Source organism: Enterobacter sp. WI-ESBL-E8 (assembly GCF_053364895.1).
The window spans coordinates 1140902-1602274 of record NZ_JBRWXJ010000001.1 but is presented as its reverse complement, the minus strand read 5'-3'; the positions used below and the strand labels follow the sequence as shown (position 1 = coordinate 1602274).

Below are 461373 nucleotides of genomic sequence, written 5' to 3'. Positions count from 1 at the left end.
CTGCGCGGTCTGGCGAACCTTGATCGGATAATTGTGATGGACAACGGACACATTATTGAGCAAGGTAGTCACACAGAACTGTTGGCGAAACAGGGTCGCTACTACCAGTTTAAACAGCGTCTGTAGACTATATTTGTAGCGTCCTCACTCGCGTACTGGAGTTCTGCTGTCATGCGCCTGGTCCAGCTTTCTCGTCATAACATCGCGTTCCCTTCTCCGGAGGGGGCGCTGCGTGAGCCCAATGGGCTGCTGGCACTTGGCGGTGACCTCAGTCCTGCGCGGCTATTGATGGCTTACCAGCGCGGTATCTTTCCCTGGTTTTCCCCCGGCGACCCGATTTTATGGTGGTCTCCCGATCCGCGTGCCGTGCTGTGGCCAGAGCAGTTTCATCTGAGCCGCAGCATGAAGCGTTTCCATACGAAATCACCCTACCGCGTCACCCTCAACCACGCCTTTGGTCAGGTGATTGAAGGCTGTGCCGAAGACCGCTATGAAGGGACATGGATAACCCGCGATATCATTACCGCTTACCATCAGCTCCATGAGCTTGGCTACGCCCACTCCATCGAAGTATGGGAAGGTGGCTCACTCGTCGGCGGGATGTACGGCGTGGCGCAAGGAACGCTGTTTTGTGGCGAGTCGATGTTCTCGCGCGCGGTTAACGCATCGAAAACCGCACTGCTGGTCTTCTGCCAGGCGTTTGCCCAACGCGGCGGACGCCTGATCGATTGCCAGGTGCTCAACGAGCACACGGCCTCCCTGGGGGCTGTTGAAATTCCGCGTCGTCAGTACATCGAGCATCTGGATGCCAGCCGTCAGGAGAAGCTGCCGCGCGACTTCTGGATACCGAGAACGCTCTTTATGCCCAATGCCTAAATGTTTTCCGCATATTTTTTTTGAGGGTGTTATAATTATGCCGCAGAGTAGCTTCTGCCTGTTGCCCCGCCGCCGTTTGGGACCCTCGCTTCAGATAACGTCCTGACGTTTATCCTGTTGTCTCCCCTTTACGAATGCGCTTCCTGTTCGGTTGTACCGTGACGCTTGGGCAATGCGCCGAAACTGTTTTGCTGCGTTTTAATCGCGCAATTCTTTACTTAATTGATGAATTTCGGCATTATCTTGCCGGTTCAAAACTTGGTAGTGATACCCCAGAGGATTAGATGGCCAAAGAAGACAATATTGAAATGCAGGGTACCGTACTTGATACGTTGCCTAATACCATGTTTCGCGTAGAGCTGGAAAACGGTCACGTGGTAACTGCGCACATCTCCGGTAAAATGCGCAAAAACTACATCCGCATTTTGACGGGCGACAAAGTGACTGTTGAACTGACCCCGTACGACCTGAGCAAAGGCCGCATTGTCTTCCGTAGTCGCTAATTGTTTTCGCCTGTAATGGCAGATGAATATTTAAAAGGTCGGGATAATCCCGGCCTTTTTTATTTGTGGCTTCAATGTGGCTGTGCGGGAAGATGTATTTTAGTGCGGTCCAATACCCTCACCCTGCACCTCTCTCCCACAGGGAGAGGGAGAAAAACAGGCACAAAAAAGCCGGGTTAAAAAACCCGGCTTTTTATTTAAGTTACGTTAGTGAGCCGCTTCCGGCTTGTGCTTCGCCGCACTCTGGAAATCGTACGTCAGCTCGTTCTTCGCCTGATCCAGCGCCACGGTCACCTGGCCGCCGTCCACCAGCGAGCCAAACAGCAGCTCGTTCGCCAGCGGTTTCTTCAGGTTGTCCTGAATGACGCGCGCCATCGGACGGGCACCCATCGCACGGTCGTAGCCTTTCTCAGCCAGCCAGTTGCGGGCTTCCTGGCTCACTTCCAGCGAGACGCCTTTCTGATCCAGCTGAACCTGCAGCTCGACGATGAACTTATCCACTACCTGATGGATCACGTCGGTAGACAGGTGATCGAACCAGATAATGTTGTCCAGACGGTTACGGAACTCTGGCGTAAAGATCTTCTTGATCTCTTCCATCGCATCGGTGCTGTTATCCTGGTGGATCAGGCCGATGGATTTACGCTCGGTTTCACGCACCCCGGCGTTGGTGGTCATCACCAGCACCACGTTGCGGAAGTCCGCCTTGCGCCCGTTGTTGTCGGTCAGCGTCCCGTTGTCCATCACCTGCAGCAGGATGTTGAACACGTCCGGGTGGGCTTTCTCGATTTCATCGAGCAGCAGTACCGCGTGCGGATGCTTGATCACCGCGTCGGTGAGCAGGCCGCCCTGGTCAAAGCCCACGTATCCCGGAGGCGCACCAATCAAACGGCTGACGGTGTGACGCTCCATATACTCGGACATATCAAAGCGCAGCAGCTCAATGCCCAGCGCTTTGGAGAGCTGAACCGTTACCTCAGTTTTCCCCACGCCGGTCGGGCCGGCGAACAGGAAGGAGCCGACAGGCTTGTGGTCATGCCCCAGTCCGGCACGGGCCATCTTGATCGCTTCGGTTAAGGCCTCAATGGCTTTATCCTGACCAAAGACCAGCATTTTCAGGCGGTTGCCGAGGGTGCGCAGCGTGTCACGGTCGCTCTGAGAAACGCTCTTCTCAGGGATGCGCGCGATGCGGGCCACTACAGACTCAATATCCGCCACGTTAACGGTTTTCTTACGCTTGCTGGCTGGCATCAGACGCGCACGCGCCCCGGCCTCATCAATCACGTCAATCGCCTTATCCGGCAGGTGACGGTCGTTGATGTATTTCACCGCCAGCTCCACCGCCGCACGGACCGCTTTCGCGGTATAACGCACGTCGTGGTGCGCTTCGTACTTCGGCTTCAGGCCGTTGATGATCTGCACCGTTTCCTCGACGGACGGTTCAGTCACGTCGATTTTCTGGAAGCGGCGCGCCAGCGCGCGGTCTTTCTCAAAGATGTTGCTGAACTCCTGGTAGGTGGTGGAGCCAATCACGCGGATCTTGCCGCTGGAGAGCAGCGGTTTAATCAGGTTCGCGGCATCCACCTGGCCACCGGAGGCCGCACCTGCGCCGATGATGGTGTGGATTTCATCGATAAACAGGATGCTGTTGGTGTCCTGCTCCAGCTGCTTTAACAGCGCCTTGAAGCGTTTTTCAAAATCACCGCGGTATTTGGTGCCCGCCAGCAGCGAGCCGATATCCAGCGAGTAGATGGTGCAATCGGCAATGACTTCCGGCACGTCGCCCTGCACAATGCGCCAGGCAAGCCCTTCGGCAATCGCGGTTTTACCCACGCCAGATTCCCCCACCAGCAGCGGGTTGTTCTTGCGGCGACGGCACAGCACCTGGATCGCGCGCTCCAGCTCTTTATCGCGACCAATCAGCGGATCGATACCGCCAACGCGAGCAAGCTGGTTAAGGTTGGTGGTGAAGTTTTCCATACGATCCTCCCCGCCTGCTTGCTCTTCATTGTTATTGACCTGATTGCTGGAATCCGATGCCTGGTTAGGCTCGTCTTTGCGCGTTCCGTGAGAAATAAAGTTAACCACGTCGAGTCGGCTGACTTCGTGTTTGCGCAGCAGGTAGGCAGCCTGTGACTCCTGCTCGCTAAAGATGGCGACTAATACATTTGCGCCAGTCACTTCGCTACGTCCGGAAGACTGGACATGGAAAACCGCGCGCTGCAGCACGCGCTGGAAGCTAAGCGTCGGCTGCGTGTCGCGCTCCTCTTCACTGGCTGGCAGCACCGGTGTGGTTTGTTCGATGAAGGCTTCGAGTTCCTGACGTAGCGCCACCAGATCCACGGAGCAGGCTTCCAGCGCTTCGCGGGCAGATGGGTTGCTAAGCAGTGCGAGCAGCAGGTGCTCGACGGTCATAAACTCATGTCGGTGCTCACGCGCTCTGGCGAAAGCCATGTTTAAACTGAGTTCCAGTTCTTGATTGAGCATAGGCACCTCCCCCAATTTTATGCCTTATCAGGCCTTTTCCAGCGTACACAGCAACGGATGCTCGTTCTCCCTCGCATAGTCGTTCACCATCGCCACTTTGGTTTCCGCCACTTCGGCTGTGAAGATGCCGCAGATAGCTTTGCCACGATAATGAACGGTAAGCATCAGTTGCGTTGCACGTTCTACATCATAAGAAAAGAACTTTTGTAGCACGTCAATAACAAATTCCATCGGCGTGTAATCATCGTTCATTAACATAACTTTATACATAGATGGCGGTTTTAGCGCGTCACGCACTTTGTCTTCCGCCAGCTGGTCAAAATCCAGCCAGTCGTTGGTCTTACCCATTTTGCATAACCACTTTGAATCTACCTCAGATGTTAGATAACAATCATCTATTACTGTCATCCGCGATGTCTGTCACAAACTGTTGCAATAGCGTTAACTGCTTCAAACTTTGGTTGATTATTGTCCCATCTCCAGCGCCAAACGCTTGACGACTTCTTTCGTTTCTCTAAATTGTACAAGCGTGAGATGGCGAGGTTTTGAACAGCCCCCACTCCACCACCGGTTCATTCCATCTTAACTTATAAGATTTACGAAGGATGTCGAAGCATGGAAATGGGTACTGTTAAGTGGTTCAACAACGCCAAAGGGTTTGGCTTCATCTGCCCCGAAGGCGGCGGCGAGGATATCTTCGCTCACTATTCCACCATTCAGATGGATGGTTACAGAACGCTCAAGGCCGGGCAGTCAGTCCGGTTCGATGTACACCAGGGACCAAAAGGCAATCATGCAAGCCTTATCGTGCCCATCGAAGCAGAGACGGTTGCATAGCTCTCTGTTTTATTGTGTACATCCCGCAGTCAAAATGCCAGCCCGATCGGCTGGCATTTTTATTTTCAGCCTATTCGCGAGCCAGTGCATCCACCGGATCCAGCCGCGCCGCATTGCGGGCGGGCAACCAGCCAAACAAAATGCCGGTAAAGGTTGAACACAAAAAAGCGGTAATAATGGCAACCGGCGAGAAACCGATCTCCCAGCCGGGTAAAAAGAGCTGGAGCGCAAACGCGATCATCATTGAGAGCGCAATTCCCATCGCGCCCCCCACCAGACATACCAGCACCGCCTCAATCAAAAACTGCTGCAGGACATCGCTGGCTCTGGCCCCGACCGCCATGCGGATGCCAATTTCCCGCGTGCGTTCGGTCACCGACACCAGCATGATATTCATCACCCCGATGCCGCCAACGACCAGCGAAATGACCGCCACCAGCGTGAGGAACAGCTGAAGAGTACGTGTGGTCTTTTCCGCCGTTTTCAAGAGGCCGTCCATATTCCAGGTGAAAAAATCTTTCTTCCCGTGGCGCAGGGTTAACAGCCGCTCAAGCTGCTGCTCGGCCAGTGCGCTGTCGTAGCCCTCCTTCACGCGCACGGTGATGGAGTTAAGCCAGGACTGCCCCATAATCCGCCCGGAGATGGTGGTATACGGCAGCCAGACGCGCAGGATCTTGCTGCTGCCAAACATCGACTGTTTCTCTTCCGCCACGCCAATAACCGTGGCAGGCATGTTGCCGACCAGGATTACTTCCCCCACCACATTCGCTTTATTGGGGAAGAGCTGCCTGCGCGAGTTCGCGTCCAGCACCACCACCTGCGCCCTGCCCGCCAGCTGTTCGGCGTTAAAGGTCGCCCCTTCGCTGAAGGTCATGCCGTAGACGTTGAAGTAGTCCCCGCTGACGCCGTTGGCGCTGGCGGCAACGTCAACGTTGCCCACGCGCAGCCGAAGGTTTTGCGAAACGGCAGGCGTAGCGGAGTTCACCCACGGCTGCTTCTGAATCGCCGCCAGGTCGTCATATTTCAGCGCCTGCTGATACTGCGGTTCGTCGTCGCCAAAGTCTTTGCCGGGATAGACGTCAATGGTATTGGTGCCGATGGCGCGGATATCTGCCAGTACTAACTGCTTGGCAGCGTCGCCCACCACCACAATCGACACCACCGAGGCGATACCGATAATGATGCCGAGCATCGTCAGCAGGGTACGCATTTTGTTGGCCGCCATTGCCAGCCAGGCCATGGTCAGCGCTTCACGAAAGCCGCTGGAGAACTGCCCCCAGCCGGTTGCGGGCGGTAGCGCCTCTTTCGGTGCGGCCGCCCGGGACTCGCGCGGCGGTGGGTTTCTCACCAGCTCGCCGTCGTGGATCTCAATAATGCGTTCCGCCTGCGCCGCGACCTGCGGGTCGTGGGTAACGATGATGACCGTGTGCCCCTGATCGCGCAGCTGATGCAGGATCGCCATCACCTCTTCACCGGAATGGCTGTCGAGCGCGCCGGTTGGCTCATCCGCGAGGATCACCTGCCCGCCGTTCATCAGGGCGCGGGCAATACTCACACGCTGCTGCTGTCCGCCGGAAAGCTGCGAGGGCTGGTACTCCACCCGCTCCGCCAGCCCCAGGCGCGTCAGCAGCATCTGCGCGCGCTCAAGCCGTTTTTTCCGCTCGACGCCGGCATACACCGCAGGCACTTCAACGTTCTGCGCCGCATTGAGGTGAGAAAGCAGATGGTAACGCTGGAAGATAAAGCCAAAGTGCTCGCGGCGCAGCTTTGCCAGCGCGTCGCCGTCCAGCGTGGAGACGTCCGTTCCGGCCACGCGATAGGTACCGCTGGTCGGTTTATCCAGGCACCCGAGAATGTTCATCAGCGTCGATTTACCGGAACCCGACGCCCCGACAATCGCCACCATCTCGCCCGCTTCCACGCGCAGGGAGATGCCTTTTAGCACTTCCACCGGGCCATCGCCGGAGGGATAGCTGCGACGGATGTCGTTCAGCTCAAGCAGCGCCGTCATTTAGCGGCTCCGGGCAGGCTTTCGCTGGTGACAACCTCCTCACCCTCTTCCAGCCCTTTCACTACCACCACATCGGTGTCGTTGCGCGCGCCAATCACCACTTCACGCTCGCGCGTTTCCCCGTTGCGCAGCACTTTCACTTTATAACGGCTCTCCCCGGCGGATTCACCCAGCGCAGAGAGTGGAATGGTCAGCACGTTCTTCACGCCGGTCAGCTGGATATGCACCTGGGCGGTCATATCCAGACGCAGCACACCCTGCGGGTTCGGCACTTCAAAACGGGCATAATAGAAGATGGCGTCGTTAACCTTTTCCGGCGTTGGCAGGATGTCTTTCAGCACGCCTTCGTAGCGCGTCTGCGGGTCGCCCAGCACCGTAAACCAGGCATTTTGCCCCGGCTTCAGATGGATAACGTCCGCTTCTGATACCTGGGCCTTGACCAGCATGGTGCTCATGTCCGCCAGCGTCAGGATGTTTGGTGCCTGCTGGGCGGCAATCACCGTCTGGCCCTGCAGCGTGGTGATCTGGGTGACTTCACCGGCCATCGGCGCGACGATTTTGGTGTAGTCGAGGTTGGTTTTGGCCGTATCCAGAGAGGCCTGATTGCGTTTGATTTGCGCGTCGATAGTGCCAATCTGCGCCTGTTTTACCGCCAGCTCAGTGGTGGCCGTATCCAAATCTTGTTTCGAAATGGCCTGGGTTTTCGCCAGCGCCTGCTGGCGGGTCAGCGTGACCTGCGCAAGATTACGCTCTGCCTGCGCCTGCGCACGCTGCGCGCGCAGCTCCATCAGCGTGGCTTCCACTTCCCTAATCTGGTTCTCAGCCTGTTCAGGATCGATAACCCCAAGCAGCTGGCCTTTTTTCACCTTGTCGCCAATCTCTACCGACAGCGTTTTCAGCTGGCCGCTCACCTGGGCGCCAACGTCAACCTTGCGCAGGGCATCAAGCTTGCCCGTCGCGAGCACGTTTTGCTGCAGTTCGCCCGGGCGAACAATTAATGTCTGATACTGTGGTAGAGGCGCATTAAGCACTTGCCATAGCCAGTACCCACCGGCTAAAACCACGACCGCCAGCAGCAGAATCAGCGTTCTGCGTTTTCCCTTGAGGTTCATAAATATTCCAAATAAATGTTCTGGCATTGATAATGTTGATTCTATCTAAACGACTCCTCAACGAAACCACTTCTTCCCGAAATCGTCACAATTTGTTTACGAGACGTTGAGAGTTCGCCTGCTGAAATGAAGATCTTCATCAAGAAGCAGGATCTATCATGTCTTCCATCGTCGATACACCTTTTTCAAACCTCCAGCAGCCTAAATCTGGCTGGCAGCTCTTCAAAAATCTGGCTTTCGGTACGCTCACACCAGGGCTGGCGTGGCAAAACCCCTCCTATCGACGTAAATTCATGTTACGTTCGCTGGCGACACCCCTTAGCACCGCTCGCCTGTTAACGAGTCTTGCAAAACAACCGCGCCTGATGCAGATGTTGCAGGTACAGCCAGGACTGCCGTGCCGGCTGCATCGCCCCTGGCTGACGGTGAATATGGATCGTCAGCATGCGCTGGAATCGCTCAACTGGCACTATCAGACCATGAGCCGCCAGCTTCCCGCGACGCTGCTCACGGGGTACCTTTCTAAGCAGGGCTTTACCCTGCTGACCTTAACCGGCAAAGATGAACAGCAATTTACCGTTCGTCTGTGTGCTGATGCCTTCCTGGATAAAGAAGGGGAAGCCACCCTCGCGTTTTGCGATAGCCAAAACACGGTGCTGGCGGAAATGACCTTTACGCTATGCCAGTTTGAAGGAAAAGCGACGCTGTTCATTGGCGGTTTGCAGGGTGCAAAAGCGCACGTTCCTCATGAGCTGATCCAGGGCGCAACGAAAGCCTGTCATGGCCTGTTCCCGAAACGCCTGCTGGTCGAAGCCGCCATGACGCTCGGCACCGCTTTCCCGGTAGAGCAGATTGTTGCCGTCAGTAACGCCACCCATATCTATCGCAGCTGGCGTTACCGCAAGAAAAAAGAGGGAAAACTGTTGGCCGATTACGACAGTTTCTGGATCTCCATCGGGGGAGAAAAACAGGATAACGGTAACTTTATGCTGCCGCTTGCCATGCCGCGTAAACCGATGGAAGAGATTGCCAGCAAAAAGCGGTCCGAATATCGCCGCCGCTACGAGCTGCTGGATAGCCTGATTCAGCAGGTGAATCAGGCAACTCAACGCTAATCCGCTTTCCCGCGTGCCAGCCACAGCACGCGGGAGAACATCTTGCGCAGCAGAGTTGGTACCGCCTCCACGCCCCGCCTCCCCGCTTCCGTCGCCACTTCAATGGCTAAATCCGGTTTCGAAGAACGATGAATGGCTTTGGCGATCACGCGCCGCATGTTCATCGGGACATCGACCGGCACCATCGCAATGCGGTGGAAAACGTCGTCGAACCCCTGACGATACATAAAGTGCTCCATGTCCATCGCGGGCAGCATGGTTAAATGGTCGCGCTCTTCTTCTCGCTCGTTATTCAGCAGGCCACGCACGGTCGAGGCATATTTTTTGCCCGCCTCATCGCCGTCAACCAGCACGTGCCACTCGATCCCCATCCGGCGGGCAAATTTTATCAGCGGCTTTAATCCCGACTGGGCGAATTCGATCACCTTAATGCCTTCCGCATCAAAATGATGGCCGCACTGGCGCGCCAGCTCGTTGATGACCCAGGTTTCGGTTTCTCCCTCCACCAGCAGCCAGCAGCGGGCAAAAAGGGACGACGCCCGGTTAAAGCGGATATGAAACGCAATGCGCCGCCCGTCTTCCGCGTTCAAACCACCCGGCCCCAGCCGGAAAGCGGAAACGCGGGAAGATTCACGCACCAGACGACAGACGTGCTCTACCGGCGTCAGCGATAATAATTCACCGGAATTGGTGGTGGTAATACGCTGGAGCGGCAGTAAATTCAGCAGATGCCATGCCACGGAGAGCATGATGGGATGCAGGCGCGTTTCGGGATCTTCCACCAGCAGAAGCGGTCGGGCGTCCCGGTCAAGTCGAACGGTGCCTTTGGCCTGCAGAAGCGTTGAAAACAGCCCCAGCAAAATCACCCGGTGCGTACGCCCGCCGGGCCTGTCGATCATCCGGTTAATGATGTCCAGATAGCGCCAGCTTCGCTGCTCATCATGAGAGCGTCGGCGCATCAGACGATGGCGTGACGCCGACGTCCCCTGCTCGGAAAAATAGTGTTCCAGGAGCTGTACCATCGCGGACAATCCCTGACGGATTTGGCCATCGGTCAGATTCTGCGGGCGCGACACCAGCTCTCGCGCCAGGAAATCCAGCTCGCGGGCCGTCACTTCCACTTCAGGCATATTCGGTACGGTACCGTTACGAATGCGCCGCATAAAACGCGCATCCCGCAGGCGTAATACCGGCGTCAGGCGGATCAGGTGGCGAGCCAGATCGTCGATATTGTCCAGCGGGATAGGGTTGGCTTTCTCATCGAGAAAATCACGCAGGGTCAGCACCCCTTCGTTCTCCGCCATCTCCCCTTCCAGCCGATAAAATATCCGATGGAGACCGTCATCGCACGGCACCCAGCAGGACGACAGCGGGCGGAAGCGACGCACGCGGTGACGGCCGGCCTCGGATTCCCGGAACGTCAGAATGATATGCAGATGCTTCTCGCGCCCCGTGACGTCGCCGGGCGGGAACCAGAAATCGTCGCGAACGAAATGATACAGGTCGTCTTCGGGCGAAAGCAGTAACGTCAGCGCATCCAGCAGGCTGGACTTACCCCACGCGTTCTCGCCGATCAGGACGTTGTTTTGCTCAAGCTGGAGCGACAGACGGTTAATACCGCGAAATCCGACAATTTCCACACGTTCGAGAAGCATAAATCCCCCGACAAATGACCACTTTTTCCTTCAAGTTATCAGCAGTATAGCGGGAGGATGTTGGTGACGACAGTACAACAGCCACCCATTGAAAAATGAGCTATGCTCTATTTACCGCCGGCTCGAACAAGGAATGACATCACATTGCCTGAAATCAAACCAATCTAATTTATTTAAGTGGCGAAGGGGTGTTGTTATTTTTTAAAATAGAGACTCTTTGAGTCGTCATCCCTTTTTGACGATATAACCCACACGCAGGAACGCGTGCGGAAAATTATTTTGAGGTGGTTATGTTTAGAAAATTAGCAGCAGAATGCTTTGGTACATTCTGGCTGGTATTTGGTGGCTGCGGTAGCGCCGTTCTGGCAGCAGCATTCCCGGAATTAGGCATTGGTTTTGTCGGCGTCGCGCTGGCATTTGGTTTAACCGTATTAACCATGGCCTTTGCCGTGGGGCATATTTCCGGCGGACATTTTAACCCGGCCGTAACGTTAGGTTTATGGGCGGGCGGTCGTTTCCCGGCAAAAGAGGTTATCGGTTATATCGTCGCCCAGGTGGTTGGCGGTATTATTGCCGCTGCCGTACTGTACGTGATTGCCAGCGGTAAAGCCGGTTTCGACGCGGCAGCGAGTGGTTTCGCCTCTAACGGCTTCGGCGAGCACTCTCCGGGCGGCTATTCCATGCTGTCTGCCATCGTGATTGAAATTGTGCTGACCGCAGGCTTCCTGCTGGTGATCCACGGCGCAACCGACAAACACGCGCCAGCCGGTTTTGCGCCGATTGCCATTGGTCTGGCACTGACGCTTATCCACCTGATTTCCATTCCGGTCACCAACACGTCCGTTAACCCGGCGCGCAGTACCGCAGTTGCCATCTTCCAGGGCGGCTGGGCGCTGGAGCAGCTGTGGCTGTTCTGGGTGATGCCAATCGTCGGCGGTATTCTGGGCGGCGTGCTGTACCGCACTCTGCTGGAAAAACGCGATTAATCTTTCCCTCCCTCTCCCTGTGGGAGAGGGCTGGGGTGAGGGCAACAGGCCGCACGCACAGGCCGGGTAAGCGTTAGCGCCACCCGGCTTTTTATTGCCGCTTTACTGAACAGCCTTTATTGGGTAGTGTCTCTGGCGCTCAACAGATACTCAAAAGGACCGGCTGTTCATGTTTTCAGGACTCCTCATTATTCTGCTGCCCCTGATTGTGGGCTATCTTATCCCGCTACGTCAGGAATCGGCATTACGGTTAATCAACCGTTTTCTCAGCTGGATTGTTTACGTCATTCTTTTCTTTATGGGGATAAGCCTGGCCTTCCTGGATAATCTGGCGACCAATCTGCTGGCGATCCTGCATTATTCTGTCGTCACCGTCGTGGTTATTTTGCTGTGTAATATTGCCGCACTCTTCTGGCTTGAGCGCACTATTCCGTGGAAAAATCACCATCATCAGGAAAAACTTCCTTCGCGAATTGCAATGGCGCTGGAATCATTAAAACTGTGCGGCGTCGTGCTGCTGGGTTTTCTTCTTGGACTGACCGGCTGGGCATTTTTACAGCACGCTACGGAGGCCAGCGAATATACCCTGATCTTCCTGCTGTTCCTGATTGGTATCCAGCTGCGAAATAATGGCATGACGCTGAAACAGATTGTCCTGAACCGTCGCGGAATGATGGTTGCCGTAATCGTTGTCGCCAGCTCCATGGTGGCAGGCGTCATTAATGCCTTTGTGCTCGACCTGCCCCTGAAAACCGGGCTGGCCATGGCGTCAGGTTTTGGCTGGTACTCCCTCTCCGGTATTCTGCTGACTGAATCTTTCGGCCCGGTGATTGGCAGCGCCGCCTTCTTTAACGATCTGGCGCGCGAGCTGATTGCCATCATGCTGATCCCGGGGCTGGTTCGCCGCAGCCGCTCCACCGCGCTGGGTCTGTGCGGCGCAACCTCGATGGACTTTACCCTGCCGGTATTACAGCGCTCAGGTGGCCTGGAGATGGTGCCCGCCGCTATCGTTCACGGCTTTATTTTAAGCCTGCTGGTTCCCGTTCTGATGGCCTTCTTCTCTGCCTGATACTTCTTTGGCGGTAGCGAACCTGCCGCCAAAATTGCGCTAAATCAATCTCCCTCTATTTTGTGGCAGAAAGCCCTTTTCACCGTTCCGGCACGAGCATAACCTTAAACATGTATATTAAATATAACTTTAACAGGTGTGATTATGTTTTGTGTGCAATGTGAACAAACTATCCGTACTCCAGCAGGCAATGGCTGCTCTTACGCACAGGGTATGTGCGGCAAAACCGCAGAGACTTCTGACCTGCAGGATCTGCTGATTGCGGCCCTGCAAGGCCTTTCCGCATGGGCATTCAAAGCCCGCGAATACGGCATCGTCGACCACTACGTTGACAGCTTCGCCCCGCGCGCATTTTTCTCCACGCTGACTAACGTCAACTTCGATTCCCCGCGCATCGTCGGGTATGCTCGTGAGGCTATCGCCCTGCGTGAAGCGCTGAAAGCACAGTGCCTGAAGGCGGATGCCGGCGCGCGCGTGGAAAATCCGATGTCAGAACTCCAGCTGGTGAGCGACGACCTGGGCGACCTGCAGCGTCAGGCGGCAGACTTCACCCCAAACAAAGACAAAGCGGCAATTGGCGAGAACATTCTCGGCCTGCGCCTGTTGTGCCTGTACGGCCTGAAAGGTGCCGCGGCCTATATGGAGCACGCGCACGTTCTGGGTCAGTACGACAATGAGATTTACGCGCAGTACCACAAAATCATGGCGTGGCTGGGGACCTGGCCTGCCGATATGAACGCGCTGCTGGAATGCTCAATGGAAATCGGCCAGATGAACTTCCGCGTGATGAGCATTCTGGATGCCGGTGAAACCAGCACCTACGGCCACCCAACGCCGACCCAGGTCAACGTCAAAGCGACCGAAGGTAAATGCATTCTGATCTCCGGTCATGACCTGAAAGATCTCTACAACCTGCTGAAGCAAACCGAAGGCACTGGCGTTAACGTCTATACCCACGGCGAAATGCTGCCGGCGCACGGTTACCCGGAGCTGCGTAAATTTAAGCATCTGATCGGTAACTACGGCAGCGGCTGGCAGAACCAGCAGGTCGAGTTTGCCCGCTTCCCTGGCCCTATCGTGATGACATCCAACTGCATCATCGACCCTACCGTCGGCGCGTACGATGACCGCATCTGGACCCGCAGCATCGTTGGCTGGCCGGGCGTGAGCCACCTCGAAGGTGACGATTTCGCTCCGGTAATTGCGCAGGCGCAGCAGATGGCAGGCTTCCCGTACAGCGAGATCCCGCACCTCATCACCGTGGGCTTCGGTCGTGAAACCCTGCTCGGCGCCGCAGATTCGCTGATTGACCTCGTCAGCCGTGAAAAGCTGCGCCACATCTTCCTGATCGGCGGCTGCGACGGCGCGCGCGGCGAGCGGAACTACTTCACCGATTTCGCCACTCGCGTGCCGGAAGACTGCCTGATCCTGACGCTTGCGTGCGGTAAATACCGCTTCAACAAGCTGGACTTCGGCAACATCGAAGGCCTGCCGCGCCTGGTGGATGCCGGTCAGTGTAACGATGCTTACTCGGCCATCATTCTTGCCGTTACCCTGGCGGAAAAACTGGGCTGCGGCGTAAACGATCTGCCGCTGTCGCTGGTGCTTTCATGGTTTGAGCAGAAAGCGATTGTCATCCTGCTGACCCTGCTCTCGCTGGGCGTGACCAACATCGTGACCGGCCCGACGGCGCCTGGCTTCCTGACGCCGGATCTGCTGGCCGTGCTGAATGAAAAATTCGGCCTGCGTTCCGTGACCAACGTTGAAGACGATATGAAGCAGCTGCTGAGCGCGTAAGGAGTAACTCATGACCATGCCAACCTCACAATGTCCGTGGCGGATGCAGGTTCACCACATCCATCAGGAAACGCCGGATGTGTGGACGCTGTCGCTGCTGTGCCACGACTATTACCCGTACCGCGCGGGTCAGTATGCGCTGGTCAGCGTCCGCAACGCGGCGGACACCCTGCGCGCCTACACGATCTCCTCAACGCCGGGCGTGAGCGAGTACATCACGCTCACCGTCCGCCGTATTGATGACGGCGCAGGCTCGCAGTGGCTGACCCGGGACGTGAAGCGCGGGGATTATATCTGGCTGTCCGACGCCCAGGGCGATTTCACCTGTGACGACAAAACCGAAGATAAATTCCTGCTGCTGGCGGCGGGCTGTGGCGTGACGCCGATTATGTCGATGCGCCGCTGGCTGGCTAAAAACCGGCCTCAGGCCGACGTGCAGGTGATATTCAGCGTTCGCTCTCCGGAGGACGTGATTTTTGCCGATGAATGGCGCAACTATCCGGTGACGCTGGTAGCAGAACACAACGCGACGCACGGTTTTGTCGCGGGGCGTCTGAGCCGCGAGCTGCTGCAAAGCGTGCCGGATATCGCGAACCGTACCGTGATGACCTGCGGCCCGGCGCCGTACATGGCTATCGTGGAAGAGGAAGTGAAAGCGCTCGGCGTGACCCGCTTCTTCAAAGAGCAGTTCTTCACGCCGGTAGCGGAAGCGGCAACCAGCGGGATTCAGTTTACCAGGCTGCAGCCTGCGCAAACCTTCTTTGGCCGCGTCGGGACCACGCTGCTGGACGCGCTGGAAAGTAACAAGGTGCCGGTGGTAGCAGCCTGCCGTGCAGGCGTGTGCGGTTGCTGTAAGACGAAAGTGGTCTCCGGTGACTACACCGTCACCAGCACCATGACGCTGACGGATGCGGAAATTGCCGAGGGTTATGTGCTGGCGTGCTCATGTCATCCGCAGGGGGACCTGGTCCTCGCATAAGCGATAAACGTTAAATGTTCGATCGTAGGCCCGGTAAGCGTCAGCGCCACCGGGCTTTTTGTCGGGTGGCACTACGTTTACCCGACCCACAACAACCCTATCGCCACGCAGGACCTTTCCCCACCGCGTACCGCCCTGCCCCTAAAAACGCCACGGCCAGCGAGCCGATAAAGAAGTACACCAGGCTTTCAATCGCCCACGCCCCCACGGCATCGAGCGCAAAGGTTTTGCCCGTGCCCACCATCAGCCATGCCACGATCATCGTAAAGGCCAGCACCAGCGCCGCCGGGCGCGTAAAGAGGCCGACAATAATCAGCACGGGTGCCACCACTTCGCCAATCAACACCCCGTAGGCGATAAACCCCGGCAAGCCTTTTTCCACCAGCATGCCGCTGATAAATCCCACGCCGCCGAATAGCTTGTGTAAACCGTGAAACAGCATCAGCCCGCCGACGGCAACTCGTAACAAGAGTTTGCCGAGATCGTCGCACGATAGCTTTTCATTAACAGCAGTTAACAATGATTTAACCATTTGAAATAATTCCTGTTTTTACCCAATGTTCAGCCAGATTATGCTGAAGAGTAGTCTTTGAAAACCACCTTTTAATGAGGGGGTAAAGCGGGCAAGACAGAGACTTTCTTCTAAGCTTGTAAGCGATATCACAAAAAGGAGATGGACACCCATGAAACAAACCGTGGCTGCATACATAGCGAAGACCCTCGAACAGGCAGGCGTAAAACGTATCTGGGGCGTAACCGGCGATTCCCTTAACGGACTGAGCGACAGCCTCAACAAGATGAAAACCATTGAATGGATGCCGACCCGTCATGAAGAGGTCGCCGCCTTTGCCGCCGGTGCCGAAGCGCAGCTCACGGGTGAACTGGCCGTTTGCGCCGGATCCTGCGGGCCGGGCAACCTGCATCTGATCAACGGTCTGTTCGACTGCCACCGCAATCACGTGCCGGTGCTGGCGATTGCCGCGCATATTCCCTCTTCCGAAATCGGCAGCGGCTATTTTCAGGAGACGCATCCGCAGGAGCTGTTCCGTGAATGCAGCCACTACTGCGAGCTGGTTTCATCCCCGGAGCAGATCCCGCAGGTGCTGGCAATCGCCATGCGCAAGGCGGTGCTGAACCGCGGCGTTTCCGTGGTCGTTATTCCGGGCGACGTGGCCCTCAAGGCCGCACCTGAAGGGGCCAGCACGCACTGGTACCACGCGCCGCAGCCGGTGGTTACGCCTGCCGAAGAAGAGCTGAAAAAGCTGGCTCAGCTGCTGCGCTACTCCAGCAATATCGCCCTGATGTGCGGCAGCGGCTGTGCAGGCGCGCACAAGGAACTGCTTGAATTTGCCGGCAAGCTGAAATCCCCGATTGTTCATGCCCTGCGCGGCAAAGAGCACGTCGAGTACGACAACCCCTATGACGTGGGCATGACCGGGCTTATCGGTTTCTCCAGCGGTTTTCACACCATGATGAACGCCGACACGCTGATCCTGCTCGGCACCCAGTTCCCGTATCGTCCGTTCTATCCGTCGGATGCCAAAATCATTCAGATTGATATCAACCCGGCCAGCATCGGGGCGCACAGTAAGGTCGATATGGCGCTGGTGGGCGACATCAAATCCACCCTTGCCGCCCTGCTGCCGCTGCTGGAGGAGAAAACGGACCGCACGTTCCTTGATAAGGCGTTGAACGACTATCGCGATGCCCGCAAGGGGCTGGACGATCTCGCCAAACCGAGCGACAAAGCCATTCACCCGCAGTACCTGGCCCAGCAGATCAGCCATTTTGCTGACGACGATGCCATCTTTACCTGCGACGTGGGCACGCCAACCGTCTGGGCGGCCCGCTATCTCAAGATGAACGGCAAACGCCGCCTGCTCGGCTCGTTCAACCACGGCTCGATGGCCAACGCCATGCCGCAGGCGCTGGGCGCAAAAGCGACGGAGCCAGAGCGTCAGGTGGTGGCAATGTGCGGCGACGGCGGGTTCAGCATGCTGATGGGGGATTTCCTGTCGGTGGTGCAGATGAAGCTGCCGCTGAAAATCGTGGTCTTCAACAACAGCGTGCTGGGCTTTGTGGCGATGGAGATGAAGGCCGGCGGCTATCTGACGGACGGCACAGAGTTGCACGACACCAACTTCGCGCGCATTGCAGAGGCCTGCGGCATCACCGGTATCCGCGTTGAAAAAGCGTCCGAGGTGGATGAAGCCCTGCAGCGCGCCTTTTCCATTGACGGTCCGGTGCTGGTGGATGTCGTCGTCGCCAAAGAGGAGCTGGCGATCCCGCCGCAGATCAAGCTGGAGCAGGCCAAAGGCTTTAGCCTCTATATGCTGCGCGCCATCATCAGCGGCCGCGGCGATGAAGTGATCGAACTGGCAAAAACTAACTGGCTCAGGTAAAACATCTGGCATCGCCTTTTTAAATATAAGGACATGCCATGATTGATTTACGCAGTGATACCGTTACCCGCCCGAGTCGCGCCATGCTTGAAGAGATGATGGCCGCCCCGGTCGGGGATGACGTCTACGGTGACGATCCGACGGTAAACGAACTGCAGCACTATGCCGCAGAGCTCAGCGGTAAAGAGGCCGCCCTGTTCCTGCCCACCGGCACGCAGGCCAACCTGGTCGCGCTGCTCAGCCACTGCGAGCGCGGTGAAGAGTACATTGTCGGCCAGGGTGCACATAACTACCTGTATGAAGCAGGCGGCGCGGCGGTACTCGGCAGCATTCAGCCGCAGCCGATTGACGCCGCGCCGGACGGCACTCTTCCACTCGATAAGGTCGCCGCGAAAATCAAAGCCGACGATATCCATTTCGCCCGCACCAGGCTGCTGAGCCTCGAAAACACCCATAACGGCAAAGTCCTGCCGCGCGAGTACCTGAAAGCGGCGTGGGAATTCACCCGCGAGCGCAAGCTCGGGCTGCACGTGGACGGCGCGCGCATCTTTAACGCCGTGGTGGCGTACGGCTGCGAGCTGAAAGAGATTACGCAATACTGTGACTCGTTCACCATCTGCCTGTCGAAAGGGCTGGGCACGCCCGTGGGTTCCCTGCTGGTCGGCAGTGCGGACTACATCAAGCGCGCCAACCGCTGGCGCAAGATGACCGGCGGCGGCATGCGCCAGGCCGGCATCCTGGCGGCGGCGGGTCTGTACGCCCTGAAGAATAACGTCACGCGTCTGCAAGACGATCACGACAACGCCGCGTGGATGGCGTCGCAGCTGCGCGAAATTGGCGCCGACGTGATGCGCCACGACACCAACATGCTGTTCGTTCGCGTGGGCGATGACCACGCCGCTGCGCTTGGCGAATATATGAAAGCGCGTGGCGTACTGATCAACGCGTCACCCGTTGTGCGTCTGGTGATGCATCTCGACGTGAGCCGCGAACAGCTGGCGGACGTGGTGAAACACTGGCAGGCCTTTTTACAGCGTTAAGGAGCATCACGTGCCGCAGCGTATTCTGGTGCTTGGCGCCAGCGGATATATCGGTCAGCATCTGACCACGGCGTTAAGCCAGCAGGGACATCAGGTGCTGGCAGCGGCACGCAACACCGAGCGCCTGCAAAAGCAAAACCTGTCCGGCGTGACCTGCCACAACGTCGACCTCAACTGGCCAGTCGCGCTGCCAGCGCTGCTGGACGGGGTCGATACGCTTTATTACCTGGTCCACAGCATGGGTGAAGGCGGCGATTTTATCGCCCACGAGCGTCAGGTGGCGATGAACGTCCGCGATGCTCTGCTGCAAGTGCCGGTTAAGCAGGTGATTTTCCTAAGCTCCCTGCAGGCTCCCGAAAACGAGCAGTCCGACCATCTGCGCGCGCGCCAGCTGACCGCCGAGACCCTGCGCGGCGCGAACATTCCCGTCACCGAACTGCGCGCTGGCATTATCGTCGGCGCCGGGTCCGCCGCCTTCGAAGTGATGCGCGATATGGTCTACAACCTGCCGGTGCTCACGCCGCCGCGCTGGGTCCGCTCGCGCACCACACCGATTGCGCTGGAGAATCTCCTGCATTATCTGGTGGCATTACTGGATCATCCGGCGGAGCAGCACCGCGTGCTGGAGGCCGCCGGCCCGGAAGTGCTGAGCTACCAGGAGCAGTTCGAACACTTTATGCGCGTCAGCGGACGCCGACGCTGGCTGATCCCCATCCCCTTCCCAACCCGCTGGATTTCGGTGTGGTTTTTGAACGTTATTACGTCGGTGCCACCAACCACAGCAAAAGCGCTGATCCAGGGACTGAAACACGATCTGCTGGCGGACGATCGCGAGCTGCGGGCGCTCATTCCCCAGGATTTGATCCGCTTTGACGATGCCGTGCGCAACACGCTTAAAGAAGAAGAGCAACTGGTGAACTCCAGCGACTGGGGTTACGACGCCCAGGCATTTGCCCGCTGGCGGCCGGAGTACGGCTATTACCCGAAACAGGCGGGCTGCACGGTGGAAACCACGGCCAGCCTGGCCGCGCTGTGGGAGGTGGTGAACCAGATCGGCGGCAAAGAGCGTTATTTCTTCGGCAACCTGCTCTGGCAAACCCGCGGGGCGTTGGATCTGCTAGTGGGCCACCGGCTGGCAAAAGGTCGCCCGGCTCGTCCGTATCTTGAGGTGGGCGATGCGGTCGACAGCTGGAAGGTCATCATCGTCGAACCGGAAAAACAGCTGGCGCTGCTGTTCGGCATGAAGGCTCCCGGGCTGGGCCGCCTTTGCTTTACCCTGAAAGACAAAGGCGATCGTCGTGAACTGGACGTCCGCGCATGGTGGCATCCGCACGGGATGCCCGGTCTGTTCTACTGGCTGTTCATGATCCCCGCGCACCTGTTTATCTTCCGCGGGATGGCAAAGCGGATTGCGCAACTTGCAGAACAAAAGACGGAAAAGATCTAAATAAAACTCTCTTTCTTTCACCTTTCCCATTGCATAGCGCCGTAATTCACGAAAGAATGCGCACGAAATTCTTTTCAACACAGTGGATTGATATGAAGGTACTGGTTACCGGGGCGACCAGCGGCTTAGGCCGAAATGCGGTCGAATTTCTGCGCAACAAGGGCATCAGCGTCAGAGCTACCGGTCGCAACGAAGCGATGGGGAAGCTGCTGCAAAAAATGGGCGCAGAGTTCGTCCATGCCGACCTGACGGAGCTGGTCTCCTCTCAGGCAAAAGTGATGCTCGCCGGTATCGATACGCTGTGGCACTGCTCCAGTTTCACCTCCCCGTGGGGTACCCAGGAAGCCTTTGATCTCGCCAACGTGCGGGCAACCCGCCGTCTGGGAGAATGGGCCGTCGCCTGGGGCGTGCGTAACTTTATTCATATCTCGTCCCCGTCGCTCTATTTCGACTATCACCACCATCGTGACGTGCAGGAAGATTTCCGTCCTGCCCGTTTTGCCTGTGAGTTTGCCCGCAGCAAGGCGGCCAGCGAAGAGGTGATTGACCTGCTGGCGCAGTCGAACCCGCATACCCGCTTTACGGTACTGCGTCCGCAGAGCCTGTTCGGGCCGCACGACAAAGTGTTTATTCCCCGTCTGGCGCAGATGATGCACCACTACGGCAGCGTGCTGCTGCCGCGCGGCGGCGATGCCCTGGTGGATATGACCTATTACGAAAATGCGGTCCACGCCATGTGGCTGGCAAGCCAGACGGACTGCGATAAGCTGATTTCCGGTCGCGCCTACAACATCACCAACGGCGAGCCCTGCACGCTGCGCAGCATTGTGCAGCGCCTGATCGACGAGCTGCAGATTAACTGCCGTATCCGTTCGGTGCCTTATCCGATGCTGGATATGATCGCCCGCAGCATGGAGCGTTTTGGCAGTAAAACGGCCAAAGAGCCTGCGCTGACCCACTATGGGGTATCAAAGCTTAATTTTGATTTCACGCTGGATATTTCGCGCGCGGAGAATGAGCTGGGGTATAAGCCGATTGTGACGCTGGATGAAGGGATTGTACGCACGGCAGCGTGGCTGCGGGATCATGGGAAGTTGCATCGGTAGTCAGTCTGGTGCGGCCTGATGCCCTCTCCCACGGGGAGAGGGAGAAAACACGAAAACGGCAACCCGAAGGTTGCCGTTTTGCTTTTACAGAGCCGTCCAGGCTTCAGACCATGCCAGACCTGCGCCTGGTTCATAGTATGCCGGGGCGTTGTTACACCAGCCGCTGTACGGGAACGGTTTGCACTGGAACAGTTTACCGTGGTTGTTCACGATATCGCCTGCCTTGTACTTGCTGTTCGCGCTCCATGCTGCGTAATCGCCGGAAGTGCCTTCGTCCTGAGACGGGGTGGCTGCTTTGGCTTTTACGTTCAGCAGGTAGGTGGTGCTGTTGCTCAGCTCGCCATCGCTGACGGTCAGGCTCACTTCGTACTGCTGCGCTGTCGCCGCTTCTGGCGCGGTAAAGGTCACAACCGCTTTGTCATCGCCGGTGACGGTCTGGCCGTCCTGGGAACGCCAGGTATAGGTCAGTTTGTTACCGTCTTCGTCGGTAGAACCTTCAGCGCTCAGAGAAACCTGCGCACCCGCTTCAACGGCACCGATTGGACCCGCAATCTGCGCCACTGGCGCATGGTTTACCGCTGCCGGGGTTTCGTCCGGCGTTGGTGCTGGCGTTTCATCTTCTGATGGCGTTGGTGTTGGCGTAACCGGCGTTTCGTCCGGCTTGGTCGCTGAACCGTCGTCATTCACGATGTTCACGTTAAAGAACTTCTGTACACACTTGGTGTAATCGCCGTCTTTAAACGCGCTGAATGGCGTCTGGTAGCCCACCAGCTGGCAAGAGTAGGTTTTGCCGTCAGGCGTATCCGCGCTCCATCCCCAGTCCTGTTCCCAGTAGATCTTCAGTGCGCCCGCGCCGCCTTCATCGAACTGCTTCATGTTCGCACAGCCAAGCACTTCGTCAGCCGGAACAGGTACTTTCAGGTAGTTAGCAAACTCTTTGTAGTACTTGATGCGGTTCTGAGACTGCGCAATTTCAGTCGGGCCACCGCACTCAACGCCGCCGTTGATGATCTGGGTGGTTACGCCGAAGCCAGGGACCAGGCCGTTGGCCTTGTCATGATCGTTCGGCTGCCAGGTGCCGTCGATAACCTGCAGCATGCTTGGTTTTGGCGGCTGTGGGTAGGCGAAGAAGAAGATCGCACTCGCCAGGTTCAGCCAGGTGTCTGCCACCAGCTCGGGTTTTTCCAGCAGAACTTTAACGTCGCCGTACATCGCTTCGGAGAACGGACCGTAGTTATAGTTGTAGGACAGCTGCTTCGCGCCGCGGCCGAAGTAGCTCAGGAAATCACCGTCTTTGTCTTTACCGCACGGCCAGGTCTGACCCTGCCAGACGTCGGTATTACATTCGCCGTTATAGCCGCCCTTCTGGCCTTCGCTCCAGCCCATTTCGCGCACGTAGACCAGCGCCTGACGCCATTCGGCTTCCGGGCGCCAGCTTTCGTGGCCGCCGGTTTCCTGCGCAAAGTGGGCAAACATGGTTGCCAGCTCTTTACGGCAGATGGCGTCGCTGTCGCGGCCGTCTTTGTAGGTGTCGCACAGCGCCGGGAATTTACCCACCGCTTTCAGGAAGTTGCTGTAGCTGTAGTCCTTCGCACGCAGCGGGAACAGGTATTCCCAGTCGCTCTCTTTCAGGATCCCCTCAACGCGTTTAACGTTAACCGGGTTAGAGGCGCGGCCTGGCTCAATCTGCTCAACTGAAGCGTTGTCCAGCGTGCGGATGGTATCCTTCACGGACTGCATCAGGGGGAAATCAGTCAGCTCTTTTTCCTTTTTCGCCAGATCGCTGGCTTTCATGGTGTAAGGCTCGCTGCTTTCTGCCTTCAACATGGTGGCCTGAGCCATAACAGGTGCAATGCACGCACCCGCAATCAACACGCTCAGTAATGTCCTTTTATTCATTTCGGTTATTCCTGTTAATTCGATGGTTTAAAATAAAATCCCAGCTTATTTATTAATCCATTAATAAATAAACTCCAGACAGCTGTTTTTCACTTTCTGAAGCATACTTAACGGTACGCTTCAAAAAAGAAAAAACTCACCAGTCATTTCTTTCGCGTGCAACAGATTTTAATTGCTGATACTTCGCCCAGACTTTATGGGCATAGACCATACGCTTTGGATAATTTTCTTTTTTAATTCCGGCGTTATAGGCGCCCACGGCTTCCCAGTTATATCCGTAGACGTTAATCATGCCTGACAGAATCGATGCGCCCACCATAATGGAGGTACAAGGTTCAGTCATCAGTCTACGTTCGCTGATACCGCGTCGTTCAAGCTCCGAAAAGTGCGAGCTGTTTATTTGCATTAATCCTACGTCATGCGTCCCGTCATGATTGGTCCCGACGGCGTAGGGATTCATTCCTGATTCCACATTCGCAATGGCATAAAGTAAATAAGGGTCAACATGATAATAATGCGCCGCTTTATCCCAGCAATTCGCCAATGCGCTTTGGCTTAATATTAATAACAGCAACAGTAATCGTTTCATTATTCACCTGCGGTGGTACGTTTTATTTCTCCTCAAACACGTCCTGTTAAATAGTTTGGTTACAGACCACACCCGAAGCGGGGTGTGGTCTGTGATTGTGGGCGGATATCACACCCACAATTTAAGGTTCAGAAGATTATTTGCAGTCAGCTGACGCGCCTTCTTTCACCCATACATCGCTGTTACCTGGTTTGTCGCCCTGAGTCCACCATTTCGCGCGGTACTCGAAGCCCTGGTAGGTCGTTTTGTCGCCGCCGTTGTAGACGGTGTCAGCACGCCAGTTCATTTTGACCTGACTGACCAGTTCCCATGCATCTGCACCAAAGCCTGGCTTGTTGCCCTGAGTCCAGTACTTCGCTTTCCAGACCAGGTTATCAGAGCTTACCGTATCGCCGTTGTTGTAGACTTTGCTGGATTCCCACGCAGCATATTTGCTGGCGTTGGCATCAACAGGGTTGTCGCAGCTGCCGGTTGCAGATGGGGTGGTGCCTTCATCTGATGGCGTAGTTCCTTCGTCAGATGGGGTAGTCCCTTCGTCAGCCGGAGTGGTGTCTTCATCAGGCACAACCGGGGCCGCTTTCGGCGTTACGGTCACTTCAACGTTAGACTGTACGCTGGCTTTACCGTCGCTCACCATAACGCTCAGGGTATAAGTTGAATCAGTGGCGACTTCTGGAGCAGTGATCTGTACGCTTGAGGTATTGATACCCGTGGCGTGCATATCGGATGGAATGCTCCAGGTATAGGTCAGTGCATCACCGTCTGGATCCGCAGCCTGTACGTTCAGGGTATAAGACTGGCCTGCTTCCAGGCTCACAGCCTGCATCTGGTTAACCACTGGTGCCTGGTTAGCCTTCGGCGCTTTGTTCAGAACCTGAACGTCAGCGGTGCTGCTCAGGCCTTTCGCATCGGTTACGGTCAGACGGAATGCCAGCGTCTGATTGCTGGTGACCGCGCCAACGGAGAAGGTCGCTTTCGCTTTGTTGCTGTTGGTCAGCGTGACGGATGGACCAGAGATCTGGGTCCATTTATAGGTGATTGCATCACCGTCCGGGTCAGTTGACGCAGAACCATCCAGGGTCACGGTTGCAGGGCCAGTGACGGACTGATCGGCCGCCACAGCAACGGGTGCATGGTTAGTCACAACCGGCTCTGGCGTTGAGCTGCCCAGCAGGCTTTCGTTCATCGCGTTCAGGATATCGCCGTTATCGGAATCGATAGACCAGGAGAACAGTCCCCCCAGGTTTTTCGCCAGCACGTACTTACCTTTCGCGGCCGTTGAACGGGCATCTTCATAAGAGATCAGGTCGCCGGTGGATTTGTTAAAGACGTACGGTGCTTCCGCATCCGCGTCATAACCGTATTCCCAGCCTGGCTTGCCTTTGTACTCGTTCACAATCTGACGGTAGTCAACCACGCCCGGTTCCCAGGTGCCTTTCACCGCGCCCGTTGCGGTACCGGTGAACGGGTTGTCGCCGGTATAGCCGTGTACACCAGTCCAGCCGCGGCCGTACATGCCTGCACCCACAACGATCTTGCCTGGCTGTACGCCCTGCTCCAGCAGCGCGTCAACGCCATTAGAGGTGGTGTAGTTAGTATCCGGACGCCATGCTGGGGCATGCAGTGCCGCCTGGTGACCCAGCTCGGTGTTGCTCCACGCGCCGTAGAAGTCGTAGCTCATCAGGAAGATATGGTCGAGGTACTGCTGGACGGTGTTGTAGTCCACGTCTTCAATCTTATCTTTACCGGAACCAATTGCCGTGGTCAGCTCATAGGTGCGACCGGTTTCCGCTGACAGTTCGTTCAGCATGGTGCGCAGATCGTGCATTACTGCGGTGTAGGTGGCTTTATCCTGTTGAGGGTTACCCAGCGTTTCGTTCACGCCGCCGCCGCCCGGGAATTCCCAGTCGATATCCACGCCGTCAAAGAATTTCCAGGTTTTCAGGAAGTCTTTAACCGACGCCACAAAGCGTGCGCGGATCGCGGTATCGTTCATTTTGTAGAACGGATCGGACATGGTCCAGCCGCCGATGGAAGGCAGGACTTTCAGGTCTGGATGCGCTTTTTTCAGCGCCATCAGCTGGCCGAAGTTACCTTTGTACGGGTCGTCCCAGTTAGACACGCCGGACTGCGGTTTCTGCAGCGCTGCCCACGGGTCGTGGATCGCCACGGTGAAGTCCTGGCGGCCAGCACACGCGCGCTGAAGTGCTGCGAAGCTGTTACCGTTTTCAACGGTTTTCAGACCGTCGTTAATGCCGTCACCGCCACAGATTGGGATGAAGCCGTACAGGATGTGGTTCAGGTTAGAGGCAGGGATTTTATCAACCGGGAAGTTACGGCCATATACGCCCCACTCAGGGAAGTAAGCGCCAACCACTTTATCGGTATGCTTTGCGAACGTTTTGTTATTTTCCTGCAGAGCGGTATTCAGCGGCAGCAGGTGGCTACCGTCGGTATCCGCAACGATAATCAGCTTGCTTGCGCTTTTGGAACATCCGCTGGCGTTACAGAGTTCAACCTGCTCCTGATAGCGGCCACCTTTTTTCACCTTGAAGGTCGCGGAACCGGATGCACCGGCAGCGCCAGACCATACGGTCTGACCGTCGAGCAGAACTTTACCGGTTGTCGGCGCATCACCGCTCCAGACGTTCCACTCAACTTTCACGTCCACACCATCGTTGTGCACTTTTACGAGCGTGCCGTAATCCTGCGCGGCCTGGTCTATTTCAACGAGGGCAAACTTATCATTACCACTGCTGATTGAAGGCGTACCTGGCGCTGCGGCGAACGCGGTGCCGGAGACAGCCGCAACAAAGAGTGCCAGATATTTAGGCTTCATAAATTTCATTATTAATTCCTGATAACATTATTTGTGAAAATTTAAATAACCATGTATTCCATATAACATGGGCGAGTCGTGAATAAGCTATTTCAACAAAACAGCGGACAATATTTATTTGTACAAAACATGTAGTACGCGAAAATACCCTCCCTATAAAAACATGAGCGATAATCCTTACAGCTTATGTTTATTAGAATACTGCGAGAATTTAAAAAGATCCTTTCATTCCCTTATCGAAAAAATTTCAGAAAAAACTTGACCGCGCAAATCAGAATGTGAATTGCAGAGTCTGAAGAATAAAAATAGCCAAACCAGCCAGTGACAACATGGGACCAAACGGAATAACGCTATTTTCTTTAAGAGCTTTATAAAAAAGAAAATACAATGCGATACCGCTTAATGCAGCCGCCAGCAATAATGAAGGCAATGCCTGCCAGCCGCACCACGCGCCGAGCGCGGCCAGCAGCTTAAAATCTCCGTAGCCCAACCCCTCGCGACCGGTGGTCAGGCGAAACGCCCAGTAGATCAGCCACAGCGACAGGTAACCCGCCGCCGCGCCGTACAGGGCATCCGACAACGGTAGGGATTGAAAAATCGCATGATTTAACAGCCCCGCCCACAGCAGAGGCTGCGTCAGACAATCCGGCAGCAGCAGGTGCTTCGCGTCTATCGTCGCCAGCGGCAGCAGCCCGCACCAGAGAACCCACAGCGAAATCAGCGCGGCCGCAGACGGGGCGAACGCCGCCGTCAGGGCAAAAAACAGGGCGCTGGAAAGCTCAAGCAACAGCAGGCGCAGCGGGATCGCGGTCTGGCAGCAACGGCAGCGTCCGCGCAGGCAGCACCAGCTCAGTACAGGAATGTTTTCCCACCAGGAGAGCGCGTGGAAACACGCGGGGCAGTGGGATGCCGGAAACAGCAGGTTTCCGGCGCCCTCCTCTTCGTTGATGAGCGGAGGAATGCGTTCGACCACCACGCCAAGAAAGCTGCCGATAATGCCGCCAAGCGCGCCGCTCAGGAGGCACAGGGCGGGCATCTGGCTGCCCTGAAGCAGCGTCAGCGGGCTCATGCCGCTTTCGTCCACGAGAGTTTAATCTGCGCCTTCACGTCGCTGAGGCGATCCACCGGGGTAAGATCCATTTTTTCCAAGCGCACCCCGGAGGTTAAGTTCACCTCTCTGAGCCAGTTCTTTAATTCATACACGTTTATCCGGTCGATATTAAACGACATAGATTGACCGTCCTGCTGAATATTGCTCAGCGCAACGTGGATCTCTTTGGCGCTCTCTTCCACCACGCTTCGTGGGTTACTGGTTTTTAATACTTTGGCCTGAAGGTGGTTTTTATTAATTTCCTCACGCATCCAGTTCAGGGTCTGCTTTTGTTTCTGCAGCGTGCTTTGCTCATTTTTAATAATATTATCTAGAGGCGCTATTACCCCGTACCAGATAATGGCGTAGCAGAGCGCCGCGCCGCACAGCTTAAACAGATTACGCTCGCGCGGGCTGTAGCGCAGATAGCGAGCTTTTAATTGGCCAATTTTCTCTTTCATTTATATTTCCCTGTGATGATAGCGGTATAAGGCGCTTCACTGGAGACCGGCTGCAGCGTAAAGTCGAAAATGTCGCTCGCCTTATTAACGAACGCCTGCAGCGCCGTGGGATCCATCGAACTGATGTTCAGCGTGAGTTGATTCTGCGCGTCGTCGTACCCGACTTCGCTCAGCTCGACAGAGGGGAGCGATTGCTTAACCTGATCCAGCGCGTCCAGCTGAAGAAAGAATCCTTTCTTCTCTTTCTTAATGTTCTGCCCGAAGTGGTATTTCAGGTTGGTGGTCTGGCGCAGCGTCGGGAAGTAGTGCTGGGCCAGCTCAACCATCTGCTGCTGGGCCAGATTTTCCTGGCTGCTCAGCATCCAGGCCATGCCGACGCGGGGGCCAATCAGCAGCCCCAGGCTCAGCAGTGCCGCGGCGGCAATGGCCGATTTCGCATGGCGGAAACCGGCGCGCTCGCCTTTGGCTGAAAATTCACCGTGCAGCAGATTGGCTTTGCAGCGCTTCCACTGCGGCTGGATCAGCACCAGCGGATGCTGCCAGGCCAGCTGCTCATCCACCTTCACGCCCGCTGGCGCATCGCCGTAGCAGACAATGTCACCTGTGCGCTGCTGGCTCAGCAGCAGCGGCAGCAGCGCGGCGTCGGTTTCACAGGCACCAAACGGCGAGTAGCGCATCCAGTAGCCGCTGTCGGTGGAAACCAGCGTGCTCCCGCCCTCGGCCACCGGCAGAAGGATCGCATCCGGCAGCACCTGCACTACCGTCAATCCGGCATCGGCGCAGCGGTCAAGCCAGTACTGCAGACGCGCAGACTCAATGGCCACCGCGTCAACGTCCCGCCCTTTCTTGTTGAGCACCGTCCAGTGAAGCGTGTCCACGTCGCCAATCAGCGTCTCCTCTGCCAGCCAGGAGAATTCGACGCTGCTTTTTTTAGGCAGTGTGAAGTGACGGAATATCGTTTCGCTGGCCGGGAGTAACAGACATACCCGTGCAGCGAGCGTGTGACCGGCGAGTTCCGCCAGTGACGCCAGTCCCTGGCGTTGTCCCACCTGGTCGCTACCGGACTCGCACCACATTATGTTCCCGTCCTCGTGCGTGTCGGGACGAATAAAAAGCACCTGTTTCATAGAGTTCGTCTTGTGTTATTCAACCATTCGGTAGCGACGTTGCCAGGTAATCACCTTCCCGGCTTCATTATCAACATGAAGCTGGCTGACGACGCGCAGCGTTAAATCGTCGGTATTGCCGGTACTGTTGACCCGGAAATAATGACTGTTCACCGCAAGCAACGCCTGAACCTGCTTGAGGGCGTCTTTGGTCTGCGGATAATTTGTCTCAAGCTCTTTCAGGAACGCCTCCATCGACTCCCAGCCCTCTTCGGGGCGGGAAGCAATCAGGCGGGCGGCCTCGTCCTCGCTCAGCGAACCGATAAACAGCGCAGCCAGCAGCGGCGCCTGTTCCCCGGTCAACGTATTCACATCCACCTTGCTGGCGCTGTCGGGCAATGCGCACAGCACTTTGCTGACCTTATCGTAGGCCGCCTGCGGAAACGCGGGCAGCAGCTTGATCTCGCCCGGGGTGCGCATCATCTGATTCGCGGGCTGCCGCGCAGGCTCCACGCCAGCCCAGGCATCCGTCTCCAGCCCCTCTTTTGCCGTGGTGGTATCGCCGTCGAGATAGTCCAGCAACTGCTGGTAAATCTCTTCGGCGTCCCCCGCAGAAATGCCGCTGTCGGTCAGAAGCTGCTCGACGATGCGCTCCTTCACCGGTTTTTCCGGCAGGGCGCCTGCGGTCTGTACCGCGGGTGTTTGATCCGCCGCCAGCAGGTTATTGACGTTAAAGCAGGTCTGGGCATCCTCCACCTGGCTCACCACGGTGTAGTTTTCACCGTCTGTTTCCACCGGCTCTGCCCATTCGCCCTTCGGCGACAGCCCTTTGCTCTCGCCGCTGGCATACGTCTGGAGCAGATCTTCTATCGTTTTTTGCTGGCTCTGAATGGACCAGCGCAGCTGCTGCTGGCTCACCTGATAGCGGGTTTTCTGCAGATTGCGGCAGAACTGCTGGCTGATTTTGGCCGCCAGGGCCGACATCATGACCAGCAAAATTAGCACCACCAGCAGCGCGACACCGCGCTGTTTCCGAACCGATTTTCCGCTCATTTGTTTTCTCCTGACGGGGCGGGTGTCGGCTGCGCTTGCGCAGGCGTCGCCGCATCGGTCGGCGCCTGCGTTTGTTCTGCGGGTGCCGCTGGAGCAATCGGCAGCTCCCCCGGTGTGGTAAACACCCAGCGCCAGGTATCGCCGTTCTCCATCGTCAGCAGCAGCTCCACGCCGTCGGGCAGGTGCGCCGTGTCGGTCCATTTGTCCAGCCAGCTCGCTTTCCAGAAACGCCACGACATCTCTTTAATATCGCTGAGAATGGGCACCTCTTCCGGCTCCGCATCCGCCGGGCCGTCGATGACCGGCCAGATATCCCGCCACAGCTTTTTATCTTTTAACCGCCAGCGCACGCGCTCCAGCTGAACCTGACCGCTCACGCCGTTCAGCGTGGTCAGCTCCAGGCCGTCTTTGCTCTGGACAAATACGTCAGGCTCGTTGCGCGGGGCGCGCGCCTGAAGCTGGAAGAAATCCCGCTCCAGCAGGTTATAGGCGCGCTGAAGCTGGTTTAAGCGAGTCGCCGCCACGTCGGTGGCGTTCGACGTACGCATCGCCCCGTCAAGGATTTGCCAGGCAAGCAGGCTGATGACCGCGAAGATGGTCAGCGCAATCATGATCTCCAGCAGCGTAAAGCCCTGCTGACGCCGAGCGTGCTTACTCATTTCGCCTCTCCGGGTTCCATCACCTGCAGGGTAATCACCGGCTTATCTTCCTCGCCCTCGGCGTATACCTGCACCTCATCGGCAAAGCGATTTTCCGCGGTTTTGACCCGCTGCTTGCGCCAGGTCCAGCGTCGTCCGCCCATTGTCTCCGTGCCCGTTTGCAGGGCATCGGGGAACGGCGCGTTATTCAGTTTTGCCTCCGCCAGCTGGTTTTCCGCTACCCAGCTCGCCTGCAGCGAATCGCCCAGGCCATGGGTGAAGCGCACGTTCAGCGAGACGGAGTTCATCAGCGCCAGCGCGGCGGTGGAGAAGATGACCAGTGCGACCATCACTTCCAGCAGGGTCATCCCCCGTTCTTTACGTTTAGTCATCATTCTCTACCGATACCGGTGATGCCCCCTGCGACACCACGCTAAAACGCTGCTTTTTGTCGACACTCTGCAGTGAAAGCGTGAAACGACTGATTTCGCCGTCCGGCAAAAAGACAATCTGCGGGGCGGTGTCAGTCGTGGCAGCAATGCGCTGAGGCGACAGCGAGACGTGCATCTCTTCCGGGAACTGGCCATGGGTGACAATGCGCCCGGCGGTCAATGGCTCCCAGTGACGCTCACCGTCTTTTTTGGCCCAGGTCACCAGCTGATATTCAGACGTGGTGACCACCAGCCCGACGATATTTCTGTCCATCACCGCACGGTCTGAACCATATTCAACGAGGGCTTTTAACTGCTGACCGAAAATATCCGCACCGCTGCGCGAGGGAATAGTCGACACCACCATCATGGCGCAGCTGGCAAATATCACCAGCGCCAGAATAATTTCCAGCAAAGTAAACCCACGTTGCTTATTCATTACTTCTCTTTTTTATCTAAAGACCAGTTGGTAATATCATCAGCCGTATTGGCTTCGGCATCCGGACCCGCAGAGAAAACATCTACCGCACCATGTTCACCCGGGCTGACCAGAATATAATCATTGCCCCACGGATCTTCCGGCAGGCGGCGAATATAGCCATCGTCACGGTAGTTTTTCGGGATCGGCGCGATTTCAGGTTTGGTGACCAGCGCCTGCAGCCCCTGCTCTGTCGTGGGATAACGATGGTTATCCAGCTTGTACATATCCAGCGAACCTTCCAGCGCCACGATATCGCTGGTGGCTTTCTGGGCATCAGCCTTTTCTTTATTTCCCATTAAATTGGGCACCACCATACTGGCGAGGACGCCAAGAATAACGATGACCACCATTAATTCGAGCAACGTAAACCCGGCCTGACGTTTCAGGCTATTTCTTTTTAAGGACATATTTAACCCACCATATTATTGAGCTGAAGAAGTGGTTGTAATATTGACAGCACGATAAATAAAACGACTGTCGCCATTGTCACCACCAATGCCGGTTCAAAGACCGACAGTGTTAACGTAATGCGATGCTGTAATGCCGATTCCTGGTTTTCCGCGGCGCGATCCATTAATGAACCTAATTCCCCGCTCTCTTCGCCGGAGGCAATCATGTAAAGCATGGTTGGCGGAAAGAGCTTCGCCTGGTCCAGCGCGTTATACAGGGACGCCCCCTGACGCACGGTATCTGCCGCCTGCTCAAGCACCTGCCGGGCATAGAGATTTTCGATCCCGTCCATCGCGATATACATCCCCTCCAGCAGCGGAACGCTGCTGGCCTGCAGGATGCTGAGCGTGCGGATATAGCGCGCGCTGTTGATGGCGCAGACCAGCTTTTTGATCGGCGAGCCGTTCACTAGCCAGCTGTTCCAGCGAAAACGGTTCGCCTTTTTCTTCACCCACGCCTTAAAGCCGACAGCCGCGCCGAACAGGCCTCCGGCAATATAGATCCCGTACGCCTGCAGGAAATCGCTCACCGCGATCAGGGTGCGGGTGGTGATCGGCAGCTGCTGCTTCATATGCACGAACTGCTCGATCACCTGCGGCACCACCGCCACCAGCAGGATGCTGATGACCGCCACGGCGACCACCGTCAGGGTAATCGGGTAGACCATCGCCTGGGTGAGCTTGCTTTTCATCTTCTGACGCTGCTCGTTGTACTCCGCCAGCTTCTCCAGCACGTCGCCGAGGTGGCCGGTTTTTTCCCCGGCCATCACCAGCGTGCAGTAGAGCTTGTCGAAGGTGCGCGGGAACTGGCTGAAGGCATCAAAAAGGGTATGGCCCTCCACCACTTTATCGCGGATTTCAACCACCATCGCCGCCAGCTTTTTGTCCTCCGTCTGCTTCGAAATCGCCTTCAGGGCGCTTTCCAGCGGCAGCGACGCGTTAACCAGCGTCGACAGCTGACGGGTAAACATCGACAGCGCCGGCACAGACAGCCTGGCCCCGGTTTTGGCTTTTGCGCTGGCCGCATTTTCATGGGTTTCGGTGATGGTGAGCGGCATCAGCTTCTGCTCGCGCAGCGTCTGGCGCACCTGCTTTGGCCCTTCCGCCTGCAGCGTGCCGCGCTGGGTTTTTCCGGCGGCATCGGTGGCGGTCCACGCGTAGAAAGCCATTATTCATCGCCTCCACGCTCGGCGGTCACGCGCATCACCTCTTCCAGCGAGGTGACGCCGCTGATGACTTTCATCAGGCCGTTTTCGCGCAGGCTGTAGGCCTGTTTGAAAAGCTCGGTCTCAATGGACATTTCATCTTTGTCTTCATGAATGGCCCGGCGCATGGTGCTGTCGACCACCAGAAACTCGTGAATGCCCGCGCGTCCCTGATACCCGCTCTGGCGACAATGCTCACAGCCCACGGCGCGATAAATCGCTTTCGGCGGGGTATCCATAAAGCTGAATAACGCCTTTTCATTGTCATCCAGCGAACTGGTGGTACGGCAGTGCGAACACAGCCGACGCACCAGACGCTGGGCAATGACGCCAAGTAACGACGATCCAATCAAAAATGACTCCAGGCCCATATCCCGCAGACGGGTAATGGCCCCCGCCGCACTGTTGGTGTGCAGCGTAGACATGACCAGGTGACCGGTGAGCGACGCCTGCACCGCAATTTGCGCGGTTTCGCCGTCACGAATTTCCCCGATCATCACCACGTCCGGATCCTGACGCAAAATCGCGCGCAGGCCGCGGGCAAAGGTCATGTCCACGCGCGGGTTGACCTGCGTCTGCCCCACCCCTTCCAGCTCGTATTCAATCGGATCTTCGACGGTCAGAATGTTGCGTTCATGCCCGTTGAGCGCCGACAGAATGGCGTACAGGGTGGTACTTTTACCGGAGCCTGTCGGCCCGGTGACCAGGATAATGCCGTGGGGGCGACCAATCAGCCCTTTCAGTTTTTCCAGCTCTTCATCGATGAGTCCGAGCTTGTTGATGTCCGGCTTCAGGTTGCTCTTATCGAGCAGACGCATGACCACGCGCTCGCCGTACTGTGACGGAATGGTCGACACACGCACGTCGATCGCCTTGCGGCCGATGCGCAGGGAGATACGGCCATCCTGCGGCAGGCGCTTTTCGGCGATGTCGAGCTTCGACATGACTTTAATACGCGATACCAGCAGCGGCGCGAGCTTGCGCGCAGGCTGCAGCACCGGGCGCAGCACGCCGTCAACGCGAAAACGGATGCTCAGCGTGCGCTCAAAGGTTTCGATATGGATATCCGATGCGCCGTCCTTCACCGCCTCGCCGAGAATGGCGTTGATCAGGCGGATCACCGGCGAGTTTTCGTCGTTATCGAGCAGATCTTCGTTGTCCGGGATCTCCTCGGTTAACGCCATCAGATCGATATCCGCATCCATGTCGTCCACCAGCTGCTGCGAGACGCCGCTGTTTTGCTGCCAGATTTTGGCCAGCATTTCATCGAACGCTTCGGCGCTCAGCGTCTCGGGCACAAAGGCGCGCCCCAGCACCCGGCGCATCTCCAGCAGGGCGAACGCGGGCACGTCTTCACGGATGTAGACCGCGTCGTTCCAGTACAGAATGCCGTTGTCTTTCGCGAAGCTGCTGGTGCAAAGCTGTTTCGTCAGTTCATCCACGCGTCACCTCCGCTTATTCTTTGAACGGGTTGCGGGACGCTGACGTCGCGGTTACGCCTGCAGGCGTCGCGTGACTCTGCTTCGGATACGCCGGCAGAACCGGGTTATCGCTGTTTTCGAGAATGCCGAGTTTTTGCTCTTCCATACGCTGCTGCTGACGCGCGCGGATCTGATCGTATTTCTCCTTCGTCGCCGCGCTGTAGTTGTCGTCATCACGCAGCACGGTGGTGTGGATAAACACCATCAGGTTACGTTTCGACGTGTCCTGCGAGGTGTAGCGGAACAGCTGACCCACCAGCGGCAGATCGCCCAGCAGCGGCACTTTCGAGACGTTCTGCTTATTGACGTTCTCCATCAGCCCGCCCAGCACGACCGTCTGGCCACTGTGGACCATCACTTCGTTATTGATGGTACGGGTGTTGAAGGTTGGGCCAAGGCTGGCGTCTTCGGTAGCGCTGGCGTCAACGCTGGACACTTCCTGCTCAATCTTCAGGTGGATCATGTCCCCGTCGTTGATCTGCGGAACAATCTTCAGCTTGGTACCGACGGTTTTACGCTCAACCGAGTTAAACACGTTGTCGCCGCTGGTGGTCTGGGAGCCGGACAGCACCGGCACATCCTGACCGACGTTGAACGACGCTTCTTTGTTATCCAGCGTGACTACGCTTGGCGTGGAAAGAATGTCGTTTTTGCCGGTTGTCGACAGCGCGGTCATCAGCGCACCAAAGTCGCCGTTAAAGAAGCCGGTCGCCAGGCCCGTAAAGGAAGCGCCTTTGATCGTGCCGTTTTTGATCTGGCTGATCGGCAGACCGGTCGAGCCAAACTGCACGCCGCCGTGCTTGCCGGTCCACTGCACGCCTAAATCCATGCCGTTACCGTCCTGCACTTCAGCAATGATGGCTTCCACCAGCACCTGCGGACGGCGAATATCCAGCTTGTCGATCACCTTCTCCAGCGAGTTCATGACGTTTGGCTGAGCGGTGATCACCAGCGAGTTGGTGGACTCGTCGGCGGTAATATTCAGGTCGGTTGCCGTTGGGGCTGTTTTGCTCTTCGGCGTCCCGGCTTTGTCTTTCAGCTGCTCGCCAATACCGGTCAGCACCGGCACCACTTTCGAGGCGTTGGCGTATTTCAGGTAGAAGACGCGGGTGTTGCCCTCGTTATTCTGCTCGCGATCGAGCTGGCCAATCAGCGAACGGGTACGCGCGCGCGCATCTTCGGTGCCGCTGATCACCAGGCTGTTGGTTTCGTCATCGGCCACCACTTTGGTCGCCAGCTGCGGCGCGTTCTGCCCTTTCTGCTCTTCGTTGTTGAGGTTGTTCAACATATCGGAAAGCTCTTTGGCGGACGCATAGCGCAGCGGCACAATTTCACGACGCTGCATGCCGGAACGATCCACGCGCTCAACCAGGTCCACCAGGCGGTTCACCACCGAGGCTTTACCGGTTAACAGCAGCACGTTGGAGGGTTCAAAGTGCACCACGTTGCCGATCCCCGAGGCATCGTTCAGCTGGCGCAGCAGCGGGGCCAGCTCGCGCACCGGCACGTTTTCCATGCGCACCACGCGGGTGATGATCTCATCCCCTTTGCCCGGGTTTTTGCTGTCGGCTACCGGAACACCGGCGGTACGCGCCACGCTTGAACGCACCACTTTGACCATGCCGTTATCCATCGGGATAACCGACAGACCATAGAGATCCAGCACGCTCAGGAAGAATTGATAATATTCATCTTCCGACAGCACGTTATAGGTTCTCACCGACACGGAGCCCTGAACGGACGGGTCGACGAGAATGGTTTTATTCAGATTGCGACTTACCGTATCAATAAATTCGCGGATATCGGTATTTTTAAAGCTGGCGCTAAAGTTGGCTGCAAGCAGCGAACTGGAATATAACGACAATGCGGTCAGCGCCACGCACGCCCACGGAAATTTCTTCATGATGTACACTTGTTAATTGTTTAAAACATTAACCCGAATATTTTCAAGGTGAGCGTTCCGCCTTACAACGACCTCCGCCTCTTTCATTTTCGACCAGTTGGCGATGATATTTTTCGCCTGCGCTTCTTTCGTCATATCGACGTCGTTGACTTTCACTACCACATCCCCTTTTTCCAGCCCTGTATCGCTGTAAAAAGGAGACGCATTCCGTGGATTAATATTAAAGCCTTCCAGCTGGCCCTTATCGATTAACGGTTTTAACACCAGATAATCATCGAGATGCAGACTGTCGGCGCCGGCATCTTTTTTCGATTTGGTGACCGGGCCGCTGTCTACGCCGCCCTTAAAATAAGCCGGTTTCTTGAGGACCAGCATCTGTTTTGCCCCCTCGTACTGCACAACCACATTATCTTTATTAATTTCATCTATATAAGCGCCATCGAAACCCACCAGCGACTCCCCTTCCCGGTAGCTCTGCTGCCCGGCTGGGGTCTTGATCACGGCAAACGATAGCCAGGATTCATCGCTACGAATAATGCCTTCGATTTCTACAGATAACGGCGCTTTTGCTGCAACAGGCGCGTCGCTTTGACGCACTGCCGCGTTGAAAAGGGTAAAGTTTTTTTCAGCGTCACGTTTTTTTAGCGCCGGCTTATCCGCATTCGCTAACTTATTCGTAACTTTCTTATAATCTTTATAAACGACATAACCCTGCTGGCTGCAAAATATCAGCATGACAAGCATAATGCAGAGTGTCATTACACGGGAAAGGAGTGCGTTCCTCATTATTTATCCGGCCTTTTAGCAAAGCAGTCATTCGCAGCGACGTGCTGCATCACTTAGTGAGCTAATAATAATCAGCCCTTTTAATATCGACTAACTGCTTCGCTATTAACTTTAATAAAGAAAATGATTGACCGGAAAAAAGAGGAATGTTAGAGCCCGACGGCAGGTTATTTTTACTCTGGTGTTAAATTGACCAGGACTGGTGCATCCCGTACTTTTCGCCCATTGCTATTAAAGAGAAGAGACGGTCAGTCGCTATGTATCAGAGTCATTTTAAATTCACTACCCCTCCGTTCAGAACAATCACCCGTAAATCGGGCGATTTTCTGGTGCCTTATCATCAGGATGTGTTCAATCTTCTGAAAGAAAAAAGCCAGCAGGCAGGGATCACCGGGCTCTTTTACCACGACAGTGAACTGCTGGGGCAGTTCAGCGATGCGCTGAAGAGCAGCAGCGCCGTCGTCTCAATTAACGCGTTTCCAAAGCTGAGCGCCAACAGCCTGCTGTATAAGCTCAACCCGTCGGCGAAAGAGAGCAAAAATAAGCTGCAGGCCGTGGATGCCGTGCTGCGCCAGTGGCGAGATACCCGTGCAACGCAAAAGGTGCTGGTCATCACGCACGCTGAGGCGATGAAGAACAACAGCTACGACGTGCTGGCCATGCTGCTGACGCGTGCCCAGGAGCTGGACGTGCGTTTGTCGGTCATCCTGATGGGCAGTGAAGATCGGGAGACGATGCTGACGGACTCCGCGCTGCAGGAATTTGTTCTGACCAGCCACACCCTGCGCAACCTGACCTGCCGCGAATTCCTGAGCTATGTTGACGCCCAGTGCCAGGAGCACGGCGCTGACGTCTCCCCGCTGACGCCCGCTCGCGTGAAAAAGATCCACGCCCTGACCAAAGGCAACATCAGCAAGCTGAACGAGCTGGCGCACCTTTCCATGCTGGCCGCGTGGACCGAACGCGCGCCAAACGTCGGACCGCGTCATTTGCGTCTGGCCACCGGTGAAGCGCTTCCGGCACCGAAACGCGGTAAAGCGCTGGCGTCCATCGGGCTGTTCGCCTCCGTGCTGTTCGCCGCCTGCGGCTGGATGATGACCTCTTCTATCACGGCAAAACTGCCGGTCGCGCTGCCGGTACCGGCCAGCTGGAAACAGCAGGCTAAAACGCCAGACGCGCCGGTATTGCCTGTCATCGAGCACGAAGTGGTAAACCAGCCTGATGCCATGCACCAGCTTTACGCCATGTGGGGGTATGACGCGTCAGCAGACGACGCGCTGTGCCAGAATGCGGCAAAAGTGAACCTGATGTGTAAGCAGGGAAATGCCACCCTGGATTCCCTGGCGAATGACGGCTATCCGTGGGTCAGCGAAATAAAAACGGGCGATCATGTTAACTACGCCGTGGTGGCGCGCGCGGGGAAAGATTCCCTCGACCTGCTGATGAACAACCGAACCTGGCAGGTGAGCCGCACCTGGTATAACCAGCACGCGACGGGCAATTACACAGTCCTGCATCGCCTGACGCCGGAAGGCAAAGACGAAATTACCGCCGCCAGCGGCAGCAAAGATCTCGAATGGCTGGATCGGCAGCTGAGCGTGGCGCTGGGCGAAAGCGAAACGCACGATAAAAACTGGACGGCGGAGCTGATGAAACGCACCCGCGAATTCCAGCAGAAAATGCACCTTCACGTCGACGGTATTCCGGGTGAAGACACCCTGATGCAGCTGATGCGCGAAACCCATACCACACCGAGCGTGTTGATCCAGACAACCCAGGCCAACCCGACTACGCAAGAGAAACACGCATAATGTCTACCATCTGCCTTGCTGCCCAGCGCAGCTATACCACCGGGGAGCCGGTCTGGTTCTCATGGCGTTTACCGTCATTCAGTAAAATCCTCAGCGTGACTGCGCTATGGTGTCTTGGGCTGTGTGCGCTGATCGCGGCCGGCCTTTATGCGCACGTTTACTGGAATTTGCGCCACCCGACGCCCGTGATAAAAAAGGTGAGCGCGGCGAAACCGGAAACCACGCTGTCTGATATGCATTACGTGTACGTGACGAAGCCGTTCCCGCATCCGCATCCAAAACCCCAGCCGCTAAAAATGCAGGAAAATTTGCCGCCGATGGACAGTATGCCCATTAATAGCGATGAAAATGACTGGCAGCAGGCCCCCGATGGTGCGTTACCGGATAGCCCGGCCACGCAAGACACCTCGCGCGATACCTTGCCGGGCACCGAGGCACACGAACAGGCGATGAAATCGGATGATGACGGTTCGTTAAAAGAGTTGTTTATGCAGGCGTTAAAACAGCAGCAGGATGATATGTCGAAGGGAAAAATGCCCGCGCCACCGGTTGATGAAACGCAGAAAGCGTCTCCTTCTGTCATAAAAGGAGACGCCGGAGGGGATTAATATTTTTCGGGTAAGGTCGTCAGGCTGAGAAGTCGCCCTTTTTCCACCACAATATATTGACCTTTTTTCAGGTCTGAGAGGATTTTAATAATGGTACTGCGCGCCAGGTTAGTGTATTCCTGAATGTAATCGTAGATATTAATATCACGCTGCTGCTGAACAATTAGCTCGTTAATTTCAATCAGAAATTCACGCACCACGGAATAAGCGCTGCGGGCAACTAAAACGTCATCACGTTTGCTGAGTAAACAGATATACCATGCCAGCACTTTGGTTAACTCAGGCCACAGCCCATGCCGGGTCATTAACCGCTGAAATTCATCTTTATGAATGGTACGCACCACGGTATTGCTGCGCACTACGCCATGCATGTGCGCCGAGTTGTAAAAAATAGCGGAGAGACCAAAGATACACTGTCCCTGCAGCGTAAATACGCACAGGTCATCAGAGGTACGGCGGAATTCAACTTCGCCGCTGACAATAATGTGAATATTATCAGAGTCAGTTGTGGATATTCTTTGCCATTTCTTTAACGTTTTTTCTTCGTATCCAGACGTTGCAGAAATAATGGCATCCATTTCATCCTGGGGACGTGTTTTTTTACCAAAAATGCTTAACATTGTTATACCTAATTAAGATGTTTAAATGAGAAAGTGACCGACAAACATTGATGTTGCCGTAAAGTTAATTTTGTATTCTTTTAAAATTAAAAAAACCAAACCAGCGCTGGTTTTTTTAATTGATTCATATCGTGAATCGATGAGTCCATCTTAATTGAGGGCGATTTTAAATCAATTAACTTAAAATGAATTGAGAATGTACTTAAGATTAATCTGAAGCGCATGAATAGCTAATCTTTCGTTTCGGGGCATTCCGAAGAATTACCCCTGCCCGTATTTCTCTAAAAGTGCTTCGGCAATTGCCATCGTTTCTACATCAGCAACGCCGTTCCACAGCTGCGGCCTGAAGTGCATCTGGAATGCCATAATGATGCGCTTCTGCTGGGCGGGCGTGCTGTTGTCGGGCACCTCGTAACCATACCGCGCGAGTAAATCCAGCAGCGCTGCGGTGTCCACCGGCTGCCAGGGCGGTCGCCCGTTAATATAGAACGCGACGCGTCCGGCATCGGGCCAGGCGCCAATCCCCTGCTGCGCCAGCTCGCGCCAGGGAAATAGCGGGCCGGGATCGTCTTTGCGCTGCGGCGCAATGTCCGCGTGGGCCACCACGTTCTCAGGTTTGATGCTGTAGCGGGCGATAATCTCTTTGGCGAGCGGCACCAGCGCCGCGATTTGCGCAGGTGCAAACGGCGTAAAGTGCTTCACCCCGGCCGTTTTCTGCCAGCCCCGGTTCTCCAGCTCAATACCCACCGACGTATCGTTAATCCGGTTGGTGCCGCGCCAGAAGCTGATCCCCGCATGCCAGGCAAGTTCGCTTTCAGGCACCAGCTGCCAGATGCGCGGCTTCCCGTCCGGTGCGGGAGGGTTGGCAGGGATCAAATAGTGAGAGCTGACGTTTTTATCCGTCAGGGTGGCCAGCGAGCTGTCAAAATCATCCGCGGTGTAGTGGATAACCAGCACCTTTATGCGCGGGTAAGCCGCCTGCGCCTGATGACGCGTGTCCAGCTCGTAGGCACCTTTATCGATAATCCCTTTTTCCGTGACGCACCCTGCCAGCAGCAGCGCCAGCAGGAGCGTGGCAAACGCATGCCTCATCGGAGGGTTTTCACCGCCGTACCGCTTACGCTCACCATCAGCATGCTGGCATCTTTCCCGACCGTTTCGTAGTCGATATCGATCCCCACAACCGCATCCGCGCCGAGGGCTTCCGCCTGCTCGCCGAGCTCTTTGAAGGCAATCTCGCGCGCTTTGCGCAGCTCTTTTTCGTACGCGCCAGAGCGGCCGCCAACGATATCGCGGATACCGGCAAAAAAGTCACGGAAGATATTCGCGCCGAGGATCGCTTCACCGGTGACCACGCCGCAATACTCGGTGATGGTCTGCCCTTCCAGGGTTGGCGTTGTTGAAAACTGCATGGTTTCTCTCCTTCTTTAGCGTTCAATGCCTTAGGCACAGCATTATCGGTTCGTTACGCTATGATTGAAAGGATAGTTAATAAATAAGGAAATCAACATGCGCTATTCTGCTTTAACACTTTTGGTGCCCTGCGCGCTGGTGCTCAGCGCCTGTACCACCACGGTCACGCCAGCCTTTAAGGATATCGGTACCCGCAGCGGCCCCTGCATCGAGGGCGGCCCGGACGCCGTGGCGCAGCAGTTCTATGATTATCGCATTCAGCACCGCAGCAACGATCTCACCGGCCTGCGCCCCTATCTGAGCGATGGGCTGGCAAAACTGCTTAACGACGCCACCCGCGATCCGCAGCACAACGCGCTGCTAAAATCCGACCCGTTCTCCAGCCGTACCACGCTACCAGACAGCGCGGAAGTGGCCAGCGCGTCAACCATCCCGAACACGGATGCCCGCAATATTCCGCTGCGCGTGAAGCTGACGCAGGGTACCCAAACCTGGCAGGATGAAGTGCTGATGATCCGCGAAGGTCAATGCTGGGCGGTGGACGACGTGCGCTACGTTGGCGGCAGCGTTCACGCCCCGGCAGGCACGCTTCGCCAGTCGATTGAGAATCGCTAAACCTGCCGATACCACGCGGTTACCCCCGTAAAATGTGCGGCATTTCTTGCGGAATGCCGACATTTATACTCGCCGACCTTTCCGTTCGCTATTTTGTGCTATGTTTAAGTAGAAACACGGGTTATATTTAACTTTTAACGCAGAAATATTGCATAACTATTCTGTCAACGGTACTATCTGCGGCCTCAATTGCTATAGATTGCCTGGATGAGTAAAGACTGCCCCGATGAGTATTAAACTAAACGGCATTAACTGCTTCTACGGCGCACACCAGGCGCTGTTTGACATCACGCTGAACTGCCCGGAAGGCGAAACGCTGGTTTTGCTTGGCCCAAGCGGTGCAGGCAAAAGCTCCCTTCTGCGCGTCCTTAATCTGCTTGAAATGCCCCGTTCAGGTACGCTGGCCATCGCCGGTAACCACTTTGATTTTGCGAAAACGCCGTCTGATAAAGCGATTCGCGAACTGCGTCAAAACGTCGGCATGGTCTTCCAGCAATACAATCTCTGGCCGCATCTGACCGTACTGCAAAACCTGATTGAAGCCCCGTGCCGCGTGCTGGGGTTAAGCAAGGATCAGGCAATTGCTCGTGCTGAAAAGCTGCTGGAGCGTCTGCGCCTGAAGCCCTACAGCGACCGCTATCCGCTGCACCTTTCCGGCGGTCAGCAGCAGCGCGTGGCGATTGCCCGCGCGCTGATGATGGAGCCCGCGGTACTGCTGTTTGATGAGCCGACGGCCGCGCTGGACCCGGAAATCACCGCCCAGATCGTCAGCATCATTCGCGAGCTTGCGGAAACCAATATTACGCAGGTTATCGTCACCCACGAGGTGGAAGTGGCGCGTAAAACCGCCAGCCGCGTGGTGTACATGGAAAACGGCTATATCGTTGAGCAAGGTGATGCGGGCTGCTTCGCGAACCCGCAAACCGATGCCTTCAAAAACTATTTATCTCATTGATTGTGTCAGGGGAAATATAATGAAAAAAGTATTACTTGCCGTGCTGCTTGCTGGCGTTACCCTTTCCGCTACCGCAGCCCAGACCATTCGTTTCGCCACGGAAGCGTCTTACCCTCCGTTTGAGTCTATTGATGCGAACAACAAAATTGTGGGCTTCGACGTGGACCTGGCTAACGCCCTGTGTAAAGAGATCGACGCGACCTGCACCTTCAGCAACCAGGCGTTCGACAGCCTCATCCCAAGCCTGAAGTTCCGCCGCATCGATGCCGTGATGGCCGGTATGGACATCACCCCTGAGCGTGAAAAGCAGGTGCTGTTTACCACCCCTTACTACGACAACTCCGCCCTGTTCATTGGTCAGAAAGGTAAATTCACCTCTGTCGATCAGCTGAAGGGCAAAAAAGTCGGCGTGCAGAACGGCACCACGCACCAGAAATTCATCATGGATAAGCATCCGGAAATCACCACCGTTCCGTATGACAGCTACCAGAACGCGAAGCTGGATCTGCAAAATGGCCGTATCGATGGCGTATTCGGTGATACCGCTGTCGTGACCGAGTGGCTGAAAGCGAACGACAAGCTGGCGCCAGTGGGCGACAAAGTGACCGATAAGGATTACTTCGGTACCGGTCTGGGGATTGCCGTTCGTCAGGGCAACACTGAGCTGCAGCAGAAATTCAACGCTGCGCTGGAAAAAGTGAAGAAAGACGGCACCTACGAAACCATCTACAAAAAATGGTTCCAGAAGTAATTCCTGATGAATGAAATTTTTCCTTTAGCAAGCGCCGCCGGGATGACCGTCGGCCTTGCCGTTTGCGCACTGATTATCGGCCTCGTGCTGGCGATGTTCTTTGCGGTGTGGGAATCAGCAAAATGGTTCCCCGTCGCCTGGGCAGGCTCCGCGCTGGTCACCGTGCTGCGTGGGCTACCGGAAATTCTGGTGGTCCTGTTTATCTATTTCGGCTCCTCGCAGCTACTGCTCACGCTGTCTGACGGCTTTACCCTCAATCTCGGTTTTGCACAGATCCCGGTGCAGATGCAGATTGAAAACTTCGACGTCAGTCCGTTCCTGTGCGGCGTGATTGCCCTCTCCCTGCTCTACTCCGCGTACGCGTCGCAAACCCTGCGCGGCGCGCTGAAGGCCGTGCCGCAGGGACAGTGGGAGTCGGGTCAGGCGTTAGGTTTGTCGAAATCAGCGATTTTCTTCCGTCTGGTGATGCCGCAGATGTGGCGTCATGCCCTGCCGGGGCTCGGTAACCAGTGGCTGGTGCTGCTGAAAGATACCGCGCTGGTGAGCCTGATAAGCGTTAACGATTTGATGCTGCAAACCAAAAGCATCGCCACCCGGACTCAGGAGCCCTTTACCTGGTACATCGTGGCGGCGGCTATCTACCTGGTGATCACGTTGCTCAGTCAGTACATCCTCAAGCGTATTGACCTGCGAGCGACGCGCTTTGAACGGAGACCAGGCTGATGCTTGAATATTTTCCCGAGCTGATGAAAGGGCTGCACACCAGCCTGACGCTGACCGTGGCGTCCATTATCGTGGCCCTGATCCTGGCGCTGATTTTCACCATCATCCTGACGCTGAAAACGCCGGTTCTGGTGTGGATTGTGCGCGCATATATCACCCTGTTTACCGGTACGCCGCTGCTGGTGCAGATCTTCCTGATTTACTACGGCCCGGGACAGTTCCCGTCGCTGCAGGCGTATCCGGTTATCTGGCATCTGCTCTCTGAGCCGTGGCTGTGTGCCCTGATTGCCCTTTCGCTGAACAGTGCGGCCTATACCACCCAACTGTTCTACGGGGCGATCCGCGCCATCCCTGAAGGGCAGTGGCAGTCCTGCGGGGCGCTGGGCATGAGCAAGAAAGACACGCTGGCGATCCTGCTGCCGTACGCCTTTAAGCGCGCCCTCTCCTCCTACTCCAACGAAGTGGTGCTGGTGTTCAAGAGTACGTCTCTGGCCTACACCATTACTCTGATGGAAGTGATGGGGCACGGACAGCTGCTGTATGGACGCACCTATGACGTGATGGTGTTCGGCGCGGCGGGCGTGGTCTACCTTGTGGTTAACGGTTTGTTGACGCTGATGATGCGCCTGATCGAGCGTAAAGCGCTGGCGTTTGAGCGCAGAAATTAACCAGGCAAATGCATAAATCTGTATAGCAAAGGCGGGTAACCTGATGGGTTATCCGCTTTTTTTTGCGGAAAATATAATATTTAATCATATTTATTGCATATAAATTCATTAACTGGCATTGTACATCCATGCCGCAGACACGGCGCATAATGACAAGATAGACAGACGGGAGCATTACAATGAAAAAGTTAGTTCTGGCCGCATTACTGGCAACGTTCGCCGCTGGCGCATCCGCTGCGGATAAAATCAATTTCGGCGTTTCCGCCACCTATCCGCCGTTTGAATCGCTGGATGCCAGCAACCAGATCGTCGGTTTCGATATCGATCTGGCGAAAGCGCTGTGCAAACAGATGCAGGCCGACTGCACCTTTACCAATCATGCCTTCGACAGCCTGATCCCGTCGCTCAAATTCAAAAAATACGATGCGGTGATCTCCGGGATGGACATCACGCCTGAGCGCAGCAAGCAGGTTGCGTTCACTGACCCGTACTACGCCAACTCGGCGGTGGTGATTGCGAAGAAAGGGGCGTACACCTCTTTTGACCAGCTGAAAGGCAAACGCATCGGGATGGAAAACGGCACCACGCACCAGAAATACCTGCAGGATAAGCATCCTGAAGTGAAGACCGTGGCCTATGACAGCTACCAGAACGCGATTATCGACCTCAAAAATGGCCGTATCGATGGCGTGTTCGGCGACACCGCCGTGGTGAACGAGTGGCTGAAGACCAACCCGCAGCTGGGCACCGCCACGGAAAAAGTGACCGATCCGCAGTACTTCGGCACGGGTCTGGGTATCGCGGTACGCCCGGATAACAAAGCTCTGCTGGAAAAGCTGAACGGCGCGCTGAAAGCGATTAAAGCCGACGGTACGTACCAGAAAATCAGCGAGCAGTGGTTCCCGCAGTAATGGTTTTTGCCGGGTGACGGCTGCGCCTTACCCGGCCTACGGGGGGAGTTGTAGGCCGGGTAAGCGCAGCGCCACCCGGCACTCCCTCACAACGGCACAAAGAACCTGAACCGCGCCCCGCTCACCGACTCCATCAGCCTGATCCCGCCCCCGTGCAGCTCCAGCATTCGCTTCACAATCAGCAGCCCTAACCCGCCGCGATTCTCCCGCGATGCCTGAGTCGTCAACGCCGACGGCCGCTGGAACAGATCGTCTCGCAGCGCGGCATCCACGCCCGTTCCGCTGTCCGCCACTTCGACCTGCAGCTGTTGATTCTCCTGCCAGACCGCCAGGCGAATTTCCCCGCCGGTCGGCGTATGGCGCATTGCGTTATCCAGCAGATTAGTCACCACGCGCTCGATCATTGATACATCGGCAAACACCTGCGGCAGCGGTCCCGGCACGTCAATATGCAGATTCACCTCGCGCGTGCGGGCGGTGAGCTCAAACTTCTGCGCCACGTCGGAAATCAGCTCTCCCATCGCGAAACGCTCGCGCTGCGGCTTAATACCGCCGTGCTCCAGGCGCGCCAGCTCAAACAGCTGCTGTGAAAGATGGCGTACCTTTTGCCCCTGCCGGAGCGCGGTAGCGAGATACTGCTGGTGCTCCTGCGGCGTCATGGTCGCGGATTTTAGCGACAGGGTTTCCAGATAGCCGAGCAGCGAGGTGAGCGGCGTGCGAAGATCGTGCGAAATGTTGGCGATAAACTCCCGGCGCTGGCGATCGCTGTCGGCCAGCTGGTCCCACTGTTGGGTGATTTTGCGTGCCAGCTCGATAAAGCTGTTGCGCAGGAGCGCCACTTCATCCTTTGCCGTCGCGTCCGGCGTCTCTACGGCCAGCTGCCTGATTGCGCTCATGCTGTCCCGATCCAGCCCAGCGACCTCAACCGTCAGCTCTTTTACCGGGCGCGTGACCCAGTACCAGACCAGCAGGCCCGCCAGCAGTCCAAACAGCGCGACCCACAGCAGCGACCACAGCACCGTGCTCCACAGCGCCTTATGCCAGGCCATGTCCGCCAGCGCGTTCGACTCCTCGCCCTGCAAAATAATATACAGATAGCCTTTTAGCTCGCCGTCCTGCCGCAGCGGCGTGGCGCTAAAGACTTTTTTATTCTGGCTGCGCGGGTCGTCGCCCAATACCGGAATAGCGGTACCGCTCAGGAAAGTCTGAACCGGCGCCAGGTCGATTTTTTGCCGCTGAATGTGGCCCGGCGGTGCGGCATCGGCCAGGATATCGCCGTCCGGGGAGACGACGTACAGCTCAACGCTCGGATTAAAGGTCATCAGCCGGTCAAACAGCGGCTTGAGTGACGTTCTGTCGACCCTGCCCTGCGCGTCCAGAATCGGTTCGCGCTGGACTATCTGCTGCGCCAGCCCGCCCGACAGCCGCTGCACCATCGCATTACCGTACTGCGTACTGGTGTAGAGCTGTACCGCGCAGGCGACGGTGGCGCAGAGCATCATCAACAGGATAAACAGCAGCGTCAGCCGCTGGCTGAGACTAAAGCGGCGCATCATGGTGCGGCTCCGCAAATTTGTAGCCCTTGCCCCAGACGGTGCGAATAATCTCCGGCTCGGCGGCGTCCTTCTCAATCTTAATGCGCAGGCGGTTGATGTGGGTGTTAACGGTGTGCTCATAGCCCTCGTGCTGATAGCCCCAGACCTGCTCCAGCAGCGCCAGGCGAGAAAATACCTCGCCCGGATGACGGGCAAAGAAGTAGAGCAACTCGAATTCACGCGGCGTGAGATCCACTACCTGGCCGTGAAGCAGCACGCTGCGCGCCAGCGGATCGATAGTCAGCCCGTGGGCCTGAATTTGACCGTCGGTTTGCGCCTGCCCCATCGCCTGCTGGCGGCGGAACAGCGCTTTGATACGCGCAATCAGCTCCTGCACCGAAAACGGTTTTGCCAGATAATCATCGGCGCCGGTTTCCAGCCCCGTAATGCGGTCGGTTTCGCTGCTGCGGGCGCTGATGATAATGACCGGCAGGTAGCGCGTCATCTGACGGATGCGGCGGCAAATCTCCAGACCGTCAACGTTGGGCAGCATCAGGTCGAGGATCACCGCATCCCACGGCTGTTTTTCAAGACGCTGCAGGGCGTTGCCCCCGTCGGGCTCGTGGGTGATGGCGTAGCCTTCATCTTCTAAATTGAGTCGCAGAAGCGCCGCGATATCGTGGTCGTCTTCCACCAGCAGGATCTGCTTCATGGGTAAGCCTTATTCATTTCTTATGACGTAAGCTTACCTGATTTCGCAGGGATGAAGAGTTCACATTTTGTTTAAGATTTTACGAGCAACGTCAACACTTCATAATGCGCGGTATGCGGGAACATATCGAAAAGCTGAACGCGTTCAATGCGGTAGCCCGGCAGGCTGGCGATATCCTTCGCCATGGTCTGCGCGTTACAGCTGGAATAGATGATGTACTCTGGCGCCATCTGACTCAGATAGTCGCACAGCGCCTTTCCGATGCCGCGGCGCGGCGGGTTGACCAGCACCAGCTCCGGCACGTTGCCCTGGCCGGTCGCAAACTGGGTGGAGTCCAGCGCCTGGAAACTCAGGTTCGTCAGACCCAGCTCGGCGGCGGACTGCCTGGCGCAGGCAATCGCTTCGGCGGAGATCTCAATCCCGGTGAGCTGCATTTCGGGCGTAGCGCAGTGCAGGCCAAAGCCGCCCACGCCGCAGAACAGGTCCCACATATGATCGATGCTCAGCCCGCGCACCCAGTCGCGGGCGGTAGCGTACAGGCTGCTTGCCACGGTCGGGTTAGTCTGGAAGAAGCTTTGCGGGCGGATCCACAGCGGCACGCCGTTGAAGTTTTCGGCCAGCGCGTGCTGTTCGGTGAAGAAGATCTCTTTCTCCCCTTCCATGATCGCCATATGCACCGGCTGAATGTTTGCGGTAATCACCTTCAGCTGAGGAAGCTGCTCCTGAAGCCACGGCAGCGCCGCGCGAAGCTGTTCCAGCTTGGTTTCGGAGCGCAGCACGAAGCGCAGCATCATGCCGCCGTCAATCTGGCTTTCGGTCAGGAGGAGATATTTCAGCTCGCCGCGCCTGCGGGCGACGCTGTATGGCGTTAACCCTGCACGCGCAATAAACGGTTTGAGCGCGGCAAAAACGGGCTCAAAGGAGGCGGGATACAGCGGGCAGTCGGTTAAATCTTCCGGCGTGCCGTCGCGGTGCAGCATCCCCAGCAGCGGTTTCTCCACGCTGCCGCTGACCACCATCTTGGCTTTATTACGAAAGCCCTGCTCCGGGCCGCACACGGGCGCACACCACTCGCCCACCGCGTGTTCTGCCAGCAGCTGTTGCAGGTCGGCCATTTTGGCGGTGAGTTGTTGAGAGACCGGCTGTTCTATCCACTGACAGGAGCGGCAGCGTCCGGCGTCATAGAGTGCGCACTGCATATGAAAACCTTAAGAATTACGAGGGCTGCGATTATACACATTATTGCAGGCGGAAGAACCGCCGACTGGAGGCGGGGATAAAAAGCAGGAACAGCACCAGCATATCCGGCAGTTTTTGCATAAACAGCGCGCGCAGGATCTCGCGTTTGGATTCACCGGCAATGCTGAACAGCTCGGGATAGCCATAGCCCAGCGAGGCGGCCCACAGATAGCTGGCGGCGGTCACCTGCGTAAGCAGATACACCCAGCGCGCCCAGTTGCGCCCTTTGACCAGCGAAAAGGCGCAGTAGATCTCGATAAACACCAGCACCAGGCTGCTCAAAAAGACCAGCGTCAGATTCCACGTCTGCACGCTGCGGTGAATGAATTCACCGATGCCGCGTACGCCCAGGGTGTTCAGAATCATCAGCACATCGAGGCAGCGGATCATAATAATGGCGAGCGCCGCCACCTGAACCAGCGCAGGGACGTTAGGACGCGCGTGCGTAATACGTGATTTTTTTAATAATCCCAATGTTTTACTTCCCTGAAAAACAGTGCCGCGTCATGCGCGGCACATCACTGGAAATTTTAAATCCTTCAGCCGCGTCTTGCACGCTGGATATCGCGCACGCGCTGCTTTTCCGCGCGCGCCATCAAATACCAGGCGAAAAATCCGACAATTCCGACCACGCCGAGGATGATAGAGGCCAGGGCGTTAATCTCCGGGTTCACCCCCATGCGCACGCTGGAGAAGACCAGCATCGGCAGCGTCGTCGCCCCCGGACCGGAGACAAAGCTGGCGATAACCAGATCGTCCAGCGACAGGGTAAACGCCAGCAGCCAGCCGGAGACCACCGCCGGCATAATCATCGGCAGGGTAATGATGAAAAAGACCTTCAGCGGCGTCGCGCCGAGATCCATCGCCGCCTCTTCAATGGAGCGATCGAGCTCGCGCAGGCGCGAGGAGATCACCACCGCGACATACGCGGTACAGAAGGTGACGTGCGCCAGCCAGATGGTGAGCATTCCGCGATCCGCCGGCCAGCCGATGGCGTGCGCCAGGGCCACGAACAGCAGCAGCAGCGCGAGACCGGTGATCACGTCCGGCATGACCAGCGGCGCGGTGATCATAAAGGCGAAGCCGTTCGAACCGCGAAAACGCCCGAAGCGCACCATCACCAGCGCGGCGATCGTGCCCAGCACGGACGCCATTGTGGCCGCCAGCGCCGCAATGGTCAGGCTCAGCCCCACCGCGCTCATCATTGCATCATCGTGGAACAGCTCGCTGTACCAGCGCGTCGACCAGCCCGCCCAGACCGTCACCAATTTGGAGCTGTTGAACGAGTAGATCACCAGCATCAGCATCGGCGCATACAGGAAGGTAAAGCCGATCACGAGGATCGCAATTCGCCACGGGGAGCGCACTACCGGTAAGTTGTTCATCCGTGATCTCCCATCTGTTTCTGCTGATGCTTGTGGAACCACATGATCGGCACGATCAGCAGCAGCAGCATGACAATCGCCACCGCCGACGCCACCGGCCAGTCGCGGTTATTGAAGAACTCCTGCCACAGCACGCGGCCAATCATGATGCTGTCCGGCCCGCCGAGCAGTTCCGGGATCACAAACTCCCCCACCGCCGGAATAAAGACCAGCATTGATCCGGCGATAATGCCGCCTTTGGTCAGCGGGACAATGACGCTGAAGAAAGTTTTTAACGGACGGGCCCCGAGATCGAGCGACGCTTCCACCAGCGAGTAATCAATACGCGTTAGCGCCGTGTAGATCGGCAGCACCATAAACGGCAGATAGGCGTACACAATGCCGATATAGACCGCGAGGTTGGTGTGCAGGATCGTCAGCGGCTGATCGATAACCCCAAGCCACATCAGCACGTTATTCAGCACGCCGTTGTTTTTCAGGATCCCCATCCAGGCGTAAACGCGGATCAGGAACGATGTCCACGACGGCAGGATCACCAGCAGCAGCAGGATGTTACGCGTAGACGGCTTGCTGTGCGCCACCGCCCACGCCAGCGGGTAGCCCATAACCAGGCAGCAGAGCGTCGAGATCGCCGCCACCTGCAGCGACTGCAGATACGCTTCGAAATAGAGCGGGTCGTCCGTCAGCTGCAGGAAGTTGCCAAGATTAAGCGTCAGCGTCAGCTGCCCGTCGGCCCAGTCCAGCAGGTTGGTATAAGGCGGGATCGCCCGCGCCATTTCCGCCAGGCTTATCTTGAAAACAATCAGGAACGGCAGCAGGAACAGCAGGATCAGCCACACGTACGGCATGGCGATCACCAGCTTGCGGCCGTGTTTCATCTGCATGCGCGTCAGCCAGCTGGCAACGCCGCCCGGTTTGCCTGCGCGGGCTGGAGGTTCAAATGTACTCATTGGCCGCTCCTTATACCGTCAGCACAACGCAACTGTCAGCATCCCAGCACAGGCGCACTTCGTCGCCCCATGTCGGCTGGCCTTTGCGATAGCGATGTTCGTTCTGCAGCTGCGCGCTGAGCATCTGCCCGCTTTTCAGGCGCACGTGGTAGATGGACAGATCGCCCAGATAGGCAATGTGGACCACTTCGCCCACGGCAAAGTTATAGCCATCGGCAGGCGGATCGTCACAGAGCATGATCTTCTCCGGACGCAGCGCCACGTAGACCGGTACGTTATCCACCACGGAGTTATCCGGATCGACCTTCAGCGGATGCTGCAGCCCAGGCGATTCGATAACCAGACCATCCTCCTGACGATCTTTCAGCAGCCCTTCAAAGACGTTAACCGAGCCGATGAACTCCGCGCTGTAGCGGGTGGTCGGGTGCTCATAAATCTCTTCCGGCTCGCCGATCTGCACGAACTTGCCGCGGTTCATGATCGCGATTCGTCCGGCCATGGTCATCGCTTCTTCCTGATCGTGGGTGACCATCACGCAGGTCACGCCCACTCGCTCGAGGATATCCACCACTTCGAGCTGCATACGGTCGCGCAGCTTTTTATCCAGGGCACCCATCGGTTCATCGAGCAGCAGCAGCTTCGGGCGTTTCGCCAGGCTTCTTGCCAGCGCCACGCGCTGCCGCTGGCCGCCAGAGAGCTGGTGCGGCTTACGCTTGGCGAACTCCTGCATGTGCACCAGGCTCAGCATTTCGGCCACGCGCGCGGTAATTTCGGCCTTCGGCAGCTTGTCCTGCTTCAGGCCAAAGGCGATGTTCTGCTCCACCGTCATGTGCGGAAAAAGCGCGTAGGACTGGAACATCATGTTAATGGGGCGCTGATACGGCGGCACGCTGGAGAGATCCACGCCATCGAGCATGATCTGCCCGGCCGTGGGCTGTTCAAAACCGGCCAGCATGCGCAGCAGGGTCGATTTACCGCAGCCTGATGCCCCAAGAAGGGCAAAAATTTCGCCTTTATAGATAGTCAGGCTGACGTCGTCAACGGCATGCTGGCCATCGAAAGATTTGGTGAGGTTACGAATTTCAAGAAGCGGGGTCAGCGCTTTACGGACTTTCGCCTGCGGGCGGGGGATCGCGTCATTCACGGGGTGTTCTCCGGCATAGATCAATACTGGTGCAAACGCACCGTCAGGGTGCGCATCGCCGGACGGCGCTAACGCCTGCCCGGCCTACGGGTTTTGTAGGCCCGGTAAGCGATAGCGCCACCGGGCAACAACACCAAACGCCGTTATTTACCGCTTTTCACCTTGGTCCACGCGCGGGTACGCACGCGGTCAATTTTTGGATCCTGAACTTTCAGGGTGAAGAGCTTGGCGAACACATCCGCTGGCGGATAGATAGCCGGGTTGTTGCGGATTTCTTCGCTCACCAGCGGCACGGAGGCCTTGTTACCGTTCGCGTAGTAAACGTGGTCGCTGATGTGGGCGATCACGTCAGGACGCATCAGGTAGTTGAGGAACTGGTAAGCTTCGTCTTTGTTTTTTGCGTCAGCCGGCATCGCGAAGACGTCAAAGAAGGCCAGTGCCCCCTCTTTCGGAATGAAGTAAGACACGTTCACGCCGTTTTTTGCCTCTTTCGCGCGGTTCGCCGCCTGCCACACGTCCCCTGCCCAGCCAATCGCGACGCAGATGTCGCCGTTTGCCAGGTCGTTAATGTACTGAGACGAGTGGAAGTAACGAATGTTTGGACGCAGCTTCAGCAGCAGATCGGTCGCCGGGCCGGTGTAGTCATCAGCCTTGCTGCTGTTCGGATCTTTGCCCAGGTAGTTCAGCACGGTGGCGAAAATCTCTTCCGGCGCATCGAGGAAAGAGACGCCGCAGCTTTTCAGCTTCGCAAGGTTTTCCGGCTTAAGCACCACGTCCCAGCTGTCCAGCTTGACGTCCGGACCCAGCGCCGCTTTCACTTTGTCGACGTTAAAGCCGATACCGGTGGTCGCCCACAGATAAGGCATGGCGTATTTGTTGTCCGGGTCGTGCTTGGCCACCAGCTTCAGAACTTCGGGATCGAGGTTTTTCCAGTTCGGTAACTTGCTCTTATCCAGAGGCTGGAAAACGCCTGCCGTCAGTTGACGCTCCAGGAAGCTTGCGGAAGGCACCACGAGGTCAAACCCGGTGCTGCCCGCCATCAGTTTTCCTTCCAGCACTTCGTTGGAGTCGAAAACGTCGTAGACCACTTTAATGCCGGTCTCTTTTTCAAAATTCGCGACCGTGTCCGGCGCAATATAGTCAGACCAGTTGTAAACGTGCAGCGTTTTTTGTTCCGCAGCGAGCGTGCCGGCAGAGACGGCCATCAGAGCACCCGCAACCAGACCCGATAACCATTTTTTATTCAAGGCGATCATATCGTTATTCCTTCTGAAAGCTCGTTAACAAACGAACTAAAACTGTGCAATCTGAAGTTATGCAATAATCATGCATAGTTTGTCGCTCTGCCCGAAATAAAAAGAAACCTCTTTACCCGGCAGCTTCCGCTCGCTTTTTTAAGCATCGCAAGAATAACTGTAGCCCGTGTCTCCGGCTATAGCCCGGACGAAAAAACGCCTTTTATCAATTTTTTATGCAGGTTATGTCTACGTGATAAGCCGAAACGGCCTTCAGGGAGGTGAAAAATTCTTTAAAGAAAGGTTAAAAGCAGCAGAAAAAATGGCCTTCTGCAGCCGCTATGGCAGCGACTGCGCAAAAGTCAGACAGGCTTAGTGAAGAAAATTGGGAGATGCATCATTATTCTCTGCATCATCTTCCGCGCTATACAGCAGATGATGCGCGTTGGCTTCCATCATGACCATCGAAATTTGCTCTTCGCTCAAGCGCATAAACCAGGCGAACTGCTTGAACGACAGCCCTGCCCCGGAGAATAAAGACTGGCAAACGACCAGTTTTGGCAGATTATCATCCTGTATGTCGAGAAATGCTTTCACCGTCAAAGAACTGGCGTTGATCGCTGACAGGTCGGAGGCCAGCGCCAGCAGCGCCGACGGCTTCACTTCGGCCAGCGCGGAGAAAAGGATCACGTCGTTAATGAGATCGATTTTGGCATCAAAAATACCGTCGAAATTTTGCATATGAGGCAAATGCAGCGCCTGGCAGGAATCACATTCAAAGAACGTAATACCGGCATCATCGAGCCATTGACGTAACGTATCCAGTGTTGGTACGACCTGTAAATCCATCGCTGTGCGGCCTCTCTAGTAAAAACTTTGCATAGGGTACTTAAAAAGTGCGCTGTAATCCATTTAACCACCCGTTTTAAGACAGTATCCCGGCGTGGCGTGGCGCTCGATCCATGCGATCATTTTACCTGCAATATCGACCCCGGTGGTTTTTTCCACGCCTTCCAGCCCCGGAGAAGCATTCACCTCCATGACCAGCGGCCCGCGCGCCGCCCGCAGAAGGTCTACGCCCGCCACGTCCAGCCCCAGCGTTTGCGCCGCTTTCACGGCAATCTCCCGTTCCCGGTCGCTGATATCGGCTACCCGCGCCACGCCGCCGCGGTGAAGGTTAGAGCGGAAGTCGCCCTCTTTTGCCTGGCGCTCAATGGCCGCCACCACTTCGTTACCGACCACGAAGCAGCGAATGTCGCATCCTTTCGCCTCTTCGATGTACTCCTGCACCAGAATGTGGGCGTTCAGCCCCCGGAAGGCATCAATCACGCTTTCCGCCGCCTGCCGCGTTTCCGCCAGCACCACGCCAATGCCCTGCGTGCCTTCTACCAGTTTGATCACTAACGGTGCCCCGCCCACCATGTCGATGAGATCGCTGGTGTCGTCTGGCGAATGGGCAATCCCCGTGACGGGGAGATCGATCCCCTGGCGGGCGAGCAGCTGCAGCGAACGCAGCTTGTCGCGGGCGCGGGAAATGGCGACGGATTCATTGAGCGGATAGCTGCCCAGCATTTCAAACTGGCGCAGCGCGGCGGTGCCGTAATAGGTTATCTGCGAGCCGATGCGGGGGATGACCGCATCAAAGAACGGCAGCTTGCGGCCTTTGTAGTGGATCGACGAGGCGGCCGGGTCGATGTTCATATAGCAGGACATCGGGTCGAGGATCTCAACCTGATGCCCGCGTTTCGCCGCCGCTTCTCGCAGGCGCTTACATGAATAGAGCGTTCCATCCCGGGACAATATGGCAATTTTCACCCTGCACCTCGCTAAAGACATGGAAAAAGCCTGCGTATCATATACGCAGGCAGGCGCAGGATAAATGGACTATCGCGTCGCCCAACCCTGTTTGTGCAGATAATCGAGAATAAACGGGCGATTTTCTTTAATGATGGTGCGGCGAATATGGTCGGTCCAGGTATCGCGACGGTTATTGCTGCCGCGCGTCATGTAGTAGTTCGCCAGCTCTTCGTCATAGTGATTCAGAACCTCCCGGTCAACCGGCTGGTAGTGGTTTTCATGCACCAGCATGGCGGCAGGAATGCGCGGCTTCAGATCCGGGTTATCCGCCGGCCAGCCGAGGCACAGGCCAAACAGCGGCAGCACATGTTTTGGCAGCTTCAGCAGCTCGGTGACGCTTTCAATGTTGTTACGCAGGCCGCCGATATAAACGCCGCCTAACCCCAGCGACTCCGCCGCCGTAAAGGCGTTTTGCGCCATCAGCGCGGTATCCACCACGCCCAGCAGCAGCTGTTCGGCCAGACCCAGTTCGGCCTCAGGACAAATCTGCAGGTGGCGGTTAAAGTCGGCGCAGAACACCCAGAACTCCGCGGCCTGGGCTACGTGCTTTTGACCGCCGGTCAGCGTGACCAGCTGCTCGCGCATGGCCGGGTCGGTAATGCGGATAATCGAGCTGCACTGCAGGAAGCTGGAGCTGGAGGTCGCCCTTGCGCTGTCAATAATCGCGGCGCGCTGCGCCTCGGTAATCGGCTCATCGGTGAAGTGGCGAATGGAACGGTGGGATGTGAGCAGGTCTATGGTTGGCGTCATCTTGTCTCTCTTTGTCGTGCTTAAACCGTATGGCAGCCAGTATAGGCAATGATTTGCGCGGTGTAATTGGCGAAACATAGCCTTACTGTATCAAAGCGACAGGCGAAACCTTCTTTAATGGCGACAGGTTATCGGGCACTATATGTCTTATTCGCCGTCAGGCTTGTTTTTTGAGGAGAGAGAAATGTTTGCAGTAATTTTTGGTCGTCCAGGGTGCCCTTACTGTGTGCGCGCGAAAGAGCTGGCTGAGAAACTGACTGAAGAGCGCGATGACTTCAACTTCCGCTACGTGGATATCCACGCGGAAGGCATCACCAAAGCGGATCTCGAAAAAACCGTCGGCAAGCCGGTTGAAACCGTACCGCAGATCTTCCTCGATCAGAAACACATCGGCGGTTGCACTGATTTTGAAGCTTACGCCAAAGAGCATCTGGGGCTGTTTGCCGCTCAATAATGCGAAGACGCCCTCACCCTGAGGGCGTTTTTATTTGGGGTGCCGTCGGTGTTGAATCAGGCTGCGCACAAATAAGTAACAGAGCGCGCCAAGGGCGCACCAGAACACGGCGCTCATCAACCACGCCAGCTCCTGCCAGAAACTCCGCGTTGATATATACAGCAAGCGCATCAGCAGCAGGCACAGCGGTGCGGCCAGCATGGCGCCCAGAAGCGGTTTCACCACCTCCCCTTTACGGGAGAGAAAACTGGCCGCGGCGCCCGGCAGCGTGAAAAAGAGCAACCCCAGCTCCGGATGGCCCGAAGCCCTGAATGCCCCTTTCACGTTAAAAGCGAGCGACATGCATACGACCGTGAACAGCAAAAAGCAGCTGATCACCCCCGCCCAGTTTCGTTTAATGTTCAAACTATCCTCCTGACTTATCTCTATCAAATACACATTCGTCGGGTAGACGCCCAGTCAGATAAAGCAATGCGGCAATCCTTGCCAAAGCACGCACAGGGTGATGCGATAATAGGTAGCTGTCAGTAGCTAATGCGATTAAACTACACGCCAGCTAATGTTTTAGGGAATAAAGCAGGAAACAGGGAGCGTTAACGCCTTTCCCTGACCCAGAAAACAGTAGCCCAAAAAGTCCTTTCATTCAACAACTTACTGGTAAACAAGAAGTTAGCCTCCGTGAATATAAACGTCGCAGACTTGTTAAATGGGAATTACATCCTGTTATTATTTGTGGTACTGGCGCTGGGTCTTTGCCTGGGTAAATTGCGCCTGGGTTCAGTTCAACTTGGTAATTCCATTGGCGTTTTAGTCGTCTCCTTATTATTAGGCCAGCAGCACTTCAGCATTAACACGGACGCGCTCAACTTAGGTTTTATGCTGTTTATTTTTTGCGTTGGCGTGGAAGCGGGACCTAACTTTTTTTCAATTTTCTTCCGCGACGGCAAAAATTATCTGATGCTGGCGCTGGTGATGGTCGGCAGCGCGCTGCTGATCGCCTTAGGGCTGGGCAAACTGTTTGGCTGGGATATCGGGTTAACGGCCGGTATGCTGGCAGGCTCCATGACCTCTACCCCCGTGCTCGTGGGTGCCGGTGATACCCTGCGCCATTCCGGCATGGCCGGCGCGCAGCTATCTACCGCCCTCGACCACCTGAGCCTGGGCTATGCCCTGACCTATCTGATTGGTCTGGTGAGCCTGATTGTCGGCGCGCGCTACCTGCCAAAACTGCAGCACCAGGATCTGCAGACCAGCGCCCAGCAAATCGCCCGCGAGCGCGGTCTGGATACCGATTCCAAACGTAAAGTCTATCTCCCGGTGATCCGCGCCTACCGCGTCGGACCGGAGCTGGTGGCATGGGCAGACGGCAAAAACCTGCGCGAGCTGGGGATTTACCGCCAGACGGGCTGCTACATCGAACGTATCCGCCGCAACGGCATCCTGGCGAATCCGGACGGCGACGCGGTGCTGCAGATGGGCGACGACATTGCGCTGGTCGGTTACCCGGACGCCCACGCCCGTCTCGACCCGAGCTTCCGTAACGGCAAAGAGGTGTTCGACCGCGACCTGCTCGACATGCGCATCGTCACCGAAGAGATCGTGGTGAAAAACCATAACGCCGTTGGCCGTCGCCTGGCGCAGCTGAAGCTGACCGACCACGGCTGCTTCCTCAACCGCGTGATCCGCAGCCAGATTGAAATGCCGATCGATGACAACGTCGTACTCAATAAAGGCGACGTGCTCCAGGTCAGCGGCGACGCCCGACGCGTGAAAACCGTTGCCGACCGCATCGGCTTTATCTCCATTCACAGCCAGGTTACCGACCTGCTGGCCTTCTGCGCCTTCTTTATTGTTGGCCTGATGATCGGGATGATCACCTTCCAGTTCAGCAACTTTAGCTTCGGCATCGGTAACGCCGCCGGGCTGCTGTTCGCCGGGATCATGCTGGGCTTCCTGCGAGCGAACCACCCAACCTTCGGCTACATTCCGCAGGGCGCGCTGAACATGGTGAAAGAGTTCGGTCTGATGGTCTTTATGGCGGGAGTTGGCTTAAGCGCCGGCAGCGGCATTGGCCACAGCCTCGGTGCCGTCGGCTGGCAAATGTTGGTTTCCGGACTTATCGTCAGCCTGGTGCCGGTCGTTATTTGCTTCCTGTTCGGCGCCTACGTGCTGCGCATGAACCGCGCCCTGCTCTTCGGGGCGATGATGGGGGCGCGAACCTGCGCGCCAGCCATGGAAATCATCAGCGACACCGCGCGCAGCAACATCCCAGCGCTGGGGTATGCGGGAACCTACGCCATCGCGAACGTACTGCTCACGCTGGCGGGTACGCTGATCATCATCATCTGGCCTGGGATCGGATAACTCCTAAGTTTGCGCGTGGTTGAAAAAATTTTCGTTACGCGCAGAACTTTTTTATCAGGGGGCAGTCATAACTAGTGCCACTGCTTTTCTTTGATGTCCCCAATTTGTGGAGCCCATCAACCCCGCCGTTTTGGTTCAAGGTTGATGGGTTTTTTGTTGCCTGAAATTCCCCTTCCTCTAATCTCACCTTCTCTCTTGCCACCAAAACATATATGATTAAACGCATATAAAAATTACACCCGCAGGAAACCCCATGCTTCACCCGCTCCAACTCTTCAAAACCCTCTCCGACGAAACGCGGCTCGCCATCGTCATGCTGCTCCGCGAAGCGGGCGAGCTGTGCGTCTGCGATCTCTGCTCCGCCACCGCCGAATCTCAGCCGAAAGTCTCCCGCCATATGGCCCTGCTGCGCGAGTCCGGGCTGGTTATCGACCGTCGTGAGGGGAAGTGGGTCTATTACCGTCTCTCTCCGAACATGCCTGCGTGGGCGGCAACCGTTATCGACAACAGCTGGAACTGCCTGCGGGAAGAGACCCGTATGAAGTTGAAAAACCGACTTCCGGACTCGTGCCAGGAAAAACACATTCACTAAAACAGATATAATGGAGTAGAAGATGTTTTTGGCAGGGGCTATTTTTCTGTTTACGCTGGTACTGGTCATCTGGCAGCCCAAAGGGCTCAGTATCGGCTGGAGCGCCAGCATCGGTGCCGCGCTGGCGCTGGCCAGCGGCGTGATTCACATTAACGATATACCTGTGGTGTGGAATATCGTCTGGAACGCCACGGCAACGTTCATTGCCGTCATCATCATCAGCCTGCTGCTGGATGAGTCCGGTTTTTTCGAGTGGGCAGCGCTGCACGTCGCCCGCTGGGGGAACGGTCGGGGGCGATTGCTGTTTACTTACATCGTGCTGCTGGGCGCAGCCGTGGCGGCGCTGTTTGCCAATGACGGCGCGGCGCTAATCCTGACCCCTATCGTTATCGCCATGCTGCTGGCGCTGGGGTTCAGCAAGCAGGCCACGCTAGCGTTTGTGATGGCGGCAGGCTTTATCGCCGATACCGCCAGCCTGCCGCTGATTGTGTCGAACCTGGTCAACATCGTATCGGCAGACTTCTTTAAGCTGGGGTTCAGCGAATACGCCTCGGTGATGATCCCGGTTGATGTCGCCGCGATTGCCGCAACGCTGGTGATGCTGCATCTGTTCTTTCGCAAGGAAATTCCCCCGGAATATGACCTGGCGAAACTCCGCGAGCCCGCGCGGGCCATTCATGACCTCCCGACGTTCAGAACGGGCTGGATCGTGCTGCTGCTTCTTCTCGTTGGCTTCTTCGTGCTTGAACCTCTCGGCATTCCGGTCAGCGCCATCGCAACAGCTGGCGCGCTGATTTTATTCGCTGTCGCAAAACGCGGACATGCGATTAACATCGGAAAAGTGCTGCGCGGCGCTCCGTGGCAGATCGTTATCTTCTCGCTGGGGATGTATCTGGTGGTGTACGGCCTGCGCAATGCCGGGCTGACGGAGTATCTCTCCGGCGTACTGGATAGCCTGGCCGGACACGGGCTGTGGGCCACCACGCTGGGTACCGGGTTCATCACCGCGTTCCTGTCATCCATAATGAACAATATGCCCACGGTGCTGATTGGCGCGCTCTCCATTGATGGCAGCACGGCTTCGGGATTGATAAAGGAAGCGATGATTTACGCCAACGTTATTGGCTGCGATCTGGGGCCTAAAATCACGCCCATCGGCAGCCTCGCCACCCTGCTCTGGCTCCACGTGCTGACGCAGAAAAACATGACGATTACCTGGGGCTACTATTTCCGGACGGGCATCATGATGACGCTGCCGGTCCTGTTTGCGACGCTCGCCGCGCTGGCGCTCCGTCTCTCCTTCACACTGTAATGAGCCACTGATATGAACCACATCACCATTTACCACAACCCGGCCTGCGGCACCTCGCGCAACACGCTGGAGATGATCCGCAACAGCGGCACGGAGCCAGAGATCGTTCTTTATCTGGAAACGCCGCCGTCACGCGATAAGCTGACCACACTGATTGCTGAGATGGGGATTTCAGTGCGGGATCTGCTGCGTAAAAACGTGGAGCCCTTTGAACAGCTCGGCCTGGCTGAAGATACGTTCACCGACGACCAGCTTATCGGTTTTATGCTTCAGCACCCGATCCTGATTAACCGTCCGATCGTGGTAACGCCGCTGGGCACGCGCCTGTGCCGTCCGTCTGAAGTCGTCCTCGACATCCTGCCGGACGCGCAAAAAGGGGCGTTTACGAAAGAGGATGGCGAAGCCGTGGTGGACGCCAGCGGGAAAAAAATCTCTCAAAAGTAAGCTATTGATAATGGCACAGTAAGGCTTGCCCGCGGCATATCCCGCCCACTGGCCGGGTTGCATCAGCCGAAACCCGGCACATACTGTTGAAGGTTAGGTCTGGTGAGGGGATGCAGGTATGGGACTTAAAAACAAAACCGCCGTCATCTTCGGCGGCAGCGGCGCTATTGGCAGCGCAGCGGCGCACGCGCTTGCGTGCGAGGGAGCGGATGTCTACCTCGCCGCGCGCAGCCACGCCAGGCTCGAGCCGGTCGCCGACAGCATTCGCGCCGACGGCGGGTCTGCCAGCACGTTTGTTTTCGATGTGCTCAATGCCTCCGCACAGCTCCCCGACCTTGCCCACATTGATATCGTCGTCAACGCCACGGGCTTTATGCACGATCAGGGCAAACGCCTGCAGGCGTTAACGCTCGACGAGTTCAGACAGGGTTTCGACCCTTTCCTGGCAGCATATTTCAACATTGCGAAAGCCGTATCGCCCCGCATGGGCGACGAGCATGCCGGGACCATAATTACCGTCGTCGCCCCCGCCGCAAACATGACGATGGCGGGCCACCTCGGGCATATCGTTGGCTGCGCGGGAACGGAAGCCTTGACCCGGGCGCTCGCGGCTGAGCTGGGGGCACAAAATATTCGCGTACTCTGCGTGCGTTCGCACGCAATAGCCGACGCGGTGCAGGCGGGTTCGTATGTGGGTGCCATTTTCACCGCCAAGGCGCAGGCGATGGGCATCACGGTCGAGCAGTTTCTTGGCAGTGCCGCGCAAAGCACCCTGAATCATCGCCTGCCGACGCTGGCGCAGGTGGCAGACACCATTGCGTTTCTGGCGTCAGATGCGGCAAGCGCCATGACGGGAACCACCGTCAATATGACCGCGGGTGCAACCTAGCCCTCGCCCGCAATCCTCCCCACCATCGCCCGGATCTCTTCGCGGGTTAAGGGCGCCCGGTCGGTGACGTAGTGCAGCGTCATCCCTTCGATAAACGCGTCCAGCGCACGGGTGGTGACCGGGTCGAACCACTGCTCCAGCGTGGTCTGGCTCATCTTCATCCAGTCCTGCATCACCGTTTTAAGCGCCGCGCTGCGGTGCATAAAGGCGTAAAGCTGATACATCAGCGCCATGTTGTGCGGCGTCGTCACCTGCGAGCTGTGGATCAGCGTGGTGATGGACTCACACGCCATTTCCGGCCCGTTAACGCCGGCAAAGAAATCCCGGTACTGCTGCGACATCTGCCGGGTAAACCACGTGAAGGCCTCCTCCAGCAGCGGTTCCATGCCGTCGAAATAGTAGGTCATCGATCCCAGCGGCACGCCCGCGCAGGTGGCGATTTTACGGTGCGTGACGGCGTGAATCCCGTGCTCGGCAATGGTATCGAGCGTTGCCTGCAGGATCTTCTCCCGGCGATGCGGATCGTTCGGTGGTCTGCTCATAAATTCCTCACGTGGTTTGTGTACAAATGTACACAAACTTGCTAGTGTTGTCGCTATTGTTGTACTTCTGGTGCTACCCCAATGACGCTGACCTCTCCCCGTAAAGCCCTGCAGCTACGCCTGTGGGCGCTGTTTATGTTCTTCTTTATTCCCGGCCTGCTGATGGCCTCCTGGGCCACGCGTACGCCCGCCATTCGCGATATTTTGTCCGTCTCTACCGCTGAGATGGGCATCGTGCTGTTCGGGCTGTCGATAGGCTCGATGAGCGGCATCCTCTGCTCCGCGTGGCTGGTGAAGCGCTTCGGTACGCGGGCGGTGATCCGCACCACCATGTGCTTCGCGGTGGTCGGGATGATCGTGCTGAGCGCCGCGCTGTGGTGTGCGTCGCCGGTTCTGTTTGCCCTGGGGCTGACGGTATTTGGCGGCAGCTTCGGCTCGGCGGAAGTTGCCATCAACGTTGAAGGGGCGGCGGTCGAGCGCGAGATGAACAAAACCGTGCTGCCAATGATGCACGGCTTTTATAGCCTCGGCACGCTGGCCGGTGCCGGCGTGGGCATGGCGCTGACGGCCTCTGGCGTGAGCGCCAACCTGCATATCCTGCTGGCGGCGCTGGTGTGCATCGTTCCGATTCTGACCGGCATCCGGGCCATCCCGGACGGTACCGGCAAAAACTCCGCTGACGAACAGCATTCGGTCGAAAAAGGGCTGCCCTTCTACCGCGATTTCCAGCTGATGCTGATCGGCGTGGTGGTGCTGGCGATGGCGTTCGCGGAAGGGTCCGCCAACGACTGGCTGCCGCTGCTGATGGTGGACGGTCACGGCTTTAGCCCGACCTCCGGCTCCCTGATTTACGCCGGGTTTACGCTGGGGATGACCGTCGGACGCTTCACCGGCGGCTGGTTTATCGACCGCTACAGCCGCGTTGCGGTAGTGCGCGCCAGCGCTCTGCTCGGCGGCTTGGGCATCGCGATGATCATCTTTGTGGATGTGGACTGGATTGCCGGCGTCTCGGTGATCCTCTGGGGGCTGGGCGCGTCGCTCGGCTTCCCGCTGACCATTTCGGCCGCCAGCGACACCGGCCCGGATGCCCCGACGCGCGTCAGCGTGGTGGCGACCACGGGCTATCTCGCCTTCCTGGTCGGACCGCCGCTGCTCGGCTTCCTCGGCGAGCATTACGGGCTGCGCAACGCCATGCTGGTGGTATTAGGGTTGGTCATCATTGCGGCGCTGGTGGCGCGCGCGGTGGCAAAGCCGGAAACGAATCAAACGACACTGGAGAAGGGATATGAGCGTTAAACTGATCGCCGTCGACATGGATGGCACTTTTCTGAGCGATGCCAAGACCTACAATCGCCCGCGCTTTCTGGCGCAGTACGCCCGCATGAAGGCGCAAGGCATTCGCTTCGTGGTTGCCAGCGGCAACCAGTACTACCAGCTCATCTCCTTTTTCCCGGAGATTGCGCATGAAATCGCGTTCGTCGCCGAAAACGGCGGCTGGGTCGTGAGCGAAGGTGAAGACGTCTTTAACGGTGAACTGTCGAAAGCCCATTTCGACACCGTCGCGAACGTGTTAAGCGACGTGCCGGGGATTGAGATCATCGCCTGCGGCAAAAGCAGCGCGTACACGCTGAAATGCTATGACGAGGGCTTTAAGGATATCGCGGCGAAGTACTACCACCGCCTCGAAATGGTCAGCGACTTCGACAATCTGAACGATATTTTCTTCAAGTTCGGACTCAACGTGTCTGACGATGAAATTCCGCGTATTCAGGCGCTTCTTCACGAAAAGCTCAGTGACATCATGGTGCCCGTCACGACCGGTCACGGCAGTATCGACCTTATCATCCCCGGCGTGCATAAAGCCAACGGCCTGCGGATCCTGCAACAGCGCTGGGGCATAGACGACAGCGAAGTGGTGGCCTTCGGTGACAGCGGCAACGACGTGGAGATGCTGCGCCAGTCCGGGTTCAGCTTTGCGATGGCGAATGCCAGACCGCATATTAAAGCGGTGGCGCGTTTTGAAGCGCCGCACAATAACGACGAAGGCGTTTTAAACGTGATTGAGAAGGTGTTGAACGGGGAGGCGCCGTTTAACTGACAATGTGCGGTCTGGTGCCCTCTCCCCTCACCCTGGCCCTCTCCCCAAAGGGGAGAGGGGATAAACAGATCAAGGCTGCAGGGCGTTTCCGACGCGCTTGTCTTTCAGGAACACCACCATCAGGCCAACCCACAGCGCGCCGTTGGCGAGGTTAAACAGGCTGAACAGACCGTTGCCGCCCATCGCGTAGGCATGCTTGCTCACCTCGATACCGACGGTAAAAATCAGCATCTGCAGCATCCCCATCGCCGCTGAGACCGTGCCTTTACTCATCTCGCTGGCAAACAGCGTCAGGCGCACCAGCCCGGCGTTCGCCACGCCGATCCCGAAGGCGTAAAGGCTAAGCCCCGCCGTCATCCACAGATAGGCGTGAGATGACGCGACGGTCGCCACCGCAGCCAGAATCAGCCCTGCCGCAATCGGCCAGCCGCCCATGATAATCAGAGAACGCACGGTGCGGCGTGACGTCAGACGCGCCAGCACCAGGTTACCGATAATCAGCGCGCCAAAAATCGGTACCTGCAGCAGGCCATACTCGTAGCTGCTGAGCTTTTCACCGCTGATGATAATGACCGGTGACTGGGCTATCCACGCCAGCAGCGGCAGGCTAACGAACCCTGTCGCCAGCGCTCCCGCCACAAAGCGGCCATTCTTCAGCACTTCTTTGTAATCCCGACCCAGCTCTTTCAGCGAGAGTTTCTCGCCGATGCGGGTGGCCGTTTCCGGCATCGCGCGGTGCAGGCCAAAGTAGGCGATAGCGGCGAGAACCGCGAAGAGCACGAACATCCCTTCCCAGGGCGCAACGTGCACCCACGCGGCGCCCACCAGCGGCCCCAGCAGCGGAGCGATCAGCGCCACGTTCGCCATCAGCGCGGTGATTTTGATACACACCGCCTCTTCAAACGACTCCTGAATGGCGGCATACCCCACGGCACCGATAAAGCACAGGCTCACCCCCTGCAGGAAACGCAGCAGGGTAAATTGTTCAATGTTTTGCGCCAGCAGCGTGGCGAGACAGGTCACAATAAACCACACCACGCCCGTCAGCATCACCGGACGACGACCAATGCGATCCGACAGCGGGCCTAACAGCCACTGCAAAAACATGCCGCCTGCCAGATAGGCGGTCATGGAGGTCGGTACCCACTCGATTCCCGCGTTGTACTGCGCCACAACGGTCAGCATACCGGGCTGGATCATATCGTTGCCGATATAGGTTGAGAATTCGTAGAGCACCAGACACAGAGGGAAAAGCAACGCCTGACGACCCAGACGTGAACCAGAAGAAGAACGGTTTAACATGCAATCTCTTTATAATGACAAAATCGCGACGAGTGTAATGAAATGCCGCAGCCCGAGATAGTGGATTATCGAGGATAAACAGAAATAAAGCACATATCGTCTTCGTTTAAGGTTTCCTTAAGTTGACAAATTTATGATACCCCGATTACTCGTCAACGACCCCAAATTATGGCACTCACCTCCAGCCGTTCAGAATTGTCTAACTTACAGACAAATAAGACAAAACGACTTTACCGCTTACCGTCCCGCTTTTATGGTTATCAGCTTTTCGTGCTGATAGCGCTTGCCGTGGTGTTTACGTGGCTATCGCGTGATGAAGCGCTCGACAGATGGATAACCGGCTTTTGGTACGACGCGGCGACGCAGAGCTTCCCGCTGCAGAAAGACCACCTGCTGGATCTGCTGAACCATCGCCTGGCGAAATACATCGCCATCGCCTTGGGTGCCGTGGCGCTGTTTTACGGTGCATACAAGCGCAACGCAAGGCTGGTCACCGCGGCGCTGCTGATGGGCGTTGGCGCGCTGGTGGTGGGCATATTGAAAAGCGTGAGCCATCACAGCTGCCCGTGGGATCTGGTGGAATATGGCGGGAAAGCTATGTCTTATCCCCTGTTCAGTTCCGTCCCTGCGGACAGCGGTCCGGGGCGCTGTTTCCCCGGCGGTCATGCCTCCAGCGGCTTTATGGTGATGGGGCTGTTTTTTGCCTTCTGGCGAGAGCGTCCGCGTCTTGCCTGGTGCTTCGTCGCGCTGGGCGTGGTGTTAGGTCTGGCGATGGGTTACGGCCAGGTCATGCGCGGGGCACATTTTTTCTCTCACAACCTGTGGGCTGGGTGGTGGGTCTGGTTTTCCCAGGTGGTGGTCTATGGCCTTATTTCCACCCGGTTTGCTAAAGAGTGATAACGCTATGTTAGAGAGTCTGAATTATCAGCTGTTTTATCTGATCAACGCCACGCCGGCCTCGCCCGAGTGGACAATCGACTTTGCCACCTTTCTGGCGAAAGATCTGATCAGCATCGTGCCTGTGCTGGCAGCCATCCTCTGGCTGTGGGGTCCCCGTAGCCAGGTGAAAGCGCAGCGCCAGCTGGTGATCAAAGTGGCGATGGCGCTCGGAGTTAGCGTACTGCTGAGCTACATTCTGGGCCACGCCTTCCCGCACGATCGTCCTTTTGTCGATCACGTCGGCTATACCTTCCTGCACCATGCGCCGGATGACTCTTTCCCGAGCGATCACGGTACGGTTATCTTTACCTTCGCGCTGGCCTTCCTGTTCTGGCATCGCCTGTGGTCGGGTGCGGTGCTGATGGTGGTCGCCGTGGCCATCGCCTGGTCTCGCGTTTACCTGGGCGTCCACTGGCCGCTGGATATGGTGGGCGGTTTCCTGGTGGGGCTGATTGGCTGCGTGAGCGCGGCGATTCTGTGGAGTCTCTTCGGTGAAGCGCTCTACCGCGGGCTCTCTACCCTCTATCGCGCCATTTTCGCTATCCCGATCCGCAAAGGCTGGATACGTGACTAACCCCGACCTGACAGGTTACACTTGAACCCCCGCCCTGCGGGGGTTCACTTTTTTATCCCGAGGAACTATGGAAACACGTCGCGATGACCGCATTGCTCAGCTGCTACAGGCGCTGAAGCGCAGCGATAAGCTGCATCTTAAGGAAGCCGCCAACCTCCTCGGCGTCTCAGAGATGACCATTCGTCGGGATCTGAACAGCGAAAGCGCGCCCGTCGTGCTGCTGGGCGGGTATATAGTGCTTGAACCACGCAGCGCCAGCCATTATCTGATCAGCGACCAGAAGACACGCCTGGTTGAAGAGAAGCGCAAAGCCGCACGGCTTGCGGCTTCGCTGGTACAGCCGCACCAGACGCTGTTTTTTGACTGCGGTACCACCACGCCGTGGATTATCGAAGCCATCGACAGCAGCATCCCCTTTACCGCCGTGTGCTACTCCCTGAACACCTTTCTGGCGCTTCAGGAGAAACCCGAGTGCCGGGTGATCCTCTGCGGCGGTGAGTTTCACGCCAGCAACGCGATCTTTAAGCCGCTTAACCTGCAGGACACGCTCAGCAATCTCTGCCCGGATATCGCGTTTTATTCCGCCGCGGGCGTGAACGTGCGTCAGGGCGCGACCTGCTTTAACCTGGAAGAGCTGCCGGTGAAGCACTGGGCGCTAAGCGCGGCGCAGTACCATGTGCTGGTGGTTGACCACAGCAAGTTTGGCAAAGTGCGTTCGGCGAGAATGGGTGAACTGGCGCAGTTTGACGCCATTGTGAGCGACTGCCGTCCGGACGATGAGTATGTGGCGTATGCAAAGGCGCAGCAGGTGAAGTTGATGTATTGAGAGGGGTGCGGCCTGATGCCCTCACCCCGGCCCTCTCCCACAGGGAGAGGGAGAAAACCCATAAGGTTTAGCTAAACCAGCTGCCAAACCACCCGTGGAATTTCATCATCACGAAGTCCCACATCCGGCTGAAGAAGCCGCCCTCTTCTACCGCTTCCATCACAATCAGCGGACGCTGTTCAATCGACTTACCGTTAAGCTGGAAATCAATCGTCCCGACCACCTGGCCTTTTTTCAGCGGCGCGGTGAGCTGCGGATCGGTCAGGGTGTAGCTGGCCTTCAGATTTTTCAGCTGGCCGCGCGGAATGGTCACCGAGCCCGCTTCACCCGCGCCCAGATTCACTTCGCTCTTGTCACCAAACCAGACGCGCTGGCTGACGAACGTGGCATCCGGTTTAATCGGCGTCACGGTTTCATAGAAGCGGAATCCCCAGGTCAGAAGTTTTTCTGATTCGTTAAAACGGATGCGGTCGGTTTTGGTCCCCAGCACCACCGAGATCAGGCGCATATCGCCCTGCGTCGCGGAGGCCACCAGGTTGTAACCCGCGCCGGCCGTGGTGCCGGTTTTCATCCCGTCCACGTTAACGTTGCTGCTCCACAGCAGGCGGTTGCGGTTCGGCTGGCGGATTTTATTGAAGGTAAACTCTTTCTCTTTGTGGATGGCGTATTCATCCGGCACGTCGTGAATAAGTGCTTTCCCCAGCAGCGCCATGTCGCGCGCGGTGCTGAACTGGCCCGGCGCATCCAGGCCGTGAACGGTTTTAAAGGTGGTGTTGGTCAGACCCAGCTTTTGCGCGTAGCCATTCATCAGGCCGATAAATGAATCCTGACTGCCCGCGACGTAATCCGCCAGCGCGATACAGGCGTCGTTGCCGGACTGGATAATCACCCCTTTATTCAAATCCGATACGGAAACCTGATCGCCCGGCTTCAGGAACATCACCGATGACCCGCGCAGCGCCGGGTTGCCGGTCGCCCAGGCGTCCTTCCCGATGGTGACCATATCATCAAGCTTGATCTTGCCCGCTTTTAAGGCCTGGCCTACCACATAGCTGGTCATGATTTTGGTCAGGCTTGCCGGGTCGAGTTTCTCATCCGCGTTGCCTTCCGCCAGCACTTTACCGCTGGAGTAGTCCATCAGGATCCAGGCGCGCGCATCCACAGGTGGCGCTTCTGGCGCAGCCTGCTCAGCTGCGTAGAGAGTTGGTGCAAACAGGAAAAGGAGCGCAGAGCCTGCCGCCAGGCTGCGCAGAGAAGTCATTTTTCGCGTCATAAATGCCACCCGAGTGTCCATTCAAAAAATTACGTCACATCACCGTGTCGCAAGAAGCGATGAGTAATAGCGCACTAAAACGGTTAAAGAAACCCAACCAGGGTAAAGTTATTAAAGTTTATGCAATAACATTCAGATACGCTTTGATTAAGGCGTTTTTTTTGTCTTCTGTTGCGTAATTGTTAGGTTTATCTCACCATGGCGAAAAGCTGACTCGGATTCACATCTCATCGGGAGTAAATATGATTACGCTGTGGGGCAGGAATAATTCGACCAACGTTAAGAAAGTGCTCTGGACGCTGGAAGAGCTGGATTTACCGTTCAATCAAATCATGGCAGGCATGTCGTTTGGCGTGAATAAAGAGGCCGACTATCTGGCCATGAACCCGAACGGCCTGGTGCCGCTGCTGCGCGATGATGAAACAGACGCCACGCTTTGGGAATCCAACACCATTGTCCGTTACCTGGCCGCCCAGTACGGACAAGGTCGTCTGTGGGTCGAAAACCCGGCCCGCCGCGCCCAGGGCGAAAAGTGGATGGACTGGGCAAACCAGACGCTTTCACCCACCCACCGCGTGATCCTGATGGGGCTTATCCGCACGCCGGAAGCCGAACGTGACTATCCCGCTATTCATGCCGCGCAGGATGCCTGCGAAAATCTGTTTGCGATGATGGATGACGAGCTGGCGAAGCACGCCTGGTTCTCCGGTGACGCGTTCGGCACAGGCGATATCGCCGTGGCGCCGTTCGTCTGGAACCTGACCAATATGGGCCTGAAGTGGACGCCGCGCCCTCATCTGGATCGCTGGCTCAAACAGCTGAGCGATCGCCCGGCGTACCGTAACGTCGTGATGATCCCGGTCACCTGATTACGTCCCGGACGGGCTGACTTTCAACAGCTGCCCGTCCGTCTCATCCGTCAGGACGTACAGATACCCATCCGGCCCCACCCGCACATCGCGAATACGTTGATCCCGGTCGCCCAGAATGCGCCCGTCTTCCGTCACCTTGTTACCCTCCACGCTCAGCACAATCACGTTCTTCTCCTTCAGCGCGCCGATAAACAGCTTGTTTTTCCACTGCGGGAAAACGTCGCTGTTGTAAAACGCCATGCCGCTCACGGCCGGTGAGACCTTCCAGACGAACAGCGGTTTTTCGGTTCCCTCAACGTGCTCGCCTTTGGCTTCCGGAATTTTCAGCCCGCTGTAGTTAATGCCGTGTGTCGCCAGCGGCCAGCCGTAGTTTTTCCCTTTCTCCGGAATATTAATCTCATCCCCGCCGCGCGGACCGTGCTCGTTCAGCCACAGCGTGTCGCTCCAGGGGTTCATCGCCATTCCCTGCGGGTTGCGAATGCCGTAGGACCAGATTTCAGGCCGCGCGCCGGAAGTATGCACAAAGGGGTTATCCGGCGGCACTTTGCCGTCTTCGGTGAGGCGCACCACTTTACCCTGTAATTTGTCCAGGTCCTGCGCCGTGGGCCGCTGGTTATTCTCGCCGAGTCCGATAAAGAGGTAGCCTTTGCCGTCAAACACCAGGCGCCCACCAAAATGGTTACCGGTAGAAAGTTTCGGCATCTGGCGGAACACCACCTGGAAGGCTTCAATGCGCGTAAAGTCGTCGCTTAACCGGCCATAGCCCACCGCCGTGCCGGCTTTGCCGTCATTCCCTGCTTCGGCGTAGCTGAGCCAGATGCGGCGCGATTGTTTAAAATCCGGCGCGAGGACCACGTCCAGCAATCCTCCCTGGCCGTTTGCCCAGACCTTCGGTACCCCGACAATCGGATCGGAAAGCCCTTTTCCGGCCTGCCAGCGCTTGAGCTGACCGCCCCTGAGGGTCACCAGCAGCCCTTGGTTGTCCGGCAGGAACGCCATGGACCAGGGGTGATCGAGTCTGTTTTGCAGCACCTCGACCCTGACCGCCTCAGGCGCAGCAAGCAGCGAAAAGGGAAATAACAACGCAGGCAGGAAAATCAGCGAGGATCGATGCATAACGCGCTCCTTTATCGGCATATGGCATAAAGGTTAGCCACTGCGTCCGGGGGCGTTATCACTTTTACAAAAGCTTAATCAGAAGGGGGAGTTGCCTCCCCCGGGATCAGTGTTGCTCAAGCTTCTCGTGCTCGTTCAGACACATGATGCATAGAGAGAGCGTGGTCAGGCAGTTTTCAAGCTTCTCCGCGTTAACAGCGATAAAATTCGGGCAGTCGTGGCGTCCGTTCATCAGGCATACCCCAGCAATGGAGAGCACCTCAGCGGCGCGGCGCAGCGCTATCAGCTCGCTTTCGCCGTATTTCGCTTTCAGGGTCGGTGCTTTTTCACGCATGAAATTGCAAAGTTCAAACAGATTATCACGCAGATGTTCGCTTTCGCTGACTGACATATACCCTTTTGCCTTCCTCAACTGCAGGTACGCGGCCAGGTCGATTCGGGCGTTGATCAGCTTGTTAAGCAGATCGCGTTTTAGTCTGTCAACGGTCATGCTCTTTCCTCCTCTGTCAGCCATTGTGCATAGTCAGGATAAGTACATTTTTTGTACAGTTTAATGCCTGGGATCAATTTTTATTAACTGATTAACATTATTTACAATGTTACAACGTCCGCCCGGCGCATCCGCCTTGCAAAGAGTGTATAAATCCCCCGCGATACGCTGTAAAATCCCGCCCTGATAACTCCATAATTGATGAATTTTTAACCTATGAGCAATGTTACGCACCAGCCGAAAATCGGCTTCGTCTCCCTGGGCTGCCCGAAAAACCTGGTGGATTCAGAACGCATCCTGACCGAACTGCGCACCGAGGGCTATGACGTGGTGCCAAGCTACGACAACGCCGATATGGTGATCGTTAACACCTGCGGGTTTATTGACAGCGCGGTTCAGGAGTCACTGGAAGCCATCGGTGAAGCCCTGACGGAAAACGGCAAAGTGATTGTCACCGGCTGCCTGGGCGCGAAAGTGGATCAGATCCGCGAAGTGCACCCGAAGGTGCTGGAGATCACCGGCCCACACAGCTACGAGCAGGTGCTGGAACATGTTCATCACTACGTGCCAAAACCAAAGCACAACCCGTTCCTGAGCCTCGTGCCGGAACAGGGGGTGAAGCTGACGCCGCGCCACTACGCTTACCTGAAAATCTCCGAAGGCTGCAACCATCGCTGCACCTTCTGCATCATCCCGTCCATGCGTGGCGATCTGGTGAGCCGTCCGATTGGCGAAGTGCTGGCGGAAGCGAAACGTCTGGCTGACGCGGGTGTGAAGGAGCTGCTGGTCATCTCCCAGGACACCTCAGCTTACGGCGTGGACGTCAAACACCGCTCCGGCTTCCACAACGGCGAGCCGGTAAAAACCAGCATGGTCGGCCTGTGCGAGCAGCTGTCTAAACTCGGTATCTGGACGCGTCTGCACTACGTCTATCCTTACCCGCACGTTGACGACGTGATCCCGCTGATGGCGGAAGGCAAAATTCTGCCGTATCTGGATATCCCGCTGCAGCACGCCAGCCCGCGTATCCTGAAGCTAATGAAACGTCCTGGCTCCGTTGACCGCCAGCTGGCGCGCATCAAGCAGTGGCGTGAAATCTGCCCTGACCTGACCCTGCGCTCCACCTTCATCGTCGGCTTCCCGGGTGAAACCGAAGAAGATTTCCAGATGCTGCTCGACTTCCTGAAAGAAGCGCGTCTGGACCGCGTAGGCTGCTTCAAGTACAGCCCGGTAGAGGGCGCAACCGCCAACGAGCTGGCGGATCAGGTGCCGGAAGAGGTGAAAGAAGAGCGCTGGAACCGCTTCATGCAGCTGCAGCAGCAGATCTCTGCTGAACGCCTGCAGGAGAAAGTGGGCCGCGAAATCATGGTGATCGTTGACGAAGTGGACGAAGAAGGCGCGATTGGCCGCAGCATGGCGGACGCCCCGGAAATCGACGGCGCGGTGTACCTGAACGGCGAAACCAGCGTTAAGCCGGGTGATATCATCCGCGTGAAGGTTGAAAACGCGGACGAGTATGACCTGTGGGGTAGCCGGGTTTAAACACCCAGCTTCCCTTTTGTAGGCCGGGTAAGGCGTAGCCGCCACCCGGCACATTCCACTGCCCTACCCCTTAATCCTCGGATCCAGCGCGTCACGCAGCCCGTCACCCAGCAGGTTAAACGCCAGCACGGTCAGGAAAATTGCCAGGCTCGGGAAGATCGCCACGTGCGGCGCAATCACCATATCTGCCCTCGCCTCGTTCAGCATCGCGCCCCACTCCGGCGTGGGAGGCTGTGCCCCCAACCCCAAAAACGACAGGCTGGCCGCCGAGATAATCGACACGCCGATACGCATGGTGAAATAGACCACGATGGACGACACCGTACCCGGCAGAATATGGCTGAACAGGATCGTGGCGTCGCTGGCGCCCATACTGCGGGCAGATTCGATAAAGGTCTGCTGCTTCAGCACCAGCGTATTGCCGCGCACCAGGCGCGCGAACGCCGGAATCGAAAAGACCGCCACCGCGATAATAACGTTCGCCATGCCGCTGCCCATTATCGCCACCACCGCAATCGCCAGCAGAATGCCGGGAAAAGCAAACAGCACGTCGCAGATGCGCATAATGATGCGGTCCCACCAGCCTTCGTAATACCCGGCAACCAGACCCAGCACGGTACCGATGGCCGCGCCGATCAGCACCGCGAAAACCCCGGCGGCAAGAGAGATCTGCGCCCCGACCAGCACGCGGCTGAAGATATCGCGCCCGAGGGAGTCCACGCCGAACCAGTGCAGCATTGAGGGTCCGTCGTTCAGACGGTCGTAGTCAAAATAGTTTTCCGCATCAAACGGCGCTACCCACGGCGCAACGATCGCCACCGCAATCAGCAGCAGTACAAACAGCCCCGCCGCCATCGCGACCGGCTGACGGCGAAAACGCCGCCAGAATTCAGACCGCGGCGTGCGGATATGTTCCGGTTTGAGCCCCGGCATAGCGTTTAAAACGGCCTGACGTCGCCAGTTCAACAATCGCATCTTACTTGTACCTGATGGCCGGGTTAATGGCGGCGTAGAGCACGTCCACCACTAAGTTGATAAGGATAAACTCCAGCGAGAAAAGCAGGACCTCCGCCTGAATGACCGGGTAGTCGCGCATCTCAACGGAATCGACCAGCAGGCGTCCCAGCCCCGGCCAGTTGAAGACCTTCTCCACGACGATGGAGCCGCCCAGCAGGAAACCAAACTGCAACCCCATCATCGTCACCACTGGGATCATCGCATTGCGAAACCCGTGCTTAAGAATGACCCACTTCTCGCTGACCCCTTTCGCCCGCGCGGTGCGGATATAATCCTCGCTCAGCACGTCAACGAATGAGGCGCGGGTGAAGCGGGCCATCACCGCCGACACGGCGGCCCCCAGCGTCATTGAGGGCAGAATGTAATGCTTCCAGGTATCGGCCCCGACGGTCGGCAGCCAGCCCAGCTCGACGGAGAAGATCTGCATCAGCAGCATCCCCAGCGCGAACGCCGGGAAGGAGATACCGGTCACCGCCAGCGCCATGCCGAGCTTGTCCGGCCAGCGGTTGCGCCAGACGGCCGCGACAATCCCGGCGCCAAGCCCAAACACCACCGCCCAGCTCATGCTGGCAATCGTCAACCAGAACGTCGGCATAAAGCGGCTGGCAATCTCTTCCGACACCGGACGCCGCGACACCATCGAGATACCAAAGTCGCCCTGCAGAACGTTGCAAATATAATGGAGGAACTGGATATACAGCGGCTGGTCGAGGCCAAGCTGTTTACGCACCAGGTCAATGACGGTAGCGTCCGCTTCAGGCCCCGCAACCAGACGCGCCGGATCGCCCGGCAGCATATGGACAAACAAAAACACCAGGACCGCCACAATCAGCAGCGTCGGGATAAGCCCCAGCAGGCGTTTACAAACATAGTTCAGCATGAGGTTTATTTTAAATCCGCATCGTCAAAGCTAAAACCGGTGTCCGGCATGATGTAGAACCCGGTCAACGCTTTGTTATGGGCTGATACCAGCTTCTCCACCACCAGCGGCACCCACGGTGACTCTTTCCAGATAATGTCCTGCGCGTCTTTGTAGAGGCGTGCCTTCTCTTCCGGTTTGGTGGTTTTCAGCGCATCGGCAAGGTCTTTGTCCACCTGCGGGTTACTGTAGAACGCGGTATTGAACAGGGTTGGCGGCCAGTTCTGCGAGGCAAACAGCGGCGACAGCGCCCAGTCGGCTTCGCCGGTCGAGGCCGACCAGCCGGTGTAGAACATCCGCACCCCGCTCTCTTTCTGCCCTTTGCCCTCCACTTCAGCCGCACGCTGTCCGGCATCCATCGCGGTGACCTGCGCCTTAATGCCGACCTGAGCCAGCTGCTGCTGGGTGAACTGCAGCACCTTCTGCGCGGTACTGTGGTTATGCGACGACCACAGCGTAGTGCTAAACCCGTTCGGGAAGCCCGCCTCTTTCAGCAGCTCGCGCGCTTTGGCCGGATCGTACGGCCACGGCTGATAGCTCTGGGCATACGCGATAGCAGGCGGCAGCACGCCGGTGGCCGGGGTGGCATAGCCGGCAAAGGCGACCTTCACCAGCGCCTGGCGGTTAATGGCGTAGTTGATGGCCTCGCGCACCTTCGGGTTATCAAACGGCTTTTGCGTAACGTTCATGCTGATGTAGCGCTGCATGATCGACGGGCTGGCGACCAGCTCCAGCTTGCTGTTTTTCTGCAAAATCGCGGCCTGCTCATACGGGATCGGGAAGGCGAACTGCGCCTCGCCGGTTTGCAGCATCGCCGCGCGGGTGTTGTTGTCCACCACCGGACGCCAGGTGATGGTGTCCAGCTTCGGCAGCCCCTGCTGCCAGTAGCCGCTGAACTTCTTCACCTTCACAAAGTCGGTCTGATTCCAGGTCACCAGTTCATACGGACCGGTCCCCACCGGGTGGAAACCGATCTCTTTACCGTATTTTTTCAGCGCGGCCGGGGAAATCATCGCCGTTGCCGGATGCGCCAGAATATTGATAAACGCCGAGAACGGCTCTTTCAGGGTGATTTTTACCGTCGCCGGGTCGACCACCTCGGTGCTGGCGATGTTTTTATACAGGTTATAGCGCTTGAGGCTATTTTCCGGATTGCTGGCGCGGTCGAGGTTAATCTTCACCGCCTCCGCGTTGAAATCGGTACCGTCCTGGAACTTCACGCCGGTTCTGAGCCTGATGGTATACGCCAGCCCGTCGTCGGAGACGGTGTATCCCTCCGCCAGCACATTTTTCAGCTTCATCTCTTTATCCAGGCCAAAAAGCCCCTGGTAGAACGATTTCGCTACCGCCTGCGACAGCGTGTCGTTGGCGTCATACGGATCGAGCGTGGTGAAATTAGAGCCGACGGCGACCACCACATCTTTGGCGGCGAACGCGGGGGCAGCGGCCAGGGCTGCCGTCACGCTCGCGGCTAACAACCATCTACGCGCTACAAATGTAACCATTGTGTTCTCCTGCCTGTTGTAAGTTATAACCGCGAAAAAGCGTTGTCCTGACGCGGAGGCGCCACGAAATGCCCCGGCCCGACCTCGCGCAGCGTGACGCGTTCAACGGCCTCGCCGCGTTTACGAATATTGCTCGGCATTTCATCCTGCAGCAGCACGCGCTGTCCGTGACGATGCGCCGGATCGGCGACCGGAACCGCCGCGATGAGCTTGCGGGTGTACGGATGCTGCGGGTTCTCAAAGACCGCGCGTCGCGGCCCGATCTCCACGATTTGCCCCATGAACATCACCGCCACGCGATGGCTGATGCGCTCGACCACCGCCATATCGTGCGAGATAAACAGAAAAGCGATGCCCATATCCCGCTGTAAATCGAGCAACAGGTTGATGATTTGCGCCCGGATAGAGACATCCAGCGCCGAAACGGATTCATCGGCAATCACCACTTTCGGGTTCAGCGCCAGCGCGCGGGCAATGCAGATTCGCTGCCGCTGTCCGCCGGAAAATTCGTGCGGATAACGCCAGGCGTGTTCCGGCTTCAGGCCAACGCGCTCCAGCAGCCAGGCCACGCGACGCTGCGCCGCCTCGCCGTCGAGCAGGTTATGCACCCGCAGCGGCTCCATGATCGAGTACCCCACCGTGTGGCGCGGGTCGAGGGAGGCATACGGATCCTGAAATATAAACTGAATATCCCGCCGCACCGCCTGCAGCCTGCTGTCCGGCAGGGTATCAATGCGCTCGCCGTTAAAGGTAATGCTGCCTTCCTGTGATTCCACCAGGCGGAGCAACGCGCGTCCGGTGGTGGACTTACCGCAGCCGGACTCCCCCACCAGCGCCAGAGTTTCGCCCGGCCATAAATCAAAACTGACGTTTTCCACCGCATGCACTTCGCGCTTCACGCGGTTCAACACGCCGCTGCGCAGCGGAAAACGGGTGACCAGATCGCGCACTTCCAGAATGGGCTTACCCGGCACCACCGTGTCCTGATCGCGCTCGTCCTCCTCCTGCCCCGCCGCATCGAGAGAAATCAGCGGGAAGCGGCGCGGCAAATCGCTGCCGTTCATCGCCCCAAGACGCGGAACCGCCGCCAGCAGCGCTTTGGTATAGGGATGGACGGGCGCGTGAAAAATCTGCTCAACCGGGCCGGTTTCCACCGCGTTGCCCTTGTGCATGACCAGCACGCGATCGGCGATATCGGCGACCACGCCCATATCGTGGGTGATGAATATCACCCCCATCTCCATCTCCTGCTGCAGCACTTTGATGAGCTGCAGGATTTGCGCCTGAATCGTCACGTCCAGCGCCGTCGTCGGTTCATCGGCGATCAGCACCGCCGGACGGCAGGAGAGCGCCATGGCTATCATCACCCGCTGACGCATGCCGCCGGAAAGCTGATGGGGATAGCGCCCAAGAATGGCCTGCGCCTCAGGAATGCGCACCAGCTCCAGCATCCGTCTGGCTTCACGAAGCGCCTCATCGCCGCTCAGCCCCTGATGCAGGCGGATGGACTCGGCAATTTGTTCCCCCACCGGGAAAACCGGATTGAGGGAGGTCATCGGCTCCTGGAAGATCATGGCAATATCCGCCCCGCGCACGCCCTGCATCTGCGAGCCGCTCAGCTCGTTTAGGTCAATGACCTGACGGTTGCGGCGGCGCAGGAGCATTTTCTCGCTGCTGATTTGCCCGCCCGTCTGCTCCAGCAGGCGCATCAGCGCCAGCGCGGTGACCGATTTACCGGAGCCGGACTCGCCAACAATCGCCAGCGTCTCGCCTCGCCTGAGCGAGAACGATAAATTCTGTACTGCGGGGATGAACTGCCGCTCTTCCTGAAACGCAATATTCAGCTGATGGACAGCCAGCACCTCGCGGTTGTCCAGCTCTTCACTGTGCGGCACGCGTTGCCCCCTTATTCACGATAGATCCCCGTGCTCGGCTCATCGCCGGCATATCCCCAGGCGCGATACATCCCTTCGCTGTTGAACGGCAGGGCCACATTACCCTCGCGATCCACCGCAATGAGCCCGCCGACGCCGCCCAGGGCAGGCAGTTTTTCCATCACCACCCGCTCGCTGGCCTCACTGAGGCTTAAACCGCCGTAATCCATCAGCGCGGTGATGTCGTAGGCCGCGAGGGTGCGAATAAACACTTCCCCGGTTCCGGTACACGACACCGCCGCCGTCGCGTTATTGGCATAGCACCCGGCCCCCGGCAGCGGGCTGTCGCCGACGCGCCCGGGCAGCTTGTTGGTCATGCCGCCCGTTGACGTCGCCGCCGCGAGGTTTCCGGCCTTATCGAGCGCCACCGCGCCGACCGTGCCCATTTTGGTGGTTTCATCGAGCGGTGCGGAATGATCCAGCTGCGTCATGCCCGCCGAACGGGCCTCCAGCAGCTGCTGGTAGCGCGCTTCCGTGGAAAAAAGATCGGGTGATACCGACGCCATCCCGTGTTCAAAGGCAAACGCCTCGGCCCCGGCGCCGGTCAGCAGCACGTGCGGGCTCTCTTCCATCACCAGACGGGCCGCCAGCACCGGATTACGCAGGCGACTGACGCCCGCCACGCCCCCCGCTTTCAGGGTGATACCGTCCATTACGCAGGCGTCCAGCTCGTGCGTTTCATCCCGGGTAAAGACCGACCCGATCCCCGCATTAAATAGCGGACACTCCTCCAGCAGACGCACCGCCTCGGTGACCACGTCCAGCGCGCTCTCGCCCGCTTCCAGCATTTTCTGGCCCGTTTCGACAATGGCGTACAGCGCGTCAATGTAGCGCTTTTCCTGTTCGGGACTGAGCTGTGCACGGGTGATTGCCCCGGCGCCGCCATGAATTGCGATTACCGCATTAACCATTCGCATCACCCGTTAGCCTGATTCGCGGCTTTTTCTATAAATATCATTATCGTCGATGAAACTTCAGATGATTTTTGAATATAGAAAGACGCAACTGTGATGTAAAGCGTACACCCTCCGGGTCATACTGTTAGTGGCACTTTTCTGCCATAATGGACGCTTTCGTTGTTACTGTGCAGGAGCCCACCATGGATTTTACCGCCGGACTGATGCCGCTTGAGACGGCACTCACGCAGATGCTTGACCGCCTTTCCCCGCTGCATGACGTAGAAACGTTACCCCTCGTGCGCTGTTTTGGGCGTATTGCCGCACGCGATATCGTCTCTCCGCTTAACGTACCGGGATTCGATAACTCAGCGATGGACGGTTATGCGGTGCGCCTGGCGGATCTCCAGACGGGCCAGGCGCTGCCCGTGGCGGGTAAGGCCTTTGCCGGCCAGCCGTTTAACGGTGAATGGCCTGCGGGCACCTGCGTGCGCATCATGACCGGCGCGCCGGTACCGGCAGGCTGCGACGCCGTGGTGATGCAGGAAGAGACCGAACAGACCGACGATGGCGTGCGTTTTACCGCGAACGTTAAAGCGGGCCAGAACATCCGTCGTACCGGCGAGGACATTACCCTCGGCGCGACGGTCTTTGCCGCCGGACAGAAGCTGACGGTGGGTGAACTGCCGGTGCTGGCGTCGCTCGGCATTGCCGAAATCGACGTTATCCGTAAGGTGCGCGTCGCCGTTTTCTCCACCGGCGACGAGCTGCAGCTTCCGGGCCAGCCGCTGCAGGACGGACAGATTTACGATACCAACCGTCTGGCGGTACACCTGATGCTGGAGCAGCTGGGCTGCGAGGTGATTAACCTCGGGATTATTCCTGACGATCCGGAAAAACTGCGCGCCGCGTTTATTGAAGCGGATCGGTCCGCCGACGTGGTCATTAGCTCGGGCGGCGTCTCGGTTGGCGAAGCGGATTACACCAAAACCATTCTTGAAGAGCTGGGCGAAATCGCCTTCTGGAAGCTGGCCATCAAGCCGGGCAAACCGTTCGCCTTTGGCAAGCTCACGCATAGCTGGTTCTGCGGCCTGCCGGGTAACCCGGTCTCTGCGGCACTCACCTTCTACCAGCTGGTGATACCGCTGCTGGCGAAGCTTTCCGGCAACCGCGCCAGCCCGCTGCCGGAACGCCAGCGCGTGCGTGCCGCCACCCGCCTGAAAAAATCCCCGGGCCGTCTCGATTTCCAGCGCGGCATTCTGGCGCGCAACGCGGACGGTGAGCCTGAAGTGAGCACCACCGGACACCAGGGCTCGCACATTTTCAGCTCCTTCAGCCAGGGCAACTGTTTTATCGTGCTGGAGCGCGAGCGCGGCAACGTGGAAGCGGGCGAATGGGTTGAAGTTGAAAGCTTTAACCACCTGTTCGGAGGCTGACATGACGGTGGAGCTGAGCGACCAGGAGATGATGCGCTACAACCGCCAGATTGTGCTGCGCGGGTTTGACTTCGAGGGTCAGGAAGCGCTCAAGGCGGCCAGCGTGCTGGTCGTCGGTCTGGGCGGTCTGGGCTGCGCCGCCGCGCAGTACCTTGCCGCGGCGGGCGTGGGCAGGATGACGCTGCTGGATTTTGATACCGTGTCGGTGTCAAACCTGCAGCGCCAGACGCTGCACAGCGACGCGACGCTTGGCCAGCCGAAGGTGGCATCGGCCCGCACGGCGCTGGCCCGCATCAACCCCAACGTTCAGTTTACCCTGATTGACGCGATGCTGGACGACGACGCGCTGTTCGCGCAGATTGCTCTGCACGATCTGGTGCTCGACTGCACCGATAACGTGGCTATCCGCAATCAGCTAAACGCGGGCTGTTTTGAGCATAAAACGCCGCTGGTTTCCGGGGCGGCGATCCGCATGGAGGGGCAAATCAGCGTCTTCACCTACGCGGAGGGTGAACCCTGCTACCGCTGCCTGAGCCGCCTGTTTGGCGAGAACGCGCTGACCTGCGTCGAGGCGGGCGTGATGGCGCCGTTAGTCGGCGTGATCGGGTCACTGCAGGCGATGGAAGCGATCAAAGTCCTGGCGCATTACGGTACGCCGGCGGCGGGTAAAATTGTGATGTACGACGCGATGACCTGCCAGTTCCGCGAGATGAAGCTGATGCGTAATACGGGATGTGAGGTTTGTAGCCAGTAAAAAAGTCGGGTGGCGGCTTCGCCTTACCCGACCTACAACGACTCGAACGTAGGCCGGGTAAGCGTTAGCGCCACCCGGCAACAGCGATGCGAACGTAGGCCGGGTAAGCGTCAGCGCCACCCGGCAACAGCGTCAAATAGACGTCCGTCCAAACGCCCCCTGCCAGTCCTGCTCAAACTTCACAATCGCCGCATCCACGGCGGGTGAAGTAATAAACTGCTGCGCCACGTCCAGCGGCAGCGTAATAGACTCGCAGCCTGCCAGCAGGCAGTCCAGCGCCTGACGCGGCGTTTTAAAGCTCGCGGCCAGCACTTTTGACTGCGGGGCATGCAGCGTCAGCAGCTGCTGCAGTTCAACCACGGTCTGGATCCCGTCCCCGCCCTGCGCGTCCACGCGGTTAACGTAAGGCGCGACATAGTCTGCTCCCGCCAGCGCGGACAACATTCCCTGCGCGGCGCCGTACACCGCCGTACCCAGCGTCGGGATCCCTTCCGCTTTCAGCATTTTGATCGCCGCCAGCCCTTCTGCGGTCACCGGCACTTTCACCACGAGGTCGTTAATGATGGCGCGCAGCTTACGCGCGTCTTCCACCATGCCTTCCGCGGTAGTCGCCATCACCTGAGCAAACAGTCGGCCTTTGCCGCCCAGCGCGTCGTGCAGGGCCGGCAGCAGCTCGTCGAGCGGCGTTTTACCGGCCGCAACGATGCTTGGGTTGGTGGTCACGCCCGCGAGCGGGAAGATACGCGCCAGCTTTTTGACTGCCGCAACGTCAGATGTGTCGAGATAAAGTTCCATGATGTCACCCTCAAAATTAGCCTGCACTTACCCTATCACGACAAAACCTGCTCAAGAGTTGACCTGCATCAAGATAACTTTCATTCGAAAGTAATTTAATCTTCATATGCAAGATGAGAGGCGAAAACATGATCTTCAATATTCAGCGTTACTCTACCCACGATGGCCCCGGTATTCGTACCGTGGTGTTCCTGAAAGGCTGCTCGCTGGGCTGTCGCTGGTGCCAGAACCCGGAAAGCCGCTCCCGCAGCCGGGACGTGCTGTTTGATGCCCGCCTGTGCCTGGACGGCTGCGACCTGTGCCAGCAGGCGGCGCCGGGCTGTATCGAACGTGCGCTGAACGGATTGCTCATCCATCGTGAGAAGCTTGACGACGAGACGCTCAACGCCCTCACCGACTGCTGCCCAACGCAGGCGCTCACCGTCTGCGGTGAAGAACAGCAGGTAGACGACATTATGGCAACCGTGCTGCGCGACAAGCCTTTCTACGAGCGCAGCGGCGGCGGCATCACCCTCTCCGGCGGCGAGCCGTTTATGAACCCCGATCTGGCACTTGCGCTGTTTAAAGCCAGCCACGAACAGGGTATCCACACCGCCGTCGAAACCTGCCTTCACGTGCCGTGGCACTATATCGAGCCCTCTTTACCGTACGTCGATCTGTTCCTCGCCGACCTGAAGCACGTTGATGGTGACGTCTTCAAGCAGTGGACGGACGGCTCGGCAAAGCGAATCCTGGATAACCTGAAACGCCTGGCCGCTGCCGGGAAAAAAATCACCATCCGCGTGCCGCTGATCCAGGGTTTTAACGCCGATGAAGCCTCTGTTACCGCCATTACCAATTTCGCTGCCGACGAACTCGGCGTCGACGATATTCATTTTCTGCCGTACCACACGCTGGGCATGAACAAATATACCCTGCTCGGCCAACCCTACTCTGCCCCTGACAAACCGCTGGATAACCCTGCCCTGCTGGACTTCGCGCAGCAGTACGCCTGCCAAAAAGGGTTAACCGCGACCTTACGAGGATAAACTTATGACGACCCTGAATCTCAACACCCTCAGCGAGCGCATTAAAGCGCATAAAACGGCCCTCGTACATATCGTCAAGCCGCCGGTCTGTACCGAGCGCGCGCAGCATTACACCGAAATGTATCAGCAGCACATGGACAAGCCGATCCCGGTGCGTCGCGCCCTGGCGCTGGCGCATCACCTGGCTGAACGCACCATCTGGATCAAGCACGACGAGCTCATCATAGGTAACCAGGCAAGCGAAGTGCGCGCCGCGCCGATCTTCCCGGAATACACCGTCTCCTGGATTGAGAAAGAGATCGACGACCTGGCGGACCGTCCAGGCGCGGGCTTTGCGGTGAGCGAAGAGAACAAGCGCATCCTGCATGCAATCTGCCCGTGGTGGCGCGGCCAGACGGTGCAGGATCGCTGCTACGGCATGTTCACCGACGAGCAGAAAGGCCTGCTGGAAACCGGCATTATCAAAGCCGAAGGCAACATGACCTCCGGCGATGCGCACCTGGCCGTTAACTTCCCGCTGGTGCTGGAGAAAGGTCTCGACGGCCTGCGCGCCAAGGTGGCCGAACGCCGCTCGCGCATCAACCTGACGGTGCTGGAAGACCTGCACGGCGACCAGTTCCTGAAAGCGATTGATATCGTGCTGGAGGCGGTGAGCCTGCACATCAAACGCTTTGCAGACCTGGCGCGTGAAATGGCGTCTACCGAAACCCGCGAAAGTCGCCGCAACGAACTGCTAGCCATGGCGGAAAACTGCGACGTGATTGCCCACGAGCCGCCAAAAACCTTCTGGCAGGCGTTACAGCTGTGCTACTTCATCCAGCTGATCCTGCAGATTGAGTCCAACGGCCACTCCGTGTCGTTTGCCCGTATGGACCAGTATCTCTATCCGTTCTATCGCCGCGACGTGGAGCTGAACCAGAGCCTCGACCGTGAACACGCCATCGAGCTGCTGCACAGCTGCTGGCTGAAGCTGCTGGAAGTGAACAAGATCCGCTCCGGCTCGCACTCTAAGGCCTCTGCCGGCAGCCCGCTGTACCAGAACGTGACCATTGGCGGCCAGAAGCTGGTCAACGGTGAGCCGATGGACGCGGTGAACCCGCTCTCCTACGCCATTCTGGAGTCCTGCGGCCGCCTGCGCTCCACCCAGCCAAACCTGAGCGTGCGCTACCACGCAGGCATGAGCAACGACTTCCTCGACGCCTGCGTGCAGGTGATCCGCTGCGGCTTCGGGATGCCGGCGTTCAACAACGATGAAATCGTGATCCCGGAATTCATCAAGCTCGGCGTCGAGAAAGACGATGCCTATGACTACGCCGCGATTGGCTGCATCGAAACCGCGGTCGGGGGTAAATGGGGCTACCGCTGCACCGGCATGAGCTTTATCAACTTTGCCCGCGTGATGCTGGCCGCGCTGGAAGGTGGGCGCGACGCCACCAGCGGCAAGGTGTTCCTGCCGCAGGAAAAAGCGCTCTCTGCCGGTAACTTCGATAACTTTGAGGAGGTGATGGCGGCGTGGGATACACAGATCCGCTACTACACCCGCAAATCCATCGAGATTGAGTACGTGGTGGACACCATGCTGGAAGAGAACGTCCACGATATTCTCTGCTCGGCGCTGGTGGACGACTGCATCGAGCGTGCGAAAAGCATCAAGCAGGGCGGCGCGAAGTATGACTGGGTCTCCGGCCTGCAGGTGGGCATCGCCAACCTCGGCAACAGCCTGGCGGCGGTGAAGAAGCTGGTGTTCGATCAGGGCGTAATCGGTCAGCAGCAGCTGGCGGCCGCGCTGGCGGATGACTTCGACGGCCTGACCCACGAGCAGCTGCGCCAGCGCCTGATTAACGGCGCGCCGAAGTACGGCAACGATGACGACAGCGTGGATATGCTGCTGACGCGCGCCTATCAGACCTACATTGAAGAGCTGAAGCAGTACCACAACCCGCGCTACGGCCGTGGCCCGATCGGTGGTAACTACTACGCAGGTACCTCTTCTATTTCCGCGAACGTGCCGTTTGGCGCGGCGACAATGGCCACCCCGGACGGACGCAAAGCGCACACCCCGCTGGCGGAAGGCGCAAGCCCGGCTTCCGGTACGGACCATCTCGGCCCGACGGCGGTCATCGGCTCGGTGGGCAAACTGCCTACGGAAGCAATTCTGGGCGGGGTGCTGTTAAACCAGAAGCTGAACCCGTCGACGCTGGAAAACGACAGCGACCGACAGAAGCTGATGGTGCTGCTGCGCACCTTCTTCGAGGTGCATAAGGGCTGGCATATTCAGTACAACATTGTTTCTCGCGAAACCCTGCTGGAAGCGAAAAAACACCCTGACCAGTATCGTGACCTGGTGGTGCGCGTGGCGGGCTACTCGGCGTTCTTCACCGCCCTGTCGCCGGATGCGCAGGACGATATTATCGCGCGTACTGAGCATACGCTGTAACGAAGTATCTCCTAAGGGGAAATGCGCACGCTGATGCCCTCACCCCGGCCCTCTCCCACAGGGAGAGGGAGAAAACACTAAAAACGGCAACCCAGGTTGCCGTTTTGCTTTTACTTTCGAATGAAATTAAATTTGTGCTCCCCGTCACCTTGTTATTAGAATGTTTCAAAACGCAGTGACCCAGGAGCGCAATGTATGACCGTAAAAGTTATCGTCACCGATATGGACGGAACTTTCCTTGATGATGCCAAGCAGTACGATCGAGACCGCTTTCAGGCACAGTTTGAGCAGCTTAAAGCCCGTAATATTGAATTCGTTGTCGCCAGCGGCAACCAGTATTACCAGCTCATATCCTTCTTCCCGGAGCTGAAAGAGCAGATCTCCTTCGTGGCGGAAAACGGCGCGCTGGTGTTCGATCGCGGCGAGCAAATTTTCCACGGCGAGCTGACCCGTCATGAATCGCAAATCGTCATTGGCGAACTGCTGAAAGACAAAGGGCTGAACTTTGTGGCCTGCGGACTGGAGAGCGCCTACGTCAGCGACAAAGCGCCGGACGCGTTCGTGGCGCTAATGTCAAAGCACTATCACCGCTTAAAGCGCATCAGCGATTATCACGACATCGACGACGTGCTGTTTAAGTTCTCCCTGAACCTGCCGGACAGCGATATCCCAAGCCTGGTAGATAAACTGCACGTGTCGCTCGACGGCATTATGAAGCCGGTCACCAGCGGCTTCGGTTTTGTCGATTTGATCATCCCGGGCCTGCACAAGGCCAACGGCATCAGCCGGCTGCTGAAGCGCTGGGACGTGTCCCCGCAGGCGTGCGTGGGTATCGGCGACAGCGGCAACGACGCGGAGATGCTGAAGCTGGTGAAATACTCCTTTGCGATGGGCAACGCGGCAGAAAGCATCAAAGAGATTGCCCGCTACGCCACCGACGACAACAACCATCAGGGTGCGCTGAACGTCATTCAGGCCGTTCTCGACGCCCATTCCCCTTTCGACGCGTAATGCTCTCCTCGCCGGAGCCTTGCTCCGGCTCTTCCCTTCTTTTTCTATCCTGTGGCGCACGTCAAGTTTTTAAACTTGCATTAACTTATTTTTAACTTAAAGTATCACTTGTAGACACTTTTACTTTCGAATGAAAGATGCGAGGCAGTTATGACCTTTACCAGTGAAACCTTGCCGACGGATCACAAAGCGGCAATCCGTCAGTTAAAACGCGAGTTGCGCGCGCAGATCGGCGACGTGCAGGCGGTGTTCAATAAGCTCAGCGATAAGATTGCCACCCGCGTGGCGGAAATTAACGCCCTCAAAAATAAAGGCGAACCCGTCTGGCCGGTGATTCCGTTTGCCGATGTGAAAAACGGCACAATTACCGATGCTCAGCGCGAGGCGGTAAAACGCCGCGGCTGCGCGGTGATTAAAGGTCACTTCCCGCGCGAGCAGGCCCTGGCGTGGGATCAGTCGATGCTCGACTACCTCGATCTCAACAAGTTTGACGAGGTGTATAAAGGTCCGGGCGATAACTTCTTCGGCACCTTAACGGCCTCTCGCCCGGAGATTTACCCGATCTACTGGTCGCAGGCGCAAATGCAGGCGCGCCAGAGCGAAGAGATGGCGCAGGTGCAGTCGTTCCTGAACCGCTTATGGACATTCGAGAGCAACGGCAAACAGTGGTTCGACCCGGACGTGAGCGTGATCTATCCGGATCGCATTCGCCGCCGTCCGCCGGGAACCACCTCGAAAGGGCTGGGTGCGCACACCGATTCCGGCGCGCTGGAGCGCTGGCTGCTGCCGGCCTATCAGCAGGTGTTCGCCCGCGTGTTTGACGGCAACGTCGATAAATACGACCCGTGGAACGCCGCGCACCGCACTGAAGTGGAAGAGTACACCGTGGATAACACCACCAAATGCTCGGTGTTCCGCACCTTCCAGGGCTGGACGGCGCTGTCGGATATGATCCCCGGACAGGGCTTGCTGCACGTCGTACCCATCCCGGAAGCGATGGCATACATTCTGCTGCGTCCGCTGCTGGACGACGTGCCGGAAGACGAGCTGTGCGGCGTCGCGCCGGGGCGCGTGCTGCCGGTTTCCGAGAAGTGGCACCCGCTGCTCATCGAAGCGTTAAGCAGCATTCCGGCGCTGGACGCGGGCGATTCGGTGTGGTGGCACTGCGATGTGATCCACTCCGTTGCACCGGTTGAAAACCAGCAGGGCTGGGGCAACGTGATGTACATTCCTGCCGCGCCGATGTGCGAGAAAAACCTCGCCTATGCGAAGAAGGTCAAGGAAGCGCTGGAAACCGGCGCGTCGCCGGGGGATTTCCCGCGCGAAGATTATGAAAAGAGCTGGCAGGACCGCTTTACCGTGGCCGACCTGAACATCCACGGCAAGCGCGCGCTGGGCATGGCCTAACTGTCATACAGCCCCTCCCTCTCAACGGCGGTGCGTCGTTTCCCCTGACGTATCCGCCGGACCGACTCCCGCACGGTCAGCGTGCCGTTAAGCAGCAACGTCCCCACCGGCGCGTCCGGGCGCATCAGCCGCTGCTGAAGCATATGCACCGCTTCCGTTCCCAGCTCATCGCGCGGGACATGCACTGCCGTTAGGGGCACATCCTGAATCGCCGCCAGATTAAACCCGTCAATGCTCATCACCGAGACGTCCTGCGGCACGCGCAGACCGTGGTTTTGTAGGGCGCTGATGGTGCCCGCCGCCATAAAGTCGCCGCCGACCAGAAAGGCGGTCGGCAAATCCTTGCCCTGCATTTCGCTGAGCCAGCCGCTGACCATATGTTCCGTTTCGCGCGCGCTGAAGCTCGGCACCACCAGCAGATCGCGTTTGTCGTTGAACGTCAGGTTGTGGGATTGCCACGCATCGCGGATCCCCGACAGGCGCTGCTCCATGGTGTAGCGCCGCAGGCAGAGCACCGTCATCACCTCGCGGTGCCCCATCTCGAACAGGTATTCCGCCGCCCGCTCGCCAATGGCGCGATGATCCGGCGCGACGGCCGGCAGGCGCATATGGCGGTCGCGGCAGTTGATCAGCATGCAGGGTTTACCAACATCCACCGCCAGATCGTGGATATGCGGATCGTCGATACCGAGCAGAATGGCGGCCTGCGTATCCGGCTCGTTCATGCGCGCCAGAAAAAGCTGCGCGTCGCTGTCGTTCTCTTCCAGCGCGCAGTAGCGTAACCGCACTTCGTGGGAAGCCAGCCCTTTCCCCACGCTCTGGATCACGCGGTAGTAAAAGATGTCGGACCGCTCGTCAAAGGCGCGCTGGGGGGCAAAAACCACCAGGCTATTGAGCAGCAACCGCCCCGCCGCCATACCTTCCATCACGCCCAGCTCCCGCGCGCACGCCAGCACCTTTGCGCGCGCTTTTTCGCTGGTGTTTGCTTTGCCCGCCAGCACCCGCGACACGGTGCTGATGGAGAGCTGCGTTCGGGCGGCAATTTCGGTGATTTTTAGCCTTTTGTCCATTTTGTGATCTGGCTCCATTTGCGAAATGAAAAAATTTTCATAGCGTATTCGTCAGGCAATAACTGGCATAAAAGCCATCATGCCAGAGGGTAGAGGCCAGTTATGAGAAATTTTGCACAAAATCCACTATTTCCCGCTCATTTTCTCCCTTAAGGTGAACTTGTCACACAACTTCCATACTAGTTGTATAGCAACTTAAGCATTCTAAACGGATAGAAATCAAAGACATAAAAATCTGTGTGACACCTGAACCTCCGTCCCTTAGCGTCCGTCTTGTGGAGAGTAAAATGAGTCAGGACATCAATAATACCGTTGCGACAAGCAAGACCCGTCGCGTCATCAAGAACCTGCGCTGGTACGTGCTGGTGCTGTTCTTACTTGGCGTCACCGTTAACTACATCACCCGAAACTCACTCGGGATCCTCGCCCCGGAACTGAAAGAGAGCCTCGGGATCACCACCGAGCAGTACTCCTGGATCGTCGGCGCGTTTCAGATCGCCTACACCATTTTCCAGCCCCTGTGCGGCTGGCTGATCGACGTGATTGGCCTGAAGATTGGCTTCATGGTCTGCGCCGGGGTGTGGGCGCTGATGTGTATTTTCCACGCGGGTGCCGGAAGCTGGCTGCACCTCGCTATTCTGCGCTTCTTTATGGGCGCATCTGAGGCCGCCGCTACCCCGGCGAATGCCAAAACCATCGGCGAATGGTTCCCGAAATCAGAACGTCCCGTTGCCGCCGGCTGGGCGGGCGTGGGCTTCTCCATCGGCGCGATGCTGGCTCCGCCTATCATCTACTTCGCTCACGCCTCGTTTGGCTGGCAGGGCGCGTTTATGTTCACCGGCGTGCTGGCGCTGCTGTGGGTGATCCTGTGGTGGGCGTTCTACCACAACCCGGAGCAGCACCCGAACCTGAGCAAGGACGAGCTGGCGTTTATCAAGCAGGATAACGAACCGCCTGCGGTCAAACTGCCTTTCCTGACCGCGCTGAAAACCGTCTCAAAAAACAAGCGTTTCTACGGTATCGCCATCCCGGCCTTTATGGCGGAGCCGGCCTGGGCGGTGCTGAGCTTCTGGGTGCCGCTGTACCTCGCCAAAGAGCACGGCATGGACCTGAAGCAAATCGCGATGTTTGCCTGGCTGCCGTTCCTCGCCGCCGATCTCGGCAGCGTGGCGAGCGGTTACCTCACGCGTCTCTATACCCGCCTGTTCGGCTGCTCCCGCGTGAACTCGGTCGTTGCCAGTTCCGTGACCGGTGCGTTCCTGATGATTTCTTTGGGCATCGTGGCCATTACCCGCGACCCGTATATCACCATCGTGCTGATCTCCATCGGCGGTTTCGGGCACCAGATCATCTCCTGCATGCTCAGCGCCCTGGTCGTGGAGTCGTTCGACAAAGGCCAGATGGCGACGGTCAACGGCATGCGCGGCTCGGCGGCGTGGATCGCCAGCTTCCTGTTCTCTCTGTTAATCGGCGTGACCGCCGACAAAATCGGCTTTAACCCGCTCTTTATTGCCATGGGCTTCTTTGACCTGATTGGCGCTGTCTTCCTGGTAGCATTTATTGCTGAACGTCGCGCCAAGCGCGCCTGATAGTGGATGTATTGCATATGAAAACCCTGAAAAACTGGACCGTAGATAAGCAGTCGGCAAACCATCTGGAACTGCTGGTCGATAACCAGCACCGCCTGTGCCTGTATGTGCTGGAAGAGAACCTGTTCCGTGTGCTGATCAAACGCAAAGGCGAGCTGGCGCTGGACCGCACCTGGAGCATCGCCCCGGAAAAAGACGTGCCGTGGGAAGGTCGCTGCCGTGACGACTTAAGCGGTTTCACCTGCCCGGCATGGACGCTGGCGCAGCAGGACGATACGTTAACCGTGGCAACCGAACGGCTGCGCGTGACCGTGCACCAGCCGCTGTGGCTGGAGTGGCACTACCGCAATGACGCGGGCGAGTGGCAGCCGCTGGTCAATGACCGTCCGACCAGTGCTTACCTGCTAAACGCCCACGGTGACGGCGTGGCGCACTACCTGAGCCGCCGCAAGGATGAGCGTTTTTACGGTCTGGGTGAGAAAGCGGGCGATCTGCAGCGCAACGGCAAACGCTATGAGATGCGCAACCTCGATGCAATGGGCTATAACGCTGCCAGCACCGACCCGCTGTACAAGCATATTCCGTTCACCCTCACCCGCCGCGACGACGTGAGCTACGGCCTGTTCTACGACAACCTGAGCAGCTGCTGGCTGGATCTGGGCAACGAGATAGACAACTACCACACCGCCTACCGCCGCTGGCAGGCGGAAGCGGGCGATATCGATTACTACATCTTTACCGGCAAGCGCGTGCTGGACGTCACTAAGGCCTTCGTGCGCCTGACCGGAAAAACGCTGTTCGGGCCAAAATGGAGCCTGGGCTACAGCGGCTCGACCATGCACTACACCGACGCGCCGGACGCGCAAAACCAGCTGATGAACTTCATCCGCCTGTGTGAAGAACACGCCATTCCGTGCGACTCGTTCCAGCTCTCTTCCGGTTATACCTCGATCAACGGCAAGCGCTACGTCTTTAACTGGAACCATGACAAGGTGCCGCAGCCGAAGGTGATGAGCCAGGCGTTCCACGACGCGGGGCTGAAGCTGGCGGCAAACATCAAGCCGTGCCTGCTGCAGGACCATCCGCGCTATAGCGAAGTGGCGGAGAGCGGCCTGTTCATTCGCGATTCAGAAACCGATGCACCAGAACGTTCCAGCTTCTGGGATGACGAAGGCTCGCACCTCGACTTTACCAACCCGCAGACGGTGCAGTGGTGGCAGAACGGCGTCACCACGCAGCTGCTGGAGATGGGCATCGACTCTACCTGGAACGACAACAACGAATATGAAGTGTGGGACGGAGAAGCTCGCTGTTACGGCTTCGGCAAGGAGATCGCCATCAAGCATATTCGCCCAGTGATGCCGCTGCTGATGATGCGCGCCTCGCTGGAAGCGCAGCAGCGCTTTGCCCCGGAGAAGCGCCCGTATCTGATCTCCCGCTCCGGCTGCGCCGGGATGCAGCGCTACGTTCAGACCTGGAGCGGTGATAACCGCACCAGCTGGCAGACTCTGCGCTATAACATCCGCATGGGGCTGGGCATGAGCCTGTCCGGGCTGTTCAACGTCGGTCACGACGTGGGCGGTTTCTCCGGCGACAAGCCGGACGCCGAGCTGTTCGTGCGCTGGGTGCAGAACGGCGTGATGCATCCGCGCTTTACCATTCACTCGTGGAATGATGATTGCACAGTAAATGAGCCGTGGATGTACCCGGGCGTGACCCCTGCCATTCGCGGTGCGATTGAGCTGCGCTACCGCCTGCTGCCGTATCTCTACACCCTGCTCTGGCAGGCGCACGCCGACGACGAGCCGATGCTGCGCCCGACCTTCCTCGACCACGAGCACGATGCGCAGACGTTTGAGGAGTGCGATGACTTCCTGCTGGGCCGCGATCTGCTGGTCGCCAGCGTCGTCGAAGCCGGGCAGCGCGAGCGCCGCGTCTGGCTGCCGGATAACGAAACCGGCTGGTACGATTTTTACACCCACGCGTGGTATGCGGGCGGCCAGTCGATTGTTCTCGACGCGCCGCTGGAAAAACTACCGCTGCTGGTGCGCGCCGGTGCCGGCCTGCCGCTCAGCGAGCGTATCACCCACGTATCCGCAGAAAAAGACGACACCCGCGAGCTGAAGCTGTTCCCGGTGAAGGGCGTCGGGACTACCTCTGGCATGCTGTTTGAAGATGACGGAGAAAGCTGGGGCTACCAGAACGGCAATGCGCTGTGGGTGGACTGGGAAATGGTGTGCGACGGCGCAACCATTAACCTGAAGGTCAACGCGCGCGGGGATTATCGTCCGGCGTGGAAAGTGCTGAAGGTGTCGTTACCGGCGGGGGAAAAACGTAAGCTGCTGGTGAATGGGATTGAAGGGAGCGAGTGGGTGCTGTAGTGCGGCCTGATGCCCTCACCCTAACCCTCTCCCACGGGGAGAGGGAACAGAACGTAGGCCGGGTAAGGCGAAGCCGCCACCCGGCTTTTTTTTAGTTCTCGATACCTTTGCTGCGCAGGTAGTCTTCGTAGTTTCCGGTGAAGTCCACCACGCGCTCTGGCGTAATTTCAATTACGCGGGTCGCCAGCGAGCTGACGAACTCACGGTCGTGAGAGACGAAGATCAGGGTACCCTGATACATCTCCAGCGCCATGTTCAGCGATTCAATGGATTCCATATCCAGGTGGTTAGTCGGTTCGTCCATCACCAGGATGTTTGGTTTTTCCATCATCAGCTTGCCGAACAGCATGCGGCCTTTTTCACCACCGGAGAGTACTTTAGCTGGCTTTTTGATGTCGTCCTGGCTGAACAGCAGACGGCCCAGGATGCTGCGCACCGCCTGCTCGTCGTCGCCTTCCTGCTTCCACTGGCTCATCCAGTCGAACACCGTCAGATCGTTTTCGAACTCATACTCGTGATCCTGCGCGTAGTAACCGATCTGCGCGTTTTCAGACCACTTCACGGTGCCGTTGTCCGGCTGCAGTTCGCCCACCAGGGTTTTCAGCATGGTGGATTTACCCACGCCGTTGGCGCCCAGAATGGCAATCTTCTCGCCCACTTCCAGCAGCAGGTTGAATTTTTTAAACAGCGGGCCGTTCTCAAAACCTTTTGCCAGGGCTTCCACTTCCAGCGCGTTACGGAACAGTTTCTTGTCCTGCTCGAAGCGGATGAACGGGTTCTGACGGCTGGAGGCTTTAACTTCGTCGAGCTTGATTTTGTCGATCTGACGCGCACGCGAGGTCGCCTGACGCGATTTAGAGGCGTTGGCGCTGAAGCGGCTGACGAAGGACTGCAGGTCAGCAATCTGTGCTTTCTTCTTGGCGTTGTCGGCCAGCAGACGCTCGCGCGCCTGGGTGGCCGCCGTCATGTATTCGTCGTAGTTGCCCGGGTAAACGCGCAGCTCGCCGTAGTCCAGATCCGCCATGTGCGTACAGACCATGTTCAGGAAGTGACGGTCGTGCGAAATGATGATCATGGTGCTGTCGCGATCGTTCAACGTCTGCTCCAGCCAGCGGATGGTGTCGATGTCCAGGTTGTTCGTCGGTTCATCGAGCAGCAGAATGTCCGGGTTAGAGAACAGCGCCTGCGCCAGCAGGACACGCAGCTTCCAGCCTGGCGCAACTTCGCTCATCGGGCCGTAATGCTGTTCAACGGGAATGCCTACGCCCAGCAGCAGCTCGCCCGCGCGCGCTTCCGCAGAGTAACCGTCCATCTCGCCGTACTGCGTTTCCAGATCGGCCACTTTATAGCCGTCTTCTTCGCTCATTTCAGCCAGGGCGTAAATGCGATCGCGCTCCTGCTTCACTTCCCACAGCTCCGCGTGCCCCATGATCACCGTATCAAGTACGGTGAATTCTTCGAAGGCGAACTGATCCTGACGCAGCTTACCGATGCGCTCGTTAGGATCGAGCGAAACGTTGCCGAGCGTCGGCTCCAGGTCACCGCCGAGGATCTTCATAAAGGTGGATTTACCGCTACCGTTGGCACCAATGAGGCCGTAACGGTTGCCGCCGCCAAATTTGACGGAAATGTTTTCGAACAGCGGCTTACTGCCAAACTGCATAGTGACGTTGCTGGTAACTAACACGGGGAGATTCCTGCGAAAAGTGTGATAAACACGGCATTATGCCACAATTCCGAATTGAGATCCCGTGTTGCGGCAATCCACTAAACTTTAACAAAATCGAAAAAAATGTGATTTCGTACACATCTGAATTCCCTGTTAGCGGGAATGCACATATAATGCGCTCCCATCACAGATTCAGACTTATCAACTCATCGCCTGAATGGCTTAGATACCTCGCACAACATGAACATGAAATTAACAACGCTTTTTGCGGCGGCGTTAGCCGTAGTAGGTTTTTGTAAGACCGCTTCTGCGGTGACGTATCCGCTGCCGACCGACGGTAGCCGTCTGGTGGGACAAAACCAGGTGGTCACCGTTCCGGAAGGTAACTCTCAGCCACTCGAGTATTTCGCTGCGCAGTACCAGCTGGGCCTGTCTAACATGCTGGAAGCGAACCCGGGCGTAGACCCGTATCTGCCGAAAGCGGGTACCGTGCTGAATATTCCTCAGCAGCTGATCCTGCCGGATACCGTTCACGAAGGTATCGTGATTAACAGCGCGGAAATGCGTCTGTATTACTATCCGAAAGGCACCAACACCGTTATCGTGCTGCCAATCGGTATCGGCCAGTTGGGTAAAGACACCCCAATGAACTGGACCACCAAAGTTGAGCGTAAGAAAGCGGGCCCAACCTGGACGCCGACGGCCAAAATGCACGCGGAATACATCGCTGCAGGCGAACCGCTGCCAGCCGTTGTGCCGGCAGGCCCGGATAACCCAATGGGTCTGTACGCGCTCTACATTGGCCGCCTGTACGCCATTCACGGTACTAACGCCAACTTCGGTATCGGCCTGCGCGTGAGCCACGGCTGCGTGCGTCTGCGTAACGAAGACATCAAGTTCCTGTTCGAAAACGTGCCGGTCGGTACGCGTGTGCAGTTCATCAACGAACCGGTGAAAGCGACGTCTGAGCCAGACGGCAGCCGCTACATCGAAGTGCACAACCCGCTGTCTACCAGCGAAGATCAGATCAACAACAACGAAGTCGTACCAGTTACGCTGAACAGCGCGGTGCAGGCTGTAACCTCTCAGCCAGACGTGGAAACGGCGATTATCGATCAGGCTGTGCAGAACCGCTCCGGTATGCCGGTGCGTTTGAACTGATCAATCTCAAGCACTAAAGTATCTTATAAGACCCCAAATCATCGGGGTCTTATTACTCCGCAATACCCACCACGCTCATCCTTTCGGAACAGCAATTAATGCTGTAAGTCCCATTCTTGCCATTTTCTGCTAAGTTAGCGGGGTTACATCTAATCCTCTAAGTGTTATGATGCGCCTACCTATAAAATCAGTATTATCTGTATTTATAGGGTCTTTTTATTTCCTGGAGCACACTTAGTTCGATGATCAGCATTAACTTAACAACAACAAAATCGCGCCTTTATCTCTGTTCGCAAACAGTGTGGTCACTGGCGAACCAGAGTAAGAAGGTCGATCAAATTGTTGTGTGGGTCTCCAGCACACCTTATCTCAGTGACGAAGGCATCACTGACGAGCCTGAATGGGTGCAGAAAATTCGCCAGACGGGTACAAACCTGATTTTTAAATGGGTTAAAAATACCGGGCCTTATCGTAAATTGTTTCCGGCGCTACAAGCTGCAACCGAAGACGACATTCTGATTTATGCCGACGATGACGCCATTTATAATGAAATCTGGGCAGAAACCCTGCTGGATGATTTTTACCGTCACAATCAGGAATATGTGGTTGCTGCGCGCGTGCGTGAAACAGTAAAGAAGAAGAAAGAACTTCTTGATACCTATCGTAATTTTCCTCTTATCACCGTGCCAAAAGTTGTTGAGCAAAACTATATCATCACCGGTCTCGGTGGCGTTGTGCTCAAGAAAAATATGATTCCGGAGTATTTCCATTTTAACGAGGATTTTATTAAGGTCTGTCCTCGCGCAGATGATATTTGGATCAGCAAACTGATTCAGCTCACCAAAACACCAGTTTATGTTTCTGCACAGAGTATTCGTTTTGTTCATGAGATAATCCATGACTATGGATTATCTCGCGACAATACCAGCAAAATAAAACGCTCCTGGCTTCAAAAAATCCGCTTTACATTGAAGCCTGGTCAAATCCAGCATCTGTGTCAGAACGATCTTTACATAAAAGACACGGACAGCTATTTCGAGTCGTGCGCCTGAAAACCTGATTATCCGTTATTCACGATAACGATCCCGCCGTGGTCGTAACGATAGTGACAGTGCGCATACTCCAGCGGTGTGCCATCCTCCAGATAGATCACCTGCTCGACCTCCAGCACCGGGTCGCTCTCTGCACAGACCAGATGCTGCATGTCCAGCGCACTCGGCTTTAATGCCCGCACCACCCGGTACGACCCCATAATTTTCAGCCCCAGCGTCTCCTGGAGATACTGGAACACCGAACCTTCAAGATGGCTTTTCGTCAGCCCGGGCACCAGATTCATCGGCATTACCGTTGAATCAAGCGACATGGGTTCACCGTTGAGCAAACGCAGACGGATAAAGTCATACACGGGCGCATCGGCGTTAATCATCAGCGACGCCTGTTCTTTCTCGTTCGGGAAGCGCAGCTCAAAATGGACCACCTGGCTGGTTACCTTACCCAGGTGTTCCCAGGTTTTAGTGGCGCCAAAGTAGTCGCTGCCGGAAAGATCCCACTGCGAGAGCTGGAGAAAATTTTTGCGGATGAACGTCCCCTGCCCCTGGCGGGTGTAGACCAGGCCTTCGACGATCAGCTGGCGCATGGCCTGCTGAATGGTCATCCGGCTGGAGTTGAACTCCGCCGCCAGCGCAAACTGGTCCGGCAGCGGTTCGTTGGCGGCGTACTGCTGGCTGATGATGCGTTTCTTAATTTCCCGCGCTATGGTGATGTACTTCGCCGCCATCGTCCTTCCTTCTAGTTAGTTTTCTATCCCGCTGTTTTTTAACGCCACTCTCTCGGCAATCTTGAGGAAAGGCAGGTAGAAGAATACACCAAATACGATGATTGCCAACTGCACCACCACCGCCCGCCAGTCCCCCGCCGTGGCCAGCCAGGCGCTCAGAATTGGCGGCGTGGTCCACGGGATCATTACCACGCAGCGCGACATTAACCCCAGCGTGGTACAGAGCCAGGCGAAGTAAATGCCGATGGCGGGCAGCAGCACGAACGGGATCATCAGCGGCAGGTTAAACACAATCGGCAGGCCGAAGATCACCGGCTCGTTGATGTTGAATAAGCCCGGTGCCAGCGACAGACGCGCCACCTGCTTCGCCGACTTTTGTCGGGAAAAGATAAAGATGGCGATCAGCAGCGAGATAGTGCTGCCCGTGCCGCCCACCATGCCAAACGTCGGCACGAAGATGTTGTTGATGATGTGCGGGATCGGCTGGCCGTTGGCAAAGGCCAGCATGTTCTCGTTGGTGTTAATCAGCAGGAACGGCTCCAGCACCACGCTGTTCACCACCGACTGGTGAATACCCAGCGTGAACAGGAAGTTACCAAAGCTGTAGATGAAAATCGTCCCCGGCAGGCTGGTGTTGATCAGCCGCAGGGGCTGCTGGATAAAGGTCGTAATAAGATGGATCAGGTCCGTATGCAGCACGTTTGCCAGTATGGCCGCAAGCACCGCAAACAGGGAGAGCGTGAGAATGGTCGGGATCAGCGCGGTAAAGGATTTGCTCACCGCCGGCGGCACGTTTTCCCCGAGGGAAATGTGCAACGCCTTCAGCCGCGAAATGGCGATAAACACTTCCGTGGAGAGCAGGCCAATCAGCACGCCGGCAAAAATCCCGGTGGAGCCAATATTGGCGAACGTCAGCACCTGGGTGACGTTCACCGCGGTATTGCCGCCGACGGGCGTAACCTGAAGGCGCATCGGCATCATGATAATAAAGCTACTGACGGCGATAACCACTGCCGAGACCGGATTGTCGAAATCTTTGTTGCGCGCCAGCGACCAGGCAATCATCGGCGCCAGCAGCAGCGCGGCGATGTTCAGCGTCCCGTTGATAATCGCCTCGCCCCACACCTTGAAGTGCGCGAGCGTGTCGCCGTCAAAAATCCACGGGAATACCACGTTGTTCACCAGCACCGCCAGACCGGCGAGGATGAAAATCGGCATCACCGTGGCGAAGGCGTCGCGCAGGGAGCGCAGGTGCACCTGGTTTGCCAGGCGCGCCGAGAACTCTACAAATTTGTCGACAAAGGACTGCATATGCGGTGTTATTTTTGTTTCAGACATAGCGGATAGTTCCCATCAATCAGTCACAAAAACGGCCCGGCAGCGTACGGCTTACATCTCGCGTCCGTTGGTATGGATAACCTTTTTTAACCACGCGTAGCTCTTCTTCGGCACGCGCTTCAGGTCTTTCAGGTCGTGGTTTTCACGGTTGACATAGACCACGCCGTAGCGTTTACGCATGTCGCCCTGGGAGCTAAGAATGTCGATCAGGCCCCAGCCGAGGTAGCCGATCACCTCTGCTCCGTCTTCGAACATTGCCGCTTTCATCGCCTCGATATGCGCCCGGTGGTAGTCAATGCGGTAGGTATCCTCAATCGGGTTTATACCGTCCCAGGACTCAATCACCCCAATGCCGTTTTCGATCGGGAATACCGGCAGGCGCCAGTCGTTGGCGTAGCGGGTAATGATGGTGCGAAAACCGAGCGGATCGATCTGCCAGTTCCACTCGGTGGCCTTCAGGTACGGGTTATTTTTCTCGCCGTGCAGCAGGTAATAATTCACCGGCGTGCCCTCCGGGATCGCATCGCTGTCCAGCGTTTTACTGGCGTAATAGCTGAAGGCCATATAGTCGTTCTTTGTACGGGCGAACAGCGCCAGGTCCTCAGCGCGGTAGATATCGCCAAAACCTTCCTGCTCCACCACCGCCATCACCGCCGGGCTGTAGCCCTGCCCGGCAAAGACGCGCAGCAGGTTCTGGTTGAGGAACTCGTCGTACTGCTGGGCGCAGAAGATATCGCGCGGTTTGCAGGTAGCCGGGTAAATCAGCTGGTGCGCCAGCATGCCGCCCATCAGCTGGCCCGGTTTAGTCTGGTGCAGGTATTCGGTCAGCGACATGTGCGCCACCATGGTGTGATGCTGCAGCTCGTACAGCTCGCGCAGGGTTTTCTCGCCTTTCATGTAGCCGGAAATGCGGAACGCTTCCGGCATATGGAAAATGTTTTGCTCGTTGAAGGTCAGCCAGTACTTCACGCGGTCGCCATAGCAGTCGATCATCTTTTTGCCGTAGCGGATAAAGGCGTCCATTACCCGGCGTTCATTGAAGCCGTTGTACTCCTGCGCCAGCGCCAGCGGCATATCGAAGTGGTAGAGACAAACCATCGGCTCAATGCCGCGAGCGATCAGATCGTCGATAAAACGGTCATAAAACGCGATGCCCTCGTCGTTAAACTCGCCGTCACCCTGCGGGCAGACGCGGCTCCACGAGATCTGAAAGCGGTAGCAGTTAATGCCCAGATCCTGCATCAGATCGAAATCTTCCCGGTAGCGGTGGTAGGAGTCGGTGGCGACTTTCCAGTCGGAGATGTTCTCCCCGGCCTCCCGTATGTCATACACCGACATCCCCTTCCCGCCCTCATTCCAGGCACCTTCCGTCTGCATGCTGGATACCGAGTTGCCCCATAAAAAGTTGGCCGGCAGCTGATTGTTCATGTTCTCTCCCTATATGACTAGTCATTTAAAATTTCATGACTAGTCATATAGGCGAAGATGAAAAGACGATCAAAGAGGAGGATCGTTTTTTGTGAGATGGGTTGAAATAATGACCAGGGAAAGCAGCCCCGGTAAGCGAAGCGCCACCGGGGAGGAAGAGATATTACTGTGCGAGCTGATTGCGGCGATATTCACCCTGCCGCTCCAGCATCCAGCCCGGATATTCGCGCGGCAGCGCGCTAACCGCATCAAGTTGCTTAAGCTCGTCTTCGCTCAAGCGGATCCCGGTCGCGGCGATATTGTCGTCCAGCTGATCGATACGTTTGGCACCGATAATGACGCTGGTCACCGCTTTCTGGTGCAGCAGCCACGCCAGCGCGATTTGCGCCACGGAGACGCCTTTCTGCTCGGCAATGGTGCGCATCACGTCCACGCAGTCGAAGGCGCGCGCTTTATCCACCGGCGGGAAGTCAAACTCCAGACGGCGACAACCGGCTTCACCCTGCCCGTCGCGGCTATATTTTCCGCTCAGCAGACCGCCCGCCAGCGGGCTCCAGACCATCAGCCCGACGCCTTCGCTCTGCATCATCGGCACCAGCTCGCGCTCAAGATCGCGTCCGGCGATGGTGTAATACGCCTGGAGCGATGCGAAACGCGCCAGCCCGAGGCGTTCAGAAATACCAAGCGCTTTGGCAATCTGCCACGCCGCCCAGTTCGAAACGCCGATGTAGCGCACGTGGCCGTGCTGCACCAGGTTATCCAGGGCATAAAGCGTCTCTTCGATCGGCGTGGCGGGGTCAAAACCGTGAAGCTGGTAGAGATCGATATGATCGAGCTGCAGGCGGCGCAGGCTCTCCTTTACGCTGCTGATAATGTGATAGCGCGAGCTGCCGCGCGAGTTCACCCCTGCCGTTCCGGTTTCGCCGAACACTTTGGTGGCGACGACCACGTTCTCGCGCGGAACGTTCAGGTTTTTCAGCGCCTGCCCGAGGATCGCCTCCGAACGGCCTTCCGAGTAGACGTCGGCGGTGTCGATAAAGTTGATGCCCGCGTCCAGCGCGCGGCCCACCAGCTGCTCGGCTTCATTTTGCTGGAGCTGGCCAATCTTGCCCCACATGCCGCCTTCACCGCCAAACGTCATGGTGCCGAGGCACAGTTCAGAAACAAACAGTCCGGTATTGCCCAGTTTTTGATAACGCATAACGCTTTCCTCGCATGTCGATTGGGTGTCTGTTAGTTATACCCGCCGCTCAGCCATCGCGAATGTGGCGTTCCTGTCCGTTTCTTGCCCAATCCTCTGAAAATTTATCCGCGCGGGGCGTCGCCAAAGACGCTGTAGTCCGGTAACTGCACCTGCTGATACGGCTCCCAGCCGCCGCCAAGCGCTTTATAGAGCGCGACCAGGTCGAGCGCGCTTTGCACCTGAGCCTGCGCGCGCTGCTGCTCGGCCTGCGCCAGCTGCCGCTGGGCGTCCAGCACGTCGATAAAGCTGGCGATGCCCTGCCGGTAGCTGTCGCTCGCCAGGTCAAACGCGTTTTGCAGCGCGTCGATGGTTTTCGCCAGCCCCGCTTCACGCTGCTGGTCGGTGCGATAGCTGACCAGCGCGTTTTCCACATCGCCGAGCGCTGTCAGCACCGTCTGTCGATAGTCCAGCACCGCCGCCCCCTGCTGCGCCCGCGCGACCTTCACGCTGGAGACCAGTCGTCCGCCCTGGAAGATGGGAATAGAGACCTGCGGGCCAAAGCTGTAGAAGTGGCTGCTCCAGTCGGTGAGCCAGTTGGTTTCGCTGTTTCGCAGGCCAAACTGCCCGGAAAGGGTAAAGCTCGGGAACAGCTCCGCCACCGAAACGCCGATTTGCGCCGTGGCGGCATGCAGATTCGCCTCCGCTTCGCGAACGTCAGGTCGGCGGCGCGCCAGCGTCGACGGAATGCCCGTTTGCACGATATCCGGCAGGGCTGGCATCGGCTGCACGCTTTGCAATTCCGCATCCAGCGCGCCCGGCGGTTTGCCGAGCAGGATCGCCAGGCCGTTCATCGCCTGGCGCTCCTGTGCCTGATATTGCGGCAGCTGTGCTTCGAGATTGCCCAGCTGCGCCCGGGCATTTTCCACGTCCATCTGCGGAGACAGCCCGCCGCGCTGGCGGCTTTCGGTCAGATCCAGCGTCTGCTGGGCGCTTTTTATCTGGGTGTTCAGCGTGGCGATAATGCTCTGTGCCCCGCGCAGCTGCAGCCACGCGCGCGCCACTTCCGCTTCCAGCGACACCAGGGCGTCGTTACGCTGCTCTATCGCCGCCTTCTGCTGCGCTTCTGCCGCCTCCACCTGCCGGCGCACCTTGCCCCACAGGTCGATTTCCCACTGGGCGTCGAAGCTGCCCTGGTAAAGGTTAATCGGCTGCGTCAGCGGCCCCAGCGCGCCTTTCAAATTAGGATCGATGCTATCCACCTGGTCGTATACGCCGTGGGATTTCAGCTCCCCTTCCAGGCCGAGCTGCTGGCGTGTCGCCTGCAGATTGCCATTCACCGACGGGTAAAACGCCCCTCCCGCCTGGTTAATCTGTTCGCGCGCTCCCGCGATGCGCAGCACCGTTTGCTGCAGCGTCAGGTTTCCGGCAATGGCGCGCTCAACCAGGCTGTCGAGCTGCGGCGAGCCGAAGGTTTTCCACCAGCGCGGGTTGGTCGCGGCGGAGGTGGTTTGTGATTTCACCGCGCTGTCGCCCTTATCGTTCCAGTGCGTAACGGCGGGCGGCGCGGGCTGCTGGTAATCCGGCCCGACGGCACAGCCCGCCAGCAGCATCATTATCATCAGAGGGTGTAAACGTCTGTGTATCATCAGTGTGCTCCTGCACTCCCCTCGCTCTTAACCGGCGAGAGCAACAAACAAAACGGAATCAATAGCAAGGCCACCGCGCTCAGAATGGTGAAGACGTCGATGTAGGCCAGGAAGCGCGACTGCTCAATCATGGTCTGGTACATGCGTCCGGTGGCAATCCCGGTGGGGTCCCCTACCTGGGTGGTGAAGTTCTGGATTGCCTGGGCGCTTTCGCGTATCGCCTGCTGAAACTGCTCGTTAAACGGCGAGGCGTGGTACGCAAGGTGCGCGCTGTGCGCCTGCGAGCGCTCGGTAATCGCCGCCGTCGACAGCGAAATCCCAACCGAACCCGCAACGTTACGGAACATGGTGAACAGCGCTGCGGCATCGGCGTTCAGCCGCCTTGGAATCGAAATAAAGGCAATGGTGGTCAGCGGCACAAACAGGAACCCCAGCCCTATCGACTGGGCGCTGCGGAACAGCACCAGGGTTTCGAAGTCAATATCCGGGGTCAGCGTGCGCGACCAGAAGAACGACACCGCCAGACAGGTAAAGCCAAAGGCAATAATCCAGCGCGTCTGCACCACCGGCATCAGCTTCAATACCAGCGGGATAGTTAAGACGATCAGCACCGCCCCGGGCGACAGCACCAGCCCGGACCAGGTAGCGGTGTAGCCCAAATCCTGCTGCGCCAGCTGCGGGATCACCACCGAGCTGCCGTACAAAATCATCGCCATCCCGGCCATCAGCAGGCTGGAGACGGCGAAGTTGCGGTCCTTCATGCAGTGCAAATCCACCACCGGCTTTTTGGCATACACCAGCCAGTAGATGGCGCCGATAATGCCGACAAGCGTCAACACGGCGAAGGTACGAATAAAGTTCGAGTAGAACCAGTCTTCATCTTCCCCGCGGTCAAGCATCACCTGCAGGCAGCCCAGCCCCAGCGCGATCAGGCCGATCCCCGTCCAGTCGATGGTCAGCTTCTCTTTTGATTTGCTCTCCCACGGCGGATCTTCCAGCAGCTGGTAGATCGCCAGCACCGTCACAATCCCCACCGGGATATTGATAAAGAACACCCAGCGCCAGGAGTAGTTATCCGTGATCCAGCCGCCCAGCGTCGGGCCAAGCACTGGCGCAACGATGATGGCGATGGACGACAGCCCAAAGGCTTTGCCCCTGTCTTCCGGCTTAAAGTAATCGAGTAAGACCGACTGCTGCGTGGGCTGAAGTCCGCCGCCAAAAAAACCCTGCATCACGCGGAACAGAATGATCTGCCACAGCTCGGTGGCGATCCCGCACAGGAACGAGCAGACGGTGAACATGACGATGCAGATCAGGAAGAACTGCTTGCGGCCGAACACCCGGCTCAGAAACGCCGAGATGGGCAGCACGATGCCGTTCGCGACCAGATAGCTGGTTAACACCCAGGTGGATTCGTCATAGCTGGACGAGAGTGAACCCGCCACGTGGGGCAACGCAACGTTGACGATGGTGGTGTCGAGGATCTCCATAAACACCGCCAGGGTGACAACAATCGCCACCGCCCACGGATTGCTGGCGGGCTTCCAGCTGTCGTGGCTGTGATCCGTCATTCCACCGTCACCTTCGGTGCCACCGACAGCCCCAGCGGCAGCGGTTTGTTTGGATCCAGGCCTTTATCAATGACGATTTTGACCGGCACGCGCTGCACAATTTTAACGAAGTTGCCGGTGGCATTTTCTGCCGGGAAGGCGGAGAAGCGCGAACCGCTGCCCTGCTGGATACTGTCTACGTGGCCCTCAAGCTCCATATCCGGCCATGCGTCAACAGACACGGTGACCTTATCACCCGGCTTCATGCGCTCAAGCTGCGACTCTTTAAAGTTCGCCACCACCCACACGTTTGGAGAAACCAGCGAGAACAGCGCCGTTCCCGCCTGCACCAGCGTGCCGGGCTGCACGTTGCGTTTGGTGACGACGCCGTCGAACGGGGCGCGGACTTCGGTATAGGAGAGGTTAAGATTGGCGGTTTCCAGCTGGGCTTTAGCCTGATCGACCTGACGCTCGCGCGCTTCAACGTTGGTTTCCTGCTGGCGGATTTGCAGTTGAACCTGTTCCGCCACTTCCAGCTGCGCTTGGGCGCTGGCCAGCCCCGCCTGTGCGCTACGCAGCTGTGCGTTCGCGGAATCAATACTTTGCTGGGTGGTTGCGCGCGGGTCCACGCCGCGCTGGCGACGGTACTCTGCCTGGGCGTTCGCCAGATCGGCCTGCGCTTTCAGCACCTGCGCTTTGGCTTCGTCACGCTGTGCGGGATACTGGACTTTTGAGAGCGCCAGCTGCGCCTGGGCCTGGTGCAGCTGCGCGATGGCCAGCCCAAGCTGGGCCTGCGCCTGATCGCGCTGTGCGGTAGTATCTCGCGGATCGATGACCACCAGCAGATCGCCCTTTTTCACGCGCTGGTTATCGCGCACGCGCAGCTCGGTGACGTAGCCTGCCGTTTTGGGGGCGATGGTCACCACGTCGCCGTCGGTAAAGGCGTCGTCAGTCGTCTCTTCGTTACGGGTTAAAAACCACCAGACCAGCGCCACGACGACCATTACCACCACGACAATGCCGAGGATAATTAATGGTTTTTTGCCCGGGCGCTTACGCTCATTATTGTTTTTGTCCTGCTCGTCAGCAGGCGGATTTTGATCTTCAGCCATAGGTCAGCAACGGTCCTGTCAGTGAGCGGCATCACACTATGCCGTTCACTAAAGCTAGGACGTTGCTATACGTTTGCCAGGAAAAACTGACAAATTGCGCACTATATGAGAAGGAATATTCCGAAACCGATCGCCGCGGCCCATAACAGCATCGGGATCGACCAGAGATGAAAGCGCCACCAGATACGACGGTCGTTAGCCATGCGCAGGGCTATCAGGTTTGCCAGCGAACCGGGCAGCAGCCCAAACCCGCCGATGTTAACGGCCCAGGCCAGCAGCGTGTCCGGCGGAACATAGTTGAGCAGCAGAATGGTGGAAGGCACGTTGCTGATAACCTGAGACAGGCCAATTGCCGTCAGCCACAGTCCCGGCTGAGACAGCGTACTGACGCTGTGCAGCACGTTTTGCAGCACCGGAAGCTGGATAAGAAGATGCACATCAATAAACATCGCCATAAAGACCAGCAGAAGCGTCCAGTCCACGCTCACCAGCACGCGGCGCGCCAGCACGACAAACCCCGCCGCAACGAGCAGGACGCCCGCCAGCTCATACTTCAGCTCCAGCGCGAACAGAAAGACGATGTATAACGCAAGGCAGCTCCAGACCAGGCGAGGTTGCCACTGCGGGCCGGTTGTTCCGCTGTGGTACTGCAGTTTTTTATCCGGAAACGCAAACCAGCAGACCGCCAGCAGCGACAGCATCATCACCAGCGCCAGAGGGGCCATCTGCCAGGTAAAGGCGGCGAACGACAGCCCGGAACGTCCCCAGAGAAGGATATTTTGCGGGTTGCCGATAGGCGTTAACAGCGAGCCGGCGTTGACGGCCAGCGCTTCAAAGATGATCAAGCGGCTGACCGGGATCTCGCAAAGCTTACGCAGTGTGAGCGTGAGGGGCACGATGATAAACAGCGCCACATCGTTGGTCAGAAACGTCGACAGCACCGCGGCGGAGAACACCATAAACAGCGACAGCCTGCGCTCGGTGGCAAAGCGGCGCACCATTTTACGTCCCAGCACGTCAAAATAGCCGCTCAGCTCGACCCCTTTGGTGAGCATCATTAAGCCGCTCAGGGTAATGATGGTGCGCCAGTCAATGGCGGCAGGCCAGGCGCGCGGTGCAAACGGCACAAAGAGGCTTAATGCTGCGCCAATGAGTAATAAGAGATGGAAGAAACGATCGCGGGCCAGGGCCTGCAGTCCAGGGATTTTCATTCAGCGGAGGGACCATACTTAAGCGTAAATTCACGAAACTTCACCAGCGTCTCTTCACTGACGTGGTGCTCCATTCCTTCCGCATCCCGGCGGGCGATCTCCGGGCTGACGCCCAACACCAGTAAAAAATTCTCGACAAGCTGATGGCGCTCGCGGCTCTCCTGCGCGAGCTTCTCCCCTTCTGGCGTCAGAAAGACACCGCGCCAGGGGATCATTTCAATTAAGCCCACCGAGGCCAGACGTTTTAACATTTTAGCGACAGTCGGTTGCGAAACCCCCAGCCTGGCGGCCATATCGACCTGACGCGCTTCCCCGACCTCACGGATCAGATCGGAAATGAGCTCAACATAATCATCAATCAGTTCACGCCGGTGCGCTTCACGGACCTGGCGAAAACCTTCGACATGTTCTTCAACATTCACCAGTTGCGTCGTTTTCCTCATTGTTGGCTTACCTGCGCGACGGTTCATTGTACTTCCTCAGTGGGGTGACGCTTCCAGCGCCCGGTATCGAGAGCGCACATTGTAAACCATAGCTCTGCAAGCACAAAAAATTAACGAAATAGCCATAGCTATACAATATAGCCTGTGCTATATCTGTATGTAATGCAGTCACCCTTCACGGATCGAAGGGATCAAAAATCAGGAGGTCTTATGAACGAATTCAAGAGGTGTATGACCGTGTTTACCCACTCTCCCTTTAAAGTGCGCTTGATGCTGTTGAACATGCTGTGCGATATGTTTAACAACAAACCGCATCAGGACGACAAACCTTCCCACTAAGCGGCGTTGCGGTACGCCGCGTCATTTTCCCGTCACAATCTCGCTGTAAACTGGCTTCCAGCCGCCTTATTCCCGATCTTTTTTACGGATTTGCAGTCCCCTTCGCAAAACATCTGCTTAGCAACTGTTGATATTATTTACCGCTCGCACTATCTTCTTGCAGCCCTGCACAATTTGCGGCTCGCTGAAGCGGACCCTATTCCCTCTCCACGCACTGTCAGGCAGGTTATGACCCTTGACGCCAGGGTGAGCACATGGCGTTTTCATCCATGATAGTGACCTATGAATTTAACCCTGATAGATACCGTTGTGACCCGCAGTCGGGCCTTAAGCCCGTGGACGGGTTTTTACTTTTTGCAGTCATTGCTGATTAACTTTTCGCTGGGTTACCCCTTTAGTCTGCTCTACGCGGTGGCTTTCACCTGCGTGCTGCATGTGCTCTGGCGAGCCGCACCGCGCGTGCAAAAAGCAGTAATCGGGATCTGTTCGCTGGTTGCTGCGCTCTATTTCCCGTTTGGTCAGGCATACGGCTCGCCAAACTTTAATACCCTGCTGGCGCTGCACTCGACCAATATGGAAGAGTCGACGGAGATCCTGACTATTTTCCCGTGGTACAGCTACGTGGTCGGGCTCTTTATCTTCGCGTTGGGCGTTATCGCCATCCGCCGTCAGTCGGGCGAGAAAAAACCCTGGGGCAAGATCGAAATACTCTGTCTGGTGTTCAGCATTGCCGTGGCGTTTGTCGCCCCCATCCAGAATATTCCCTGGGACGGTAAGTTAAGGCTCATCAATATCGGCTATCCGGTTTTCCGCTTCGTGAAAGACGTTGTTGTAAATAATAAAGAGGTGCTCGACGAACAGGCGCGTATGGCTGAGCTTTCCAATATGAAAGACACCTGGAACGTGCTGGCCGTGAAGCCGAAATACCACACCTATGTGGTGGTGATTGGCGAAAGCGCACGTCGCGATGCAATGGGGGCGTTTGGCGGACACTGGGATAACACTCCGTTTGCCAACACGGTTAAAGGCACCCTGTTTACCGATTATGTCGCGGCCAGCGGCTCGACGCAGAAATCGCTCGGCCTGACGCTTAACCGCGTGGTGGATGGCAAACCGCAGTATCAGGATAATTTTGTGACCCTGGCAAACCGCGCGGGTTATCAGACATGGTGGTTCTCCAATCAGGGGCAGATTGGCGAATACGATACGGCCATCGCCAGCATTGCCAAGCGTGCTGACGAAGTGCAGTTCCTGAAGAGCGGCGACTTTGAAGCGGACAAAAATACCAAAGACGAAGCGCTGCTGAAAATGACGGCACAGGTGTTCGCCACCCCGCGCACCCAGCCTCAGCTGATTGTCCTGCACCTGATGGGGTCACACCCGCAGGCCTGCGACCGAACTGGCGGGAAGTATGCGGAGTTCGTTCAGTCTAAAGAGACCTCGTGCTATCTCTACACCATGACGCAAACAGACGACCTGCTCAGCAAGCTGTACGAACAGTTACGCAACACGGGCGAAAGCTTCTCCATGGTCTATTTCTCGGATCACGGGCTGGCGTTCAAAGAGCGCGGTAAAGAGGTGCAGTATCTGGCCCACGATGACAAGTTCCAGCAGAACTTCCAGGTGCCGTTTATGGTGCTGTCGAGTGACGATAAAACGCATCGCGTTATTAAAGCGCGTCGTTCAGCTAATGATTTCCTGCAGTTCTTCTCGCAGTGGACGGGGATTAAGGCCGAGCAGATAAAAAGTGCTTACCCGTTTGTCTCAAACAAGAAAGCGCCCCCAGTGTACGTTACCAACTTCAAGTTACAGAAAGTTGACTACAACCATCTGGGTACGGATATGTTTGATATTAAGAGTAAGTAAACTATGTCGACTCGTGCGGCCTGATGCCCTCACCCTGGCCCTCTCCCACGGGGAGAGGGAAAGAAGATAAAAAAAATCCGCCACATTGGGCGGATTTTTTATAGGCTCACCGAAGTGATTAGAAGCGGTAACCTACGCCCGCGATCCAGGTGCCAACGTCAACGTTGCGGATACGGCTCTGCTCATAAGAGAAGTCCAGAGCAACGTCCTGGATTGGGTTGAACTGCAGGCCTGCGCCATAGGAGAAGCCATAGTCGCTGTTGCTTGCAGTGCGGTTCAGACCTTCGTTTTCGGTCTGCTGGAATTTACCGTAGCCAACACCTACAACACCGTAGATGCTTGCCCAGTCATTCAGACGGTAAGCTGGACCAGCAGTGATACCGTAGTACTGGCCTTTGTTGTATGCGCCGTTTTCAGAACGATCTTTCTCGGTGTAGGTGAAAGAACCGATCACGCCCAGTGGGTTGTTATCCTGCTCGTAGCGATACTTCAGGTTGAAACCGTTAGCTTTGTTCATCACGCCCTGATAGTCGCTCTGAGCGTAACCACCAGTAACAGTAGAAGTAGCAGCTACAGCGGTACCTGCGGAAACAGCCAGTACAGCGGCCAGTGCTGAAAGACATGCAATTTTTTTCATAACCACCTCAAATGTGCTTCAAGTAAGTCCGTAAGCTTTAAATATATCAAAAAAATTTGCGAAACTCTTTGTGATTCGTGATGTCTAATGAAACCTTTCCTGTAACAGAACGTTTCCAGCGTCAGCTATCTCTTTCAAATCACATGCAATTTTCACTACTAAATGCGCATAGTGCGCGCACGCGCCGTTACATTCATCCAGATTATTCCTAATCTATCAGGCGATAAATCCACCAGCGCTTAACCATTTTACGGATTTCACGAGGTTTTTTTTCAACAGCGCCTCAACCGTTGCCGCTTATTTCCTTTACACTGCAACCTTTACTTCATTTGACATAAGCTGACAGGAGAAAGGATGCCTGGGTTATCCCGCACGTCGTCGGTCTGGTTGCCGGTAGCCGTCATACTCATTGCCATGTTGTCCATTCAAAGCGGCGCTTCGCTGGCAAAATCGCTTTTCCCGCTGGTTGGCGCGCCTGGGGTCACCGCCCTGCGTATCGTGCTGGGTACGGCAATACTGGTGGTCATTTTCAAACCCTGGCGTCTGCGCTTTAAAAAGGAGCAGCGTCTGCCTCTGCTGTTTTATGGGCTCTCCCTCGGGGCGATGAACTATCTGTTCTACCTCTCCATTCAGACAATACCGCTGGGGATTGCCGTCGCGCTGGAGTTTACCGGCCCACTGGCCGTGGCGCTTTTCTCCTCACGACGTCCGGTTGATTTTATCTGGGTCATATTAGCCGTGCTGGGCTTATGGTTCTTACTCCCGCTGGGCCAGAACGTCTCTGAGATCGATCTCACGGGCGCAGCGCTGGCGCTGGGTGCAGGCGCCTGCTGGGCTATCTATATATTAACAGGCCAGCGCGCAGGGGAAGAGCATGGACCGGCGACGGTCGCGTTAGGTTCACTCATCGCCGCTATCGTCTTTGTGCCCATCGGCATGGCGCAGGCGACGGAATCAATCTGGCAGTGGTCCGTTATGCCCGTCGGGCTGGCGGTCGCGATTCTCTCCACCGCACTCCCCTACTCTCTGGAAATGATTGCCCTGACGCGCCTGCCGACACGCATTTTTGGCACGCTGATGAGCATGGAGCCTGCGCTTGCGGCGATTTCCGGGATGGTGTTTCTCGGCGAAACCCTGACATTGACCCAGACGCTGGCGCTCTGCTCAATTATCGCCGCATCAATGGGTTCGACGCTCACCATGCGTCCCGAACCAAAAGTTGAGAAGGTAGATATCAGCTAAGGCCATATATTCTGCATGGCTTGCGTGCCATGCAGAATAAAGGCCAGAATGAAAGGCATTATAATTTCTTACACACATTGTCATATTCACGAAATATCCCTCCGCGGTGACTTGCTCATCCAGCAATTAAGATTGATCTGTATCAATTTATAAAATCACCATTAGTTTCAATAGATTATATCCTCAACCTCCTTTTCGCTATTAAACCGATAGGTACAGCCAGACCGCAGAGAAAAAATCTGGTGCTATACTTAGTTCCGTAATTACCTGGGACATAAACATCAAGAGGATATGAGATTATGAGTACCGCTAAACTGGTGAAAACGAAAGCGTCTAATCTGCTTTATACCCGTAACGATGTATCGGATAGCGACAAAAAGGCGACCATTGAGTTGCTGAATCGCCAGGTGATCCAGTTCATCGATCTTTCGCTGATCACCAAACAGGCCCACTGGAATATGCGCGGTGCAAACTTTATTGCCGTTCATGAAATGCTGGATGGCTTCCGCACAGCACTGGTTACCCACCTTGATACGATGGCTGAACGTGCCGTTCAGCTAGGCGGCGTCGCGCTGGGTACCACGCAGGTAATCAACAGCAAAACGCCTCTGAAGAGTTATCCGCTGGATATCCATACCGTTCAGGATCACCTGAAAGAGCTGGCGGACCGCTACGCGATTGTGGCCAATGACGTGCGCAAAGCGATCGGCGAAGCCAAAGACGAAGATACCGCAGACATTTTCACCGCCGCATCTCGCGACCTGGATCAGTTCCTGTGGTTTATCGAATCTAACATCGAATAATTCATACGAATTTTCTATCAAACCCTCGCCCTCCGGTGAGGGTTTTGCACATCTATAGTGCACGCTTTTTGCCTGAGACAGTGCAAAAGTGAAGAAATTGTAATAATCACCTCACACAACCGTTAACGAAAGATTGTTTTTTCGTCAGAATTTCCGCTAAATGTCTCTCCGTCAGTTGCCCCAAACGAAGCGCACCAAAACAGTGCTCCACTTTGGTGCAATAAAACCTCATTGCCCCATTTATTGTGCAATGCATGACATTATCCCCTTTGCAAAACAATAACTTGTAAAGTTGGCACGATTTTTTCATTGTGCCACCTGTTCTCGCAGGGGATCGCCCCGTGGATATAAAAGGAAATGCTATGAAGTCTGTATTAAAAGTTTCACTGGCTGCACTTACCCTGGCTTTTGCGGTGTCCTCTCAGGCTGCCGACAAACTGGTTGTGGCGACCGACACGGCGTTCGTTCCGTTTGAATTCAAACAGGGTGATAAATACGTTGGTTTTGATGTGGATCTGTGGGCCGCTGTCGCAAAAGAACTCAAACTGGATTACACCCTGAAGCCAATGGACTTCAGCGGCATCATCCCGGCACTGCAAACCAAAAACGTGGATCTGGCGCTGGCGGGTATCACCATCACTGATGAACGTAAAAAAGCGATCGACTTCTCTGACGGCTACTATAAAAGCGGCCTGCTGGTCATGGTCAAAGCCGATAATAACGACGTAAAAAGCGTGAAAGATCTCGACGGCAAAGTGGTTGCGGTGAAGAGCGGCACCGGTTCCGTTGATTACGCAAAAGCAAATATCAAAACTAAAGACCTGCGCCAGTTCCCGAACATCGACAACGCGTACATGGAACTCGGCACCAACCGTGCTGACGCTGTTCTGCACGACACGCCTAACATCCTGTACTTCATCAAAACGGCGGGCAACGGCAAGTTCAAGGCCGTGGGCGAGTCTCTGGAAGCACAGCAGTACGGTATCGCGTTCCCGAAAGGCAGCGACGATCTGCGCACAAAAGTTAACGGCGCGCTGAAAACGCTGAAAGAGAACGGCACCTATAACGAAATCTACAAAAAATGGTTCGGCACCGAGCCTAAATAATAAGACGTAAAAATGACGTTCACTCGGGGGCGACCTTTCGCCCCTGCTATTTTTGAAACACGGTAACAGTAACAGGAAATTATCATGCAGTTTGACTGGAGCGCCATCTGGCCTGCCATTCCACTCTTGCTTGAAGGCGCTAAAATGACCCTGTGGATTTCGGTCCTAGGTCTGGTTGGTGGGTTGATTATCGGTCTTGTCGCCGGTTTCGCCCGCACCTACGGCGGCTGGATCGCAAACCACATCGCACTGGTTTTCATCGAAGTGATCCGCGGCACTCCTATTGTCGTGCAGGTCATGTTCATCTACTTCGCCCTGCCAATGGCCTTCAATGACCTGCGCATCGACCCGTTCAGCGCAGCCGTCGTCACCATTATGATCAACTCAGGGGCCTACATTGCGGAAATCACCCGCGGTGCGGTCCTGTCGATTCATAAAGGTTTCAGTGAAGCCGGTCTGGCATTGGGTCTTTCTCGTCGCGAAACGATCCGCCACGTTATTCTGCCGCTGGCGCTGCGCCGCATGCTGCCGCCGCTCGGTAACCAGTGGATCATCAGCATTAAAGATACGTCGCTGTTCATCGTTATCGGCGTAGCGGAGCTGACCCGTCAGGGACAGGAGATCATCGCTGGCAACTTCCGCGCGCTGGAAATCTGGAGTGCGGTAGCCGTTGTCTACCTGATCATTACTCTGGTTCTGAGCTTCGTTCTGCGTCGTCTTGAAAGAAGGATGAAAATCCTGTGATTGAATTTAAAAATGTTTCCAAGCACTTTGGCCCAACCCAGGTGCTGCACAATATTGATTTGAACATTAAGCAGGGTGAAGTGGTGGTCATTATCGGGCCGTCCGGCTCCGGTAAGTCGACGCTGCTGCGCTGCATCAACAAGCTGGAAGAAATCACCAGCGGCGATCTGATCGTCGACGGTCTGAAAGTGAACGACCCGAAAGTGGATGAGCGTCTGATTCGTCAGGAAGCGGGCATGGTGTTCCAGCAGTTCTATCTGTTCCCGCACCTGACGGCGCTGGAAAACGTGATGTTTGGCCCGCTGCGCGTGCGCGGTGCCAGCAAAGCGGCGGCGGAAGCGCTGGCAAAAGATCTGCTGGCGAAAGTGGGCCTGGCGGAACGTGCGCACCACTACCCTTCCGAGCTGTCCGGCGGCCAACAGCAGCGCGTGGCTATCGCCCGCGCGCTGGCGGTGAAACCGAAAATGATGCTGTTCGATGAGCCAACCTCAGCCCTTGACCCGGAGCTGCGTCACGAGGTGCTGAAAGTCATGCAGGATCTGGCAGAAGAAGGGATGACGATGGTTATCGTGACCCACGAAATCGGCTTTGCTGAGAAAGTGGCTTCCCGCCTGATCTTTATTGATAAAGGCCGTATCGCCGAAGACGGTAACCCGCAGGAATTGATTGCGAACCCGCCGAGCCAGCGCCTGCAGGAGTTCCTGCAGCACGTCTCCTGATCCATCGCTTCACGCTAAGCCGGGCATGCCCGGCTTTTTTACGCCAGATTGTTCCCAAAAATCCCCCGCCGCGCCCCGACTTCTATACTTATCATTTTGTTCGACATTTTCACCGGAGGACGCCGTGCCGTGGATCCTGTTGCTGTTGATTAGCCTGTTTAGTGCGCCATCGTTCGCCGTCGCGATCCCCGGCGTCACCACCGGAACGGCCGCGACGACGAACAGCACGCCGCCACCCGAGCCCGATGCCGAACAGAAAAAAGCTGCCTACGGCGCCCTTGCCGACGTCCTTGAGAACGACACCTCCCGGCAGGAGCTCATCGGCCAGCTGCGAAAAGTTGCCGCCACGCCGCCGCAGGAGCAGGCGCCCACCCTCACCCCAGTGCAGGCGGAGGAGCAAAAAACGGTGCTGGAAAACGTCACCGACGTGAGCCGCCACTATGGTGAAGCGCTCTCCTCGCGCTTTGCCCAGCTCTATCGCAACCTGATTGGCTCGCCGCATAAGCCCTTTAACCCACACACGTTTACCGCCGCCGCCACGCAGTTCCTGATGCTGGCGGGCGCGGTATTTCTTTTTTACTGGCTGGTACGCCTGTGCGCATGGCCGCTGTACCGCAAAATGGGGCAATGGGGGCGCAGGAAGAATCAGGAGAAAAGCAGCTGGCTCCATCTGCCGTTGATGATCGCCTCAGCGTTTATCATCGATTTACTGCTGCTGGCGTTGACGCTGTTTTTAGGCCAAATGCTGGCCGACAGGCTGAATGCAGGCAATAAAACCATCGCCTTCCAGCAATCGCTTTTCCTGAATGCCTTTGCGCTGATTGAGTTCTTCAAGGCGCTGCTGCGGTTACTCTTTTGTCCGCACGTCCCGGCGCTGCGTCCTTTCTCCATTCGCGATGAGAGCGCGAAATACTGGGCGCTGCGTCTGAGCGTCCTCAGCGGGCTGATTGGCTACGGCCTGCTGGTTGCCGTGCCGATCATCTCCAACCAGGTAAACGTCCAGTTTGGCGCCCTGGCAAACGTGATTATCATGCTCTGCATTACCGTCTGGTCGCTGTACCTTATCTTCCACAATAAAAAGACCATCACTGAGAGCCTCCTGCATCTGGCCGATCGCTCCCTCTCGTTCTTTAGCCTCTTTATTCGCGCGTTCGCCCTGGTATGGCACTGGCTGGCAAGCGCCTATTTCATCGTGCTGTGCTTCTTCTCGCTGTTCGATCCGGGAAACAGCCTGAAATTTATGATGGGGGCCACTTTCAAAAGCCTGGCGATTATCGGCATCGCGGCGTTTGTATCCGGCCTGCTGTCGCGCTGGATATCGAAGACCATTACCTTGTCACCGCAGGTTCAGCGCAATTACCCTGAGCTGCAAAAACGGGTGAACGGCTGGATGTCGGTATCGCTCAAGGTGGCGCGCATTCTGACCGTCTGCGTGGCGATTATGCTGCTCCTGAATGCGTGGAGCCTGTTTGATTTCTGGAACTGGCTGCATAACGGCGCAGGCGAAAAGACCGTCGATATTTTAATTCGTATCGCCCTGATCCTGTTCTTCTCCGCCGTCGGCTGGACGCTGCTGGCGAGCCTTATCGAGAACCGCCTGGTATCGGATATTCACGGCAGGCCGCTGCCCAGCGCGCGGGCAAGAACGCTGTTAACCTTATTCCGCAACGCGCTGGCGGTGATTATCAGCACCATCACCATCATGATTGTGCTGTCGGAAATCGGGGTGAACATCGCCCCGCTGCTGGCGGGGGCAGGTGCGCTGGGGCTGGCGATCTCCTTCGGCTCGCAAACGCTGGTGAAGGATATTATTACCGGCATCTTTATCCAGTTTGAGAACGGGATGAACACGGGGGATCTGGTCACGATTGGGCCGTTAACCGGCACGGTAGAGCGGATGTCCATACGCTCCGTCGGCGTGCGCCAGGACACCGGCGCGTACCACATCATTCCCTGGTCTTCGATCACCACCTTCGCCAACTTCGTGCGCGGTATTGGTTCCGTGGTGGCGAACTACGATGTGGATCGTCATGAGGATGCAGACAAAGCGAAGCAGGCGCTGCGGGATGCGGTAGAGGAGCTGATGCAGATGGACGATATTCGCGGGCTGGTGATCGGAGAGCCGTCGTTTGCCGGCATTGTCGGGCTGACGAACACGGCATTTACCCTGCGCGTGTCGTTCACCACGCAGCCGCTGAAGCAGTGGACGGTGCGCTTTGCCCTCGACAGCATGGTGAAAAAACACTTCGATCTGGCGAACGTGCGGATGCCGGTGCAGACGTATCAGGTGTTGCCGCCGCCCGCATCGCCGCTCCCGCCGCAGGAGCCGACGCTGTAACCGAGCCGGGTGGCGCCTTCGCCTTGCCCGGCCTACAACGGGGTACTATTTGCGACGTTTGTTATCGTCCATAAACGACCAGGCGATAAAGCGGCTCTGTTTCTGGCCTTGCGCCATCTCTTTTTTCACCACTTTTACGGCGCCCGCTTCGGTCAGCGCCCGATAGAGCGGCGGCAGGTTATCCCCCCGGGAGACCAGCGTCGTGAACCACTTCACCTGGCGGCCAAACTGCTTGCTTTCCGCTATCATGCGCAGGATAAACGCCACTTCGCCACCTTCACACCATAGCTCCTGCTGCTGTCCGCCGAAGTTCAGCGCGGCGTCTTCAGCCTGGCCCAGGTTGCGGCGCTTGCGCTCGCTGCCCGCGCGGGCCGCTGCTGCCGAATCATGGAACGGCGGATTGCACATCGTCGCGTCATAGCTTTCGTTTTTGTGAATAATGCCGTTGAAAATCGAGGCCGCATCTTTCTGACGGCGCAGGCGAATGGCGCGGCTTAAACCGGGGTTCGCGCTGATAATCGCCTGGGCGCTGGCAAAGGCCTCGGCACCGATTTCGCTCCCGGTAAAGCGCCAGTGATATTCATGCGCGCCGATCAGCGGGTAAATCAGGTTCGCCCCGGTACCGATATCCAGAACGGAGGCCTGCTCGGGAACCGCTCCGTCACGATCGTCTGCGAGGAGATCGGCAAGATGATGGACGTAATCAGCGCGGCCCGGCACGGGCGGGCAGAGAAAACCTTCCGGAATATCCCAGTGAGCCACACCGTAAAAATGCGCCAGCAGGGCTTTGTTGAGCATTTTAACCGCCAGCGGGTCAGCAAAGTTGACCGACGGTTCACCCGCAGGGGTCTGAACAATGTAGTCCCGCAGCGGAGGGCAGCTCAGGCATAACGCATTCATGTCGTAGCGGCTGCGGTGGCGATTTCGCGGGTGCAATCCCGGCTTTTGGGAAGTCATGGCATTCTCCTTTAAACAGCGGCGTAAGATACCCTTTGCTGGCCCAACGGTAAATCTTTCTCTGTGACGCTTAAAAAACCGACATAAATCAAACACCTTTATGTGTATGATCTGTCAACGAATTGTCAATTAACATCGTTCAAAAAATAAGCAGATCATCATCAAATATTTGCGCTAAGTCACACTCGTCCGGCTTCTAAACTTATAGGGAATCACCTGTTGTTTCCTCATGAGGATGTGATTATGAAAAAGTATCTGACCCTTGCTGTTATCGCTGGCGTCCTGGCTACCGCATCATTCTCTGCCATGGCCGTTCAGTCACTGACCCAGAGTACCGACACCAGCCAGCTGCGACCCGCGGGCACCGTCTCGGTAAGCCGTGCAAGCAATCTTGACGATCTGCAGGATAAACTGGCTGAAAAAGCCCGCCAGGAGGGTGCAAAAGGATTCGTGGTGAACTCAGCTGGCGGAGATAACCATATGTACGGTACAGCGACCATATATAAATAACCTGCCTTTTCTACCAGACTGCATCTGCCCAACGGATGCAGTTCTCTTCCCCTCTCGCCTTGACTGTTCGTTTTTTGACCCCATAGTGAAATGTATAACTTAAACAGGTGATGGAGGACATCATGGCTTCCGGTTGGGCAAATGACGACGCCGTTAATGAACAGATCAACAGTACGATTGAAGATGCGGTTGCGCGCGCTCGCGGTGAAATTCCGCGCGGAGAAAGCTTATTCGAATGCGAGGAATGTGGGGAACCTATTCCGGAGGCACGCCGTAAAGCCATACCTGGCGTACGGCTTTGCATCAGCTGCCAGCAGGATAAAGATTCAAAAAATTCATCACACTCAGGATATAATCGCAGAGGTTCGAAAGACAGCCAGTTACGTTGACTTTCCTTTACGTAAGCTCACCGCGTAACCGCGTTGCTTTACGCTCACGAATTTTAGCCAGACGCGTGGCAAAACGTGCCGTTCATGTCGCTTCTGTAAAGCGCATCAACAAGAAGTGTAAAGCGCTGCTCTGAATTTATTAATATTCAATAAGTTATTTGTCATTCAATTTTTTTGAGCAACCACGTCAATTCTCTTCGATTTTATCTTCCGCGGAAAACCGTGATACTTATCACATCGACGGAACATCGTCCCCTTAACAGAATAACCTGCGAGAGATTAACTATGAAAACCATCAAATATGCTGTTGCTGCTGTTGCCCTGTCCGCTCTGTCTTTCGGCGCTTTCGCTGCGGAGCCTGTTTCATCTGCTCAGGCGCAAAATATGAATAAAATCGGTGTGGTAAGTGCAGAAGGCGCGACCACGCTGGACGGTCTGGAAGCCAAACTGGCTGAGAAAGCCGCTGCTGCCGGTGCAAGCGGATACAGCATCACCTCCGCGAACACCAATAACAAGCTGAGCGGTACTGCGGTTATCTACAAATAATCGACTGAATGAATGCTGTACCCTCGCCATACCCTCTGGTGAGCTGCTCCAACCCTCATTGACCCTGTTGTTGTTACCCTTGCTTGCCCGTCCGCCACTGGACGGGCTTTTTTTTTATTTAAAAAGCATCATTAACGCGCTTCAGCCCGGCTTCGACCGAGTCAGCTTCGCCTGTGGCGAGCAAACAACAGGCCATCTGGAGCTTGATCGAATGCGGAACAGGCACATTCCCGGCAAGGCACTGCTCAATCCAGTGTGCCGTGGTATGCGGATCTTTTGCCTCAGGCAATATCACACCGCTATTCTCTTCCCCACGCTCAAGAATGGCGCGCGTGCCCGCAGAATCAATCAGCATCACCTGGGGGCAGCGCTGCGGGTTGGCATAAACCTCGCCTTCGGTGCCGTGCATCAACAATGCTCTGCCGCCAATGTCGTCAAAAAATTGCCCCACGCGCGCCACGTATTCCGGGTGCGAAACGCTGGAAAGGCGCAGGGCGTTATCTTCGCCAAACGGCGTTGCCAGCTTCGCCAGGGTATGCGCGCTGTTACGTACGCCCATGCGCCAGCGCATATCGAGCTGCTTTTCCAGCGGCGGGCAAAGTGTTCCCACCGGGATGTAAACCGGTTGATGACCATCCAGCTTCGCCTGCGCCTGGCCGGCATGACGCGTTGGCTCAATGCCTACCATGCCGAAAATCGTTTCGGTCAGCACGCGCGTGGGATCTTCGCTTACGCCGTGCACCACCACCGGAAACCCCAGCTTGTGCAATAAGATAGCCAGCAGCGGGGTCAAATTCGCCTGCTTACGCGCGCCGTTATAGCTGGGAATGACGATCGGCATCGGTTTTGCCACCGGCGGCGTTAAGCGCAGCGTTTGCGCCTGCATGGCTTCATAGAAGCCGCGCATCTCCGCTTCACCTTCACCTTTAATACGTAGCGCAATAAGGATCCCACCCATCTCCAGATCGGGCACATCGCCGTTCAGCATATGGGTGTACAGGGCACGGGCCGTTTCCTGATCCAGGTCACGGGCGTGGTTCTTTCCTCGCCCCACCTCTTTGATAATTTTACGATAATCCACGACATCTCTCCTTGCGGCTCTTTGCAGTTACTATAGCCCTGATAAATGCCTGCCGGGTAATCATTTTCCTCTCCCGTAAGCCTGCGAAGACGCTTTGAGGATAAAAGTGGTCTGAAGATAAATTGAGCGAAAAATAGTTCTCAGCGATAGTTCACACCGAATTAATCAGCCACGTGATGATTAATGTCAGAAGTGTCACACTTTCATTCAGAGGATTAAAATGAAAAAATTTATTATTGCGGGCATCGCTGCCGGGATGGCGTGTGCTTCGGTTTCGGCATTTGCATCCAGTGGTGAAGGGCAAATTAATTTCACAGGTGAAATTATTGACTCTGCATGCACGGTCGTAAATAGCTTGAGTAATCCACTTAATGTTTCATTAGGTAAGGTTGCTAAATCTGCATTTACCGGAAGTGGTTCGACGACGTCAACAACCCGCTTTAGTATTCAGCTAAAAGATTGTCCTGATACGGTCACCAGCGCCTCGGTGACCTTCGGTGGAACACCGGATAGCAGCAATAACGATGTCCTTGCTGTGACATCCGGTACGGGTACGGCAACGGGCGTAGGTGTTCAGCTGCTGGATAAAACGGAAAACCCACTGAGTTTATATACGGCTTCCGCAGCGTATACCCTCACCTCAGGGACAACAACGAACGACCTGGAGTTCGGTGCACGCTATATCCAGACCGGAGGCACAATTACTGCCGGGCTGGCGAATGCCGCATCCACCTTCACCATCGTTTACAACTAATAAAACAGATATTAGCTACCCCAGTGGCTAATATCTGTTACTTCTTAATTACGGTATCTCAATGCGTAAATATCTTCTGCTCTCCTCATTTTTATTAATCACCTCTGCCGCTCACGCCGGAATTACCATCGGCGGCACGCGCGTGGTATACCCGGAAAATAAAAAAGAGTCGTCTATTGGGATCGCCAACCCGGACAACCTCGACTACCTGGTGCAGTCATGGGTAGAAACAGAAGACAACGCGCGTGAGAAAGCGCCGTTCCTGATTACGCCACCTCTGTTCCGCCTTGATGCGAAGCAGGACAACGTTCTGCGTATCATCAGAACCGGGGGGAATTTACCTGCCGATCGTGAATCGCTGTTCTGGTTGAATATTAAATCTATTCCCTCTTCCGCGCGCAATGAAAACACAAACACGCTGCAGATCGCGATTAAAACCCGAATTAAACTCCTCTATCGCCCGGTGAGTATTACCGGGAAACCAGAGGATGTCACCACGCAATTATCATGGCACACGCAGGGTAACCAGCTCATTGTCGAAAACCCCACGCCGTTTTATATGAATTTCCAGGAGATAAAGCTCGACGGTAAAAAAGTCGACAAAGTCACCTATGCCAAACCCAAAGCCGAAACGCACTTTTCCATACCGGGAAATATTACCGCACGCTCTGTGAGCTGGAAAATTATTAATGACTACGGCGGCATCAGCCAGTCATATACCGCGCAAATTAAATAATCATCCAGGGGTTACTGGAAATCATTATGAGCTGGGAATATACGACCAAACCACCTAAACAACACGGACGCTCAATGCTTATTGCATTGGGCTGTACCCTGCTGGGTGTTTGCGTCCAAAAAGTTCTGGCCGAAGATTATTTCAACCCGGCGCTGCTGGATATCGACAACCCCGGTCAGGGGAAAACGGATCTCAGTATTTATGAGATAGGCCCCGGTCAGGCGCCGGGGAAATATCACGTCGACGTCTTCGTTAACAATAATAAAGTGGCAAGCAAAGAGATTGAATTTACGCTGAAAAAAGATGCCAGCGGAAAATCAACCCTGCAGCCGTGCCTGAGCGCGGCCCAGCTAAAAAGCTTTGGTATTAAAATCGATCAATTCGTGCAGGATGACAAGGCCCAGTGCATTGATCTGAGCGTTATCCCTTCCGCCAGCGCCACGTTTCACGTTAATCCGCAGCAGCTGCTGTTAAGCATTCCTCAGACCGCCATCACCCAGGTGCCGCGCGATTACGTCGACCCGCAGGAGTATGACGAAGGGATAAATGCCCTGCTGCTGAATTACAGCTTCACCGCCGGGAACAACCACGGCAAAGGCGAAAACGGTACCGACCAGCGCAGCGAGTTTCTTAACCTGCGTCCAGGGCTAAACCTCGGGGCGTGGCGCTTGCGTAACTACTCCACCTGGAGCAAAACCAGCGGTGACGGTGACGCCGAAAGTGAGTTTTCGTCGGTCTATACCTATGCCCAGCGCGACATTATCGCCCTCGGCAGCAACGTCAAATTCGGGCAAAGCTCTTCACCTTCGGACGTGTTTGACAGCATCTCTTACACCGGAGCGCAGATCGCTTCGGATGACGACATGCTCCCTGACAGCATGAAGGGTTTTGCACCGGTGATCCGCGGAACGGCGCACAGCAACGCCCAGGTCATCGTCCGCCAGAACGGTTACGTCATTTACCAGAACTATGTCGCTCCCGGCGCGTTTGAAATTAACGATCTCTACCCCACCGGCGGCAGCGGCGATTTGAACGTCACCGTTAAAGAGACGGACGGCAGCGAACAGCATTTCGTGGTGCCCTATGCGTCGGTGCCGGTACTGCAGCGTGAAGGCCGCTTTAAATACAGCCTTACCGCAGGTCGCTATCGCAGCTACGACAGCGACGTCGAAAAAACGCCTTTCATGCAGGGTACGGCAATCTACGGGTTGCCTTATGGCTTTACGGCCTACGGCGGCGTGCAGGCCAGCCAGTACTACGATGCGCTGGCGCTGGGGTTCGGTAAGAACATCGGCGATTTTGGGGCGTTTTCGGTGGACCTTACCGACGCGAAATCGGAGATGCAGGACCAGGATCCGACTCACGGCCGCTCCTGGCGCATCCGCTACAGCAAAGATTTTGCCACCACCGGCACCCATTTTTCCATGGCTGGCTATCGCTATAACAGCAAGGGATTTTACACCCTGCAGGACACCCTGGATTCCCATACCCGCAACGACGACTGGCAAACGCCAGATACCCGACGCAGCCGCGAAGAGGCCACCGTCGATCAGTCTCTGGGCGGTTCGTTCGGTTCGCTGACCTTAAGCCTGGTCAAAGAGAACTACTGGAACTCAAGCCAGGGAATGACCTCAATGAACCTGGGTTACAACAACTCGTGGCACGGCATCAGCTACGGCCTGAGCTACGGGCTGGATAAAAACACCCGTGACGGCAGCGACGACGACAATGAAAAAACCAGCGAGCAGACCATCGCCTTCAACGTCTCCGTTCCTCTTGACCACTGGCTCAGCAACACATGGGTGAACTACAACCTGAACAGCACGCAACACGATACCACCCAAAGCGTGGGCCTTAACGGCACCGCGCTGGCTGGCAATAACCTCAGCTGGGGCGTTCAGCAGGGCCACAGCCAGAGCAGCGGCGACAGCACCAGCCTGAATGCCGATTACAAAGGTACCTACGGTGAAGTGAACGCGGGCTATTCACAGGATAACCAGCAGCAGCAGCTTAACGTCGGCCTTCAGGGGAGCATGATCGCCCATGCGCACGGCGTCACGCTGGGTCAGCCGATGGGCGAGACGGCCGCGCTGGTCGAAGCACCGGGTGCGGACGGCACGAACATCAGCAATCAGACCGGCGTGAATACCGACTTCCGCGGCTATGCCATTGTGCCGTACGTGTCGCCGTACCGTCATAACACCCTTGCGCTCAACACGGAAACGCTGCCGGGAAATGCAGACGTCGATCGGGCAGCCAAAACCGTGACGCCAACGCGCGGCGCCATCGTGCGCGCCCACTATGAAACGCATGTCGGTAGCCGGGTATTAATGACGCTGAAACGCGCTGACGGACGCGCGATCCCGTTCGGCGCGACGGCATCTCAGGCCCATCAGGACGGCGAGTTTATCGTGGGTGACGGTGGGCAGGTTTATCTGACCGGCATGCATGAAAAAGGGACGGTTGACGTCAACTGGGGGATAACCGCCGACAGCCACTGCACCGCAGCCTACCACCTGCCGGCAAAAGACGATGGTGCAGTGCTTAACATCACGGCGCAGTGCGTATGACCCTTTCCGAGGAAAAAATGAACATGTTTAAATATGCCTTTGCGCTGGTTGTCTTTCTCACAAGCGCGTGCCTGATACCGCATGCTCAGGCCGCGACAACCTGTGATAGCACCAATGTGCCCTATACCCTTAATGCCGGTACGCTTTCCGTACCCACGACCCTCGATATCGGCAGCGTCATCCCTGGCTCGGCAAAGACACATACCATCAACGGCAGCTGTTCCGGAACGATTTCTAGTCATACCATAATTTCCTGCTACTACGGAACGGGAACGGAAGTTTCAGGCATGCCGGGCGTTTACTCCACTGATGTGGACGGCGTAGGGATTCAACTCCTGAACAGTAGTGGGCAGATCGTTCGCGGAAAAGGTTATTCATGCGACACCACCGCGACGCCCATGGGGACAGTCAGCAGCGACGGCGGACAGACATTTTCTTTCAGCTATACCGAACGGTTAATCAAAACGGCAACACACATCGGGAGCGGAACGATTTCAAGTGCGCAAGATCCCTTTGGATTTGGTGTTTTTCAGTCTGTCGGTATTTCTGGCGCACGCAATACCAGCCACTATTCCGCCACGGTTGCGGAAAGAACAGCCACCTGCTCCATTGATCCGCTGAATCTGACGGTCTCACTCGGCGATTTCCCGGTTTCGCAATTTACCCACGTGGGCAGCTACACGGCATGGAAGTACTTCCAGATCACCGCCACCTGTACTGAAGAGGTCAATCTCACGGCCTCAGTAACCAGCGCTAACGGCGTTAACAGCCAGTATGATGATGTCCTGAACCTGACGCCGGGCAGCGACAGCGCCACGGGCGTCGGCGTAGGCATGCTGCTTGACGGCGTCGATCTAAAATACAACTACCCTATCCCAATCGGCGGAACAACCGAACCTGGCGTTCCTGACGCGGTTAATTTTGCCGTACGGTATTACCAGACGGATGCCACCGTCACTGCCGGAAAAGCCAACACGATTGCCACCATCGATATGGAATATCAGTAACGGAGCGATGATGAACAGGTTACTCTTTTTACTCGCTCTGATGAGCCTCTCTGCCGGCGCGACCGACGTGACGCTCAATATCGAAGGGAATATTTACGACACCACCTGCCAGGTAGACAGCGCCAGCCAGAATATGGTGGTGGATCTGGGACAGGCCACGTCCAGTGATTTCAAGACCATCGGCGATACCGGCCCGTGGAAAAATTTCGATTTAAAGCTCACGAACTGCCCGCCCACGCTGACGGTAGCCACCATCTCCGTTGACGGCCCGCGTGATACGGACCACCCCTTTAAATTTGCCAATAGCGGCACCGCTAAAGGGGTGGCACTGGAGATGGCCGATCGTCTGGATTACATCGTGCTTGCCCCTGAAGCCCGATTTAGCGTGGTGATTGACGCCGGTACCCACACCGCTGATTTTCCGATGGCTGCACGCTATTACGCTACCACCATGCCCGTGACTGCCGGCACGTTCGAGAGCGTTGTTCAGGCCACCTTTACTTACCAGTAGGACCGCGCCCCTTAGCACGGATGCTTTTTTTTCGCCCGGCGGCCGGTTTTGCCGGGTGTTTTTTCACTTCAGGCACTTCGGGCTGTTCAATCGGGAACACCGGTAACGCGTTCAGCAGCCGCTGGCCGTAGTTTTTCGTCAGCAGACGCTTGTCGTAAATCACAATCTCGCCCCAGCAGCCGTGGCTACGAATCAGACGCCCGACCTGCTGGATCAGGTTAAACGACGCCGCAGGCAGGCTTTGCACCTCAAACGGATAGCGGTTGAGGCTTTTCAGCCACTCCCCTTCGGTGATCACCACCGGGCTGTCGATAGGCGGGAAGGCGATTTTATGAATATGCACCTGCGTCAGATAATCACCTTTCAGATCCAGACCTTCGGCGAACGACTGTAACCCCACCAGCACGCTGCGCTCGCCGTTATCGATCCGCTTGCGGTGCGTTTCCACCAGCCGGTAGCGCGGCTGATCGCCCTGCACCAGCAGAAGCAGACGCAGATCGGTGACGTGCTCCAGGAAGCGCTGCATGGCGCGTCCGCTGGCAAACAGCACCAGCATGCCGGGGTATTTTTTGCTCTCGACCTGTTCGCGGAAGTAGGCCGCCATCTCCGCAATGTGCTGCTCTTCGTTGTCGATCAGCGGCTCAAACGTCATGCGGGGAATCACCAGCTTGCCCTGCTCGCAGTGGTTAAACGGCGAGTCCAGCGCCACAAAGCGGTCGCCCGCTTTCTCTCTCAGGCCGCTCATCTCCTGCAGCCGCGAGAAGCTGTTAAGGGAACGCAGGGTCGCAGAGGTGACCACCACGTGCGGCACGCTGCGCCAGATCAGCTTTTCCAGCTGGTCGGCCACGCGGATGCCCACGCAGTGGAAAAACAGATGGACCTGCCCGTCGCGCACGTCGCGGGTGACCCATTTGGTGACCGGCGCGCCGGAGGCCTGCGCCATCGAGGCCAGCCGCCAGAGCTTGCTCTGCGCTTCAAACATGCCCAGCGCGCGGTTCATCTGCAGCAAAATGCGGTGCAGGCGCACGATATCGTGAGAGCCCGTTTTCTCGCTGAGATCGTTTAAGAACATCTCCGCCAGGCCGCGGAGCTTTTCCAGATGCTTTGCCAGCTGCTGGCAGATCTCCATCACCTCTTCCGGCAGTTCGCCCATCGCGAAGCGGTGTTCCGCCTCCTGGGCCGCCGGAAGATAGAGATTCAGGATGTTGTTTAGCGACGAGATAAGGCCGTAGACCTCTTCGCAATGGTCGCTCAGCCGCTCGGGCACCGCCAGCGGCGGGGTCGTTTTTGGCCGGAACTGCTCCATGCAGGTCGCCACCAGCTTGCAGAAGAGATCGAGCTGCAGGCGGAACCACGGGGCGGTAATTTCGGCGCTCATCTCCAGCGCGTCGCGCGCCACGTCCGGCAAATGGTGGCCTTCGTCGAGCACCAGCAGCAGGTTTTTGGGCTCCGGTAATACGGCTTCGCTCTCCAGGGCGGCCATCACCAGCGCATGGTTGGCGACCACCACTTCCGCCTCCTGAATCTCGCGCCGGGCGACAAAGAACGGGCACTCCCGGTAGTAGTGGCAGTTGCGGTTCAGACAGCTCGCCTTATCGGTGCTAAGCCTGCGCCAAAGGTCGTCGCTAATGGCCTGACTGGTGTGATCGCGCAGGCCGTCCCACTTATAGCCGTCGAGCTCGGCTTTTAGCTTTGCACACTGCTCCTGCTCGACCTTGTTGTTCGGCGTCAGTTCGTCGTCGAGAAACGCCAGCAAATCTTGCTGATTGGGCTCACTGCTGGCGAGCGCCGCCAGGTTACGCGGGCACACGTAGCGCCCACGCCCAAACGCGGCGGTGAAACGCAGGTCGGGGATGATTTTGCGCAGCAGCGGCAGATCCTTGCTGAAGATCTGATCCTGTAGCGCCACGTTGGCGGTGCTGACCACCAGCGTTTTTTGCTCTTCCCGCGCGATGGCAATGCCCGGGATAAGATACGAGAGGGTTTTCCCGACGCCCGTCGGGGCTTCAATCGCCAGATGTCGCCCGTCGTCCCCGGCGAGCGTTTTTGCCACGTCAGCAATCATCTGCCGCTGTGGCGCTCGGGGGATAAAATCGGGGATCTGTTGCTGTAGCGCCTTGTACCATGCGCCAATTTGCGCTTTGAGCGCCGCGGTTAACGCCATCTTAAACCTGGAATACTGTATAAACAGCCACTATTGTGGCACTTTCTGTTGGCTGCCGCAAAAAGAAAAGCCCGGCTTTACGACCGGGCTTCCAGATTACTGCGGGTTAGCAGGTTTACGCGGGCGGCGTCGGCGCTGCCCTTCCCCTGCCGGTTTCCCTTCGCCGCTGCGCCACGGGTTTTCGCCGGCGGGTTTGGCATCGCTGTTGCGACGCGGAGGTTTGCCCGATGACTTCGGCGCACCGCCTTCGGCACGACGCGGCTGCTGACCGCGACCGCCGCCGCCCTGACCGCGGCCACCCTGACGGCCATTCTGAATCGGCTCCGCCTTAATGGACGGATCCACTTCATAGCCCGGGGTTTCGATGCGTGGGATCTCTTTCTTCAGCAGGCGTTCGATATCACGCAGCAGCTTGTGCTCATCCACGCACACCAGAGAAAGTGCCTCGCCGGTTGCCGCCGCGCGGCCGGTACGGCCAATACGGTGCACGTAGTCTTCCGGGACGTTTGGCAGCTCGTAGTTCACCACGTGCGGCAGCTCTTCAATATCGAGGCCACGGGCGGCGATGTCGGTCGCCACCAGCACGCGGATGTCGCCAGACTTGAAGTCCGCCAGCGCGCGGGTACGCGCGCCCTGGCTCTTGTTACCGTGAATCGCCGCGCTGCGGATGCCGTCTTTGTTCAGCTGCTCCGCCAGGTGGTTAGCGCCGTGCTTGGTGCGGGTAAAGACCAGCACCTGCTGCCAGTTGCCCTGACCGATCATCTGGGAGAGCAGTTCCCGCTTGCGCTTTTTATCCACAAAGTGAACGTGCTGCGTCACCTGCTCGGAGGCGGTGTTGCGACGCGCGACTTCCACTTCCAGCGGGTTATGCAGCAGCTTTTCCGCCAGTGCCTTGATCTCGTCGGAGAAGGTCGCGGAGAAGAGCAGGTTCTGACGACGCGACGGCAGTTTAGCCAGCACGCGGCGAATGTCGTGAATAAAGCCCATGTCGAGCATGCGGTCGGCTTCGTCCAGCACCAGAATTTCAACCTGGTCCAGCTTAACCGCGTTCTGATGCTCCAGATCCAGCAGGCGACCTGGGGTAGCAACCAAAACGTCGACGCCGCTGCGCAGCTTCATCATCTGCGGGTTAATGCTGACCCCGCCGAAGACCACCAGCGAGCGAATGTTGAGATAGCGGCTGTACTCACGCACGTTCTCACCAATCTGGGCTGCCAGCTCGCGGGTTGGGGTAAGGATAAGGGCACGAACCGGGCGACGGCCTTTGGCGTGCGGCTGGTTTTTTACCAGCAGTTCCAGCAGCGGCAGGGTAAAACCGGCGGTTTTGCCGGTACCGGTCTGGGCGCTCGCCATCAGGTCACGGCCCTGCAGAACGGCAGGAATAGCCTGCTGCTGGATTGGGGTTGGCTCAACGTAGCCCTGCTCTGCGATCGCGCGCAGAATTTCCGGATTCAGGCCAAGGGAATCAAAAGACATAAAAACTCCGAACCGCCCCGACCATCACAGGTGTAGTTTTCAGGGAGATATAACGAATAGGGGAGGACAAAAACCACAATGTCGCGAAGGGGCGGAGTGTAGCAGCTTTTGTGACGTGGCGCATAAAATATCCCTCAGTTCCCTCGACGAGGGCGTGAATCAGGCATAGTCTTAATCAATCGATTGATTAATTTTTAATGCCGCTATGAATACGACCCCGACGACATCAAAAGGTGAACAGGCCAAAAGCCAGCTTATTGCCGCCGCGCTGGCGCAGTTTGGCGAGTACGGACTGCATGCGACCACGCGGGATATCGCGGCGCAGGCCGGGCAGAACATTGCGGCCATCACCTACTATTTTGGCTCAAAAGAGGATTTGTATCTCGCCTGCGCCGAGTGGATCGCCGATTTTATCGGCACGCAGTTTCGCCCGCACGTTGAAGAAGCCACCGAGTTGCTCAGCCAGCCGTCGCCCGATCGCGAGGCCATTCGGCAGCTTATTCTTAAGGCCTGCCACAATATGATCCGCCTGCTGACGCATGACAATACGCTCAACCTGAGCAAGTTTATCTCCCGCGAGCAGCTCTCCCCCACTGCCGCCTACCAGCTGGTACACGATCGGGTGATTGACCCGATGCATACCCACCTGACCCGGCTGATCGCCGCCTGTACCGGGCTGGATGCCAACGATACCGAAACAGTTTTGCATACCCACGCCCTGCTGGGTGAAATCCTGGCCTTCCGCCTGGGCCGGGAAACCATCTTGTTACGCACCGGCTGGACACAATTTGATGAGGATAAAGCCGCGCAGATTAGCCAGGTCATCACCTGTCATCTCGATCTGATCCTGCAAGGCTTAACGCAAAGGAGCCTGAAGTCATGAAAAAACCTGTCGCCATCATTCTGGTGGTTGTTGTTTTACTTGCTGCGGGAGTCGGTGGCTGGCTGTGGTATCAAAGCCATCAGGACCGGGGCCTGACCCTGTACGGTAACGTTGATATTCGCACGGTGAACATGAGCTTCCGCGTCGGCGGGCGTCTCGCCTCGCTGAACGTTGACGAAGGCGATGCCATTAAAACGGGGCAGACGCTGGGAATGCTGGACAAAGCCCCCTTTGAAAATGCGCTGCAGCAGGCCAAAGCTGGCGTCTCCGTTGCCCAGGCACAGTATGATCTGATGCTGGCTGGCTATCGCGACGAAGAGGTTGCCCAGGCCGCCGCCGCGGTCAAACAGGCGCAGGCGGCCTATGACTACGCCCAGAACTTCTATGCCCGCCAGCAGGGGCTGTGGAAAAGCCGCACCATTTCCGCTAACGATCTGGAGAATGCCCGTTCATCGCGCGATCAGGCCCAGGCGACGCTGAAATCCGCCCAGGACAAGCTGAGCCAGTACCGTACCGGTAACCGCCCGCAGGATATTGCCCAGGCCAAAGCCAGCCTTGAACAGGCGCAGGCGCAGCTGGCCCAGGCGGAACTGGACCTGCACGACACCACCTTAATCGCCCCGTCTGACGGCACGCTGATGACCCGCGCCGTTGAGCCGGGCAGCATGCTCAGCGCGGGCAGCACCGTCTTAACGCTCTCCCTGACCCGCCCGGTGTGGGTACGCGCTTACATCGACGAGCCGAATCTCGGCCAGATGCAGCCCGGCCGCGAGCTGTTGCTCTATACCGACGGCCGCCCGGACAGGCCGTATCACGGCAAAGTGGGTTTTGTCTCTCCAACTGCCGAATTCACGCCGAAAACCGTTGAAACACCGGACCTGCGTACCGATCTGGTGTATCGCCTGCGCATCATCGTGACCGATGCGGACGACGCGCTGCGTCAGGGCATGCCTGTCACCGTAACAATCAACGACGGGGAACGACATGAATGACGCGGTTATTCAGCTCAACAATCTGGTTAAACGCTTTAAGGGGATGGATAAGCCCGCGGTAGCCCCGCTGAACTGCACCATCCAGAAAGGCTACGTGACCGGGCTGGTCGGCCCGGACGGCGCGGGTAAAACCACGCTGATGCGCATGCTGGCCGGTCTGCTGAAGCCGGATGAAGGATCGGCCCGCGTGCTCGGGCTTGACCCGATCGCGGATGACGGTGCGCTCCACGCCATGCTCGGCTATATGCCGCAGAAGTTTGGCCTGTATGAAGATCTGACGGTAATGGAAAACCTGAATCTGTATGCCGATCTGCGCAGCGTCACCGGCGAAACCCGACAGAAGACCTTCGCCCGCCTGCTGGAGTTTACCTCGCTCGGCCCGTTTACTGACCGGCTGGCGGGTAAGCTCTCCGGCGGGATGAAGCAGAAGCTGGGTCTGGCCTGCACGCTGGTGGGCGAGCCGAAGGTCCTGCTGCTGGATGAGCCCGGCGTGGGCGTTGACCCGATTTCGCGCCGCGAGCTGTGGCAGATGGTGCACGAACTGGCTGGAGACGGGATGCTGATCCTCTGGAGCACCTCCTACCTCGACGAAGCCGAGCAGTGCCGGGACGTGCTGCTGATGAACGAAGGCGAACTGCTTTATCAGGGCGAGCCGACAACGCTGACGCAAAGCATGGCCGGGCGCAGTTTCCTGCTGCATAGCCCGCAGGAATCCAACCGCAGGCTGCTGCAGCGGGTGCTGAAACTGCCGCAGGTCAGCGACGGGATGATTCAGGGCCGCTCGGTGCGGGTGATCCTCAAAAAAGAGGCCACCGTCGACGATATTCGCCGTGCGCCGGGCATGCCTGAGATCGAAATGGAAGAGACGGCGCCGCGTTTTGAAGATGCGTTTATCGACCTGCTGGGCGGCGCGGGCACATCGGAATCCCCCCTCGGCGCCATCCTGCACACGGTGGAAGGTACGCCCGGGGAAACGGTGATCGAAGCCAAATCCCTGACCAAGAAGTTCGGGGATTTCGCCGCCACCGACAACGTCAATTTTGCGGTGAAGCGCGGCGAGATTTTCGGCCTGCTCGGGCCGAACGGCGCGGGAAAATCCACCACCTTTAAGATGATGTGTGGCCTGCTGGTTCCCACCTCCGGCAAGGCGCTGGTGCTGGATATGGATCTCAAGGTCAGCTCCGGCAAGGCGCGCCAGCATCTGGGCTATATGGCGCAGAAGTTCTCCCTCTACGGCAACCTGACCGTCGAGCAGAATCTGCGCTTTTTCTCCGGCGTGTACGGCCTGCGCGGGCGGGCTCAGAGCGAAAAAATCCGCCGCATGAGCGACGCCTTTGGGTTAACCAGCATTGCCTCCCACGCCACCGACGAACTGCCGCTCGGCTTTAAGCAGCGGCTGGCGCTGGCCTGCTCGCTGATGCACGAGCCCGATATTCTTTTTCTGGATGAACCCACCTCTGGCGTGGATCCCCTCACCCGCCGCGAGTTCTGGCTGCATATCAACAGCATGGTGGAAAAAGGCGTGACCGTGATGGTCACCACGCACTTTATGGACGAGGCGGAGTACTGCGACCGCATCGGGCTGGTGTACCGCGGCAAGCTGATTGCCCACGGAACCCCGGACGACCTGAAAGAGCAGGCCGCCGACGATGAGGTTCCGGACCCGACCATGGAGCAGGCCTTTATCACCCTCATCCACGACTGGGATAAGGAGAACGCCCATGCGCAATAACGCGATTTCGTGGCGCAGGGTACGCGCGCTGTGTATCAAAGAGACGCGTCAGATCGTGCGCGACCCCAGCAGCTGGCTGATTGCGGTGGTAATCCCCCTGCTGCTGCTGTTTATCTTCGGGTACGGGATCAACCTCGACTCAAGCAAGCTGCGGGTCGGGATATTGCTGGAGCAGCAGAGCGAAGAGGCGCTGGACTTCACCCACGCCATGACCGGCTCGCCCTACATCGACGCCACCATCAGCGATAACCGCCAGGAGTTGATCCAGAAAATGCAGGCCGGGAAAATTCGCGGGCTGGTGGTGATCCCGGTGGATTTCGCTGCCAATATGGCGCGTGCCGGAGCCGATGCCCCGATCCAGGTCATTACCGACGGCAGCGAGCCGAACACCGCCAACTTCGTGCAGGGCTACGCGGAGGGGATCTGGCAGCTGTGGCAGATGCAGCGTGCGGAAGATCGGGGTGAGGAATTTAAACCGCTGATCGACGTGCAGACGCGCTACTGGTTTAACCCGGCCGCCATCAGCCAGCACTTTATCATTCCGGGCGCGGTGACCATCATCATGACGGTCATTGGCGCGATACTGACCTCGCTGGTGATCGCCCGCGAGTGGGAGCGCGGCACCATGGAGGCCCTGCTTTCAACCGAAGTGACGCGCGTCGAGCTGCTGCTGTGCAAGCTTATTCCCTACTACTTCCTCGGCATGCTGGCGATGCTGCTCTGTATGCTGGTGTCAGTGTTTATCCTCGGCGTGCCGTACCGCGGCTCGCTGGTCGTGCTGTTCTTTATCACCAGCCTGTTTTTACTCAGCACGCTGGGCATGGGGCTGCTCATCTCCACCATCACCCGCAACCAGTTTAACGCCGCGCAGGTGGCCCTCAACGCCGCCTTTTTACCGTCGATTATGCTGTCCGGGTTTATCTTCCAGATAGACAGCATGCCTGCCGCAATCCGCGCCGTGACCTATGTTATTCCGGCCCGCTACTTTGTGAGCACGCTGCAAAGCCTGTTCCTCGCGGGAAATATTCCGGTGGTGCTGATTATCAACACCCTGTTTTTGATGGCGTCGGCGGTGATGTTTATCGGGTTGACGTGGATGAAGACCAAACGGCGTCTGGATTAAGGAGCGAACATGTTTCATCGTTTATGGACGTTAATACGCAAAGAGCTGCAGTCCCTGCTGCGCGAGCCGCAGACGCGCGCCATTCTGGTCTTGCCGGTGCTGATCCAGGTTTTACTGTTCCCGTTTGCCGCCACCCTTGAGGTGACCAACGCCACCATCGCCATTTACAACGAAGACAACGGCAAACATTCCGTCGAGCTGACGCAGCGCTTTGCCCGTGCGAAGGCCTTTACCCACATCCTGCTGCTGAAAAGCCCGCAGGCGATCCAGCCCACTATCGACACGCAAAAAGCGCTGCTGCTGGTGCGTTTCCCGGCGGATTTTTCCCGCAATCTGGACACCTTCCAGACCGCGCCGATGCAGCTTATCCTCGACGGGCGTAACTCCAACAGCGCCCAGATAGCGGCCAACTATCTGCAGCAGGTGGTGAAGGATTACCAGCAGGAGCTAATGGAGGGTAAACCGAAGCCCAACAACAGCGAACTGGTGGTGCGTAACTGGTATAACCCGAATCTGGACTACAAATGGTTTGTGGTGCCGTCGCTGATCGCCATGATCACCACCATCGGGGTGATGATCGTCACCTCCCTGTCCGTTGCCCGCGAGCGCGAACAAGGCACGCTGGATCAGCTGCTGGTTTCCCCGCTCGCCACCTGGCAAATCTTCGTCGGCAAAGCGGTGCCGGCGCTGATTGTCGCCACCTTCCAGGCCACCATCGTGCTGGGCGTGGGAATCTGGGCCTATCAGATCCCGTTCGCCGGTTCGCTGGCGCTGTTTTACTTCACGATGGTGATTTACGGGCTGTCGCTGGTGGGGTTTGGGCTGCTGATCTCGGCGCTTTGCTCAACCCAGCAGCAGGCGTTTATCGGGGTGTTCGTCTTTATGATGCCCGCGATCCTGCTCTCGGGGTATGTCTCGCCGGTTGAGAATATGCCGGTGTGGCTACAGGATCTGACGTGGGTAAATCCTATTCGTCACTTTACGGACATCACCAAGCAAATCTATCTGAAGGATGCGAGTCTGGATATTGTCTGGGGAAGTTTGTGGCCGCTACTGGTCATTGCGGCCACGACGGGCTCAGTGGCGTACGCGATGTTTAGACGCAACATTGCGTAGCTTTTTCTCTTTGGTCAGCAATGAGACCACCGCTGGCCCTGCAAGGATAGCCAGACCGGCCAGGGCCAGCAGCAGGTTGTTTTGCAGCACCCGCGACAGCAGCCAAAGCACAATCATCGCGGCACCAAAGTACCAGGTGGTGGTGAGCTCTTCGAGCACGTCACCCACCTCGCGCCAGCGCGCTTCATGGTGACGCTGTAAGAACAGCATCGACAGCACGGTGACGCCATAAAGGACGCATAGCCCCAGGCCAACACGCACCAGCGTGCCGCTCATCCAGCCCATCACCAGTACGGCCACGACCAGTAAATGCAACATTATCTGCCAGCAACTCAGGCCAGTTGCGACACGAACGCGTTGTTGCCACTTCATGGCTTCTCTCCTGAAGGATTTTTCTCTGCTTAGTCAGACTACCGCACTTTACGGAAAATTCCGTAACGCCGCATCTTTTTGTGACGCCGACTACACTTTATTTTCATTGGGATAGTCACTCAGGAAGGAGCTTATGACGAAAAAAATGCAGCATTTCTCGCTTAAGGTGCTGACGATAAACATTCATAAAGGCTTCACAGCATTTAACCGCCGCTTCATTTTACCGGAGCTGCGCGACGCGGTGCGCACCGTCAGCGCGGATATTGTCTGCCTGCAGGAAGTGATGGGCGCGCACGAAGTGCATCCGCTCCACTTTGAGAACTGGCCCGACACGCCGCACTATGAATTTCTGGCCGACACCATGTGGAGTGATTACGCCTACGGCCGCAACGCGGTCTATCCGGAAGGGCATCACGGCAACGCGGTGCTGTCCCGTTACCCGATTGAATACTACGAAAACCGCGACGTTTCCGTCGGGGAGAGTGAAAAACGCGGGCTGCTTTACTGCCGCATTACGCCGCCCGATCTTGCCCTTCCCATCCATGTCGGCTGCGTTCATCTGGGCCTTCGCGAAGCCCATCGTCAGGCGCAGCTGAACATGCTGGCCGAATGGGCCAATGCGCTTCCCGAGGGTGAACCGGTGGTGGTGGCCGGCGATTTCAACGACTGGCGACAGCGGGCAAACCATCCGCTGAAGGTGGATGCCGGACTGGAGGAAATTTTCACCCGGGCGAACGGCAGGCCTGCGCGCACCTTCCCGGTCCGTTTCCCGCTGCTTCGGCTTGACCGGATCTACGTGAAAAACGCCCACGCCAGCAGCCCGACCGCCCTGGCGCTCCTCAACTGGCGGCATCTTTCCGACCATGCCCCGCTCAGCGCGGAGATCCACTTATGAAATGTTCCTGGCAGGAAGGCAACCGGATCACGCTGCTGGTCAACGGGGATGAGTACTACCCGGCCGTATTTAAAGCGATTGATAACGCTCAGCAGAAGGTGATCCTCGAAACCTTTATCTGGTTCGAAGACAACGTTGGCAAGCAGCTGCACAGCGTGCTGCTGCGCGCCGCCCGGCGCGGCGTCAAAATTGAAGTGCTGCTTGATGGCTATGGCTCGCCGGATCTCAGCGACGCGTTTGTCAATGAACTGACCGCCGCGGGCGTGGTGTTCCGCTACTACGATCCCGGCCCTCGCCTGTTCGGCATGCGTACCAACCTTTTCCGCCGGATGCACCGCAAAATTGTGGTGGTGGATGAGACGGTGGCGTTTGTCGGCGGCATTAACTACTCCGCTGAACATATGTCCGACTACGGCCCGGAAGCGAAGCAGGATTACGCCATTCGCATTGAAGGCCCGGTGGTTCAGGACATCTTGCTGTTTGAGCTGGAGAACCTGCCGGGTAAAGAGGCCGTTCGCCGCTGGTGGAAACGCCGCCATCGCCCGGAAGAGAACCGGAAGCCCGGCGAAGCGCAGGCGCTTTTCGTCTGGCGAGATAACGGCGAGCACCGGGACGACATTGAACGTCATTATCTTAAGATGCTCGCCAACGCGAAGCGCGAGGTCATCATCGCCAACGCCTACTTTTTCCCGGGCTATCGCCTGCTGCATGCCATGCGCAATGCGGCCCGGCGCGGCGTGCGCGTGAAGCTGATTGTGCAGGGCGAGCCGGATATGCCTATCGTCAAAGTCGGGGCGCGGCTGCTGTATAACTACCTGGTGAAGGGCGGCGTACAGATTTACGAATATCGCCGTCGGCCGCTGCACGGCAAGGTCGCGCTGATGGACGATCACTGGGCCACCGTGGGCTCCAGCAACCTCGATCCGCTGAGCCTATCGCTCAACCTTGAAGCCAACCTGATCATTCACGATCGCCAGTTTAATCAGACCCTGCGGGATAACCTGCAGGCCTTGATCGTCAATGACTGCGTGCGCGTGGATGAATCGATGGTTCCCAAACGCACCTGGTGGAACCTCGGCATCAGCGTGGTGGTGTTCCACTTCCTGCGTCACTTCCCGGCGATGGTCGGCTGGCTGCCGGCGCACACGCCGAAGCTGGCGCAGGTGGACCCGCCGGTACAGCCCGAAATGGAAACCCAGGACCGTGTTGAAGCGGAAGAGGGAGGCAAACCCTGATGTCGAAATCACATTCGCGCTGGCGGCTGGCAAAAAAGATCCTGACCTGGCTGTTTTTCATCGCCGTCGCGGTTCTGCTGGTGGTCTACGCGCAGAAGGTTGACTGGGAAGAAGTGTGGAAAGTTATCCGCAACTATAACCGGATGGTGCTGCTGGGCGCGACAGGGCTGGTTATCGTGAGCTATCTGATGTACGGCTGCTATGACCTGCTTGGCCGCGCCTACTGCGGCCACAAGCTGGCCAAGCGTCAGGTGATGCTGGTGTCGTTTATTTGTTATGCCTTCAACCTGACCCTGAGTACCTGGGTCGGGGGGATTGGCATGCGCTATCGCCTTTACTCGCGCCTCGGGCTGCCTGGCGGGACGATTACGCGCATTTTTTCCCTGAGCATCACCACCAACTGGCTGGGCTATATTCTGCTTGGCGGGGTGATATTCACTATCGGCGTGGTGCAACTGCCCGCGCACTGGTATATCGATGAAACCACCCTGCGCGTACTGGGCATCGTACTGCTGCTGATTATTGCCGTGTATCTCTGGGCCTGCGCGTTTGCAAAGCGCCGCCATATGACCATTAAGGGGCAAAAGCTGGTATTACCCTCGTGGAAGTTCGCGGTGCTGCAGATGGCCGTGTCCAGCGCCAACTGGATGGCGATGGGGGCGATTATCTGGCTGCTCATTGGTGAAGACGTGAATTACTTCTTCGTGCTGGGCGTGCTGCTGGTGAGCAGTATTGCCGGGGTGATCGTGCATATTCCGGCGGGGATCGGCGTGCTCGAGGCGGTCTTTATTGCGTTGCTTGCGGGGGAGCATGTCTCTCAGGGAACGATTATCGCCGCCCTGCTGGCGTACCGCATGATCTATTACTTCCTGCCGCTGGCGCTGGCAACGGTCTGTTATCTGGTGCTGGAGAGCCGGGCGAAGAAGCTGCGGGCGAAGAACGAGAAGGCGATGGCCAAATAATTTTAGTCGGGTCGCCCTGCGGTCTTTTCTCCCTCTCCCACAGGGAGAGGGAGAAAAGACCGCACCGTGCAATCCCCTCTCCCTGAGGGAGAGGGTTAGGGTGAGGGGAAATAACTAGCGACGGTTGCCTAAAATCCGCAGCAGCATCAGGAACAGGTTGATGAAGTCCAGATACAGCGTCAGCGCGCCCAGGATTGAGTATTTGCGCAGGTTTGAACTGTCGCGCACGTCAATCTGCTCGCCGATGTTTTTCAGCTTCTGGGTGTCATACGCCGTCAACCCAACGAAGATCACCACCCCGATGTAGGTCACTGCCCACATCAGCGCTTCGCTCTTCAGCCACAGGTTCACCAGCGACGCCAGCACAATCCCGATCAGCCCCATAAACAGCATGCTGCCAAAGCCGCTCAGATCGCGCTTCGTGGTGTAGCCGTAGAGGCTCATCGCACCGAACATCCCGCCGGCCACCACGAAGGTGCTGGCGATGGAAGAGTAGGTGTAAACGATGAAAATGCTGGAAAGCGTCAGCCCCGTCAGCGCCGAATAGAGCATAAACAGGGTTGTTGCCATTCCGGCACTCAGCTTTTGCACCAGACCCGAAAGCACAAACACCAGCGCCAGCTGTGCGATAATCAGCCCAAAGAAGGTGATTTTGCTGGAGAAGATAAACATCATCAGTTCAGGCGTATTCGCCGCATACCACGCGATAAACGCGGTAAGCAGCAGGCCAACCGTCATCCAGCCATAGACCTGAGCCATATACGTCTGCAGCCCGCTACGGGTCTGCTGTACTATTGAATCGGAACGCGGAAATCGGTCCATGATTCACTCCTGATTAAGATTAAGTAGACACACACGTTAAGATTAACACATCCACGTAAACCGACTACCAACGGCTGGCGGCCTGTTTATCGCTGTCGCGAGATTCAACCCACCGATCGCCTTCCGGCGTGGCCTCACGCTTCCAGAACGGCGCTTTGGTTTTGAGGTAATCCATAATGAACTCACCTGCCGCAAACGCGCTGCTGCGGTGTGCGCTGGTCACCCCGACAAAAACAATCTCCTCGCCGGGCCACATCTCGCCGATGCGGTGAATCACCGTGATGCGTCCGAGCGGCCAGCGGCCTCGCGCCTCGACCACAATCTCCGCCAGCGATTTCTCGGTCATGCCTGGATAGTGCTCCAGCGTCAGTGCCTTCACGCTGTCGCCGAGGTTGTGGTTGCGCACTTTACCGGTGAAGGTCACGACCGCACCATCTTCGTCACGCTCTGCCAGCCAGCTGTATTCTGTCCCGACGCTGAAGCGCTCGGGACCTACCAGAATTCGGGTCTCAGCCATCTTAGCCCCCCGTTACCGGTGGGAAGAAGGCCACTTCATCCCCTGCCTTCAGAGGATGGGTGAACTCCACCAGCGTCTGGTTAACGGCGGCCAGCAGCTTGCCTTCGTCCAGCGCCAGCGCCCAGCGGTCGCCTTGTGCCGCCAGATGCGCGCGCAGGGCGGCAACGTTTTCAAATGGCGCGTCCAGCGTCAGGCTGTCGGTGTTGACCAGCTCGCGCACCTGCGCAAAAAAGAGCACCTTAATCATGACTGTCCACCTTAAAATCACCGGATTTGCCGCCGCTTTTTGCCAGCAGGCGAACCGGGCCAATCACCATATCTTTCTGCACCGCTTTGCACATGTCGTAGATGGTCAGCGCGGCGACAGAGGCCGCCGTCAGCGCTTCCATCTCCACGCCGGTTTTCCCGGTTAAGCGGCAGAGCGATTCAATGCGCACGCGGCTGTGCTCCGGCTGCGCCTGAAGATTTACTTCCACTTTACTCAGCATCAGCGGGTGGCACAGCGGGATGAGATCCCAGGTGCGCTTGGCGGCCTGAATCCCTGCAATGCGCGCGGTAGCAAACACGTCACCCTTGTGGTGACTGCCGTCGATAATCATCGCCAGGGTTTCCGGCAGCATGGTGACGAACGCTTCGGCGCGCGCCTCGCGCACCGTTTCCGCTTTGGCGGAGACATCCACCATATGCGCTTCTCCAGCGGCGTTAATGTGGGTCAGTTGTGACATAGCTTATTTCTTTAAATGGGGATGGAAATTACACGGACGGGTACGGGCGTCCAGCTGCGGGGCAATAATATTGTCCCATGCGGTGCGGCAGGCCTTCGTCGAGCCGGGCATGGCGAAAATCAGCGTGTTGTTTGCCACACCGGCCACCGCGCGAGACTGCAGCGTGGAGGTACCAATCTCTTCAAAGGAGAGCATACGGAACACTTCGCCGAAGCCTTCCACTTCGCGATCGAACAGCGGGAGCAGCGCTTCGGGCGCCTGGTCGCCTGCGGTAAAGCCGGTGCCGCCGGTGATCAGCACCACCTGCACCTCATCACTCGCAATCCACTGCGAAACCTGAGCGCGAATGGCGTAGCGGTTCTCCTTCACGATCGCTTTATCGACGATGTTATGCCCCGCGTCATGGGCCGCCTCGCGCAGCCAGTGGCCGGAGGTGTCATCCTCTTCGCCACGGCGGTCGGAAACGGTAAGGATAGCAATGCGTGTCGGGATAAATTCTGCGCTTACCTGACTCATCTTCTGATTCCTTCTTAAGCCTGATTACCCGCCGATGTAGGACAGGTTCTGAGTAATGCCGGTATTGCCCTGATGCAGGAAGTGGGTCTGTTTTTTATGCGTCAGCGCTTCAGAAATGCGTGCTTCAAGCGCGTCCTGCTGCGCATCGTCTTCCAACAGATCGCGAAGGTCCACGCCGCCGTCGCCGAACAGGCAAAGGTGGAGCTTGCCAACGGAAGAGACGCGCAGGCGGTTGCAGCTGGCGCAGAAGTCTTTCTCATAGGGCATGATGAGCCCAATTTCCCCTTCGTAATCAGGATGGCAGAAGACCTGCGCCGGGCCGTCGCTGCGCTGGCGGATCTGATGGATCCAGCCGCGTTTCAGCAGCTCGTCGCGCAGCACCATGCCGGAGATATGATGGCGGCGGAACAGCTCGCTCCCCTCGCCCGTCTCCATCAGCTCAATAAAGCGCAGTTGAATGGGGCGAGATTTGATCCACGCCAGGAAGGTGTCCAGCTGATGGTGGTTGACGTCGCGCATCAGCACCGTGTTGACTTTGACCTTCTCGAACCCGGCGCTAAACGCCGCGTCGATGCCGTCCATCACCTGGCGGAATTTATCCTGACCGGTAATGGCGTGAAACTGGCGGGCATCCAGACTGTCCACGCTGACGTTGATGGCGGTCAGGCCGGCATCACGCCAGGCGGCCACGTCGCGGGCCATACGGTATCCGTTGGTGGTTACCGCAATCTGACGAATGCGTTCGTTTTCACGCACGGCGGCAATGATGTCGGGAAAATCGCGGCGCAGCGAAGGTTCACCGCCGGTCAGACGCACTTTTTCGGTGCCGAGCTCAGAGAAGGCGCGCGTGACGCGGCGCACTTCATCCACGGAGAGAAAGCCGTTATTGGTGACGCTGCCCGGTTTGTAGCCGTCGGGCAGGCAGTAGGTGCAACGGAAGTTGCACACGTCGGTAATCGACAGACGTAAGTAATAAAACTTACGCGCGAAAGCATCAGTAAGTTGTGAAGCCATGTACACCTTTCCAGATATGGGAGGCACAGTCATTTCTTTCTGTACCCTGGTGGCATATTCGCCACGGCCAGAGCGCCATATCTTTCGACACAGGCACAAAGGCTAGAGTGTATGTTTTCAAATTTGAAAACGTGGTTATGGCGATAGTAGCGCGTAAATCAACTCTTCGCTATTCTCGCTTAACGCTATATAAACAACTACATAACGACATAATTGTGTATTTTCACTACAGAATACGCAAAAACAGCATCTTCGCATTGATATGCGTCATTTTGCGTCCGGTGAGGCATCGTCTTTTAGGGGTAGTTAGGGTAGTGTTACGCACATTGAACGTGATAAGGAATGTGTATGCGCAATCGCACTTTTGCGGATCTTGACCGTGTGGTCGCACTCGGCGGAGGCCACGGTCTGGGCCGGGTGATGTCCTCTTTGTCTTCACTCGGCTCAAGGCTGACAGGGATCGTGACCACAACGGATAACGGCGGCTCTACGGGGCGCATCCGACGTGCAGAAGGGGGTATCGCCTGGGGCGATATGCGCAACTGTCTGAACCAGCTGATTACCGAACCGAGCGTTGCATCTGCAATGTTTGAGTACCGTTTCGGCGGTAACGGCGAACTTTCCGGGCATAACCTCGGAAATTTAATGCTTAAAGCTCTGGATCACCTGAGCGTGCGCCCGCTGGAAGCCATCAATTTGATACGAAATCTCCTGAAAGTGGATGCGTTCCTTATCCCGATGTCTGAGCAGCCGGTCGATCTGATGGCCATCGACGCGGAAGGTCATGAAGTTTACGGCGAGGTGAATATCGATCAGCTCATTCTGCCGCCGAAAGAGCTGATGACCTACCCAAGCGTTCCCGCCACGCGCGAAGCGGTTGAGGCCATTGCTGAAGCGGATGTGATCCTGATCGGTCCGGGCAGTTTTTACACCAGCCTGATGCCTATTTTGCTGGTGAAAGAGCTGGCCCAGGCGCTGCGCCGCACCCCTGCCCCGATGGTCTACATCGGTAACCTGGGGCGCGAACTGAGCCCGGCAGCCGCAAGCCTGTCGCTGGCGGACAAGCTGAGCCTGATGGAGCAGTACGTCGGGAAGAAAATTATCGACGGCGTGGTGGTGGGGCCTAAAGTCGACGTGTCCGGGATTGGGGATCGTCTGGTGGTGCAGGAGCCGCTGGAGGCCAGCGATATTAAATATCGCCATGACCGCCATCTGCTGCGCGAAGCGCTGGAGAAGGCGATTCAGGCGCTGGGTTAACAACCCCCGGTGGCGCTGCGCTTACCGGGGCTACAAGGGGCACTTAACCCGTAGGCCCGATAAGCGCAGCGCCACCGGGCAAGAAGCTACGATGCTGCAATAAACAGATCCCGCAGCTGATGGAGCTGGTCGCGGATCTGCGCCGCCTCTTCGAACTCCAGGTTCTGCGCGTGCTGCATCATCTGCCCTTCCAGCTCGTGGATTTTCTGCTGCAGCGCTTTCGGCGTCAGCACGACGGTATCTTCTTCCACCACTGAACGCGCCTTGCCGCGGCCTTTCGCTTTGGTTTTGGCAATGTTCTGACCCAGTGCCAGAATATCGACCACCTTCTTGTTCAGCCCCTGCGGGGTAATGCCGTGCTCTTCGTTGTAGCGCTGCTGCTTCTCGCGACGGCGCTCCGTTTCGCCAATCGCTTTCGCCATCGACGGGGTGATTTTGTCACCGTACAGAATCGCTTTCCCGTTGACGTTACGCGCGGCGCGGCCAATGGTCTGGATCAGAGAGCGTTCAGAACGCAGGAAGCCCTCTTTATCCGCATCCAGGATCGCCACCAGCGAGACTTCCGGCATATCCAGACCTTCTCGCAGCAGGTTGATCCCCACCAGCACGTCAAACTCGCCCAGACGCAGGTCGCGGATAATCTCCATTCGCTCCACGGTATCGATATCCGAGTGCAGATAACGCACCTTCTCGCCGTGCTCTTCGAGGTACTCGGTCAGGTCTTCCGCCATGCGCTTGGTGAGCGTGGTTACCAGCACGCGCTCGTTGATGGCGGAACGGGCACGGATCTCGGAGAGCAGATCGTCCACCTGCGTCGCCACGGGACGCACCTCGATAATCGGGTCCAGCAGCCCGGTCGGACGCACCACCTGGTCAACCACGTCCTCGCCGGATTTCTCCAGCTCGTAGTTCCCCGGGGTCGCCGACACGTAGATGGTCTGCGGGGCCAGCGCCTCGAATTCTTCAAACTTCATCGGGCGGTTATCCAGCGCCGACGGCAGGCGGAAGCCGTACTCCACCAGCGTCTCTTTACGCGCGCGGTCACCGCGATACATCCCGCCAATCTGCGGGATAGTGACGTGGGATTCATCGATCACCAGCAAACCGTCTGCCGGAAGATAGTCAAACAGCGTCGGCGGTGGCTCGCCCGGCCCGCGGCCGGAGAGGAAACGGGAGTAGTTTTCGATGCCGGAGCAGTAGCCCAGCTCGTTCATCATCTCCAGATCAAACTGGGTACGCTGGCTCAGGCGCTGCTCTTCCAGCAGCTTGTTGTTGGCCAGCAGCACCTTACGGCGGTCTGCCAGCTCCACTTTAATCTCTTCCATCGCCTGCACGATACGCTCGCGCGGCGTCACGTAGTGCGTTTTCGGGTAGATGGTGAAACGCTGAATCACCGACTCAATATGTCCCGTCAGCGGGTCGAACAGCGAGAGGCGTTCGACCTCTTCGTCAAACAGCTCAACGCGCAGCGCCATATCGTCCGATTCCGCCGGGAAGATGTCGATCACTTCACCGCGTACGCGGAACGTCCCGCGCTGGAACGCCTGGTCGTTACGGGTGTACTGCAGCTCCGCCAGACGGCGCAAAATCGCCCGCTGGTCGATGATCATCCCCTGCGTCAGGTGCAACATCATCTTCAGATACAGATCCGGGTCGCCCAGACCGTAGATAGCGGAAACCGACGCCACGACGACCACATCGCGACGCTCGAGCAGCGCCTTCGTGGCTGAAAGACGCATCTGCTCAATGTGCTCGTTTACCGAAGCATCTTTCTCAATGAAGGTGTCAGAGCTCGGGACATAGGCTTCGGGCTGATAGTAATCGTAGTAGGAGACGAAATACTCCACCGCGTTGTCCGGGAAGAACTCTTTCATCTCGCCGTAAAGCTGTGCGGCCAGGGTTTTGTTGGGCGCCAGCACCATCGTGGGGCGCTGCAGGTCAGCGATCACGTTGGCGATGGTAAACGTTTTGCCGGAGCCGGTTACCCCCAGCAGCGTCTGGTGTGCCAGCCCATCTTCCAGCCCCTCTTCCAGACGGCGGATGGCCTCGGGCTGATCCCCCGAAGGACGGAAAGCAGAATTCAATTTGAACGGTTTACTCATGGGCGACAACCTGATGACGTTATAAGCGGCAGGTGAGTAATTTTACTCGTTGTGGCCAGGAATGCCAGTAAAAAACACTGGATGAAAAACCAGTAGCATGTCACGATATTTAGAGTAGCGCCTGAATGATTAGCGCGATAGCGGCCAAAATTTGGACTGTGACAACATAAAACACCAGTCAGGACAGGTTATCCCCAGAACTTTTTCTTTTTTAACATTTGTCAAGCCAGGTAATGATAGTTTTATGGCAACGGGTGACACTTTCATGACGGGAATTGCTTTTATCTAACCAGTTAAATTATAAACGATATTTTCTAAAGCCGCGTTTCGCGCCAATTTGGGCGAAAGCCGCGTCGCCTCTCGCTTATCGCGTGTTTTCTAACTCTAATGCACATGGTTATCCACAGGAATAGTGGATAACTGCTTCCAGCCCATGCAGACAGGCGCTCGGCAAATTCCCGGATTTTCCCACGAACCGGCAGGAAAAAATTTTTATAGCTATTTTTTGATGATTAACAGTTGAGTCATTCATAACCAACCGATGAGATATTGCTCACATTTTCATCATTTCTGACCCTGCACCACAACTCACCACCGCCGGCACCGTCGATGTGCAATCCCTCTGGTTTTACACCGCTCTCCTGTGACTTATTCCTAAAAAAGTCGCTTTTTTAGTCACTTTGCACTTTCTGGCAGGGGTTTTGCACAATCCAGAACGTGCCTCACCTACACACATTTTTAAGGAGAGAAAGATGTTGAGTCTGCGTGCAGTGAACCAGTTTTACGGAAGCCAACATACGCTATGGAACGTGGATTTAGATTTTCCGCAAGGGATGTGTACAGGCGTCGTTGGCCTGCCGGGCATGGGGAAAACCACCCTCATGAATTGCATCGCCGGAAAAGTGCCCGTCGAAAGCGGCACCATCATCTGGCATGAGGCGGGCGCGCCGCCGCGTGATTTGCTAAGCCAGGTGCCAGAACAGCGTTCAGGGCCGGGGATAGGCTATGTCCCGCAGGACAGGCGGATCTTCTCCCAGCTGACGATTGAGGAGAATTTGCATATCGCCATGCGGGCGATGGGCAAGCCCGACCCGGAAGCGAAAAGTGAGGTGTATGACCTGTTCCCGGAACTCTACGCGCTGCGTCAGACTCGGGGCAACGCCCTTTCGCCAGACGACCAGTACCAGTTGGCCCTGGCCAACGCGCTGGTAAACCGTCCGCGGATGCTGATTCTGGACGAGCCCCTGCACGGCGCAGGCCACGGTTTCGCGCATAAGCTGGGACAGCTGCTGGTGCGCTTAAACCGAGAGCTGGGGATGACGGTGCTGCTGGCTGAACAGCAACTGTCGTTTATTCGCCGGGTGGCGGATCGTTTTTGCATGCTTTATCGCGGGCGTAACGTGGCCCAGGGCCACGTTAACGAACTGGACGATGAGCTTATTGCCCACTGGATGTCGCTGGAAGCAAGGCGCTGAGGTCAAGATAGCGCCCGGTTTCGGCACGTTCGGCATCCTCCGCAAGCCACGGGATCTCCCCGAGGAATGGGGCGGGAAGAACCCGCTTGAGCGTTGCCAGGTACTCCTGATGCCGCTTGCCGGGGGCAACCACGTCGTTGGCTATCCAGCCCGCCAGGCGCAGTCCTGCCTGCGAAACGGCCTGCGCGGTCAACATAGCATGGTTGATACAGCCGAGCTTCACCCCTACGACCAGAATGACCGGGAGCTGCTCGCGTTGCACCCAGTCAGCAAACGTCTGCTCCTGCGAGAGCGGCGTAAACCAGCCGCCTGCGCCCTCCACCAGCACCCAGTCCGCCTGGCGTTCCAGCGCGCGTAATCCGGCCGAGAGCACGGTGAAATCAATCGGACGACCTTCGTCGGCGCTGATGATATGCGGCGACGTCGGCTCGGCAAAGGTGTACGGATTCACCGCTGAATAGGCGAGCTCAAGCGTGCTGTTCCGCTGGAGCGCCAGCGCGTCGGTGTTGCGTAACCCTTCCGCCGTCATCTCGCTGCCGGAAGCAACCGGCTTATACCCGGCGGTGTTTTTCCCAAGCTTTCGCGCCGCCTGAAGCAGCGCGGCGCTGGCAACCGTTTTACCCACTTCCGTATCCGTTCCGGTGACAAAATAGCGTTCAGTCACGTTCGATAACCCCATGAAAAAGTTGATAAGAGAGCGGGAAATGTCCCCGCGCCTGCGGCCAGGCCTGCTCCAGACGCTGCAGTTGACCCCGGGTGAGCGGTTTTTTCTCGCGTCCGGTATGCAGATGCGTGGCGCCAATCCCCTTCAGCGAGCGCATGGCGCTGAGCGCGTCGCTGAAATTGAGGGTGATGGTCTGCATCGCGCTGCGATAGCGCCGGCCTGCCAGCGCCTGCGTGACCCGCTCGTGTGATAAAAACCGGTTGGCGTGCGGCTGGCGATCTACCGCCCTCCAGGCCTGATTCAGCTCCGGTAACGAGCTTTCCAGCAGAGTGGTAAACGCCACGCTCCCGCCCGGACGCGCCACGCGGTAAAGCTCGCTTAAGGCCTGCGGCAGGCTGCTGCACCACTGCACGGCGAGATGGCTCCAGACCAAATCAAATTGCGCATCCGCCAGCGGAATCGCTTCGATATCACCGACCAGATAACGGTGCGCAGCCTGCTGCTGACGTGCCTCCGCAAGCATGTCGGATGACAGGTCGAGAGCCGTAACCTGGCCTCCCGCTTCGCGCCAGTAGCGGCTATTCCCGCCGGGACCGCACCCGGCGTCAAGCACCTGGGTAAAGCGCGTCTCGCCAAGCAGCGCCAGCAGCCCCTCTGCGCTCTGGCGCTGAAGCTCATCGTGTTGTGAATAGCTGCGCGCGGCACGGCCAAACGCCGCCGCAATGGCCTGCTTATTGACGGGCGACATTCAGCGCCTCCAGAAGGGCATCAATATCCTCTGCTTCGTGCGCCGCCGTGAGCGTCAGGCGCAGGCGGGCGGTACCCGGCGGCACGGTGGGCGGACGAATGGCCGTCACCCACATCCCCCGCTCGCGCAGCGCGTGCGCCAGCGTGAGCGCCAGGCTGTTTTCACCGACGATCGCCGGCTGGATCGCGCTCTGCGAATCGGTGCTCAGGAAGGGAAGCTGTGCCAGGCCCTGACGAAAACGCTGGATATGTTCCGCCAGACGCGCCCGGCGTTCATCGCCTTCTGCGCTGCGGATCACCGCCAGGGACGCTGACAGCGCCACGGCCTGCGCGGGCGGCATGCTGGTGCTGTAGATCAAATGCCGGGCAAACTGCAGCAGATAATCGGCGACGGGTTCGCTGCACAGCACGGCGGCCCCGCTCACGCCAAAGCCTTTGCCGAAGGTGACAACCAGCAGCTCCGGCTTCACGTTTTGCAGATGCGCGCTGCCGCGCCCTTCGTCGCCCATCACGCCAGTGCCGTGGGCATCATCAACCAGCAGCCAGGCGTTTTGCCGCTTTGCGGCGTCGTGCAGCGCGGCAAGCGGCGCGCTGTCGCCATCCATGCTGAACACCCCTTCCGTGACCACCAGCTGCTGCCCGTTACAGGGTTTATCCAGCAGCGCAGCGAGTTGCCCCGCATCGTTATGGGCGAAGCGGCGCAGCTGAGCCGGGCTTAAATTTGCCGCCTCCAGCAGGGAAGCGTGGCTTAAGCGGTCGGCGACAATGCGGTCGTCCTTGCCCATCAGGGCTGCAATGACCGCCTGATTGGCCGCAAAACCCGAGATAAACAGCAGCGCGCGCGGGTAGCCCAGCCAGTCGGCAAGCTCCTCCTCCAGCGCCCGGTGCGCCGTGGTGTATCCGCTGACGTGCCCGGAGCCGCCGCTGCCCACGCCGTACCGCTCCGCGCCCTGCTGCCAGGCGCGGATAATGGCCGGATGCTGGCTCAGCCCGAGATAATCGTTGCTGGAGAAGTTACAAAACCGCCGGTTCTCACGGGTAAGAAAACGGCCTGCGCCGTTTTCGACTACCCTGCGTACGCGAAACGCCTCTGCCGCCCGCCGCTCGTCGAGCGCGGAATGGATACGTGCCTCCCAGGTCATACGGCTGCCGCGTTGTAGAACTGGTCGGTGTCGGCGTTAAAAATCTGCTGCTCCAGCTGCTGCTGTTGCTCGTTATCGCCGGTCAACACCCCGGTCTGATGTGGGTTCAGCCCCAGCTTGCGGAACAGCTGAACGTCTTTGTCCTCTTCCGGGTTCGGCGTGGTCAGCAGCTTGCAGCCGTAGAAGATGGAGTTGGCCCCGGCCATAAAGCACATCGCCTGGGTCTGCTCGCTCATCTGTTCACGGCCCGCAGAGAGGCGAACGTACGAGGTCGGCATCATGATGCGCGCCACCGCGATGGTGCGGATAAAGTCAAACGCGTCCACGTCGTCGTTATCCGCCAGCGGCGTGCCTTTGACCTTCACCAGCATGTTGATCGGCACGCTTTCCGGCGGGGTCGGCAGGTTCGCCAGCTGCAGCAGCAGACCGGCGCGATCTTTCACCGTTTCACCTAAGCCCACGATGCCGCCCGAGCACACCTTGATCCCCGCGTCACGCACTTTATCAAGCGTGTCCAGACGCTCCTGATAGGTACGGGTGGTGATGATGTTGCCGTAAAACTCCGGCGAGGTGTCGAGGTTGTGGTTGTAGTAGTCCAGCCCGGCCGCCGAGAGGCGCTGCGCCTGCTCATCGTTCAGCGTGCCCAGCGTCATACAGGCTTCAAGGCCCATCTCCTTCACGCCCTTCACCATCTGCTCCAGATACGGCATGTCGCGATCGTGCGGGTTCTTCCACGCCGCGCCCATGCAAAAGCGGGTCGAGCCGGCGTTTTTCGCCTTACGCGCGGAGTCGAGCACCTGCTCAACCTCCATCAGCCGTTCGGATTCCAGGCCGGTTTTATAGCGCGCGCTCTGCGGGCAATATTTGCAGTCTTCCGGGCAGGCGCCGGTCTTGATCGACAACAGCGTGCTGACCTGAACGTGGCGAGGATCGAAGTGCTGACGGTGCACCTGTTGGGCTTCGAACATCAGCTCAAGGAAAGGTTTATTGAATAATTCAGTAACTTGCGACATCGTCCAGCGTGCGTGGTGAGCCATTGGGCTTCTCCAAAGGGTTTTGTTAATTTTCGGTTCGGTTTATACTCGTAAACCTAAAACTTTTCAAAATGGTTTACAAGTCGATTATGACCCAGGACGATCTCGCCTTCGACAAGCAGCATATCTGGCACCCTTACACCTCCACCACCCGCCCCCTGCCCGTCTATCCGGTAGCTTCGGCCCACGGCTGCGAGCTGCACCTCGCCAGCGGCGAGCAGCTGGTTGACGGGATGTCCTCCTGGTGGGCGGCCATTCACGGGTACAACCACCCGCGCCTGAATGCGGCGATGAAAGCGCAGATTGACCAGATGTCGCACGTGATGTTTGGCGGAATCACCCATCAGCCCGCGGTGGATTTGTGCCGCCGGCTGGTAGCGATGACGCCTGACTCGCTGGAGTGCGTGTTCCTGGCCGATTCCGGCTCCGTGGCGGTGGAAGTGGCGATGAAAATGGCGCTGCAGTACTGGCATGCAAAAGGCGAAACGCGCCAGCGGTTCCTCACCTTCCGCAACGGCTATCACGGGGATACCTTCGGAGCGATGTCGGTCTGCGATCCGGACAACTCCATGCACAGCCTGTGGAAAGGCTACCTGCCGGAAAACCTGTTTGCTCCGGCCCCGCAGAGCCGCTTCGACGGCGAGTGGAACGAGATGGACATGGTCGGCTTCGCGCGGCTGATGGCGGCGCATCGTCACGAGATTGCTGCCGTCATTCTTGAACCTATCGTGCAGGGCGCAGGCGGAATGCGGATGTACCACCCGGAATGGCTGAAGCGTATTCGCAAGATGTGCGACCGCGAGGGCATTCTGCTGATTGCCGATGAGATCGCGACCGGTTTTGGCCGCACCGGCAAGCTGTTTGCCTGCGAACATGCGGGTATCGCCCCGGATATTCTTTGCCTGGGCAAAGCGCTCACCGGCGGCACCATGACGCTCTCCGCCACGCTAACTACCCGTCACGTCGCCGATACCATCAGCGACGGCGAAGCGGGCTGCTTCATGCACGGCCCGACGTTTATGGGCAACCCGCTGGCCTGCGCGGTCGCGAGCGAAAGCCTTGCGATTCTGGAGAGCGGCGAGTGGCGAACGCAGGTTGCAGCGATTGAAGCGCAGCTGAAGGATGAGCTGAGCGCCGCCTCGGGCGCGAGTTTCGTGGCGGACGTCCGCGTGCTGGGCGCCATCGGGGTGATTGAAACCACCCATCCGGTGAATATGGCGGCGCTGCAGCGCTTCTTCGTGGACCAGGGCGTGTGGGTACGGCCCTTCGGCAAGCTTATCTACCTGATGCCGCCGTATATCATTACGCCCGTTCAGCTGCGCAAGCTCACCGCCGCCGTCGTCGAAGCCGTTAACAACCCCGCGCATTTCACGATTTAACCCTATGCGTTACACTTCCTGTACGAGTGATTAGCGAGGGTAAACCGTATGAAAATCATCAGTAAAGATCTGCGCGACGGCGAAAAACTCCCGGAACGCCACGTATTCAACGGCATGGGGTACCAGGGAGACAATATCTCCCCGCACCTGGCGTGGGATGAGGTTCCGGCCGGCACCAAAAGCTTTGTCGTCACCTGTTACGACCCGGATGCGCCTACCGGCTCCGGCTGGTGGCACTGGATAGTGGCGAACCTGCCCGCCGATACGCGCGTCCTGCCGCAGGGGTCCGGCTCTGACCTGGTTGCCCTGCCTGAAGGCGCCATTCAGACGCGCACCGATTTTGGTAAAGCGGGCTACGGCGGCGCGGCGCCGCCAAAAGGGGAAACCCACCGCTATATCTTCACGGTGCACGCGCTGGATGTGGACAAGATTGAGGTGGATGAAGGCGCGAGCGGCGCAATGGTAGGGTTTAACGTGCATTTCCATACGCTCGGGAGCGCGTCGATTACGGCGATGTACTCGTAAAAAAAGCCGGGTGGCGGCTACGCCTTACCCGGCCTACATTTCGGATTCGTAGGCCCGGTAAGCGCAGCGCCACCGGGCAAAAAAATCACAGCACCTGCGGCAACAACCCCACCAGACGCCCTTCTTCCAGAAGCTGCATCGCCTTATCAATATCCGGCGCAAAGAAGCGGTCATCATCGTAATGCGATACGTGCTCGCGCAACGTCTGACGCGCCTGCTCGAGCAGCGGGCTGGATTTCAGTCCTTCACGCAGGTCGATACCCTGACACGCCGCCAGCCATTCTACCGCCAGCACGCCACGGGTGTTGGAGGCCATCTCCCAGAGGCGACGCCCGGCGGCAGGTGCCATAGAGACGTGATCTTCCTGGTTGGCAGAGGTTGGCAGGCTGTCCACGCTGTGCGGGTGCGACAGGGCTTTGTTCTCGCTTGCCAGCGCCGCCGCGGTCACCTGCGCAATCATAAAGCCCGAGTTGACCCCGCCGTTACGCACCAGGAACGGTGGCAGCTGGGACATATGTTTATCCATCATCAGCGCAATGCGGCGCTCGGACAACGCGCCGACTTCGGCAATCGCCAGCGCGATATTATCCGCCGCCATTGCCACCGGCTCGGCGTGGAAGTTACCGCCGGAGACCACCTCGTTTTCCTGCGCGAACACCAGCGGGTTATCGGACACCGCGTTGGCTTCCACCAGCAGCACCTCCGCCGCCTGGCGCAGCTGGGTCAGACACGCGCCCATCACCTGCGGCTGGCAGCGCAGTGAATACGGATCCTGCACCTTGTCACAGTTGTGGTGCGAGTCCGCGATTTCACTGCTGTCGGTAAGCACGTGACGGTACATGCTGGCCGCATCAATCTGCCCGCGCTGGCCGCGCACGTCGTGGATGCGGGCATCGAACGGTCGACGTGAGCCCAGCACGGCTTCGGTGGTCAGCGCACCGCACACCACCGCCGAGGCAAACAGTTCTTCAGCTTCAAACAGGCCGCGCAGCGCGAAGGCGGTCGACGCCTGCGTGCCGTTAAGCAAAGCCAGCCCCTCTTTCGCCGCCAGCGTGATCGGGGTTAATCCCGCTTTTTTCAGCGCCTCTTTCGCGGGGAGCCACTCGCCCTGCCAGCGCGCTTTGCCTTCACCCAGCAGCAGCAGCGACATGTGCGCCAGCGGTGCAAGATCGCCGGAAGCGCCGACGGAACCTTTCGCCGGGATCCACGGATAGACTTCCGCATTCACCAGCGACATCAGCGCCTGGATCACGCTCAGGCGAATGCCGGAGAAGCCGCGCGCCAGGCTGTTGATTTTGAGCACCATCATCAGACGGACAATCTCATCGTCCAGCGGCTGGCCGACGCCCGCCGCGTGTGACAGCACCAGCGAGCGCTGTAAGTTTTCCAGATCGTGTGTCGCGATGCGGGTCTGCGCCAGCAGCCCAAAGCCGGTGTTAATGCCGTAGGCGGTGCGCCCTTCGGCAACAATCGCCTCCACGCAGGCCACGCTGTCGTTAATGGCGGCGTGGGCGCTTTCATCCAGCGAAAGGGTAACCGGTTTGCGCCAGACGCTACGCAGCTGTTTGAGGGTCAGCGATCCGGGAGTAATGGTTAACGCGTTCATGCAGGCTTTCCTTGTGTGGCAGGGATCATCGGCAGGTTTAGCCCCTGCTCTTTGGCACAGTCAATCGCAATGTCATAGCCGGCATCTGCGTGACGCATCACGCCGGTTGCCGGGTCGTTGTGCAATACGCGGGCGATACGCGCGGCGGCTTCATCGGTTCCGTCACAAACAATGACCATCCCGGAATGCTGGGAGAAGCCCATTCCTACGCCGCCACCGTGGTGCAGCGATACCCAGGTCGCGCCGCTGGCGGTATTCAACAGGGCGTTCAGCAGCGGCCAGTCGGAGACCGCATCGGAGCCGTCGCGCATGGCTTCCGTTTCGCGGTTCGGGCTGGCGACGGAGCCGGAGTCCAGATGGTCGCGGCCGATAACAATCGGCGCAGAGACTTCGCCGCTGCGTACCATTTCGTTAAAGGCAAGACCCAGCTTTTGCCGCCACTCCAGCCCTACCCAGCAGATACGCGCCGGTAAGCCCTGGAAGTTAATGCGCTCGCGGGCCATGTCCAGCCAGTGGTGAAGATGCTCGTCATCCGCGACGATCTCCTTCACTTTGGCATCGGTCTTGTAGATATCTTCCGGATCGCCGGACAGGGCAACCCAGCGGAACGGACCGATGCCGCGGCAGAACAGCGGGCGGATATAGGCCGGGACGAACCCCGGGAAGTCGAAGGCATTACTCACGCCCATCTCTTTCGCCATCTGGCGGATGTTGTTGCCGTAATCAAAGGTCGGAATGCCCATCCGGCTAAAGGCGAGCATGGCGGAGACGTGTTCTGCCATGGAACGTTTAGCGGCAAACACCGTGCCTTCCGGGTCGGTTTCCGCTTTCTGCTGATAGGCTTCCCACGTCCAGCCTTTTGGCAGATAGCCGTGCAGCGGGTCGTGCGCGCTGGTCTGGTCGGTCACTAAATCAGGACGCACGCCGCGAGCAACCAGCTCAGGAAGAACATCCGCCGCGTTGCCGCACAGGGCAATCGAGACCGCTTTGCCTTCGGCGGTGTATTTTTTGATGCGCGCCAGCGCATCGTCCAGGGTGGTCGCCTGCTCGTCGACGTAACGGGTACGCAGGCGGAAATCAATACGGCTCTGCTGGCACTCAATGTTCAATGAACATGCACCGGCAAGCGTGGCGGCCAGCGGCTGCGCGCCGCCCATGCCGCCGAGACCCGCGGTCAGCACCCAGCGGCCTTTCAGCGAGCCGTTATAGTGCTGGCGGCCGGCTTCCACGAAGGTTTCGTAGGTGCCCTGCACAATCCCCTGGCTGCCGATGTAGATCCAGCTGCCCGCGGTCATCTGGCCATACATCGCCAGCCCTTTGGTGTCGAGTTCGTTGAAATGTTCCCAGGTGGCCCAGTGCGGCACGAGGTTAGAGTTGGCGATCAGCACGCGCGGCGCGTTCTTGTGCGTTTTAAACACGCCCACCGGCTTGCCGGACTGCACCAGCAGGGTTTCGTCGTGTTCGAGTTCGGTCAGGGATTTTACAATTGCGTCATAGCATTCCCAGTTGCGCGCGGCGCGGCCTATGCCGCCGTAGACCACCAGCTCGTGGGGATTTTCCGCCACCTCAGGATCAAGGTTGTTCATCAACATGCGCAGCGGTGCTTCGGTGAGCCAGCTTTTGGCGGTAAGAGTGGTGCCGCGCGCGGCGCGGACATCCTGCTGGCGGTATTTACCTGACGACATTGTGTGCTCCTCATACGGGACAGTGATGCATTTAGATATACTTGTATAGACAAGCACACACAAGGTCAGATTTAACAAAAAAGATACAATTTTGTTATATTGCGTTAGCTATCACGCTTTTAAAACTTATGACATAAAGTGGCCCTGCAGCCGGTACCGGTTACCGGGGAAAAGCAGCCGGGCATGCGACACGATGTGCGACGAGGACCAGGTGCGACGGCGGATCAGCAGGCACGGATCGTGTTCTTTAATGCGCAGCCGTTCACACTCCTGCGGCGTGGCGCGCACGGCTTCCACAATGTGCTCCCCTTCCGTCAGCGGTGCGACAAGCGAGAGATACGCGTGCGGCGTGGTTTGGGTGTAATCCTGGTCCAGATAGTCCGGTATCCGTTCAGCGTTAACGCAGCGATCTTCAATCTGTACCGGAATGTCGTTTTCGAAATGCACCATCACGGAGTGGAAGATACGGCTTCCCTCCTTGACGTTAAGCTCTGTGGCCTGCTCGGCGCTGGCCTGGGTTTCCTCAAGCACCAGCACCTCACAGCGGTGCTGATGATTACGCGCGGCAATCTCGTCCGCAATGCTGCGGATTTCAAACAGGGCGGATTGCCCTTTCGGCTCCGCCACAAACGTCCCGACGCCCTGCAGGCGCACCAGAAGGCCTTCGTCGGTCAGTTCGCGCAGCGCCCGGTTGACGGTCATCCGGCTAAAACCAAACTGCGCCACCAGGTCGGCCTCCGACGGAATGCGGTCGTGCGGCCGCCAGACGCCGGTGGCGATTTTTTCGCTTATCGCCTGCTTCACCTTTTCGTAGAAAGGCGCGGGAGGACTCGACTGCGGCAGCGGTGAGCGTGAAAACATCATGACTCCTTAAACGGTGTTATGCCCACCAGTGAGCAATTTGCCAGGCCAGACGGGCGGCGAGCTTTGCGCCCTGTCCGTCCCGATCGTACTGCGGGTTAAACTCTACCAGATCGGCGGCCTGTAGCTTACCGCTTCGACAGATATGTTCGATAATGGGCAGAAGATCCAGGGCCGGTATGCCTAATGCTGCCGGTGCCGAAACGGCGGGCATTTCGCTGGCGGGCAGAACGTCCAGATCGATTGTCAGGTAGATGCGATCGGCCTGCGCCAGCACCTTTTCCAGAGAAGATAACGCATCGCGTCTGAAATGGAGATCTTCCACCAGCGTGACGTTCAGGCGTTCAGCCTCATCCCACAGTGCCTGCGTGTTCGCCGCCCGGCTCACGCCAAGGCAGGCGTAGCGAAATTCCCGACCGCGTGCTTCACAGTAGTTTGCCAGCTGGCGAAACGGCGTGCCGGACGTCGCGCGGTCGGCCCTGCGCAGGTCAAGATGTGCATCGAGATTAATCACCGCCACGCGCTCGTTCGGGAAGGCATCCAGAATGCCCCGTCCGTGCGCCCAGGCGGTTTCGTGCCCGCCGCCAAAGACCAGCGTGCGCATGCCGGACCGCTGGCAGGCCGTGACGGCATCGGTTAACGCTTGCTGCGCCGCTTCCAGCTCGGCACCTTCAACGAACACCGAGCCCATATCCGCCAGCCGATCGTGTCCCTGATGGCTGGCCATATTCGCCAGCGCTTTTCGCAGCATATCCGGTGCCTGCACGGCACCGGGCCTGCCCTGGTTGCGCTTGACCCCTTCATCACACTCAAAGCCTATCAGCGCAATGCCGGATGGTAGAGGAGCAAACTGCGCCTGCTGTCGTATCGTCTGAAAAATACGCTTTGCGCTGCTGGCCTCGGCGCTGTCGTCTCGCCCCTGCCAGACCGTTTCGGCTACGGGCCGCCATAGCTTCATACTGCCTCCCCACGGAAAATACGTTGATACAGCGGATTGCGTCCCGGCTCGTAGACCATCTCCACCGGATGGTGTGCGTCCCAGACGATGAAATCAGCGACAAACCCTGCCCGCAACTGCCCGTGGGTTGCGCCACGGCCCAGCGCCTGCGCGGCATGGCGCGTGACGCCAGCCCAGGCTTCTTCAGGCGTCAGGCCAAACTGGACGCAGGCCATATTCATCGCCAGGTGCAGGCTCGCAAACGGGCTGGTGCCCGGGTTATAGTCGGTGGCAACGGCCATCGGCACGCCCTGTTTTCTGAGCAGTTCCACCGGCGGACGCTGGCGCTCCTGAAGAAAATAGAACGCGCCGGGTAGCAGTACCGCCACCGTACCGCTTTGCGCCATCGCCTGAACGCCTGCGTCATCGAGGTATTCGATATGATCGGCCGACAGCCCGTGATATCGGCTGACCAGCGCCGCTCCGCCCAGATTTGAAAGCTGCTCCACATGACCTTTCACCGGAATGCCGAGCGCAGTCGCCGCCTGGAAGAGGCGCTCGGTTTGCGACGGCGTAAAGCCGACGTTTTCACAAAATACGTCGACCGCTTCAAACAGCTCTTTTTGCCACAGCGCGGGCATGATCTGCTCGCAGACCAGCGCGAGGTACGCATCCGGATCCTGTCTGTATTCCGCCGGCACCGCGTGCGCGGCCAGCAGCGTTGGGCTGATATCAATCGGGTTATTGAGGCTCAGCTGGCGTGCAACCTGCAGCATCTTCTCTTCGGCGTCGGCGTTTAGCCCGTATCCGGACTTGATCTCAACCGTGGTGACGCCTTCATTCATCAGTCGCTGAAGCCGCTGCTGCGCCAGTTGAAGCAGGGTTTCTGGAGCGCTGCTGCGCGTCGCCGTCACGGTAGCGTTAATCCCGCCCCCCTGCGCGCTGATGGTTTGATAAGAGACGCCGTTCAGACGCTGCTCCCACTCCGCCGCGCGATCGCCGCCGAATACCAGGTGGGTATGGCAGTCAATCAGGCCCGGCGTCACCAGACGCCCCTGAAGATCAACGCAGTGACGGTGCCCGCCAGGAATATCAGATTCAGGGATCACGGCAACAATGGTGTGTCCGCGCACGACCAGGGCGTGTTGCTCTTTTAGTCCATAAGGCGCGCAGACATCCGGAGCCATTGTCGCCAGTCGCGCGTTTCGCCATATTACATCGTCGGGATGAAGCTGCTGCATGGGGCATTCCACTTGTCATGGGTTGTATAGACATTTATTTTCATCTGCTGTCTGCTGTCAACCGACTTTGTGGAGATTGTTATTTATTTGTGATCACTTACCTGCCGCTCCAGGGCTAAAAATGCAACTTTTACCCTTTTTATCTTCCCGTTTCGCTCAACTTAGTATAAAAAAGCAGGCTATTTCGTCTATCCCGTTTAAGACTTGCATACCCAGGAGCTTCACCTTGAATATTTCCAGGATTTCCCGTCTGGCGTTAGCACTCGCCTTTGGCGTGACCTTATCCGCATGCAGTTCAACCCCACCGGATCAGCGACCTTCTGAGCAGGTCGCACCGGGTACCGCCTCCCGCCCGGTGTTGTCCGCCGATGAAGCGAAGAACTTCGACCGTGCCCACTACTTCTCGGCGATGGATCCAAACGCTGCGCCGTGGACGCCGTCTTCTATTAACCTGCCTAAACAGCCTGACTTCGTCGTTGGCCCGGCGGGTGCGCAGGGCGTAACGCATACCTCTATTCAGGCCGCGGTTGACGCTGCGATTACTAAACACAGCGCGTCTCGTCAGTACATCGCGATCCTGCCGGGTGAGTATGAAGGCACCGTGTATGTTCCGGCGGCACCGGGCAGCATTACACTGTACGGTCTGGGCGAAAAAGCGATCGACGTAAAAATTGGCCTGGCGATTGACTCTGAAATCGACAGCAACACCTGGCGTCGCCTGGTGAACCCGGCCGGTAAATATATGCCGGGCAAACCGGCGTGGTATATGTTTGATAACTGCCAGAGCAAGCGTTCCGCCACCATTGGCGTGATGTGCTCCGCGGTATTCTGGTCTCAGAATAACGGTCTGCAGCTGCAGAACCTGACCATTCAGAATACCCTGGGTGACAGCGTTGATGCCGGTAACCACCAGGCCGTTGCGCTGCGCAGCGATGGCGACCAGGTTCAGATCAACAACGTGAACATTCTGGGCCGTCAGAACACCTTCTTCGTGACCAACAGCGGCGTGCAGAACACCCTGCAGAATAACCGTCTGACCCGTACGCTGGTGACCAACAGCTACGTTGAAGGTGACGTGGATCTGGTGTCCGGCCGCGGCGCGGTGGTGTTTGATAATACCGATTTCCGCGTGGTGAACTCACGTACCCAGCAGGAAGGCTATGTGTTTGCGCCAGCAACCCAGTCTAACCTGTTCTACGGCTTCCTGGCCGTGAACAGCCGCTTTAACGCTGCCGGTGACGGCGTGGCGCAGCTGGGCCGCTCCCTGGATGTAGATTCTGCGACCAACGGTCAGGTCGTGATCCGCGACAGCGTGATTAACGAAGGCTTCAACATGGCGAAGCCGTGGGCTGATGCCGCGATCTCTAAACGTCCGTTCTCCGGCAACACCGGCGCGGTGGATGATAAAGGGAACGTGCAGCGTAACCTGAACGACGCTAACTTCAACCGTATGTGGGAATACAACAACCGCGGTCTGGGTAGCAAAGTGGTTGCTGAGCCTAAGCAGTAGGATGTCCTTTTGCCGGCCTACACAACCCGTAGGCCCGGTAAACGCAGTGCCACCGGGCATAAAAAAACCTCGCATGTGCGAGGTTTTTTGTTTTAAGCCGCTTAGTGAGCGTTAACGACGACCCACATCGGCCCCTGGCCGACGGCGTAGCGCCCTTTCTCTTCCAGCAGGCCCTGCTCGCCTTTGATTTCGTACAGCGCGATGTGGTGGGATTTCTGCCCTGCCGCAATCAGGTATTTACCGCTGTGATCGATATTAAAGCCGCGCGGCTGGGTTTCCGTTGGCTGGAAGCCCTCAATGGCCAGCACGCTGCCGTCCTCGGAGACGCTGAAGACGGTAATCAGGCTGGAGGTACGGTCACAGGCGTACAGATGACGGCCATCCGGCGTAATGTGAATATCAGCCGCCCAGCGCGTGTCGGAGAAGTCAGACGGCATCATATCCAGCGTCTGCACGCATTCAATCTGGCCGTTAGGGTCTTTCAGTTCCCATACGTCCACCGAGCTGTTCAGTTCATTGACCACGTAAGCGTACTGCTGGTTCGGGTGGAAGACCATATGACGCGGGCCCGCGCCTTCAACGGTAGTGACTTCAGCAGGAGTCTGCGCCACCAGGTGACCATCGTCGCTCAGGGTGAACAGGCAGATACGATCCTGCTTCAGCGCAGGCACCCACAGCGTACGGTTGTCCGGCGTGATATTTGCCGAGTGGCAGCCTTCCAGCCCTTCCACCACATCCACGGTTTCGACCGGAATGCCATCTTCCAGACGCGTTACGCTGACGCAGCCCGCGTTATACGAGCCGCTGAAGACAAAGTTGCCTTTACGATCGGTAGAAATGTGGGTTGGGCTGCCCGGCAATGGCGCTTCGGCAGTGTACGTCAGCGCGCCGTCGTCCGGAGAAATGCGATAGGCCAGCACGCGAAACTCCGGGCGCACACCCACGTACAAGAAACGTTTATCCGGGCTGATAACCATCGGCTGCACCTGGCCTGGCACATCAACAACCTGAACCAGCGTGAGTGTCCCTTCGGTATTTAAACGCCAGACATGAATTTGCTGGCTTTCAGGACTGGCGGTATAAACGGTTTGTTTCATGAATATTCACTCCTCACTGCGCATGAAAGTAATTAACTTTTGACGGTGAATGCTGAATTGTCGACAGGAATTTTGAAGCATTCGCCTCTCGGTGTACCATCCCATCAAAACGTAAATTCAATATTAACCCGGGAAAACAGATGACCTCGCGTGTGATTGCTCTGGATTTAGACGGTACCTTACTGACGCCGCAAAAAACCCTTCTCCCCTCTTCCCTGGACGCGCTTAAGCGCGCGCAGGAAGCGGGATATCAACTCCTTATCGTAACGGGTCGACATCACGTTGCCATTCACCCTTTTTATCAGGCACTGGCGCTAGATACACCTGCAATTTGCTGTAATGGCACTTATTTGTATGATTATCAGGCAAAAAAGGTTTTAGAATCCGACCCGCTGCCGGTTCCTCAGGCGCTGCAATTGATTGATCTGCTTGATGAGCATGACGTTCACGGTCTGATGTACGTGGACAACGCGATGGTCTACGAGCGCCCTACCGGCCACGTGGTGCGCACCAGCAACTGGGCGCTGTCCCTGCCCGAAGCGCAGCGTCCGGTCTTTACCCAGGTTTCCTCTCTGCGTCAGGCGGCACAGGACGTTGAGGCTATCTGGAAATTCGCCCTGACGGATGAAGACACCACCAAACTGAATGCGTTCGCGAAGCACGTCGAGGAGACGCTGGGTCTGGAGTGCGAATGGTCCTGGCACGATCAGGTCGATATTGCCCGCAAGGGCAACAGCAAAGGCAAGCGTCTGACGCAGTACGTGGCGTCACAGGGCGGGTCGATGCAGGATGTGATTGCCTTTGGCGATAACTACAACGACATCAGCATGCTGGAGGCCGCCGGTACGGGCGTGGCGATGGGCAATGCCGATGATGCGGTAAAGGCGCGCGCCAACGTGGTGATTGGGGATAACACCACCGACAGCATCGCGCAGTACATTTATACCCATCTGCTGTAATCAGGTGGTGATAGAGACGCTCTTGATTTGCGCGTAAAGCCACAGGCCGGGTTTGATCCCTAACTCATCCCTGGCCCACGGGCTGATGCGCGCCCAGAGCGTTCTGCTACCCACTTCAAGCTTCACTTCCACCTGACCGTTATCATCAAAACACTCCGCCACTTTGGCGCGCAGAATATTTCGGATACTGGTCTGCAGCGGGGGTTGTAACACCAGCGAGACATCCGACGCCTGAATGCGGATCCGCAGGGCTGACTGCAGCGGTTTATCGATCCGGTTAACCCATAAATGCTGATCGCCCAGCGCCAGCGCAGTCATAGCGTAGTGCGGATGGTGTTCCAGAACGCTCACTTTCAGAATGCTGCTCTGCTGCTCTTTTGGCAGCCAGGGGTGCATTACGCTGCTGCCCCATACCTCTTCCAGCTTGCCGAAGGCCTTAACGCTGCCCTCTTCCAGCACCAGAACGTTATCGGCCAGATGCAGGATCTCATCCAACGAATGGCTGACGTAGAGCATCGGAATATTAATTTCACGCGTCAGGCGCTGCAGGTAGGGCAGGAGCTCACGTTTACGCGGAATATCCAGCGAGGCCAGCGGTTCGTCGAGCAACAGCAGCTCCGGCGCGGTCAGCAGCGCGCGGCCGATCGCCACCCGCTGTTTTTCTCCGCCGGAAAGCGAGGAAGGCAGCCTGTCGAGCAGAGGTTCGATACCTAAAAGCGTTACCAGCTTCTCAAACTGCGAAGCCATGCTTTTCGCCATGCCGTAGCGCAGGTTGCCGCGCACGCTGTAGTGCGGGAATAAGCGCGCATCCTGGAAAACATAGCCAATACGGCGTTTATCAGGCGACAGATATACCTTGTTTTCCACGTCGTTTAAGACGCGGTTGTTCAATACAATTCGCCCTGCCTGCGGGCGGGTCAGGCCGCTTATCGCGTTGATCAACGACGTTTTCCCCGCCCCGGACACGCCAAAGATGGCGGTGATGCCGCTTGCAGGCAGCGTCTCGCTAAGCGTCAGGGTATGGTTTCCCAGCGTCTGGGTAAAATGAAGCTCAAGCATGTCTATTTCCCCATCCGCTCACGGCTGAGTCTCGCCAGCCATTCCGACACCAGCAGCGATACCAGGGCTAACACGATTGAGATGATGCACAGGCGCGCCGCGGCACTCTCTCCCCCTGGCGTCTGAATCAGGGTATACATGGCAGACGGGATGGTTCGCGTCTCGCCGGGAATATTCGACACAAAGGTGATAGTGGCGCCAAACTCGCCGAGCGAGCGGGCGAAGGCCAGCACCGTGCCGACAATAATGCCCGGCAGCGTCAGCGGAAGCGTGATGGTGAAAAAGACGCGCCAGCGACCGGCGCCCAGCGTGCGGGCCGCCTGCTCGAGCTTCATATCCACGCCTTCCAGCGCGAGGCGGATCGCCCTCACCATCAGCGGGAATGACATTACCGCCGCCGCCAGTACCGCACCGCGCCAGCTAAACGCAAACGTCAGCCCAAACCAGTCGTACAGCTTCTCGCCGATAAAACCGCGTCGCCCCATCGAAATCAGCAACAGATAGCCGACCACCACGGGCGGCAACACAAGCGGAAGATGAAGCACGCTGTCGAGCAGCGCTTTGCCGGGAAAACGACAGCGCACCAGCAGCCAGGCAAAGAAGATCCCAAAGGGCAGACTCAGCGCAACCGCCAGGGAAGAGACTTTCAGGCTCAGCAGAACAGCCTGCCATTCAGGATCGGTCAATATCATCAGTGAGTCGTAAATCCATAACGTTTAAAGATTGCGGACGCTTGTGGCCCCTTCAGGTAATCGCAGAAGGCCGTCACGGTCACATTATTATGTCCATCAACAATCGCAACAGGGTATTCCACTTTCTTGTGGGAGTCTTCCGGGAAGGTTGCGACTACTTTCACACCCTTGCTGGCAACGGCATCAGAGCCATACACAATGCCCAGCGGGGCTTCATTGCGCTCCACCAGCGCCAGCGCGCCGCGAACGTCTTCCGCCGGCGCCAGCTTCGGCGACAGGGTCTCCCACGCGCCCAGCTTTTGCAGCGCTTCTTTGGCGTAAATCCCGGCCGGAACATGTTCCGGGTCACCCACCGCCAGACGACCGCCGTTCAGCAGGCGGGTCCAGTTTGTCTCTTTGTTGATGGTGAAGTCTGCCTGCGCGCTGGCTTTTGGCGCCACGACGACCAGGCTATTGCCCAGCAGCGTTTCGCGGGTTGCCGCATCAATCGATTTCTTCTCCACCGCGTAATCCATCCACTTCTGGTCAGCCGAAATGAACAAATCCGCCGGTGCGCCCGCTTCTATCTGACGCGCCAGCGTAGAGGAAGAGGCAAACGAGGAGACCACCTCGACGTTTTTCTCTTTTTTATACGCTGCCGCGATATCCTGCATTGCGTTGGTCAGCGACGCCGCCGCAAAGACCGTAATTTTCCCGTCGTCCGCCAGCGCGTGGCCGGTAAGTGAAAGCGTCAGCGTTGCCCCTGCGAAAAGGCGTACCCATGTACGTGCCATTTGTAACTCCTGTGAGTAGCGTTATATACATATTAATATAACGATAACGTCAGGGAGATCCCAGCGTTTAATCGTACCGCTCAAGGGGTAAACCGGGTGTTGCGTTAAATGATATCGGCGAAAGTGAGAAAATCTTGAGAGCAAAACGCCCGGACAAGCCGGGCGTTTTGTGGGGAATCAATGCTGCTTTTTAGCCTGGTCTCTGTGACCAATGTTCGAAAAGACGTTGAACACTTCACCCAGGCCGTAGATGGCACCGAGGATGATGGCCATCACTACTGGTACCATGATCACGGCGAATACCAGACTTTTCAACAACTCTAACATGGTTTTCTCCAGATATTGTGAACAGCTTATTCTACCCTTTCAGGTGAGAAAAACATCCCCTTTTGTGCGGTACCCTTTGCGCCCTGCACCATTTGGGTCACAATACTCTTTTTGCCAGGATACTGTTATGCAGGCCGAAATTCTCCTCACACTCAGACTTCAGCAAAAGCTTTTCGCCGATCCGCGACGTATCGCCCTGCTTAAACAAATAGAACAAACGGGCTCGATTAGCCAGGGGGCGAAAAATGCCGGGATTAGCTATAAAAGCGCCTGGGATGCCATCAACGACATGAATATCCTGAGCGAGCAACCGCTGGTAGACAGAGCCACAGGCGGCAAAGGCGGCGGTGGCGCAATCGTGACGCGCTATGGCCAGCGCCTGATTCAGCTTTACGATCTCCTGGGCCAGATCCAGCAAAAAGCGTTCGATGCGTTAAGCGATGACGACAACGTGCCGCTGGACAGCTTGCTGGCCGCTATTTCCCGCTTTTCGTTGCAAACCAGCGCCCGCAACCAGTGGTTTGGTACGGTGACGGCGCGCGATAATCTCCAGGTACAGCAGCATATTGAGATCCTGCTTGCCGATGGCACCACTCGTCTGAAAGCCGCGATAACGGCACAAAGCGCAGAACGGCTTGAGCTGGATGAAGGTAAAGAGGTGCTGGTGCTGCTGAAAGCGCCGTGGGTCAATATCACGCGCCATCCCAACGAGGTAAAGACAGCAGATAACCAGCTGCAGGGCGCAATCAGCCATATCGAACGCGGCAAGGAGCAGTGCGAAGTGCTGATGACTCTGGCAGACGGCCAAAGGCTCTGCGCGACGGTCCCACTCAGCGAGGCTGAGGATTTAGAAGAAGGTGCTGTCGTCACCGCCTGGTTCAACGCAGACCGGGTGATCATCGCCACATTGTGCTGAGCGCATTGACAATCGCACCAACAGTGCGTATCCCTGATATCTATTGCTGCAAAAACAGGGATAAATCATGTCATCATTGCATATTTCGCAAGGCACGTTTCGCCTTAGCGATACCCGAACGCTGACGATTGCTGATTTGACGCTACGCGCGGGTGAAAGCTGGGCGTTTGTCGGCACTAACGGCAGCGGTAAATCTGCGCTGGCCCGCGCGCTGGCCGGTGAGCTCACTCTCCTTAAGGGTGAATATCAAAATCACTTTACGCGCCTGACGCGTCTGTCATTTGAACAGCTGCAAAAGCTGGTCAGCGACGAGTGGCAGCGCAACAACACCGATTTACTCAGCCCTGGTGAAGAAGATACTGGCCGCACGACGGCGGAAATTATTCAGGATGAAGTGAAGGATCCCGCCCGCTGTCAGCGCCTGGCAGAACGGTTCGGCATCACCGCCCTGCTGGACCGGCGCTTTAAATACCTTTCTACCGGCGAGACGCGAAAAACGCTGCTTTGTCAGGCGCTGATGAGCGAGCCTGAGCTGCTGATCCTTGACGAACCGTTCGACGGTCTAGACGTGCAGTCCCGTGCGCAGCTGGCGTCCCTGCTGGAGTCGCTTAACCAGCAGGGCTATACCCTCGTGCTGGTGCTTAACCGTTTTGATGAAATTCCGGATTTTATCCAGCACGCAGGCGTACTTGCCGACTGTAATCTGACCGAGACCGGCGAAAAATCGGCGCTGCTGAGTCAGGCGCTCATTGCCCAGCTCGCCCATAGCGAACGGCTTGACGGTATTACCCTTCCGGAACCCGACGCTCCTTCGGCCCGCCATGCGCTTGACCCCAACCAGCCGCGCATCGTGCTGCGCGATGGGGTGGTCTCTTATGACGATCGCCCGATCCTTAACCACCTCAGCTGGACGGTCAATCCTGGCGAGCACTGGCAGATTGTCGGCCCCAACGGCGCGGGAAAATCAACGCTGCTGAGCCTGATAACCGGCGATCACCCGCAGGGCTATAGCAACGATCTCACGCTGTTTGGCCGGCGTCGCGGCAGCGGCGAGACCATCTGGGATATCAAAAAGCACATTGGCTACGTCAGCAGCAGCCTGCATCTGGACTACCGGGTCAGTACCACGGTACGCAACGCGATCCTTTCCGGCTATTTTGATTCCATCGGTATTTATCAGGCGGTGTCGGACAAACAGCACAAGCTGGTCCAGCAGTGGCTGGATATTCTCGGCATGGACAATCGGGTCGCTGACGCGCCGTTTCATAGCCTGTCGTGGGGGCAGCAGCGCCTGGCGCTTATCGTGCGCGCTCTGGTGAAACATCCTACGCTGCTTATTCTGGATGAACCGCTGCAGGGGCTGGATCCGCTAAACCGCCAGCTGATCCGCCGCTTTGTGGATGTACTGATTGGCGAAGGCGAAACGCAGCTGCTGTTTGTTTCTCACCACGCCGAAGATGCCCCCTCCTGCATCACCCATCGCCTGGAGTTTGTTCCGGACGGTGAACACTATCATTATCTGCAAAGCAAAATCGATTAATCCCAGGAGGGCACTGCCCTCCGTTTTTCAGATAACCTGCACTAAGACATCTCTATCCCGTTGATCTACAATGCCCCATTGCGGTTGAAAATCGGATTTTAAAAACAGTGTAAACGATTCCACTATTTTATCCCATGTCACACTTTTCGCGTCTCTGTTATGCTATGGTTATTACATACCATAAGCCCAATGGAGCTAAATATGCGAGTTCTGGTAACAGGTGGTAGCGGTTACATAGGTAGTCATACCTGCGTGCAGCTGCTGCAAAACGGCCATGATGTCATCATCCTTGATAACCTGTGCAACAGTAAGCGCAGCGTGCTGCCTGTGATTGAGCGTCTTGGCGGTAAACAGCCTACTTTCGTGGAAGGCGACATCCGCAACGAAGCGCTGATGACCGAGATCCTTCACGACCACGCCATTGAAGCGGTGATCCACTTCGCCGGCCTGAAAGCCGTCGGAGAATCCGTTGCGAAACCGCTCGAGTATTACGACAACAACGTCAACGGTACGCTGCGTCTCATCTCCGCCATGCGTGCGGCCAACGTCAAAAACTTCATCTTTAGCTCGTCCGCCACCGTCTACGGCGATCAGCCCAAAATTCCTTACGTTGAGAGCTTCCCTACCGGTACGCCGCAAAGCCCGTATGGCAAGAGCAAACTGATGGTGGAGCAGATCCTGACCGACCTGCAAAAAGCCCAGCCGGAGTGGAGCATCGCCCTGCTGCGCTACTTCAACCCGGTTGGCGCCCATCCGTCTGGCGATATGGGTGAAGACCCGCAGGGCATTCCAAATAACCTGATGCCGTATATCGCCCAGGTTGCCGTGGGCCGCCGCGACTCGCTGGCTATTTTTGGTAACGACTACCCAACCGAAGACGGTACAGGCGTGCGCGACTACATCCACGTGATGGATCTGGCCGACGGCCACGTGGCAGCGATGCAGCAGCTGGCCAATAAGCCGGGCGTGCATATTTACAACCTCGGTGCCGGGGTCGGCAGCAGCGTGCTGGATGTGGTTAATGCCTTCAGCAAAGCCTGCGGTAAGCCGGTGAGCTACCACTTCGCCCCGCGTCGTGATGGCGACCTGCCTGCTTACTGGGCCGATGCCACCAAAGCCGATAAAGAGCTTAACTGGCGTGTTACCCGCACGCTTGATGAAATGGCACAGGATACCTGGCACTGGCAGTCGCGCCATCCGCAGGGTTATCCGGACTAAGGATCCGTCATGACTTCGTTTAATCCCGTCGATCATCCGCATCGTCGTTTTAACCCGTTAAGCGGGCAATGGATTTTGGTTTCTCCGCATCGCGCCAAGCGCCCCTGGCAGGGGGCGCAGGAAACGCCTGCGAAACAAACGCTGCCGCAGCACGACCCGGACTGCTTCCTCTGTCCGGGCAATACGCGCGTGACGGGAGATAAGAACCCGGATTACAAAGGCACCTTCGTTTTCACCAACGATTTCGCTGCCCTGATGACCGACACGCCGGACGCGCCGGAAAGCCACGACCCGCTGATGCGCTGCGAAAGCGCGCGCGGTACCAGCCGCGTGATCTGCTTCTCGCCCGACCACAGCAAAACGCTGCCGGAGCTGAGCGTTGAGGCGCTGAAAGAAGTAGTGAGCACCTGGCAGACGCAAACCGCAGAGTTGGGTCAGACTTACCCGTGGGTGCAGGTCTTTGAAAACAAAGGCGCGGCCATGGGTTGCTCCAACCCGCATCCGCACGGCCAGATCTGGGCGAACAGCTTCCTGCCTAACGAAGCCGAGCGTGAAGACCGTCTGCAAAAAGCGTATTACGCCGAAAATGGCTCGCCAATGCTGGTGGATTACACCCGCCGCGAGCTGGCAGACGGCAGCCGCACCGTGGTGGAAACCGAACACTGGCTGGCCGTCGTGCCTTACTGGGCAGCCTGGCCGTTTGAAACGCTGCTGCTGCCGAAAGTGCACGTACAGCGCATTACCGAACTCAGCGACGCGCAGCGCGACGACCTTGCTCTGGCGCTGAAAAAACTGACCAGCCGTTATGACAACCTGTTCCAGTGCTCCTTCCCGTACTCAATGGGCTGGCACGGCGCACCGTTTAACGGGGAAGAGAATCAGCACTGGCAGCTGCACGCCCATTTCTATCCGCCGCTGCTGCGCTCTGCGACGGTGCGTAAATTTATGGTGGGCTATGAAATGCTGGCGGAAACCCAGCGTGACCTGACGGCGGAACAGGCGGCAGAACGTCTGCGCGCCGTTAGCGACGTCCACTATCGCGAATCAGGAGTCTAAAAATGAGTCTGAAAGATAAAACACAATCCCTGTTTGCTGAAAAATTCGGCTACCCTGCCATCCACGTTATCCAGGCGCCTGGCCGCGTCAACCTGATTGGTGAACACACCGACTACAACGACGGCTTTGTTCTGCCGTGCGCCATTGATTACCAGACGGTCATCAGCTGCGCGAAGCGCGACGACCGTAAAGTTCGCGTGATTGCCGCGGATTATGGTGATGAGACGGACGAGTTTTCCCTCGATGCGCCGATCGTGACGCACGACAGCCAGCAGTGGTCTAATTACGTGCGCGGCGTGGTGAAGCATCTGCAGAAGCGTAACAAGAACTTTGGCGGCGCGGATTTAGTGATCAGCGGCAACGTGCCGCAGGGTGCGGGCTTAAGCTCCTCTGCGTCTCTGGAAGTCGCCGTGGGCACCGTCTTCCAGCAGCTTTATCATCTGCCGCTGGACGGCGCGCAAATTGCCCTGAACGGCCAGGAAGCAGAAAACCAGTTCGTGGGCTGTAACTGCGGCATCATGGACCAGCTGATCTCCGCGCTGGGCAAAAAAGAACACGCTCTGCTGATCGACTGCCGTTCACTTGGCACCAAAGCCGTTCCTCTGCCGAAGGGCGCGGCTGTGGTGATTATCAACAGCAACTTTAAACGCACGCTGGTAGGCAGCGAATACAACACGCGTCGCGAACAATGCGAAACGGGTGCTCGCTTCTTCCAGCAGCCTGCCCTGCGCGACGTGACGCTCAATGAATTTAATAAGGTGGCACACGAGCTGGATCCGGTCGTTGCCAAACGCGTTCGCCACGTGCTGACGGAAAATGCCCGTACCGTTGAAGCCGCGTCCGCGCTGGCGAAAGGCGACCTGAAGCGTATGGGTGAGCTGATGGCGGAATCTCATGCCTCCATGCGCGACGATTTCGAAATCACCGTGCCGCAAGTCGACACGCTGGTTGAGATCGTAAAAGCAGCGATTGGCGATAAAGGCGGCGTCCGCATGACCGGCGGCGGCTTCGGGGGCTGCATCGTTGCCCTGGTGCCGGAAGAACTTGTACCTGCCGTCCAGCAGGCGGTAGAAAAACAGTACGAAGCGAAAACGGGAATTAAAGAAACCTTCTACGTGTGTAAAGCATCACAAGGAGCCGGACAGTGCTAAATGAAACACCTACCCTCGCACCGGATGGTCTGCCGTATCGCCTGTTAACCCTGCGCAACAGCGCGGGGATGGTGGTTACGCTGATGGACTGGGGAGCCACGCTGCTTTCCGCCCGCGTTCCCATGCCGGATGGCAGCGTACGCGAAACCCTTCTCGGCTGCGCCTCGCCGGAGCAATATATCAATCAGTCCGCCTATCTGGGCGCGTCCGTAGGCCGCTATGCTAACCGCATCGCGAAAAGCCGCTTTGAGCTCGACGGCGTGCATTACGCCCTGCTCCCTAGCCAGGGTGAGAACCAGCTGCACGGCGGACCGGAAGGCTTTGATAAACGACGCTGGAAAATTGTTCGCCAAAACGACGGCGAAGTGCAGTTCTCACTGGATTCGCTTGATGGCGATCAGGGCTTCCCGGGAAACCTGAGCGCCTCCGCACGCTTTACGCTGACCGACGACAACCGTATCGCCATTGAATACCGTGCGACGGTTGACAAGCCGTGTCCGGTTAATATGACCAATCACGCCTACTTCAATCTGGACGGTAACCAGTGCGACGTACGTAACCACAAGCTGCAAATCCTTGCGGATGACTATTTGCCGGTTGACGAGATGGGCATTCCGTATCAGGGCCTGAAATCCGTGAGCGGCACCAGCTTTGACTTCCGCAGCGCGAAAACCATCGCCCAGGATTTCCTGAGTGATGACGATCAGCGCAAGGTTAAAGGTTACGACCACGCTTTCCTGCTGCAGGCCAAAGGCGATGTGAAACAGCCTGCCGCACAGGTCTGGTCTGCGGATGAGAAGCTGCAGATGACGGTGTATACCACCGCCCCTGCCCTGCAGTTCTACTCGGGCAACTACCTTGGCGGCACGACGGCGCGCGAACACGATGAGTACAGCGACTGGCAAGGCCTGGCGCTGGAGAGCGAGTTCCTGCCGGACAGCCCGAATCATCCGGAATGGCCGCAGCCAGACTGCGTGCTGCGCCCGGGTGAAGAGTACGTTAGCGTGACGGAATACCATTTTATTCCGCATTAATTTTCAGCCCTCCCATCGGAGGGCTTTTTTCTGCCCGCTTTGCTGAAAATAGCGCCGATTGCAGACAAAATCATAACCCTGGATTCACAAGCATCTTACACTCAGAGACTATTTTCGCTATGGTTAGGGTTAAGCGTTGCTGGTGGCACAGCCATGGCAATATAATGAGAATTGTTATCATTCTAAAAATGCTTGAGGAGTAAGAGATGGCTATTACTAAGCTGGTTCTGGTGCGTCACGGCGAAAGCCAGTGGAACAACGAAAACCGCTTTACCGGTTGGTACGACGTTGATCTGTCCGAGAAAGGCGTAAGCGAAGCAAAAGCAGCAGGTAAACTGCTGAAGGAAGAAGGCTTCAGCTTTGATTTTGCTTACACCTCTGTGCTGAAACGTGCCATCCACACCCTGTGGAACGTTCTTGACGAACTGGATCAGGCCTGGCTGCCGGTTGAGAAATCCTGGAAACTGAACGAGCGTCACTACGGTGCGCTGCAGGGTCTGAACAAAGCAGAAACCGCCGAGAAATACGGTGACGAGCAGGTTAAACAGTGGCGCCGCGGTTTCGCAATTACGCCACCGGAGCTGACCAAAGATGACGAGCGTTACCCGGGCCACGACCCACGCTACGCGAAACTGACCGACGCTGAGCTGCCAACCACCGAGAGCCTGGCGCTGACCATCGACCGCGTTGTGCCTTACTGGAACGAAACCATTCTGCCACGCCTGAAAAGCGGCGAGCGCGTGATCATCGCCGCTCACGGTAACTCCCTGCGTGCGCTGGTGAAATACCTGGACAACATGGGTGAAGACGAAATCCTCGAACTGAACATCCCAACTGGCGTACCGCTGGTGTATGAGTTCGACGAAAACTTCAAGCCAATCAAACATTACTATCTGGGTAACGCGGAAGAAATCGCGGCGAAAGCAGCGGCTGTTGCGAACCAGGGTAAAGCGAAGTAATTTTCGCAGGACATAAAAAAAGCGCGGAGCCTTCCGCGCTTTTTTATTTCTGCATTCGCATTAACCGCGACGCGCTTTTACCGCGTTCGCCAGCTGACGCAGGATCGTGTCGGTATCTTCCCAGCCGATACAGGCATCGGTGACGCTCTTACCGTAAACCAGCGGTTCGCTGCCTTCCAGGTTCTGGTTACCTTCAACCAGATGGCTTTCGATCATCACGCCAATCACCGCCTTCTCACCGCCGGCAATCTGCTGGCAGACGTCTGCACCCACTTCCATCTGCTTTTTGAACTGCTTGCTGGAGTTGGCATGGCTGAAATCGATCATGACCTGCGGCGGTAGCCCGGCTTTTTCCAGCCCGACCTTCACTTCTGCGACATGTTTTGCACTGTAGTTTGGCTCTTTGCCGCCGCGCAAAATGATATGGCAGTCACCGTTGCCGCTGGTGTTAACGATGGCGGAATGACCCCATTTGGTTACGGACAGGAAGCAGTGCGGTGCGCCAGCGGCATTGATGGCATCAATAGCCACCTTCATCGTGCCATCCGTGCCGTTTTTAAAACCAACCGGGCAAGAGAGGCCGGAAGCCAGCTCGCGGTGAACCTGAGATTCAGTGGTACGGGCACCAATTGCGCCCCAGCTCATCAGGTCCGCCAGGTATTGTGGCGTGATCATATCCAGAAACTCACCGGCCGCGGGCAGGCCGCTGTCGTTGATCTCCAGCAGCAGCTTGCGCGCGATGCGCAGACCGTCGTTGATCTGGAAGCTGTTATCCATATGCGGATCGTTAATCAGCCCTTTCCAGCCCACGGTGGTACGCGGCTTTTCAAAGTACACGCGCATCACGATTTCCAGCTCGCCTTTCAGCTCTTCACGCAGGGTGAGCAGACGGGCGGCGTACTCTTTCGCGGCTGCCGGGTCGTGGATAGAGCACGGCCCAATCACCACCAGAAGACGATCGTCATTACCTTTCAGGATCTTATGGATCGCTTTACGAGCATGAGAAACCGTGTTTGCGGCATTTTCAGTGGCGGGGAATTTCTCAAGGAGTGCTACAGGAGGTAATAACTCATTGATCTCTTTAATGCGTAAATCGTCGTTCTGATAATTCATTTTCTTTCCAGCTCTGCCATATCTTTAGTAATGAAAGCAATCCTTTCAATCTATCTTGTCGACCAGGAAGTGTAAACACGGTTTTACACTTCACGCAGATAATTCCTGGAATTCGCCTAAAAATCGCCACAAAATAGCGAAAAACGAGATCTAACCTAAGCTTTTTAACTGTAACAACCATTTTTACACGCTTAAACGCGATTCCCTACTGACGTAAGTCGGTAAGGCGGGATCTTTCGCCTCTGAAAAGACGCACTGTTGGAGAATGTTATCCAGCGTAACGACCAGAACAGGAGCACCATGATGAAAATGACAAAACTGGCAACCCTCTTCCTGACTGCCACACTCACCCTGGCAAGCGGCAGCGTCCTTGCGGCGGAAACGAGCTCATCGGGTAACGGCGATGCTAACGCGGCTGCGTCAGCAGGCCAGGTGGCCCCTGATGCCAAACAGAATGTCGCCCCGAACAATGTCGATAATAGCCAAATTAATACCGGGAACACGAACACCGGCGGCACGATGCTGCACCCTAATGGTACCGACTCCGGCACCATGAATCATGACAATATGAGCAAGGATGAGGTTCACAAAAACACGATGTGTAAAGACGGTCGTTGCCCGGACGCGAATGACAAAGTGGGCGATGATGCCAATACCAAAACCGATGGCACGACCCAATAATCCGTTGCGATCGGAAGAAAAAGGAGAGCTCAGGCTCTCCTTTCTTTTTGGAGCAACCCATTAAAAACGCTACACTAAAAACAATAATAAATCAGGAAAGCAGACATGGCGCACACCCATTCACACTCACATACCCCGGGCAACGACAACGCTAAACGACTGATGCTGGCCTTTGGCGTCACGGCAACGTTTATGGTTATCGAAGTCATTGGCGGGCTGGTTTCCGGCTCTCTGGCACTTCTGGCTGATGCCGGACATATGCTGACCGATGCAGCCGCGCTGCTCTTCGCTCTGCTGGCCGTGCAGTTTGCTCGTCGTCCTCCAAATGCGCGCCATACCTTCGGCTGGCTGAGGCTGACCACCCTTGCCGCGTTTGTTAACGCCATTGCGCTGGTGGTCATTACCGTTCTTATCGTCTGGGAGGCCGTACAGCGCTTCAGGCACCCTCAGCCCATCGCCGGGACGACAATGATGGTGATTGCCGTGGCAGGGCTGGTAGCGAATATTCTGGCATTCTGGATTTTGCACCGCGGCAGCGGGGAGAAGAACCTCAACGTGCGGGCGGCCGCCCTGCACGTGCTGGGCGATTTGCTCGGTTCAGTCGGGGCGATCGTGGCCGCGCTGGTGATCCTTTATACCGGCTGGACGCCTGTCGATCCGATTCTGTCCGTGCTGGTATCGTGTCTGGTCTTGCGCAGCGCCTGGCGGCTGCTGAAGGAGAGCGTCAATGAACTGCTTGAAGGGGCACCGGCCTCCATGGATATCGACGAGCTTAAGCGCAACCTGCGCCGCTCTGTCCCGGAAGTCCGCAACGTTCATCATGTTCATGTCTGGCTAGTAGGGGAGAAACCGGTCATGACGCTGCACGTTCAGGTCATCCCGCCGCACGACCACGATGCGCTGCTAGAACGCATCCAGCACTTCCTTGAACATCACTACGAAATTGGCCACGCCACCATCCAGATGGAGTATCAGCCCTGTAACGGGCCGGACTGCCACCTTAACGAGGCGCAGTCCGGCCATTCACATCATCATCACCACTAGCTGGAAAGCGCGTGAGAGCCACGCTCACGCGCGCTGTTAATCCACATCCGGCTACCGTTCAGCGCGATGAAGGTCAGAAGCAGATATTCCAGCGACATGGCATAGACGCCCTGCAGAGCAAAAATCACCACGCTGATAACGTTAATGATGACCCACAGCAGCCAGTTCTCAACGTATTTGCGGGTCATCAGGATCATTGCCGCAATCGACAGTACCATCATGCAGGAATCCCAGAACGGGAAGGCATCCGGCTGGAGCTCCGGCATCGTCACATTCAGGCCGATACCGGACATGACCGTAACGGCAACGCGGGTCAGGAACGCAAACACCGGGTTGATATAGACGGTCATTAAACCAATGGCCACCACGCAGGCGGCAAGCCAGGCGATGGCTTTTGGCAACGGCAGCCAGCGGATTTGAAGCTCGGCCTCCTGCTGGCTGTTCTGACGCGACCACGCGTACCAGCCGTAAATATTGGCGGCAAAGAAGAACAGCTGCAAAAGCAGGCTGGCATAGAGCTGGATCTGGAAGAAGATAATCGCAAACAGCGTGACGTTAATGAGCCCGAACGCGTAGTTGCTAATCTTCTCCAGGCTGGCGAGCCAGATACACAGTAATCCCGCCAGCGTGCCAACGGCCTCAATCCATGACAGGTCATAGCCACCTGCACCAATCGGTATATGAACCAGAATGTTCTGCGTGCTAAAAAAATCCATCTTTTCCCCTGGGCGTATTGAATTAAGTACGTAGTGTAGCCGCAAAATCCAGCATGCGGTTAAGCGGAATTAACGCACCTTCACGCAGAGCAGCATCCACATGAATTTCATGCGCTGCACCGCCGGTCTCAAGCCCTTCGGCAATGGCCTTCAGGCCGTTCATCGCCATCCACGGGCAGTGCGCACAGCTGCGGCACGTTGCCCCCTCGCCTGCCGTTGGCGCTTCAAGAAGCTCTTTCTCCGGCACGGCCTGCTGCATCTTGTAGAAAATACCGCGATCGGTCGCGACGATAAGCTGCCTGTTAGGCAACGTTCTGGCAGCGCTAATAAGCTGGCTGGTTGAACCCACAGCATCCGCCATGTCGACAATCGACTGCGGTGATTCAGGGTGAACAAGAATGGCGGCCTCAGGATAAAGCGCCTTCATGCGGGCCAGCGCCTGAGTTTTGAATTCGTCGTGCACGATGCAGGCGCCCTGCCAGCAGAGAACGTCAGCACCCGTCTGCTTCTGGACATAATTTCCGAGATGGCGGTCAGGCGCCCAGATAATTTTCTCACCCATACTGTCCAGGTGTTCAATCAGTTCAACGGCGATGCTTGACGTGACCACCCAGTCTGCCCGCGCTTTTACCGCCGCGGAGGTATTGGCGTAAACCACCACGGTCCGGTCAGGATGGGCGTCGCAGAACGCGGTGAATTCGTCAATCGGGCAGCCGAGATCCAGTGAACACTCCGCGTTAAGCGTTGGCATCAGAATGGTTTTTTCAGGGCTGAGGATCTTTGCCGTTTCACCCATAAAGCGCACGCCAGCGACCAGTAGCGTGGAAGCAGGATGCCTTGCACCGAAGCGCGCCATCTCCAGTGAGTCAGAAATACAGCCCCCGGTCTCTTCCGCCAGCTGCTGAATTTCTGGATCGGTATAGTAATGGGCCACCATCACCGCATCTCGCTCTTTAAGAAGACGCTTAATCTTCTCGCGGTAGAATTGCTTTTCATCCTGGCTCAGCGGGACAGGTTTTGGCGGAAACGGATAGATTGCGGCTTCAGGATCAAACATCACGCTCATTATGGCTTCTCGTTTTACTGGCTTAACAATATTGCCTTTCTTTTGCCTGACATAGCAAAACGCACGGCAATTGTGTTTTGTATACTAAACAAGATAGCGAATCTGGAGTGAAAAGTCACCGGAAATAGGTGCGGGGAGCATTTGTCGGGTGGCGACTTCGCCTTACCCGACCTACTTTTTTCGTAGGCCTGATAAGCGCAGCGCCATCAGGCAGTGTGTTTTAGGCTAAGGATCTGCAGATAGCAAAAAAGCGCCTTTAGGGCGCTTTTTTACATTGGTGGGTCGTGCAGGATTCGAACCTGCGACCAATTGATTAAAAGTCAACTGCTCTACCAACTGAGCTAACGACCCCTTGCGGGATTTTTTTCTTCGAAGTGGTGGGTCGTGCAGGATTCGAACCTGCGACCAATTGATTAAAAGTCAACTGCTCTACCAACTGAGCTAACGACCCATTCGGGTGCTGACTTCGAAGATTTTTACTCGGTTCCACTTTTAAGTGGTGGGTCGTGCAGGATTCGAACCTGCGACCAATTGATTAAAAGTCAACTGCTCTACCAACTGAGCTAACGACCCGAGTGGTGGGTGATGACGGGCTCGAACCGCCGACCCCCTCCGTGTAAAGGAGATGCTCTACCAACTGAGCTAATCACCCACTCTGTACTGCCGGTATTGCGTTAAGTGGTGGGTCGTGCAGGATTCGAACCTGCGACCAATTGATTAAAAGTCAACTGCTCTACCAACTGAGCTAACGACCCACTTTTACGCTGTTTTCACGTTGTTTGATATCCCGTGGCAACGGCGGCATATATTACTGATTTAAGAATTCAGCGCAACAAAAATTTCGATGAAGATCACTTAACTGCTTAGTAATCATGCTGCACGACCAGAAATAACGCGATTTCTGGTCATGCGATAATCATCCCATCGAATTCAGACGTTTTTGCGCCTGCTTAGCACCTTCGGTACCCGGGAATTTTGCAACCACCTGCTGATAAACCGCTTTGGCTTTCGCAGTGTCGCCTTTGTCCTGCATGATAACGCCCACTTTGTACATCGCATCAGGCGCTTTTGGCGATTTCGGGTAGTTTTTCACCACGGAGGCAAAATAAAACGCCGCATCGTCCTTTTTACCCTTGTTGTAATTCAGCTGACCGAGCCAGTAATTCGCATTTGGCTGATAAGTGGAATCAGGGTATTTCTTAACGAAGCTCTGAAACGCAGCAAGCGCCTCATCCTGACGAGATTGATCCTGCACCAGGGCAATGGCAGCGTTGTAATCCGTATTCGCGTCACCGCTCTGTACAGGCGCGCCTGTTGAAGCAGACGCATCCGCTGCCGGTGCAGATGTCGCCGCACCACTCTGATCGCCTGCTGCTGGCTGTGCTTGTGCTGCACCACCACCGCTGCTCAGGCTATCAATCTGCAACAAGATTTGCTTTTGACGTTCCACAACCTGGTTAAGCTGATACTGGCTTTCCTGAATCTGTCCGCGGAGAGAGTCAATATCGCTTTGGTTATCAGAAAGTTGTTGCTGGAGCTGGGTTAAAAGCTGGCTGTGAGCGTTAGAAATACGCTCGAGTTGAGTGACCCGGTCTTCTACCGAGCCTGAGCCGACACTACTGATTGGTGCCTGAGCAAAAGCGGCCCAGGGGGCCGCTATTCCAACCAGTAACGACAGACTCAACAGATGATGTCTGAAGTTACTGCTCATGCAATTCTCTTAGTAAACCAGTACGGCACGACGGTTTTTGGAGTAAGCCGCTTCGTCGTGACCCAGTACTGCAGGTTTTTCTTTACCGTAAGAAACGATGGAGATCTGGTCAGCAGAAACGCCTTTACCCTGCAGGTACATTTTAACAGCGTTAGCACGACGTTCACCCAGGGAGATGTTGTACTCTGGAGTACCACGTTCGTCCGCGTGACCTTCTACGGTGACTTTGTAAGATGGGTTGCTACGCAGGAAGTTAGCGTGAGCGTCCAGCATCGCAGCGAAGTCAGAACGGATGTCGTATTTATCCAGATCGAAGTAAACGATGTTGTTCTGCTGCAGCTGCTGCATCTGAAGACGCGCTTGCTCTTCAGAAGACATGTTGCCATTGCCGTTCGCGTCCATACCGGTGCCGGCACCCATCATGCCTTCGCCGCTCTGGTCATTGCTGGCATTCTTGTTAGAAGAACACGCTGCGATTGCCATTACAGGCAGAGCGATCATCAGCCCCTTCAGCACTTTGTTCAGTTGCATTTCTATGATTCCTTTAGTAATCAATTAATTATTATTTACAGATACGGCGACCAGGCAGGTGATTTTACCTGTCCATCAGTTGCCGGAATACGCGCTTTGAAACGCCCATCTGTAGAAACCAGATTCAGCACAGATCCCATCCCCTGAGAAGAGCTGTAGATTACCATAGTGCCGTTAGGTGCCAGACTTGGCGTTTCATCCAGGAACGTTGACGACAGAACTTGAACGCCACCCGCTACCAGATCTTGTTTGGCAATGTGCTGCTGCCCACCGTTGGAGCTCACCATTACCATAAATTTACCGTCGCTGCTCACGTCTGAGTTCTGGTTCTGAGAACCTTCCCAGGAAATACGCTGCGGAGCACCGCCGTTAATGTTCACTTTATAGATTTGTGGACGGCCTGCCTGGTCAGAGGTAAATGCCAGGTTTTGACTGTCCGGGAACCATGATGGTTCGGTATTGTTGCTACGACCATCGGTCACCTGACGGATCTGGCCAGAGCCAATGTCCATCACGTACAGGTTCAGGCTACCGGTTTTAGACAGCGCAAAGGCCAGTTTCGACCCGTCCGGAGAGAACGAAGGCGCACCGTTGTGACGAGGGAATGACGCCACCTGACGAACAGCACCGTTAGCCAGCGTCTGGATAACCAGCGCAGAACGTCCGCTTTCGAAGGTTACGTAGGCCAGTTTAGAGCCATCCGGAGACCAGGCTGGAGACATCAGAGGCTGGGAAGAACGTTTCACCAGGAACTGATTGTAGCCGTCGTAATCAGATACGCGCAGCTCATACGGGAACTGACCACCGTTGGTCTGGACCACATAAGCAATACGTGTACGGAATGCACCTTTGATGCCGGTCAGTTTTTCGAATACCCCATCGCTGGCGGCGTGTGCCGCATAGCGCAGGTACTGTTTAGTGACCTTGTAAGAGTTCTGTGCCAGAACGGTACCTGGTGCGCCGCCGGTATCAACCAGCTGCCAGGCCACGTTGTAAGAACCATCCGGGTTAGGGGTAACCTGACCCACAACCACGGCATCAATACCCAGTGCAGACCATGCCGCAGGCTGTACTTCCTGCGCGCTACCCGGCTGCTGAGGCAGACGAGAACGGTCTAACGGGTTGAATTTACCGCTGTTACGCAGGTCAGCCGCCACGATGCCACCGGCATCTTCAGGTGCAGCGCCAGGACCGGCCCACTGGAACGGAACAACACCGATTGGGCGTGCCGAGTCGTTCCAGTCAGTAATGTCGATGCTGACCGTTGCATGTACTGTTGCAGTTAACAGTACTAAAAAACCAAAAGCTAATCGTAATGCCTGCTTCATCATATCTCCCTTATCCGAACAATAAGTCCTGGATAATTTAGCAGAAGGTTAACAAACTCATATACACAAAACTATCAGAACCCGTTAACGGGGGTACCGTTACCGCTCTGCTTATGGCTTAAAGTTCAGCGAGGCATCTTTAAATACCTCGTAGACAGCCTGAGTAGGTGGTTTAGGCAATTTGGCCTGGTTAACCGCCACAAGCGCGGCCTGGCATAATGCTTCATCCCCGCCTTCTGACTCAACGCTCTTCACCAAACCGTCAGGAGCCAGCTTAATATGCAGCCTGCACGTTTTCCCGGTATACAGTGATTTATCGTTAAGCCTGCTGGATATAGCCGCAGCTATCTGGTTCTTATAGTCATTGATCTCAGCGCCAGTAGCACCGTTACTCTTAGTGTTACCACTTCCCGTCGGCGCTGCGTTGTTTCCTTTCGCCCCACCGCCAGTTTTCGGCGCATTCTTACCGGAGCTCAGGTCGCCCAACAGATCGTCAACACCGGCAGCAGCTGCGGCTTTTTCAGCGGCGGCAGCCTTTTTCGCAGCCGCTTTTTCAGCCGCGGCTTTCTTATCGGCAGCGGCCTTCTCAGCTGCAGCTTTTTTATCAGCAGCGGCTTTTTCTGCTGCTGCCGCTTTTTCTGCCGCAGCTTTCTCAGCAGCAGCCGCTTTCTTCGCAGCCTCGGCAGCAGCTTTCTTCTCTGCTTCCTGAGCGGCTTTCTTCGCGGCTTCTGCTTCAGCTTTCTTCTGAGCGTCAGCAGCGGCTTTCGCTTCGGCTTTCTTCTGAGCATCAGCAGCCGCTTTCTTCGCAGCTTCTGCTTCGGCTTTCTTCTGGGCATCAGCAGCGGCTTTTTTCGCGGCTTCCGCTTCAGCTTGCTTCTGAGCATCAGCAGCCGCTTTCTTCGCCGCTTCGGCCGCTAATTTTGCCTGAGCATCAGCCTGCGCTTTGGCGTCCGCTGCGGCTTTTGCAGCCGCCTCTTCCGCCTGCTTCTGCTGTTGCTGGGCTTGTTTCGCTGCGGCTTCCGCTTGTTTCTGCTGTTCTGCCTGCTCTTTCGCGGCTTCCTGCGCCTGCAAACGTTCTTTCTCAAGCTGCTTCAGACGCTCCTGCTCGGCGGCCTGCTTTTCACGCAGTTCTTCCGCTTGCTGTTGCGACTGTTTTTCACGCTGCTCTTCAGCCCGTTTTGCACTCGCCTTCTGCTGTTGTTGGCGATTATAGTTTTGTACTACCGCACCGGGATCCACCATCACAGCATCAATGGAAGACCCTCCACCGCCGCCGGCTGATGCATCAATATGCTCGTCGAACGAACTCCAGATCAGCGCTGCAAAGAGAATAACGTGCAGCACTGCGGAGACGATTATCGCTCGCTTAAGCTTGTCGTTCTGTTCGGTTGCCTTTGACACTATCGGTTCCCAAAAACTACGCGGATGATCAAATAGGTTGAGTCATTAAGCCAACTGACTTAACACCCGCACTATGTAGCAAGTTCAGCGCTTTAATAATTTCATCGTATGGTACGTCTTTCGCGCCACCGATTAAGAAGACCGTTTTCGGATTTGACTCCAGGCGACGCTGCGCTTCAGCAATAACCTGCTCGGGTGGAAGCTGATCCATACGATCTTTTTCTACCACTACGCTGTATTGCCCTACGCCGGAAACCTCAATGATAACCGGAGGATCGTCATTTGTGCTCACCGCCTGTGATTCTGTCGCATCCGGCAGATCCACTTCCACACTCTGGGTAATGATTGGCGCTGTCGCCATAAAGATCAGCAGCAGTACCAAAAGAACGTCCAGCAGTGGAACGATATTGATTTCGGACTTGAGCTCGCGACGACCTCGTCCACGCGATCTGGCCATGGTTTACCCCTTGTTGCTCTCGGTGCTGGTAAACGCCTGACGGTGCAGAATCGCAGTGAACTCTTCCATAAAGTTGTCGTAGTTCAGTTCCAGTTTGTTCACGCGCTGGTTCAGACGGTTATAAGCCATAACCGCCGGGATTGCGGCAAACAGACCGATAGCGGTCGCAATCAGTGCTTCTGCAATACCCGGGGCAACCATCTGCAACGTCGCCTGCTTCACCGCGCCAAGCGCGATAAAGGCGTGCATGATCCCCCAAACGGTACCAAACAGACCGATATACGGGCTGATGGAACCTACCGTCCCGAGGAAAGGAATATGCGTTTCAAGGTTTTCCAGCTCACGGTTCATCGAGATACGCATCGCACGCGAGGCACCTTCCACGACCGCTTCCGGCGCATGATTGTTTGCGCGGTGCAGGCGGGCGAACTCTTTGAAGCCGCTATAGAAAATTTGTTCGGAGCCAGTAAGGTTTTCACGGCGTCCCTGGCTTTCCTGGTACAGACGAGAAAGCTCAATACCCGACCAGAACTTATCTTCAAACGCTTCAGCTTCACGGCCAGCGGCATTGAGGATACGCGTTCTCTGGATGATGATGGCCCAGGATGCGATTGAAAAACCAATCAAAATCAACATGATAAGTTTAACCAGAAGGCTTGCCTTCAGGAACAAATCAAGGATATTCATGTCAGTCACTGCTTAAACTCCGCGACAATAGACTTAGGAAGCGCACGAGGCTTCATTATGGTTGGATCAACACAAACAATCAGTACTTCAGCTGAGTTCAGTACGGTGTTCTCTGCGTTGACTATCCGCTGCGTGAAAACCAGTGAGGTCCCGCGCATTGATGTAATTTCAGTTTGGACTTCGAGCATATCGTCGAGTCTGGCAGGCGCAAAATACTCAAGCGTCATCTTGCGTACCACGAAGGCAACTCGCTCAGCCAACAGCACCTGTTGACTAAAGTGATGATGGCGCAGCATCTCTGTGCGTGCCCGTTCATAAAAAGCAACGTAGCTGGCGTGGTAAACCACACCACCGGCATCGGTATCTTCGTAATAGACACGAACCGGCCATCGAAACAGCGTTGTATTCACTTTACATCCCAGTAATGCAACAAAAGTTAGAGCTTTTAAACTTCGCTACTATACGCGCGGGAATGATGGTTTGGAATGGGAGAAAGTAAACGGAGAGTAAATTTTTATGGGCTCGGGTAAGCCCATAACGTTAACGGACATTTCTTATTCAGAAGAAGAAGAAAATCAAACCGGCGAGAAGCACCAGATCGGCAATGAGCGGGCAAAAAATCCCCTGCCAGTGAACGGCTTTCGGACGAAAGCCCACGCCGTGGATCACACCTGCGCACACCGCCCACATAATGAGGAAGCCGTGCCAGATTTCAAGCTCGCTGGTTTTCGCTGCGAAGCGCGAAGGGTCCCAGAAGATACAACCTGCCAGCAGTAATGCCATCACTAAAGAAAGCGCCCGTAACGGGCGCTTATCCATTACCGCGTAAAGTTTCGCGATAATATTCATTAGTGTTTTTCTTCACCCGCTTTGGTCGCTTCCACGTGCTCAAGCGCCAGGGCAGTGATGACACCAAATGCACAGGCAAGAAGCGTCCCTAAAATCCATGCGAAATACCACATATTCAGCTCCTTACTTAGTACATAGAGTGGGTGTTGCTTTCGATATGTTCTTTAGTGATACGACCGAACATTTTCCAGTAACACCAGATGGTGTAGGCCAGAACAATCGGAACGAACACGCAAGCAACATACGTCATCAGGTTCAGCGTCATATGGCTGGAGGTCGCATCCCACATAGTCAGGCTAGCATTCAGCATGGTGCTGGATGGCATGACGAATGGGAACATTGCGATACCCGCCGTCAGGATGATGCACGCCAGCGTCAGTGAAGAGAACACGAACGCCAGAGCACCTTTCTCCAGACGAGACGTCAGCACGGTCAGCAGCGGCAGCAACACGCCCAGAGCAGGAATAGCCCACAGCACTGGCGTCGTGTTGAAGTTCACCAGCCATGCACCCGCCTGACGCGCCACTTCTTTGGTCAGCGGATTGGACGGCGCAGTGTGGTTGATAGCAGACGTCACTACGTAACCATCAATACCGTACACCACCCACACACCGGCCAGGGCGAAGCAGACCAGCGTAACCAGCGCAGCAACCTGAGCCGTCGCGCGAGAACGCAGGTGCAGTTCACCCACAGTACGCATCTGCAGATAGGTTGCGCCCTGCGTGATGATCATTGCCACGCTCACAACACCGGCCAGCAGACCAAACGGGTTCAGCAGCTGGAAGAAGTTACCGGTGTAGTAAAGACGCATATATTCGTCCAGGTGGAACGGTACGCCCTGCAGCAGGTTACCGAACGCCACACCGATCACCAGCGGTGGAACGAAGCTACCGATGAAGATGCCCCAGTCCCACATGTTGCGCCAGCGGGTGTCTTCAATCTTGGAACGGTAGTCGAAACCGACCGGACGGAAGAATAAAGAGGCCAGCACCAGAATCATCGCCACGTAGAAACCGGAGAACGCAGCCGCGTAGACCATCGGCCAGGCAGCGAACAGCGCGCCGCCTGCGGTGATCAGCCACACCTGGTTACCGTCCCAGTGCGGGGCGATGGAGTTAATCATGATTCGACGCTCGGTGTCATTACGACCGAGGAAGCGGGTGAGCATCCCCACCCCCATGTCGAAACCATCCGTGACGGCAAAACCGATCAGCAGAACGCCGACCAACAGCCACCAGATAAAACGCAATACTTCATAATCGATCATTTGATGACTCCTGTCTTAGCGTGCCGGCTGAGTAGTCGCAGTGGACTGCTCGTAGTGATAGCGACCGGTTTTCAGGCTGCTTGGGCCAAGGCGCGCGAACTTGAACATCAGGAACAGTTCAGCCACCAGGAACAGGGTGTACAGACCACAAATCAGCAGCATGGAGAAGATCAGGTCGCCTGCTGTCAGGGAGGAGTTCGCTACCGCCGTTGGCAGCACCTCACCAATTGCCCATGGCTGACGGCCATACTCCGCAACAAACCAGCCGGACTCGATCGCGATCCACGGCAGTGGAATACCGTACAGCGCGGTGCGCAGCAGCCATTTTCTCTCGCCGATGCGGTTACGAATCACGGACCAGAAGGACGCCGCAATGATCAGCAGCATGATGATGCCGCAGCCCACCATGATACGGAATGCAAAGTACAGTGGCGCAACGCGCGGAATGGAGTCTTTGGTGGCCATCTGGATCTGTGCTTCCGTCGCATCAGAAACGTTCGGGGTATAACGCTTCAGCAGCAGACCGTAACCCAGATCTTTCTTCACGGTATTGAACTGGTCGCGAACAGCCTGGTCGGTAGAACCGGCACGCAGCTGTTCCAGCAGTGAGTAGGCCTTCATACCGTTACGGATACGCTCTTCGTGCTGAACCATCAGCTCTTTCAGACCCGTCACCTGCTTATCAACAGAACGTGTCGCGATGATACCCAGCGCGTATGGGATCTGAATTGCGAAGCGGTTTTCCTGCGCGTCCTGATCGGGAACACCGAACAGCGTAAAGGCAGCAGGTGCCGGTTGCGTTTCCCATTCGGCTTCGATGGCGGCCAGTTTGGTTTTCTGCACGTCACCCATTTCGTAACCGGATTCATCACCCAGAACGATAACAGAGAGGATTGCAGCCATACCGAAGCTTGCAGCGATAGCAAAGGAACGCTTAGCGAACGCGAAGTCACGACCACGCAGCATGTAGTAAGAGCTGATGCCCAGTACAAACATCGCGCCGCACACATAACCAGAAGCTACGGTGTGAACGAATTTAACCTGTGCAACCGGGTTCAGGACCAGCTCAGCAAAGCTAACCATCTCCATACGCATGGTTTCGAAGTTGAAATCAGACGCGATTGGGTTCTGCATCCAGCCGTTCGCAACCAGGATCCACAGCGCGGACAGGTTCGAACCTAATGCAACCAGCCAGGTCACTGCCATATGCTGGACTTTACCCAGACGGTCCCAGCCGAAGAAGAACAGACCTACAAAGGTGGATTCGAGGAAGAAGGCCATCAGACCTTCAATGGCCAGCGGCGCACCGAAGATATCCCCTACATAGTGAGAATAGTAAGACCAGTTAGTCCCGAACTGGAACTCCATGGTCAGACCGGTTGCCACGCCCAGTGCAAAGTTGATACCAAACAACTTGCCCCAGAACTTGGTCATATCTTTATAAATCTGTTTGCCGGAGAGAACGTATACCGTTTCCATGATGGCCAGCAGGAACGCCATACCGAGCGTCAGTGGCACAAACAGGAAGTGGTACATCGCGGTCAAGGCAAACTGTAAGCGCGACAGTTCGACTATATCTAACATCATGACTCCTTGCTCATCGCATGAAGACTCCGAGAGTGAACCCCGTCAGAGAGATTCACACGCATGCCCCAATACAAATTATTCGCATCCCTGTCGTCGTTATTACCCTGAAGGAGGATAAAAACGATGACGTGAGGTTACAAATACGTTAATAAAAAATTCAAATTGATCCCGCAAATATAATACGCTGCAAAACCCTTACAATAAACAGGTTTTTATTGAATCATATTTACGTTTTTCGACGGCGATCAATTTATAGCAAAATTACCACTTTTCGGCCATTTTGATCGGGGACAATTTAGCGTCTTTTGGCGCGTTTTTCCAAACATTAAACATTGATTTAAATCAAAAACAATCGGTTATGTTAATTGTGTTTTGATGTGGTGAACATAGTAAAAACCATGTTAAAGATATGTATATAAAATACAGGCAAGGTTATCGAATAGAGTGCTTAATATAAACAGAAGTGATTTCTATTAACCCAGGCAGTGCGGAATGGCTGATTTATTCAGGACATAAATTTTAGTGCGTTTTACGTTTTTTTCCATCTGTTCGCTTTAAGTAAAATAAATAACAATAATTTTACCTTTTAGCTCTTACTAATTAACACCAATTTGTGACTATTTCATGATGCCCGGCACGTAAAAAAAAGGCCGCTTTTTCAGCGGCCAACCATGTCGAAACGGACATTTTTATACTGCAACGCCCCCCTTGCGGGGAGCAGAGAGGACTTACTTAATGATGGATTTCAGAGCTTCGCCGATATCCGCCAGGCTGCGAACGGTTTTCACACCTGCGGCTTCCAGCGCTGCAAATTTCTCATCAGCCGTACCTTTACCGCCGGCGATGATTGCGCCTGCGTGACCCATACGTTTACCTTTTGGTGCAGTCACGCCCGCGATGTAACCGACAACAGGCTTGGTCACGTGTTCTTTGATGTAAGCAGCCGCTTCTTCTTCAGCGCTACCACCGATCTCACCGATCATGACGATCGCTTCGGTCTGCGGATCTTCCTGGAACAGCTTCAGGATGTCGATGAAGTTAGAGCCAGGGATCGGGTCACCGCCGATGCCCACACAGGTGGACTGGCCGAAACCGTAATCGGTAGTCTGCTTAACCGCTTCATAGGTCAGCGTACCGGAGCGGGAAACGATGCCCACTTTGCCCGGCTTGTGAATGTGACCCGGCATGATGCCGATTTTGCATTCGCCCGGGGTGATAACGCCTGGGCAGTTCGGGCCGATCATACGCACGCCCGCTTCGTCCAGCTTCACTTTCACGGTCAGCATATCCAGCGTCGGGATGCCTTCAGTGATGGTGATGATCAATTTGATACCCGCGTCGATCGCTTCCAGAATGGAGTCTTTGCAGAACGGTGCCGGAACGTAGATAACAGTCGCGGTTGCGCCCGTCGCTTCTACGGCTTCACGCACGGTGTTAAACACCGGCAGGCCCAGGTGCGTGGTGCCGCCTTTACCTGGCGTAACGCCGCCAACCATCTGCGTACCGTAGGCAATTGCCTGTTCGGAGTGGAAAGTCCCCTGGCTACCGGTGAAGCCCTGGCAGATAACCTTGGTATCTTTATTAATTAAAACTGACATTATTTCCCCTCCACTGCGGCAACAACCTGCTGAGCTGCATCCGTCAGACTTTTCGCTGCAATAATATTCAGGCCGCTGTCAGCCAGTTTTTTCGCGCCGAGTTCAGCGTTGTTACCTTCCAGACGTACGACAACCGGAACGTTAACGCCCACTTCTTCTACCGCACCGATGATACCGTCAGCAATCAGGTCGCAACGTACGATGCCGCCGAAGATGTTCACCAGAACAGCTTTTACGTTGTCGTCAGAGAGGATGATTTTGAACGCTTCGGTTACGCGCTCTTTGGTTGCGCCACCGCCTACGTCGAGGAAGTTCGCTGGCTCACCGCCGTGCAGCTTAACGATGTCCATGGTGCCCATTGCCAGGCCCGCGCCGTTAACCATGCAGCCGATGTTGCCATCCAGCGCAACATAGTTGAGTTCCCACTGTGCAGCCTGCGCTTCACGCGGGTCTTCCTGTGACTGGTCGCGCATTTCGCGCAGATCGGACTGGCGGAACAGCGCGTTGCCGTCAGCGCCCAGCTTGCCGTCGAGGCAGATCAGGTCGCCCTGGGTGGTGATCACCAGCGGGTTAATCTCGATCAGCGCCAGATCGCGCTCCAGGAAGATGTTTGCCAGACCCATGAAGATCTTGGTGAACTGCTGAACCAGCTTGCCTTCCAGACCCAGTTTGAACGCCAGCTCACGACCCTGGTAAGGCATAGGGCCTGCCAGCGGATCGATAGCCACTTTGTGGATCAGGTGCGGGGTCTCTTCCGCCACTTTTTCAATTTCCACGCCGCCTTCGGTAGACGCCATGAACACTACGCGACGGGAGCTACGGTCAACAACCGCGCCGAGGTACAGTTCTTTCGCGATGTCGGTTGCCGCTTCCACCAGGATCTGGTTAACCGGCTGGCCGTTCGCATCCGTCTGATAGGTCACCAGACGTTTGCCGAGCCAATGTTCAGCAAAAGCGCGGATCTCTTCTTTGCTCTTAACAACCTTCACACCGCCCGCTTTACCACGGCCACCAGCGTGAACCTGACATTTAACTACCCAAGGGCCGGCACCGATTTTAGATGCAGCTTCTTCTGCTTCACGCGGGGTAGTACAGGCATAACCCACCGGAGCCGGTAAGCCATACCGGGCAAACAGCTGTTTGGCCTGATATTCATGTAAGTTCATGTGTTCTATCCATCCTTCAGGGTAATCGTTATCTTCAAACCTGTAGACCGGCGCGGTCTTTGCGCCGGTCTACAGGGCAGGTGATGCTAAAAGTAACTAGACGTCCAGCAGCAGGCGCGTTGGATCTTCCAGCAGCTCTTTAATGGCTACCAGGAAGCCCACGGACTCGCGGCCGTCAATCAGGCGGTGGTCGTAAGAGAGCGCCAGGTACATCATTGGCAGGATCTCAACTTTACCGTCAACCGCCATAGGGCGATCTTTAATGGCATGCATACCCAGGATCGCGCTCTGCGGCGGGTTAATGATCGGGGTAGACATCAGCGATCCGAATACGCCGCCGTTGGTAATGGTGAAGTTACCGCCGGTCAGATCGTCTACGGTCAGCTTGCCGTCGCGGCCTTTAACAGCCAGCTCTTTGATATTTTTCTCGATATCAGCCATACCCAGGGTGTCGACATCGCGCAGAACCGGGGTTACCAGGCCACGTGGAGTAGAAACCGCCATGCTGACGTCGAAATAGTTGTGGTAAACCACGTCATCGCCATCGATAGACGCGTTCACTTCCGGGTAGCGTTTCAGCGCTTCAACAACCGCTTTCACGTAGAAGGACATAAAGCCCAGACGGATACCGTGACGTTTTTCGAAGGCGTCACCGTACTGCTTACGCAGTTCCATGATTGGCTTCATGTTCACTTCGTTGAAGGTGGTCAGCATCGCGGTGGAGTTTTTCGCTTCCAGCAGACGCTCGGCCACACGCTTACGCAGGCGAGTCATTGGCACACGTTTTTCGCTGCGGGCGCCCAGAGCAGGCTGTGCTGCCGGTGCCGCCGCAGGGGCTTTCGCTTCTGCCTGAGCAGGCGCTTTCGCCAGGTGTTTGTCGATGTCTTCGCGGGTCAGACGACCGCCCACACCGGTGCCCTTGATGGCTGCCGGATCAAGGCTGTGTTCAGCCAGCAGGCGACGGATCGCCGGGCTGAGCGCGTCGTTAGATTGTTCTTCCAGGGAAGCCTGCTGGCGCTGAGCCGGCGTAGAGGCTTTCTCTTCAGATTTCGCGCTGGACTCTTTGCCCGCGCTGTTGCCTTCGCGCAGGCGACCCAGGATCTGACGAGAGGTCACGGTCGTGCCTTCATCTTCCAGGACTGCATCCAGAATGCCATCCGCCGATGCCGGTACTTCCAGTACCACTTTGTCAGTTTCGATTTCTACCAGCACTTCATCGCGCTTAACGGCGTCGCCTGGTTTTTTGTGCCAGGTGGCGACGGTCGCATCTGCTACAGATTCAGGCAGGTCGGGAACAAGAATATCTACGCTACTCATTATGTATCCTTTAATTAATCGACGTTCAGCGCGTCATTGACCAGATCTTGTTGCTGCTTCTGGTGAACGGACATATACCCTACCGCCGGAGAGGCGGAGGCCGGGCGACCTGCGTAACGCAGGGCAGACCCAAATGGAATCACTTCACGGAAATGATGCTGGCTGCAGTACCATGCGCCCTGGTTAAGCGGCTCCTCCTGGCACCAGACAAAATCATGTACGTGAGCATATTGTTTCAGCACTTCCTGCATCGCCTGATGCGGGAATGGATAAAGCTGTTCGATACGCACAATGGCGACATCTTTCTGATCGTTCTTGCGGCGCTGTTCCAGCAGGTCGTAATAAACCTTACCAGAACACATTACGACACGCTTAACGCCCTTCGGATCCAGCTCGTCAATCTCACCGATAGCTGGCAGGAAGGTGCCGTTGGCCAGTTCATCCAGGCTGGAGACCGCCAGCGGATGACGCAGCAGGGATTTCGGCGACATCACCACCAGCGGACGACGCATACCGCGCAGCGCCTGACGACGCAGCATGTGGTACACCTGAGCCGGAGTGGACGGTACGCAGACCTGCATGTTCTGCTCAGCGCAGAGCTGCAGATAACGTTCCAGACGCGCGGAGGAGTGCTCCGGACCCTGGCCTTCATAACCGTGCGGCAGCAGCATCACCAGGCCACACATGCGGCCCCACTTCTGCTCGCCGGAGGAGATGAACTGGTCGATAACCACCTGCGCACCGTTGGCGAAGTCGCCGAACTGCGCTTCCCAGATGGTCAGGGTGCGTGGTTCCGCAGTGGCGTAACCGTATTCGAATGCCAGCACCGCTTCTTCAGACAGCACGGAGTCCCAGACCTTGAACTGGCCCTGACCGTTGTGCACGTGCTGCAGCGGGGTGTAGGTTGAACCGTTGGACTGGTTATGAACAACCGCGTGACGGTGGAAGAAGGTGCCGCGGCCCGCATCTTCACCGGACAGACGAACAGGAATGCCTTCGTCAACCAGCGTTGCGTAAGCCAGCGTTTCTGCGCCGCCCCAGTCGAACAGCTTCTCGCCTGCCGCCATGGACTGACGGTCAGCGTAGATCTTCGCCACGCGAGACTGCATCTCGATAGCGTCCGGTACGGTGCTGATGCGTTTAGCCAGCTCCTGCAGGCGCTTCATCTCAACCTTGTTCGGGTAGCTCTCATCCCACTCGTGGTTGAGGTACGGCGACCAGGTAAAGGAGTGCATGTTCATCGGGCGCAGCTCTTTCACCACGCATTCACCCGCATCCAGCGCGTCGCGGTAGAGGTTGACCATTTCGGTCGCATCTTCCAGCGTCGTCACTTTGTCGCTTTCCAGCTTGTCAGCATAGATTTTGCGCGGCGTCGGGTGTTTTTTGATTTTCTGATACATCAACGGCTGGGTTGCACTTGGCTCATCCGCTTCGTTGTGGCCGTGACGGCGGTAGCAGAACAGATCGATAAACACATCGCGTTTAAAAGTATTACGGAAGTCCAGCGCCAGACGGGTCACGAAAGCAACGGCTTCCGGATCGTCCGCGTTAACGTGGAAGATCGGCGCCTGAACCATCTTACCGATGTCGGTGCAGTACGGAGTAGAACGCGCATCAAGCGGGTTAGAGGTGGTAAAGCCCACCTGGTTGTTGATCACAATGCGAACGGTACCGCCCACTTCATAACCACGCGCTTTCGACATGTTCAGGGTTTCCTGAACCACGCCCTGCCCTGTTACCGCCGCATCACCGTGAATGGTGATTGGCAGCACTTTGTTGCTGCTCGGCTCGTCCAGACGATCCAGACGCGCGCGCACGGAACCGATAACCACCGGGCTGACGATTTCCAGGTGCGACGGGTTAAACGCCAGCGCCAGGTGAACCAGACCGCCTTCGGTTTCGATATCCGACGAGAAGCCCATGTGGTACTTCACGTCACCGGTGCCGAGATGTTCTTTATGTTTGCCCGCGAATTCGTCGAACAGGTCCTGCGGTTTTTTACCCAGCACGTTGACCAGTACGTTCAGACGACCACGGTGCGCCATGCCCAGTACCACTTCACGGGTACCGCTCTTGCCTGCGTGACGAATCAGCTCTTTCAGCATCGGCACCAGCGCATCGCCGCCTTCCAGCGAGAAGCGTTTTGCGCCAGGGAATTTCGCGCCGAGATAACGCTCAAGCCCTTCCGCTGCGGTCAGTTCGTTCAGGAAGCGTTTTTTCTCGTCAGCCGAGAAGTTCGCGTGGCCCGCTACGGATTCGATACGCTGCTGGATCCAGCGTTTCTCTTCGGTAGAGGTAATGTGCATGTATTCCGCGCCGATGGAGCCGCAGTAGGTTTGCTTGAGCGCGTCAATCAGATCGCCCAGCTTCATCGTGTCTTTGCCGATGGCAAAGGAACCTACGTTAAAGCTTTCCTGGAAATCGGCCTCGGTCAGATCGTGATACGCCGGATCGAGATCGGCCACACGGTCTTGTTTCCACAGTCCCAGCGGATCGAGATTCGCATGCTGGTGACCGCGGAAGCGATAAGCGTTGATAAGCTGCAGGACTTTAACCTGCTTCGCATTGGTGTCAGGGTCGGAAATCGCAGAAGAGTAACGTGAGGCATCCTTCGCCAGACGACGGAAATAATCACGTGTTTTGGAATGGAATTGATCCGGTTTGACTCCCGTACCAGGCAACTGCTGGAACATGGAACGCCAGTTTGCGTCCACTGAGTCAGGATCGGTTAAGAAGTCTTCATAGAGCTGTTCTATCCAGCTCTGGTTGGCACCAGAGAGGTAAGAAGAGTCCAGCCAGGCTTTCATTGCGCCGTTCTGCATCGTGATCCCTTAAGCATTTTTATGCTTACTTTCGCCGTAGAAACTACCACGCACACACCGTGTACGTGCCGGGGTTCACCTGCGAGCTCTTTTCATTTGGCCCGCGAAGGAACCTTTAGAAACTGTCTAGACTTCAGGGCAGTTTTTAAAGGTTTCTGCAATCTGTTCCCTCTCCTTTTGGGAGAGGGTTAGGGTGAGGGGAACAGCGCTCCCCTCTCACTACTTACGCACTGCGCTGCAGCAGCATCGACTTAATATGGCCGATGGCGCGCGTCGGGTTCAGCCCCTTAGGACACACACTGACGCAGTTCATGATGCTATGGCAGCGGAATACGCTGAAAGCGTCACTCAGTCCTTCCAGACGGCTATCGGTTTCGGTGTCGCGGCTATCGATCAGGAAGCGATAGGCAGCCAGCAGACCGGCCGGGCCGATAAACTTGTCCGGATTCCACCAGAACGACGGGCAGGACGTAGAACAACATGCGCAGAGAATACACTCGTACAGCCCATCGAGTTTTTCACGCTGCTCAGGAGACTGTAAGTGCTCACGAGCGGGTGGATTTTGCCCATTATTCAATAAGTAAGGCTTAATCTTCTCATATTGTGCATAGAATTGCCCCATGTCTACCACCAAATCACGCACGACCGGCAGGCCTGGCAGAGGACGGATAACAATTTTCTGGCCAGGACGCTGCAACGCTGAAATTGGCGTGATGCAGGCCAGGCCATTTTTGCCGTTCATGTTCACGCCGTCAGAGCCACAAACCCCTTCACGGCAGGAGCGGCGGAACGACAGTGTCGGATCTTTTTCTTTCAGCTGGATTAAGGCATCCAGCAGCATCATGTCGCGACCTTCTTCCGCTTCCAGGGTGTAGTCCTGCATACGTGGAGCGTCATCAACATCCGGGTTATAACGATAAACTGAGAATTCGAGTTTCATTATCCTGTCTCCGCATTAGTAAGTACGAATCTTCGGCGGGAACGCCGGACGCAGTTTCGGTTCCATGTTGACGCTACGACGCGTCATGGATTCCGACTCTGGCAGATACAGGGAATGGCACAGCCAGTTTTCATCGTCACGATCCGGGAAGTCGAAGCGGCTATGCGCGCCACGGCTTTCGGTACGGAAGTTTGCCGACATCGCGGTTGCGAACGCGGTTTCCATCAGGTTATCCAGCTCCAGGCACTCAACGCGCTGGGTGTTGAACTCGCTGGAGGTGTCGTCCAGACGGGCGTTTTTGAGACGCTCGCGGATTGCTTTCAGCTGCTCAAGTCCTTTGGCCATCGCGTCACCTTCACGGAATACCGAGAAGTTGTGCTGCATGCATTCCTGCAGTGCTTTACGGATTTCCACCGGATCTTCGCCGTTACGGTTACCGTTCCAGCGGTTGAGGCGCTCAAGAGAGGCATCAATTTCGTCGTCGGTCGCATCACGCAGCGCGCCCTGCTCGGCAATGGATTCCTGCAGATGCAGACCCACCGCACGACCAAACACCACCAGGTCCAGCAGGGAGTTGCCGCCCAGACGGTTTGCACCGTGTACGGATACGCAGGCAATCTCGCCTACCGCGAACAGGCCCGGAATGACCACGTCTTCGCCCTGCTCGTTCACGGTCAGCGCCTGGCCGGTCACTTTGGTCGGAATACCGCCCATCATATAGTGGCAGGTTGGGATAACCGGAATCGGCTCTTTTACCGGGTCGACGTGGGCGAAGGTGCGGGACAGTTCCAGAATGCCCGGCAGACGGGATTCCAGAACTTCTTTACCCAGATGGTCGAGTTTCAGCTTCGCGTGTGGACCCCACGGGCCGTCACATCCGCGGCCTTCACGAATTTCGATCATGATGGAACGCGCCACCACGTCACGACCCGCCAGGTCTTTCGCATTCGGGGCATAACGCTCCATGAAGCGCTCGCCGTGTTTGTTCAGCAGGTAGCCACCTTCACCACGGCAGCCTTCCGTGACCAGAACGCCTGCACCGGCGATACCGGTTGGGTGGAACTGCCACATCTCCATATCCTGCACCGGCACGCCAGCGCGGATTGCCATACCGACACCGTCACCGGTGTTGATGTGGGCGTTAGTGGTGGACTGGTAAATACGGCCTGCCCCACCGGTGGCCAGCACCGTTGCGCGGGCTTTGAAGTAGACCACTTCACCGGTTTCGATGCACAGCGCGGTACAACCTACCACTGCGCCATCGGCGTTTTTCACCAGATCCAGCGCGTACCACTCGGAGAAGATGGTGGTGTGGTTTTTCAGGTTCTGCTGATACAGGGTGTGCAGCAGCGCGTGACCGGTACGGTCAGCCGCTGCCGCGGTGCGTGCCGCCTGCTCGCCGCCGAAGTTTTTCGACTGGCCGCCAAACGGACGCTGATAGATGGTGCCATTTTCCAGACGGGAGAACGGCAGCCCCATGTGATCCAGCTCCAGAATCGCTTCCGGGCCAGTCTTACACATATATTCGATGGCATCCTGGTCGCCGATGTAATCGGAACCTTTTACCGTGTCGTACATATGCCATTCCCAGTTATCTTCATGGGAGTTACCCAGCGCAACGGTAATACCGCCCTGCGCAGACACGGTATGAGAACGGGTCGGGAAAACTTTTGAGAGCAGCGCACAGGTCTGGCCGCTCTGGGAAATTTGCAGTGCGGCACGCATACCTGCGCCACCCGCACCAATCACTACAGCATCAAATTCTCTGACTGGCAGTTTCATTACACACCCCACACCACAACGAATCCATAAATAACGTAAACCACCAGAGCAACAACAATGGCCAGCTGCAGAGGGAGGCGAATCGCCAGAGGTTTAACGTAATCGGTCAGCACCTGCCACATACCAATCCAGGCATGAATAAGGATGGAGAACAGCGCCAGCAGGGTGAACACTTTGGTGAAGGCAGATCCGAAGAACCCGCTCCAGATTTCCCACGTCAGCGTGCCGCTGGTCGCGAAGAAACCGATCATATAGATGATGTAAAGGGTGAGAACGATGGCGGTAGCACGGACAAGAATGAAGTCATGTACGCCGTTGCGTCCTAATGCGGAGGCGTTGCTTACCATACGAGAACTCCTGCGAGAAGTGAAAGCACGACTGTAATCACAAATGAAATGTTAGCGGAGCGTTTCCCGGCTTCGCACGTTTCTTCCAGGTAGCCGAAGTCCATCAGCATATGGCGAACACCCACAACAACGTGGTACGCCAGCGCGGTCAGAATGCCCCACATGATGAATTTCACGAAGAAGCTGTTCATGATGGCAGAGGCCTGGAGGAATCCTTCAGGAGAAGAGAGGCTGGTGCCCAGTAACCACAGCAGAATACCGACCGCCACAAACGTAATCACACCGGATACACGGTGCAGAATGGACGCTATTGCTGTTACAGGGAACCGGATCGTTTTGAGATCCAGATTGACAGGTCTTTGTTTTTTCACATTTCTTATCATGAATAACGCCCACATGCTGTTCTTATTGTTTCCTTCCTCCGGACTGCGATGCGGGTCAAGCAGCGTTCCTTTTCTATAACTGCGCGTCATGCAAAACATTGCTTCCAAATGCTAAAACGACACGTTACAACGCTGGGTGGCTCGGGATTGCAGGGTGTTCCGGAGACCTGGCGGCAGTATAGGCCGTTTACAAAATCATTACAATTAACCTACATACAGTTTGTCGGGTTTTCTCTGGAACAGTGATCAGGGTCACGATAACAACATCTTTTTAATTTTTAATCATCTGATTTGACAAATGTTAAACAATATTGTTACAAACGTCATCAGAAAAGGCATATAATGCGCAAAAGTTATGAGGTCTCTCTTTCACCTGACAAATAGTTATGTAACAGTGTGATGGTATTGACCGAAGTTATCAGGACAGTTATTAGTGATATACAGGTTTGAATAATTCGGACTGCAAAAACGCTGATTTGCTGTTGTTTCACTGATATTTCATTCGTTTACCTGCAAGGCGCCATAGCTCTGTACCCTGGTTTGTCCTCGTGAGCTGAGCGGTAAGCCAAATAACAATCTGGTAACGGTGATTAACAGCTGAAAGCAAATCCGGTAAAGCGCAGTCTTAAGCATAAGGCGCTAAGGAGACCGTAAATGGCTGATACAAAGGCAAAACTCACCCTAAATGGTGATGATGCTATTGAACTGGATGTGCTAAAAGGCACGCTCGGTCAGGATGTTATTGATATCCGTACTCTGGGTTCTAAAGGGGTTTTCACCTTTGACCCAGGATTTACCTCTACCGCATCTTGCGAATCCAAAATCACCTACATTGACGGTGACGAAGGTATCCTGCTCCATCGCGGCTTCCCCATCGATCAGTTAGCCACTGAATCCAACTATCTGGAAGTGTGCTACATCCTGCTGAACGGCGAAAAACCGACGCAGGCGCAATACGATGAATTCAAAACCACCGTGACCCGTCACACCATGATCCATGAGCAGATTACCCGTCTGTTCCATGCGTTCCGTCGTGACTCTCACCCGATGGCGGTGATGTGCGGTATTACCGGTGCGCTGGCGGCGTTCTACCACGACTCCCTTGACGTGAATAACCCACGTCACCGCGATATCGCGGCGTTCCGCCTGCTGTCCAAAATGCCAACCATGGCGGCGATGTGTTACAAATACTCCATCGGCCAGCCGTTTGTGTATCCGCGTAACGACCTCTCCTACGCGGGTAACTTCCTGCGCATGATGTTCTCCACGCCGTGCGAAGAGTACGAAGTGAATCCGGTGCTGGAACGCGCGATGGACCGTATTCTGATCCTGCACGCTGACCACGAACAGAACGCATCGACCTCCACCGTCCGTACCGCAGGCTCTTCAGGCGCGAACCCGTTCGCCTGTATCGCTGCGGGCATCGCCTCCCTGTGGGGACCGGCGCACGGCGGCGCGAACGAAGCGGCACTGAAGATGCTGGAAGAGATCAGCACCGTAGAGCACATTCCTGAGTTCGTGCGTCGCGCAAAAGACAAGAATGACTCCTTCCGCCTGATGGGCTTCGGTCACCGTGTTTACAAAAACTACGACCCACGTGCGACCGTCATGCGTGAGACCTGCCACGAAGTGCTGAAAGAGCTGGGTACCAAAGATGACCTGCTGGAAGTGGCGATGGAGCTTGAGCACATCGCGCTGAACGACCCGTACTTCATCGAGAAGAAACTCTACCCGAACGTCGATTTCTACTCCGGTATCATCCTGAAAGCGATGGGTATTCCGTCCTCCATGTTCACCGTGATCTTCGCGATGGCGCGTACCGTAGGCTGGATTGCGCACTGGAACGAAATGCACAGCGAAGGCATGAAAATTGCTCGTCCTCGTCAGCTATACACCGGCTACGAGCAGCGTGATTTTAAGTCTGATATTAAGCGCTAACAGACGTTGGGTGCGGCCTGATGCCCTCACCCCGGCCCTCTCCCACAGGGAGAGGGTGAAAATATTAAAAACGGTAACCTCAGGGTTACCGTTTTCTTTTATTTCTGACAGTGCGGGCACCAGTAAAACGGTCGTGAAGAGAGCATTATTCTGTCGATAATGCCGCCGCACCGCTCGCACTTTTTTCCCGCCCGATGAAACACCTTAAAGCGGAACAGCGCCCCGTGATGCGTGTTCTCATCCACCACGCCGCGCGTATTATAGGATAACCGCGGAATATCCAGCAGCGCGTGGGACAGCGCCTCCAGCTGTTCATCGCTTAGCTGAGACGCTTTGTGCTGCGGTGCCAGCCCCACTTCCCACAGAATTTCTACCCGCAGATAGTTACCCAGCCCTGCCAGGAACGCCTGATCGAGCAGTAACCCGGAAAATTGCCGGTTGCGGAATTTGGGAGATAACAAGCGTGCTTTAACATCGTTCGCCGTCAGGCGCATATCCAGCACGTCCGGCCCGACCCGCTGCAGGAACGGGTGAGTGAGCAGTTGCTCCGGTGTTAACATTTCTATATCCGACGCGCTGTAAAGCAGAATTGCTTTATCCGCCGTTTGCAGCCTGACGCGCAACACGCGGTTGGTTTGCGGTTGCTCATCCGCGTTAACCACTCGCCAGACGCCGTAAAGCTGGTTATGGCTATATAACGTCAGGTTATGGGAAAAGTGCGTAAGCAACGCCTTCCCGCGCGTTTCAATATGCGTCACCGTTTGGCCCACCAGTTGGGCTTCAAACGCTTTCAGTTGAGGAAAAGCAAACCAGACGTTCGTCAGGGTTTTGCCCTTTATCGCCGCCTCGAGGCTATCCGCCGCGCGGCGGATCTCCGGGCCTTCAGGCATTTTTCTGTCCTTATCGTGAGTGTCAGGCGCTGACGAGGATCCCCTGCTCTGCAAAGGCCGCCCGCAAGCGGCGCGCGAACTGCAGCGCATGCTCGCCATCACCGTGTAAACAAACCGTATCCGCCTGCACGCTGGCCATAGAGCCATCCGTCGCGTTGACCGTGCCCTCCCGCACCATCTGAAGCGTCTGCGCCAGCGCCTGAGACTCATCGGTAATTAACGCGCCGGGCTGGGTCCTCGGGACCAGGCTGCCATCGGGCAAATATCCCCTGTCCGCAAACACTTCCTGACGCGTGGTTAACCCCAGACGCTGCCCGGCGCGGATAAGCTCGCTACCCGCCAGGCCAACCAGTATCAGCTGCGGGTTGCAATCCCGTACCGCGCGAGCGATGGCGTCCGCAAGAGCGGGCTCTTTCGCCGCCTGATTGTAGAGCATGCCGTGCGGCTTCACGTGGCGTAACACGCCCTGCTGGGCTCGCACAATCGCCTCCAGCGCGCCAATCTGGTACAGCATCTGGGCGTAGACCGTCTCCGGCGGCAGGTTCATCGCGGTGCGGCCAAAGTTTTCCCGGTCGGGAAAGCTCGGGTGAGCGCCAATCGCTACGCCGTTTTTAAGGGCATTGCGAACGCTCTCCAGCATGATCCGCGCATCACCCGCGTGAAAGGCGCAGGCGATATTGACCGAGGAGACCAGGGTCATCAGCTCGGCATCCGCGCTGCCGCCCTCGCCCAGATCGGCGTTTAAATCAATCTTTACCATCTAGCCTCCACGCCAGCTGTTCCAGATAGCGCTGCCGATCCTGACGCGCCTTCAGCGCCTCCTCCAGCGAACATTGCACGAAGTGGATCGGCTGTCCCAGGGGAATTTGCGCCAGATGGTAACGATCGGCCTCAATAATGCAGGCAATACGCGGATAACCACCCGTCGTCTGCGCATCGTTCATCAACACAATAGGTTGACCGTTACCCGGCACCTGAATGACGCCGGGCAACAACCCGTGGGAAAGCAATTCTCGGTCCGTCGTACGGGTCAGCGGCTGTCCCTGCAGGCGATATCCCATGCGGTTACTTTGCGGGCTGAGCTTCCACGGCGAGCGCCAGAAGGACTCTTTAGAGGCCTCATCAAATTCATGATATTCCGGCCCCGGCAGGGCGCGGATCTGGTTACTCCAGAGGAGCTGCTTCACGCCCTGAGCCGTCGAGAAGTGGCGCGCGGATGGCCCGATCGCCAGACGATCGCTATCCTGCAACAGGCGTCCTTCGTGACCGCCAATACCGGCTTTCTGATCGGTACTGGATGAGCCCAGCACCTCCGGCACGTCAATCCCGCCCGCGACAGCAAGATAGCTACGTACCCCGTGCAAAGGACGCTTAAGCGTTAAACGCTGCCCGGCTTTCGCCCGCAGCCGCCAGCCGGTCCAGACCGCTTTGCCATCAAGCGTGGCATCGCACCCTGCGCCGGTTAACGCAAACCAGGTCTCGTGACTAAACTCAATGACGCACTGCCCCAGCGTAATTTCGAGCGCCGCCGTATTGCCGGGGTTGCCCACCAGCACGTTAGCAATCTCCAGCGCGGGCCTGTCCAGCGCGCCACAGTAGCTCACGCCGGACTGGCGCATGCCAAAGCGGCCCGCATCCTGCACGGAGGTGTAAAGCCCTGCGCGAATCAGCGTTAGCATACGCCCTCCTTCTGCGGGATAAAGCGGAGGGTATCGCCAGGACGCAGGAGGACCGGCGATGCCTGCCCGGGTTCAAATAACGGCGTGGACGTGTGTCCGATAAGCTGCCAGCCGCCAGGCGAAGCCAGTGGATAAATGCCGGTCTGTTCGCCGCCAATTGCGACGGTGCCTGCCGGCACGCTCAGGCGCGGCTCCGCGCGACGCGGCGTATGCAGCCTCGTGGAAAGCCCGCCAAGATACGGAAAGCCCGGCTGAAATCCTAAAAACCAGACCACGTAATCAACGGAGGCGTGCAGCTCAACAACCTGCTTTTTCCGTTAACCCGCAGTGCTCGGCGACCACGGAGAGGTCGGGCCCCTGCGCACCACCGTACACCACCGGGATCTCAATCGTTCTGGAGTCAGGCTCCAGCGCCTCACTCTCTTCCCACCAGCGCTGCAAGCGTTCGATGGCATCCAGAGCCAGCGTATGCGGGCTACGCAGCACGACGGTAATGTTATTCATGCCCGGAATGGCCTCAACCACTTCAGGCATGTCGGCCAGACGCTGGGTCAGCCGCCAGATACGCTTTTGCGTAGCCAGCGTAACGGGCGGCTCCAGCTCCAGTACCACTGCGGTTTCGCCCAGAAGATAACAACGCGCTCGCTGCACTTAACTACCTCTCATCAGGCCGGATTAGGGATATCAATAAAGGTCACATCCAGATCGGTATTTTCCGTCAGCCACTCGCTGAGGGCGCGAATGCCGCCACGTTCCGTGGCATGATGGCCTGCGGCGTAGAAATGGAGCCCCTGCTCGCGGGCGGAGTGAACCGTCTGCTCGGAGACTTCGCCTGTAATAAACGCATCGACACCGAAGCGCGCGGCGCTATCGATAAAGCCCTGCCCGCCCCCGGTGCACCAGGCAACACGCTTCACCAGATCCGGTCCGGTATCGCCGCACCACAGGGGACGACGCCCGAGGCGCGCTTCGATCCATGAGGCCAGCTCCAGTCCGGGAACCGGCATTGCCAGTTCGCCCCACGGCACCAGCGGCTCAATCTCACCCATCACGGTAATTCCAAGTAACTGCGCCAGCTGAACGTTGTTACCGAGCTCCGGGTGCGCATCCAGCGGCAGGTGGTAGCCGTACAGGTTGATGTCATTTGCCAGCAGCGTTTTCAGGCGGTTGCGCTTCATGCCGCGAATAATCGGCGATTCGTTTTTCCAGAAATAACCGTGGTGGACAATCACCGCGTCGGCGTCCTGACGAACAGCCTCGTCCAGCAGCGCCTGGCTTGCCGTCACGCCAGTGATAATTTTTTGCACCGTCTCACGTCCTTCAACCTGAAGCCCGTTCGGGCCGTAATCGCTGAAGGCGGTACTGTTCAGTTTTTCGTTGATCAGGCTTTCCAGTTCGCTATTTTTCATCATCACTCTCTCAAGCTTTGCGGGCGGCTTCATAGGCCGCCAGCGTGGCGACGCGCGCCTGTTTATGGTCAACAATCGGACGGGGATAATCGAGCTTCACGCCCTGTTTATCCGCCCATGTCCACGGGTCGTGGATCGCTTTCGCAGGAACATTCCTGAGCGCGGGCAGCCAGCGGCGAATGAAGTCACCGTCTGCGTCAAATTTTTGCCCCTGGGTGGTGGGATTAAAAATCCGGAAATAGGGAGCCGCATCGGTGCCGGTCGAGGCGGCCCACTGCCAGCCGCCGTTGTTCGCCGCCAGATCGCCATCGATCAGCTGAGAAATAAAATAGCGCTCCCCGGCACGCCAGTCGATGAGGAGATCTTTCACCAGGAAGCTGGCGGTAATCATCCGCAGACGGTTGTGCATCCACCCGGTTTCATTTAGCTGGCGCATCGCGGCGTCCACAATGGGGTAGCCCGTTTCACCTTTCTGCCACGCCTGGAAGAGCGCCTCATCGTGCTGCCATGTTACGTTATCGGTCCACGAAATGAATGGCCGATGTTTACATAAATCAGGGTGATACGTCATCAGATGGCGATAGAACTCGCGCCAGATCAGTTCGTTAAGCCACACCGATCCGGGCCCGCCGTCCAGCGCCTGAGGCTGCTCGGCCAGCAGACGATGCAAACACTGGCGAGGAGAGAGCACGCCCAACGCCAGGCACGCGGATAAACGGCTGGTCCCTTCAATGGCCGGGAAATCCCTGCGCGCGTCATACTCACCCGCGCCCTGTTTGCAAAACTGGCGCAGCTTCGCGATAGCAGATTTCTCGTCGGCGGGGAACAGAAGCGCATCGAACGCCGCCTGGGGATAATTAAACGTCAGTTCCGGCAGGTCCGTTAACGCCTCCCCCCGAACTGCGGGCGCGGCCACGCACTCCGGCAGCGCCTCTTTAAGACTTTTAACAAAGGCGTTTTTAAAGGGCGTAAACACTTTGTACATCTCATGATTGCCGGTCATGACGCTGCCCGGTGCCAGCATCACGCTGTCATCAAAGCCCTGGCACTTCACATCTTTCAGCGTTGCCTCCAGCTGGCGATCCCGCTGGCGCTCGTTCAGTTCGTACTGATAGTTATAAAAAAGATGCGTGACCTGGTGCTGCTGGCACACCTCCTGCACCGCCAGAAGCTGCGCGGCAAAGTCACTGACCTCTTTATAAATCAACGGAATACCTTTTTCGGCAAGCGAGCATTGCAGTTCATTCAGATGCGCGTTGAGATAAGCGGCCTGTCGGGGCGCCATATCATGCTGCTGCCATTGTCCGGGCGTGGCGATATACAGCGCCAGCACCCTGGCATCCTGAGAGCGGCAGGCAGCCGCGAGAGCGATGTTGTCATGCACGCGCAGGTCCGCGCGAAACCAAACCAGATGGGTGGGCATAAAACTCCAGGCAAATATCCATTATGTCCGTAAGGGCACGCCACCAAAGGAAAAAGCGGCGGGCTTTTAATGTACTTTGCCATGAAGTGTAGACGGGATGAAATAAAAAAGGCCGCCCGAGGCGGCCTTAACGCTACTTGTCCTGCACTATCGTGGTCAATGCAACAAACCCGGTCGGTTCATCACGCTTAACAACAAGTACGCTGGCGACAATGAACGCAATGCATATATAGCGTTTCATCATGCGGTCCCTGCAGCTAACCGCTCCACCGTTCACCACCGGTGATAAGTCGGTGGACACAAGCTCTGTGTGGAGCCTGACTCACGGTTGTGGAAATACCTCTCCCGTGACCGGTGCCCATTTGCGAGATGGCGGAAAGGGACGCTGCATAGTAATCTCCGCGCGAACGAAGCGTAATCCATTGAAATTGTTTTTAAGAATATATTTAGGATCTAAGCGTTTGAATCTTCAGCTTGCAGAAGTATGCTTGAAAACCTCTGTGTGAGAGCTTGATAAACCACCCAACGGACCGCGAATCCTGAGGGACAAAAAAACCGCCACATTACTGTTGGCGGTTTTTTTTATTGCTGCGTGTAGTCTTCGTATCAGTAAAAATCGCAGGTCGCTTTTTCGGCCTGGTCCATCCACACCGGCTTCTCGCTGGTTTTCGCCCAGACGCGGTGCAGATAGCTGTAAAAACGTGCACGATCTTTCCAGAACAGCATCACCGGCAGAGCCAGCACGCCAGCCACTACGGCGAAAGTGCGACGCATGAACACGATATGAGCCGGATACTCTTTATAAAGATCCATATTTTCTCCCCTATAGTTGGCCGGAAACGTCATCCGGAAAATTCAAAATCTGTGACCTGGCTAAAATAATATCGCTTTGTTTGTAATTTTACTACTCATCCGACCACTTATTTTCGCCCGTTTAGTGAAAATTTACATTCACGCCGTAACTAAGTTACAAAAAAGTTAACGATTTACTTATCTATAGTTAAATTGTGGGCTTTCTCATTTTTATACTTTTTTTACACCCGCCCTTCTCATTTTTGCGAAATCTTTGCGCCATAAATCCTACCGTTAGCACAACAACAAAAGTCACCCGGAGGTGGATTGTGAGTGCAGGTCTTATTGCCGGCATCGTGCTGGTGTTCCTGTTACTGGGCTATCTGGTTTATGCCCTGATTAATGCGGAGGCATTCTGATGGCTGCTCAGGCGTTTTTGCTTATCGCCAGCTTCTTAGCGGTCCTGTTCGTCCTGGCCCGGCCACTGGGAACAGGGCTGGCACGGCTTATCAACAACGTCCCCTTGCCCGGCACGGGAAGCGTTGAGAAAGGGATCTGGCGCGTGCTGGGAATACACGATCGGGAGATGAACTGGCGCGAATATCTGCTAGCCATTCTGCTGCTGAATATCGTTGGGCTGATTGCGCTTTTTGCCATGCTGATGCTGCAGGGCAGTCTGCCGCTGAACCCGCAACAATTACCGGGCTTGTCCTGGCATCTTGCGCTGAACACGGCGGTCAGTTTTGTCTCCAACACCAACTGGCAGTCCTATTCCGGTGAAACCACGCTGAGCTACTTTAGCCAGATGGCCGGCTTAACCGTGCAAAACTTCCTTTCTGCCGCCAGCGGTATCGCGGTGATCTTCGCGCTAACGCGCGCGTTTGCCCGCCAGAAAGTAAGTACGCTGGGCAATGCCTGGGTGGATCTGACGCGCATAACGCTGTGGATCCTGCTGCCGATTGCGCTGCTGATCGCGCTGTTCTTTATTCAGCAGGGCACCCTGCAAAACCTGCTGCCTTACGCCCCTTATACCTCGCTGGAAGGGGCAAAACAGCTCCTGCCGATGGGGCCCGTCGCGTCGCAGGAAGCCATCAAGATGCTCGGAACGAACGGCGGGGGCTTCTTTAACGCCAACTCGTCGCATCCGTTTGAAAACCCTACCGCACTGACCAATTTTGTACAGATGCTGGCCATTTTCCTGATCCCCGCCGCGCTCTGCTTTGCCTTTGGCGACGTGGTCAACGATCGTCGTCAGGGTCGCACCCTGCTCTGGACGATGTCGCTTATCTTTGTGGTTTGTGCCGCACTGGTGATGTGGGCCGAATGGCAGGGGAACCCGCACTTCCTCTCGCTGGGCGCCGATAACGCGATCAACATGGAAGGTAAAGAGAGCCGCTTCGGCATTCTCGCCAGCAGCCTGTATGCGGTAGTCACCACAGCGGCCTCGTGCGGCGCGGTCAATGCCATGCACGATTCCTTTACGGCACTGGGTGGCATGATCCCGATGTGGCTGATGCAGATTGGCGAGGTTGTGTTTGGCGGCGTGGGCTCGGGTCTTTACGGCATGCTGCTGTTCGTGCTGCTGGCGGTGTTTATAGCCGGTCTGATGATTGGCCGCACCCCGGAATACCTGGGTAAAAAAATCGACGTTCGCGAGATGAAGTTAACCGCGCTAGCGATTCTGGTCACCCCTGCCCTTGTGCTGCTCGGCACCGCGCTGGCGCTGATGACCGAGGCCGGACGCAGCGGCATCTTTAACCCGGGTATTCACGGCTTTAGCGAAGTGCTATATGCCGTCTCCTCGGCCGCCAATAACAACGGCAGCGCCTTTGCTGGCTTAAGCGCCAACTCACCGTTCTGGAACTGCCTGCTGGCGTTCTGCATGTTTGTGGGTCGCTTCGGGATCATTGTGCCGGTCATGGCGATTGCCGGATCGCTGGTGAATAAAAAAATTCAACCGACCACCACCGGGACATTACCGACCCACGGCGCGCTGTTTATCGGCCTGCTGGCGGGCACCGTGTTGCTGGTCGGCGCCCTGACCTTTATCCCCGCCCTCGCGTTAGGCCCGGTCGCGGAATACCTCTCTTTACGCTGATTTTGCGGAGAAATTGTCATGAGTCGTAAACAACTGGCCCTGTTCGAACCGTCATTAGTTCGCCAGGCGCTCATGGATGCGGTGAAAAAACTGAGCCCGCGCGTGCAGTGGCACAACCCGGTGATGTTTATCGTCTGGGCGGGAAGCGTCCTGACCACCGCCCTGGCAATTGCCATGGGAACGGGCCACATGCCGGGAAACGCAATGTTTACCGCCGCCATCAGCCTTTGGCTGTGGTTTACCGTGCTGTTCGCTAACTTTGCGGAAGCGCTGGCGGAAGGCCGGAGTAAAGCCCAGGCCAACAGCCTGAAAGGGGTGAAAAAAACCGCCTTCGCGCGCAAGTTACGTGAGCCGAAATACGGCGCGCAGATGGATCACGTTCCGGCGGATGAACTGCGTAAAGGCGATGTGGTGCTGGTGGAAGCCGGTGACATTATCCCTTGCGACGGGGAAGTCATTGAAGGGGGCGCATCGGTGGACGAAAGCGCCATTACCGGGGAATCCGCGCCGGTTATTCGTGAATCCGGCGGCGATTTCGCCTCCGTGACGGGAGGGACGCGCATTCTCTCCGACTGGCTGGTGATCCAGTGCAGCGTGAACCCGGGTGAAACCTTCCTCGACAGGATGATCGCCATGGTAGAAGGCGCGCAGCGTCGTAAGACACCCAACGAGATTGCCCTCACCATCCTGCTGGTGGCGCTGACCATCGTCTTCCTGCTGGCCACCGCGACGCTGTGGCCGTTCTCCGCCTACGGCGGCACCGCGGTCACCATCACTGTTCTGGTAGCTCTGCTGGTCTGCCTGATCCCAACCACCATTGGCGGCCTGCTGTCTGCCATCGGCGTGGCCGGGATGAGCCGCATGCTTGGTGCTAACGTCATCGCCACCAGCGGGCGTGCGGTGGAAGCCGCGGGTGACGTGGATGTCTTGCTGCTGGATAAAACCGGGACCATTACCCTCGGTAACCGCCAGGCGTCAGATTTCTTACCCGCCCCGGGGGTGGATGAAAAAACGCTGGCGGATGCGGCACAGCTCTCCTCCCTTGCCGATGAAACCCCGGAAGGCCGCAGCATTGTGGTTCTCGCCAAGCAGCGCTTTAACCTGCGCCAGCGCGACGTGCAGAGCCTGCATGCCACTTTCGTGCCCTTCACGGCGCAAACCCGCATGAGCGGCATTAACATTCAGGATCGCATGATCCGTAAAGGCTCTGTTGACGCCATCCGTCGCCACATTGAGGCTAACAACGGCCACTTCCCACCGGAAGTGGACAGCCTGGTCGAGAGCGTGGCCCGTCAGGGAGCAACGCCTCTGGTGGTGGCCGAGGGGGCGCGCGTGCTGGGGGTGATCGCCCTGAAGGATATCGTCAAAGGGGGCATCAAAGAGCGCTTTGCCCAGCTGCGTAAAATGGGGATCAAAACGGTGATGATCACCGGGGACAACCGTCTTACCGCGGCGGCGATTGCCGCCGAAGCGGGCGTGGATGATTTTCTTTCCGAAGCAACCCCGGAAGCCAAGCTGGCATTGATTCGTCAGTATCAGGCGGAAGGCCGTCTGGTGGCAATGACCGGTGACGGTACCAACGATGCCCCAGCCCTCGCGCAGGCCGACGTGGCGGTAGCGATGAACTCCGGTACGCAGGCGGCAAAAGAAGCGGGCAACATGGTTGACCTCGACTCCAACCCAACCAAGCTGATTGAAGTGGTGCACATCGGCAAGCAGATGCTGATGACGCGCGGTTCGCTGACCACGTTCAGCATCGCCAACGACGTGGCGAAGTATTTCGCCATCATTCCGGCCGCGTTTGCCGCGACCTATCCGCAATTAAACGCGCTGAACGTGATGCATCTGCACTCTCCGTCCTCGGCCATTCTCAGTGCGGTGATTTTTAACGCCCTGATTATTGTCTTCCTGATCCCGCTGGCGCTGAAGGGCGTGAGCTATAAGCCGCTCACCGCCGCCGCCATGCTGCGCCGCAACCTGTGGATTTACGGCCTCGGCGGGCTGGTGGTGCCTTTCATCGGTATCAAGGTTATCGACCTGCTGTTGACGCTATTTGGCCTGGTTTAAAAGGTGAATCAAATGACGATGTTACGCCCCGCTATACTTCTGTTTATTCTGCTGTCTCTCATTACCGGCGGGCTTTACCCGCTGGTGACCACCGCGCTGGGCCACTGGTGGTTTAAGGATCGGGCCAACGGCTCGCTGATTATGCAAAACGGTGAAAACCGCGGTTCGCGCCTGATTGGACAGAACTTTACGGATGCCCGCTACTTCCAGGGACGCCCTTCCGCCACTGCCGAAAGCCCGTATAATCCGATGGCATCCGGCGGCAGTAACCTGGCGGGCAGCAACCCCGAGCTGGACAAAGCCGTCGCCGGGCGCGTGGCAGCCCTGCGCGCCGCTAATCCGCAGGCCAGCCGTGACGTTCCCGTGGAGCTGGTAACCGCGTCGGCCAGCGGGCTGGACTACAGCCTGACGCCGGCAGCGGCGGCATGGCAAATTCCGCGCGTCGCCGCCGCCCGTCAGCTGACCGTCGAACAGGTTAGCCAGCTGGTTGCAGAGCACACGCAAAAGCCGCTGGTCAGCTTCATCGGCATGCCCGTGGTGAATATTGTTGAGCTGAATCTGGCGCTGGACGCGCTAAGGAAAAACTAAATGACCGACGAGCCCATGCGCCCGGATCCGGACAGGCTGCTCGAACAGACGGCTGAAGCCCATCGCGGCAAACTGAAAATTTTCTTTGGCGCCTGCGCGGGCGTCGGGAAAACCTTCGCCATGCTGACGGAAGCCCAGCGGCTTCGGGCGCAGGGGCTCGATATTCTGATCGGCGTGGTAGAAACCCACGGACGTAAAGAGACGGCATCGCTGCTGAAGGGGCTGGCCACCCAGCCGCCCCGACGCATCAGCCACCGCGGTCGGTTAGTCACCGAATTCGATCTCGATGCCGCCCTCGCCCGCCGTCCCGCTCTTATCCTGATGGACGAGCTGGCGCACAGCAATGCGCCAGGCTCACGCCATCCCAAACGCTGGCAGGACGTTGAAGAGTTGCTTGAGGCCGGCATTGATGTTTTCACGACGGTTAACGTTCAGCATCTCGAAAGCCTGAACGACGTGGTGAGCGGCGTGACCGGCATTCAGGTGCGCGAAACGGTACCCGATCCCTTCTTTGATTCCGCCGACGAGGTGGTGCTGGTCGACCTGCCCCCCGATGATTTACGCCAGCGCCTGCATGAAGGCAAAGTCTATATCGCCGGCCAGGCCGAGCGCGCCATCGAACATTTCTTCCGCAAAGGCAACCTGATTGCCCTGCGCGAACTGGCCCTGCGGCGAACCGCAGACCGGGTGGACGATCAGATGCGCGCCTGGCGCGATTTACAGGGACAGGAACGCGTCTGGCACACGCGGGACGCCATCCTGCTGTGCGTGGGCCACGGCAGCGGCAATGAAAAGCTTGTCCGTACCGCCGCTCGCCTGGCGGCCAAATTTGGCAGCGTCTGGCACGCGGTGTATGTCGAAACGCCGCAGCTGCACGCGCTGCCCGAAAACCAGCGCCGCGCTATTCTAAGTTCGCTGCGCCTGGCGCAGGAGCTGGGCGCGGAAACCGCCACCCTTTCCGATCCCCAGGAAGATAAAGCCATTCTGCGCTACGCGCGCGAGCATAACCTGGGAAAAATCGTGATTGGCCGTCGCCAGCATCGCCGCTGGTTTAGCCGCGAATCCTTTGCCGACAAGCTCGCCCGCCGCGCGCCGGATCTGGACCTGGTGATCGTGGCGCTGGATGACAAACCCACGCCCTTACCAACTCGCGCGCCGGACAGCCGCACCTTCAGCGATAAATGGCGCATTCAGCTCCGCGGCTGCCTTGTCGCCGTCGTGCTCTGCACCCTGATTACCGTGATTGCCAGCCAGTGGCTGATAGCGTTTGATGCCGCCAACCTTGTGATGATTTACCTTCTTGGCGTGGTGGTGGTGGCGCTCTTTTACGGGCGCTGGCCGTCGGTACTGGCGACGGTCATCAACGTCATCAGCTTCGATCTATTCTTTATCGCCCCGCGCGGCACGCTGGCGGTTTCGGACGTGCAGTACATTCTCACCTTTGGCGTGATGCTCACCGTCGGGCTGGTGATCGGGAATCTGACGGCGGGCGTGCGCTATCAGGCGCGTATCGCCCGCTACCGCGAACAGCGCACGCGCCATCTCTATGAGATGTCGAAATCGCTGGCGGTTGGCCGTACCCCGCTGGATATTGTGCAGACCAGCGAGCAGTTTATCCGCTCGACGTTTCATGCCAGCAACCTGATTTTACTCCCGGACGAACGCGGCAGGCTGCGCCCGCTGACGTCGGCCTCAGGCATGACGCCCTGGGACGAGGCCATCGCGCGCTGGAGCTTTGATAAAGGATTACCTGCGGGCGCAGGGACCGACACCCTGCCCGGCGTGCCTTATCAAATTCTGCCGCTGCGCAGTGCCGATAAAAATCAGGGGCTGGTCATCGTTGAGCCCTCCAACCTGCGCCAGCTGATGATCCCCGAACAGCAGCGCCTGCTCGAGACCTTCACCCTGCTGGTTGCCAGCGCGCTCGAGCGGCTGGCGCTCACCGCCAGCGAAGAGCAGGCCCGGCTGGCAAGCGAGCGTGAAAGCATACGTAACTCGCTGCTGGCGGCGCTGTCTCACGATCTGCGGACCCCGCTCACCGTCCTGTTTGGCCAGTCAGAAATCCTGACGCTGGACCTGGCGGCGGAAGGTTCTAAGCACGCCCTTCAGGCAAGCGAAATCCGCCAGCACGTGCTGAACACCACGCGTCTGGTGAATAACCTGCTTGATATGGCGCGTATTCAGTCAGGCGGCTTTAACCTGAAAAAAGAGTGGCTCACGCTTGAAGAGGTGGTGGGCAGCGCCCTGAAAATGCTCGAGCCTGGCCTCGGTGGGCGACATATCGCGCTGAACATGCCTGAGCCCCTGACCCTGATTCACGTTGATGGCCCGCTGTTCGAACGGGTGCTGATCAACCTGCTGGAAAATGCCGGCAAATATGCGGGTGCCAGCGCGCGGATTGGCGTGGATGCGACGGTGGAAGACAGAACGCTTCATCTTGAGGTCTGGGATACCGGTCCGGGCATTCCTGCCGGGCAAGAGCTGGCTATTTTTGAAAAATTCGCGCGCGGCAATAAGGAGTCGGCTATTCCGGGCGTCGGGCTGGGGCTGGCGATTTGCCAGGCAATTATTGACGTCCACGGCGGGTCCATTTCCGCAGAGAATCGTCCGGAAGGCGGTGCGCGTTTTTGTGTTACACTTCCTCTGGAAACTCCGCCAGAACTTAATGAATTACCAGAGGATTTGTGATCAACGTTCTGATTGTTGAAGATGAGATCGCCATTAGCCGGTTTCTGCGCGCTGCGCTGGAAGGGGACGGTCTGCGCGTTCATGACGCGGGTACGCTTCAACGGGGTTTAATTGAAGCCGCCACCCGCAAGCCGGACCTGGTGATCCTCGATCTTGGGCTGCCGGATGGCGACGGCATCGATTTCATTCGGGAAGTCCGCCAGTGGAGCCAGATGCCGATACTGGTGCTCTCCGCCCGCACTGAAGAGACGGATAAAATCGCCGCGCTGGATGCCGGGGCGGATGACTACCTGATTAAACCTTTTGGCATCGGCGAACTGCAGGCTCGTCTTCGCGTGGCGCTGCGTCGCCACAGCGCAACCACGCCAGCCGACCCAGTCTATACGTTTAGCGATATCCGGGTTGACCTGGCCGCGCGACGCATTGTGCGCGGTGAAGAAGAGATCCATCTCACGCCAATCGAGTTTCGCCTGCTCGCCGTGCTGCTCAACAACCACGGTAAGGTACTTACCCAACGCCAGCTGTTAAATCAGGTGTGGGGACCTAACGCTGTAGAACACAGTCACTATTTACGCATATATATGGGACACCTTCGTCAGAAACTCGAAGTTGACCCCGCTCGCCCTCGCCATTTATTAACTGAAACCGGTATCGGTTATCGGTTTATGGTCTGAATATCTATTCACTATTATTTTTAATTAATAATAGAAACCCACCATCACTCATTTAAAATAAAACCATTAAGAACATCTTTCATTATTTTATCGCGTTAAAACATTAGAAAAACATGTTATTAACACCACATCAACAAATCAGAATTTTGATCTGAGATATTCATCAAAAACGAATATTTATTTCTAAAATGATCGGTTAACGGTGATCATGATCACAGTTAATCCCTTTTCCCCGGATAAAATGACCATGCTTTCAATTACTGAAAGGAAAATGAAACATGGAAAACAATAATCGCTTGATGCCCCATATAAGGCGGACAACACATATCATGATGTTTGCCCACCGAAACTGCTTTGACTTTCACCTCTTTAACGCCCGGTAGTCCTTCGACTTCTGGCGCACTCGCTTACAGGCCATCCTAAAAAACCTTATTTTACAGGCTATTGCCTGTGAACTCGTGCGCTCATTCATCTTGATTCAGACTCATCCGCACCGGGCGGACTGAATTTCAATCATCAAAAAAGCAATTCACTGATTTTAATCAGCGGCCACCCTTTGCTTTTTTTCCGGAAAATTATCGATTTCTTTCTTGCAAGAAATCGAGGGACGCTTATACCTAAAATAAAGAGAGAAAGATGAAAAATTTAAAAATCGCAGCCAGCCGTGCATGTCCGGATTGTTTTACTACCCGGCGTGAACTGGTGGATGTCAGGGCCTCGGATTATATTGACGTTGCCGCCGTTGTTCTGGCGGTCAGCGATATTACTGACGGCATCCTGGAAGAAATAGAAGCCACCGGCTTTGGCATTCCTGTTTTTGTCGCGACGCACAAAGAAGAGATTATCCCGGCAGACTATTTATCGCGCATTCATGGCGTATTTGAGTATTCAGACACCAGCAACGACTTTTACGGACGCCAGCTGGAAGCGGCAGCCCAGAAGTATGAAATCCAGCTGCGCCCGCCGTTTTTCCGCGCCCTGGTCGACTACGTGAAGCAGGGCAACAGCGCGTTCGACTGCCCGGGGCATCAGGGTGGGCAGTTCTTCCGCCGTCATCCTGCTGGCAACCAGTTTGTCGATTTCTTTGGTGAGACGCTTTTCCGCTCCGACCTGTGCAACGCCGACGTGGCGATGGGCGATCTGCTGATCCACGAAGGCGCGCCGTGCATTGCGCAGCAGCATGCTGCAAAAGTCTTTAACGCCGATAAGACCTACTTCGTGCTGAACGGCACCTCATCATCCAACAAAGTGGTGCTTAACGCCCTGCTCACGCCGGGCGACCTGGTGCTGTTTGACCGTAACAACCATAAATCCAACCATCACGGTGCCCTCCTCCAGGCAGGCGCGACGCCGGTCTATCTGGAAACCGCGCGCAACCCTTACGGCTTCATTGGCGGCATTGACGCCCACTGCTTTGAAGAACGTTATCTGCGCGAGCTCGTGGCAGAGGTCGCACCTGGCCGTGCACGCGATGCGCGTCCGTTCCGTCTGGCGGTGATTCAGCTGGGTACCTACGATGGCACCATCTATAACGCCCGTCAGGTGGTGGATAAGATTGGTCATCTGTGTGATTACATCCTGTTTGACTCGGCCTGGGTGGGTTACGAGCAGTTTATCCCGATGATGGCCGACTGCTCTCCGCTGCTGCTGGAGCTGAACGAAAACGATCCGGGGATCCTGGTTACCCAGTCCGTGCATAAACAGCAGGCAGGCTTCTCGCAGACCTCGCAAATCCACAAAAAAGACAGCCACATCAAAGGCCAGCAGCGCTATGTCCCGCACAAGCGGCTGAATAATGCCTTTATGATGCACGCCTCCACCAGCCCGTTCTATCCGCTGTTTGCCGCGCTGGACATCAACGCCCGAATGCATGAAGGCCAGAGCGGGCGCAACATGTGGATGGACTGCGTGGTGAACGGTATCGAAGCGCGCAAGCTGATCCTGCAAAACTGTCAGTATCTGCGCCCCTTCGTGCCGGAAACGGTGGATGGCCGTCCGTGGGAAAGCTGGGACACGGCGGAAATTGCAACCGATCTGCGCTTCTTCCACTTCGTACCGGGTGAAAACTGGCACGCTTTTGAAGGCTACGCTGAGCATCAGTATTTTATCGATCCGTGCAAGCTCTTGCTGACCACGCCGGGCATTAACGCCCGCACCGGTGAGTATGACGACTTCGGCGTGCCCGCCACCATCCTCGCCAACTTCCTGCGTGAAAACGGCATTGTGCCGGAGAAATGCGATCTCAACTCGATCCTGTTCCTGCTCACGCCAGCCGAAGATATGGGCAAGCTGCAGCAGCTGGTGGCGCAGCTGGTGCGCTTCGAAAAACTGCTCGAAAGCGATGTGCCGCTGAAAGAGGTCCTGCCTTCTCTCTACAAACAGCATCCGGCGCGTTACGCGGATTACACCCTGCGCCAGATCTGCCAGGAAATGCATGACCTGTACGCCCGCCATAACGTGAAACAGCTGCAAAAAGAGATGTTCCGCAAGTCTTACTTCCCACGGGTGATGATGAACCCGCAGGACGCGAACTACGCCTACCTGCGCGGTGAGGTTGAACTGGTGTCCCTGCGCGACGCGGAAGGCCGCATCGCCGCCGAAGGCGCCCTTCCTTATCCGCCAGGGGTGCTGTGTGTTGTTCCTGGGGAAGTCTGGGGCGGTTCCGTGCTGCGCTACTTTGCCGCGCTGGAAGAAGGGATCAACCTGTTACCGGGCTTTGCACCAGAGCTACAGGGCGTATACGTCGAGGAGTGTGACGGTCGCAAACAGGTTCGCTGCTACGTCATTAAACAACCCGCCGCTCAGCCCGCGCTGCTGAAGGGAGAGAAATTATGAGTAAGTCCAATAAGATGGGCGTGGTGCAACTGACCATTCTCACCATGGTGAACATGATGGGTTCCGGGATCATCATGCTGCCCACCAAGCTTGCCGAAGTGGGAACCATTTCGATTATTTCCTGGCTGGTGACCGCCGTAGGTTCAATGGCGCTGGCGTGGGCATTTGCCAAGTGCGGGATGTTCAGCCGCAAGTCAGGCGGAATGGGAGGCTATGCGGAGTATGCCTTTGGCAAGTCGGGCAACTTTATGGCCAACTATACCTACGGCGTGTCGCTGCTGATTGCTAACGTGGCGATTGCCATCTCCGCCGTGGGTTACGGTACGGAGCTGTTTGGTGCCACGCTCAGCCCGGTCCAGATTGGTTTAGCCACCATCGGCGTGCTGTGGATCTGCACCGTGGCCAACTTTGGCGGCGCGCGCATCACCGGACAGCTGAGTAGCATCACCGTCTGGGGCGTGATTATCCCGGTTGTGGGTCTATGCGTCATCGGCTGGTTCTGGTTCAGCCCGACCCTGTACGCGAACTCCTGGAACCCGCACCATGTGCCGTTCTTTACCGCTGTCGGGTCCTCCATCGCCATGACGCTGTGGGCCTTCCTCGGTCTGGAATCGGCCTGTGCAAACGCGGAAGTGGTAGAGAACCCGGAAAAGAACGTCCCGATTGCCGTTCTGGGCGGAACGCTGGGCGCGGCGGTGATCTATATCATCTCGACTAACGTTATTGCCGGCATCGTACCGAACATGGATTTGGCTAACTCCACGGCACCGTTCGGGCTGGCCTTCGCGCAGATGTTCACCCCGGAAGTCGGAAAAGTGATCATGGGGCTGATGGTTATGTCCTGCTGCGGTTCGCTCCTCGGCTGGCAGTTCACCATCGCGCAGGTTTTCAAATCTTCGGCTGATGAAGGTTACTTCCCGAAAATCTTCTCCCGCGTGACCAAAGCCGATGCGCCGGTGCAGGGCATGTTGGCCATTGTCATCTTCCAGAGCGGATTGTCACTGATGACCATTAGCCCGTCGCTGAACAGCCAGTTCAACGTGCTGGTCAACCTGGCGGTAGTGACGAATATCATTCCATATATTCTGTCGATGGCGGCGCTGGTGATTATTCAGAAAGTCGCGAAGGTGGATCCACGCAAGGCGCGTGCGGCGAATATCGTGGCGCTGATTGGGGCGATTTACAGCTTCTATGCGCTCTACTCATCCGGCCAGGAGGCGATGCTGTATGGCGCGATGGTGACCTTTATGGGCTGGACGCTGTACGGTCTGGTATCGCCGAGATTTGAATTGAAGAATAAGCATAGTTAAAAAAAGCCCGGTGGCGCTAGCGCTTACCGGGCCTACGATCGCTGTTGTAGGCCGGACAAACGCAGTGCCGCCCGGCACACAAACCGCACTTACGCGTTTTTCAGCACTTCGCTGACAATCTCTACCGCTTCTTTCTCAATCTGCTGGCGATGCTCAGCGCCGAGGAAGCTTTCGCAATAGATTTTATACGCATCTTCCGTACCGGATGGACGCGCAGCGAACCAGCCGTTATCGGTCATCACTTTCAGACCGCCAATGGATGCGCCGTTGCCCGGTGCCGCCGTCAGACGCGCGGTGATCGGGTCACCCGCCAGGGTGCTTGCGCTGACCATTTCCGGAGAGAGTTTGGACAGGGCCGCTTTCTGGGCTGACGTCGCGCTAGCCTGAATACGGTTATAGCTTGGCGCACCAAAACGCTCCGCCAGCTCATTGTAATGTTCCTGCGGGTTCTTACCGGTGACCGCGGTGATCTCCGCCGCCAGCAGGCACATGATGATGCCGTCTTTATCGGTTGACCATGGCGTGCCGTCGAAGCGCAGGAATGACGCACCGGCGCTCTCTTCACCACCGAAGCCGAAGCTGCCGTCGTGCAGACCGTCAACAAACCATTTAAAGCCAACCGGCACTTCCACCAGCTTGCGACCCAGCGCGTCGACCACGCGGTCGATCATGGCTGAAGAGACCAGCGTCTTACCGACAGCAACCTCTTTGCCCCACTGCGGACGGTGCTGGAAGAGGTAGTTAATTGCGACCGCCAGATAGTGGTTCGGGTTCATCAGCCCGGCAGGGGTGACGATTCCGTGACGGTCATAATCCGGGTCGTTAGCAAACGCCAGGTCGAATTTATCGCGCAGCGCCAGCAGGCCCGCCATGGCGCACTCGGAGGAGCAGTCCATACGGATCGCGCCGTCTTTATCGAGGTGCATAAAGCGGAAGGTCTGATCGACGTGATCGTTCACGATGGTCAGATTCAGCTTGTAATGCTCGGCGATACGTTTCCAGTATTCAATACCGGAGCCGCCCAGCGGATCCACACCCAGCTTCAGGCCGGCTTTCTGAATCGCCGCCATATCAACGATATCCGCCAGTCCTTCCACGAAAGGCTGAACCAGATCCTGCTCTTTCACGTGGCCGGACGCCATGGCGGCATCCAGGGAGATGCGCTTCACGCCTTTCAGATCGTCAGCCAGCAGGGCATTTGCACGGTCTTCCACCACTTTGGTGACGTTGGTGTCTGCCGGGCCACCGTTAGGTGGGTTGTATTTGATGCCGCCGTCTTCCGGTGGGTTATGGGATGGCGTGATAACGATCCCGTCAGCCAGCGCGCCACCTTTTTTGTTGTGCACCAGGATAGCGTTCGACACCGCAGGCGTTGGGGTGAAACCGTTGTTCTCCTGAACAATCACATCAACGCCGTTTGCGGCCAGCACTTCCACAACAGAGATGAACGCCGGTTCAGACAGCGCATGGGTGTCTTTGCCCACGTAGCATGGACCGGTAACGCCGTTTTTAGCGCGCTCTTCCGCAATGGCCTGAGCAATGGCCAGAATGTGCGGTTCGTTAAAGCTGTGGCGCGCCGCGCTGCCGCGGTGACCAGATGTACCAAACTTCACTGCGTGTTCTGCGTTGCCCACGACCGGTTTCAGCACGTAATACTGCGCGGTCAGCTGAGCGACGTTAATCAAATCGCTTTGTTGTGCAGGTTGGCCTGCACGGCTGTGATTTGCCATTACCGGGTCCTTCTGATGCAAGGGTTAAATTGTACCGCAAACCTTTTCAATCAATTCCGCCGGGAACTGCATGGACTGCATGATATGTTCAACCATGCTGCACTTGCGGCCCGTATTGGTATTGGTGATCACCCAGTACGGGGTGCCTGGGACATGTTTAGGTTTGGTTTGGTTGCCATTTTGCAGCAGCGTCTGCTCGTCACCCGCGAAATAGACGCGAGTACGACCGTGCAGCGACTCGGTCGCTTCAGCAAACGCCTTGTTATCCAGTGAATAAAGTGTAGACAGCACCAGCATAAAGCGGTTAACCGCCTTTTTCTGCTCCGCATATTCATCGGACAGCAGCAGCTCGCGCATCGCGCGCACTTTATCTTTTGCCGGTGTCACGGCAGGTTTAGCCTGTGCAACAACGCTCGGCTGAGACACGACATCTTTGGTGACTGGGGTAGCAGGCTGTGAAGCGGCGGAAATTTTAAGCATGCGCCGTAAAATGTCGGACGCGCTCTCCCCGATATGCCGCGTCTGGCTGGCAATATACTGATAGAGTTCGTCATCAACTTCGATTGTTTTCATCTTAATCCAGTGCGATTTCTTATCTGAATACAAGTCATTGGGATTATAGGGTCAAATCCCAACAGCGGATAGCGTCAAACCTGGTTGGCAGCAAAAGTCAGATTAAACTGGAACCTTGCAGCCGGGCGGCAGAATGGTCAACATGATACCCTAACCTGACATACGTAAAAAAAGAACTTTGCCATGAAATTGAATACCCGAGCGCAAACTGCACAATCGCCGAACAATAATTCTCCCATCGTACTGGTTCACGGGCTTTTTGGCAGCCTGGATAACCTGGGCGTGCTGGCGCGCGATCTGGTTACCGATCACGATATTTTACAGGTCGATATGCGCAATCACGGTCTTTCCGGGCGTTCAGACGAGATGACCTATGCCGCGATGGCACAGGATCTGCTGGATACGCTGGACGCCAACGGCCTGCAGAAGGTGACGCTCATCGGGCATTCAATGGGCGGCAAAGCGGTGATGGCCCTGACGGCGCTTGCGCCGGAGCGTATTAACGGCCTGGTGGTAATTGATGTTGCGCCCGTGGATTATGACGTCCGCCGACACGACGAGATTTTTGCCGCCATCAATGCGGTCACTGAAGCGGGTGTCGCGACCCGCCAGCAGGCGGCTGCGGTCATGAGTGACCATCTTGATGAAGAAGGCGTTGTGCAATTCCTGCTGAAGTCGTTTGTTGACGGAAAATGGCGTTTTAACGTGCCGGTGCTCTGGGAGCAGTACAACAATATCGTTGGCTGGGAAACGGTACCTGCCTGGCCACACCCTACCCTCTTCATTCGTGGCGGTAACTCTCCTTATGTTACCGACGCGTACCGCGACACCTTGCTGGCACAATTCCCGCAGGCGCGCGCCCACGTGATTGCCGGGGCCGGACACTGGGTTCATGCAGAAAAACCTGACGCCGTGCTGCGCGCCATTCGCCGCTATCTCGCTGATACTGCGAATTGATTAAAAAGAGAGCGACTGGAAGGCTGCGGGCTTCCAGTCGTTGGCGTGCCGTTTTTGGTGATGTATGATGGCGCGCTTATCGCCCGGGCATTAGCAGGGCGGCGTGTTTCCCCCGAAGTCTCAGAATCATGGCCAAAGAACAAACGGACCGTACGACACTAGATCTGTTCGCGAATGAACGTCGACCGGGACGACCCAAGACGAATCCGCTTTCGCGCGATGAACAGCTGCGTATCAATAAACGCAACCAGCTTAAACGCGATAAAAATCGTGGGCTTAAGCGTGTCGAACTGAAGCTTAACGCCGACGCCGTCGATGCGCTTAACGAGCTGGCTGACGCGCGAAATATCAGCCGCAGCGAGCTCATTGAAGAGATGTTGATCGCCCAGCTTGAGACGTTACGCAGCCAGGCATAAGTCTGAAAATCCCCTTTATCGCCCTTTTCATGTAGCACGGAGTGCAGTCCTGCGCGATAGCTGTTTCCGCAGGGTTGCCAGTTCTGCTATTATTGCCCTTATCCGTGGCCGAATTGCGCCACCATACTATTAAGTTTCAAGAGGTTATTTTACTCATGGCAATCATCGGCATTTTCTTTGGCAGTGATACCGGCAATACCGAAAATATCGCAAAAAACATTCAAAAACAGCTCGGTAAAGACGTTGCTGATGTGCATGACATCGCCAAGAGCAGCAAAGAAGATCTCGAAGGCTATGACATTCTTCTGCTGGGTATTCCAACGTGGTACTACGGTGAAGCCCAGTGCGACTGGGATGATTTCTTCCCGACGCTGGAAGAAGTCGACTTCAACGGTAAGCTGGTCGCCCTGTTTGGCTGCGGCGATCAGGAAGACTACGCCGAGTACTTCTGTGACGCGCTGGGGACTATCCGCGACATCATTGAGCCGAATGGCGCCGTGATCGTTGGCCACTGGCCAACTGCCGGTTACCACTTCGAAGCGTCTAAAGGCCTGGCCGATGACGATCATTTCGTGGGTCTGGCCATTGACGAAGACCGTCAGCCAGAGCTGACGGCAGAGCGCGTTGAGAAATGGGTTAAGCAGATCCGTGAGGAACTGCACCTGGACGATATTCTTAACGCCTGATTTTTATCGCGGCGCAGCGGCGGCTGCGCCCATGCTCTAGGTCAAACCGATTAAATTAATCGCTACAATCTTTTAACTTTTTCGCCCAGACCTGTACAATGTCTCCCTGATAAACGTGGTTTTCCATTGAGCAAGTTTGTTGGTGATACCACGTTTTTATAAGCATATTTTGCCTGAGACTTGCAGTTTTCATTTAGCCATGGCAGTTCTATAATGAGACGCATTATCCCGGGTGCATTTTCTGTCACTTCCTACAGAAGTGAATCGTTTAGCAACAGGACAGATTCCGCATGACTGACAACAATACCGCATTAAAGAAGGCTGGCCTGAAAGTTACGCTTCCTCGGTTAAAAATCCTCGAAGTGCTTCAGGGTCCAGACAATCACCATGTCAGTGCGGAAGACCTCTATAAACGTCTTATCGACATGGGTGAAGAGATTGGGCTGGCTACCGTCTATCGCGTGCTGAACCAGTTTGATGACGCGGGCATTGTTACCCGTCATAATTTCGAAGGTGGTAAATCTGTTTTCGAACTGACCCAGCAGCAGCACCACGATCACCTGATCTGCCTCGATTGCGGCAAGGTCATTGAATTTAGCGATGATTCCATTGAATCACGCCAGCGTGAAATCGCCGCACGTCATGGCATCCGCCTGACCAACCACAGCCTGTACCTTTACGGTCACTGCGCTGAAGGCGACTGCCGCGAAGATGACCACGCGCACGACGCAAAATAATCAGTCTTCATACTCTGAGCCAGCCGCAAGGTTGGCTTTTTTTTCGCCTGTTTTCAGGTATAAAAAAGCCCGGTAAGCATAGCGCCACCGGGCATGGTAACAGCAGGTTAGTTACTGTTATTGCTGCGGATCTCTTTCCAGATCTGGTCGCAACGCTTCGCCACTTCCTGATCGTTACCGGTTTTACGCGCCTGGATACAGGCCTGGTAATCCATCACGCGAACATTTTCCTGCGTTGCGAACTGCTCATGCGCCTTCTCTTTTTTCAGCACATTCAACACGCTCTGGCAGGCCTGAATTTTCTCCGGCGAGCCTTCAGCGGTATTGATGCACGCGCTATAAGCTTCCTTCAGCCGGGAATCTTCTTTAGGCGCCTGGCTCTGAGAACACGCCACCAGCCCCGACGCCAGCAGCGCGACAATTACAATTTTTTTCATCATGTGCAGTCTCCGGTCCGGCGGGCGCTAACCCGCCGGACGATTCATCAGAAGATGGTGAACGGTGCGATAACCATGAATTTCACGTCACGTTCATCCTGGAAGATGTTGTTATATCCGCCACCGTAGCTAGGCAGGTCAGAATGGTTGTCATACTGGGTGAAGTGCAGTTTGAACATTGTGCCCTTGGCTCTTCCATCCTGCAGTACATACGCAGCATCCAGACTATAGGCGGATTCCTTCAGGCGCTGGCTCTGATCGTAGATTGGGGCACTACTTGGTTTAGCATCCCAACCGTAAGCATAGGAAGCCCCCACTGACCAACCTGCAAGATTCCAGTTTTTGAGATCGTACATCGCCCCGAAGAAGACTGCTTTTTCACCATTGGCGTTAAAGTCAGAACGGTTATCCCACCAGATATCCAGGCGACCGTTAGAAGATGCATAGGTTGGTGTCATGCGCTGTAAGAAGAAGCCCTGATTACCATCAGCTTTGACCCACGTGCCTTCAAGACGTAGATCCACCTGGCCAATCTTGTAGCCAAAGGTTAAAGCTTGCAGCCAGGCCGTGCCGTCATATAAGTCCCTGGCAAGTGCCACTTCATCGTTGGTACGCAGGTTATTTTGTGCGTCTGCTTTATCTCGCGCACCATAGAATTGATAGCTGGTCGAAAGTGGGCTTCCGGCGATATCGAACTTATAAGATGCTTTGGCAAAATACTGGTCCATGTATCCTTGTGCCTGACCAAATGCCGCTTCCAGCACCAGATTATTTTTGAAATCGTACTTAGCACCAAGAGAATGAAGATAATCTACCCGCGTTTTACGATCGCCCTGGTAGAACTTGTCCATTTCGATATGCCACGGTGCTTTATACTCGTTGGTCCACATATAAGAGAAGCTCAACGCACCCGCATCACCGTAGTCAAAGTTAGCCCCGGCTTCTGCACCCTGATAGGTGCCTGGCATAAAGCTCCAGTGCGGCGCTAACAGCGTCTGGCCGGTGGGCTGAATATAGCCACCGCGCGCCCACACCGGGCCGTATTTAAATTTCGCTGCGGCCTTATAAAGGCTGATTCCGCTCTTATCCCCGGACCAGTCTTCTTTATAGGCTTTGTTGCTGGAGGAGAAGGCAATTTCGTTCGGGTGGCCGCTGTCGCCGTTTTCCGCCATTTCGATTGCCGTGAACGCAGCAATATCCAGACCGAACATATCCGCGGCATAACCCGACTGGAAGTCCAGGTTGGCGTTCCAGGTGGAGTGAGAAAGGTTAGTTTTGTATTTGTCTTCAGTGACGTCTTTACGGTCACGTTCACGCTGCCAGTAATAAATACCGCCCGTGAGGGTAGAATCTTCGATGAAACCCGCGGCTTTCGCCTCTGGTGTAACGACCAGGCCCGACATTGCTGTCACACCGGCAATAGCCAGCGCCAGCGCACTACGTTTGCCACTGAACGTACGCATAGATTATTCCTCTTTGACGAATTAAAACGCCTGAAACGGCGAAAATAAAAAAGACCAAATGGTCAGGGGTAGTTATAAATACCCTCGAATTAACTACCGTCTTTAGGTTATTTTTCGCGACGCGAATTATCAATGCTTTTCAGCGGACAAAAGTCAGGATTATGACGAAGTGCACATAATTGGTAGTGCTTTGTAACATTTACCGGAGGGCGAGATTTGGCGGGGCAAGCCATTAAATTTCAGAGGGTAAGATCGTTAATTGCTGTTACTTTTTACAAATTGCGTATTGATGATAAAAAACAAACTTTTTTCAGAAAAATAAGTAGCACCACATTGACCTGATATTTTCCACGATATTATTACCCCCCTGCTTTAACGATATGATCGTTAAATAAAAAAACGCCGCAATAAGCGGCGTTTGTCTCTCATTGACCAATGCAGCGTTATTATTCGCCGATTTTGGTCCAGGTATCACGCAGACCCACGGTACGGTTAAATACCGGTTTTTCCGCCGTGCTGTAACGGCTGTCCAGGCAGAAGTAACCTTCACGCTCGAACTGGAACGCTTTACCCGCTTCAGCGGCTTTCAGGGAAGGCTCCGCATAACCCTGCTTGATCACCAGAGATTCCGGGTTGATGGTCGCCAGGAAGTCTTCAGCAGCACCCGGGTTAGGCACGCTGAACAGACGATCGTACAGACGAATTTCCACCGGCAGCGCGTGGGATGCGCTCACCCAGTGAATAACGCCTTTCACCTTGCGGCCGTCCGCCGGATCTTTACTCAGCGTTTCAGCGTCATATGAACAGAAGATGGTGGTGATGTTACCTTCCGCGTCTTTCTCTACGCGCTCTGCCTTGATGACGTAGGCATTACGCAGACGCACCTCTTTACCCAACACCAGACGCTTGTACTGCTTGTTGGCTTCTTCGCGGAAGTCAGCACGGTCGATCCAGATTTCACCGCTGAACGGCACGTCGCGGCTGCCCATTTCCGGTTTATTCGGATGGTTAGGCATGGAGACCAGCTCGCTTTCACCCTGCGGATAGTTCTCGATAACCAGCTTCACCGGGTCGATGACCGCCATCGCACGCGGTGCGTTTTCGTTGAGGTCTTCGCGAATGCAGGATTCCAGAGAAGCTATTTCAATGGTGTTGTCCTGCTTGGTCACGCCGATACGTTTGCAGAACTCACGAATAGACGCGGCAGTATAACCACGACGACGCAGACCAGAGATGGTCGGCATACGCGGGTCGTCCCAGCCCTCAACGTGCTTGTCGGTCACCAGCAAGTTCAGCTTACGCTTGGACATCACGGTGTATTCCAGATTCAGACGAGAGAACTCGTACTGACGCGGATGCACGGGAATGGTGATGTTATCCAGTACCCAGTCGTACAGACGACGGTTGTCCTGGAACTCCAGCGTACACAGGGAGTGGGTGATGCCTTCCAGCGCATCGCTGATGCAATGGGTGAAGTCGTACATCGGGTAGATGCACCACTTGTTACCGGTCTGGTGGTGTTCAGCAAATTTAATGCGGTACAGCACCGGATCGCGCATCACGATGAACGGAGACGCCATATCGATTTTGGCGCGCAGGCAGGCTTTGCCCTCTTCGAAGCCACCGGCACGCATTTTTTCAAACAGCGCCAGGTTCTCTTCAACGCTGCGATCGCGGAACGGGCTGTTTTTACCCGGTGCGGTCAGCGTACCGCGGTATTCACGGATCTCGTCAGCAGACAGCTCGTCGACATACGCCAGACCTTTGTTGATAAGCTCCACCGCATAGGCGTACAGCTGATCAAAATAGTCAGAGGAGTAGCAGATATCGCCAGACCAGTTGAAGCCCAGCCATTGCACGTCGTTCTTAATGGACTCAACGTATTCGATGTCTTCTTTTACTGGGTTGGTGTCATCGAAACGCAGGTTGCACTGTCCCTGATAGTCCTGGGCAATGCCAAAGTTCAGGCAGATAGATTTTGCATGCCCGATATGCAGGTAGCCGTTCGGCTCCGGCGGGAAACGGGTATGAATTGTGGTGTGCTTACCACTGGCCAGATCTTCATCGATGATCTGACGAATAAAGTTACTCGGGCGGGCTTCTGCCTCACTCATCGTGGATTCCTCAAAGCGTAAACAACGTATAACGGCATATGATCTTATAAGCCGGACGTAGTGACAACCCTTAAAACGGCTCTGAAGAAAATAATGGGGGCATTTGCTGCAAAAAAAAGCGGCGGAGGATAACCCCCGCCGCTTAAGGCATGACTCTACTCAGGAGCGATTACTTGCCTTTAATCTCATACAGAGGCGTTTGACCCGCAACAACCTGACCTTTCGCCTGAATGACCAGGCCACTGAAGTCATCGATGTTGCTGCAAACCACCGGGCTTATCATGGAGCGCGCGTTGGCGTTCAGGAAGTCCAGATCCATTTCCAGAACCGGCTGACCAGCCACAACTTCAGCGCCCTCTTCCACCAGGCGAGTAAAGCCCTGACCGTTCAGCGCAACGGTATCGATACCCATGTGGACAACGATCTCCGCGCCATTTTCGGTTTCGAGGCAGAACGCGTGGTTGGTGTTGAAGATTTTCACGATGGTACCGGCAGCAGGAGACACAACGGTTTTGTCCGTTGGTTTCACCGCAACACCGTCACCGACCGCTTTGCTGGCGAACGCTTCATCAGGTACCTGCTCAATCGCAACGACCTCACCGGTCACGGGAGACACCAGCGCGGCAACCGTTTTGGCATTAGGTACCGCCTGCGGTTTCGCAGCTGCAGGAGCGGCAGCAGGCGCAGCGCTTGCTTCAGCGGCTGCAACCGGGCCGGTCGTTTTCATTGCGTTGGCAATTTTTTCCGCAACGAAGCCGACGATGATCTGCACGCTGGTTTTGTTCAGGCGGATAACACCGGACGCGCCCAGGCGTTTCGCCAGCGCTTCGTTCACCAGAGAAGAATCTTTCACGTTCAGACGCAGACGGGTGATACAGGCATCAATACCGGTCAGGTTGTCAGAACCGCCAACTGCGGCAATGTACTGACGCGCCAGACCTGATACGTCCTGCTCCTGAGCACCGCTCACGTTCACATCCTGACCATCCGCTTCGCTACCGGCCACGGCCAGTTCACGACCCGGAGTCATCAGGTTGAATTTGGTGATAGTGAAACGGAACACCATGTAGTAGATCGCGAAGAACACCAGACCTTGTGGGATCAGCATCCACCAGTGGGTTGCCAGCGGGTTACGGGAAGAAAGCACCATATCCACCAGACCCGCACTGAAGCCAAAGCCCGCAATCCAGTGCATGCTTGCCGCGATAAACACGGAGATACCGGTCAGCACAGCGTGGATCACGTACAGTACAGGCGCCACGAACATGAAGGAGAATTCCAGCGGCTCGGTGATACCGGTGAAGAAGGCCGCAAACGCGCCCGCCATCATAATACCCAGCACTTTCGCTTTGTTTTCTGGACGCGCGCAGTGGTAGATCGCCAGCGCAGCGCCTGGAAGACCAAACATCATGATTGGGAAGAAGCCTGCCTGGTAACGACCGGTAATACCGACAACCGCTTTACCTGCTTCGATGGACTGTGCGCCACCCAGGAAGTTAGGGATATCGTTAATACCTGCAACGTCGAACCAGAATACGGAGTTCAGCGCGTGGTGCAGACCAACCGGGATCAGCAGACGGTTGAAGAACGCGTACACGCCCGCACCGACGGAGCCCAGTTTCTGGATGTGTTCACCGAAGTTCACCAGACCGTCAAAGATCACCGGCCAGATGTACATCAGGATGAACGCAACGAAGATCATCACAAAGGAGGTCAGAATAGGCACCAGGCGACGACCGCTGAAGAACGACAGCGCTTTTGGCAGCTCTACGCTACTGAAGCGGTTGTACAGTTCGGCAGAGATGATACCCACAAGGATACCGACAAACTGGTTGCTGATTTTACCGAATGCCGCCGGAACCTGGTCCGCCGGGATTTTTTGGATCATGGCCACCGCTGCAGGCGAGCAGAGAGTGGTTAACACGAGGAAACCGACAAAACCGGTCAGCGCAGCGGCACCGTCTTTGTCTTTGGACATACCGTAAGCCACACCAATCGCAAACAACACGGACATGTTGTCGATAATGGCGGAGCCAGACTTGATAAAGAACGCCGCCAGCGCGCTGGTGTTACCCCAGCCGTTGGGGTCGATCCAGTAGCCGACACCCATCAGGATGGCTGCGGCAGGCAGCGTGGCGACCGGCACCATCAGTGCGCGACCAACCTTTTGTAAATAACCTAGAATACTCACTTTCTTCCCCCTATGAGACCCCGTTTAAGGCATGTTCTCAGCTCTGTTTTTTATTGTGTCACGAACTATATATACAGTTGATGATTCACTGGCATTGTGAGTGTGTGAAAAATTAATTCGTATCGCAAATTAAACGCGTACTTTTTGTGATTTTTGTCACCAAATATCGTTTATCACCCTCCCTTTCACTGGCTAACAACGAAAACTTATTTTATCATTCGAAAAATCAAGACGGATTGATCCGGCCTGAAAGGTTCCAGGTTACGCTTAAGCATCAGGTTCCGATAGCCATCCGCCCACTCTTCTACTTTAACTCTTGAGGTGAACAATGAGACTGATTCCCCTGGCAACTGCTGAACAAGTCGGCAAATGGGCCGCTCGCCATATCGTTAACCGCATTAACGCGTTCAAACCGACCGCCGATCGTCCTTTCGTCCTTGGCCTTCCGACGGGTGGCACACCGCTGACCGCGTATAAAGCCCTGGTGGAGATGCACAAAGCAGGCCAGGTTAGCTTCAAACATGTCGTGACCTTCAATATGGACGAATACGTCGGATTACCGAAAGAACATCCGGAAAGCTACCATAGCTTTATGCACCGCAATTTCTTTGATCACGTTGATATTCCGTCTGAAAATATTAACCTGCTGAATGGAAACGCGCCGGATATTGACGCAGAATGCCGTCAGTATGAAGAAAAAATCCGTTCCTACGGTAAAATCCACCTGTTCATGGGCGGTGTAGGCAACGACGGTCATATCGCGTTTAACGAACCGGCGTCCTCTCTGGCTTCCCGTACGCGTATTAAAACGCTGACCCATGACACGCGCGTGGCAAACTCCCGCTTCTTTGACGGTGACGTTAACCAGGTTCCAAAATACGCCCTGACCGTAGGCGTAGGCACCCTGCTTGATGCCGAAGAAGTGATGATTCTGGTCCTGGGCGGCGTGAAAGCGCAGGCGCTGCAGGCTGCCGTTGAAGGCAACGTGAACCATATGTGGACCATCAGCTGCCTGCAGCTGCATCCTAAATCAGTCATCGTTTGCGACGAGCCGTCCACGATGGAGCTGAAGGTGAAAACGCTGAAATACTTCAACGAGTTAGAAGCTGAGAACATCAAAGGTCTGTAATTGAATAACCGCCTCTTCATCAAGAGGCGGCCGCTTTTTTTAACCGGGGGTCGTTATGTACGCTTTAACCCACGGTCGGATTTATACCGGCCATGATATTCTGGATGACCATGCGATTGTTATCGCCAATGGCCTGATTGAACGTGTTTGCCCGCTGGCAGAGCTGCCGCCGGAGATTGAACAGCGCTCACTCAATGGAGCAGTAATCTCCCCCGGTTTCATCGACGTACAGCTGAACGGCTGCGGTGGTGTGCAATTTAATGACACCGCCGATGCGGTGACGGTCGAAACGCTGGAAATCATGCAGAAAGCTAATGAGAAATCAGGCTGCACCAGCTTTCTGCCAACGCTCATTACCAGCAGTGATGACCTCATGAAACAGGGTATCCGCGTGATGCGCGAATACCTGGCCAAATACCCTAATCAGGCGCTGGGCCTGCACCTTGAAGGGCCATGGCTGAATATGGTCAAGAAAGGGACGCATAACCCGAATTACGTGCGTAAACCTGATGCAGAGCTGGTTGACTACATGTGTGCGAACGCCGATGTCATCACCAAAGTGACGCTGGCGCCCGAAATGACCGGCACTGACGTCATCAGCAAACTGGCTGCCGCCGGGATTGTTGTATCAGCGGGCCACTCTAACGCCACGCTGAAAGAGGCCAAAGCAGGCTTCCGCGCAGGCATTACCTTCGCGACGCACCTTTATAACGCCATGCCGTACATCACGGGGCGTGAACCGGGCCTGGTCGGCGCGATTCTGGATGAGCCAGACGTTTACTGCGGCATTATCGCGGACGGTTTACACGTCGATTACACCAACATTCGCAATGCCAAGCGGCTGAAAGGTGACAAGCTCTGTCTGGTAACAGATGCCACCGCCCCGGCAGGTGCAAATATTGAGCAGTTCATTTTTGCCGGTAAAACAATATACTACCGCAATGGACTGTGTGTGGATGAAAACGGTACGCTGAGTGGTTCCTCTTTGACCATGATTGAAGGGGTGCGCAACCTGGTTGAGCATTGTGGAATTGCGCTTGATGAAGTCCTGCGTATGGCCACCCTTTATCCGGCTCGCGCTATGGGCGTGGATAAACAGCTTGGCGGAATTGCACCAGGTATGGTTGCAAACCTGACGGCATTCACACACGATTATAAAATTATTAAGACCATCGTTAATGGTAACGAGGTCGTCACTGAGTAAGTAAAAGTATGACACCTGGCGGACAAGCTCAAATTGGTAATGTCGATCTCGTTAAACAGCTTAACAGTGCGGCGGTATATCGCCTGATTGACCAACACGGGCCAATCTCACGTATCCAGATAGCCGAACAAAGCCAGCTTGCTCCCGCCAGCGTGACAAAAATTACCCGCCAGCTCATTGAGCGCGGCCTGATCAAAGAAGTCGATCAGCAGGCCTCCACCGGGGGCCGCCGCGCGATCTCCATTATTACCGAAACCCGCAATTTTCAGGCGATTGGCGTCCGGCTGGGTCGTCATGACACCACGCTCACGCTCTACGATCTGAGCAGCAAAGCCATTGCGGAAGAGCACTATCCCCTTCCGGAGCGCACCCAGGAGACGCTGGAGCATGCGCTGCTGAATACCATCGCGCAGTTTATTGAAAGCTGTCAGCGCAAGATCCGCGAACTCATCGCCATCTCCGTCATTCTTCCCGGCCTGGTCGACCCGGAAAGCGGCGTGATCCGCTATATGCCGCACATTCAGGTTGAAAACTGGGGGCTGGTCGACGCGCTGGAAAAACGTTTCAAAGTGACCTGCTTTGTGGGCCACGACATTCGCTCACTGGCGCTGGCTGAGCACTACTTTGGTGCGAGTCAGGACTGCGAAGACTCTATTCTGGTGCGCGTTCACCGCGGTACGGGCGCAGGCATTATCTCTAACGGCCGAATTTTTATTGGTCGCAACGGTAACGTCGGTGAGATTGGCCACATTCAGGTTGAACCCCTCGGAGAGCGCTGCCACTGCGGCAACTTCGGTTGCCTTGAAACCATTGCCGCCAACACCGCCATTGAGCAGCGCGTTCGCCATCTGCTGGAGCAGGGTTATCAAAGCCGCGTCACGCTCGACGATTGTAAGATAGGCACCATCTGCAAAGCCGCCAATAAGGGCGACGCGCTGGCCTGTGAAGTGATCGAGCAGGTGGGGCGCCATCTGGGGAAAACCATCGCCATCGCCATTAACCTGTTTAATCCGCAAAAAGTGGTGATCGCAGGTGAAATTGTGGAGGCGGAAAAGGTGCTGCTCCCCGCCATTGAAGGCTGCATTAACACCCAGGCGCTAAAAGCATTCCGCCAGAACCTTCCGGTGGTTCGTTCAAAGCTTGACCATCGCTCGGCGATTGGCGCATTCGCGCTGGTCAAACGCGCCATGCTCAACGGAATTCTGCTGCAGCATTTGCTGGAAAGTTGATCGGACCTTATAGTAACGCCTTCTTTTTTTGATGTCGGACTGTCCATGACCATTAAGAATGTAATTTGTGATATCGACGGCGTGCTGATGCACGACAACGTTGCCGTGCCGGGTGCTGCGGAGTTTCTTCACCGCATCATCGACAAAGGAATGCCTCTGGTTCTTCTCACGAACTACCCTTCTCAGACCGGTCAGGATCTGGCAAACCGCTTTGCGACGGCGGGCGTCGACGTTCCGGACAGCGTGTTCTATACCTCGGCGATGGCGACGGCGGATTTCCTGAAGCGTCAGGAAGGAAAAAAAGCCTACGTTGTCGGTGAAGGCGCGCTGATCCACGAGCTGTACAAAGCGGGCTTTACCATCACCGATGTCAACCCGGACTTTGTGATTGTGGGTGAAACGCGCTCCTATAACTGGGAGATGATGCATAAGGCATCCTTCTTTGTGGCTAACGGCGCGCGCTTTATTGCGACCAACCCGGATACCCATGGCCGTGGTTTTTATCCGGCCTGCGGCGCGCTGTGCGCCGGTATCGAGAAAATCTCCGGGCGCAAGCCTTTCTACGTTGGCAAGCCAAGCCCGTGGATCATCCGCGCCGCGCTCAACAAGATGCAGGCCCACTCTGAAGAAACCGTTATCGTCGGCGACAACCTGCGCACCGACATTCTGGCCGGTTTCCAGGCGGGTCTGGAGACGATTCTGGTGCTCTCCGGCGTCTCTCAGCTTGATGACATAGACTCGATGCCGTTCCGGCCAAGCTGGATCTACCCCTCCGTCGATGAAATTGACATCATCTGATACCGAACCACGCCTCAGGGCGTGGTTCTTTATTTTTACGTTTGTAAAATAAAATACCATCTAACAAAAAAGCACTTTCATTGCATAATCATCAATAAATGTGCTCATGGCATACGCATTTTTCACCGATCCGCAACCGCCATTGCACTATTTCCGCTTTCACCCGTAAAACGCTTGCGCGCCCTGCCCCTTTGCGGCATTTTCATAAGCAAGCAACATTACAAAGCAACAGGGTTAACGGAGAAGGTTATGTGTTCAATTTTTGGCGTACTGGATATTAAAACTGACGCGGGCGAACTGCGTAAAAAGGCACTCGAACTGTCCCGCCTGATGCGCCATCGCGGCCCGGACTGGTCCGGCGTTTACGCCAGTGACAAAGCGATTCTGGCTCACGAACGTCTTTCCATTGTTGACGTCAACGCAGGTGCGCAGCCGCTGTATAACGAGAAAAAAACGCATGCGCTGGCTGTTAACGGTGAGATCTACAACCATCAGGCGCTGCGCGCCGAGTACGGCGACCGCTACGCCTTCCAGACCGGTTCTGACTGTGAAGTCATCCTGGCGCTGTATCAGGAGAAAGGCCCCGAGTTCCTCGACGACCTGCAGGGCATGTTCGCATTCGCCCTGTACGACAGTGAAAAAGACGCCTACCTGATTGGCCGTGACCACATTGGTATTATCCCGCTGTACATGGGCCACGATGAACACGGTAACTTCTATGTTGCGTCTGAAATGAAAGCCCTGGTGCCGGTCTGCCGTACCATTAAAGAGTTCCCGGCGGGAAGCTACCTGTGGAGTAAAGACGGCGAGATCCGTCAGTATTATCAGCGTGACTGGTTCGACTACGACGCGGTAAAAGACAACGTCACGGACAAAGCTGAGCTGCGCCAGGCGCTGGAAGATTCCGTTAAAAGCCACCTGATGTCTGACGTGCCATACGGCGTGCTGCTCTCCGGCGGTCTGGACTCCTCCGTGATCTCCGCGATCACTAAGAAATTCGCCGCGCGCCGCGTGGAAGATCAGGAGCGTTCAGAAGCCTGGTGGCCACAGCTGCACTCCTTTGCCGTGGGCCTGGAAGGGGCGCCTGACCTGAAGGCCGCGCAGGAAGTGGCAAACCACCTGGGTACTGTGCACCATGAAATTCACTTCACCGTGCAGGAAGGCCTGGATGCGATCCGCGATGTGATCTACCACATCGAAACCTATGACGTAACGACAATCCGCGCCTCCACGCCGATGTACCTGATGTCGCGTAAGATTAAAGCGATGGGTATCAAAATGGTGCTCTCCGGTGAAGGCTCTGACGAAGTATTTGGCGGCTACCTGTACTTCCATAAAGCGCCGAACGCCAAAGAGCTACACGAAGAGACCGTGCGTAAGCTGCAGGCCCTGCATATGTTTGACTGCGCGCGTGCCAACAAAGCGATGTCGGCATGGGGTGTTGAAGCGCGCGTTCCGTTCCTGGATAAGAAATTCCTCGACGTGGCGATGCGCATCAACCCACAGGATAAAATGTGCGGCAATGGCAAAATGGAAAAACATATCCTGCGTGAATGTTTTGAATCCTACCTGCCGGCAAGCGTTGCATGGCGTCAGAAAGAGCAGTTCTCTGATGGCGTGGGCTATAGCTGGATCGACACCCTGAAAGAGGTCGCGGCAAAACAGGTTTCTGACCAGCAGCTGGAAACCGCCAGCTTCCGCTTCCCGTACAACACGCCAGGCTCGAAAGAGGCGTATCTGTACCGCGAAATTTTTGAAGAGCTGTTCCCGGTTCCAAGCGCTGCAGAGTGCGTACCGGGTGGTCCTTCCGTCGCCTGCTCTTCTGCGAAAGCGATTGAATGGGATGAATCGTTCAAATCCATGAACGATCCGTCAGGACGTGCGGTAGGCGTTCACCAGTCGGCCTACAAATAATCACTCAAATCGCGATCGGGCCCCTCAGGGGCCCATTTTTTTTGCCTCACATTTCACCGCCTAAAACCGATTAATAACCAATAATTGCCGAATATTCGGTCACGCTGTTCGCAACCTAACCAAACAGTCACATTCCGGCTATTTTCGTTGAAAAAGGTGTTGACGCTGCAAGGGTCTATACGCATAATGCGCCCCGCAACGCCGATAAGGTAACGCGAAAAAAGATGGCTACGTAGCTCAGTTGGTTAGAGCACATCACTCATAATGATGGGGTCACAGGTTCGAATCCCGTCGTAGCCACCATCTTTTTTGCGGGAGTGGCGAAATTGGTAGACGCACCAGATTTAGGTTCTGGCGCCGCAAGGTGTGCGAGTTCAAGTCTCGCCTCCCGCACCATTCCCAGGAAAGCGTTGCACGGATGGGGTATCGCCAAGCGGTAAGGCACCGGTTTTTGATACCGGCATTCCCTGGTTCGAATCCAGGTACCCCAGCCATATTTCTTCGATTTTGCGGTTCTCCGCGGTATTGGGGTATCGCCAAGCGGTAAGGCACCGGTTTTTGATACCGGCATTCCCTGGTTCGAATCCAGGTACCCCAGCCATCGAAGATTGCAGTACTGGCTACGTAGCTCAGTTGGTTAGAGCACATCACTCATAATGATGGGGTCACAGGTTCGAATCCCGTCGTAGCCACCAAATTTAGATTGTCGATTTTTCGGTAATCAAGACAAATTGTTGGGGTATCGCCAAGCGGTAAGGCACCGGATTCTGATTCCGGCATTCCGAGGTTCGAATCCTCGTACCCCAGCCAATTTAAAAAGTCGTTAAGCAGTTTGTTTAACGCAATTGGGGTGTCGCCAAGCGGTAAGGCTCTGGTTTCTGATACCAGCATTCCGGGGTTCGAATCCCTGCACCCCAGCCACTTAGTAACAAAAAAGCCCGCTCTGCGGGCTTTTTTGTTTTTGTTGCTCAGAATAGTGTGGCCTGATGCCCCTCACCCTAACCCTCTCCCCAAAGGGGCGAGGGAATAGTCGGAGCGAAGATTAAAGTCCTAAGGCGTATTTCAGCACCTGACGCTTCAACCTACCGGAGCGTTCCGCCGCCATTAATCCAATATTACGTAGAATGCGCACCGGGGCTAAGTCATTGCTGAACCCGGCATAGAACAGATCCATTCCCGACTGCATGATAAAGTTATCCGCCATGCGTCGCGTCTGGTAACGCTTCAGAACCTGATGGCTGGACCAGTTTTCCGCATGCCCGCGGGCGCTGCCCAGCACATCCAGCAACGCCTCAACGTCACGGTACCCCAGGTTCACACCCTGCCCGGCCAGCGGGTGAATGGTGTGTGCTGCATCCCCCACCAGCGCCAGCCCTTCACGGGCATACTGCAATGCGTGACGGCGCGTGAGCGGGAACGCCCCTGCAGCGACCGGCGTAACGTTGCCCAGACGGCTCGGGAAGTGCATGTGAATCTCCCGCTGCAATTGCTCCATTGAAAGCCCCTGCAGCTGGCGAATGCGCGCCGGTTTGTCGTACCACACCAGCGACGCCCAGTTATCGAACAGCGGTAGAAAGGCGTGCGGACCATTCGGGGTAAAGTGCTGCCAGGTGCTCTCTCCCGGCGCCTTCTCGCACTGGACGGTAATCAGCATACAGGACTGCTCGTACTGCCAGGCATGAACCCCAATACCCGCCATCTGCCTGACCTGAGAGTTGGCGCCGTCCGCCCCGACGACCAGCTTGACGGCCAGTTCATCGCCGCTGTCGAGCGTTAGTAAATAGCCGCTATCGTGAGGATGCAGCGCCTTAAGCGACGCCGGAACACGCAGCGTTACCTTCGGGTGCGCCTCGAGCGCCTGCCAGAGCGCCCGCTGGAGCACGTTGTTTTCCACCATATAACCCAGGCGCGGTAGCTTCAGCTCGGCGGCATCAAACGCGACGTGGGCATTTTCCCACTCCCAGGTTTCAAGACGGCTGTAAGGATGGGCGCGCATCGCCAGCACCGCCCCCCATACGCCCAGCCCGCGCAGCAGATCAACGGAGGCCGCGCTGATAGCGGAAATACGCACATCCGGTTTGGCCGCCGGATCGTATTGCGCAGGCGCCGACTGTTCAATTACCGTTACCTCAAATCCCTGCTGCGCCAGCCCCAGCGCCAGCGCGCCGCCGACCATACCGCCGCCGACAACGGCAACTTCGGTGTGTTGGAGTGTCATGGTCAATTTTCCTTATTGGAGAATCCCTTAAGTTTACCGGATTTTTTCGGTCCTGAGACACATAACCTTCATACTGGTCACAACCCCACCAAAGCATTACAATACGCGGCTTGCAATCCTGAGCTGAGCAAGTCGATGACTAAAAAACTCCATATAAAAACCTGGGGCTGTCAGATGAACGAATACGATTCATCCAAGATGGCCGATCTGCTGGATACCACCCACGGATACCAGCTGACTGAAAATGCGAAAGAAGCGGACGTGCTGCTGCTGAACACCTGTTCCATTCGTGAAAAAGCGCAGGAAAAAGTCTTTCACGTATTAGGTCGCTGGAAACTCCTCAAGCGAAAAAATCCGGACCTGATCATCGGCGTGGGTGGCTGCGTCGCGTCGCAGGAAGGCAAGCTGATCCGCCAGAGAGCCCCGTATGTGGATATTGTCTTTGGCCCGCAGACCCTGCACCGCCTGCCTGAGATGATCAACCAGGTTCGCGGCAATCGCAGCCCGGTCGTTGACGTCAGCTTCCCGGAAATCGAAAAATTTGACCGTCTGCCGGAGCCGCGCGCCGATGGCCCGACCGCCTTCGTCTCCATCATGGAAGGCTGCAACAAGTACTGTACTTACTGCGTGGTGCCGTACACCCGTGGTGAAGAGGTCAGCCGCCCGGCAGACGATATTCTGTTTGAAATCGCGCAGCTTGCCGCACAGGGCGTACGCGAAGTGAACCTGCTGGGCCAGAACGTTAACGCCTGGCGCGGTGAGAACTATGACGGCACCACCGGCAGCTTTGCCGAACTGCTGCGTCTGGTGGCCGCGATTGACGGCATCGACCGCATTCGCTTTACCACCAGCCATCCGATGGAATTTACCGACGACATCATCGACGTCTATCGCGATACGCCAGAGCTGGTGAGCTTCCTGCACCTGCCGATTCAGTGCGGCTCTGACCGCGTGCTGAACCTGATGGGTCGTCCGCACACGGTCCTGGAGTACAAATCGACCATCCGTAAGCTGCGTGAAGCCCGTCCGGATATCCAGATAAGCTCTGACTTTATCGTCGGCTTCCCTGGCGAAACCGCTGATGACTTCGAGCGCACCATGAAGCTCATCGGCGAAGTGAACTTTGACGTCAGCTACAGCTTCATCTTCTCAGCGCGTCCGGGAACGCCCGCGGCCGATATGGTTGACGATGTACCGGAAGAAGAGAAAAAGCAGCGTCTGTATATTCTGCAGGAGCGCATCAACCAGCAGGCCAATGCCTGGAGCCGCCGTATGCTCGGCACCGTTCAGCGCATTCTGGTAGAAGGCACCTCGCGCAAGAGCATTATGGAACTCTCCGGCCGTACCGAGAACAACCGCGTGGTGAACTTTGAAGGCACCCCGGACATGATCGGTAAATTCGTGGACGTCGAGATTGTCGAAGTGCTGACCAACTCGCTGCGCGCAAAAGTGGTACGTACCGAAGACGAAATGGGCCTGCGTATTGCAGAGTCGCCGGAATCCGTGATTTCGCGTACCCGCAAAGAAAATGATTCTGGCGTGGGAATTTACCAGCCTTAATCCTCATGGCCTGCCTTTCCGGCAGGCCTTGTATTTCCTCTTATCGTCCCCAATATCATCCGCAACGCTTGCGCCTTTATTCTATGGCGTGAATAATTTCGGTAATGACCGTTTTATTACGCCCTGTCGCAACGGATCAGTTAACCAATCAAAGAGGAACAGTTTGAACATAGATACGCGTGAAATTAGCCTTGAGCCAGCAGACAACGCTCGCCTGCTGAGCCTGTGCGGGCCGTTTGATGACAACATCAAACAACTGGAGCGACGTCTGGGTATCGAAATCAATCGTCGCGATAATCATTTCAAACTTACCGGACGCCCTATCTGCGTCAACGCCGCCGCGGACATTCTGCGTAGCCTGTATGTCGATACCGCCCCGATGCGCGGCGAAATTCAGGATATCGAACCGGAACAGATCCACCTCGCCATTAAAGAGGCGCGCGTGCTGGAACAGAGCGCGGAAAGCGTGCCGGACTATGGCAAAGCCATTAACATCAAGACCAAACGTGGCGTGATTAAGCCGCGCACGCCAAACCAGGCGCAGTACATCGCCAACATTCTTGACCATGACATCACCTTCGGCGTGGGTCCGGCGGGTACGGGTAAAACCTATCTGGCCGTTGCCGCTGCGGTTGATGCGCTGGAGCGCCAGGACATCCGGCGCATCCTGCTGACCCGCCCTGCCGTTGAAGCGGGTGAAAAACTGGGCTTCCTGCCGGGCGATCTGAGCCAGAAGGTCGACCCGTATCTGCGCCCTTTATACGATGCGCTGTTTGAAATGCTGGGCTTTGAGAAGGTCGAGAAGCTCATTGAGCGTAACGTTATTGAAGTTGCTCCGCTCGCCTACATGCGTGGCCGTACGCTGAACGATGCGTTCATCATCCTCGATGAAAGTCAGAACACCACCATCGAACAGATGAAGATGTTCCTGACGCGTATCGGCTTTAACTCAAAGGCGGTCATTACGGGTGACGTGACGCAGATTGACCTGCCGCGCAGCACCAAATCGGGCCTGCGCCACGCCATTGAGGTGCTGGCCGAGGTCGACGAAATCAGCTTTAACTTCTTCCACAGTGAAGACGTGGTACGCCACCCGGTGGTCGCGCGTATCGTTAACGCTTATGAAGCCTGGGAAGAGGCGGATCAGAAGCGTAAGGCCGAACTGGCCGCAGAACGTAAGCGCGAAGCGCAGGAGCAAGAACAGAAATGAGTCAGGTGATCCTCGATTTACAGCTGGCCTGTGAAGATAATTCCGGCATGCCGGATGAGGCACAGTTTCAGAAATGGCTGGATGCCGTTATCCCCCAGTTTCAGGAAGAATCAGAAGTCACGATTCGCCTGGTGGATGAAGCAGAAAGCCACGAGCTTAACCTGACCTATCGCGGGAAAGATAAGCCGACCAACGTGCTCTCTTTCCCGTTCGAAGCGCCGCCGGGTATCGAGATGCCGCTGTTGGGCGATCTGATCATCTGCCGTCAGGTGGTTGAACAGGAAGCCAAAGAGCAGCAAAAACCCCTTGAGGCCCACTGGGCGCACATGGTGGTACACGGCAGCCTGCATCTGCTCGGCTACGATCATATCGAAGACGACGAAGCGGAAGAGATGGAGTCCCTCGAGACAGAGATAATGCTTGCTCTGGGCTATGAGGATCCGTACATTGCCGAGAAAGAATAGTCCGTCACCTGACGGACTAACATGCCGCCACGAAAGGACATCGCGTGGCGGTAAACGTTGAACTAACAAGAGAACCCTTAACAAACGCCATGAGCGACGACAATTCACACAGTAGCGACACGACAACCAGTAAAAAGGGATTTTTCTCCCTCATTCTGAACCAGCTTTTCCACGACGAACCGAAAAACCGTGATGAACTGCTGGAGCTGATTCGTGATTCCGGGCAGAACGACCTTATCGACGAAGATACGCGCGAAATGCTCGAAGGGGTTATGGACATCGCCGACCAGCGCGTCCGCGATATCATGATCCCCCGTTCGCAGATGATTACCCTGAAACGCAACCAGACCCTGGACGAGTGCCTCGATGTCATCATCGAATCCGCCCACTCGCGTTTCCCGGTTATCAGCGAAGACAAAGATCACATCGAAGGGATTTTGATGGCGAAAGATCTGCTGCCGTTTATGCGCAGCGATGCCGAAGCCTTCAGCATGGAAAAAGTGTTACGCCAGGCCGTGGTTGTGCCGGAGAGTAAACGTGTGGATCGGATGCTGAAAGAGTTCCGCTCTCAGCGTTACCACATGGCGATTGTTATTGATGAATTTGGTGGCGTGTCCGGTCTTGTCACGATCGAAGATATTCTTGAGCTGATCGTGGGCGAAATCGAAGATGAGTATGACGAAGAGGAAGACATCGACTTCCGTCAGCTCAGCCGCCACACCTGGACCGTGCGCGCGCTGGCCTCGATTGAAGACTTCAACGACGCCTTCGGTACCCACTTCAGCGATGAAGAGGTTGATACCATTGGCGGGCTGGTGATGCAGGCCTTTGGCCATCTTCCGGCGCGCGGCGAGACCGTTGACATTGACGGTTACCAGTTCAAAGTGGCAATGGCCGACAGCCGACGTATTATACAGGTTCACGTCAGAACGCCGGACGATTCACCGGTGCCAAAACTGGAAGATTAATGTAAATGGCATTTGCCTCACTTCTTGAACGCCAGCGCGTCCGTTTGCTGCTGGCGCTGTTACTCGGAGCCAGCGGTACGCTGGCTTTTTCTCCTTACGACATCTGGCCTGCGGCCATTCTCTCCCTGATGGGGCTACAGGGTCTGACCCTGAATCGTCGTCCGGTACAGGCTGCCGCCATCGGCTACTTCTGGGGGCTGGGACTGTTTGGTTCCGGCATCAACTGGGTCTATGTCAGCATCGCCCAGTTTGGTGGTATGCCGGGCCCGGTTAACGTCTTCCTGGTGGTGCTGCTCGCTGCGTATCTCTCGCTGTATACCGGTCTGTTCGCAGGCATCCTTTCTCGCCTGTGGCCAAAAACCAGCTGGCTGCGCGTCGCTATTGCCGCGCCGGTGGTCTGGCAACTCACCGAGTTCCTGCGCGGTTGGGTGCTGACGGGCTTCCCATGGCTGCAGTTCGGCTACAGTCAGATTGACGGCCCCCTGAAAGGCCTGGCGCCGGTGATGGGCGTTGAGGCCATCAACTTCCTGCTGATGGTTGTCAGCGGCCTGCTGGTCCTGGCGCTGGTCAAGCGCTGCTGGAAGCCGTTGGTTGTGGCGCTGGTGCTGTTCGCTCTGCCCTTCCCGCTGCGCTATATCCAGTGGTTCACCCTTGAGCCCGAACGCGCCACGCAGGTTTCTATGGTTCAGGGAAATATCCCGCAGTCCATGAAGTGGGACGAGAAAGAACTGCTGAATACGCTGAAGATCTACGCCAACGCCACGGAAGAGGTGATGGGTAAATCACAGCTGATTATCTGGCCAGAGTCGGCGATCCCCGATCTGGAGATTAACCAGCAGCCGTTCCTCAACATGATGAACGACCTGCTGCTCTCGCGTGGCAGCACGCTGATCACCGGGATTGTTGATGCGCGTCTCAATCAGCAGAACCGCTACGACACCTACAACACCATCATTACGCTCGGCAAAGACAGCGAGTACAGCTATAACTCCACTGACCGGTACAACAAGAACCACCTGGTGCCGTTTGGTGAGTTTGTTCCGCTGGAGTCGATTCTGCGCCCGCTGGCACCGTTCTTTGACCTGCCGATGTCCTCTTTCAGCCGCGGGCCATACGTTCAGCCCCAGCTTCACGCGCACGGCTTTGCTCTGACGGCGGCCATTTGCTACGAGATTATCCTCGGCGAGCAGGTGCGCGATAACTTCCGCCCTGACACGGACTTCCTGCTGACTATCTCTAACGATGCCTGGTTTGGTAAGTCAATTGGCCCGTGGCAGCACTTCCAGATGGCGCGGATGCGCTCCCTGGAGCTGGCGCGTCCACTGCTGCGCAGCACCAACAACGGCATCACCGCCGTGATTGGACCGCAGGGCGAAATCCAGGCCATGATCCCACAGTTCACCCGGGAAGTGCTGACCACAAAAGTCACGCCGACATCCGGCCTGACGCCATACGCCCGTACCGGTAACTGGCCGCTGTGGATATTGACCGTGCTGTTCGGCTTTGGCGCGGTGCTGATGAGCCTGCGTCTGCGTAGTAAATAACCTTACCTCCTTTGCCGGGTGGCGCTGACGCTTACCCGGCCTACATTTCGTTCCCGTAGGTCGGGTAAGGCGTAGCTGCCACCCGACAGTTCCCTCCAAAGTTCAATTCTGGCACGCCTATTGCTTTGTTTATTCAGGTAAACGCAGTTTGGCTTAACGTGCAACTTAGTCGCACCAGCGTAGATCATCGGTAGCACCGAAACGGTGCAACGGGAGATATTTGCCTCTGAATGGTGCGGCGCGCTTCGCAAAAATAAACAATAACGCAGCAAAATCTTTACATTAAGCCAGACTAAATGTTAACAAGCTTGCATAACACTGCACTCGCATTGCGCGAGATATAACAACATCACAATGGGTATCAAAGCGTCACTGGCGCTGATAAAAAAGGAGTTGGGTATGCAATTACGTAAACTGGCCACAGCAATGCTGGTTATGGGAATGTCTGCAGGCGTGGTTCACGCTGAAGATGCTCCGGCAGCAGGCAGCACTCTCGACAAGATTGCCAAAAACGGCGTCATCGTGGTCGGCCACCGTGAATCTTCAGTCCCGTTCTCTTACTACGACAACACGCAAAAAGTCGTGGGCTATTCACAGGATTACTCCAACGCCATCGTTGAAGCTGTGAAGAAAAAGCTGAACAAACCTGACCTGCAGGTGAAGCTGATCCCAATCACTTCACAGAACCGTATTCCACTGCTGCAAAACGGCACCTTTGATTTCGAGTGTGGCTCCACCACCAATAACCTCGAGCGTCAGAAACAGGCTGCCTTCTCGGACACCATCTTTGTTGTGGGCACCCGCCTGCTGACCAAGAAAGGCGGTGAGATCAAAGACTTCGCTGACCTGAAAGGCAAAGCGGTCGTTGTCACTTCCGGTACCACCTCAGAAGTGCTGCTGCACAAGCTGAACGACGAGAAGAAAATGGATATGCGCATCATCAGCGCGAAAGACCATGGCGACTCCTTCCGTACTCTGGAAAGTGGTCGTGCCGTCGCGTTTATGATGGATGACGCCCTGCTGGCGGGCGAGCGTGCGAAAGCGAAAAAACCGGACAACTGGGATATCGTCGGTACCGCGCAGTCGAAAGAAGCCTACGGCTGTATGCTGCGTAAAGACGATCCGCAGTTCAAAAAGCTGATCGATGACACCATCGCTCAGGTGCAGACCTCCGGCGAAGCGGAAAAATGGTTCGACAAGTGGTTCAAGAACCCGATTCCACCAAAAAATCTCAACATGAACTTTGAACTGTCTGAAGACATGAAAGCGCTGTTCAAATCTCCAAATGACAAAGCTCTTAACTAATTAGAACAACAGGGGCGGGATCTCCTGCCCTCTCGATTGTCGGGAAGCATGGACAGACTATACGTTGAGTGGTCGTTCCCCACTCAGCGCGAAAAATGAGCTTCTCACCAATCTTCGAGGGTAGCGCTGCTACCCTTTTTTTTCTGGAGTTTATTATGTCAATAGACTGGAACTGGGGCATATTCCTGCAACAAGCCCCGTTCGGCAACACCACCTATCTTGGCTGGCTGTGGAGCGGCTTTCAGGTTACCGTGGCATTATCGATAACGGCGTGGATTATCGCGTTTCTTGTCGGTTCTCTGTTCGGTATTCTGCGCACCGTCCCTAACCGTTTTCTTTCAACACTTGGCACCCTGTATGTGGAACTGTTCCGTAACGTTCCGCTGATCGTGCAATTCTTTACCTGGTATCTGGTTATCCCGGAACTGCTGCCTGAAAATATTGGCATGTGGTTCAAGTCGGAACTGGATCCGAATGTACAGTTCTTTGTCTCCTCCATGATGTGTCTGGGGCTGTTTACCGCTGCGCGCGTTTGCGAGCAGGTGCGTGCCGCCATTCAGTCATTACCCCGTGGACAAAAAAATGCGGGCCTGGCAATGGGCTTGACCCTGCCGCAAACCTACCGCTATGTGCTGCTGCCTAACGCCTACCGCGTTATCGTTCCACCGATGACCTCTGAGATGATGAACCTGGTGAAAAACTCGGCCATCGCCTCGACTATCGGCCTGGTCGATATGGCCGCTCAGGCGGGCAAACTGCTGGATTACTCCGCGCACGCGTGGGAATCCTTCACCGCGATCACGCTCGCGTATGTTCTGATTAACGCTTTCATCATGCTGGTGATGAACCTGGTTGAACGCAAAATCCGCCTGCCGGGTAATCTGGGGGGCAAATAATGTACGAATTTGACTGGAGTTCTATCGTTCCATCCATGCCATACCTGCTTGATGGCCTGGTGATTACCTTAAAAATCACCGTTATCGCCATCATCATTGGTATCGTCTGGGGCACCCTGCTGGCCGTCATGCGCCTGTCGAGCTTTAAACCCCTCGCCTGGTTTGCGACCGCCTACGTTAACGTGTTCCGCTCCATCCCGCTGGTAATGGTGCTGCTGTGGTTTTACCTGATTGTGCCCGGCTTCCTGCAAAACGTGCTGGGCCTGTCGCCGAAAACCGATATCCGCCTGATCTCCGCGATGGTGGCGTTCTCCATGTTTGAGGCCGCTTACTACTCGGAAATTATCCGTGCGGGCATTCAGAGTATTTCCCGCGGGCAATCCAGCGCCGCACTGGCACTGGGGATGACGCACTGGCAGTCCATGCAGCTCATTATTCTGCCGCAGGCGTTTCGCGCCATGGTTCCGCTCCTGCTGACCCAGGGCATCGTGCTGTTCCAGGATACCTCCCTGGTCTACGTTCTGAGTCTGGCAGACTTCTTCCGTACCGCGTCAACCATCGGTGAACGTGATGGTACGCAGGTCGAGATGGTGCTCTTCGCGGGTGCGGTCTATTTTGTGATTAGTTTAAGCGCGTCGCTGTTGGTCAGCTGGCTGAAGAAAAGGACGGTATAATGATTTCCCTGAAAAATGTTTCTAAATGGTATGGGCACTTTCAGGTGCTGACCGACTGCTCCACCGAAGTGAAAAAAGGCGACGTGGTGGTAGTGTGCGGGCCGTCTGGTTCCGGTAAATCGACGCTGATCAAAACCGTCAACGGACTGGAGCCGGTGCAGCAGGGTGAGATCGTTGTCAACGGCACCAAAGTCAACGACAAGAAAACCAATCTCGCCCAGCTTCGCTCTCACGTTGGCATGGTGTTCCAGCACTTTGAGCTGTTCCCTCACCTCTCCATTATTGAGAACCTGACCCTGGCGCAGGTGAAAGTGCTTAAGCGTGATAAAAAGGCGTCGCGCGAGAAAGGGCTGAAGCTCCTGGAACGCGTGGGTCTCTCGGCACATGCCGATAAGTTCCCGGCACAGCTTTCTGGCGGCCAGCAGCAGCGCGTGGCGATCGCCCGTGCGCTGTGCATGGATCCCGTTGCGATGCTGTTTGATGAGCCAACGTCTGCGCTCGATCCTGAGATGATCAACGAGGTGCTGGACGTCATGGTTGAACTGGCGCACGAAGGGATGACCATGATGGTAGTGACCCACGAAATGGGCTTCGCCCGTAAAGTGGCCAACCGCGTGATCTTTATGGACGAAGGGAAGATCGTAGAAGACTCGCCGAAAGAGGAGTTCTTCGCTAACCCGAAATCCGAGCGCGCAAAAGACTTCCTCGCCAAAATCCTGCATTAATCTTCCCGGTGCGCAATCTGCGGATTGCGCACTGCTTCACGCTTTAGATTTCTTCCTCTATTCGACGTCACATTGCAGCGTTAACCTTGTCACAAAATAACGCTATGAATGGAGAACGCTATGGCACAACCGATCATTCTCGATTGCGATCCGGGTCATGATGACGCGATCGCTCTCGTCCTTGCACTTGCCTCCCCTGAACTCGACGTCAAAGCCGTCACCTCTTCTGCCGGAAACCAGACGCCGGATAAAACCCTGCGTAACGTGCTGCGCATGCTCACGCTGCTTAAACGCACCGATATTCCGGTTGCGGGTGGGGCCGTGAAGCCGCTGATGCGCGAGCTCATTATTGCCGACAACGTTCATGGTGAAAGCGGGCTGGACGGCCCCGCGCTGCCGGAGCCCGGCTTCGCACCGCAAAACTGCACCGCGGTAGAGCTGATGGCAAAAATACTGCGCGAAAGCGCCGAGCCCGTCACGCTGGTGGCGACCGGCCCGCAGACAAACGTCGCGTTGCTGCTTAATAGCCATCCCGAGTTGCACAGCAAAATCGCCCGTATCGTCATCATGGGCGGCGCGATGGGGCTAGGAAACTGGACGCCGGCTGCCGAGTTCAATATTTTTGTCGACCCGGAAGCGGCGGAGATTGTCTTCCAGTCAGGATTACCGATTGTGATGGCGGGGCTTGACGTTACTCATCGCGCGCAGATTATGGCGGACGACATTGAACGCTTCCGTGCCGTAGGTAATTCGGTCGCGACAACCGTGGCCGAGTTGCTCGATTTCTTTATGGAGTATCATAAAGCCGAGAAATGGGGATTCCACGGCGCGCCGCTGCATGACCCCTGCACGATCGCCTGGCTGTTAAAACCGGAGATGTTTACCACGGTGGACAGGTGGGTTGGCGTCGAGACGCAGGGAAAATATACCCAGGGCATGACGGTGGTGGATTACTACTCGCTGACGGGGAATAAACCGAATACTACGGTGATGGTGGATATTGACAGACAGGCGTTTGTGGATTTGCTGGCGGAGAGACTGGCTTACTATAGTGCGGCCTGATGCCCTCACCCCGGCCCTCTCCCACAGGGAGAGGGTGCAAACAGTTTTGCTTTTACCTAGGGCTCAAACGGCCGGCGCTGGAACTGGTCGTGCCCGCACTTCGGACACAGCGGCAGTACATCCGGCGTATAGACCGCAATATGGTGATGGCACTTCTCACACACCAGGTTGCCCAGCCCCACCACTTCGCCGCTCTGGTAGACACCGTGGTGGTTCAAATCCTGGAATACCTCGCGCCACTCCAGCTGCGTTTTATCGGTGATATCCGCCAGCTCCTGCCACAGGCTCTCCTTAATCACCCGCATAAAAACGCTGTCAGCGACCTCGTCCTGACTCTCTTCGTAACTGCGCGCAAACTCTTCCAGGTCACGACGCACGGCACGGGTCACCTCTTCCACTTCGGTTCGCGTTAACTCACCCGTTTGCGTCACACGGGCACGTGCCTGCTCAACCAGCGCGTCAATATCGCGCTCGCCGTTACGCAGCCGTTCCGTCAGTGTCGCCACCAGTTCGCGGTAAAATTGAGCAACCTTGTTCATCATTTTGCCTCCCGGGTAAGTAACTATTTCTAATAATAGACCTTATTTCATCGCCGCTTTGTCAGGTGAAGCACAGACCCGGTAAATTCCTGCAAAGCGCATTTGTGCGAAAGGCTGTTTTGACGCGGGCGTTTGGGCTATGCTATGCGGATCTGAATTACCACATCCATTGGCTACATTTGTAGCTGTATTGAAAACAGGACCACTGGCTGCCATGCAAGAGCAATACCGCCCGGAAGAGATAGAATCAAAAGTCCAGCAACACTGGGACGAGAAGCGCACCTTTGAAGTAACCGAAGACGAGAGCAAAGAGAAGTATTACTGCCTGTCGATGCTTCCCTATCCTTCTGGTCGACTACACATGGGCCACGTGCGTAACTACACCATCGGTGATGTGATTGCGCGCTATCAGCGTATGCTGGGCAAAAACGTCCTGCAGCCTATCGGCTGGGATGCGTTCGGTCTGCCTGCGGAAGGTGCAGCGGTAAAAAACAATACGGCTCCGGCACCGTGGACGTACGACAACATCGCGTATATGAAAAACCAGCTCAAAATGCTGGGCTTTGGCTATGACTGGAGCCGCGAGCTGGCAACCTGTACCCCGGAATACTATCGCTGGGAACAGAAATTCTTCACCGAGCTGTATAAAAAAGGCCTGGTGTACAAGAAGACCTCTGCCGTTAACTGGTGTCCGAATGACCAGACCGTTCTCGCAAACGAACAGGTTATCGACGGCTGCTGCTGGCGCTGCGACACCAAAGTTGAGCGTAAAGAGATCCCGCAGTGGTTTATTAAAATCACCGCTTACGCTGATGAGCTCCTGAACGATCTGGATAATCTGGACCACTGGCCAGATACCGTGAAGACCATGCAGCGCAACTGGATCGGCCGTTCTGAAGGCGTGGAAATTACCTTCAACGTTGAGAACTACGACCAGACCCTGACCGTCTACACCACCCGTCCGGACACCTTCATGGGTGCGACCTATCTGGCCGTGGCCGCAGGTCACCCGCTGGCGCAGAAAGCGGCAGAAAACAATCCGGAACTGGCTACCTTCATCGACGAGTGCCGCAACACCAAAGTCGCCGAAGCCGACATGGCGACGATGGAGAAAAAAGGCGTTGATACCGGCTTTAAAGCCATTCACCCACTGACTGGCGAAGCCATCCCTGTCTGGGCCGCGAACTTCGTACTGATGGAATACGGCACTGGCGCCGTAATGGCCGTTCCGGGTCACGACCAGCGCGACTACGAATTTGCCACCAAATACGGTCTGACCATCAAACCGGTTATTCTGGCCGCCGACGGTTCTGAACCAGACCTGTCCGAACAGGCGCTGACCGAAAAAGGCACCCTCTTCAACTCCGGCGAATTCAGCGGCCTGAGCTTCGAAGAAGGCTTCAACGCCATCGCCGATAAGCTGGCTTCCCTTGGCGTGGGCGAGCGTAAAGTTAACTTCCGTCTGCGCGACTGGGGCGTTTCCCGTCAGCGTTACTGGGGTGCGCCAATCCCAATGGTGACGCTGGAAGATGGCACCGTGATGCCAACGCCGGAAGATCAGCTGCCGGTGATCCTGCCGGAAGACGTGGTCATGGACGGCATCACCAGCCCGATCAAAGCCGATCCTGAGTGGGCAAAAACCACCGTCAACGGCCAGCCTGCACTGCGTGAAACCGACACCTTTGACACCTTTATGGAGTCATCCTGGTACTATGCGCGTTATACCTGCCCGCAGTATCAGGACGGTATGCTGGACTCCGATGCGGCAAACTACTGGCTGCCGGTAGATATCTACATCGGTGGTATCGAACACGCCATCATGCACCTGCTCTACTTCCGCTTCTTCCATAAGCTGATGCGCGATGCCGGCATGGTGAACTCTGACGAACCGGCTAAACAGCTGCTGTGCCAGGGCATGGTGCTGGCGGATGCCTTCTACTACGTTGGCGCAAACGGTGAGCGTAACTGGGTTTCTCCGGTTGATGCTATCGTTGAGCGTGACGAGAAAGGCCGCATCGTTAAGGCCAAAGACGCCGCTGGTCATGAGCTGGTCTATACCGGCATGAGCAAGATGTCCAAGTCTAAAAACAACGGCATCGACCCGCAGGTGATGGTTGAGCGCTACGGTGCGGATACCGTGCGTCTGTTCATGATGTTTGCTTCTCCGGCAGACATGACTCTGGAGTGGCAGGAGTCTGGCGTTGAAGGCGCGAACCGCTTCCTGAAACGCGTCTGGAAACTGGTTTACGAACATACCGCTCTGGGCGATGCCCCGGCACTGAACGCCGCTGCGCTGACTGAAGATCAGCAGGCCCTGCGTCGTGATGTTCATAAAACGATTGCGAAAGTGACCGATGATATTGGTCGTCGTCAGACCTTCAATACCGCAATTGCGGCTATTATGGAACTGATGAACAAGCTGGCGAAAGCCCCGCAGGACGGCGAGCAGGATCGTGCCTTAATGCGCGAAGCGCTGCTGGCGGTTGTTCGCATGCTGAACCCGTTCACTCCGCACGTCAGCTTCACCCTGTGGCAGGAGCTGAAAGGCGAAGGCGATATCGACAACGCGCCGTGGCCTCAGGCTGACGAAGCAGCGATGGTGGAAAACACAACGCTGGTCGTGGTCCAGGTAAACGGCAAAGTCCGTGGTAAAATTACCGTGCCGGTCGATGCAACCGAAGAACAGGTTCGCGAGCGCGCGGGCCAGGAAACTCTGGTCGCAAAATATCTTGAGGGCGTTACCGTGCGTAAAGTGATCTACGTACCGGGTAAACTGCTGAATCTGGTCGTTGGCTAAGCGCGGGAGGAAACGTGCGACAACTGGCAACAATACTCTTATCTCTGGCGGTGCTTGTCACCGCTGGCTGTGGCTGGCACCTGCGCAATACTACGGCGGTGCCTGCTCAGATGAAAACAATGATCTTTGACTCTTCGGATCCGAATGGTCCTCTCAGCCGGGCAATCCGTAATCAGCTTCGTCTGAACGGCGTTGAGTTGATTGAGAAAGACACGCTGCGCCAGGATGTTCCGTCTCTGCGTGTTCTGGGGATGACGCTCGGCAAAGATACGGCCTCTATCTTCCAGGATGGCCGCACCGCTGAGTATCAAATGGTCATGACGGTTAACGCAGCCGTGCTGATCCCGGGTAAAGACATTTATCCAATCAGTACAAAAGTGTACCGTTCGTTCTTTGATAACCCGCAGACGGCGCTGGCAAAAGATGCCGAACAGCAGATTATCATCAACGAAATGTACGACAAGGCCGCGGAACAGCTGATCCGTAAACTGCCGACCGTTGCAGCGTCTAAGAAAGAAGGCTCTGACATCATCGAAAAACCGGACGCTAACGCAGCTCCTGTTTCTACCTCCATGGGTAACTGATGATCAGGCTGTATCCTGAACAACTCCGCGCGCAGCTCAATGAAGGGCTGCGCGCGGCGTATCTGCTTCTTGGGAACGATCCGTTATTACTTCAGGAAAGCCTGGATGCCGTGCGACATGCGGCGGCCGCGCAGGGCTTTGATGAACACCACACCGTCCAGATCGATAACAACACCGACTGGAACACCCTCTTCTCACTGTGTCAGGCGATGAGCCTTTTTGCCTCGCGCCAGACGATTCAAATCCTGCTGCCGGATAACGGTCCTAACGCGGCCATTAATGAGCAGCTCGCCACGCTGGTCAGCCTGTTACACAGCGATCTGCTCCTCATTGTGCGTGGCAATAAGCTGACTAAAGCCCAGGAAAACGCAGCGTGGTTTACCCAGCTCGCCACCCACGCGGTGCTGGTCACCTGTCAGACGCCTGAGCAGGCGCATCTGCCTAAGTGGGTGGCCGCGAGAGCGAAGCAAAACAATCTTCAGCTGGATGATGCGGCAAATCAACTGCTCTGCTACTGCTATGAAGGTAACCTGCTGGCCCTGGCGCAGGCGCTGGACAGACTCTCCCTTCTGTGGCCGGACGGCAAGCTGACCTTACCGCGCGTTGAGCAGGCCGTTAACGACGCGGCGCACTTCACGCCGTTCCACTGGGTGGACGCGCTGCTGTCGGCGAAAAGCAAACGCGCCCTGCATATTCTGCAGCAGCTGCGCCTGGAAGGGAGCGAACCCGTCATTCTGCTGCGTACGCTGCAGCGCGAACTGCTGCTGCTGGTTACGCTCAAGCGACAGTCAGCCCATACGCCATTGCGCTCGCTGTTTGATAAACATCGTGTGTGGCAAAACCGCAGGGCGATGACCACCGAGGCCGTTAACCGCCTGAGTCATGAACAGCTTCGTCAGGCTGTACAGCTTCTGATGCGCGCTGAGCTCACGTTAAAACAAGATTATGGTCAGTCGGTCTGGGCAGAGCTGGAAAGCCTTTCTCTGCTGCTTTGCCATAAGGCGCTGGCAGACGTTTTTATTGATGGATAGTATGCATTCCTTACAGGCCTTGTATGGCGGCACCTTCGACCCGGTACATTACGGACATCTGAAGCCGGTTGAAATTCTGGCGAATCTGATCGGCCTTCAGCGCGTCATCATTATGCCCAATAATGTTCCGCCCCATCGTCCGCAGCCCGAGGCAACCAGCGAGCAGCGAAAAGAGATGCTTGCCCTTGCCATCGCAGATAAACCGCTCTTCACACTTGATGAGCGCGAGTTGCGTCGCGACACGCCCTCCTGGACGTCTCAGACGCTTCAGGAGTGGCGAGCCGAACAGGGCCCTGACCAGCCGCTGGCCTTTATTATCGGCCAGGATTCCCTGCTGAATTTCCCCACATGGTATCAGTATGAAACCATTCTGGAGAACAGCCACCTGCTCGTTTGCCGCCGTCCGGGCTATCCGCTGACCATGCGCGAAGAGCAGTACCAGCAGTGGCTGGAAGACCATCTCACGGATAACGTTGAGGATCTCCACAATCAGCCTGCCGGGAAGATTTATCTGGCGGAAACGCCGTGGTTCGATATCTCTGCAACACTCATTCGCGAGCGTTTACAGCAAGGTTTAGCGTGTGACGATATGCTACCGGCAGCGGTGCTTGAGTATATTCATACGCACGGTTTGTATCAGAAAAGCGCAGATGAATAGCCGGAGGGCATAAAAAGTGGCTTATTGTTTATCCTGCCTTGACAGGTTAAGCCATACTGTTATCCTCCGCTGCCAGACTTTCCCGCCGATCATTGCTTTACAGAAATTGTTTTACAAAAATGGCGATGCAATCTCAGGCGGAGGGTGGGATGATACCCGCCTTCAAAAGCCTGGCCGGAGACAGTTGTCCCGATACAGGCGTGAGTTCAGGTATACTGCCTGGCTACGAATTCAACGTTTTATAATCTCATTCACCCCAGGGGGAAAACTTGCAGGGTAAAGCACTCCAGGATTTTGTTATTGACAAAATTGATGACCTGAAAGGTCAGGACATCATCGCTATCGACGTTAAGGGTAAATCCAGTATTACCGACTGCATGATCATCTGCACCGGTACTTCTACGCGTCATGTGGTTTCGATTGCCGATCACGTGGTTCAGGAATCGCGTGCAGCAGGGCTGTTACCGCTGGGTGTTGAAGGTGAAGCGACGGCTGACTGGGTAGTTGTCGACCTCGGCGATGTCATTGTCCATGTCATGCAGGACGAGAGTCGTCGCCTGTATGAGCTGGAAAAACTCTGGGGTTAATGCGTGAAGTTGCAGCTGGTCGCCGTCGGCACCAAAATGCCGGACTGGGTACAAACCGGTTTTACTGAATATCTGCGTCGTTTTCCAAAAGACATGCCGTTCGAACTGGTGGAAATCCCCGCCGGAAAGCGCGGCAAGAACGCCGATATCAAACGTATTCTCGATAAAGAGGGTGAACTGATGCTGGCTGCCGCAGGCAAAAACCGCATCGTTACCCTCGATATTCCAGGGAAGCCCTGGGATACGCCGCAGCTGGCGCACGAACTGGAGCGCTGGAAGCAGGATGGCCGTGACGTCAGTCTGTTGATTGGCGGGCCTGAAGGGTTATCCCCTGCCTGCAAAGCGGCAGCAGAACAAAGTTGGTCTCTCTCCGCGCTGACGCTTCCCCACCCGCTCGTTCGGGTACTGGTAGCGGAAAGCCTGTATCGCGCGTGGAGCATTACTACCAACCACCCCTATCACCGCGAGTAATGACTGACCAGGGTAGATTAAGCAGCGGATGAAACTACAGAATTCTTTTCGCGACTATACGGCTGAGTCCGCGCTGTTTGTGCGCCGGGCACTGGTCGCCTTTACGGGGATTTTGCTGCTTACCGGCGTGCTGATCGCCAACCTTTATAATCTGCAAATTGTCCGCTTTACCGACTACCAGACGCGTTCAAACGAAAACCGCATTAAGCTGGTGCCTATCGCACCCAGCCGCGGCATTATTTACGATCGTAACGGCACTCCGCTTGCGTTAAACCGCACCATCTATCAAATCGAGATGATGCCGGAAAAAGTTGATAACGTTCAGGATACGCTGGAAGCGCTGAAGAGCGTTGTCGATCTTAACGATGACGATATCGCCGCCTTCAAAAAAGAGCGCGCCCGCTCTCACCGCTTCACCTCCATTCCGGTAAAAACCAACCTGACGGAAGTTCAGGTGGCCCGTTTTGCGGTGAATCAATACCGTTTCCCCGGCGTGGAAGTGAAGGGTTACAAGCGTCGCTACTACCCTTACGGCTCCGCGCTGACGCATGTGATTGGCTACGTTTCCAAGATTAACGACAAAGACGTCGACCGCCTCGATAAAGACGGCAAGCTGGCCAACTACGCGGCAACGCACGATATCGGTAAGCTGGGGATTGAACGTTATTACGAAGATGTTCTGCACGGGCAAACCGGCTATGAAGAGGTTGAAGTTAACAACCGTGGCCGCGTTATTCGCCAGCTGAAAGAAGTGCCGCCTCAGGCCGGGCACGACGTCTATCTGACGCTCGATCTGAAACTGCAGCAGTATATTGAAACCTTACTGGCGGGCAGCCGTGCAGCCGTGGTGGTGACCGATCCGCGTACCGGTGGCATCCTGGCGATGGTGTCAATGCCAAGCTATGACCCAAACCTCTTTGTTGACGGCATCTCCAGTAAAGACTATTCCGGCCTGCTTAATGACCCCAATACACCGCTGGTGAACCGCGCGACGCAAGGGGTTTATCCCCCGGCATCCACGGTTAAACCGTACGTGGCGGTCTCGGCACTGAGTGCCGGCGTCATCAACCGTAATACCAGCCTGTTTGACCCGGGCTGGTGGCAGTTGCCAGGTTCAGATAAGCGCTATCGTGACTGGAAAAAATGGGGCCACGGCCATCTGAACGTCACCAAATCGCTGGAGGAATCTGCGGATACCTTCTTCTATCAGGTGGCTTATGACATGGGGATCGACCGCCTGTCAGAGTGGATGAGCAAATTCGGCTACGGACATTACACCGGCATTGACCTTTCAGAAGAGCGTTCAGGCAACATGCCGACGCGTGAATGGAAGCTGAAGCGCTTTAAAAAACCCTGGTATCAGGGTGACACCATTCCGGTGGGTATCGGCCAGGGCTACTGGACGGCAACGCCGCTTCAGATGAACAAAGCCATGATGATCCTCATCAATGACGGCGTGGTTAAAGTGCCTCATCTGCTACAGAGCACGGTTGAAGACGGCAAAAAAGTGCCGTGGAACCAGCCGCACGAGGCCCCGGTGGGTGACATTCACTCCGGCTTCTGGGAAATCGCGAAAGACGGTATGTACGGCGTGGCAAACCGCCCGAACGGTACCGCGCATAAGTATTTTACCGGCGCACCGTACAAGGTGGCCGCGAAATCCGGTACCGCGCAGGTGTTTGGTCTGAAAGCCAACGAAACCTATAACGCACACCGCATTGCCGAACGTCTGCGTGACCATAAGCTGATGACGGCGTTTGCCCCTTATGATAACCCGCAGGTCGCGGTGGCGATGATTCTGGAGAACGGCGGTGCCGGGCCAGCGGTAGGGACCATCATGCGCCAGATCCTGGACCACATTATGCTGGGTGATAACAACACCGAACTGCCGGCTGAAAACCCGGCCGCCGCTGCGGCGGAGGACCAATAATCATGACGGATAATCCAAATAAAAAATCGCTGTGGGATAAAATCCACATCGACCCAGCCATGCTGCTGATCCTCCTGGCTCTGCTGGTTTACAGCGCTCTGGTTATCTGGAGTGCCAGCGGCCAGGATATCGGCATGATGGAGCGCAAAATCGGCCAGATCGCGATGGGTCTGATCATCATGGTGGTGATGGCGCAGATCCCGCCGCGCGTCTACGAAGGCTGGGCGCCCTATCTCTACATCTTCTGTATTATTTTGCTGGTTGCGGTAGATGCGTTTGGCGCCATTTCAAAAGGGGCGCAGCGCTGGCTGGATCTGGGTATTGTCCGCTTCCAGCCCTCGGAAATTGCCAAAATCGCCGTTCCATTGATGGTGGCTCGCTTTATCAACCGCGACGTCTGTCCGCCGTCGTTGAAAAATACCGCCATCGCGCTGGTGCTGATTTTCCTGCCGACGCTGCTGGTTGCGGCACAGCCTGACCTCGGCACCTCAATCCTTATCGCCCTCTCAGGCCTGTTTGTCCTTTTCCTGTCGGGACTGAGCTGGCGTCTGATTGGTATCGCGGTAGTGCTGATCGCGGCGTTCATCCCTATCCTCTGGTTCTTCCTGATGCATGATTACCAGCGCCAGCGCGTCATGATGCTGCTCGATCCGGAAACCGATCCGCTGGGCGCGGGTTATCATATTATTCAGTCCAAGATTGCGATTGGCTCCGGCGGCCTGCGCGGTAAAGGCTGGCTGCACGGCACGCAGTCGCAGCTGGAATTTTTACCGGAACGCCACACAGACTTTATCTTCGCCGTACTGGCGGAAGAGCTGGGGCTGGTTGGCATCTTAATATTGCTGGCACTGTACGTCCTGCTGATCATGCGGGGATTGTGGATTGCAGCGCGCGCGCAAACCACCTTTGGTCGCGTCATGGCTGGCGGGTTGATGCTGATTTTATTCGTTTATGTCTTCGTAAATATTGGTATGGTGAGTGGTATTCTGCCGGTGGTAGGCGTACCGCTGCCGCTGGTGAGTTACGGAGGCTCGGCACTGATCGTGTTGATGGCCGGGTTTGGTATCGTGATGTCGATCCATACCCACAGAAAAATGTTGTCGAAAAGCGTATAAAAATAAGGGGATCGGAATGCGTAAGCAGTGGCTGGGGATCTGCATTGCGGCAAGTTTACTTGCGGCCTGCACAAGTGATGATGGTCAGCAACAGGCAACCGTCGCGCCGCCGCAGCCTGCGGTGTGTAATGGCCCGAACGTTGAAATCAGCGGCGCCGATCCCGTTTATGAACCGCTGAATGCCAGTGCTAATCAGGATTACGAGCGCGACGGCAAGAGCTACAAAATTGTTCAGGATCCGTCTCGTTTCAGTCAGGCTGGCTTTGCCGCCATTTACGATGCCGAGCCTGGCAGTAACCTGACGGCTTCCGGGGAAGCGTTCGACCCAATGCAGCTGACTGCGGCACACCCAACGCTGCCGATTCCAAGCTACGCCCGTATCACCAACCTGGCGAACGGCCGTATGATCGTCGTGCGCATCAACGACCGCGGCCCGTACGGGAATGACCGGGTGATTTCCCTGTCTCGCGCGTCCGCCGATCGCCTGAATACCTCGAACAATACCAAAGTCCGTATTGACCCGATTATCGTAGCGCAGGATGGCTCGCTCTCCGGGCCGGGCACCGCGTGTACGACGGTGGCGAAACAGACCTATGCCCTTCCCGACCGTCCAAATCTTGACGGCGGAATGGGAAGCGCCTCGTCTCCGGCAGCACCGTCTCAGCCGGGTGGCGAAATCCGTCCGATCAGCAATGACACCCTGCAAAGCGATGATTCAACCGGCGCACCGGTAAAGAGCAGCGGTTTTCTGGGTGCACCGACGACCTTAGCCTCGGGCGTGCTTGAAGGCAGCGAGCCTACGCCAGCCCCTGCTCCTGTTACAGCACCAGCGACCCAACCGGCTCCCGTAACGGCACCGGCGACTACGCAAAGTGCGGCGGTGGCGGCTCCGGCAGCGGCCAGCGGCAGCTACGTGGTCCAGGTAGGCGCAGTGAGCGATCGGGCGCGGGCCCAACAGTATCAACAGCGTCTGAGCCAGCAGTTCGGTGTACCAGGACGCGTTGAACAGAACGGCGCGGTGTGGCGTATTCAGATGGGGCCGTTTGCCAGCAAATCGCAGGCAACGACCCTTCAGCAGCGCCTGCAGAATGAAGCTCAGCTTCAGTCATTTATCGCTGTTGCAAAGTAATTAATCGGCGGTGTCCGAAATGTCAGTTTGTGTAAAACACATTCACAAACTCATGCTTAAAGTCGGATGCCTGCCTGAATAGCATTTGCTATAGTAAGGCACTTTTTTTAATTCCATCACGGATGTCGTAGTTCTGACCATGAAGACCACCTTTTCTGCTCGTTTTGTGCAGCGCATGGCGCTGACCGCGGCCCTTTGCGCTGCTGCACTCTCTGCAGCTCACGCCGATGACCTGAATATCAAGACCATGATCCCTGGCGTTCCGCAAATCGATGCGGAATCCTACATCCTGATCGATTACAACTCTGGCAAAGTGCTGGCAGAACAGAATGCCGATGCGCGTCGTGACCCGGCCAGCCTGACCAAAATGATGACCAGCTACGTTATCGGCCAGGCGATGAAGGCAGGTAAATTCAAAGAGTCGGATCTGGTCACCATCGGTAACGATGCGTGGGCAACCGGGAACCCCGTCTTCAAAGGTTCTTCTCTGATGTTCCTGAAGCCGGGTATGCAGGTTCCTGTTTCTCAGCTGATTCGCGGCATCAACCTGCAGTCGGGTAACGATGCCTGCGTGGCGATGGCCGATTTCGCTGCGGGTAGCCAGGATGCCTTCGTGGGTCTGATGAACAGCTACGTGACCGCGCTGGGCCTGAAAAACAGCCATTTCCAGACCGTACACGGCCTGGATGCAGACGGTCAGTACAGCTCCGCACGCGACATGGCCCTGATTGGTCAGGCGCTAATCCGCGATGTCCCCAATGAGTACTCTATCTATAAAGAGAAAGAGTTCACCTTCAACGGTATTCGTCAGACCAACCGTAACGGCCTGCTGTGGGATAACAGCCTGAACGTTGACGGCATCAAAACTGGCCATACCGATAAAGCGGGCTACAACCTGGTGGCATCTGCCACTGAAGGTCAGATGCGTCTGATCTCAGCCGTGATGGGCGGTCGTACCTTTAAAGGTCGCGAAACAGAAAGCAAGAAACTGCTGACCTGGGGCTTCCGTTTCTTCGAAACCGTGAATCCACTGAAAGCAGGCAAGGAGTTTGCTTCTGAACCCGTCTGGTTCGGCGACAACGACCGTGCTTCCCTCGGCGTTGATAAGGACCTGTACCTGACCATTCCTCGTGGTCGTATGAAGGATCTGAAAGCCAGCTACGTCCTGAACAGCACCGAGCTGCATGCCCCGCTGCAGAAAAACCAGGTTGTGGGCACCATTAACTTCCAGCTGGATGGCAAGACGATCGATCAGCGTCCGCTGGTTGTCCTGCAAGAAATTCCTGAAGGCAATTTCTTCGGCAAAATCATTGATTACATTAAATTGATGTTCCATCACTGGTTTGGTTAAAAATTGAACACTTGAAAGTGTGATTTTGATCCCCATATACTAAGTATCCTGATAACTCCCACCTGACGTGGGAGTTATTCTTTTTGACGTTACGCCGGAGCTGACATGAAAACCAAACTTAACGAACTGCTTGAATTCCCTACCTCATTTACCTACAAAGTAATGGGTCTGGCGAAACCTGAGCTGGTTGATCAGGTGGTTGAAGTGGTACAGCGCCATGCGCCGGGTGACTACTCTCCGTCAGTAAAACCAAGCAGCAAGGGCAACTACCACTCGGTTTCTATTACCATCACTGCGACACACATTGAGCAGGTTGAGACGCTGTACGAAGAGCTCGGCAATATCGAAATTGTTCGTATGGTGCTGTAGTCCCTTTTCGGTTACCCGGTTTGCCGGGTAACCCCTCTCCCCCGCTGTGATATACTCCCGCACACCTTTTGTCCCTCGTCTTCGGAGACGCAGTTTTGTATCAGGATAAAATTCTGGTCCGTCACCTCGGGCTGCAACCTTATGAGCCTGTCTCCCAGGCTATGCATGACTTCACCGATTCACGCGATGACAGTACCCCGGATGAGATCTGGCTGGTGGAACACCTGCCGGTATTTACGCAGGGTCAGGCGGGAAAAGCGGAACATTTATTGATGACGGGAGATATCCCGGTTATTCAGAGCGATCGCGGTGGGCAGGTCACTTACCACGGGCCCGGGCAGCAGGTAATGTACGTCCTGCTTAATCTGAAGCGCAGAAAGCTTGGCGTGCGCGAACTGGTTACCTTACTGGAACAAACCGTCGTCAAGACGCTGGCGGAATACGGTATTGACGCGCACCCACGGGCCGATGCGCCGGGCGTCTACGTTGGGAAAATGAAGATCTGCTCTCTGGGGCTGCGTATTCGTAAAGGCTGCTCCTTCCACGGCCTCGCATTGAATATTAATATGGATCTCGCGCCTTTCCTGCGTATAAACCCCTGCGGCTACGCCGGCATGGAAATGACGCACATGCGCCATTGGGTTGAAACCGCGACGCCAGAAACTATTCGTCCCGTACTTTTGAAGAACGTGTTAGCACTACTTAACAATCCCCCGCACGAATATATCCCTGCTTAATATATCGTACAACATGGCTCGCTAATTTGACGAGCCACTGTTTATTTACCGCTTTTGCGCTTTACAATAAACCCCAGATTCTATATTTTCGAAGCGCCCGAATATTACCGTTACATATTATTTAGCCTTACGCAAGCGCGGCAAACACGGCCTAAGTAACGTGAGTGATAATCACACAACTGTTTGTTTTCGATAAACAAGTGAAACAAAACCAACACTTTACGAATCTCTACAAGCATAATAAATAAATTCAACTATCATTCATATTGTGAATGTATACGGAGTGAAAGCGTGGAGTATAATAATTTACCAGCCAAACGCCTGAATGACTCTGGTGGCGAAGACAAGCCGCAAATTTTTCGGACTTTACGTAATATTGATCTCAATTTACTGACTATTTTTGAGGCAGTATATGTCCACAAGGGTATCGTTAACGCTGCGAAAATTCTTAATCTCACGCCATCAGCAATAAGCCAGTCAATTCAAAAGCTACGCGCTATATTCCCCGACCCGTTATTTATCCGTAAGGGCCAGGGTGTAACGCCGACGGCTTACGCTACGCACCTCCATGAGTTCATCAGCCAGGGACTGGAGTCGATTCTGGGCGCTCTGGATTTAACCGGCAGCTACGATAAGCAGAGAACCATCACCATCGGCTGTTCGCCTTCTGTGGGTGTACTGGTGATGCCTGCAATCTTCCAGGCCGTGAAAGAGCATGCGCCACAGCTCCTGCTTCGCAACGTGCCGCTCAGCGAACCGGATATTCAGCTTGCCCAGTTCCAGACGGACCTGATTATTGAAAGCGGTAGCTTCAGCGCCAGAGCGCTGGGGCAAAATGTGCTCTATGCGGATAACCTGGTTCTGGTGTGCCGCCAGCAGCATCCCGCGCTCAGCGAGCCGTTAACCCTCGAAAACCTGCGCAACTACGACCACTCTTCTTTCATCACTGAGGGGCAGTCTAATCATGCTCTGCGCCAGCGTATTGATGAAATTTTCCCAGAGCGTCAGATCAGCTTCAGCAGTTACAATATGTTCACCACTGCATCCCTGATCGGCAGCAGCGATATGCTGTGCATCATGCCGGCACGCCTGTATAACCTGCTGCGTAAATGCTGGCCGCTGGAAAGCATCCCACTCGGGCAACTTAATGCGGAATCTATCGAGATTTCACTGCATTACAACAAATTGAGTTTGCGCGATCCGGTACTTGAAAACGTCATCCGCATTATCCGCCAGGCCTTCTGACAGCTTAAGCCAGCACAAGCCCCTGCGCTATGCAGGGCAAAAGGCACAAAACAACAACTATTTTACAAATTGGCGACGTGGCAGGCTGCTTTAACGACCGTTTCAATGATATACTGCCTGTCGTTCGTTCAAAAATAGTTGATAAATACAACATTCCCTTGAATTGAAACGCTTTCCTTCGATATTCGCAACTGGAACACGCACGCTATGAGTAAACCCATTGTGATGGAACGCGGTGTTAAATACCGCGATGCCGATAAAATGGCCCTTATCCCGGTTAAAAACGTGGCTACAGAGCGCGAGGCGCTGTTAAGAAAACCGGAATGGATGAAAATCAAACTTCCGGCAGACTCTTCGCGTATCCAGGGGATCAAAGCGGCGATGCGCAAAAACGGCCTCCACTCCGTCTGTGAAGAAGCTTCTTGCCCGAACCTTGCTGAATGTTTCAACCACGGTACCGCGACGTTTATGATTCTGGGTGCCATCTGTACCCGCCGCTGCCCGTTCTGCGATGTAGCCCATGGCCGTCCAGTTGCACCTGATGCTAACGAACCCCAAAAACTGGCGCAGACCATCGCTGACATGGCGCTGCGTTACGTGGTTATCACGTCCGTTGACCGTGACGATCTGCGTGATGGTGGTGCTCAGCATTTTGCTGATTGCATTACGGCCATTCGCGAGAAAAGCCCAAACATTAAAATTGAGACGCTGGTTCCAGACTTCCGCGGCCGTATGGACCGTGCGCTGGACATCCTGACCGCTACACCGCCAGACGTGTTTAACCACAACCTGGAGAACGTGCCGCGTATTTATCGCCAGGTGCGTCCGGGTGCAGATTATAACTGGTCTCTGAAGCTGCTGGAGCGTTTCAAAGAAGCGCATCCGCATATCCCGACCAAATCAGGTCTGATGGTGGGTCTGGGTGAAACCAATGAGGAAATCATCGAGGTGATGCGCGATCTTCGCCGCCACGGTGTGACCATGCTGACCCTGGGGCAGTATCTGCAGCCAAGCCGCCACCACCTGCCGGTACAGCGCTACGTGAGCCCGGACGAGTTTGATGAAATGAAAGCCGAAGCGCTGGCGATGGGCTTTACCCACGCAGCATGCGGCCCATTTGTTCGCTCCTCATACCATGCCGATATGCAGGCAAAAGGCGAAGAAGTTAAATAATGCTGTAATATTCATTTACAGTAATACAAAAAAACCGGCCTCATGAGCCGGTTTTTTTTTCGCAAGCCCTCAGGCATTGCCGTCACTCTTTGTGGGAAAGCTTGTCTGCCGGGACGTCATCCTCGGCGCTTTTCTTCGCAGCCGCATCATCGTCGTTCATCGCTTTCTTAAAGCCTTTAATGGCCGCGCCCAGGTCACCACCCAGCGTGCGTAACTTCTTGGTACCAAACAGCAGGACGACCAGTGCGGCAACCACCAGCAGTTTGGTAATACTAATCTCACCCATAGATACCTTCTTTACTTAAAACAGGCTGCATTCAGCGCCAAAACCTGATTGTATTAACGGTCATTTAGCGCGTGCACACAATAGCAATCTGTAACAAGGTGAATCAAGCATTGTTGAAAAAAACGTCACAATAATTGCGGTGGCGCAAATCGACGATTGCGAAGAACGGGTAATTGCTCACGGGCAAGCGCAATTCTGTCTAAGTTTATCTCCGCCATCAGCAAAACCGGTGCTTCCGCGGCGGCGGCAATCGTCACACCCAGCGGATCAACCACCCTGCTTTGCCCGATGTTTTTAGTACCACACTCTCCTGCGGCAACGACATAACAGGTCGTATCCAGCGCGCGCGCCGCAAGCAGCGTTGACCAGTGGTGCTCTTTTAACGGTCCTTTGACCCACGCGGCAGGCAAGACCAGCACGTCTGCCCCCTGTAGCGCCAGGTGAAGCGCCAGCTCCGGAAAACGCAGGTCGTAGCAGGTCATCAACCCAACCTTAAACCCGTCAATCTCCAGCAGCGGCGGAACACGGTCTCCGGGGTCAACGCGTCGCGATTCCTGAATGCTAAACGCGTCATAGAGATGTAGCTTGGCGTAACGTGCAACTATTATCCCGCCGCGAATCACCACGAGCGTATTCACCGCACGATCCGGCGTGGAGGGAACATGCACCGTAAAAATAGTTGTCATCTCGTTGCCGACGCTCTCGGCCAGTAATTGCTGTAAAAACCCGCCGTCCAATGGCTGTGCCGACTTCACCGACAGATCCGGATCATTATCATCCCTGGCCAGCAGCGCTTCGGGGAGAACTAACAGCGACGCGCCCTTCTGCCGGGCCTGCATCATCAGATTGACGCATTTGCTTGCGTTCTCATGCCAGTCAGGCGTGACCGCAAATTGCCCTACCGCTACATACATATTTGTCCCCTCATCATAATCGGCGTTAAACTCGCTACTCTAACAATCAAATAGCAGGTATTAAGCGTGTTACAACTACTTTTAGCCGTTTTTATTGGTGGGGGAACGGGTAGCGTTGCGCGATGGTTTCTAAGTATGCGGTTTAATCCCCTGCATCAGGCGATTCCAATGGGAACGCTTGCTGCAAACCTGATTGGTGCCTTTATCATTGGCATGGGCCTGGCCTGGTTTAACCGAATGACGCACATCGACCCCATGTGGAAGATCTTGATTACAACAGGTTTCTGCGGCGGGTTAACCACCTTCTCCACGTTCTCTGCCGAAGTGGTGTTTCTCTTTCAGGAAGGCCGTATCGGCTGGGCGCTGGTGAATATCGCGATTAACATGCTCGGTTCCTTTGCGATGACGGGGATCGCATTCTGGCTGTTTTCTACGGCAAGTACACATTAACGGACGGGACGTTAATGTTGGCTTAATTTTTCTCTGTCACTCTGAATGCAGTACTGAACGAGGGTGACAGAATGAAACAGAGTCTGATGAGCGCAGGAATGGTGTTGTTGAGCGTGCTGATCGTTGCCAGCTTCCTGAAAATGTATCTGCTTGGCTGATTCAAAACGAAAAAAACCCGCTCAGTGAGCGGGTTTTGAAATTCTTGCTGACGCGTCTGAATTACAGAGCGATTACGTTAGCAGCAGAAGGGCCTTTGGCACCGTTAGTGATTTCGAACTCTACACGCTGACCTTCAGCCAGAGTTTTGAAACCATTAGACTGGATTGCAGAGAAGTGTACGAACACGTCTTTGCTGCCATCTTCAGGAGTAATGAAACCGAATCCTTTGGACTCATTAAACCACTTAACGTTACCTTTAATCTTAGACATCAAAATTACCTTTACATTAAAAAACGACACAAATGCTGTGTCGGTTACCAGTACATCAATTGTGGAACCTTTTGTCCAGCGGATCTTTGATAAAAAGTGACTAAAGTCGCGTTAATTTTCTCTGGCAGATTTTTATCGTTTATGAATCAACGACTGCGCGTTTTTTCACCATCATGTAAAGTTTTTCCAGTTAAAACTGAAAACGCATCCAGGCGAAGTAAACGTTACCGTTGTTATAGGTCCCCGGGATATAGGTCATCTGGAACGTTGCAGGACCGTAGCCGATAGAGGCCAGCGGCAGCAGCACCGGAATCGGAATGTAGTTCCAGTTGTCACGTGCAGTGACCCCGGCGGTATAGCCTAAACCGACGTGGAAGTTCTCGTCCGCTAGCGGTCGCCAGGTTTTCTCCCAGCCATACCCCCCAATCGGTTCCCATTTATTAAACGAGTCTTTAAAGGCCATCAGATAGATGCCATGCCAGTTTCCCTTTTCATCCCAGCGCGACTGGCCAAAACCCGCCCCCCAGGGACGCTCGTTGTATTTATCTGTTTTCTCTTTGTCATAAGCAAAACGCGCATGCCACGTTATCGCCGGAACATAGAGGTCATAATGTTCAGGAGCCGTCCAGGTTTGGGAAACATTATCAGTAAAGGTTGAGAACCAGCCTTTATCCGTCGCGTTGTCTCCTGCCCGTGCAACAGAAGAAAACGTTAACTGCCCAAAAATAAACAACAAAATAGAGAAAAATGTATTACGTACGATCACAATGCAATTACCATTCTTAGTATTCGAGGCAAAGTTTACCATAAAATAGTTGAATCAAAGCTTAACGACATCGGCGCTATTCCTAATTATTCACTCTCTTTTCTGGAATATTCTTAATAAATCCTGGCAGCAAATCTGAATAAGCACATACAGGGTGTGCCTTTTACCGCTTTAACCTTCTTTATCAGTAACATGCCCAATTACACAAAACATTAACAATCTGTTATCATTGTAAAGACATGTTGCGCTATTTCTGCTGGTCAAGGCTCGCATGACATAAATGTCTGGATCATGGCAAAAACACCATTGTTCTGTTCTCTAGTCGTCTGTTTATTGATTTTAATCAGCAAGAACGGTCCATTTATTGGGCACATTTCATCCTTCTTTTTTTATTGATTTTTTGTGCTCCAGTGCAGCAAAGATACAGGGGAAATCATGCTTACGTTAATCGAACTCCTTATTGGAGTCGTCGTCATTGTCGGTGTCGCACGCTACATCATTAAAGGCTACTCGGCCACGGGCGTATTATTTGTTGGCGGGTTAACACTGCTGATTATCAGCGCAATAATGGGGCATCAGGTATTACCTGCCAGCGCTACCAGCACCGGTTATACCGCCACTGATATTGTTGAATACATTAAAATATTGCTCATGAGCCGCGGTGGCGACCTGGGTATGATGATCATGATGCTGTGCGGTTTTGCGGCCTACATGACCCATATCGGCGCCAACGACATGGTAGTTAAGCTTGCCTCGAAACCCCTGCAGTACATCAACTCGCCGTATCTGCTGATGGTCGCCGCCTATTTCCTCGCCTGCCTGATGTCGCTGGCCGTGTCGTCAGCAACCGGCCTCGGCGTGCTGCTCATGGCCACGCTGTTCCCGGTCATGGTGAACGTCGGTATCAGCCGTGGTGCGGCAGCGGCAATTTGCGCGTCTCCGGCAGCGATTATTCTCTCCCCTACCTCTGGCGACGTTGTGCTGGCAGCCAAGGCTGCGGAGATGTCACTCATCGACTTCGCCTTTAAAACCACGCTGCCGATCTCGATTGTTGCCATTGTAGGGATGGGCATCGCGCATTTCTTCTGGCAGCGCTATCTCGATAAGAAAGAAAACATCAGCCATGAAATGATGGACGTGAGTGAAATCACTACGACCGCTCCCGCGTTCTACGCCATCCTGCCGTTCACGCCGATTATCGGGGTACTGATTTTTGACGGCAAATGGGGTCCGCAGCTGCACATCATCACCATTCTGGTCATCTGTATGCTGCTGGCCGCCGTGCTGGAATTTGTGCGCGGCTTTAACACGCAAAAAGTGTTCACGGGTCTGGAAGTGGCGTACCGCGGGATGGCGGATGCCTTCGCTGGCGTGGTGATGCTGCTGGTGGCAGCAGGCGTCTTTGCTCAGGGTCTGAGCACGATCGGCTTTATCCAGAGTCTGATCTCCATTGCCACCTCGTTCGGCTCGGCCAGTATTATCCTGATGCTGGTTCTGGTGGTGCTCACCATGCTCGCGGCCATGACCACCGGCTCCGGTAATGCGCCGTTCTACGCATTCGTTGAGATGATCCCAAAACTGGCCCACTCCTCCGGTATTAACCCGGCGTACCTCTCCATTCCCATGCTGCAGGCCTCAAACCTGGGTCGTACCATTTCGCCGGTATCGGGTGTGGTCGTCGCCGTTGCCGGGATGGCGAAAATCTCGCCATTCGAAGTGGTAAAACGCACCTCAGTGCCGGTTCTTGTTGGGCTGATTATCGTGATTATCGCCACGGAAGTGCTGGTTCCCGGCGCAGCCTAAGCTAAATTACTGATATCCAAAAAGCGCCTGCGGGCGCTTTTTGTGCTTTAATAACCTCCAGAAATTAATCGTGCTCATTCGATCAGGAAATCATATGTTCAGGAAGGATATCGTTATCCCATCCGGCGCCATGGCGCTTGCACTCTGTGTCTTCTCCGCCCAGGCCGAACCGCTCAAGGCAACGCAGTATGGCGATTTCGATCGCTATGTTCTGGCGCTGTCCTGGCAAACCGGTTTTTGTCAGAGCATGGTCGAGCGCAACCGCAATGAACCTGACGAGTGTCGGCTGCAAAAAGAGGCCGAAAACAAAGCCGATTTTCTGACCGTGCACGGATTATGGCCAGGCCTGCCGAAGTCTATTGCCTCGCGCGGCGTGGATGAACGTCGGTGGATGCGCTTTGGCTGTGCCACGCGTCCCATCCCGAACATGCCGGAAGTGAAGGCCAGCCGCAAATGTGCCGCCGCCGAAACCGGGCTGTCGCTCTCCGGTGCCGCAAAGCTCAACGACGTGATGCCGGGCGCGGGGGGAAATTCCTGCCTGGAACGTTACGAATATGCCAAACATGGCGTGTGCTTTGGTTTTGATCCCGACGCCTATTTCGGCACGATGGTGCGAATGAATCAGGAAGTTAAAACCAGTGCGGTGGGCAAATTCCTCGCCGATAACTACGGAAAAACCGTCAGTCGTAGCGACTTTGACACTGCCGTAGCCAAAACCTGGGGCAAGGAAAACGTCAAAGCGTTCAAGCTAACCTGCAACGGCAATCCGGCGTATCTGACCGAGATGCAGATTTCGCTGAAGGCAGACACTATTAATAACCCGCTTTCAGCGACGTCGTTTGCACCGCAGCCACATCCGGGTAACTGCGGAAAACAGTTCGTGATTGATAAAGCCGGTTACTGACCCGCGCCCGGGCGTACCATATCAAACCGGTTTTCATCACTGATGCCATAGTAAGCCGTCGGCCCACCCGCACGCAGGATGGGCTGCGCTTTCGCCGTCTGGTATATCCCCTCTTCCAGCAGCGTTTCGGCAATATGAATACCGACCACTTCCCCCAACACCAGCCACGTATCCACCGGCGTACCGTCGGCTCCGGTCAGCTGAATACACTGCGACAGGCGGCACTCAAAGTTCACCGGGCTTTCTGCGACGCGGGGCGCATTAACCAGCTGGCTGGCCGCTGGCGTTAACCCGGCAAAGCTAAATTCATCCCGATCGTGGGGAAGCATTGCAGAGGTTTGGTTCATGGCCTGGGCGAGGTCGCGCGTCGCCAGGTTCCAGACAAACTCTTTTGTCTCGGTAATATTACGCACGCTGTCCTTCCAGCCGTTGCTGGAAAAACCGATGATCGGCGGACGATAGTTAAAGCAGTTAAAGAAGCTATACGGTGCGAGATTCAGCTGACCGGCATTATCGCATGAGGAGATCCAGCCGATCGGACGTGGACCAATAATGGCGTTCAGCGGGTCATGCGGCAGGCCGTGTCCCTGAGACGGTTGGTAGAAATACATAGTTCTCTCTCGTTGGTGGGCAACGCCCGGGTTCAGGACGTTCAGCGTAACGCAATCCGCCGGGAATGCAGACTGAATAAATTTCAGCGAAAATTCATATGGACCATGAATGTGACCTTCATCACTTCAAACTTGCGCGCTCAGCCAGTATCATCGGGAGAGTTAAACCCTCGCTGCCAGACGGCGAGGGTTTTCTTTTGGATTGGTTTCTGCGTGACACGCAGCATTAACGACATGGAGTAAAAATGTCCAGACCTACAATTATCATCAATGAGCTCGACGCAGAACGTATCGACAGGCTGTTAGAAAAAGCAGAGTTTGCCTCACTACCGGTGGCCGATGCCCTGAATGAAGAGCTTGACCGGGCGCAGATGTGCACCCCAGAGTCAATGCCGCATGACGTGGTCACCATGAACAGCCAGGTAAAATTCCGCAACCTGACCACCGGTGAAGAGCTAACCCGCACGCTGGTTTACCCGTCGCAGATGACGGACAGCAGCGCACAGCTTTCTGTCCTTGCTCCCGTGGGTGCCGCACTGCTGGGGCTGCGCACGGGCGATACAATCCACTGGGAATTGCCGGGCGGCACCTCTACCCATCTGGAAGTGCTGGCGTTGCTTTACCAGCCAGAAGCCGCGGGCGATTACCTGCGTTAACCTCTTCTGAACAAGCGCCCCCGCTTTGCACAGAGGATGCAGCCGCATCCTCTTTCCGCAAATTCACCCCATTTTCCTATATCGCGCGAAAAGGCCTTAATCCACGCTTAATCTGTTTTGGTGCCGCGGGGACGGTCATGAGTGAAATACTGGCTATCACTCTCATTTTTTTGATTTTTGTGGCGATTATTGTCACGGCCGTACTCTACCTTGAACGCCACTGGTAAGCGGGTTTTCTCACGCAACGCCTCCCGGGAAAGCATTGACCAGGCCCTTCACTTTTTGCTCTGCGGCCTCGGGCGTTTCTGCGCCAGGCACCAGAATGACCTTTCGGCACTCCTCCTCCCGTTTTTCGAAAATCTTATAGGCGCGTTCCGCATCCGCAAGGGGGAGATAATGGGTCACGATCTCTTCCGGGGTAAGCAGCCCTTTTTCTATAAGCGGTAGCAGCTCACCCAGCCAGGCGTGGACGTGCGTCTGGCCCATCTTAAACGTCAGCCCCTTATCAAAGGCATCGCCAAACAGGAAGCCATGAATAAACCCGGCATACACGCCGGGTACGCTGACCACCCCGCCGCGCCGCACGGCAGCAATGCACTGACGCAACGCTTTGCCGCTGCTGCCTTCAATTTTCAGGTTGCTGAGGATCGTTTCCGTGGTACTGCCTTTCGCTTCGAACCCTACCGCATCGATCACGGCATCAACGCCGCGCTGGCCTGCAGTCTGCCCGATGATTTTTTCCGCTGCGTCGTCGTCATCATCAAAGTTGATAGGAATCGCCCCGTAACGCGCCTCGGCAAATTGCAGCCGATACGGGTGGTGATCGATAACAAAGATTTGCTCAGCCCCTAACAGCCGCGCGCAGGCAATGGTCAGTAGCCCCACCGGCCCGGCGCCGAAAACGGCTACGCTTGAGCCTTTTTGAATCTGCGCATTTTTTGCCGCCTGCCAGGCAGTAGGCAAAATATCGGACAGGAACAGCGCCTTATCGTCAGAAAGAAGCTGCGGGACCTTAAACGGTCCGACGTTACCTTTTGGCACGCGAACGTATTCCGCCTGTCCCCCCGGCACGCCGCCGTAGAGATGGCTATAGCCAAACAGCGCGGCCGGCGCGGGGATTTGCTTTTTATTCAGCGCCGCGCCCTGCCCGGCGTTGGTATTTTCACAGGCCGCGTACTGCTGCAGGCGGCAAAAAAAACAGTCCCCGCAGGCGATGACAAAGGGGATCACCACGCGATCGCCTTTTTGCAAATTCTTCACCTCGGCACCGCACTCAACAATTTCTCCCATAAACTCATGGCCAAAAATGTCGCCGTGCTGCACCTTCGGGATCTTCCCGCGATAGAGATGCAAATCGGAGCCGCAGATAGCCGTGGCCGTGACGCGCAGAATGATATCGTCGGGCTGTTCAATGATGGGGTCAGGGACATTCTCGACGCGAACATGGTGCGGACCGTGATACGTAAGTGCTTTCATGCGACCTCCGAAAGGTTCCAGGTAAGTGTATAAGGGTAGCTACCCCTGAAGGCCTGCCCGGGAATACGGGTCTTTTGAGATTTATCCTGGCAAGATAAGAAAACTGCCGGGGCGCTTACAGAAACCATTTGTATTTTGTGGTTGAATGAGTTCAGCGTTTATAAACAAGGAGAAACGGGTATGTATCAGAGAATCATTATGCCGGTTGATGTTTTTGAGATGGAGCTGAGCGACAAGGCCGTACGCCATGCGGAGTTCCTGGCGCAACAGGACGGCGTCATCCATCTATTGCACGTGCTGCCGGGTTCCGCCAGCCTGAGCCTTCACCGCTTTGCCGCCGACGTGCGTCGCTTCGAGGAGCATTTGCAACACGAAGCGGAAACGCGCCTGCAAACCATGGTCAGCCATTTCAGCATCGACCCTTCGCGCATTAAAACGCACGTCAGGTTTGGCAGCGTACGCGATGCGGTAAATGAACTGGCGAACGAGCTGAAAGCAGACGTGGTGGTCATCGGTTCGCGCAACCCTTCCATTACCACGCATCTGCTGGGATCTAACGCCTCCAGCGTGATCCGCCACACCCACATACCGGTGATGGTCGTAAGATAAAAAAGAGGCCACCTTTCGGTGGCCTCTCGCTATTGCAGGTGTCGTCTTACTTTCTTTTATTATGCGGTTTTGGTGCGGATCAGATAGTCAAACGAACTCAGAGATGCCTTCGCACCTTCGCCAGTGGCAATGATGATCTGTTTGTACGGCACGGTGGTACAGTCGCCGGCGGCAAATACGCCCTTCACGCTGGTCTCGCATTTCGCATCGATGATGATTTCGCCCATGCGGTTGCGCTCAATCGCCCCTTCCAGCCAGGTGGTGTTTGGCAGCAGACCAATCTGCACGAAGATCCCTGAAAGCTGAACGCTGTGAACGTCGCCACTCACGCGGTCGCGGTATTCCAGACCCGTCACTTTGCTGCCGTCGCCCTTCACTTCCGTGGTCTGCGCGTTCAGTACGATGTCGACGTTTTTCAGGCTGCGCACTTTATCCTGCAGAACCTGGTCGGCCTTCATCTCTGGTGCGAACTCCAGCAGGGTCACGTGTTCAACGATACCCGCGAGGTCGATAGCCGCTTCCACACCGGAATTACCGCCGCCGATCACCGCCACGCGCTTACCTTTGAACAGCGGGCCGTCGCAGTGCGGACAGTAGGTCACGCCTTTGGTGCGGTACTGGTCTTCACCCGGGACGTTCATGTTGCGCCATTTCGCGCCGGTGGCAATGATAATGCTGCGCGCTTTCAGCACCGCGCCGGAGGCGGTTTCAATCTGGTGTAATCCACCCTCGACCGCTGCCGGTACCAGCCTGCTGGCGCTCTGGCTGTCGATCACGTCCACGTCGTAATCGCTGACGTGCGCTTTCAGCGCGCCGGCCAGCTTCTGGCCTTCGGTTTTCGGCACGGAAATGTAGTTTTCGATATCCACGGTATCGAGTACCTGGCCGCCAAAACGTTCGCCCATCAGGCCGGTGCGGATCCCTTTACGCGCGGAGTAAACCGCTGCCGCCGCACCCGCAGGGCCGGAACCGACAATCAGGACATCATACGCATCACGCTTGTTCAGCTCTTCTGCGGCACGTTTTTCAGCGCCGGTGTCCACTTTGGCCACGATTTCCGTCAGGGTCATACGGCCCTGGCCAAACTCTTTGCCGTTCATGTAGACCGCCGGAACGCCCATCACGTTGCGATCGGTGATTTCATTCTGGAAGGTTCCACCGTCAATTGCCGTGTGTTTGATGCGCGGGTTCAGCACCGACATCAGGTTCAGCGCCTGCACCACGTCCGGGCAGTTGTGGCAGGAGAGTGAATAATAGGTTTCAAACTCAAAATCGCCGTCGATATCGCGGATCTGCTCCAGCAGCGCCTGGGCCTCTTTCGACGGATGGCCGCCGGTCCAGAGCAGCGCCAGCACCAGCGAGGTAAATTCGTGTCCCAGCGGCGAACCGGCAAAGCGCGGTCCCTGGTCAGAGCCTGGGTTAGTTATCAGGAAAGAAGGCTTACGAACAGCCAGCGAGTTATCTTCCTTGAACGTCACTTTCGGCGACAGTTCGGCGATCTCCGCCAGCAGTTCCTTGATCTCTGCCGATTTCGCGCTGTCGTCCAGCGTGGCAATCAGCTCAACGGGTTTGGTCAGTTTCTCAAGGTATGCCTTGAGCTGGGTTTTCATGTTTGTGTCGAGCATTGTTCTTCCCTCTCTTAAAACGTCATCATGCAAGCTGCCTTTAGCGGGCGGCCTGAATGCAACTTGCATCATGGTGCTGGAATGAAATGGGCGCGGGGGCGCCCATTGATTGCCGGGTGGCACGTCGTTTACCCGGCCTACAATACTGTAGGCCTGTGCAAGCGCAGCGCCGCCAGGCTTTACAGACTTAGATCTTACCGACCAGGTCCAGGGATGGAGCCAGCGTCGCTTCGCCTTCTTTCCATTTTGCCGGGCACACTTCGCCTGGGTGAGACGCTACGTACTGAGCGGCTTTCACCTTACGCAGCAGGTCAGAAGCATCACGGCCGATACCTTCAGCGGTAACTTCGATAGCCTGGATAATGCCCTGCGGGTCAACGACGAAGGTCGCGCGGTCTGCCAGGCCTTCATCTTCACGCATGTTGTCGAAGTTACGGGTCAGGGCGCCAGTCGGGTCACCGATCATCGCGTATTTGATTTTGGCGATGGTTTCAGAGCTGCTGTGCCATGCTTTGTGCGTGAAGTGGGTATCGGTAGACACAGAGTAAACGTCTACGCCCAGCTTCTGCAGTTCGTCGTAGTGGTCTGCCACGTCACCCAGTTCAGTCGGGCAAACGAAGGTGAAGTCAGCAGGATAGAAGAAGAACACGCTCCAGCGGCCTTCGGTATCTTTCTCAGTGACTTCAATGAACTCACCGTTTTTGAACGCCTGGTTTTTGAAAGGTTTAATTTTGGTATTAATCAAAGACATCTGTACTTCCTCCGTGTTTTCGTTGAGATGTAAGGTAACCAACTTTGCTCATCGGGGCTAATGCGTATGCTTTATCAAATCAATCAGCCAAACCTTACAACCTGAACAAGACAACGTGGTGAACTGAATAAACAAAAGCCCGAAAGTAAAAAGGCCGCCCTGGTGGGCGGCCCTGATACCTGAACTTTCCACAGGAACTTTCAGTGCCGATAATGCTACCGGCGTTGCGTTGCGCTCTACTTACCTTTATATCAAGGCCGTAACAGCCTCCTGATTACAACACCCGTGCCGGCGCAGGGCAATGGACGCAAGGGGCAATCTTATCTATGGCTGTGATAGGTTTTACCAAACGGTGCAGGTTGCGGAGTCGTCATCGCAACCGTAGATTAAATAAAAACGAGTGATGATTTCCTGTCGATATATAATTCACACTACTTTTATTCAATTTTATTTTCTCTTTTAAAGATAAAAATATCTTAATGATTATTGAAGTTCTATTTCATTAATCTATGTTCGTGATATATTAAGTTGGTTTTCAATAACAATTAAGTTAGTTAACTATCATGGATGGTAAATAGTTAACTTAGTTCTATAGTTATCAGTGATGTGATAACGCACCGCAGCGCACTCAGGATGAAACATGGCAAATCTTTACGACCTCAAAAAATTCGATCTCAACCTGCTGGTCATATTCGAATGTATCTACCAGCACCTGAGCATCAGTAAGGCAGCAGAAACGCTCTACATTACACCGTCGGCGGTCAGTCAATCTTTGCAGCGGCTGCGTAACCAGCTCAGCGACCCCCTCTTTATCCGTTCGGGAAAAGGCATTACCCCCACCACGGTGGGGGTCAATCTTCATCATCATCTTGAGCAAAACCTCAATCAGCTTGAGCAGACGATTAACATCATGAATGCGTCTGCGCTACAGAAGAATTTTGTCGTTTACAGCCCGCAGATCCTGACGACGGAAAATTTGCTTTCACCGCTTAAGCTATTGATGAGAAATCATAATTATCAGATAGAACTTCACGATATGCTGCTGACGGCTAATTCCGCCGAAGACCTGCTGGCGTACCGTAAAGCGGATCTTATTTTCTCTATGGCGCCGGTTAACAACCGTTCTATGATTTGTGTCCCATACGCGACCTATTCCATGCTGCTGGTATGCAGTCAGGATCATCCGCGCATGAAGGAGACGGCCACAATGGAGGAGCTGCAGGAGGAGAAATTTACGATATTCCTCAGCGATGAACCCGGCGTGAAGAACTATCAGTCTATGGCGGCAAAAGTGCACGCAGAAAAAAACATCGGTTTTCGCTGTGACTCCATATTCACCATTCTCGCCATGATCAGCGCCTCACATTTAATCGGCTATGTGCCAGAAGTCCTGTATGAAAAATACAAAGATGTGCTGAGATTAAAAAAATTAGATGCGCCTTTTACGCTTCCGCCTTTGGATGTATTTATGATCTATAACCGCTCTGCGCTTAACAGCTCGGTTTTCTCGACCTTTATTGAGCAAATTGCGGAAAAATAAAGATAAAGGGCTGTGTTTCTCTCAGCCCTGTTAGCCACGTTAAAAGATAACCCCCATTTATAGATAATAAAAACATTTTTCTTTTTCATTTACCTGCTCTTATTTTTCACTACTATTATCCTCTCTCTATTATTGACACCCATCCGGTATTTATATCCAGGGAGGAGTTTGGCTATGTCAATGTATAAGTATCCGCTTAATCAAAATGTGCTTGAGGCCGCGAAAGACCGCATTACATGGACGCTTGAGAATCTACCCAGGGTTTGTGTTTCATTTTCAGGCGGGAAGGATTCAACCATCATGCTGCATTTGACGGCCCGACAGGCCCGAAAAATGGGAAAGAAGATCCATCTGCTCTTTATCGACTGGGAAGTGCAGTTCACTTATACCATTCAGCACGTAAATAACATGATCGCGCAATACGCTGATGTCATCGAGCAATATTGGTGGGTTGCGCTACCGTTCACCACGCAAAATGGTCTTACGCAGTTTCACCCCGAATGGCAATGCTGGGAGCCAGGGAAGCAATGGGTGCGCCAGCCGCCCGCAGGCGCCATTACCAATCCTGATTACTTCGATTTCTACCAGCCTGGCATGACGTTTGAAGCCTTTGTTCGCGCGTTTTCAGAGTGGTTTGCCAAAAGCCGTCCGGCGGCCGTGATGGTCGGCATTCGCGCCGATGAATCCTACAATCGTTTTTTGACTATCGCTAACGCGCGTAAGCGCCGCTTTGCCGATGACAAGCCCTGGACCAGCGTCGCCCCGGGCGGCCACGCCTGGTACATCTATCCGCTTTACGACTGGAAAACCGCCGATATCTGGACATGGTTTGCTAAAACGGGTGGATGTTACAACCCCCTTTACGACCTGATGTTCCAGGCAGGCGTTCCACCGCGCTATATGCGCATCTGTGAGCCCTTTGGCCCGGAACAGCGTCAGGGATTATGGCTCTATCATGTTGTCGAGCCCGAACGCTGGGCGGCGATGTGCGAGCGGGTAAGTGGCGTGCACAGCGGGGGAGTTTACGCGGGCCAGGACAATCACTTTTATGGCCACCGTAAAATCCTTAAACCCGACGCGCTCAGCTGGCGCGAGTACGCCATGCTGCTGCTCGACAGCATGCCGCAGACCACGGCGGAGCATTACCGCAATAAAATCGCGATCTATTTGCACTGGTATCAGAAGAGAGGCATGGCCGATATTCCCGACACCCAGGAGGGCGATATTGGGGCAAAAGATATTCCGTCCTGGCGACGCGTGTGCAAGGTATTACTCAATAATGACTACTGGTGTCGTGCCCTTTCATTCAGTCCTAACAAACCAAAGCACTATCAACGCTACAGCGAACGGATAAAGTCAAAACGCAAGGAATGGGGGATCTTATGCAGCAACGATTGATTAAAGAAATGGCGCGCTATCTTCAGTCTCTTCCCGAAGACAAACGCATTGAAGCCATCAACGCCTTTCGCCAGGCCATCCATGAAAACAGCCCTTTTCGCGAGCAGCCCGTCGACTGCGTGCTGTGGATCAAACAGGACGAGATTACCGCTAACGATTACAACCCGAATAACGTCGCACCGCCGGAAAAACGGTTGCTCTGTAAATCGCTGGAGATGGACGGCTTCACGCAGCCCATCGTGGTCACGGAAAGCGATGCTCGGCATTATGAAATCGTCGACGGCTTTCATCGCCACGAAATTGGTTCAAACCGGGCGGTATTAAAGCGCCAGCTGAAAGGCTACCTGCCGGTCACCTGCCTGCGTAAAGCGCGGCAGAAAAAAGGCGACCGGATGGCGGCGACCATCCGCCATAACCGGGCGCGAGGTCGACACCAGATTAACGCGATGTCCGATATCGTCCGCGAGCTGGTTCAGCTTGGCTGGGATGACGAGAAAATCGGCAAGGAGCTGGGCATGGACCAGGACGAGGTTCTGCGGCTCAAGCAAATCAACGGTCTGCTGGAACTCTTTGCAGACCGTCGTTACTCCGAAGCCTGGACGGTGAAATAATCAGAGCGTGTTAAGACGCTCTGCCGCCGCCAGCAGCGTCGATTCCTGTTTCGCAAAGCAGAGGCGAATCAGCTTATGCGGGAAGGGATCGGCGCAAAAGACGGATAGCGGGATCGCCGCAACGCCCACCTCTTTGGTCAACCACTGGCAGAAGCTGACGTCATCCAGATCGGAAATGGCGCTGTAGTCTGCCAGCAGGAAGTAGGTCCCTTCCGAAGGCAAAATCTCCAGACGGCTTTGACTCAGCGCAGACACAAACAGGTCTCGTCTTTCACGGTAGAAACGCGGCAGCTCGCGATAGTGCTCAGGTTCCGCACGCAGCATGTCCGCCAGCGCCAGCTGTGCCGGCGTATTCACGGCAAAGGTCAGGTACTGGTGCACTTTGCGCAGCTCCGCGCTAATGGCGGCCGGCGCCACGCTATAGCCCACTTTCCAGCCGGTCATATGGTAAGTCTTACCGAATGACGACACGGCAATTGCGCGCTCGCGAAGCTGCGGATGGGCCAGCACGCTGGCGTGCCCTTCCTCAGCAAAGCAGATGTGCTCGTACACTTCGTCGCTCAGAACATAAATTTCACGTTCGGCGATGGCCTGCCACAGCGCGGCGAAATCGGCTTTCTGCCATACCGTAGCGGACGGATTGTGCGGCGTGTTCAGGATCACCAGACGGGTTTTATCGCTCAGCAGCGCGGCAAACGCCTGCCAGTCAGGGCGGAAATGCGGCGGCTGGAGCGCCACGCGCTTCACCACGCCGCCGGAAAGTTCGATGGCAGGCGCGTAGCTGTCGTAGCTCGGATCAAAACAAATGACCTCATCGCCCGCACGCACCAGCGCGGTGATGGCGGCATACAGCGCTTCGGTTGCCCCGGCCGTCACCGTGATGTCGGTGTTCGCATCGGGCTTATGGCCATAGAGCTCCGCCGTTTTGTCCGCAATGGCTTCCCGCAGCGCCTGCACGCCGGTCATCGGCGCATACTGATTGGCCCCTTGGGCAACGTGGTACGCCAGGCGCTCCTGCAGATATGACGGCCCGTCAAAATCCGGGAACCCCTGCGAGAGGTTAATCGCATTGTGCTGCTGCGCCAGGGCGCTCATCTGCGTAAAGATGGTCGTACCGAGATTAGGAAGTTTGCTCTGCGGAATCAATGCGTTATTGCTCATTGTGCTGTGCCTGCTTGTAATACTTGTGTTGCTGCCACTATAACACGATGTTAGTCTTTGGCAATCAAGACGCTTAGACGTCTAAACAATATGAATATTCCTGGCCGAGAGGGTAAAAGGAAAATGACAGACAACCTGCAACTCACGCATCTGGTCGACGCCTGCCGCTGGATTGGCGCCAAAGGCTGGGCTCCCGCCACCGGCGGCAACATGTCGGTGCGTCAGGACGAACGCCTATGCTGGCTCAGCGAATCCGGCAAAGACAAAGGCAGCCTGACAACGGACGATTTTCTGCAGGTCGAGATCGCCACCAACCGCGCGCCGTCTGGCCGCAGGCCCTCGGCGGAGACCGGGCTGCACACCCTTATCTATCGTCTGTTCCCGGAGGCCAACGCCGTCCTGCACGTTCACACGGTGAACGCGACGGTGTTATCGCGTCTGGTGAAAGAGGCCGAACTGAACATCAGCGGCTTCGAGATGCAAAAATCCCTCACCGGGCAGACCACGCATCAGGATACGGTGGCAATCCCGGTGTTTGATAACGACCAGGATATTGACGCCCTCGCCTCGCGAATCGCCCATTACGCGCAGGAACGGCCGCTTAATTATGGTTTTCTTCTGCGCGGTCATGGCTTAACCTGCTGGGGACGCGATGTGGCCGAAGCCCGCCGTCATCTGGAAGGACTAGAATTCCTATTTGAATGCGAAATGCGTTTACGACAACTGGAGAGAGTATGATTCGCGCCATTGTGACGGATATTGAAGGGACCACCAGCGATATCCGTTTTGTCCACGATGTTTTGTTCCCCTACGCGCGTGAGCGGCTGGCGGCGTTCGTGACCGCCCAGCAGTACGCCGAGCCGGTCAAATCCATTCTGGACAACCTGCGTGATGAAATTGACGCTCCGCACGCCAGCGTCAGCGACCTTATCACTACGCTGTTCACCTTTATGGATGAAGACCGTAAGTCGACGGCGCTGAAGGCCCTTCAGGGAATTATCTGGCAGGACGGCTACGTCAACGGCGACTTTACCGGCCACCTCTACCCGGACGTGCTGCCTGCGCTTGAAAAATGGAAAGCCCAAGGCATTGATCTCTATGTTTATTCCTCAGGCTCCGTTGCTGCGCAGAAACTGTTATTTGGCTACAGCGACGAAGGTGATATTACTCATCTGTTCAGCGGCTATTTTGATACCCACATCGGCGCCAAGCGCGAAGTGCAGTCTTATCAGAACATTGCGGCGCAAACGGGCATTGCCCCGTCGCAGATCCTGTTCCTGTCGGATATTCATCAGGAGTTGGACGCGGCTGAACAGGCAGGTTTTCGCACCCTGCAGCTGATTCGCGGTGATGATGACGGTGCAAGCCACCACCATCAGATCCACCAGTTTGACGAGATTAATCCGGAGCAGATCCCTTCATGAGCGCACTAACGATTTACTCTGATAAAGACGCCAGCAAGCATCAGTGGCACAGCACCGACGCGGACGAAATTGCCCAACAGCTCAACGCCAAAGGCGTGCGTTTTGAACGCTGGGCGGCCGATCGGGATTTAGGCCAGGATCCTGCGCCTGAGGTGGTGATCGAAGCCTATCAGCATGCGATCGATAAGCTGGTGGCGGAAAAAGGGTACCAGAGCTGGGACGTGATCAGCCTTCGCGCCGACAACCCGCAGAAAGACGCGCTGCGCGCGAAGTTCCTGAACGAGCACACTCACGGCGAAGATGAAGTACGCTTCTTTGTTGAAGGCGCCGGGCTATTCTGCCTGCACATTGGTGATGAGGTGTATCAGGTGCTGTGCGAGAAAAACGACCTGATTTCCGTGCCGGCGGGCACGCCACACTGGTTTGATATGGGTTCAGAGCCAAACTTTACCGCTATCCGTATTTTCGACAACCCCGAAGGCTGGGTGGCCCAGTTCACCGGCGATGCGATCGCGGATGCGTATCCGCGATTGGCATAATCTTTTCTCCCTCTCCCTGTGGGAGAGGGCTGGGGTGAGGGCATCAGGCCGCTCGATCTTCAACGCTTCAATCCCTTCACATACCCCACCAGCTGATCCAGTACAATGCCCCAACCTTCGTGGAAGCCCATCTGTTCATGCTGCTCGCGGATGTCCCTGGTCGGATGGCGCGCTATCGCCGTATAGCGGGTTTTCCCCTCCCCGACGTCTTCCAGCAATAAAATCGCCGTCATAAACGGCTTCTCGGCCGGTTTCCAGCCTTCGGTATAGCCGTCGGTAAAGACCAGCTTTTTGCCGGGATCGATTTCCAGGAAGACACCGCGGTTATCCATACGCTGACCGTCCACCTCAAACACGGTGTTGAACCGCCCGCCCACGCGGAGATCGAGATCGCACTCGGTCACCTTATGGGGTGCAGGAATGAAGAAATTTTTGATATGTTCCGGCGTAGTCCAGCAAAGCCACAGCAGGTCGCGCGGGGCATCCACCACGCGCTCCAGTTTTAAGTCAGTTTCAGGATCGAGCGTCACGATATTGTCCTCTTAAGGGAACCCCTTAAAGGATAGCCGGACTCAGGCGAATTTCCCGTTTGCCACCGCTTCCGGCGTGACCACACCCGTATCCAGTACCCAGCCACTAATCAGCGAGGCAGGCGTAACGTCAAAGGCCGGGTTATAGACCTGGGCGTTTTCTGGCGCCCACTGCACCGCGCCAAAGCTCCCCGCCACGCCCGTGACTTCGCTGGCGGCACGCTGCTCGATGGGGATCGCATCCCCGTTCGGGCAGGCCGGGTCGAGCGTGGTATGCGGCGCGGCGACGTAGAACGGAATACCGTGGAATTTCGCCAGCACCGCCAGCGAGTAGGTACCAATTTTATTTGCCACATCGCCGTTGGCGGCGATACGGTCTGCCCCGACCCACACCGCGTCGACCTGCCCTTTCGCCATCAGGCTGGCGGCCATGGAATCGGTGATGAGCTGATACGGCACGCCCAGCTCGCCGAGTTCCCATGCGGTAAGCCTGCCTCCCTGCAGCAGCGGACGGGTTTCATCGACCCAGACGCTGCTAACGTTACCTTCCTGATGCGCACGGGCAATGACGCCGAGCGCGGTGCCGACGCCCGCGGTTGCCAGCCCGCCGGTATTGCAGTGGGTCAGCAGGCGGCTGTCGGGTTTGACCAGCGCGCTACCGGCTTTCGCAATCGCGTCGCAGAGCTGCTTATCTTCGTCAATCAGGCGCAGCGCCTCAGCCACCAGCGCCGGCACAAACTCTTCCTGCCACAGCGCCAGCTTTATGCGGTCAAGGTTGTTCATCAGGTTCACGGCCGTGGGGCGCGACGCGCGCAGGGTATCCAGCGCCACGGTCAGCTCGTCGCGGCTTTTACCGTTTTCCGCCAGCAGCGCCAGCAGCAGGCTTGCAGAGAGACCAATCAGCGGCGCGCCGCGCACCCGCAGGGCGTGAATATGCCCCACCAGCGCCTCTACCGTAGAGGCGTCCAGCCAGCGTTTCTCCTGCGGAAGGGCCTGCTGGTCGAGAATAAAGAGCTGATTATCCGTCACCCGCAGGCTGGTCGTCTGTAATGTCTGCATGTCGTTAATTCCCTGTTGCGTTGTTGTAGCACATTGTGTCAGGATGAAATCCAGATGTATAGACGTCTACATGTCTTTATTAGCAAACCGTGAGGATCAGGCCATGTCGCAATACCGTACCTTTACCGCCCAGGACGCCGTGGAGTATGCCAGGCAGTTTGGCGGCCTTGACGATCCTTCATCGCTGGTCGAGGCGCAGGAGGTGGGCGACGGTAACCTCAATCTGGTGTTTAAAATATTCGACAGCGCGGGCGTGAGCCGCATTATCGTCAAGCAGGCGCTGCCCTATGTACGCTGCGTCGGCGAGTCCTGGCCGTTAACGCTGGATCGGGCCCGCCTGGAGGCGCAAACCCTGGTCGAGCACTACCGGCACAGCCCGCAGCACACCGTAAAAATTCACCACTTTGACCCGGAACTGGCGGTAATGGTGATGGAAGATCTCTCCAGCCACCTGATCTGGCGCGGCGAGCTGATTAAAAACAATCACTACCCGCAGGCCGCGCGCCAGCTGGGAGAATACCTCGCGCACGCGCTGTTCCACACCAGCGATTTCTACCTGCACCCGCACGAGAAAAAAGCGCAGGTGGCGAAATTCATTAATCCGGAGATGTGCGAGATCACCGAAGATCTGTTCTTTAACGATCCGTACCAGATCCACGAGCGCAACAGCTACCCGGCCGAGCTCGAAAACGATGTTGCCGCCCTGCGCGACGACGCCCAGCTGAAGATTGCCGTGGCCTCCCTGAAGCATCGCTTCTTCTCGCACGCCGAAGCGCTCCTGCACGGCGATATTCACAGCGGGTCAATTTTCGTGGCGGAAGGCAGCCTGAAGGCCATCGACGCCGAGTTCGGCTACTTCGGCCCGATTGGCTTTGACGTAGGCACCGCCATCGGCAACCTGCTGCTCAATTTCTGCGGCCTGCCGGGGCATCTGGGCATTCGCGATGCCGCTGCCGCACGCGAGCAGCGCCTGAGCGATATTCAGGAACTGTGGAATACCTTCGCGGAACGCTTCCAGGCGCTGGCAAACGAGAAAACGCGCGATGCGGCGCTGGGCGCTCCGGGCTATGCCTCCGCGTTTCTGAAAAAAGTCTGGCATGATGCCATCGGCTTCTGCGGCACCGAGCTGATTCGCCGCAGCGTGGGGCTTTCTCACGTGGCGGATATCGACACCATTACGGACGACGCCATGCGCCACGAATGCCTGCGCCACGCTATTACGCTCGGCAAGGCGCTGATTGTCATTGCCGACCGAATCGACAGCGCGGAAGAGCTGGTGGCAAGGGTGCGTCAGTACAGTTGAGTGCCGGCTTTGTGCCCGGTGGCGCTGCGCTTACCGGGCCTACGATTCGAATGTAGGCCGGGTAAGGCGTAGCCGCCACCCGGCAAAAACTCACCCCAGATACTCAATGACCGACAACCCGCCGTTATAATCCGTGCTGTAAATAATTCCCTGCGCATCCACAAACACGTCGCACGACTGAATCACCTGCGGGCGATTGGGCCGCGTGTCCATCATTCTCTCAGGCGCGGCGGGCACCAGCGCGCCGGTTTCCACAGGACGATACGGATTGGAAATGTCGTACGCGCGCACGCCTGCATTCTGGTACGTGGCAAAAATCAGCGTTGAGCTGACAAAGCTACCCGGCCGGTTCTCATGCAGGTTATGCGGCCCGAAATGCGCCCCTTTCGCCACGTAGTCGATTTCATCCGGCTGCGGGAAGGTAGAAATACTCACCGGGTTCGCCGGCTCGCGGATATCAAACAGCCAGATCAGCTTTTCGCCGTCTTCCTGGTTATCCAGCACCGCTTCGTCCAGCACCACCAGCAGGGAGCGGTCCGGCAGCGGCAGCGCGGTGTGCGTCCCGCCGCCAAACGGCGGGCTCCAGTTGCGATGGCTAATCAGCTTCGGCTGCGCGCGGTCTTTCACGTCCAGCAGCGTCAGCCCGCCGTCGCGCCAGCTCCCGTAGGCGGTATCCCCGGCGATAATCGCATGGTGCAGCGCGTAGCGTTTCCCTTCCGGCCAGTCCGGCTGCTCGCCTTCGGCCTGGTTCATGCCCGGCAGCCACCAGCGCCCCGCCACTTCGGGCTTACGCGGATCGGCCAGGTCGATGGTCAGGAAGATGTAGTCGGTAAAACCGTCGATCAGCGCCGAGACGTACGCCCAGCGCCCGCCGACGTACCATATGCGGTGAATACCAATGCCGCTCAGCGACAGAAAGCCGATTTCGCGCGGCTTATCCGGCGTGGAGATATCAAACACCCGCAAGCCCGCGCTCCAGCCTTTGCCCTGCACGTCGCTGACGGTCTCCCCTACCTGGCGGGTGTAGTAGACCTTCTCGTCGGCAAAGCGGGCATCGGCAAAAAGATCCCGGGCGTTGATTACCAGCAGCAGGTCGTCATGCGCCTGCAGGTGCACGTTCCAGGTGCCGGGCGGCGCGGGCACGTAGCCCGCCGCTTTCGGATTCTTCGGGTCTCGCACGTCGACAATCGAAAAGCCCTGCGACACCATATGGCCGATATAGGCAAAACCGCGATGCACCATCAGCTGCACGCCGTCCGGACGACCGCCCTGGTCGCTATGGCCAATCAGCTGCATATTGCGGCTGTATTCGGGGGTGGGTAACTGAGACACCTTATACTCCTTTCGCCGGGTGGCGGCTGCGCCTTACCCGGCCTACCAAACCGTAGGCCCGGTAAGCGCAGCGCCACCGGGCATTATTTTGACCTGGCTTCCAGCGTCGCAAACCACGGGGCGATAAAATCTTCCGTCTGGCCCCAGCCCGGAATGATTTTCCCCAGCGACGCTACGTTCACCGCGCCCGGCTGGGCGGTCAGCAGCGCCTGCGGGATCGCGGCCGCTTTGAAGTCATAGGTTGCCGGCGTGGCTTCCCCGGCAATCTTGTTCGCCACCAGACGCACGTTGGTCGCCCCAATCAGCTTCGGATCCACCGCCACGCTCACCTTCCACGGGCTGCCCGGCTCGCGCATCAGCTGCAGATCCTGGTTGGAGATGTCAATGCTGTAGAGTTTGATCTCGGTGCGGCCGTTCTCTTTCAGCGCCTTATAGGCCCCCTGGCTGAAGGCATCCCAGGTGCCCCAGATGGCGTCAATTTTGCCTTTCGGGTATTTCGCCAGGATCGCGCCCACCTTGTTGGCGGTATCGCCCTGCACGTCAGACGATACCGCGCCGATAGACTCCAGCTCTTTGATGTCCGGATACTGCTTTTGCAGCTCTTTATACGCGGTCTGACGACGCTCCATTGGCGGGAAGCCGGCCACCCACAGCTTGACGATATTGGCTTTGCCGTTGAAATCTTTCGCCAGCTGGCCGAAAGAGAGGTTGGTCAGGGAGGCATCGTCCTGCTGGGTCACGGTCACGCCCGGGATCTCACCGTTAACGGCGGTATCAAATACCGCGACTTTTATCCCGGCATCCACCGCTTTCTTCACCAGCGCGGTGGAGTACGGATCGCGCCCCTGGGAGAGAATAATCCCGTCATATTTCTGGCTGATCGCCTGGTTCACGAAGTCCTGGAATTTGGCATCGTCCCCGTTGCTTAAAAAGGTGCTGACCTTAAAGCCGAGCTTCTTCCCTTCCTGAATTGCCCCGGCAATAAACTGCGTGGTGTTGTCGTCTGAGCCAAGGTTGCGGATCACCGCAATGCGGATCGGGCCGTCATGGTTCGCAATGGCGGCCGGAAGCGGCGCGGGCGTAGCCGCGAAGCCTGGCAGAGCCGTGAGCAACCCAAGTGCCACCAAAGAGAGTGCAATCTTTTTCATTTTTTATCCCGTTGTGTTGTCAGCGTTTTTGTATGTAGGTAATCGCCAGCGCTACCGCGAGCACCAGCCCTTTTATAATGTCCATGGCGTAATACGGGACGGAGAGCATCACCAGCCCGTTCGACAGCACGCCAAGAATGACCGCCCCGACAAGCGTCCCCAGCGCGTTAGGCTTGCCGGAACCGGCCAGTGAGAAGCCGATCCACGCCGCCGCCACCGCGTCCATCAGGTATCCGCCGCCCGCATTCACCTGCGACGAACCAATGCGCGACGCCAGCAAAATCCCGCCCAGGCCCGCCAGCAGAGAGGCAATCACGTAGGCCGCCACCTTGTAGCGCGTGGTCCGAATGCCGGAGAGGCGGGCGGCTTCCGGGTTGCCGCCAATGGCGTACATCCGACGACCGTGGGTCGTCAGCGATAGCCCAAGCTGGGCCAGAATCGTCACCACCAGCATGATGATGACGATGGTTGGCACCTGCCCCAGCAGGCTGAACGCCGCCGGAATAGTGCCTTCCGCCATGTCGCCGCTCGGCAGCACCATGTTTTCGGTAATCGACCCGCCGTAGCTGTAGGTCATCGCCACGCCCTGGATCACAAACAGGCTGGCAAGCGTCGCGAGCATGTCGGGAATACGCAGGATGACGATCAGAAAAGCGTTAAACAGCCCCACCAGCGTGCAGAGCGCGAGGGTGATCAGAATCGACTCGGTGGTGCCGAAGCCGTGCCAGACGAAAAGCGAGATCACCAGCGCGTTCGCCAGCGACGCCGTTGACCCCACGGAGAGATCGAACCCGCCGATGGTCAGGGAAATCGACACGCCAATCGATATCACCGTCACGATGGCAATCGAGCGCAGGATATTGATGATGTTGTTCGGGTCGAGGAAGTTGTCCGACGCCAGGCCAAAAACGGCCACCAGCGCGACGACGGTCAGCAACATGCCCCACTTGTAGAGAAAATCAAAAATCTGCTGACGGCCAGACGCCGCCGCGTTCACTGAAAGGGCCTTGCTCACGGCGCCGTTCCTCCGGTTGAATAATAAAGTAGTGTCTCTTCACGGGCCTCGGCCCCGGCGATTTCCGCCACGATGCGCCCGTCCCACAGCACGCAGATGCGGTCGCACAGCCCCACCAGCTCGGCAAATTCGCCGGAGGCGTAAATGACCCCTTTGCCCTCGCGCGCCAGGCCGTCAATCAGCTGGAACAGATCGGTTTTGGCCTTCACGTCCACGCCCTTGGTCGGCTCGTCGAATATCAGCACGCTGGCGTCATTGCGCAGCCATTTGCCGATGGCGACCTTCTGCTGGTTCCCCCCGGACAGACGGCGCAGCACCTGCCCCGGCCCGCGCGCCCGAACGCCAACGCGGGCTATTACCTCTTCCGCCCAGCGCCACGCCTGACGATGGCCGAACAGGCTCCAGCGCGAAAAGCTGTTATCGGCGCATACGGCAAGGTTCATGCTCACCGGCTCATCGATAAAGATCCCCTCTTTGCGCCGCTCCTCCGGCACCAGCGCCAGCCCGCGCAGCACGGAATCCGCCGGGTCACGCGGTTTCCAGGGCTGATGATTCAGCTCACCGCGCGCCACGCGGCTTCTGCTGGCGCCAAACAGCGCCTTGCAGAGCTCGGTTTTACCCGCGCCCGCCAGCCCGGCGATGCCGAGAATTTCACCTTTGCGCAGGTGCAGGGAAATATCTTTCAGCAGCGCGTCGTCGTACAGGCCCTCCACGCGCAGCAGCGTTTCGCCGCCGTGCGGCGGTCGTGCGGGCGGATAGATATCGCTCAGCACGTGGCCGAGCATCTTCTCGACGATGGCTTCGCCGCTGAGGTCCGCCATCGGGCCGGACTCAATCAGCTTGCCGTCGCGCAGCACCGTCAGGGTGTCGCAGATGGCCTTCAGCTCGTGAATGCGATGCGAGATAAACACCACCCCGATGCCCTGCTGCTTCAAGCGCCTTACCACGGCAAACAGGCGCTCACTCTCGTGCGCATCCAGCGGCGCGGTGGGTTCATCAAGAATCAAAAAACGGCAGTGGTGGGACAAGGCGCGTGCCAGCAAAATCTGCTGCTTTTCGGCCAGCGAACAGCTGTCGATGGAACGGCGTACGTCCAGAGAAACGTCCAACTGCGCCAGCGCCTGTCTCGCCTGCTGGCGAACGGTGCGCCAGTTGAAGCGGTGCCCCGGCTGCGCCAGCTGGTCGAGCATGATGTTCTCGGCGATGCTCAACCCCGGGATCAGCGCTACGTCCACCTCCTGCTGTACGAGGTGGATCCCCAGCCGTTTCGCGTCCAGCGGTTCGCGGATCGTCACCGGCTGGTTGTTAATGCTGATCTCACCCTCATAGTGGTTGTGCGTGCCGCACAGCACCGCCATCAGCGTTGATTTCCCCGCGCCGTTGGCACCGGTTAGCGCATGTACGGAGCCGCCGGTTAAGGTGAAATTCACGCGCGACAGCGCCTGAAAGCCGGAAAAGGCCAGGCTGATACCGCGCATCTCAAGGCGACTGGAAACCATCCGCGTAAATCCTTCATTACTCTTCTGATTTATCGAATTTTTCACAGCTCCGGTTGACTGACAACGACGGAAAAGGCATAAGATAAAGCGAAATATTATTAGCCATCCGGATGTCCAGACATAACATCGGGTTAGCGCTTCCAAAAAAAGGACACCTCCATGAGCAACACCGATATCCGCGTCGTCCCCGGCCCGGCGAACTATTTCTCCCATCCCGGAAGCCTTGCGCATCTGCATGACTTCTTTACCCCGGAACAGCTTTCCCGCGCGGTGTGGATTTACGGCGAGCGCGCTATCGAAGGCGCGCGCCCTTTCCTGCCGGAGAGCTTTAACGCGCCGGGCGCAAAGCACCTGCTGTTTAAGGGCCACTGCAGCGAGCGCGACGTCACTCACCTGGTGAACGAAGCCGGCAGCGGTGCGAGCGTGGTCATTGGCGTTGGCGGCGGCGCGGTGATGGATACGGTGAAAGCCGTGGCGCGTCGTTTAGGCGTGCCGTTCGTGGGTATCCCTACCGTCGCTGCCACCTGTGCGGCGTGGACGCCGCTCTCCGTCTGGTATAACGATGCCGGTCAGGCGCTGCAGTTTGAGATCTTCGACGACGCTAACTTCCTGGTGCTGGTGGAGCCGCAAATCATCCTCAACGCGCCGGCGGAGTATCTGCTGGCGGGGATTGGCGATACGCTGGCGAAGTGGTACGAAGCGGTGGTGCTCGCGCCGCAGCCTGAAAACCTGCCGCTGACCGTGCGTCTGGGCATCAACGGCGCGCTGGCGATCCGCGACGTGCTGCTGGAGCACAGCGAGGAAGCGCTGGCTGACCAGCAGCGCGGCGAACAAACCCAGGCGTTCAGGGACGTGGTGGATGCCATTATTGCCGGCGGCGGGATGGTCGGCGGGCTGGGCGAACGCTATACGCGCGTGGCGGCGGCGCATGCGGTGCATAACGGCTTAACCGTGCTGCCGCAGACGGAAAAATACCTCCACGGTACCAAGGTGGCCTACGGCATTCTGGTGCAAAGCGCCCTGCTCGGCCAGGACGACGTGCTGGGCCAGCTGGTCTCGGCGTATCGGCGTTTTAACCTGCCGACCACGCTTCGCGCGCTGGAGGTCGATATCCATAACCGCGATGAACTGGATAAGGTCATTGCCCACACCCTGCGCCCGGTCGAGTCGATTCATTATCTGCCGGTGACGTTAACGCCTGACGTTCTGCGCGCGGCGTTTGAGAAGGTAGAATACTTCAGCCGTTAACCGCCCCGACCGTCTATACCTAATGATGATTCTCACCACTCTCGCAACGAGGTCATCATGCAGATCGATTTAACAGGTAAGAAGGCGCTGGTTACCGGCGCCAGCCGCGGGTTGGGTCGCGCTATCGCGCTGTCGCTGGCGCGCGCCGGTGCCGACGTGGTTATTACGTATGAAAAATCTGCCGACAAAGCCCAGGCGGTTGCCGATGAAATTAAGGCGCTTGGGCGGCACGGTGAAGCGGTGCAGGCCGACAGCGCCAGCGCGCAGGCCATTCAGGATGCCGTCACCCATGCGGCGCGCTCCCTCGGCGGGCTGGACATTCTGGTCAACAACGCCGGGATCGCGCGCGGCGGCCCGCTGGAGTCCATGACGCTGGCGGACATTGACGCCCTTATCAACGTCAATATTCGTGGGGTGGTCATCGCCATTCAGGAAGCGCTGGTGCATATGTCCGACGGCGGGCGCATTATCAACATCGGCAGCTGTCTGGCTAACCGCGTGGCGCAGCCCGGCATTGCCGTCTACTCAATGACGAAGTCTGCCCTTAACTCCCTCACCCGTGGCCTGGCGCGCGATTTAGGTCCGCGCGGCATCACCGTTAACCTTGTTCACCCTGGACCGACAAACAGCGATATGAACCCGGAGGACGGGGAGCAGGCGGAAGCACAGCGCCAGATGATTGCCATCGGTCATTACGGCCAGCCAGAAGACGTTGCGGCGGCGGTGACGTTCCTGGCAAGCCCGGCCGCCGGGCAGATCTCCGGTACGGGGCTGGATGTAGACGGCGGGTTGAACGCCTGATCGCAGATATTATGCAAGCCTCTGTCGTTCGGCAGAGGCCTTTTCGAGCCGCTTCGACGGTTTGCGTTTTGCCCCTTTTTTCCGCTGTTTGTCGAGTCTACAGTCCCCCATAAGAAATTCGGAATTTATCTAATAGTCTTATTATTTCCTTATATTTTGTGTGGGCGTACAGTGGAGGTACGGATGAAGATTGTCTGGTCCAATGGTGCAAAGAAGGCGTTTTCAAAGATTGACGAGCGGTATCAGCGACGCATTGAGGTAAAGCTTGCCGAGCTGGATGACCGTTCAGCTCCCCGGCCCGATATCAAAAAAATATCGGCGACAGAAGATCATTTCCGGCTACGCGTTGGCGATTACCGCATCATCTATACGCTTCGGGGCGATCCCGATAACCACTGTTATGTTTTGGCCGTCAAGCGCAGAACTTCAACGACTTACCTGCATGAGGAGAGTGCCAACTATGGCTGTACAGCTAATCAAGGACGATAACGGGAAAACGCAGTACGTCGTTATTCCCTATCACGAATATTTTCGTATGCACTTACAGATGGCAGAAATTGACGACGAAACCGATGACGATCTGGAGGATATTGAGGTCGAACACGATAGTCTGGATGACGTGGAATTGCCCGGAGAAGTGTGCAGCATCATGACCTGGCAGAACGTCAGCCTGCAGGCCGCATGGCGCATCCTGCGCGGCATGTCCCAGCAGGAGGTGGCGGAGAAACTCGGCATCAGCCAGTCCGCCGTGTCACAGCTGGAAGCGCTGGACTCCCGTCCGCAAAAGCGCACCCGCGAAAAACTCGCTGCCATTTACGGCTGTAAGCAGGAGCAGATCAGCCTCTATTTACCGAAAGAGGGTTAACAGCACTTCGCCCCGCCCTTGCCGCCGTAGCGCGCGTCCTGGCGATCGCGGAAAAACTCTTCGTACGTCATTGGCGCCTGGTCCGGATGGTTAACCCGCATATGCTCGACGTAGTTGTCGTAGTCCGGCACGCCAATCATCATTTTGGCGGCCTGGCCCAGGTACTTACCTGCTTTGGAAAGGGTGTCGAACATAATTCTGGTCTCACAGAAATGTAGGCCGGGTAAGCGCTAGCGCCACCCGGCACACAGGTTAATGCGCCCCTTTGGCCTGGGTGACAATCTCTTCCAGGTTTTCAGGCATTGGCTCGTAAGGCGTCTCTTTTGCCGTTGGCTTGTCAACTTTCAACGCCGCCAGCGCGGTTTTGAGAGAATACAACGCCAGCACCACGACCACCACCATAAAGAAGATGGTCAGCCCGGCGTCCAGACGGTTGTTAAACACCAGCTGCGACAGCTGTGATTCCGTATACTGCGCCGGGATCTTGCCGCTGTCGATCATCGCCTGGAACTTGTTGGCAATCGCCAGGAAGCCCACCTTGTTGTCCGGGCTGAAGGCTTTCTGCCAGCCCGCGGTCAGGGTACAAATCAGCAGCCACGCCGTTGGCAGCAACGCCACCCATGCATAACGCTGGCGCTTCATCTTGAACAGCACCACCGCGCAGAGCATCAGCGCCATGCCTGCCAGCATCTGGTTGGCGATACCGAACAGCGGCCACAGGGTGTTAATCCCACCCAGCGGATCCACCACGCCCTGATGCAGGAAATAGCCCCACGCCAGCACGCACAGCGCCGTTGCCAGTAGGTTAGCCGGGAGCGAATCGGTACGCTTCAGGTTCGGGGAGATCACGCCCAGCAGATCCTGCAGCATAAAGCGCGCCGCGCGGGTGCCCGCATCCACCGCCGTCAGGATAAACAGCGCTTCAAACAGAATGGCGAAGTGATACCAGAACGACACGTCCATCAGCCCGCCCAGCGCGCCATGGAGAATGTAGGCCATGCCTACCGCAAGCGTCGGCGCCCCGCCCGCGCGGGATATGATCGACTGCTCGCCCACCTCATTCGCAATGCTGGTTAACGTGTCTGGCGTAATCGCAAAGCCCCATCCACTCACGACCTGCGCGGCAGACGCGACGACGTCAGCGGTGCCGGCAGGTGCCAGCACCGCCATCGGGCTGTTCATCGCGAAGTAGACGCCCGGGTCGATGATGCAGGCGGAGACCAGCGCCATGATGGCAACGAAAGACTCCATCAGCATGCCGCCGTAGCCAATCAGGCAGGCCTGATTTTCATTCGCCAGCATCTTCGGCGTGGTGCCCGAGGCAATCAGCGCGTGGAAGCCCGACACCGCACCGCAGGCGATGGTGATAAACAGGAACGGGAACAGGTTGCCGGTCCAGACCGGGCCGGTGCCGTCGATGAATTTGGTCAGCGCAGGCATGGTCAGGGTCGGACGCATAATCAGAATGCCGATCGCCAGCCCGACGATGGTGCCGATTTTCAGGAAGGTGGAGAGGTAGTCGCGCGGAGCCAGCAGGAGCCACACCGGCAGCACCGCCGCCACAAAGCCGTAGCCCACCAGCATCCAGGTCAGCTGTACGCCGGTAAAGTCAAAGAACGGTGCCCAGGTCGGGCTTTCCGCTACCCAGCCGCCGGAGATAATGGCGAACACGAGAAACACCAGGCCAATCACCGACACTTCACCAATGCGGCCCGGACGCAGATAGCGGATGTAGATCCCCATAAACAGCGCCAGCGGAATGGTGAAGGCAACGGTGTACGTCCCCCACGGGCTGTGGGTCAGCGCTTTCACCACGATCATTGCCAGCACCGCGAGGATGATCACCATGATCATAAAGGTCGCCACCAGCGCAATCACCCCGGCCGTTGCCCCCATCTCCTCTTTCACCAGCTCGCCCAGCGAACGCCCGTCGCGGCGGGTGGAGACGAACAGCACCATAAAGTCCTGCACCGCGCCCGCCAGCACCACGCCGGCGAGGATCCAGATCATCCCCGGCAGGTAGCCCATCTGCGCCGCCAGCACCGGCCCCACCAGCGGGCCAGCGCCGGCAATCGCCGCAAAGTGGTGACCGAACAGCACTTTTTTGTCGGTCGGAACGTAGTCCAGCCCGTCGTTATGACGGACCGCGGGCGTCATGCGCGTCGCGTCAACGCCTAAGACGTTCTTCGCGATATAGCGGCCATAAAAACGATACGCGATCAGATAAATGCAGACGGAGGCGACAACGATCCACAGCGCGTTGATCTGCTCCCCCCGGTTGAGGGCGATATAGCCCAGGGCAAAGGCTCCCACAACGGAGAGCCCTGCCCATGTAAGGTATTTCCCTGAGTTGTTCATCGTGGTTATCCGTTGTTGTGAAACAGTGAGATGTTACATTTTGTTTCTAGAACAACGGATAAAATTTAACAACTTTGAAACGCAATTATGCGTGGTCAAACCACACATTTACACCACATTGTTAAGCCGATCACTTTCGTACCGTCACCGGTCACACTTTTGCCTTTTTCGTCCAGGCACTGCCTTACGGAATGATTTGTATCATTTTTTTTGCTTATAACCTCGCCAGAATGATCCTGCGCAATGGCGTGCATACAAGGAAAAGGATATGAACAGTTCAGTACCTCAGGATAGTAAGGTCGGGCCCGGCGCGTACTTCGCCCTGGCGTTTGCAGCCGTTTTCTTCTCTGGCCTGCTGGGCGGAAAAGAGTGGTACGGCGTTTTTGATTTCACCACCCTCAACGGCGCGTTTGGCAAAGTGGTCAGTAAAGCCAGCCTGGAGGATGGCACCCTGACGACCGCCAGCAGCGCCTTTCGCGGCACCGGCGGCAGCGGCGCGATGGACGGGTTTCTCTTCGCGCTCGGTTTAATTCCGGCCGTGATGTTTGCGCTAGGGATGATCAACGTGCTGGAGCACTACGGCGCCCTGCGTGCCGCCCGCAAGCTCTTGACCCCTCTGCTGCGCCCGCTGCTGGGCATTCCCGGCACCACCGGGCTGGCGCTGATTGGCAGCCTGCAAAGCACCGACGTGGGCGCGTCGCTTACCCGCAATCTGTCAGACGAAGGGCAAATCAGCGAAAAAGAGAAAGACGTCTTCGCCATGTTCCAGTTCTCCGCCGGGGCGATGATCACCAACTTTTTCTCTTCCGGCGCCATCCTCTTTACGCTGGTCGCCGTTGACGGCACGGCTGCGGTGCCTACCTCCATCGGGGCCTGTATCGCCGTTATGTTCATCATGAAAATCGTGGGCGCCAATCTGCTGCGATTGATCCTCTCTTTCACCGGTAAAGGAGAAGCAGCATGAGCGCCCCACAGTCCAACCCCGTCATTACCGATGTGTTTATCGAAGGCGCGCGCAAAGGCTGGAGCATTGCCACCAGCAGCACCCTGCCCAACGTGGTGATGGCGTTTATCATCATCAAAGCGCTGGAAATTACCGGTGCCCTGAAAGGGCTGGGCACGATCTTCGCCCCGTTAATGGGCCTGTTCGGCCTGCCAGGTGAGGCCGCCGCGGTACTGATTGGCGGCTGGATGTCGATGGGCGGCGGGATCGGCGTCGCCATCGGCCTGTTTGATAAAGGCATCCTCACCGGCGAGCACCTGGCGATCCTGGCGCCCGCCATCTACCTGATGGGCTCGCAGGTGCAGTACCTGGGCCGCATTCTGGGGGTGATCGGCACCCGCGCCAAACGCATTCCGCTGATGATCGCCATCTCGGTCGTCAACGCATTTTTAGCCATGCTGCTGATGCGCATTATTCTCTGAACAGGACGTGAACATGAATCTTGACCATTACATTGAAGAACTGAAAACCCTGGTGAACGTGGACTGCGGAACCCAGACGATTGACGGCGTCGCAGCCGTCGCAGGCATCATGCAGCAGCTCTGGCAGCGCGAGGGCTGGCACACGGAGCAGGTGAATTTGGGCGACAAGGTGGGCCCCGGCGTCTTCGTCAGCAACAAGCCGCAGGCGGAACGGTTCGACGTGCTGCTGGTCGGCCATCTGGATACCGTGTTTCCTGCTGGAACCGTGGCCGGGCGTCCGCTGAGCGAGGACGATACCCGTCTGTACGGCCCCGGCGTCTCGGATATGAAGAGCGGACTTCTGAATATTTTGTGGGCAATGCGCGGGCTCGACGCCGCAGACAACGAGCGTCTCGCGATTGCCGTCGCGATGAACCCGGACGAAGAGACTGGCTCTGTCTATTCCCACGAATGGATTGGCGAGCTGGCTAAGCGTTCCCGCTGCGTGCTGGTGTGCGAGGCCGCCCGCGCCGACGGCTCGCTGGTGAAAGCGCGTAAAGGCATGGCTGGCTATCACCTCACCTTCAGCGGCGTGGCGGCACACGCGGGCAACGACCCGCAGAAAGGCCGCTCGGCGATTACCGCGCTGGCAAACAGCGTCATCGCCATTAATGCGCTGACCGACTGGGATCGCGGCACCACGCTCAACGTCGGCGTGATTCAGGGTGGCAGCGCGGCGAACGTGGTCGCGGACAGCGCCGTGGCAGAACTGGACGTGCGCTTCTGGGAAAACGACGAGTACGACCGGGTGAATCAGGCGCTGGAGGCGTTATGTGAAAAAGGCTTTTTAGACGGCGTGACCACTACGCTCGCGCGGGTGAATCACAAACCGGCGATGGCAACCAGCGTTGAGACCCAGGCGCTGATGCAGCAGGTTGAAGCGGCGGGTCAGGCGGAAGGCATCGCCATTACCTGGCAGGCGGTCGGCGGCGGCAGCGACGCCAACCACACCGCGGCGCTCGGCATCCCGACGCTTGACGGCTTCGGGCCGGTTGGCGCCGGGTTCCACAGCCCGGCGGAGTGGCTGGATAAAGCGTCCATAGCGCCGAGAATTCGATTACTCAGACGTGTAGTCTCTATGCTCTAATTTTGCACTAAACCGTCCCCTCTCCCTGTGGGAGAGGGTTAGGGTGAGGGCAACAGACCGCACAAAATCAACCCAACACCATCGTACTCAACCGACACGTACAGCACCGCCGTCCCTGCTCGTCGAAGACCACAATCTCCCAGCTCTGGCTGGAGCGCCCGACGTGCAGCGGCTGGCATACCCCGCGCACCTTGCCGTGCGACACCGCGCGGTGATGCGTGGCGTTAAGCTCCGTTCCCACCACGCTCTGCCCGTCGCGGGTCATCAGATACCCGGCCATCGAGCCGAGCGTTTCCGCCAGCGCCGCCGAGGCCCCGCCGTGCAGCAGGCCGAACGGCTGATGGGTGCGCGCATCCACCGGCATCTCCGCTTCCAGCGTGTCGTCCCCGATGCGGGTATAGACGATGCCGAGGTGCGCCACCAGGGTGTTCAGGCTGGTGGCGTTCAGCTCCTCGAGCGGTAAGTGACGTTTCCAGATCATCTACGCCCCCAGCGTGGAGCCGCCGTCCACCACGATATCCTGCAGGGTGATATGGCTGGCGGCATCGGAGGCGAGGAACAGCACCGTGCTGGCAATCTCCTGCGGACGGGCGATTTTGCCAAGCGGAATGCCGAGCTTAAACTGCTCGCCAAAGCCGCGAATGCGCTGCTGCTCCGCATCGTCGCTTTTCCACAGGGTGCGCTGCATATCGGTATCCGTTGACCCCGGCGACACCAGGTTGCAGCGCACGCCGCTGCCCGCCAGCTCCAGACCGACGGTCAATGCCAGGCTTTTCAGCGCCGCTTTCGAGGCGCCGTAGGCGCTCATGCCGATGCGCGGCGTATGCGCCGCGTCAGAGGCCACCGTCACAATCGCCCCGCCCTGCTGACGGCGAAACTGGCCCATCGTCTGCTGGAACAGGTTAAACGCCCCGCCAACGTTGACCGCGAAGGTCTGCTGCCAGTCCGCCTGCGAGAGCTGGTCCGTCGCCCCCATGCGCAGAATACCCGCCGCGTTGACCAGCACGTCCAGACGCTCAAGGGTATTAAGCAAACGGCCACACACCTCGCTGACCTGAGCAAAATCCGCCACGTCCAGCGTTTCGATGGCAAACGGATAATCGTCCAGCGGAAACGCCAGGTCGAACCCGGTCACCTGCGCGCCGGCTTCGGCAAACGCCAGCGCCGTCGCGTAGCCAATGCCTTTACCCGCCCCCGTCACCCAGACGGTTTTACCGGTGAAATCAAATCCCATTACTTCACCTCGCGGGAGAGCAGCGCCCACCAGGCGTCGATTGTTGGATTTTTTGCCAGCATCACGAAGTCGATATCGCCGTGCACTTTGCGCCAGCGCGCGGCCAGCGCCATCATGCGCACCGAGTCCAGGCCGTAGTCGATCAGGTTTTCGTCATCCATCGGCTCGTCGGACTCGTCCAGCAGCGGCAGGATCAGCTCGCGCAGCGCGCCTTTGGTCGCCGGAACGGACGGCAGCAGCTCGTCGGTCATCACCACGCGGCCTGAACGCCCGGCCACGTAGTTAAGGGACATCAGGTGCTCGTCGCGGGTGAAATCCGCCAGCGCGTCGGCAATAAAGAACGGCTTGATGTCGCGCATAAAGGCATCGGTGGCAGTGGTCATACAGCCGATGTGGGCATACACGCCGGTAATCAGCAGCTGGTTGCGGCCCGTCTCTTTCAACATCTGCTCCAGCGGCGAGCGGTGGAACGCGCTGTAGCGCCACTTCACCAGCACGGTGTCCGCTTCGTCCGGCGTCAGCTGAGCGACGATACGCTGCTGCTCCGGCGAGCGGGTCAGGCCCGGCCCCCACATGTCGTTGAGCAGGGCGCGGTCCTCGTCGCTCTGCTCTTTCGGCTGGGCGGTGTAGTAGACCGGAATATTGTGCGCTTTGCAGTAATCGCGAAGTTTAGCGATGTTCGCCACCACCTGCTGCATCATCGCGCTATTTTCGCCCCAGAAGTTCAGGAAGTATTCCTGCATATCGTGGATCAGCAGCGCCGCGCGTTCAGGCTCAAACGCCCAGTTCACTTTACTGGTCGGCAGCTCTGCGGCGGTTGGCAGCGCGTAAGCGGTTAATTTTGGGATAGCCATACTTTGTTCCTCAGCCCCGGGCGCGTTCAGCAAGCCACAGGCGCAACTGTTTCTTATCGACTTTGCCGACCGGCGTTAGCGGGAGCGCATCCACGCTCTCCACGCGGTCCGGCAGCTTAAATTCGGCAACGCCCTGCTCGCGCAGGAAGCGACGCACCTCGACCGCGCGCAGGGGCTGTTTCACCACCAGATACGCGCAGCTCTTCTCGCCCAGCAGGCTGTCCTCCATGCTCACCAGCGCGGCGTGGATCACCGCCTCATGGCGCAGCAGCAGGTTCTCGATCTCTTCGGCGGCGATCTTCTCCCCGCCGCGGTTGATCTGATCCTTCTCGCGTCCCTGCACGGTGATGTAGCCCTGCTCGTCGATGGCGATCAGATCCCCGGAGCAGTAAAAGCCGTCGGCGTCGAAGGCGCTGGCGTTGTGTTCCGGGCTGTTAAAATAGCCGCGGAAGGTGTACGGACCGCGCGTCATCAGACGCCCGACCTCGCCGCGCGGCAGCGGGTTGCCGTGCTCGTCCGCCACCCATACCTCGTCGTCCGGGCACATCGGGCGGCCCTGGGTGTTGATGATGCGTTCCGGCGCGTCGTCAAGCCCGGTGTAGTTCACCAGCCCTTCCGCCATGCCGAACACCTGCTGCAGCTGGCAGCCAATCTCGGCCGGAATACGCGCCGCGAGCGTGGCGGAAAGGCGCGCGCCGCCCACCTGCAGCAATTTGAGCGATTTAAGCTGCGCGTTGCCCGCCCCGTCGGCGATGGCCTGCAGCCACAGGCTAACCGCAGGCGGCACCAGCGAGGTGACGTTAACCTGATGCTGTTCAATCAGCGGGAAGCAGAGCGTGGCGCTCGGATCGTTCGCCAGCACCACGCAGCCGCCCGCGGTAAAGACGCCTAACGATCCCGGCGAGCTCATGGCGTAGTTATGCGCCGCGGGCAGCGCGTTCAGGTAACGCGTTTCGGCGGTAATGCCGCAGATCTCGTTGCTGCGGCGAATGCTGTAGTCGTAATCGTTATGCGTGCGCGGGATAAGCTTGGGCGTGCCGGTGCTGCCGCCGGAGAGCTGGAAAAACGCCACCTCGTCGGCGGGCGTCGGGTTAGCAATAAAATTGTCCGCCGGGCGGGAAATCGCCGCCTCCAGCGCATGCTCGCCCCCGTCACCGCGCAGCAGGACGACGCGCACCGAACGGTGTTCATCCACGAAAGCGTTGAGGAAGTCATCGCCCGCGAACAGCGCGTGGTCGCGATCGGCAATCAGCACGGCGGGTTTGATTTGCAGGGCGTAAGCGTTCAGCTCGCTGCGCTGGTGGCTAAAGAGCGCGTTCACCGGCGCCACGCCGATTTGCAGCAGCGCGAAGAAGGTGATGTAGAACTCGGCCACGTTGCCAAGCTGCACCAGCGCCGTCTCACCGCGCTGCAGCCCGCGCGCCTGAAGGGCTGAAGCCAGGTTGTTCACGGCCGCATTAAACGCGCGGTAGGTCACGCGACGTTCGTCGTCGATAATGGCGACCGCATCGCTATTCGCGCGATCCGTCAGGATGTGGGTCAGCGGCAGATCCTGCCAGTAGCCTTTTTCACGGTAGCGCCGCGCAAAATCCTCAGGCCAGCGGGTAAAGGGAATGGTCATCAGTCTTCCTTAGTGCAAACCAAAAACGTTGAGCATGGTGGAGAGCTTCACGCCGGTCTCGCGCCACTCGCCCACCGGGGAGGAGGCGGGCACAATGCCCGCGCCGGCAAACAGGCGAACGCTATTCTGATGCAGACGCGCGCAGCGGATGGTCACCACCCACTCGCCGTTGCCTTCGCTGTCACACCAGCCGACGATGCCGCCGAACAGCTCGCGATCGAACGGCTCCAGCTCGGCAATCAATTCTTTTGCCGCCTGATGCGGGAAGCCGCTCAGCGCCGGCGTCGGGTGCAGCAGGCACGCCAGGGTCAGTGCGTTCTCGTTTTCACGCGCCTCGCCCTCCACGGGCGTCGCCAGATGCCACAGCGTCGGCGTGGTGATGAGCTGCGGAGAGTCAGGCATGCTGAGGTGATGGCTCCGGGGCGCGAGAACGGCCTTCATCGCCTGGGTCACGAGGTCGTGCTCGTGGCGGTCCTTTTCGGAGGCCAACAGCTTGTTGCCCGCCTCGCGATCCAGCACGTCGTCCGGCTGACGGCGCGCGGAACCCGCCAGCGGCAGCGAGCTAAAGTGCGCACCCTCTTTGCGCAGCAGCAGCTCCGGGCTTGCCCCGAGCAGCACGCCGCCGTCTTCCAGCGGCACGTGGAAGTTAAAGCTCGCCGGGTTCTGGGCAATAAGGCGCTCCAGCAGGGCGCTGCTGTCCATGCGTTTGTCGGTCGTGATATCAATCAGGCGCGACAGCACCACCTTGTTCACCTGCGGCGTGGCGGTCAGCGCTGCCGCGCGGGCTACCATCTCTTCAAACACGGGCTGCGGCGGGATCTCGGTGCGTTGTTCCACCTTCAGCGCCTGCGAGCCGGAGAAAAAGCGTGAAGACTGCTGACGCGCCGGGCGAGAAAACGTCTGCCAGCGCTGTGGAATAAACAGCGACGAGGGCTTGCGGGTATCAAACGGGATAGCCCCCACCATCACCGGGTGAGCAATGCCGCTGGCTTTTGCATTCCGGAAGGCCTGGGCTAATTTTTGCTGGAACGGACCCGCCGGATCGTCGCCGCCAACGGCGGGTTCATTGAAGCGGGCAAAACAGCCGGACGTGGTAAAGCTGCGATAAGGCGACATAAAGAAAAAGCGGTCTGATTGCAGCGTGCTCGCGGTGTGCTGAACTTCCTCAGCCAGGGACGTATCCATATCATCCTCCTCAAATGATAAAAGAAGCAATAATGATTATCATTTATATTTTCGAGGCTAACCTAATCCCACATCGCTTCGCTGTCAACCGTCGGGCAAATAACTTGTGCGACAAAAGCTTGCATCCCTTCGCGGCAACCATGAAAATGAGAAGCATTATCTTCAACAAAAACAGGATACCGCGCTGTGAAATTCCCTGCCGTTTGTCGTACTCCCCTGCTTTTATTCGGACTTTTTGTTTTAGGACTTACCTCAGCCGCCGCTGCCGACTGGCCACGTCAGGTGACCGACAGCCGCGGCGTGCATACCCTGGAGAGCAAGCCGACGCGCATTGTCTCCACCAGCGTGACCTTAACCGGCTCCCTGCTGGCGATTGACGCCCCGGTCGTCGCCAGCGGCGCAACCGCGCCGAACAACCGCGTGGCGGACGCGCAGGGTTTTCTGCGCCAGTGGGGGGATATCGCTAAACAGCGCAAGGTCGCGCGGCTGTACATCGGCGAGCCGAGCGCCGAAGCGGTCGCGGCGCAGATGCCGGACCTGATTTTAATCAGCGCCACCGGCGGGGATTCCGCGCTGGCGCTGTACGACCAGCTCTCCGCCATCGCCCCGACGCTTATCATCAACTACGACGACAAGAGCTGGCAGGAACTGCTGACGCAGCTCGGTACCATTACGGGACAGGAAAAGCAGGCCGCAGAGCGCATTGCCGCTTTTGATAAGCAGCTCGCGCAGGTGAAACAGCAGATGAAACTGCCGCCGCAGCCGGTGAACGCCATCGTCTACACCGCCGCCGCGCGCAGCGCTAACCTGTGGACGGAGGAATCGGCGCAGGGCAAGCTTTTGCACCAGCTGGGCTTTACGCTGGCGGACCTGCCCGCCGGGTTACAGACCTCGAAAAGCCAGGGCAAGCGCCACGACATTATTCAGCTGGGCGGTGAAAGCCTGGCAACCGGACTAAACGGCGAAGGGCTGTTTGTGTTTGCCGGCGACGAGAAAGATGTGGATGCGATTTACGCCAACCCGCTGCTGGCGCATCTGCCTTCAGTGAAGAACAAGCGCGTCTGGGCGCTGGGTACGGAGACGTTCCGCCTGGATTATTACAGCGCGATGCTGGTGTTAGACAGATTGAATACGTTGTTCAAGTAGGTATTTTCCCTCCCTCTCCCTGTGGGAGAGGGCCGGGGTGAGGGCATCAGGCCGCACCGTCGTTCAACACACTCTCCTGCCTGAACCGACGCAATTCCGCTAATACCACTAACAAAATCCCGCCAACCATCGCTAATACAAACCCGCTGCTGCTCGCCGACGCCACCGGGGTCATTATCGCCCCCAGGCCGCCGAGGATCGCCGCGCCAATGGCATCACCCGTCACGTTCTGCGCGGTCCACAGGCCATTGATCCGCCCGAGCATCCCTTCCGGCGTCTGGGTCTGGATCAGGGTGTACTGTAACAGCGAGCTGATGGCGCTGAGCCAGCCGAAAATCACCAGACACATCACCCCAAGCGCCCACACCGGCATCAGGCTGAAGAAGCCAATGGCGATAAACGAGGCCAGCGTGGCAAGCAGCATAATCAACCCCGGCCGCGCGCTTTGCGCCAGGTTGCCGCTGGTCAGCGCCCCACAGGCCGCGCCGAGCGGAATGGCGGCGTAGAGAATGCCAATCTCCGAGGCGCTCATCTGCCACTCTCCCGCCAGCGCCGGGTAGAGCACGCGCACGGCGCTCGCCATCGTCAGCAGGCCGCCGAGCAGCGCAATGCCGCCGATCAGCGGGTTGCTGAACAGGAAACGAATAGCGGCCATCAGCGATTTCAGCGGATGCTCGCGCGGCTGCGGCGGAGGGGGAAGAAGGGGCAGGCGCAGCAGGGTCAGCGTGGTGATAAACGTCCCCGCCGCCGCCAGCCCGTAGTTCCAGGCCACGTTGCCCGTTGCCAGCAGCAGGCCACCCACCATCGGCGAAATCACCGAGCCGAGGCGCACGGTGAGCATGGTGATCGCCCCCGCCTGCATCAGGTTCTCGCGCCCGACCAGCGCGGGCGTTGCCGCCAGCAGCGCCGTCACGCCCAGCGAGGCAAAGAAACCGTCCCACAGGCCAAGGGCGTAAATGGTAATTAGCGACGGCTCCGGCAGCAGGGCGTTCAGGCACAGCCCGATAAACCCCACGCCGCAGGTGCCGCGCGCCAGCAGGATCAGCTTCTTACGCTCGTAGCGGTCCGCCAGTACGCCGCCGACCATCAGGCCGATGAACATCGCCCCGCCGGTTAAGGTAACCGACAGCCCCACCAGCCAGCTGGAGTGCGTCATGGTCTGGATCTGTACCGGCACGGCCACGCCGAGCAGGCCGAGGGACAAAATGGAGATAAAGCGGGCGATAAAAACGGCGCGATACGCCGGGTGCGTTTTAAGCAGGCTGAGGTTGAGCAGCCAGGATTTTTGATTCATGACAAAGCCTTGAGTGTAATTCTACCCATTCCATGGGCGCACATGCTAACATAGCCAAATAAGATAGATAACGATAATCACTATCATTATCAAATCATGGATGTTACTATGTCGTTTTCCTCTTCTTCGGTGCGCGCCATTGCCGTGCCCGTTTTATTGCTGCTCCTGAGCCTTGCGATTGCACTCAGCCTGCTGGTCGGCGCGAAGCCGCTGCCCGCGTCCATTATCGTCGATGCGCTCTCCGGCACCTGCCGGAGCGCCGACTGCGTTATCGTGCTCGACGCCCGCCTGCCCCGCACCCTTGCCGGGCTGCTTGCCGGTGGCGCGCTCGGCCTTGCCGGGGCGCTGATGCAAACCCTCACCCGTAACCCGCTGGCGGACCCCGGTATTCTCGGCGTTAACTCCGGCGCCAGCTTTGCCATCGTGCTCGGCGCGGCGCTGTTCGGCTTCACCTCTCCGTCTGAGCAGTTGGTCATGGCCTTCTGCGGCGCGCTGGCCGCCTCGCTGATCGTGGCGTTTACCGGCAGCCAGGGCGGCGGGCAGCTGAGCCCGGTGCGCCTGACGCTGGCGGGCGTGGCGCTCGCGGCGGTGCTCGAAGGGTTATCCAACGGCATCGCTCTGCTCAACCCGGACGTCTACGACCAGCTGCGCTTCTGGCAGGCCGGCTCGCTGGATATCCGCACCCTTGAAACCCTGAAAGTGGTGGCGATCCCGGTGACAATTGCCGCGGTCGTGGCGCTGTTGTTAAGCCGCGCGCTCAACAGCCTGAGCCTCGGCAGCGACACCGCGACCGCCCTCGGCAACCGCGTGGCGCGCACGCAGCTGATTGGTCTGCTCGCCATCACCGTACTATGCGGCAGCGCGACCGCCGTGGTCGGCCCGATTGCCTTTATCGGCCTGATGATGCCGCACATGGCGCGCTGGCTGGTGGGGGCGGATCACCGCTGGTCGCTGCCGGTGACGCTGCTGGCCACCCCTGCCCTGCTGCTGTTTGCAGACGTGCTTGGCCGCCTGCTGGTGCCCGGCGAGCTGCGCGTCTCGGTGGTCAGCGCCTTTATCGGCGCGCCGGTGCTGATCTTCCTCGTGCGCCGTAAGCGCGGAGGTGGCGCATGATGGCCCCGTCCCGCCGTTTACTCACCAGCGTCTCGCTGCTGCTTATCGCCATTCTGCTGCTGGCGGTCTGGAGCCTGCGCAGCGGCGCGGTCACGCTCGATTTCACTCAGGTATTTAACGCCCTGCTCGGCAGCGCGCCGCGCAACATCACTATGGTGGTGACGGAGTGGCGGCTGCCGCGCGTGGCGATGGCGATTTTGGTGGGTGGAGCCCTGGGCGTCAGCGGCGCGATTTTCCAGTCGCTGATGCGCAACCCGCTCGGCAGCCCGGACGTGATGGGCCTCAACACCGGGGCCTGGAGCGGCGTGCTGGTGGCGATGGTGCTGTTTGGTCAGCACCTGACGGCGATTACCTTTACGGCGATGGCGGGCGGCATTCTGACGTCATTACTGATCTGGGCGCTGGCCTGGCGCAACGGCATCGATACCTTCCGTCTGATCATCATCGGTATCGGCATACGCGCCATGCTGATGGCCTTTAACACCTGGCTTTTACTGCAGGCCTCGCTGGAAACCGCCCTCTCCGCCGGGCTATGGTATGCCGGTTCCCTCAACGGCTTAACGTGGGGCAAAATCTGGCCCGCCGCGCCGCTGATTTTTCTGATGTTTATCGGCGCGCTGCTGCTGGTGCGACGCATGCGCCTGCTGGAGATGGGCGACGACAGCGCCTGCGCGCTGGGGGTGGGCGTCGAGCGCTCGCGCCTGATGCTGATGCTGGTCGCCGTACTGCTGACTGCCGCCTCTACCGCTATCGCCGGGCCGATTTCGTTTATCGCCCTCGTGGCACCGCACATAGCCCGCCGCCTTAGCGGGACGGCGCGCTGGGGACTCACCCAGGCGGCGTTCTGCGGCGCATTGTTGCTGCTGGCCGCCGATCTCTGCGCCCAGCGGCTGTTTATGCCTTATCAACTGCCGGTGGGCGTGGTGACCGTCAGCCTCGGCGGGATTTACCTCATCGTCTTGCTCGTTCAGGAGTCACGCAAGAAATGACAGATTCTACAACCCGCTTGCGCGGCGAAAATCTTACCCTCGGCTACGGCAAAAAAATCATTGCCCGTGACTTATCCGTCGCCATTCCGGACGGCCATTTTACGGCAATCATCGGGCCGAACGGCTGCGGCAAATCGACTCTGCTGCGCACGCTCAGCCGCCTGATGACGCCGGCTGAAGGCAGCGTGTTCCTCGATGGAGAGCAGATCCAGCGCTTCGCCAGCAAAGAGGTGGCGCGGCGCATCGGGCTGCTGGCGCAAAACGCCACCACGCCGGGAGACATCACGGTACAGGAGCTGGTCTCGCGCGGGCGCTACCCCCACCAGCCGCTGTTCACCCGCTGGCGTAAAGAGGATGACGAGGCGGTGAACCGCGCGATGCAGGCGACGGGGATTACCGATCTCGCCCTGCAAAGCGTGGACACCCTTTCCGGCGGGCAGCGCCAGCGCGCGTGGATTGCGATGGTGCTGGCGCAGGAGACTTCCATCATGCTGCTGGACGAGCCGACGACCTGGCTCGACATCAGCCATCAGATTGACCTGCTGGAGCTGCTGAGCGAGCTGAACCGCACGCAGGGCTACACCCTGGCGGCAGTGCTGCATGATTTGAACCAGGCGTGCCGCTACGCCACGCATTTGATTGCGCTACGCGACGGTGAGATTGTGGCGCAGGGCGCGCCGAAGGAGATTGTAACGCCGGAACTGATCGAGCGGATCTACGGCATGCGCTGCATGATTATTGACGATCCGGTGGCGGGGACGCCGCTGGTGGTGCCGTTAGGTAAGCGTGCGGTCTGATGCCCTCACCCCGGCCCTCTCCCACAGGGAGAGGGAGCAAACCATCCCCTCTCCCCGTGGGAGAGGGTTAGGGTGAGGGGCTTATAAGTTACCCCAATATCTCCTTCAACACCGGCCCTATCTTTTCAAACGCCTGCGGTGAAATGATATCCACGTGGGCGCAATCCTGACTATACACCTCAAGCTCCGCCACCCACGGCGACCAGGCCAGCTGCGGGTCCATCGTGCGCGTGCGCTCGGCAACAAACAGCGTCGCTTTACCCTCAAACCGCGCGCTGTGCGCAGTAGTCAGCAACCGCACCGCATCAGCGTAGTTGCCCTCAATGGCGTTAAACAGCTCGCTGGAGCCCTGCCCCTGCTGCGCGGCGATAAACGCCTGGCGCTCGCGCTCGATTTCCGCCAGCACCTCCGGGTCGAGGTCGTTGGCCTCTTTCTCCGCCCAGTTCTGGGTTTCGGGCGGCCAGGTATCCAGCAGGCCGAGGAAAGCCACCTCTTCACCCTGCGCGCGCAAACGCGCCGCAATGCCCTGCGCCAGCGTGCCGCCGAGGGAATAGCCGAACAGGTAATACGGCCCCTGCGGCTGCTGCATACGCAACGTATTCAGGTGATGTATGATTACTCCATCCAGGTCCGCGCACTGCTGCATCGGCCCTTCCGGGCCCGGCGACTGAATGCCGGTAATGGACCAGCGCGGGCTGAGGTAGCGCGCCAGCACGCTGAACTGCCACGCGAACCCAGACGCCGGATGGAAGCAGAACAGCGTTGGGCCGTCGCTCTCGCGCAGCGGGAGAAGCGTTTCAAACCCCAGACGCTGCGCCTGCTCGTCGCTCATCTGCGAGTCCAGCAGCGCGCTGAGCTTACTCACAGTGGAGGCGACCATAATCTGCCCCGGCGTGACCTTGCGGGAAAACGCCCGGCTGAGCTGTGCCGCGAGGCGCATCGCCAGCAGCGAATGACCGCCGAGGGCAAAGAAGTCGGCTTCGATATCGTTCACCTCGCAGCCCAGCAGCGCCGAGAACGCCTGCGCAACAGTGATTTCGGTTTCGCTTTCCGGCGCGCGGCCGGATGTTTTGCTGGTCAGCTCCGGCAGCGGCAGCGCCTTGCGGTCGAGCTTGCCGTTCGCGCTGAGCGGCAGCGCGCTGATTTGCAGCAGCACCACCGGCACCATGTGCGGCGGCAGCTGGGCTTTGAGCGACGCCAGCAGCGCGTCGCGATCCAGCGGTAAGCCGGATTCAGAGACGACATACCCTACCAGCTGACGGGCATCGCCGCCGGTTGCCACCGCCTGGTTGAACACGCAGGCGTGGGCGACGGCCTGGGCGACGTCCGGCAGCGACAGCATCGCCCGGTCGATTTCACCGAGCTCGATGCGCTGGCCGCGAATTTTCAGCTGATCGTCGCTGCGGCCCAGATACTCCACCGCGCCGTTGTCCAGCCAGCGGGCAACGTCGCCGGTACGATACATCCGCTCGCCCGGGGCAAACGGATCGGCAATAAATCGGCTCGCGGTCAGGTCCGGACGGCCCAGATATCCCTGCGCCAGCTGAATGCCGGTGAGGTAAAGATCCCCCGCCACGCCGAACGGCACCGGGCGCATCATCGCGTCAAGGATGCGTAATCCCGTGTTCCACACCGGGAAGCCAATTGGCACGCTGTTGCCCTCCACCGCCGCCAGCTCGGGGCCAAACGCCGGATACCAGCTCACATCCACCGCCGCTTCCGTTGGACCATAGAGGTTATGCAGCGGCACATGGGTCAGCTGTTCCCACTCGCGGCAGAGCCCGGTCGGCAGCGCTTCGCCGCTGCAGAACACCTGCCTAAGCGTTTTGCAGCACGCGACGTTTTCCGGCGCCAGCGAGGCGACAAACGCCGCCAGCATCGACGGCACGAAGTGGGTGGTGGTCACGCCGTACTGCGCGAAGAAGCTCTGCATTGCCTGCGGATCGCGGTGCGCGTCCGGCTCGGCCATCACCAGCTTCGCCCCGGCGATAAACGGCCACCAGAACTCCCACACCGACACGTCAAAGCTGCACGGCGTTTTCTGCGCCACCACGTCAAACGCCGTCAGAGGGTAATGGTCCTGCATCCACTTCAGGCGGTTAACGATGGCGGTATGGCCGACCATGACCCCTTTCGGGCGTCCCGTCGAACCGGAGGTAAAGATGATGTACGCCGTCTGCTCCGGCTTCGCCAGGCGCAGCGGTTCAGCACCCGCGGTCGGCAACAGTGTGTTGTAACTAAAGGAGGCAATCGGCAGGTCGCTAAAGCGCGAACGCTGCTCGTCGGTGGTAATAAGCAGGGACGGCTTCGCGTCCTCCAGCATCATCCGCAGGCGGTCGTCCGGGTAGCCGGTGTCCAGCGGCAGCCACGCGGCACCGGCCTCGACGATGCCGTGCAGCGCCAGCGTCAGGAACACCGAGCGCGGCAGGGCCACCGCCACGCTGTCGCCCGGCTTCACGCCGCGCTCGCGCAACAGGTTTGCCAGCGCGACGACCTGCTCGCGCATCTGGCGATAGTTCAGCTCGATGTGCGCATCCGCCAGCGCAGGGGCGTCCGGCGTTTTGCTCGCCTGCTCCGCCACCAGCTCCGCGAGCGTAGTGGACGGCAGCGCCAGCCCGGTATCGTTGATGCGCGCCAGCTGCGCGTATTCCTGTTCAGATACGGTTTCCACTTCGCCGCAGCGCAGGTCAGGGTTGGCGGCAAACTGCATGAGCATCGCGTTCAGGCGCGCGACGTGGCGGGCGAGCGTTGCTTCATCGTAACGCTGCTTGCTGGCGAGGATCTCAATGCTTAATCCGCCCTGCTCGTCAGGGAACAGCGCCAGCTCCAGATCGTTCACCGGGCCAGTTGCCAGCGTGTGGGTGGTGGCCTCCACGCCGTCAATATCCAGCTGATAATCGAATACCTTGACGTTCAGCACCGGGCCAAACAGGGCTTCGTCGCCCGCGGCCTTCCCGCTGTCGCGCACGATCTGCTCGGCGTCGTAGCGCTGGTGGCGGCGCATTTTTTTCAGTTGGTTAGCCAGGCGCAGCGCCAGCGCGGGCAGGCTCTCCTGCGGGTTAATATTCACCGCCAGCGGCAGGACGTTGAGCACAGGCCCGGTCGCGGTCAGCGCGGCGGACCCCATGCGGCGCATAAAGATAAACCCGGCGGCGTAGTCCAGCCGTCCGGTGAGGCGGCCCAGCCACAGCGCCACCAGCGCAAGCGCCAGATCGGTGCGCTGCGCCTGCCCTGCCGCCTGCGCAAGCTGGCTAAAGGCACGGCCGTCGGCGGCAATTTTCAGGCGCAGAATATCGGTAGTGGCGGCGCGCCCCGGCAGCGGCGCGGAGGAGAGCGAGACCGGCGAAGGCAGCTGCTTGCGCTGCTCGGCCCAGAAGGCACCGTCGCGCTGATACGCCTCGCTGTCGCGATAGCGCTGATACTCGTCCACCACCTCAGCGAACGGCGTGAACGGGGATTCAGGCGTCGGTTCGCCCTTTTTCCAGGCGGCATAAATCGCGGCAATCTGGCGGGTAATGGCCGGGAAGCTGAAGCCATCCACCACCAGATGGTGATAGCGCTGATACCAGTACCACTGACGCTCGCCAACCTGAATCAGCTGGTGAAGCGCCAGCGGCTGTCCGCTGTCGACGCGCAGGTTCTGGTTGAGATCGGCCTCCATCAGCGCCACGGCGGCAGCGTGAGAGTCAACGCGAACGATGGACGGCTCCGGCAGAATGAAGGTGTCATCCACCCACTGCCACACCTCGCCGTTATCCTCGGCAAAACGCATCCGCAGGGTATCGGCCTGCATCATGCCTTCCGCAATGGCTTTTGCCAGCAGCGGCGCGTCAATCTCGCCTTTCAGCTCGGTGTAGTGCGCCACGCTCCAGGCGTTTGGCAGGGAGGAAAGCTGCTCCGCCATCCAGATCCCCGGCTGGGCGGCAACGAGAGGAAGACGGTTCATGCGTTCCCCTCCGCAAAATGGGACGGTACTAAGGTTTGCCAGCGTTCCGCCAGCCATTTCTGGCATGCGTCCTGCGGCTGCGCTTCGCACACCACGCGCCACCCTGCCGGCAGTTCGCACTGCTGCGGCCACAGGCTGTACTGCCCCTGGTCGTTTTGCAAAATGGCGAACTGTCCCTGCGGGTTATCGAAAGGGTTGCTGAATTCCATACAGACTCCGTTATTGAATAAGCGGCTGCCAGAGGGTCATCAGCCCCTGCGTCAGCCCACCGCGCCAGCAAAGCGCATCGTGTCCGCCGTCAACCTGACGCCAGTAAACCTGATGCCGGGCGCGTAGTTCGGCGTAAATCGCCTGACTGGCGTTGAAAATCAGCGGCTCGTTGCGCCCGGCCTCAAGGACGATGCGCAGCCCGCGCGCGGCTATCTCACCCGCTTTAAGCTGTTCGATTAACAGCCCTTCCTGCTGCCCGCCGCGGTGCGGCCACCAGTAAGAGCCGGACTGGCTCAGCACGCAGCCAAAACGCTGCGGCCAGTTCAGCGCGGCATAAAGGGAAGAGAGGCCGCCAAAGCTTTGCCCTGCGACCACCGTCCGGTCGGCGCGGTCGCTGAACGGCGCGCGGTTTTTGACAAGCGGGAGAAGCTCTTCCTGTATCGCCAGCCAGAAATCGGGATTGCACGGCAGCTCGCGGTTGCGATGCGCCATGTCGATAACATCAATTAACACGTAAACGGCAGGCGGCAGTTTGCGCTCGGCGGTGAGCGACGCCAGCGCGGGCCAGACGGGCATGCTTTCGGCCCAGAACTGGCCGTCGAGCAGCACCGCCAGCGGGCGCTGCGGGTTATCTTCCCCGGTGGTGAAAACCCAGACGCGACGGCGGTTTTTCAGGCGCGCGCTTTCCCATTCAATGCAGACCGGCGCGCTGTGGGGCGTATCCTGATAATGCCAGCCCGGCTGAACCGGGGCTTCCGGCATCTCCAGCGCCGAGACGGCATGACCGCGCCCGCCGCGCCAGCTCTGCGGATTCAGCGGGTCAGACACCGCGTGCGGCAGCAGTTTGCGCCAGCCTTCGCGCAGCGCCATGCGGTCCGGCTGCTGGCCTTCAAATACCGCGTCGGCAAAATCGTTTTCATTCACGGAGGGGATAAAGCAGTAGCTGCCGCGCCACTCGGGGCTGAACTCGCCCTGCCACTGCCAGACGTCGGTATCAGGAATGCGTTCGAGGGATTGCGGGCGGGCATTTTGATGGTGATCGGTCACGCCGGTGATATAGAGCCAGACGCGTTTGATCGGTGACGAACGCTGCGTTCCTGCCGGGTCACGCCACCAGAACGTGACGCGATATTGTCCCTTTTCCGGCGTCCATTCAGGCCCGTTTTTCGACTGCCACCACGCTTCACTTCCCGTTGTTAACGTCGTCACCCTTATAACCTCATGTTTAACCGTCTTTTTTGTCTCAGGACAAATTTTATTGATAATATTATTGATAACTATTTGCATTTGCAATAGCGTAGTGCCCGCGCTGTGGGAAGCGCGCTCAAAAAACAATCATGCCCACTTGCGGGTGACACCATGCCGCCTCCTCTCCCCTTCGGGAATGGAGCCAGGGGACGCGGCGCGAAAAGCAGGACGTACAATGAATAAGAAGATTCACTCCCTGGCCTTGCTGGTCAACTTAGGGATTTACGGCGTCGCGCTGCCAGCCCTGGCAGACGACAGCACCGCCTCCGCGCAGCACGAAGATACGATGGTCATCACCGCCGCCGAGCAGAATCTGCAGGCGCCTGGCGTATCGACCATTACCGCCGATGAGATCCGTAAAAACCCGCCCGCGCGCGACGTGGCTGAAATTATCCGTACCATGCCGGGCGTTAACCTGACCGGGAACTCCACCAGCGGCCAGCGCGGGAATAACCGTCAGATTGATATTCGCGGGATGGGGCCGGAAAACACCCTGATCCTGATCGACGGCAAGCCGGTGACCAGCCGTAACTCCATCCGTCTGGGCTGGCGCGGCGAGCGCGATACCCGCGGCGATACCGGCTGGGTGCCGCCAGAGATGATTGAGCGCATCGAAGTGATCCGCGGCCCGGCGGCCGCGCGCTACGGCAACGGTGCGGCAGGTGGCGTGGTGAACATCATCACTAAAAAGTTCGATGACCAGTGGCACGGCTCCTGGAACACCTACCTGAATGCGCCAGAACACAAGGACGAAGGTTCCACTAAACGCACCAACTTCAGCCTGAGCGGCCCGCTCGGCGGCGACTTCAGCTTCCGCATGTTCGGTAATCTGGACAAAACGCAGGCCGACGCGTGGGACATCAACCAGGGCCACCAGTCCGATCGTACCGGTGCCTACGCCGACACGCTGCCCGCAGGCCGCGAGGGTGTAGAAAACAAAGACATTAACGGCGTGGTGCGCTGGGACTTCGCGCCAATGCAGTCCCTGGAGTTTGAAGCAGGCTACAGCCGCCAGAACAACCTCTACGCCGGCGATACCCAGAATACCAACAACGACAACAGCTCCAGCGGCCTGGTAAAGAAAAACTACGGCAAAGAGACTAACCGTATCTACCGCCAGAACTTTGCGGTGACCTGGAACGGCGGCTGGGATAACGGCATTACCACCAGCAACTGGGCGCAGTACGAACACACCCGCAACTCCCGTCTCGGCGAAGGGCTGGCGGGTGGTCTTGAAGGGCTGTTCAACAGCAATAAATTCACCGACACCGACCTGGCCGACGTGATGCTGCACAGCGAAATCAACCTGCCGATTGATTTCCTCGTCAACCAGAACCTGACGCTGGGCACCGAGTGGAACCAGCAGCGCATGAAGGACTCGACCTCCTTCACGCAAACCCAGCAGGGCGGCACTATTCCGGGCATGAGTAACGATCGTAGCCCGTACACGTCGGCAGAGATCTTCTCGCTGTTCGCCGAGAACAACATGGAGCTGACCGACAGCACCATGCTGACTCCGGCGCTGCGCTTCGATCATCACACTATCGTCGGCAACAACTGGAGCCCGTCCCTGAACCTGTCGCAGGGTCTGGGGGATAACTTCACGCTGAAGATGGGTATCGCGCGGGCCTATAAGGCACCGAGCCTGTACCAGACCAACCCGAACTACCTGCTCTACAGCAAAGGCCAGGGCTGCTACGCAAGCTCCGACGGCGTGGGCTGCTACATGATGGGTAACGACGATCTGAAGGCCGAAACCAGCATCAACAAAGAGATTGGTCTGGAGTGGAAGCACGACGGCTGGCTGGCGGGCGTAACCTGGTTCCGTAACGACTATCGCGACAAGATTGAAGCGGGCTACACGCCGATTGGCCACACCTCTTCCGGTAAGGTGCAGACCGATATCTACCAGTGGGAAAACGTGCCGAAGGCGGTCGTCGAAGGGCTGGAAGGCTCCCTGAACGTGCCGGTCAGCGACACGATCAACTGGACCAACAATATTACCTACATGCTGCAGAGCAAGAATAAGGAGACCGGCGACCGTCTGTCGATCATCCCGGAGTACACGCTGAACTCGACCCTGAGCTGGCAGGTCCATCAGGACGTGTCGCTCCAGTCGACCTTCACCTGGTACGGCAAGCAGCAGCCGAAGAAGTACAACTACAAAGGTCAGCCGGTGACCGGCTCGGAGAAAGACGAAGTCAGCCCGTACAGCATCGTTGGCCTGAGCGCGACCTGGGACATGACCAAAAACGTCAGCCTGACCGGCGGCGTGGATAACGTCTTCGACAAGCGCCAGTGGCGTGCGGGGAATGCCCAGACCACCGGGAATACCACTACCGGTGCGTATATGTACGGCGCGGGAGCGTATACGTATAATGAGCCGGGCCGGACCTGGTATATGAGCGTGAATACGCGCTTCTAGGTAAAAGCAAAACGGCAACTGCGTTGCCGTTTTTAGTGTTTGCTCCCTCTCCCCGTGGGAGAGGGCCGGGGTGAGGGCATCAGGCCGCACTATTTGCTGACAGAGGAAAAACATGCATACCACCCACCGCACGTTCATTCTCGCCGGCCACACCGTCCATCACGTCACCTTCTATCCCACGACCTTCACCGACGCCGATCTCTTCTGGCTCCCCCACCACGCCGAGCTTGCAAACGCCGGACGCAAACGCAAAGCCGAACATCTTGCCGGACGCATCGCCGCCGCCCATGCCTTACCTGACCACGCCGTTCCCGGCATCGGCCCCAGCGGCGAACCGCTCTGGCCGGATGGGGTATCAGGAAGCATTACCCACAGCGGCACGCAGGCGATGGCGGTTGTCGTCCGTCATCCGACAGCGCTGGTAGGTATTGATTGCGAAGCCATTCTTGCGGAGCTTGACGCCCGTGAAATCCAGGACGGCATTATTAATGCGCAGGAGGCGATGTGCCTGACGCGTTCGGGCTACCCTTTCGCGCTGGCGCTGACGCTGGCGTTTAGCGCCAAAGAGAGTTTGTTCAAGGCGCTCTTTCCGCAGGTGAAGACGTATATGGGTTTTGACTGTGCGAGAGTCACGGCGTTAGATGAGAAAACAATTTCACTGAAGCTTTCTTACCCGGCTGGAGAATATCCTGAGGATACACGCTTTACCCTCGCCTGGCAGACTCATGATGAGAGCGTGTGGACGTTGCTAAAAGCCTGATGGCGCTACGCTTATCAGGCCTACGGTAAAGCAGTTTGTAGGCCGGGTAAGCGCAGCGCCACCCGGCAAGAAAGACGGCTGAATTGTTAATGGCAGATGTTTGTCATCAATCAAACATCCGGGAACATCACGCTATTCCCCGGCGCTTCCCTGTGCAGATGGATAAAGTTCAGGTGCCGTTCATACTGGTCCAGAATGTCCGTAATCACCTGCTCCTTGCTGTAATCCATCAAATCATTCCCCTGGCTCCCTTCCAGCAGGAAGGTCTCAAGCCGGTAGTAGGTCGATTTCCCGCTGCGCGCCCGGTAGGTAAAACCGGGTACCGAGTACTGCTGCGGCCAGATCTGGTAGACAAAGTTCTGCTCGTCGCCCATGTGCACCAGCAGATCCAGGTGTCCCAGGGTCTCGCCCTCCTCCGGCGGCAGGTTTTTCAGCTCCACGTAAGCACCACGCAGCTTCAGCTCCTGGGCCACCTCTTCCATGGCGGGGAAGCAGACCGTCTCCATCATCTGTTTGGTGTAGCGTGTGCCCGGGTAGTTCATCAGGCGCGACAGGCGCTTCTTCCAGCTCAGCCTGTCCTGCGCGCCCATCGGGCGCGGCGCGGTGTCGCGACTGGCGCTGACGCGGCGGTAGTCTTCCACCTTGAGGGACTTATAAAGCCCGGCCATCACGAAGAAGATGACGAAGCTGAACGGCAGCCCCATGATCACCGTGGTGTTCTGCAGCGCCGAGATGCCGTTGGTCATCAGCATGCCGAGCGTCAGCAGGCCGATGGCGACGGACCAGAAGATGCGCAGCCAGTTCGGCGCGTCGCTGTTAATGTCCTTGAGCTTCGAGGTGAAGTTGCCCAGCACCAGCGCGCCGGAATCCGCGGAGGTGACGTAGAACAGCAGGCCGGTAATGGTCGCCACGGACGCGCTGAAGGTAAACGCCGGGTACTGCGCCAGCAGGCTGTAGAAGCCGCGCTCCGGGTGTGCCATTGCTTCCTGCGCGAAGGTCGCATTGCCGTGAATGATCTCGTGCAGCGCGCTGTTGCCGAACACCGACAGCCACAGCAGCGTAAAGGTGAACGGGATAATCAGCGTACCCATTACGAACTGACGAATGGTGCGGCCACGCGAAATGCGCGCGAGGAACAGGCCGACAAACGGCGACCACGCGACCCACCACGCCCAGAAGAACAGCGTCCAGTTATTCATCCACTCTACCGGGCGGTCGAAGGCGAAGCTGTTCAGCGTCATGCCCATAAAGCGGTTCACGTAGTCCCCCACGTTCAGCACTAAGGCATTGAGCAGGAACGAGGTGTCACCCATAAACAGCACGAACAGGATCAGGCCCAGCGCCAGCGCGACGTTCAGCTCGGAGAGCACGCGAATGCCCTTGTCGACGCCGGAGGTCACCGAAATGGTGGCGATAATCACCGACAGCGCAATCAGCGCCGCCTTCGCCGCCATCGAATCCGGAATATCAAACAGCACGCTCAGCCCATAGTTGAGCTGCACCACGCCAATCCCGAGCGTGGTCGCGATACCGAAGATGGTGCCGATCACTGCCGCGATATCCACGCTGTGGCCAATCGGTCCGTTTATCTTTTTCCCGAAAATCGGGTACAGCGCAGAGCGGATGGTGAGGGGTAAATTATAACGATAGCTAAAGTATCCGAGCGCCATCCCCATCAGGGCATACATCGACCAGCCGGTCAGGCCGTAGTGGAACAACGTCCAGACCATCGCCTGGCGCGCGGCCTCCATCGTCTGCCCTGCCCCTTCCGGCGGCTGCATATATTGCGTGACCGGTTCGGCCACGGAGAAGAACATTAGGTCGATGCCGATGCCGGCGGCAAACAGCATCGCGGCCCAGCTCAGCAGGCTGAACTCGGGCTTTGACTGCTCGGGCCCAAGCTTCACCGACCCGAAGCGCGAGCAGGCAATGCAGACCACAAATACGATATAGAGCGTCGCCGCCAGCAGGTAGTACCAGCCAAAGGTCTTCGACACCCAGTTCAGGGTCCGCCCAATCCACTCGGCAGAAAAATCACGAAAGAAGATGGTTGTCAGGGAAAACAACAAAATCAGTCCTGCGGATGTATAAAAAACAACCGGATTGATTTTGTCCTTTTCTCTGTCTTGTGAAAGGTCTGTCATCCAGTATCCCCACTGTTTTTGTAACTATTAAAATCCAAATCCGCAACAATTAAGACACATTTTATATTGAACGTCCAATCAAAAACCGCTTTAATGTATAACCAACGCTGATGAATGGAGTGGCAACAATGCCCAAAGTGGGGATGCAGCCAATCCGGCGCAGGCAGCTTATCGACGCCACGCTGGAAGCAATAAATGAAGTGGGAATGCACGATGCGACGATCGCGCAGATTGCCCGTCGGGCGGGCGTTTCCACGGGGATCATCAGTCACTACTTCAAAGACAAAAACGGTCTGCTGGAAGCGACCATGCGCGACATCACCGGCCAGCTGCGTGACGCGGTATTAAGCCGCCTGCATGCCCTGCCGAACGGCAGCGCGGAGCAGCGCCTGCAGGCGATTGTCGGCGGCAATTTTGATGAGACCCAGGTCAGCAGCGCGGCGATGAAGGCCTGGCTGGCCTTCTGGGCGAGCAGCATGCACCAGCCGATGCTCTACCGCCTGCAGCAGGTAAGCAGCCGCCGCTTACTGTCAAACCTGGTGCACGAGTTCCGCCGCGAACTGCCGCGCAAACAGGCGCAGGAAGCGGGCTACGGGCTGGCGGCACTGATTGACGGACTATGGCTGCGCGCGGCCCTGAGCGGCAAACCGCTGGATAAGACGCTGGCCCAGTCGCTTACCAGCCACTTTATCAGCCAGCATTTACCGACCGATTAACCGAGGAGAATTTATGTCCCGAATGGCAGAACAGCAGCTTTATATCAATGGTGGTTATACATCGGCCACCAGCGGTCGCACCTTCGAGACCATCAACCCGGCCAACGGTGAAGTTCTGGCGACCGTGCAGGCCGCCGGGCGCGAAGACGTCGACCGCGCCGTGGAAAGCGCACGGCGCGGGCAGAAGATCTGGGCGGCGATGACCGCGATGGAGCGTTCTCGAGTTCTGCGCCGCGCCGTCGATATCCTGCGCGAGCGTAACGACGAGCTGGCAAAACTGGAAACCCTCGACACCGGTAAAGCCTTTTCCGAAACCTCAACCGTGGACATCGTCACCGGCGCGGACGTGCTGGAGTATTACGCGGGGCTGATCCCGGCGCTGGAAGGCAGCCAGATCCCTTTGCGTGAGACCTCGTTCGTCTACACCCGCCGCGAACCGCTGGGCGTGGTGGCGGGCATCGGCGCGTGGAACTACCCGATCCAGATCGCCCTGTGGAAATCCGCCCCGGCGCTGGCGGCGGGCAACGCGATGATCTTTAAGCCGAGCGAGGTCACCCCGCTCACCGCACTTAAGCTCGCCGAGATCTACACCGAAGCCGGTCTGCCGGACGGGGTGTTTAACGTCCTGCCGGGCGTAGGCGCGGAGACCGGCCAGTTCCTGACCGACCATCCGGGCATCGCCAAAGTCTCCTTTACCGGCGGCGTAGCCAGCGGCAAAAAGGTGATGGCCAACTCGGCGGCCTCGTCCCTGAAAGAGGTGACGATGGAGCTGGGCGGCAAGTCTCCGCTGATCATTTTCGACGATGCGGATCTTGATCTCGCGGCGGACATCGCCATGATGGCGAACTTCTTCAGCTCCGGCCAGGTGTGCACCAACGGCACCCGCGTGTTCGTGCCCGCGAAATTTAAAGCCGCGTTTGAGCAGAAAATCGTCGAGCGCGTGGGCCGCATCCGCGCGGGCGATCTGTTCGATGAAAACACCAACTTTGGCCCAATGGTCAGCTTCCCGCACCGCGACAGCGTGCTGCGCTACATCGCCAAAGGCAAAGAGGAAGGCGCGCGCGTGCTGTGCGGCGGCGACGTGCTGAAGGGCGAAGGCTTTGACAGCGGCGCGTGGATCGCCCCGACCGTCTTCACCGACTGCACCGACGAGATGACCATCGTGCGCGAGGAGATCTTCGGCCCGGTGATGTCCATCCTCACCTACGAAACGGATGAAGAAGCCATTCGCCGCGCCAACGACACCGACTACGGTCTGGCGGCAGGCATCGTCACGGCCGACCTGAACCGCGCCCACGGCGCCATTCATCAGCTCGAAGCGGGCATCTGCTGGATCAACACCTGGGGTGAATCCGCCGCAGAGATGCCGGTTGGCGGTTACAAGCACTCCGGCATCGGCCGCGAGAACGGAGTCATGACGCTCCAGAGCTACACCCAGGTGAAGTCCATCCAGGTTGAGATGGGTAAATTCCAGTCCATATTTTAACCGGGAGGTTTATTTGCAATTTGACTACATCATTATCGGGGCCGGCTCTGCCGGCAACGTACTGGCAACGCGACTGACCGAAGATCCGAATACCACCGTCCTGCTGCTTGAAGCGGGCGGGCCGGATTATCGCTTTGACTTCCGCACCCAGATGCCCGCCGCGCTGGCGTTCCCGCTGCAGGGCAAGCGCTACAACTGGGCGTATGAAACCGAGCCAGAGCCGTACATGAACAACCGCCGCATGGAGTGCGGGCGCGGCAAAGGGCTGGGCGGCTCGTCGCTGATCAACGGCATGTGCTACGTGCGCGGTAACGCCATGGACCTGGACAACTGGGCCAAAGAGCCGGGCCTGGAGCACTGGAGCTACCTCAACTGTCTGCCCTACTACCGCAAGGCGGAAACGCGGGACGTGGGCCCGAACGACTACCACGGCGGCGACGGTCCGGTGAGCGTCACCACTTCTAAACCGGGCGTGAACCCGCTGTTTGAGGCGATGGTGGAGGCGGGCGTGCAGGCGGGCTACCCGCGCACCGACGATCTTAACGGCTATCAGCAGGAAGGCTTCGGCCCGATGGACCGCACGGTCACGCCGCAGGGTCGACGCGCCAGCACCGCGCGCGGCTATCTGGACCAGGCCAAAAAGCGCCCGAACCTGACCATCCGCACCCACGCCATGACCGACCGCATCCTCTTCGAAGGCAAGCGCGCGGTGGGCGTCGAGTGGCTGGAAGGCGAAAGCACCATTCCGTCCAAAGCAACGGCGAAGAAAGAGGTGCTGCTGTGCGCAGGCGCGATCGCCTCCCCGCAGATCCTGCAGCGCTCCGGCGTGGGCAACGCCGAGCTGCTGAAGCAGTTCGATATTCCGCTGGTGCACGACCTGCCCGGCGTGGGTGAAAACCTGCAGGATCACCTGGAGATGTACCTCCAGTACGAATGCAAAGAGCCGGTTTCCCTCTACCCTGCCCTGCAGTGGTGGAACCAGCCGAAGATTGGCGCCGAGTGGCTGTTTGGCGGCACCGGCGTGGGGGCGAGCAACCACTTTGAGGCGGGCGGGTTTATCCGCAGCCGCGAGGAGTTCGAATGGCCCAATATTCAGTACCACTTCCTGCCGGTGGCGATTAACTACAACGGCTCGAACGCGGTGAAAGAGCACGGCTTCCAGTGCCACGTCGGCTCCATGCGCTCGCCGAGCCGCGGGCACGTGCGCATCACGTCACGCGATCCGCACCAGCATCCGGCGATTCTGTTCAACTATATGTCCCACGAGCAGGACTGGCAGGAGTTCCGCGACGCGATCCGCATCACCCGCGAGATCATGCACCAGCCGGCGCTGGACAAATACCGGGGCCGCGAAATCAGCCCGGGCGTCGAGTGCCAGACCGACGAGCAGCTGGACGAATTCGTGCGCAACCACGCCGAAACCGCCTTCCACCCGTGCGGCACCTGCAAGATGGGCTATGACGAGATGGCGGTGGTCGACGGCGAAGGTCGCGTTCACGGGATGGAAGGGTTACGCGTGGTGGATGCGTCGATTATGCCGCAGATCATCACCGGCAACCTGAACGCAACCACCATTATGATTGGCGAGAAGGTTGCCGACGCCATTCGCGGTCGCGAGCCGCTGGCGAAGAGCACGGCGGCGTATTATGTGGCGAACGGGGCGCCGGTGAGGCGCTGAAAATATTTCCCCTCACCCTGGCCCTCTCCCCATAGGCTGAAGGATCCCCAGTAATTTTTAAGCAGCAGCAATAACGTTGTTTAAGAACGACTGAAGCCTTTCAGCGATGCCCTGGTCCGGCTGTAAATCGCTGAGGCGTTTCCTGCAGGCCGGGGCGAGGCGCATGGATGCGCCGAGAGGGCGGGCTTCACAGGGACGTTACCTCCGCCCGTCCCCGATAAGCCGGAAGGAATAAGCCGAGGGCACCGCGTAGCGGCGATTTACCGCCGGGAGCCCGGGTCGCCAGGGTGGTGGCGACTGAGCCACCCTGGCACGTTCACCGGTTATGGAGTTACAGAGTAGCAAGGAACATAAAGTGAACGGAATGACCACTACAGCTGTATGTTCCCCTCACCTCTCCCCGGAGGGGCGAGGGGACTGTTCCGTGCTGGCATTACTTTGTGGGGCCCCCTCAGCCCCATAGGGGAGAGGGGATTAACCTACCCCTTCAAAAATTTATTTTCATTTCCCTGCATCCAGTTTTCCCCCTGCCCTCGTATGTGAGTATGTGAGCAACGCCTTTGCTCCTTAATCCGAGGATAAATGATGAAAAAGCTACTCAGTGTTGCATTCGTATCCAGCGCTTTACTCTTCTGTGCAGGCGCATCAGCGGCCATGACGTCAGGCTCCGTGATGGTGGGCGGAGCGGAAATGTTCCCGAGCAAAAACATTGTTGAAAACGCTGTGAATTCAAAAGATCACACCACGCTGGTGGCGGCGGTCAAAGCGGCCGGGCTGGTAGATACGCTGCAGAGCAAAGGGCCATTCACCGTCTTTGCGCCCACCGATGCGGCATTTGCAAAATTGCCTGCGGGTACGGTCGACAATCTGGTGAAGCCGGAAAATAAAGCGCTGCTCACCAGCATCCTGACCTATCACGTGGTCGCCGGTAATTACGATATGAAAGCGCTGGAGCAGAAAATTAAACAGGGCGGCGGTCACGCGGAGCTTAAGACCGTAAACGGTCAGCCTCTGTGGATCATGAGTAACGGCCCGCACAATATTCAGCTCAAGGACGGTAAAGGTAACGTGGCGAACATCAGCACCTATGACGTCCATCAGAAAAATGGCGTGATCGATGTGATTGATACCGTCCTGATGCCTAAGTAGTTGTCTATACTTCGGAAGTGTGACGTTGCCTTCCGGGAAAAACATGGATAACGCGCTGGCTCAACAGCAGTTGAAATTAATGCAGGCGATCGCTAACGGCGATCGCCGCGCATTTGAGCAACTATACCGGCTCACTTCACCGCATCTGTTTGCCGTCGCGCTGCGCATGCTGCGTCATCGCGCCTGGGCAGAAGAGATCCTTCACGACTGTTTTGTCACCGTCTGGAGTAAAGCTGAAACCTATAACGCCGCCCTGAGCTCTCCGATGACCTGGCTTACGCATATTGTTCGCAACCGCTGTATTGACTGGCTGCGCAGCGGGCAAACCCGCGCTGCCGCCCGCGAGGAGTCGTATTCCGAAGATATTCTGCTGAGCGAAAGCGACGAGCCGAACAGCTGGCACGACGACGCGCAGGCAGCACGGCTCAGGCATTGCCTGGAACACCTGAGCCACGAACAGCGTCAGAGCATTACGCTCGCCTACTATCAGGGTATGTCCCACAGCGACATAGCAGACTGGCTTCAGCAGCCTGTGGGCTCAGTAAAAAGCTGGATCCGCCGCGCAATGGATCATCTTCGGGAGTGTGTAGGGCTATGAATGACGCTGAAAAACGCGACGACATGCTGGCAGCAGAATATGCCCTCGGCACTCTGCGGGGAGGGGCGCGGCTTCAGTTTCAGAAAAGGCTTGCCGCTGAACCCGCCCTGGCCGCCCGCGCTGCTTACTGGCAGAACATGTTCAGCGCGCTCGATAGCCATCTTGCGCCAGTCCCTCCGCCAGAAACGGTGTGGAAGAGAATCGTCCTCGATCTGCCCTCTACAACGCCTTTGCGTAAAAGCCGTCCTTATATCGGCTGGATGGCCGCGGCTTCCCTCGCCGCCGTTACCGTCATTGCCTGGTATTCCACCCGCACGCCGGAACTCGCTCCGCTGATGGTGCTCAACGATGCCCGGCAGCATGGGGAGTGGGTAGTCAGTGCGGACGCCAGACGCGAGCATCTGAGCATTACCCCGCTCAGACCGAACGCCGTTGCGGCACAACATAGCCTGCAGCTTTGGCTGATCCCTGACGGTCAGGCGCCGATATCGCTGGGGCTGCTGCACATCGCCATACCGACACGCGTTACTCTCAGGAACACAGCACTGACTCCTGACGCCACGATAGCGATAAGCCTTGAACCAGAGGGAGGCTCACCCACCGGCCTTCCCACGGGGCCCGTGCTGTACAGTGGAAAAATATAATCCTCGTGCCTTATTCACAGGGATGCGAGGGGCACCCAATTTCATTCTGTTCATATGACAGTTACATATAAGAATTAAATATTAGGCTTGCAATTAATTTTATTATTATAAAACATTATTGACATACTCTTCCGTACTCCATTAAGTTTTAAGCGAACCTTATTCCATGTCAGATATACAATATATCAAAAACGAGAATTAAAGAATTCGCCGTTATTCTTTAATCCTTCCCTGCCTTTTATTTTTTGAATCACACAACAGTGAGATAACATCATGAATAATAGTGCAAACAAGGTTGTCGTTATCACCGGTGCCAGCAGCGGGATTGGTGAGGCCATTGCCCTCCATTTAGCGAATAACGCGTATTCGCTGGTCCTGGTGGCGCGCCGTCAGGACAAAATTAATGCCCTCGTGGACAGGATAATCCAGCAAGGCGGTAAGGCCATCGCCGTCAAGGCCGATGTAACCCGTCAGGAAGAGGTCCAGCGCGCCATTGAGGCTGCCATCGCCGCATACCAGCGCGTGGACGTGCTGATCAACAACGCCGGCTTTATGGCTATCGCCCCCCTCAGCGAGCTGAAAACCGACGAATGGGACAAGATGATTGATACCAATCTGAAAGGGGTACTGTACGGCGTCGCGGCCGCATTACCGGTGTTCCAGCGCCAGGGAAGCGGACACTTTATTAACATTGCCTCTGTGGCGGGCATCAAGGTCCTTGCCCCCGGCGGCGTGGTGTACAGCGCGACAAAATTCGCCGTTCGCGCGCTGAGCGAGGGTCTGCGCCAGGAAGCAGGTAAAACGATACGCACCACGCTTATCTCTCCCGGCGCGGTCGAAAGCGAGCTGCAGTTCGGCAGCTCAGACGAAGAGAGTAAAAAATTTCTCCATGAATTTTATAAGCAGGCTATTCCGGCAGAGTCGATTGCCAGAGCCGTATTATTTGCTATCGAACAGCCTGACGACGTTGATATAAATGAAATAATTGTCCGTCCTACGCAGGAAGAATTTTAGCATAAGTTAAATAACGCTGAATGAGGTGTCATTATGATTAAATCATTAACGTCCCTATCAGATTTAAATATGCGATCGGGTGCCGATATTCTCCTTGAAGTGCTGGAGAGTGAAGGCGTGGAATATATTTTTGGCAATCCCGGCACCACCGAACTTCCGCTCATCGATGCTCTGCTTCGGCATGAAAATATTCACTATGTTCTGGCGCTCCAGGAGAGCAGCGTGGTTGCCATTGCCGACGGCTATGCGAAAGCCTCCGGCAAAACCGGCTTTATCAATTTGCATACCGCCAGCGGTCTGGGGCACGGCATGGGGAATCTGATCAATTCGCGGATCATGAAAACCCCGCTGGTGGTCACCGTCGGACAGCAGGACACGCGGCACTACGTCCGCGACCCGCTTCTGTATGATGACATTGTCTCCATTGGTTCTCCGGTCATGAAGTGGGCGCAGGAGGTTACCAGCGCCGACCAGCTCCCGGTGCTGGTGCGCCGCGCGTTTCACGCGGCCAGCTATCCTCCGGGTGGCCCGGTCCTGCTCTCTCTGCCGATGAACGTCATGGAAGAGCTGAGCGACGCCGGGATACAGACGGCGTCCAGAGTGGACTATCACACCGTCGCGGGCTCGCTGGACGATCTGGCGCAGGCGCTCAGCGCGGTTCCCCCCGGCAGGGTTATGATTGTGGCGGGCGATGAAGTTCACTCCAGCGGCTCGACGCAGGAAATTGTCCAGCTTGCGGAAGCGCTCAGCGCCCACGTCTACGGCTCCTCCTGGCCGCTGAATTTGCCTTTTCCCACCCAGCACGCGCTCTGGCGGGGCAACATGCCCACCACCGCAGGAGAAATTGCCAGCGTCATCAACGCCTACGATGCCGTGTTTATCATTGGCGGCAGAAGCCTGATCGCCATTTTGTATAGCGAGGGCGAGGCCATTCCGGAAAGCTGCGCGGTGTATCAGCTCTCGGCGGATATGAACGAGCTTGGCCGCTCGTATGCTACTCGCCTTTCGGTGATGGGTGACATCAAGCTCTCTCTGCGCGACCTGCTGCCGAGACTGGACCAGCACCGGGCTGCCAGCAAGCTGCTCCACCAGCAACTGCTGGCTCAGGCGCGCGAGGAGCGGGAAAACGAGTGGCGGCAGCAGGAAGAACGCCTGGCCGCCGAACGGTTGCGCCCGGCTATCTCCCCGATGGTGGCGGCCTGGGAAGTCATCCGCGCCATTCCGGCGGGCACGACGATTGTCGATGAAGCCATTGCCACGGCCAGACACGTCCGCAGGTTTATTTCCGATCGTCAGCATCAGCGGTACTACTTTATGCGCGGCGGCGGTCTGGGCTGGGGGATGCCCGCGGCAGTAGGCCACTCGCTGGGGCTGGGGCGCGAGCCTGTAGTGTGTCTGGTTGGCGACGGCGCCTCGCTGTATTCACCGCAGGCGCTCTGGACGGCAGCGCACGAAGCGTTGCCCGTCACCTTTATCGTGATGAATAACCTGGAGTACAACATCCTGAAAAACTTTATGAAAGGTCAGCCGGGCTACAGTTCGACGAAGCTGGGGCGTTTTATCGGGATGGATCTGATTAACCCGCAAATTGATTTTCAGTCGCTGGGCACCGCGTTGGGCATTCGCTGCTGCCGGGTCACCCAGGCCGCGGATATCGCCACGGCGGTGACGCAGGGGCTGCAGTCCGGAAAAACCAACTTGATTGAAATTGCCATTTCCGCGGATTGATCGACCGTTTCAGATGTACCCTACAAAAACACCTATAACCGAAACGCCTCTAACCGCTTAATCTGCCGCCCTTCCCCGTCAAAATTCTCCGCCGCCAGCCAGGCGCGCAGCTCCGCGTCTCTTTGCGGCCATTCGCCGTCAATAATAGAAAGCATATCGCTGTCGCGGTTGCGCCCTTTGCGCACCAGCTTCTGGCGCAGGCGTCCTTCCCAGACAAACCCCAGCCGCTCCGCCGCCCTGCGCGACGCCACGTTCATGGAATCGCACTTCCACTCCAGCCGACGGTAGCCGTGCTCAAACGCATTTTTCAGCAGCAGCCACACCGTTTCGGTACCGATGCGGGAGCCTTTCATCTTCCGCGACCAGGTCACGTGGCCAATCTCGACCGACCCCAGCAGACGCTCGTTGGCCATATAGCTCACCAGCCCCACCGCCCGCTCGGTGCGTAAATCAATGACGGCAAACGGCACCAGCTCATCGTCCATCACCTTCGCCACGATCCAGTGCGCGGTGGCTTCCACGCTCGTCGGCTGCGTGCTGGCAAGCCACGTCCAGTCGCTGTCGTCGCCCAGGGCATACGCCTCATAGAGATCGGCCGCGTGGCGATCGGCATCCAGCACCTCCAGACGGCAGTACTGGCCGAACAGCGGCGTGCGGGTTAAGACGCGCGCGCCCGTCCAGCCAGGTACGATATCGTTAACGGTTTGACCATGTTGATTGATTTCTGGCACGACGTTGACTCCCTGAAAGGTAAGGAGTTTGTTATAGCAGGTTAAAAAGCGGGCGAAAAGCAGCGTATTTTAATAGCCCGAGCGCATGCGATATTCCAGTAAGGCATAAGGAAAGCTGAATTTCGACTTTGCGTAATTTCAGAGACCACCTAACGTAGCGGAGCATAAAACAATCACAATATATTCTTCTCAGGGATCGCTATGACAAAAAAACTGTTGCCGTTACTGGTGCTGGCTGCGCTCTCAAGCGCTGCCCACGCCGCTACTCCGCCCAACACGCTGGTTGTTGCCCAGGGGCTTGATGACATCGTGAGCCTCGACCCGGCTGAAGCCAACGAGCTCTCCAGCATCCAGACCGTGCCGAGCCTGTATCAGCGTCTGGTGCAGCCGGACCGCGATAACCCGGAAAAAATCACCCCGATACTGGCGGAAAGCTGGGACGCCGACGCGGCAGCAAAAACCCTGATCATCAAGCTCAAGTCCGATGCAAAATTCGCCTCCGGCAACGCGCTGCGCCCGGAAGACGTGATTTTCTCGTACACCCGCGCCGTGACGCTGAACAAATCCCCGGCCTTTATCCTCAACGTGCTGGGCTGGGACGCCAGCAACATCGCCAGCCAGTTGAAAAAAGTGGACGACCATACCCTCCAGCTTCACTGGACGGCAGACGTCAGCCCGGCGGTGGCGCTGAATATTCTCTCCACGCCGATTGCCTCCATCGTGGATCAAAAGCTGGTTGCGGCGAACGTGAAGGATAACGACTTCGGCAACGCGTGGCTGAAAATGCACTCGGCGGGCAGCGGCGCGTTCAAAATGCGCGTCTATCAGCCGCATCAGGCTATCGTGCTGGAAGCCAACGACTCCGCCCCCGGCGGTGCGCCGAAGCTTAAAAGCATCATTATTAAAAACGTCCCCGATCCGGCCTCGCGCCGCCTGCTGATCCAGCAGGGTGATGCCGACGTGGCGCGCGATCTGGGTGCAGACCAGATTAGCGCGCTCGACGGCAAGCCGGGCGTGAAGGTGCTGAGCATCCCGTCTGCCGAGCAGAATTATCTGGTGTTTAACACCGGCAACAGCGCCAACCCGCTGCTGAATAACCCGGCCTTCTGGGAAGCCTCGCGCTGGCTGGTAGACTATGACGGCATCACCAAAAACCTGCTGAAAGGCCAGTACTTTGTGCACCAGAGCTTCCTGCCGGTCGGCCTGCCGGGCGCGCTGGAAGATAATCCGTTTAAATTTGACCCGGCGAAGGCGAAAGCAATCCTCGAGAAAGCGGGCATTAAAGACGCGCACTTCACGCTGGACGTGGAGAACAAGGCGCCGTTTATCACCATCGCCCAGTCGATGCAGGCGAGCTTTGCGCAGGGTGGCGTGAAGGTGGATCTGCTGCCCGCGGCGGGTAGCCAGGTGTACGCCCGCGTGCGCGCGAAACAGCATCAGGCGGCGATTCGTCTGTGGATCCCGGACTACTTCGATGCGCACTCCAACGCCAGCGCCTTCGCGTGGAACGACGGCAAATCCAGCACCGTGGCGGGGCTTAACGGCTGGAAAATTCCGGAGCTGAACAAGGCCACGCTGGCGGCAGTGGCCGAGCCGGATCCGGCGAAACGTCTGGATCTGTACAAGAAAATGCAGGAACAGCTGCAGCATAGCTCGCCGTACGTGTTCGTCGATCAGGGTAAAACTCAGATCGTGGTGCGCGATAACGTGAAGGGGTATCAGCAGGGGCTGAACGCGGACATGGTCTGGTACGATCGCGTTACGAAGTAGCCCTTGTTGCCGGGTGGCGTTGCGCTTACCCGGCCTACGTTCTCGGTTTTTGTAGGCCGGGTAAGGCGAAGCCGCCACCCGGCATGAAGAGATCTCCCATGCCACATCTTTCCACCCGCGTGTTGCAGGGTCTGCTGACCCTGCTGCTCACGCTTTTCGGGCTGCTGCTCGTCACGTTTGCGCTTTCGGCCTTTTCCCCGGTCGATCGCGTGCTGCAGATCGTCGGCGATCACGCCAGCCAGTCAACCTACGATCAGGTTCGCCACCAGCTCGGGCTGGATCGGCCCCTGCCCGTGCAGTTCTGGCACTACCTGCAAAACCTCGCCCACGGTGATTTAGGCACCGCCAGCGCCACCGGACAGCCGGTGCTGCAGGATCTGCTGCACGCCTTTCCCGCCACGCTGGAGCTGGCAACCCTGGCCTTAATCATCGGTGCCGTACTCGGCGTGATTGCCGGGGTGCTGTGCGCTCGCTACGCCGGTTCGCCGCTCGATTTAGCGCTCAGAACCCTCACCCTGCTCGGCAACTCGGTGCCGATCTTCTGGCTCGGCCTGCTGATGCTGGCCCTGTTCTACGCGAAGCTGCAGTGGAGCGCGGGCCCCGGCAGGCTGGACGACATCTGGCAGTTTACCGTGGAGCCGCGCACCGGCTTTGCGCTGATTGATACCTGGCTTTCAGGCGACCGGGAGGCGTTCCGCAACGCCATCAGCCATCTGGTGCTGCCGGTACTGCTGCTGGCCTATTACTCGCTGGCAAGCATTACCCGCCTCACGCGATCCGCCTGCCTGAGCGAGATGAACAAAGAGTACATCCTGCTCGCCCGCGCCAAGGGTGCCGGGGAGATGACCATCCTGCTGCGCCACGTGCTGCCGAACATTCACGGCACCCTGCTGACGGTGATTGCGCTGGCCTACACCAGCATGCTGGAAGGTGCGGTACTGACCGAAACCGTCTTCTCGTGGCCGGGCATCGGGCGCTATCTCACCACCGCCCTGTTCGCCGGAGACACCACCGCCATCATGGGCGGCACGCTGCTGATTGGCGTCTGCTTTGTGCTGATCAATAACCTTACCGACCTGCTCGTGCGGGCAACCGATCCCAGGGTGCGCTGATGCCGTTTTATCTTTTCGTACGCCGCCTGCGCCGCTCACCCGCCGCCTTTTGCGGACTGATTGCCATCGCGCTGCTGGTGCTGATCGCCCTGTTCGCGCCGTGGCTCGCGCCGCTTGACCCGAACTGGCAGGACGCGGCCGCGCGCCTGCAGGCACCGAACGGCCAGCACTGGCTGGGCACCGACAGCTACGGGCGCGACCTGCTTTCGCGCCTGATTTACGGCACGCGACCGGCGCTCGGGCTGGTGGCATTAGTTACCGTTATCACCCTGCCCGCCGGGCTGCTGGTGGGGATTTTGTCCGGCTACTACGGCGGCTGGATGGAGCGCATCCTGATGCGCTTTACCGACGTGGTGATGTCGATGCCGCGCCTGATCCTCGCATTCGCGTTTGTGGCAATGCTTGGCCCGGGGCTGGTCAACGGCGCGCTGGCGCTGGCCTTAACCACCTGGCCGGCCTACGCGCGTCAGGCCCGAAGTGAAATTCAGCGCCTGCGCCACAGCGACTACCTGGCCGCCGCCGAGATGATGGGCATTCGCGGCCCGCGCCTGCTGGTCGGCCATATTCTGCCCCTGTGCCTGCCGTCCGCAATTGTGCGGCTGGCGCTGGATCTGGCAGGCATTATTCTGGCGGCCGCCGGTCTCGGCTTCCTCGGCCTTGGCGCACGCCCGCCAATGGCCGAATGGGGCGCGATGATTGCCGACGGCATGCAGGTGATTTTCGACCAGTGGTGGATTGCCGCCATTCCGGGCGGAGCGATCCTGTTTGCCAGCCTGGCCTTTAACCTGCTGGGCGACGGCCTGCGCGACGTACTGGAGCCACAGCATGACTGAACAACGTGTCATCGTCGATGCGCTGAATATCGACTACCCCGCCGCGCGCGTGGTCAACAACCTGAGCTTCACGCTTGGCAACGAGCGGCTGGCGCTGGTGGGGGAATCCGGCTCGGGCAAGTCGATGTCCGCCCGCGCCCTGATGGGGCTGGTACGTAAGCCCGGCATCGTGAGCGCGAACCGGCTTAACGTGCTCGGCAACGACCTGCTGGCCCTGAGCACCCGCCGCTGGCAGGCGCTGCGCGGCAACGGGATTGCGATGGTCCTGCAGGACCCGCGCTACGCGCTGAATCCGGCGAAAAACGTCGCCGCCCAGCTTGATGAGGCGCTGACCCTGCATCAGCGCCTGCCCCGCGCTGAACGCCTGGCGCGCATTCACGACATCATCCGCGCCGTCGGACTTAACGAACATATCCTCCAGCGCTACCCCGGCGAACTCTCGGGCGGCATGGGCCAGCGCGTGATGATTGCGATGGCGCTGATCAACAACCCGCAGGTGCTGATTGCCGACGAACCCACTTCCGCACTGGACGCCCGCCTGCGCAACCAGATCCTCGAACTGCTGGTGCAGCAGTGCGAAGAGCGCCAGATGGCGATGCTGCTCATCAGCCACGATCTGCCGCTGGTGGCGGAGCACTGCGACCGCGTGCTGGTGATGTATCAGGGCGAAAAAGTCGATGAGATGGCGGCGAGCCAGCTCCCGCAGGCGACGCACCCGTATACGCGCACCCTGTGGACCTGCCGTCCGAACGCCAGTACCTATGGACAGATGCTGCCGACGCTGGACCGCTCGCAGCCGTGGAAGGAGGTGAACAATGGCTCTCGTTGACGTAAACCAGCTCCAGGTGAGCTTCGGGGAGAAAACAGCGGTGTCCGCCGCCAGCTTTGCTATTGAGAAAGGCGAGACCTTCAGCCTGATCGGTGAATCCGGCTGCGGGAAATCGACTATTCTGCGCGTGCTGGCGGGGCTGCAGCGCGAGTGGAACGGCCGCATTTCGATCCTGGGAGAAGCGTTACGGCCAGGACGACGTTTTGAAGGCGAGCTTCGCCGCAACGTGCAGATGGTGTTTCAGGATCCGTGGGCCTCTTTGCACCCGAACCACACCGTTGCGCGCACCCTGTCAGAGCCGTTAAACATCCACGGTGAAACTCAGGTTGCCGAAAAGGTGGCGGATGCGCTGCGGCAGGTGGGGCTTTCCGCCGACGCGGGTAAACGTTATCCGCATCAGCTTTCCGGCGGCCAGCGCCAGCGCGTTGCCATTGCCCGCGCGCTGCTGCTGCGCCCGCAGCTACTCCTGCTGGACGAGCCGACCTCGGCGCTGGATATGTCGGTGCAGGCGGAAATCCTGAACCTGCTCAACCGCCTGAAGGCCGAGCACGGCATGACCTATCTGCTGGTGAGCCACGACGCGGACGTGGTTGCGCATATGTCAGACCGGGCGGCGTTTATGGCGCACGGGGAGATCCAGCGGGTGTTTGACCGTGAGGCAATGTTGAGGGGCGAGCACAGAATGGGGTAAACCGTGCGGCGGCGAGCGCCGCACGGGTTTCGTAGGCCGGGTAAGGCGTAGCCGCCACCCGGCAACAAATCACTTCAGCAGCTTCACCGTGGCATCAATGTCGATTTCATCTTCGGTGAAGATCATCGTCGTATTCTGGAAGGTGGTGATCGCCAGCTTCTTCACCGAACGCGTTTCGCCCGGCTTTTTATCGGACTTCGGCTTGATGCTGTTCATCAGCAGCCCTACCGACAGCACCGCGTTCTCTTTATCGATTTTGGCATCAACCGGCTCTTCTTCGCTGAACACCACGAAGGATTTGATCGAAGTGAGCTTCACGCGCTCGCCCGCAATATAGAGGTGCTTACTTTCGGGGATCACCTTCACCGCGTAGGCGGAGAGGCCTTTATTGTTGGTGGTTGGCTCGAAGGTCACCGCGGCATCTTTTTTAATCAGATCGGGGTTCGCGACCTTAATCACATGAAAATAGCGGTTGTCGCCGTTTTCATCTTTGATAAATCCAAAGCCTTTATCTTTAAACCACGTTGTGATTGTACCGTTCATCGCTGTTACCGCCTGTCAGATCGTAATGACTAAAGTTTTGCAGCGCGCAGTGTAATGCACAATGGCGGAGGAGACAAAAAAAAGCCCCTGCACGGGGGCAGGGGAAAACTCATGTCAGAGCTTATTAGTATTTAGTTGAACACCATTCCACCATCAATCAACAGCGACTGGCCAGTCATATAGTCAGAGTCTGGCCCGGCAAGGTATGAAACGCAGGCGGCGACATCTTCCGGCTCGGACAGGCGGCCAAGCGTAATGCGTTTGGCAAAGGTTTCGGTGCCGTAGCCGAGCGGTTTACCCGCCGCCTCGGACACCTGACGGTCGATCTCCGCCCACATCGGCGTTTTCACGATGCCCGGGCAGTAGGCGTTAACGGTGATCCCCAGCGGCGCGAGATCCCGCGCGGCGGTCTGGGTTAAGCCGCGCACCGCGAACTTGCTGGAACTGTAGACGGCCAGCTCCGGGTTACCGGTGTGGCCCGCCTGGGAGCAGGCGTTGATGATCTTGCCGCCGTGCCCCTCTTTGCGAAACGCGTCGATCGCGGCCTGAATGCCCCAGATCACCCCTTTCACGTTGATGTTGTAAACCTTATCGACAATCTCCGGGGTGATGGATTCGATTGGCGTGGACGGCGCAACCCCGGCGTTATTGACGATCACGTCGAAGCCGCCCAGTGCGGTGCGCGCCTTTTCCACCGCCGCAAACACCTGCTCGCGGTCAGAAACATCGACCTTCACGGCGACGGCATTACCGCCGTTGCGGATGATTTCGTCGGCAACGGCTCTCGCCGTCTCATCGTTATAGTCGGCGATGGCAACGGCAAAGCCATCCTTCACCAGGCGCAGCGCAATCGCTTTACCAATCCCCTGGCCTGAGCCCGTTACGAGAGCAACTTTTTGCATTTCTCTGTCCTTATATTGAGTCACAAAATCTGGCTGAGATGGAGCTGGCCCATCAGCAGTGGGTTATCGCTGTAGTCGACGGGAATGGCCACCACGGCCGGGCCGTTGACGTCCATTGCCGCGCGCAGCGTCGGCTCGAGCGCCTCGGCGCTCTCCACGGCAAAGCCTTTCGCGCCGAAGGCGTCGGCATACACTTTGAAATCGACCGGGCCGAACTCGACGCCGGAAAGACGCTGGTATTTTTTCTCTTCCTGGATGGCCACCATGTTGTAGCCGTTATCCACCCAGATGATGTGCAGCACGTTGGCGTTGAGGCGCACCGCGGTTTCCAGCTCCATGCTTGACTGCAGGAAGCCGCCGTCGCCGGAGACCGACACCACCTTGCGTCCCGGATTCACCAGCCACGCGCCGATCGCCCACGGCAGCGCGACGCCCATGGTCTGCTGACCGTTGGAGATCATTACCTGACGCGCCCGGAAGCTGTAGAGGTAGCGGGCGATCCAGATGTGGAAGCTGCCCATGTCCACGGTGAGCGTTACGTCGTTATTCACGATGTCCTGCATGGCGCGGACGATGCGCAGCGGATGCAGGGCAAACTGGTTGAGCGAGGCGCCGCGGCGGTCGAGCAGATCGCGCTGATGCTGGCGATCGACCAGAATCTCTGATGCCCGCTGGCTCAGCTCCAGCTTACGATCGATGCGGTTAGCGAGCAGGTTCAGGGTTTCGGCGATGTCCCCCACTAGCTCCAGATCCGGCACGTAGTTACGTTCTTCATAGGCGGGCAGCACGTCAATGTGCACCAGCGTGGCGTCGCCGCTGTTCCACATGGACGGCTCGTACTCCACCGGGCTGTAGCCGATGCAGATAATCAGATCCGCCAGATGCAGCAGCCGGTCGCCCGCCTGGTTATTAAAGAGGCCGACGCGTCCGGCGAAGCGGGTGAAGTGCTCCTGATTCACCGCCCCGGCGGCCTGATAGGTGCTGGTGACCGGAATGCGACTTTTCTCCAGCAGCGTGCGCAGCGCGGCGCTGTTCGCGGGCTGGCTGGCCATCAGGCCAAGCAAAATGACCGGGTTTTTAGCGTTCTCGATAAGCTTCGCCACGTCGTTGATAGCGGACTCCGGTGCAGGGCCCATCAGCGCCGGGCCACTGGCGGGCAAAATCGCCCCCGTGGCGGGCTGGTCGACGATATCCTGCGGCAGGCTGACGAACGCCCCGCCCGGCCTGCCGTGCTCGGCGGCGCGAAACGCGTTCGATACCACCTCGGCAATCGCGTCCGGTGAACTGACTTCTACAGCGTATTTGGTAACCGGGCTGAACATGGCGACGGTGTTCATGCTCTGGTGCACCAGCTTGGCTTTATCCGCCCGCTTCACCGCCCCTCCCAGCGCCACCACCGGGTCGCCTTCGCTGTTGGCGGTAGCGATGCCGGTGATCAGGTTCGAACAGCCCGGCCCGGAGGTGACCAGCGCGACCCCGGCCTTGCCGGTTAACCGCCCTACCGCCGCCGCCATAAACGCCGCGTTCGCCTCGTGGCGGACGGGAATAATCTCGATGGAGGAGTCCAGCAGGGAGTCAAAGACCTTGTCGATTTTTGCACCCGGAATGCCGAACACCTGCTTCACGCCCTGCGCTTCCAGCTGGCCGACAACCATATCGGCGCCGTGCGCCCACTGACGTGACTGTTTCTCACTGTTCACGGTAGTTCTCCTGTTAGTTTTCGACGGAACGGATCGCTGCATCAAGATTGCTGGGGTGAAGGTTGGCCTGTAAAAACGCGCTGTCGGCGGGCAGATCAATCATTAGCTTGTGAATTTCACCGAAGGTGAGCACGCCGCTCTCCAGCTGGTAGTCGAGCAGATGTCCCCCGCCCTGACGGTCATCGGTGATGAAATGTTCGTGATAGCCCGCCACGTTGATGCCCTGCATATGCTGCGGCGTGCGGAACCCGACCAGCACCCCTTCGCGCTGGTTAAAGCGGAACACCGGCTGGTCGTCCAGCACGTCGGTCATCGCGCGGTACGGCGGCGTCTGGCGCGGTACGGTGCGGGTGTGGGCATGGCGGAAGTTGCCGTCGATGCGCAGCGCGCAGAACAGGTTGTCGGAGGGAATTTGCTGGTCGATCGCGTCGTGGATCTGCTGACGGCTGACCGGGCCATTGAAGGTTATCCGGTACTGCGGCTGGAACCAGGTCATCACCGCGAACGGCGTTTTCTGCTCTGGCTTCGCGGCCCGGGCGCTGCCGTCGGCGCGCAGTTGGTACACTTTGCTGCTGAAGGCAATCATTTCGCCGTCCAGCTCGTTGAAGGTGCCCAGACCAAAATCACCGTGTGCCAGCAGATCGGCGATGGTGGTTTCCCCCTCGTACACGCCGCTTAGCAGGGCGCTCATTAGCGATGTCTGATAGATCACGCTGTCAGGATGCTGGGCGGAGAACCCGCGCAGGGTCTCGCACAAGCTGGCCTCACAGTCGCAGGCAGATGAATGCATCATCGTGCTCGTCCTCTTCAACTTTATTTAGAAAGGTTAAATAAATGTTGACCCGATTCAGCAGAGAGTTCCAATATAGAAACCATGGTGGTTTGAGACGTTTTTGATATGGAACTTCGTTATCTGCGGTATTTTGTCGCGGTTGCACGCGAGCGACACTTCACCAGGGCGGCCGAAGCGCTGGGTATTTCACAGCCTCCTCTGAGTCAGCAGATCAAACGGCTCGAAGAGGAAGTGGGCACGCCGCTGTTCAGACGCCTGACGCGGGGCGTCGAGCTGACCGAAGCGGGAGAAGCCTTCTACGAGGACGCCTGCAAGATCCTGGCGCTGAGCGACGCCGCGCTGGAGAAAGCCCGCGGCATCGCGCGCGGGCTGAACGGCAGCCTGTCGATTGGCATCACCAGCTCCGACGCTTTTCATCCCAAAATTTTTGCCCTGATCCGTCAGTACCAGGTGCAGAACATGGCGGTGCAGGTTCACCAGGTGGAAGCCAATATGTCTTCGCTGACGACGATGCTGGCGGAGGGTGAGCTGGATATCGCCTTCGTGCGCCTGCCGTGCGAGAGCAGCAAGGCGTTCGAGTTAACAATCCTCGACCGGGAGCCGATGGTGGTGGCGCTGCATCGCGACCATCCGCTGGCGACAAGCGGCGATCTGGCGCTGGAACAGCTCCGGAATACGCCGGTGGTGCTGTTCCCGCAGGAGGTCGCGCCGGGGTTGTATGACCGGGTTCACGGCTACTGCGAACGGGCCGGGATTGACGTGCAGCACGCGCTGCAGTCATCACAGCTTTCGTCTTCCCTGAGCATGGTTTCCGCGGGCGGCGGCTTCGCGCTGGTGCCGAAATCCATGGCGGCAATTTCACCGCCGAACGTGACCTATCACGCGCTGAGCTCGCCGGAGCTTTATACCGATATCGCACTCTGCTGGCGGCGCTTTGAACGCTCGCGGACGGTGAAGCGGTTTTTGACGATGATGAGCGAGGGGTAGCGGCCGGTTTGGTTGGTGGTTGTTGTAGGCCGGGTAAGGCGTAGCCGCCACCCGGCAATGCCCTTCTGGAAGCCGCCTCGCAAACCTGCAAGCAACCTTATGTAATTCAGGGGTATCCCTTTTCATCCCTTCTTCACGGTCGTAAAGTGCCTGCGTTGCGGCACATCCGTAACCGGGCGTAGGAACCCGCACAACATGACACGGCAATTATTTTTGTCGAGACGGCGCTCATCCCGTTAAAATACGGTCGCGCTGGCGGAGCAACCGAAAGGTTGGCCGTTATGTCATGTGCGGTATTCCTACCTCCGTCAGCGCTACCACCCATGAGCGTAGGAACTTATGTGGTGGTCTGGAGTATGTTTAAAAAGGAAAATCACATGACAACTATCCCTTCCCTGACTTACGCGCTTACTGAAGAAAGCGCTGTTTATCACCTTCTCCACCTGCAACTTCCCGATTCTGCGGATCTCTTTGAACTGGCTGACGCCTGCACTGCGTATGTGAGCGTATTGGTGGAAACTGATGACGCGGTGACGTTTGCCACGCTCTGCAAGCGATTGCTGGCTGTGCTGAAGCGGCTGCGTGAGTGCTGCGATGCCGAACTGCCTTCGTATCTGGTTGAACAATTGATCGCAGGGGAAAAGATTACCTCCTGCGTGCCGGACTGCTGGCAGGAAACGACTTTGCAGGTGGATTATGCCGTAGCGTTAACGCTGGCGGTGATGGGTGGGACACTGCCTGCAAGCGTGGCGAAAGAACTCGTCGGACTGCTGCATGATATGGTCTGGTTGTTAGCGGAGTTTGTGAAGGAGCCGTATATTACGGCGCACTGATGCGGGAGATGGGAGGCCGGGGATCTGCTGGGTAAGAAGCAGATCCCCGGCCTTACGCAAAATTTAATGTTGTTTTTAAATGTCTGGTAAGAGCGAGAAGCGGATATTAACTGTAATGACACTGCCTGGCTAAGGTAGATCCTGTTAACTAAACTAAAGCACTATTAGTTCGGTATTGCCTGAATATCAGTTTCAAAAAATAACCAAATCAATATAATTATCGGCTTGATATTTTATTACTTAATGAAAATTGAAAGATTATTCTATTTATGCCATGCAAAAAGTTCATTATTTAAATCCCCCACCCATAAAACCATTGTCATATATTGTAGGTACCTCCCCTCTTGTATAGAGGCAATAAAAATCGCATGACAAAGTCATTACAGACTCTTTTCTATAAATGAAAGAGGTTCTTGAGTACAATAAATTATTGTACATATGATTCTTCAATCGCCCTTCGCTTTTTATATTTGCATTTTTAAATATCAAGTCGTCCATGACTTTTTCTTTTGCGCTTTCAATTCTTCTGTCTTGATTGAAAAAGAATAACACCAAAATATCAGTGTCGAGCTTCATAGTTGCTTCGTTAATTTTTTTATACAATATCGATAAATTATAATTAGTATCACCACATAATAAAAGATAACGTCTTTGCTTTAGAGAGCTTTTAATTATCTTGTTAGTTTTACATGTAATAAAATTTATCTCTGACAGATCAAAATTAAAAGTTACATTTTCTATCTTAATCATTGCATCAGAAAAATTCATGATTAGGTGTTCAAAAAAATCACACTCAATAAGAAGTTGATAGTATTTATAATAATCATTAAAAAAGGAAAGGTGAGGATCATCTAAATCTTGAAACAAGTCACTCCATCTTTTTATTTCATACTTACTTTCATTAGATGACTTGTAAAAATACATAGCATTAATTGCAATCAACATTAATATGTCGTAAGGGATGATAGAACGAACTATGTTAGTGTACTTTTTCATGTCCTCTTTAGTGCTTGAATTCTCTTTTGATGTTTTTAAAAGATGATATATTATTCTCATGTAAGGGCTGAGAATGTTTTTTGAAATATTATTACTTTTGTTTATTAGGAACGGGACTTGTTTGGTTCCTTTGCTAATTTTGTTTTTTATCATGTTTTTAATTCCATCTTTTTCGAGAAACGATGGAATGGAAGGCATTTCAATGATTTTATCTAAATGTTCTAAATAAATATAAAAGCAATTATTTGAGGCGTATATATCATTTTTAAATAGATTATGCTTATATAAATTATGATTGTTTATTATATCAATACTTGGATTGACATATAGCAGGTCACCTTCATTTTCTTTAAAAAATACTAACTTAACCAACAGGATTTCATTAGAATAGTAAAAATCATCTTCGTCTATTGTTATAAACTTTGCGTCTCCTCTAATGATTGAACGGGATTCGTATCCTGTTCGAGTCAAAATGTAATCTAACTGGTATAATAAATTATTGGATTTTATAAGTTTACCAAGGTAATTATTATGCTCCTGAAGCAATAATGCGAATTTTTTTTCAAAAGATTCCTTTTGGTCTCGCGCTCGGTTGTTTTGTATATTTTCTTCATTGGATTTAATTACTTCTAGCACTGACTTTACTGTAAAAAGGCAAATTATAATTGTCGCGATAGCTGAAGCAATACTTGAAATTGTCACTAAATCTGGAGAGATTCTAAGCTCATAAAAAACAGAGATATACAAGATGATTATAACAAGTGTAGAAATCAAGGCGCCAGTAGATGCCTTACAATGTTTTCTGATAAGTGGCATTACTATTAGTTGTTTTTTATTGAATATTTTAAATCTGTTGATAGATGAGCTTTTCAATTTCATATTTTGATAAAAATCAAGTATTCATAAAGAGTTGTGCTACGTAAAATAGCATTGTAAAGAGCAAAAAGACAGCTATTCGGTTCATTAAACACCTGCACTGTAGTTGCGTCCTAAAATGCTATCACTTTAGCAATACGCCTTAGTCTGCTACTGGCACTGAGCGGACATGCTAACTGGTCAAAGGTCCGCCATGAGCGAGGAGCGGAAGTTGGAATGCATACATAAATCGAGCAATTATGAGTTATGGGGGGGGGGCTGGTCAACCTACTGAATTGTTTTTGCCTATGATAACGGTCACAATCAACCTCTAAGTGTGCTAATTTGAAAGTGATATCCATGAAGATGACCAAGGCAGATTTTGGTGTAACTATTGACGATACTTTAATAACTGATTTTCGCGATGTGGTTAATGAAGGGGAGTTTGCTTACAGCTACTTCATAAACAGAAATGGTAAAAACCAGTTCAGCCCTATCTGTTCCTGCATGGATTGGATAAGCGTTTCTGTTCGCAATCTGATGAACTTCCCTGAGCTGTCGGAAGATATTGATGTCAAGGCCATGCAGGTTTACTCCCTTATATCATCTATTGATATTGCTGTGGAGGCGTTGCAGCAGCTTCACCGCATCATTGAGAGTGATCATAAGTTAGCGAGGTGGCCTTTCAAGAAATCAGCGAATGTCTTTAAGAATAAAACACCCTATCTATCACATGAGGATGATGACGCATACTTTAAGAGTATTCGTGCTATCTTTGGTGCTCACCCTACAAATCTTAAAAATAGTGATGGTGAGCGACTGTTTGCAAGCTGGCCTCATTTTCATGCTTTCAATGAAAATGATTTCACTATAAGCCTTTACAACAACACGCCAGGGAAAGATGATGTTATTTTCGGCATTAAGTTCGATGAGCTAATTACATATATTGAAGATAGGTATAAATATCTAACAAACCTAAAGGATTCCGTAATAGCAATACGTATAAAACATTACAGCACCCTATCCAAACAGATTATACCGTCTACTGATAACATTCATGCTGAGTTAAAGTTGCTTCTTTCAGAAGTTGCGGTGCGAGGTGATAATGATTATTACCGAATGGAAGTGGAAGAGTTAATAAAGCTGTTCGAGGGGAATGTTAAAGAGGCACATCTCAAGGATGAAGTTGACGTATTTTTAAGTAAACTACATCCAATTGCAGTAGAGATTAGATATAATCTTCAGGAAATGAATATTGAGGATTTAGCAACTAAGCATGGCGTGATGATTTCAACGCTTCCGAAAAATGCCCTGCATTACGTTCTTCAGAAAATGTTTACTTGGCTCCACTCTGATAGATATGACCCAATGGGTGGCTTTTACTTGGACAAGTTAAATGAATATTCAGGCGGGCGATACAATTTTTGTTCTGAGGATGATGACAGTACAACTCTATTGAAGCTCCGGATGATGTTGCATTGGTATCATCAACCAAAAGAGGCTTAGCCACGAAAACAAGCAATAAATTTGGAAGTTCGTGTGACCTATGCGCTAGGTATTCTGAGACGACAGTGTGACCTGCTCCCTGTTGATTAACATAGGCTGACTCTAGCAACATCCTCTACTGGCACAGAGCGGACCGCTCCAAGAGTATGATGTCCGCTGTGAGTGAGAAGTGGGCATCAGCCTAATTAGCATAACTGGACCGTTCTTTGCATTTCTAAATGTGTATGGTTTGGTTAAGCGGTATACATACTCATCATCCCATATCGTGCCCATCTTCTTCAATGCTGCTTATACTAGTATAGGGCCTCGCTAAATGCCCTGACTTACTGATATGATACATTCTCCATATAGGAGGTATTTATGACTTGGCTCGGCATTCCATTCCCATCAAGCAATTCAAATTTTTTAGATTCAGGTATTTTAACACTAGGTAAATTACCAACTATAGTTGTGGATTCTGGGTTTGGTTGGGATAGCGTTTTTGCAAGTACTCTAGGTGCTATTATTGGCGCAGCTATTCCTGCAGCAATCTCATATTACGCAATTTCGAATAGTGCAAAAACCATGAAAACTGATCGCGATGAGCATGCTAAATATGCCCGAGAGTAACTCAGAGCACAACTTGTCTCATCAAGCAGACAAAATTGGATTAATGAACTAAGAGATAATGCAGCTAGATATATATCAGTAGCTAACAAATTAAATAATTTACAAATACTTATAACAAATGAATTTAGAAAGCACGTTCAAAATGATGATTCTTATTATCGTCAGATTCGAATGGATGCCACAAATATTAAAGGTGATTTAACTTTCCTTAAAGCAAAAATTGAAATGTTACTCAACCCTCTTGAAAATGAGTCTATTGAAGTGATCACCGCATTAAATGAGTACACTGAGATTTCCAATAACTTTAAACCTGGTGATGATCATGATTTTGATAAGATAATGGAGATTATTAAAAACATAAAAGACAACATTAAATTAATTAGCAAGGCTGAGTGGGTAAAAACAAAAGAATTCAAGTAAGAAGTATAGATATAAAACGATCTTTACTAGATGTTTTATATCTTTTACCTGACTCAATGTTGGCGATCGTTGCGTTAAAAACGTCCGTTTCTGGCACAGGGCTGCTGTTGCAGCCCTGACAACCTTAGACTTCGATCGATTCAGAGATCTCTAATGCATCATCGACTTCAATGCCCAGATAACGGACTGTGCTTTCCAGTTTCTTATGGCCCAACAGAAGTTGGATCACCCGGAGATTCTTGGTTTTCTTGTAGATTAGGTAAGGTTTTGTTCTCCTCATGGAATGTGTGCTATAAAGCGAATCATCGAGACCAAGCTTTTCTACCCACCCATGAAAAATTCGGTTGTATTGCCGGGTTGATATGGGCTGGTTAGTTCCGACTCGAGACCGAAACAAGAAGTCTTTACTATGCAAATTGCCATGCTTTATCAATGCAGCAACAGCTTCTCTTGTACCTTTGGTTATCTCAAATTGCACAGGGCTACCGGTTTTATGTTGCAACACCGTAGCTCTGCTTGAAACAGAGCTACCTTATGCAACATCAGATACTTTGAGTTTGACCAGATCACAGCCTCGTAGCTTACTGTCCAGGGCCATATTGAAGAGAGCCAAATCGCGTGTTTTACCTTCTAGTTCAAGCCGGATTCGGATCCCCCAGATATGAGATATCTGAAGTGGTCTTTTTTGGCCGATGATACGGTCTTTGTTCCACGGTGACGTGTTCATACTCAAATCTCCTGCAATGTGGGAGATTTGAGTATGGTTGTCCCTTATGAGCGAAGAGCTGCCTTTCGTAATTTCCCTCGAAGTCGATTGAGGAGTTTCTGACATACTTTAGAGTTAATCAACTCGTAGCTGTCCAATTTAAATATTAGAAGATAAGCTCTGGCTAGCGTAGCTAGGTATGCCAACCTAAAACTTATACTATCAACTTATCTATTTTGTTTTAGAACCTCTGCGTGGATAGCGAGGTAATTTCTTTTGCGCGATTAAAGTATCTATCGCAGACTGGGCGAGTCTGTTTGAAATGGTTAGATTAGCAGCTATGCTTTTATGTATGCCTTTTCCCCAACTTGTTTTATTTCCTTCAGGCATTAAATCATATACATCATTGAGAAGCTTAGGATTTATGATGGTTTTATGTGACACAATAATTTCGCTCAACCTTTCTTGCATCAGTGTTCTTATTTTCCTTATTCCAACCAGTAAACTGTCATTGTCATTATATTCTTTTGTGACTGTGATTTTTTCTAACTTATTATATATAAATAGTCTTGTGTGGTTATAAGCAGAAGCTAGGAAAGGAAGTGTTCTGAAATTAAAGCTTTTTGAGGGCAAGCTGTTTTTAACTTTGATGAGGAACGCATCGGTGTAACCATAAGCTTTCATTGAACGCACATGTAACTTGTACATAATACTAATTAATGAACAGCTTCTTTTTGCAAGTGCTAAACTACGGTTAAATATCAGCTCGTCAGGAAAAGTTTGCTTATGTGTTTGGATTGTATGGCAGCTTTCCTGAATAAGATTAAGGATATGGTAAAATTTCATTAGTACAGAATCATTTCCAAACCCCGTTAAATCAGACTGGTTAGCATGAAAAATAATATAATTAGAGCTAGCTTCAAATCGTGATGTTATTGTTTTCAATATAGATTGTGTTAGCGGGATATTCTGCATATTAAATGCACCGATGAGCTCATCATTGAGCTTATAAAGCTCTATGCAAAAGGCATCAATGCGTCTCTGGCAGTCGCTTGTGTGCACTAAAAGGAGCATGGCTTGCTGCCGTTCGGATGCAAATTTTCCTATTAATAATGAAGTGAATAGCAATCCACTTAATGTAAGTATTACTGATATAAAACGAGCAAATCCCACAGGGGTTAGGTCCCCATAACCTAGTGTTGTAAATGTCACAAAACTGAAATAAAGCGAATCAATAAAACCATTAGAATTATTTAGCCCTCCAAAGAGGGTGATTAAAGTCGAACCCAAAAATATAGCCATTACAGCGCCTATGATTAAGTCAGTGTATGTGGCTTTTTGAATTAATTTCCCGATAGTGGATGATAATTCATATTTAATGTCTGGCGGATTGGCCAATGAATCGTCAGCATCAGAAATGAGAAGGTCTGTTTGTAGTGGTATTTTTTTCATAAGTAAAACTCCTTTTCAGAGATGAGTTATAAAAAGAACAAAAAGCAACTGCTCAAAGTTATTATGGGTTGACGGAAATAAAATTACCAGATTCTGTTTAAGTTAGTAACTGCCCAATCAATCCTCTTAAAGACTAAAATTGAGATCTCCCCCCATCAACCATTCTCAATTTCCAGATATTGTCAAAATGTGCTAAAAAAATTTAATATACATAACCGAACCGCGAAAAAGGGACCTCGTGCCAAGCGACTGCGGCTGCGGTCTGATGTCTGATGTCTGATGTCTGATGTCTGATGTCTGATGTCTGATGTCTGATGTCTGATGTCTGATGTCTGATGTCTGATGTCTGATGTCTGATGTCTGATGTCTGATGTCTGATGTCTGATGTCTGATGTCTGATGTCTGATGTCTGATGTCTGATGTCATGCAGGCTTAAACTAGGCTTATTATACCGAACATTGCTTAATAACGCATTTTTCTTCATGACAGTCAATACGCCATTGAGTTCCATATCGGATTTAAATACGTGTCTTTCAGTCGCCATGTCAAACTCATGTTTCCTTTAAGAATCACGCAAATCGCTATTGGGGTATCCCATTCAATGCTGGGCCATCTACGTTCAGTGGTTTCTGCAACGCATGCTTCGTAAATTTATTTTTCAACTTCCCGGGCTGTATCGGACGGTTAAGTGCAATCTCAACCCGGTTAAAATCGTGGCGTCCTAGTGACGCCCAGAATTGTTGACCAATCACCTTTGGCTAAACCAAACTACCCCAGAAACTTCCGCTTCTGGCACTACGCGGACATTTCTTTCACAGTCACCTCATACAGTGTTCGCACTCATTAAATGAGCGCCGTCATCACGAGCATATGAAAACTGTACTCCATCAATGTTTCCACATTTTCAACCCACCAACCATCACCTATAATGTTTCCAGTCTGGAAACAGGGGGCAAGGATGCACGTAGTCTCAAGAGCACCTTTCGACGCAGCCACCAGACAATTTCCTAATCAAGCACTCGCTCTGGACGATCTTTACCGGGTACTAAAAAAGGAACACTATCCATCACCAGACGACATGCGAAAGCGCTTTCCCAGCCTGGATCGGATGAAATACCGGGAAAAATGGTGGGTCATTGATGTAGGTGGCGGGCATTTAAGAGTGATGTTTTTTACTGATTTTGAGCGGGGAAAGATCTTCATCAAACACATCAGCACTCACGCAGATTATGACAAGCTCACGGACCTGTACCAGAGAACGAAAGAATGAACTATGCAGCAGTCATCAAAGCGGCAAACGATCTGACCAACGAGCTTCCTTTCCTTGGCTCAAGCCCGTCGCGACAAGATTACGAGGATGCTCTGGGGTTGGTGGAGTATCTGATTGAGCATGACCCCGATAGTCCGCTGGTAGAGATGCTCACCGTGAAAATCGATAAATACGAAAACGAGTCTCAGGAGTTTGCAGAATTTAACGCCCGTGTTGCCAGCATTCCGTCAGGCGTTGCGTTATTGCGAACGCTGATGGACCAGTACCATCTCACTCAGAGCGATTTCGAGAACGAGATAGGCAAGAAGTCTCTGGTGAGTCGGATCCTTAACGGACAGCGCACGTTAACGCTGGATCATATGCGCGCGCTGGCGAAGCGTTTTGGCGTGCCTGTGAGTGCATTTGTAGGGAATCGATGAGGATGATTTTTTTATATTAAGAAAAAGTAACGCAGCCAAGCTGGCCATGTCGCGGATAAAACTCCTATTGTAATTGTAGAGGCACGTCACTGCCTTCAAACACTTCTCTCAAACACTTTCCAAGCGATTTAGAGTCTTTTGCTGCAGGAATGACCACATGATATTCCATGATACCAATCATTTTTACGGCATTTTCATTAAGCACGATCACAAGTTTGTCTTCAGTGAGCTGAACAGAACGAATAGAGTCTGTTAACTCATATTCCGTTGACTCACTCTGGAATCCAATGCATTCATTAACGGGTAATTCATCTTCGTCGAATCGTCCGATAATGATAAAATTTTTTGGATCATGATTGTCATCCCCTATTCCGATGGTGAAGACATCATTTTCTTTATAGCAGTTAATACACGCTGCAATAAGATTTTTAACATTACTCATCAGTTCTCCTTATCTTGCACCATTTTGCTCCTGACAGATTTTATCGGAAGTCTGGCGTTCATTAAGATGGCTTGTATCCTAAGAGTAACCTAAGATAGTACCCGCACCAATTTTTTATAGATTGCTATTTTTAAAAGGCTAAACATATATTCCCACCATAGCGAAATGGCTGTTGCTGCATTGATATTTGCTGCATCAGTTACGCCCACCTTTCAGCAATTGATGGACTTCGCAAAGTTCACCGCAAGCACCCTTTTATTAAAAATCAAGATCGATTTTAATCACACCTGATGTATCTATTTTATCATCCTGAACAGCAAGCATATCAACAAACTCATCGAAGGAATTTGCTATTTTCGTCAGACCGGAAATCACGGCTGAGTCATTGAATATTGGATCAGACTCGTGATCCCAAAACCAAATCTCTCCCGACATACCTCCCTTGAGACAAAGACAAATTTGATTATCACCAGACGAGGCTCCTATCGGTAACCATTGATCGCGAAAATCGTTTCGGTATGTATCTGCCATTTCAAACACAGTATATTCTTTACCCGATTCTGCAAGGCCGTACAGAGACTCAAGCGTATCGTTTCCTTGCTCATCAGACCATGGAGATGGTTGTAACGCTTTGAAAACAACATTTATATTAAAAAGAACAGAAGCGCCAAAATGAAGTAAATAGGCACGATAACTTTCAGGAATTGGCCCTGTTGATGCTTCTAATGTATTTAAAATCTTTTTCAGTTCATCTAATGGTAATAATGTCGATTTCGCTCCAAAGCGCTCTAATTTTTTCAACAATGTTCTTATCTCCATATATCTGATCCGTAGCCAATATGGGGCACATTGGCATGAAGCTCTCTCGGCAGAAGAATTATGGTATTCGCAATCAGATAATGTGGAGTGTGCATCTTTTCCCTTAACAAATTTTGAGCTGCTTTCTGTGTAATGCCTTTTTTCTATGCAATGGCATTATTACCAATGGTAAAATACAAGCATATCTGACATTCTTTTTATTACCGTTTATCTATTTACTAACATCTAAATGTAAAAAAAACAAGCCATGATCATATTCTGATTATGGCTTTATTTTGAAATATCATAAATCAACAGTTACATTCATTCCTGCATCAAGAGATGTCTCACAAATTCTCTTGTAAAATTCCGTAAAGCTATTAGTAATTTTATAGATATTGCCGCACTCATTTTGCTCAGCGATCTCAAACTCTTGGATATCATCCTCAGCATGTAGATGTGTTCTGTCCCAATAATACACACCTTGGCTTTCACTGCCATTTAATATAAGGTAAAAGTTACCTCCAGGATCATCACCAATAAGTAACTTATCATCAATGAAATCAAGTTCACTTAAAAAATTTTCATTTTGACGAAAAATGTCGTGGTTTGGATTTTTCATATTTATTCCAAAAAGGGCATAAAAGGCGATAACCCCTTCATCGACACCTTCATACTCTAACTCACAAAAATCCGGAGATTTTACAACAAAGCCATTTTTCAACCTGAGGAAATCTTTATAATCTTCAGGCAAACTGATTTTGAACTTTGCCTCCAAAACTTTAATTTCATTTTGAGTTGTAGGTTTACCGCATGAAATAGGCATAAGCTCTCCTTACTAAGGACATGATTTCTTGATCTTAGATACTCCACCTCTATGGGTAAAGTTATTATGTATTTCTTTAGGTACCTCTTGCATTGTTATTCCATTTTCGTGGTGATGCCAGGTATTAAGCTCTAAATTTGCAGGGCCATTAGGCGCCAATGCATTCGCTTTGCCGAAATCTCCAGAAGGGCCAAGCCTGTGATTGCCTTTAAGATCCGGAACATCAACGCTCTGGATTTCATACGGTTTAAAATCAGGGTACCCATTAGGATACCTAACGATATTCCCCATATTGTCTTGGTAGACCCATGTGCGAGTGTCTATCTCCTGCCATGCAGTACCACCCTTTTCAAGCCATCTATCAAGTAATGGAGAGTTCAGCGGCTTACCACTTAGCCCCCACGGATCGATCCAAGATAACGGGTTCGGCGCATACTGATAAAGGTTCCACCCACCATTCAACCCAATCGGATCCTGCACAATAAACCGCCCGACCTGCGGGTCGTAGTAGCGGAACAGGTTATAGTGCAGCCCCGTTTCACCGTCAGCGTACTGCCCGGCATAGCGAAGCGGCTGGTGTGCCATTGCCGAGCGATTCACAAGCCGTGAGAACCCTTCGCTCTGATGGCGCACTTCGCCAAAGCTGCCGTACTGGCCGCTCCAGCGCACCGCGCCGCGTTCGTCGGTCACCTCCAGCGGCGCGCCGTTCAGGTCGGTATTGAACCAGTAAATCTCACCGCTGCTCTGGTCACGAAGATGATCCACCCGCGCCAGCGGGCTCCAGGCTTCATTCGGGTCGTAAATATACGTGCTGCACAGCCCGCTCTCCTGCTGCTCCTGCAGCAGGCGGTAGCCCTGCCACAGGAAGCGGGTGTCGGTGGTGCCGTGCGTCGTGGTGACGATTTTACGCGTGCGGCGGCCCAGCGCGTCGTAGTGATAGCGCGCCTCAAACCGTCCTTCCGGCCCGGTTCCCCGGGCGGATACCAGACGGTTCTCAGCGTCATACGCATAATGCTGCTCATACAGCCCGTTCCGGCGGCTGACCAGGTTGCCCCAGTGGTCGTATTTCATAAACAGCGCCTGCCAGTGCTGCAGGCGGTTATCCGTGACCGGTGCCGGATCGTCATTGGCGGCGAGGTTGTCCGCGGCGTCGTAGCTGAACTGCGCGCGGCTGTGCCCCTGTCGGGCCTCGTAGTGCTTCAGCAGACGCCCTTCGGCGTCGTAGCCGTAGTCCACCTCACCGCGCAGGGTGTCGCTGACGCCGGAAAGCTCACCGCGCGCGGTGTAGCGGTACAGGCGTTCCAGTAGCGCCTGCTCCGGCAGGGTCACGTCCGTACTCACTTCGCTGCGCTGCAGGGTGCGTCTGCCGAGGCTGTCATACTGACGAAGCTGCTCGCGCGCGCCCTGGGTGCGGCGCACCTCGCGGTGCAGACGGTCGCGCGTGAACTCGGTCACCATCTGCTGCCCGAAGCGGATGGCGCTGACGTGGCCGGAGCCGTAGTGCAGCCAGGCCAGCTTTTGCTCGCCGGGCAGCGTCAGGCCGGTCAGGTTGCTCAGGGCATCCCATTCGTAGCTCACCGCGCCGTGAATGCCGGACTCGCTCAGCACGCGTCCGGCGGCATCGTGGCGGTAAGCGATCTCATCGCTCTCGATACCCAGGGCAACGCCTTCGGCGGTTGGCGTGCGGCGGATGCGGGTTATCTGGCCGCTCAGGTCGCGGAAGTAGCGGTACTCCGCGTGGCGCTGAGTGCGCCCGATCAGCAACCCGCTGTCGTCATAGCTGAACTGCTGGACGCGACGGGCGATGCCGCCGTCGGCGGCAGGCCGGCCGTTTTCTTCGAGCGCGCAGAGGAACCCTCGCGCGTCCCATTCCATATGGCGCACGGTCTCGTCCGGGCGCGTTTCGCTGAGCGGGCGACCCACGGCGTCGTAGGTGAAGCGGTATTCCGCCCCGTTGCCGTTATCGAGTCGCAGCAGGTTACCGCGCGGGTCGTAGCGCCACTGGCGCACGCGGCCAATACGGTCAGTGAGGCTAACCGGGAGGCCGAGCGCGTTGTAGGCCCAGCTCACCTCGCTTTCCAGCGGGTCGCGCCAGCCCGTGAGCTGGCCGCGTTCATTCCACACCAGCGACTCGCGGCTGCCGTCCGGATGGATCACGACGCTCAGCAGCCCGGCACGGCTCCACTCCCGGCGCGTGATATTCCCTTCCGCATCCTCGCTGGCAATCAGTTGTCCGAAGCGGTCGTAGGTGAAGCGGGTGACGCTGCCGGAGCAGTCGGTGCGCTGCGTCAACAGCCCCTGGTGGTTCCAGACCAGACGCACCACGCCGCCGATGGCGTCGGTGATGCTCTCCGGCAGGTTTTCTTCATCGTCGGGATAGCGATACGCGGTAGTGCTACCGGCCGGATCCGTCTCCGACAGCAGGCGACCGCGAAGGTCGTACATGACCTGCGATGAGGTGCCGTCCGGGTACACCGTGCGGGTGATGCGGTCGGTCAGGCGATGCCAGTGATACTCCGTGCGGCGGCCCGCCGGGTCCGTCTCGCTGGTCATGCGGCCGTATTTGTCCCACGTGCTGCGGCGCATCGCGCCGCCGGGCAGGATGACGTCGCAGAGCTCGCCGTCGCGGTAAACAAACGTCGTCTGGCGGCCGTCGTAATCCGTGAAGCGCGCGACGTTGTCGTCGTCATCCACCAGCCAGTGCGCCTGCGCGCCGTCTTCACGGGTCGCGCGGCGGGTGCCGTTATCAAAATCGTATTCGAACGTCAGCTGTTCGCCGCCGCTGTGGCGGAAGCCGACCACGCGCGGCAGGCCGTCAATCTCCCGCCAGCGGTATTCGCTCAGCAGGCCGTTGGCGTCCTCGTGGGCGCTCATCAGCCCGTCCTGCCAGCTGAAGCGTCGGCGCACGCTACCGCCCCGGCCGGTCACGGAGACCAGCTGGCGCTGTTCATCATAAGCGTAACTGACGAGGAAAATCTCGTCATCCAGCCAGGCACCGAGGAGCCTGTCACGGTCGTAGCGGCAGACCACGCGCTGGCCCGCGCTGTCGGTCAGGGCATGCAGGGTATTATCCGCATTCCACTCGAAGAGGATATCGTTGCCGCACGGTTCAGAGATGCGCTGGAGCAGCGACGGGGCATCATCCTTAAGCGGCGCATAGTGCCAGCGTTCGCCGCTAACGTCATACACCGACCAGCTGTCGTCCTGGTGATGTTCAAGCCAGTTTTTTTCGCTTTCGCAGTAGGTACGCAGCCCTTTCGGGACCTTCGGGAAGGCGACGTAATCGCCGGACGGTGCGCGCCACACCAGGCCGTCCTGATACGGCTCCAGGCGGCTTTCCCAGAACAGGCTCCAGCCGCGGCCCAGCACGCTGTCGCCGGGGTTGCCGCTGCGCCAGTAGCGCTGCCAGCGCACCGGAAGACGGGAAGGCAGGACGAAGTCCAGCTCATCATCCCCGCTGAGAAACTTCTGTCCGCTGACGATATCAACCGGGCGGGCGATGATCCCCGCTGCCGCCACGCCGGTCATCAGCGTGCCGGCGCGACAGGCGATACGGGCCAGCTTGTTGATACCGGGGATTTTGCCCAGCAGCTTAGAGAGCGCCCCAACTTTGCCAGCGGCACCGCCCCACCCGCCGAGCAGACCGGCGAACAGCAGAGTAAGATCGGAAACCTTATAGAGCCACTCGGGCACTTCAGACTGAATGGGCAGGGTTTGCTGCGGGTCGCCGCCGATAATGACGTTGTCCGAACCGGTCATCACCTTCGCGTCGCAGGTGGTGCGATCCCCGATGCGTGACGCAGGCTGGCTGTTAATGGAGACGCGCTTAGAGCCTTCGGCCATCTGCTGCGAGCCGTCGTCAGAACAGTCGACGGTGCTATCGGTGGCAAGCGCGGCGGGTTTACCGTTGATAAACACGTTGGGCGAGCCGGAGGTGATGACGCCTTTCTTCGTCATGCTGGATGCCCCGGCGTCCGCGATGCTGTCCCGGGCGGCGGTTGCCAGCTCCCCGGTGTAATACCCTACGGCCAGGCTGGCGCCGACGAGCAGGACGCCCACGCCAAGACAGGATGCGCCGAGGCCCGCTATAAACATCGCCCCCGCCAGAATGCCCCCGGCGGCGGCAATCAGGCCACCGACAATCGTTCCGGCAATCATCCCGGCCAGCGCACCGGAGTGGCCGATATCATCACCAACGCGTGCTGCTTCAAACATAACAACGGTCCCTGAAGTTAATGGTGGAAGCGGAAGCTCCTGAGAAGTTCGCCAAACAGCGCACTGTCGGCATCGCCCAGCGCGCGGGTGCAGGTCATGGTGAATACCAGAATGTTATCGCCGTCGACGTTAAACACCGCCTGCTGCTGCCAGATGCGTTTCCCGTCGCGCAGGTAGCTGGCATGGACGGTTTCACCCTGTGAAAGGCCGTCGCCCAGCGTCGCGGCGCTGCGCTCACCCTGCTTCCAGCCCTTGATGTGTTTTGCCATCAGGGCGAGCTGGCGATCGATATACGCGGCAAGCGCTTCGCCGGGGTTGAGGGCATCGCGGGAGATGTTGAACGCCGGCGCATCCGCCGCGGGCGGCGCGAATACGTTGACGGTACGATCCTGATAACCCTCAGGAACGTTGATCAGTCCTTCACTGAAAAGGCACTGCGAATGTTGTTCTGACATTGAGCGGGTCCCACCACATATTTTCAGAAGCGGTAAGTTTCGCATATGTGTTTAAGGCTGACTATCCCCAGATTATTGCCCCACCGACACGCTCGCCGACAGGCCAGCCACCAGTTCAATCCCCTGCGGCAGCGTGTCGATATGAATGCGCACCGGCACGCGCTGCGCCAGCCGCACCCAGCTGAAGGTAGGCTCGACGTCGGGCAGACCCAGCCCGCCCGTCTCATCATTGCTGTCCCCAATCCCATGCCCAATGCTCTCCACGTGACCCGTGATGACAGGCTCATACCCCATCAGCACAACCTGCGCGGCATCCCCGACGTGAATATGGCGCAGCCTGGTCTCCTCAAAGTACCCCACCACCCAAAAGCTGTGGGCATCGACGATGGCAACCTTTGTTTCCCCCGCCGTCGCGTAGTCTCCGGGGCGAAGCCGCAGGTGCGTGACGTACCCCGAAACCGGCGCACGGACGGTGGCGTGCGCCAGATTAAGCTCTGCCAGGTCCAGCGCGGCCAGCGCACCGTGATAGTTGGCCGCCGCGACGTTCGCCGCGCTGCCGGTTTGCTGCAGGTCCTCGCTGGAGATGGCGTTTTTAATCAGCGTGCGGCGCCGGGCAGCATCCTGGCGCATCAGCATCTCATGGCGTTTCGACTCCACGTCAGCCTGCGCGCTGGCTACCGCCAGCCTGAGCCAGCGCGGATCTATGGTATAGAGCACATCGCCCCGGTTCACCCACTGGTTGTCCCGCACGGCCACGCTGATGACCGGCCCGGAGACGTCCGGCGCAATCTGCACCACGTCCGCCCTCACGCGGCCGTCGCGGGTCCACGGCGTTTGCGCATAGTGTTTCCACATCATAAACGCCAGAAGCGCGGCAGCTGCGGCCGCGCTTAACGTCAACGCATAGCGAGCCAGTAAAGAGAGCAGTGATTTCATGACAATAACCCCAACGCGGTCAGGCCCTGCATCAGCAGGAAAAAGGTGACAATCCAGGTGGAAACGTCCAGCAGCGGACGAAGCGGCAGGTGCCGGTAGAGCCTGCTGAGAGAGAAAAGCGCCACGAGGCCCAGCGTGCAGACCAGCGCCGCAAGGGCGACCGTCAGCAGCCCCGGAATAAAAACGCCGCCGATATCGAAATCATTCACCACGTTCTGGCTCCCGTAATGCACAGTGCAGATCCACCAGCCTGAAGACAAACTGGCGCGTATGTTCATCTGCCGCAGGCAGGTGCCGCTCGATGATGTCGGCGATGCGTTCGCGCAAGGGGGTGCTGTCTGCGGTAGCAATCTGATGAAAAAGCGCGTCAACCTCCCTGCCGGGCGGTGTTTCACCGCGGCGTAAATGCATAACCGAAAGCCCCAGACGCAGCGCGTGCAACAGCCGATCGATCGCCTGCTCTGGCGCATGTTCGCTGCGCTGCAGGCGCAGCAGCAGCAGAGCGGTGCGGTCCATCATCAGGTTGATCCAGTGCGTTTCATCCACCCACAGCGTGCCCTTCACGCTGCGGCGAATGTCTCGCTGGCACAGGCTCAGCAGACGCGCAATGGCGGCGTCCGCCTGAACGGTTTGCAGCAGGCTCATACTCACGACGGCGAAGCCGGTGGCGGCAAAGAGCGCAATGGCGGTGTTGGCCGCTACAGCGAAGTCTCCACTGTAGCGCGCACCCAGCTCGCACAGAATGGGCAGCGTCAGGGTGATCCCCATCGCCATAAACGTGGTGGGCGGGTGCGCCTGAAGCGACCCGGCCAGCAGATACGCCGGGGCAAGCACCGCCACCAGCACCGGGAAATCGCTCACCTGCGGTAGCAGCGCAAAGCTGTAGAGCAGGCTCATCACCACGCCCCAGAACGAGCCAACGATGTACTTCACAATGTGCGGCGCCGGGGTGTCGAAGCTACCAAACAGCGTGCAGCAGACACCGAGTATCGACACCGCCGTTCCGCCGTCCGGCCACGCAGAGAAGATCCACACTAGGCAGCCGCTCAGGATAATGGTGAAAGCCCCCAGCGCCGTCCGTGCGGCGGTAAGAGGATCGCGGTGGAAAACGTAGCCTTTTGCCGCGCGAGTGGGTACCTCCCCGAAGACCGGCTTCGCGTGGCGAATGGCCCCGGAAAGGCGCTCGCACTGCTGCAGAAGAGCGATGGCCTCCGAGAGGTAGCGGATAAAACTGACCTGCAGCGCGTCGTCAAACGTCTGCGCCTGCGCGGCATATCGCGCGATGAGCTGCGCGCTGCGGTGCCTAAGCGCCTCGCCGCCGCGGCTGTCGCCTTCAGCAGCAAGCCAGGCCTGAACGTCCCCCAGCAATACCTGCATCTCGGCGGACAGGGTTCCGATCGCTGGCAGACGATCGTGTAGTTCACAGTTGACGATAACGAGCCGCGCCAGCCGGTCGTGAATCGCTTTTCTGGCCTGCCGCACCGGGGCTGAGAGGGCAAAATCGTACGGAATATGGTGGCTGATGCCCTGCAGGAACTGCAGCGCCAGGGCCAGATGCAGCGGGCCGGAAGCCGCATCGTGTTTGCCCGCTAAGGTATCCGCCACCCGCCCGCGCGCGGCCCGTAGCGTCTGAGATAGCTTAGCGTTGAACTGGCCCGATACCCGCGCGGGCAGCACGTAGCGGTGGATCAGCGCCGCGCAGAAAATCCCAATCGCGATCTCCTGCACGCGGACAATAGCGACGTTAAAGATGCCGCCGGGATCGGACACCGCAGGAAAGCCAATCAGGCTCGCGGTGTAGCCTGCCAGCACGAAGGCGTACGCCCGGGGCGTGCGCTCCAGCAGGGAGAGCCACAGGCAGAACGCGATCCAGCCCGTCAGCACTACGCTGCACAGGATCGGCGTATTCGCGAAGGTGGGCACAATCAGAACGGTCGCGCTGGCCCCGACAACCGTACCGGCCAGCCGGTAGAGGCTTCTGCTGAGCGATGCCCCCACCGACGTCTGCGATACGATGTAAACCGTAATAATCGCCCATGAGGGACGCTCGAGGCCGATCGACAGCGCGATGTAATACGCGAGCATCGCCGCGGCAAAACTCTTCGCGGCGTAGATCAGCGCCCCCGCGTCGTTTCGCAGAGTGGGATGAGAGAAAATGTTTTTCATGCCGGGATTATTACCGGCTTGCAGACCCGCTTAAATACTCTATTCTGTCAAAAAATACCTAAAAGTTGCCAGAATCGTGATGCCCCAACTTGCCCATACGCTGTATGACCCTGACTCTAGCGCCTCGCCTGCCGTGGCGCGTCATCTGGACTTCGTGGACTACGCCGCGGAAGTGCCGGTACACACCCACCGCAAGGGGCAGCTGATTATTGCCCGCTACGGCGCGGTCAGCTGCTATGCGCAAAACGATATCTGGATCGTGCCGCCGGACTGCGCCGTCTGGATCCCGGGCGGGATCCCGCACAGCGCGAAAGCGACATGGAACGCGCACCTGAACTATCTGTTTATTGAGCCCGGCGCGGCGGCGCTGCCGGAGAAGTGTTGCACGCTGGCGATCTCGCCGTTGATTAAGGAGCTGGTGGACCGACTGACGCATGAGGGCGTTGATTATCCTCCCGACGGCCACGTCGCCAGGCTGACCCGGGTGACGCTGGACGAGCTCGCCAGCATGCCGCAGCAGAAGCTGAGCCTGCCGGTCTCAGCCGATCCGAAAATTCGCGCCATGGCCGACGCGCTGGTCAGCCATCCTGAGGACAGAAGCACCCTGAAGGCGTGGGCGAAGCGGCTGGCCCTCAGCGAACGCTCGTTTGCCCGCCTGATGCAGCGCGAGACCGGGCTGAGCTTCGGGCGGTGGCGCCAGCAGCTGCATTTGATTATTGCCCTGCGGGAGCTGGCAAGCGGCGTGCCCGTCCAGAACGTGGCAACAACGCTCGGGTACGAATCCGTGAATGCGTTTATCACCATGTTCAGAAAAGCGATGGGCAGCACGCCCGCGCATTACTTTGCCGAACGGAAAAACAGTGGCCGTTAGCCTGGCCCCTCGCTCCCCGCCGCCAGCAGCGGCACCACCACGTCGCTGATGGGCACCGCAATACCGTGTTTGCGGCCGTAGCGCTGGATCACGCCGTTGCGGATATCCCACTCCATCGGGCGATCGGCCTGACGGTCGGCAAGAATCGAGGTACCCAGGTCCTCAGGCGCACGCTGGAAGTTCGCCAGAATCTCCTGGGCCACAGCATCGTCCAGCTTCGCCCCTTCGGCGCGGGCGACGGCAAGCCCCTCGCGCAGATAGGCCAGCGCAATCTCGCTGATATCCTCGCGCCTGAACATCCCGGCGCGGCGGTTGGCCAGCACCATCAGCCCGGCCACCGCGTTTTGCAGCAGCTTGCGCCAGGCGACGCTCGCGAAATCTTCCGAGAGCTCAACCGCGCAGCGCGAATCGCGAAGCGCCTCCACTACCCGCTGCGCCTGCGGCACGTCCGGCAGCGTCAGGCGCGGTTTGGCGCGCAGCCATACGGAGGCATCCGGCTCGCGCTGCGCCGGGAACCAGACCACCGACGGCAGCACCGTCGCGCCGTTGACCCACGGCTCCAGCTGGGCTTTCTGCTCAACGCCGTTTTGCAGGGCGCAGACCACGGTGTTTTCATCGCACAGCGCGCGCAGCCACCCGGCGCTGTCGGCATTTTGCGTCGTTTTTACCGCCACAAATACCAGATCGACAGGGCGCGTGATGACGGCCGGATCGGTCAATACCGGACCCGGCACCACCGTTTCACCCTCGTCGTCGCGTAAACGTAGTTCAGGATGCGCGGTGCGTCCGCACAGCAGCGGCGTGCGGCCCGCGTCGTGCAGCACTGCGGCAATGGTGGTACCAATTGCGCCAGGCCCAATCAGCGCAATCACTGGATTGTCAGACATGGTTAACTCCCCTTTTCGCTAAGCCTGCTAACAGTTATACCACCCTGTAAAGTGAGCGCCACGTCGTTGTCTATACTCAACACACAACAGATAACGGAGTGCGCCATGCCTTTACCTGATTTCAAATCCTCTGAACCTTTTACCCTCGGCATCGAACTCGAACTGCAGGTGGTTAACCCGCCGGGGTACGATCTCAGCCAGGACTCCTCCGCGCTTATCGCCGCCGTCAAGGACGACATCAAAGGCGGCGAGGTCAAACACGACATCACCGAAAGCATGCTCGAAATCGCCACCGGCGTGTGCCAGAACATCGACCAGGCGGCCGCGCAGTTCTCGGTGATGCAGCAGAGCATCCTGCGCGCAGCGGCGGAGCAGCATATCCAGATCTGCGGCGGCGGGACGCACCCGTTCCAGAAGTGGCAGCGTCAGGAGGTGTGTGACGACGAGCGCTATAACGTCACGCTGGAGCGCTTTGGCTATCTGATTTTGCAGGCAACGGTGTTCGGCCAGCACGTCCACGTCGGCTGTCGGACCGGGGATGACGCCATCTACCTGCTGCACGGCCTGTCGCGCTTTGTCCCGCACTTTATCGCCCTGGCGGCGGCCTCGCCGTACATGCAGGGTACGGACACGAAGTTCTCCTCGTCACGGCTTAACATTTTTTCAGGGTTCCCGGATAACGGCCAGATGCCGTGGGTCAACAGCTGGCAGGAGTTCGAGGGGCTGTTCCGCCGCCTGAGCGCAACCAGCATGATCGACAGCATTAAAGATCTGCACTGGGACATCCGCCCCAGCCCGCACTTCGGCACCGTGGAGGTGCGGGTGATGGATACGCCGCTGACGCTCGGCCACGCGATTAACATCGCCGGACTGATTCAGGCGACGTCCCACTGGCTGCTGACCACACGGCCCTATAAGCATCAGGAAAAAGATTTTCTGCTGTATCGCTTTAACCGTTTTCAGGCCTGTCGATACGGGCTGGAGGGGATCCTGACGGACGTGCACACCGGCGAGCACAAGACCGTGGCGGAGGATATCGCCTGGCTGCTGGAGCAGGTTGCGCCGTCGGCCGAGAAGCTCGGCGCGACGAGCGCAATCAATGAAATTGCCCTGCTGTTAAAGCAGGGCAAGAGCGAGGCGCAGCGCATGCGGGAGTTTATCGCCGATGGCGGCTCGCTGATTTCTCTGGTTCAGAAGCACTGCGAGCTGTGGGCGACGAGTCCGTAAGGCCGTGGCCCCACTCGCGCAGGCGCTGGAACAGCACGAACAGCGCCGGGATAAACAGGATCCCTACCACGGTCGCCACCAGCATGCCGCTGAACACCGTGGTGCCGATGATGCGGCGGCTCTGGGCACCGGCTCCGGTCGCCAGCATCATGGGCAATACGCCGATAATGAACGACACGGCGGTCATCATCACCGCGCGGAAACGGCGCGAGGCCCCTTCGCGCGCGGCATCGACAATCGCCATCCCGTCCATGCGCCGCGCGCGGGCAAACTCCACGATAAGGATCGCGTTCTTGGCGGCGAGGGCTATCAATAGCACCAGACCTATCTGCACGTACACGTCGTTGGCGTATCCCGCCAACCACAGCCAGACCAGCGCCCCGCCGATGGCGAACAGCACCGAGAGCATCACGCTCGCCGGGAGCGTCCAGCTCTCGTACTGGGCCACGAGGAATAGCCACGCCATCACCACCGCCGCCAGCACGATCCACATCGCCTGGTTGCCGGTCTGCTGCTCCTGATACGACATGCCGCTCCAGGCATAGTCATATCCGGCGGGCAGATGCTTCGCCAGAATCTCGCCCATCGCCGCCATCGCTGTGCTGCTGCTCACTCCTTCCGCTGCCGAACCGCTTACCGAGACCGACGGGAACTGGTTGTACTGCTGCAGGAACGGCGCGCCGACGGTCGGCGTGATGGTCACGAGGTTGCTCAGGCGCACCCGCTCGCCGCTGTTGCTGCGCACGAACAGTTCGCTAATCTGCTCGGCACGCTCGCGCCACTGCATCTCGTTCTGCATGACCACGTGGTAAACGCGATTATTCACGCTGAAATCCCCGGCGCGCGTGCCGCCGAAGGCGGTTTGCAGGCTGCTGAAGATGCGCGACACCGGCACGTCAAGACGGGCGGCGCGCTCGCGGTCAACGGTCAGCGTCAGCTGCGGCACGTTGCTGCTCCAGGTGGTGAACACGCGACTCAGCTGCGGATGCTGGTTGGCTTTCGCCAGCACCTCGCGCGTCACGCGCTCAAGCTCCGCCGGGCTCTGCCCCGCCTGCGCCTGAATGCGCAGGTCGAAGCCAGAGGCGTTGCCCAGCCCCGGCAGCGTCGGCGGTGCGAAGGTCATAATGGTCGCTTCCGGCAGGGCCAGCAGCTGGCGCTGCAGGGTGCCCATCACCTCGTCCAGCGGCGGCCGCTCGCTCCAGTCCTTCAGCATGATGGAGATAAACCCGCCGTTGGAGGCGCTGGTGCCGTTGAGAATGTTAAACCCGGAGACCTGAATCACGTCCTCTACCGCCGGGTTTTTGGCGATAAGCTCGCGCGCGGTGGTCATCACCGCTTCGGTCCGCTCCAGCGACGCCGCTTCCGGCAACTGAACGCTGGCGAAGAAGTAGCCCTGGTCTTCCTGCGGCAGGAAGCCTTTTGGCATCGACGTAAAGCTGAACGCCACCACGGCCGCAGCACACGCGGTAGCCAGCAGCGCCAGCCACGGGCGTAGGTTTAAAACGTTCACGATGCGGGTGTAGAAACCGCGCGTAGCGTCCAGCCCGCGATTAAAGGCGCGATAGAGTGCCGCAGGTTTCTCCGGGCGCGGACGCAGCAGCATCGCGCACAGCGCGGGCGTCAGGGTCAGTGCCACCAGGCTTGAGAGCGTGACGGCCGTCGAGAGCGTCACCGCGAACTGGCGATAAAGCTCGCCGACAATCCCCGGCAGCAGCGCCACCGGCACAAACACCGCCAGCAGCACCAGCGTCGTCGCAATCACCGGCCCGGCAATCTGGCGCAGCGCCAGCGCGGTCGCCGCCGTTCTGCTCTGCCCTTCCGCCATCAGCGTTTCGACGCTCTCCACCACCACGATGGCGTCATCCACCACCATGGTCAGCGCCAGAATAATGGCGAACAGGCTGAGGGTGTTGGCGGAATAGCCCAGCGTGTAGAGCACCGCGAAGGTGCCCACCAGCGACACCGGAATGGCGAGCGCCACAATCAGCGTTGCGCGCCAGCTTTGCAGGAACAGGGAAACGACCACCACTACCGCCAGCATGGTCAGCGCCAGCGAGACGCCGATCTCTTTGATCGTCGCCGCGACAAAGGTGGTGGTGTCGAATTTCACCTCATAGACCAGGTCGTCCGGGAAGCGCGTCGAGAGGCGCTCCAGCTCCGCGCGCACCGCGTCGGCCACGCGCAGGGCGTTGGCGGACGGCGTCGGGTAGATGCCGAGGTAGGCGGAGTCGTGCCCGTTCAGCTGCGCGCCGGAGCTGTAGCTGCGCGAGCCGAGTTCAATGGTGGCGATGTCCTTCAGGCGCACCAGCTGGCCCATCTCCCCGGCGCGAATAATGATGTTGGCAAAGTCGTCGGCCTGGCTTAAGCGCCCCAGCCCGTTGATGGTCAGGGTCTGCTGCTGGCCGTTAAACACCGGCGGCGTGCCGACCTGGCCTGCTGCGCCCTGCACGTTTTGCTCGCGCAGCGCCTGCGCCACGTCGTCGGTGGTGACGTTCAGGGCGTTCATGCGGTCTGGACGCAGCCAGATGCGCATGCTGTAGTCGCGCGCGCCAAACATCTGCACCTGTCCGACGCCCGGCAGACGAGACAGCGCTTCGCGCACCTGGGTGCTGGCGTAGTTGCTGACGAACAGCGGCGTGTGGGTGTTGTTAGGTGAGTAAAGACTTACCCCCATCATCAGGTTGGTAGCCCGCTTGCGCACCTGCACGCCGTTTTGCTGCGCCTCGGCGGGAAGCTGCGCCACGGCCTGCGCCACGCGGTTCTGCACGTCGATGGCGGCGAGGTCCGGATCGGTACCCGCCGCGAAGGTGATGTTCAGGCTATACGTGCCTTCGTCCGAACTGGTGGACTCCATGTAGAGCATGTGGTCCACGCCGTTCAGCTGGGTCTCCAGCGGCGTGGCTATGGCCTCCGCCACGTCACCCGAGCTGGCACCCGGCCATGACGCTGACACATTCACGACCGGCGGCGTAATCTGCGGGTACTGCTCCACCGGAATAATCTTCAGCGCGATGGCCCCCAGCAGGGTGATGACCAGCGCAATGACCATCGCGAAGCGCGGGCGTTTGATGAAAAACGTCAGCATGATGGCTCCTTAATTCAGTATCTGGACGGCAGCGCCTGGCTGCACGCGCTGCGCGCCGTCAGTGATTGCTCGCTCACCGGGCTTCACGCCGGAGGTAACCTGGAACTGCTGGCCAATCTGTCCGGCGACCTTCAGCGGGCGCATTTCGGCTTTGCCGTCGGCGTTAACCACCCAGGCAAAGAACCCGTCGCCGTTCTGCTGTACCGCGGCGGCGGGCAGGGTCAGAACCGGCTGCTCGCTTGCCGGGCGCAGGGTCACGTTCACGTTGCCGCCGGGCAAGAGCTGATGGCGCGGGTTGGCAAACTCGGCACGCAGCATCACGCTGGCGGTGCGCGGGTCGATTCGGTTATCCACGGACGTCAGTTCACCGGGGATACGCTGACCGTTGCTGTCGATTAATGCCTGCCAGGCCTGCTTCATGGCGCTTATATTCGCATGCTGTCCGGCTTTGGTGGCAAACGCCCCCTCTTCCAGCGCAAAGGCGATGCGGATCGGATCGAGCTGCACCACCTCGACCAAAACGCCGCTCGCAGGGTTAACCAGGCTGCCGACGTGGAACTGGCTGTGCCCCACGCGTCCGTCAATCGGCGAGGCGATGCGGGTGTAGTTCAGGGTGACGCTGCGGGTTTCAAGCCGGGCTTTCGCCTGCTCCAGCGCGGCGCTGGCGACGTCCCGCTGCATGCGGGCGTTATCCACGTCATGACGGCTGATGGCGTTACTGCTGCCCAGGCTTTCAAAGCGGGAAAGCTGCTGCTGTGCCTGACGCAGCGTGGCTTCGGCGCTTTTCACCTCGGCCTGAGCCAGGCGCAGGGCGGCGCGCGGCTCGGCGTCGTCCAGCTCGAACAGCACGTCGCCCTTTTTCACGTACTGCCCGTCGCGGAAGTGGATTTTGGTAATCACGCCTTCCGTGCGGGCGCGGAGCTCAACGGTGTGAATCGCTTCGATGCGACCCGGGATCTGACGCTCGGCGGCGTGGGCGGTCTGCTCCACGGCGGCGACGCGGACGGGAATGGCGGCAGCGAATGCGGGTTGCAGGGTGCAGGCGAGGAGCGCGAACAGGAGTGGGAGTTTCATGGGAGTACCTCGGCGTTGTTTTCCCTCACCCCGGCCCTCTCCCACGGGGAGAGGGTTAGGGTGAGGGCAAAAAGTTATGCAGCCTTACGGAACCTGCGGGTCAGTCGCTTCTCGATTTCCACGACGAAGAACATCACGCCCGCCACCGCCAGAGTCACGAACCAGTAGCGCAGCGGCAGCGCTTCAGTGCCGAACAGCATCTGCATAAACGGCAGGTAGATAATCGCCGCCTGGAGCAGGAACAGCACGCCCGTCACCAGCCAGATACCTTTGTTTGCCAGCAGGCCGCGGTTCAGGGAGAACCCTTCGGTGTTGCGGCAGTTAATCATGTACACCCACTGGGCGCAGACCAGCATCTGCAGCAGCACGGTGCGGATGAACTCCGCGCTGTGGCCGCGCGGGGCCAGCCAGGCTTCCAGCGCAAAGGCGGCGATGGCAATCATGGTGCCGACGAAGGCCACGCGCCAGACGGCGTAGGCGTCCATCACGTGCTGCCCGGTCTGGCGCGGCGGACGGCGCATGATGTTGCGCTCGGCGGCTTCAAAGGCCAGGCCGAAGGAGAGCGTGGCGGAGGTGGCCATGTTCATCCACAGAATCAGCACCGGCGTCAGCGGAATGATATTCCCCGCCAGCAGCGCAATCACAATCAGCAGCCCCTGCGCGAGGTTGGTCGGCATGATAAAGAGGATGGTCTTCTTCAGGTTGTCATAAACGCGACGCCCCTCTTTCACCGCGCTGGCGATGGTCGCGAAGTTATCGTCCGTCAGGACCATGTCCGCCGCCTCTTTGGTCACTTCCGTGCCTTTGATGCCCATCGCGATGCCCACGTCCGCCTGACGCAGCGCCGGTGCATCGTTCACCCCGTCGCCGGTCATGCCGACGATTTCGCCTTTATCCTGCAGCGCTTTCACCAGGCGCAGCTTATGCTCCGGGCTGGTACGGGCGAAGATGTCATACTTCACCGCCGCGTCCGCCAGCTCGGCGTCGTCCATCTTCTCCAGCTGGTAGCCGGTCACCGCCTGCTCGCTGTTGGTGATCCCCAACATCTGGCCGATGCTCATCGCCGTCTGCGGGTGATCCCCGGTGATCATCTTCACGCGGATCCCCGCCTGCTGGCAGGCGTTAATCGCGTCAATCGCTTCCGGACGCGGCGGATCCATCATCCCGGCGATGCCGAGGAAGATCAGTCCGTGGCTCAGGTCGTCGTGCGTCAGCTCCTGCTCGCCGTTCGCTGGCTTAAACGCCGCGGCAACCATGCGCAGCCCCTGGCGCGCATAGCGCTCCATTTCGGTTTCCCAGTACGCGCGGTTGAAGGCTTCCGCACCGTTACGGGTCTGCTGCTCGGCGCACAGGGCGAAAATCACGTCCGGCGCACCGGTGATCAGGATCTGCTCCTCACCATCAATCTGATAGTGGGTGCTCATGTACTTGTACTGCGAGTCGAACGGGATCTTGTTAACCAGGGTGGTCATGACCGGCTCAAGGCTGGCCTTTGCCGCCAGCACCTTCAGCGCCCCCTCGGTTGGCCCGCCGGTGATGCCCCACAGACCGCGATCGTCCTGAATCAGCTGGCTGTCGTTACACAGGTCGATGGTGCGCAGGTACTGCTCCAGCACGGTGCCCGGCTGGATCTGCACCGGCTCGTCGCTGCCTTCGAGGTAAATGTTGCCCACCGGCTCGTAGCTGTTGCCGTCCACGCGGTAGCAGGCGTCGGCGGTGATGATGGCTTTGACCGTCATTTCGTTCATGGTCAGAGTGCCGGTTTTATCCGAGCAGACCACGGTCATCGCGCCCAGGGTTTCGACCGTCGGCAGCTTGCGGATAATCGCACGCTTGCGCGCCATCGCCTGCACGCCCAGCGAGAGGATGATGGAGATAATCGCCGGCAGACCTTCCGGTACGGAGGCCACCGCCAAGCTAATCAGGGAGAGCAGCAGCTCGCCCATTGGAATTTCGCGGAACACCAGGCTGAAGACAAACAGCGCGGCCATCATCGCCAGGATAATGGCGAAGATCGCTTTACCCAGCTTGTCCATCTGCACCAGCAGCGGCGTGCGGTGCTTTTCGATGCCCGCCATCATCTGGTTGATATGGCCGAGTTCGGTATCCTTGCCGGTCGCGGTGACCACGCCGACGCCGCCGCCCGCGCTTACGGTCGTCCCGGAGAAGACCATATTGGTGCGGTCGCCCAGCGGCAGTTCGCCGCTCAGCGGATTCGTGTGCTTATCCACCACTGTGGATTCACCGGTCAGAATCGCCTCTTCCACGCGTAAATTATGCGCCTCGATTAAACGCATATCCGCCGGAATACGATCCCCCGCGCGTAATACAATAATATCGCCCGGGACTATTTCAGTTGTAGGGATAGTTTCGTGGCTGCCGTTACGAATAACGCGCGCGTCGCTGGAGAGCATATTGCGAATACTCTTCAGGGATTTTTCCGCGTTGCTTTCCTGAATATGGCCAATTAAGGCATTAATCACCGCCACGCCCAAAATAACCAGCGTATCAACCCAGTGGCCCATTATTGCCGTTAATACGGCGGCGGCCAGCAGGACATAAATCAGGACATCATTAAAATGGGCTAAAAAACGCAGCCAGGCGGGTTTACCTTTTTTCTCCGGCAGCGCGTTCGGCCCCACTTTTTGCAGACGCGCCTGCGCCTCTGCGCGGTCCAGTCCGCTGGCCTGGCTCTGCGCGTGAGCGAGCACCTGCTCTACGGTCTGCTGGTATGCCAGCCCGCCGGAAGGCGGCACGTTTGGGGATAATTTTTTTTCGGTCATGGTATTTTTCCTTCAATATCCGGTGAACAGAAGCCTGAATTCCTTTCGGGCTTAAATAAATTCATTTTAAAGTCTTGCGGGGAAAATTGATCTACCGCAATATAATGACTTCTCGATTATTCAAAACTGATTAAAACTATTTCGATGACCTGATTTTTACAAAATATTTCTAAACCAACGCTAAACGAGGGGGAACCATGTTTGGTATTTATCGCGGACGACGCCTGGCGTTATACATTGTCGCAGCCATTGTTATTGCCACGTTAATTGGTTATAGCACCTATACATTTGTAAAATTATTTTCCTGATACGGACATTTATTTACATAACGCGATATTAATATGAACACCGGGTCGTATAGTGTTATTTATTCGCAGTAATAATGTCTTTGTTTTATTCAAAAAGGCCAGCGGGGCTGATATTGCTTTACGTTACAGAATGCCGGACAATGACATTTTTAACTGACGATTAACATTAAGATGAAACACCCGTTAGAATCGCTGCTTACGGCGGGGGGCATTTTATTGCTGGCCCTGATCTCATGCCTGCTGTTACCCGCGCCGTCGCTGGGTCTGGTGCTGGCGCAGAAGCTGATGACGACCTTTCACATGGTCGATCTGAACCAGCTTTACACCATTCTGTTCTGCCTGTGGTTTTTGGCACTCGGCGCCATCGAATTCTTTATCCTGCGTTTCGTCTGGCGCCGCTGGTTTTCACTGGCGTCGTAAGCCGGTGAAGTCACGCATGCCGTGGATCAGCGCTTCACACCAGGCCGCGTAGTCGTGACCGCTGGATGAGGGATGGAAGCTGACGCGATACCCTTTTTCCCTCAACGCCTGTTCGAAATCCTGCGTAGTGCGATAGATGCCCCCGCCCGGTCCCGTGGTTTCAAACTTTCCGGCCTGCAGCCAAAAGCGTACCGGATACGGCGGCGACTGCTGATATTGCCGCGTCAGCCAGCCGGGAGCCTCCCCTTTCGGTGCCCACCAGTACGAACCTGAAAGACTCAGCACGTTACCAAACAGGCGCGGATAGCGCAGCGCGACCCATGATGACGCGATTCCCCCGTAGCTCGACCCCGCCAGCACCGTTTTCTGCCGCTGCATCGCGATGCCCTGCCCGCGCAGCCACGGCAGCAGTTCATGCGCCATAAAGTCGGCGAAATCCGGGTTCGGCGGCAGCTCGTTGCCGCGTCGGGCGTGATCGAGGCTGTCGATAAACACCACGTTAATCGGCGGAAGATGATGGCGAGCGATCAGACCGTCCAGCACGTTCGCGAAATGGTACTCGTCCTGATAAATCTGCCCGTCGAAGAGGATGAGCGTCCAGCGTGCAGGCTGTGCGCCGCGCGGTTTATAGATCATCACCTCGCGGGAATTACCGAGGATATTGCTCTTGATGCTCTGGCGGCTTAATGACCCGTGGACCAGCGGCTGGGCCGTGGCCTGCACGGAGCAATAGCGTGCCGGACTGAGATCGAGCAGCGAATAGCGGTTCCAGCGATCCGTCTTTTGTTCACCAAAGGTATTTGGGTTGAGCGGATCGGCCTGGGCGCTCACCAGGATCGCGCGACGTTGATCGCGTGAGGAACCCTCGACGATCGGCACATCGGGCGCGAGCTTGTACTGCATCACCGTATCGGCGGGCACCACATAGCTGCGGAACCAGACGTCGCTGTTGCCCAGGCGGAACAGCGGGTCGTGATCCCCCGCCGGTGAGCCGAGAATAAAGACGTTATCCCGCGCGCCGCGCCACAGGAAGGTGACGCGCTTATGCTCTGCGTCTACCGGCTCCACCATCGGTGTTCCCTGCCGAATCTGCGTCTGCCAGAACGCGTCGGTACTCCCTCCGGCAGCAATCTCTTTTGCCAGCGCCTGAAGCGTCGGGCTTTCAGGTGCAAGCATCTGTACGCGCGGTAGCGCAGATGTCTCTTTCATCCGCCACTGAAAACGCCAGGGTTTACCCGCTTCGCCGTGCAGGACCAGCGAGGTGCTCTGCTTTTCCGGCAGGGCAAAAAGCAGCGTATGTTCGCCATCGGCGGGCCCATTTTCAACCAACGTACGAATGCGGCGGTTTTGCCCGTCCAGCAGGCGGGCATCCGTTACGCCATGCAGCGTGGCGGAGACATAATTTTCAGCAAGCTCTGGCAGCATAAAACAGACTTCACCGCTGGCATCAAACTTCCCCTGGACGTCTCCCTGCCGGGAAGAGTGTTCGCAGGTTGCCGCCACCGCAGGCAGCACACCTATCCCGAGTAATAATCCGCTCCATACCCTCTTCATTACCGCTTGTTCCCTGACGAAATTTGTTATCAACGCTAATGCAAATGGTAATAATTTGCAATATCATCTAACGCGTTTTAACGGTGTTTATATGGCGATAGCAACCAAGGATGAGCAGAAAAAATGTTTAAGAATAATAAGATAATGCAGCTGTGGCTGCTGAGTCTGGCGACGACCAGCGTGGCGGCTCAGGCTGAAAATAGAGAAGAAACCATAACGGTGACGCAGAGCGTAAGTGAAGAACCCACCGCCCCGGTAAAAGGGATTGTGGCAACCCAAACGCTCTCCGCGACCAAGACCCGCGCGGAGATCGTGAAAACGCCGCAGTCGGTATCGGTGATCACCCGCGATCAGATGAACATGCAGGACGTGACATCCGTATCGCAGGCGCTGCGCTACTCGGCGGGCGTGTTTACCGAGTACCGCGGCTCGTCGAACCGTAACGACGAGGTGTTCGTGCGCGGCTTTAGCTATGTGCCGAAATTCCTCGACGGCCTGAGCTTCGGCGCAACAGCCTCGTCCCAGACGGGTACGATTGACCCGTGGTTACTGGAGCGCGTGGAGCTGGTGCGTGGCCCGGCGTCGGTGCTGTTTGGTCAGGTCAACCCTGGCGGGTTAATCAGCATGACCAGCAAACGGCCGACCGCGGAATCCATCCATAACGTGCAGTTCCGCACCGGCAATAACGATCTGGCAGAAGGCGCGTTTGATTTCGGCGGCAAGCTGAGCGACGACGGCCGCGTGCTGTATCGCGTCAACGGTATCGCCCGTACCCAGCATAATCAGGTGGATGATTATAAAGAGACGCGGATGGCGATCGCGCCTGCTATCACCTGGTACCCGAACGATCAGACCCGCTTTACGCTGCTGACCAGCTACCAGAAGGATCTGGATGCGGGCTACCGCAACTTCCTGCCCGCCTACGGCACGGTCAAAAGCGTCGACGGGAAATACATCCCGCGCGACTTTAACGTCAGCGATCCGAATTACAACCAGTCCTGGCGCGAGCAGACGACGATCGGCTACGAGCTGGAACATCAGTTCGCCGACGACCTCACCTTCCGCCAGAACGCGCGTTACGCCAGCATCAAACAAAAATACCGTTACCTCGTTTACGCCAGCAGCGCGGCCAACATCACGGTATTGACGCGACGCGCGCAGCATGAAGAGCGCACCACCAACGAATTTGGCCTGGATAACCAGCTTGAGTATCTGATGGAGACCGGCAGCGTCAGCCACACCCTGCTCGGCGGGTTCGACTACAAGACCAGCAAAGATAAACAGCTGCTGGAACGCGGGAGCGGTTCACAGTATGACCTCGACTGGACGAACCCGGTGTACGGCGTGAACGTGGATGAAAGCACCTTCAAAACGGCCACCGACGAGCAGCAAAATCTCGACCAGATGGGGCTGTATTTGCAGGATCAAATGAGCTGGAACAGCTGGGAATGGCTGGTCTCCGGGCGCTACGACTGGAGCGAAGTGCGAACTCACGACTTCACCGACGGCAGCTTAACCCAGCAGAACGACAGCAAGTTCACCTGGCGAACCGGCCTGCTGTACGCGTTCGATTCTGGCCTGTCGCCGTACGTTAGCTACAGCACCTCGTTTGAACCGAACCTGCAAACCAACCGCGCGCCGGGCGTTGCCCCCTTCAAGCCAACCACCGGGGAGCAGACCGAGATTGGCCTGAAGTATCAGCCGGTCGACAGTACGCTGATGACCCTCGCGCTGTACGATTTAACTCAGGACAACGTGGCAACCTACAACAGCGCCGAAGGCTGGTTTGAGAACGCGGGTAAAGTGCGTTCGAAAGGCGTTGAGGCGGAAATCCACTCCACGCTGATGGACAACATCAACCTGATTGGCTCATACACTTACACCGATGCGAAAACCAAAAGCACGACGGTGGCGGGAACAGAAGGCAAAACGCCGGCGCGCATTCCGGCGCATATGGCATCGGCGTTTGCCAGCTATACCGTTCCGGGCGGCGCGCTGAAGAGCCTGACCGCTGGCGTGGGGATGCGCTACATCGGTACCAGCTACGGCGATGCGAAGAATACCTTCAAGGTGCCGTCGGTGGATCTGTATGACGCGATGCTGAGCTACGATCTGGGCGAGATAAACCGCAGCCTGAAAGGGGCGAGCGTGCAGTTCAACGTCAATAACGTGGCGGACACGAAATATGTTGCGTCGTGCGCAAGCGATACAGCGTGCTTCTACGGGATTGGCCGAACGGTGACGGCGACGGTGAATTATCGGTGGTAAGTTATTTGTAGGCCCGGTAAGCGTAGCGCCACCGGGCAATTACGGGCACCGAGCCCACAAAAAAGCCGGGTGGCGGCTACGCCTTACCCGGCCTACACGCGACATGTTAGTGTGTCTGGCTATGGTTCTCTTTACGGTACGCACCCGGCGGCTGGTTGAAGGTGCGGGTAAATATGCGGGTAAACGTCTGCTGCGAGTCAAACCCGTAACGCAGGCAGATCTCATACACGCGCTCGTCCGACTCACGCAGATCCCGCGCCGCCAGCAGCAGCTTGCGTTCACGGATATAGCGTCCCAGACTCTCCCCCTTGTACTGCATAAATAACCGCTGCAGGTGCCATTTCGAGTAACCCGCGTGGCGGGCAATCTCTTCTATACGTAATGGCTGATGCAGGTTGTCGTCGATCCATTCGACGATAGTGTCGATGACTTGAGCGGAAATGGTCATACTGCTCTCCCCCTCTGCTTCTTGCTTAAACATTATTCCCACCACGCGCGAAACGTTTGGGTGGTGTCATTCACCCGGACGGGCTCGCCCAGCTCCGGCGTCAGCAGCCGATAATTTTTGTCCTTGCTGGCTTTGGCCAGCTGGATCAGCGGGTCGTTCCAGGCGTGTTTCGCCAGCACGAAGCGTCCGTTATGTCCGGGCACCACGGCTTTGGCATTAAGATCCGCCGACGCCTGCGCCGTTTCCTCCGGCAGCATGTGGATGTACTTCCAGTCCTGGTCGTACTGGCCGTTTTCCATAATGGCCAGGTCAACCTCGCCAAACTGCTCGCCGATGGCCTTAAAGTGCGGGCCGTAACCGGAATCGCCGCTGTAGTAAACCTTCTGCTCAGGCGTAACGAACATAAAGCTGCCCCACAGGGTTCGATCGCGCTTGATGCCGCGTCCCGAGAAGTGGCGCGCCGGCAGAACATGCACCGTCAGTTCATCGCTGATGCGCACCGACTGGTTCCAGTCGCGCTCGTCGATAATATCGGGGTTCATCCCCCAGTAGCGCAGGTGGGATCCGACGCCCAGCGGCGTCACCACGCGCTTCACCTTCGGCAGCAGCGCCCTGATGGTGGCGTAGTCCAGATGATCGTAGTGATCGTGCGAGATAATCAGCAGGTCGATCTCCGGCATGCTTTCAGCGCGCCACGGATACTCGCCGGCAAAGGCTTTATTGAGGAACGAGAACGGCGCGGCATAGTTGCCGAGCACCGGGTCAATCAGGATGCGCTTGCCCGCAAGCTGCAGATACCACGAGGAGTGGCCGAGCCACACCAGGGTGTCCTGCTCCAGAGGCAGGCTTGCAAGATCGGTTTTCACCAGCGGCAGCGGCCGGGCCGGACGTGCGTTTTCGGTTTTTTTGGCCAGAAAATCCCACGTCGCGACCAGCATGTTTTTGTCGCCGTTGTAGCCCGGCGTCGGCAGCGTATTGTGGAATTTCCCTTCGCGATACTGCGGAGAGGCCTCCACTTCGGTGAGCTGCTCGCCCTGCGGCGGCTGGCCAAATCCGGCATTCAGAACACAGGGTAAAGTTGCAGCTGAAGCAATAATCATGATTAACACCACGCAGATGAAGAGAGGTTTTTTCATATCCTGACCCGAAAACGCGCCCCATCCGATAGTTTGCGCGGGGTAAACTTGATTATGAGTGAGTAAGCACTCATTATAGATATGATGATAAAGTCGTCAAGACGTTTTCGATCTTTGACATTCCGCGTTGCAGCGTGTCAAAGCACGTGTTTCAATCGGGGTTTTTACAATTGACAGGAGGAAAAATTTAGTGGCACGTCCGAAGAGTGAAGATAAAAAACAGGCCTTACTGGAAGCCGCAACGGTGGCGTTTGCACAGTCAGGTATTGCCGCCTCAACGGCGTTAATTGCCCGTAACGCGGGCGTCGCCGAAGGCACTCTGTTTCGCTACTTTGCTACGAAAGACGATCTGCTGAATGCCCTCTACCTGCACCTGAAGCAGGATCTCTGCCAGGCGATGCTGTCCAACCTGGATCGCAGCCTTACCACGCCGAAAGAGCACACGCGAAACATCTGGAACAGCTACGTTGACTGGGGAATCAAAAACCCTCTCGCGCACGCCGCGATTCGCCAGCTTGGCGTCAGCGAGAAGATCAACGCCGAGACGGAACAGGCCGTGAAAGAGATGTTCCCCGAGCTGCATGAACTCTGCCGCCGCTCGGTACGTCAGGTGTTTATGTCCGACGAATTTAAAACGTTCGGCGATGCGCTTTTCCTGTCGCTGGCCGAATCCACGATGGAATTTGCCACCCGCGATCCTTCCCGCGCCGTTGATTTTAAAGCGCTCGGTTTTGATGTGATGTGGCGCGGTCTTGCCTATGAGGACGCCAATGGAGAGTAAAGCCTTACAGGAGCACGCCATGCGCGTGGCCCTGGAGCTGCCGTTCGCCGAACACTGCTGGCCGTTTGGGCCGGAATTTGACGTGTTTAAAGTGGGCGGGAAAATTTTCATGATTGTGGCGGTCGCGCACGGGCGGCCGCACGTCAGCCTGAAATCAGACCCGGAGAAATCTCTGCTCAATCAGCAGATCTACCGCGGAATAGAGCCGGGCTACCATCTGAGTAAAAAGCACTGGATCTCCCTTTACGGCACTGACGACGTGACGCCGGAGCTGGTGACCGACCTCATCAATGATTCCTGGAATCTGGTGGTGGATAAGCTGCCCAAAAAAGACCAGAAGTGGATCAGGCCGGCCTGATTGTTCGTCTGAGACGAACAGAGTAAGCGCTCGAATTGCACTTATCTTTTTCCGCGTCCCGCTGTAATCTGCTCACCTTTCGCGCCCGCACGCGGGCGAATTTCATCACCAGGAGTTGTTATGGATATCATTTCTGTCGCCCTGAAACGCCACTCAACCAAGGCGTTCGACCCAGCCAAAAAACTGACCGCTGAAGAAGCGGAAAAAATCAAAACCCTGCTGCAGTACAGCCCGTCCAGCACCAACTCCCAGCCGTGGCACTTTATTGTAGCCAGCACCGAGGAAGGAAAAGCGCGCGTGGCGAAATCCGCCGCGGGCACCTATGTGTTCAACGAACGCAAAATGCTGGATGCTTCTCACGTGGTGGTGTTCTGCGCGAAAACCGCGATGGATGACGCCTGGCTGGAGCGCGTCGTGGACCAGGAAGAGGCGGATGGCCGTTTCAACACGCCAGAAGCTAAAGCCGCAAACCACAAGGGCCGCACCTATTTTGCCGACATGCACCGCGTGGATCTGAAAGATGACGACCAGTGGATGGCGAAGCAGGTTTACCTGAACGTCGGCAACTTCCTGCTGGGCGTTGGCGCACTGGGTCTGGACGCGGTACCGATTGAAGGTTTCGACGCCGCGATCCTCGACGAAGAGTTTGGCCTGAAAGAGAAAGGCTTCACCAGCCTGGTGGTGGTGCCGGTTGGGCACCACAGCGTGGAAGATTTCAACGCCACGCTGCCGAAATCCCGCCTGCCGCTGAGCACGATAGTCACCGAGTGCTAATCCCTTCTGGCACGCTGGGTTCCGGCGTGCCTGTTTTCAATAAAGCGTAATCTGCGGATGCTTCACCCCACACACCAGCGCGTAGCGCGTTAACGTATCAAGGCTTGCCCGGGTAATATTCGCTTCCATTCTGGAAACCGTTGGTGCGCTGACGCCCATTCTTTCTGCAACCTGAGCACGCGTCAGGCCAGCCTGGTTTCGCCATTGCGCCAACATTTCGCGCAAGCGCTCTTTGCGTTCTTCGGCATCAAAAGAAGCCTGAACGTCTGAATCGCTTAACAGCTCCGCTCTGAGTTCATCCCAGTCAATAATCTTTTTGCTCATCCAACATCTCCTGTTGTCGTTTCAATGCCAGACGGAGTTCAGCAGAGGGCGTTTTTTGCGTTTTCTTGATAAATACCCGCAACAGAAAAATTGTCTTTTCCTGCTGATAAACGTAGATCCCACGAGTGTGGATCAGCCCGACGGTTCTGATTTCAAACAAACCATAGGGTAAGGGCTTGCTGTCAGGTTCTCTCAGGACTGTCGGGTTAGTGCGTAATTTATCAAGCTGTTGAATCAGCTTCGCCTGTACCCCAGCAGGCAGTGAGAGAATCTCTTCCCTGACCGCCTCATGAACAATAAGTCTGAACACGGTTTTTCATCCCTGATGATATTAGCATGTAAGGCAATTTGCATTAAAGGCTAATTTAGCCTTTCGTGTCTCACCTTACCCGCTTTAAACAGGCAGAACCGGATCCGCGTTGATTCCCTGAAACTGTCTCGCAAAAAACTTATTTTCCCTGCTCCGCCAGCCACGCCATCGCCCTCTCCCCCGCTTCATCCACCGGTAAATACACCAGCAGCCGCGACCCGTTTCGCGGCGCGGAGTACCAGTACATCTGCTGCAAAGTAAATTCCCCCAGCTCAGGATGGGTAAACAGCTTGAGCTGATTTTCCACGCCGCGCACGTCGTTGCGCTGGTGCCACAGGGTTTTGAACTCTTCAGACACCGCAAAGAAGCGCGCCAGTTTAGCCTCCCACAGCGGGTCGCCCCGGTGTTCGGCCATCGCCGCCCGGAAGTAGGAGACAAATATCGGCAGCACGTCGTCGCGCCTGCCGAGACGGGCGCGCCACGCCGGATGCGTGAGGAACAGGTAAATACAGTTGCGGTCTTCTGGTGGAATTTCATTGAAATCGACGCCCATCAGATGCCCGAAGCTGTCGTTCCACGCCACGATATCGAAGTTCGGTTTCTGGATGCTGGCCGGTTTCGGCAGCAGGGTATCCAGCAGGCGGCGCGTGCCTTCGCTGATGCCCTCGCAGCAGACCGCCTGCGGCGCTTCACCCGGCGGCAACCCGGCCAGCACAAAGAGGTGTCGGGCCTCGGTTGGGGTGCATTGCAGCGCTTTCGCCACCGCCGCCATCACCGCGCTGGACGGATTGACGTCCCTGCCCTGCTCCAGCCAGGTGTACCAGGTCACGCCCACGTCAGCGAGCATCGCCACCTCTTCCCGGCGCAGGCCCGGCGTGCGGCGCCGACCGCTGCGCGGCAGGCCGAGACGCTGGGGGTCGAGGCTTTCACGCCGCGCGCGCAAAAATGCACCCAGCTGTTTTCGTGTATCGTCCTGACGTGAGGCAACCGGTTCAGACATCAAGGCCATAAATCCCCCTGCATGGTAGTGCCAGTACCAGTATAAGCAAGAACTGGTACCCGTTTATCAGATGGTTGATGCTACGACCATCTGTTGAATGACGCAATGGAGTTACCATGAATACGTCAGTTGTTTCACCGGGTCGCGCTGGCCTGATATTGCTGTTAACCGGCCAGATGCTGCCGATGATTGATACCTCAATCACCAACGTGGCGCTGGACGCTATCACCCATTCACTGCACGCTACCGCCACCGAGCTGGAGCTGATCGTCGCGCTTTATGGCGTGGCCTTTGCCGTCTGCCTCGCCCTCGGCAGCAAGCTCGGGGATAATTTTGGCCGTCGTCGTCTGTTTATGTTGGGCGTGGGGATCTTTGGCCTGACCTCGCTGCTGTGCGGCATGGCGGGCAACATCGAACAACTGCTGGCCGCGCGCATCGTTCAGGGCGCAGGAGCCGCGCTAATCATGCCGCAAATTCTTGCCACGCTGCACGTGACGCTGAAAGGTACCGCCCACGCGAAAGCCATTAGCCTGTTTGGCGGCATCGGCGGGATTGCGTTTATCGTCGGCCAGATGGGCGGCGGCTGGCTGGTGTCGGCGGATATCGCCGGGCTGGGCTGGCGTAACGCCTTCTTTATCAACGTGCCGATTTGTCTGGTGGTGCTTGCGCTGAGCCGCCGTTTCGTACCGGAAACCCGTCGCGAGACGCCGTCCCGCATCGACTGGGCTGGAACCATGATGCTGGCCATCATGCTTTGCTGCCTGCTGTTCCCGATGGCGCTTGGTCCACAGTGGCACTGGTCCTGGCCGCTGAAGGCGATGCTTCTCGCCCTAATCCCGCTGGCCTGGCTGATGGCGCTGAACGCGCGCAAAAAAGAGCGTAATAATGCCCACCCGCTGATCCCGCCGCGCCTGCTTGCGCTTCGCAGCGTTCGCTTTGGCGTACTGATTGCGATGCTCTTTTTCAGCGTCTGGTCCGGGTTTATGTTTTGCATGGCGCTCACCATGCAGAGCGGTCTGGGGATGGCGCCGTGGCAATCCGGGAACAGCTTTATTGCGCTGGGCGTGACCTACTTTATTTCCGCGTGGTTCGCGCCGCGTCTGATTGCCCGCTACAGCACCAGCACCATTCTGCTGACGGGTCTGGCGATCCAGATTATCGGCCTGCTGGCGCTGATGGCGACGTTCCGGCTGTGGGGTATGAACAACACCGCGCTGACGCTGGCACCCGCCACCGGGCTGGTGGGCTACGGGCAGGCGCTGATCGTGAACAGCTTCTACCGCATCGGCATGCGCGATATTCAGCCTGACGACGCGGGGGCCGCGAGCGCCATTCTCAGCACGCTGCAGCAGGCCGCGTTGGGGCTGGGTCCGGCCATTTTTGGCGCGATTCTGCTGCACGCGCTGCAACACCATCACGGGGATTACACCCAGGCGGTAAACGTCTTCCTGATGGTGGAAACGGCCATGATGGTGGTACTGGCCCTGGCGACGCTGCGCATGCGCCATCGCCTGTGCCTGCCGGCAGTGAAGGTCTGTCAGGCCGCCAAATAAGTCCATGAATTTGCATAATAGATCCGCAGCCGCCATTATGGGGCTGCATCAATACAGGAGACGTTATGCAGGAATTAATTGCTCAGGTTGAAGAGTTAGGCATTGAAATTAATCACACCACCTCTTTAGTGATTATCTTTGGTATTATTTTTCTTACCGCCATTATCGTTCATTTTATTCTGCACAAAGTGGTGCTGAGGGCTTTCGAAAAACGCGCGCAGGCCAGCAGCCATTTATGGCTGCAGATCATTACCCAGAATAAATTATTTCACCGTCTGGCCTTCACCCTTCAGGGGATAATCGTTAACGTTCAGGCGGTACTGTGGCTGCAAAAAGGCAGCGAAGCGGCGGAAATTCTCACCACCTGCGCGAAGCTGTGGGTCATGGTGTATGCCCTGCTTTCCTTCTTCTCGCTGCTGGACGTGATTTTCAATCTGTCGCAAAAAATGGCGACCGCGTCGCAGCTGCCGCTGAAGGGGATCTTCCAGGGCATTAAGCTGGTGAGCGCCATTCTGGTGGGGATTTTGATTATCTCCCTGCTGATCGGCCAGTCTCCGGCGATCCTGATAAGCGGCCTGGGCGCCATGGCGGCGGTATTAATGCTGGTCTTCAAAGACCCGATACTGGGGCTTGTCGCCGGTATTCAGCTCTCCGCCAACGACATGCTCAAGCTTGGCGACTGGCTGGAGATGCCAAAATACGGCGCCAACGGCACGGTGACGGACATCGGCCTGACCACCGTCAAAGTGCGTAATTTCGATAACACTATTACCACCATCCCGACGTGGGCGCTGGTCTCCGACGCCTTTATCAACTGGAGCGGCATGTCCGCCTCCGGCGGGCGACGCATTAAGCGCAGCCTGAATATTGATACCACCAGCATTCATTTTCTCGACGAGCAGGAGCAGCAGAAGCTGATTCAGGCGAAGCTGCTGAAGCCCTATCTTGCCGCGCGTCATGAAGAAATTAACCTGTGGAATCAGCAGAACGGCGAAGGCGAATCGGTATTAAACCTGCGCAAGATGACCAATATTGGCACCTTCCGCGCCTACCTGAATGAATATCTTCGCAACCATCCGCGCATTCGCAAAGATATGACGCTGATGGTGCGCCAGCTCGCGCCGGATGCCAACGGCCTGCCGATTGAAATATACGCCTTCACCAACACGGTGATCTGGGCAGAATATGAGGAAATTCAGGCCGACATCTTCGACCATATTTTTGCGGTAGTGGATGAATTTGGTCTGCGCATTCACCAGTCGCCGACCGGGAATGATATTCGCGCCCTTGCGGGCGCTGTAGCCAGATAATCAGGCGCTGGCGCGGGAAATAAAGCGCCAGTCCATCATCACTCTTTCCGTGGGCGCATCCGGGTTGTCGATCTTATTTAAGAGCAGATCGACCGCCTTGCGCCCGATGTCCCGCGACGGCTGCTCGATGGTGGTCAGCGAAATCATGTCCGCCAGCTCGGTGCCGTCAAAACCGACAACCGCGATATCCTCCGGCACGCGCAATCCCGCCTGCTGAATGGCGCGTAAGGCCCCCGCCGCCAGCGTGTCGGAAACGGCAAATACCGCGTCCGGCGGGTTTTCCTTCAGCAGATTTTGCATCGCGGCCATTCCGGCGCGGGAGCTGAGATCGCTCGCGTACTCCACCGCCTGATACGCCAGGTCTTTAAGGTGGATCACGCTCTTGTAGCCGCGCTCGCGCAGGCGGGCATATTTATAGCTGAGGTCGTGGTTGATCATCGCGATACGCGTATGGCCGCTCTCGGCCAGCTGGCTGACGGCATGCTGCGATGCATCGACGTCGTTAATTCCCACGCAGGAGACTGCGCCCGCATCGGCGTATTCGGCGCACTGCACCCACGGCGCGGCACCAATCAGCGCGGCAAGTTCCGGCAGCTTCGAGAAGGCGTCCATGGTGATAATGCCGTCGACAATTTTGCCGGAGAGCAGGCTTAAGCCCGAGCGGGAACGCTCGATATCAGAGCCAGAGTTGCACAGCAGAATGCGGTAGCCGTTTTTCTCAGCCTCTTCTTCAATGCCCTTCACCACCTCGGCGCAGAACGGGTTGGCAATGTTCGAGACCATCACCAGGATCATGTAGCTGCGGGCGGTACGCAGCTGGCGCGCCAGCAGGTTGGGCTGGTAGTTGCTCTCCTGGATCGCCTGCAGGACGCGCTCGCGATTTTTCGCCTTCACGGTGTCGCTGTTGTTGAGCACGCGGGAAACCGTCGCCACGGAGACCCCGGCCAGCTGAGCGATTTTCTGAATTGACATAGCGACGACACATCCTGCGGTTAGCGTTTTGTGCAGGCTACCATAAATTCGCTGCCCGGCGAACCGGGCAACGCGTCAATACGCCACGCGCATCCAGCGCTGCTGCTGATGGCTTTTCACTATCGCATCAATGATATACATCACGTTCGCGCCATCGTGGAAGGTGGCAAACGCGGGCCGATCCGGCATTGCGCCCGCCTGCACGGCGCGGTAGAACTGCGCCATCATATTTTTAAAGGCATCCGGCCAGCCTTCAATATGCCCGCCGGGAAAATGGGCGCTGTCGGCCACGTCAGGGTTCATCAGGCTCGGGTCGTCGGTGAGCGTCTGGTTAGCCTGCGCGCGATGGCCAATCCACAGCTGCTGTGGGTTCTCCTGCTCCCACGCCACCGACCGCTCGCTGCCGTTGATCTCAAACGCCAGGCGGTTTTTGCGCCCGGCGCTCACCTGCGAGACGCTAAAGCTGCCTTTGCTGCCGTCGTCAAAGCGAAACAGCACCGAGCCGAAGTCTTCCGTGGTGACCGGTTTGTCCTCATAGCGGGCGTGCTCGTCATGCACGAAGGTCTGATTTCCGGCCACGTTAGCCTTGCGCGTCGGCCAGACGATGGCGAGGTCGGCCATCACCTCGGTGATGCGGCGGCCGGTGACAAACTGCACGGTGTCGCACCAGTGGGAGCCGATATCCGCCACCGCGCGCGACGCACCGCCCAGCGCGGCATCCACCCGCCAGTTGTAGTCAGTTTCCAGCAGCATCCAGTCCTGCAGATAGCTGCCGTGCGCGGCGAACAGCCGTCCAACGCTACCCGCGCGCAGCATGCTCGCGGCCTGGCGCACCATCGCAAACTGGCGATAGACAAAGCTCACGCCGTGCACCACGCCCGCCCGCTCTGCCAGCGCCACCAGCTCGCGCGCCTCGTCCGGAGTCATGCACAGCGGCTTCTCGGAAAAAACGTGCTTTCCCGCGCGCAGGATCTGGCGGTTAATCTCCGCGTGCAGGTGGTTTGGCGTGCAGTTGTGCACCACGTGCAGATTGGGATGTGCGAGTAACGCATCCACGCTGCCGTAGGCGTGCGGGACGTTAAGCCGACGCGCTTTTTCCTGCGCCTGCGCCAGCGTGCTGTCGCACAGCGCGACGACATGGACAAAACCCAACCGCCTGAGCGCCTCGATATGCGCCGGGCCGATAAACCCGCTGCCGATAATGCCGACGTTAATCATGGCTGCCTCCTGCCGCGAAATCGTCAAACGCGCGCCCGGAGACCGGGATAATGTGGCGGCGGATAAACGCGCTGCCCTCACTCGCGCCGGTATCACCGTCCTTCAGGCAGCACTCCCACTCCAGTACCGCCCAGCCGTCGTAGTCGTACTGCGTCAGCTTGCTGAAAATGCCCTTGAAGTCGATCTGCCCGTCGCCCAGCGAACGGAAGCGACCGGCACGGTTGATCCACGGCTGATAGCCGCCGTACACGCCGCTCCGTCCGCTGGCGCGGTATTCGGCATCCTTCACGTGGAATGCTTTGATGCGCGCGTGATAGATGTCGATAAAGGCCAGGTAGTCCATCTGCTGCAGCAGCATATGGCTCGGGTCGTAGAGAATGTTGCAGCGCGGGTGGTTATCCACCAGGGCCAGAAAACGCTCAAACGTCACCCCGTCGTGCAGATCTTCCCCCGGATGCAGCTCAAAACAGACGTCTACGCCCTGTTCATCGAAGGTATTCAGAATCGGCCGCCAGCGGGCTGCCAGCTCCCCGAACGCTTCCTGAAAACGCTGCTCGTTATGCGGCGGCCACGGATAGAAAAACGGCCAGGCCAGCGAGCCGGAGAACGTGGCGTGTGCTTTCAGGCCCAATCTGGCGGAGGCGAACGCCGCCTGCTTCAGTTTCTCCGTGGCCCACGCCCGGCGGGCCGCATCGTTACCGCGCACTGACGCGGGCGCGAAATGGTCAAACGCGTCGCTGTAAGCCGGGTTTACCGCCACAAGCTGCCCTTCAAGATGGGTCGACAGCTCGCTGATGACAAGCCCGCGTGCGGCCAGCGTAGCGGTGACTTCATCGCAATAGGTCTGGCTCTCTGCGGCTTTCTCTACATCAAAAATGTGCGGATGATTGCAGGGGATCTGCACCGCTTTATAGCCCTTATCTGCCGCCCACCCCACCAGGCCGTCGAGCGAGTTAAACGGTGCCTCTTCGCCAATAAACTGCGACAGAAAAATACCGGGTCCTTTCATCGTTCTCATACCACCTCCAGAACGTTACGCCTTGTCATCGTCATACCTGAACGTGAGAAGGAAAATAAGCGCGATCGCCGCGGCGGCCACCGCCGGGATCCACCAGAATGTCACCCACGCCTGCGGCACGGTCTGACCCGCCACCAGGCGGTTGTAGAGCGCCCCGGAAATCTGCGAGCCGAGCAGCATCCCGATACCGTAGGTGAACATCACTATCATGCTCTGCGCCTGGCCTTTTACTTTTTCGCCCGCCACGCGGTCGGTATAGATAAAGCCCACCACAAAGAAGAAGTCATAGCACACGCCGTGCAGCAGAATGCCGATGTACAGCAGGAAGCGCCCCTCCTCGCTCACGCCCAGCGCGAACATGGCGTAACGCACAAACCACGCCAGCATGCCGATCAGCAGCATAATTTTCACGCCCAGGCGGCGGAACAGCAGCGGGATCACCAGCATGAAGACGATCTCCGACATTTGCCCGAACGACATCGCAGTGCTGACGTCCACAATCCCCGCGTCTGCCAGATAAGACGCGGTATAGGCGTAGTAGGTACCGAGCGGCACGGAAATCAGCATCGCGCAGACGGAGAAGACGAAGAAGTGACGGGTTTTAAGCAGCGCGAAGGCATCCGCACAGAACAGATCGCGCACCTTAACCGGCAGCCCTTTAGCGGGGGCCGGGGTGTGCGGCAACGTCAGGCTGTAGATGGCCAGCAGCACGGAGCTGGCCGCGGCCACCTGAAAAATAGTGACGCTTGCGGACACGCCGGTGACGCCAATAAATATCCCCGCCGCAATCCAGCCGATAGTGCCGAACACGCGAACCACCGGGAAGGTTTTATCGACGTTTGCCAGGCTGTGAAACGCGATGTTGTTGGTCAGCGCCAGCGTTGGCATGTAGCAGAGCGTGTAGCCAAACAGCAGGCCGATCAGCAGCGCGCCGTTTTCAGCAACGAGCGCGCCCGGAACGAACCACAGAATCGCCGCGCCCGCGAGATGCATCACCGCCATCACCTTCTGCGAAGCGAAGAAGCGATCCACCAGCATGCCGAGCACAAACGGCGAGAGAATAGAGGCGATTGGTCCGGCGGAGAACGCATCGCCAATCAGCAAAGACATGTTGTGCTGGGTCATCACCAGGCCGAGCGTAACCGACCAGCTACCCCAGATAAAAAACTGCAAAAACATCATCAGCGACAGCCGCGGTACCAGCAGCCGGTGCTGTGCTATCGCCTTTCCACTACTTTCAGTTGTTGACACCATGATGAGCCTCACCCAGAAAAAGTAATCGATTACAAAACAGTTCAAATAAAAAGTAATCGATTACAAATTAAAGATCCTGTGGATCGAAACAGATTTGGGAGGAGGGTCACGATAAAGGTGGAGTGGTGCTTTATAGGCCCGGTAAGCGTAGCGCCACCGGGCGTGAGGGCATGTGCGGTCTGGTATGGTGCAGTCTGGTGCCCTCACCCCGGCCCTCTCCCACAGGGAGAGGGAGCAAACACTAAAAACGGCAACCAGGTTGCCGTTTTGCTTTTACCTACGCGAGAGCTTAAATGCGATAAACAGGAATACTACCCATGCCGGCAGCAGCATCGCCGACAGGCGCATATCATCCATGGTGCACATCAGCACCAGAATCAGCCCGAGGAAAGCGATACAGAGATAGTTCCCCGCCGGGTAGAGCAGCGCCTTGAACTGCGTCTCGCGTCCCTTGCGGCGCATCGCGGCGCGAAAGCGCAGGTGCGCCAGGCAGATCATGATCCAGTTCAGCAGCAGCGTGGCGACAACCAGCGCCATCAGCAGGCCAAAGGCCTCTTTCGGCAGCAGGTAGTTGATCAGCACCACCAGCGAGGTAATGGCGCCCGAGAGCAGGAGGGAGTTGACCGGCACGCCGCGGCGACTGACGCGGGTGAGGAACTTCGGCGCGTTGCCCTGCACGGAGAGGCCAAACAGCATGCGGCTGTTGGAGTAGACGCCGCTGTTATAGACCGACAGTGACGCAACCAGGATAACGAAGTTCAGCGCAGAAGCGACCACGTTGCTGTTCAGATCGTGGAAAATCATCACGAACGGGCTGCTGTCGGATTTCACTTCCACCCACGGATAAAGTGCCAGCAGCACCACCAGCGAGCCGATGTAGAACAGCAGAATACGGTACACCACCTGGTTAACCGCTTTTGGAATGCTCTTATGCGGGTCGCGCGCTTCGGCGGCGGTAATGCCAATCAGCTCCAGCCCACCGAAGGAGAACATGATCACCGCCAGGGAGAGGATTAGCCCTTTCCAGCCGGTGGCGAGGAAGCCGCCGTGCTGCCAAAGATTGTCAATCGTGGCGCGCTCGCCGCCGTGGCCGGAGAACAGCAGCCACAGGCCAAAGCCGATCATGCCGATAATCGCCAGCACCTTGATCAGCGCAAACCAGAACTCGGTTTCACCGTACAGGCGCACGTTGACGAGGTTAATGGCGTTAATAATGATGAAGAAGGCCGCCGCCCAGATCCACGTCGGGACATCCGGCAGCCAGTACTGCATATAGATGCCTGCAGCGGTCAGCTCCGCCATCCCTACCAGCACGAACATCACCCAGTAGTTCCAGCCGGACAGGAAGCCTGCAAACGGGCCCCAGTATTTATAAGCAAAGTGCGCAAAGGAGCCTGAAACCGGCTCTTCAACGACCATCTCGCCAAGCTGGCGCATGATCAGGAAGGCGATAACCCCGGCGATACCGTAACCCAGCAGAACCGCGGGGCCGGCCATCTGAATAGCGGGGCCGATGCCGAGAAACAGCCCGGTACCGATCGCGCCGCCAAGGGCAATTAACTGAATATGTCGATTTTGCAAACCACGTTGCAGCGTCGGATTCTGATCCGACGAGGCTTCAGCGCTACCATGGCCTGAAGCGGATGACGCGTCTTTCACGTCCTACCCCTGTCTCTTTTTTAGAAGGGGCACGTTTTAACACTTCATGCTGGAGGTAGCAAGGGATTGGGGCATCCCTGCCCCGGATAACGAGATGGAACGCTTAGAACTCGTAGCCAACCGAGACCTTAAAGGTCCGCGGTTCACCCTGAGTGATGTAGGTACCGGAATCGTCCACGCTGGCCCAGTCGTTTTCGTTGGTCACGTTGTCGATGCCCGCGCGAACCGTCATCTGGTTTTCATTGTGGTTCACCGCGAAGCGATAGCGCATGCCCAGATCCAGCGTGGTATAGCTGTCGAGCTTTTTGCTGTTCGCGAGGTCGGCATACTGCGTGCCGGAGTGGTTCACGCGCGCGGTCGCGGTCAGGCCGTCGATCGGTTTAATGTCATATTCCGCACCCAGCACGGCGTAGAAGTTCGGGACGCCGATCGCGTCATTACCCTGGTTGAGACCGTTGTTGGTTTTGGTCAGCTCCGCCTGTAGCCAGGTGGCGCTGGCGTTGAGGCGCATCCCCAGCATCGGCTCGCCGAACACATTCAGCTCAACGCCACGGTTGCGCTGCTCGGCGTCCAGGCCGTAATGCTTTGTCTGGCTGTCGAGAATAGCGGACGGCATTTTGATTTCGAACAGCGCCAGAGAGCCGCCCACGCGGCCGAAGTCGGCCTTCACGCCCACTTCGTTCTGCTTAGAGTGAACGATACCGGTGCTCTGCCCGTAATTAGTGGCGGTGTCAGGCGCGTTTTTACCCGGCTGCAGCGCTTCAGTATGGTTAGCATAGAGGGAGATTTGCTCCCACGGCTTGTAGACCACGCCGTAGGTTGGCATCCAGCGGCTGCCGTCGAAGCCGTCCGCATCGTTTTCCGCACCGGTAATTTTGTTATACCCGCGGATGACCACTTTCTGGTGGCGCGCCCCGGCGGTGAACAGCAGCTTATCGTCCAGTACACCCAGCGTATCGCTCAGCAGCCAGCCCTGGGTGCGGGTGCGTCCGCTGGTCAGCGGATCGCTGTACTTTCCGCCAGAGCCGTTGAAGTTGCTGCTGTCCGGCATATCAACGCCGGTGTTGTGGTAGATGTTGGTCGTCGGGTTATCCTTCGCTGCCGACATCTTCCACGCGATTTTTTCGTTTTTCGTCATCGCCGAATAGCCGACGTTCACCTTATGCGACACGAAGCCGGTAGTAAAATTACCGCGAATGCCCGCCATCCCGCTGACGGCGTCGCTGATGCGGTTGGTGTCGAGACGGCTGACCGTCGCCTTGCCGCTCTTATCGACCAGCTTCGGTGCGCTGTAGGTGCCTTCCTCGTGCGCGTGCTGCGCCCCCAGGCCGGTATAGACCGTCCAGCTGTCGCTGATGTCGTACTCGCTGCGCCACATCCCGAACTCGTTTTCGATATTGCTGTAGGCCCACTTCTGCGAGATGTTGCGATCGTTTTTCGGCGGCTCGGGCACGAAGTCCACCGCCGAAATATTGACGCTGGTCGGGCTGCCGTGGAAGGTTTTCTTCTGATAGCCGAGATCCAGCGAGGTGCGCAAGCGGTCGCCTTTGTAATCGAGACCGGTGGAGAGCAGCGTGGTGCGGCGGCGATCGTTCGGTATGCCGGTTTCCCCTTCGCGGTGCACCAGGTTCACCCGTGCGCCAAACTGATCGCTGTCGCCATAGCGACGGCCCGCATCCAGCGTGGTGCCAATCTGAGAATCCGAGGTGTAGTCGACCCCGACTTTCGCCTGCGGAAGTTCGCCCGCGTGTTTTGGCTCAAGGTTGATCATTCCGCCCACGCCGGAGCTCGCCGCGCCGTTCATCAGGGCGTTTGCCCCTTTGAAGATCTCAATGCGATCGACCATCTGGGCATCCACCACCTGGCGCGGCAGGACGCCGGACAGGCCGCCAAAGGTCATGTCGTCGCCGTCAAACTTCAGGCCGCGGATGCGGTACGTTTCCGCGCTGTTGCCGTAGCCCTGAACGAATTGTACGCCCGCGTCGTTGGCAACAACGTCCGCAATGGTTTTCGCCTGCTGGTCTTCCACCAGCTTCGAGGTGTAGCTGATGATGTTGAACGGCACATCCATGGCGTTCTGCTGGCCGAGCATCCCCATACGCCCGCCGTTCGCCACCTGTCCGTCAAGGAAGGCCGGCACAGGCTGGTCGCCGCCGGGTTTAAAATCGCCGGCGGGTGCAGACTGCACAACAATGGTGTCTTCTTTTTTTCCATCCGCCGCGTAGGCGGAATGTGTCACCGCGCCAACGGCGAGCGCCAGCAGCGTTTTGTGTAATTTGGTGTTGTTCATCGTTAACTCATTCGAAAGTGCGCGCAAAAATGGCCCGTTGTCGGACCTTGGAAGTATTGGTTGCAATGCAAATGAGAACTATACGCATTATCCTTGAGTGTTCAAGCATTAGCATACTTCACCCCCAAGCGAGATAGGGGGCAAGAAGATGGAGGCACTCTCTTTCAGCTTTTTGAACAGTAAAACGCTGGCGAATTTCCGAAGCTAAACAGGTAGCCAGAAGCGTTCACCGGAACAATGCCAAGACTGATACCGCGGTCGCGATAATAGAAAAAATCGGGAATATAATGACGAAAGGGTTCATCTTTTTTGGGTAGCGCGTTCGTCTCGCTGGAAACCAAAATGACCCGATCCTCCTCATACCAATATTTAAAGTTAATCTTGTTGCTAATGATAAGAGGCTGCTGACCTGCCTGACTATATTCACCGGTTGAATCGTACGTGCCCGAGCCATGATGAAAAGAAAAGGTCATGAGAGAATCGACTCTTGAATCGCCATCGACTATCGTCAAATGACTCTCGCAGGTAAAATTATTTCGCTGATAATGAAGGTAGGCTGCATAGAATAAAGGTGCAGCAATAGTCAGACTAATAATCCCCCAGCGTACAACCTGACTATTCAGCTTCATGATATTGCTCCAGGTACATGATGGAATCACAGCGCGCACCGGCAACGTTGGGTAGCCTGTCACACACAAGTACCGAAATACCATTCTGAAAACGATTTAACGTCATCAGAGCAACGCCCCCGGGACTACACTGAACGGGATAACGTTTGTCCAGGCCTGTATAAATACGCTGGCTTTTATTCTTATCATGCCAGGACGAATAGACATCACAGCCGTTAATTTTGCCAATGGAAAGATATTCTTCCAGCCCAGCGCTCCGGGCGTTAATTTCATGAATGAGCGCCAGACAAGAAACAATAAATAATAACCCCACCAGAGCCCCGGCGATTTTACTGCGAAAAAAAAGAACGCTATGATTAACCGAAGGTGAAAATTCGCGCCCGGCATCAGGGAACGTTTCAACAGGCTCTAAGGCCGCGGGCGTAATAAAATCATCGAGCGTACCCGTCTCAATATGAGCGACCGACTTAAACCCCTCCTTTGGCACCGTCTGGACCATATTTTCTGCCAGACCAACCGTCTTTAGCGCTTTACGGATAGAGGCTATGGTCTGATAAAGCGCATTGGTTGTAACGACAGCGCCCTGTTTTTCCCATACAGCAGCAAAAAGGTCACGTTGTGACATCACCTGCCCATTGTGCTCGAGCAGCTGCAGCAGGCACTCGCTAACGGGAGCATGCAAGACGACGGCACGCTCGGGATAATTGGCCAGCAGATAAAGCCGGCGCTTTTCCGGCTCGAAAAGGACCGAGTGATTAATCAGGAAAACGGGTTTCATGACGCGCCTGCGGCGAGAAGAGAACGATAAAGTGCATTCATCATTGGTATGTTTTCGCGTCCGTTTACTTTTTCTGATTCAGGTTTTAATAAATATTTATCAATAAGTTAGAAACAAAAACCGCTTTTACGCACCGGATTTTACCCGGCGGTAACCTCCGCCTGTTCAGTATAAATCATATAACTTCATTCCTCTTTTTTACTGAAAAATCCTAATCTCATACTCATCTGGCTGCCCCTTACGAGGCTTGAGGTTGCGCGGAGCATCCAGAATAAAAAACTGAAATTTTCCTAAAATTCGCGTTTTAATGTTGAGTCATCATTGAATTATCGTGATTTAGAATAAAAACGAAAAAATTAATTAAATTTAAGAGTTTTATGCTGAGAATATTACTTTAATCGACTATTGTGCCATGCCGGGGGGATGTACAACCGGTTTCTCATAGCGCACAGGGATGTGTATTGGAAAGCATTCATAGCAGCCATATAATCCACCACATAAACGGTATGGATTATCTCAGCGCTTATATGTAGTGATGCTGTTCGTCTTCATTTATATGGGTTTTAGTTATGGGTTATCGTCTATACGGATTTATGATCGGTAATGACATTCATTTCGATATTACCAATCGGAGGCTGTATCGGCTTACCGGCAGTCTTAATGATAACAGCATCGCTTTTGCATCAATTTATTTCAATGAAACGATGCTAAGACTTTTTCTATATTTGATGATTAATGGTCGAAAAGCGCCCATTACGAAAGAAGAGTTGTTTGAAGAAATCTGGGAGGCCCATAACCTGAGCCCTTCCACACAGCGATTATGGCAGGTCCTGCACAATCTCAAGAATAAGCTGAAGCTTTTAGGCTTACCCGACGATTTTATTCGCAATATTAAAGGGTGCGGTTACATTATTACTTATCAGAATGTAATCCCCGTTTATTGCAGGATAAGTGAACTCCCCGCTCATCCTGTTAAAAAAGAGGAGAAGACAGATACCCTGAGTGAGTGATGTCAACCCAGGTGTTTGCCCTGAGCGCTGGTGCGCGAGGGGCTTTTTTTTCTCTCCTGTTTAAGAAACATTTTCCGTTAATGATTTTAAAGCACTGTGAGTCGGCCCCGCTGACGCTGGAATTATATATGAGCATAATTAACCGCTTTACCGATTTAAAAGTGAGTAAGAAATTATTCTTTGGTTTTTTTACCGTCCTGCTCGTGACGATTATTATTCTGGGGGCCGGGTTGCTTGGCCTGACCAGCATCCAGGATAAGGTTGAAAAGAACGGACATACGACAGCGCTCTTTAACGCGCTGTCGCAGGTCCGCCTGGGCCGAACCAATTTTCAATATACACTCGATCCAAAGTTCCTCGACCAGATCAATGCGGGTACCCAGCGCATGCAGGGCATTGTTTCTGAGATGGAAACCTTCAACTGGTCGCCAGAAGGGAAAAAAGCCCTCGACGATACGGCAAATGCCGTCACGAGCTATATAGCCACGCTGGTTCCGTTTACCCAATCGCTTTCAGAAAAGAAACTCAGCGAACAAAAACTGAATACACAGAGGCTATGCGATAACTCAGAACTGGCGTCAAAACTTAGCCGAAACGGCAGCCTTGATGCCCAGCATTCGCTTATCGCTGCTCAGATCGCGTTTATCATGAGTGATATTGATTCACAGGTCACCCTTTATAAAGAGCACCCGACGGAGGCGTTAATTCGGGAGATCCTGACGCGTATTGAGACAGCGAGGGCTTACACGGGGCAGCTGCTCGCCGTTGCGTCTGAAGACCAAAAAGCCTGGCTGCAGTCCGGCCTCAACACGATTAATAACGTGGCCGAAGCAATGTCGAATTATAAAACCGTCTGGACACAGCAGGCTACCCTCTCCGATACCTTAACCGGAAAGGCATCGACCCTGACGCATGCCATTCAGATGCTATTTGACATGCAGCAGAAAAAAGTGGCCGATACGGTAGATAGCGTACAGATACAGATGGCTATCGTCGCCGCGATTGGGATTGCGCTCGGTATCCTTATGGCAATGGGTATTACCCTTTCCATCACCCGTCCGCTGAATGAGACCCTGCGCGTAGCGGAGCAGATCGCCAGTGGAGACCTGACAAGCACGCTGACCAGCACCCGCCGCGATGAGCCCGGACTGTTGATGCAGGCTGTCGCCACCATGAACGCCAATCTTAAGAACATCATTAATGACGTTCGCGATGGCGTAGAGAGCGTCGCGCGCTCTTCTACTGAAATTGCGGCTGGCAATATGGATCTGTCGGCGCGAACCGAGCAGCAGTCTGCTGCCGTTGTCGAAACCGCCGCCAGCATGGAAGAGTTGACCTCTACCGTTGCGCACAACGCGGAAAACGCTACTCATGCCAGGCAGTTAGCCGATGAAGCGGCGCAAAACGCCACCGAAGGAAGCCAGATTTCACTGCAGGTGATCGATACCATGAAAAATGTGCGCAGCAGTTCGCACCGTATTTCTGAGATCACCACCGTGATTAACAGCATTGCCTTCCAGACCAATATCCTGGCGCTGAACGCCGCCGTTGAAGCTGCCCGTGCGGGCGACCAGGGTAAGGGCTTCGCCGTGGTCGCCGCGGAAGTCCGAACGCTTGCCCAGCGCAGCGCGCAGTCGGCGAAGGAGATTGAAAACCTGATCAACGAGTCCGTATCGCATGTAGACACCGGGTTTAGCCTGGTTGAAAGCGCCGGCGATGCGATGACAAAAATCGAAACATCCGTAGCGCAAGTTCGCGACATCATGAATGAAATTGCTGCCGCCACTGAAGAACAGAGCCGCGGCATTTCCCAGATTGCACAGGCAATGGCAGAAATGGACACCACCACCCAGCAGAACGCAGCCCTGGTGGAAGAGTCGTCGGCGGCGGCGAGCTCACTGGAAGATCAGGCTGTACAGCTGGAAAAGGTGGTATCGGTTTTTCGCGTCTCCAAAGAGAGCGCCCCACGCACTGAAAAACGTCGTTCACACGGCGCGAGTGTTGCCACCGTTGTTGCGATGAAGCGTCCCACACATAACGACCAGGATGACTGGGTCAAATTCTGATGACTGCCGTGCGGTAGTCCCCATGGCTACCGCACGCTAAAGGACTCGCGAGAATGACAACACCTAAACGCCCCCCAGGATTCCTCTCCGGCATACGCTCACTGATGACGCCGTTTTTCGCACACGTCACGGCAAGAACGCTGGTTGAGGCTATCGCTCAGCACCAGATCGTGCCGGTTTATCAGCCCTTTTACGACAGCCAGACGGGGCGGATGGCGGGAATTGAGGTACTCGCCAGATGGAAGCACCCGCTTTACGGCAACGTCGCGCCGGATACCTTCATTCCCCTCGCGGAGAAGCACAGCCTCATTGCTATGCTGACGCATCATCTGATTCAGCAGGTCATTACCGATCTTCAGCATCAGATCCATCTTTTTCCTGAGGGGCTTTACGTCAGCCTGAACCTGAGCCCCTCTAACTGTCTCGATCCCCATTTTGAATCAGACACCGTGGCGCTTTTACAAAAGCTTGCCACCCGCCATGTGCGGCTGATAATCGAGATTACTGAAAAACACCCGCTGCATGTCACACCGCAGTTAAGCGAGTGGTTTGCGGCGCTGCGGCGATTGCCCATTTCACTTGCGCTGGACGACTTTGGAACAGGGTATTCCAATCTTGCCTATATCCACGCTCTGGCTCCTGAGTACATCAAAATAGACAGGCTGTTTGTCAGCCAGATAGGAGAACATGGCGATACACGTCTTATGGAGAGCCTGATTGAACTGGCTAAAAAGATGGATCTGCGTATTATCGCCGAGGGTGTTGAAACCCAACATCAGGCGGACTATCTACGGCTCAACAGGTGTGATTTCTTACAGGGATACTACTTCTGCCGTCCGGTTCAAGCTGATGAGCTCATCAGGATAGCTAACCAGGAGGAGCGAACAACCACCCCAACCGAGGGGTGGATGCAATGACATTATTTTTTCTTGTAAATATTGGCCGTACCGTGAATTTTATTGTTGGTATTCCCGGAAGTAAGCACCAGGACATCCGCGCCTTTTTTATCGGCTTTTTCAATCAGTTCTTTTTTTGCATCATCAACCGATACCTCATTTGAGGTGTTTACCGTACCGATTTTTTTATACTGAGACGCAACCTTCTTGAACTCGCTTTTAGTGAGCAGCTGTGCAGCAAAAGCATTGGTCGTAAACAGTAACGCCGTTCCCAACAAAATAGCAGTCGTCTTTTTCATAACCTTTTTCCTTGAGATTAATCAGCAACTACAAAAAACCTCACTCGTATGGTGAGGTTTTATGAGCATGGTAGAGAATCTGAGGAAATGCCATACGTTCGGGAAAATTCTTTTATAACAACCCGTTGCATGAAATTACTAACGGATATTAAGAATATTCGAATACCCGCGCGGTGCCAGCAATATCAATACGTACCGCGGTGCCCGGGTTCCAGCCAGGCTGGCTTACGGTCTTCAGAATCACAGGCTGTTGCTCTCCGGCTAACGCAAGGGTGAGCGTCGACAGCTGGCCGGTGAAGTCCACATCAAGAATCGAGATTGGGCTTTCATGCGAGGCACATGCCGTCACGCTCAGCTGCTCTGGCCGCAGCATAACCTTGCCCTGCCCTGTCGCATGGGCGTTATCCGTAGGCACTTCGCCCAGCGCGCACACGGCGTAGCCCGCGGTGAGCTCTGCAGGCAGGATCAGCGCATCGCCAAGAAACAGCGCCGTCTCTTCATCAACGGGACGGGTGTAGACGTCATAAGGCGTCCCGACCTGGGTGAAGCGCCCGGAACGCATGACCGCGACCTGCGTGGCAAAGGACAACGCTTCGTTCTGATCGTGGGTGACCAGAATCGAGGCCACGCCCGCTTCAGCCAGCAGATCGGCCGTGGCTTTACGGGTCATGGCGCGCAGGCCGGTGTCCAGCGCCGAGAAAGGTTCATCCAGCAGCATCAGTGAAGGACGCTGGGCCAGCGCGCGGGCAAGGGCCACGCGCTGCTGCTGACCGCCGGAAATCTCATGGGGCCAGTGCGTCGCGAGCTGCCTGTCCAGAGAGACCATCTCCATCAGCGCCTCAACGCGCTGGCGCTTCTCGTGGCGGGTACCGTCCAGCCCCCAGGCAATGTTGTCTGCCACATTGAGGTGCGGGAACAGCGCGCCCTCCTGAGGAACAAAACCGATCCGGCGCAGGTGGGCGGGAACAAAGTTGTTTTCATCAAACAGCGTTCTCCCCTGCATGACAATGCGCCCCGTGTCGGGCGTTTCAAAACCGGCAAGAATACGCAGCAAAGTGGTTTTACCCGACCCGGATGGCCCGACAATCGCCGTCCTGCTCCCCGGCGCAACGCTCAGGTTTAAGCTGTCGAGCACCTGCACGTCAGAAAACGATTTAGAAATGGCGGTTAATTCAAGCATGTCATAGCCCTGCAATTTTCTTCGACTGCATATAGAGAATGGCGGTCAGCGGGAGTGAAATCAGGATCATCAGCATCGCGTATGGCGCGGCAGCCACATAGTCAATTTCACTGGTCAGCGCCCAGAATCCGGTGGAGAGCGTGCGCGTTCCCAGCGGGGAGAGCAGCAGGGTGGCGGTCAGCTCGTTGCTGACGCCAAGGAACACCAGCGCGGCTCCCGCCGCCGCACCCGGCGCGGCCAGCCGCATCGTGACGCTCCAGAGCGCCTTCGCCGGCGTGCTGCCCAGGCTGCGCGCCACGTTTTCAAGCTCGACCGGCGCCTGCGCAATCCCCGCCCGCAGGTTGATGAGCGCACGGGGCATAAACATCAGCAGGTAGGCAAGGAACAGGGTAATTTCCGTCTGGTAAATGGGACGGGCGTAATGAATGGTGACGGTGACCAGGGCGAGCGCCGTGACAATGCCCGGCAGCGAGCTGGTGATATAAATGCACCCTTCCAGCATCCGGAAAATGCGGTGCGGGTAGCGAATGCCGAGCCACGCGATGGGGATCACGCATGCCGTCGTGAGCAGGGCTCCGCCCACGCCGAGCATCAGCGTCTGGCGCAGCGAGTGCCAGAGATCGGCGCTCATCCAGTTTTGCACGCCGCCGAGCCAAATCCAGCGGCACAGAACAATTAACGGCACGCCCAGCGCCAGCACGATCAGCACGATGAAAAACAGCTGACCCAGCGCGGCGGCCGCAGGCTTCAGCGGCCAGCGTTTCTGCTCGCGCGCGGCCCCGGCACCAATGCGCGCGTAGCGCGCTTTTCCGCGCGTCACGCCTTCCAGCACCAGGATAGCCAGGCAGCACAGGGCCAGCACGCCCGCCAGCATGTTCGCTGCCGGGCCGCTGAAGGTTGACTGGAACTGGTCATAAATCGCCGTGGTGAAGGTATCAAAGCGGATCATCACGTACAGGCCATATTCCGCCAGCAGGTGCAGCGCCACCAGCAGCGCGCCGCCGCAGATAGCCAGCTTGAGCTGCGGCAACACCACGCGGAAAAAGACCCGCCACGGCGGAGTGCCGAGCGACGCGGCAACGTCCTCAAGCGTCGGGTCAAGGCGGCGCAGCACCGCCGCAACCGGCATGTAGATAAACGGATAGTAGGCAAGAACGGAGAGGAACACGCCCGCGGAAAGCCCGTGCATTGACGGGACAACGCTCACCCAGGCATAGCTTTGCACAAACGCCGGGATCGCCAGCGGGGCGACCGCCAGCGCAGACCAGATCCCCCGCCCGGCAAGCTGCGTGCGCTCGGTGAGCCAGGCTATGGCTACGCCCGTCACGATACAGAGCGGCACCGCTAAAGCCGTCAGCCACAGCGTGTTGCTGAGCAACTCAGCCACGCGCGGGCGGAACACCAGCGCCTTAATGGTTTCCCAACCCGTCTCAATGCCAATGGCAATGATAAAGCCCAAAGGCAGAAGCGCCATCAATGAAAACAATACAGCTAACGCAACCATCGGCAGTGCAGGACGCCTGCGGGCAGGCTCCTGCACTCTGTTTTTTCCGATGTCGAGACTCAGACCAGACATAAGACCTTCACTTCACTCTCAGGATCACAGCAGGCCGGCCTGCGTCATCAGCTCGATCACTTTTTTACTGTTGAGCGATGAAGGTTCAACTTTCGGCGCATCAAGATCCTTCAGCGGAACCAGTTTCGGGTTTGAGGCCGCGTTCACGCCCACGGCGTATTCGAAGGCATTGTTGGTACGCAGGCTTTCCTGACCTTCTTTACCGGTAATGTATTTGATGAAGGCCTGCGCCTGCGCTTTGTGTTTGCTGGACGCCAGCACGCCGCCGCCAGAGAGGCTAACAAACGCGCCCGGATCCTGGTGTTTGAAGTAGTAGAGTTGGGTGTTTTTGCTGTTTTCGCCCGTTTTGGACTGATCGACAAAGCGGTAGTAGTGATAAATGACGCCGCCATCAATCTGGCCGGCATTGACCGCCTTCATCACGGTGCTGTTGCCTTTATAGGCAACGAAATTGGCTTTCATCGCCTTGAGCCATTCCAGGGTAGCCTGCTCGCCTTTCAGGGCCAGCATTGCGCTCACGATGGCCTGGAAATCCGCGCCTGACGGTGATGCCGCCCAGCGGCCTTTCCACTCCGGTTTTGCCAGGTCCATCAGCGATTTTGGCAGCTGCTGTTCACTCAGTTTTTCCGGGTTGTAGACAAACACCGTGCTGCGGGCAGCGATGCCAATCCAGCGACCGTGCGCCGGACGATATTCTGCCGGTACCTGCTTCAGGGTGTCTGCATCCAGCGGCGCAAACAGGTTGGCGTTATCCACCAGCACCATCGACGGCGAGTTCTCGGTCAGGAAGACGTCCGCCGGGGATGCGCTACCTTCCTGAACCAGCTGGTTACCCAGCTCGCTGTCATCGCCGTTACGCAATGTCACTTTGATGCCGGTTTCTTTGGTAAAACCGTCAACCCACGACTTCACCAGGTTTTCATGCTGCGCGTTATAAACAACGATACCTTCGCTGTTATCGGCAGCAACCGACTGTGTGGAAAGGAAAAGTGATGAAGACAACAAGGCAAGCGAGAAGCAGGACAGCAGGCGAGAATTCATGAACATATCCTTAATAGACCAACGGGAGTAACTACTCATAGCTTTGTGGGACAGGATTAAAGCATACAACAACGCTAATGATAATTAGTATCAATCGAGTTTAAACGTAAAAGTGTAAAATTTCTTTATTGCGGAGTTTGAAATGATAAAAATCCAGATTTAAATCCGGGATAATATTTAGATTAAGAAAACCTTAAGCCTCCCTGCAATGAAATTCATTAGCCTTCTATTCATTCTACCGCGAAGTAAAATTTTTTATTTAAGCGCCCAGCATATATAAAAAAGCCCCGATATTTCGGGGCTTTTTATGTTTATCCAGAAGGAGCCAAATTATTAGACTACTATTTAAAAACGCATCACATCGCCGCGTGGGGGGCATACATCGGATAGGTGAAGAACAGTAAATGCACGCAGTTCAGCCCAAAATGGAATAACGTTGCAACCCAGAGCCTGCCGCTCCACATCCACGCCAGGCCGTAAATAATGCCGGAGAGGCTGGCAAAAATAATCAGCAGTAAACCGCCGCTGTAATGCATCAGCCCAAAGATGACTGAGGCAATCAGCAGCGCGGCAACAGGATGAATAATCCGGGACAAGCGCTGCTGCAGGTAGCCTCTGAACAAAGCTTCCTCGGCCAAAGAGACGAAGAAAATATTCGCAAGGGCAAATTGAGCGAACCATTCTGGCGCATGCATCTCAATTCTCAGCCCGCCCAACGCAACAGCCAAAAGTAACAGCGCGGGTATCGCAAGAACCAATATTCCCCAGCCAATCTTGCCCGCTTTATAGAGGGGTTTTGCTACGAATAGCGTTGGCATGCACGTAATTAAAAAGAACGGCACCACGGCCTTGTCCATATTAAAGTACATGCTGAACGGTATACTTTGCGGACCAACAACGACGGCATCCAGCACTTTGGGGTTATGGAAGCCCGGGAGCACATGCATCACCAGGGCAACGGCGATGACCACGCACAGGCCTTCGACCAGATAAGTATATTTATTATTTTTATTACGTAGCCATTCAACAACAGACCAGCCAATAACGATTGATGCAATCACCAGCAGCGCCGGGGCGTCCAGAACGCCCTGTTTCCAGCCGAGAAATGCCGTTAACCCCAGCAACAGGTAGGCCAGGCTTTTATTAAGGGAAAGTGCGGCAAGCGAAGTTGCGAGTAGATACCACATATTTGTCCTTCATGACCGGTATATACAACAGTGAAAAGGCATGTCGTGCCGGAGGCATCCCGCGGGGAAGCCATAAATATGGTGCCGACTACCGGAATCGAACTGGTGACCTACTGATTACAAGTCAGTTGCTCTACCTACTGAGCTAAGTCGGCGTTGGTCCGCCACCGGAGCCTCGAACCCCGTACTACAACATCCTGGTTGTCGCTCTTCCCGATGAGCTAGTGGCGGTATGGTGGCCCTGGCTGGAACGATGCCAATGGCCGGCCGATGATGGAACAAACGTTCTCACCGACAGGCTCCCGGGCCGGGTGCAGAATGATACACATCTGGAATTAACCATGCAAATCCGACGGTTAAAATCAGGCACAGGGATCGGTAGCGGTTGGTCGGTCAGGGGAAGAATGGGCTGGATTACACGCTGAGACTAAATGGCACGCCCTGTAGGATTCGAACCTACGACCTACGGCTTAGAAGGCCGTTGCTCTATCCAACTGAGCTAAGGGCGCACTGAGAAGAGTGAACTTCGCGGCGGTGAAACGCGAAGAATTATACGGTCAATGGCAGGTGAGTCAATGCCTTTTCCGTTTTCTGGCCTGATTAGGGCTAGTTGATTGTAAATATGGCTGTTTTTTCTCCATTCCCCCGCTTTTCTCCCGTACAATTTCGTGCTGCGAAAAGGCTTAGTTGCATTTAAGTAACGCCTGCTGTTTTCCTGTACGTCAGCTCGTCACACTAGAGCCTGGTATCCCGGCCGCCTGGAGGCTGACAGACAACAGGACAATGGAGTGACAGCGCAAAACCCGATAGATTCGCCCCCCCGGTTACAGTACGTTTCTCAGGACATCGTCGGCATTAAGCTTGAGCCCATCGTCGCCCTCGCCTCCTTGCGTCAGGTGGGTGTAGAGGTTCTCAGCGTCCTGTCCGCGTCGCGGCACGCTGAGGACTTTTTTTACGATCGCTCTGCACTCTGGTCCATAACGCTGCTTGAAGCGCAGCTAGCCGCGTTAAAAAATACGCCGCGCGGTCATAACCTTTTTATTAATCTGCCGATAACCGTCCTGACGGAGCCTGCGTCTTTTCAGCGGCTTATCAGGTTGCCAGCCGCACCGCTCAATATTGAGATTGTCGACCCCGCGGCTTTTTTGGCGCTATCCGTCGCGCAGAAGCAGCGCGTCATTCAGAATCTGCTGCTGCTCAGAAAACAGGGGCACGCAATCTGGCTGGATGACGTGGATGATGTCTTAGTGCAGTCGTTTTTAGCCTGCCGACTCCCGTTAAGCGGCATCAAAATAGATAAGGAAGCATTCTGGCGTTTACGCGATACCCCTGCGCTGAGGCAACTGGTTTCCCTTTGCTTTCAGCTTGCCGGGAAAGTGCTTATCGAAGGTATTGAGACTGAACGCGATCGCACCTGGGCACAGCAGGCAGGCGCAGATCTCGGCCAGGGGTATTACTGGCCGTCCTGGACATGGCCGGAGGATTAAAGCGCCATTTCCAGGAGGGAGGCCATGCGAATGACAGTGCGCCGTTACCGGCGGCGGCGTACGGGAAGTGATGCACTGGGATTTACGCGCTCACCTTTCGCTCCCCCCTTTTTCGACCGGCTCGAATTTTTGAGCCAGTCCATCAGCCAGCCCCGCAAAACAGACGCCCCGTTTATCATTCTGGTGACGGAGGATCACTTCCTGCGCACCGGTTTTCTCAACGGCCAGTTTCCCCTGAGCAGCTGCTGCGACTTTGCCACGCTCGACGACGCCCTTGTCGCCCAGACGCAGTGGCCTTCAGCCCGTCTGGTCGTGGATATTGAAAGCCGCTCCACGGGGCTGCTGGAAAAACTGGATCAGCTGAGAAGGCATAGCCTGTTCCCGCCTTTCCTGACGCCCTGGCTGCTCGTCCGGGCCGATAATTACGACACCCGCCTCTTCTGCAAAGCGGCAGGGCCTTTTCATGTGCTCGAACGTCAGCTGAACGCCGCAGCGCTCCAGCACAGCCTGCTGGATACCAGCCCCCCGCTGGGTTCCGACAAGGACTGGTTCTCCCGCAACGAATGGCCCATCCTGCAGGAGCTCTCACGGGGCAGGACATTGCGCCAGATTGCCCTGATGCAGAATCGTCCCTACAGCCGCATTATTTATCGCCTCAGCTGCATCCTGCTGAAACTGGGGCTGAGCCATCGCCAGGAATTGCTACACCTTCTTAATAATCTTTCAGACTGCACGTTTTAACGCACGCTCTAACCCCTTATTTCCTAAAGAGGTTTAGGAAATTACTTACCATTCGCGTTGCAAAAATGTTAATTATTAACAAAAAAATCGAAATTATAACTATTCCTAATTTACGGGCTCGAACCTTGTGAAATGCCACAAATTGAATGAACGGCAGCACTTTCCTCCATCCGTTAAGTGAATGCAGATAGCGTTAACAAGATGATAATGATGTAAAAACAAGCAGCTTAGCGAGTTCCCCTGGGAGTAAAAAACGAAGCGGACAGCATGTTCTCCTGTGCAGCAAACGCTGTTCTCAAGGTCAACCGGAGCACTTTCAGATGAAGGCCTGCCGGCCTGCGAGGGCAATTTTTCGCCTGTCCGCTGCGGAGTCGCCCCCTGAAATGAGGGGTATTTCTATTAACAATTGATCAACATACAGAGATATCTGTTATTTTTTGTTATTACATAAAGATGAAAAAATGCAGTAAATGGGATAACAGGATATTTCCGCTAATTTTAAAATAATAGCGATTCAGATCCAGAACATAATACAAACCCATAAGCGGAGATTAATTTACAGGGTTTTCGGAAAAAACTTACCCTGTATAATAAGATGCGTACCAAATCTGAATAAGAAAAACCTTTTTGCCAACACCAGCCAAATGAGATGACCGCGCTGAGGCATAGTTCTTTTCATTACGTAAACAAGGATGCTTTCGCTCTTTCCAGGGAAATACTACGATATAGGGATCTGCACATTATATCCTTCCGGCATTTCGAGAGTTTTACCAAACTCTGCATAACGCTTTTAACAATCTGAGGCATTAAAAATGAAACCGGCATCCGTTATCATTATGGACGAACATCCTATCGTCAGAATGTCGATAGAAGTCCTGCTACAGAAAAATAAAAATATCGCAGTCAAGCTTAAGTCTGGCGATAGCCATGAAGTCCTTGACTGTATCCGCAATCACCCTATCGATCTGGTGATCCTTGACATTGAACTCACGGGCACGGATGCCTTCGATTTACTGAAGAGAATCAGAAACTTAAACAAGAGCATTAAGGTTCTGTTCCTCTCATCTAAATCAGAGATATTTTACGCAGGTCGCGCCATTCGCGCCGGGGCAAATGGTTTTGTCAGTAAAAGAAAAGATTTAGGTGAGATCTACAACGCCGTAGAGATGATCCTGATGGGCTATTCTTTTTTCCCGTCGGAAACGTTGAATTTTATAAACCATTCGGGTTCAGGAAAAGGAATGGCAACCGATATGCCATTATCGAATCGCGAGGTCACGGTATTACGGTATCTGGCGAATGGATTATCCAATAAGGAAATTGCTGAACAGCTACTATTAAGCAACAAGACCATTAGCGCGCACAAATCCAATATTTATTCCAAGCTGGGTGTGCAAAGTATCGTGGAATTAATTGATTACGCCAAAGCACACGAACTGCTATAACCTGAATTCACTCCCTGCAGCTTATCTGAGCTTCAGGGAGTGCGGTCAGTGCTAATTATAATTAATCATGAAGGTCGCATCTGCATCAGCCCGTCCGGGCTGAGGATTATCGGCAGTGGCGATATAATTGGCATAAAACGACAACGTTGCATTCCCCTGCGCATCAACCGAAACCGGCTGGCTGGCCTGCTGGAGAGCCAGACGCGTTTTATCCGCATCCCTGATCTCCACGGCGACACGGCTTGCTGTGCTGGCATCATTCAGTGCCAGCAAACCGCTGTTGCTGCCGTCGGCTTTACCCGAAAACGTAATGGACGCCGCCCCCGGCGGGCAGCCGGTCAGCTTCAGCGTAAACGGCATGGGCTGCGTGCGGCTCCCGGTGGAGCCGAGCTGTTTCGTCGGCCAGGTGCCCAGCGTAACGGTCTTGTCGCTATCGCTGCCCTCCGCGACGCAGGTGAAATCGACAATGTTGCCGGACATCTGAATATTGATCTCGCCCAGCGCGGTGGCTGACCACGCGTTTGCCTGAAACATCGCCAGGGCCACCGCAGTGAAATGTCCTTTCCAGTTCCGCATCTCTCCCCCTTAATCGTAATCCACGCGAAGATAGCCGCGAGAGGTGAAGCGGCCTTCTGCGGGTTTATTCCCCGTAATGCTCACCGGCCATACCCGAATCCCTACCTGCGCCTGCGCGCTGTCGTCCAGGCGGAACGGTATTTTGCTGTTCAGGTTGTTAGGCGTCAGAGGGGCACCGCTGTCGTTCGCCACCACAAAACCCAGATCGGGGTTATCGGAGATCAGCGCGTTGCCAGAGACTTTTTCCGCCTCGATGCGCATCGTCAGATAAGCGTTGGCCTCCACGTTCGTACACTTAATCGCAATGGTTTTACTCTGCGGCGAGACTTTCTGGGGACGATTACCGGCACCCGCCTGGCTGAACAGCGATGCGCCAATATCGCCAAAATCAAACTCCACCACCTGCCCGGCATTTATCGCGCAGCTCTGCGGTACCTGAATGGTACCGCTATAGCTGATGGTATACACCGGCGTATTCAGTGGGTCCGATGTCGTGGTCGTCACATACACCCGGAACATGGTTTGCTGAGGGATCACCACCATATTGATAAACCGCCGCGTGACTCTCAGGCGAAAGACCAGCTTCGAGTCGGTAACCGGAAACGCTTTGTTATTCGGAACATTAGGGTGCTGCCCCATCTGGATATAGTTGGCTGGCGGGTAGAACGTACCCGCGAAGTCATCGTGGATCTGCATTGCGCCATCCAGGTAGTCGTTCAGCTGCACATACTTATAGCTATCAATCACCGTCGTTACCGGCAGACTGGTGACGTAGCTGCGCATCGTGGACTTCCCGCTAGTTCCTTTGGGACAGATAGCATTGACGCCGACCAGCCCGGACTTTTGCGCAAGGGTCACTATTTGCCCCGGTTTGTTGTTGGAGCTGTTAAAAACGTTTGAGAGATCGTAGGAGATATCCTTCGCCACGCCAGTGGAGTTCTGGCAAACCGTTGCCCATGCGGGCATCACGCTGCAGAGCAGCGCAAAGCCCATTACGTTGCGTACAATGCGCATCTTTAGAACCTCGTTAACGATCACAGCTTGCCCCCGCCATGGTAATGGCCTGGTTCTGGCTTTCAGGCGATAAGCGATAGTGAGCGCGACACTGGGACTGCGCCCCGTCGCCCCACTGGATCAGCAGTTCGCCTTCCAGCGGCAGCCCACTCAGGTATATTTGTCCGTCATCCCCCACCATGCTGGTCACGCCGCTTTGGGTTTCACGGACCACCGCGCCGAACGGCACGGGCTGGTTGCCGCGCGTCACCGTCAGCAGGGCGCGCACGCCAATGCGGGTATCGAAGCTGGCGCGCACCAGCGCACCTTTGGTCGGCACCACGCTGCTCACGTTATTTTCGATATCGGTGTTGTTGCTCATGGTGTTGGTATCCAGCGCCACGCGGTTATAGCGGTAGACGGTGGCATACGGCATCACCGCATAGCCTCGCCAGTCGGTTCTTACGCCGGTCTGGTTTTCGACGCTAACGCCTGATGCCCCCGGGGCTTTGATCAGCACGTTGGTGTCGCCCAGCGGCTGGCTAAAGGTCACGCCGTCAGCATGGCCGACCACCCCGCCGGAGAGCTGCCAGTTGAGATCGTGCTGGTCGCGGCTGTAGTTGTAGCCCACGCCCAGCGTGCCGTAGGTCGCCTGCCAGTTGGCGCTGGCGCTCCCGCTTGAGCCGTTGGAGCTGGCGTGTCCCTGGGTCACGCTGTAGTTCAGGTTGCGATCCTCCAGCAGCGTGCCGCTGACCCCGGTCTGCCAGCTTGTGTCGCCATCGCTGTTTCGGCTGGCGGATGCCGTGGCGTAGGCCCTGTCGATGGCGCTGTCCCGGCGATAGCCCTGGCGGGTAAAGAGGCTGAACGGCACGGAAACGTTAAACGACGCGATCCGGTCAGTACCGTCGATCCCGACGGATTTGTTCCACGATAACGAAACGGAGTAGTTAACCCCCTTCACGCCACCCGCATACCCCAGCTGATACCAGAGGTTCGTCTCGTCCGTTCCCCAGTAGGTCTGCTCGCTGCCGGAGATGTACACCGAGCCGTAATCTCCCAGCGACTGAGAAACGTTGAGCTGGAAGCGGCCTTTTTTATTCCACGTCAGGTTGTGATAGCTCTGCACGTCCGGCACATCGTTATCGTCCTGGCTGTCGGCATACTGATAGCCTTCCATCGAGCGCCAGGCGACATCGTCCAGGGTATAAAACCCTTTTGTGGAGTAGCGGTAGCCCAGCAGCTGGAAGTTGGTGCCGAAGCCGTTAAGGGATTTCGCGTAGAGGAAGCGCAGAGACTGCCCTTCATGTTTGCTGTCGTCCGCGAGCTGGCTGCGGGCATGGGTGATATCAAGCGAGACCGCGCCCCAGTCGCCGAGGTTTTTACCGGCCCCGATGGCCACCGCGGTATAGCGTGACGCCAGCTGCGTCCCGCCGTAAAGCGTATAGCCGTTGGCAAGGCCGGTAATCAGGGTGCCCTGGGTGAAGAACGGCGTATCCTGATCGCTATTACCGCTGCGGTAATCCCCCGCGACGAGGTCGTACTTCCAGCGCCCTTCACGCTGCAGGAGCGGCACGGTGGAGTACGGCACGGTATAGCGCTGCGGGGAGCCGTCTTTCTCTTCGACCGTCACCTCAAGGTCACCGCTTGAGGAGGTCGGGTTGAGGTCGGTAATGGCAAATGCGCCCGGCTGCACGTAGCTTTGATAGATAACGTAGCCGTTCTGACGCACCACCACCTTGGCGGGCGTCCGGGCAATTCCGCGCACGGTCGGTGCGTAGCCCTGAAGGCTGTCCGGATACATGCTGTCCGACGAGAAGAGCCGACCGCCGCGAAAGCCCACGCTGTCGAAAACGTCATTTCCGGTATTGCTGTCGCCCAGCACCAGTTCACTTTTCAGCGGAATAACGGTGCGCTGCGCCCAGGTGCCAATATTCTGCCACTCGCTGTGCCGCTGCCCGTTATTCTGCGTGTAGCGCCACGCGCTGTTGTTACGTAAACGCCAGGCGCCGTAGTTCAACCCGCTTTGCAGGTTCAGATAGTAGCTATCGTCCTCGCTTCCCCGGTTGCCCGTGAAGCTGTAGTTCACCAGTGCGGCGGGGATGCCTTCATCCCACTGTTCAGGCGGAATGTAGCCCCGGGCGCTGTTCTGCAAAGCCACCTGCGGCAGGCTGACGTTCAAACGCTGCGAGGCAAAGTTGAACACCGTTTCGCTGCCGGGAATGGCCGTAGTCAGCGGAACGCAGGTCTCGCCCTGCACGTTAGCCAGCTCGGGAAACGCCGCGGCATTGACGCCAAAGCGGTCGAGCATCGCGCGGGTAATACACGGCGACAACCCTCCCGCCACCGGCGGCGTGTTGTCGGCCTGCTCAAAACGCACGTCCTGGGTACCGATAAACTCATCGTTACGCCAGATATCCACGCGATAAACGCCGGGTGCCTGCTGGTGTCCTTGTTCAAAACGCGACAAATCCGCCACGCTGGCGGCGTCGTCGGACAGGAAGGCCGGGTTGAAATAACTTTCGCTCCAGCCAGCCTGCGGCCAGAGCGCCGCCATCAGCGCCAGTGCAACTGGGCAGTAACGTCCCTGGTGGTTTTTCATCGCCCTAACTCTGCTCACAGGTTAACGCTACGCGCCGGCGTGATGGCACCGTAGTCATTCACGCTCTGCCAGGAAAGCGTGCCGCCGGCACCGGCTGGCAGCACCTGCTGCGCCGAGCTTTTCGGCGCAACCATCAGGTTATCCAGCGTCTGTCCGCCCAGCTTCACGTTGACCAAGGTGATGTAATACGGAGACGCGTTGCTGACTTTAAGATGGTTGCCGGCACGCTCAAACCGCAGCTGGGAAAGCGCCTCTTCCGGCTGCATCGCCAGGTTGTTCGGGCGCACAAACAGCTTGATGCGCGAGAGGATAGCCAGCTGCAGCACGTTATTGTTTTCAGTTTTGGCTTTATTTACTGACGGGATCGCCTTCACGTTCATGTAAAAGAGCGATTCGCGATCGGCAGGCAGTGCAGGTCCGGCGTAAATAATACGCAGCGTGTTTTCGCTGTCCGGCTCGCTCACAAACAATGGCGGGGTGACGGCAAAGGTTTTTTCTTTTTGCCCGTTCGCATTTTCGATCCATGCGTTAATTAAATAGCGTTCTTGTTTGTTGCTGTTGGTGATCGCCAGCGATGTTTGCTTCGCGTCGGCCGGGTAAATAACGCGCGTGGCCCCCAGCGCAATACCGCCGGACGCATTCGCGCATGCAGAAACCATCATCAAAATAAACGATAAAAAAAGTCCTGGTTTAATTAGGGTATTCATCACAACCGTACCTTTAATATTGTGTTCGCAGGTGTTATGGATAAATCAGCGTAAACCAGACATCCGACTGAATTTTGCCTGGCTCGAGGTGTTCGGAAATAGCCCGATAGCGGGCGCTAAAATGGAACGCCAGCTCGCGGGTATCGACCGGCAGCCAGCTAACGGCCGTGGCATTCGGGATAATCTGACGCTGCTGTTCGTCAAAGAGCGCCAGCCCAACGCCGCTGCTGACAGGTGTTTCACCCGGCCGCGATGTCGCCAGAAAGACCTGCGGATCTTCTGCGGGCGTGACGCCCTGAAACTGGATCCCCACGGTGCGCGAAACATCAACGCTGCAGTCCAGCAGCCGCACGGTGAAAGGCACATTTACGGTGGAAAAGCTGCCCACACCGGAAAATGAATTGGTTCGGTACTGCCCCATGTCGATGCGCATATTCTGGCTATCCGGCGCCACGGCGCAGCCGCCGTTCACCAGTTCACCTCTGAGATGCACTTTGCCGCCTTCGATCACCACGGTATGCGCCGATACCGGGCCAGCCATCGCAAGGGTTAACAGCAGTAGTGTTCCGGTCCTTGTCATCCTTCGTTCCTGGCATTTGCGTATGACGGGCCTCATCCGTGAGGCCTGAACATCCCTGTGCGGAGGAATTACTCGTATTTCATTACGAAGGTGGCGTCAGCATTTGCCTGGCCTGGCTCGGTGGTCGCAGCCGTTGATTTATAACGCGCGGTGAACTTCAGGGTGTTAGTCCCTTCGATCAGCGTCTGCGCGGCAGAGAAGGTTGCACCGTCCGGCGTCAGAACGCTGGATTTGCTGTCGAGGATCTCGATACCTACGCCCTTCGCGGTGTTGTCGTTGCTGCCGGAAGACACTGCCAGCAGAGTTTTGTCGGTTGGGTCGATCTGACCGGTGAACGCAACGGCTGCGGTTTTGGCTACCAGCGGATCGCAATCGTTCAGTTCAATATTGAATGGAATATTGGAGGTGGTGTCGCCCACTTTAGTGAATTTCGCGGTACGATACTGACCCAGATTAACGGTCTGCTCGGAAGAATCAGTATTTACTGAACAAGCAGCATTAACCAGCTCACCTTTAAAATGTACGGTACCGCCATTTACGGAAACCGGGGTAGCAGGATCTGCTGCATTTGCGGCACCCGCAACCAGGGCCAATGTAGCAATAACAGTAGAAGCAATGTTGCTGAGTTTCATGTCTATTCCTTTAAAATGTAAATAACCCTTCCCGCGAATAATCGGGAATAAGAAATACGTTCAATTGATTAATTGAAAGCTTATTTCGGAGGAGACAAAGTAGCTCAGGACGCGTTTTTTAAATATGTCAAAACGCTGCCATTTCGCCAGGTCACATCCTAATCCCGCCTAGGAAATTGACCATCCGTTAAGAAGGGTTTTTGCGCCTCACTGATAAAAACGCGTAAAGGGTGACTGACAGCGGCGCTCGCTTCTGACAAAATACAGGCAATCCCCCCTTTCAAACGTTACAGACGGAATCTTCTCTCTGATGGCAGCAAAGATTATTGACGGTAAAACGATTGCGCAGCAGGTGCGCTCTGAGGTCGCGGAAAAAGTGAAGGCGCGTAAAGCCGCCGGAAAACGCGCCCCCGGGCTGGCCGTTGTGCTGGTTGGCAGCAACCCGGCATCGCAGATTTATGTCGGCAGCAAGCGCAAAGCGTGTGAAGAGGTCGGCTTCGTCTCCCGCTCTTACGATTTGCCGGAAACCACCAGCGAAGCAGAACTGCTGGAACTTATTGACACCCTGAATGCCGATAAAGAGATCGACGGTATTCTGGTTCAGTTGCCGCTGCCGGCAGGTATCGACAACGTGAAGGTGCTGGAGCGTATCGCACCCGATAAAGACGTTGACGGTTTCCACCCGTACAACGTTGGCCGCCTGTGCCAGCGCGCGCCGCGTCTGCGTCCGTGTACGCCGCGCGGTATCGTGACACTGCTGGAGCGTTATAACATCGACACCTACGGCCTGAACGCCGTGGTTATCGGCGCGTCCAATATCGTGGGCCGTCCGATGAGCATGGAGCTGCTTCTGGCCGGCTGCACCACCACCGTCACCCACCGCTTCACCAAAAACCTGCGTCATCACGTAGAAAATGCCGATCTGCTGATCGTCGCGGTCGGTAAGCCGGGCTTTATTCCAGGCGAATGGATTAAAGAGGGTGCGATTGTCGTGGACGTCGGGATTAACCGTCTGGAAAGCGGCAAAGTGGTCGGCGACGTGGTGTATGAAGATGCCGCGGCTCGCGCCTCTTACATCACGCCAGTGCCGGGCGGCGTAGGCCCGATGACCGTGGCAACACTGATTCAGAATACGTTGCAGGCATGCGAAGAATATCACGACGTAGAGGACGCGTAAGATGGCGACTTTTTCATTAGGTAAACATCCGCACGTTGAGCTGTGCGATCTGCTGAAGCTGGAAGGCTGGAGCGAAAGCGGCGCGCAGGCGAAAATTGTTATCGCCGACGGGCGAGTAAAAGTCGACGGCGTGGTAGAAACGCGCAAACGCTGCAAAATTGTCGCGGGCCAGACCGTGAGCTTTGAAGGACAGAGCGTGACCGTTACGGCCTGAGCCGTCTGATGCCCGGTGGCGCTGCGCTTACCGGGCCTACGTACTGTTTCCGTTTGTAGGCCGGGTAAGGCGAAGCCGCCACCCGGCAATTTCTCTCACAATCCCCTCATACCCATCACGGTTATTTATCGATCAACTTCAAATAATCACTATTTCATCTGTTGAAAAATGAAAATTCGGTTGCGCGTTTTTCACTCTTTGCCCACGATAAGTAGAACGTTCTACTAAAACGTTCTACTTACAATAACAGCGCCAAAAAAGCGCTACTCGGGGGAAATCAGCATGAGTCTGATATCAGGGTTTGTTAAATCGCTGTCTAAGTTATCGATGATTGGTCGCGCCTTAATGCTGCCAATTTCACTGCTTCCCGCTGCGGGCCTGCTGCTGGCCTTCGGCGATAAGTTTCATTTGCCGCTGATGATGAACGCGGGTGGGGTTATCTTTGATAATCTGCCGATGCTGTTTGCCATTGGCTCTGCCGTCGGTCTGGCATCGGAATCCGGCATTGCGGCGCTGTCTGCGGCGGTCTCGGTGTTTGTCACGAATATCACCATCAGCACCGTACTGAGCATCACGCCGGAAATGGCCTCTCAGGGCGGAAAATACGCCATGGTCGTCGGCATCCCGACGCTGCAGATGGGCGTCTTCGGCGGCCTGATCTGCGGTATTCTCGCGGCCTGGTGCTATAACCGCTTCCACACCATGCAGCTGCCGGAATTCCTGGGCTTCTTCTCCGGCAAGCGCTTCGTGGCGATTGCAACGGCGTTCCTCTCATTCCTGATGGGGCTGCTGCTGCCGTACGTCTGGCAGCATATTCAGGCCGGTATCGACGCGCTCTCGGTGGTGGTTAACGGCGATAACCAGGCGGCGTCGACCTTTATCTTCGGTCTGGTGGAGCGCGCGCTGATCCCGCTCGGTCTGCACCATATCTGGTACCCGTCTTTCTGGTATTCGTTCGGGGATTACACCACCCAGGCCGGCCAGGTTATCCACGGCGACCAGACCATCTGGTTCAAGATGCTGGAAGAAGGGGTGAAATCCTTCAGCAGCGACACCTATCAGAACGCCGGTAAGTTCATGCAGGGTGAATTCCCGCTGATGCTGTTCGCGCTGCCCGCCGCGTGCCTGGCGATGTATCACGAAGCCCATACGAAGAACAAGAAAATCGCGGCAGGTATTCTGTTCTCCGCGGCGCTCACCTGCTTCCTGACGGGGATCACCGAACCGGTTGAGTTTACCTTTATCTTCGTGGCGCCGATTCTCTACGTCTTCAACGCCATCATGGCGGGTCTGGCGTATATGACCATGTATCTGCTGCATGCGCATATCGCCAAGTCGTTCTCTGCAGGCTTTATCGACTATCTGTCATTCGGGATCCTGCCATCCTTTAACGGTTACAAGACCAACTTCCTGAATGCCATTATCATCGGCATTCCAATGGGCCTGATCTATTACTTCACGTTCCGCTTTGTGATCCGCCGTTTCGACGTGAAAACGCCGGGCCGCACGGAAGTCACCGCTAACGCGGATGAGAAGTCAGATTCCGAGCTCGCAACCGAGATCATCACCCTGCTGGGCGGAGCGCATAACATCGACTCCGTCGGCTCCTGCATCACCCGCCTGCGCCTGGAAGTGGCAAAAAGCGAGGCGGTAGACAGAGACGGCCTGAACGGGCTCGGCGCGCGCGGCGTGGTCTTCGTCGGCGACAACGGTATACAGGTGATTTTCGGTGCCAGAGCACAGTTTATCGCCCAGACCATGTCCACCATGATCGGCAAATAATAAGATGCCTGAAAGACACGTCTCCTGTACGCTTGGAGACGTGTCTTATCTGGCTGATTATCGGTAAATTTCAGGGAGCGGTTTTGAAGAAAGTCAGCATTATTGATGTCGCAAAGCACGCGGGCGTGTCGGTCTCTACCGTCTCGCTGGTGCTACGCCAGAAAGGGAAAATCTCAGAGGCGACGATCGGGAAGGTCAATGCCGCCATCACGACGCTCGGCTATGTTCATAACGTCGCCGCTGCCAACCTTCGCGCCAACACCTCCAATCTTATCGGCCTGATCCTGCGCGACTTCAGCGACAGCTTTTCCATCAAGGTGATGGCGAGCATCGTCCAGGAGCTGGAAAAACAGGGATATATGGTTTTTCTCGGCCAGCCGCAGAACGACGCAGACCATCTTGAGCGCTGCCTGCTGTCGTTTAAGCAGCAGGGCGTCGCCGGGGTTATCTATCTGGCCTCGGACACCCGCACGTCCACCCTGCCGGAACAGATTCGCCGCTGCCCGCTGCCGCTGGTGGTGGTTTCTCAGTCCCTGCTGGATGAAAAATGCAACCTGGTGATGCGCGATAATCGCCAGGCGGCAAATCTGGCGGTGCGTTATCTTATCGAGCGCGGCCACCGTAATATCGCCTACATTGGCGGGCGTGATGGCTGCCTTATCCGCGAGCAGCGCCTGCTCGGCTTTCGCAGCGCGATGACGCAAAACGGCCTGGTCTGGCGCGATGAATTCTCGCCGGCCTGCAGCGATGACACGCTGGCCGCGGGTTTCGCCACCCGCCAGCTGCTGGAAAAAAACAACACCATTACCGCCCTGCTCTGCCACTCGCCGGATGCGATGATCGGTTCCATCTCCGGTATTCATCAGGTTGGACGTACGGTGGGTAAAGATGTGTTTCTGACGCAGCAGGTCGCACTGGTCGGTTTCGAAGATATGCTGCACGTTAACCTCACCTCGCCGTCATTTACCTACGTCTCGTCCGCCAGCGAAGAGACGGGGCGCCAGGCGGCCGGGCTGATTATTCGCACGCTGAAAGAGCCGACGCTGCAAACGCAGCGTATTACGCTCTCCGGGCAGCTCATCGCACGCGAGTCGGCGTAAATCAGAATTTAACCAGGCTCGGCTGTGTAGCATTCACTGCTATAGTTCCATGATTTGCCACGGATAAATACGATGCCTACCGTTATTACTCACGCTGCTGTTCCGCTTTGCCTGGGCTTAGGTCTGGGAACAAAAGTTATCCCTCCCCGCCTGCTGTTCGCGGGAATTGTCCTCGCCATGCTGCCGGACGCCGACGTGCTGGCGTTTAAGTTCGGCGTCGCTTACGGCAACGTTTTCGGCCATCGCGGCTTTACCCACTCCCTGCTGTTTGCCTTTGTGGTGCCGATACTCTGCGTGCTGATCGGCCGACGATGGTTCCGGGCAAGCCTTACGCGGTGCTGGCTGTTTTTAACCGTGTCATTGCTGTCGCACAGCCTGCTGGACTCCATTACGACAGGCGGGAAAGGCGTCGGCTGGCTGTGGCCGTGGTCAGATGAACGCTTCTTTGCGCCGTGGCAGGTGATCAAGGTCGCGCCGTTTGCGCTGTCGCGCTATACCACGCCGTACGGGCACCAGGTCATTCTCTCTGAACTGATGTGGGTGTGGCTGCCGGGTGTGGTGCTGATGGGGTTGTTGTGGTGGAGGCGGAGGTAAAAGCAAAACGGCAACTCACGTTGCCGTTTTTAGTGTTTGCACCCTCTCCCTGTGGGAGAGGGCTGGGGTGAGGGCATCAGCGCGCACCAGACTTACTTACGGCGCCAGGTGGTTCCCTGCGGGCCATCTTCCAGAATGATACCCATCTCGGTCAGACGGTTACGCGCCGCATCTGCCGCCGCCCAGTCTTTCGCCTGACGCGCTTCCAGACGCGCTTTGATCAACGCTTCAATTTCCGCCACTTCACCGTCGTCCGCCTGCGCACCGCTCTGCAGGAACGCATCCGGCTCCTGCTCCAGCAGGCCAAGCACGGAAGAGAGTTTACGCAGGTGCGCCGCCAGTGCATTTGCTGCTGTCATATCCTCTGACTTCAGGCGGTTCACTTCGCGCGCCATGTCGAACAGCACGGAGTACGCTTCCGGGGTGTTGAAGTCATCGTTCATTACCTCAACAAAGCGTGCTTCAAACGCTTCGCCACCAGCGGCAGGAACAGACCTGTCGGTTCCGCGCAGCGCGGTGTACAGACGTTCCAGCGCCGAACGCGCCTGCTTGAGGTTCTCTTCGCTGTAGTTCAGCTGGCTGCGATAGTGGCCGGACATCAGGAAGTAGCGCACGGTTTCCGCGTCGTAATACTTCAGCACGTCACGCACGGTGAAGAAGTTGCCCAGCGATTTAGACATCTTCTCGCGGTCAACCATCACCATCCCGGAGTGCATCCAGTAGTTAACGTACTCGCCGCCGTGGGCGCAGGTGGACTGCGCGATTTCATTTTCGTGGTGCGGGAACATCAGATCTGAACCGCCGCCGTGGATGTCGAAGTGTTTGCCCAGCTGTTTGCAGTTCATCGCGGAGCACTCAATGTGCCAGCCCGGGCGGCCTTCACCCCACGGGGATGGCCAGCTTGGTTCGCCCTCTTTGGACATTTTCCACAGCACGAAGTCCATCGGGTTGCGCTTCACGTCAACCACGTCAACGCGCGCGCCGGCCTGAAGCTGGTCCAGGTCCTGACGGGAAAGCGAACCGTAGGTGGGGTCGGTCGGCACCGAGAACATTACGTCACCGTTGTCCGCCACGTAGGCGTGACCGCGTTCGATCAGCTTTTCAGTGATGTCGATAATTTCGTGAATATGGTGGGTGGCACGCGGCTCGCTGTCCGGACGCAGAATATTCAGGGCGTCGAAATCTTTGTGCATCTCGACGATCATACGATCGACCAGCGCAACAAAGCTCTCGCCGTTCTCATTAGCGCGCTTGATGATTTTATCGTCGATGTCGGTGATGTTACGCACGTATTTCAGGTTGTACCCCAGGAAACGCAGGTAGCGCGAAACCACGTCGAAGGCGACAAAGGTACGGCCATGGCCAATGTGACAGAGATCGTAAACCGTAATACCACACACGTACATGCCGACTTCCCCGGCATGGATAGGTTTAAATTCCTCTTTTTGGCGCGTCATTGTATTAAAGATTTTTAACATCGAAGATTCCATGTAAACACGTGTGTGGTTGAAAACCGGGTATTCTACCCGTAATTCAAACCCGAAGCAGCACACAATGCAAGGTGATCGCATCCTGTGGTTATGCTATAACAAGCCCCTATATATGACCCGAACGCGGGTCGACGTACCACAATAACGGAACAGGATGCAAAAATGGTTACTTTCCACACTAATCATGGCGATATCGTAATCAAAACCTTTGATGACAAAGCGCCTGAAACAGTTAAAAACTTCCTGGACTACTGCCGCGAAGGTTTCTACAACAACACCATCTTCCACCGCGTGATCAACGGCTTTATGATCCAGGGCGGCGGTTTTGAACCTGGCATGAACCAGAAAGAAACCAAAGAAGCGATCAAAAACGAAGCGAACAACGGCCTGAAAAACACCCGCGGCACGCTGGCGATGGCCCGTACTCAGGCGCCTCACTCTGCGACCGCGCAGTTCTTCATCAACGTGGCTGATAACGACTTCCTGAACTTCTCCGGCGAAAGCCTGCAGGGTTGGGGCTACTGCGTATTCGCAGAAGTGGTTGAAGGTATGGACGTGGTTGACAAGATCAAAGCCGTCTCTACCGGCCGCAGCGGCATGCACCAGGACGTTCCTAAAGAAGACGTTGTGATTACAAGCGTGACCGTCAGCGAGTAATTCGTGGCGACACTCTTTATTGCAGATTTGCATCTGCAAACAGAAGAACCGGCGATCGTCGCCGGTTTTCTGCGTTTTTTACGCGGTGAAGCGAAAAGCGCCGATGCGCTGTACATCCTGGGCGATCTCTTCGAAGCCTGGATCGGCGACGACGATCCTAACCCGCTGCACCGTGAAATGGCTGCGGCCATAAAAGCGCTGGCTGAGTCTGGCGTCCCCTGCTACTTCATTCACGGCAACCGCGATTTCCTGCTCGGCAAGCGCTACGCCCGCGAAAGCGGTATGACGCTGCTGCCGGAAGAACAGGTGCTCGACCTCTACGGCCGAAAGATCCTGATCATGCACGGCGATACGCTCTGCACCGACGATACCGGCTACCTGGCGTTTCGCACCAAAGTCCACACCCCGTGGATCCAAACGCTGTTCCTGGCCCTGCCGCTGTTCATCCGCAACCGCATCGCCGCCAGAATGCGCGCGGGCAGTAAAACCGCCAACAGCAGCAAATCCATCACCATCATGGACGTTAACCCGCAGGCAGTTGTCAACGTCATGGAAAAGCACCGCGTGCAGTGGCTCATTCACGGCCATACCCATCGTCCTGACGTGCATTCCCTTATCGCCAACGGCAAGCCCGCACACCGCGTGGTATTGGGTGCCTGGCACAGCGAAGGATCGATGGTCAAAGTCACGCCTGAGGGCGTAAAGCTGATCGCTTTTCCGTTTTAATCCTCGCGCAAATTCATTCAATTTAATTGAACGATATCGGCAAATTGTTTCGATTTTAATCAGTCCATGGTCGGTCTATTATTTATCACATCAGGGCAACACGCCCTATCCCAGATAAATTACTTAAGGAATACGACCATGAAATCCATCAAAACTTTCGTTGGAGTTACCGCTCTTTCTCTGGCTTCTTTCGGTGCTTTCGCGCAGAGCGTCAGCGCAACCGGCTCAACCCTTGACCGTGCAGAAGCGAAAATTGCTGCACAGGCCGCTGAACAGGGTGCCTCTTACAAAATCACCAGCGCACAGTTCAACAACCGCGTGCACATGACCGCAGAACTGACTAAATAATGATTGCCGAACAACGAAAACAGACCGCCAGAACGCGGTCTGTTTTGTTATGAATGGATGGCAACAACGGCTCACCTTTTAACCGCGCAACCGTTTTCCTTGCCCGTATAACATGCTATTCTCTGTGCCCTCGAAAGCAGTGTGTTTCGCACCACAGGAGTTTTAAGACGCATGTCTTCCCGCAATAATCCGGCGCGTGTCGCCATCGTGATGGGGTCCAAAAGCGACTGGGCTACCATGCAGTTCGCCGCCGAAATCTTTGAAATCCTGAATGTTCCGCATCACGTAGAAGTGGTCTCCGCACACCGTACACCGGACAAACTGTTCAGCTTCGCCGAAAGCGCCGAAGAGAACGGTTATGAGGTGATTATTGCCGGTGCGGGCGGCGCAGCACATCTGCCAGGCATGATTGCCGCCAAAACGCTGGTGCCGGTTCTCGGCGTCCCGGTACAAAGCGCCGCACTGAGCGGTGTTGATAGCCTCTATTCCATCGTTCAGATGCCGCGCGGCATTCCCGTCGGCACGCTGGCGATTGGTAAAGCGGGTGCGGCAAACGCCGCCCTGCTGGCAGCCCAAATCCTGGCGACTCACGATAAAGACCTGCACCAGCGTCTGACCGAATGGCGTAAAGCCCAGACCGACGAAGTGCTGGACAATCCAGACCCGCGGGGTGCGGCATGAAGCAGGTTTGCGTCCTCGGTAACGGCCAGCTGGGCCGCATGCTGCGCCAGGCAGGTGAACCGCTGGGTATTGCCGTCTGGCCCGTCGGGCTGGATGCTGAACCTGAAGCCGTGCCGTTCCACCAGAGCGTGATTACCGCCGAGATCGAACGCTGGCCGGAGACGGCCCTGACACGCGAGCTGGCGCGTCACAACGCCTTTGTTAACCGCGATGTGTTCCCAATTATTGCTGACCGCCTGACGCAAAAGCAGCTGTTCGACAAGCTCGGCCTCGCGACCGCGCCGTGGCAGCTCCTGTCCGATAAAAGCGAGTGGAATGACGTCTTCGCGATGCTGGGCGAGCTGGCGATCGTGAAACGCCGCGTGGGTGGCTACGACGGCCGCGGCCAGTGGCGTCTGCGCGCGAACGACACCGGCGAGCTGCCGGATGACTGCTACGGCGAGTGCATCGTTGAGCAGGGCATTAACTTCAGCGGTGAAGTGTCGCTGGTTGGCGCGCGCGGGCACGATGGCCGCACGGTGTTTTACCCTCTGACGCATAACCTGCATCAGGACGGTATCCTGCGCACCAGCGTGGCCTTCCCGCACGCAAACGCAGACCAGCAGGCACAGGCGGAAGATATGCTCTCTGCCATCATGCACGAACTCGGCTATGTGGGCGTCATGGCGATGGAGTGCTTTATCACCCCGTCCGGTCTGCTGATCAACGAACTTGCGCCGCGCGTGCACAACAGCGGCCACTGGACGCAAAACGGTGCGTCCATCAGCCAGTTCGAACTGCATCTGCGCGCCATCACCGACCTGCCGCTGCCGCAGCCGGTGGTCAACAGCCCGTCGGTGATGATCAACCTGATCGGCACCGATCTGTACTACGACTGGCTGAAGCTGCCGCTGGTGCACCTGCACTGGTATGACAAAGAGGTTCGCGCGGGTCGTAAAGTGGGTCACCTGAACCTGAACGACAGCGACACGGACCGCCTGAGCGCCACGCTGGAAGCCATGATCCCTCTCCTGCCGCCTGAATATGCGAGCGGTATCGTCTGGGCACAATCAAAGCTTAAATAGCGCGCCCTCCGCCGGGGAGTTGACCTCCTCTTTCCCCGGCGTACAATTCCCGCCCATTGCTGCTTAGCTTTTTTCTGGAATACCCATGAACGATGGAACGGACTATCGCGCGATCCTCGCGTCCGATACCCCTTTAATCGACGTTCGCGCGCCGATCGAATTTGCCCAGGGCGCGATGCCCGCCGCCCTTAACCTGCCGCTGATGAACGACGACGAACGCGCCGCCGTGGGCACCTGCTATAAACGCCAGGGCCCGGAGGCCGCGCTGGCGCTCGGCCATAGTCTGGTAAAGGGTGAGACGCGCGATGCGCGCATCAACGCCTGGCGCGAAGCCTGCCTTGCCCGTCCAGAGGGCTTTCTCTGCTGCGCGCGCGGCGGCCAGCGCTCGCATATCTCCCAGGCCTGGCTGAAAGAGGCGGGTATCGATTACCCGCTGATCCGCGGCGGCTATAAGGCCCTGCGTCAGGCGGCGATTCAGGCAACCATCGAGCAGTCGCAAAAACCGATGGTGCTCATCGGCGGCTGTACCGGAAACGGTAAAACGCTGCTGGTGAAGCAGCACGCGCAGGGAATCGATCTGGAAGGGCTGGCGCACCATCGCGGTTCCTCGTTTGGTCGCACCCTCACGCCGCAGCTTTCCCAGGCAAGCTTTGAAAATCACCTTGCCGTTGAGCTGCTGAAAAAAGATGCCGAGCGCTGGGTGCTCGAAGATGAAGGCCGGATGATTGGCTCCAACCACCTGCCGGAATGCCTGCGCGACCGCATGGTTGAAGCCCCTATCGTCGTGGTGGAGGACCCGTTTGACATTCGTCTTGAGCGCCTGCGCGAAGAGTATTTCGACCATATGTGGGCGGACTTTTCTGCCGCATACGGCGAGGAAGCGGGCTGGAGAGAATACAGCGAGTACCTGCACCACGGCCTGTTCGCCATTCGCCGCCGTCTTGGGCTGCAGCGGTATGCTGAATTCACCGCGCTATTAGATTCCGCGCTGCTGGAACAGCAACGCTCTGGCAGCACGGACGCGCACTTCAGCTGGCTTGCGCCGCTGCTGAAGGACTATTACGACCCGATGTACGGCTATCAGCTGGAGAAGAAAGCGGAGAAGATTGTGTATCGCGGGACGTATGGAGAAGTTGCGGAGTGGCTTGATCGCTGAAAAATAAAGCCGGGTGGCGGCTACGCCTTACCCGGCCTACGTGTTCTATCCGTCTGTTCCCTCTCCCTTTCAGGGAGAGGGTTAGGGTGAGGGTTAGAAGTCGTAACGCAGACGCACCAGGTTCATGTCACCCAGGTTGTCGGTGCTGGAGGTGAACACGTGCTCGTAATCCACGCGGAAACCGTAGTCCAGCTGGAAGCTGATACCCACGCCGTTGTCGATGCGCTGGTAGTTACGGCCGTTCACGTACTCAATGCGGTCGCCCATGAAGTAAGGCTGGATGGATTTAACCGCGTACTGCCCGACCGGGAATTTGTAACCCGCGAAGTATTCAATACCCCACGCATCACCCGCAAAGTAGTCGTTAACCGACACTTTTTTGGTGGTCAGGAAGTTCTGATACCAGCCGCCGCCTGCGGAGAAGGTCCAGTTATCCGGCGTCCAGCTCAGCGCGGTACCGAGGATGTTCTGGTCGTAGGATTTGCTGTCGCCGTTGTCCGGGTTACGCATATCCGCACGGGTGTAGTTCCACGCGGCGCCCCAGGTCAAATCGGTGGTCAGGTGGTAATCCAGACCCAGTGAACCGCCGCCTTTACGCTTGTAGCGCAGGCCGTTGCCCGGCAGGTATTCGCTGTCTTCAAACAGGTAGGATGCATAGATATCGGCATCGCCCACGGTTTTCTTATATTTCAGCATCTGGCGTGAACGATAAGAACCGTCGTAGTCGCCGTTGATCCCGTTACCCGGTGCCTGACCAATCATGTCATAGTCCCAGATATCGGTTTTCACGCCAACCACGTCATAGTAAACGCTGTTCTGTTGACCGAAGGTCAGCGTACCCCAGGTGTCGCTCTTCAGACCGGTGTAGAGCATACGACGCGTGGTGTCGTGCGCACCTTCGGCGTAGTGGTGATCCCAGTTAAACTGCGCGGGAATGTTCACACCCAGCTCGTAGTAGCTGATCCAGCTGATGTCATCAAACAGGTAGTAATCTGCTGCGAAACGGAAACGGGTGCCGCCGTCGAAGCCGTTACGCTTGTAGCTGTTTTTACCGTCGTCGCCGGTCATGTTCTGGAACTGAGGACGGATACTGCCGCCAACGGTGAAGTTCAGGCGGCTCAGCGGGTTACCCGCCTGAGGATCCTGTTTAAGAACGGTGATTTCCGCCTGAGAAGCGAAGGTAGTCAATGCCACTGCCGCGCCGATCGTTGCCGCCAGCGCTGATTTTTTTATAGTCATTATTTTTCCTTAATAGACACGCTGCTAAATATTTAGCGGGTGAATATTAACTGGAAATAATCGGGCTGTGTGGTCGGGTTTTTAATGTTTTGTGCTACTAAATGAGTGGGTATTATCACTTTGTGCTATTTAAACACTGCGCACCGGCATTAAAACCCGGCGCGCAATTATCACCGTGCTAAATCAACTCGCAAACTGACGGAACAGGGCTTTGCCCTTTAACAGCCGCGTGCCGAGCCAGCCTCCGCAAAGGGAAAGCAGCACCGCGCCGCACAGAGGCAGGATCAACCAAAGGCGCCAGTCAGGCTCCCACGGGAAGTCGAACACTTTCGTCTGCAACACCGCCAGCGCCGTCTCTGCGCCAATGGCCGCCACCAGACCGGCCACCAGCCCCAGCAGCGCAAACTCGCTCCAGAGCGTCATCCGCAGCAGCCGCTTACCGGCCCCCAGCGTGCGGTAGACCACCAGTTCCTGATGGCGCTGGCGCATGCCCACCTGCACCTGGGCCAGCAGCAACAGCACGCCGCAGATTGTCACCAGCACCACCATCACCTCCAGCGCGCGGCTCACCTGCTCGAGCACCTGCCCCACCTGCTTCAGGATCGCGCCGATATCCAGCAGGCTGACCGTCGGGAATTCCCGGTTCAGCTGGGTCAGCATGCCGTTACCGTTCTCCCAGCGGAAGCTGGTCAGCCAGCTCTGCGGCTGCCCGTCCAGCGCGCCCGGCGGGAAGATAAAGAAGAAGTTCGGCCGCAGGCTTTCCCAGTCCACTTTACGCAGGCTGGTGACCTTCGCGGTAAACTCCTGGGTATCGCCGGTAAAGGTGACGCTATCTCCCAGCTTTACGTTCAGACGCGTCGCCAGCCCCTCTTCCATCGACACCTCTCCCGCTTTCGGCGGCCAGGTGCCGGCAGTAATCGGGTTGTGATCCGGGCGTTTCTCCTGCCAGGTCAGGTTCAGCTCGCGGTTAAGCGACTCGTCCTTGCTCCCCTCCGTTGGCTGGCCGTTGATCTGCGTCAGACGCGCGCGAACGATGGGATAGAACGACTCAGGGATAATATGATGCTCGGACAGGAAGCCCTTCAGCGGCGTGACCTGCTCAGGGGCGATATTGATCAGGAAATAGTTCGGGCTTTCCGGCGGCAGCTGCTGCTGCCAGCGGTCGAGCAGATCGCCGCGCAGCACCAGCAGCAGGGCCAGCAGCATAAACGACAGCGAAAAGGCCGAAAGCTGGCTCAGCGTAGACCAGGGCTGGTGCAGCAGACGGTTGACCGCCAGGCGCACGGGCAGGGATTTTACCGTCAGCCTCTTCAGGACGTTGAGCAGTATCCAGCCCAGCACGCCGCACAGCAGCGCCAGCACAACCGCTCCGGCCAGTACCGCCCACAGCAGCGTGCTGCCCCCCATCAGCCAGGCCAGCAGCCCCACCGCCACCGCAATAATTACCGGAAGGTAGAACTTCAGCGGCCAGACGTTAGCCACCACATCGTTGCGGAGCACTCGCAGCGGCTGGGTGGCGAGCAGCAGACGGTAGGGCCGTAGCCCCACCAGCACCGAGATTACCGTCATCGCGCCCATCGCCCACAGCCACGGCCAGAAGCTGGCCGGCGGCAATGCGGCCGGGAGCACCGGTTTCAGCATCACCATCAGCAGCTTTTCAAACAGCAGCCCCATTATCCCGCCGGTCAGCGCGGACAGCATCAGCAGCATCAGCCACTGGCCGACAATCAGCTTGCGCAGCTGCGCCCTGCCCGCCCCCAGGGTTTTGAGGATCGCCACCAGGTCGTAGCGGCTGCGGCAGTAGTGCCCCATCGCCACGGCCACCGCCGCCACCGCCAGCAGCAGGGTTAACAATGCCGACAGCAGCAGGAACTGCTGAGAACGTTCAAGTGATTTGCCGAGCGCCCCCTCGTCCTGCTCCAGCCCGTACCAGCGGTGCTCCGGCTTTAGCTGCGGCAGAAGCCATTTTTCATACGCATCAAGCTGGGCTGGCGTACCGCCAAACTTATAGCGCCAGGTGACGCGGCTGCCCGGCTGTACCGCATGGGTTGCCGCGACATCCGCGGTGTTCATCAGCAGGCGTGGCGCAAGCTGGAAGGGATTAAAGCCGGAGTCGGGCTCCTGCACCACTTCCCCGGCGATTTTCAGCGTGGCATCACCCACGTCGATACTGTCGCCGGTTTTCAGATTCAGGAGCGCCATCAGCCGCGGGGCCAGCAGCACCGTGCCGGGCTCTGGCTTCAGCCCGGGCGGGCTGGTCTGTAGTTCGCCGTACATCGGGTAGATACCATCAACGGCTTTGACGCTCGCCAGCTGCGGCGTGTCGCCCGCGAAGGTCATCGTCTGGAAGGTAATCTGTTCTCCCACCTTCAGCCCCAGCGTGCGCGCCTCGTCAATCCAGCCCGGCGGAACGGCGCGCGAGCTTTGCAGCGCCCGGTCTCCCGCCATAAACTCCCGGCTCTGCTGGCTGAGCCCTTTTTCCATCCGGTCGCTGACGCTGCCGAGCGCCAGCACGCAGGCCACCGCCAGGCTTAACGCCAGCCAGACAATCAGCAGCGAGGGCGAGCGCCACTCGCGCCAGAACCAGCGGGTAATCATGCCTCCTCCTGAAGAATACCGTTAACCAGCCGCAGGCGACGGTCGCAGCGGGCGGCGAGCTGCGGATCGTGGGTCACGAGGATCAGCGTGGTACCGTGCTCGCGGTTGAGCGAAAACAGCAGATCGGCAATCCTGTCGCCGGTTTTACGGTCAAGGTTACCGGTGGGCTCATCGGCAAACAGCACTTCCGGGCGACCGTTAAACGCCCTCGCCAGCGCCACGCGCTGCTGCTCACCGCCAGAAAGCTGCGCGGGAAGATGGTCGAGACGTTTACCGAGGCCGAGCTGTTCCAGCAGCGCCTTCGCGTGAGCGCGGCTTTCACGGCTATTTTCCCCGCGCAGAAGCGCCGGGAGTTCGACGTTTTCCAGCGCGTTCAGGGTCGGGATCAGCATAAAAGATTGAAAAACAAAACCAACGTGACGCGCGCGCAGCGCGGCCCGTGCCTCTTCATCAAGCTGATGCAGCGGTTGCCCGACAAGATGGACTTCGCCGCTGCTGCCGTCGTCCAGACCGGCCAAAATCGCCAGCAGCGTGGACTTACCGGAACCGGATTCGCCAATCAGCGCGATGGTTTCAGCGCGTTTGACAACGAGTTCAACTCCAGTAAGGATGGAAAGCTCGTGTTCCCCCTGACCGACGGACTTCTTAAGATGATGAACTTCAACACTGTTTTCCGCTGGCATTTGCCCTTCCTGTTTTTGATTCTGATGACCTTCCGCGCGGCGGCAGCGGACACGTTACTGGTTCTTGGCGACAGCCTGAGCGCAGGCTACCGCATGGCGGCCAGCGCGGCCTGGCCCGCCCTGCTCAATGACAAATGGCAGAGCAAGACGTCGGTTATCAACGCCAGCATCAGCGGCGATACCTCTCAGCAGGGTTTATCGCGCCTGCCTGCGCTGCTCAAACAGCATCAGCCGCGCTGGGTGCTGGTTGAGCTTGGCGGTAATGATGGCCTGCGTGGTTTTCAGCCTCAGCAAACGGAGCAAACGCTGCGCACCATTTTGCAGGACATCAGGGCGGCAAACGCCCAGCCGCTGCTGATGCAAATTCGCCTGCCCGCCAACTACGGTCGTCGGTATAATGAAGCCTTTAGCGCGATCTACCCTAAGCTTGCCAAAGAGTTTGATATTCCGCTGCTGCCATTTTTCATGGAAGAGGTCTATCTCAAACCCCAGTGGATGCAAGACGACGGGATCCACCCCAATCGCGATGCTCAGCCGTTTATTGCCGACTGGATGGCAACGCGGCTGGCTCCTTTAGTTAACCATGACTCCTGATTAAGCGGAGATCCTGACAGGTAAAGTTATGCAAAAATCGGTCTTAATTACAGGATGTTCCAGTGGAATCGGCCTTGAAAGCGCGCTTGAACTAAAGCGCCAGGGATTTCGGGTTCTGGCGGCCTGCCGCAAACCCGACGATGTCGAACGCATGAACGGACTGGGCTTTACCGGCGTGCTGCTGGATATGGACTCGCCGGAGAGCGTTGAGCGCGCCGCCGATGAGGTTATCGCGCTGACCGACAATCGTCTGTACGGGCTCTTTAACAATGCCGGTTACGGCGTGTATGGCCCGCTGGATACGCTCTCCCGCGAAACGCTGGAGAAGCAGTTTTCGACCAATTTCTTCGGCGTACATCAGCTCACCATGCGTCTGCTCCCCGCGATGCTGCCGCACGGTGAAGGGCGCATCGTGATGACATCGTCGGTGATGGGGCTGATATCCACCCCAGGACGCGGCGCCTACGCCGCCAGCAAATATGCGCTGGAGGCCTGGTCCGACGCCCTGCGCATGGAGCTGCGCCACAGCGGCATTAAGGTTAGCCTGATTGAACCCGGCCCGATCCGCACCCGCTTTACCGATAACGTGAACCAGACGCAGGCGGATAAACCGGTCGAGAACCCCGGCATTGCCGCACGATTTACCCTCGGGCCCGAAGCGGTTGTTGCCAAAGTCCGCCATGCTTTTGAGAGTGAATATCCTAAAATTCGCTATCCGGTCACGCTGGTCACCCACGCCGTAGGCTGGTTAAAACGCCTCCTGCCGGGCCGGATAATGGACAAAATTTTACACGGTTGAGTTGAAGCGACGTCGCGCATCCCCATGTAAAGAACAAACCGACAAAAGAGAAAGCCGCATGTCCGTACAGAATATCGTCAATATTACTGAAGCAAACCTGCAACAGACCCTTGAACAGTCGATGACCAAACCGGTGCTGTTCTACTTCTGGTCTGAACGCAGCCAACACTGCCTGCAGCTGACGCCGGTACTGGAAAGCCTTGTCGCCCAGTACAACGGTCAGTTCATTCTCGCCAAGCTGGACTGTGACGCAGAGCCGATGGTCGCGTCTCAGTTTGGCCTGCGCGCCATCCCAACGGTCTATCTGTTCCAGAACGGCCAGCCCGTTGATGGCTTCCAGGGGCCGCAGCCGGAAGAGGCAATCCGTGCCCTGCTGGACAAAGTGCTGCCGCGCGAAGAGGAGCTGAAAGCGCAGGAAGGCATGGCGCTGATGCAGGAAGGCAAATATGACGAGGCGCTGCCGCTGCTCAAAGAGGCGTGGCAGCTGTCGAATCAGAACAGCCAGATTGGCCTGCTGCTGGCGGAAACGCAGATCGCCCTGCACCGTTCAGAAGATGCGGAAGCCGTACTCAAAACCGTTCCGCTGCAGGATCAGGACACCCGCTATCAGGGGCTGGTGGCGCAGATTGAGCTGCTGAAGCAGGCCGCGGACACCCCGGAGATTCAGCAGCTGCAGCAGCAGGTTGCCGATAACCCGGCCGACGCCGCGCTGGCAAGCCAGCTGGCGCTGCAGCTGCACCAGGTGGGCCGCAACGAAGAGGCGCTGGAGCTGCTGTTCAGCCATCTGCAAAAGGACCTCGCTGCCGCAGACGGCCAGGCGCGCAAGATGTTCCAGGAGATCCTCGCCGCGCTGGGCACCGGCGACGCGCTGGCGTCGAAGTATCGTCGTCAGCTGTACGCGTTGCTCTACTAACAAAAAAATGCCCGGTGGCGCTAACGCTTACCGGGCCTGGAAAAGCCGATGTCACCCCGTCTTTTTCAACTGCGTCACCACCAGCTGGTGGCGCGCGTTGTAGAACTTCCGGTAGGTCAGGTAGCAGGCAATGATGGTTGACAGACTTGCCGTGGAAAGCAGCATAAACGTCACCATAATCTGATACTTAATCGCTTTTACCGGATCGATACCCGCAAAAATCAGCCCCGACATCATGCCCGGCAGGCTTACCAGCCCAACCGTTTTGGCGGAATCTACCGTCGGGATCAGCGATGAACGAATGCTTTCACGAATCAGCCGCGCCGAGGCTACTTTTGGCGTGGCCCCCAGGCTTAGTTTCTCCTGCAGCTGCTGCTGTTCGCTGCTGAAACGCTGGCCAAGGTTGTTATAACAGAGCCCAACGGCCACCATGGCGTTCCCCGCAATCATCCCCGAAATAGGGATAACCTGCATCGGCGTAAACTCAATTGAGCCGGAGAGTACCAGCACCGCCAGCGTGAGCGCCGTCCCGGTGGTAATCGCGATAAACGATGAGATAAACGCCTTATCAATGTATTTACTGCGCTTTTGCGCATTCCACGCCGCGTTAAAGCAGATAAAGAGCACCATCAGCAGCGTCAGGACCGCGTGGTTGACGTTGAAAATGTACTTCAGCACATAGCCGACGATGATGAGCTGAATCACCGCGCGGCAGATACTCCACACAATATCTTTTTCCAGCCCCAGCTTTTCCCGGTAGCTGACCACAATCGCAATCAGCACCAGCACCATCGAAAACGCCAGGGATTCGTTGGTAATATTATGCTCACCCACGGTTTGCCTCCTGCATTTTTCCGCCGTGCGGCTGAAGCGTAATCACGTCATCCGCATGGGTTATTTCGCTGGCGTCGTGCGTCACCCACAGCACGGCAATATTCTGCTCGCGGACGTAACGATGAATAATCTCGTTAACGTTGCGTTTGTTGGCGTCATCGAGCGCGCTGGTAATTTCATCCAGCAGCAACACCTTGGGTAAAAACTGCAGGTTGCGGATCAGCGAGACGCGCTGCTTTTCTCCGCCCGACAGCGCATTAATGGATTTGGTTAACGTCTCCTCCGAAAGGCCAAAGCGAGTCAGATCGCGGGTGAATTTTTCCGGCTCCGGCGTTTTTTGACGGATTTGCCACGGAAATATCAGGTTGTCATAAACCGTATCGCCAAAAAGCGCGGGGGTTTGCACACAATAGGAAACCTGCTGGCGATAGCTTTCCGGTGAAAGTGACGCAATATCCTGGCCTTCAAACAGAATGGTGCCCTCTGTGGGGCTGAGCAAGGAGGCTACAATCTTGAGCAGCGTGCTTTTACCGCAGCCTGAAGGGCCCGTTATTAATTTAAACTCGCCCGGCGACAGGCAAAACTCGACGTGCTGAAGGATGGTGTTTTCCCCGACACGAAATCCGACATCCCTGAGATGTATTAAGTTTTTTTTATCGTTCATTGCGCTTCCGTTAACCGCTTTTTGTCATAACCGCCTGTAGCATAATCCTTTCGTGCGCACAGAGCGAATAGCCTCACGCTAAAGCAAGTGTTAAACTTTTTGTTTGTCATTTGTCACCACCATCACTACAGGAAGTATGCAGCATGGCACACATCTTTTATGAGTTCCCTTCCCTGAAGCCTGGTGTTCCTGATGTCGAAACATTAATGGAAGTCATCAAATCTTCGGAACTCACGCGTTTTGTCATTGGTGCAGAGGTGGTCGATTTTGTTAAGAAGGCGCTCATCGTGAACACCACGATCGGCAGTTTCAAAAATTGCTATTTCGCCTTCGACAACGGGACACACTTCCTTGAATTTGACGGCAAAGGAAAATCAAAGCGTTTTAACGAGGTGCCCGACTGGTTCGTCTCCCCGGCTGAATTTTCTCGCACCCAGTGGCTTATCAACCACGACCTTGCGGATGTGAAAGCGACCCAATTCATTGACGTTCTGATGTCCTACCCGCTGAAAGCCCGCCGCGCGCATTGCAATTTGCTATTTGGGCTGGAGCTGGAAAAAGTGAACGCGGTACCGGCCACGGCGTCTGCGGCAGGTAAAATCGGCAATAAAAACGGTAAAACCACCAAGCCACGCGTTACCGATCTGGGATCGTTTGAGCTGTTCAGCCAGTTCTTTGCGCGCATGAAAACCGCCGTGATGGCCGATGAGTTCCCCACCCTGCAGGTCCTGACGGGAATGGATAACCTGGCAAAAGCGCCGCACAGCTTAAAGCAGGGTATCAGGACGTGGTTCAAAGCCATCGCGGGCGACCTTCCACCTAACAACAAGCGCGTTGAGGCGGGGAATGCCGTGCTGTTCTGCGCCCCCATTCGCGAACAGATCCAGCATATCGAAGCGCTGGGACTGGAGAATTACTACCAGGGATTATCCAAAGCCATCGCGAAGGCGGGTGATGGATTCATCTCTGACTTTACCTATACTTACGAGCAATAAACACACACTTTCACTCGTCACAGCATGCAAAACAGGAGGTTTTTATGCTTATCGTTATTCCCGTCCTTATTTTCGTTGCGCTGGTTATCGTGGGCGCAGGCGTCAAAATTGTCCCACAGGGCTATCAGTGGACCGTCGAGCGTTTCGGCCGCTATACCAATACGCTCCAGCCTGGCCTAAGCCTTATTGTTCCGTTCATGGACAGAATCGGCCGTAAGATCAACATGATGGAACAGGTGCTGGATATTCCTTCTCAGGAAGTGATATCGAAGGATAACGCCAACGTCACCATTGACGCCGTCTGCTTTATTCAGGTGATTGACGCGCCGAAAGCGGCCTATGAGGTCAGCAACCTGGAGCTGGCGATCGTTAACCTGACGATGACCAACATCCGTACCGTGCTGGGCTCGATGGAGCTGGACGAGATGCTTTCCCAGCGCGACAGCATCAATACCCGCCTGCTGCATATTGTCGATGAGGCAACGAACCCGTGGGGGATCAAAGTCACCCGTATTGAGATCCGCGACGTGCGCCCACCGGCGGAGCTGATTGCCTCCATGAACGCGCAGATGAAGGCCGAGCGAACCAAGCGCGCCTATATTCTGGAAGCCGAAGGGGTACGTCAGGCTGAGATCCTCAAAGCGGAAGGGGAAAAACAGTCGCAGATCCTGAAAGCGGAAGGCGATCGTCAGTCCGCGTTTTTGCAGGCGGAAGCGCGTGAACGTTCAGCCGAGGCGGAAGCCCGCGCCACCCAGATGGTGTCTGAGGCGATTGCCGCCGGTGATATCCAGGCCGTGAACTACTTTGTCGCGCAAAAATATACCGACGCGCTGAAAGAGATCGGCTCCGCGAACAACAGCAAAGTGGTGATGATGCCGCTGGAGGCCAGCAGCCTGATGGGCTCTATCGCCGGTATTGCCGAGCTTATCAAAGACAGCGGAAACGAGCGTAAAAAATGATTGAGCTCATCGTCGCACATCCTCACGCTTTCTGGCTAAGCCTCGGGGGTTTACTGCTGGCCGCTGAGATGCTGGGCGGCAATGGCTACCTGCTCTGGAGCGGTGTCGCCGCGGTCATTACCGGGCTGCTCGTGTGGATTTTGCCGCTTGACTGGGCGTGGCAGGGCGCGTTGTTTGCCGTGCTGACGCTGGTGGCCGCGTGGCTGTGGTGGCGCTGGCTTAACCGACGGGTTAGCGAGCAGAAGCCGGTGGACGCGCATCTCAACCAGCGCGGACAGCAGATTGTCGGCCAGCGGTTTACGCTCGACGCCGCGCTGGTAAACGGACGGGGACATATGCGCGTGGGCGACAGCTCTTGGCCGGTGGTCGCCGACGACGACCTCAGCGCCGGAACGCGGGTTGAGGTCATTGCGGTGGAAGGCATTACCCTGCGGGTTAAAGCCTGCTAAGCAGAAGCCTTACGATGACAGCAGCCGGCAAGATTATCGATAATCGGGCAGTCGGCGCTGTCATCCCCCGGACAGGATTCCGCGAGCTGTAGCAGCTGTTTGCGCATCGCCTGCAGCTCGGTGATATGGCGTTCAATCTCGGCTACTTTTTCCAGGGTGCGTTTTTTCACGTCTGCGCTGTGACGCTTCGGATCGTTGAACAGGTTAACCAGCTCGCCGCACTCTTCCAGATTAAAACCGACCTGTCTTGCCTGGCGCAGCAGCGTCAGTTCATCCAGATGCAGCTGCGTGTAGCTGCGGTAGCCGTTTTCACTGCGCAGCGGCGGCGTCACCAGCCCCTTCTCTTCATAAAAGCGAATCGCTTTGCTGGTTAAACCGGTTTTTTTTGCCACATCGCTAATATTCACATTTCCCCCTTGACCTTCCCCTTGATGGAAGGTTTAACCTTCATAACAGTTAGTGAAAAGCGTTACTCCGGTCAACAACTGACCAAAATATTATACGGGAGTTTTGTTATGTCTCACACTATTGACCTGACGCTGGACGGCCTCTCCTGCGGCCACTGTGTCAAACGCGTTAAAGAAAGTCTGGAACAGCGCCCTGATGTTGAAAGCGCTGAAGTCAGTATCGATCGTGCCGCCGTCATCGGCAGCGCCAGCGCGGATGCGCTGATTGATACCATCAAGCAGGCCGGCTACGGGGCGGAGCTAAGCCACCCAAAGGCTAAACCGCTGGCAGAGTCATCATCCCCGTCGGAAGCGCTGACAGCGGCCACTCCTGAGCTTCCGGCAGCTGATGATATTGATGACAGCCAACAGCTGCTGATCAACGGCATGAGCTGCGCCAGCTGCGTCTCCCGGGTACAAAACGCCTTGCAGGCGGTACCGGGCGTCGCGCAGGCACGGGTCAACCTCGCGGAGCGCACTGCGCTGGTGATGGGCAGCGCCTCCACAGCAGATTTAGTGCAGGCCGTTGAAAAAGCGGGCTACGGAGCGGAGGCCATCGAAGATGACGCCGAACGCCGCGAGCGCCAGCAGGAAACGGCTATCGCAACCATGAAGCGCTTCCGCTGGCAGGCGATTGTCGCCCTGCTGGTGGGTATTCCGGTGATGGTGTGGGGGATGATCGGCGACAACATGATGGTCACCGACGACAACCGCACGCTGTGGCTGGTGATTGGCGTCATTACCCTGGGCGTGATGATCTTCGCGGGCGGCCATTTCTATACCAGCGCCTGGAAGAGCCTGAAAAACCGCACCGCGACGATGGATACGCTGGTCGCCCTCGGCACGGGGGCGGCATGGCTGTACTCCATGAGCGTGAACGTCTGGCCCCAGTGGTTCCCGATGGAAGCGCGGCATCTCTATTATGAAGCGAGCGCGATGATTATCGGCCTGATCAACTTAGGCCATATGCTGGAAGCCCGCGCCCGCCAGCGCTCCTCGAAAGCGCTGGAAAGATTGCTCGATTTAACCCCGCCAACCGCGCGCGTGGTCACGGACGCAGGGGAAAAGAGCGTTCCGCTGGCTGAGGTTCAGCCCGGCATGACGCTGCGCCTGACCACGGGCGATCGCGTTCCTGTTGACGGTAAGATAACGCAGGGCGAGGCCTGGCTGGATGAAGCGATGCTGACCGGCGAGCCTATCCCCCAGCAGAAATCAGACGGCGACGCCGTTCATGCCGGGACGGTGGTACAGGACGGTAGCGTGCTGTTCACCGCCAGCGCCGTCGGCAGCCACACTACGCTGTCGCGTATTATTCGCATGGTGCGCCAGGCGCAGAGCAGCAAGCCGGAAATTGGCCAGCTCGCTGACAGAATTTCCGCCATTTTTGTGCCGGTGGTGGTCGCCATTGCCCTGCTGAGCGCGGCGATCTGGTACGTTTTCGGCCCTGCCCCGCAGATTGTTTATACCCTGGTGATCGCCACCACGGTGCTGATCATCGCCTGTCCGTGCGCCCTTGGCCTGGCGACGCCGATGTCGATTATCTCCGGCGTAGGCCGCGCCGCCGAGTTTGGCGTGCTGGTGCGGGACGCGGACGCGCTGCAGCGGGCCAGCACGCTCGACACGCTGGTGTTTGATAAAACCGGCACGCTGACCGAAGGCAAACCGCAGGTGGTGGCCGTTGCGACCGCAGGCATTGCCGAAGCGGACGCGCTGCGGCTTGCCGCCGCGCTGGAGCAAGGCTCAAGCCATCCGCTGGCGCGCGCCATCCTTGATAAAGTAAATGATGCCGCCCTGCCGCAGGTCAGCAGCTTCCGTACCCTGCGCGGGCTCGGCGTCAGCGGTGAGGCAGAAGGCCACGCGCTGCTGCTGGGCAACCAGGCATTGCTTAATGAAAACGGTATTGATACCTCCACGCTGGAGAGCGAGCTAAAAGCGCAGGCGTCGCAGGGCGCCACGCCGGTTCTCCTTGCGGTAGATGGCAAAGCCGCCGCGCTGCTGGCCGTTCGCGATCCGCTGCGCCAGGACAGCGTGGATGCCCTGGCGCGTCTGCACCGCGCGGGCTATCGCCTGGTGATGCTCACCGGGGATAACCCGACCACTGCCAACGCCATCGCGAAAGAAGCAGGAATTGATGAGGTCATTGCGGGCGTGCTGCCGGACGGTAAAGCGGACGCCATTAAGAAACTGCAAAGTCAGGGTCGTCAGGTGGCGATGGTCGGCGACGGCATCAACGATGCCCCGGCGCTGGCCCAGGCGGACGTGGGGATCGCTATGGGTGGCGGGAGCGACGTGGCTATTGAAACCGCCGCCATTACGCTGATGCGCCACAGCCTGATGGGCGTTGCCGACGCGCTGGCCATTTCGAAAGCCACGTTGCGCAACATGAAGCAGAACCTGCTGGGGGCATTTATCTATAACTCGCTCGGTATCCCGATTGCTGCCGGCATTTTGTGGCCGCTGACCGGCACGCTGCTTAACCCGGTGGTCGCGGGTGCGGCGATGGCGCTCTCCTCCATCACCGTGGTGAGCAACGCCAACCGGCTGCTGCGCTTTAAACCGAAAGATTGAACCTTGTACTCGTACGCGCTAGCATGAACCTTTCCATTCATGGAGCGCGTATGGGTCTGTTTAATCGTATAAAAACATCGTTTCGCGCCCTCTTTCCTCGCCGTTACGCCTGGCCGGGCCTGGATATCTCCCTCCCCGGCGGGCAGCACCTGCACCTGGTGGGCAGTATCCATATGGGCACGCAGGATATGTCTCCCCTGCCGCCCGCGCTGGTTAAACTGCTGAAACGCGCCGATGCGCTGGTCGTTGAGGCAGACATTTCGGGCCACGAGTCGCCGTTTGCCGGACTAGAAAGCGATCGCTCGCTGGCCGAACGTCTGGATGAAACCCAGCTTGCGGAACTGACCCGCGTCGCCGATGAAACGGGCGTCTCGCTCTCCATGATTGACACCCTGCCGCTCTGGCAAATTGCGATGGTGCTGCAGGCCACGCAGGCGCAACGTCTGGGCCTGCGTGGTGATTACGGCATTGATTACCAGCTGCTGAACGTAGCAAGGGCGCGCCGTCTGCCCATCATCGAGCTGGAAGGGACGGACAGCCAGATTGCGCTCCTGCGGCAGCTTCCCGACGACGGCCTTATGCTGCTGGACGATACGCTGACCCACTGGCACACCAACGCGCGCCTGCTGCAGACCATGATAGGCTGGTGGCTGGATGCGCCGCCTGCGGACGGAAAGCTGGCCTTACCGTCGACGTTCAGCGAATCGTTATATGATGTGCTGATGAACGCGCGCAACAAAGCCTGGCGGGAAACACTTCATGCTCTGCCTGCGGGGCATTACGTGGTGGCGGTTGGGGCGTTACATTTGTACGGAGAAGGGAATTTGCCGTCGCTGCTGAAATAAAAAAATGGCCAATATTTCTATTGGCCCGTCAAAGAGGAATTTCATCGTTTTTATTATGCCGAAGGAGACCTTCGGTTGAGCCGATTGTCGCTCAAAGTGACCATCACTGCCAATACTATTGCGCAAGATGGTGCTATTTTTTAGACAAACGTCAGGCGTATGCTGTTGGCATGATTTGTCTGTCGTAAGAAGGATAGCTATGACTCCCGCCGTTAAATTACTCGAAAAAAACAACATTTCTTTCCGGATCCACACTTACGATCACGATCCGAATGAAACCAACTTTGGTGATGAAGTGGTGCGCAAGCTGGGCCTGAACGCGGACCAGGTTTATAAAACGCTGCTGGTTGCGGTGAATGGCGACATGAAACACCTCGCCGTCGCGGTCACCCCGGTGGCGGGCCAGCTGGATCTGAAAAAAGTCGCTAAAGCCCTGGGGGCGAAGAAGGTGGATATGGCCGATCCGATGGTTGCGCAACGCACCACGGGCTACCTGGTGGGCGGGATCAGCCCGCTCGGACAGAAAAAACGCCTGCCGACGCTGATTGATGCCCCTTCACAGGAGTTCGAAACCATCTTTATATCCGGCGGCAAACGCGGGCTGGATATTGAACTGGCCGCGGGCGATCTGGCGAAAATGCTGGACGCGAAGTTTGCGGATATTGCGCGCCGGGATTGAGAAAATTGCCCGGTGGCGCTGCGCTTACCGGGCCTACGATTCGAATGTAGGCCGGGTAAGGCGTAGCCGCCACCCGGCAAAACAACCGCACTACTGCCAGCTCACCTCACCTTTCGGCTCATACGCATTCACGTCAATCGGCGAATTCTGCTCGATGAACTGCTTCAGGACTTCCGCATCAATAAAGCCGGTATTCACATAGCCCGGTTTATTATCAATATGCGGATAGCCGTCACCGCCGGTGGCGTTAAAACTTAAGGTCGCCAGACGGTAGGTTTTGGCAGGGTCGACCGGTTCGCCTTTGATCTTAAGATCGTTTAGCTTGCCGTCTTTCGCCACAAAGCTAACGTTGGCAAACTGCGGGTAAGCCCCGGAATCCGGCTTCATCTGGGCCACGGCAGTCAGATAGTCAATGACCTCTTTCCCGCTCATGTCGGCATAGACCACCAGGTTACCGAACGGCTGCACCTTCAGGACGTCTTTGTAGGTGATATTTCCGCCTTCGATAGAGTCACGAATGCCGCCGCCGCTCATCACGCCGAAGTCAGCGCCGGTGCGCGCCATTTGCGCCGCCAGCACCAGGTGGCCCATGTTGGTCTGCACGAAGCGAACCTTACTGCGGTCCCCTTCCAGACGACCGTTCAGCGTGCCGATTTTCACGTCCAGCTGCGCCTTGCCTTTGTTCTGGAACGGCGTCAGCAGAGAGAGCATCTGCTGGTTTTCTGGAATCTCTGGCGTGTAAAGTACGCGCTCACTTTTCCCGTCAGGGTACGTAACCTTCTTCTTCAGGTTGACCGGAATGAGCTGGTAATGGACCAGCTTCATCTCGCCGTTACGGAACTCGAAGTCCGCGCGGCCCACGTATTTTCCCCACTCGTGCGCCTGGACAATCCAGATACCGTTCTGACGGTCTGGCGCGCACGGCGTGCCCGGCACGTAGTCCACCTGCTTTTTGTTCTCCGAGGCCATACACACCGGGTCTTGTGAGTGACCACCCACAATCATCGCCAGCGAGCCCGCAGGCAGGCTGCGCGCCATCTCCACGTCGCCGGGCGCGTTAGAGCCGTGCTCGCCGTTGTCGTAATGCCCCATGTGCGTGGTGGCAATTATCACGTCCGGCTTTTCGTTTTGCTGCAGCTCCTGAATCACCAGCTTCGCTTCGTCTGCCGGTTTGCGGAATTCGATATCGGTAAAGAACTCGGGGTTGCCAATTTTCGCCGTATCGTCGGTGGTTAAGCCAATGACCGCGATTTTCAGATCCTGACGCTTAAACAGCGCCCACGGTTTAAACAAGCGCTCGCCGGTGCTTTTCTGGTAAATATTGGCGGAGAGGAACGGGAATTTTGACCACTTCTCCTGCTGACGCAGCACGCTCAGCGGGTTGTCAAACTCATGGTTACCGACGGCCATCGCGTCGTAGCCAATCAGGTTCATACCGCGAAAATCGGGTTCGGCGTCCTGTAGGTCGGATTCCGGCACGCCGGTATTGATATCGCCGCCCGACAGCAACAGCACGCTGCCGCCCTGGGCTGCCACCTCTTTGCGAATGCTATCCACCAGCGTTTTTTGAGCAGACAGGCCATATTCGCCGTATTCACTGCGCCAGAAGTGACCGTGGTGATCGTTAGTATGCAGAATGGTGATTTTATAGGTTTTGTCTTTTTCATACGCCTGCGCGGGCAGGCTTACCAGGCCCCATGCGGCGATGAGCGCCAGCGCGACGCCCCGCTTCATTAACTTCATCATCTCTCTCCCTGACCAATAGACAAAGGCAAAAATTACAGTGACTAACAAGAATAGACAAATAAGTTTTCAGAATTGCGACTTTCTTCAAATGTCCCGGGCGGGTATGTTAGTCGGATAATAATTACACCCTGCATTTCTAATAACTAAAGACGTGGTAATTCTCTCTATGGCAATCAGTGAATCAACCCAGCCCGTTCCGGGCGCGCCGGCGTCGCCGCCAGCATCGCGCACCTCCTTTAAAGTATTAGGCGCAATCAGCCTCTCGCACCTGCTCAACGACATGATCCAGTCGTTGATTCTGGCCATTTATCCGCTGCTGCAGTCCGAGTTCTCGCTCACCTTCGTGCAGATCGGGATGATCACCCTGACCTTCCAGCTGGCCTCCTCGCTGCTGCAGCCGGTGGTGGGCTACTGGACGGACAAATACCCGATGCCGTGGTCGCTGCCGATAGGCATGTGCTTTACCTTAAGCGGGCTGGTTCTGCTGGCCATGGCGGGGAGCTTTGAGGCCGTGCTGATTGCTGCCGCGCTGGTGGGCACCGGCTCGTCCGTTTTCCACCCTGAGTCTTCCCGCGTGGCGCGTATGGCCTCTGGCGGGCGCCACGGTCTGGCGCAGTCGCTCTTCCAGGTAGGCGGTAACTTTGGTAGCTCTTTGGGCCCGCTGCTGGCCGCGGTGATTATTGCCCCTTACGGCAAAGGCAACGTGGCATGGTTTGTCCTGGCCGCGCTGCTGGCCATTGTCGTGCTGGCGCAGATCAGCCGCTGGTATGCCGCTCAGCATCGGGTGAATAAAGGTAAACCTAAAGCGAAGGTAACCAATCCCCTTCCGCGCAATAAGGTTATCCTGGCGGTTTCCGTGCTGCTGGTGCTGATTTTCTCGAAATACTTCTATATGGCGAGCATCAGCAGCTATTACACCTTTTACCTGATGCAAAAATTCGGATTATCGGTACAGAATGCCCAGATTCACCTGTTTGCCTTCCTGTTCGCCGTCGCGGCCGGCACGGTCATTGGCGGGCCCGTGGGGGATAAGATTGGGCGTAAATACGTTATTTGGGGCTCTATCCTCGGCGTCGCGCCGTTTACCCTTATTTTGCCGTACGCCAGCCTTGAATGGACGGGAATTTTAACCGTGATTATTGGTTTTATCCTCGCATCCGCCTTTTCCGCCATTCTGGTCTATGCCCAGGAGCTGCTGCCTGGGCGTATCGGTATGGTTTCCGGGCTCTTTTTCGGCTTCGCCTTCGGCATGGGCGGGCTTGGTGCCGCGGTGTTAGGGATGGTTGCGGATCACACCAGCATCTTCCTGGTTTATAAAATCTGCGCTTTCCTGCCACTTCTTGGGATGTTGACCATATTCCTGCCTGATAACCGCCACAAAGCGTAAATTACCGGTAGCCAAAGTTAAACTTTGGCTACCTGATACCCTGATGCCATAAGGGTTTCTTCTTCATCTCCTCGCTGAATTTATCAAAATGCGCTTTTTTGGGTGCATATTGCTGTTTTATTCAAAATTCAACAATTATTCATAAACACAAGAGTAAAAATTGTCATAAACTATTACTCGGTTTTTTGGTTTTTCACCAAAAAGGAACACCCACAACGAAAGGAGACGGAATGCACCACGCCACACCGCTTATCACCACCATTGTTGGTGGACTTGTGCTCGCTTTTATCCTCGGCATGATTGCTAATAAACTGCGTATTTCTCCTCTTGTCGGCTATCTGTTAGCGGGCGTACTGGCGGGACCGTTTACGCCAGGCTTCGTTGCGGATACCAAACTGGCCCCTGAGCTGGCGGAATTGGGCGTGATTCTGCTGATGTTTGGCGTCGGCCTGCATTTTTCCCTGAAGGATTTGATGGCGGTAAAGTCGATTGCCATACCCGGAGCGATCGCCCAGATAGGGGTGGCGACGCTGCTGGGGATGGCGCTTTCGGCCTTACTGGGCTGGTCGTTAATGACCGGTATCGTATTTGGGCTGTGTCTCTCAACCGCCAGTACCGTGGTGCTGCTGCGCGCGCTTGAAGAGAGACAGCTGATAGACAGCCAGCGCGGGCAAATCGCGATAGGCTGGCTGATTGTTGAAGACCTGGTCATGGTGCTGACGCTGGTGCTGCTGCCTGCCGTCGCCGGCATGATGGAAAAAGACAACGTCGGCTTCGCTTCGCTGGCGCTGGATATGAGCATTACCATCGGGAAAGTGGTGGCGTTTATCGCCATCATGATGCTGGTGGGCCGCCGTCTGGTACCGTGGATCATGTCCCGCAGCGCAGCAACCGGCTCACGCGAGCTGTTTACCCTCTCCGTGCTGGCGCTGGCGCTGGGTATCGCGTTTGGTGCCGTTGAGCTGTTTGACGTCTCCTTTGCCCTGGGCGCGTTCTTCGCCGGGATGGTGCTGAACGAATCCGAACTGAGCCACCGCGCGGCGCACGACACCCTGCCGCTGCGCGACGCCTTTGCCGTGCTGTTCTTCGTCTCCGTCGGGATGCTGTTTGATCCGATGGTTCTGATTCACCAGCCGCTGGCGGTGCTGGGCACGCTGGCGATCATTATCTTTGGTAAGTCGCTCGCCGCCTTCTTCCTGGTGCGAATGTTTGGCCACTCCCCGCGTACAGCGTTGACCATCGCCGCCAGCCTGGCGCAGATTGGCGAGTTCGCCTTTATTCTGGCCGGTCTGGGCATGGCCCTCAACCTGCTGCCGCAGGCCGGACAAAACCTGGTGCTGGCGGGGGCGATCCTCTCCATCATGCTGAACCCGGTGCTGTTTGCCCTGCTGGAAAAATACCTCGATAAAACCGAAACGCTGGAAGAGCAGACCCTGGAAGAGGCCATCGAAGAAGAGAAGCAGATCCCGGTGGATATTTGCAACCACGCCCTGCTGGTCGGCTTTGGCCGCGTGGGCAGCCTGCTCGGCGAGAAGCTGATGGCGCAGGGTATTCCGCTGGTGGTGATTGAAACGTCGCGCACCCGCGTCGACGAGCTGCGCGAGCGCGGCATTCGTGCGGTGCTGGGCAACGCGGCGAACGAAGAGATCATGAACCTGGCGCATCTGGACTGCGCGCGCTGGCTGCTGCTGACCATACCAAACGGCTATGAAGCGGGCGAGATCGTGGCTTCCGCGCGCGAGAAGTGCCCAAATATTGAGATTATTGCACGGGCGCATTATGACGACGAGGTGGAATACATTACCGAGCGCGGTGCGAATAAGGTGGTGATGGGCGAGCGTGAGATTGCGAACACGATGCTGACGCTGCTGGAGAATCCGCCGGTTGAAGAAGGGGTGACGGGGTAATGTGGTGCGGCCTGATGCCCTCACCCTAACCCTCTCCCACAGGGAGAGGGAACAAACACTAAAAACGGCAACCTGAGTTGCCGTTTTGCTTTTACCTGTCCCAGTACGCCTCTTCGAGGCTGTCTTCCCGTTCCGGCAGGCCACGCGTTAAGCGCGGTGAGTGCTGGTTCAGCACCTGATAGCTTACGCGGTTCGCGTATTTGCACACCTGCGCCAGCGACGAATAGGTCAGCCAGCTGAACTTGTGCTTGCTGGAGTTCGGTACGTTGGTTTTGTGGTAGGCATTGGCGGTAATATCGTGCAACAGCGCGGCCAGCGCGCCGTCGCCCGCGCCGTTGGTGTTCATGATCTTCTCCGGTCCGCCCATGTATGGCGCGATGTGAGAGTAGATCCGCATCGGGTTGATGCAGTCCTGATGGCGCATACCGCGGCTGAACTCGTACTGGTTGAACTCGGCAATCGCGCCAGGCAGCAGCGGGTGCTGAGTTTTGCGTTTGCTCTCTTCTTCCGTAAAGCCTGCCATGTACAGACCTACAGGGCCGGCGGTGCAGAGCACCAGATCCACCCAGTCCAGCGCTTTGTCTGACGCCAGCAGCGGATCGCTCTCACCGGTCAGCGCTTCCGCCTCTTCTTCATTCATTGCCAGAATGGAGACGTGCTCTTTCAGGAAGGCCTGCCACCACTCTGGGTTATCGGCAATCACGAATTTGGTGCCCAGCGTCAGAACGACGGGCACGTTGTATTTCTTCGCGTATTCAATCGCCTTCATGGTTGCGTCCGGCATCGGCTCGCCCGGCTTGCAGCGCACCAGGTACGAGGTCAGCACCAGCGCCGAGGCGCCTGCGATCACCTCTTCCGGAATACTCTCGGCACGCAGCTTGTTCATATGCCCCGGGCTGATGGCAAAGGTGCGCTCGCCGGACTCTCCGATAAGCGTAAAGCAGCGGCCAATGGGCCCGTCGACGCCCTGAAGGTAGTTCAGATCGGTGCGGCTGGAGGTGTTGCACAAATAGCGGTAGGCGTAGCCGCCAATTTCAATATTGCTGCACATCACGCCGAGCAGGACCGAGCGGTCATCGGCCAGCACGGAGTAGTTGTGCATGGTATTGCCGATGGTGCCACCGGCGAACTGATGGGTGATCAGATTTTCACGCACCAGCTCCTGATAGAGCGCTTCGGCAACGTCGTCTTCAATCACCAGCGAGTGTCCGGCGCTCAGACCGTAACGGGCGACAAACGCATCATCCACTTTCGCTTCAATGTCCACCAGCGTCTGATCGATACCGACGACCCATGCCGCGCTGGTTTCATTTTCTGGCTGGATTTGCTGCAAGAGCGGATCGCGGGCATCAACGGGGAAGTAGTGTTTAGATTTACGTTTACCGGGAAATTTCATGGTCTGAACTGTGCAAAGAATAGAGGCCGGGAATGGTAGCACAAACCCGGCCCACAGTGCGATCAGCGGCTGTTTGTCACCAGCGAGACCATCATGTCGATATGCTCAGGCGAGTCGTTAAGTGCCGGAATGTACTCGTACTTCTCACCGCCGGCCTCAAGGAAGAATTCCCGGTTTTGCACCGCGATCTCCTCCAGCGTTTCCAGGCAGTCTGCCGAGAAGCCCGGCGACATCACCTGAATATGCTTCACGCCCTTCTCCCCCAGCATTTTGAGGGTTTCATCGGTGTACGGCGTCAGCCACGGCTCGCGGCCGAAGCGCGACTGGAAGGTCATCATCACCTTCTCCGGCGGCAGGCCGAGGGCGGAAACCAGCTCGCGGGTGGTATCGCGGCAGCGCTGCGGGTAATCATCCCCTTCGTTGGCGAAACGCTGCGGGATCCCGTGGTAGGAGAGCAGCAGCAGATCCGGCTCGCCGTGTTTTTCAAACGACGCGCGCGCGCTGTTGGCAAGCGCCTTGATGTAGAGGTCGTTATCCGCGTAATCGCGAATAAAGGTCACGCCCGGTATACGGCGGCGGGTCGCCAGAATGCGCGCCAGCTCATCCCAGACGGCAGCCACCGTCGAGCAGGAGTATTGCGGGTAGAGCGCCAGCACGACGATGTGGTCCACGCCCTGCGCCAGCAGGGATTCCACCGCGCTTTCGAGGGACGGTTTTCCGTAACTCATGCCGAGCGCGACGGGCATATCCGGCAGGCGGGCAGCCAGCGCCTTTTCCTGGCGACGGCTGTAGACCATCAGCGGAGAACCCTCTTCCATCCAGACGGACTGATAGAGTTTGGCGACGCGCGGAGAACGGATCGGCAGAATGACGCCACGCAGCAGCGGCCACCACAGCAGTCGCGGAAAATCCACGACGCGCGTGTCGCTTAAAAATTGTCGCAGGTAGCGTTTTACCGCGTCTGATGTAGGTGCTTCTGGAGTGCCCAGATTGGCAAGCAGGATGCCGGTTTTCGCCTGACTCATTCACGCCTCTTAACCATTTGAATGGTTGTCAATTGTAGCGGAAATGCGTTTAAACGGAACCCATTGCTGTAATAGGTAAGATGAGAATATTTCTCACCCGGGGGCCCGGGTGAGAGGCGCGCGATTAGCCGAGGATTTTTTCCAGCTCTGCACGAACGTCAGCAACGGCTTTGGTGCCGTCAACTTTAGCGTATTTAGTGTTACCCGCCTGCGCTTCTTTGGTGTAGTAACCGATCAGCGGCGCGGTCATCTGATGGTATTCCACCAGGCGTTTACGCACGGTCTCTTCCTGGTCGTCTTTACGGGTGGTCAGCTCTTCGCCGGTCACGTCGTCTTTACCTTCAACCTTAGGCGGGTTGAATTTGATGTGGTAAACGCGGCCAGAAGCAGCGTGTACGCGACGACCAACGATGCGGTCAACGATCAGCTCGTCCGGTACGTCGAACTCCAGAACGTAGTCCACGTTGATGCCCGCTTCTTTCATGGCATCAGCCTGAGGAATGGTGCGCGGGAAGCCGTCCAGCAGGAAACCATTACGGCAGTCTTCCTGAGCAATGCGCTCTTTGACCAGAGCAATAACCAGCTCGTCGGTCACCAGCTTGCCTGCGTCCATGATGTCTTTCGCTTGTTTGCCCAGCTCGGAGCCAGATTTAACAGCGGCGCGCAGCATGTCACCGGTGGAGATTTGCGGAATACCGTATTTCTCCATGATGAACTGAGCCTGAGTTCCTTTACCCGCGCCCGGAGCGCCAAGCAGAATAATACGCATTGCGAAAATCCCCTCAAATGTCGTTTCAATTTTTCAAAAGCGCTAAACAATACCACCAGAACGGGTGCGGCTCAAGGAAGGCGGGAAGGCTGAAACGGTTAACGGGGGGAGATTATTTGGGTTAGTGCGGTCTGGTGCCCTCACCCCGGCCCTCTCCCACGGGGAGAGGGAGAAGACCAGGGGAGGCGTGGTCAGTTACGCCAGCAGCAGCGCATTCACACGTTTAATGAAGAGGTTAGGATCTTCCAGCGTGCCGCGTTCGGCCAGCAGAGACTGGTCCAGCAGCAGCTCAACCCACTCGGCAAAGCGGGCTTCGTCCTGGGTATCCGCCGCGCGTTTCACCAGAGGATGATCCGGGTTCAGCTCAAAGATATATTTCACTTCCGGCACCGCCTGGCCCGCAGCAGCGAACAGTTTCGCCATCTGGGTGCTCATTTCATCGGCATCGGTGGTGACGATGGCCGGGGTGTCGGTCAGACGGTGGGTGAAACGCACTTCCTTCACGCGCTCGCCCAGCAGCGTTTTCACGCGCTCAATGAATGGCTCCAGCGCCTTCTCGGCTTCTTTCGCGCTTTCGTCCACTTCATCCGCCAGCTTGTCGATGGACTCGTCCGCCTTAGCGACTGACTGGAACGCCTTACCGTCGAACTCGGTCAGGTAGTTCATCATCCACTCGTCGATGCGGTCAGAAAGCAGCAGCACTTCGATGCCTTTCTTGCGCAACAGCTCGAGGTGCGGGCTGCTCTTCGCCGCCGCGTAGCTGTCCGCGGTGATGTAGTAGATCTTCTCCTGCCCTTCCTTCATGCGCGACACGTACTCTTCCAGCGACACGGTCTGCGCGGAGGAGTCGGTGTGCGTAGAGGCGAAGCGCAACAGTTTGGCGATCGTTTCAACGTTCGCGGTGTCTTCAGCCGGACCTTCTTTCAGCACCAGGCCGAACTGTTTCCAGAAGGTCTGATATTTTTCCGCATCGTCTTTCGCCAGTTTTTCCAGCATCTGCAGCGCACGTTTGGTCAGGGCGTTGCGCAAGTTACGGGTGACGGTGCTGTCCTGCAGAATTTCGCGGGAGACGTTCAGCGGCAGATCGTTGGAATCTATCAGGCCGCGCACAAAGCGCAGGTAGTTCGGCATGAACTGCTCGGCATCGTCCATGATGAAGACGCGCTGCACGTACAGCTTCAGGCCGTGCTTATGATCGCGGTTCCACATGTCCCACGGTGCCTGTGCCGGAATGTACAGCAGGCTGGTGTACTCCTGCTTACCTTCGACACGGTTGTGGCTCCAGGTCAGCGGGTCGGTAAAGTCGTGGGCGATGTGCTTGTAGAATTCGTTGTACTCGTCGTCTTTGATCTCAGACTTGTTGCGCGTCCACAGCGCCTGCGCCTTGTTGATTTTCTCCCAGGAGACCACGGTTTCACCGTCTTTCTCTTCCTGTTTTTCAATCTCTACCGGCAGCGCGATGTGGTCGGAATACTTGCTGATGATGGAGCGAACGCGCCAGTCATTCAGGAAATCATCTTCCCCTTCACGCAGGTGCAGGGTGATTTCGGTGCCGCGATCCGCTTTGGTGATGTCATCAACGGTGTATTCACCTTCACCTTTAGACTCCCACAGCACGCCGTTCTCGGCGCTGTCGCCCGCGGCGCGGGTGCGCACGGTGACTTTATCCGCCACGATGAACGCCGAGTAGAAACCGACGCCGAACTGACCGATCAGCTGGCTGTCTTTCGCCTGGTCAGAACCCATGGACTCAAGGAACGCTTTGGTACCGGATTTCGCGATGGTCCCGAGGTGGTCGATCACCTCGTCGCGGTTCATCCCAATGCCATTATCAGCGATGGTCAGGGTGCGGTTCTCTTTATTAAACGAGACGCGCACGCGCAGCTCACCGTCGCCTTCGTACAGATCCGGGTTGGACAGCGCGCGGAAGCGCAGCTTGTCCGCCGCATCCGAGGCGTTGGAAATCAGCTCGCGCAGGAAAATTTCTTTGTTGGAATACAGGGAATGGATCATCAGGTGCAGAAGCTGTTTTACTTCTGACTGGAAACCACGGGTTTCTTGTCCTTTCATCTATGTCGACCTCAACAATGCCATTTAATGGGGTTTTAAAACGTTGAGTGAGAGATGGGGATAAGGGGAGAAATTTTCAAGCGGAGGCGGCTCGCGCAGCCTCCGTTTGGTCAGAAAATAATCTTGTGACGTCCGGCCAGAGAGTGGGACAGCGTGGTGCCGTCCACCATCTCCAGCTCGCCGCCCACCGGCACGCCGTGGGCTATGCGGCTGGCGTCAACGCCGTACTGCGAGCACAGCTCGGCGATGTAGTTAGCGGTCGCTTCCCCTTCCACCGTGGGGTTGGTGGCGAGGATAACCTCTTTGATCGTTTCGGACTCAAGGCGCTGTTCAAGGCGGTCAAGACCGATATCGTCCGGGCCAATACCGTCCAGCGGGGAGAGATGCCCCATCAGCACGAAATAGCGGCCGGAAAACTGTCCGGTTTGTTCGATGGCGTAGATGTCCGCAGGACTCTCCACCACGCAAATCTGACCGTTTTCCTGACGACGCGGGTTCGTGCAGATGTTACAAACATCCTGCTCGGTGAAGGTACGGCAATCCGCACAGTGACCAATTTCTGACATGGCGCGGGTTAAAGCCTGCGCCAGGCGCATCCCGCCGCTGCGGTCGCGCTGCAATAGCGTAAACGCCATGCGCTGCGCCGACTTCGGGCCAACGCCCGGCAGGCAGCGCAGTGCTTCCATTAACTGCGTGAGCAGCGGACTGGTTTGCATCAGAATGGCATCTTGAAGCCAGGCGGCAGCTGCATACCGCTGGAAACAGAGGCCATTTTCTCTTTCTGAGTTTCGTCGATACGGCGCGCAGCATCGTTAAACGCGGCAGCAACCAGATCTTCCAGCATCTCTTTGTCGTCTTCGAGCAGGCTCGGATCGATTTCAACGCGACGGCAGTTGTGCGCACCGTTGATGGTCACTTTGACCAGACCGGCACCGGACTCACCCGTGACTTCCAGCTGAGCGATCTCTTCCTGCATCTTCTGCATTTTTTCCTGCATCTGCTGAGCCTGCTTCATCAGGCCACCCAGACCGCCTTTTCCACCAAACATAGGCTTCTCTCTTCTTTCACGTTTAAGGATTACAACCGTAAGTCAGACTCACGATCAAATGGGGCGAATACTCTCTTCATCCAGATCGGCGTCGAAGAACCGGCGCAGGGTCTGAATGTTGTTATCCGCAATAATCGCCTCGCGCGCCTGCGCGAGCTTTTCTTCATAAATGGCCTGACGCCACTCCAGCGGCGTTTTCACTGCCGGATTATCATCTTCAATGATAGTCAATTCAACCGGTGAACCCTGTAAAGCGGCCAGCGCCTCGGCCAGCGCCTTTTGCGCACCGGGTGAATTCAGGTGGCGTTGACCCGGACGCAGGTGCAAACGCACCTGATTGCCGTCCTGCTCTTTCCAGGCATTCAGCGCGACCTGCTCGACCAGCTTCGGCAGCTGGAGTTTACTGACCTCGGCGGCCCAGGCGTCGCGCGCAATGGACTCTTCGGCAAGCTTCGCGGAAAGCTCCGGCGTTTTCTCATGCTCCAGCGCCTTTTTCAGCGCCTTAGGCGTGGCGACCTCTTCCTTCACCGTTTCGATGATGGTGGTCGCCTTCCAGCGGTAAGCCTCTTCTTTCACCGGGGCTTTCTGCTCGAGCGCGGACGGTGCAGGACGCGACTGTACGCGCTCCGTTACCGAGGCCAGTCGTTCAAGCGCGGCGTTGTTCACCGGCCGCGCTCTTCCTGGCGCTGCCGGTTCACTCTTTTTTGGTTTGGTTACTCCCTGCGCGCGCTGCAGCTGGCTGCGTGCGGCAAGCACCGAACTGGTGGCATCCGACAGCGGCACGTTTTGCGGCGGCGGCGTCGGCTGCGGCGGTACCTGCTGCGGCGACATCACCGCCGTAGGGGCGACCGGCGCGAAAGACTGCCGTGGCACCTCAGGCTCTGGCAGCGGCATCCGCGGATGGAACGCCAGCGCGCGCAGTAGCGTCATTTCAACGCCCATCCGGGGATCCGGCGCGAACGGTAACTCTTTGCGGCCAATCAGCAGCGTCTGGTAATACAGCTGCACGTCGGCAGGCGGCACGGTGCGGGCGAGCTCACGCATCCGCTGTTCAATGGCGGCCATATCCGCGCCAATGGCTGACGGAGAAAGCTGCAGCATCGCCACGCGGTGCAGCAGGCTGAGCATCTCAACCAGCAGCCCTTCCCATTCAATACCCCGGGCAGCGGCCGCATTCACCTGCGACATCACGCGCTCCCCGTTGGCGGCAATCATCGCTTCGATAAGCGAAAGCGCCTGATCGTCATCCAGCGTGCCGAGCATGGTGCTGACCGCCTCGGTGGAGAGCTTGCCGTCACCGCTGGCAATCGCCTGATCGGTCAGGCTGAGCGCATCACGCAGGCTGCCATCCGCCGCGCGGGCCAGCAGCTGCAGGGCGCGCGGTTCGTGGACAATTTTCTCTTCATCAAGAATGTGCTCAAGCTGCGCGCGGATCTGCTCAACGTCCAGCGCCTTCAGGTGGAACTGCAGGCAGCGCGACAGGATGGTGACCGGCAGCTTTTGCGGATCGGTGGTCGCCAGCAGGAACTTCACGTGCGCGGGCGGCTCTTCCAGCGTTTTCAGCAGGGCGTTGAAGCTGTGGCGCGACAGCATGTGCACTTCATCGATCAGGTAGACCTTGAAGCGGCCGCGCGCCGGAGCGTACTGAACGTTGTCCAGCAGGTCGCGGGTATCTTCAACTTTGGTGCGCGAGGCGGCGTCGATCTCGATCAGATCGACAAAACGCCCCTGCTCGATCTCGCGGCAGTTATCGCACACGCCGCACGGCGTGGCGGTGATCCCGGTTTCGCAGTTGAGACCTTTTGCCAGCAAACGGGCAATAGAGGTCTTACCGACGCCGCGGGTGCCGGAGAAAAGATAAGCGTGATGGATGCGACCTAGCGACAAGCCGTTCGCCAGGGCCGTCAGCACATGCTCCTGACCGACAACGTCAGCAAAGGTTTGTGGTCGCCATTTACGGGCTAACACCTGATAACTCATGGGCAGGCTCTGCAACGCTGGAAGGTGAATTTATGGAGGGGAATGCTATCACAACCTCACCCATTGAGCGAGGTTGTGAAAACCGGGATTAATGACCCGGGAAAGGCACCAGGCTGTAGCTGGTAATGCCCTGTTTTTCCAGGCGCTGTTCACCGCCGAGATCGAACAGGTTGATGATGAAGGCCGCGTCGGTCACTTCACCACCCAGACGACGGATCAGCTTCACGGTCGCTTCGATAGTGCCGCCGGTTGCCAGCAGATCGTCAACCACCAGCACTTTGTCGCCCGGCTTGATCGCATCAACGTGGATTTCCAGCTGATCGGTGCCGTACTCCAGCTCGTAGCTCTCCGCGATGGTTTCACGCGGCAGTTTGCGCGGCTTGCGCACCGGCACAAATCCCACGCCCATTGCCAGCGCAACCGGTGCGCCAAACAGGAAGCCACGGGCTTCGGTACCTACTACTTTGGTGATCCCGGCGTTTTTATAACGCTCTACCAGCAGTTCAATGCTGAGCGCGTACGCTTTCGGGTCTTCCAGCAAGCTGGTGACATCACGGAAAAGAATGCCAGGCTTTGGATAGTCCTGGATGCTTTTGATGCTGTTTTTCAGATATTCAAGCTGCTGTGCAGTTGCGGTCATCGGTTTGTGCCTAAATGAAACAGTGTTACTCACGGCGCGCGACGAGTCGGTAAAGGCAACAATTGTTTAACCTTTGACCAGGCGCACCTGTGCTCGAAAACGGTCGAATTTACTGGCTGCGCGTGATAATTGCAACAGCCATGATGAGGCTTCAGTGCTTTTGTTGCTTTTCATCAACCACGGGGATCCGCCACATGAAGATAAGCAGACAGGTCAGGATGACCAGCAGCAGGATCCGCACCCACATCATTTTCACCATCCATAATGAAATAGCGAAGGTGATGAGGATCACCGCGATCGCGCGCGGCTTCGCCCCGGGCGGCATGGCCCGGTGTTTTTGCCAGTGCCGCAGATAGCCGCCAAACCATGAGCGGTACAGCAGCCAGTGGTGAAAACGCGGCGACGAGCGGGCGAAGCACCAGGCCGCCAGCAGGATAAACGGCGTGGTCGGCAGTAAGGGTAAAACCACACCCAGCGTGCCAAGCACTACCGCGAGCCAGCCAATGATGATTAAAATAGTACGCTGCATAATGCGAATCGTTATCAAACTGAACGGCTACTTTACCACTGGAGAGCGCCTTGAAAACAGACTTGCTTCTGGAGATGCTGCAAAAACAGCTGACCACTCTGCGAGCCGAGGCCACCCCTCTGCTGGGGCACGCCACGCTGAAGCCGCGCTTTGACCGGCAGCTTTTTCGCACCCGCAGTACGGTAATCGAGGATTATATCGCTGAAGCGCAGACCCATCTCGACGAGCTTCGCCATGCCGTTGAGCGTGAACAGCACGAACAGGTGACGTGGCTTGCGGAGCATCTTACTGAGCAGATCACCGCTCTGCACCGCGAAATTGCCGCCTGGCCGCTGCGCGCCTGGGACAGCGCCTCGCCAGGGCTTGCCAAATGGCAACGCAAGCGGCTGGAGAACCAGGAATTTGAACGCCGGCTGTTTGAGATGAAGCGCGAACGCGAAGTGCGGCTGAACAACAGCGAAACGCTGGAAGAGCAGCAGCTATTGATGCGCGAGATTAGCGCGCTGGAAGGACGCATCGTCCGCTGCCGTCAGGCGCTGGATGAGATTGAACGCGTCATTGAACGTTTGACCCGTTAACAGGAGCTCTACTCATGTCACTGGAAAATGCACCCGATGAGGTCAAACTGGCCGTCGATTTGATTATGCTGCTGGAGAATCATGAGATCCCCGCCGAGACGGTGCTTAAGGCGCTGGAGATTGTGCGGCGGGATTTTGAGGGAAAACTACCCTCACCCCAGCCCTCTCCCTGAGGGAGAGGGAGAAAATCGTTCCCTCGCCCCTGAGGGCAGAGGGAAATAGATTAGGCAGGAGTGGGATCGTCACCCTTAATCTCACGCTTCACTTCCGTATGCTCATCGCCTTTCTCGTTGCGGAGATGAACCTCAAGCTGGTTGAAGGCGATATTAATATCGTTTTCACGACACAGGCGATCGATAGAACGGTTCAGTTCATCTACCGTGTAGCTGCGATCGCGCAGCTCGCGCACGTATAAACGCAGCTCGTGATCCAGCGTGCTCGGCCCAAAGGTGGTGAAGAACACCGCCGGGGCAGGATCGTGCATCACTTTCGGATGTTCTGACGCCGCCTTCAGCAGCACCTCTTTCACCTTCTCCAGATCCGATCCATAGGCGACGCCCAGGCGGATCACCACGCGCGTTACCGTATCGGAGAGCGACCAGTTGATCAGACGCTCGGTCACAAACGCTTTGTTCGGGATGATCACCTCTTTGCGATCGAAGTCGGTGATAGTGGTAGCACGAATACGGATCTTGCTGACCGTACCGGAGAAAGTGCCGATGGTGACGGTATCGCCGATACGTACCGGACGTTCAAACAGGATGATCAGGCCGGACACAAAGTTACCGAAGATCTCCTGCAGGCCAAAACCAAGACCAACCGAGAGGGCGGCCGCCAGCCACTGCAGTTTATCCCAGGAGACGCCAAGTGAGCCAAAGACCGTCATCGCCCCGGCAATGATGATGACGTAGTTGAGGATCGTGGTAATGGCGTACGACGCCCCCTGACGCAGGTTCAGACGCGACAGGACCAGCACTTCCAGCAGGCCTGGCAGGTTGCGAATCAGCGCCCAGGCCACGACCGACGACACCAGTGCAAACAGCAGGCTGCCCATGGTCACGCTTTTCATTACCGCCGCACCGGCTTCGGTTCCGTTGTATTGCCAGAGGGTAATACTGTCGAGATAGGCGAAAACGGTAATTAGATCGGACCAGATGGCCCAGAACATCACGGCAAACAGGGCAATCATCACCAGCATGGTGATACGCAGCGTCTGCTGGTTAACCTGCTCCAGCGCGATGGTCGGCTCTTCCTGCGGCTCTGCCCCTTCGGCCCCCTCTTTCACCTGATGCTGACGACGCGCGATGGCGCGGCGATAGGCAATGCGGCGCGCTGCCACGCTCAGGCCGCGCAGTACGGTCTGATAGAGCAGGTTCCAGACGATGACCAAATAGACCGTTTCAATCCAGCGCCCGGACAGGCGCAGCGTGGTGTAGAAGTAGCCCGTTGCCGTGAGCACCATCAGCGCCAGCGGAATGATCGCCAGAACCGTCACGGTGGCCAGACGAATATTGTGGGACTCTTTATCACGCCAGCTGTCGCGGCACATCGGCCACATCAGGATAGCAATCAGCAGCAGGTTCAGCAGGATCACCAGCTGGCCCAGCACGTCATCCATCAGATGCAGCGGGGAAAGTTCAGAGACAACCGACCAGAAGTGCAGCGGCAGGAGCGCCAGGCTGATGCGCACAATCTGACGACGCCAGTGGCTGGTCAGCTGTGCAGGCATATTGAAATGGCGCACGGCCACGCCGTCTTTTTCCAGCACCTTCCAGCAGACGCCGAACACCAGCCAGAACAGCGCCAGTTTTTTACTGAACGCCCACAGCAAATCGCTGACGTTGAGCTGCATGGTGAGCAGAATCAGGCCCACAGCCAGAATAATCAGGCACACCGGCAGGGCGCGAATGAGATCGATCAGAATCGCTTTTGGCGTATGGAGCTGGCTATCGTTTCGCAGCTGCCCCACTTCGGACGCCAGCTTCGCCTGGTATTTTTTCAGCCAGCCCAAACGCCAGCGAATCAGGCCCGCAATCAACAGCAGCGGTAACCCCGCCAGCAGGGCAATCGTCACCGCGGGCCAGGCTTTCTCCCAGTTCACGGTGATCTTCATGCTCTTGATCTGCGTTTTCAGCGTCTCAGGGAAGGATTTAATCCAGTCCCAGTCCATCGGTTTATTGCTGTTTACCCAGAAAATCTGCTGGGTCAGGATCTCCTGCAGACTTTTCGAGACGCTCACCAGCTGCTGCTGGTTGATCTGCAGGTTAATGGCCATCATCAGCTGGTTGCCCAGCTGTTTGTTGAGCTGGTCCAGCAGCTCGCGACGCATATCAACGACCTGGAGCAGCGCGTCGTGCACTTCCGGGTTCACGTCGCTGGAGTGCCCCTCTTCAATTTTGGCGACAAAGGCATCGCTCTGGAAAAGGGCATCGCGCTGCTGGTTGACGTCAAATTGTTCAAGACGTAAATCCGCAATGCGGTTGGTCATGTCCTCCAGCTCATCGGCGGAGGGGAGCGTCTGCTGCTGCTGGTAGAGAATACGCGACAGCAGAAGGCTGCCTTTCAGGACCGCTATCTGCTCTTTGATATTGCGTTCCGCCTGCAGCGCGCGGTCCAGCCAGTTTTTGACTTTGATATTTTGCTGAACCAGCGAGTTGCCGCTTTCCGTCGCCACAATCAGGCGCTGGCTAAGCTGGTGGTTAGCCTCGAGCTCCTGCTTCACCAGCGGATTCGCCTGAATACGGGCGGTTTCGTCAGGCGATACGGCCTCCTGAGCGGTTTTTTCGGTCAGCGTCAGGCGCTTGCTGTTAACCGCCTCCTGCAACAGCTGGAGCTGGTGTTCCAGGCGATTAATATTTGCGGTGACGTAATCACGCTGTTTCTGCAGCGTATCCTGCAGCACCGTATTCCCTTCCAGGCTTTTACGCTGCTGTTCGATTTGCGCGTTGAGCAACGTCTGCTGAACCAGCAGCAGGGTTTGCTGCGTCGGGCGCAGCGTGCCTTCCCCCACCGTCGTGCCGTTCAGGCGGTTGCGGACCTGCTGCAGCTGCTGAGACGCGGAGTACATCAGATTTTGCACGCGCTCCGGCTGGGTTTGCAGGGAGACAAGCTGACTGTTATACGTTGCGAGGTCGGACTGCGCGGTTTGCAGGTCGTCGAGTAACTGCGCGACGCGCGACTCCAGCTGGCGTAAAGAGAGCGTCGAGAGCGTCTTGCGCGTTTCGTCGTCGTTATCCACGTCGCTCAGGGCGTTCAGCGATTCCGTCGCTTTGCGCATGTTTTCAGGGGCCTGCGCCACCTTCTGGCGAAGCTGGGCGGTTTCTGCTTTGATGCGCTCGATTTTATCCAGCGTTTCCAGCGTTTCCGTCAGATCCTGCTGGATGAGTTTATCCAGAGGAGAAAGCTCTTTTTGCTTGTTCAGCGTGTCGAGCTGCGACTGAACATCGCTGCGCGAGGGGATATCATTGCTGTTATCGGCGCGGGCCCAGGTCAGCGGCGCCGTAGCGAAGAAAAATAGCATCGCAAAGAGCAATGCAAATACAGGATGTTGCGAGCGATTGATGGGCAGCATAGTTGTGAATGATGTCAGAAGACGACCGAAAATAGTCCGGCGTGAAGAATATCACGCTCGCCTGAAGCAGAATAGCGCGAACGTGAGCCTCTGAGATAAATCCTGGAACCGCTCAGGCAGTGAGAGAAGATGTATCACTACGCAGCGTGGGGCAGAGCTGAAGCATTTCCAGTAAAATTGCCACGTAGCTGCGGGCTTCCTCTTTCAGGTCAAAGGATTGCGGGGAAAATAGCCAGTTTTCCATCAGGCCTGAAATGTAGCTGCGCATCAGGATAGCCGCCCGGCGGGTTAAGAGATTGGCCGGTAACAGATTTGCCTGCATGCACAGGTTCAGATTCTGTTCAATGCGGTCATAGCTCTCAAGGTTAAGGCTACGTTGCGCCTGCTGCACCACCGCCATTTCGCCAACGAACTCGCATTTATGAAAGATAATTTCCATCATTAATCTGCGACGTTCTTCAACTACCGTCGCTTCAAGGATATATACTAATATTTCTCTCAATACTGAGAGTGGATCGTCGGGGAATTTTGCCCGATACTCACTCTCGAGATCGCTAATGCTGGACTCTGAAAGCTCCCAGATTTCACTGAACAGATCTGACTTGTCTTTAAAATGCCAGTAAATCGCTCCCCGCGTTACACCGGCAGCCTGAGCAATCTGCGCCAGCGAGGTTGACGAAACACCTTGCTGAGAAAACAAACGTATTGCCACATCCAGAATGTGTTGTCGGGTTTCCAGCGCTTGTTGTTTGGTTTTTCGTGCCATAGGTGAGTGAATTTACAGGAGTCAGATTTACATACATTTGTGAATGTATGTACCATAGCATGACGATAATATAAACGCAGCAATGGGTTTTAGACTCAGGACCCTTGATCAATTTGAAATCGGACACTCGAGGTTTACATATGAACAAAAACAGAGGGTTAACGCCTCTGGCGGTCGTTCTGATGCTCTCAGGCAGCTTAGCGCTAACAGGATGTGACGACAAACCGGCTCAACAAGGAGCTCAGCAGGCGCCAGAAGTAGGCGTCGTGACGCTCAAATCTGAACCTCTACAAATCACCACCGAATTACCAGGCCGCACAAATGCGTACCGCATTGCGGAAGTTCGTCCTCAGGTTAGCGGCATTATCCTGAAGCGTAACTTTACCGAAGGCGGTGATGTGAAGGCCGGTGAGTCTCTGTATCAGATTGATCCAGCAACCTATCAGGCATCGTATGAAAGCGCCAAAGGTGACCTGGCAAAAGCACAGGCTGCGGCCAAAATTGCCCAGCTGACGCTGAACCGCTATCAAAAACTGCTTGGTACCAAATACATCAGCCAACAGGACTACGATACAGCCCTGGCGGATGCCCAGCAGGCTAACGCGGCCGTAGTGGCAGCCAAAGCGGCAGTCGAAACCGCCCGCATTAACCTGGCCTATACCAAAGTGACCTCCCCTATTAGCGGTCGTATTGGTAAGTCTTCCGTCACGGAAGGGGCACTGGTGCAGAACGGTCAGACCACTGCGCTGGCAACCGTGCAGCAGCTTGATCCGATCTACGTCGACGTGACGCAGTCCAGCAATGATTTCCTGCGCCTGAAACAGGAGCTGGCTAATGGCACCCTGAAACAGGAAAACGGCAAAGCCAAAGTGGAGCTGATTACCAACGACGGTATCAAGTTCCCGCAGGAAGGTACGCTGGAATTCTCTGACGTGACGGTCGACCAGACCACCGGTTCCATCACCTTACGTGCGATTTTCCCGAACCCTGACAAAAATCTGCTGCCAGGTATGTTTGTTCGCGCGCGTCTGGAAGAAGGAACGAATCCAACCGCCCTTCTGGTTCCACAGCAGGGTGTGACCCGTACGCCACGCGGCGATGCGAGCGCACTGGTTGTTGGGGCAGATGACAAAGTCGAAACGCGCAATATCACCGCTACCCAGGCGATTGGCGATAAATGGCTGGTGACGGAAGGTCTGAAAGATGGCGATCGCGTGATTGTTACTGGTTTGCAAAAAGTTCGTCCTGGCGCGCAGGTTAAAGCACAGGAAGTGAAATCTGACGATAAACAACAAGCTTCGGCCGCTGGCCAGTCAGAACAAACCAAGTCTTAACTTAAACAGGAGCCGTTAAGACATGCCTAATTTCTTTATCGATCGCCCCATATTTGCATGGGTGATCGCCATTATCATCATGCTGGCCGGGGGACTTGCGATCCTGAAGCTGCCTGTCGCGCAATATCCAACGATTGCGCCACCGGCGGTGACAATTTCCGCAACCTACCCGGGGGCTGATGCGAAAACGGTGCAGGACACCGTCACTCAGGTTATCGAACAGAACATGAACGGTATCGATAACCTGATGTACATGTCCTCAAACAGTGACTCTACCGGTACAGTTCAGATCACCCTGACCTTCCAGTCAGGTACTGACGCTGACATTGCGCAGGTTCAGGTGCAGAACAAACTGCAGCTGGCGATGCCTTTGCTGCCGCAGGAAGTACAACAGCAGGGCGTGAGCGTCGAGAAATCGTCCAGTAGCTTCCTGATGGTTGTCGGCGTTATCAACACCAACGGCACCATGACGCAGGAGGATATTTCCGACTACGTAGGCGCCAATATGAAGGACGCTATCAGCCGTACTTCCGGTGTGGGTGACGTGCAACTGTTCGGTTCCCAGTACGCGATGCGTATCTGGATGGACCCGAACAAACTGAACAACTTCCAGCTGACCCCGGTTGACGTGATCAGCGCGATTAAAGCGCAGAACGCCCAGGTGGCAGCCGGTCAGTTAGGCGGTACGCCGCCGGTAAAAGGCCAGCAGCTTAACGCCTCAATCATCGCGCAGACCCGTCTGACCTCGGCCGATGAGTTCAGCAAAATTCTGCTGAAGGTGAATCAGGACGGTTCGCAGGTTCGCCTGCGCGACGTGGCGAAAGTGGAACTCGGCGGTGAGAACTACGACATCATCGCGAAGTACAACGGCAAGCCGGCTTCTGGTCTGGGTATCAAACTGGCGACAGGCGCTAACGCCCTGGACACCGCTACGGCCATCCGTGCAGAACTGAAGAGAATGGAACCGTTCTTCCCGTCAGGTCTGAAAATCGTTTACCCGTATGACACCACGCCGTTCGTCAAAATCTCGATTCACGAAGTGGTTAAAACGCTGGTCGAGGCGATCATCCTGGTATTCCTGGTGATGTACCTGTTCCTGCAAAACTTCCGCGCGACGCTTATCCCAACGATTGCCGTGCCGGTGGTATTGCTCGGGACCTTTGCGATCCTGTCGATATTTGGCTACTCGATAAACACCCTGACGATGTTCGGGATGGTGCTCGCCATCGGCCTGCTGGTGGATGATGCCATCGTGGTGGTAGAGAACGTCGAGCGCGTCATGGCGGAGGAAGGTCTGCCGCCGAAGGAAGCAACCCGTAAGTCAATGGGTCAGATCCAGGGCGCGCTGGTCGGTATCGCGATGGTACTGTCTGCGGTATTTATCCCGATGGCCTTCTTCGGTGGCTCCACCGGTGCGATTTACCGTCAGTTCTCCATCACCATCGTTTCTGCGATGGCGCTGTCGGTACTGGTGGCGTTGATTCTGACGCCAGCCCTGTGTGCCACCATGCTGAAGCCGATTCAGAAAGGCGGCCATGGCGAGCATAAAGGGTTCTTCGGCTGGTTTAACCGCATGTTTGATAAGAGCACGCACCACTACACCGACAGCGTAGGCAACATCCTGCGCAGCACCGGTCGTTACCTGCTGCTCTATATCATCATCGTGGTGGGCATGGCTTACCTGTTTGTTCGTCTGCCAAGCTCCTTCCTGCCGGACGAAGACCAGGGCGTGTTCCTGAGTATGGCCCAGCTTCCGGCGGGTGCGTCGCAAGAGCGTACCCAGAAAGTGCTGGATGAGATGACCGATTACTACCTCACCAAAGAGAAAGCCAACGTTGAGTCCGTGTTTGCGGTTAACGGCTTTGGCTTTGCGGGTCGCGGTCAGAACACCGGTATTGCCTTCGTTTCTCTGAAAGACTGGTCTGAACGTCCGGGCAAAGAGAACAAGGTTGAAGCCATCACCGGCCGTGCAATGGGCACCTTCTCGCAGATTAAAGATGCGATGGTCTTCGCCTTTAACCTGCCAGCGATTGTTGAACTGGGTACCGCGACCGGCTTCGACTTCCAGCTGATTGACCAGGGCGGTCTGGGTCACGAAAAACTGACGCAGGCGCGTAACCAGCTGTTTGGCGAAGTCGCTAAG

The 461373-nt window shown here is 56.7% G+C and carries 422 protein-coding genes, 14 tRNA genes, 4 pseudogenes, 1 riboswitch and 1 other annotated feature (2 of these 442 only partly in view); of the genes and pseudogenes, 220 read left to right on the top strand and 220 right to left on the bottom strand.

The window, feature by feature from the left end:
* The 3 genes from cydC to infA all read left to right on the top strand — a co-directional run.
* Positions 1–126, top strand: partial view of a heme ABC transporter ATP-binding protein/permease CydC gene (gene cydC, locus ACWHWP_RS07620; protein WP_447855345.1) — the 3' end only. It extends 1596 nt beyond the left edge of the window; 126 of the gene's 1722 nt are visible here — the last part of the coding sequence; its start codon lies off the left edge, out of view; it ends in the stop codon at positions 124–126.
* A gap of 45 nt (positions 127–171) precedes the next feature.
* Positions 172–876: a leucyl/phenylalanyl-tRNA--protein transferase gene (gene aat, locus ACWHWP_RS07615; RefSeq protein WP_063431063.1), complete on the top strand. Its 705-nt coding sequence runs from the start codon at positions 172–174 to the stop codon at positions 874–876.
* Between the two features lie 284 nt (positions 877–1160).
* On the top strand, positions 1161–1379 hold the full coding sequence (gene infA / locus ACWHWP_RS07610; protein ID WP_002211347.1) for a translation initiation factor IF-1: 219 nt from the start codon (positions 1161–1163) through the stop codon (positions 1377–1379).
* 207 nt (positions 1380–1586) lie between these two features.
* Here the strand turns inward: infA and clpA are convergent, their stop codons facing one another.
* Together clpA and clpS are read right to left on the bottom strand one after the other, a co-directional pair.
* On the bottom strand, positions 1587–3866 hold the full coding sequence (gene clpA / locus ACWHWP_RS07605) for an ATP-dependent Clp protease ATP-binding subunit ClpA (RefSeq protein WP_023335109.1): 2280 nt from the start codon (positions 3864–3866) through the stop codon (positions 1587–1589).
* 27 nt (positions 3867–3893) lie between these two features.
* Entirely contained in the window at positions 3894–4214 is a 321-nt protein-coding gene (gene clpS / locus ACWHWP_RS07600) for an ATP-dependent Clp protease adapter ClpS (RefSeq protein WP_006174393.1), read from the bottom strand.
* A 267-nt stretch (positions 4215–4481) separates the two neighbouring features.
* Here clpS and cspD point away from each other — a divergent pair, with 267 nt between their 5' ends.
* Positions 4482–4703, top strand: a complete 222-nt coding sequence (cspD, locus tag ACWHWP_RS07595) for a cold shock-like protein CspD (RefSeq protein WP_008499993.1) — start codon at positions 4482–4484, stop codon at positions 4701–4703.
* Positions 4704–4773: 70 nt separating this feature from the next.
* Here the strand turns inward: cspD and macB are convergent, their stop codons facing one another.
* Together macB and macA are read right to left on the bottom strand one after the other, a co-directional pair.
* Positions 4774–6714, bottom strand: a complete 1941-nt coding sequence (gene macB / locus ACWHWP_RS07590) for a macrolide ABC transporter ATP-binding protein/permease MacB (protein WP_447855344.1) — start codon at positions 6712–6714, stop codon at positions 4774–4776.
* Positions 6711–7826, bottom strand: coding sequence for a macrolide transporter subunit MacA (gene macA, locus ACWHWP_RS07585; protein WP_047347378.1), 1116 nt, complete (start codon positions 7824–7826; stop codon positions 6711–6713). The genes macB and macA overlap by 4 nt, the downstream gene beginning before the upstream one ends.
* Positions 7827–7984: 158 nt before the next feature.
* On the opposite strand from macA, the gene ACWHWP_RS07580 reads away from it, so the two are divergent.
* Positions 7985–8941 carry a VirK/YbjX family protein gene (locus ACWHWP_RS07580; RefSeq protein WP_059310433.1) on the top strand — a complete coding sequence of 319 codons (957 nt, stop codon included), beginning with the start codon at positions 7985–7987 and terminating at the stop codon, positions 8939–8941.
* On the opposite strand, the gene ACWHWP_RS07575 is transcribed toward ACWHWP_RS07580, so the two are convergent.
* Positions 8938–10596, bottom strand: coding sequence for an ATP-dependent endonuclease (locus ACWHWP_RS07575; protein ID WP_059310434.1), 1659 nt, complete (start codon positions 10594–10596; stop codon positions 8938–8940). The genes ACWHWP_RS07580 and ACWHWP_RS07575 overlap by 4 nt on opposite strands.
* Positions 10597–10886: 290 nt before the next feature.
* Here ACWHWP_RS07575 and aqpZ point away from each other — a divergent pair, with 290 nt between their 5' ends.
* From aqpZ to hcr, 4 genes are all read left to right on the top strand, one after another.
* The gene (aqpZ, locus tag ACWHWP_RS07570; RefSeq protein WP_025756038.1) at positions 10887–11582 is read left to right on the top strand and encodes an aquaporin Z; all 696 of its coding nucleotides are present in this window, start codon (positions 10887–10889) and stop codon (positions 11580–11582) included.
* A gap of 169 nt (positions 11583–11751) precedes the next feature.
* Positions 11752–12651, top strand: a complete 900-nt coding sequence (locus tag ACWHWP_RS07565; protein WP_059310435.1) for a lysine exporter LysO family protein — start codon at positions 11752–11754, stop codon at positions 12649–12651.
* 144 nt (positions 12652–12795) lie between these two features.
* Positions 12796–14448 carry a hydroxylamine reductase gene (gene hcp, locus ACWHWP_RS07560; protein ID WP_447855343.1) on the top strand — a complete coding sequence of 551 codons (1653 nt, stop codon included), beginning with the start codon at positions 12796–12798 and terminating at the stop codon, positions 14446–14448.
* A gap of 10 nt (positions 14449–14458) precedes the next feature.
* Positions 14459–15427, top strand: coding sequence for an NADH oxidoreductase (hcr, locus tag ACWHWP_RS07555; RefSeq protein ID WP_447855342.1), 969 nt, complete (start codon positions 14459–14461; stop codon positions 15425–15427).
* Positions 15428–15524: 97 nt separating this feature from the next.
* Here the strand turns inward: hcr and ACWHWP_RS07550 are convergent, their stop codons facing one another.
* Entirely contained in the window at positions 15525–15959 is a 435-nt protein-coding gene (locus ACWHWP_RS07550) for a DoxX family protein (RefSeq protein WP_447855341.1), read from the bottom strand.
* A 151-nt stretch (positions 15960–16110) separates the two neighbouring features.
* Here ACWHWP_RS07550 and poxB point away from each other — a divergent pair, with 151 nt between their 5' ends.
* The 4 genes from poxB (at position 16111) to ACWHWP_RS07530 (ending at position 21422) form a co-directional block, all read left to right on the top strand.
* Positions 16111–17829 (top strand): ubiquinone-dependent pyruvate dehydrogenase, encoded by a 1719-nt coding sequence (gene poxB / locus ACWHWP_RS07545; protein WP_447855340.1) that lies wholly within the window; start codon positions 16111–16113, stop codon positions 17827–17829.
* Between the two features lie 38 nt (positions 17830–17867).
* Positions 17868–18869 carry a low-specificity L-threonine aldolase gene (gene ltaE / locus ACWHWP_RS07540; RefSeq protein ID WP_447855339.1) on the top strand — a complete coding sequence of 334 codons (1002 nt, stop codon included), beginning with the start codon at positions 17868–17870 and terminating at the stop codon, positions 18867–18869.
* 10 nt (positions 18870–18879) lie between these two features.
* Complete coding sequence (locus ACWHWP_RS07535; RefSeq protein WP_059310441.1) at positions 18880–20316, top strand: SDR family oxidoreductase; 1437 nt, start codon at positions 18880–18882, stop codon at positions 20314–20316.
* A gap of 92 nt (positions 20317–20408) precedes the next feature.
* Positions 20409–21422 (top strand): NAD-dependent epimerase/dehydratase family protein, encoded by a 1014-nt coding sequence (locus ACWHWP_RS07530; protein WP_048339046.1) that lies wholly within the window; start codon positions 20409–20411, stop codon positions 21420–21422.
* 84 nt (positions 21423–21506) lie between these two features.
* On the opposite strand, the gene ACWHWP_RS07525 is transcribed toward ACWHWP_RS07530, so the two are convergent.
* The 15 genes from ACWHWP_RS07525 to gspC all read right to left on the bottom strand — a co-directional run bounded on the left by ACWHWP_RS07525 (position 21507) and on the right by gspC (position 37791).
* Positions 21507–23321, bottom strand: a complete 1815-nt coding sequence (locus tag ACWHWP_RS07525) for a glycoside hydrolase family 19 protein (protein WP_447855338.1) — start codon at positions 23319–23321, stop codon at positions 21507–21509.
* Positions 23322–23457: 136 nt separating this feature from the next.
* On the bottom strand, positions 23458–23910 hold the full coding sequence (gene iagB / locus ACWHWP_RS07520; protein ID WP_325826843.1) for a type III secretion system invasion protein IagB: 453 nt from the start codon (positions 23908–23910) through the stop codon (positions 23458–23460).
* 136 nt (positions 23911–24046) lie between these two features.
* Entirely contained in the window at positions 24047–26758 is a 2712-nt protein-coding gene (locus ACWHWP_RS07515; RefSeq protein ID WP_447855337.1) for a glycosyl hydrolase family 18 protein, read from the bottom strand.
* Positions 26759–27020: 262 nt separating this feature from the next.
* Positions 27021–27818, bottom strand: coding sequence for a prepilin peptidase (locus ACWHWP_RS07510; protein ID WP_447855336.1), 798 nt, complete (start codon positions 27816–27818; stop codon positions 27021–27023).
* Positions 27815–28300 (bottom strand): type II secretion system protein M, encoded by a 486-nt coding sequence (locus tag ACWHWP_RS07505; protein WP_447855335.1) that lies wholly within the window; start codon positions 28298–28300, stop codon positions 27815–27817. The genes ACWHWP_RS07510 and ACWHWP_RS07505 overlap by 4 nt, the downstream gene beginning before the upstream one ends.
* Entirely contained in the window at positions 28297–29427 is a 1131-nt protein-coding gene (gspL, locus tag ACWHWP_RS07500) for a type II secretion system protein GspL (protein ID WP_447855334.1), read from the bottom strand. Before gspL ends, ACWHWP_RS07505 begins: the two co-directional genes overlap by 4 nt.
* 15 nt (positions 29428–29442) lie before the next feature.
* Positions 29443–30459 (bottom strand): type II secretion system minor pseudopilin GspK, encoded by a 1017-nt coding sequence (gene gspK, locus ACWHWP_RS07495; RefSeq protein ID WP_447855333.1) that lies wholly within the window; start codon positions 30457–30459, stop codon positions 29443–29445.
* Positions 30456–31118 carry a type II secretion system minor pseudopilin GspJ gene (gene gspJ, locus ACWHWP_RS07490; protein ID WP_447855332.1) on the bottom strand — a complete coding sequence of 221 codons (663 nt, stop codon included), beginning with the start codon at positions 31116–31118 and terminating at the stop codon, positions 30456–30458. The genes gspK and gspJ overlap by 4 nt, the downstream gene beginning before the upstream one ends.
* Positions 31115–31489 (bottom strand): type II secretion system minor pseudopilin GspI, encoded by a 375-nt coding sequence (gene gspI, locus ACWHWP_RS07485; protein ID WP_447856640.1) that lies wholly within the window; start codon positions 31487–31489, stop codon positions 31115–31117. Before gspI ends, gspJ begins: the two co-directional genes overlap by 4 nt.
* Positions 31482–31967, bottom strand: coding sequence for a type II secretion system minor pseudopilin GspH (gene gspH, locus ACWHWP_RS07480; RefSeq protein WP_447855331.1), 486 nt, complete (start codon positions 31965–31967; stop codon positions 31482–31484). The genes gspI and gspH overlap by 8 nt, the downstream gene beginning before the upstream one ends.
* On the bottom strand, positions 31967–32416 hold the full coding sequence (gene gspG, locus ACWHWP_RS07475; RefSeq protein ID WP_059310662.1) for a type II secretion system major pseudopilin GspG: 450 nt from the start codon (positions 32414–32416) through the stop codon (positions 31967–31969). Before gspG ends, gspH begins: the two co-directional genes overlap by 1 nt.
* A 2-nt stretch (positions 32417–32418) precedes the next feature.
* Positions 32419–33627, bottom strand: coding sequence for a type II secretion system inner membrane protein GspF (gene gspF / locus ACWHWP_RS07470; protein ID WP_447855330.1), 1209 nt, complete (start codon positions 33625–33627; stop codon positions 32419–32421).
* Positions 33627–35105, bottom strand: coding sequence for a type II secretion system ATPase GspE (gene gspE / locus ACWHWP_RS07465; RefSeq protein ID WP_063431099.1), 1479 nt, complete (start codon positions 35103–35105; stop codon positions 33627–33629). The genes gspF and gspE overlap by 1 nt, the downstream gene beginning before the upstream one ends.
* A gap of 13 nt (positions 35106–35118) precedes the next feature.
* On the bottom strand, positions 35119–37047 hold the full coding sequence (gene gspD / locus ACWHWP_RS07460; RefSeq protein WP_447855329.1) for a type II secretion system secretin GspD: 1929 nt from the start codon (positions 37045–37047) through the stop codon (positions 35119–35121).
* Positions 37048–37059: 12 nt separating this feature from the next.
* Complete coding sequence (gspC, locus tag ACWHWP_RS07455) at positions 37060–37791, bottom strand: type II secretion system protein GspC (RefSeq protein ID WP_447856638.1); 732 nt, start codon at positions 37789–37791, stop codon at positions 37060–37062.
* A gap of 299 nt (positions 37792–38090) precedes the next feature.
* Here gspC and ACWHWP_RS07450 point away from each other — a divergent pair, with 299 nt between their 5' ends.
* Together ACWHWP_RS07450 and ACWHWP_RS07445 are read left to right on the top strand one after the other, a co-directional pair.
* Positions 38091–39644 carry a peptidoglycan-binding protein gene (locus ACWHWP_RS07450; RefSeq protein WP_447855328.1) on the top strand — a complete coding sequence of 518 codons (1554 nt, stop codon included), beginning with the start codon at positions 38091–38093 and terminating at the stop codon, positions 39642–39644.
* Complete coding sequence (locus ACWHWP_RS07445) at positions 39644–40252, top strand: hypothetical protein (RefSeq protein ID WP_063431107.1); 609 nt, start codon at positions 39644–39646, stop codon at positions 40250–40252. Before ACWHWP_RS07450 ends, ACWHWP_RS07445 begins: the two co-directional genes overlap by 1 nt.
* Here ACWHWP_RS07445 and ACWHWP_RS07440 read toward each other — a convergent pair.
* From ACWHWP_RS07440 to ACWHWP_RS07430, 3 genes are all read right to left on the bottom strand, one after another.
* Complete coding sequence (locus ACWHWP_RS07440) at positions 40249–40872, bottom strand: helix-turn-helix domain-containing protein (RefSeq protein WP_059310669.1); 624 nt, start codon at positions 40870–40872, stop codon at positions 40249–40251. The genes ACWHWP_RS07445 and ACWHWP_RS07440 overlap by 4 nt on opposite strands.
* 261 nt (positions 40873–41133) lie before the next feature.
* On the bottom strand, positions 41134–41964 hold the full coding sequence (locus tag ACWHWP_RS07435; RefSeq protein ID WP_447855326.1) for an N-acetylmuramoyl-L-alanine amidase: 831 nt from the start codon (positions 41962–41964) through the stop codon (positions 41134–41136).
* Positions 41961–42284 carry a heavy metal-binding domain-containing protein gene (locus ACWHWP_RS07430; RefSeq protein WP_023310944.1) on the bottom strand — a complete coding sequence of 108 codons (324 nt, stop codon included), beginning with the start codon at positions 42282–42284 and terminating at the stop codon, positions 41961–41963. The genes ACWHWP_RS07435 and ACWHWP_RS07430 overlap by 4 nt, the downstream gene beginning before the upstream one ends.
* A 97-nt stretch (positions 42285–42381) precedes the next feature.
* Between ACWHWP_RS07430 and ACWHWP_RS07425 the strand changes: the two genes are divergently transcribed.
* From ACWHWP_RS07425 to artJ, 6 genes are all read left to right on the top strand, one after another.
* On the top strand, positions 42382–42900 hold the full coding sequence (locus ACWHWP_RS07425; protein ID WP_023310943.1) for a lipoprotein: 519 nt from the start codon (positions 42382–42384) through the stop codon (positions 42898–42900).
* 226 nt (positions 42901–43126) lie between these two features.
* On the top strand, positions 43127–43855 hold the full coding sequence (gene artP, locus ACWHWP_RS07420) for an arginine ABC transporter ATP-binding protein ArtP (protein ID WP_134349283.1): 729 nt from the start codon (positions 43127–43129) through the stop codon (positions 43853–43855).
* 19 nt (positions 43856–43874) lie between these two features.
* Positions 43875–44606: an arginine ABC transporter substrate-binding protein ArtI gene (artI, locus tag ACWHWP_RS07415; protein ID WP_008500032.1), complete on the top strand. Its 732-nt coding sequence runs from the start codon at positions 43875–43877 to the stop codon at positions 44604–44606.
* 6 nt (positions 44607–44612) lie between these two features.
* Positions 44613–45329 (top strand): arginine ABC transporter permease ArtQ, encoded by a 717-nt coding sequence (artQ, locus tag ACWHWP_RS07410; protein WP_047346958.1) that lies wholly within the window; start codon positions 44613–44615, stop codon positions 45327–45329.
* Complete coding sequence (artM, locus tag ACWHWP_RS07405; protein ID WP_059310672.1) at positions 45329–45997, top strand: arginine ABC transporter permease ArtM; 669 nt, start codon at positions 45329–45331, stop codon at positions 45995–45997. The genes artQ and artM overlap by 1 nt, the downstream gene beginning before the upstream one ends.
* Before the next feature lie 179 nt (positions 45998–46176).
* Positions 46177–46908, top strand: coding sequence for an arginine ABC transporter substrate-binding protein ArtJ (artJ, locus tag ACWHWP_RS07400; protein ID WP_021240923.1), 732 nt, complete (start codon positions 46177–46179; stop codon positions 46906–46908).
* A gap of 86 nt (positions 46909–46994) precedes the next feature.
* On the opposite strand, the gene ACWHWP_RS07395 is transcribed toward artJ, so the two are convergent.
* From ACWHWP_RS07395 to nfsA, 11 genes are all read right to left on the bottom strand, one after another.
* Positions 46995–48464, bottom strand: a complete 1470-nt coding sequence (locus tag ACWHWP_RS07395) for a sensor histidine kinase (protein WP_447855324.1) — start codon at positions 48462–48464, stop codon at positions 46995–46997.
* Positions 48448–49155 carry a response regulator transcription factor gene (locus tag ACWHWP_RS07390; RefSeq protein WP_059310675.1) on the bottom strand — a complete coding sequence of 236 codons (708 nt, stop codon included), beginning with the start codon at positions 49153–49155 and terminating at the stop codon, positions 48448–48450. The genes ACWHWP_RS07395 and ACWHWP_RS07390 overlap by 17 nt, the downstream gene beginning before the upstream one ends.
* Positions 49156–49226: 71 nt before the next feature.
* Positions 49227–50354, bottom strand: a complete 1128-nt coding sequence (gene rlmC / locus ACWHWP_RS07385; protein ID WP_447855323.1) for a 23S rRNA (uracil(747)-C(5))-methyltransferase RlmC — start codon at positions 50352–50354, stop codon at positions 49227–49229.
* Positions 50355–50394: 40 nt separating this feature from the next.
* On the bottom strand, positions 50395–50868 hold the full coding sequence (locus ACWHWP_RS07380) for a YbjO family protein (RefSeq protein WP_059310677.1): 474 nt from the start codon (positions 50866–50868) through the stop codon (positions 50395–50397).
* Positions 50869–50933: 65 nt separating this feature from the next.
* A complete protein-coding gene (gene potI, locus ACWHWP_RS07375) occupies positions 50934–51779 on the bottom strand; it encodes a putrescine ABC transporter permease PotI (protein WP_447855322.1) in 846 nt (281 codons plus the stop codon).
* Positions 51776–52729 carry a putrescine ABC transporter permease PotH gene (gene potH, locus ACWHWP_RS07370; protein ID WP_059310678.1) on the bottom strand — a complete coding sequence of 318 codons (954 nt, stop codon included), beginning with the start codon at positions 52727–52729 and terminating at the stop codon, positions 51776–51778. Before potH ends, potI begins: the two co-directional genes overlap by 4 nt.
* Before the next feature lie 10 nt (positions 52730–52739).
* A complete protein-coding gene (gene potG, locus ACWHWP_RS07365) occupies positions 52740–53873 on the bottom strand; it encodes a putrescine ABC transporter ATP-binding subunit PotG (RefSeq protein WP_048339039.1) in 1134 nt (377 codons plus the stop codon).
* A gap of 143 nt (positions 53874–54016) precedes the next feature.
* The gene (potF, locus tag ACWHWP_RS07360; protein WP_047346966.1) at positions 54017–55129 is read right to left on the bottom strand and encodes a spermidine/putrescine ABC transporter substrate-binding protein PotF; all 1113 of its coding nucleotides are present in this window, start codon (positions 55127–55129) and stop codon (positions 54017–54019) included.
* Between the two features lie 351 nt (positions 55130–55480).
* Complete coding sequence (locus ACWHWP_RS07355; protein WP_003858385.1) at positions 55481–55957, bottom strand: YbjN domain-containing protein; 477 nt, start codon at positions 55955–55957, stop codon at positions 55481–55483.
* A gap of 63 nt (positions 55958–56020) precedes the next feature.
* Entirely contained in the window at positions 56021–56923 is a 903-nt protein-coding gene (gene rimK / locus ACWHWP_RS07350) for a 30S ribosomal protein S6--L-glutamate ligase (protein ID WP_447855321.1), read from the bottom strand.
* Between the two features lie 69 nt (positions 56924–56992).
* Positions 56993–57715 (bottom strand): nitroreductase NfsA, encoded by a 723-nt coding sequence (gene nfsA, locus ACWHWP_RS07345; RefSeq protein WP_447855320.1) that lies wholly within the window; start codon positions 57713–57715, stop codon positions 56993–56995.
* Positions 57716–57899: 184 nt separating this feature from the next.
* On the opposite strand from nfsA, the gene ACWHWP_RS07340 reads away from it, so the two are divergent.
* Positions 57900–58169 carry a GrxA family glutaredoxin gene (locus ACWHWP_RS07340; protein ID WP_006809455.1) on the top strand — a complete coding sequence of 90 codons (270 nt, stop codon included), beginning with the start codon at positions 57900–57902 and terminating at the stop codon, positions 58167–58169.
* Between the two features lie 30 nt (positions 58170–58199).
* Here ACWHWP_RS07340 and ACWHWP_RS07335 read toward each other — a convergent pair whose 3' ends face one another.
* The gene (locus tag ACWHWP_RS07335) at positions 58200–58574 is read right to left on the bottom strand and encodes an inner membrane protein YbjM (RefSeq protein ID WP_047346969.1); all 375 of its coding nucleotides are present in this window, start codon (positions 58572–58574) and stop codon (positions 58200–58202) included.
* 273 nt (positions 58575–58847) lie between these two features.
* On the opposite strand from ACWHWP_RS07335, the gene ACWHWP_RS07330 reads away from it, so the two are divergent.
* The 5 genes from ACWHWP_RS07330 (at position 58848) to ACWHWP_RS07310 (ending at position 63770) form a co-directional block, all read left to right on the top strand.
* Positions 58848–60533 carry an aspartate:alanine antiporter gene (locus ACWHWP_RS07330; protein WP_063431128.1) on the top strand — a complete coding sequence of 562 codons (1686 nt, stop codon included), beginning with the start codon at positions 58848–58850 and terminating at the stop codon, positions 60531–60533.
* Positions 60534–60786: 253 nt separating this feature from the next.
* Positions 60787–61125: a metalloregulator ArsR/SmtB family transcription factor gene (locus tag ACWHWP_RS07325; RefSeq protein ID WP_447855319.1), complete on the top strand. Its 339-nt coding sequence runs from the start codon at positions 60787–60789 to the stop codon at positions 61123–61125.
* A gap of 22 nt (positions 61126–61147) precedes the next feature.
* Positions 61148–62437, top strand: coding sequence for an arsenic transporter (locus ACWHWP_RS07320; protein WP_447855318.1), 1290 nt, complete (start codon positions 61148–61150; stop codon positions 62435–62437).
* A gap of 12 nt (positions 62438–62449) precedes the next feature.
* A complete protein-coding gene (arsC, locus tag ACWHWP_RS07315; RefSeq protein WP_447855317.1) occupies positions 62450–62881 on the top strand; it encodes a glutaredoxin-dependent arsenate reductase in 432 nt (143 codons plus the stop codon).
* A gap of 118 nt (positions 62882–62999) precedes the next feature.
* Positions 63000–63770 carry an SDR family NAD(P)-dependent oxidoreductase gene (locus ACWHWP_RS07310; RefSeq protein ID WP_447855316.1) on the top strand — a complete coding sequence of 257 codons (771 nt, stop codon included), beginning with the start codon at positions 63000–63002 and terminating at the stop codon, positions 63768–63770.
* Here the strand turns inward: ACWHWP_RS07310 and ACWHWP_RS07305 are convergent.
* Positions 63767–64312 carry a TetR/AcrR family transcriptional regulator gene (locus ACWHWP_RS07305; RefSeq protein ID WP_059310687.1) on the bottom strand — a complete coding sequence of 182 codons (546 nt, stop codon included), beginning with the start codon at positions 64310–64312 and terminating at the stop codon, positions 63767–63769. The genes ACWHWP_RS07310 and ACWHWP_RS07305 overlap by 4 nt on opposite strands.
* 81 nt (positions 64313–64393) lie before the next feature.
* Here ACWHWP_RS07305 and ACWHWP_RS07300 point away from each other — a divergent pair, with 81 nt between their 5' ends.
* Complete coding sequence (locus ACWHWP_RS07300; RefSeq protein WP_447855315.1) at positions 64394–65608, top strand: MFS transporter; 1215 nt, start codon at positions 64394–64396, stop codon at positions 65606–65608.
* Positions 65598–66410: a Cof-type HAD-IIB family hydrolase gene (locus ACWHWP_RS07295; protein WP_447855314.1), complete on the top strand. Its 813-nt coding sequence runs from the start codon at positions 65598–65600 to the stop codon at positions 66408–66410. Before ACWHWP_RS07300 ends, ACWHWP_RS07295 begins: the two co-directional genes overlap by 11 nt.
* A 69-nt stretch (positions 66411–66479) precedes the next feature.
* On the opposite strand, the gene ACWHWP_RS07290 is transcribed toward ACWHWP_RS07295, so the two are convergent.
* Complete coding sequence (locus ACWHWP_RS07290; protein WP_047346977.1) at positions 66480–67712, bottom strand: MFS transporter; 1233 nt, start codon at positions 67710–67712, stop codon at positions 66480–66482.
* Positions 67713–67880: 168 nt separating this feature from the next.
* Here ACWHWP_RS07290 and ACWHWP_RS07285 point away from each other — a divergent pair, with 168 nt between their 5' ends.
* The 3 genes from ACWHWP_RS07285 to deoR all read left to right on the top strand — a co-directional run bounded on the left by ACWHWP_RS07285 (position 67881) and on the right by deoR (position 70051).
* A complete protein-coding gene (locus ACWHWP_RS07285; RefSeq protein ID WP_063955624.1) occupies positions 67881–68609 on the top strand; it encodes a phosphatase PAP2 family protein in 729 nt (242 codons plus the stop codon).
* 7 nt (positions 68610–68616) lie between these two features.
* Complete coding sequence (gene ybjG / locus ACWHWP_RS07280) at positions 68617–69225, top strand: undecaprenyl-diphosphate phosphatase (RefSeq protein ID WP_429053273.1); 609 nt, start codon at positions 68617–68619, stop codon at positions 69223–69225.
* Positions 69226–69292: 67 nt separating this feature from the next.
* Positions 69293–70051, top strand: coding sequence for a DNA-binding transcriptional repressor DeoR (gene deoR / locus ACWHWP_RS07275; RefSeq protein ID WP_447855313.1), 759 nt, complete (start codon positions 69293–69295; stop codon positions 70049–70051).
* Between the two features lie 67 nt (positions 70052–70118).
* On the opposite strand, the gene dacC is transcribed toward deoR, so the two are convergent.
* Positions 70119–71324 carry a serine-type D-Ala-D-Ala carboxypeptidase gene (dacC, locus tag ACWHWP_RS07270; protein WP_045890490.1) on the bottom strand — a complete coding sequence of 402 codons (1206 nt, stop codon included), beginning with the start codon at positions 71322–71324 and terminating at the stop codon, positions 70119–70121.
* Between the two features lie 242 nt (positions 71325–71566).
* On the opposite strand from dacC, the gene ACWHWP_RS07265 reads away from it, so the two are divergent.
* Entirely contained in the window at positions 71567–72193 is a 627-nt protein-coding gene (locus ACWHWP_RS07265) for a glutathione S-transferase family protein (protein WP_252000681.1), read from the top strand.
* Here the strand turns inward: ACWHWP_RS07265 and ACWHWP_RS07260 are convergent, their stop codons facing one another.
* Both ACWHWP_RS07260 and bssR read right to left on the bottom strand, forming a co-directional pair.
* The gene (locus ACWHWP_RS07260; protein WP_447855312.1) at positions 72194–73312 is read right to left on the bottom strand and encodes a PQQ-dependent sugar dehydrogenase; all 1119 of its coding nucleotides are present in this window, start codon (positions 73310–73312) and stop codon (positions 72194–72196) included.
* A gap of 106 nt (positions 73313–73418) precedes the next feature.
* Positions 73419–73802, bottom strand: a complete 384-nt coding sequence (gene bssR, locus ACWHWP_RS07255; RefSeq protein ID WP_023310914.1) for a biofilm formation regulator BssR — start codon at positions 73800–73802, stop codon at positions 73419–73421.
* A 216-nt stretch (positions 73803–74018) separates the two neighbouring features.
* Between bssR and rimO the strand changes: the two genes are divergently transcribed.
* Positions 74019–75344 (top strand): 30S ribosomal protein S12 methylthiotransferase RimO, encoded by a 1326-nt coding sequence (gene rimO, locus ACWHWP_RS07250; RefSeq protein WP_032661331.1) that lies wholly within the window; start codon positions 74019–74021, stop codon positions 75342–75344.
* A 63-nt stretch (positions 75345–75407) separates the two neighbouring features.
* Here the strand turns inward: rimO and gsiD are convergent, their stop codons facing one another.
* The 5 genes and pseudogenes from gsiD to iaaA form a co-directional block, all read right to left on the bottom strand.
* Positions 75408–76319 (bottom strand): glutathione ABC transporter permease GsiD, encoded by a 912-nt coding sequence (gsiD, locus tag ACWHWP_RS07245; protein WP_059310695.1) that lies wholly within the window; start codon positions 76317–76319, stop codon positions 75408–75410.
* Between the two features lies 1 nt (position 76320).
* Positions 76321–77241 carry a glutathione ABC transporter permease GsiC gene (gene gsiC, locus ACWHWP_RS07240; RefSeq protein ID WP_047346983.1) on the bottom strand — a complete coding sequence of 307 codons (921 nt, stop codon included), beginning with the start codon at positions 77239–77241 and terminating at the stop codon, positions 76321–76323.
* A 5-nt stretch (positions 77242–77246) separates the two neighbouring features.
* A complete protein-coding gene (gene gsiB, locus ACWHWP_RS07235; protein WP_063431157.1) occupies positions 77247–78785 on the bottom strand; it encodes a glutathione ABC transporter substrate-binding protein GsiB in 1539 nt (512 codons plus the stop codon).
* 23 nt (positions 78786–78808) lie between these two features.
* Entirely contained in the window at positions 78809–80680 is a 1872-nt protein-coding gene (gsiA, locus tag ACWHWP_RS07230; RefSeq protein WP_059310698.1) for a glutathione ABC transporter ATP-binding protein GsiA, read from the bottom strand.
* A pseudogene (gene iaaA / locus ACWHWP_RS07225) lies at positions 80667–81630 on the bottom strand (beta-aspartyl-peptidase). The gene gsiA and the pseudogene iaaA overlap by 14 nt, the downstream one beginning before the upstream one ends.
* 188 nt (positions 81631–81818) lie before the next feature.
* On the opposite strand from iaaA, the gene moeA reads away from it, so the two are divergent.
* Both moeA and moeB read left to right on the top strand, forming a co-directional pair.
* Positions 81819–83051: a molybdopterin molybdotransferase MoeA gene (moeA, locus tag ACWHWP_RS07220; RefSeq protein ID WP_059310700.1), complete on the top strand. Its 1233-nt coding sequence runs from the start codon at positions 81819–81821 to the stop codon at positions 83049–83051.
* A 1-nt stretch (position 83052) separates the two neighbouring features.
* Positions 83053–83805: a molybdopterin-synthase adenylyltransferase MoeB gene (gene moeB, locus ACWHWP_RS07215; RefSeq protein WP_447855311.1), complete on the top strand. Its 753-nt coding sequence runs from the start codon at positions 83053–83055 to the stop codon at positions 83803–83805.
* Positions 83806–83937: 132 nt separating this feature from the next.
* On the opposite strand, the gene fsa is transcribed toward moeB, so the two are convergent.
* Positions 83938–84600: a fructose-6-phosphate aldolase gene (fsa, locus tag ACWHWP_RS07210; protein WP_063955609.1), complete on the bottom strand. Its 663-nt coding sequence runs from the start codon at positions 84598–84600 to the stop codon at positions 83938–83940.
* Between the two features lie 128 nt (positions 84601–84728).
* Between fsa and ACWHWP_RS07205 the strand changes: the two genes are divergently transcribed.
* The 4 genes from ACWHWP_RS07205 (at position 84729) to ACWHWP_RS07190 (ending at position 90483) form a co-directional block, all read left to right on the top strand.
* Entirely contained in the window at positions 84729–85628 is a 900-nt protein-coding gene (locus tag ACWHWP_RS07205) for a glycyl-radical enzyme activating protein (protein ID WP_447855310.1), read from the top strand.
* A 4-nt stretch (positions 85629–85632) separates the two neighbouring features.
* Entirely contained in the window at positions 85633–88065 is a 2433-nt protein-coding gene (locus tag ACWHWP_RS07200; RefSeq protein ID WP_447855309.1) for a formate C-acetyltransferase/glycerol dehydratase family glycyl radical enzyme, read from the top strand.
* Positions 88066–88260: 195 nt separating this feature from the next.
* Positions 88261–89076 (top strand): Cof-type HAD-IIB family hydrolase, encoded by an 816-nt coding sequence (locus tag ACWHWP_RS07195; protein ID WP_059310705.1) that lies wholly within the window; start codon positions 88261–88263, stop codon positions 89074–89076.
* Positions 89077–89226: 150 nt separating this feature from the next.
* Positions 89227–90483, top strand: a complete 1257-nt coding sequence (locus ACWHWP_RS07190) for a DUF1479 domain-containing protein (RefSeq protein ID WP_447855308.1) — start codon at positions 89227–89229, stop codon at positions 90481–90483.
* Here the strand turns inward: ACWHWP_RS07190 and ACWHWP_RS07185 are convergent.
* Positions 90480–91553 (bottom strand): LacI family DNA-binding transcriptional regulator, encoded by a 1074-nt coding sequence (locus ACWHWP_RS07185; RefSeq protein WP_059310707.1) that lies wholly within the window; start codon positions 91551–91553, stop codon positions 90480–90482. The two genes, ACWHWP_RS07190 and ACWHWP_RS07185, sit on opposite strands and share 4 nt — an antisense overlap.
* Before the next feature lie 287 nt (positions 91554–91840).
* Here ACWHWP_RS07185 and ACWHWP_RS07180 point away from each other — a divergent pair, with 287 nt between their 5' ends.
* Together ACWHWP_RS07180 and ACWHWP_RS07175 are read left to right on the top strand one after the other, a co-directional pair.
* Complete coding sequence (locus tag ACWHWP_RS07180; protein WP_059310708.1) at positions 91841–93142, top strand: MFS transporter; 1302 nt, start codon at positions 91841–91843, stop codon at positions 93140–93142.
* Between the two features lie 17 nt (positions 93143–93159).
* A complete protein-coding gene (locus tag ACWHWP_RS07175) occupies positions 93160–95523 on the top strand; it encodes a TIM-barrel domain-containing protein (RefSeq protein ID WP_447855307.1) in 2364 nt (787 codons plus the stop codon).
* A gap of 91 nt (positions 95524–95614) precedes the next feature.
* Here the strand turns inward: ACWHWP_RS07175 and ACWHWP_RS07170 are convergent, their stop codons facing one another.
* A complete protein-coding gene (locus ACWHWP_RS07170; protein ID WP_059310710.1) occupies positions 95615–97210 on the bottom strand; it encodes an ABC-F family ATPase in 1596 nt (531 codons plus the stop codon).
* A gap of 222 nt (positions 97211–97432) precedes the next feature.
* Here ACWHWP_RS07170 and ldtB point away from each other — a divergent pair, with 222 nt between their 5' ends.
* Together ldtB and ACWHWP_RS07160 are read left to right on the top strand one after the other, a co-directional pair.
* Positions 97433–98353, top strand: a complete 921-nt coding sequence (ldtB, locus tag ACWHWP_RS07165) for a L,D-transpeptidase (protein ID WP_447855306.1) — start codon at positions 97433–97435, stop codon at positions 98351–98353.
* 242 nt (positions 98354–98595) lie between these two features.
* Complete coding sequence (locus tag ACWHWP_RS07160) at positions 98596–99405, top strand: glycosyltransferase (protein ID WP_063432313.1); 810 nt, start codon at positions 98596–98598, stop codon at positions 99403–99405.
* A gap of 8 nt (positions 99406–99413) precedes the next feature.
* Here the strand turns inward: ACWHWP_RS07160 and ACWHWP_RS07155 are convergent, their stop codons facing one another.
* From ACWHWP_RS07155 to mntR, 9 genes are all read right to left on the bottom strand, one after another.
* Entirely contained in the window at positions 99414–100130 is a 717-nt protein-coding gene (locus ACWHWP_RS07155) for a GntR family transcriptional regulator (RefSeq protein ID WP_429053303.1), read from the bottom strand.
* Between the two features lie 15 nt (positions 100131–100145).
* Positions 100146–101468 (bottom strand): PTS sugar transporter subunit IIC, encoded by a 1323-nt coding sequence (locus ACWHWP_RS07150; RefSeq protein ID WP_429053304.1) that lies wholly within the window; start codon positions 101466–101468, stop codon positions 100146–100148.
* Between the two features lie 51 nt (positions 101469–101519).
* Positions 101520–102896: a glycoside hydrolase family 1 protein gene (locus ACWHWP_RS07145; protein ID WP_447855305.1), complete on the bottom strand. Its 1377-nt coding sequence runs from the start codon at positions 102894–102896 to the stop codon at positions 101520–101522.
* A 163-nt stretch (positions 102897–103059) separates the two neighbouring features.
* Positions 103060–104097 (bottom strand): aldo/keto reductase, encoded by a 1038-nt coding sequence (locus tag ACWHWP_RS07140; protein ID WP_447855303.1) that lies wholly within the window; start codon positions 104095–104097, stop codon positions 103060–103062.
* A gap of 104 nt (positions 104098–104201) precedes the next feature.
* The gene (locus ACWHWP_RS07135) at positions 104202–105725 is read right to left on the bottom strand and encodes an efflux transporter outer membrane subunit (protein WP_213751013.1); all 1524 of its coding nucleotides are present in this window, start codon (positions 105723–105725) and stop codon (positions 104202–104204) included.
* Positions 105725–107296 carry a DHA2 family efflux MFS transporter permease subunit gene (locus ACWHWP_RS07130; protein ID WP_059310717.1) on the bottom strand — a complete coding sequence of 524 codons (1572 nt, stop codon included), beginning with the start codon at positions 107294–107296 and terminating at the stop codon, positions 105725–105727. Before ACWHWP_RS07130 ends, ACWHWP_RS07135 begins: the two co-directional genes overlap by 1 nt.
* On the bottom strand, positions 107293–108387 hold the full coding sequence (locus tag ACWHWP_RS07125; protein WP_032661279.1) for an HlyD family secretion protein: 1095 nt from the start codon (positions 108385–108387) through the stop codon (positions 107293–107295). Before ACWHWP_RS07125 ends, ACWHWP_RS07130 begins: the two co-directional genes overlap by 4 nt.
* A gap of 101 nt (positions 108388–108488) precedes the next feature.
* On the bottom strand, positions 108489–109598 hold the full coding sequence (locus tag ACWHWP_RS07120) for an anion transporter (protein ID WP_447855302.1): 1110 nt from the start codon (positions 109596–109598) through the stop codon (positions 108489–108491).
* Entirely contained in the window at positions 109595–110068 is a 474-nt protein-coding gene (gene mntR / locus ACWHWP_RS07115; protein WP_023335001.1) for a manganese-binding transcriptional regulator MntR, read from the bottom strand. The genes ACWHWP_RS07120 and mntR overlap by 4 nt, the downstream gene beginning before the upstream one ends.
* Positions 110069–110251: 183 nt before the next feature.
* Here mntR and mntS point away from each other — a divergent pair, with 183 nt between their 5' ends.
* Both mntS and ACWHWP_RS07105 read left to right on the top strand, forming a co-directional pair.
* Positions 110252–110380, top strand: coding sequence for a manganase accumulation protein MntS (gene mntS / locus ACWHWP_RS07110; protein WP_014831181.1), 129 nt, complete (start codon positions 110252–110254; stop codon positions 110378–110380).
* Positions 110381–110662: 282 nt separating this feature from the next.
* Entirely contained in the window at positions 110663–112246 is a 1584-nt protein-coding gene (locus tag ACWHWP_RS07105) for a phosphoethanolamine transferase (RefSeq protein WP_059310719.1), read from the top strand.
* Positions 112247–112364: 118 nt separating this feature from the next.
* Here the strand turns inward: ACWHWP_RS07105 and ompX are convergent, their stop codons facing one another.
* Positions 112365–112883, bottom strand: a complete 519-nt coding sequence (gene ompX / locus ACWHWP_RS07100; protein ID WP_008501173.1) for an outer membrane protein OmpX — start codon at positions 112881–112883, stop codon at positions 112365–112367.
* A gap of 354 nt (positions 112884–113237) precedes the next feature.
* Here ompX and rhtA point away from each other — a divergent pair, with 354 nt between their 5' ends.
* From rhtA to ybiO, 6 genes are all read left to right on the top strand, one after another.
* Positions 113238–114125, top strand: coding sequence for a threonine/homoserine exporter RhtA (gene rhtA, locus ACWHWP_RS07095; protein ID WP_047347008.1), 888 nt, complete (start codon positions 113238–113240; stop codon positions 114123–114125).
* Positions 114126–114424: 299 nt separating this feature from the next.
* The gene (dps, locus tag ACWHWP_RS07090; protein WP_010428924.1) at positions 114425–114928 is read left to right on the top strand and encodes a DNA starvation/stationary phase protection protein Dps; all 504 of its coding nucleotides are present in this window, start codon (positions 114425–114427) and stop codon (positions 114926–114928) included.
* Positions 114929–115290: 362 nt separating this feature from the next.
* Complete coding sequence (gene glnH, locus ACWHWP_RS07085; protein WP_023310880.1) at positions 115291–116034, top strand: glutamine ABC transporter substrate-binding protein GlnH; 744 nt, start codon at positions 115291–115293, stop codon at positions 116032–116034.
* 84 nt (positions 116035–116118) lie between these two features.
* Positions 116119–116778, top strand: a complete 660-nt coding sequence (glnP, locus tag ACWHWP_RS07080) for a glutamine ABC transporter permease GlnP (RefSeq protein WP_010428919.1) — start codon at positions 116119–116121, stop codon at positions 116776–116778.
* Positions 116775–117497 carry a glutamine ABC transporter ATP-binding protein GlnQ gene (gene glnQ / locus ACWHWP_RS07075; RefSeq protein ID WP_059310721.1) on the top strand — a complete coding sequence of 241 codons (723 nt, stop codon included), beginning with the start codon at positions 116775–116777 and terminating at the stop codon, positions 117495–117497. The genes glnP and glnQ overlap by 4 nt, the downstream gene beginning before the upstream one ends.
* 124 nt (positions 117498–117621) lie before the next feature.
* Positions 117622–119835, top strand: a complete 2214-nt coding sequence (gene ybiO, locus ACWHWP_RS07070) for a mechanosensitive channel protein (protein ID WP_059310722.1) — start codon at positions 117622–117624, stop codon at positions 119833–119835.
* 45 nt (positions 119836–119880) lie between these two features.
* On the opposite strand, the gene rlmF is transcribed toward ybiO, so the two are convergent.
* Positions 119881–120792, bottom strand: a complete 912-nt coding sequence (rlmF, locus tag ACWHWP_RS07065) for a 23S rRNA (adenine(1618)-N(6))-methyltransferase RlmF (RefSeq protein WP_063955576.1) — start codon at positions 120790–120792, stop codon at positions 119881–119883.
* A gap of 243 nt (positions 120793–121035) precedes the next feature.
* Between rlmF and mcbA the strand changes: the two genes are divergently transcribed.
* The 3 genes from mcbA to ybiJ all read left to right on the top strand — a co-directional run bounded on the left by mcbA (position 121036) and on the right by ybiJ (position 122237).
* Positions 121036–121302, top strand: coding sequence for a DUF1471 family periplasmic protein McbA (gene mcbA, locus ACWHWP_RS07060; RefSeq protein ID WP_059310724.1), 267 nt, complete (start codon positions 121036–121038; stop codon positions 121300–121302).
* Positions 121303–121424: 122 nt separating this feature from the next.
* Positions 121425–121691, top strand: a complete 267-nt coding sequence (locus ACWHWP_RS07055; RefSeq protein ID WP_059310725.1) for a DksA/TraR family C4-type zinc finger protein — start codon at positions 121425–121427, stop codon at positions 121689–121691.
* A gap of 285 nt (positions 121692–121976) precedes the next feature.
* Positions 121977–122237: a DUF1471 family protein YbiJ gene (gene ybiJ / locus ACWHWP_RS07050; RefSeq protein ID WP_047347013.1), complete on the top strand. Its 261-nt coding sequence runs from the start codon at positions 121977–121979 to the stop codon at positions 122235–122237.
* A gap of 118 nt (positions 122238–122355) precedes the next feature.
* On the opposite strand, the gene ybiB is transcribed toward ybiJ, so the two are convergent.
* Entirely contained in the window at positions 122356–123318 is a 963-nt protein-coding gene (gene ybiB, locus ACWHWP_RS07045; RefSeq protein ID WP_447855301.1) for a DNA-binding protein YbiB, read from the bottom strand.
* A 220-nt stretch (positions 123319–123538) separates the two neighbouring features.
* Here ybiB and ACWHWP_RS07040 point away from each other — a divergent pair, with 220 nt between their 5' ends.
* The 5 genes from ACWHWP_RS07040 to ACWHWP_RS07020 all read left to right on the top strand — a co-directional run bounded on the left by ACWHWP_RS07040 (position 123539) and on the right by ACWHWP_RS07020 (position 128896).
* Complete coding sequence (locus ACWHWP_RS07040) at positions 123539–124072, top strand: fimbrial protein (RefSeq protein ID WP_059310728.1); 534 nt, start codon at positions 123539–123541, stop codon at positions 124070–124072.
* 61 nt (positions 124073–124133) lie between these two features.
* Positions 124134–124808, top strand: coding sequence for a fimbrial biogenesis chaperone (locus ACWHWP_RS07035; RefSeq protein WP_252000677.1), 675 nt, complete (start codon positions 124134–124136; stop codon positions 124806–124808).
* A 74-nt stretch (positions 124809–124882) separates the two neighbouring features.
* On the top strand, positions 124883–127378 hold the full coding sequence (locus ACWHWP_RS07030; RefSeq protein WP_447855300.1) for a fimbria/pilus outer membrane usher protein: 2496 nt from the start codon (positions 124883–124885) through the stop codon (positions 127376–127378).
* 17 nt (positions 127379–127395) lie between these two features.
* Positions 127396–128385, top strand: a complete 990-nt coding sequence (locus ACWHWP_RS07025) for a fimbrial protein (protein WP_065366300.1) — start codon at positions 127396–127398, stop codon at positions 128383–128385.
* Between the two features lie 10 nt (positions 128386–128395).
* Positions 128396–128896 carry a fimbrial protein gene (locus tag ACWHWP_RS07020; protein ID WP_063430028.1) on the top strand — a complete coding sequence of 167 codons (501 nt, stop codon included), beginning with the start codon at positions 128396–128398 and terminating at the stop codon, positions 128894–128896.
* Here the strand turns inward: ACWHWP_RS07020 and dinG are convergent.
* Entirely contained in the window at positions 128883–131060 is a 2178-nt protein-coding gene (dinG, locus tag ACWHWP_RS07015; protein ID WP_059310732.1) for an ATP-dependent DNA helicase DinG, read from the bottom strand. The two genes, ACWHWP_RS07020 and dinG, sit on opposite strands and share 14 nt — an antisense overlap.
* 96 nt (positions 131061–131156) lie before the next feature.
* Complete coding sequence (rhlE, locus tag ACWHWP_RS07010; RefSeq protein ID WP_047347019.1) at positions 131157–132536, bottom strand: ATP-dependent RNA helicase RhlE; 1380 nt, start codon at positions 132534–132536, stop codon at positions 131157–131159.
* Positions 132537–132741: 205 nt separating this feature from the next.
* Between rhlE and cecR the strand changes: the two genes are divergently transcribed.
* From cecR to ACWHWP_RS06985, 5 genes are read left to right on the top strand one after another with little or no spacing between them, the layout of a single operon-like run.
* Positions 132742–133419 (top strand): transcriptional regulator CecR, encoded by a 678-nt coding sequence (gene cecR, locus ACWHWP_RS07005; protein WP_447855298.1) that lies wholly within the window; start codon positions 132742–132744, stop codon positions 133417–133419.
* Complete coding sequence (gene hlyD, locus ACWHWP_RS07000) at positions 133416–134411, top strand: secretion protein HlyD (protein ID WP_059310734.1); 996 nt, start codon at positions 133416–133418, stop codon at positions 134409–134411. Before cecR ends, hlyD begins: the two co-directional genes overlap by 4 nt.
* Positions 134404–136143 carry an ATP-binding cassette domain-containing protein gene (locus ACWHWP_RS06995; RefSeq protein WP_047347022.1) on the top strand — a complete coding sequence of 580 codons (1740 nt, stop codon included), beginning with the start codon at positions 134404–134406 and terminating at the stop codon, positions 136141–136143. The genes hlyD and ACWHWP_RS06995 overlap by 8 nt, the downstream gene beginning before the upstream one ends.
* The gene (locus tag ACWHWP_RS06990; protein WP_059310735.1) at positions 136133–137266 is read left to right on the top strand and encodes an ABC transporter permease; all 1134 of its coding nucleotides are present in this window, start codon (positions 136133–136135) and stop codon (positions 137264–137266) included. Before ACWHWP_RS06995 ends, ACWHWP_RS06990 begins: the two co-directional genes overlap by 11 nt.
* Positions 137267–137275: 9 nt before the next feature.
* Positions 137276–138382, top strand: a complete 1107-nt coding sequence (locus ACWHWP_RS06985) for an ABC transporter permease (RefSeq protein WP_042715003.1) — start codon at positions 137276–137278, stop codon at positions 138380–138382.
* Here ACWHWP_RS06985 and ACWHWP_RS06980 read toward each other — a convergent pair.
* The gene (locus ACWHWP_RS06980) at positions 138344–138754 is read right to left on the bottom strand and encodes a YbhQ family protein (protein WP_014883088.1); all 411 of its coding nucleotides are present in this window, start codon (positions 138752–138754) and stop codon (positions 138344–138346) included. The genes ACWHWP_RS06985 and ACWHWP_RS06980 overlap by 39 nt on opposite strands.
* 133 nt (positions 138755–138887) lie before the next feature.
* Between ACWHWP_RS06980 and ACWHWP_RS06975 the strand changes: the two genes are divergently transcribed.
* From ACWHWP_RS06975 to ACWHWP_RS06965, 3 genes are read left to right on the top strand one after another with little or no spacing between them, the layout of a single operon-like run.
* Positions 138888–139649, top strand: coding sequence for an endonuclease/exonuclease/phosphatase family protein (locus ACWHWP_RS06975; protein WP_047347024.1), 762 nt, complete (start codon positions 138888–138890; stop codon positions 139647–139649).
* Positions 139646–140884, top strand: a complete 1239-nt coding sequence (gene clsB, locus ACWHWP_RS06970; RefSeq protein WP_063955568.1) for a cardiolipin synthase ClsB — start codon at positions 139646–139648, stop codon at positions 140882–140884. Before ACWHWP_RS06975 ends, clsB begins: the two co-directional genes overlap by 4 nt.
* A complete protein-coding gene (locus ACWHWP_RS06965) occupies positions 140884–141846 on the top strand; it encodes a lysylphosphatidylglycerol synthase domain-containing protein (RefSeq protein WP_447855296.1) in 963 nt (320 codons plus the stop codon). Before clsB ends, ACWHWP_RS06965 begins: the two co-directional genes overlap by 1 nt.
* Positions 141847–141960: 114 nt before the next feature.
* Here ACWHWP_RS06965 and ACWHWP_RS06960 read toward each other — a convergent pair whose 3' ends face one another.
* The 6 genes from ACWHWP_RS06960 to moaA form a co-directional block, all read right to left on the bottom strand.
* Positions 141961–142668: a Bax inhibitor-1/YccA family protein gene (locus tag ACWHWP_RS06960; RefSeq protein WP_063430017.1), complete on the bottom strand. Its 708-nt coding sequence runs from the start codon at positions 142666–142668 to the stop codon at positions 141961–141963.
* Positions 142669–142732: 64 nt separating this feature from the next.
* On the bottom strand, positions 142733–143185 hold the full coding sequence (gene moaE, locus ACWHWP_RS06955; protein ID WP_059310739.1) for a molybdopterin synthase catalytic subunit MoaE: 453 nt from the start codon (positions 143183–143185) through the stop codon (positions 142733–142735).
* A gap of 1 nt (position 143186) precedes the next feature.
* Positions 143187–143432, bottom strand: coding sequence for a molybdopterin synthase sulfur carrier subunit (gene moaD / locus ACWHWP_RS06950; RefSeq protein ID WP_059310740.1), 246 nt, complete (start codon positions 143430–143432; stop codon positions 143187–143189).
* The gene (gene moaC / locus ACWHWP_RS06945; RefSeq protein ID WP_049008689.1) at positions 143425–143910 is read right to left on the bottom strand and encodes a cyclic pyranopterin monophosphate synthase MoaC; all 486 of its coding nucleotides are present in this window, start codon (positions 143908–143910) and stop codon (positions 143425–143427) included. Before moaC ends, moaD begins: the two co-directional genes overlap by 8 nt.
* Before the next feature lie 3 nt (positions 143911–143913).
* Positions 143914–144426, bottom strand: coding sequence for a molybdenum cofactor biosynthesis protein B (gene moaB / locus ACWHWP_RS06940; protein ID WP_447855295.1), 513 nt, complete (start codon positions 144424–144426; stop codon positions 143914–143916).
* A gap of 24 nt (positions 144427–144450) precedes the next feature.
* Positions 144451–145440: a GTP 3',8-cyclase MoaA gene (moaA, locus tag ACWHWP_RS06935; RefSeq protein ID WP_447855294.1), complete on the bottom strand. Its 990-nt coding sequence runs from the start codon at positions 145438–145440 to the stop codon at positions 144451–144453.
* Positions 145428–145562: riboswitch (molybdenum cofactor riboswitch) on the bottom strand. Its footprint overlaps the gene before it by 13 nt.
* 226 nt (positions 145563–145788) lie before the next feature.
* Between moaA and yvcK the strand changes: the two genes are divergently transcribed.
* Entirely contained in the window at positions 145789–146697 is a 909-nt protein-coding gene (yvcK, locus tag ACWHWP_RS06930; protein WP_252000675.1) for a uridine diphosphate-N-acetylglucosamine-binding protein YvcK, read from the top strand.
* A gap of 86 nt (positions 146698–146783) precedes the next feature.
* Here yvcK and uvrB read toward each other — a convergent pair whose 3' ends face one another.
* Complete coding sequence (gene uvrB, locus ACWHWP_RS06925; RefSeq protein ID WP_047347034.1) at positions 146784–148799, bottom strand: excinuclease ABC subunit UvrB; 2016 nt, start codon at positions 148797–148799, stop codon at positions 146784–146786.
* Positions 148800–149551: 752 nt separating this feature from the next.
* Between uvrB and ACWHWP_RS06920 the strand changes: the two genes are divergently transcribed.
* On the top strand, positions 149552–150274 hold the full coding sequence (locus ACWHWP_RS06920; protein ID WP_447855293.1) for an ABC transporter ATP-binding protein: 723 nt from the start codon (positions 149552–149554) through the stop codon (positions 150272–150274).
* Here ACWHWP_RS06920 and bioD read toward each other — a convergent pair.
* From bioD to bioB, 4 genes are read right to left on the bottom strand one after another with little or no spacing between them, the layout of a single operon-like run.
* The gene (bioD, locus tag ACWHWP_RS06915) at positions 150237–150938 is read right to left on the bottom strand and encodes a dethiobiotin synthase (protein ID WP_447855292.1); all 702 of its coding nucleotides are present in this window, start codon (positions 150936–150938) and stop codon (positions 150237–150239) included. The two genes, ACWHWP_RS06920 and bioD, sit on opposite strands and share 38 nt — an antisense overlap.
* Positions 150931–151686, bottom strand: a complete 756-nt coding sequence (gene bioC / locus ACWHWP_RS06910; protein WP_447855291.1) for a malonyl-ACP O-methyltransferase BioC — start codon at positions 151684–151686, stop codon at positions 150931–150933. The genes bioD and bioC overlap by 8 nt, the downstream gene beginning before the upstream one ends.
* Positions 151670–152827 carry an 8-amino-7-oxononanoate synthase gene (gene bioF / locus ACWHWP_RS06905; RefSeq protein ID WP_447855290.1) on the bottom strand — a complete coding sequence of 386 codons (1158 nt, stop codon included), beginning with the start codon at positions 152825–152827 and terminating at the stop codon, positions 151670–151672. Before bioF ends, bioC begins: the two co-directional genes overlap by 17 nt.
* Positions 152824–153864, bottom strand: a complete 1041-nt coding sequence (gene bioB, locus ACWHWP_RS06900) for a biotin synthase BioB (protein ID WP_047347038.1) — start codon at positions 153862–153864, stop codon at positions 152824–152826. Before bioB ends, bioF begins: the two co-directional genes overlap by 4 nt.
* An 86-nt stretch (positions 153865–153950) precedes the next feature.
* Here bioB and bioA point away from each other — a divergent pair, with 86 nt between their 5' ends.
* Positions 153951–155240 carry an adenosylmethionine--8-amino-7-oxononanoate transaminase gene (bioA, locus tag ACWHWP_RS06895; protein ID WP_072250609.1) on the top strand — a complete coding sequence of 430 codons (1290 nt, stop codon included), beginning with the start codon at positions 153951–153953 and terminating at the stop codon, positions 155238–155240.
* A 48-nt stretch (positions 155241–155288) separates the two neighbouring features.
* A complete protein-coding gene (locus ACWHWP_RS06890) occupies positions 155289–155765 on the top strand; it encodes a kinase inhibitor (RefSeq protein WP_059310929.1) in 477 nt (158 codons plus the stop codon).
* An 85-nt stretch (positions 155766–155850) separates the two neighbouring features.
* Here ACWHWP_RS06890 and hutH read toward each other — a convergent pair whose 3' ends face one another.
* The 5 genes from hutH to hutI form a co-directional block, all read right to left on the bottom strand.
* Complete coding sequence (gene hutH, locus ACWHWP_RS06885; protein ID WP_447855289.1) at positions 155851–157371, bottom strand: histidine ammonia-lyase; 1521 nt, start codon at positions 157369–157371, stop codon at positions 155851–155853.
* Positions 157368–159056: a urocanate hydratase gene (gene hutU, locus ACWHWP_RS06880; RefSeq protein ID WP_447855288.1), complete on the bottom strand. Its 1689-nt coding sequence runs from the start codon at positions 159054–159056 to the stop codon at positions 157368–157370. Before hutU ends, hutH begins: the two co-directional genes overlap by 4 nt.
* 126 nt (positions 159057–159182) lie before the next feature.
* Positions 159183–159917 carry a histidine utilization repressor gene (locus tag ACWHWP_RS06875; RefSeq protein ID WP_047347043.1) on the bottom strand — a complete coding sequence of 245 codons (735 nt, stop codon included), beginning with the start codon at positions 159915–159917 and terminating at the stop codon, positions 159183–159185.
* Between the two features lie 19 nt (positions 159918–159936).
* A complete protein-coding gene (gene hutG / locus ACWHWP_RS06870) occupies positions 159937–160875 on the bottom strand; it encodes a formimidoylglutamase (protein WP_447855287.1) in 939 nt (312 codons plus the stop codon).
* Entirely contained in the window at positions 160872–162095 is a 1224-nt protein-coding gene (gene hutI, locus ACWHWP_RS06865; protein WP_063429995.1) for an imidazolonepropionase, read from the bottom strand. Before hutI ends, hutG begins: the two co-directional genes overlap by 4 nt.
* Positions 162096–162321: 226 nt before the next feature.
* Between hutI and ACWHWP_RS06860 the strand changes: the two genes are divergently transcribed.
* Positions 162322–163605, top strand: coding sequence for a putative acyl-CoA thioester hydrolase (locus ACWHWP_RS06860; protein ID WP_047347046.1), 1284 nt, complete (start codon positions 162322–162324; stop codon positions 163603–163605).
* 101 nt (positions 163606–163706) lie between these two features.
* Here the strand turns inward: ACWHWP_RS06860 and pgl are convergent, their stop codons facing one another.
* Entirely contained in the window at positions 163707–164702 is a 996-nt protein-coding gene (gene pgl / locus ACWHWP_RS06855) for a 6-phosphogluconolactonase (RefSeq protein WP_063429988.1), read from the bottom strand.
* A gap of 140 nt (positions 164703–164842) precedes the next feature.
* Here pgl and ACWHWP_RS06850 point away from each other — a divergent pair, with 140 nt between their 5' ends.
* On the top strand, positions 164843–165661 hold the full coding sequence (locus tag ACWHWP_RS06850) for a pyridoxal phosphatase (RefSeq protein WP_059310933.1): 819 nt from the start codon (positions 164843–164845) through the stop codon (positions 165659–165661).
* Here the strand turns inward: ACWHWP_RS06850 and modC are convergent, their stop codons facing one another.
* From modC to ACWHWP_RS06830, 4 genes are all read right to left on the bottom strand, one after another.
* Entirely contained in the window at positions 165662–166720 is a 1059-nt protein-coding gene (gene modC / locus ACWHWP_RS06845) for a molybdenum ABC transporter ATP-binding protein ModC (RefSeq protein ID WP_059310934.1), read from the bottom strand.
* Between the two features lie 2 nt (positions 166721–166722).
* The gene (gene modB, locus ACWHWP_RS06840; RefSeq protein WP_059310935.1) at positions 166723–167412 is read right to left on the bottom strand and encodes a molybdate ABC transporter permease subunit; all 690 of its coding nucleotides are present in this window, start codon (positions 167410–167412) and stop codon (positions 166723–166725) included.
* Positions 167412–168185, bottom strand: a complete 774-nt coding sequence (gene modA, locus ACWHWP_RS06835; protein WP_447855286.1) for a molybdate ABC transporter substrate-binding protein — start codon at positions 168183–168185, stop codon at positions 167412–167414. Before modA ends, modB begins: the two co-directional genes overlap by 1 nt.
* A 177-nt stretch (positions 168186–168362) precedes the next feature.
* Entirely contained in the window at positions 168363–168512 is a 150-nt protein-coding gene (locus ACWHWP_RS06830) for an AcrZ family multidrug efflux pump-associated protein (RefSeq protein WP_008501118.1), read from the bottom strand.
* Positions 168513–168639: 127 nt separating this feature from the next.
* On the opposite strand from ACWHWP_RS06830, the gene modE reads away from it, so the two are divergent.
* The 7 genes from modE (at position 168640) to gpmA (ending at position 176386) form a co-directional block, all read left to right on the top strand.
* Positions 168640–169428 (top strand): molybdenum-dependent transcriptional regulator, encoded by a 789-nt coding sequence (gene modE / locus ACWHWP_RS06825; RefSeq protein WP_059310937.1) that lies wholly within the window; start codon positions 168640–168642, stop codon positions 169426–169428.
* A 67-nt stretch (positions 169429–169495) separates the two neighbouring features.
* Entirely contained in the window at positions 169496–170968 is a 1473-nt protein-coding gene (gene modF / locus ACWHWP_RS06820; protein WP_447855285.1) for a molybdate ABC transporter ATP-binding protein ModF, read from the top strand.
* 201 nt (positions 170969–171169) lie between these two features.
* Positions 171170–172186: a UDP-glucose 4-epimerase GalE gene (gene galE / locus ACWHWP_RS06815; RefSeq protein WP_024908784.1), complete on the top strand. Its 1017-nt coding sequence runs from the start codon at positions 171170–171172 to the stop codon at positions 172184–172186.
* Positions 172187–172195: 9 nt separating this feature from the next.
* Positions 172196–173242, top strand: a complete 1047-nt coding sequence (galT, locus tag ACWHWP_RS06810) for a galactose-1-phosphate uridylyltransferase (RefSeq protein ID WP_063429982.1) — start codon at positions 172196–172198, stop codon at positions 173240–173242.
* A gap of 2 nt (positions 173243–173244) precedes the next feature.
* Positions 173245–174393: a galactokinase gene (gene galK / locus ACWHWP_RS06805; RefSeq protein WP_447855284.1), complete on the top strand. Its 1149-nt coding sequence runs from the start codon at positions 173245–173247 to the stop codon at positions 174391–174393.
* A complete protein-coding gene (gene galM, locus ACWHWP_RS06800; RefSeq protein WP_063955537.1) occupies positions 174387–175427 on the top strand; it encodes a galactose-1-epimerase in 1041 nt (346 codons plus the stop codon). The genes galK and galM overlap by 7 nt, the downstream gene beginning before the upstream one ends.
* A 206-nt stretch (positions 175428–175633) precedes the next feature.
* The gene (gpmA, locus tag ACWHWP_RS06795) at positions 175634–176386 is read left to right on the top strand and encodes a 2,3-diphosphoglycerate-dependent phosphoglycerate mutase (protein WP_023310804.1); all 753 of its coding nucleotides are present in this window, start codon (positions 175634–175636) and stop codon (positions 176384–176386) included.
* Between the two features lie 60 nt (positions 176387–176446).
* Here gpmA and aroG read toward each other — a convergent pair whose 3' ends face one another.
* Positions 176447–177499, bottom strand: a complete 1053-nt coding sequence (gene aroG / locus ACWHWP_RS06790) for a 3-deoxy-7-phosphoheptulonate synthase AroG (RefSeq protein WP_059310942.1) — start codon at positions 177497–177499, stop codon at positions 176447–176449.
* A gap of 303 nt (positions 177500–177802) precedes the next feature.
* Between aroG and ACWHWP_RS06785 the strand changes: the two genes are divergently transcribed.
* Complete coding sequence (locus ACWHWP_RS06785; protein WP_047347058.1) at positions 177803–178180, top strand: YbgS-like family protein; 378 nt, start codon at positions 177803–177805, stop codon at positions 178178–178180.
* A 105-nt stretch (positions 178181–178285) separates the two neighbouring features.
* Positions 178286–179224, top strand: coding sequence for a CDF family zinc transporter ZitB (zitB, locus tag ACWHWP_RS06780; protein WP_047347059.1), 939 nt, complete (start codon positions 178286–178288; stop codon positions 179222–179224).
* Here zitB and pnuC read toward each other — a convergent pair.
* The 26 genes from pnuC to sdhC all read right to left on the bottom strand — a co-directional run bounded on the left by pnuC (position 179221) and on the right by sdhC (position 201194).
* Positions 179221–179940, bottom strand: coding sequence for a nicotinamide riboside transporter PnuC (gene pnuC, locus ACWHWP_RS06775; RefSeq protein ID WP_059310944.1), 720 nt, complete (start codon positions 179938–179940; stop codon positions 179221–179223). The two genes, zitB and pnuC, sit on opposite strands and share 4 nt — an antisense overlap.
* 22 nt (positions 179941–179962) lie before the next feature.
* Positions 179963–181006: a quinolinate synthase NadA gene (gene nadA, locus ACWHWP_RS06770; protein ID WP_063429978.1), complete on the bottom strand. Its 1044-nt coding sequence runs from the start codon at positions 181004–181006 to the stop codon at positions 179963–179965.
* A gap of 275 nt (positions 181007–181281) precedes the next feature.
* Positions 181282–181357: transfer RNA gene (locus ACWHWP_RS06765), tRNA-Lys, on the bottom strand.
* A 24-nt stretch (positions 181358–181381) separates the two neighbouring features.
* Positions 181382–181457 (bottom strand) — tRNA-Lys (locus ACWHWP_RS06760).
* Positions 181458–181503: 46 nt separating this feature from the next.
* Positions 181504–181579 (bottom strand) — tRNA-Lys (locus ACWHWP_RS06755).
* 3 nt (positions 181580–181582) lie between these two features.
* Positions 181583–181658 (bottom strand) — tRNA-Val (locus tag ACWHWP_RS06750).
* A gap of 27 nt (positions 181659–181685) precedes the next feature.
* Positions 181686–181761, bottom strand: a tRNA-Lys gene (locus ACWHWP_RS06745).
* 161 nt (positions 181762–181922) lie between these two features.
* Positions 181923–182717, bottom strand: coding sequence for a cell division protein CpoB (cpoB, locus tag ACWHWP_RS06740; RefSeq protein WP_047347062.1), 795 nt, complete (start codon positions 182715–182717; stop codon positions 181923–181925).
* Positions 182718–182726: 9 nt separating this feature from the next.
* Positions 182727–183248, bottom strand: a complete 522-nt coding sequence (gene pal / locus ACWHWP_RS06735; RefSeq protein WP_003858578.1) for a peptidoglycan-associated lipoprotein Pal — start codon at positions 183246–183248, stop codon at positions 182727–182729.
* 35 nt (positions 183249–183283) lie between these two features.
* On the bottom strand, positions 183284–184576 hold the full coding sequence (gene tolB, locus ACWHWP_RS06730) for a Tol-Pal system beta propeller repeat protein TolB (RefSeq protein ID WP_063955533.1): 1293 nt from the start codon (positions 184574–184576) through the stop codon (positions 183284–183286).
* Positions 184577–184687: 111 nt separating this feature from the next.
* Entirely contained in the window at positions 184688–185977 is a 1290-nt protein-coding gene (gene tolA / locus ACWHWP_RS06725) for a cell envelope integrity protein TolA (RefSeq protein ID WP_447855283.1), read from the bottom strand.
* A gap of 28 nt (positions 185978–186005) precedes the next feature.
* Entirely contained in the window at positions 186006–186434 is a 429-nt protein-coding gene (tolR, locus tag ACWHWP_RS06720) for a colicin uptake protein TolR (RefSeq protein ID WP_003858589.1), read from the bottom strand.
* Positions 186435–186437: 3 nt separating this feature from the next.
* Positions 186438–187130: a Tol-Pal system protein TolQ gene (gene tolQ, locus ACWHWP_RS06715; protein WP_008501101.1), complete on the bottom strand. Its 693-nt coding sequence runs from the start codon at positions 187128–187130 to the stop codon at positions 186438–186440.
* The gene (gene ybgC / locus ACWHWP_RS06710; protein ID WP_003858593.1) at positions 187127–187531 is read right to left on the bottom strand and encodes a tol-pal system-associated acyl-CoA thioesterase; all 405 of its coding nucleotides are present in this window, start codon (positions 187529–187531) and stop codon (positions 187127–187129) included. Before ybgC ends, tolQ begins: the two co-directional genes overlap by 4 nt.
* A gap of 148 nt (positions 187532–187679) precedes the next feature.
* Entirely contained in the window at positions 187680–187970 is a 291-nt protein-coding gene (gene ybgE / locus ACWHWP_RS06705; RefSeq protein ID WP_008501100.1) for a cyd operon protein YbgE, read from the bottom strand.
* Positions 187970–188083, bottom strand: coding sequence for a cytochrome bd-I oxidase subunit CydX (gene cydX / locus ACWHWP_RS06700; RefSeq protein WP_003858598.1), 114 nt, complete (start codon positions 188081–188083; stop codon positions 187970–187972). Before cydX ends, ybgE begins: the two co-directional genes overlap by 1 nt.
* Before the next feature lie 14 nt (positions 188084–188097).
* Entirely contained in the window at positions 188098–189237 is a 1140-nt protein-coding gene (gene cydB, locus ACWHWP_RS06695) for a cytochrome d ubiquinol oxidase subunit II (RefSeq protein ID WP_047347065.1), read from the bottom strand.
* A 15-nt stretch (positions 189238–189252) separates the two neighbouring features.
* Positions 189253–190821, bottom strand: a complete 1569-nt coding sequence (cydA, locus tag ACWHWP_RS06690) for a cytochrome ubiquinol oxidase subunit I (protein ID WP_447855282.1) — start codon at positions 190819–190821, stop codon at positions 189253–189255.
* A 731-nt stretch (positions 190822–191552) separates the two neighbouring features.
* The gene (gene sucD / locus ACWHWP_RS06685; RefSeq protein ID WP_008501094.1) at positions 191553–192422 is read right to left on the bottom strand and encodes a succinate--CoA ligase subunit alpha; all 870 of its coding nucleotides are present in this window, start codon (positions 192420–192422) and stop codon (positions 191553–191555) included.
* Positions 192422–193588: an ADP-forming succinate--CoA ligase subunit beta gene (gene sucC / locus ACWHWP_RS06680; protein ID WP_047347067.1), complete on the bottom strand. Its 1167-nt coding sequence runs from the start codon at positions 193586–193588 to the stop codon at positions 192422–192424. The genes sucD and sucC overlap by 1 nt, the downstream gene beginning before the upstream one ends.
* A gap of 96 nt (positions 193589–193684) precedes the next feature.
* Positions 193685–194905: a 2-oxoglutarate dehydrogenase complex dihydrolipoyllysine-residue succinyltransferase gene (gene odhB / locus ACWHWP_RS06675; protein WP_447855281.1), complete on the bottom strand. Its 1221-nt coding sequence runs from the start codon at positions 194903–194905 to the stop codon at positions 193685–193687.
* Between the two features lie 14 nt (positions 194906–194919).
* Positions 194920–197727 carry a 2-oxoglutarate dehydrogenase E1 component gene (sucA, locus tag ACWHWP_RS06670; protein WP_059310950.1) on the bottom strand — a complete coding sequence of 936 codons (2808 nt, stop codon included), beginning with the start codon at positions 197725–197727 and terminating at the stop codon, positions 194920–194922.
* Between the two features lie 223 nt (positions 197728–197950).
* On the bottom strand, positions 197951–198667 hold the full coding sequence (gene sdhB / locus ACWHWP_RS06665) for a succinate dehydrogenase iron-sulfur subunit SdhB (protein ID WP_008501090.1): 717 nt from the start codon (positions 198665–198667) through the stop codon (positions 197951–197953).
* Positions 198668–198682: 15 nt separating this feature from the next.
* Complete coding sequence (gene sdhA / locus ACWHWP_RS06660) at positions 198683–200449, bottom strand: succinate dehydrogenase flavoprotein subunit (RefSeq protein WP_014883036.1); 1767 nt, start codon at positions 200447–200449, stop codon at positions 198683–198685.
* Positions 200449–200796 (bottom strand): succinate dehydrogenase membrane anchor subunit, encoded by a 348-nt coding sequence (gene sdhD, locus ACWHWP_RS06655; protein WP_008501088.1) that lies wholly within the window; start codon positions 200794–200796, stop codon positions 200449–200451. Before sdhD ends, sdhA begins: the two co-directional genes overlap by 1 nt.
* A complete protein-coding gene (gene sdhC / locus ACWHWP_RS06650; protein ID WP_447856635.1) occupies positions 200790–201194 on the bottom strand; it encodes a succinate dehydrogenase cytochrome b556 subunit in 405 nt (134 codons plus the stop codon). The genes sdhD and sdhC overlap by 7 nt, the downstream gene beginning before the upstream one ends.
* Positions 201195–201833: 639 nt before the next feature.
* On the opposite strand from sdhC, the gene ACWHWP_RS06645 reads away from it, so the two are divergent.
* Complete coding sequence (locus ACWHWP_RS06645) at positions 201834–203117, top strand: citrate synthase (protein ID WP_047347070.1); 1284 nt, start codon at positions 201834–201836, stop codon at positions 203115–203117.
* A gap of 98 nt (positions 203118–203215) precedes the next feature.
* Here ACWHWP_RS06645 and nei read toward each other — a convergent pair whose 3' ends face one another.
* The 7 genes and pseudogenes from nei to ACWHWP_RS06610 all read right to left on the bottom strand — a co-directional run bounded on the left by nei (position 203216) and on the right by ACWHWP_RS06610 (position 209331).
* Positions 203216–204007, bottom strand: coding sequence for an endonuclease VIII (gene nei, locus ACWHWP_RS06640; RefSeq protein WP_447855280.1), 792 nt, complete (start codon positions 204005–204007; stop codon positions 203216–203218).
* Positions 204008–204029: 22 nt separating this feature from the next.
* Positions 204030–204767, bottom strand: coding sequence for a 5-oxoprolinase subunit PxpA (gene pxpA, locus ACWHWP_RS06635; RefSeq protein ID WP_447855279.1), 738 nt, complete (start codon positions 204765–204767; stop codon positions 204030–204032).
* Positions 204754–205686, bottom strand: a complete 933-nt coding sequence (pxpC, locus tag ACWHWP_RS06630; RefSeq protein ID WP_447855278.1) for a 5-oxoprolinase subunit PxpC — start codon at positions 205684–205686, stop codon at positions 204754–204756. The genes pxpA and pxpC overlap by 14 nt, the downstream gene beginning before the upstream one ends.
* A pseudogene (pxpB, locus tag ACWHWP_RS06625) lies at positions 205680–206337 on the bottom strand (5-oxoprolinase subunit PxpB). The gene pxpC and the pseudogene pxpB overlap by 7 nt, the downstream one beginning before the upstream one ends.
* Before the next feature lie 14 nt (positions 206338–206351).
* A complete protein-coding gene (locus ACWHWP_RS06620; protein WP_059310969.1) occupies positions 206352–207095 on the bottom strand; it encodes a type 2 GTP cyclohydrolase I in 744 nt (247 codons plus the stop codon).
* A gap of 10 nt (positions 207096–207105) precedes the next feature.
* A complete protein-coding gene (phrB, locus tag ACWHWP_RS06615) occupies positions 207106–208518 on the bottom strand; it encodes a deoxyribodipyrimidine photo-lyase (RefSeq protein ID WP_447855277.1) in 1413 nt (470 codons plus the stop codon).
* A gap of 606 nt (positions 208519–209124) precedes the next feature.
* The gene (locus tag ACWHWP_RS06610; protein WP_014069366.1) at positions 209125–209331 is read right to left on the bottom strand and encodes a YbfA family protein; all 207 of its coding nucleotides are present in this window, start codon (positions 209329–209331) and stop codon (positions 209125–209127) included.
* 308 nt (positions 209332–209639) lie between these two features.
* On the opposite strand from ACWHWP_RS06610, the gene kdpF reads away from it, so the two are divergent.
* The 9 genes from kdpF (at position 209640) to potE (ending at position 221570) form a co-directional block, all read left to right on the top strand.
* The gene (kdpF, locus tag ACWHWP_RS06605; protein ID WP_014069365.1) at positions 209640–209729 is read left to right on the top strand and encodes a K(+)-transporting ATPase subunit F; all 90 of its coding nucleotides are present in this window, start codon (positions 209640–209642) and stop codon (positions 209727–209729) included.
* A complete protein-coding gene (kdpA, locus tag ACWHWP_RS06600) occupies positions 209729–211408 on the top strand; it encodes a potassium-transporting ATPase subunit KdpA (protein WP_447855276.1) in 1680 nt (559 codons plus the stop codon). The genes kdpF and kdpA overlap by 1 nt, the downstream gene beginning before the upstream one ends.
* 18 nt (positions 211409–211426) lie before the next feature.
* Positions 211427–213475 (top strand): potassium-transporting ATPase subunit KdpB, encoded by a 2049-nt coding sequence (gene kdpB / locus ACWHWP_RS06595; RefSeq protein ID WP_063955525.1) that lies wholly within the window; start codon positions 211427–211429, stop codon positions 213473–213475.
* A gap of 12 nt (positions 213476–213487) precedes the next feature.
* The gene (gene kdpC / locus ACWHWP_RS06590; protein ID WP_447855275.1) at positions 213488–214063 is read left to right on the top strand and encodes a potassium-transporting ATPase subunit KdpC; all 576 of its coding nucleotides are present in this window, start codon (positions 213488–213490) and stop codon (positions 214061–214063) included.
* Positions 214064–216751 (top strand): two-component system sensor histidine kinase KdpD, encoded by a 2688-nt coding sequence (gene kdpD, locus ACWHWP_RS06585; protein WP_063955521.1) that lies wholly within the window; start codon positions 214064–214066, stop codon positions 216749–216751.
* Positions 216748–217425 carry a two-component system response regulator KdpE gene (gene kdpE, locus ACWHWP_RS06580; RefSeq protein ID WP_059310959.1) on the top strand — a complete coding sequence of 226 codons (678 nt, stop codon included), beginning with the start codon at positions 216748–216750 and terminating at the stop codon, positions 217423–217425. The genes kdpD and kdpE overlap by 4 nt, the downstream gene beginning before the upstream one ends.
* Before the next feature lie 278 nt (positions 217426–217703).
* Positions 217704–217808, top strand: a complete 105-nt coding sequence (gene speFL, locus ACWHWP_RS06575) for a leader peptide SpeFL (protein WP_003858645.1) — start codon at positions 217704–217706, stop codon at positions 217806–217808.
* A 253-nt stretch (positions 217809–218061) separates the two neighbouring features.
* Positions 218062–220260 (top strand): ornithine decarboxylase SpeF, encoded by a 2199-nt coding sequence (gene speF, locus ACWHWP_RS06570; protein WP_447855274.1) that lies wholly within the window; start codon positions 218062–218064, stop codon positions 220258–220260.
* Entirely contained in the window at positions 220257–221570 is a 1314-nt protein-coding gene (gene potE / locus ACWHWP_RS06565) for a putrescine-ornithine antiporter (RefSeq protein ID WP_059310961.1), read from the top strand. Before speF ends, potE begins: the two co-directional genes overlap by 4 nt.
* A gap of 89 nt (positions 221571–221659) precedes the next feature.
* Here the strand turns inward: potE and pgm are convergent, their stop codons facing one another.
* Both pgm and seqA read right to left on the bottom strand, forming a co-directional pair.
* On the bottom strand, positions 221660–223300 hold the full coding sequence (gene pgm, locus ACWHWP_RS06560; protein ID WP_063429960.1) for a phosphoglucomutase (alpha-D-glucose-1,6-bisphosphate-dependent): 1641 nt from the start codon (positions 223298–223300) through the stop codon (positions 221660–221662).
* 24 nt (positions 223301–223324) lie between these two features.
* A complete protein-coding gene (seqA, locus tag ACWHWP_RS06555) occupies positions 223325–223873 on the bottom strand; it encodes a replication initiation negative regulator SeqA (RefSeq protein WP_047347085.1) in 549 nt (182 codons plus the stop codon).
* A gap of 183 nt (positions 223874–224056) precedes the next feature.
* On the opposite strand from seqA, the gene ybfF reads away from it, so the two are divergent.
* The 4 genes from ybfF (at position 224057) to fur (ending at position 226669) form a co-directional block, all read left to right on the top strand.
* Positions 224057–224830, top strand: a complete 774-nt coding sequence (ybfF, locus tag ACWHWP_RS06550) for an esterase (RefSeq protein ID WP_447855273.1) — start codon at positions 224057–224059, stop codon at positions 224828–224830.
* A 128-nt stretch (positions 224831–224958) separates the two neighbouring features.
* Entirely contained in the window at positions 224959–225246 is a 288-nt protein-coding gene (gene ybfE, locus ACWHWP_RS06545; protein WP_023334913.1) for a LexA regulated protein, read from the top strand.
* 155 nt (positions 225247–225401) lie between these two features.
* A complete protein-coding gene (gene fldA / locus ACWHWP_RS06540) occupies positions 225402–225932 on the top strand; it encodes a flavodoxin FldA (protein ID WP_008501067.1) in 531 nt (176 codons plus the stop codon).
* 290 nt (positions 225933–226222) lie between these two features.
* Entirely contained in the window at positions 226223–226669 is a 447-nt protein-coding gene (gene fur / locus ACWHWP_RS06535) for a ferric iron uptake transcriptional regulator (protein ID WP_023310771.1), read from the top strand.
* A 107-nt stretch (positions 226670–226776) separates the two neighbouring features.
* Here fur and chiQ read toward each other — a convergent pair whose 3' ends face one another.
* The 4 genes from chiQ to nagE all read right to left on the bottom strand — a co-directional run bounded on the left by chiQ (position 226777) and on the right by nagE (position 232874).
* Positions 226777–227106, bottom strand: a complete 330-nt coding sequence (gene chiQ / locus ACWHWP_RS06530) for a ChiQ/YbfN family lipoprotein (protein WP_047347385.1) — start codon at positions 227104–227106, stop codon at positions 226777–226779.
* Between the two features lie 47 nt (positions 227107–227153).
* The gene (gene chiP / locus ACWHWP_RS06525; RefSeq protein WP_447855272.1) at positions 227154–228569 is read right to left on the bottom strand and encodes a chitoporin ChiP; all 1416 of its coding nucleotides are present in this window, start codon (positions 228567–228569) and stop codon (positions 227154–227156) included.
* A 446-nt stretch (positions 228570–229015) separates the two neighbouring features.
* Positions 229016–230683, bottom strand: a complete 1668-nt coding sequence (gene glnS / locus ACWHWP_RS06520) for a glutamine--tRNA ligase (RefSeq protein WP_447855271.1) — start codon at positions 230681–230683, stop codon at positions 229016–229018.
* Between the two features lie 169 nt (positions 230684–230852).
* Complete coding sequence (nagE, locus tag ACWHWP_RS06515) at positions 230853–232874, bottom strand: N-acetylglucosamine-specific PTS transporter subunit IIBC (protein ID WP_072250611.1); 2022 nt, start codon at positions 232872–232874, stop codon at positions 230853–230855.
* Positions 232875–233202: 328 nt separating this feature from the next.
* Between nagE and nagB the strand changes: the two genes are divergently transcribed.
* From nagB to ACWHWP_RS06455, 12 genes are all read left to right on the top strand, one after another.
* Positions 233203–234003, top strand: coding sequence for a glucosamine-6-phosphate deaminase (nagB, locus tag ACWHWP_RS06510; RefSeq protein ID WP_047347090.1), 801 nt, complete (start codon positions 233203–233205; stop codon positions 234001–234003).
* Between the two features lie 55 nt (positions 234004–234058).
* Positions 234059–235207 carry an N-acetylglucosamine-6-phosphate deacetylase gene (gene nagA, locus ACWHWP_RS06505; RefSeq protein ID WP_059310967.1) on the top strand — a complete coding sequence of 383 codons (1149 nt, stop codon included), beginning with the start codon at positions 234059–234061 and terminating at the stop codon, positions 235205–235207.
* A gap of 8 nt (positions 235208–235215) precedes the next feature.
* Complete coding sequence (nagC, locus tag ACWHWP_RS06500; protein WP_021242995.1) at positions 235216–236436, top strand: DNA-binding transcriptional regulator NagC; 1221 nt, start codon at positions 235216–235218, stop codon at positions 236434–236436.
* 45 nt (positions 236437–236481) lie between these two features.
* Positions 236482–237234, top strand: coding sequence for a ribonucleotide monophosphatase NagD (nagD, locus tag ACWHWP_RS06495; protein ID WP_008501057.1), 753 nt, complete (start codon positions 236482–236484; stop codon positions 237232–237234).
* 249 nt (positions 237235–237483) lie between these two features.
* Positions 237484–239148, top strand: coding sequence for an asparagine synthase B (gene asnB / locus ACWHWP_RS06490; protein ID WP_010428626.1), 1665 nt, complete (start codon positions 237484–237486; stop codon positions 239146–239148).
* Between the two features lie 226 nt (positions 239149–239374).
* Positions 239375–239451, top strand: a tRNA-Met gene (locus ACWHWP_RS06485).
* An 8-nt stretch (positions 239452–239459) separates the two neighbouring features.
* Positions 239460–239544 (top strand) — tRNA-Leu (locus tag ACWHWP_RS06480).
* Positions 239545–239567: 23 nt separating this feature from the next.
* A tRNA-Gln gene (locus ACWHWP_RS06475) sits at positions 239568–239642 on the top strand.
* Positions 239643–239674: 32 nt separating this feature from the next.
* Positions 239675–239749 (top strand) — tRNA-Gln (locus ACWHWP_RS06470).
* A 17-nt stretch (positions 239750–239766) separates the two neighbouring features.
* A tRNA-Met gene (locus tag ACWHWP_RS06465) sits at positions 239767–239843 on the top strand.
* A 40-nt stretch (positions 239844–239883) separates the two neighbouring features.
* A tRNA-Gln gene (locus ACWHWP_RS06460) sits at positions 239884–239958 on the top strand.
* A gap of 36 nt (positions 239959–239994) precedes the next feature.
* Positions 239995–240069 (top strand) — tRNA-Gln (locus tag ACWHWP_RS06455).
* A 121-nt stretch (positions 240070–240190) separates the two neighbouring features.
* Here ACWHWP_RS06455 and ubiF read toward each other — a convergent pair.
* On the bottom strand, positions 240191–241366 hold the full coding sequence (gene ubiF, locus ACWHWP_RS06450) for a 3-demethoxyubiquinol 3-hydroxylase (RefSeq protein WP_447855270.1): 1176 nt from the start codon (positions 241364–241366) through the stop codon (positions 240191–240193).
* Between the two features lie 135 nt (positions 241367–241501).
* Here ubiF and miaB point away from each other — a divergent pair, with 135 nt between their 5' ends.
* The 10 genes from miaB to rihA all read left to right on the top strand — a co-directional run bounded on the left by miaB (position 241502) and on the right by rihA (position 251774).
* Positions 241502–242926 carry a tRNA (N6-isopentenyl adenosine(37)-C2)-methylthiotransferase MiaB gene (gene miaB / locus ACWHWP_RS06445; RefSeq protein ID WP_028012350.1) on the top strand — a complete coding sequence of 475 codons (1425 nt, stop codon included), beginning with the start codon at positions 241502–241504 and terminating at the stop codon, positions 242924–242926.
* Positions 242927–243089: 163 nt separating this feature from the next.
* On the top strand, positions 243090–244136 hold the full coding sequence (locus ACWHWP_RS06440) for a PhoH family protein (protein ID WP_047347093.1): 1047 nt from the start codon (positions 243090–243092) through the stop codon (positions 244134–244136).
* Positions 244133–244600, top strand: a complete 468-nt coding sequence (ybeY, locus tag ACWHWP_RS06435) for an rRNA maturation RNase YbeY (RefSeq protein ID WP_008501052.1) — start codon at positions 244133–244135, stop codon at positions 244598–244600. The genes ACWHWP_RS06440 and ybeY overlap by 4 nt, the downstream gene beginning before the upstream one ends.
* Positions 244601–244689: 89 nt before the next feature.
* Complete coding sequence (gene corC / locus ACWHWP_RS06430; RefSeq protein WP_447855269.1) at positions 244690–245568, top strand: CNNM family magnesium/cobalt transport protein CorC; 879 nt, start codon at positions 244690–244692, stop codon at positions 245566–245568.
* Positions 245569–245573: 5 nt separating this feature from the next.
* Entirely contained in the window at positions 245574–247112 is a 1539-nt protein-coding gene (lnt, locus tag ACWHWP_RS06425; RefSeq protein WP_447855268.1) for an apolipoprotein N-acyltransferase, read from the top strand.
* Between the two features lie 399 nt (positions 247113–247511).
* The gene (locus ACWHWP_RS06420; RefSeq protein ID WP_023334902.1) at positions 247512–248417 is read left to right on the top strand and encodes an amino acid ABC transporter substrate-binding protein; all 906 of its coding nucleotides are present in this window, start codon (positions 247512–247514) and stop codon (positions 248415–248417) included.
* Positions 248418–248572: 155 nt separating this feature from the next.
* Positions 248573–249313: an amino acid ABC transporter permease gene (locus tag ACWHWP_RS06415; protein ID WP_023310756.1), complete on the top strand. Its 741-nt coding sequence runs from the start codon at positions 248573–248575 to the stop codon at positions 249311–249313.
* Positions 249313–249987 (top strand): glutamate/aspartate ABC transporter permease GltK, encoded by a 675-nt coding sequence (gltK, locus tag ACWHWP_RS06410; RefSeq protein WP_014883002.1) that lies wholly within the window; start codon positions 249313–249315, stop codon positions 249985–249987. Before ACWHWP_RS06415 ends, gltK begins: the two co-directional genes overlap by 1 nt.
* Positions 249987–250712 carry an amino acid ABC transporter ATP-binding protein gene (locus ACWHWP_RS06405; protein WP_014883001.1) on the top strand — a complete coding sequence of 242 codons (726 nt, stop codon included), beginning with the start codon at positions 249987–249989 and terminating at the stop codon, positions 250710–250712. Before gltK ends, ACWHWP_RS06405 begins: the two co-directional genes overlap by 1 nt.
* A 120-nt stretch (positions 250713–250832) precedes the next feature.
* Positions 250833–251774: a pyrimidine-specific ribonucleoside hydrolase RihA gene (rihA, locus tag ACWHWP_RS06400; protein WP_447855267.1), complete on the top strand. Its 942-nt coding sequence runs from the start codon at positions 250833–250835 to the stop codon at positions 251772–251774.
* 56 nt (positions 251775–251830) lie between these two features.
* Here the strand turns inward: rihA and ACWHWP_RS06395 are convergent, their stop codons facing one another.
* On the bottom strand, positions 251831–252313 hold the full coding sequence (locus tag ACWHWP_RS06395; RefSeq protein ID WP_047347386.1) for a zinc ribbon-containing protein: 483 nt from the start codon (positions 252311–252313) through the stop codon (positions 251831–251833).
* A gap of 214 nt (positions 252314–252527) precedes the next feature.
* On the opposite strand from ACWHWP_RS06395, the gene leuS reads away from it, so the two are divergent.
* The 14 genes from leuS to lipA all read left to right on the top strand — a co-directional run bounded on the left by leuS (position 252528) and on the right by lipA (position 267490).
* Positions 252528–255110, top strand: a complete 2583-nt coding sequence (gene leuS, locus ACWHWP_RS06390; protein ID WP_063429948.1) for a leucine--tRNA ligase — start codon at positions 252528–252530, stop codon at positions 255108–255110.
* A gap of 14 nt (positions 255111–255124) precedes the next feature.
* Positions 255125–255694, top strand: coding sequence for an LPS assembly lipoprotein LptE (gene lptE, locus ACWHWP_RS06385; RefSeq protein WP_047347100.1), 570 nt, complete (start codon positions 255125–255127; stop codon positions 255692–255694).
* On the top strand, positions 255694–256725 hold the full coding sequence (gene holA, locus ACWHWP_RS06380; RefSeq protein WP_059310821.1) for a DNA polymerase III subunit delta: 1032 nt from the start codon (positions 255694–255696) through the stop codon (positions 256723–256725). The genes lptE and holA overlap by 1 nt, the downstream gene beginning before the upstream one ends.
* Positions 256718–257383 (top strand): nicotinate-nucleotide adenylyltransferase, encoded by a 666-nt coding sequence (gene nadD, locus ACWHWP_RS06375; RefSeq protein WP_063955503.1) that lies wholly within the window; start codon positions 256718–256720, stop codon positions 257381–257383. Before holA ends, nadD begins: the two co-directional genes overlap by 8 nt.
* A 269-nt stretch (positions 257384–257652) precedes the next feature.
* Positions 257653–257970 carry a ribosome silencing factor gene (gene rsfS, locus ACWHWP_RS06370; RefSeq protein WP_023334893.1) on the top strand — a complete coding sequence of 106 codons (318 nt, stop codon included), beginning with the start codon at positions 257653–257655 and terminating at the stop codon, positions 257968–257970.
* A gap of 3 nt (positions 257971–257973) precedes the next feature.
* On the top strand, positions 257974–258441 hold the full coding sequence (rlmH, locus tag ACWHWP_RS06365) for a 23S rRNA (pseudouridine(1915)-N(3))-methyltransferase RlmH (RefSeq protein ID WP_003858701.1): 468 nt from the start codon (positions 257974–257976) through the stop codon (positions 258439–258441).
* Positions 258442–258469: 28 nt separating this feature from the next.
* Positions 258470–260371, top strand: a complete 1902-nt coding sequence (gene mrdA, locus ACWHWP_RS06360; protein ID WP_059310819.1) for a peptidoglycan DD-transpeptidase MrdA — start codon at positions 258470–258472, stop codon at positions 260369–260371.
* Between the two features lie 2 nt (positions 260372–260373).
* On the top strand, positions 260374–261486 hold the full coding sequence (gene mrdB / locus ACWHWP_RS06355; protein ID WP_008501037.1) for a peptidoglycan glycosyltransferase MrdB: 1113 nt from the start codon (positions 260374–260376) through the stop codon (positions 261484–261486).
* Between the two features lie 16 nt (positions 261487–261502).
* A complete protein-coding gene (rlpA, locus tag ACWHWP_RS06350; RefSeq protein ID WP_059310818.1) occupies positions 261503–262615 on the top strand; it encodes an endolytic peptidoglycan transglycosylase RlpA in 1113 nt (370 codons plus the stop codon).
* Between the two features lie 139 nt (positions 262616–262754).
* Entirely contained in the window at positions 262755–263966 is a 1212-nt protein-coding gene (gene dacA / locus ACWHWP_RS06345) for a D-alanyl-D-alanine carboxypeptidase DacA (RefSeq protein ID WP_023334890.1), read from the top strand.
* A gap of 105 nt (positions 263967–264071) precedes the next feature.
* On the top strand, positions 264072–264335 hold the full coding sequence (gene ybeD, locus ACWHWP_RS06340; protein WP_006177135.1) for a DUF493 family protein YbeD: 264 nt from the start codon (positions 264072–264074) through the stop codon (positions 264333–264335).
* Positions 264336–264430: 95 nt separating this feature from the next.
* Positions 264431–265072, top strand: coding sequence for a lipoyl(octanoyl) transferase LipB (gene lipB / locus ACWHWP_RS06335; protein ID WP_447855266.1), 642 nt, complete (start codon positions 264431–264433; stop codon positions 265070–265072).
* Positions 265073–265363: 291 nt separating this feature from the next.
* Positions 265364–266317: a YbeF family transcriptional regulator gene (locus tag ACWHWP_RS06330; RefSeq protein WP_059310816.1), complete on the top strand. Its 954-nt coding sequence runs from the start codon at positions 265364–265366 to the stop codon at positions 266315–266317.
* 207 nt (positions 266318–266524) lie between these two features.
* Entirely contained in the window at positions 266525–267490 is a 966-nt protein-coding gene (lipA, locus tag ACWHWP_RS06325; protein WP_047347107.1) for a lipoyl synthase, read from the top strand.
* A gap of 82 nt (positions 267491–267572) precedes the next feature.
* Here the strand turns inward: lipA and tatE are convergent, their stop codons facing one another.
* Positions 267573–267776 (bottom strand): twin-arginine translocase subunit TatE, encoded by a 204-nt coding sequence (tatE, locus tag ACWHWP_RS06320; RefSeq protein ID WP_023310742.1) that lies wholly within the window; start codon positions 267774–267776, stop codon positions 267573–267575.
* 125 nt (positions 267777–267901) lie between these two features.
* Positions 267902–268690 carry a deaminated glutathione amidase gene (locus ACWHWP_RS06315; protein WP_447855265.1) on the bottom strand — a complete coding sequence of 263 codons (789 nt, stop codon included), beginning with the start codon at positions 268688–268690 and terminating at the stop codon, positions 267902–267904.
* Between the two features lie 66 nt (positions 268691–268756).
* Here ACWHWP_RS06315 and crcB point away from each other — a divergent pair, with 66 nt between their 5' ends.
* Positions 268757–269140: a fluoride efflux transporter CrcB gene (gene crcB, locus ACWHWP_RS06310; protein WP_059310814.1), complete on the top strand. Its 384-nt coding sequence runs from the start codon at positions 268757–268759 to the stop codon at positions 269138–269140.
* Positions 269141–269359: 219 nt separating this feature from the next.
* On the opposite strand, the gene cspE is transcribed toward crcB, so the two are convergent.
* Together cspE and pagP are read right to left on the bottom strand one after the other, a co-directional pair.
* Positions 269360–269569, bottom strand: a complete 210-nt coding sequence (gene cspE / locus ACWHWP_RS06305) for a transcription antiterminator/RNA stability regulator CspE (RefSeq protein ID WP_002439184.1) — start codon at positions 269567–269569, stop codon at positions 269360–269362.
* A gap of 190 nt (positions 269570–269759) precedes the next feature.
* Positions 269760–270377 carry a lipid IV(A) palmitoyltransferase PagP gene (gene pagP / locus ACWHWP_RS06300; protein WP_447855264.1) on the bottom strand — a complete coding sequence of 206 codons (618 nt, stop codon included), beginning with the start codon at positions 270375–270377 and terminating at the stop codon, positions 269760–269762.
* A 393-nt stretch (positions 270378–270770) separates the two neighbouring features.
* Between pagP and dcuC the strand changes: the two genes are divergently transcribed.
* Positions 270771–272138, top strand: a complete 1368-nt coding sequence (gene dcuC / locus ACWHWP_RS06295) for an anaerobic C4-dicarboxylate transporter DcuC (RefSeq protein WP_059310813.1) — start codon at positions 270771–270773, stop codon at positions 272136–272138.
* A gap of 130 nt (positions 272139–272268) precedes the next feature.
* Positions 272269–273042 (top strand): ribonuclease I, encoded by a 774-nt coding sequence (gene rna, locus ACWHWP_RS06290; protein ID WP_409994340.1) that lies wholly within the window; start codon positions 272269–272271, stop codon positions 273040–273042.
* Here the strand turns inward: rna and ACWHWP_RS06285 are convergent.
* Positions 273036–273653, bottom strand: a complete 618-nt coding sequence (locus ACWHWP_RS06285) for a flavin reductase family protein (protein WP_059310811.1) — start codon at positions 273651–273653, stop codon at positions 273036–273038. The genes rna and ACWHWP_RS06285 overlap by 7 nt on opposite strands.
* Before the next feature lie 245 nt (positions 273654–273898).
* Between ACWHWP_RS06285 and rnk the strand changes: the two genes are divergently transcribed.
* Together rnk and yldA are read left to right on the top strand one after the other, a co-directional pair.
* Positions 273899–274309, top strand: a complete 411-nt coding sequence (gene rnk, locus ACWHWP_RS06280) for a nucleoside diphosphate kinase regulator (RefSeq protein ID WP_059310810.1) — start codon at positions 273899–273901, stop codon at positions 274307–274309.
* A 137-nt stretch (positions 274310–274446) separates the two neighbouring features.
* Positions 274447–274536, top strand: coding sequence for a small membrane protein YldA (gene yldA / locus ACWHWP_RS06275; protein WP_278184542.1), 90 nt, complete (start codon positions 274447–274449; stop codon positions 274534–274536).
* 10 nt (positions 274537–274546) lie between these two features.
* Here yldA and ACWHWP_RS06270 read toward each other — a convergent pair whose 3' ends face one another.
* Positions 274547–275785, bottom strand: a complete 1239-nt coding sequence (locus tag ACWHWP_RS06270; RefSeq protein WP_059310809.1) for a zinc-dependent alcohol dehydrogenase — start codon at positions 275783–275785, stop codon at positions 274547–274549.
* 180 nt (positions 275786–275965) lie between these two features.
* Between ACWHWP_RS06270 and uspG the strand changes: the two genes are divergently transcribed.
* Positions 275966–276394 carry a universal stress protein UspG gene (uspG, locus tag ACWHWP_RS06265; protein ID WP_023310731.1) on the top strand — a complete coding sequence of 143 codons (429 nt, stop codon included), beginning with the start codon at positions 275966–275968 and terminating at the stop codon, positions 276392–276394.
* Between the two features lie 59 nt (positions 276395–276453).
* On the opposite strand, the gene ahpF is transcribed toward uspG, so the two are convergent.
* Both ahpF and ahpC read right to left on the bottom strand, forming a co-directional pair.
* Positions 276454–278019 carry an alkyl hydroperoxide reductase subunit F gene (ahpF, locus tag ACWHWP_RS06260; RefSeq protein ID WP_447855263.1) on the bottom strand — a complete coding sequence of 522 codons (1566 nt, stop codon included), beginning with the start codon at positions 278017–278019 and terminating at the stop codon, positions 276454–276456.
* 187 nt (positions 278020–278206) lie between these two features.
* Entirely contained in the window at positions 278207–278770 is a 564-nt protein-coding gene (ahpC, locus tag ACWHWP_RS06255; RefSeq protein WP_008501015.1) for an alkyl hydroperoxide reductase subunit C, read from the bottom strand.
* A gap of 640 nt (positions 278771–279410) precedes the next feature.
* Here ahpC and citR point away from each other — a divergent pair.
* The 3 genes from citR to ACWHWP_RS06240 all read left to right on the top strand — a co-directional run bounded on the left by citR (position 279411) and on the right by ACWHWP_RS06240 (position 282319).
* Positions 279411–280310 (top strand): DNA-binding transcriptional repressor CitR, encoded by a 900-nt coding sequence (gene citR, locus ACWHWP_RS06250; RefSeq protein WP_059310807.1) that lies wholly within the window; start codon positions 279411–279413, stop codon positions 280308–280310.
* A 174-nt stretch (positions 280311–280484) separates the two neighbouring features.
* Entirely contained in the window at positions 280485–281708 is a 1224-nt protein-coding gene (locus ACWHWP_RS06245) for a phosphoadenosine phosphosulfate reductase (RefSeq protein WP_059310806.1), read from the top strand.
* On the top strand, positions 281681–282319 hold the full coding sequence (locus ACWHWP_RS06240) for an IbrB-like domain-containing protein (RefSeq protein WP_059310805.1): 639 nt from the start codon (positions 281681–281683) through the stop codon (positions 282317–282319). The genes ACWHWP_RS06245 and ACWHWP_RS06240 overlap by 28 nt, the downstream gene beginning before the upstream one ends.
* On the opposite strand, the gene ACWHWP_RS06235 is transcribed toward ACWHWP_RS06240, so the two are convergent.
* Positions 282320–283480 carry a pyridoxal phosphate-dependent aminotransferase gene (locus ACWHWP_RS06235; protein ID WP_059310804.1) on the bottom strand — a complete coding sequence of 387 codons (1161 nt, stop codon included), beginning with the start codon at positions 283478–283480 and terminating at the stop codon, positions 282320–282322. It abuts the gene before it with no gap.
* Positions 283481–283603: 123 nt separating this feature from the next.
* Here ACWHWP_RS06235 and ACWHWP_RS06230 point away from each other — a divergent pair, with 123 nt between their 5' ends.
* The 3 genes from ACWHWP_RS06230 to ACWHWP_RS06220 are packed head-to-tail and all read left to right on the top strand — an operon-like array spanning position 283604 to position 285443.
* Positions 283604–284218, top strand: coding sequence for a methylthioribulose 1-phosphate dehydratase (locus ACWHWP_RS06230; RefSeq protein WP_059310803.1), 615 nt, complete (start codon positions 283604–283606; stop codon positions 284216–284218).
* Positions 284215–284904 carry an acireductone synthase gene (gene mtnC, locus ACWHWP_RS06225; RefSeq protein WP_063429922.1) on the top strand — a complete coding sequence of 230 codons (690 nt, stop codon included), beginning with the start codon at positions 284215–284217 and terminating at the stop codon, positions 284902–284904. The genes ACWHWP_RS06230 and mtnC overlap by 4 nt, the downstream gene beginning before the upstream one ends.
* Entirely contained in the window at positions 284901–285443 is a 543-nt protein-coding gene (locus ACWHWP_RS06220) for a 1,2-dihydroxy-3-keto-5-methylthiopentene dioxygenase (protein ID WP_063429920.1), read from the top strand. Before mtnC ends, ACWHWP_RS06220 begins: the two co-directional genes overlap by 4 nt.
* Before the next feature lie 59 nt (positions 285444–285502).
* Here ACWHWP_RS06220 and ACWHWP_RS06215 read toward each other — a convergent pair whose 3' ends face one another.
* Positions 285503–285973, bottom strand: a complete 471-nt coding sequence (locus ACWHWP_RS06215; protein ID WP_063429918.1) for an SRPBCC family protein — start codon at positions 285971–285973, stop codon at positions 285503–285505.
* 42 nt (positions 285974–286015) lie between these two features.
* On the bottom strand, positions 286016–287032 hold the full coding sequence (gene mtnA, locus ACWHWP_RS06210) for an S-methyl-5-thioribose-1-phosphate isomerase (RefSeq protein WP_063955497.1): 1017 nt from the start codon (positions 287030–287032) through the stop codon (positions 286016–286018).
* A 103-nt stretch (positions 287033–287135) separates the two neighbouring features.
* Between mtnA and mtnK the strand changes: the two genes are divergently transcribed.
* Positions 287136–288335 carry an S-methyl-5-thioribose kinase gene (gene mtnK, locus ACWHWP_RS06205; RefSeq protein ID WP_447855262.1) on the top strand — a complete coding sequence of 400 codons (1200 nt, stop codon included), beginning with the start codon at positions 287136–287138 and terminating at the stop codon, positions 288333–288335.
* Between the two features lie 90 nt (positions 288336–288425).
* On the opposite strand, the gene ACWHWP_RS06200 is transcribed toward mtnK, so the two are convergent.
* From ACWHWP_RS06200 to ACWHWP_RS06185, 4 genes are all read right to left on the bottom strand, one after another.
* Complete coding sequence (locus ACWHWP_RS06200; protein WP_447855261.1) at positions 288426–289667, bottom strand: LVIVD repeat-containing protein; 1242 nt, start codon at positions 289665–289667, stop codon at positions 288426–288428.
* Between the two features lie 83 nt (positions 289668–289750).
* Complete coding sequence (locus tag ACWHWP_RS06195; protein WP_447855260.1) at positions 289751–290815, bottom strand: sugar ABC transporter substrate-binding protein; 1065 nt, start codon at positions 290813–290815, stop codon at positions 289751–289753.
* Positions 290816–290834: 19 nt separating this feature from the next.
* Complete coding sequence (locus tag ACWHWP_RS06190) at positions 290835–291830, bottom strand: ABC transporter permease (protein WP_447855259.1); 996 nt, start codon at positions 291828–291830, stop codon at positions 290835–290837.
* Positions 291827–293329: a sugar ABC transporter ATP-binding protein gene (locus ACWHWP_RS06185; RefSeq protein ID WP_447855258.1), complete on the bottom strand. Its 1503-nt coding sequence runs from the start codon at positions 293327–293329 to the stop codon at positions 291827–291829. The genes ACWHWP_RS06190 and ACWHWP_RS06185 overlap by 4 nt, the downstream gene beginning before the upstream one ends.
* A 159-nt stretch (positions 293330–293488) precedes the next feature.
* Here ACWHWP_RS06185 and ACWHWP_RS06180 point away from each other — a divergent pair, with 159 nt between their 5' ends.
* The 4 genes from ACWHWP_RS06180 to ACWHWP_RS06165 all read left to right on the top strand — a co-directional run bounded on the left by ACWHWP_RS06180 (position 293489) and on the right by ACWHWP_RS06165 (position 296243).
* Positions 293489–294577 (top strand): oxidoreductase, encoded by a 1089-nt coding sequence (locus ACWHWP_RS06180; RefSeq protein WP_447855257.1) that lies wholly within the window; start codon positions 293489–293491, stop codon positions 294575–294577.
* Between the two features lie 57 nt (positions 294578–294634).
* Complete coding sequence (locus tag ACWHWP_RS06175) at positions 294635–295378, top strand: SDR family NAD(P)-dependent oxidoreductase (RefSeq protein WP_059310793.1); 744 nt, start codon at positions 294635–294637, stop codon at positions 295376–295378.
* A 183-nt stretch (positions 295379–295561) separates the two neighbouring features.
* Positions 295562–295867 carry a type II toxin-antitoxin system RelE family toxin gene (locus ACWHWP_RS06170; protein WP_447855256.1) on the top strand — a complete coding sequence of 102 codons (306 nt, stop codon included), beginning with the start codon at positions 295562–295564 and terminating at the stop codon, positions 295865–295867.
* The gene (locus tag ACWHWP_RS06165; RefSeq protein ID WP_447855255.1) at positions 295839–296243 is read left to right on the top strand and encodes a helix-turn-helix domain-containing protein; all 405 of its coding nucleotides are present in this window, start codon (positions 295839–295841) and stop codon (positions 296241–296243) included. The genes ACWHWP_RS06170 and ACWHWP_RS06165 overlap by 29 nt, the downstream gene beginning before the upstream one ends.
* Here the strand turns inward: ACWHWP_RS06165 and ACWHWP_RS06160 are convergent.
* Positions 296240–296437 (bottom strand): YbdD/YjiX family protein, encoded by a 198-nt coding sequence (locus tag ACWHWP_RS06160; RefSeq protein WP_063955485.1) that lies wholly within the window; start codon positions 296435–296437, stop codon positions 296240–296242. The genes ACWHWP_RS06165 and ACWHWP_RS06160 overlap by 4 nt on opposite strands.
* 58 nt (positions 296438–296495) lie before the next feature.
* Positions 296496–298601 (bottom strand): pyruvate/proton symporter CstA, encoded by a 2106-nt coding sequence (gene cstA, locus ACWHWP_RS06155; RefSeq protein WP_447855254.1) that lies wholly within the window; start codon positions 298599–298601, stop codon positions 296496–296498.
* A 268-nt stretch (positions 298602–298869) separates the two neighbouring features.
* On the opposite strand from cstA, the gene ACWHWP_RS06150 reads away from it, so the two are divergent.
* From ACWHWP_RS06150 to ACWHWP_RS06140, 3 genes are read left to right on the top strand one after another with little or no spacing between them, the layout of a single operon-like run.
* Positions 298870–299565 carry a nucleoside recognition domain-containing protein gene (locus tag ACWHWP_RS06150; protein WP_059310788.1) on the top strand — a complete coding sequence of 232 codons (696 nt, stop codon included), beginning with the start codon at positions 298870–298872 and terminating at the stop codon, positions 299563–299565.
* On the top strand, positions 299562–300026 hold the full coding sequence (locus ACWHWP_RS06145) for a YjiG family protein (RefSeq protein ID WP_047347137.1): 465 nt from the start codon (positions 299562–299564) through the stop codon (positions 300024–300026). Before ACWHWP_RS06150 ends, ACWHWP_RS06145 begins: the two co-directional genes overlap by 4 nt.
* Positions 300027–300039: 13 nt before the next feature.
* Positions 300040–301152, top strand: coding sequence for a M20 family metallopeptidase (locus ACWHWP_RS06140; protein WP_447855253.1), 1113 nt, complete (start codon positions 300040–300042; stop codon positions 301150–301152).
* A gap of 67 nt (positions 301153–301219) precedes the next feature.
* Here the strand turns inward: ACWHWP_RS06140 and entH are convergent, their stop codons facing one another.
* The 5 genes from entH to entC are packed head-to-tail and all read right to left on the bottom strand — an operon-like array spanning position 301220 to position 306046.
* On the bottom strand, positions 301220–301633 hold the full coding sequence (gene entH / locus ACWHWP_RS06135; protein WP_063429334.1) for a proofreading thioesterase EntH: 414 nt from the start codon (positions 301631–301633) through the stop codon (positions 301220–301222).
* Positions 301634–302386, bottom strand: a complete 753-nt coding sequence (entA, locus tag ACWHWP_RS06130) for a 2,3-dihydro-2,3-dihydroxybenzoate dehydrogenase EntA (protein ID WP_059310785.1) — start codon at positions 302384–302386, stop codon at positions 301634–301636. It abuts the gene before it with no gap.
* On the bottom strand, positions 302386–303240 hold the full coding sequence (locus tag ACWHWP_RS06125) for an isochorismatase (protein WP_063955480.1): 855 nt from the start codon (positions 303238–303240) through the stop codon (positions 302386–302388). Before ACWHWP_RS06125 ends, entA begins: the two co-directional genes overlap by 1 nt.
* A gap of 10 nt (positions 303241–303250) precedes the next feature.
* Entirely contained in the window at positions 303251–304861 is a 1611-nt protein-coding gene (gene entE / locus ACWHWP_RS06120) for a (2,3-dihydroxybenzoyl)adenylate synthase EntE (protein WP_447855252.1), read from the bottom strand.
* Positions 304862–304870: 9 nt separating this feature from the next.
* Positions 304871–306046: an isochorismate synthase EntC gene (entC, locus tag ACWHWP_RS06115; protein ID WP_447855251.1), complete on the bottom strand. Its 1176-nt coding sequence runs from the start codon at positions 306044–306046 to the stop codon at positions 304871–304873.
* 186 nt (positions 306047–306232) lie between these two features.
* On the opposite strand from entC, the gene fepB reads away from it, so the two are divergent.
* A complete protein-coding gene (gene fepB / locus ACWHWP_RS06110; protein ID WP_447855250.1) occupies positions 306233–307192 on the top strand; it encodes a Fe2+-enterobactin ABC transporter substrate-binding protein in 960 nt (319 codons plus the stop codon).
* A 46-nt stretch (positions 307193–307238) separates the two neighbouring features.
* Here fepB and entS read toward each other — a convergent pair whose 3' ends face one another.
* A complete protein-coding gene (gene entS, locus ACWHWP_RS06105) occupies positions 307239–308486 on the bottom strand; it encodes an enterobactin transporter EntS (protein ID WP_447855249.1) in 1248 nt (415 codons plus the stop codon).
* Positions 308487–308594: 108 nt separating this feature from the next.
* On the opposite strand from entS, the gene fepD reads away from it, so the two are divergent.
* Genes fepD through fepC form a run of 3 tightly spaced genes read left to right on the top strand, consistent with a single transcriptional unit; the run spans position 308595 to position 311385 of the window.
* Positions 308595–309599: a Fe(3+)-siderophore ABC transporter permease gene (gene fepD, locus ACWHWP_RS06100; protein WP_447855248.1), complete on the top strand. Its 1005-nt coding sequence runs from the start codon at positions 308595–308597 to the stop codon at positions 309597–309599.
* Positions 309599–310588, top strand: a complete 990-nt coding sequence (gene fepG, locus ACWHWP_RS06095; protein ID WP_447856633.1) for an iron-enterobactin ABC transporter permease — start codon at positions 309599–309601, stop codon at positions 310586–310588. The genes fepD and fepG overlap by 1 nt, the downstream gene beginning before the upstream one ends.
* The gene (gene fepC / locus ACWHWP_RS06090; RefSeq protein ID WP_447855247.1) at positions 310585–311385 is read left to right on the top strand and encodes an iron-enterobactin ABC transporter ATP-binding protein; all 801 of its coding nucleotides are present in this window, start codon (positions 310585–310587) and stop codon (positions 311383–311385) included. The genes fepG and fepC overlap by 4 nt, the downstream gene beginning before the upstream one ends.
* A gap of 88 nt (positions 311386–311473) precedes the next feature.
* Here the strand turns inward: fepC and entF are convergent, their stop codons facing one another.
* The 3 genes from entF to fes are packed head-to-tail and all read right to left on the bottom strand — an operon-like array spanning position 311474 to position 316750.
* Entirely contained in the window at positions 311474–315331 is a 3858-nt protein-coding gene (entF, locus tag ACWHWP_RS06085) for an enterobactin non-ribosomal peptide synthetase EntF (RefSeq protein ID WP_447855246.1), read from the bottom strand.
* Positions 315328–315540: an MbtH family protein gene (locus ACWHWP_RS06080; RefSeq protein ID WP_059310775.1), complete on the bottom strand. Its 213-nt coding sequence runs from the start codon at positions 315538–315540 to the stop codon at positions 315328–315330. The genes entF and ACWHWP_RS06080 overlap by 4 nt, the downstream gene beginning before the upstream one ends.
* Before the next feature lie 10 nt (positions 315541–315550).
* Entirely contained in the window at positions 315551–316750 is a 1200-nt protein-coding gene (gene fes, locus ACWHWP_RS06075; RefSeq protein ID WP_063955461.1) for an enterochelin esterase, read from the bottom strand.
* Positions 316751–316964: 214 nt separating this feature from the next.
* Here fes and ACWHWP_RS06070 point away from each other — a divergent pair, with 214 nt between their 5' ends.
* Both ACWHWP_RS06070 and entD read left to right on the top strand, forming a co-directional pair.
* A complete protein-coding gene (locus tag ACWHWP_RS06070) occupies positions 316965–319214 on the top strand; it encodes a TonB-dependent siderophore receptor (protein WP_447855245.1) in 2250 nt (749 codons plus the stop codon).
* A gap of 112 nt (positions 319215–319326) precedes the next feature.
* Complete coding sequence (gene entD / locus ACWHWP_RS06065) at positions 319327–319974, top strand: enterobactin synthase subunit EntD (protein WP_447855244.1); 648 nt, start codon at positions 319327–319329, stop codon at positions 319972–319974.
* 110 nt (positions 319975–320084) lie between these two features.
* Here the strand turns inward: entD and betT are convergent, their stop codons facing one another.
* Complete coding sequence (gene betT / locus ACWHWP_RS06060) at positions 320085–322118, bottom strand: choline BCCT transporter BetT (RefSeq protein ID WP_024906970.1); 2034 nt, start codon at positions 322116–322118, stop codon at positions 320085–320087.
* A gap of 128 nt (positions 322119–322246) precedes the next feature.
* Here betT and betI point away from each other — a divergent pair, with 128 nt between their 5' ends.
* The 8 genes from betI (at position 322247) to ACWHWP_RS06020 (ending at position 331131) form a co-directional block, all read left to right on the top strand.
* Positions 322247–322834 carry a transcriptional regulator BetI gene (gene betI, locus ACWHWP_RS06055; protein ID WP_059310771.1) on the top strand — a complete coding sequence of 196 codons (588 nt, stop codon included), beginning with the start codon at positions 322247–322249 and terminating at the stop codon, positions 322832–322834.
* Positions 322835–322847: 13 nt separating this feature from the next.
* On the top strand, positions 322848–324320 hold the full coding sequence (gene betB / locus ACWHWP_RS06050; RefSeq protein ID WP_447855243.1) for a betaine-aldehyde dehydrogenase: 1473 nt from the start codon (positions 322848–322850) through the stop codon (positions 324318–324320).
* 13 nt (positions 324321–324333) lie between these two features.
* Positions 324334–325998: a choline dehydrogenase gene (betA, locus tag ACWHWP_RS06045; RefSeq protein ID WP_059310769.1), complete on the top strand. Its 1665-nt coding sequence runs from the start codon at positions 324334–324336 to the stop codon at positions 325996–325998.
* 585 nt (positions 325999–326583) lie between these two features.
* Positions 326584–327147: a fasciclin domain-containing protein gene (locus ACWHWP_RS06040; RefSeq protein ID WP_023334833.1), complete on the top strand. Its 564-nt coding sequence runs from the start codon at positions 326584–326586 to the stop codon at positions 327145–327147.
* 43 nt (positions 327148–327190) lie between these two features.
* Positions 327191–327745 carry an RNA polymerase sigma factor gene (locus ACWHWP_RS06035; RefSeq protein WP_447855242.1) on the top strand — a complete coding sequence of 185 codons (555 nt, stop codon included), beginning with the start codon at positions 327191–327193 and terminating at the stop codon, positions 327743–327745.
* Positions 327742–328389, top strand: a complete 648-nt coding sequence (locus tag ACWHWP_RS06030; RefSeq protein ID WP_447855241.1) for an anti-sigma factor — start codon at positions 327742–327744, stop codon at positions 328387–328389. Before ACWHWP_RS06035 ends, ACWHWP_RS06030 begins: the two co-directional genes overlap by 4 nt.
* A 273-nt stretch (positions 328390–328662) precedes the next feature.
* Positions 328663–329403: an SDR family oxidoreductase gene (locus tag ACWHWP_RS06025; protein ID WP_447855240.1), complete on the top strand. Its 741-nt coding sequence runs from the start codon at positions 328663–328665 to the stop codon at positions 329401–329403.
* 33 nt (positions 329404–329436) lie between these two features.
* Positions 329437–331131, top strand: a complete 1695-nt coding sequence (locus ACWHWP_RS06020) for a thiamine pyrophosphate-binding protein (RefSeq protein WP_447855239.1) — start codon at positions 329437–329439, stop codon at positions 331129–331131.
* Between the two features lie 32 nt (positions 331132–331163).
* Here ACWHWP_RS06020 and ACWHWP_RS06015 read toward each other — a convergent pair whose 3' ends face one another.
* Entirely contained in the window at positions 331164–331862 is a 699-nt protein-coding gene (locus tag ACWHWP_RS06015) for a GNAT family N-acetyltransferase (protein ID WP_047347163.1), read from the bottom strand.
* A 201-nt stretch (positions 331863–332063) separates the two neighbouring features.
* Here ACWHWP_RS06015 and ACWHWP_RS06010 point away from each other — a divergent pair, with 201 nt between their 5' ends.
* The 5 genes from ACWHWP_RS06010 (at position 332064) to ACWHWP_RS05990 (ending at position 337097) form a co-directional block, all read left to right on the top strand.
* Positions 332064–333632 (top strand): ABC transporter substrate-binding protein, encoded by a 1569-nt coding sequence (locus tag ACWHWP_RS06010; RefSeq protein ID WP_447855238.1) that lies wholly within the window; start codon positions 332064–332066, stop codon positions 333630–333632.
* A gap of 98 nt (positions 333633–333730) precedes the next feature.
* Positions 333731–334744 carry an ABC transporter permease gene (locus ACWHWP_RS06005; protein ID WP_447855237.1) on the top strand — a complete coding sequence of 338 codons (1014 nt, stop codon included), beginning with the start codon at positions 333731–333733 and terminating at the stop codon, positions 334742–334744.
* Positions 334744–335577 (top strand): ABC transporter permease, encoded by an 834-nt coding sequence (locus tag ACWHWP_RS06000; RefSeq protein ID WP_447855236.1) that lies wholly within the window; start codon positions 334744–334746, stop codon positions 335575–335577. The genes ACWHWP_RS06005 and ACWHWP_RS06000 overlap by 1 nt, the downstream gene beginning before the upstream one ends.
* Positions 335570–336406 (top strand): ABC transporter ATP-binding protein, encoded by an 837-nt coding sequence (locus ACWHWP_RS05995; RefSeq protein WP_447855235.1) that lies wholly within the window; start codon positions 335570–335572, stop codon positions 336404–336406. Before ACWHWP_RS06000 ends, ACWHWP_RS05995 begins: the two co-directional genes overlap by 8 nt.
* Positions 336393–337097 carry an ABC transporter ATP-binding protein gene (locus ACWHWP_RS05990; RefSeq protein WP_264438110.1) on the top strand — a complete coding sequence of 235 codons (705 nt, stop codon included), beginning with the start codon at positions 336393–336395 and terminating at the stop codon, positions 337095–337097. The genes ACWHWP_RS05995 and ACWHWP_RS05990 overlap by 14 nt, the downstream gene beginning before the upstream one ends.
* 69 nt (positions 337098–337166) lie before the next feature.
* On the opposite strand, the gene ACWHWP_RS05985 is transcribed toward ACWHWP_RS05990, so the two are convergent.
* From ACWHWP_RS05985 to budA, 4 genes are all read right to left on the bottom strand, one after another.
* On the bottom strand, positions 337167–337640 hold the full coding sequence (locus tag ACWHWP_RS05985) for a cold-shock protein (RefSeq protein WP_010428355.1): 474 nt from the start codon (positions 337638–337640) through the stop codon (positions 337167–337169).
* A gap of 131 nt (positions 337641–337771) precedes the next feature.
* Positions 337772–338542, bottom strand: a complete 771-nt coding sequence (locus ACWHWP_RS05980) for a (S)-acetoin forming diacetyl reductase (RefSeq protein ID WP_148400362.1) — start codon at positions 338540–338542, stop codon at positions 337772–337774.
* Positions 338543–338562: 20 nt separating this feature from the next.
* Positions 338563–340284: an acetolactate synthase AlsS gene (gene alsS / locus ACWHWP_RS05975; protein ID WP_447855234.1), complete on the bottom strand. Its 1722-nt coding sequence runs from the start codon at positions 340282–340284 to the stop codon at positions 338563–338565.
* On the bottom strand, positions 340256–341035 hold the full coding sequence (gene budA / locus ACWHWP_RS05970; protein ID WP_010428351.1) for an acetolactate decarboxylase: 780 nt from the start codon (positions 341033–341035) through the stop codon (positions 340256–340258). Before budA ends, alsS begins: the two co-directional genes overlap by 29 nt.
* A gap of 105 nt (positions 341036–341140) precedes the next feature.
* On the opposite strand from budA, the gene ACWHWP_RS05965 reads away from it, so the two are divergent.
* Together ACWHWP_RS05965 and ACWHWP_RS05960 are read left to right on the top strand one after the other, a co-directional pair.
* Complete coding sequence (locus tag ACWHWP_RS05965) at positions 341141–342022, top strand: LysR family transcriptional regulator (protein ID WP_447855233.1); 882 nt, start codon at positions 341141–341143, stop codon at positions 342020–342022.
* A gap of 377 nt (positions 342023–342399) precedes the next feature.
* Positions 342400–342855, top strand: coding sequence for a hypothetical protein (locus ACWHWP_RS05960; RefSeq protein ID WP_447855232.1), 456 nt, complete (start codon positions 342400–342402; stop codon positions 342853–342855).
* A 288-nt stretch (positions 342856–343143) separates the two neighbouring features.
* Here ACWHWP_RS05960 and ACWHWP_RS05955 read toward each other — a convergent pair whose 3' ends face one another.
* Positions 343144–344487 (bottom strand): putative phage abortive infection protein, encoded by a 1344-nt coding sequence (locus ACWHWP_RS05955; RefSeq protein WP_447855231.1) that lies wholly within the window; start codon positions 344485–344487, stop codon positions 343144–343146.
* 579 nt (positions 344488–345066) lie between these two features.
* Between ACWHWP_RS05955 and ACWHWP_RS05950 the strand changes: the two genes are divergently transcribed.
* The 3 genes from ACWHWP_RS05950 to ACWHWP_RS05940 all read left to right on the top strand — a co-directional run bounded on the left by ACWHWP_RS05950 (position 345067) and on the right by ACWHWP_RS05940 (position 347241).
* The gene (locus ACWHWP_RS05950; protein ID WP_447855230.1) at positions 345067–346212 is read left to right on the top strand and encodes a hypothetical protein; all 1146 of its coding nucleotides are present in this window, start codon (positions 345067–345069) and stop codon (positions 346210–346212) included.
* Positions 346213–346572: 360 nt separating this feature from the next.
* Positions 346573–346821 carry a hypothetical protein gene (locus ACWHWP_RS05945; RefSeq protein WP_447855229.1) on the top strand — a complete coding sequence of 83 codons (249 nt, stop codon included), beginning with the start codon at positions 346573–346575 and terminating at the stop codon, positions 346819–346821.
* A gap of 171 nt (positions 346822–346992) precedes the next feature.
* Positions 346993–347241, top strand: coding sequence for a hypothetical protein (locus ACWHWP_RS05940; RefSeq protein ID WP_110215402.1), 249 nt, complete (start codon positions 346993–346995; stop codon positions 347239–347241).
* Between the two features lie 124 nt (positions 347242–347365).
* Here the strand turns inward: ACWHWP_RS05940 and ACWHWP_RS05935 are convergent.
* Positions 347366–347968: pseudogene (locus ACWHWP_RS05935) on the bottom strand (site-specific integrase).
* Between the two features lie 210 nt (positions 347969–348178).
* Positions 348179–349399, bottom strand: coding sequence for a potassium channel family protein (locus ACWHWP_RS05930; protein ID WP_447855228.1), 1221 nt, complete (start codon positions 349397–349399; stop codon positions 348179–348181).
* 958 nt (positions 349400–350357) lie between these two features.
* Between ACWHWP_RS05930 and ACWHWP_RS05925 the strand changes: the two genes are divergently transcribed.
* A complete protein-coding gene (locus tag ACWHWP_RS05925) occupies positions 350358–350669 on the top strand; it encodes a type II toxin-antitoxin system HigB family toxin (protein WP_447855227.1) in 312 nt (103 codons plus the stop codon).
* Positions 350666–351088 carry a helix-turn-helix domain-containing protein gene (locus tag ACWHWP_RS05920; protein ID WP_447855226.1) on the top strand — a complete coding sequence of 141 codons (423 nt, stop codon included), beginning with the start codon at positions 350666–350668 and terminating at the stop codon, positions 351086–351088. Before ACWHWP_RS05925 ends, ACWHWP_RS05920 begins: the two co-directional genes overlap by 4 nt.
* A gap of 64 nt (positions 351089–351152) precedes the next feature.
* Here the strand turns inward: ACWHWP_RS05920 and ACWHWP_RS05915 are convergent, their stop codons facing one another.
* The 8 genes from ACWHWP_RS05915 to ACWHWP_RS05880 all read right to left on the bottom strand — a co-directional run bounded on the left by ACWHWP_RS05915 (position 351153) and on the right by ACWHWP_RS05880 (position 360926).
* On the bottom strand, positions 351153–351530 hold the full coding sequence (locus tag ACWHWP_RS05915) for a hypothetical protein (protein ID WP_333064865.1): 378 nt from the start codon (positions 351528–351530) through the stop codon (positions 351153–351155).
* Positions 351531–351788: 258 nt separating this feature from the next.
* Complete coding sequence (locus ACWHWP_RS05910) at positions 351789–352349, bottom strand: SMI1/KNR4 family protein (protein WP_447855225.1); 561 nt, start codon at positions 352347–352349, stop codon at positions 351789–351791.
* Positions 352350–352632: 283 nt separating this feature from the next.
* Positions 352633–353154 (bottom strand): SMI1/KNR4 family protein, encoded by a 522-nt coding sequence (locus ACWHWP_RS05905; protein ID WP_447855224.1) that lies wholly within the window; start codon positions 353152–353154, stop codon positions 352633–352635.
* Positions 353155–353166: 12 nt separating this feature from the next.
* The gene (locus ACWHWP_RS05900) at positions 353167–357369 is read right to left on the bottom strand and encodes an RHS repeat-associated core domain-containing protein (RefSeq protein ID WP_447855223.1); all 4203 of its coding nucleotides are present in this window, start codon (positions 357367–357369) and stop codon (positions 353167–353169) included.
* A 17-nt stretch (positions 357370–357386) separates the two neighbouring features.
* Positions 357387–357824, bottom strand: coding sequence for a DcrB-related protein (locus ACWHWP_RS05895; RefSeq protein WP_059310749.1), 438 nt, complete (start codon positions 357822–357824; stop codon positions 357387–357389).
* A 72-nt stretch (positions 357825–357896) separates the two neighbouring features.
* Positions 357897–358760 carry an efflux RND transporter periplasmic adaptor subunit gene (locus ACWHWP_RS05890; protein ID WP_059310748.1) on the bottom strand — a complete coding sequence of 288 codons (864 nt, stop codon included), beginning with the start codon at positions 358758–358760 and terminating at the stop codon, positions 357897–357899.
* Positions 358757–358972: a DUF1656 domain-containing protein gene (locus ACWHWP_RS05885; RefSeq protein ID WP_063429401.1), complete on the bottom strand. Its 216-nt coding sequence runs from the start codon at positions 358970–358972 to the stop codon at positions 358757–358759. Before ACWHWP_RS05885 ends, ACWHWP_RS05890 begins: the two co-directional genes overlap by 4 nt.
* Positions 358962–360926, bottom strand: a complete 1965-nt coding sequence (locus ACWHWP_RS05880) for an FUSC family protein (RefSeq protein ID WP_447855222.1) — start codon at positions 360924–360926, stop codon at positions 358962–358964. The genes ACWHWP_RS05885 and ACWHWP_RS05880 overlap by 11 nt, the downstream gene beginning before the upstream one ends.
* A gap of 79 nt (positions 360927–361005) precedes the next feature.
* On the opposite strand from ACWHWP_RS05880, the gene ACWHWP_RS05875 reads away from it, so the two are divergent.
* Positions 361006–361797 (top strand): AraC family transcriptional regulator, encoded by a 792-nt coding sequence (locus ACWHWP_RS05875; RefSeq protein ID WP_063429405.1) that lies wholly within the window; start codon positions 361006–361008, stop codon positions 361795–361797.
* Here ACWHWP_RS05875 and ACWHWP_RS05870 read toward each other — a convergent pair.
* Positions 361794–362684: an oxidoreductase gene (locus tag ACWHWP_RS05870; protein ID WP_447855221.1), complete on the bottom strand. Its 891-nt coding sequence runs from the start codon at positions 362682–362684 to the stop codon at positions 361794–361796. The genes ACWHWP_RS05875 and ACWHWP_RS05870 overlap by 4 nt on opposite strands.
* A 105-nt stretch (positions 362685–362789) precedes the next feature.
* On the opposite strand from ACWHWP_RS05870, the gene ACWHWP_RS05865 reads away from it, so the two are divergent.
* Positions 362790–363911, top strand: a complete 1122-nt coding sequence (locus ACWHWP_RS05865; RefSeq protein WP_063429409.1) for a YbdK family carboxylate-amine ligase — start codon at positions 362790–362792, stop codon at positions 363909–363911.
* Here the strand turns inward: ACWHWP_RS05865 and ACWHWP_RS05860 are convergent.
* From ACWHWP_RS05860 to ACWHWP_RS05850, 3 genes are all read right to left on the bottom strand, one after another.
* On the bottom strand, positions 363841–366996 hold the full coding sequence (locus ACWHWP_RS05860; protein WP_447855220.1) for an efflux RND transporter permease subunit: 3156 nt from the start codon (positions 366994–366996) through the stop codon (positions 363841–363843). The two genes, ACWHWP_RS05865 and ACWHWP_RS05860, sit on opposite strands and share 71 nt — an antisense overlap.
* Before the next feature lie 9 nt (positions 366997–367005).
* Positions 367006–368070, bottom strand: a complete 1065-nt coding sequence (locus ACWHWP_RS05855) for an efflux RND transporter periplasmic adaptor subunit (protein ID WP_447855219.1) — start codon at positions 368068–368070, stop codon at positions 367006–367008.
* A gap of 74 nt (positions 368071–368144) precedes the next feature.
* Positions 368145–370853 carry a cation-transporting P-type ATPase gene (locus ACWHWP_RS05850; RefSeq protein ID WP_447855218.1) on the bottom strand — a complete coding sequence of 903 codons (2709 nt, stop codon included), beginning with the start codon at positions 370851–370853 and terminating at the stop codon, positions 368145–368147.
* Between the two features lie 479 nt (positions 370854–371332).
* On the opposite strand from ACWHWP_RS05850, the gene ACWHWP_RS05845 reads away from it, so the two are divergent.
* Positions 371333–371581, top strand: coding sequence for a DUF1158 domain-containing protein (locus ACWHWP_RS05845; RefSeq protein WP_010428319.1), 249 nt, complete (start codon positions 371333–371335; stop codon positions 371579–371581).
* On the opposite strand, the gene ACWHWP_RS05840 is transcribed toward ACWHWP_RS05845, so the two are convergent.
* Positions 371567–373135, bottom strand: a complete 1569-nt coding sequence (locus tag ACWHWP_RS05840) for an alpha/beta hydrolase-fold protein (RefSeq protein WP_063955412.1) — start codon at positions 373133–373135, stop codon at positions 371567–371569. The two genes, ACWHWP_RS05845 and ACWHWP_RS05840, sit on opposite strands and share 15 nt — an antisense overlap.
* A 123-nt stretch (positions 373136–373258) precedes the next feature.
* Between ACWHWP_RS05840 and ACWHWP_RS05835 the strand changes: the two genes are divergently transcribed.
* Complete coding sequence (locus tag ACWHWP_RS05835) at positions 373259–375403, top strand: TonB-dependent siderophore receptor (protein WP_447855217.1); 2145 nt, start codon at positions 373259–373261, stop codon at positions 375401–375403.
* A 106-nt stretch (positions 375404–375509) separates the two neighbouring features.
* Here ACWHWP_RS05835 and ACWHWP_RS05830 read toward each other — a convergent pair whose 3' ends face one another.
* Together ACWHWP_RS05830 and ACWHWP_RS05825 are read right to left on the bottom strand one after the other, a co-directional pair.
* Positions 375510–375851, bottom strand: a complete 342-nt coding sequence (locus tag ACWHWP_RS05830) for a RamA family antibiotic efflux transcriptional regulator (protein WP_032673604.1) — start codon at positions 375849–375851, stop codon at positions 375510–375512.
* A gap of 32 nt (positions 375852–375883) precedes the next feature.
* The gene (locus ACWHWP_RS05825; RefSeq protein ID WP_447855216.1) at positions 375884–376987 is read right to left on the bottom strand and encodes an MBL fold metallo-hydrolase; all 1104 of its coding nucleotides are present in this window, start codon (positions 376985–376987) and stop codon (positions 375884–375886) included.
* A 190-nt stretch (positions 376988–377177) separates the two neighbouring features.
* On the opposite strand from ACWHWP_RS05825, the gene ACWHWP_RS05820 reads away from it, so the two are divergent.
* The 3 genes from ACWHWP_RS05820 to nfsB all read left to right on the top strand — a co-directional run bounded on the left by ACWHWP_RS05820 (position 377178) and on the right by nfsB (position 378900).
* Positions 377178–377768, top strand: a complete 591-nt coding sequence (locus ACWHWP_RS05820) for a TetR/AcrR family transcriptional regulator (protein WP_059312591.1) — start codon at positions 377178–377180, stop codon at positions 377766–377768.
* Entirely contained in the window at positions 377758–378126 is a 369-nt protein-coding gene (locus ACWHWP_RS05815; protein WP_447855215.1) for an MmcQ/YjbR family DNA-binding protein, read from the top strand. Before ACWHWP_RS05820 ends, ACWHWP_RS05815 begins: the two co-directional genes overlap by 11 nt.
* Before the next feature lie 120 nt (positions 378127–378246).
* Complete coding sequence (gene nfsB / locus ACWHWP_RS05810; RefSeq protein ID WP_059312301.1) at positions 378247–378900, top strand: oxygen-insensitive NAD(P)H nitroreductase; 654 nt, start codon at positions 378247–378249, stop codon at positions 378898–378900.
* 36 nt (positions 378901–378936) lie between these two features.
* Here nfsB and ACWHWP_RS05805 read toward each other — a convergent pair whose 3' ends face one another.
* From ACWHWP_RS05805 to ACWHWP_RS05795, 3 genes are all read right to left on the bottom strand, one after another.
* A complete protein-coding gene (locus tag ACWHWP_RS05805; protein WP_063432519.1) occupies positions 378937–379224 on the bottom strand; it encodes a helix-turn-helix domain-containing protein in 288 nt (95 codons plus the stop codon).
* A complete protein-coding gene (locus ACWHWP_RS05800) occupies positions 379205–379534 on the bottom strand; it encodes a type II toxin-antitoxin system RelE/ParE family toxin (protein WP_059312303.1) in 330 nt (109 codons plus the stop codon). The genes ACWHWP_RS05805 and ACWHWP_RS05800 overlap by 20 nt, the downstream gene beginning before the upstream one ends.
* Positions 379535–379673: 139 nt before the next feature.
* Complete coding sequence (locus ACWHWP_RS05795; protein WP_063955404.1) at positions 379674–380543, bottom strand: helix-turn-helix transcriptional regulator; 870 nt, start codon at positions 380541–380543, stop codon at positions 379674–379676.
* A 107-nt stretch (positions 380544–380650) separates the two neighbouring features.
* On the opposite strand from ACWHWP_RS05795, the gene ACWHWP_RS05790 reads away from it, so the two are divergent.
* Complete coding sequence (locus tag ACWHWP_RS05790) at positions 380651–382087, top strand: MFS transporter (protein ID WP_447855214.1); 1437 nt, start codon at positions 380651–380653, stop codon at positions 382085–382087.
* Between the two features lie 65 nt (positions 382088–382152).
* The gene (locus ACWHWP_RS05785) at positions 382153–383397 is read left to right on the top strand and encodes a mechanosensitive ion channel family protein (protein ID WP_447855213.1); all 1245 of its coding nucleotides are present in this window, start codon (positions 382153–382155) and stop codon (positions 383395–383397) included.
* On the opposite strand, the gene ACWHWP_RS05780 is transcribed toward ACWHWP_RS05785, so the two are convergent.
* The 8 genes from ACWHWP_RS05780 to ACWHWP_RS05745 form a co-directional block, all read right to left on the bottom strand.
* Positions 383398–384369 (bottom strand): LacI family DNA-binding transcriptional regulator, encoded by a 972-nt coding sequence (locus ACWHWP_RS05780; protein WP_063432525.1) that lies wholly within the window; start codon positions 384367–384369, stop codon positions 383398–383400.
* A 75-nt stretch (positions 384370–384444) separates the two neighbouring features.
* Positions 384445–385587 (bottom strand): Gfo/Idh/MocA family protein, encoded by a 1143-nt coding sequence (locus ACWHWP_RS05775; RefSeq protein ID WP_447855212.1) that lies wholly within the window; start codon positions 385585–385587, stop codon positions 384445–384447.
* A complete protein-coding gene (locus ACWHWP_RS05770; RefSeq protein WP_447855211.1) occupies positions 385580–386605 on the bottom strand; it encodes a sugar phosphate isomerase/epimerase family protein in 1026 nt (341 codons plus the stop codon). The genes ACWHWP_RS05775 and ACWHWP_RS05770 overlap by 8 nt, the downstream gene beginning before the upstream one ends.
* 15 nt (positions 386606–386620) lie before the next feature.
* Positions 386621–387859 carry an MFS transporter gene (locus ACWHWP_RS05765; protein ID WP_063956701.1) on the bottom strand — a complete coding sequence of 413 codons (1239 nt, stop codon included), beginning with the start codon at positions 387857–387859 and terminating at the stop codon, positions 386621–386623.
* Between the two features lie 273 nt (positions 387860–388132).
* Positions 388133–389518, bottom strand: coding sequence for a phenylalanine transporter (pheP, locus tag ACWHWP_RS05760; RefSeq protein WP_447855210.1), 1386 nt, complete (start codon positions 389516–389518; stop codon positions 388133–388135).
* A gap of 103 nt (positions 389519–389621) precedes the next feature.
* Positions 389622–391808: a TonB-dependent receptor gene (locus ACWHWP_RS05755; protein WP_447855209.1), complete on the bottom strand. Its 2187-nt coding sequence runs from the start codon at positions 391806–391808 to the stop codon at positions 389622–389624.
* A 164-nt stretch (positions 391809–391972) separates the two neighbouring features.
* Positions 391973–392437, bottom strand: coding sequence for a hypothetical protein (locus ACWHWP_RS05750; RefSeq protein WP_139154515.1), 465 nt, complete (start codon positions 392435–392437; stop codon positions 391973–391975).
* The gene (locus tag ACWHWP_RS05745) at positions 392424–393215 is read right to left on the bottom strand and encodes a winged helix-turn-helix domain-containing protein (RefSeq protein ID WP_447855208.1); all 792 of its coding nucleotides are present in this window, start codon (positions 393213–393215) and stop codon (positions 392424–392426) included. The genes ACWHWP_RS05750 and ACWHWP_RS05745 overlap by 14 nt, the downstream gene beginning before the upstream one ends.
* A 569-nt stretch (positions 393216–393784) precedes the next feature.
* On the opposite strand from ACWHWP_RS05745, the gene ACWHWP_RS05740 reads away from it, so the two are divergent.
* The 3 genes from ACWHWP_RS05740 (at position 393785) to ACWHWP_RS05730 (ending at position 397208) form a co-directional block, all read left to right on the top strand.
* Positions 393785–394225, top strand: a complete 441-nt coding sequence (locus ACWHWP_RS05740; RefSeq protein WP_447855207.1) for a winged helix-turn-helix domain-containing protein — start codon at positions 393785–393787, stop codon at positions 394223–394225.
* A 128-nt stretch (positions 394226–394353) separates the two neighbouring features.
* Positions 394354–396291, top strand: coding sequence for a methyl-accepting chemotaxis protein (locus ACWHWP_RS05735; protein WP_447855206.1), 1938 nt, complete (start codon positions 394354–394356; stop codon positions 396289–396291).
* 53 nt (positions 396292–396344) lie between these two features.
* Positions 396345–397208 (top strand): EAL domain-containing protein, encoded by an 864-nt coding sequence (locus ACWHWP_RS05730; RefSeq protein ID WP_447855205.1) that lies wholly within the window; start codon positions 396345–396347, stop codon positions 397206–397208.
* Between the two features lie 2 nt (positions 397209–397210).
* On the opposite strand, the gene yahO is transcribed toward ACWHWP_RS05730, so the two are convergent.
* From yahO to ACWHWP_RS05695, 7 genes are all read right to left on the bottom strand, one after another.
* Positions 397211–397486, bottom strand: a complete 276-nt coding sequence (gene yahO, locus ACWHWP_RS05725; RefSeq protein ID WP_023310654.1) for a DUF1471 family periplasmic protein YahO — start codon at positions 397484–397486, stop codon at positions 397211–397213.
* 148 nt (positions 397487–397634) lie between these two features.
* The gene (locus ACWHWP_RS05720) at positions 397635–398666 is read right to left on the bottom strand and encodes an ABC transporter ATP-binding protein (protein ID WP_447855204.1); all 1032 of its coding nucleotides are present in this window, start codon (positions 398664–398666) and stop codon (positions 397635–397637) included.
* Position 398667: 1 nt separating this feature from the next.
* Positions 398668–400242 carry an ABC transporter permease gene (locus ACWHWP_RS05715; RefSeq protein WP_063429328.1) on the bottom strand — a complete coding sequence of 525 codons (1575 nt, stop codon included), beginning with the start codon at positions 400240–400242 and terminating at the stop codon, positions 398668–398670.
* 24 nt (positions 400243–400266) lie between these two features.
* Complete coding sequence (locus ACWHWP_RS05710; protein ID WP_063429326.1) at positions 400267–401283, bottom strand: iron ABC transporter substrate-binding protein; 1017 nt, start codon at positions 401281–401283, stop codon at positions 400267–400269.
* Between the two features lie 356 nt (positions 401284–401639).
* A complete protein-coding gene (locus tag ACWHWP_RS05705; protein ID WP_447855203.1) occupies positions 401640–402470 on the bottom strand; it encodes a CPBP family intramembrane glutamic endopeptidase in 831 nt (276 codons plus the stop codon).
* 79 nt (positions 402471–402549) lie between these two features.
* Positions 402550–402625: transfer RNA gene (locus tag ACWHWP_RS05700), tRNA-Thr, on the bottom strand.
* Positions 402626–402902: 277 nt separating this feature from the next.
* Positions 402903–402979: transfer RNA gene (locus ACWHWP_RS05695), tRNA-Arg, on the bottom strand.
* Between the two features lie 279 nt (positions 402980–403258).
* Between ACWHWP_RS05695 and ACWHWP_RS05690 the strand changes: the two genes are divergently transcribed.
* The 3 genes from ACWHWP_RS05690 (at position 403259) to fimZ (ending at position 406143) form a co-directional block, all read left to right on the top strand.
* On the top strand, positions 403259–403957 hold the full coding sequence (locus ACWHWP_RS05690; protein WP_447855202.1) for an EAL domain-containing protein: 699 nt from the start codon (positions 403259–403261) through the stop codon (positions 403955–403957).
* A gap of 24 nt (positions 403958–403981) precedes the next feature.
* Positions 403982–404698 carry a helix-turn-helix transcriptional regulator gene (locus ACWHWP_RS05685; RefSeq protein WP_059312321.1) on the top strand — a complete coding sequence of 239 codons (717 nt, stop codon included), beginning with the start codon at positions 403982–403984 and terminating at the stop codon, positions 404696–404698.
* An 812-nt stretch (positions 404699–405510) separates the two neighbouring features.
* The gene (fimZ, locus tag ACWHWP_RS05680; protein WP_059312322.1) at positions 405511–406143 is read left to right on the top strand and encodes a fimbria biosynthesis transcriptional regulator FimZ; all 633 of its coding nucleotides are present in this window, start codon (positions 405511–405513) and stop codon (positions 406141–406143) included.
* Between the two features lie 51 nt (positions 406144–406194).
* On the opposite strand, the gene sfmF is transcribed toward fimZ, so the two are convergent.
* The 6 genes from sfmF to fimA all read right to left on the bottom strand — a co-directional run bounded on the left by sfmF (position 406195) and on the right by fimA (position 412230).
* The gene (sfmF, locus tag ACWHWP_RS05675; RefSeq protein WP_059312323.1) at positions 406195–406719 is read right to left on the bottom strand and encodes a fimbria assembly protein; all 525 of its coding nucleotides are present in this window, start codon (positions 406717–406719) and stop codon (positions 406195–406197) included.
* Between the two features lie 9 nt (positions 406720–406728).
* Positions 406729–407733, bottom strand: a complete 1005-nt coding sequence (gene fimH, locus ACWHWP_RS05670) for a type 1 fimbria D-mannose specific adhesin FimH (RefSeq protein WP_047347215.1) — start codon at positions 407731–407733, stop codon at positions 406729–406731.
* Positions 407734–407746: 13 nt separating this feature from the next.
* Positions 407747–410311 carry a fimbrial biogenesis usher protein gene (locus tag ACWHWP_RS05665; protein WP_447855201.1) on the bottom strand — a complete coding sequence of 855 codons (2565 nt, stop codon included), beginning with the start codon at positions 410309–410311 and terminating at the stop codon, positions 407747–407749.
* Positions 410312–410325: 14 nt separating this feature from the next.
* Positions 410326–411018 (bottom strand): type 1 fimbria chaperone FimC, encoded by a 693-nt coding sequence (fimC, locus tag ACWHWP_RS05660; protein WP_047347217.1) that lies wholly within the window; start codon positions 411016–411018, stop codon positions 410326–410328.
* 34 nt (positions 411019–411052) lie between these two features.
* On the bottom strand, positions 411053–411598 hold the full coding sequence (gene fimI, locus ACWHWP_RS05655; RefSeq protein WP_047347218.1) for a type 1 fimbrial protein subunit FimI: 546 nt from the start codon (positions 411596–411598) through the stop codon (positions 411053–411055).
* A gap of 68 nt (positions 411599–411666) precedes the next feature.
* The gene (fimA, locus tag ACWHWP_RS05650; RefSeq protein WP_059312326.1) at positions 411667–412230 is read right to left on the bottom strand and encodes a type 1 fimbrial major subunit FimA; all 564 of its coding nucleotides are present in this window, start codon (positions 412228–412230) and stop codon (positions 411667–411669) included.
* A 310-nt stretch (positions 412231–412540) separates the two neighbouring features.
* Here fimA and folD point away from each other — a divergent pair, with 310 nt between their 5' ends.
* The 5 genes from folD (at position 412541) to ACWHWP_RS05625 (ending at position 417097) form a co-directional block, all read left to right on the top strand.
* On the top strand, positions 412541–413407 hold the full coding sequence (gene folD, locus ACWHWP_RS05645) for a bifunctional methylenetetrahydrofolate dehydrogenase/methenyltetrahydrofolate cyclohydrolase FolD (protein ID WP_045328445.1): 867 nt from the start codon (positions 412541–412543) through the stop codon (positions 413405–413407).
* Position 413408: 1 nt separating this feature from the next.
* Positions 413409–413621, top strand: coding sequence for a ribosome-associated protein YbcJ (gene ybcJ / locus ACWHWP_RS05640; protein WP_023310640.1), 213 nt, complete (start codon positions 413409–413411; stop codon positions 413619–413621).
* Between the two features lie 282 nt (positions 413622–413903).
* On the top strand, positions 413904–415403 hold the full coding sequence (locus tag ACWHWP_RS05635; protein WP_059312327.1) for a PTS transporter subunit EIIC: 1500 nt from the start codon (positions 413904–413906) through the stop codon (positions 415401–415403).
* An 83-nt stretch (positions 415404–415486) separates the two neighbouring features.
* Complete coding sequence (gene malI, locus ACWHWP_RS05630) at positions 415487–416503, top strand: Mal regulon transcriptional regulator MalI (RefSeq protein WP_059312328.1); 1017 nt, start codon at positions 415487–415489, stop codon at positions 416501–416503.
* A 72-nt stretch (positions 416504–416575) separates the two neighbouring features.
* Complete coding sequence (locus ACWHWP_RS05625) at positions 416576–417097, top strand: metal-dependent hydrolase (RefSeq protein ID WP_047347221.1); 522 nt, start codon at positions 416576–416578, stop codon at positions 417095–417097.
* 92 nt (positions 417098–417189) lie between these two features.
* Here ACWHWP_RS05625 and cysS read toward each other — a convergent pair whose 3' ends face one another.
* Entirely contained in the window at positions 417190–418575 is a 1386-nt protein-coding gene (gene cysS / locus ACWHWP_RS05620; protein WP_447855200.1) for a cysteine--tRNA ligase, read from the bottom strand.
* A gap of 174 nt (positions 418576–418749) precedes the next feature.
* Between cysS and ppiB the strand changes: the two genes are divergently transcribed.
* The 6 genes from ppiB (at position 418750) to mnmH (ending at position 423219) form a co-directional block, all read left to right on the top strand.
* Positions 418750–419244, top strand: a complete 495-nt coding sequence (gene ppiB, locus ACWHWP_RS05615) for a peptidylprolyl isomerase B (RefSeq protein WP_010428247.1) — start codon at positions 418750–418752, stop codon at positions 419242–419244.
* 3 nt (positions 419245–419247) lie between these two features.
* Positions 419248–419970: a UDP-2,3-diacylglucosamine diphosphatase gene (lpxH, locus tag ACWHWP_RS05610; protein WP_447855198.1), complete on the top strand. Its 723-nt coding sequence runs from the start codon at positions 419248–419250 to the stop codon at positions 419968–419970.
* Positions 419971–420108: 138 nt separating this feature from the next.
* Positions 420109–420318 (top strand): YdgH/BhsA/McbA-like domain containing protein, encoded by a 210-nt coding sequence (locus ACWHWP_RS05605; protein WP_447855197.1) that lies wholly within the window; start codon positions 420109–420111, stop codon positions 420316–420318.
* 171 nt (positions 420319–420489) lie between these two features.
* Positions 420490–420999 (top strand): 5-(carboxyamino)imidazole ribonucleotide mutase, encoded by a 510-nt coding sequence (purE, locus tag ACWHWP_RS05600; protein ID WP_059312331.1) that lies wholly within the window; start codon positions 420490–420492, stop codon positions 420997–420999.
* The gene (purK, locus tag ACWHWP_RS05595; RefSeq protein ID WP_447855196.1) at positions 420996–422063 is read left to right on the top strand and encodes a 5-(carboxyamino)imidazole ribonucleotide synthase; all 1068 of its coding nucleotides are present in this window, start codon (positions 420996–420998) and stop codon (positions 422061–422063) included. The genes purE and purK overlap by 4 nt, the downstream gene beginning before the upstream one ends.
* 85 nt (positions 422064–422148) lie before the next feature.
* Positions 422149–423219: a tRNA 2-selenouridine(34) synthase MnmH gene (gene mnmH, locus ACWHWP_RS05590; RefSeq protein ID WP_447855195.1), complete on the top strand. Its 1071-nt coding sequence runs from the start codon at positions 422149–422151 to the stop codon at positions 423217–423219.
* A 93-nt stretch (positions 423220–423312) separates the two neighbouring features.
* Here the strand turns inward: mnmH and ACWHWP_RS05585 are convergent, their stop codons facing one another.
* The 3 genes from ACWHWP_RS05585 to ybbA all read right to left on the bottom strand — a co-directional run bounded on the left by ACWHWP_RS05585 (position 423313) and on the right by ybbA (position 427739).
* Positions 423313–424458 (bottom strand): porin, encoded by a 1146-nt coding sequence (locus ACWHWP_RS05585; RefSeq protein WP_059311180.1) that lies wholly within the window; start codon positions 424456–424458, stop codon positions 423313–423315.
* A gap of 183 nt (positions 424459–424641) precedes the next feature.
* Positions 424642–427056: a putative ABC transporter permease subunit YbbP gene (ybbP, locus tag ACWHWP_RS05580; protein ID WP_447855194.1), complete on the bottom strand. Its 2415-nt coding sequence runs from the start codon at positions 427054–427056 to the stop codon at positions 424642–424644.
* A complete protein-coding gene (gene ybbA / locus ACWHWP_RS05575; protein WP_023617272.1) occupies positions 427053–427739 on the bottom strand; it encodes a putative ABC transporter ATP-binding protein YbbA in 687 nt (228 codons plus the stop codon). Before ybbA ends, ybbP begins: the two co-directional genes overlap by 4 nt.
* Here ybbA and tesA point away from each other — a divergent pair.
* The 3 genes from tesA to ACWHWP_RS05560 are packed head-to-tail and all read left to right on the top strand — an operon-like array spanning position 427710 to position 430045.
* Positions 427710–428333: a multifunctional acyl-CoA thioesterase I/protease I/lysophospholipase L1 gene (tesA, locus tag ACWHWP_RS05570; RefSeq protein ID WP_059311217.1), complete on the top strand. Its 624-nt coding sequence runs from the start codon at positions 427710–427712 to the stop codon at positions 428331–428333. The genes ybbA and tesA overlap by 30 nt on opposite strands.
* Positions 428334–428361: 28 nt before the next feature.
* Positions 428362–429132: an SDR family oxidoreductase gene (locus ACWHWP_RS05565; protein ID WP_447855193.1), complete on the top strand. Its 771-nt coding sequence runs from the start codon at positions 428362–428364 to the stop codon at positions 429130–429132.
* Between the two features lie 58 nt (positions 429133–429190).
* Positions 429191–430045: a co-chaperone YbbN gene (locus tag ACWHWP_RS05560; protein WP_063429299.1), complete on the top strand. Its 855-nt coding sequence runs from the start codon at positions 429191–429193 to the stop codon at positions 430043–430045.
* 51 nt (positions 430046–430096) lie between these two features.
* Here ACWHWP_RS05560 and fetB read toward each other — a convergent pair whose 3' ends face one another.
* Both fetB and fetA read right to left on the bottom strand, forming a co-directional pair.
* Positions 430097–430879, bottom strand: coding sequence for an iron efflux ABC transporter permease subunit FetB (fetB, locus tag ACWHWP_RS05555; RefSeq protein WP_039265869.1), 783 nt, complete (start codon positions 430877–430879; stop codon positions 430097–430099).
* On the bottom strand, positions 430872–431543 hold the full coding sequence (gene fetA / locus ACWHWP_RS05550) for an iron efflux ABC transporter ATP-binding subunit FetA (protein ID WP_059311184.1): 672 nt from the start codon (positions 431541–431543) through the stop codon (positions 430872–430874). Before fetA ends, fetB begins: the two co-directional genes overlap by 8 nt.
* Before the next feature lie 143 nt (positions 431544–431686).
* On the opposite strand from fetA, the gene ACWHWP_RS05545 reads away from it, so the two are divergent.
* Genes ACWHWP_RS05545 through ACWHWP_RS05535 form a run of 3 tightly spaced genes read left to right on the top strand, consistent with a single transcriptional unit; the run spans position 431687 to position 433946 of the window.
* Positions 431687–432538, top strand: coding sequence for a hypothetical protein (locus ACWHWP_RS05545; RefSeq protein ID WP_063429297.1), 852 nt, complete (start codon positions 431687–431689; stop codon positions 432536–432538).
* A gap of 44 nt (positions 432539–432582) precedes the next feature.
* Positions 432583–433497, top strand: coding sequence for an SPFH domain-containing protein (locus tag ACWHWP_RS05540; RefSeq protein WP_047347235.1), 915 nt, complete (start codon positions 432583–432585; stop codon positions 433495–433497).
* Positions 433494–433946, top strand: coding sequence for an NfeD family protein (locus tag ACWHWP_RS05535; RefSeq protein WP_063429295.1), 453 nt, complete (start codon positions 433494–433496; stop codon positions 433944–433946). Before ACWHWP_RS05540 ends, ACWHWP_RS05535 begins: the two co-directional genes overlap by 4 nt.
* On the opposite strand, the gene cueR is transcribed toward ACWHWP_RS05535, so the two are convergent.
* On the bottom strand, positions 433943–434353 hold the full coding sequence (gene cueR / locus ACWHWP_RS05530) for a Cu(I)-responsive transcriptional regulator (RefSeq protein ID WP_063429293.1): 411 nt from the start codon (positions 434351–434353) through the stop codon (positions 433943–433945). The genes ACWHWP_RS05535 and cueR overlap by 4 nt on opposite strands.
* Positions 434354–434461: 108 nt before the next feature.
* Between cueR and copA the strand changes: the two genes are divergently transcribed.
* The 3 genes from copA to ybaK all read left to right on the top strand — a co-directional run bounded on the left by copA (position 434462) and on the right by ybaK (position 438484).
* A complete protein-coding gene (copA, locus tag ACWHWP_RS05525) occupies positions 434462–436960 on the top strand; it encodes a copper-exporting P-type ATPase CopA (protein ID WP_447855192.1) in 2499 nt (832 codons plus the stop codon).
* 50 nt (positions 436961–437010) lie between these two features.
* Complete coding sequence (locus tag ACWHWP_RS05520) at positions 437011–437805, top strand: TraB/GumN family protein (protein WP_063429289.1); 795 nt, start codon at positions 437011–437013, stop codon at positions 437803–437805.
* A gap of 199 nt (positions 437806–438004) precedes the next feature.
* Positions 438005–438484 (top strand): Cys-tRNA(Pro)/Cys-tRNA(Cys) deacylase YbaK, encoded by a 480-nt coding sequence (gene ybaK, locus ACWHWP_RS05515; protein WP_023310615.1) that lies wholly within the window; start codon positions 438005–438007, stop codon positions 438482–438484.
* A gap of 90 nt (positions 438485–438574) precedes the next feature.
* Here the strand turns inward: ybaK and ushA are convergent, their stop codons facing one another.
* Positions 438575–440227: a bifunctional UDP-sugar hydrolase/5'-nucleotidase UshA gene (gene ushA / locus ACWHWP_RS05510; protein WP_047347241.1), complete on the bottom strand. Its 1653-nt coding sequence runs from the start codon at positions 440225–440227 to the stop codon at positions 438575–438577.
* A gap of 169 nt (positions 440228–440396) precedes the next feature.
* Between ushA and ACWHWP_RS05505 the strand changes: the two genes are divergently transcribed.
* On the top strand, positions 440397–441617 hold the full coding sequence (locus ACWHWP_RS05505) for an MFS transporter (RefSeq protein ID WP_447855191.1): 1221 nt from the start codon (positions 440397–440399) through the stop codon (positions 441615–441617).
* A 230-nt stretch (positions 441618–441847) separates the two neighbouring features.
* Entirely contained in the window at positions 441848–443524 is a 1677-nt protein-coding gene (gene ybaL, locus ACWHWP_RS05500) for a YbaL family putative K(+) efflux transporter (protein WP_059311191.1), read from the top strand.
* A gap of 91 nt (positions 443525–443615) precedes the next feature.
* Here the strand turns inward: ybaL and ACWHWP_RS05495 are convergent, their stop codons facing one another.
* The 9 genes from ACWHWP_RS05495 to ACWHWP_RS05455 form a co-directional block, all read right to left on the bottom strand.
* A complete protein-coding gene (locus ACWHWP_RS05495) occupies positions 443616–444920 on the bottom strand; it encodes an inosine/guanosine kinase (protein WP_447855190.1) in 1305 nt (434 codons plus the stop codon).
* A gap of 62 nt (positions 444921–444982) precedes the next feature.
* Positions 444983–445945 (bottom strand): ferrochelatase, encoded by a 963-nt coding sequence (gene hemH / locus ACWHWP_RS05490; protein ID WP_014882814.1) that lies wholly within the window; start codon positions 445943–445945, stop codon positions 444983–444985.
* Positions 445946–446069: 124 nt separating this feature from the next.
* The gene (adk, locus tag ACWHWP_RS05485; RefSeq protein WP_006809841.1) at positions 446070–446714 is read right to left on the bottom strand and encodes an adenylate kinase; all 645 of its coding nucleotides are present in this window, start codon (positions 446712–446714) and stop codon (positions 446070–446072) included.
* 195 nt (positions 446715–446909) lie between these two features.
* Positions 446910–448784, bottom strand: a complete 1875-nt coding sequence (gene htpG / locus ACWHWP_RS05480) for a molecular chaperone HtpG (protein ID WP_047347245.1) — start codon at positions 448782–448784, stop codon at positions 446910–446912.
* A 110-nt stretch (positions 448785–448894) separates the two neighbouring features.
* On the bottom strand, positions 448895–449500 hold the full coding sequence (gene recR / locus ACWHWP_RS05475; RefSeq protein WP_008499298.1) for a recombination mediator RecR: 606 nt from the start codon (positions 449498–449500) through the stop codon (positions 448895–448897).
* Positions 449500–449832 (bottom strand): YbaB/EbfC family nucleoid-associated protein, encoded by a 333-nt coding sequence (locus ACWHWP_RS05470; RefSeq protein ID WP_003858972.1) that lies wholly within the window; start codon positions 449830–449832, stop codon positions 449500–449502. Before ACWHWP_RS05470 ends, recR begins: the two co-directional genes overlap by 1 nt.
* Before the next feature lie 54 nt (positions 449833–449886).
* On the bottom strand, positions 449887–451812 hold the full coding sequence (dnaX, locus tag ACWHWP_RS05465) for a DNA polymerase III subunit gamma/tau (RefSeq protein ID WP_047347246.1): 1926 nt from the start codon (positions 451810–451812) through the stop codon (positions 449887–449889).
* Positions 450493–450557, bottom strand: a sequence feature (DnaX frameshifting element). (Overlaps the previous gene by 65 nt.)
* An 88-nt stretch (positions 451813–451900) precedes the next feature.
* Positions 451901–452452, bottom strand: a complete 552-nt coding sequence (apt, locus tag ACWHWP_RS05460; RefSeq protein ID WP_000127359.1) for an adenine phosphoribosyltransferase — start codon at positions 452450–452452, stop codon at positions 451901–451903.
* A 151-nt stretch (positions 452453–452603) separates the two neighbouring features.
* Complete coding sequence (locus ACWHWP_RS05455) at positions 452604–452981, bottom strand: DUF454 family protein (RefSeq protein WP_047347247.1); 378 nt, start codon at positions 452979–452981, stop codon at positions 452604–452606.
* 50 nt (positions 452982–453031) lie between these two features.
* On the opposite strand from ACWHWP_RS05455, the gene priC reads away from it, so the two are divergent.
* Positions 453032–453559, top strand: coding sequence for a primosomal replication protein N'' (priC, locus tag ACWHWP_RS05450; protein ID WP_047347248.1), 528 nt, complete (start codon positions 453032–453034; stop codon positions 453557–453559).
* 14 nt (positions 453560–453573) lie between these two features.
* Positions 453574–453781, top strand: a pseudogene (rsmS, locus tag ACWHWP_RS05445) (pleiotropic regulatory protein RsmS).
* A 1-nt stretch (position 453782) separates the two neighbouring features.
* Here the strand turns inward: rsmS and mscK are convergent.
* Both mscK and acrR read right to left on the bottom strand, forming a co-directional pair.
* Positions 453783–457130, bottom strand: a complete 3348-nt coding sequence (gene mscK, locus ACWHWP_RS05440; RefSeq protein ID WP_047347250.1) for a mechanosensitive channel MscK — start codon at positions 457128–457130, stop codon at positions 453783–453785.
* A 112-nt stretch (positions 457131–457242) separates the two neighbouring features.
* On the bottom strand, positions 457243–457896 hold the full coding sequence (acrR, locus tag ACWHWP_RS05435; protein WP_447855188.1) for a multidrug efflux transporter transcriptional repressor AcrR: 654 nt from the start codon (positions 457894–457896) through the stop codon (positions 457243–457245).
* Between the two features lie 140 nt (positions 457897–458036).
* Here acrR and acrA point away from each other — a divergent pair, with 140 nt between their 5' ends.
* Positions 458037–459230, top strand: coding sequence for a multidrug efflux RND transporter periplasmic adaptor subunit AcrA (gene acrA / locus ACWHWP_RS05430; protein WP_023310601.1), 1194 nt, complete (start codon positions 458037–458039; stop codon positions 459228–459230).
* A gap of 22 nt (positions 459231–459252) precedes the next feature.
* Positions 459253–461373 carry the 5' portion of a multidrug efflux RND transporter permease subunit AcrB gene (acrB, locus tag ACWHWP_RS05425; RefSeq protein WP_063429276.1) on the top strand. It continues 1026 nt past the right edge of the window, so only the first 2121 of its 3147 coding nucleotides appear in the window; the start codon lies at positions 459253–459255; its stop codon lies beyond the right edge, outside the window.

What these genes read in the sequence shown, in the direction of transcription:
- aat (WP_063431063.1), top strand. Translation starts at nt 172, where the DNA reads ATGCGCCTGGTCCAGCTTTCTCGTCATAACATCGCGTTCCCTTCTCCG.
- infA (WP_002211347.1), top strand. Translation starts at nt 1,161, where the DNA reads ATGGCCAAAGAAGACAATATTGAAATGCAGGGTACCGTACTTGATACG.
- clpA (WP_023335109.1), bottom strand. Translation starts at nt 3,866, where the DNA reads ATGCTCAATCAAGAACTGGAACTCAGTTTAAACATGGCTTTCGCCAGA.
- clpS (WP_006174393.1), bottom strand. Translation starts at nt 4,214, where the DNA reads ATGGGTAAGACCAACGACTGGCTGGATTTTGACCAGCTGGCGGAAGAC.
- cspD (WP_008499993.1), top strand. Translation starts at nt 4,482, where the DNA reads ATGGAAATGGGTACTGTTAAGTGGTTCAACAACGCCAAAGGGTTTGGC.
- macB (WP_447855344.1), bottom strand. Translation starts at nt 6,714, where the DNA reads ATGACGGCGCTGCTTGAGCTGAACGACATCCGTCGCAGCTATCCCTCC.
- macA (WP_047347378.1), bottom strand. Translation starts at nt 7,826, where the DNA reads ATGAACCTCAAGGGAAAACGCAGAACGCTGATTCTGCTGCTGGCGGTC.
- ACWHWP_RS07580 (WP_059310433.1), top strand. Translation starts at nt 7,985, where the DNA reads ATGTCTTCCATCGTCGATACACCTTTTTCAAACCTCCAGCAGCCTAAA.
- ACWHWP_RS07575 (WP_059310434.1), bottom strand. Translation starts at nt 10,596, where the DNA reads ATGCTTCTCGAACGTGTGGAAATTGTCGGATTTCGCGGTATTAACCGT.
- aqpZ (WP_025756038.1), top strand. Translation starts at nt 10,887, where the DNA reads ATGTTTAGAAAATTAGCAGCAGAATGCTTTGGTACATTCTGGCTGGTA.
- ACWHWP_RS07565 (WP_059310435.1), top strand. Translation starts at nt 11,752, where the DNA reads ATGTTTTCAGGACTCCTCATTATTCTGCTGCCCCTGATTGTGGGCTAT.
- hcp (WP_447855343.1), top strand. Translation starts at nt 12,796, where the DNA reads ATGTTTTGTGTGCAATGTGAACAAACTATCCGTACTCCAGCAGGCAAT.
- hcr (WP_447855342.1), top strand. Translation starts at nt 14,459, where the DNA reads ATGACCATGCCAACCTCACAATGTCCGTGGCGGATGCAGGTTCACCAC.
- ACWHWP_RS07550 (WP_447855341.1), bottom strand. Translation starts at nt 15,959, where the DNA reads ATGGTTAAATCATTGTTAACTGCTGTTAATGAAAAGCTATCGTGCGAC.
- poxB (WP_447855340.1), top strand. Translation starts at nt 16,111, where the DNA reads ATGAAACAAACCGTGGCTGCATACATAGCGAAGACCCTCGAACAGGCA.
- ltaE (WP_447855339.1), top strand. Translation starts at nt 17,868, where the DNA reads ATGATTGATTTACGCAGTGATACCGTTACCCGCCCGAGTCGCGCCATG.
- ACWHWP_RS07530 (WP_048339046.1), top strand. Translation starts at nt 20,409, where the DNA reads ATGAAGGTACTGGTTACCGGGGCGACCAGCGGCTTAGGCCGAAATGCG.
- ACWHWP_RS07525 (WP_447855338.1), bottom strand. Translation starts at nt 23,321, where the DNA reads ATGAATAAAAGGACATTACTGAGCGTGTTGATTGCGGGTGCGTGCATT.
- iagB (WP_325826843.1), bottom strand. Translation starts at nt 23,910, where the DNA reads ATGAAACGATTACTGTTGCTGTTATTAATATTAAGCCAAAGCGCATTG.
- ACWHWP_RS07515 (WP_447855337.1), bottom strand. Translation starts at nt 26,758, where the DNA reads ATGAAATTTATGAAGCCTAAATATCTGGCACTCTTTGTTGCGGCTGTC.
- ACWHWP_RS07510 (WP_447855336.1), bottom strand. Translation starts at nt 27,818, where the DNA reads ATGAGCCCGCTGACGCTGCTTCAGGGCAGCCAGATGCCCGCCCTGTGC.
- ACWHWP_RS07505 (WP_447855335.1), bottom strand. Translation starts at nt 28,300, where the DNA reads ATGAAAGAGAAAATTGGCCAATTAAAAGCTCGCTATCTGCGCTACAGC.
- gspL (WP_447855334.1), bottom strand. Translation starts at nt 29,427, where the DNA reads ATGAAACAGGTGCTTTTTATTCGTCCCGACACGCACGAGGACGGGAAC.
- gspK (WP_447855333.1), bottom strand. Translation starts at nt 30,459, where the DNA reads ATGAGCGGAAAATCGGTTCGGAAACAGCGCGGTGTCGCGCTGCTGGTG.
- gspJ (WP_447855332.1), bottom strand. Translation starts at nt 31,118, where the DNA reads ATGAGTAAGCACGCTCGGCGTCAGCAGGGCTTTACGCTGCTGGAGATC.
- gspI (WP_447856640.1), bottom strand. Translation starts at nt 31,489, where the DNA reads ATGACTAAACGTAAAGAACGGGGGATGACCCTGCTGGAAGTGATGGTC.
- gspH (WP_447855331.1), bottom strand. Translation starts at nt 31,967, where the DNA reads ATGAATAAGCAACGTGGGTTTACTTTGCTGGAAATTATTCTGGCGCTG.
- gspG (WP_059310662.1), bottom strand. Translation starts at nt 32,416, where the DNA reads ATGTCCTTAAAAAGAAATAGCCTGAAACGTCAGGCCGGGTTTACGTTG.
- gspF (WP_447855330.1), bottom strand. Translation starts at nt 33,627, where the DNA reads ATGGCTTTCTACGCGTGGACCGCCACCGATGCCGCCGGAAAAACCCAG.
- gspD (WP_447855329.1), bottom strand. Translation starts at nt 37,047, where the DNA reads ATGAAGAAATTTCCGTGGGCGTGCGTGGCGCTGACCGCATTGTCGTTA.
- gspC (WP_447856638.1), bottom strand. Translation starts at nt 37,791, where the DNA reads ATGCTTGTCATGCTGATATTTTGCAGCCAGCAGGGTTATGTCGTTTAT.
- ACWHWP_RS07450 (WP_447855328.1), top strand. Translation starts at nt 38,091, where the DNA reads ATGTATCAGAGTCATTTTAAATTCACTACCCCTCCGTTCAGAACAATC.
- ACWHWP_RS07445 (WP_063431107.1), top strand. Translation starts at nt 39,644, where the DNA reads ATGTCTACCATCTGCCTTGCTGCCCAGCGCAGCTATACCACCGGGGAG.
- ACWHWP_RS07440 (WP_059310669.1), bottom strand. Translation starts at nt 40,872, where the DNA reads ATGTTAAGCATTTTTGGTAAAAAAACACGTCCCCAGGATGAAATGGAT.
- ACWHWP_RS07435 (WP_447855326.1), bottom strand. Translation starts at nt 41,964, where the DNA reads ATGAGGCATGCGTTTGCCACGCTCCTGCTGGCGCTGCTGCTGGCAGGG.
- ACWHWP_RS07430 (WP_023310944.1), bottom strand. Translation starts at nt 42,284, where the DNA reads ATGCAGTTTTCAACAACGCCAACCCTGGAAGGGCAGACCATCACCGAG.
- ACWHWP_RS07425 (WP_023310943.1), top strand. Translation starts at nt 42,382, where the DNA reads ATGCGCTATTCTGCTTTAACACTTTTGGTGCCCTGCGCGCTGGTGCTC.
- artP (WP_134349283.1), top strand. Translation starts at nt 43,127, where the DNA reads ATGAGTATTAAACTAAACGGCATTAACTGCTTCTACGGCGCACACCAG.
- artI (WP_008500032.1), top strand. Translation starts at nt 43,875, where the DNA reads ATGAAAAAAGTATTACTTGCCGTGCTGCTTGCTGGCGTTACCCTTTCC.
- artQ (WP_047346958.1), top strand. Translation starts at nt 44,613, where the DNA reads ATGAATGAAATTTTTCCTTTAGCAAGCGCCGCCGGGATGACCGTCGGC.
- artM (WP_059310672.1), top strand. Translation starts at nt 45,329, where the DNA reads ATGCTTGAATATTTTCCCGAGCTGATGAAAGGGCTGCACACCAGCCTG.
- artJ (WP_021240923.1), top strand. Translation starts at nt 46,177, where the DNA reads ATGAAAAAGTTAGTTCTGGCCGCATTACTGGCAACGTTCGCCGCTGGC.
- ACWHWP_RS07395 (WP_447855324.1), bottom strand. Translation starts at nt 48,464, where the DNA reads ATGATGCGCCGCTTTAGTCTCAGCCAGCGGCTGACGCTGCTGTTTATC.
- ACWHWP_RS07390 (WP_059310675.1), bottom strand. Translation starts at nt 49,155, where the DNA reads ATGAAGCAGATCCTGCTGGTGGAAGACGACCACGATATCGCGGCGCTT.
- rlmC (WP_447855323.1), bottom strand. Translation starts at nt 50,354, where the DNA reads ATGCAGTGCGCACTCTATGACGCCGGACGCTGCCGCTCCTGTCAGTGG.
- potI (WP_447855322.1), bottom strand. Translation starts at nt 51,779, where the DNA reads ATGAACAACTTACCGGTAGTGCGCTCCCCGTGGCGAATTGCGATCCTC.
- potH (WP_059310678.1), bottom strand. Translation starts at nt 52,729, where the DNA reads ATGAGTACATTTGAACCTCCAGCCCGCGCAGGCAAACCGGGCGGCGTT.
- potF (WP_047346966.1), bottom strand. Translation starts at nt 55,129, where the DNA reads ATGATCGCCTTGAATAAAAAATGGTTATCGGGTCTGGTTGCGGGTGCT.
- ACWHWP_RS07355 (WP_003858385.1), bottom strand. Translation starts at nt 55,957, where the DNA reads ATGGATTTACAGGTCGTACCAACACTGGATACGTTACGTCAATGGCTC.
- nfsA (WP_447855320.1), bottom strand. Translation starts at nt 57,715, where the DNA reads ATGACGCCAACCATAGACCTGCTCACATCCCACCGTTCCATTCGCCAC.
- ACWHWP_RS07340 (WP_006809455.1), top strand. Translation starts at nt 57,900, where the DNA reads ATGTTTGCAGTAATTTTTGGTCGTCCAGGGTGCCCTTACTGTGTGCGC.
- ACWHWP_RS07325 (WP_447855319.1), top strand. Translation starts at nt 60,787, where the DNA reads ATGCTTCACCCGCTCCAACTCTTCAAAACCCTCTCCGACGAAACGCGG.
- ACWHWP_RS07320 (WP_447855318.1), top strand. Translation starts at nt 61,148, where the DNA reads ATGTTTTTGGCAGGGGCTATTTTTCTGTTTACGCTGGTACTGGTCATC.
- arsC (WP_447855317.1), top strand. Translation starts at nt 62,450, where the DNA reads ATGAACCACATCACCATTTACCACAACCCGGCCTGCGGCACCTCGCGC.
- ACWHWP_RS07310 (WP_447855316.1), top strand. Translation starts at nt 63,000, where the DNA reads ATGGGACTTAAAAACAAAACCGCCGTCATCTTCGGCGGCAGCGGCGCT.
- ACWHWP_RS07305 (WP_059310687.1), bottom strand. Translation starts at nt 64,312, where the DNA reads ATGAGCAGACCACCGAACGATCCGCATCGCCGGGAGAAGATCCTGCAG.
- ACWHWP_RS07300 (WP_447855315.1), top strand. Translation starts at nt 64,394, where the DNA reads ATGACGCTGACCTCTCCCCGTAAAGCCCTGCAGCTACGCCTGTGGGCG.
- ACWHWP_RS07295 (WP_447855314.1), top strand. Translation starts at nt 65,598, where the DNA reads ATGAGCGTTAAACTGATCGCCGTCGACATGGATGGCACTTTTCTGAGC.
- ACWHWP_RS07290 (WP_047346977.1), bottom strand. Translation starts at nt 67,712, where the DNA reads ATGTTAAACCGTTCTTCTTCTGGTTCACGTCTGGGTCGTCAGGCGTTG.
- ACWHWP_RS07285 (WP_063955624.1), top strand. Translation starts at nt 67,881, where the DNA reads ATGGCACTCACCTCCAGCCGTTCAGAATTGTCTAACTTACAGACAAAT.
- ybjG (WP_429053273.1), top strand. Translation starts at nt 68,617, where the DNA reads ATGTTAGAGAGTCTGAATTATCAGCTGTTTTATCTGATCAACGCCACG.
- deoR (WP_447855313.1), top strand. Translation starts at nt 69,293, where the DNA reads ATGGAAACACGTCGCGATGACCGCATTGCTCAGCTGCTACAGGCGCTG.
- dacC (WP_045890490.1), bottom strand. Translation starts at nt 71,324, where the DNA reads ATGACGCGAAAAATGACTTCTCTGCGCAGCCTGGCGGCAGGCTCTGCG.
- ACWHWP_RS07265 (WP_252000681.1), top strand. Translation starts at nt 71,567, where the DNA reads ATGATTACGCTGTGGGGCAGGAATAATTCGACCAACGTTAAGAAAGTG.
- ACWHWP_RS07260 (WP_447855312.1), bottom strand. Translation starts at nt 73,312, where the DNA reads ATGCATCGATCCTCGCTGATTTTCCTGCCTGCGTTGTTATTTCCCTTT.
- bssR (WP_023310914.1), bottom strand. Translation starts at nt 73,802, where the DNA reads ATGACCGTTGACAGACTAAAACGCGATCTGCTTAACAAGCTGATCAAC.
- rimO (WP_032661331.1), top strand. Translation starts at nt 74,019, where the DNA reads ATGAGCAATGTTACGCACCAGCCGAAAATCGGCTTCGTCTCCCTGGGC.
- gsiD (WP_059310695.1), bottom strand. Translation starts at nt 76,319, where the DNA reads ATGCGATTGTTGAACTGGCGACGTCAGGCCGTTTTAAACGCTATGCCG.
- gsiC (WP_047346983.1), bottom strand. Translation starts at nt 77,241, where the DNA reads ATGCTGAACTATGTTTGTAAACGCCTGCTGGGGCTTATCCCGACGCTG.
- gsiB (WP_063431157.1), bottom strand. Translation starts at nt 78,785, where the DNA reads ATGGTTACATTTGTAGCGCGTAGATGGTTGTTAGCCGCGAGCGTGACG.
- moeA (WP_059310700.1), top strand. Translation starts at nt 81,819, where the DNA reads ATGGATTTTACCGCCGGACTGATGCCGCTTGAGACGGCACTCACGCAG.
- moeB (WP_447855311.1), top strand. Translation starts at nt 83,053, where the DNA reads ATGACGGTGGAGCTGAGCGACCAGGAGATGATGCGCTACAACCGCCAG.
- fsa (WP_063955609.1), bottom strand. Translation starts at nt 84,600, where the DNA reads ATGGAACTTTATCTCGACACATCTGACGTTGCGGCAGTCAAAAAGCTG.
- ACWHWP_RS07205 (WP_447855310.1), top strand. Translation starts at nt 84,729, where the DNA reads ATGATCTTCAATATTCAGCGTTACTCTACCCACGATGGCCCCGGTATT.
- ACWHWP_RS07200 (WP_447855309.1), top strand. Translation starts at nt 85,633, where the DNA reads ATGACGACCCTGAATCTCAACACCCTCAGCGAGCGCATTAAAGCGCAT.
- ACWHWP_RS07195 (WP_059310705.1), top strand. Translation starts at nt 88,261, where the DNA reads ATGACCGTAAAAGTTATCGTCACCGATATGGACGGAACTTTCCTTGAT.
- ACWHWP_RS07190 (WP_447855308.1), top strand. Translation starts at nt 89,227, where the DNA reads ATGACCTTTACCAGTGAAACCTTGCCGACGGATCACAAAGCGGCAATC.
- ACWHWP_RS07185 (WP_059310707.1), bottom strand. Translation starts at nt 91,553, where the DNA reads ATGGACAAAAGGCTAAAAATCACCGAAATTGCCGCCCGAACGCAGCTC.
- ACWHWP_RS07180 (WP_059310708.1), top strand. Translation starts at nt 91,841, where the DNA reads ATGAGTCAGGACATCAATAATACCGTTGCGACAAGCAAGACCCGTCGC.
- ACWHWP_RS07175 (WP_447855307.1), top strand. Translation starts at nt 93,160, where the DNA reads ATGAAAACCCTGAAAAACTGGACCGTAGATAAGCAGTCGGCAAACCAT.
- ldtB (WP_447855306.1), top strand. Translation starts at nt 97,433, where the DNA reads ATGAACATGAAATTAACAACGCTTTTTGCGGCGGCGTTAGCCGTAGTA.
- ACWHWP_RS07160 (WP_063432313.1), top strand. Translation starts at nt 98,596, where the DNA reads ATGATCAGCATTAACTTAACAACAACAAAATCGCGCCTTTATCTCTGT.
- ACWHWP_RS07155 (WP_429053303.1), bottom strand. Translation starts at nt 100,130, where the DNA reads ATGGCGGCGAAGTACATCACCATAGCGCGGGAAATTAAGAAACGCATC.
- ACWHWP_RS07150 (WP_429053304.1), bottom strand. Translation starts at nt 101,468, where the DNA reads ATGTCTGAAACAAAAATAACACCGCATATGCAGTCCTTTGTCGACAAA.
- ACWHWP_RS07145 (WP_447855305.1), bottom strand. Translation starts at nt 102,896, where the DNA reads ATGAACAATCAGCTGCCGGCCAACTTTTTATGGGGCAACTCGGTATCC.
- ACWHWP_RS07140 (WP_447855303.1), bottom strand. Translation starts at nt 104,097, where the DNA reads ATGCGTTATCAAAAACTGGGCAATACCGGACTGTTTGTTTCTGAACTG.
- ACWHWP_RS07135 (WP_213751013.1), bottom strand. Translation starts at nt 105,725, where the DNA reads ATGATACACAGACGTTTACACCCTCTGATGATAATGATGCTGCTGGCG.
- ACWHWP_RS07130 (WP_059310717.1), bottom strand. Translation starts at nt 107,296, where the DNA reads ATGACGGATCACAGCCACGACAGCTGGAAGCCCGCCAGCAATCCGTGG.
- ACWHWP_RS07125 (WP_032661279.1), bottom strand. Translation starts at nt 108,387, where the DNA reads ATGGCTGAAGATCAAAATCCGCCTGCTGACGAGCAGGACAAAAACAAT.
- ACWHWP_RS07120 (WP_447855302.1), bottom strand. Translation starts at nt 109,598, where the DNA reads ATGAAAATCCCTGGACTGCAGGCCCTGGCCCGCGATCGTTTCTTCCAT.
- mntR (WP_023335001.1), bottom strand. Translation starts at nt 110,068, where the DNA reads ATGAACCGTCGCGCAGGTAAGCCAACAATGAGGAAAACGACGCAACTG.
- mntS (WP_014831181.1), top strand. Translation starts at nt 110,252, where the DNA reads ATGAACGAATTCAAGAGGTGTATGACCGTGTTTACCCACTCTCCCTTT.
- ACWHWP_RS07105 (WP_059310719.1), top strand. Translation starts at nt 110,663, where the DNA reads ATGAATTTAACCCTGATAGATACCGTTGTGACCCGCAGTCGGGCCTTA.
- ompX (WP_008501173.1), bottom strand. Translation starts at nt 112,883, where the DNA reads ATGAAAAAAATTGCATGTCTTTCAGCACTGGCCGCTGTACTGGCTGTT.
- rhtA (WP_047347008.1), top strand. Translation starts at nt 113,238, where the DNA reads ATGCCTGGGTTATCCCGCACGTCGTCGGTCTGGTTGCCGGTAGCCGTC.
- dps (WP_010428924.1), top strand. Translation starts at nt 114,425, where the DNA reads ATGAGTACCGCTAAACTGGTGAAAACGAAAGCGTCTAATCTGCTTTAT.
- glnH (WP_023310880.1), top strand. Translation starts at nt 115,291, where the DNA reads ATGAAGTCTGTATTAAAAGTTTCACTGGCTGCACTTACCCTGGCTTTT.
- glnP (WP_010428919.1), top strand. Translation starts at nt 116,119, where the DNA reads ATGCAGTTTGACTGGAGCGCCATCTGGCCTGCCATTCCACTCTTGCTT.
- rlmF (WP_063955576.1), bottom strand. Translation starts at nt 120,792, where the DNA reads ATGACTTCCCAAAAGCCGGGATTGCACCCGCGAAATCGCCACCGCAGC.
- mcbA (WP_059310724.1), top strand. Translation starts at nt 121,036, where the DNA reads ATGAAAAAGTATCTGACCCTTGCTGTTATCGCTGGCGTCCTGGCTACC.
- ACWHWP_RS07055 (WP_059310725.1), top strand. Translation starts at nt 121,425, where the DNA reads ATGGCTTCCGGTTGGGCAAATGACGACGCCGTTAATGAACAGATCAAC.
- ybiJ (WP_047347013.1), top strand. Translation starts at nt 121,977, where the DNA reads ATGAAAACCATCAAATATGCTGTTGCTGCTGTTGCCCTGTCCGCTCTG.
- ACWHWP_RS07040 (WP_059310728.1), top strand. Translation starts at nt 123,539, where the DNA reads ATGAAAAAATTTATTATTGCGGGCATCGCTGCCGGGATGGCGTGTGCT.
- ACWHWP_RS07035 (WP_252000677.1), top strand. Translation starts at nt 124,134, where the DNA reads ATGCGTAAATATCTTCTGCTCTCCTCATTTTTATTAATCACCTCTGCC.
- ACWHWP_RS07030 (WP_447855300.1), top strand. Translation starts at nt 124,883, where the DNA reads ATGCTTATTGCATTGGGCTGTACCCTGCTGGGTGTTTGCGTCCAAAAA.
- ACWHWP_RS07025 (WP_065366300.1), top strand. Translation starts at nt 127,396, where the DNA reads ATGAACATGTTTAAATATGCCTTTGCGCTGGTTGTCTTTCTCACAAGC.
- ACWHWP_RS07020 (WP_063430028.1), top strand. Translation starts at nt 128,396, where the DNA reads ATGAACAGGTTACTCTTTTTACTCGCTCTGATGAGCCTCTCTGCCGGC.
- dinG (WP_059310732.1), bottom strand. Translation starts at nt 131,060, where the DNA reads ATGGCGTTAACCGCGGCGCTCAAAGCGCAAATTGGCGCATGGTACAAG.
- rhlE (WP_047347019.1), bottom strand. Translation starts at nt 132,536, where the DNA reads ATGTCTTTTGATTCCCTTGGCCTGAATCCGGAAATTCTGCGCGCGATC.
- cecR (WP_447855298.1), top strand. Translation starts at nt 132,742, where the DNA reads ATGAATACGACCCCGACGACATCAAAAGGTGAACAGGCCAAAAGCCAG.
- hlyD (WP_059310734.1), top strand. Translation starts at nt 133,416, where the DNA reads ATGAAAAAACCTGTCGCCATCATTCTGGTGGTTGTTGTTTTACTTGCT.
- ACWHWP_RS06995 (WP_047347022.1), top strand. Translation starts at nt 134,404, where the DNA reads ATGAATGACGCGGTTATTCAGCTCAACAATCTGGTTAAACGCTTTAAG.
- ACWHWP_RS06990 (WP_059310735.1), top strand. Translation starts at nt 136,133, where the DNA reads ATGCGCAATAACGCGATTTCGTGGCGCAGGGTACGCGCGCTGTGTATC.
- ACWHWP_RS06985 (WP_042715003.1), top strand. Translation starts at nt 137,276, where the DNA reads ATGTTTCATCGTTTATGGACGTTAATACGCAAAGAGCTGCAGTCCCTG.
- ACWHWP_RS06980 (WP_014883088.1), bottom strand. Translation starts at nt 138,754, where the DNA reads ATGAAGTGGCAACAACGCGTTCGTGTCGCAACTGGCCTGAGTTGCTGG.
- ACWHWP_RS06975 (WP_047347024.1), top strand. Translation starts at nt 138,888, where the DNA reads ATGACGAAAAAAATGCAGCATTTCTCGCTTAAGGTGCTGACGATAAAC.
- clsB (WP_063955568.1), top strand. Translation starts at nt 139,646, where the DNA reads ATGAAATGTTCCTGGCAGGAAGGCAACCGGATCACGCTGCTGGTCAAC.
- ACWHWP_RS06965 (WP_447855296.1), top strand. Translation starts at nt 140,884, where the DNA reads ATGTCGAAATCACATTCGCGCTGGCGGCTGGCAAAAAAGATCCTGACC.
- ACWHWP_RS06960 (WP_063430017.1), bottom strand. Translation starts at nt 142,668, where the DNA reads ATGGACCGATTTCCGCGTTCCGATTCAATAGTACAGCAGACCCGTAGC.
- moaE (WP_059310739.1), bottom strand. Translation starts at nt 143,185, where the DNA reads ATGGCTGAGACCCGAATTCTGGTAGGTCCCGAGCGCTTCAGCGTCGGG.
- moaD (WP_059310740.1), bottom strand. Translation starts at nt 143,432, where the DNA reads ATGATTAAGGTGCTCTTTTTTGCGCAGGTGCGCGAGCTGGTCAACACC.
- moaC (WP_049008689.1), bottom strand. Translation starts at nt 143,910, where the DNA reads ATGTCACAACTGACCCACATTAACGCCGCTGGAGAAGCGCATATGGTG.
- moaB (WP_447855295.1), bottom strand. Translation starts at nt 144,426, where the DNA reads ATGAGTCAGGTAAGCGCAGAATTTATCCCGACACGCATTGCTATCCTT.
- moaA (WP_447855294.1), bottom strand. Translation starts at nt 145,440, where the DNA reads ATGGCTTCACAACTTACTGATGCTTTCGCGCGTAAGTTTTATTACTTA.
- yvcK (WP_252000675.1), top strand. Translation starts at nt 145,789, where the DNA reads ATGCGCAATCGCACTTTTGCGGATCTTGACCGTGTGGTCGCACTCGGC.
- uvrB (WP_047347034.1), bottom strand. Translation starts at nt 148,799, where the DNA reads ATGAGTAAACCGTTCAAATTGAATTCTGCTTTCCGTCCTTCGGGGGAT.
- ACWHWP_RS06920 (WP_447855293.1), top strand. Translation starts at nt 149,552, where the DNA reads ATGTTGAGTCTGCGTGCAGTGAACCAGTTTTACGGAAGCCAACATACG.
- bioC (WP_447855291.1), bottom strand. Translation starts at nt 151,686, where the DNA reads ATGTCGCCCGTCAATAAGCAGGCCATTGCGGCGGCGTTTGGCCGTGCC.
- bioF (WP_447855290.1), bottom strand. Translation starts at nt 152,827, where the DNA reads ATGACCTGGGAGGCACGTATCCATTCCGCGCTCGACGAGCGGCGGGCG.
- bioB (WP_047347038.1), bottom strand. Translation starts at nt 153,864, where the DNA reads ATGGCTCACCACGCACGCTGGACGATGTCGCAAGTTACTGAATTATTC.
- bioA (WP_072250609.1), top strand. Translation starts at nt 153,951, where the DNA reads ATGACCCAGGACGATCTCGCCTTCGACAAGCAGCATATCTGGCACCCT.
- ACWHWP_RS06890 (WP_059310929.1), top strand. Translation starts at nt 155,289, where the DNA reads ATGAAAATCATCAGTAAAGATCTGCGCGACGGCGAAAAACTCCCGGAA.
- hutH (WP_447855289.1), bottom strand. Translation starts at nt 157,371, where the DNA reads ATGAACGCGTTAACCATTACTCCCGGATCGCTGACCCTCAAACAGCTG.
- hutU (WP_447855288.1), bottom strand. Translation starts at nt 159,056, where the DNA reads ATGTCGTCAGGTAAATACCGCCAGCAGGATGTCCGCGCCGCGCGCGGC.
- ACWHWP_RS06875 (WP_047347043.1), bottom strand. Translation starts at nt 159,917, where the DNA reads ATGTTTTCACGCTCACCGCTGCCGCAGTCGAGTCCTCCCGCGCCTTTC.
- hutG (WP_447855287.1), bottom strand. Translation starts at nt 160,875, where the DNA reads ATGAAGCTATGGCGGCCCGTAGCCGAAACGGTCTGGCAGGGGCGAGAC.
- hutI (WP_063429995.1), bottom strand. Translation starts at nt 162,095, where the DNA reads ATGCAGCAGCTTCATCCCGACGATGTAATATGGCGAAACGCGCGACTG.
- pgl (WP_063429988.1), bottom strand. Translation starts at nt 164,702, where the DNA reads ATGAAACAAACCGTTTATACCGCCAGTCCTGAAAGCCAGCAAATTCAT.
- ACWHWP_RS06850 (WP_059310933.1), top strand. Translation starts at nt 164,843, where the DNA reads ATGACCTCGCGTGTGATTGCTCTGGATTTAGACGGTACCTTACTGACG.
- modC (WP_059310934.1), bottom strand. Translation starts at nt 166,720, where the DNA reads ATGCTTGAGCTTCATTTTACCCAGACGCTGGGAAACCATACCCTGACG.
- modB (WP_059310935.1), bottom strand. Translation starts at nt 167,412, where the DNA reads ATGATATTGACCGATCCTGAATGGCAGGCTGTTCTGCTGAGCCTGAAA.
- modA (WP_447855286.1), bottom strand. Translation starts at nt 168,185, where the DNA reads ATGGCACGTACATGGGTACGCCTTTTCGCAGGGGCAACGCTGACGCTT.
- ACWHWP_RS06830 (WP_008501118.1), bottom strand. Translation starts at nt 168,512, where the DNA reads ATGTTAGAGTTGTTGAAAAGTCTGGTATTCGCCGTGATCATGGTACCA.
- modE (WP_059310937.1), top strand. Translation starts at nt 168,640, where the DNA reads ATGCAGGCCGAAATTCTCCTCACACTCAGACTTCAGCAAAAGCTTTTC.
- modF (WP_447855285.1), top strand. Translation starts at nt 169,496, where the DNA reads ATGTCATCATTGCATATTTCGCAAGGCACGTTTCGCCTTAGCGATACC.
- galE (WP_024908784.1), top strand. Translation starts at nt 171,170, where the DNA reads ATGCGAGTTCTGGTAACAGGTGGTAGCGGTTACATAGGTAGTCATACC.
- galT (WP_063429982.1), top strand. Translation starts at nt 172,196, where the DNA reads ATGACTTCGTTTAATCCCGTCGATCATCCGCATCGTCGTTTTAACCCG.
- galK (WP_447855284.1), top strand. Translation starts at nt 173,245, where the DNA reads ATGAGTCTGAAAGATAAAACACAATCCCTGTTTGCTGAAAAATTCGGC.
- gpmA (WP_023310804.1), top strand. Translation starts at nt 175,634, where the DNA reads ATGGCTATTACTAAGCTGGTTCTGGTGCGTCACGGCGAAAGCCAGTGG.
- aroG (WP_059310942.1), bottom strand. Translation starts at nt 177,499, where the DNA reads ATGAATTATCAGAACGACGATTTACGCATTAAAGAGATCAATGAGTTA.
- ACWHWP_RS06785 (WP_047347058.1), top strand. Translation starts at nt 177,803, where the DNA reads ATGAAAATGACAAAACTGGCAACCCTCTTCCTGACTGCCACACTCACC.
- zitB (WP_047347059.1), top strand. Translation starts at nt 178,286, where the DNA reads ATGGCGCACACCCATTCACACTCACATACCCCGGGCAACGACAACGCT.
- pnuC (WP_059310944.1), bottom strand. Translation starts at nt 179,940, where the DNA reads ATGGATTTTTTTAGCACGCAGAACATTCTGGTTCATATACCGATTGGT.
- nadA (WP_063429978.1), bottom strand. Translation starts at nt 181,006, where the DNA reads ATGAGCGTGATGTTTGATCCTGAAGCCGCAATCTATCCGTTTCCGCCA.
- cpoB (WP_047347062.1), bottom strand. Translation starts at nt 182,717, where the DNA reads ATGAGCAGTAACTTCAGACATCATCTGTTGAGTCTGTCGTTACTGGTT.
- pal (WP_003858578.1), bottom strand. Translation starts at nt 183,248, where the DNA reads ATGCAACTGAACAAAGTGCTGAAGGGGCTGATGATCGCTCTGCCTGTA.
- tolB (WP_063955533.1), bottom strand. Translation starts at nt 184,576, where the DNA reads ATGAAGCAGGCATTACGATTAGCTTTTGGTTTTTTAGTACTGTTAACT.
- tolR (WP_003858589.1), bottom strand. Translation starts at nt 186,434, where the DNA reads ATGGCCAGATCGCGTGGACGAGGTCGTCGCGAGCTCAAGTCCGAAATC.
- ybgE (WP_008501100.1), bottom strand. Translation starts at nt 187,970, where the DNA reads ATGAATATTATCGCGAAACTTTACGCGGTAATGGATAAGCGCCCGTTA.
- cydX (WP_003858598.1), bottom strand. Translation starts at nt 188,083, where the DNA reads ATGTGGTATTTCGCATGGATTTTAGGGACGCTTCTTGCCTGTGCATTT.
- cydB (WP_047347065.1), bottom strand. Translation starts at nt 189,237, where the DNA reads ATGATCGATTATGAAGTATTGCGTTTTATCTGGTGGCTGTTGGTCGGC.
- cydA (WP_447855282.1), bottom strand. Translation starts at nt 190,821, where the DNA reads ATGTTAGATATAGTCGAACTGTCGCGCTTACAGTTTGCCTTGACCGCG.
- sucD (WP_008501094.1), bottom strand. Translation starts at nt 192,422, where the DNA reads ATGTCAGTTTTAATTAATAAAGATACCAAGGTTATCTGCCAGGGCTTC.
- sucC (WP_047347067.1), bottom strand. Translation starts at nt 193,588, where the DNA reads ATGAACTTACATGAATATCAGGCCAAACAGCTGTTTGCCCGGTATGGC.
- odhB (WP_447855281.1), bottom strand. Translation starts at nt 194,905, where the DNA reads ATGAGTAGCGTAGATATTCTTGTTCCCGACCTGCCTGAATCTGTAGCA.
- sucA (WP_059310950.1), bottom strand. Translation starts at nt 197,727, where the DNA reads ATGCAGAACGGCGCAATGAAAGCCTGGCTGGACTCTTCTTACCTCTCT.
- sdhB (WP_008501090.1), bottom strand. Translation starts at nt 198,667, where the DNA reads ATGAAACTCGAATTCTCAGTTTATCGTTATAACCCGGATGTTGATGAC.
- sdhA (WP_014883036.1), bottom strand. Translation starts at nt 200,449, where the DNA reads ATGAAACTGCCAGTCAGAGAATTTGATGCTGTAGTGATTGGTGCGGGT.
- sdhD (WP_008501088.1), bottom strand. Translation starts at nt 200,796, where the DNA reads ATGGTAAGCAACGCCTCCGCATTAGGACGCAACGGCGTACATGACTTC.
- sdhC (WP_447856635.1), bottom strand. Translation starts at nt 201,194, where the DNA reads ATGTGGGCGTTATTCATGATAAGAAATGTGAAAAAACAAAGACCTGTC.
- ACWHWP_RS06645 (WP_047347070.1), top strand. Translation starts at nt 201,834, where the DNA reads ATGGCTGATACAAAGGCAAAACTCACCCTAAATGGTGATGATGCTATT.
- nei (WP_447855280.1), bottom strand. Translation starts at nt 204,007, where the DNA reads ATGCCTGAAGGCCCGGAGATCCGCCGCGCGGCGGATAGCCTCGAGGCG.
- pxpA (WP_447855279.1), bottom strand. Translation starts at nt 204,767, where the DNA reads ATGGTAAAGATTGATTTAAACGCCGATCTGGGCGAGGGCGGCAGCGCG.
- pxpC (WP_447855278.1), bottom strand. Translation starts at nt 205,686, where the DNA reads ATGCTAACGCTGATTCGCGCAGGGCTTTACACCTCCGTGCAGGATGCG.
- ACWHWP_RS06620 (WP_059310969.1), bottom strand. Translation starts at nt 207,095, where the DNA reads ATGAAAAATAGCGAACTGGAAAGCCTGATCAACGAAAAACTGAACAGT.
- phrB (WP_447855277.1), bottom strand. Translation starts at nt 208,518, where the DNA reads ATGCCCACCCATCTGGTTTGGTTTCGCGCGGACCTGCGCGTGCATGAC.
- ACWHWP_RS06610 (WP_014069366.1), bottom strand. Translation starts at nt 209,331, where the DNA reads ATGGATCTTTATAAAGAGTATCCGGCTCATATCGTGTTCATGCGTCGC.
- kdpA (WP_447855276.1), top strand. Translation starts at nt 209,729, where the DNA reads ATGGCTGCTCAGGCGTTTTTGCTTATCGCCAGCTTCTTAGCGGTCCTG.
- kdpB (WP_063955525.1), top strand. Translation starts at nt 211,427, where the DNA reads ATGAGTCGTAAACAACTGGCCCTGTTCGAACCGTCATTAGTTCGCCAG.
- kdpC (WP_447855275.1), top strand. Translation starts at nt 213,488, where the DNA reads ATGACGATGTTACGCCCCGCTATACTTCTGTTTATTCTGCTGTCTCTC.
- kdpD (WP_063955521.1), top strand. Translation starts at nt 214,064, where the DNA reads ATGACCGACGAGCCCATGCGCCCGGATCCGGACAGGCTGCTCGAACAG.
- speFL (WP_003858645.1), top strand. Translation starts at nt 217,704, where the DNA reads ATGGAAAACAATAATCGCTTGATGCCCCATATAAGGCGGACAACACAT.
- speF (WP_447855274.1), top strand. Translation starts at nt 218,062, where the DNA reads ATGAAAAATTTAAAAATCGCAGCCAGCCGTGCATGTCCGGATTGTTTT.
- potE (WP_059310961.1), top strand. Translation starts at nt 220,257, where the DNA reads ATGAGTAAGTCCAATAAGATGGGCGTGGTGCAACTGACCATTCTCACC.
- pgm (WP_063429960.1), bottom strand. Translation starts at nt 223,300, where the DNA reads ATGGCAAATCACAGCCGTGCAGGCCAACCTGCACAACAAAGCGATTTG.
- seqA (WP_047347085.1), bottom strand. Translation starts at nt 223,873, where the DNA reads ATGAAAACAATCGAAGTTGATGACGAACTCTATCAGTATATTGCCAGC.
- ybfF (WP_447855273.1), top strand. Translation starts at nt 224,057, where the DNA reads ATGAAATTGAATACCCGAGCGCAAACTGCACAATCGCCGAACAATAAT.
- ybfE (WP_023334913.1), top strand. Translation starts at nt 224,959, where the DNA reads ATGGCCAAAGAACAAACGGACCGTACGACACTAGATCTGTTCGCGAAT.
- fldA (WP_008501067.1), top strand. Translation starts at nt 225,402, where the DNA reads ATGGCAATCATCGGCATTTTCTTTGGCAGTGATACCGGCAATACCGAA.
- fur (WP_023310771.1), top strand. Translation starts at nt 226,223, where the DNA reads ATGACTGACAACAATACCGCATTAAAGAAGGCTGGCCTGAAAGTTACG.
- chiQ (WP_047347385.1), bottom strand. Translation starts at nt 227,106, where the DNA reads ATGAAAAAAATTGTAATTGTCGCGCTGCTGGCGTCGGGGCTGGTGGCG.
- chiP (WP_447855272.1), bottom strand. Translation starts at nt 228,569, where the DNA reads ATGCGTACGTTCAGTGGCAAACGTAGTGCGCTGGCGCTGGCTATTGCC.
- glnS (WP_447855271.1), bottom strand. Translation starts at nt 230,683, where the DNA reads ATGAGTGAGGCAGAAGCCCGCCCGAGTAACTTTATTCGTCAGATCATC.
- nagB (WP_047347090.1), top strand. Translation starts at nt 233,203, where the DNA reads ATGAGACTGATTCCCCTGGCAACTGCTGAACAAGTCGGCAAATGGGCC.
- nagA (WP_059310967.1), top strand. Translation starts at nt 234,059, where the DNA reads ATGTACGCTTTAACCCACGGTCGGATTTATACCGGCCATGATATTCTG.
- nagC (WP_021242995.1), top strand. Translation starts at nt 235,216, where the DNA reads ATGACACCTGGCGGACAAGCTCAAATTGGTAATGTCGATCTCGTTAAA.
- nagD (WP_008501057.1), top strand. Translation starts at nt 236,482, where the DNA reads ATGACCATTAAGAATGTAATTTGTGATATCGACGGCGTGCTGATGCAC.
- asnB (WP_010428626.1), top strand. Translation starts at nt 237,484, where the DNA reads ATGTGTTCAATTTTTGGCGTACTGGATATTAAAACTGACGCGGGCGAA.
- ubiF (WP_447855270.1), bottom strand. Translation starts at nt 241,366, where the DNA reads ATGACACTCCAACACACCGAAGTTGCCGTTGTCGGCGGCGGTATGGTC.
- miaB (WP_028012350.1), top strand. Translation starts at nt 241,502, where the DNA reads ATGACTAAAAAACTCCATATAAAAACCTGGGGCTGTCAGATGAACGAA.
- ybeY (WP_008501052.1), top strand. Translation starts at nt 244,133, where the DNA reads ATGAGTCAGGTGATCCTCGATTTACAGCTGGCCTGTGAAGATAATTCC.
- corC (WP_447855269.1), top strand. Translation starts at nt 244,690, where the DNA reads ATGAGCGACGACAATTCACACAGTAGCGACACGACAACCAGTAAAAAG.
- lnt (WP_447855268.1), top strand. Translation starts at nt 245,574, where the DNA reads ATGGCATTTGCCTCACTTCTTGAACGCCAGCGCGTCCGTTTGCTGCTG.
- ACWHWP_RS06420 (WP_023334902.1), top strand. Translation starts at nt 247,512, where the DNA reads ATGCAATTACGTAAACTGGCCACAGCAATGCTGGTTATGGGAATGTCT.
- ACWHWP_RS06415 (WP_023310756.1), top strand. Translation starts at nt 248,573, where the DNA reads ATGTCAATAGACTGGAACTGGGGCATATTCCTGCAACAAGCCCCGTTC.
- gltK (WP_014883002.1), top strand. Translation starts at nt 249,313, where the DNA reads ATGTACGAATTTGACTGGAGTTCTATCGTTCCATCCATGCCATACCTG.
- ACWHWP_RS06405 (WP_014883001.1), top strand. Translation starts at nt 249,987, where the DNA reads ATGATTTCCCTGAAAAATGTTTCTAAATGGTATGGGCACTTTCAGGTG.
- rihA (WP_447855267.1), top strand. Translation starts at nt 250,833, where the DNA reads ATGGCACAACCGATCATTCTCGATTGCGATCCGGGTCATGATGACGCG.
- ACWHWP_RS06395 (WP_047347386.1), bottom strand. Translation starts at nt 252,313, where the DNA reads ATGAACAAGGTTGCTCAATTTTACCGCGAACTGGTGGCGACACTGACG.
- leuS (WP_063429948.1), top strand. Translation starts at nt 252,528, where the DNA reads ATGCAAGAGCAATACCGCCCGGAAGAGATAGAATCAAAAGTCCAGCAA.
- holA (WP_059310821.1), top strand. Translation starts at nt 255,694, where the DNA reads ATGATCAGGCTGTATCCTGAACAACTCCGCGCGCAGCTCAATGAAGGG.
- nadD (WP_063955503.1), top strand. Translation starts at nt 256,718, where the DNA reads ATGGATAGTATGCATTCCTTACAGGCCTTGTATGGCGGCACCTTCGAC.
- mrdA (WP_059310819.1), top strand. Translation starts at nt 258,470, where the DNA reads ATGAAACTACAGAATTCTTTTCGCGACTATACGGCTGAGTCCGCGCTG.
- mrdB (WP_008501037.1), top strand. Translation starts at nt 260,374, where the DNA reads ATGACGGATAATCCAAATAAAAAATCGCTGTGGGATAAAATCCACATC.
- rlpA (WP_059310818.1), top strand. Translation starts at nt 261,503, where the DNA reads ATGCGTAAGCAGTGGCTGGGGATCTGCATTGCGGCAAGTTTACTTGCG.
- dacA (WP_023334890.1), top strand. Translation starts at nt 262,755, where the DNA reads ATGAAGACCACCTTTTCTGCTCGTTTTGTGCAGCGCATGGCGCTGACC.
- ybeD (WP_006177135.1), top strand. Translation starts at nt 264,072, where the DNA reads ATGAAAACCAAACTTAACGAACTGCTTGAATTCCCTACCTCATTTACC.
- lipA (WP_047347107.1), top strand. Translation starts at nt 266,525, where the DNA reads ATGAGTAAACCCATTGTGATGGAACGCGGTGTTAAATACCGCGATGCC.
- tatE (WP_023310742.1), bottom strand. Translation starts at nt 267,776, where the DNA reads ATGGGTGAGATTAGTATTACCAAACTGCTGGTGGTTGCCGCACTGGTC.
- ACWHWP_RS06315 (WP_447855265.1), bottom strand. Translation starts at nt 268,690, where the DNA reads ATGTATGTAGCGGTAGGGCAATTTGCGGTCACGCCTGACTGGCATGAG.
- cspE (WP_002439184.1), bottom strand. Translation starts at nt 269,569, where the DNA reads ATGTCTAAGATTAAAGGTAACGTTAAGTGGTTTAATGAGTCCAAAGGA.
- pagP (WP_447855264.1), bottom strand. Translation starts at nt 270,377, where the DNA reads ATGGTAAACTTTGCCTCGAATACTAAGAATGGTAATTGCATTGTGATC.
- dcuC (WP_059310813.1), top strand. Translation starts at nt 270,771, where the DNA reads ATGCTTACGTTAATCGAACTCCTTATTGGAGTCGTCGTCATTGTCGGT.
- rna (WP_409994340.1), top strand. Translation starts at nt 272,269, where the DNA reads ATGGCGCTTGCACTCTGTGTCTTCTCCGCCCAGGCCGAACCGCTCAAG.
- ACWHWP_RS06285 (WP_059310811.1), bottom strand. Translation starts at nt 273,653, where the DNA reads ATGTATTTCTACCAACCGTCTCAGGGACACGGCCTGCCGCATGACCCG.
- rnk (WP_059310810.1), top strand. Translation starts at nt 273,899, where the DNA reads ATGTCCAGACCTACAATTATCATCAATGAGCTCGACGCAGAACGTATC.
- yldA (WP_278184542.1), top strand. Translation starts at nt 274,447, where the DNA reads ATGAGTGAAATACTGGCTATCACTCTCATTTTTTTGATTTTTGTGGCG.
- ACWHWP_RS06270 (WP_059310809.1), bottom strand. Translation starts at nt 275,785, where the DNA reads ATGAAAGCACTTACGTATCACGGTCCGCACCATGTTCGCGTCGAGAAT.
- uspG (WP_023310731.1), top strand. Translation starts at nt 275,966, where the DNA reads ATGTATCAGAGAATCATTATGCCGGTTGATGTTTTTGAGATGGAGCTG.
- ahpF (WP_447855263.1), bottom strand. Translation starts at nt 278,019, where the DNA reads ATGCTCGACACAAACATGAAAACCCAGCTCAAGGCATACCTTGAGAAA.
- ahpC (WP_008501015.1), bottom strand. Translation starts at nt 278,770, where the DNA reads ATGTCTTTGATTAATACCAAAATTAAACCTTTCAAAAACCAGGCGTTC.
- citR (WP_059310807.1), top strand. Translation starts at nt 279,411, where the DNA reads ATGGCAAATCTTTACGACCTCAAAAAATTCGATCTCAACCTGCTGGTC.
- ACWHWP_RS06245 (WP_059310806.1), top strand. Translation starts at nt 280,485, where the DNA reads ATGTCAATGTATAAGTATCCGCTTAATCAAAATGTGCTTGAGGCCGCG.
- ACWHWP_RS06240 (WP_059310805.1), top strand. Translation starts at nt 281,681, where the DNA reads ATGGGGGATCTTATGCAGCAACGATTGATTAAAGAAATGGCGCGCTAT.
- ACWHWP_RS06235 (WP_059310804.1), bottom strand. Translation starts at nt 283,480, where the DNA reads ATGAGCAATAACGCATTGATTCCGCAGAGCAAACTTCCTAATCTCGGT.
- ACWHWP_RS06230 (WP_059310803.1), top strand. Translation starts at nt 283,604, where the DNA reads ATGACAGACAACCTGCAACTCACGCATCTGGTCGACGCCTGCCGCTGG.
- mtnC (WP_063429922.1), top strand. Translation starts at nt 284,215, where the DNA reads ATGATTCGCGCCATTGTGACGGATATTGAAGGGACCACCAGCGATATC.
- ACWHWP_RS06220 (WP_063429920.1), top strand. Translation starts at nt 284,901, where the DNA reads ATGAGCGCACTAACGATTTACTCTGATAAAGACGCCAGCAAGCATCAG.
- mtnA (WP_063955497.1), bottom strand. Translation starts at nt 287,032, where the DNA reads ATGCAGACATTACAGACGACCAGCCTGCGGGTGACGGATAATCAGCTC.
- mtnK (WP_447855262.1), top strand. Translation starts at nt 287,136, where the DNA reads ATGTCGCAATACCGTACCTTTACCGCCCAGGACGCCGTGGAGTATGCC.
- ACWHWP_RS06195 (WP_447855260.1), bottom strand. Translation starts at nt 290,815, where the DNA reads ATGAAAAAGATTGCACTCTCTTTGGTGGCACTTGGGTTGCTCACGGCT.
- ACWHWP_RS06185 (WP_447855258.1), bottom strand. Translation starts at nt 293,329, where the DNA reads ATGGTTTCCAGTCGCCTTGAGATGCGCGGTATCAGCCTGGCCTTTTCC.
- ACWHWP_RS06180 (WP_447855257.1), top strand. Translation starts at nt 293,489, where the DNA reads ATGAGCAACACCGATATCCGCGTCGTCCCCGGCCCGGCGAACTATTTC.
- ACWHWP_RS06175 (WP_059310793.1), top strand. Translation starts at nt 294,635, where the DNA reads ATGCAGATCGATTTAACAGGTAAGAAGGCGCTGGTTACCGGCGCCAGC.
- ACWHWP_RS06170 (WP_447855256.1), top strand. Translation starts at nt 295,562, where the DNA reads ATGAAGATTGTCTGGTCCAATGGTGCAAAGAAGGCGTTTTCAAAGATT.
- ACWHWP_RS06165 (WP_447855255.1), top strand. Translation starts at nt 295,839, where the DNA reads ATGGCTGTACAGCTAATCAAGGACGATAACGGGAAAACGCAGTACGTC.
- ACWHWP_RS06160 (WP_063955485.1), bottom strand. Translation starts at nt 296,437, where the DNA reads ATGTTCGACACCCTTTCCAAAGCAGGTAAGTACCTGGGCCAGGCCGCC.
- cstA (WP_447855254.1), bottom strand. Translation starts at nt 298,601, where the DNA reads ATGAACAACTCAGGGAAATACCTTACATGGGCAGGGCTCTCCGTTGTG.
- ACWHWP_RS06150 (WP_059310788.1), top strand. Translation starts at nt 298,870, where the DNA reads ATGAACAGTTCAGTACCTCAGGATAGTAAGGTCGGGCCCGGCGCGTAC.
- ACWHWP_RS06145 (WP_047347137.1), top strand. Translation starts at nt 299,562, where the DNA reads ATGAGCGCCCCACAGTCCAACCCCGTCATTACCGATGTGTTTATCGAA.
- ACWHWP_RS06140 (WP_447855253.1), top strand. Translation starts at nt 300,040, where the DNA reads ATGAATCTTGACCATTACATTGAAGAACTGAAAACCCTGGTGAACGTG.
- entH (WP_063429334.1), bottom strand. Translation starts at nt 301,633, where the DNA reads ATGATCTGGAAACGTCACTTACCGCTCGAGGAGCTGAACGCCACCAGC.
- entA (WP_059310785.1), bottom strand. Translation starts at nt 302,386, where the DNA reads ATGGGATTTGATTTCACCGGTAAAACCGTCTGGGTGACGGGGGCGGGT.
- ACWHWP_RS06125 (WP_063955480.1), bottom strand. Translation starts at nt 303,240, where the DNA reads ATGGCTATCCCAAAATTAACCGCTTACGCGCTGCCAACCGCCGCAGAG.
- entE (WP_447855252.1), bottom strand. Translation starts at nt 304,861, where the DNA reads ATGACCATTCCCTTTACCCGCTGGCCTGAGGATTTTGCGCGGCGCTAC.
- entC (WP_447855251.1), bottom strand. Translation starts at nt 306,046, where the DNA reads ATGGATACGTCCCTGGCTGAGGAAGTTCAGCACACCGCGAGCACGCTG.
- entS (WP_447855249.1), bottom strand. Translation starts at nt 308,486, where the DNA reads ATGAATCAAAAATCCTGGCTGCTCAACCTCAGCCTGCTTAAAACGCAC.
- fepD (WP_447855248.1), top strand. Translation starts at nt 308,595, where the DNA reads ATGTCGTTTTCCTCTTCTTCGGTGCGCGCCATTGCCGTGCCCGTTTTA.
- fepG (WP_447856633.1), top strand. Translation starts at nt 309,599, where the DNA reads ATGGCCCCGTCCCGCCGTTTACTCACCAGCGTCTCGCTGCTGCTTATC.
- fepC (WP_447855247.1), top strand. Translation starts at nt 310,585, where the DNA reads ATGACAGATTCTACAACCCGCTTGCGCGGCGAAAATCTTACCCTCGGC.
- entF (WP_447855246.1), bottom strand. Translation starts at nt 315,331, where the DNA reads ATGAACCGTCTTCCTCTCGTTGCCGCCCAGCCGGGGATCTGGATGGCG.
- ACWHWP_RS06080 (WP_059310775.1), bottom strand. Translation starts at nt 315,540, where the DNA reads ATGGAATTCAGCAACCCTTTCGATAACCCGCAGGGACAGTTCGCCATT.
- ACWHWP_RS06070 (WP_447855245.1), top strand. Translation starts at nt 316,965, where the DNA reads ATGAATAAGAAGATTCACTCCCTGGCCTTGCTGGTCAACTTAGGGATT.
- entD (WP_447855244.1), top strand. Translation starts at nt 319,327, where the DNA reads ATGCATACCACCCACCGCACGTTCATTCTCGCCGGCCACACCGTCCAT.
- betT (WP_024906970.1), bottom strand. Translation starts at nt 322,118, where the DNA reads ATGACAGACCTTTCACAAGACAGAGAAAAGGACAAAATCAATCCGGTT.
- betI (WP_059310771.1), top strand. Translation starts at nt 322,247, where the DNA reads ATGCCCAAAGTGGGGATGCAGCCAATCCGGCGCAGGCAGCTTATCGAC.
- betB (WP_447855243.1), top strand. Translation starts at nt 322,848, where the DNA reads ATGTCCCGAATGGCAGAACAGCAGCTTTATATCAATGGTGGTTATACA.
- ACWHWP_RS06040 (WP_023334833.1), top strand. Translation starts at nt 326,584, where the DNA reads ATGAAAAAGCTACTCAGTGTTGCATTCGTATCCAGCGCTTTACTCTTC.
- ACWHWP_RS06035 (WP_447855242.1), top strand. Translation starts at nt 327,191, where the DNA reads ATGGATAACGCGCTGGCTCAACAGCAGTTGAAATTAATGCAGGCGATC.
- ACWHWP_RS06030 (WP_447855241.1), top strand. Translation starts at nt 327,742, where the DNA reads ATGAATGACGCTGAAAAACGCGACGACATGCTGGCAGCAGAATATGCC.
- ACWHWP_RS06025 (WP_447855240.1), top strand. Translation starts at nt 328,663, where the DNA reads ATGAATAATAGTGCAAACAAGGTTGTCGTTATCACCGGTGCCAGCAGC.
- ACWHWP_RS06020 (WP_447855239.1), top strand. Translation starts at nt 329,437, where the DNA reads ATGATTAAATCATTAACGTCCCTATCAGATTTAAATATGCGATCGGGT.
- ACWHWP_RS06010 (WP_447855238.1), top strand. Translation starts at nt 332,064, where the DNA reads ATGACAAAAAAACTGTTGCCGTTACTGGTGCTGGCTGCGCTCTCAAGC.
- ACWHWP_RS06005 (WP_447855237.1), top strand. Translation starts at nt 333,731, where the DNA reads ATGCCACATCTTTCCACCCGCGTGTTGCAGGGTCTGCTGACCCTGCTG.
- ACWHWP_RS06000 (WP_447855236.1), top strand. Translation starts at nt 334,744, where the DNA reads ATGCCGTTTTATCTTTTCGTACGCCGCCTGCGCCGCTCACCCGCCGCC.
- ACWHWP_RS05995 (WP_447855235.1), top strand. Translation starts at nt 335,570, where the DNA reads ATGACTGAACAACGTGTCATCGTCGATGCGCTGAATATCGACTACCCC.
- ACWHWP_RS05990 (WP_264438110.1), top strand. Translation starts at nt 336,393, where the DNA reads ATGGCTCTCGTTGACGTAAACCAGCTCCAGGTGAGCTTCGGGGAGAAA.
- ACWHWP_RS05985 (WP_010428355.1), bottom strand. Translation starts at nt 337,640, where the DNA reads ATGAACGGTACAATCACAACGTGGTTTAAAGATAAAGGCTTTGGATTT.
- ACWHWP_RS05980 (WP_148400362.1), bottom strand. Translation starts at nt 338,542, where the DNA reads ATGCAAAAAGTTGCTCTCGTAACGGGCTCAGGCCAGGGGATTGGTAAA.
- alsS (WP_447855234.1), bottom strand. Translation starts at nt 340,284, where the DNA reads ATGCAGCGATCCGTTCCGTCGAAAACTAACAGGAGAACTACCGTGAAC.
- budA (WP_010428351.1), bottom strand. Translation starts at nt 341,035, where the DNA reads ATGATGCATTCATCTGCCTGCGACTGTGAGGCCAGCTTGTGCGAGACC.
- ACWHWP_RS05965 (WP_447855233.1), top strand. Translation starts at nt 341,141, where the DNA reads ATGGAACTTCGTTATCTGCGGTATTTTGTCGCGGTTGCACGCGAGCGA.
- ACWHWP_RS05960 (WP_447855232.1), top strand. Translation starts at nt 342,400, where the DNA reads ATGACAACTATCCCTTCCCTGACTTACGCGCTTACTGAAGAAAGCGCT.
- ACWHWP_RS05950 (WP_447855230.1), top strand. Translation starts at nt 345,067, where the DNA reads ATGAAGATGACCAAGGCAGATTTTGGTGTAACTATTGACGATACTTTA.
- ACWHWP_RS05945 (WP_447855229.1), top strand. Translation starts at nt 346,573, where the DNA reads ATGACTTGGCTCGGCATTCCATTCCCATCAAGCAATTCAAATTTTTTA.
- ACWHWP_RS05940 (WP_110215402.1), top strand. Translation starts at nt 346,993, where the DNA reads ATGGATGCCACAAATATTAAAGGTGATTTAACTTTCCTTAAAGCAAAA.
- ACWHWP_RS05930 (WP_447855228.1), bottom strand. Translation starts at nt 349,399, where the DNA reads ATGAAAAAAATACCACTACAAACAGACCTTCTCATTTCTGATGCTGAC.
- ACWHWP_RS05925 (WP_447855227.1), top strand. Translation starts at nt 350,358, where the DNA reads ATGCACGTAGTCTCAAGAGCACCTTTCGACGCAGCCACCAGACAATTT.
- ACWHWP_RS05920 (WP_447855226.1), top strand. Translation starts at nt 350,666, where the DNA reads ATGAACTATGCAGCAGTCATCAAAGCGGCAAACGATCTGACCAACGAG.
- ACWHWP_RS05915 (WP_333064865.1), bottom strand. Translation starts at nt 351,530, where the DNA reads ATGAGTAATGTTAAAAATCTTATTGCAGCGTGTATTAACTGCTATAAA.
- ACWHWP_RS05910 (WP_447855225.1), bottom strand. Translation starts at nt 352,349, where the DNA reads ATGGAGATAAGAACATTGTTGAAAAAATTAGAGCGCTTTGGAGCGAAA.
- ACWHWP_RS05905 (WP_447855224.1), bottom strand. Translation starts at nt 353,154, where the DNA reads ATGCCTATTTCATGCGGTAAACCTACAACTCAAAATGAAATTAAAGTT.
- ACWHWP_RS05900 (WP_447855223.1), bottom strand. Translation starts at nt 357,369, where the DNA reads ATGTTTGAAGCAGCACGCGTTGGTGATGATATCGGCCACTCCGGTGCG.
- ACWHWP_RS05895 (WP_059310749.1), bottom strand. Translation starts at nt 357,824, where the DNA reads ATGTCAGAACAACATTCGCAGTGCCTTTTCAGTGAAGGACTGATCAAC.
- ACWHWP_RS05890 (WP_059310748.1), bottom strand. Translation starts at nt 358,760, where the DNA reads ATGAAATCACTGCTCTCTTTACTGGCTCGCTATGCGTTGACGTTAAGC.
- ACWHWP_RS05880 (WP_447855222.1), bottom strand. Translation starts at nt 360,926, where the DNA reads ATGAAAAACATTTTCTCTCATCCCACTCTGCGAAACGACGCGGGGGCG.
- ACWHWP_RS05875 (WP_063429405.1), top strand. Translation starts at nt 361,006, where the DNA reads ATGCCCCAACTTGCCCATACGCTGTATGACCCTGACTCTAGCGCCTCG.
- ACWHWP_RS05870 (WP_447855221.1), bottom strand. Translation starts at nt 362,684, where the DNA reads ATGTCTGACAATCCAGTGATTGCGCTGATTGGGCCTGGCGCAATTGGT.
- ACWHWP_RS05865 (WP_063429409.1), top strand. Translation starts at nt 362,790, where the DNA reads ATGCCTTTACCTGATTTCAAATCCTCTGAACCTTTTACCCTCGGCATC.
- ACWHWP_RS05860 (WP_447855220.1), bottom strand. Translation starts at nt 366,996, where the DNA reads ATGCTGACGTTTTTCATCAAACGCCCGCGCTTCGCGATGGTCATTGCG.
- ACWHWP_RS05855 (WP_447855219.1), bottom strand. Translation starts at nt 368,070, where the DNA reads ATGAAACTCCCACTCCTGTTCGCGCTCCTCGCCTGCACCCTGCAACCC.
- ACWHWP_RS05850 (WP_447855218.1), bottom strand. Translation starts at nt 370,853, where the DNA reads ATGACCGAAAAAAAATTATCCCCAAACGTGCCGCCTTCCGGCGGGCTG.
- ACWHWP_RS05845 (WP_010428319.1), top strand. Translation starts at nt 371,333, where the DNA reads ATGAAACACCCGTTAGAATCGCTGCTTACGGCGGGGGGCATTTTATTG.
- ACWHWP_RS05840 (WP_063955412.1), bottom strand. Translation starts at nt 373,135, where the DNA reads ATGAAGAGGGTATGGAGCGGATTATTACTCGGGATAGGTGTGCTGCCT.
- ACWHWP_RS05835 (WP_447855217.1), top strand. Translation starts at nt 373,259, where the DNA reads ATGTTTAAGAATAATAAGATAATGCAGCTGTGGCTGCTGAGTCTGGCG.
- ACWHWP_RS05830 (WP_032673604.1), bottom strand. Translation starts at nt 375,851, where the DNA reads ATGACCATTTCCGCTCAAGTCATCGACACTATCGTCGAATGGATCGAC.
- ACWHWP_RS05825 (WP_447855216.1), bottom strand. Translation starts at nt 376,987, where the DNA reads ATGAAAAAACCTCTCTTCATCTGCGTGGTGTTAATCATGATTATTGCT.
- ACWHWP_RS05815 (WP_447855215.1), top strand. Translation starts at nt 377,758, where the DNA reads ATGGAGAGTAAAGCCTTACAGGAGCACGCCATGCGCGTGGCCCTGGAG.
- nfsB (WP_059312301.1), top strand. Translation starts at nt 378,247, where the DNA reads ATGGATATCATTTCTGTCGCCCTGAAACGCCACTCAACCAAGGCGTTC.
- ACWHWP_RS05805 (WP_063432519.1), bottom strand. Translation starts at nt 379,224, where the DNA reads ATGAGCAAAAAGATTATTGACTGGGATGAACTCAGAGCGGAGCTGTTA.
- ACWHWP_RS05795 (WP_063955404.1), bottom strand. Translation starts at nt 380,543, where the DNA reads ATGGCCTTGATGTCTGAACCGGTTGCCTCACGTCAGGACGATACACGA.
- ACWHWP_RS05790 (WP_447855214.1), top strand. Translation starts at nt 380,651, where the DNA reads ATGAATACGTCAGTTGTTTCACCGGGTCGCGCTGGCCTGATATTGCTG.
- ACWHWP_RS05785 (WP_447855213.1), top strand. Translation starts at nt 382,153, where the DNA reads ATGCAGGAATTAATTGCTCAGGTTGAAGAGTTAGGCATTGAAATTAAT.
- ACWHWP_RS05780 (WP_063432525.1), bottom strand. Translation starts at nt 384,369, where the DNA reads ATGTCAATTCAGAAAATCGCTCAGCTGGCCGGGGTCTCCGTGGCGACG.
- ACWHWP_RS05775 (WP_447855212.1), bottom strand. Translation starts at nt 385,587, where the DNA reads ATGATTAACGTCGGCATTATCGGCAGCGGGTTTATCGGCCCGGCGCAT.
- ACWHWP_RS05770 (WP_447855211.1), bottom strand. Translation starts at nt 386,605, where the DNA reads ATGAGAACGATGAAAGGACCCGGTATTTTTCTGTCGCAGTTTATTGGC.
- ACWHWP_RS05765 (WP_063956701.1), bottom strand. Translation starts at nt 387,859, where the DNA reads ATGGTGTCAACAACTGAAAGTAGTGGAAAGGCGATAGCACAGCACCGG.
- ACWHWP_RS05755 (WP_447855209.1), bottom strand. Translation starts at nt 391,808, where the DNA reads ATGAACAACACCAAATTACACAAAACGCTGCTGGCGCTCGCCGTTGGC.
- ACWHWP_RS05750 (WP_139154515.1), bottom strand. Translation starts at nt 392,437, where the DNA reads ATGAAGCTGAATAGTCAGGTTGTACGCTGGGGGATTATTAGTCTGACT.
- ACWHWP_RS05745 (WP_447855208.1), bottom strand. Translation starts at nt 393,215, where the DNA reads ATGAAACCCGTTTTCCTGATTAATCACTCGGTCCTTTTCGAGCCGGAA.
- ACWHWP_RS05740 (WP_447855207.1), top strand. Translation starts at nt 393,785, where the DNA reads ATGGGTTATCGTCTATACGGATTTATGATCGGTAATGACATTCATTTC.
- ACWHWP_RS05735 (WP_447855206.1), top strand. Translation starts at nt 394,354, where the DNA reads ATGAGCATAATTAACCGCTTTACCGATTTAAAAGTGAGTAAGAAATTA.
- ACWHWP_RS05730 (WP_447855205.1), top strand. Translation starts at nt 396,345, where the DNA reads ATGACAACACCTAAACGCCCCCCAGGATTCCTCTCCGGCATACGCTCA.
- yahO (WP_023310654.1), bottom strand. Translation starts at nt 397,486, where the DNA reads ATGAAAAAGACGACTGCTATTTTGTTGGGAACGGCGTTACTGTTTACG.
- ACWHWP_RS05720 (WP_447855204.1), bottom strand. Translation starts at nt 398,666, where the DNA reads ATGCTTGAATTAACCGCCATTTCTAAATCGTTTTCTGACGTGCAGGTG.
- ACWHWP_RS05715 (WP_063429328.1), bottom strand. Translation starts at nt 400,242, where the DNA reads ATGTCTGGTCTGAGTCTCGACATCGGAAAAAACAGAGTGCAGGAGCCT.
- ACWHWP_RS05710 (WP_063429326.1), bottom strand. Translation starts at nt 401,283, where the DNA reads ATGAATTCTCGCCTGCTGTCCTGCTTCTCGCTTGCCTTGTTGTCTTCA.
- ACWHWP_RS05705 (WP_447855203.1), bottom strand. Translation starts at nt 402,470, where the DNA reads ATGTGGTATCTACTCGCAACTTCGCTTGCCGCACTTTCCCTTAATAAA.
- ACWHWP_RS05685 (WP_059312321.1), top strand. Translation starts at nt 403,982, where the DNA reads ATGCGAATGACAGTGCGCCGTTACCGGCGGCGGCGTACGGGAAGTGAT.
- fimZ (WP_059312322.1), top strand. Translation starts at nt 405,511, where the DNA reads ATGAAACCGGCATCCGTTATCATTATGGACGAACATCCTATCGTCAGA.
- sfmF (WP_059312323.1), bottom strand. Translation starts at nt 406,719, where the DNA reads ATGCGGAACTGGAAAGGACATTTCACTGCGGTGGCCCTGGCGATGTTT.
- fimH (WP_047347215.1), bottom strand. Translation starts at nt 407,733, where the DNA reads ATGCGCATTGTACGCAACGTAATGGGCTTTGCGCTGCTCTGCAGCGTG.
- ACWHWP_RS05665 (WP_447855201.1), bottom strand. Translation starts at nt 410,311, where the DNA reads ATGAAAAACCACCAGGGACGTTACTGCCCAGTTGCACTGGCGCTGATG.
- fimC (WP_047347217.1), bottom strand. Translation starts at nt 411,018, where the DNA reads ATGAATACCCTAATTAAACCAGGACTTTTTTTATCGTTTATTTTGATG.
- fimI (WP_047347218.1), bottom strand. Translation starts at nt 411,598, where the DNA reads ATGACAAGGACCGGAACACTACTGCTGTTAACCCTTGCGATGGCTGGC.
- fimA (WP_059312326.1), bottom strand. Translation starts at nt 412,230, where the DNA reads ATGAAACTCAGCAACATTGCTTCTACTGTTATTGCTACATTGGCCCTG.
- folD (WP_045328445.1), top strand. Translation starts at nt 412,541, where the DNA reads ATGGCAGCAAAGATTATTGACGGTAAAACGATTGCGCAGCAGGTGCGC.
- ybcJ (WP_023310640.1), top strand. Translation starts at nt 413,409, where the DNA reads ATGGCGACTTTTTCATTAGGTAAACATCCGCACGTTGAGCTGTGCGAT.
- ACWHWP_RS05635 (WP_059312327.1), top strand. Translation starts at nt 413,904, where the DNA reads ATGAGTCTGATATCAGGGTTTGTTAAATCGCTGTCTAAGTTATCGATG.
- ACWHWP_RS05625 (WP_047347221.1), top strand. Translation starts at nt 416,576, where the DNA reads ATGCCTACCGTTATTACTCACGCTGCTGTTCCGCTTTGCCTGGGCTTA.
- cysS (WP_447855200.1), bottom strand. Translation starts at nt 418,575, where the DNA reads ATGTTAAAAATCTTTAATACAATGACGCGCCAAAAAGAGGAATTTAAA.
- ppiB (WP_010428247.1), top strand. Translation starts at nt 418,750, where the DNA reads ATGGTTACTTTCCACACTAATCATGGCGATATCGTAATCAAAACCTTT.
- ACWHWP_RS05605 (WP_447855197.1), top strand. Translation starts at nt 420,109, where the DNA reads ATGAAATCCATCAAAACTTTCGTTGGAGTTACCGCTCTTTCTCTGGCT.
- purE (WP_059312331.1), top strand. Translation starts at nt 420,490, where the DNA reads ATGTCTTCCCGCAATAATCCGGCGCGTGTCGCCATCGTGATGGGGTCC.
- purK (WP_447855196.1), top strand. Translation starts at nt 420,996, where the DNA reads ATGAAGCAGGTTTGCGTCCTCGGTAACGGCCAGCTGGGCCGCATGCTG.
- mnmH (WP_447855195.1), top strand. Translation starts at nt 422,149, where the DNA reads ATGAACGATGGAACGGACTATCGCGCGATCCTCGCGTCCGATACCCCT.
- ACWHWP_RS05585 (WP_059311180.1), bottom strand. Translation starts at nt 424,458, where the DNA reads ATGACTATAAAAAAATCAGCGCTGGCGGCAACGATCGGCGCGGCAGTG.
- ybbP (WP_447855194.1), bottom strand. Translation starts at nt 427,056, where the DNA reads ATGATTACCCGCTGGTTCTGGCGCGAGTGGCGCTCGCCCTCGCTGCTG.
- tesA (WP_059311217.1), top strand. Translation starts at nt 427,710, where the DNA reads ATGAACTTCAACACTGTTTTCCGCTGGCATTTGCCCTTCCTGTTTTTG.
- ybbA (WP_023617272.1), bottom strand. Translation starts at nt 427,739, where the DNA reads ATGCCAGCGGAAAACAGTGTTGAAGTTCATCATCTTAAGAAGTCCGTC.
- ACWHWP_RS05565 (WP_447855193.1), top strand. Translation starts at nt 428,362, where the DNA reads ATGCAAAAATCGGTCTTAATTACAGGATGTTCCAGTGGAATCGGCCTT.
- ACWHWP_RS05560 (WP_063429299.1), top strand. Translation starts at nt 429,191, where the DNA reads ATGTCCGTACAGAATATCGTCAATATTACTGAAGCAAACCTGCAACAG.
- fetA (WP_059311184.1), bottom strand. Translation starts at nt 431,543, where the DNA reads ATGAACGATAAAAAAAACTTAATACATCTCAGGGATGTCGGATTTCGT.
- ACWHWP_RS05545 (WP_063429297.1), top strand. Translation starts at nt 431,687, where the DNA reads ATGGCACACATCTTTTATGAGTTCCCTTCCCTGAAGCCTGGTGTTCCT.
- ACWHWP_RS05540 (WP_047347235.1), top strand. Translation starts at nt 432,583, where the DNA reads ATGCTTATCGTTATTCCCGTCCTTATTTTCGTTGCGCTGGTTATCGTG.
- ACWHWP_RS05535 (WP_063429295.1), top strand. Translation starts at nt 433,494, where the DNA reads ATGATTGAGCTCATCGTCGCACATCCTCACGCTTTCTGGCTAAGCCTC.
- copA (WP_447855192.1), top strand. Translation starts at nt 434,462, where the DNA reads ATGTCTCACACTATTGACCTGACGCTGGACGGCCTCTCCTGCGGCCAC.
- ACWHWP_RS05520 (WP_063429289.1), top strand. Translation starts at nt 437,011, where the DNA reads ATGGGTCTGTTTAATCGTATAAAAACATCGTTTCGCGCCCTCTTTCCT.
- ybaK (WP_023310615.1), top strand. Translation starts at nt 438,005, where the DNA reads ATGACTCCCGCCGTTAAATTACTCGAAAAAAACAACATTTCTTTCCGG.
- ushA (WP_047347241.1), bottom strand. Translation starts at nt 440,227, where the DNA reads ATGAAGTTAATGAAGCGGGGCGTCGCGCTGGCGCTCATCGCCGCATGG.
- ACWHWP_RS05505 (WP_447855191.1), top strand. Translation starts at nt 440,397, where the DNA reads ATGGCAATCAGTGAATCAACCCAGCCCGTTCCGGGCGCGCCGGCGTCG.
- ybaL (WP_059311191.1), top strand. Translation starts at nt 441,848, where the DNA reads ATGCACCACGCCACACCGCTTATCACCACCATTGTTGGTGGACTTGTG.
- ACWHWP_RS05495 (WP_447855190.1), bottom strand. Translation starts at nt 444,920, where the DNA reads ATGAAATTTCCCGGTAAACGTAAATCTAAACACTACTTCCCCGTTGAT.
- hemH (WP_014882814.1), bottom strand. Translation starts at nt 445,945, where the DNA reads ATGAGTCAGGCGAAAACCGGCATCCTGCTTGCCAATCTGGGCACTCCA.
- adk (WP_006809841.1), bottom strand. Translation starts at nt 446,714, where the DNA reads ATGCGTATTATTCTGCTTGGCGCTCCGGGCGCGGGTAAAGGAACTCAG.
- htpG (WP_047347245.1), bottom strand. Translation starts at nt 448,784, where the DNA reads ATGAAAGGACAAGAAACCCGTGGTTTCCAGTCAGAAGTAAAACAGCTT.
- recR (WP_008499298.1), bottom strand. Translation starts at nt 449,500, where the DNA reads ATGCAAACCAGTCCGCTGCTCACGCAGTTAATGGAAGCACTGCGCTGC.
- ACWHWP_RS05470 (WP_003858972.1), bottom strand. Translation starts at nt 449,832, where the DNA reads ATGTTTGGTGGAAAAGGCGGTCTGGGTGGCCTGATGAAGCAGGCTCAG.
- dnaX (WP_047347246.1), bottom strand. Translation starts at nt 451,812, where the DNA reads ATGAGTTATCAGGTGTTAGCCCGTAAATGGCGACCACAAACCTTTGCT.
- apt (WP_000127359.1), bottom strand. Translation starts at nt 452,452, where the DNA reads ATGACCGCAACTGCACAGCAGCTTGAATATCTGAAAAACAGCATCAAA.
- ACWHWP_RS05455 (WP_047347247.1), bottom strand. Translation starts at nt 452,981, where the DNA reads ATGCAGCGTACTATTTTAATCATCATTGGCTGGCTCGCGGTAGTGCTT.
- mscK (WP_047347250.1), bottom strand. Translation starts at nt 457,130, where the DNA reads ATGCTGCCCATCAATCGCTCGCAACATCCTGTATTTGCATTGCTCTTT.
- acrR (WP_447855188.1), bottom strand. Translation starts at nt 457,896, where the DNA reads ATGGCACGAAAAACCAAACAACAAGCGCTGGAAACCCGACAACACATT.
- acrA (WP_023310601.1), top strand. Translation starts at nt 458,037, where the DNA reads ATGAACAAAAACAGAGGGTTAACGCCTCTGGCGGTCGTTCTGATGCTC.